Here is a 341,203-nt window from a genome sequence, read left to right as displayed (position 1 = left end):
GCGGCCCTGGCGGCCGTTCCCTCTACGGCGGGCGCCGCACCCGCTGGCGCCGACAAGCCCGTTCTGGCGAAGGTGTCGCTGACGGTGAACGGCCAGCGCCGGGACCTCGAACTCGACACCCGCACCTCGCTCCTCGACGCGGCGCGCGAGCACCTGCACCTCACGGGCTCGAAGAAGGGCTGCGACCACGGCCAGTGCGGCGCCTGTACGATGATCGTCGACGGACGGCGCATCAACGCCTGCCTCACCCTCGCGGTGATGCACCAGGGCGCGGAGATCGTCACCATCGAGGGGCTGGGCCAGCCGGACGCCCTGCACCCGATGCAGGCCGCCTTCATCAAGCACGACGGCTTCCAGTGCGGCTACTGCACGCCGGGCCAGATCTGCTCGGGCGTCGCCGTGCTCGCCGAGATCAAGGCCGGCATCCCGAGTCACGCCACCGCCGATCTCAACGCGCCGATGCAGGTCACGGACGCCGAGATCCGCGAGCGCATGAGCGGCAACATCTGCCGCTGCGGCGCCTATTCCAACATCGTCGAGGCGATGACCGAAGTCGCGGGGAAGCAGGCATGAAGTCCTTTACCTACGAGCGCCCGACCTCGGCCGCCGAGGCGGCGGCCGCCGTCGCCCGCACCCCGAACGCCAAGTTCATCGCCGGCGGCACCAACCTCCTCGACCTGATGAAGCTGCAGATCGAGACCCCGACGCACCTCGTCGACGTGAACGGCCTCGGCCTCGACACCATCGCGGCGACCCCGGAGGGCGGCCTGCGGGTCGGCGCCCTGGTGCGCAACACCGATCTCGCCGCCGACGCGCGGGTGCGCAAGGATTACGCGGTGCTGTCGCGCGCGCTGCTGGCCGGCGCTTCGGGCCAGCTGCGCAACAAGGCCACCACGGCCGGCAACCTGCTCCAGCGCACCCGCTGCCCGTACTTCTACGACACGGCGCAGGCCTGCAACAAACGGGCACCCGGTTCGGGCTGCTCGGCCCTCGACGGGGTCTCGCGCCAGCTCGCGGTGATCGGCGCCAGCGAGGCCTGCATCGCCACCCATCCGGGCGACATGGCGGTGGCCATGCGGGTGCTCGACGCCACCGTCGAGACCATCGATGCCAAGGGGGCATCGCGAAACATCCCCATCGCCGAGTTCCACCGCCTGCCGGGCGACCGGCCCGAGGTCGACACCACTCTGAAGCCCGGCGAACTCATCACGGCGGTGACGCTGCCGAAACCGCTGGGCGGCACGCACATCTACCGCAAGGTTCGCGACCGGGCCTCCTACGCCTACGCCCTCGTCTCGGTGGCCGCCGTGGTGCAGCCGGACGGCACCGGCCGGGCGGCCTTCGGCGGCGTCGCGCACAAGCCGTGGCGGGTCGAAGCCGCGGAGGGCGCGATGGCGCAGGGCGCCAAGGCGGTGACCGCGCAGGCCTTCGCCGGGGCCAAGCCGACCCATGACAACGCCTACAAGCTGAAGCTCGCCGAGCGCACGCTCGGCGCGGTGCTCACCGAAGCGAGGGCTTAGAGCCATGAAGTTCGACACCCCCGCCGGCCAGAACCCCATCGACCAGCTCAAGGTCGTCGGAAAGGCCACCGACCGGATCGACGGCAAGTACAAGACCACCGGCACCGCCCCCTACGCCTACGACTGGCATGCCCTTCCGCTCGCTCTACACCCACGGCNTCGATGAACAGCGGCGAGATCTCCATGAAGTTCGACACCCCCGCCGGCCAGAACCCCATCGACCAGCTCAAGGTCGTCGGAAAGGCCACCGACCGGATCGACGGCAAGTACAAGACCACCGGCACCGCCCCCTACGCCTACGAGCGCCACGACGTGGCGGCGAACCAAGCCTACGGCTACGTGCTCGGCGCCGGGATCGCCAAGGGCCGCATCCGGGCGATCCACTCGGAGGCGGCCAAGCGCGCCCCCGGCGTCCTCGCCATCGTCACCACCCTGGAGACGCCCCGCCTCGAACGCGGCACCATGAACGCCGCCTACCTGTTCGGCGGCGACCGGGTGCAGCACTACCACCAGGCCATTGCCGTGGTGGTCGCCGAGACCTTCGAGCAGGCCCGCGCGGCGGCCTTCCTGGTCAAGGTCGACTACGCCCCCGAGGCCGGCAAGTTCGACCTCGCCACCGAGGCGAAGGGCGCGCCCCCCGCGCCGGGCGACAGCGGCGAGGGCAGCGGCGGCGACGGCGTCGAGCGCGTCGGCGATTTCGAGGGCGCCTTCGCGTCGGCCCCGGTGCGGTTCGACGAGACCTACACCACCGCCGACGAGAGCCACGCCATGATGGAGCCGCACGCCACCGTGGCGGCCTGGGACGGCGACAAGGTCACCCTCTGGACCTCCAACCAGATGATCGGCTGGGGCCATGGCAGCATGGCCAAGATCCTGGGCATCCCGAAGGAGAACGTCCGGCTCGATTCGCCCTATGTCGGCGGCGGCTTCGGCGGCAAGCTGTTCGTGCGCGCCGACGCGGTGCTGGCGGCGCTGGGCGCCAAGGCGGCGGGGCGCCCGGTGAAGGTGGCGCTGACCCGGCCGCTCGTGGCCAACAACACCACCCACCGGCCCGCCACCATCCAGCGGGTGCGCATCGGCGCGACCAAGGACGGGACGATCACCGCCATCGCGCACGAGAGCACCTCCGGCAACCTGCCCGACGGCGATCCCGAGACGGCGGTGAACCAGACCAAGCTCCTCTACGGGGGTGCCAACCGCATGACCGCCATGAAGCTCGCCCATCTCGACCTGCCGGAGGGCAACGCCATGCGGGCGCCCGGCGAGGCGCCGGGCCTGATGGTGCTCGAGGTAGCCATGGACGAGATGGCGGAGAAGCTCGGGATGGACCCGGTGGCGTTCCGCATCCGCAACGACACCCAGACCGACCCGAACAAGCCCGACCGCAAGTTCTCGCACCGCGACCTCGTCGGCTGCCTGACGCGCGGCGCGGAGACGTTCGGCTGGGCCAAGCGCAACCCGAAGCCGGGCTCGGTCCGGGACGGGCACTGGCTCGTCGGAATGGGCGTGGCCGCGGCCTTCCGCAACAACATGGTGATGAAGTCCGGCGCCCGCGTCCGGCTCGACGCCAAGGGCACCGTGACCGTCGAGACCGACATGACCGACATCGGCACCGGCAGCTACACCATCATCGCCCAGACGGCGGCCGAGATGATGGGCGTGCCCCTCGACCGCGTCGTGGTCCGGCTCGGCGATTCCGCCTTTCCGGTCGCGGCGGGCTCGGGCGGCCAGTGGGGCGCGAATTCCTCCACCTCCGGCGTCTACGCGGCCTGCGTGAAGCTGCGCGAGGCCGTGGCGCAACGCCTCGGCATCAACTCGGACGATGCCGTCTTCGTGGACGGGGAGGTGCGGTCCGGCAACCGCGCCGTGCCGCTCGGTGAGGCGGCGCGGGCCGGCGCGTTGACGGGCGAGGACAGCATCGAGTTCGGCGACCTGTCGAAGACCTACCAGCAATCGACCTTCGGCGGGCATTTCGTCGAGGTCGGCGTCGATGTCGACACGGCGGAGGTGCGGGTGCGCCGGATGCTGGCGGTCTGCTCCGCCGGCCGCATCCTCAACCCGAAGACCGCCCGCAGCCAGGTGATCGGCGGGATGACCATGGGCACGGGCGCCGCCCTCATGGAGAAGCTCGACGTCGACACCAAGCGGGGCTTCTTCGCCAACCACGATCTGGCCGGCTACGAGGTCCCGGTCCACGCCGACATCCCGCACCAGGAGGTGATCTTCCTCGACGAGGTCGATCCGATCTCCTCGCCCATGAAGGCCAAGGGCGTGGGCGAACTCGGCATCTGCGGCGTCGGCGCCGCGGTGGCCAACGCCGTCTACAACGCCACGGGCATCCGGGTGCGGGACTACCCCATTACCCTCGACAAGCTCCTGGACCGGATGCCGGAAGCCGCCTGACCGGCCGGACGGGGGGACCCCTCCCCCGAGAGCCGCCCGACAGAGCGGACAGGGGGCCCTCCCCCCGGGAGCCGCCCGACAGAGCGGACGGGGGAGCCCTCCCCCGTCCGCATCCGGCTCACGGGTGCTTGTGGATCGGATCGACCCACGGGACCGTCTCGGGCCGCTCGACGGGGTCGACATCCGTGATGTTGACCACCACCGCTTCGTTGTCCGAGCGCACCAGCACGCAGTGCAGGGGCTCGTCCGGGGAGGCGTTGATCTCCTGGTGCGGCACGTAGGGCGGCACGAAGATGAAGTCGCCGGGGCCGGCCTCGGCGACGTATTCGAGCCGGTCCCCCAGCGCATCCGGGCGCGCCCCGACAGCACGAAGATCACGCTCTCCAGGGCACCGTGGTGGTGCACGCCCGTCTTGGCGTCGGGCTCGATCGCCACGGTGCCGGCCCAGATCTTGTGGGCGCCGACGCGGGCGTGGTTGATGGCGGCCTGCCGGAACATGCCCGGCGTCTGCGCCGTGTTGGGGTCGAGCCTGTCGCCGGGGATCACACGGATGCCATCGTGCTTCCAGCGCGGGGCGGCGTCCCCCGGCGGGGACGCGTCGTGATCTTGATCGTGGTCCTGCATCGCGAAACCTCCCTGGGGGTCGATCGAAGGGCCGGCCGCTCAGGCGGCGGGCAGTTCCCCCACGATGGCGGTGACGATGCGGGAATCCGTCGGCTCCATGGAATGCGGGAAGGCCGCGAGCAGGCTGCCGTCGCGGGCGACGAGGTACTTGTGGAAGTTCCAGCCCGGGGTGGCGCCGGGCTTCTCGGCCGCCGCCCAGCGGTAGAACGGATGGGCGGCGGGGCCCTTCACGTGGGTCTTGGCCACCACCGGGAAGGTGACGCCGTGGTTCTTGCGCGCCGCCTCCGCGATGGCGACACCGTCCAGGGTCTCCTGATTGCCGAAATCAGGCGACGGCACGGCGATCACCGTGAGGCCGCGGGCGCCGAACCGGGTCCACAGACCCTGAAGCCCGACGAACTGCCCGGCATAGCCGCAGGAGGTCGCGGTGTTCACGACGAGGATCGGCTTGCCGGCGAAATCCGCCAGAGGGAGACCGCCGCCCTCGGGTTTCTCGAAGGTGAAGGCCCCGGCCCGGGTCTCGCCCGCCTGCGCGGCCCGCGCGCCGCCGGCCAGGGCCGCGCCGAGGAGGATCAGGGCCCGTCGGCGGGGCAGGGTCTCGCTGAGGAAGGACGGCATGGCGGGGCTCCCGGGGATTCGCGGCGCGGGGCACCCGCGCGGTCTCTCGGTGGGAATCTAGGGCGCGAACGGCCCCCGTGTCTCGCGCCGATCGTCCCAGGTCGCGCCTTCGTGCATGCAGGGGATAGGGATCCTTGCGCGCGGGCGGAGCGATCCGTGCACGTGGGCGGAACCATCGGGCCGTCCCGAGCTTGAGCGTTCGACACGGCCCCACCCGGCCCCACACGCCCCTGACCCGGAAAGACCAGCCTCCATGCGCAGCCTGTTGCTCGGCACCACCCTCCTCGTCGCCGGCACCCTCGGTGCCCTCGCGCAGGCGCCGGAGGCAACGGCGCCCGGCACGGCCCCGGTTCCGGCGGCCCCCGCCACCCTCGCCAACGACCTGCGCCCGACCTTCGTGGCGCAGAACCCCACCGACATGGTCACGTCGAAGCTCGTTGGACTGACGATCCAGAACGGCGCCAACGAGACCATCGGCGAGATCGCCGACGTGGTCCTCGACGAGAAGAGCACGGTGAAGTCGTGGGTGGTCGGCGTCGGCGGCTTCCTGGGCATCGGCACGAAGTACGTCGCCATCGATCCGAGCGCCCTCAAGCTCACCCGCACCAACGACACCACCCTGAAGGCGACCATCGACACCAACAAGGACCAGCTCCGCGCCGCCCCCGAGTACATCTACCTCGGCAAGGCCAAGACCGATGCCAAGACCGACGCCAAGACCGATGCGAACACCAAGCCGGCCGAGCCCGCCAAGGCGCCGTAGGATCGAGATCCCCTTCGCGGGAAGCTGCGCACGAGGGTTCCTCGGGCACGCATCGGGCGGGGATCGCATCCGGCGCATCGTCGACGGACCGTCTCGACGCGGCCCGATCGATCGGCCCGGACCGCGCAGGTTCGTCCGGCCGGTGACGTCGTGGATCAGGCCCGTCCTCGGCCCGGACTTCGCATGAGCCTGGGCCGCCATCACGGCAGCCCGGTACCGCCGAGGGCGGAGGCGCCGCCGGTCGCAGGTCCGGTCCGCGCCGGACCAGGGTCCAGTCCAGCGAACGACGGGATCATCCGTTCTCCGGCAACGGAATTTCGATCCGACTTGGTTCGGGCCGACTCGCGGGCTCGGGCCGACTCGCGGGCTCGGGCCGACTCGCGGGACTGTGCCGGCCCACGATACGGTCTGTCCGGCGCCCGTCAATGCAAGTATAGATCTTGACAAATCCGCATAAATTACTATACCTAACGGTGTTGTATTCATATCTCAGGCTATCACGATGTCCTCGGCCGACTTGGTCCCTGTCACGCCACGGGATGAAGCCCTCGACATTCTCCGGCTCGTGGCGGCCGATGCTCCCACTGCCACGCTGGCCCCCTATCTGCGCAGCCTGATGACCCACGACCATGAGCAGGCGTTCGCGATCATGCGCGGCTCGGGCAACGCGATGTCGGCCTCGCTCCAACTCCTCACACTCCTGGAAGACCGGGGCCTAATCACCATGGAGGAAGTCTTCGCGGCCGAAGAGGCACGTCTCGCTACCGGTGACGCGCGCGGGGCCTGAGGGCGGACAAGCCCATGCCGCCCCGAAGACCGAGGCTCTCGGGAGTCGGGTCGCCGTCCGCGGCGTCGCCGTTGGAAAGCTCATCCCCGTAGAGTTTGGATACAGGGAACGGGGCGACGATCGTCAGGGCGCCGATCACGCGCATGGCGATGCGCCTCGTCCGCGTGGAGGGCCGACGCGGGCCTGGAGGGTCCGGCCCCTGTGCGTCCGATCACGGTCCGCGCCATCGACGCGGACCGAGCGCCTCCCATGGTCGGCGTCGCACCGAACCTCACCCGCCGGACGCGTTCAATCCCGCTGGCGGATGAAGCTGTCCGGCGTGCCGGTGCCGGCCTCCACGAAGCGGATGTCGCGGGGTTCGCGCCGGGGGGTGTCGACGGAGAGGAACACCATCGGCTCCTCCAGGATCTCCGGCACCGAGTGGACCACGCCGCGCTTGAAGAACACCAGGGTGCCGGGGCCGACCTCGATGGCGGGCTCATCGGCGAACTTCATGAGGCAGCGGCCCGACAGGGCGTAGAGGTACTCGTCGCAGGACGCGTGGCTGTGCGGCGGCGTCGGCCGGTAGACCCGGAACACCCGGGCGCTTGCCGCCGGATCGTCGGTGAAGCGGTGATCGGCCACCATGGTGTCGGCGGTCTCGGGCAGTTGGGCGGCGTGCGCCGCGACGTCGAACACACCGTGGGCGGTGAGGGGGGTCGGGCTGTGGCTCATTGGGGGTCGTCCTCCGGCGGGGTCTGATTTTCGCCGGAGGGTACCGGGTTTCCGGGGCGCACCCAAGGGTGGGGGTCCGGCCCACCCTCGGCACGGCGTCAGTAATTCCACTGCAGCTGCCCGCGGAACAGGTGGCCTTCCGCTCGGCCGAGGCGGCGCTCGTCGGCCTCCCGGCGCTTCATCCGGGCATACGCGAGGGTGATCTCGAGGGGCTTGGTCGGCTGGAACTCGACGCCGACCTCGACCTCGTCGGTGTCGAGGCGGGGCGCGTTGGTCGCCACCTTCCAGCCGCCCCCATAGGTCTGCCAGCGCGCGTAGGGCATGAACGGGCCGATGGGGGAATGGTCGACCCGGACCATGGCCTGGACGTAGCCGCCGCTGAGCGGCTTCTCCGCGATCATCCGGGTGACCACGTCGAATTCCGGGCCGCGCCCCCAGTTCCACTCGGCCTGGAGGCCGAAGGGTTGCGGATACAGGATGGCGTGGAGGCCGACGCGGGCATCGCTGAACGCCGCCGGGCTGACGCCGCCCGTGCGGATCTCGGGCTGGAACCGGTTGCGGTAGGCGGAAGCCCCGACCTCGAGGACCTGGCCCTCGAACGCCGCGCCCAGACCGTCGAGGGCGAAGGGCCACGTCGCCATGCCGGCCACCATGAGATCGTCGTTGCGTTCCGTCCGGTTGATGGTCTGGCCGTTGTAGATGCCGACGCCGAAGGCGCCGTAATTGCCGAACAGCTTCTGGCCGCCCTTGGCCAGCCGGTCCCAGAGGCCCTGGACGTGGGCCGGCGTGTAATAGGCGGTGATGCCAATGTCGCGCTCGCCCGGAATGGCGCTGTTGATGGCGTCCGAGCGGTCGAGGGTGAGACGGTTCTGCGAGGATTGCAGGTTCTCCCAGCCATACGGCACCTTCTGCTGGCCGAAGCGGATCTTGGTGCTGCGCCCCTCGTCGAGGAACACGTCGGCGAAGGCGTCGCGCAGCTGTGCGAAGTTTCCGCGCCCCTCGGTGCCGACCTGGTTGGCGACGTTCACGGCGAAATCCGGCTGAAGGTAGATGAACACCCGCTCGTGGATGTCGCCCTGCAGGACGAGGCGCACCCGGCGGAAGGTGAAGTTGCCCCGCTCGGTGATGCCGCCGTCGTGGACGGAGCGCAGGCGCGACCGGCCGGCCGGCGTGGTGCCGTCCCCCGAGAGGATTTCGTTGACGCGCATCTGGGTGTAGCCGCGCAGGGACAGGCGCTCGAACCAGGTTTTCGGCGACCCGGCGGGCTTGGGGCCGTCCACCCCGGGCGGGGGCGGCAGCAGGGCGTCGATCCAGGTATCCGGTCGGTCGATGGCGAAGGCGGGCCGGTCCGCGTGGACGGCCCGCGTCGCCGCCGGAGGAGCGACGGCCGAGTCGACGGGCCGGCCCGCCGCCGGCCGGGTGCCGGCTTCGCTGCGATGCGCGACCCGGGCCGGGGCCGCCCGCGCGCCGCGGCCGGATTCGGCCTGCGCCTTGATCATCGCCTTGAGCTCGTCGATCTGGCGCTGCAGCTCCGCGACGGTCTGGGCCTGGGCCGGCGCCAGCGTCAGGACGCTCCATCCGAGGGTCGCCGCCAACAGGCCGAGCGTCGGCGCCAACAGACGTTGTCTCATCTCTCGATCCTTTGCATCTGCAGCATGCCGGCCGGCATCGGCGGCCCGTCGAACCCGAGCCGGCCGCGCGCATCGCCTGCACCCGCGGCGTCGAGGCATCGCCGCAGCAACGCCTCGACAAAGCGGTCCATGTTCGAAGCATAACCTTGCTGGGCGGCGCATTAGGCTTGGCGAATGACGCTACCGTGACGCGAATATTCCGCGACAAGTCGGGATTACAACGTGATCTGTCTGCGTTCGCGCGATGCCGCCCGCCGCCCGACTTGCCGTGCACCATGGGGGGCGGCCTGCCGGACCGGGTGAAGACGGCTCCACGGAGCATTCCGCGCACGTCGGCTTAATCCATGGTGGCGCGTGCGTCGCGGCACCTTCAGAATGAAATCGAAGCCCTATGTTGTTTTCCAGAAGCAACGGACAGACCGGAACGCCGGTTTGTCGCAGAAGTGGATTATAAGACAATGACAAAGACCCGTATCGCCGCCCTCGCCACCGCCGTTGTTCTTGGCTTTGCCTCGCTCTCCCCGGCCATGGCCTACGAGACGAAGGGTCGCTACACCGGCTTCCTTCCCCCCGAGGTCGAGACCACCGGTTCGGTCTATGCCCCGTCTCACGTGCCGACCTATGGCGGCTGCGCCATGAGTTCGGCCGCCGAGGGCAACGCCAACCAGCAGAACTTCCCCGTGATGCAGTACGGCCAGACATCGGGCGGAAACCGCTGCTGATCCGATCTCACACAAGTCAGCAACAGCAAGGTATAGACATGGTCCTGAAAAGCTTTTCCTACGGCATGATCGTCGCCTTCGCCGCCGGTCTGGCCTTCACCATCGTCGGCACCTCCCAGGCGATGATCGGCCTGTAACGACCGCTCCGGGCGAGCGACCGTCCTCGAGATTGCCCGGGGTGGCGCGTCGGCCGCGACATCCCGGAAGCAGAACGCGCACCTCACCTCTCCTCTTTTCAATCATCGGCCAATCGTCGGCCCTGGTCCGCAGCGCGGATCGTCCTGAACAGGATACTCAGATCATGACCAAGACCCGCATCGCCACCCTCGCCACCGCCGTTGTTCTTGGCGTTGCCTCGCTCTCTCCGGCCATGGCCTACGAGAAGAAGGGCCGTTACACTGGCTTCCTTCCCCCCGAAGTCGAGACCACCGGTTCGGCCTACGCCCCGTCCCGCGTGCCGGCCTACGGCGGCTGCGCCATGAGCTCGGCCGCCGAGGGCAACGCCAACCAGCAGAACTTCCCCGTGATGCAGTACGGCCAGACCTCCGGCGGAAACCGCTGCTGATCGGAGCCCGGGAGGCGACGCCCATGGTTCTGAAGGGGTTCTCCTACGTCATGATCGCGGCCTTCGCCGCTGGTCTGGCCTTCACCATCGTCGGCACCTCGCAGGCGATGATCGGCCTCTAGACTTTCGCCCCGGCCACGAGTCCGGCCTGCGAACAGGGATGGTGGAGCCCCGGCTCAACCATCCCTGAAGGCCGTTAAAGCGAGCCTCAATCATAAGATCTAAATCCCAAAAATAGGAATTTATGATTGACAGCGCGACGCTCCTGCGGTATCACTACCCCACGCTCAAGAAGTGTGGATGGAGAGGGGGCGGCGGCGATGAACCTCACCCCCGTCGATGCGGAGCGGAAGGCGCAGGCCGAAGCCCTGTTTCGCGAGACCGACAAGACCGTCCGGGAGATCGCGGCGGAAACGAAGCTCAGCGCCGCGACCCTCCGCAAATGGTGCCGCCAGGAGACGTGGCGCCCCCCCATCGCGAAGACCGCACCGGCGGCCTGGTCGCCCGCGCGCTGCGCCGCCCTGGCGCGGGTCGACCGCGCCTACGGGGTCACCCGCGCGGATCTCGCCGCCGTGCTCGGCCTGACCCGCCGCACGGCGCCGGCCTTGTTCTCGTCCTGCGGGCTGCCCGAGGCGGCGGAGGGGCCGCCCCCCGGCCCCGCCATCCTCCGGGTGGCCCTGCTCACCCACATCACCCGGCAGGTCGCGGCCTTCGACGTGGCCCTGAAGGAGGCGCCCCCCGGCCTCGACTCGGCCCGGGTGCTGCGCGACCTCGGCGGCCTCAAGCGCCTCCTCGACGACCTTGCCGCCGCCCCCAGGAGCGACCCCGATGCGACACGCGGCGCGCACACGGACGGCCCCGGCGACGCCGGCTCGGGCACCGACCCGGACGCAGAACGGGACACCGACCTGCCCGCCCTGCGCGCGCAGATCGCGCGGCGCTATGCGGCGTTCGTCGGCGAGCGGCCGGATGCCGGCTTTCCTGGAGAGCCTGCCGCCGCACCTGATCCGGGCCCTTGCCCGTGACTGGCTCCACACGGCGCGGGCCGACCAGCTGTCGCCGTGCCCGGACGACATCTGGACCACCTGGGCGGTGGTGGGCGGGCGCGGCTCGGGCAAGACCCGCACGGGGGCCGAATGGGTCCGGGCCCTGGCCCAGGGCGACCCCGCCTTCACCGCCCGGCCCGTGGGCCGCATCGCCCTCATCGGCGAGACCTTCGCGGATGTCCGCGACGTGATGATCGAGGGGCCGTCGGGGCTGCTGTCCCTGAACGGCCCGCGCCCGCGCTGGTCGCCCTCGCGCCGCCGCCTCGACTGGCCCAACGGCGCCGTGGGCCTCGCCTTCTCGGCCGAGGAACCCGATTCCCTGCGCGGCCCGCAATTCGGGGCCGCCTGGTCCGACGAGATCGCCAAGTGGCGCTACGCCGACGCCACCTGGGACATGATCCAGTTCGGCCTGCGCCTCGGCCACGCCCCGCGCGGCCTCGTCACCACCACGCCGCGCCCGATCCCGCTCCTGCGCCGGCTCCTCGCCGACCCCACGACGGTGGTGAGCCGCTCCCGCACGGCGGACAATGCCGACAACCTGGCGCCGAGCTTCCTCGACGCGGTGGTGGGGCGCTACGCCGGCACCCGCCTCGGGCGCCAGGAGCTCGACGGCGAGCTCATCGAGGACCGTGCCGACGCCCTGTGGACCCGCGCGGCCCTCGAACACACCCGCGTCGCCCGCGCCCCGGAGGATCTGCGCCGCATCGTCGTGGCGGTGGATCCGCCGGCCACCTCGAAGGCCGGGGCCGATGCCTGCGGGATCGTGGCGGCGGGTCTCGCGCCCTCCGGCCACGCCTACGTGCTCGCCGACGCGACCCTCGCCCGGGCGACGCCCGAGGCCTGGGCCGCCGCGGCGCTGGCCCTCTACCACCGCCTCGATGCCGACAGTCTCGTGGTCGAGGTCAACCAGGGCGGCGAGATGGTGACCGCCGTCCTCGCGCAGGTCGACGCGTCCGTGCCGGTGATCCCCGTACGGGCCACCCGCGGAAAATACCTCCGGGCCGAGCCGGTCTCGGTGCTCTACGCCCAAGGACGGGTCCACCATGTCGGCGCCCTGCCGGCGCTGGAGGACGAGCTCTGCGATTTCGGGCCCGACGGCCTGTCCTCCGGCGCCTCGCCCGACCGCCTCGACGCCCTCGTGTGGGCGCTGACCCACCTCATGCTGCGGGGCTCCGCCGAGCCGCGCATCCGGCGGCTGTGATCCGCCGCCGTTCAGGGGATTTCCATCATGCCCAACCTCTTCACCCGCCTCGCACGGGCAGCCTTTCCCGTGCCCGAAACGAAGGCCGCGCCCCTCGCGGTGCCGTTCTACGGCGAGGGCCGGGCGGTGTGGACGCCGCGCGAGGGGAGCGCCCTCGCCCGCGAGGGGTTCCAGCGCAACGCCGTGGTCCACCGGGCCGTGCGGCTCGTGGCCGAGGCCGCCGCGTCCCTGCCCCTGGTGCTGGCGGACGCAGGGAACGAGCACCCGCTCCTGCAATTGCTCGCCCGCCCGAACCCGCGCGAGGGCGGGGCGCGGCTCCTCGAATCGGTCTACGGGCACCTCATGGTCTCGGGCAACGCCTACCTGGCGGCCGAGAGTCTGGACGGCACCCCGCGCGAGCTCCACGCCCTGCGCCCGGACCGGATGCGGGTGGTGCCGGGGCCGGACGGCTGGCCCGTGGCCTACGCCTACACGGTGGGGGGCCGCACCCTGCGCTACAACCTCGACCAGGCGGGCGTCGCGCCCATCCTCCACCTCACCCTGTTCCATCCGGGGGACGACCATTACGGCCTCGCCCCCATGGAGGCGGCGGCCACCGCGCTCGACATCCACAACGCCGCCAGCGCCTGGAACAAGGCCCTCCTCGACAACGCCGCCCGGCCCTCGGGCGCCCTCGTCTTCGCCGCGCAGACCGGCGGCACCTTGAGCGAGGCGCAATTCACCCGCCTGAAGGCCGAACTCGAAGCCAACTACCAGGGCGCCGGCAATGCCGGGCGCCCTCTGCTGCTGGAGGGCGGCCTCGACTGGAAGCCCCTGGCCCTCTCGCCGAAGGACATGGATTTCGTCGAGGCGAAGGGTGGTGCGGCCCGCGAGATCGCCCTGGCCTTCGGCGTCCCGCCCCTGTTGCTGGGCCTGCCCGGCGACAACACCCACGCCAATTACGCCGAGGCCAACCGCGCCTTCTACCGCCAGACGGTGATCCCGCTGGTGCGCCGCACGGCCGAATCCCTCGCCCACTGGCTGGCGCCCGCCTTCGGCCCCGCCCGCCTGGAACCCGACCTCGACGCCATCGAGGCCCTCGCGCCCGAACGCGAGTCGTTGTGGCGCCGGGTCGGGGACGCAGAGTTTCTGAGCGACACGGAGAAGCGCGCGGCGGTGGGTTACGGCGCGGCGGGGTGAGGCCGCGCCCCGACCCTCTCCTTTTGCGGGGGGGACGCGCGCACGAAGCGCAGATCTCGTTCCCAACTCCGGAGCCCCCCATGGACGGCCATTTCACCGGCTATGCCAGCCTGTTCGGCGTGCCCGATCTCGGGCGCGACGTGGTGGCGCCGGGCGCGTTCGCTGCGAGCCTCCGCGCCCGGGGGGCCTCGGGCGTGCGCATGCTGTGGCAGCACGATCCGGCCGAGCCCGTCGGGCGCTGGCTGTCGCTGACGGAAGATGCGCGCGGCCTGCGCGTCGCGGGCCAGTTGAACCTCGCCGTGCAGCGGGCGCGCGAACTCGACGCCCTCCTGCGCGAGGGCGCCCTCGACGGGCTCTCCATCGGGTTCCGCACCGTCAGGGCGAGCCCGGACCGCGGCGGCCTGCGCCGGCTCCACAGCCTCGACCTGTGGGAGATTTCCCTCGTCACCTTCCCGCTCCAGCCCGGCGCGCGCATCGCGGCGAAATCCGCCCCCTCGGAATCCCTGCCCTCGGAATCCCTCCCCTTGGCGCAGGCGCTCCACGCCTTCGCCCGGCGCGTCGCCCCGGCGCGCGCCCATCCGTCCACCCGGCCCGTCGCCGCTCCCTCCCCCCGCGCCAAGAGGTTCGCATGACCGTCCATCACCCCCTCGAAACCAAATCGTTTCCGCTGGAGAACAAGGCCGCCGGCGGCGATCCGGCCGTGGCCCATGCCATGACCGATCTGCAGGGCGCCTTCGCGGCGTTCCGCGAAACCAACGACACCCGGCTGGCCGAGATCGAGGGCCGGCTCGGGACGGACGTGCTGACGGAAGAAAAACTCGCCCGCATCGACGCGGCCCTGGACACCGCCCGCACCCGCCTCGACCGCCTCACCCTCGACGGGCGCCGGGCGCCCCTCGGCGCCGGCAACCCACCCCGGGACGCCGCGGCCACGGAGCACAAGGCGGCCTTCGACCTCTACGTCCGGGCCGGCGAGAGCGGCGGCCTCAAGCGCCTGGAGGAAAAAGCCCTGTCGGCGGGCTCCGGCCCGGATGGCGGCTACCTCGTGCCCGAGACCATCGAGCGCGACGTGCTCACCCGGCTGGCCCGCCTCTCGCCGATCCGGGCGCTCGCCACGGTCCGCACGATCTCGGGCGGGCAGTACAAGCGCGCCGTCTCGGTGACGGAGGCGGTGTCGGGCTGGGTCGCCGAGGCCGCGCCCCGGCCGCAGACCGACGCGCCGACCCTGTCGGAGCTGAGCTTCCCCGCCATGGAGCTCTACGCCATGCCGGCGGCGACCCAGACGCTGCTCGACGACGCCATCGTCGACATCGACGCCTGGCTCGCCGACGAGGTCGAGACGGCGTTCGCCGAGCAGGAGGGCACCGCGTTCGTGACCGGCAACGGAATCAGCCGCCCGCGCGGCTTCCTCAGCCACGACACCGTGGCGAATTCCGCCTGGGTCCCGGGCAAGCTCGGGCTCATTGCCACGGGCGCGGCCGGGGCGTTCCCGGCCGCCAACCCGGCCGACGTGCTGTTCGACCTGATCTACGCCCTGCGCGCCGGCTACCGCCAGAACGCCGGCTTCGTCATGAACCGGCGCCTGCAGAGCACGATCCGAAAGATGAAGGACGCCGACGGCAACTACCTTTGGCAGCCGCCCCAGGGGGCCGACCGAAGCGCGACCCTGCTGGGCTTCCCGGTGACGGAGGCCGAGGCCATGCCGGATGCGGGGGCCGGCAGCCTGTCCCTGGCCTTCGGCGATTTCCGCCGCGGCTATCTCGTGGTCGACCGCGCCGGCCTGCGGGTGCTGCGCGACCCCTACTCGGCCAAGCCCTACGTGCTGTTCTACACCACGAAGCGCGTCGGCGGCGGCGTGCAGGACTTCGATGCGATCAAGCTGTTGAAGTTCGCGGCCTGACACCGGCCCCCGGGCCTTCGGGCCCGGGGGATCCAGTCTTAAGGAAGCGGAAACGCTAGCGCGCGATCGTCGGACGAAGATGTGGATACACTCCGCAGAGGAAGCCAATTCAAGCATAGCGCGGTGCTAACCCCGTCCCCGGGCGCTCCCTCCGGTCGGGGACGGGTCGTTGCGGCGGCGCCCTCGCCCGAGGGGAGCGCCATGGACCAGACCAACCGCCGCCTGTTTCTCGGCGCCCTCGCGGCGGGCGGCAGCCTGGCCGCCGGCGGGGCGCTGGCGGCGGAGAGCGGCCCTCTCCAGACCGGCCCTGCGCGGGACGGTCATGCGGCGGGGGCCGACGTCGCCCCGGATTCCACCTTCCTGCGCACGATCCCCCGCAAGCCGGGGCCTGCCCCGGTGTTCACGGCCTCCCTCGACGGCGGCCCGGTCAAGGCGACCTGGGCGGCTGGGCGCGGGAGATCACCACCCACCAGCTGCCCCTCGCCACCGGGATCGCGGGGGCCCACATCTTCCTGAATGCGGGCGGGGTGCGCGAGATGCACTGGCACGCCTCCGCCGAGTGGGGCTACATCGTCGCCGGCCACTGCCAAGCGACGGTGATCGATGCCGCCGGGGAGATGGAGGTCGTCAACTTCGCGCCCGGCGACACCTGGTACTTTCCGGGCGGCCACGCCCACGCGATCCAGACCCTCGGGTCCGAGCCGTGCCACGCCATCCTGGCCTTCGACGACGGCCTGTTCGGCGAACACGGCACCTTCGGGCTGACCGACTGGATGAGCCGGATCGACCCCGCGATCCTGCGCGGCGCACTCGGGGTGCCGGAGGCGACTCTGGCGGCCCTGCCGGCCGGCGAGACCTACATCATCCAGGGACCCGTCGTGCCCCGCGACGGCGCAACGGCGCGGGCCGAGCGTCCGCTGCCGCCGGAGCGCACCCATCGCTTTGCCCTGGCGGGTGCCGTAGCGGTAGCCGAGGGGGCCGGCTCCACGATGCGGATGGCGCCCGCCGGCGCCTTCCCGGTCTCGGCGGGGATGACCGGCTTCCTGGTGCGCCTCGCGGCCTGCGCGGTGCACGCGCCCCACTGGCATACCCGCGCGAACGAGTGGCACTACGTCGTGCGGGGGCGGACGCGCGTGACCCTGTTCGGCCAGGACAAGCACATGGCCGTGGCCGAACTCGGCCCGGGCGACTGCGCGTACCTGCCCCGGTCCTGCGGGCATTCGGTGGAGAGCATCGGCACCGAGACGGCCGAGATCGTCGGCGTGCACGACAGCGGCGTCACTGACGAGACCTTGCTGGCGACCTGGCTGGCCCGGGTGCCGCGCGGGATGCTCGCCGCCAACCTGGGCGTCGACGAGCAGATGGTCGCCGGTTTCCCGCCGGCGGCCCGGACCTTCAGCCGGCCAGGGACGAACCGTCCGTAAGGCATCGGCCCGCGAGGAAGCCGGCGCCCAGGCGGGGTTCGTGAAAGCGGCCCCGGTTCCGCATCGAAACCCGGCTCAGCGCCGTCCCGGCCGCGCCATCCACTCGGCGCGGGCCGCGGCCTCGCCCGGTTGCATCCGGCTCATCTCGGCGGCGCGGGAGGAAATCCAGCCGGTGTGCTCGGCCGTGGGGGTGACGGCGGTGAAGCCGCCGCAGGCGGTGCGGGCGCGCTTGTCCTGGCGCATGGCGCCGCTCGACCAGCTCACCACGCCGACGATCTGATAGCCGCCGGGGCCGCCGCGCAGGATCGGGCCGCCGGAATCGCCGAGGCACGCGCCCGCCCCCGCCGTCTCGGCCATGCGGCGCCGGTCGGTCACCACGGTGACGCGGTTGGCGACCTGGAGCGGGCCGATGGAGACGAGCTGGGCCTGGCGCAGGGTGCGGGCGGTGTTGCGCCGGTTCTCCGCCACCACGCCGAAGCCCGCGATCTCGACGGCGTCGCCGGTGTTGATGCCGCCGCCGCGCGGATCGAGGGGCTGGAAGTCGCCGCCCAAGGGCTCGGCGAGCTTGATGAGAGCGAGATCGATGCCCGGCTGATCCTCCGGCGTGGTGCCGGGGACGAATTCGGGATGCATGGACGCCGCCGCCACGGCGATGCGGCGCGAGCGGAAGGCGCGGTCCACCGCCACAACGCTGTAGCTGGCCCGGTGCATCACGCAATGGGCCGCCGTGAGCACGAGGTCGCTGGCGATGAGCGTGCCCGAGCAGATCTCGCCCTGGCTGCTCTCGATGCGGACCACGGAGGCGCGCAGGCCGTTGGGATCCCGCGAGACCGCGCCGTTGATCACCGCGAAGGCGGGCGTGGGCAGGAGTGCGGGCGCGAGCGCGACCAGGGCCGCCACGGTGAATGTGCGAAGGACGGTGGCGCGAAACGCGGTCGGCAGCATCGTGTCTCTCCCGCGTCCCGGCCCCGAAGGGAGGCGTCCCGGACGGCCATGGTGGAAACCTATCTGAACGGAATCCCTCGGCCAAGCTCTGGTTCCGCCCGCGACGCCGATCGGCCGGGGCGGGCTCACGGACGGTCCCAGCGGGCGGCGAGGCCCCAGCCGGCCAGGGTCGCGTCGATCCAGGCGCGCTGCGGCCCGAGCAGGACCCCTTGCGAGAGACCGCCGCAGGCCCCGCCGACCCAGGCCGCCACCGCGACGACGCCCATATCCGCCGCGACCGGCCCACCGGAATCGCCCTGGCAGGCGCCGGCGCCCTTCGCGCCGCGCAGCCAGACGAGGATGCGGCTCGGCCCGTAGGGTTCGACCACGGGCACGCCGGCCTGCCGGTAGGTGCCGGTGCTGCGCGGATCCCCCGGCCGCGCCACGCCGTAGCCCGAGACGGTGAGGGTCTCGCCGGCGCGCGGCATCGCCGCGCTCAAGGTGGCGGGCACGAACGGCGCCGGCAGGGGCGCGGCGAGGCGCACGAGGGCGAGGTCGATGGAGCGGCGACGCCCCGCGATGGCGCCCGCATCGTAGCCCGGATGGACCGCCTGCGCGGCGGGCTCGGCCAGCACCGGCGCCCCGGTGGCGTCCTTGTAGTGCACCCGGTGGACGAGGCGCGGCGCGAGGCAATGCCCGGCCGTGAGCACGGCGCCCGGTGCCACCACCACGCCGGTGCACACGCCACCGTTCGAGGACAGCACCATGACGGCGTGAGAAGCCGCCTCCGGAGCCGGATCGCCGCCCACCACCGCGTGCGCCGGACCCATGATCGGGGCCGGAACCGCGACGCCCATCAGCAGGGCGAGACGCCCGAGACCAGTCCGAGCCATCGGCAACACCCCGCACCTTGGAGACGACGATGACCCCGATACGCGTCGCAGGCGCCACCGTCGAGCCGGTGAGCCTTGGCGAGATGCGCGCCCATCTGCGCCTCGATTCCGACGAGGGCGGGGCCGAGGACGCCCTCCTCGCCGCCCTCGTGGCCTCCGCCCGCGCCAGCGTGGAAGCCGCGACCCGGCGAATCCTGGCGCCCGGGCGCTACCGGATCATGCTCACGGCCTGGCCCGCCGCCGGGTTCGTGCCCCTGCCGCTCAGCCCCCTGGTGGCCGTGGAGCGGGCCGGCCTCGTCGATGCCGAGGGGACGGTCACCGACCTCGCCCCCGGCCTCGTGCGCCCCGGGCCGGACCCCGTGGAGGCGCCGGGCCTCGTGGTCTCACCCGAGGCGCCGTCGCTCCACGCCCGCGCCGCCCTCGTCGAGGTCAGCGCCGGATACGGCGGCGACGGCCCCCCGGCGCCCCCGATGCTGCTGCAGGCGATCCGGCTCCTCGCCGCCCACGGCTTCGAGCATCGCGGCGACACGGGCGCGGGCCCGCCGCCATCCGTCGCCGCCCTCGTCGCCCCCCTGCGGCGCCTGTCCCTATGATCACGGAGCCGATCATGCCCGAGTCCACGCCGCGCGTGCCCATCGGCGCGCGCCGCCGCCGCTTCACCCTCGAACGGCCCGTGGAGGAGCCCGACGGGTTCGGCGGCGTGATCCGCCGCTACGTCCCCGGCCCCCTGGTGTGGGGTGCCCTCGAATCCCTGAGCGGGCCCGAGCGGGTCCGGGGCGGGCGGGCCGATGCGGCGGAGACCCACCGGGTCCGCCTCGCCTACCGCGCCGACGTCACGCCCACGATGCGGCTGTCCACCGGGCCGCGCCGCTTCGCCATCCGGGCCGCGGGCGATCCCGACGGCCGACGGCGCGAACTCGTCTGTCGGGTCGAAGAACTCGTGGCCGGGGAGCGCGCGCCGTGACGGTTCGAGACCCGGTCTCCGCGAGCCCGCTGCTCGCCCTGCGCGGGGCGCTACGCGCCTATCTGGCCGTGGACGCCCCCCTCGCCCGGCTCATGGGCGGGTCCGTGCGCCTCCACGACGAGCCGCCGCGCGGCAGCGTGCCCGTCTACGGCGTGTTCGGCGACGCCGAGATCCGCGACGAATCCGTCGACGGCGCGACGCGCCACGCCCACGGCCTCGCCCTCGTCCTCTACGCCCGGCCGGGCTCGGCCCGCTCCGGCCTCGATGCCGCCGAGCGCATGGCCGACCTCCTCGCCGACGCCCCCCTGGCGCTGCACGGCCACCACCTCGTGACCCTGCGGGTCGTGCGGCTCGCCGCGACCCGCGACCCCGCCACCGGCGAGGCCCGCGCCACCCTCACCCTCCAGGCGGTCACCGAGCACCGCCCGGCCTGACCGCCTCCAACCCCACGGGAGACCCCGCATGAGCGCACAACGCGGCAAGGACCTACTCATCCGCGTGGCGAGCGGGGGCGGCTTCGTCGCCGTCGCCGGCCTGCGCGCCCGCCAGATTGCCTTCAACGCCGAGGCCGTGGACGTGACCCACGCCGAATCCGCCGGGCGCTGGCGCGAGCTGCTGTCCGGGGCAGGAATCCGCCGGGCCGCCATCGCGGGCGCCGGGGTGTTTCGCGACGAGGCCTCCGACGCCCGCCTGCGGCAGCTGTTCTTCGAGGGGACCATCGAGGCGTTCCAGGTGGTGGTGCCGGCCTTCGGCACCCTGGAGGGCCCGTTCCAGATCACCAGCCTCGAATATCGCGGAGATCACGCCGGCGAGGTCACCTTCGACCTGGCCCTCGATTCCGCCGGCGCCCTCGCGTTCACGGCGGCCTGAGACCCATCAAGGTTTGAAAAAATAGGGAGGCCCGAAGATCATGGCGAACCGCAGGCGCGGCGAAATCCCCCTCGATCTCGGGGGGCAGCGCTACACCCTCTGCTTCACCCTCGGCGCCCTCGCCGAACTCGAATCGGCCCTGGGGGCCCGCGACCTCACGGGGCTGGCCGAGCGCTTCGCCGGGGGGCACCTCGCCACCCGGGACCTCATCGCCCTGCTCGGCAGCGCCCTGCGCGGGGGCGGCCACGCCCTCGACGACGCGGCCGTCGCCGCCCTGCCCCTGGCCGGCGGGCTCGAACCGCTCACGGCGGCCCTCGGTGAAGCCCTTACCGCCGCCTTCGGCGAGGCCGCCTCGCCAAACCCCTGAGCCCCACGGGCGGGAGCGCGCCGGAGCCAGCCTCCGCCTTCCCGTGGGACGATGTCCTCGCGCTCGCCCTCGGGCGGCTCGGCTGGCGTCCGCGCGACCTCTGGGGCGCCACGCCGCGCGAACTCTTCGCCGCCGCCGGCCTGTCGGCCCGTGCGCCGGCAGCCGGCCGGGCCGATCTCGAACGGCTGCTCGCGGCCTATCCCGACGTCCCGTCATCCTGTGATCCTGGGAGTCCGTGATGCCAGAGAGCGAGACCGACCGCGCCCAGGCGGGCCGCGAAAAGCAGCTTCAGGTCCTCGACCGGCTGGCCAAGGGGTTCGGCCAGAGCCTGACCCAGGCCCTGGGCGGCCCCCTCGGCGCCGGGCGCCAGCTCGACAGCCTGCTCGGCACCCTCACGACGAAGCTCTCGAGCCTCGCCCTCAAGGCCGCGCTGACCCCGGTCAAGGCCGGCATCACCGGCCTCGTCAAGGGCGCCCTCAACGCCAGCGTCGCCGGGGGCACCGAGGCCTTCGCCCGGGGTGGGGTGGTGGCGCAAGGGCGCGTGCGGCCGTTCGCGGCCGGCGGCATCGTCGCCGCGCCCACCTACTTTCCCATGCAGGGCGGCCTCGGCCTCATGGGCGAGGCCGGGCCCGAGGCGATCCTGCCCCTGAAGCGCGGCAGCGACGGCCGCCTCGGGGTCGCGGCCGGCGCGGAGGCCCGCGCCGCCGCCGTCACGGTGAACATCACCACCCCGGACATCGCGGGCTTTCGCCGCTCGGAGGCCCAGGTCGCCGCCGGCCTCGCCCGCGCCGTGGCCCGCGGCCGGCGGGGGTTGTGAGGCACGCGGTGATCGCGCGCCTCCCCGAGACGTCCGACTTGCCGACACGTCCGACTTGCCCAGACGTCCGACTTGCCCAGACGTCCGACTTGCCGCATCCAGGAGCCGCCCATGGGCGCCGATTTCCACGAAGTCCGCTTTCCCCTCGATGTCGCCCTGCGGGGCAGCGGCGGGCCGGGGCGGATGACCGAGATCGTCACCCTCGCGTCGGGGCGCGAGCACCGCAACAGCCGCTGGGCGGATTCGCGCCGCCGCTACGATGCCGGCCTCGGCATCCGCACCCTCGACGCCCTCCACGCCGTGCTGGCGTTCTTTGAGGAGCGGCGCGGACGCCTCTACGGGTTCCGCTACCGCGACCGGGTCGATGCCCGCTCCGGCCCGCCCTCGCGCCCGGTCTCGGCGACTGACCAGCCCCTGGGCTCCGGCGACGGGGCGACCCGCACGTTCCAGCTCGCGAAGACCTACGGCAGCGGCCCCCTGCCCTACCGGCGGGTCATCACCAAGCCCGTGGCCGAGAGCGTGATCGTGGCGGTGGCCAGCCTCGCCCTGCCGCCCGCCGCCTTCACCTGCGACGGCACGACGGGCACGGTCACCCTCGCGGCGGCCCCGCCCCCCGGGGCTCCGGTGACGGCCGGCTTCCTGTTCGACGTGCCGGTGCGCTTCGACACCGACGACCTCACCGTCGATCTCTCGGCCTTCACGGCCGGCGAGATCCCCAGGGTGCCGCTCATCGAGATCGTCCCGTAGGAGTTCCCATGCGCACCCTGCCCCCCGACCTCGCCGAACATCTCGCCGGCGGGGCCACCACCCTGTGCCATTGCTGGGCGCTCACCCGCCGCGACGGGGTGCGCTTCGGCTTCACCGACCACGACCGCGACCTCACCCTGGCGGGCATGCCCTACGCGGCCCGTTCCGGCCTGGAGGCGGCCGAGGCCAGCGCCGAACTCGGCTTCGCCGTCGGCGGCGGCGAGGTGGCGGGGGCGCTCACCGCCCTCGGGATCACCGATGCCGACATCGTCGGCGGGCTCTACGACGGGGCCGGCGTCGAGACCTGGCTGGTGGACTGGACCCACCCCGAGACGCGCCTGCTCCTCGATGTCGGGACCCTCGGCGAGGTACGCCGGGCGGGGGGCGCGTTCGTGGCCGAGCTGCGCGGCCTCATGGACCGCCTCGACGTACCCACCGGCCGGACCTTCCGCGCCACCTGTTCGGCCGAGTTGGGCGATGCCCGCTGCGGCCTCGACCGCGACCGGCCGGCGTTCCGCACCACCGGCCGGGTCATCGCCGTGCCCGAACCCGGCATCCTGCGGGTCGCCCTCGCGGCCCCGTTCGCGCCGGGCTGGTTCACGGGCGGGCGCCTCGTCTGGACCGGCGGCGCCCAGGCCGGGCACGCGGCCGACCTCCGCACCCATGCGGGCGACGGCGCCGGGCATCGCCTCGCCCTGTGGCAGGCCCCGGCCCGCCCGGTGGACCCCGGCGACGCCTTCGCGGTCACGGCCGGCTGCGACAAGCGCTTCTCCACCTGCGGCGGCAAATTTTCCAACACCCTCAACTTCCAGGGATTTCCGCACATGCCCGGCAACGATTTCGTGGTGCGCCAGGCCCCCGGCTCCGGCCCCGGCCTCGACGGCGGCAGCCTGTTCCGATGAGCCCGCAGGACCGGATCGTGTCGGCCGCGCGCGCCTGGATCGGCACGCCCTACCGGCACCAGGCCTCGGTGCGGCACGTCGGCTGCGACTGCCTCGGCCTCGTGCGCGGGGTCTGGCGCGACTGCTTCGGCCCCGAGCCCGAGGCCGCCCCGCCCTATGCCGCCTCCTGGGCGGAATCGGCGCCCCCCGGCACCGACCCGCTGGCGGAGGCCGCATCCCGCCACCTCGTCCCGGTGCCGCCCGCCGAGGCGCGAGCCGGCGACGTCCTTCTATTCTCCTTCCGCACCCACCTGCCGGCCCGCCACTGCGCCATCGTGACCGGGCAAGGCACGATGATCCACGCCCATGACGGCGCCGCCGTCACCGAGGTCGCCCTGACCCGCTGGTGGCGGCGGCATTGCACGCACGCGTTCCAGTTTCCGGAGGGCGCGGCCCGAAGCCGTCAGGAGGGGGCGCCCGGCTGATGCCGCGGCGGCCGCCCGGGGCTCACATCACCGGGCGGATAGCCGGGCGGCTGGCTCCGATCCGGTCTTGCGCCCGGCCGGTCTCGGGGCAGGGGTCCGCTCCTGCCTCGGCCGCGCATGCCTCTCCTTCGTGCCGAAGCCGTTGGCGATCGCCAGGGCGGAGCGGTTCGCCGCGTAGGACGGGGCGACCATCGGGTAATCCGGCGGCAGGCCGAAGCGCGCCCGGTAGGTGTCCGGGTCCAGCCCATGCTTGGTGAGGTGGCGCTTCAAGGTCTTGTAGGACTTGCCGTCGAGGAAGCTGATGAGGCCGCCGGGCAGGACAGACTTCCTGACCTGGGACGGCTTGAGCTTCTCGACCTTTTCCTCGCGCGCAGCCTCCGATGCGCCCTCCGCCGTCAGATCCGTCAGGGCACCGGACACGGCCCGGATCAGGATCGGCAGATCGGCCGCCGGAACCGAGTTGTTCGACAAATAAGCGCCGATGATCTTCCGGGTCAGATCCAGGCGATCGGCGGTTTCGGGTGAGCTGTGTTCAGTCATTTCGATGATCCAGAGAACATGATCGATCAGGGGCAGGCTTCGACTTGATCCGGCCAAGCCGTGCTCGGGCCACCCGATCCCCCCGACCCGATGTCTGCTCGAAGGGAGGCAAATCAGACGGCGAAGATTCTCTTCGACATTCGCTCGAAGAGATGTCGCGCCGTTTGTCGTGTCGGATCAGGTGATGTCTCGTTGTACGAAGCCGATATGCGTCTCAGATGAACCCGATTTCGATCACTGATCTCATCGCCAAGATCGAAAACCATTCCTCATTTCATACCCAGAACGACACGTTGCCGGCTGAAATGGGAAACAATCGATCCGTTCATCTGCCATTATCCTAACACAAACTTCGCCGGACTTTTGCTCGAAGGCGCGGATTGTTTTGACTGTCCGGACTTTCGAATGATCTCGAACCCCCGAACGATTGCGTACAGTACTATCCAGGGTGTCATTCCGGCGACAAGACGCCCTTTGACTGTGGCGCGGGGCGATCAACGACAGATTTCGCCAATCGACATCACCACGATTGATGATCGACCGAGTGATGGCGAGAGCGAGGCCGCCGCTTCGCGGCGTTTCCGACGAGGGGATCGGGCCCGGCAAGTGGGACGCCAGCGCCCCGGCGCATCCTGAGCCAAGGCATCCTGCGCCAAGGCATCCTGCGCCAAGGCGTTCGACAGCATGCCATTTGACGGCATGGCGCCGCGATGGTTGTCAAGGCGAGCCGCGCCGAGGGAGCCGGCGGGTCCCGCGAGGCATAGAATGGTCACCGCCCTGATCGCCCCGATCCTCGCCGCCCTGGCGGGGGCGGGCCTCGTGATCCAGCAAGCCCTGAACGCGCAGCTGCGCGGGGGCCTGAACTCCGCCGCCTGGGCGGGCTTCATCAGCTACGCCGTCGGGCTCGCCTGCATGGGCGCGCTGGCCCTGGCGCTGCGCGATCCCCTGCCCGCCTGGGCCACGGCCTCGCGCGTGCCGTGGTGGGCCTGGAGCGGCGGGGCCTTCGGCGCGGTGTTCATCGGCCTCGGCATCGTCCTCGTGCCGGTGCTCGGGACCGGAACGTTCATGGCGCTCCTCGTCGCCGGGCAGATGCTCGCCTCCGTGGCCGTCGACCATTTCGGCTGGCTGGGCCTGGCCCAGCGCCCCATCGACGGCCCGCGCCTCGCAGGCGTCGCCCTGCTCATCGGCGGGGTGATCCTGATCCGGCGCTGACGCGCCCGAACCCCGAACATCCCGGAGCCCGCCATGGCCACGCTGATCCTGCAAACCGCCGGAGCGGCGGCCGGAACGGCGCTGGGCGGTCCCATCGGGGGGATCGTCGGTTCGGCGGTGGGCGCGGCGGCGGGGTCGGGGATCGACGGGGCGCTGTTCGGCGGTTCGGGGCCGCGGGTCGTCGAGGGGCCGCGCCTCACGGAGGTGGCGGGCCTGACCTCGACGGAGGGCGATCCGATCCCCCGGCTCTACGGCCGCGCCCGCCTCGGCGGCACCCTGATCTGGGCGACACGCCCCCTGGAGGTCGCCAACACCCGCGTCGAGCGGGCGGGCGCGAGCGCCAAGGGCGGCGGCGGCGCCAGGACCGTGCGCACGGCCTACGCCTACTCCGTCGACCTCGCCATCGGCCTGTGCGAGGGCACCGTCGCCCAGGTGCGCCGAATCTGGGCCGACGGGCGCGAACTCGACCTCACCACCCTGACGTACCGCCTCCACCGGGGCGAGGCCGACCAGGCGCCGGACCCGCTCATCGTCGCGAAGGAAGGCGCAGCCCCGGCCTATCGGGGGCTCGCCTACCTCGTGTTCGAGCACCTCGACCTCGCCGAATTCGGCAACCGGGTGCCGCAATTCGCCTTCGAGGTGGTGCGGCCCGTCGAGGGGCTCGCCGACCGGGTGCGGGCCGTGTGCCTGATTCCCGGCTCGACGGAGTTCGGCCTCGACCCCACCCCCGTCACCGAGGAGGCCGGCTACGGCACGAGCCGGCCCGCCAACCGCTTCCAGCTCCAGGGCATCACCGACGTGGTCGCGTCCCTCGACGCCCTCCAGGCCCTGTGCCCGAACCTCGCCAAGGTGTCCGTGGTCGCGAGCTGGTTCGGCGACGACCTGCGGGCCGGCCGTTGCACGGTGGCGCCGAAGGTCGACAATTCCACCAAGGCGACCACGGGCGACACCTGGCGCGTCGCCGGCCTGACCCGGGCGGGCGCCGGCCGCATTTCGACGACCCCCGACGGCCACCCGGCCTATGGCGGCACCCCGTCCGATGCCGGCCTCGGCCGCCTCGTGGCGGACCTCCACGGGCGGGGTCTGGGCGTCGTGCTCTACCCGTTCCTGATGATGGATGTGGCGCAGGACAACACCCTGCCCGATCCGCGCGATCCGTCCGCGCCGGGTCAGCCGCCCTATCCCTGGCGCGGCCGCATCACCTGCGATCCCGCCCCCGGTCTCCCGGGCAGCCCGGACGGCACGGCGGGGGCGGCGGCCCAGGTCGCGGCGTTCTTCGCGCAGTACCGCAGCCTCGTCATGCACTATGCGGATCTCGCCGCCGGCTGGGGGGTGCCGCTGTCCGGCTTCGTCGTCGGCAGCGAATGCGTCGGCCTGACCCGCGTGCGGGGCGCGGACGACACCTACCCGGCCGTGGCGGGCTTCCTCGCCCTGGCCCGCGCGGTGCGCGACCGCCTCGGGCCCGGCGTTCCCCTCGTCTACGCCGCCGACTGGACCGAGTACGGCGCCCATGTACGCGACGGCGGCGACACCGTGCGGTTCCCCCTCGATGCCCTGTTCGCCGATCCGGCGATCCACGCGGTCGGAATCGATTACTATCCGCCCATCACCGACTGGCGCGACGGGCCGGACCACGCCGACCTCGCGGAGGCCGATTCGATCCACGACCGGGATTACCTCGCGGCGCGCCTCGGGACGGGCGAGGCGTTCGACTGGTTCTATGCGGATGCGGACGCCCGCGCCGCCCAGATCCGCACGCCGATCACCGACGGCGCGCACGGCAAGCCGTGGGTGTTCCGCGCCAAGGACCTCGTCGGCTGGTGGTCGAACCGGCATTGGGAGCGCGACGGCGGCGTCGAGACCCGGACGACCGCCTGGGTGCCGGGGGCCAAGCCGATCTGGCTCACCGAGATCGGCGTGCCCGCCGTGGACAAGGGCACCAACGGCCCCAACGTGTTCCCCGACCCGAAATCCGCCGAGAACGCGTCGCCGCCCTTCTCGGACGGCACCCGGGACGACCTCATCCAGGCGCGCGGCCTCACCGCCATCCTGGAGCGGTTCGACGCGGACGCCGCCGGCTTCGACCCCGCCCACAACCCGGTCTCGGCCGTCTATGGCGGCCCGATGGTGCCGCGGGATCGCGTCTTCGTCTGGTGCTGGGACGCACGGCCCTACCCGGCGTTCCCGGATTTCGACACCGTCTGGGCCGATGCCGGCAACTGGTCCGTGGGCCATTGGATCACCGGGCGCATCGAGGGCCTCGAACTCGACCGGCTGATCTCCGCGATCCTCGACGATTGCGGCGTCGACGTGCCGGCCCGGATCGCGTGCGCGGCGCAGCTCGACGGCTACGTCGTCGACCGGCCGCTCTCGGCCCGCGCTGCCCTGGAGCCCCTGGCCCGGCTGTACGGCCTCGACGTGTCGGCCGTCGCCGGCGTTTTGCGCATCCGCGCCCCACGCCGCGAAGCCCCCCTGACGATGCCGGCCGGCGACCTCGTGGCCGCCTCGGACCAGGCGCCCCTGGCCCTGGTGCGGGCCGAGGAATCCGAGTTGCCCCGGTCCCTGGAGGTCACGGTGACCGATTCCGAGGGGGGCGCCTATCGCCGGATCACCGCCGCCGCCTCGCGCCCCACGGGTGCCCGGCGGCGCGAGGTCCGGTTCGAGGCCGCCGTGGTGACGCGCCGGGCCGAGGCCGAGTCCCTGGCGGAGGCCATGCTCGACGCCGACCTCGCCGCCCGCGACACCGCTGGGTTCACGGTGAGCCCGCGCCGGATCGATTGGGAACCCGGCGACCTCCTCGCCCTGCCCGGCGAGGCGGCGCCGCACCGCATCGTCCGCATCGCCGACGGCCCGGCCGGGCGCCGGATCGAGACCCGCGCCGTGCCCCGCCACGGCCGGGCCGCGTGGGGTGGCAGGCGCCCGGAGGCGGCCCCGCGCCGGGCGCCGCCGGCGCTCGCCGGACCGCCCTTCGCGGCCATTCTCGACCTGCCCCTCGATGAGGGAACGCCGACACCGTTGCAGGTCCTCGCCGTGCGGGCCGAGCCATGGCCCGGCGAGATCACCGTGTGGCGGGGCGAGGCGGACGGGCCCCTGGCCCTGCACGCCCTCGTCGATTACCCGGCCTGCCTCGGCGAGACCCTGACGGCGCTGGCGCCCGGCCCGCTCTGGCGCTTCGACCGGGCGATCCGCCTCGACGTTCGCCTCGGGGCGGCGGGGGGCCTCGCCTCCGTCCCGGAAGCCGCCGTTCTAGCCGGGGCCAACCGGTTCGCCCTGGTCGGCCCGGACGGCGTCGTCGAGATCGTCGCGGCGGCGGGCGTGACCCTCACGGGGCCGGGCACCTACCGCCTCACCCGCCTCCTGCGGGGCCTGGGCGGCAGCGAGGCGGAGGCCGCCCGCACCCTCGCCCCCGGCAGCCTGATCGTCCGCCTCGACGAGGCCCTGGTGCCCCTCGTCACCCGCCTCGACGCCGTCGGCCGGCCGTTCCGCTACCGCATCGGGCCGGCCGCCCGCGATCCGGCCGACCCGCTCTTCGTCGCGCGCATCGCCACCGCAGGGCTCACCGCCCACCGGCCCCTCGCGCCCGTCCACCTGCGGGCGCGGCGGGCGGGGCCGGCCATTCGCCTGACCTGGACCAACAGGGTCCGGCGCGACGGCGATGCCTGGGAGCCGGCCGACGTGCCGCCCGATCCCATGGTGCAGGGCTACCGGATCAATGTTTACGCCCCAGGCGGGCAAGACCTGCACGCCCCAGGCGGGACCGTCCTGCGCAGCCTCGCGGCCACGGACCCGTCGGTCCTCTACGCCGACGAGGCGGCCGATTTCGGCACGCCCCAGACGAGCCTCGACGTCGGCGTGGTTCCACTCGGCACCCTCACGGGGCCGGGGCCGGCCCTGCGCGCACGGGTGCCGATCCGCACGGCGTGACGCCCCTTACTCCGACACCCGACAGGAGGCCGCCCATGGCGCAGACCACCCCGCACCTCGCCCTGCCGCTGCTGGCGGCGGGACAGGCCGGCAAGCACGTCACCCACAACGAGGCGCTGCTCGCCCTCGATGCCCTCGTGCACCTCGCCTGCCGCGACAGGGATCTGTCGGCGCCACCCACCGACCCGGCGGAGGGCGACCGCTACCTCGTGACGGCGCCGCAACCGAGCGGGGCCTGGGCCGGCCTGTCCGGCCAGATCGCGGCGTTCGGAGACGGGGTCTGGACGGGCCTCGTCCCCCGCACCGGCTGGCTCGCCTACGTGGCCGACGAGGACGCGTTCTACCGCTTCGACGGGACGGGCTGGCGCCGCCTCCTCGACGGCCTGCGGGCTTTGAGCGGCCTCGCCGCCCTCGGCCTCGGCACGGAAGCGGACGCCGCGAACCCGTTCGCCGCCAAGCTGGATCGGGCCCTGTGGACCGCCCGCGATCCCGCCGAGGGCGGCAGCGGCAGCCTCGCGCTGGTGCTCAACAAGGCGACGGAGGCCAACGCCGTGGCCCTGCTGTTCCAGGATGCCTATGCGGACCGGGCCGAACTCGGTCTGCTGGGCGAGGACGCGGTCAGCCTGAAGGTCTCGCCCGACGGGACCGCGTGGCACGGGGCATGGCGGGCCGATCCGGCGACGGGCCATCTCGGCTTCGGCGCCCTGGCCCTGCCGGGCGCCCCGGCGCCCCGCGCGCCCTTGCATGTGGCGCGGGAGGGAGCCGGCCCCGGCTTGTGCCTCGATGCCTACGGCGCCGGTCCGGTGGGAAGCGTCATCGAGACCCGCATCGGCCGGGGCAGCCGGCAGGCCCCCCTGCCGATCCGCGCCGGGGATTGCCTCTTCGGACTCGTGGGCGGCGGTTTCTTCGTGGGCGGCGTCGCGGAGGGGCGGCTCGGCCTCCGGGGCGTCGCCGAGGAGGATTTCTCCGCCGGGGCCCAGGGGACCGCGATCGCCATCGAGACCACGAATCTCGGCACCACCATCCCGCGTCCCGTCGTGAAGGTGCGGGCGAACGGCGCCTTCGAACTCGTGGCCCGTGCCGGCATCCCGAATGTCGGCACGGCGCCGGGGCAGATCGTGTTCGACAGCACCCTGGGGGCCTTCCGGGGCTGCACCGGCGCCGTGTGGTCGCGGCTGTCCAACCTCGCGCGCTTTCGCGCCACGACGAGCTTCGACAACTACATCGGGGCCGGCGCCTGGACGCGCATTGGTTTCAACACCGGCGACCTCAACGATCAGGGGCTCTTCCAGGCCGCCACCGGCGCCTTCGTCGCGCCCGAGGCGGGCGTCTACGCCCTCTCGGCCGGTCTCGCATTCCGGCGCAACGGCACCAATGCACCCGCCTCCCTGCAGGGCCGCTTCCACCGAAACGGCACGGCCGTCGCCGGTACCCGCCGGGGCGCCGCTGCGCCCGTCGACGGCGTCTCGACGGTTGGCCTCGGCGTCACCCTGGCGCTCGCGGCCGGGGATACGATCACGGTCCACGCCCTGTTCACGGGCGCGGACGGCTACGTTGCCGCCTCCGACAGCGACTTCTCCGGTTTCGGCCTCGCGTGAGCGCTCAGTACGGGTACCCGTAATACGGCGCCGACCGGCGACGTTCATCGCCGTAGACGGGGCGCCCGTAACCGCGCGGCGCCGCTGCGGCACCCGGTCCGTAATAGCGGGGCGGCCGGTAGTTGCCGTTGTTCACGCCGGCCGAGCGGTCGTTGCCGCTCTCCGTGGCGAAGGGCGTCAGCCCGCTGCCGCTGCTGCTGTTCTGGGCCGAGGCCCCGCCCGCCCCCGCCAGGAGAAGACCGGCGGCGAGGCCGCCGACGGCACAGCGGGCGACGATCCGTGCTCGCGTCATGATCGCATTCCTCGCATCCGGCCACCGCGCGGGCCTGGCCTCATCTCCCGAACGAACCGCCGGACGCGCGCTTCCGTTCCGCGCGTCCCGCTCCCTTCCTACCCCAGATCCCTTCCTGACCCAGGAGTGTTCCATGGATCTCAGCCCCATCGGCAAGGCCGTGCTCGTCGCCCGCGAGGGTCGGCGGCTGCATGCCTACCGCGATTCCGTCGGCATCTGGACCATCGGCATCGGCCACACCAGCGCGGCCGGTCCGCCCCTCGTCACCCCCGGCCTCGCGTTGACCCTGGCGGAATGCGACGCGGTGTTCGACCGCGACGTCGTCCGCTTCGTGGCGGCCGTGCGGGCGGCGGTGCCCGCCCCCCTGCCGCAGCACGCCTTCGACGCCCTCGTCTCCCTGTGCTTCAACATCGGCCCGGCGGCGCTCGGCCGCTCCACCCTGGTGCGGCGCCTGAACGCCGGCGACGCGGAGGGCGCGGCCCAGGCGATGATGCTGTGGGACCGGCCCGCCGCGCTCATCCCGCGCCGGGGCGCCGAGCAGGACCAGTTCCGCACACCCTACGCCGTCGCCCTGCCCCGCGCCCGGCGGAACGACGCGGCGCCCATCGCGGTGCCGGACGGGACCGCACCCGCCCGGCCGGTCGCGCGCCGCACGGTGCCGCGCAGTCCGGGCGCGCCGCCGGCCGTGCCCCTGCCGCCCGAAGCTGCGCCGACTTGGCTCGCCCGAATCCGCGCCGCCCTCGGCGGCCGGTCCGGCGCCTGACGCACGCACCGCTCACGCCCCCCGGAGACCCGAGCCATGCTCCACCCGATCCCGCGGCCGTCCCGCGCCACCCTCGGTCTCGCCCTGATGCCGGCCCTGACCGTGATGCCGATTCTACCCTGCGCCGCCGCCGGCCTCGACGCCGCGAGCGTGATCGTCCCCTGGGGCGACGCCGCCGCGGCGGTTGCCCAGACGGTCACCGGCCTCCTGCTGCCCCTTGCGGTCACCGCCGCGACGGCCGCCCTGGCGCGCCTCGCCGGCCCCTTGCGCGCCCTCGTCACCGCCACCCTGGTGGAGCGCCTGGTCCGCAACGTCGGCGACTACGCCGTCAACGCCGTGGCGGGCGCCGTGCGGGGACGGACGCTGAGCGTGCCCCTGGGCTCGGCCGTCATCGCTCGGGCGGTGCAGCGCGGCCTCGACGAGGCGCCGGCCTGGCTCGTGCGCGCGGCCGGCGGGCGCGAGGGCTTGGCCGAGAAGGTGTTCCGCAGCCTGCCGCTCGCGGAGGACGCCACCATCGCCAACACCCTGCGGCCGGCCGTGGAGGCCGCGCGGACGGGACGCCCGGCGCCCTGACACAGCCGGGAAACGCGGGGGCAGGCTCCGCCGAGGAGATCCGCGATGGAGAAGATCGCCCTCGAGGCCGCCCGCCTGCTGTTCTCCCACGACGGCGCGGGGTGGATCGTCGCCGTGCTGCTGGGGCTGGCCTGCCTCCACCTCCACCGCGAGACCGTGCGCGCCCAGGAAGCCCGCATCGGCGACACGGGCGCCACCGCCACCGCCCTGGAGCGGGCCTCGCACACCAACGCGGCCGTGGCCGCCGCCCTGGAGAGCCGGACCCGGGTGCTCGAGGACCTCACGCGCCTGGTGAGCGAGATGGCCCGGGGCGCCGAGCGCGGCGAGGAGCGCGCCCGAGACAAGCTCGACGACATCGCGCGCCGCCTCGACGAGGTCGTGCGCCGCCTCGGCGAGGGACGCCCGCCGCTCCGCCCCTGAACGCGCCCGTACGCCCGAACGCCCGTACGCCCGAACGAAGGTCAGCCCATGTCCCGCTTCCCCCTCACCGTCGATCCCGCCCGGAGCCGGGCGGCCGGGGCGCGCCTCGGCGCGGCCCGGCGCCGTTTCGATCTCTCCGCCATCGCCCTGCGCAAGGCCGCCCTCGATCACGTCGACGGCGAGATGCTCGTCAGCGTCGCCCTGCGGGCGAGCCTGGCGCGCCTCGCCACTCCGCCCGGCCCGGCATCCTGAGGCGTCGCCCCCCGCCCCCGGGGGCGTCGCCCCCGGCCGGGTGGAACCGAACCGCACCGGTTGGGCTTGCACCGGCATTCACGGCGCATTCAGTGCCCCCTCCCTATCCCGTGGTTCATGCGCATCCTCCTCGCCCTGCTGCTGATCGGCCTCGCCGTCGCGGGTTTCGCGACGGGCTCGATCGGCACGCAGGCCGAGGAGACCACGGGGGCTGCCATCGTGGCGCCGGTTCAGGTGACGCCGCGCCCCGACACCTGCCTCAACGCGGCCGACCTGCGCGAGGCCGTGGCCGACAAGCGCGTGATCGAGCCCGTGGCCGCCATCCGGGCCGCCCGCAAGGTGATCCCACGGGCCGAGATCCAGCGCGCCCGCCTGTGCCGGCACGAGGAAACCCTGGTCTACCTGCTCACGGCCTTGCGCCGGGACGGGCAGTTCGTCCACGTCATGGTCGATGCCACCACGGGCGAGATCAGCGGCCCCTGACCAAAGCGAATTAGAGGAGTGCGGGACCGTGCGTCTGCTCGTCGTCGAGGATGACCGGGACATCAACCGGCAGGTGGTCAACGCCCTGGAGGAGGCCGGCTACGTCGCCGACAAGGCGTTCGACGGCGAGGAGGGCGGCTACCTCGGCGAGAGCGAACCCTACGACGCCATCATCCTCGACATGGGCCTGCCCAAGGCCGACGGGGTCAGCGTTCTCCAGAAATGGCGGCGGGCCGGCATCAAGACGCCCGTCATCATCCTGACCGCCCGCGACCGCTGGTCGGACAAGGTCGACGGCTTCGACGCCGGCGCCGACGACTACGTGACGAAGCCGTTCCACATGGAGGAGCTGCTGGCCCGGGTGCGCGCCCTCCTCCGGCGCGCCGCCGGCCATGCCACGAGCCAGATCGCCTGCGGCCCCGTGGTCCTCGACACCCGCTCGGGGCGGGTGTTCGTCGACGGCAACCCCGTCAAGCTCACGAGCCACGAGTACCGGCTGCTGTCCTACCTCATGCACCACACCGGCCGGGTGGTCTCGCGCGCCGAACTCACCGAGCACCTCTACGACCAGGATTTCGACCGCGATTCCAACACCATCGAGGTGTTCGTCGGGCGCCTGCGCAAGAAACTCGCCGTGGACCTGATCCAGACCGTGCGCGGCCTGGGGTATCTCGTGGACCCGACGCAACCGCCGCCGCGGGTGTGAGAAGCGACGGCTTGCGCTCGGCTCATATGAGCCTCATATCTGTCTCAGATGAGACAGGAGCATAGCATGGCCAGTGGAGCAGCCGTCGCCGACGTTCTCGGCGTCGAACGACCGCGTTCCGGCGAGACCACGGAAGCGGCCGTCATCGCCCAGGTCGTCGCGGGCTTGCCGATTGCGTCGGTTGATCGATTGGCGGCCGCCGTCGCGCCCGACGACCGCGCCTTCGCATTCAACCTCGTCGCGCGCGCTACCCTCAACCGACGCCGTGCCGAAACGAGAGGCAAGCTGACCGCCCAGGAAGGCGCGAAGGTGGTACGCCTCGCGAGAGTGTGGGCGATGGCGCGCGATGTCTGGAAGACGGACGCCGCCGCCCGCGACTTCCTGCACCGGGCTCATGCCCTTCTCGAGAACCGCCCGCCCCTCGATATTGTCCTCGAATCCGAGTTCGGTGGGCCGCGGGTGGAGGCTGTTCTCGGCCAGCTCAAGTATGGCTCCGCGGCGTGAAAGGGCAGACCCTCGTCCAGGCGCGGAAAGCCTATCGGATCGGAGATCCCGATGGGGATTACAGGATCTTCGACGCGACGGGCGCCCGCCTCTTCCCGGGCCGCTGGAATACGCCCGCGAGCCCGATGATCTACGCGGCGGCCGATTACGCGACCTCCATGCTCGAAAAGCTCGTGCACGGCAGTGGCCAGCTCCCGCCGAACCAGCACTACGTCGAGATCCTGCTGTCGGCCGGCCTCTCGTACGAAATGCTGGCGCAACCTGCGGTGCCGGGTTGGGATCATCCGGATTGCATCGCGTCCAAGGCCTTCGGCGAGGCCTGGCACAGGTCACGCCGGTCGCTGCTGCTGTTCGTCCCGAGCGTGGTCGCACGGGTCAGCCACAACATTCTCATCAACCCGGAGCATACTGATTTTTCCAAGATCACCGTGGGGGACCATCAACCGTGCTGGTGGGATAACCGTCTGTTTGCCGCGGCGTCCGCGTCCAGTCCGGTGCTGTAACCGCGACGGATCGTGTTTGCATCGTCCGGGAACACAGTGAGCCGTCCCCCACCGAGACCGTCGTAGAACGCCTTGTCGGCAACGAGACCCGTCGGAGGAGAGGCCGCGATCCCCTCCCGAATCGGCCGGATTCGCTCCCATAAGCTCTGCGTCTGGTCCGCGCGCCGCGATTCGTTGCCGACGGCGAGCTTGATCGCCTCATCGGAAGAAATGCCCCTGCGCGCCGCCAGGGTCTGGACCAGCCGCTCCGTCTCGGGATCTTGGATATCGAGGCTCATCGTCGAATCTCCGTTCGGATGATGTACAGACGGAACGCGTCACCGTTCAGCCGTCGCGCGCGGCCCCGGACCACGACGACGAGACCCGCATGAGCCGCGCCGCCGCATGATCTCCTCCCCCGCATGAGCCCGTTTCCCGCCTGGCTTCCCCTGCGCCGGCGCTCCATCGCCGTGCGGCTCGCCACATCCGCCCTGCTGGCGAGTTCGGCGATCCTGCTCATCGCCGCCGGCATCCTCACGACCCTGTACCGCGAGAACACCGAACGGGCCTTCGACAGCCGGCTGCTGGTCTACGCCAACAACCTCGCCACGGATCTCGTCTCGCCCAACGATCCCGAGAGCCGCTCCTTCACCCTGAGCGATCCGCGCTTCGACCTGCCCCTGTCGGGCTGGTACTGGCAGATCGGGCGCCCCGATGCGAAGCCCCGGGACCTGCGCACCTCGCGCTCCCTCGTCGGCGTGCCGCTCAAGGCCGCCAGCACGCCCGACACCACCGCCGGCGTCGGCCAGATCCGTCAGGGCTACGGCCGGGCGCAGGACGAACGCCCCCTGCGGGTCATCGAGCGCGACGTCGATCTCGGCGAGGAGGGCCGCTACACCGTGCGCGTCGCCGGCCCGGCCGACGAGATCGCCAACGATGTCGGGCGCTTCCGCTTCTCCCTGATGGTGACCTTCGGGCTGCTGGGCCTGTCCCTGGCCCTGACCACCCTGCTGCAGATCCGCTTCGGCCTCGCCCCGCTGGCCAAGCTCCGCAACGCGCTCGGCGCCATCCGCCGGGGCGAGTCCGACCGGATCACCGGCGAGTACCCGCGCGACATCGCGCCGCTCGCCGGCGAGGTGAACCTGCTCATCGAGACCAACCGCGAGATCCTGGAACGTGCCCGCACCCAGGTCGGCAACCTCGCCCACGCCCTGAAGACGCCGCTCTCGATCATCGTCAACGAGGTCGGCGCGGCCGACGCCCCCGGCGACCTCTCGGCCAAGATCCGCGAGCAGGCCGCCGTGATGCGCGATCAGGTGAACTACCACCTCGACCGGGCGCGGGCCGCGGCCCTCGCCGGCACCCTCGGCACCTCCACGGAGGTCGAGCCGGCGCTCGCCGGGCTGGTGCGCACCTTCGGCAAGATCTACCGCGACAAGGACATCGCCTACGCGGTCCACGTGCCGCCCGGCCTGCGCTTTCGCGGCGAGCGCCAGGATTTCGAGGAGATGATCGGCAACCTCGTCGACAACGCCTCGAAATGGGCCGCCGGCCGGGTCTCGATCCGGGCCGAAGCGGTGGCGCAGGACGATTATCCCCACCTGATGGTGTCCATCGAGGATGACGGGCCGGGCCTCGCCCCCGAGGACCGCGACGCCGTCCTCGGGCGCGGCCGGCGCCTCGACGAGACCAAGCCGGGCTCGGGCCTCGGGCTCTCCATCGTGGCCGATCTCGCCACCCTCTATCGCGGCCGGCTCCGCCTGGAGGCGGCGAGCCTCGGGGGCCTGCGCGCGGTGATCGAGGTGCCGGGCGACGCGCCGGCCGGGGCCGCGCCGCACGCCTGACGGGAATTCCTTGGGGTCACACGGTTTGCCGTCGTGCTCCATACGGTTAAGGTCGATCCAGCGCCGGCCTTCGCGTGACACCGTGTCGCCCGAAGCCTGCATCGTAGGGACCACAGCGTGGCCTTACATGCGGTCGCACAGTGTTTCGAGGCGTGATGACGGCACTCTGGTTCATTCTGGCGCTCATGACCGGCGCGGCGGTGCTCGCCCTGCTCTGGCCGATGTCGCGTCGGGCCAATCCGTCGACGGCCCCGGATGCCGGCGCCATGGCGATGGAGACGGGGTTCTACGAGGACCAGCTGCGCGAGATCGAGCGCGATCTGACGCGCGGCCTCATCGCCGCGCCCGAGGCCGAAGCGGCGCGCACGGAAGCCGGCCGCCGGCTCCTGCGGGCCAACCGCGTGGGCGTTCCCCTCGTCCCCGGCATCGCCGAGCCGGCCCTGCGCCAGCGCCGCGCCGCCTCTGCCTTCGCCCTGTCGACGATCCCGCTGGTCGCCCTCATCGCCTACGGACTCTACGGCTCGCCGCACATGCCGGCGCAGAGCGCGGTCGAGCGGCAGGCGGCGGAGAACGGCGGACAGGATCTCCTCAACGCCATCGGCCAGATCGAGGCGCGGCTCGCCAGCAATCCTACGGACGGGCGGGGCTGGGCCGTGCTCGCCCCCGTCTACATGCGGATGGGCCGGTTCGACGATGCGGCCCACGCCTACGAGGCCGCCGCCCGCACCCTCGGCGAGACCTCGCAGCGCCTGTCCGATTGGGGCGAGGCCGTGATCGCCGGCAACAACGGCGTGATCTCGCCCCAGGCCAAGACGCTCTTCGAGCGCGCCGTCGCCCTCGACGGAACGGCGGCCAAGCCCCGGTTCTACCTCGCCCGCGCGGCCGAACTCGACGGCGATATCCCATTGGCCATCAAGCGCCTGGAGGGCCTCGCCGAGAATGCGCCCGCGGACGCACCGTGGCTCCCCGTGGTGCGGGACAACCTCGCTCGCCTGAAGGGCGAAGCCTCCCCGACGGGCGGGGTCTCGCCGAAGGGTGATGCGCCGGTGGCCCGGCCCGGCGCCGGGGCCGCGCCCGATCCGGGCGCCGCCGCATCGCTCCAGGCGATGCCGCCGGAGGGCCGGAACGCCGCCATCCGCAGCATGGTCGCGGGCCTCGACCAGCGCCTCGCCGAGAAGGGCGGCACGGCGGACGAGTGGCTGCGCCTCGTGCGCTCCCTAGGCGTGCTCGGAGACCGCGACAAGGCCGGGGCTGCCCTCGCCCGGGCCCGGACGGCCCTGGCTTCCGACCCCGCGGCGCTCCGCGGCCTCGAGGCCCTGGCGGGTGAATTCGCGTTGACGCGCGACGGAGCGGGCCAGCCGGAGGCCGAAAGATCCGGCGCGGCCGGTGGTACCAGGGACGCCCCCAAGACCGACACCACGCAGGCCGATGCGGCCAGGGCCGGCACCGAGGCGGCGGTGGCCGCCGTGAAGGCGATGCCGGCGGCCGAGCGGGACGCGGCGATTCGCGGCATGGTCGCGGGCCTCGACCGGCGCCTGGCGGCCAAGGGCGGCACCATCGACGATTGGCTGCGTCTGGTGCGCTCCTATGCCGTCCTCGGCGAGCGAACCCAGGCGCGCCAGGCCCTCGACCGGGCTCGCATGGCCCTGAGCCCCGAGCCCCAGGCGAAGGAGCGCCTCGACGAGCTCGCACACGAACTCGACCTCGCCGCGGCCGGACGCCCCTGACAATCGGTCCCGGCCGCCGACCTTGACCCGGGCGCCGACGCGGCCGACACCGTCCTTTACGCCCATTCCAAACACGGGTTCCGGCCGCCGGGGGCGAAACGCCCGCCCCACCGGCGCCCGCGACACCACAACCGAGACGGGACGACCCGCGTGACCCGCAAGAGCCGCCGCCTCATCCTCATCAGTGCCTGCGGCGCCGTGCTGGCCCTGGCGGTCGGACTGATCCTGTCGGCCATGAGCGGATCGATCGTGTTCTTCCGCTCGCCGACGGAGGTCGCGGCGCAGGGCGTCGCACCCGGCACCCGGTTCCGCCTCGGCGGCCTCGTCAAGGACGGCTCGCTCCAGCGCGGGCCGGACCAGACCGTGGAATTCGCCGTGACGGACACCAACGCCACCGTGCAGGTGGCGTATCGCGGCCTGCTGCCCGACCTGTTCCGCGAGGGCCAGGGCATCGTGGCGGAGGGCCGCCTCGAGCCCGGCGGCCTGTTTCGCGCCGACACGGTGCTGGCCAAGCACGACGAATCCTACATGCCCCGCGAGGTCGCCGACGCCCTGAAGGCGCAGGGGCGCTGGCAGGAGGGCAAGGGCATGGTCGAGAAGCCCGCCGGCACCAAGCCCGCCGACGCCAGCACGGCCATCACCGACAAGACACTCGGTCAGCGCAGCGAGCGATGATGCGCAAGCTCCCCCGGAAGGACGCCTCCACGTGCTGATCGAAGTCGGCCACTTCGCCCTCGCCCTGGCGCTCGCCCTCTCCCTCGTCCAGGCGGTGATGCCGGTCTGGGCCGCCCGCTCGGGCGACCAGGCCCTGCGCGCGGTGGCGACGCCGGCCGCGCTCGGCACCTTCGCCTGCGTCCTGTTCGCGTTCGGGGCGCTCACCTACGCCCACGCCACCTCGGATTTCTCCGTCCAAAACGTGGTCGAGAACTCGCACACGGCCAAACCCTTCCTCTACAAGCTGTCGGGCGTGTGGGGGAACCACGAGGGCTCGATGCTGCTCTGGATCCTCATCCTGGCCCTGTTCGGGGCCTTGGTTGCGATCGCGCGCGAATCGGTTCCGCCGACGCTCAGGGCCAACACCCTCGCGGTGCAGGGTCTGATCACCTTCGTGTTCGTGCTGTTCATCATCACGACCTCGAACCCGTTCGCTCGGGTGAGCCCGGCCCCGCCCGAGGGCAACGATCTCAACCCGCTGCTGCAGGATTTCGGCCTCGCGATCCACCCGCCGCTCCTCTACGTCGGCTATGTCGGGTTCTCGATCACCTTCGCGTTCGCCATCGCGGCCCTCATCGACGGGCGCATCGACGCCGTCTGGGCGCGGGCCGTGCGGCCGTGGACCCTCACCGCCTGGAGCTTCCTCACCCTCGGCATCGCCATGGGCTCGTACTGGGCCTATTACGAGCTCGGCTGGGGCGGCTGGTGGTTCTGGGATCCGGTGGAGAACGCCTCCCTGATGCCGTGGCTCGCCGGCACGGCGCTCCTGCATTCCACCGTGGTGATGGAGAAGCGCGACGCCCTCAAGGTCTGGACGGTGCTCCTCGCCATCCTCACCTTCTCCCTGTCGCTGCTCGGCACTTTCATCGTGCGGTCGGGCGTGCTGACCTCGGTGCATTCCTTCGCCACCGACCCGACGCGCGGCATCTTCATCCTCGCCATCCTGATCCTGTTCATCGGCGGCTCGCTGACCCTGTTCGCGTGGCGGGCGCCGATGCTGCGCCAGGGCGGCCTGTTCGCGCCGATCTCCCGCGAGGGGGCGCTCGTCATGAACAACCTGTTCCTCGCCGCTGCCTGCGCCACGGTGTTCGTCGGGACCCTCTATCCGCTGCTGCTGGAGATGCTGACGGCGGAGAAGATCTCCGTCGGTCCACCCTTCTTCAACTACACCTTCATTCCGCTGGCGATCCCGCTCCTGCTCATCGTGCCCTTCGGCCAGACCCTGGCGTGGAAGCGCGGCGACGTGCATGCCGCGTCCCAGCGCCTGTTCGCGGCGCTGGCCGTCGCCCTCGTGGTGGGCCTGGCCGTGCTCGCCTACACCTGGGGCGGCCCGATGATGGCCCCCGTGGGGATCGGCCTCGGCGCATACCTCGTCATCGGCTCCGTGCTGGAGATCGTCTCCCGCGCCCGCGGCTACGGCGCGAGCCGCACCCGCAAGGCCTCCGTGGTCTGGCGCCGGGCCATCGGCCTGCCGCGCTCGGCCTGGGGCACGGCGCTCGCCCATGCGGGCGTCGGCGTGGTGGTCCTCGGCATCGCCGCCCAGGGCTGGGCGACGGAGGGGTTGAAGACCCTGAAGCCCGGCGAATCCCTTGCCTCGGGCCCCTACGTGGCGACCCTCGACCGGGTCGGCCCGCGCATGGGCGAGAACTACTCCGAGACCACAGCCTTCCTCACCATCCGCAACACCGGCGGCGACATGATCGGCACCGTGGAGACGGGCAAGCGGTTCTACCCGAGCCGCAAGATGACGGTGACGGAATCCGGTCTCCTCACCCTCGGGGTCAGTCAGGTCTACGCCAGCCTCGGCGAGGTCCTGCCCGAAGGCGGCATCGGCCTGCGCCTCTACTACAAGCCCCTCGTGCTGCTGATCTGGCTCGGCGCCGTGGTGATGGCGCTGGGCGGCGCCGTTTCCCTCACCGACCGGCGCATGCGCGTCGGCGCCCCGGCCCGTGCCAAGACGAAGCCCGTGCCCGCCGGCAGCATGGCGGCGGCGGAATGACCGCCGCCCCGCGCCTCGCCCTCGGGCTGCTCCTCGCCCTCGGCTCCGCCGGAGGCGCGCTCGCGGTGCAGCCCGACGAGGTTCTGAAGGATGCGGGCCTGGAAGTGCGGGCCCGGGACATCTCCGCGGGCCTGCGCTGCCTCGTGTGCCAGAACCAGTCCATCGACGATTCCGATGCGCCGCTGGCCCGCGACCTGCGCGTCATCGTGCGCGAGCGCCTCCAGGCGGGCGACACGAACCCACAGGTCGAATCCTACGTGGTCGGGCGCTACGGCGAGTACGTGCTCCTGCGCCCGGTCTTCGCCGCCCACACCCTCCTCCTGTGGCTGACGCCGCTCGCCGCCATCGGCCTCGGGGTCTTCGGCCTGTGGCGCCTGTCGCGCCGCCGCACTGATCCGGCGCCGCAGGGCCTGAGCGCCGCCGAGGAAGCCGAGATCGCGGCCCTGACCCGGCGGGACTGACCCCGGGGGCGTAACGCGCACCTCGGCGATGGACCCCGACGCCTCGCTTTCGCCCCACTGAATCGGAATGGATGAAGGCGGCCCGGCTTCAGCGAAGGCCGATTTTCGACGAAGGCTCAGACTCGGCAAAGGGCCGCGTTTACACTTTCTTCACCACGACTCGCGAGCGTCCCCGCCATGCCGACCGCTTCGCTCACCCACCTCCTGACCGGCTTTACCGCCCTCGTCGCGAGCCTTGCGCTCGTCCCTCCGGCGGAAGCGCATCCGCACGTCTGGGTCTCGACGAAGGCCGAGATCACCTACGGCGAGGGGGGGCGCGTCACCGGAATCCGCAACGCCTGGACCTTCGACGCGTCCTATTCGGCCTTCGTGGTGCAGGGGCTCGACGCCAACGGCGACGGGGTGTTCTCGCCCGAGGAATTGTCGTCCCTGGCGCGCGAGAACACCGCGAATCTCGCCGAGTTCGGCTACTTCACCAAGCTCAAGGTCGCCGGCAAGGAACAGCTCTTTTCCGATCCCACCGAGCCGCGCATGGCGATGGAGGACGGCAAGCTCACCCTGACGTTCCTCCTGCCCCTGAAGTCGCCCGTGGCGCCGGGGCGCGGGGTGACGGCGCTGGAAGTGTACGACCCGACCTACTTCGTCGCCTTCGGCCTGTCCGATGCGACCGACGCCGCCCGCCTGACCGGGGCGCCCACGGGCTGCGCCGCCACGGTGACGCGGCCGAAACCCGAAGCGGTCAAGGCGGCCGAGGGCAAGACGCCTGATGGCAGGACGCCTGACGGCAAGACGGCGGACGCCAAGCCCGGCCTGTCGGAAGCGTTCTTCGAGGCACTGACCGCCTCGGCGAATTACGGCAGCCAGTTCGCCAACCGGATCATCGTCGCGTGTCCGTAGGCGTTGCCGTCGCGGCACGGCCGCCGGGCCTCCTCGGTCGGCGCTTGATCCTTGCCGCCGGTGCGACGGCGCTCGCCGCCGGATTGCTCGCCGGCCTCATGCTCGTCATCGGGCCGGACGTGGCGGCGCCCCCGCCGCGCTCGCCCTTCGGCATCGGTTTTCGCGAGGCGGCGCCCTCGGCCACGGGCCTCGGCGGCTGGATCCTGGCCCTCCAGGCGAGCTTCTCCCGCAGCCTCCAGGGCGCGCTCCAGGCCATCAAGGCCGGCGGCGCCTGGGGGCCGATGCTGCTTCTCGGTTTCAGCTACGGCGTGTTCCATGCGGCCGGCCCCGGCCACGGCAAGGCGGTGATCGCCGGCTACATCGTCGCCGGGGAGCGCGCCCTGGCCCGTGGTTTCGCCCTGAGCTTCGCCGCCGCCCTGCTGCAGGCCGTGGTGGCGGTCGCCATCGTGGGCATCGGCAGCCTGCTCCTCCACGCCACCGCCGCCGGCCTGACCCGGGCCGGCACCGTCATCGAGACCGTGAGCTTCGCCCTCGTGGCGGCCCTCGGCCTCGCCGTCACTTGGCGCAAGGCCGGGCATCTGGCCGCCCTCGGGCGCGAGGGGGCGGGGTGCGGGCCGGATTGCGGGCACGTTCACCTCACGGACGGCGACGCGCTGGCCCGCCTCGGCACGTGGCGGGAGCGGGCCGGCGTGGTGCTCGCGGCGGGCTCCCGCCCCTGCGCCGGGGCGGTGCTCATCCTCGTCTTCTCGGCGTCCCAGAACATGCTCTGGGTCGGCATCGCCGCGACCTTCGCCATGGCGCTGGGCACGGCGCTCACCACGGGGGCGCTCGCGAGCCTTGCGGTCTTCGCCAAGGCGCTCGCCCTGCGCCTCGCCGGCGGGCGCGGCGAAGCCGGCACGCGGGCGGTCGCCGCCCTCGAACTCCTGGCGGCCGCCTTCGTGCTGGTGCTGGGCCTCGCCATGCTCACCGGCCTCGCCTTCGGCACCGGCGGCTGACTCAGGCCGGATCCGCTTACGTCTTTCAGGCTCGTGGATCCGGGCTCCGCTCAGGCCCGCCGGGTGATCCGGTCCACCCCGAGGTCGAGGTCCACGGTCTCGCAGTTGTCGAGCCACACCCCCGTGAGGTGAAAGAAGAACGTACCGTGTCCGACCACCGCGATGGTGCGCTCGGGCCGCGCCGCGAGCCAGTCGCGAAACGCCGCCACGCGACCGTCGAACAGGGTGCGGGGCTCGACATGGATGCCCTCGGCATCGGGCTCGCCCTCGGCGTGCCACCAGATCTCGGGCAGGTGATCGATGGCGACATCCGGGAACTCGGCGGCCAGCACGGAGGCGGCCCGGCCCATGTCGCAGCTGCTCTCCTGGCATTCCCGGTGCAGCACCTCCACGAGGATCTTCGGCTTGGCCGGATGGCCGGCGAAGATCCCCTTGGTGGTCTGAATCGCCCGGGTCAGGGGCGAGGTCACCACGAGGTCGAAGGCGATGTCGTGGAGACCGGTGCGCGCGGCCTCGACCTGAGCCAGGCCCCGCTCGGTCAGGCGGGCATCGATGTGGCCGGGGTCGCGCCCCGTGAGGCGATGGGCGGCGTTGAAGGTCGATTCGCCGTGTCGGATGCAGACGATGCGCGTCGGGGTCATAGAAATCCGGTCTGGATGGGCGGGGGTTCCCGTCGAGATAGGCGGCGGCCCACGGGCTGGAAAGGGCGCTGGGGTCACGCTTCGTCAACGGAGCCTCAACCAAGGGCGCGTTGAGTGGGCGGCCGAGCCCTCCAGGATCGCCCCCATGCTCCAGCCGACGCCGCCCCCGCCGGACACCCTGGCCGCCCTGGAGGCCTTGCGCGCGTCCGAGACCCTGGCCTTCCCGGGTGATGCGGCCCTCCGAACCGCGTTCGGCACCTGGCAGGACGAATTGCTGCGCGAGCGCCGGATGTCGGGCAACACCGCGGAGGCCTATGCCCGCGACCTGCGCCAGTTCCTCGCGCACCGGCAGGCCCGGCACGGCCGCCCCGACATTCCCGGTCTCATCGCCCTGAAGCCCCGCGACCTGCGCGGATTCCTGGCGGCGCGCCGCGCCGAGGGCATCGGCGGGCGCTCGCTCATGCGCCAGCTCGCGGGCCTGCGCTCCTTCGCCCGGCACCTCGCCCGCGAGGGCCACGGCACCGTGGCCGCACTCGGCGCCGTGCGCTCGCCCAAGGTCGAGCGCCGCCTGCCGCGGCCGATCCCGATCCCCGCCGCCAGGGCGATGACCGGCACGGCGCTGCGGGACGGCGAGGACCGCGAGCCCTGGGTGATCGCCCGCGACGCCGCGGTAATCGCGCTGCTCTACGGTTCGGGCCTGCGCATCTCGGAGGCGCTCGGCCTCACCGCCAAGGATGCGCCCCTGTCGGGGACGGATTCGATCACCGTCATCGGCAAGGGATCCAAGATGCGGATGGTGCCGGTGCTGCCCGCCGTGCAGCAGGCGGTGGCGGCCTACCTCACCGCCTGTCCCTACAGCCTCGACCCGGAGGGACCGCTTTTCGTCGGCGCCAAGGGCGGCCCGCTCTCGCCCCGCATCATCCAATACGCCGTCGCGTCCATGCGCGGCGCGCTGGGCCTGCCGCCGAGCGCGACGCCGCACGCCCTGCGCCACTCCTTCGCCACCCACCTGCTCGGCCGCCAGGGCGAGTTGCGGGCGATCCAGGAGCTGCTCGGCCACGCCTCGCTGTCGACCACCCAGCTCTACACCAAGATCGACGCCGCCCGTCTGATGGACGCGTTCGACGCGGCCCATCCGCGGGCGGGAGCGATGCGGCGGGTGTCGGGGGCGGCATAGGCCATCGGCCGAAGCCCGCCGGGCCGCCCGGTCGAGGCCCCTACAATTCGGAGTCCGGCACATCGATGCCGGATAGCGTCCCGTCGGCCAGGCCGCGCGCCCGCGCGAAGCGCGGGTGGTCGCGCAAGTCCGGCTTGAGACCGAGCGCCCTGTCGAGATCGGCGCGGGCACGCGCGACGTCGCCTTTCTGGCCGTAGGCGATGCTGCGCTCGAACAGCGCTTCGGCCCAGTGCGGCCGCAGGGTCAGGGCGTCGTTGAAGTCGCCGATCGCCCGCACGGATTCGTTCCGGCGCCGCCACATCAGGGCCCGGTTGTACAGGGTGACGGCCCGCACGGTGGCATCCGTCGCCAACTGGAGAGCCCGTGCGAAATCCGCCTCGGCCCGAGCACCGTCTCGGAAGTGCTCGTAGAGCCCGGCGCGCACCTGATAGGCGAGCGCGATGCCCGGATCGAGCGCGAGCGCCCGGTTCACATCGGCCAGGGCGCCGCTCCAGTCCTTGAGGTCGCGCTTAGCGAGACTTCGATCGTAGAGGGCCAGGACGCCGTCCGGCTGGCGGCGCAGATACGCGTCGAAATCCGCGATCGCGGCGGCGGGCTCGCCCCTGCCCCGGTGCGCGATCCCGCGGTTGAGGTAGGCCGGGGCGTAGGTCGGATCGAGGCGCAGGGACGTGTCGAGATCGGCCAGCGCGCGATCCCGCTCCCCGCGGACCGCGTGACCGACGGCGCGGTTGAAGTACGCGAGGGCGTAGGACGGATCGATGGCGATCGCCGCGTCGCAGGCGGCGATGCCCCGGTCCGGCGCGCCGGTGTTGTTGAGGACGTTGGCGCGCCAGAGGAACGCCTCCTTGTTGCGCGGATCGAGGCGCAGGGCCGCGTCCACCGCCGCCAGAACGCCGGCAGCATCGTGCCGGTCGAACAGAAGTCCGGCCCGCAGGACATGGCTGTCGGCCCTGCGCGGATCGATCCGAAGGGCCTCGTCGATGTCGGCGAGGGCGGCCTCCTTCTCGCCCATCTGATTCAGAACGGCCGCCCGGATCGAGAGGATGGCGGGATCGGCCGGGACGAGGCCGATCGCCGTGTCGCAATCGCGTCGCGCCTGCGCGACCCGCCCCTGCCGGAACAGCACGAAGCAGCGGTTGCCCAGCGCATCGGCGTAGGACGGCATGAGCGTGAGGGCCGCGTTGCAATCCTCCAGGGCGCGATCGAGGTGCAGTCCATCCGCCTGGGCGCCGCACCGATTGCTGAGGAGAGCGGGCTGGTTCGGGGTCAGCCTGAGGGCTTCGGTGTAGTCGCGAATCGCCTCGTCCGTCCGCCCGAGGCGTCGCAGGGTGTGTGCGCGCCACCAGTAGAGATCCGAGGTCGAAGCCCCCTTGAGCGCCTCTCCCAGATCGGTCACCGCCTCGGCGAGTTGCCCGAGCTTGAGGAGGGCCATCGCGCGGCGGCGATGCAGGTCGGCCGTCTCGGCGTTCGCATCCGACGGCCTGTCGCGCAGCAGCAGCGAGCAGGCGGCGACCTGCGCGGCCCAGTCGCCGCGCCCACATCCGGCCGTCGCGATCTCGGCGGCCTGCGGCTCCGGGGCCGGGCCGCCGTCGAGCGCCCGGGCGGAGCCGCCCATCAGGGTCGCCGCGAGGATCGCGGCCATCCGCACCGGACTTGGGACCATCCTGAACCTCCCGCTCCGCACCCGGACCCCACGGGCCCGGACCCGAGGGGCCGAACCTCCGCACGCACAACGCGCAGACCCCGGCGAGTGTGCCGCCGCGCGGGAGGTTCACGGTCGGGGACGAGCATCCGGCGCCGGTTCGAACGACGGGCTCCGCACCACCGCCGTGGCGACGTCCAGCAAGGTCTCCCCGGTGATGTCCGGCGCCCGCAGGGCGGGCGAGTACGGACGGCCGCGCGCGACGTAGCCCGCCGTGAGGCCGGCGGCCATGGCGCCGTGGAGATCCCACGGATGGGTCGCGATGAGGGCCATGTCGCCCGGAGCGACCCCGGCCGCCCGTGCGGCGTGGAGGTAGACCTCGGCGCGTGGCTTTGCGAGCTTCACGTCCTCGACGGAAAGAACCCGCTCGACGAGATCCGCCAGGCCCGCCGCGGCGAGCAGGCCCTGCGTGGTGCCGGCCGCGCCATTGCTCAACGCGAAGATCCGAATGCCGGCTTCGGCGAGAACCCGGAATGCGGCCCCGGCGTCTTCGTGCGGGGGAAGGCTCTTCATCATGTCGAGGACGGCCTGCCTGCGCTCCGGGGCGGTCTCCAGGCCCTGCATGGCGATCAACTCGTCGAGGCACCCCGACAGCACGGACTGGAAGGGCGCGAAGGTGCCGGTCGCCGCCAACGCGAAGGTGTCCCGCAGTCCGGCGGGGTAGAGGAAGTCCAGGGCGAGGGGCGGCAGGCCCAACGCGACCAGCGCGGGCCGCATCGGCTCATGCTGAACACCGTGCCGATGATGTCGAAGGCGACGACCTTGGGGCGAGGGGGCATGACGGTTCCACCGGCGCGAGGCGCGTTGGGATCGAGGGCCGGGGTGATATCGCGGGCGTCGCACACGCCCACGGCAACGGGAGGGCCGCCCGGGATGCGCTTCCGTCCACGCGGTTAGAGGGTTCGCGCGCCCGCCAGCCGCTCCAGCACCCGCGCGCGGCCGATGAGGGGCAGGAGCCCCGCCAGGTCCGGGCCGTGCTCCAGGCCGGTCAGGGCGAGGCGTAAGGGCATGAACAGCGCCTTGCCCTTGGCGCCCGTGCGTGCCTTCACGGCGCCGGTCCAGGCCTTCCACGTCTCCCCGTCCCAGGGCTCGTCCGGCAGGACATCGACGGCCGTTGCGATGAAGGCCAGGTCGGCGATCACGGGCGTGACGGGTCCGGTCACGACACGCCACCAATCCCCGGCCTCGGCGACCTTGGCGAGGTTGGCCCGCACGCCGAGCCAGAACGGCTCCAGCACGTCTTCCGGCACGCCGAGGGCTAGGAGGCGGGCGCGGACCTCGCCCACCGGCATGGCGTGGATGAGCCGGGCGTTGAGGCCGTCGAGCTCGTGCGGATCGAACTTGGCGGGTGCCCGCGAGATGTGGGCGAGGTCGACGAGGCTCGCCAGCTCGTCCATCGACGCCACCGCCCGCACGGCCTCGGCCGACCCGGTGAGGACCGCGAGCGACCGCACGGCCGCCGGCTCGTAGCCGGCCTCGCGCAACCCCCGCAGGGACAGGTGACCGAGGCGCTTCGACAGCCCCTCCCCGTCCGCCGTGGTCAGCAGATTGTGGTGGCCGAAGACCGGGACCGGATGCCCCAGGGCCTCGAAGAGCTGCACCTGAACGCCGGTGTTGGTGACGTGGTCCTCGCCCCGGATCACGTGGGTCACACCGAGGTCGGCGTCGTCCACCACGGAGGGCAGGGTGTAGAGGTAGGTGCCGTCGGCCCGGATCAGCACGGGATCGGACAGGGAGGCGCAATCGACATGGGCCTCGCCGCGCACGAGGTCGATCCAGCCCACCGTGCGGGGTTCGAGCTTGAACCGCCAATGCGGCGTGCGCCCCTCGGCCTCGAGGGCGGCGCGCTCGGCCTCCGTCAGGCCGAGCGCCGCCCGGTCGTAGATCGGCGGCTGGCCGCGCCCGAGCTGGCGCCGACGCCGGCGCTCCAGCTCGTCCTGGGTCTCGTAGCAGGGGTAGAGCCGCCCCGCGGCCTTGAGACGTTCGGCCGCCGCATCGTGGATCGCCGACCGGTCGGACTGGCGGGCGCGCAAGTCGGGCACGATGCCGAGCCAAGCGAGATCCGTCTCGACGGCCTCGGCGAATTCCTGCGTCGAGCGCTCCCGGTCGGTGTCGTCGAGGCGCAGGAGGAAGCGCCCGCCATGGGTCCGCGCGAACAGGGCGTTGAGCAGCGCCGGCCGGGCATTGCCGAGGTGCAGGTAGCCCGTGGGCGAAGGTGCGAAGCGGACGAGCGGTGGGGTGCGATCGGTGGTCATACGCGACCGTCTAGCAGGCGGTTGGAGGCGAGGAAAACGCCGCTTCCGCCAGCAGGGCGGTGAGAAGGGCGCGCAGCTGCGCCGGCCGGGTCGGCTTGTGGACGAGTTCGGCCCCCAGGGCCTCCACCTCGGCCGCGATGGCGGCGCCGTGGTCGGCGGTGGTGACGATGACGGGCGGGACGCGCCCGGCCGTGTCGCGAAAGTGCTCGGCGACGGCGAGGCCGCAGGCGCCGTTGTCGAGGTGATAGTCGAGGATGAGCAGGTCCGGCCGGAGGTCCGCCGCCGCGACCCCGGCGAGATCGCGGAAGACGAACACCTCGGCGTCCCAGTTGCGCAGGAGGCGGGCGAGGGCGTCGGCCGTGGCCGGATCGTTCTCCACGACGAGGATCCGGGCGCCGGTCAGACGCGTGGCCACGGGGCCGACGCGCGCCTCGGGGGCCGGCGCGGCGGCGCTCACGGGCACGGTCAGGCTGACGCGGGTGCCGTGGCCGGGGCGGGAGGCGAGGGCGAGGGGATGGCCGAGGGCCGCCGCCATGCGCTGCACGATGGAGAGCCCGAGACCGAGGCCGGGCTCGCAATCCCGTGTCTCGGCCTGTCCGCGATAGAATTCCTCGAACACCAGCGCGCGCTCGGCCGGAACGATCCCGCAGCCGGTGTCGATGACCTCGATCCGGCACGCCTCACCGCGCGACCGCACGGCGAGGAGGACGCCGCCGGAGGTGGTGTAGCGCAGGGCGTTGGAGACGAGATTCCGGACGATGCGCCCGAGCATCACCGGGTCGCTCACCACCATGCGGTCCGCCCCGCGCACGTGCAGGCGCAGGCCCTTGCCCTCGGCGGTGTGCCGGAAGCTCGCCGCGATGCCGTCGAGGAGATCGGCGAGGCGCACGGGCCGGATCACGGGGTGCACCACCCCGGCATCGAGCTTCGAGATGTCCAGGAGGGTCTTGATCAGGTCCTCGATGGTCTGCAGCCCGCGCTCGATCTGGCCCGAGATCGCCCGGGCGTCCGGGCCGAGGGACATGTCGGCGAGGGCCGAGGCCGAGAGGCGGGCGGCGTTGAGGGGCTGGAGCAGGTCGTGGCTGGCGGCGGCGAGGAAGCGGGTCTTCGAGCGATTGGCCGTCTCGGCCTCCTCCTTCGCCGCGACCAGGGCCGTGTTGGACCGCTCCAGGCTGTGCATCAGCCCGGTCAGTTCCTCCGTCCGCGACCGGACCCGGCCCTCCAGCATGATCGCCGTCTGGAACAGCGAATAAGCGCTGCCCTGCTGGTCCATGCTGCGCTCGACATGGGCCATCAGCGCCGCGTTGATGCGCTCGAGCTTGGCGATGCGCTGCGCGCTCTCCGGATCCGGGGGACCGCTCACGGCAGCGGCCGCCGCCCGATGGCGATCCCCGTGAAGGTCTGGTTGAGGTGCATGGCCCGGTACTGCTCGCCGTAGGTCTCGAAGCCGACGACGTCGTAGCGCCGATAGAGGTCGCAGATGCCGTGGCGCCCTTGCGCGTGCTCGGCGTCGAGGCGGCGCAGGATGCAGTCGAACCCGATCACGAGGTCGATGCCGCCGAGTTGCGTCTCCAGGCGTTCGAGTTCGGCCCGGGTGGCGGCGACGATGTCGCGCGGCCGGGCGAGGGTGAGCACCACCCCCTCGTCGATGGCGCAGAAGAAGCTGAGCGACCCGTTCTCCGGATCGAGGCGCCGGATCGAGCGGCAGAAATACTCGCCGCCGATTCGAACGGCCAACGGATAGGCGGCAAAGCTCATCGGCGAGAGCCCTTCGGGGTCGAGCCCCACCGCCATGGCGTATTCCCGCGCCGCCGGCTCGGCGTTGAGCTCGTAGACGATGCGGCGCTCGTCGTCGGAGGCCGTCACCACGAACTTCGTCGTCGTCGGTTCGAAGTTGTCGCTCTTGAAGATCTGCGTCGGGTAATCGGTCTCCACGAGGAGCAGCACCGCCGCCCGCCGGTGGATCGCACCGCCGTGCAGGAGCGTCGCCTCCCGGAAATCGAGGCCGTCGCCGGCGGACCCGCCCACCAGCGGAATGCCGTCGAGGGCCCAGGCGATGGCCGAGACCACGGTCTCCTCGGCATTGGCGAGCCCGTCGATGAGGGAGAGGGCGAAGCGCCCGCCCTGGGGCGGCTCGCCGGCCTCGCCGCCGAGGGTGCGCCGCAGGGCGCGGACGGCGGCGGCGGTGCGGGCGACGTCGAGGTGATCGATGGCGTCGAGCACCGCGGAGACGATGCGAAAGCCGGCCATGGGAAACGCGATGAGCACGAGGCCTCGGGCGAGGCCCCCGGCCGGGCTGATCCCGCCCGACATGGTGCAGCCGGCGACCGGCACACCGGGGAAGTGCTTCGTCAGAGCGTGATTGAGGGTCTCGACGCAGACATCGGACGAGAAGAACACCACGATCTGCGACAGCTCGGCGGGGCCGAGGGCGGCGGCGATCTCGGATACGGCGCGGCCCGCCTCGGACGCATCCGTCCAGGCCGTTCGAATCCCGCATAGATGCGTGCGCACCTGCGTATCCTGGCTCACGCCTCGCTCCCGTGCCGTCGGGCGCGGGCTTGGCGCCCGTCAACCCATTGCGCCGACTGTGTCAGCGCGCCCGAACGCACGCAAGCGCGCCGCGTCAGCCGGCGGGCACGCCGACGGAGAGGCCGCCGCCCCGGCCGATGGCGCGGACGCGCGGCCGCTCGGGTACGAGGTCCCACAGCCGGGCCTCGGCGTAGCGCAGGCGCCGTTCCCCATCCGCGCCGGTCCCGTGGAAGCACTGCTCCAGGGCGAGGATCGCCGTCGGGCGCGGCGGGTGCGGTCGCGCGGTCGTGTCGATGTCGAGGGCGACGGCGTCCGCGATCCCCTGTGCGAAGCCCTCGACGGTCGCCACGAGGGCGGCCATCTCGGATTCGTCGAGGGTCAGGACGAGGCAGAGCCGGGGCGCGTCGTCGGGGCAGGCCTCGACGGGGATGTCGCGCCGGAAAGCGAGGGTAAAGCGCGGGGTCTCCGCACTGGGGTAATCCCACCGGTGAGCGGCCCGCACGCCGGCCAGCGCCACCCACTGGTCGGGCCCGGTGGAGGACGGCGCGGCGATGCGGCCTTCGGGGCGCCCGTCCTGGCGGAAATGCAGGAGGGGGTTGATGCCCGCCCGCCCGACATCGGGGTAGCGAGCGAGATACATCAGGGTGCTGAAGGCCGGGCTCGGATCGAGGCCGGCGGCGGCGCCCGTGCGCAGGTAATGGCGCACGGGGTCGAGGCGGGTCGGCCCGCTCTGGCGGCGATAATACGCCGTGTCGAAATCCGCGTTCGGATCGTAGCCGAGGCCGGCGCCGCGCCGGACGTAGTGCCAATACGGGTCGATCCCGGAACGGGCCACGTCGGGGTAGCGCGTCCGGTAGAAAGCCTCGTCGAACAGGCGCGGCACACGGCCGATGATGAGCCGACGAACGAGTTCCGTGATGCGCGCGACGGCACGCTGGCGGGGGTTGGGTTTCGCGCTCATGCGAAGGTCGGTGCCTCGCAGAGACGGCGCAGGGTCTGCGCGTAGCGCGTGGGGTCGCAGTCGGCCCGGATCCGATCGAGACCGGCCCGCCGAACCTCGGTCCAGAGGGCGTCGTCCGTGTGGAGGCTCGCCAGGGCCTCGGCGAAGCCTGCCGGATCGCGCCAGTCGCGGGTCAGGGAGCCGGTGCCGTCCGGCCAGCCGATCTGCGCGGCGAGGATCGGCGTGACCACGCCGGGCAGGCCGTGCGCCACGGTCTCGTGGACCTTGTGCGGGATGCCGGCGGCAAAGCGCGTCGGGGCCAGCGACACGCGGGCGGCATCGAGGATCGGGCCGACCGCGTCGACGCGGCCGAGGATCCGCACCCCCTCGCCCGAAAGCCGTTCACGGATGGACGGCGCCACGGCGCCGACGAGGGTGACGTGCGCGTCCGGCATACGCGCGCGAAGAAGGGGCCAGACGTCCGAAAAGAACCAATCGAGGGAATCGATGTTGGGCTCGCCCTCGCGGGCCAGCGACCCGAGGAACACGAAGCCGTCGCGCGCCGAGAAATCGGGCGGGTCGTCCCGGAAGGTCAGCGCATGGCCCAACACCGTGGCGTTGGGAACGCCGCTCGCCCGTAGCACCCGCGCCTCGGCCTCCGAGACGCAGACCACGTGGTCGGCCACGGCGAAGTGGCGGATCTCGCGCGCGCAGGCCCGCGCCAGGGCGGGGCCGTGGGCGGGAGCGCCGGAGAGCGCCTCGGTGACGAAGCCGCGCAGGGCGAACACGGCCTCCGAATCGAACACGATTCGGGAGCGCCCGACATCCCGCGGGGTGAGCCCGAGATCGTGCAGCACGCGGCAAGTCCGTTCGATGTTCGGCGGACGGCTGACCCAGAGCACGTCGTAGTAATCCGGCCGCTCCTGGACGAGGTGGCGCAGGCCGGCCTCGCCGCAGGGCTCGACGATCTCGATGCGGGTGGAGAGGTCGCGGGTGAGCCGGCCCGGTTCCTCGCGCTCGCCGTGGATGGAGCAGAACGTCACCGCGTAGCCGAGGCCCGCCATGGCGTTGAGGATGTGGTTGGCGCGCGGCAGGCCGGCACCGAGGTCGAGGTGCGGCACCCGGTCCTCGACGTAGAGGACGCGCAGGGTCCAGGGGTCGTGGTCGCGGGTGGCGAAGCCGGTGCGCTGCGGTCCCTGCCCGAACAGCCACGCCGCATGGCGCTCGCGAAAGCGCGCGCGGTTGCGGTCGAGCAGGCGCTCGACGTCGTCGCGCCGGGCGCTTGTGACGTTCTCGACGTGGATCGCGATGGCACGGGGCTGATACACCACCCGGCGCCCGGCCTGGTGGCAGCGCACGCACAGATCCGTGTCCTCGAAATAGGCCGGCGCGAACCAATCGTCGAACCCGCCGAGCTGCCCGAACAGGGCGGCCTCGATCATCAGCACGGCGCCCGAAACGTAGCCGACTTCGCGGGCGAAGGAGGCCTCGGGCGCGAAGGCATCGGCGCCGCCCCGGCCGTACGGATGCGTGGTCTGGGCGTCGTCGCGAAAATTCGCTCCGGCTTCCTGGAGAACGCCGCCCGGGAACACGAGGCGGGCACCGGCGATGCCGACGGCGTCGAACTCCGTGAAGGTGTCGAGGAGGGCGCGGAGAGCCCCGGGCATCAGGTCGACATCGGGGTTGAGGAACAGGAGATACGGCCCGCGCGCCAGCGCCGCGCCCGCGTTGCAGGCGGGGCCGAAGCCGATATTCTCGTCGTTAAGCACAACCTCGGCGCCGTCGACCCGGGCGAACAGGGTGCGGGTCTCGGCATCGGAGGCGTTGTCGACGACGATGACCTCGAAGGGCACGCCGGCCAGGGCCTGCCCGGCGGCGAGGCGGTAGAGGGTCCAGGCCAGCATGTGGCGGGCGCCGCGCGCGACGATGACGATGGACACGCGCGGCGTCGCTTCCGATCGGAAGCCGATGCGGACATCGTTGAGGAACAGGGAATTCCAGATAAGGCCCGCCTCGGCGAGGGCGGCCTTGCGGCCGGTGGCGGCATCGACGGCTTCGAACAGCGGCGTCATGGGCGACGTGGTCGTGGGCGAAGTCGTCATGGGTGAAGTCGTCATGGGTGAAGTCCGGGGGACGAGCCGGCGGCGGGCAGCCGAACGCGGCCGACGAGGTCGTCGTGCAGGATCAGCAGAAGGCCTCCGTTCGTCGGCGCCTCTCCTCCGTCCAGGATGAAGCTCGCCGGGACGGGCGCGAGATCCGTGCGCGTCGCGCTCAGGAACGGCAGCCCCTGGGCGAGCCCGAGGGGCGTGATGGCGCCCAGGGTCAGTTCCAGCGCCGCGTCGGGTTCGATCAGAAACGCCGCGCCCGGATGGCGGCCGCCGACGAGGTGACTCGGCAGCGCCAGAGCCAGGACGAACCGTCGGGGTCCGGCGCCGACGAGGCGGGCCTCGGCCTCCCAATCGGGCTGCACCCCGGCGATCTCCACCGCTACGGCGGCGCGGAGGGCCGGCGGCAACCGGCGCCCCCGCACCCATTCGGGACCGAGGGCGACTTCGGCTCCGGCGAGGCCGCTCGCGATTCCCCTCGAGGGTCCCTGCTCCGCTTGCACGAACCAGCGCCGCCGCTCGGGCGAATAGGGGGCCGTGCCCGGCGGGGCCGCGCGTTCGGTGGCGATGAGAATGCCGTGTCGGGCATCGTCCGGCTCCGCCGTGCCGAGGCCGGCCACGCAGGTCAGGGCGCCACCGGGCAACGCCAGGGTGACCGGATCGTGTCCATCGATGGCTGCGGGAGGCACCGCATCGCCGCGTTCGGGGATCAGATCTCCGATGTGCGCCCGCAAGAGCGTCAGAAGCGCGTCCTCCGCCGCCTGCGTGCCGGAATTATAGCTGGCGAATAAATTCGCGCAGGCCACTGTCAGCGCCGCCAGCCCGCGGGCGTCTTCCACGAGGGTGAGCACCTGGGCCTTGACCTCGTCCACACCCGCGCAGCGATGGGCCGGAGCGATGGGCGAAAAACCCTCGAAACCGATGCTGGTGCCGATGACGGGGACGCCGAAAGAGAGGGCCTCGGCGACCTTCATCTTGAGACCGCTGCCCATGAGCATCGGTGCCACGACGAGATCGACGCCGTCGTAGAAGTCCTCGATCCGATCGACATAGCCGGCTAACTCGATGCCCGGTCGTGGCCTCGCCCCGAGGCCCGCGCAGATCTCGCCGGCAATGACGAGGATCGGCCGGCTCGGGGTCCAATCCGCGCTCCAGGCTTCGGCGAAGCGCCCGATGGAGAACAGGTTCGGATCGTTGCCGTGGCCAATGAAGCCGATCCGGGCGAGGCGCTCCGGCGCGCGGAACGGCCGGCGGGCCGGGAAATGCGGCGGCAGGAGGTGGACCCGGGCACGGGTGATCGCCGCGAAATGCGCAGCCTCCTCCGCTTGAATCGCCAGCACCACGTCGGCCCGGTCGAGCCCTGCCGCTTCCCCGGCCGCGTCCGTGTAGAAGAAGTTCGGCTCGGCCCGGAACGGACGGTACTGCGCCTGCCGGTCGGCGAAGCGGTCGTGGGTGTCGATGAGGGTGAGGCGGCCGGGCGGCACCGCCGCGAGGCAGCGCGACAGGAACACGTAATTGACGAGTACGGCGCGGGTCTCGGGGTAGGCCGCGCAGTACCAGGCGACGAAGTCCCCGAGTTCGTCGGGGCACCAATCGTCGATGCTGAAGTGCCGGGCGCGCGTCTTGAGGGGGATCGCGGCCTTCGGTTCGACCCGGAAGGTCCGCTGAAAATGCCGGGCCATGGCCGCCGCATCGGTGGGCGGGTGCTGGCCGAAGCGGCGGTAGATCTGGTCCTCGTGGGCGAAGTAGGCGAGATCGACGGCGAACCCGCCCCGCGCCAGGGATTCGCAGGTGGTGACGAGGCGGCGCCGGTTGCCGGCGCTCGTCGGGAAGGCCGGCATCGGCGCGATCACGAGGACGGTCGGGCGGCTCACGGGCGCACCCGAACGGCGGTGATCCCGTCCGATCCGACGAGGAGGGCGGCGTCGGTGGTGCCCGTGGCGGGCTCGCCCCAGACGGGATCGAGGGTGAGGACCGCATGGGGCGCGGCACCGAAACGCAAGCGGGCCCGCGCCACCCGGGCGCAGCGCCACCGGGCACCGGAGCGCAGCATCAGGACGCTCGGGACACGGCTGCCCGTCAGGGTCGCCTCGCCCGAACCCGCCAGCGCGAGGTCGGGTGCGCCGGCCGAGGCCTCCCGACTTTCGGCGAGGGCCGACAGGGCGGGGCCGAGGAGCGCCAGCAACGGGGTGAGGGCACCATAGGTCGCGGGGGTCAGGGCACCCAGCACGGCCGGGCACAGGGTCGAGCGCTCGGCCGGATCGAGTTCGGCCGCCGGACGCGGCGGCGGAACCGAGACGATCAGGTCGTGGAAGTGCGTCGCGACGGTCAGGCTCCCACCCGGATCGTGGGCGGAGAGGACGAGGAGCGCCATCGGCTCCGTGCCGGGCCGGCCTAGGCCGCAGAACGCCCAGGTCAGGAGTTCGCCCGCGCCGAGGCCCAGGGGAATCGGCAGGGCGGTGGACAGGGGATAGCGGACGACGAAGACGCCTTCGCCCACCGCGAAGAGATGTCCGTCGACCCGTTGCGCGGATGGCTCCGTCATCGGGACGGGACGCGGATACGCAAGTCGCGTTTCTCCGACCGCGCTCAGGCCGCCCGCCCGGCGGCGCCGAAGGCCGCCAGGATGCGGGCCCAGGAGCGGGTGCCCTTGTGGAAGCTCTTAAGGTCGTACTTCTCGTTGGGCGAGTGGATGCGGTCGTCGTCGAGGCCGAAGCCGATCAGGAGCGTGTTGCGGTCCAGCAGCCGTTTGAAGTCGCCCACGATGGGAATCGAGCCGCCGGCCCCGATGGTCACGGCGGGCACGCCCCATTCCTCGGCCAGCGCCGCGCGGGCGAGGTCGAGTTCCGGCATGTCGTAGGGCAGGCTGATGGCTCGGCTGCCCTTGTAGCAGATCACCTCGACGGAGCAGTCGGCGGGGATGCGTTCGCGCACGAAGGCCTCGAAGGTTCGCGCGAGCCGCTCGGGGTCCTGATCGTCCACGAGGCGGAACGAGACCTTGGCGCTGGCCTCGCCGGCGATCACCGTCTTGGTGCCCTCGCCCGTATAACCGCCGATGATGCCGTTGACGTCGCAGGCGGGCCGCGACTGGACGAGTTCGATGAGCATGCGCCCGTGCTCGCCGGCTGGCTCCGATAGGCCGATGGGGCCGAGGAACGTCTCCGCCGTGAAGTCGAGGCCGCGCCACTGGTCGAGGATGGCCTGCGGCGTCTCGCGCACGCCCTCGTAGAAGCCCGGTAGCGCCACCTTGCCGTCGGCGTCGTGCAGATCGGCGATGATCTTCGACAGGACGTGGATGGGGTTGCGCGCCGCGCCCCCGAAGAAGCCCGAATGCAGGTCGCGGTCGGCGCAACGCACCTTCACCTCGAAATACGCGAGGCCGCGCAGGGACGTGGTGATGGCCGGCGTGGTGGGGTTCCACATGCTGGTGTCGCACACGAGCACGATGTCGGCGTCGAGCTTGTCGCGGTTCGCCGCGACCCATTCGGGCAGGCCCTGCGAGCCGTTCTCCTCCGCGCCCTCGATCAGGATGGTGACGCCGCAGGGCAGCTCGCCCGCCATGGCCAGATGCGCCCGGCAGGCCTCAATGAAGGTCATGACCTGACCCTTGTCGTCGGAGGCGCCGCGCGCGACGATCTGCTGCTCGCCCTTGGCGTTCAGGGCCATGCGCGGCTCGAAGGGCGGCGTCTCCCACAGGGCCAGGGGGTCGACCGGCTGCACGTCGTAATGGCCGTAGAACAGCACGTGCGGTGTGCCGGGCTTCGGCGCATGGGCCAGCACCACCGGATGCAGCGAGGTCTCGTGGATGCCGGTCTCGAAGCCGAGCGCCGTCAGCGTGCCTTCCAGCCACTGCGCCGCCGCGCGGCAATGGGGTGCGTAGGCGGCATCGGTGGAGACGGACGGGATGCGCAGGAACGCGAACAGGCGCTCCAGGGCGTTGTCGAGATCGCGGTCGATGTCGTTGAGAACCGGAGCGAGCGCAGTCATCGGACGTCCTTCGTCGGGAATCGACACCGGGTTAGCCGAGGTGCCGTGAGGGCGCAAACCTTCCCGCCGGGCCCTGAAAGGGAACAGGCGCAATCTGGAACGGTTATCGAGTGGACCGACCAGGGACGGTGATTTTCCCCCTGCCTGCCGTTTCGACCGAATTTCCGAAATCCGGCGGCCGTTGCGGTCGCTGCTTCTGTCACGGACACATGCCATGCTCATCGAAAGCGGCGCACCCGGCGCGGCGAACACCATCGCCATCAGCCTGACGATCAACGGGCAGGCCCGCACCCTCGACGTCGCCCCGTGGACCACCCTCCTCGACCTGCTGCGCGAGGATCTTGACCTCACCGGCACGAAGAAGGGCTGCGATCACGGCCAGTGCGGCGCCTGTACGGTGCTGGTCGACGGGGTGCGGATCAATTCCTGTCTGGCCCTCGCCGTGATGAAGGACGGGGCCAGCATCACCACCGTCGAGGGCCTGGCCGAGAGCGCCGGTCTCCACCCGCTCCAGGCAGCCTTCGTCGAGCACGACGCGTTCCAGTGCGGTTACTGCACGCCCGGACAGCTCTGCTCGGCGGTGGGCATGATGACGGAGGGCCACGCGCATTCGCGCGAAGAGATCCGCGAGGCCATGAGCGGCAACATCTGTCGCTGCGGCGCCTACACCAACATCGTCGACGCCATCGAAGACGTGATGCAGGCGGGAGCCGCGAAATGAACCGCTTCGATTACGTCCGCCCTGAGACCGTCGCCGACGCCGTGAAGGCGGTGGCGGGGGGCAACGCGCGCTTCATCGCCGGCGGCACCAACCTCGTCGATCTGATGAAATACAACGTCGAGCAGCCGGGCCGCCTCGTCGACATCACCCGTCTGCCCCTCGACGCCATCGCGGCGCGCGACGGCGGCCTCAGCATCGGCGCCCTCGTGACCAATTCCACCGTCGCGTACGACGCGCAGGTGAAGGAGCGTTACCCGTTGCTCGCCAGCGCGATCCTGGCGGGGGCCTCGGGCCAGTTGCGCAACGCCGCCACGACGGGCGGCAACCTCAACCAGCGCACCCGCTGCTACTATTTCTACGACGAAGCGACACCGTGCAACAAACGCCTGCCCGGCTCCGGCTGCCCGGCCATCGGCGGCGTCAACCGCATCCACGCCATCTTCGGCACGAGCCCGAGCTGCATCGCCACCCACCCCTCCGACATGTGCGTGGGCCTGGCCGCCCTCGACGCGGTGGTGCGGGTCGCGGGGCCGGAGGGCGAGCGGACGATTCCGTTCGCCGAGTACCACCGCCTGCCGGAAGACAATCCGGAGCGCGACACCACCCTGAAGCCCGGCGAGATCGTGCTCTCCGTCGACCTACCCGACGAGACCTTCGGCCCGCACCATACCTACCTCAAGCTGCGCGACCGCCTGTCCTATGCCTTCGCCCTCGTGTCGGTCGCCGCCGTGATGACCCTCGACGGCGACACGATCCGGTCCGCCCGGTTCGCCCTGGGCGGCGTTGCCCACAAGCCGTGGCGCGACAGGGAAGCCGAAGCCTTCCTCGCCGGAAAGCCGGCGACGCACGAGACCTTCGCGGCCGCCGCCAACATCGTGGTCGCCGCGGCCCAGCCCCAATCCGAGAACGCGTTCAAGGTCGAACTCACGCGACGCGCCCTCGTGCGCGGCCTGTCCCAGGCCGCCGCCGGCACGCCCCAGTCGCAGTCCGACAAGCGCATCGCCTGAAGGAAATCCGCTCCATGGCCAAGTCCATCAATTCCTCCGGCACGGACACCTACGTGGGCACGGCGCGCAGCCGCGTCGACGGTCCGGCCAAGGTCACCGGGCAGGCGAAGTACGCCGGTGAGTTTTCCGCGCCGGACCTCGCCCACGGCTACGTCGTGTCGAGCGGCATCGCCCGCGGCCGCATCACCGCCCTCGACACCGCCGCCGCCGAAGCCGTGCCGGGCGTGATCAAGGTCCTCACCCACGAGAACCGGCCCCGCACGGCGTGGCTCGACTACAATTACCAGGACATGGTGGCCCCGCCCGGCTCGCCGTTCCGGGCCCTCTACGACGACAAGATCCAGTACAGCGGTCAGCCCGTCGCCCTGGTCGTCGCCGAGGATTTCGACACGGCCCGCCACGCCGCGTCCCTCGTCAAGGTCGCCTACGAGGCCGAGGCCCCGACCACCGATCTCGAGGCCCAGCGCGAGCTCGCCTACGAGCCGCCGAAGAAGCGCTCGGGCATCAAGCCGCCGCCGGCCCCGTGGGGCGACGCCCCGGGCGCGTTCGACGCCGCGCCGATCAAGGTCTCGCAGGATTATCGCCTGGCCGTGGAGCATCACAACCCGATGGAGCCCCACGCCTCCACGGTGGTGTGGGAGGGCGACGGCAAGATCACCGTCTACGACAAGATCCAGGGCGTCGTGAACACCCACGGCTACATCGCCGCGGTGTTCGGTATGAAGAAGGAGGATGTGCGCGTCCTCAACCCGTATCTCGGCGGCGGCTTCGGCTCGGGCCTGCGCCCGCAATACCAGCTCTTCCTCGCCGTGCTGGCCGCCCGCGCCCTGGAACGCTCCGTGCGGGTGGTGCTGACCCGCGACCAGATGTTCACCTTCGGCTACCGCCCCGACGTGCTCCAGACCGTGTCGCTGGGCGCGGATGCCTCGGGCGGCCTTCGGTCGATCCGGCACGACGCCATCTCGGGCACCTCGAACTTCGAGGATTACCAGGAGGTCGTCGTCAACTGGTCGGGCGTGCTCTACGATTGCGACAACGTCGCCCTCTCCTACAAGCTCGCCCAGCTCGACACCTACACGCCGTCCGACATGCGCGCGCCCGGCGCCGTCACGGGCGTGATGGCGCTCGAAATCGCCATGGACGAACTCGCCTACGAGACGGGGCAGGACCCCATCGCCCTTCGCCTCAAGAACTACAGCGAGAGCGACCGGACGGAGGGCAAGCCGTTCAGCTCGAAATCCCTGCGCGCCTGTTTCGCGGAAGGCGCGGAGCGCTTCGGATGGTCGACCCGCAATCCGGAGCCCCGCTCCATGCGCGACGGGCGCGAACTCATCGGCTGGGGCATGGCCACGGGCATTTGGGAATCGATGATGCAGCAGTCGAGCGCGAGCGCGACGCTGACCCAGGACGGCAAGCTCACGGTCGGCAATGCCACGGGCGACATCGGCACCGGCACATACACCATCCTGACCCAGATCGCCGCCGACACCCTCGGGCTGCGGATGGAGGACGTGACGACGAAGCTCGGCGACACCGACCTCGCCGAGGCGCCGCTCGCCGGCGGCTCGTGGACGGCGGCGTCCTCCGGCACGGCGGTGATGCGGGCCTGCCAGGATCTCGCCGGGCAACTCTTCGCCCTGGCGCGCGGGCTCGACGATTCCCCGCTCGCCAACGTCGATTTCGACCGCGCGGTGTTCAAGGATGGGCACATCGGGGTAGCGGGCGACGCATCCCGCAGCATCGCCATCACCGATGTGCTGAGGGCCACCGGCACGGAAACCCTGGAGGCCACGGGCTCGGCCGGGCCGGATGCCGCGCACCAGAAGGCCTTCTCGCCCTACACCCACTCGGCGGTGTTCGTTGAGGTGAAGATCGACGAGGATCTCGGCGTGATCCGCGTCACCCGCGTGGTCTCGGCCATCGCGGCGGGCAAGATCCTCAACCTCAAGACCGCACGCAGCCAGATCCTCGGCGGCGTGGTCATGGGGATCGGCTCGGCCCTGGAAGAGGAATCGATGCTCGACCACGCGCTGGGCCGGTTCATGAACCACAATCTCGGCGAGTATCACGTGCCCGTGAACGCCGACATCCACGACATCGACGTGATCTTCGTCGACGAGGAGGACAAGGCCAATCCCATGGGCGTGAAGGGGCTCGGTGAGATCGGCATCGTGGGAACGGCGGCGGCGGTGGCCAACGCGGTGTTCCACGCCACGGGCAAGCGCATCCGAGAACTGCCGATCACCATCGACAAGCTCCTGGCCTGAGCCCCGGTCGCATCCGCGACAAATTTCCGATGTCGAACACACCGGTTTCCAAGTCGGTGGAAGGTAGAGATTTGCGTGGGACGCATGGCATCCAAACATGGAAGTGCAGCGCAATATTTCATATTGCGTCGCACCATTCATCCTCCATATACCAGCTGTGGAGATGGTAGCGGAGCGGGACGTGTCGGACATTCTGCAGAGGCCACGGCCCACAACGCGGGTCGGTGACAGCGAGAAGATCACGATCAACCTCGGCTACGTCGACCTCGGGCATATCGACCTTCTCGTTTCCGAAAGCCTTTATGCCAACCGCTCCGACTTCATCCGCACGGCCGTCCGCAATCAGATCGTCCGCCACGCCGACGTGACGCGTCAATCCGTGGCCCGCAAACACGTGGAACTCGGTCTGCGCCACTACGGCCGCCTCGATCTCGAAGCCCATCGCGCCGCCGGCACCACCCTGGATATCCGTGTCCTGGGACTCGCCAGCATCGCCGCCGACGTCTCCCCCGAACTCGCGCGCGAGACCATCGCGTCCATCGAGGTCATGGGCAGCCTGCAGGCGAGTCCCGCCGTCAAGGCGGCGCTGGCCGACCGGTTGCGCTGACTACCCTCGCCTTATCGTCAAGCCCCGCCCTTCCAACCCCGCCCCGGACCGTTCGTGCGTCCCCTGGTGCCGCGCAGAACCTGAAAGCGAATCTCCGATGAGCGATCAACAGAACCGGATGCAGGACCGCTTGGCCGACATGATGGAGGCGACCCGGCTCACCGCCACGGGGCGCATTGGCGACGCATCGGCTCTGATCCAGCGCAGCATGAACGAAGGTCTCGAGCCGCACGGCCACGTGTCCCAGCCAGCAGAAACCGCCGGTCTGACCGACCGCCTGCGCAAGGTGGTCGAGTCGGTGACGCAGGGTCTGGAGCGCAGCGTCGCGCCCGTCCTGGAAGGGCTCGGCGTATCGGGCCGCGTCGGGCGCAGACCGGACGAGGAGGCGATGCCCGCCACCCCGGAGCCCGCCACCACCGGCGAGAGCAGCTTCACCGACGGCAGCCATACGGGTCCGCACGGGACCCGCGAGTACAAGCTGTTCGTGCCCAAGGCCCATCCGGGCACCCGCCCCCTGGTGGTGATGCTTCACGGCTGCAGCCAGTCGCCGGCCGACTTCGCCGCCGGCACCGGGATGAACACCCTGGCCGAGACGCACGGATTCTACGTCCTCTATCCCGGCCAGACGAGCCGGGCCAACGGGCAGCGCTGCTGGAACTGGTTCCAACCGGGCGACCAGGACCGCGAGGCCGGCGAGACCGGCATCATCGCCGGCATGACCCGCGCGGTCGTCGCCGAGCATCGGATTAATCCCCGCCACGTCTTCATCGCCGGCCTCTCGGCGGGCGGGGCGGCGGCGGCCAACGTGGCCCACGCCTATCCCGAACTCTTCGCGGCGGTGGGCATCCATTCGGGGTTGGCGGCGGGGTGCGCCCGCGACGTCTCGGCGGCGTTGACCGTGATGCGCCTCGGGCCCGTGGCGGCGGCCGATTGCATAGCCCCCGTCACGCCCATGCCGACCATCGTGGTCCACGGCGAGAGTGACGGCACGGTCAATCCGCTCAACGGCGAGCAGGCGCTCACCCAGGCGGGCATCGCCGGTTTGACCCCGGAAGTCACCGAGGCCGTCAGCCCCGGCGGACTTCCCTACATCCGCACCCGCTACGCCGATGCGGCCGGGCACGTCTCCGTCGAGAGCTGGTTGGTCCGGGGACTCGGCCACGCCTGGTCGGGCGGCACTATGGCTGGAAGCTACACCGATCCGCGTGGGCCGGACGCGTCGCGCGCCATGCTGAACTTCTTCCTCGCCAACCCCCTCAAGCCCTGAGTGCGGCCACGTTGTCGATGAGGCGGGTGCGGCCGAGATAGGCCGCCGCCAGAACCCGTACGGGCCGGCTGGCCCGCGTCGCCGGCTCCAGGGTCTCGGCGTCGCGGACCTCCAAATACTGCACGGGCGAAAAACCCGCTGCCTCCAGTTCGGCCCGGCCCCCGGCCACCAGCGGCTCCGCCTCGGCTCCGGCGGCGAGGCCCGTGGCGATGGCCGACAGGACCGCGTGCAGGCGCGGCGCGGCGCGGCGCTCCTCGGGACTGAGGTAGCGGTTGCGCGAGGACAGGGCGAGGCCGTCCGCCTCGCGAAGGGTCGCCACGCCCTGGATCTCCACGGGCAGGTCGAGGTCGCGCACGGCGCGGCGGATCACCTGAAGCTGCTGATAATCCTTCTCGCCGAACAGGGCGATGTCGGGCTGCACCCGATTGAGGAGCTTCGTCACCACGGTGGCGACCCCGGAAAAGTGCCCCGGGCGGAACTGGCCGCACAGGCCCTGCGTGAGGCTATCGACCTCGACGCGGGTGGAAAAGTCCGGCGGATACATGGCAGCGACATCGGGCAAGTAGGCGGCATCGGCCCCGGCCTCCGCCAGGAGGGCCAGATCGGCCTCCGTATCGCGCGGATACCGCGAAAAATCCTCGGTCGGGCCGAACTGCGTCGGGTTGACGAAGATGCTCGCCACCACGCGGCGTCCCAACTCACGCGCCCGCGCCACGAGGGCGAGGTGGCCCGCATGCAGGGCCCCCATGGTCGGCACCAGCACCACGGATTCGCCGGCCTTGCGCCACGCCGCGCCTTGCGCGCGCAACGGCGCCACGGCCTCGAAGCGAAGGAGGGATGAATCGGGCATTGCGGCTTCCGTCCGGGTCACGGGTCTGGCCGCAGACCTAAACGCCCGCCCGCATCCGCGCCAGTCGTTAGGGACAGTAGGGCAGCAGGGGGCGGCCGTAGGGATCGTCGACGCCCAGCGGCGGCGTGAAACCGTAATAGCTCGGTTTGCCGAGGCCATAGGCGGAACCGACATAGCTCGGGTCACCGGGCCGGTCGGTGGGCACGGGTGCGCGGCGCGGGATGCACCCGGCCACGCGACGGCGTGGGACGGGGGCCCGGCGCACCACCGAATCGTCGCCTTCGGCCCGGGGGAAATAACGCGGCAACGGCGCGACACCGTCGAGCGCTTCATACCCTTCGGTGGGGCGCCCGGCGTCGAGGAAGTCCGCCGCACGGGCCGGCCAGCCGACCAGAAGGCCGAGGGCGATCAGCCCCCCCGGGCGCCAAGACCGCCCCGTCGCCGTCACCCTGCGCCGCATCCACCCACTCCCCGCGCGTCAGGGTTGGCAGAGGGACGTAAACCGGTGGTTAACCATGCCGGCCCTCAGGCCCGCCCGTCGAGGTCGGCCAGACGTCCGCGATCGGTTCCGGTCGGAGCGGCGGCTCGGACCGGCCGGCCGAGGCGACGCGCGAGATCCGTCAGGTCGGGGGCGGTGACCGAACCGCGCCCGTAGAGGGTGCCGTCGAGGGCATCGAGGCCGGCGGCGATGGCGGGGTCCGCCCGCCAGGCCCGCGCGAGATCCGGCGCGCCCTGGAGGACGGGTGCGAGGCGGGCCCGGAAGGCGGTCGCGTCACCGGCGGCGGCGGCCAGGACGAGGGCCCGTCGGGTCGCGCGATCGAGGCGCGCGCGCGACCGCGTGGGCGCCCCGAACCCGACGAGCGCCAGACCGAGCCCGAACGCGGCCAGGGCCGCCCCGACCACGACGAGGGGCGAGGCCGGCGTGATCGGCTTGGCGTCCTCCTCCCGGTCGGGCAGGCCGCCGCCGATCTGCCGGGCCGGAATCTCGGCCTCGCGCAGGGTGCGCGACACGGTGTCGAACCACGGGATGATGATGGCGTCCAACGGGATCACCTCCGCGATGGCGGGGCGCACGTCCCACTGGTAGGTCGCCCGGGCGATGGGCCCGGTGGGGGTGATGATGGTCTCGCGGGTCACAGGTCCGGCGAAGGTGAGGATGCCGCGCGTGCGCATGACCGGCCGGGGCGGCAGGCCTTCGGCGACCATGCCGTGCGCCTCCAGGGTGACGATGCGCCGGGTACTCTCGCCGATCTTCACCGTCTCCGGGTCCGGGCTCCACGAATCCGTGATGGTGACCTCGCGGGCCGGAAGCCACCATGGCTCCTTGGCGTCGGGCCCGCCGACGGGCTTCGTCCAGTTCGCGACGGAGAGCTGCACCGGGGGCGAGGGCACGTCGACCACTTTCCGGACGCCGCCGTCGTTGACCGTCAGCCGGTGGAGGAACGGCTCGATGGTGAAGTCGCCCGCATGGTGCGGGAAGATCGCCACCACCCGGTCGAACGCGATGGCGACCTGCCCGTCGGGCAGGCGCGTCTTCGACCACGTATCGCGGCCGAGTTGGGTCCAGCTGAAATTCGCCAGCGACGGCTGGATCACCTCCTCCAGCAGGATCGGCTGGCGATAGACCCCGCGGATGCGCAACAGCACCATCTCGCGGGAGAACGGATCGGCGTTGCCGTTGCGCTCCGGGGTCACCGTAAGGGTGAGGTCGCCGGGGTCGATCTCGGCGCGAGCGGGGGCGTTCGCGAAGAGCATGATCAAAATCAACATCGCAAGGGATGTGATGCCAATCCCCGCAGACGGCTGCCGATCGCAGCGCGGGTCCCCTCTCCTGGAAGGAGAGGGACAGGGTGTGGCTCCTCCGCCAGAACCGGTCAGGTTCAACGACCGAGGCCGACGGCCAAAGCTCACCATGGGTTGCTCCCCCCCGGCACGGCCGTGCCGGCCTCGACGCGCACGGCCTGCTCGGCCTTGAGGCGCAGCTTGAGATAGCGGCCGGGATCGTCCGGCAGGGTCTGGAGCCAGAGGCGGTCGGGCCGGATCTCGTGGGCTTCGAAGCTCTTCGTCACCCGGCGCGCTTCCCGCTCGGGCGCGGCGGCGACCATGGCCGAACCGGCGCCCGTGCGCCCGCGCCCGGCGGCATCGCTGGCCGAGCCCCGCGCTTCGCCCTTGCCGGAATCCACCGAGACCTGCTCGGCCTTGCCGCGCCGCGCCACCTTGCTGTTGCCCGGCGTCGAGGAGGTGGTGCCCCCTTCCTTGTTGCCGGCCAGGCCCTCGCCGCTGGAGGTCGCCTGAGTGTCGTCGTTGGGGTCCTGGTTCGAGGTCTTGTTGTAGCGCGCGCCCGTGGTCGCGGTCGCGTTGGCGACCCCGCCGCCCTTGCCGGGATCGCCCGCCCCTTCGTCGACGAGGCGGGCGATGAGGGAGCGGTTGGCCTGGGCGTCCGCATCGCGCGGGTTGTAGGTGAGCGCCGCGTCGTAGGCGTCGAGTGCCCCCTGCAGATCGCCGGCCTTCGCCAGGGCGTTGCCGAGGTTGTAGGACCCGCGCCGCCCGGCCGCGCGGAACAGGGCCGCGGCTTCGTCGTAGCGCCCGGCTTGGTAGAGCGCCGGGCCGCGCCACGCCGGATCGTCGAGGATGGCGGCGGCGGCACCGGGCAGGCCGAGGCCCATGAGCGTGCGCCCGAGGCCCGTGCGCGGCTGCGACACCCCGGCGAGGCCGAGAATGCCCACTCCTGCGAGGCCGAGGCCGGCCAAGCGCGCCCAGGTGGTCCAGCGGCGCGGGCGGGGAAACGGAAACGCAAGTGGCATCAGGCGCTCCGGCGGAACAGGGCCAGCGCCGGCAGGAGCGCCAGCAGGATCAGCCAACGGCCGAGATCGGCGAAGGCCAGGACGGTGTAGCCGCCGGCGGCGAGGTGCTGGGCCGTACTCGCCCCGACGGTATCGAGGACGGGCCCCGGTGCGTCGAGGTCGGCGAGGCGTCCGCCGCCCGCGGCGACGAGGCGCTCCAGCGCCGCGCGGTCCGGTTTCGGCGACCCGGCCGGCAGGCTCGGACCGGCGGGCACGAACACGCCGCTCAAGGCCCAGCCCTTGGCCCGGATCGCCGCGGCCTCGCGGGCGGCGGCCTCGCCGATCCCGTCGCCATCCGTCACCAAAACCACGTCGCCCGCGATGACGCCGGCCTCCGAAAGAGTCCGGCGCGCCAGGGCGAGGCCGCGTTCGGGGTGGGTGCCCCGGTCGGGCACCGTGTCGCCGTCGAGCGCGAACAGGGTGGAGGCGAGGGCGTCGCGATCGGTGGTGGGCGGGATCGCCAGATAGGCGTCCCCGGCATAGACCACCACGGCGACGCTGCGGGTGCCGGCCGCCTGAGCGACGCCCTCGGCGATCTGGCGCACGTCCTTGAGGCGGCCTCCCTCGGCGACGGAGCGCGAGAGATCGACCACCACCACGGTGGCGTCGAGGTTGCGGAAGGTGGTGGCGTCGGGCCGTTCCACGGCGGGTCCCGTGAGAGCGAAGGCAATGAGACCGGCGGTCAGCGCCGCGGCGAGGTTCGCCTGCCGGCGCCCGCCGAGCACGGCGCCGCGCCGGGCGAGCAGCGCCATCAGGCCGGGATCGACGGCCTTGGCCCAGTCACCCAGCGGCGCCGAGCGCCAGGCCGCGCGAAGGGCCAGGATCGCCACCAGGGGGATCGCCACGAGCCACCAGGGCCGCAGGATCGCGAGGGCATCGAGGACACTCACGCGACCCGCCTCGCCGCCAGAAGGCCGGCCGCGCACAGGAACGCCACGGCGGCGGGCCAGGGCCACAGGTCCTTTCGCAGGGGCACGGGCGGCGCCTTGGCGCGTCCGCCCTCGATCTCGTCGATGGCGTCCGCCATGCCGACGAGGTCCTCGGTGGTCTTCACCCGGAACATCCGGCCGCCGGTGAGTTCGGCGATCTCCCGTAGGGTCTCGGTGTCGACCACGTCCTGCTCGCCGTCGGCGTTGGAGAGGTCGCGGGGGCCGAGCGCGATGGTGTGGACCCGGACTCCGAGTTCCTTGGCGAGGCCCGCGACGTCGCGCGGCGTGGTCTGGCCGGCATTGTTGGCCCCGTCCGTCATCAGGATCACCACCTTGGCGGTCACGGGCGGCCCAGCCTCGCCGGTCTCGGCCGAGGGTGGTGGGGTCAGGCGCTTCAGGGCGAGGCCGAGGCCATCGCCGATGCCGGTGGAGCGGCCGACGAGGCCGATGGTCGCCTCGTCCAGTGCCCGGGCGACGGTGGCGGTGTCGAAGCTCGGGCTCGCGGCGACGTAGGATTCGTTGGCGAAGATCACGAGGCCGATGCGGTCGCCGGCCCGGCGGCGGATGAAGTCGGTGCCGACGCGCTTGACCGCCGCCAGCCGGTTCACGGTCTGGCCGTCGAGGGCGAAGTCGCGCCGCTCCATGCTGCCGGACAGGTCCATCACCAGCATGATCTCACGGCCCGAGGCCGGCAGCGCCGTGGCGGGCAGGACGAGGCGGGGACCCGCCAGCGCGGCGACGAGGGCCACCCACAGGGTCCAGACCAGCACAGCGCGGCCCCGCCCGCGCGCGGCGACGCTGTCGCCCCGGGCCGCCGCGGCGACGAGGGAGGCGGGCACGCGCAGGGCCCCGCTCGAGCCGACCCGCTCGGCCGGCATCAGGCGCGCCGCCAGCAGCGGCAGGGGCAGGAGCAGCAGGGCGTAGGGGCTCGCGAGGTCGAACGCCGAGGCTAGCGCGGTGAGCCAGTTCGGCATGTCAGGCCCCGATCCGCTGCATCAGCCGGACGAGCTCGGCGTCGATGGCGCCGGGCTCGGACGCCTCGCGGCGGTAAAGGCCGTCGGCGAAGGTTCGGCCGGCGCCCTTGGTGAAGAAGTCCGTGGCGAACAGGCCGTCGAGGGTGGCGGCCCAATCGCTCCCCTGCGTCGAGGCCGCGGCGTCGCCCCGCAGGGTGCGGGCGAGACGGCGCAGGAGTCGTGCCTGGGCGACCCGGCGCGGCCCCGGCGGCAGGGCGTTGGCGGCGGCGAGTTCGCGCGCGGCGGCCCGGCGCACGGTGTTGGCCTGCCGCGCCCTCAGGTACCGGACGAGGCCGACGAGGAGGGCCGCCGTGAAGCCCAGCGCGATGGCGAGCACCACCGGCCCCTGCGCCGCGCCGGCGGTCTCTGCGGGCAGGTGCAGCCCGCGCAGCTGGTCCAGGCTGGCGGGGATGTCGGCGGGGGCGTTTGCGGGATTCATGGGCACCGTCCGCCGGTGCGGGTTTCACAGCACCGCATCGAGCCGTTCCATGAGGGGAGCGTAGGCCTCCGGTCCGGCCTCGACATCGAGGCGCAGGCCCTCGATGCCGCGGCGGGCATACTCGACGAGGCGGGCATCGGCGTCGCCGGGCGGGCGGTCCGCCCGGTTCGCCTGCACCGTGCCGCGCCGGCCGTCTTGGGTGGCGAAAGGGTAGAAGCCCGGGGGGCGGGCCCGCTCGAAGGCGTCGCTGACCAGCACCAGACGGATCGACAGGCGCTCGGCCATCACCGTGAGGAGGTGCTCGAAATCCGCGCCCGGATTGTCGAGGGCGGTGCCGAGGACGAGGTGTCCACCGGAGGGCAGCAGGCTCTGGGCCAGGGTCAGGGCGCGCGACAGGGGCGGGTCCTGGGTCGCGGCGTCCGCCAGGGCCTGGGCATGGGCCATGGCCAGCGCTCCCGTGACGGCCGTCATGGCACGCTCGCCCCCGGCGGGGCGCACCACCACGGGCTCGCCCGCGCCCACCGCCACGAGGCCGACCCGGCCGCCATCGCCGGCCACCCGCCAGCCGAGGAGCACGAGGGCTTCGGCGGCGGCCACCGAGCGCAGGGCCCGGCGGGTGCCGAACAGCATCGAGGGGCGGACATCCACGAGGAGCACCACGGCGCGGTCGCGCTCGTCGTGATGGGTGCGGACATGCAGGATGCCCGTGCGGGCGGTGGCGTTGCGGTCGATGTGGCGGCGGTCGTCGCCCTCCGACCACAGGCGCACGTCGTCGGGCTCGGAGCCGCGCCCGCGCCGCCGGGTGACGATGCCGCCGGGCAGGCCCGCCAGGGTGCGCGTCGCCGGCGAGGTGCCGCGCCGGGCGAGGTGGCGCAGCCCCATGAGGGCCTCGCCCGAGAGGTGGATGCCGGGCGCCTGCGTCGGATCGGCGACGGACGGGGAGGCCATGGCGGGGCTCAGAGCGCCCGCACCCGCTGGACGAGGTCGCGGATGATGCCGCGCGCGGTCCTGCCCTCGGCCGCCGCCCGCCAAGTGAGGCCGATGCGGTGGGCCAGGGCGTCGGCGGCCAGATCCGCGATGTCCTCGGGGACGACGTGGTCGCGTCCACGCAGGTAGGCGCGCGCCTTGCCGGCGAGCATGAGGGCCAGGGTCCCGCGCGGCGAGGCCGGGTGCTCGATGGCGGCGCGCAGATCCGGCGCGGCCGAATCCGTGCGGGTGCCGGCCACCAGGCGCACAAGGTAGTCCTTCAGGGCGGGCGCGACGTAGACGGCCAGCGCCGCCTCCCGCGCGGCCCGGATCTCGGCAACCGAGAGTTTCACCGGCATCGCCTCGGCGTGGTGGTTCAGCTCGCCCTCGACGAGGTCGAGGATGCGGCGCTCGGCGGCCTCGTCGGGCATCTCCACCACCACGTGGAGGAGGAAGCGGTCGAGCTGGGCCTCCGGCAGGGGGAAGGTGCCGGCATGCTCGATGGGGTTCTGGGTCGCCACCACCATGAACGGGTCGGGCAGGCCGTGGGTGTGGCCCGAGACGGTGATCTGGCCCTCGGCCATGGCCTCCAGCAGGGCCGACTGGACCTTGGGCGGGGCGCGGTTCACCTCGTCGACGAGGACGAGGGAGTGGAACAGGGGGCCGGGCAGGAACTCGAAATCGCCGGCATCCTGACGCCACACGGTGGTGCCGGTGAGATCGGCCGGCATGAGGTCGGGCGTGCACTGGATCCGGGCGAAGCTGCCGTCGAGGCCGTCCGACAGGCGCTTGACCGCGCGGGTCTTGGCCAGGCCCGGCGCGCCCTCGATGAGGAGGTGTCCGCCGGTAAGCAGGCCGATGAGCAGGCGCTCCACCATAATGTCGGCGCCGATGAGCCCATGCAGCAGGCCGTCGCGCAGGGCGAGAACCCGCGCGTGCAGGGCTTGATCGAGGGGCGGCGCGGCCGGACGCTCGGCCAGCACGGCACCGCTCATGCGCACGACTCCGCGCGGGCGAAAACAGCCTTCGGGGCAAGGACGGTCAGCCGTACCATGCGCGTCTCCTCGACGATTTTTGGTGCGGGTTCTTAAGCGACCCACGTCGTCCGGGTGTGCCGGTGCGGGGCCCCAGCGTCAATCCCGCGGGCGCGGCCCGATGGCCGCACGGTCGATGTCGGGCAAATTGCCCGACGGCGCGTGGTCGGCCGCCGGAGGCGGCCCTACATCCGGCTCTCCATTGTCGGAGCCCGCGCCCCGTGACCACGGACCTCTTCCCCGGTTTCTCCGCCCCCTGGATCGACATCCCCGTCGGGCGCTTCTTTGCCCGGATCGGCGGGCCGGAGGACGCACCGCCCGTCCTGCTGCTGCACGGCTTTCCCCAGACCCATGCCTGCTGGCACCGGATCGCACCGGCGCTGGCCGAGACCCACCGGGTGATCTGCCTCGACCTGAAGGGGTACGGCTGGTCGGCCGCCCCCGAGGGCGATGCCCGGCATGAAACCTATGCCAAGCGTACCCTCGCCCGGGACGTCGTGGCCGTGATGGAGCATCTCGGGCACGTGCATTTCGCGCTCGTCGGTCACGATCGCGGCGCGCGCATCGGCTACCGTTTGGCCCTGGACGAGCCCGGCCGCGTCGCGCGCCTCGCACTGCTCGATATCCTGCCGACCCTGGTGCAGTGGGAGCGTATCGAAGCGTCGAGCGGGTCCGCGCATTGGAAGGATCTCGCCCGTCCGGCGCCCGAGCCGGAGAACGAGATCGGACGCGATCCCGACGGCTATTTCGAGGGCCTGCTGCGCGACTGGAGCAATGCCAAGTCGCTCGATGCCTTCGCGCCCGCCGCCCTCGCCCTCTACCGGCAGGGCTGGGCCGTGCCCGAGCGCATCCATGCGATGTGCGAGGATTACCGGGCCGGGGCGACCCGCGACCGCGAGGCGGATCTCGCCGATCTCGCCGCCCAGCGCACGATCCCCTGCCCGACCCTGATCCTGACCGGCGACGGGTATCTCGACCGCAGCGCCGAGGCGCCCCTCACCGCCTGGCAGCGCACCTTCGCGCCCAACGCGACGGCCGTCGATCTCATCTCAGGGCACTTCCTCGCGGAGGAGAACCCCGAGGGCACACGCGACGCTCTGCGCGCCTTCCTGGCGGCATAGGCGGATCCGTCACGGTTCCGTCACGCGGGATCGCGATGACACGGCATGCTCCCGTCCTCGCCGCTCCCCGAATTCGTCAATTCCGCCGTCAGCCTCATCGTCGCCTTCGGCCTCGGCACCCTCATCGGAGCCGAGCGGCAGTATCGGCAGCGCACGGCGGGCCTGCGCACCAACGTCCTCGTGGCCGTGGGCGCGGCCGCCTTCGTCGATCTCGGCATGCGCCTGGAGGGGGCGGCCGGCGGCACCCGCACGGTGGCCTACGTGATCTCCGGTGTCGGCTTCCTCGGCGCCGGCGTGATCATGAAGGAGGGCATGAACGTGCGTGGCCTCAACACGGCAGCGACCCTGTGGTGCTCGGCCGCCGTCGGCGCCTTCGCGGGCGCGGACTTCCCCCTGGAAGCCGCCTTCGTCACGGCGGCCGTGCTCGCCGGCAACACCTTACTGCGCCCCCTGGTCAACGCGATCAACCGGGCGCCGATCGACGAGAGCCAGACGGAGGCGACCTACGAGGTCCAAGTGACCGTGCAGGCGGAGTCCGTCGGCCCCGCGCGAGACCTTCTCGTCGAACGCCTCGAGGCGGCGAACTACCCCGTCGGCGGGATCGAAGTGGTGGAGCGCGGCGAGGACACCGTCGAGGTGGTGGCGACCCTCGTCGCCACGGCGGTGGCGGCGGCCGAACTCGACGCCGTGACGACGGCCCTCGAACGCATGCCCCTCGTCACCCACGCCACATGGTCGGTACAGACCGCCGATTGATGGCCGAATCCCGCGTGCGCCCGCGCACCTCCAGGGCGTTCCGGCGCATTGCCGCGGGATGATCCGCGACCGACCTCAGACGCATCGGGTCCACGCGCGACCAGGCTCCGCCCTGGCCACGATCCCGGACCGTGAGGATCGAACACCATGGCAGACCAGAAGAACGCACTCATCGTCGGGGCCTCGCGCGGCCTCGGTCTCGGCCTCGTCGAGACGTTCCTGCAGCGCGGCTGGCGGGTCACCGCCACCCAGCGCTCGACCGCGCCGGGGCTCGCAGCCCTGTCGTCCGACGCATTGCGCATCGAGACCGCCGATATCGACGACGATGGCGCCGTCGCGTCCCTCCGCGAAACCCTGTCGGGCGAACGCTACGACCTGATCTTCGTGGTCGCCGGCGTCGCGACGCAGGCGCATGAACCGCTCCACGCCGTTCCGCGCGACGTGGCGGCCCAGGTCTACCTCACCAATGCGGTGAGCCCGATCCGCTTCGCCGAAGCCTTCCTCGACCGGCTCGCGCCGAAGGGCCTCGTCGCCTTCATGAGTTCGGTCCTCGGCAGCGTCGGCCTCAACGAATCGGGCGGCTGGGAGAATTACCGGGCGAGCAAGGCGGCGCTGAACACGCTGGCCCGCAGCTTCGAGGTCCGCCACCGCGACGCCGGCTTCGGCGTGATGCTGATGCATCCGGGCTGGGTCCGCACCGAGATGGGCGGGGCGGACGCGGACATCGACGTCGCCACCAGCGTCACCGGCATGTCCGACGTCATCAAGGGCCGCCTCGGCCAGACCGGCTGCGTCTACGTCGACTACACCGGCAAGACGCTCGACTGGTAGTCGAGACGCTCGACTGGTAGTCGAGGACCGATCGCCCCGGGCGACCGGGGCGGTCCGAACCTACCGGCTCAAGGGCGGACGCCCGCGCCGCTCGACGATGACGGGCGGACGGGTGCGGCGCTCGACGATCACCGTACGCGGCGCACGGTTCGGGCTGCCGGCCGTCAGGATGCGTTCGGGCATCCGTTCGGGCTTGGCCTTCGCGGCGGCCAGGACATGCGGGCGGATCTCGTCGGCAGGCAGGCCGATCAGGCCGGCGGCGATCTCGACCTGATGCTCGACCTCGTCGGCGAGATCCTGCGCGGCGGCCACCGCCTCCGGAATCGTCGGTGGCTCCCGGCGCACGCGGATCGGCGGCAGGTCCTTGAAGGATTTCGGGGTCTTCTTCACGGCAGGACTCGCGCTCGGCATTCCATCACCATACGCCGTGGACAGGCTATGTGCAGTGCACAAAATCGCGTTCGGCGGTTGCGTCGCAGACATCGCTGGGGAATTGAGTTCACGGAGCCGGACGCTTCGGTTTCCACGCAAAGGATGCGCCGGTCGCAAACCGCCTTCCGAGACGTGTCGAAGTGCCGCACCGTTGCGGCCACCAACGGCGCGACGGATAAGTGGTCATGCTCGACGACCTTGCCGATCTCTCCGACCCGCGCCTCATCCCGGCCCGACCCGATCTGGCCGACATCCGCCTGCGCGGCCGGATCGCGGCGGCCCAATACGTCGTGGGCGAGGCCCGCCGGGTGGTGGTGCCGTCGGCCCCCCTGCGGCGTGCGCCCCGGTTCGATGCCGCCGTCGACACCGAGGCGGTGATGGGCGACGCGGTGACCCTCTACGAGGCCGAGGAAGGCTTCGCCTGGGTCCGACTCGGACACGACGGCTATGTCGGCTACCTGGCGGAGGCCGCCCTCGGGCCGGTCGATCCCGCGCCGACGCACCGGGTCACGGCCCTGCGGACCTTCCTGTATCCCGGCCCCGACCTGAAGCTCCCCGCCACCGGATACCTCACCCTCGGCGCTCGTCCGGCGGTGGTGGGCGAAGCGGGCGGGTATCTCCGCCTCGCCACGGGCGACCATGTCTTCGCCGGCCATTGCGCCGCCCTCGATCGGGCGGAACCGGATTTCGCCGCCACTGCCGAGCGCCTCGTCGGAACCCCCTATCTCTGGGGCGGCCGCACAAGCCTCGGCCTCGATTGCTCGGGTCTCGTCCAGCTCTGCCTCGATCTCGCCGGCATCGCGGCGCCCCGCGACGCCGACCAGCAGGAGGGCGGTCTCGGTGCAGCCCTCCCCCTCGGCCTCGACGGGCTCGCGCGCGGCGACCTCGTGTTCTGGCGCGGCCATGTCGGGCTGATGCTCGATGCCACCCGGCTCATCCACGCCAACGGCTTCCACATGGCGGTGGCGGTGGAACCGCTGCGCGACGCCGTCGCCCGCATCCTGGAGAAGAGCTACGGACCCGTGACCTCGATCCGACGACTCATCCCTTCAGCCGCGACTTGATGCGGTAGATCAGGCCGTCGCGCACGTCGCGATAGCCGTCGAGGCGCTGGTCGCGGGAGCCTTCGTGAAAGTTCGTCGGGTCGGGCGTCGGCCAGTACTCCACCTCCACGGCGTTGGTGCGGGTGAGCTCCAGGGCGGCGTGGTGGGCCTCGGGCGCCAGGGTAACGATGAGGTCGAAGTTCAGCCCCTCCCACTCCTCGAGTTCGGCGAGCGTCCGCGGCTTGTGGCGCGTCGCATCGATGCCGATCTCGTCCAGCGCGGCCACCATGAACGGATCGGCGGGCTCGCCCGAGCGGACCCCGGCCGACTGCACGTAGATCGACTTGCCGAAGTAGTGGCGCGCGATGGCCTCCGCCGCCAGCGAGCGCACGGCGTTGAAGTTGCACATGAACAGGGCGGATTGGACACGCTTCTTCGGGCCGGCCTCGTCCGCCATCCGGTCACTGTCTCCGGGCGCTGGAGTCGACGGCTCCAGGTCTTAGTGAACGATATCTTGGTGGACGAGGTCTTGGTGGACGCACGAAGCCTTCGGGGTGCGGCTGCCGCGCGATGGACGTCACGTTCGGGAGAGCGCCGCTCAGGCCTTCCAATGCAAGGCAAAGACCAGGGTGAACAGGCGCCGCGCGGTCTGGTGGTCGAGGTCGACCTTGCCTTCGAGGCGCTGCTTCAACAGGTCCGAGGCTTCGTTGTGCAGGCCGCGCCGCCCCATGTCGATGGCCTCGATCTGGGTCGGCGAGGCCGTCTTGATGGCGTTGTAGTAGCTCTCGCAGATCATTTCGTAATCGCGGATCACCCGCCGGAACGGGGTCAGCGACAGGAGGTGCGTCATCACCGGATCGCCGGATTCGTGGCGGATCGCGAAGGCGAGCTTGCTCTCGACCAGCCCCAGGGTGAGGGCGAACGGCCCCTCGCGCCCCGGAATCGCGAAGCTGTTCTCTTCGAGGATGTCGAAGATCGCGATGGCGCGCTCGTGCTCCTGGTCGGGGTTGCCCCGGCCGATGGACTCCTCGTCGAGGGTCACCGCCACGAGGCGGTTGGGAGATTTCGGCTCCGTGGATTTGGCCGCGCCGGGCATCATCGCCTCACAGGTTCAGGCGGATGGCCACCGAGCGGGCGTGGCCTTCGAGACCCTCCGACCGTCCGAGGGCGATGGCCGAGGGTCCGAGCGCCCGCAGGCTCTCGGGGTCGCAGCGCAGGATCGTCGTGCGCTTCATGAAGTCGAGGACGCCGAGCCCGGACGAAAACCGCGCCGAGCGCGCCGTCGGTAGGACGTGATTGGGGCCGCCGACATAGTCGCCGATGGCCTCCGGCGTGTGCGAGCCGAGGAAGATCGCCCCGGCGTTGCGCACCTTCGCGGCCAAGGCCTCGGCGTCGTCCGTCTCGATCTCAAGGTGCTCGGGCGCTAGGCGGTCGACCAGGGGCACCGCCTCGTCGAAGTTCCGCACCACGACGATGGCGCCGTAATCACGCCAGCTCGCCCGGGCGATCTTCTCACGCGGCAGGGTGACCAGGGCGCGCTCGACGGCCTGCTCGACGGCGTCGGCGAGCTCGGCCGAATCGGTGATGAGGATCGATTGGGCGGCCTCGTCGTGCTCGGCCTGAGCGAGAAGGTCGGCCGCGACCCAGTCCGGATTGGCGTGGGAATCGGCGAGGATCAGCACCTCGGACGGGCCGGCGATCATGTCGATGCCGACCTGCCCGAACACCCGGCGCTTGGCCGCCGCGACCCAGGCATTGCCCGGCCCGACGATCTTGGCCACAGGCGCGATGGTCTCGGTTCCGTAGGCCAGGGCCGCCACGGCCTGGGCACCGCCGACACGGTAGACCTCGTGGACGCCGGCGAGATCGGCGGCGGCGAGCACGAGGGGGTTCATCGCCCCCTCCGGCATCGGCACCACCATGACGACGCGCGGCACCCCGGCGACGCGGGCCGGAATCGCGTTCATCAGCACCGAGGAGGGATAGCTCGCCGTCCCGCCGGGTACGTAGAGGCCGACGGATTCGAGGCCGGTCCAGCGCCAGCCGCTGGTGACCCCGAGGGCGTCCGTGCCCATGTGGTCGCCCGGCACCTGGCCTGCATGGAAGGCTTCGATGCGGGTGGCGGCGAAGCGCAGGGCTTCCAGGGCGTCGGCCGGACACGCGGCGATGGCGGCCCGGATCTCATCGGCCGTCACCCGCAGGGTCGCGGTGGTGAACGCCTCGCCGACGCGGTCGAAGCGGCGGGTGTAGTCGACGAGGGCCGCGTCGCCGCCCGCGACCACGCCCGCGATGATGCCCCGAACGGTCTCGTCGACATCCTCCGAGATCTCGCGCTTCACCGTGAGCAGGCGGGCGAAGCTGTCCGCGAAATCGGCGGCGCCGGAATGGAGGCGGATCATGCGTTGCGTCCCTCGACGGCGGCGCGGGCGGCGGCGACGGCCTCGTGATCGGGTCGGCCATCGACCTCCCAGACGGGTCCGAGATCCTTCATGCGCACCTCGATGCATTCGAGGTCGAGCTGGATCGCGGCATTGCCGGCGAAGATCAGGGTGGCGGTGCCGGACGGAGCCTCGCCCGGCGTGAAGGTGACGGCCAGGAGTTCGAGGGGGGTGTCGGACGACGCGCCCGGTACGATGCCGCGGCTGCGCACGCCGAGCACCCGCTCGAAATGCACGCCCGTCAGGCGTCGACGCGGCGCCGTCCCCTCCTCCGTCGACCAGTCGAACCGCCGGGCCACCAGCACGAAACGATGGGTGTCGGTGAGATAGGCCAGATCCTCGGCCCGCAGGATCGCGTCCTGCAGGTGAGCCGAGATCACCGCGAGGTCGTCGGAATCGAGGGCGGCGAGCTTCAGAAGCTCCATGGCGGGGTGTCGCGCTCTTCGGATTGAACCGGGCCGATCCCGGAACATGGCAACTCTTGCGTCCCGTAGGTAGCGAGGCCGTCGGCCCACGGCAACCATGGGCGCGCGGGCGTTCGTACGACGGGGCGCGGGACGGCGTGGCGCGGGACGGCGTGGCGCGGGGCGGCGTGGAACGAGAGGTCTCAGCCGTCGTTCATCCGCATCGGTCTAGGTCTCGTCCCCGAGACCCTCCAAGCTCGGCCCCCGCGACCCATCGGCGAACACGTCGGCTCGGGCGACGGGGATGACGGAAAGGACAGTTCGGTGAAGCGCATTCTCCTGGCGATCGCGACGGCCGCGACCCTCGGTACCGGCCTCGGCGCGTTCGAGGCCAAGGCTCAGTATTACGGCGGCGGCTACGACGACGACCGTCCCCGGCGTTTCGAGCGCCGCTACGACGAGGACCGCTACGAGCGCCGCCGTGACCGCTACGACGATCGCTTCGACGGACGTCCCCGCGGCGGACGCGGCGGCAGCATCTGCGTCACCGCGCGCGGCAATTGCGGCACGCGGCCCGCGCCCTACAACGCCCCCTGCGGCTGCGAGATTCCCGGCTTCGGTTTCAAGCGCGGCGCCGTCGGCGGCTGATCATTCCGCGCCGGCCCGTCGGGGCCGGCGCGCCTCACCTACGAGCGGACGCGGGTGATCTCGGCGCCGCAGCGCGCGAGCTTGGCCTCCAGGGCCTCGAAGCCGCGATCGAGATGGTAGACCCGGTTGATGCTGGTCTCACCCTCGGCCGCGAGCCCGGCGATGACCAGCGACACCGAGGCGCGCAGATCCGTCGCCATGACGGGCGCTCCCTTGAGACGCTCGACGCCCTCCACGATGGCGAGATCGCCTTCGAGGCGGATCCTGGCGCCGAGGCGTGCAAGCTCCTGCACGTGCATGAAGCGGTTCTCGAAGATGGTCTCGCGGATGTTGGACTGGCCCTTGGCCAGGGTCATCAGGGCCATGAACTGCGCCTGCAGGTCCGTGGGAAAGCCCGGGAACGGATCGGTGGTGACATCGACGGCCGCGATGCCGCCGCCGTTGCGGCGGATGCGGATGGTGTCGGTGCCTACCGTGATCTCGGCGCCCGTGGTCGACAGCACGTCGAGGGCCGAGTGCAGCAGGTCGGCCCGGGTGTTCTCCAGGGTGACGTCGCCGCCGGTCATCGCCACCGCCATGGCGTAGGTCCCGGTCTCGATCCGGTCGGGCAGCACGTCGTGGCGGGCGCCGTGCAGGCGCGAGACACCCTCGATGGTGATGCGCGGCGTACCGGCGCCCTCGATCCGGGCCCCCATCTTGGTGAGGCAGGCCGCGAGATCGACGACCTCGGGCTCGCGTGCGGCGTTCTCGATGAGAGTCGAGCCGTTGGCGAGCGCCGCCGCCATCAGCGCCACGTGGGTGCCGCCGACCGTGACCTTGGGGAAGTGGATCTCACCCCCGCGAAGACCGTTCTTCGCCTTCGCCACCACGTAGCCGCCGTCGACCTCGACGGTGGCGCCGAGGCGCTCCAGCGCCATCAGCAGCAGGTCGACGGGCCGCGTGCCGATGGCGCAGCCGCCCGGCATGGAGACGCGGGCCTCGCCGAAGCGCGCCAGCAGGGGCGCGATCACCCAGAAGCTCGCCCGCATGGTCGAGACGAGTTCGTAGGGCGCCGTGGTGTCGATGACGTTCGAGGCGGTGAGCCGGATGGTCTGCCCGGTCTCGGTGGTCTGGCCGGGACGCTTGCCCACCACCATGTGGTCGACGCCGTGGTTGCCGAGGATGCGCAGGAGCGCGTTGATGTCGGCGAGCCGCGGCACGTTGCCGAGCTCCAGGGTCTCGCCGGTCATCAGGCTGGCGATCATCAGGGGCAGCGCGGCGTTCTTGGCACCCGAGATCGGGATCACGCCGTTGAGCGGCCTGCCGCCGATGATGGTGATGCGGTCCATTGCTGTCCAACCTTACGCTCTGGTCCCGCCCCCGGGGGACGTTCGGACCGGTCTCGCGGAGAGCCCGCGGCCCGCCTTCCATGTCGTTGAGCCGGCGTATACGCGAGTTTTGTCGGAAAAGGGATTGCGGCCCAGCTCAGGCCGGATCGCCCTCGGAGGGTTGCGGCGGATCGCCATCCGGCGGACTGGCGTCCGGCGAATTCGCATCGGACGGATCGGGAGGATCCGGGGGCGTGGGTCCGGTCCCGTCCCGAACCCTGCCGTCCGGCGCCTCGGAGCGACCGCGCACCTGCGCCTTGCGGCGTCGGAGATTCTCCCGCAGGGCCGCCTTGAGGCGCTCGGCCCGCCTGTCCGTCTGATGGGTCATGGTTCTCCAAGCGGCCTCGGGGTGGCACGCCAACGCTTCAATCCGCTCGCGGCTTCGATGGGAAGCCGATTTTTCGATCGTCGCATCGGCGTCCTGCCGCGAAACCCGGACGGAGCGGCTCCCACGCGACGCATCGCCACGACGACGGCGCCTATCAGGCAGCCTCACCTGGCGGCACCGTCAAGCTGCAGACCAGGGCTGCGGTTGTCGACTTGAACCAATTCCAAGTTCGCCTGTATCGTGCCGTCCGCGCTGGGAAAGCCAGCCACGACGCGGAGCGTTCGCTGTCTCCCGAACAGGCGGCGACGACGCTTTGCTAAAACCAATCGCGAAGACCCCGTCTGGCAAGAGGGTCCGCGCGGAAACGACCCCGCCAGAGGCCGCGATCCCACCGCCGGCCAATCAGCCCAAGCGTGAAGGACGGATGCCCGTGAACCGGATGCCCGCGACGAGCGAGATCACCGAGAGCCGCAAGATCCAGAAGACCCGTCCGGGTCGGACCCAAGCCGATTACGACGCCTACTTCCGCACCGCCCTCGACCACCTCCACACCGAGCGCCGCTATCGCGTCTTCGCCGATATCGAGCGCATCGCCGGACGCTTCCCCACGGCGCATTGGCGCAAGCCCGACGGCGGCACCTCCGAGATCACCGTGTGGTGTTCGAACGACTACCTCGGCATGGGCCAGCACCCCGACGTGGTCGGCGCCATGACCCAGACGGCGGCGCGCTGTGGCGTGGGCGCCGGCGGCACCCGCAACATCGCCGGCAACAATTCCCCCCTGGTGGACCTCGAGCGCGAACTCGCCGACCTGCACGGCAAGGAGGCGGGCCTCGTCTTCACCTCGGGCTACGTCTCGAACCAGGCCGGCATCTCGACCATCGCCAAGCTGCTGCCGAACTGCCTGATCCTGTCGGATGCGTTCAACCACAATTCGATGATCGAGGGCGTGCGCCATTCGGGCTGCGAGAAGCGCATCTTCCGCCACAACGATCTCGCCCACCTCGAAGAGCTCCTCATCGCGGCGGGCGACCGCCCGAAGCTGATCGCCTTCGAGAGCGTCTATTCCATGGACGGCGACGTCTCCGACATCGGAGCCATCTGTGACCTCGCCGAGCGCTACGGCGCCATGACCTACCTCGACGAGGTGCACGCCGTCGGGCTCTACGGCCCGCGCGGCGGCGGCATCTCCGAGCGCGACGGGGTGATGCACCGCGTCGACGTCATCGAGGGGACCCTGGCCAAGGGCTATGGCTGCGTCGGCGGCTACATCACCGGGTCCACCGTCCTGTGCGACGCCGTGCGCAGCCATGCGCCGGGCTTCATCTTCACCACCGCCCTGCCGCCGGCCATCGCTGCCGCAGCTCGCGCCTCGGTCCGCTACCTCAAGCGCTCGAACGTCGAGCGCGAGGCGCACCAGCGCCAGGCCAACCGCACCAAGATCGCCCTCGAGGCCGCCGGCCTGCCGGTGCTGCACACGCAGACCCATATCGTGCCGGTGATGGTCGGCGATGCCGAGCTGTGCAAGGCGGCGGCCGACCATCTGCTGGAGCATCACGCCATCTACATCCAGCCGATCAACTACCCGACCGTGCCGCGCGGCACCGAGCGCCTGCGCATCACCCCCTCGCCGTTCCACGACGACGCCAGGATCGCCAAGCTGACGGCGGCGCTCATGGAGACATGGGACACCCTCGACCTGCCGCGCGCCGGCACCGTGTTCGTGGAAGCCGCCGAGTAGGGCTCAGTTCAGCCGCCAGAGCGCGAAGTTCAGAACCGTCGCGAAGCCGACCCAGGCCGCGTAGGGCACGAGCACTCCGGCGGCGGCACGGTCGAAGCGCCACGACAGGCGGATGGTCCAGAGGATCATCACGAACATCGCCCCCGAAACCACCACGCCCGTGCCGATGGCGTGAGCGGCGAAGAAGGTCGGGGTCCACGCGGCATTGAGCGCAAGCTGGACCGCGAAGGCGATCACCGCCAGCCGCCAGCCCTCCCGGGTCGGCCCCGTGCGCGGCTTGGCGCCCAGGAGCCGCCACGCCGAGAAGGCGATGAGTCCGTAGAGGATCGTCCACGCGACGGGGAACGCCCAGTTCGGCGGGTTGAAGGACGGTTTGGCGAGATTCGCGTACCAGCCCTCGATGTTGGAGCCCGTCGAGAGCGACCCGACCAAGCCCGTGAGGACCACGGGCAGGATCGCCGCCGCCAGACGGGGATAGCGGGGCAGGGCCGGCTGGCCGGGCACATGCAGGGTAGCGGTCATCCGTCTCGGGGTCCTGGTTTCAGTGTCTCTGGGCGACAAGTCTCGGAGCGGCCGACACGGCTACCGGGGGGCGACACGGTCTTCGGAGGCTGGCGTCGGAACGCTGTTCGAGGGGCCATGGTTTCATGAAGCCGGCCCCGGACTCGGACCCAGCGACGGGTCCGTGCCATGGGGTCCGTGCCACGGGGCCGGCGCCGTCGCCAGGAACGCGTCCTGAAGACCTCCACCTTCCCCCAGACCCGCGAACGACAGGACCGGAGCCATGCCGGACGAAACCACGCCCCACCCCTTCCAGGCCCGCAGCCTCGCGGCCCAGGCCATGGGGCGAATCGAACCGGTGACCCGGGCCGTGGTGGCGCCGCTCCACGTCTCGACCACCTTCCTGCGCGATCCGGACAACGGCTATGCGTCGGGCTTCTCCTACGCCCGGCCCGACAACGCCACCGTGCGCGAGGCCGAAGCCGTCATCGCGATGCTGGAGGAGGCGCGAGCCGGGGCCATGCTGTTCGGCTCCGGCATGGCGGCGGCCACGGCCGTGTTCACCGCCCTGGAGCCCGGCGACCACGTCGTCGCCCCCCTGGTGATGTACTGGGCCCTCAAGCGCTGGCTGCGCGAGGAGATGCCGCGCCGGCATATCGCCATCGACTTCGTCCCCATGGACGATCTCGATGCCCTGCGGGCCGCCCTGCGGCCGGGCACGACGAAGCTCGTCTGGATCGAGACGCCGGGCAATCCGCTCTGGACGGTGACCGACATCGCCGCCGCCGCCCGCCTCGCCCATGCCGCGGGGGCACGGCTCGCCGTGGATTCCACCGCCGCCTCGCCGATCCACACGCGGCCCCTCACGCTCGGGGCCGACATCGTGATGCATTCGGCCACGAAGATCCTCAACGGGCATTCGGACGTGGTCGCGGGCGTGCTCGCCGGCGCCGAGGCGGACGCGTTCTGGTCGCGACTCGGGACGATCCGCGCCGGGGGCGGTGCCATCCTCGGACCGTTCGAGGCCTACCTGCTCATGCGGTCCCTACGCACCCTGCACCTCCGGGCCGCCGCCCAATCGGCCTCGGCCGCGGAACTCGCCCGCCGCCTCGAGAGCCATCCGGCGGTGAGCGCCGTGCTGTATCCGGGCCTGCCCGACGATCCCGGACATGCGGTCGCCGCGCGCCAGATGGACGGCGGCTTCGGCTTCATGCTGTCGATCCGGATCGCGGCCGGCGAACAGGCCGCCGTCGCCGCCGCCGCCCGGGTCCGCCTGTGGAAGCGCGCGACCTCCCTCGGGGGCGTCGAGAGCCTCATCGAGCACCGGGCCTCCGTCGAGGGGCCGGGCTCGCCCTGCCCGCCCGATCTCCTGCGCCTATCCGTTGGTATCGAGGCCGTCGACGACCTTTTCGGGGATCTCGACGCGGCCCTGCGGGGGGACGACACCCCGGACAGGCAGTGATTTTCCTCGCGGACGTACGGGGCCAATGCCGAAGCTTCGCGTTGTCGGCTGAGAGTTCCCCCGGAGAGACCCGCGATGACGAAAGCCCGATCCCTGCTTGCCGGCCTCACTGCCGGCCTCGCGGCCCTGCTGCTCGCGGGGGCGCCCGTTTCGGCGGCGGACGGTCCGCCGAACCTCGACATCGAGAAGACCTGCCGCTCCGCCGCCTCGGCCAACGTCAACGACAACGCCAGCAAGGACGGTTGCCTGCGCTCGGAGCGTTCGGCCCGTGACGAGGTCAAGCGCCGCTGGGGCGAGTTCACGCCGGCGGCCAAGCGCCAGTGCGAGAAGCAGTTCGATGCCGGAGGGTTTCCGTCCTACGTGGAGATGGTCACCTGTCTCGAACTCGCCAGCGGCACGGGGCTGAAGTCCGACGGCAAGCAGGGCGGCGACAGCGTCACGAAGGAGCCGGCCCCGAGCCAGCGCACCGACCCCATCGAAGTCCTCGGCAAGCCGGCGCGCTGACGCCCGCTCAGGACACCGGGGCCTCGCTGGCCCGGAGGTCCGCGACCTCGGCGAGGTTCGGCCGTTCCGCCCGGACCTCGGTGCCGCCGCGCGATTGGGCCAGGGCGGCGAGATCGGGCGCGCGCCGCGTGTCGTCGACGGTGAGGAACAGGTCCAGGTCCTGCGCCCGCCGGCCGAGATCGGCCCGGCTGGTCAGCACGCTCTGGGCCGGGCTCGACAGGAGGCCGAGGGCCACGGGCGCCATCCACAGGGCGAGCCACGGGTCGGCGGCATAGGCGAGCACGCCGGCGAGGAGGCCACCGGCCACCAGGGTGTCGACCTGCAGCCGGCAGGCCTCCGCCCACGGCACCCGGCGGTCGTCACGGACCTGCACGTCCCAGCGCACCACGCGCCCGACGAAGGTGGTGGCGACGGCGCCCGCCGCGAACAGGGTCATCACCGGCCAGAGCAGCACCCAGATCACCTGTTCCAGCGCCGCGCTCTTCAGGAGCGACGCGGTGCCGCCGAAGGCCGCCCGGCGCTCCGCCGAGACGAGGACGTGGCCGAGGCTCAGGGCTTTCGGCAGGGCGAGAACGAGGACGACGAGGGCCGCGAGCCCATGGGCGGCCGCCCCCGTGCCGGTGAGACCGTAGCCGAGGAGACCGAGATCGCCGGTGGTCGCGGCCTGGACGGTGCCGAGCGCCAGGAACGCCACCCAGAGCGGGCAGGCCATGTAGGAGAGGATGCCGACGGCGAGGTGCCAGCGGCTGGCGGGGCGCAGGCCCGGCATGGGCACGACGCGCAGGTGCTGCATGTTGCCCTGGCACCAGCGGCGCTCGCGGCCGAGCAGATCGACGAGGTTCGTCGGCATCTCCTCCCAGGTGCCGCCCATCTCGGGCAGCAAGCGCACCTCCCAGCCGGCCCGACGCAGGAGCGCGCCCTCGACGATGTCGTGGCACAGGATCTCGCCGCCCAGCGGCGCCTTGCCGGGCAGGACGGGGAGTTCGGCGTTGTTGGCGAAGGCCTCGACCCTCAGAATCGCGTTGTGCCCCCAGTAGCTGCCATCGGGCCCCTGCCACGTTTCCAGGCAGCGGATCGACAGGGGCGCGTAGAGGCGCACGGCGAATTGCTGGACGCGGGCGAACAGGGTGTCGCGGCCGGTGGCGTAGCTCACGGTCTGGATCAGGCCGACGCGGGGGCTCTCCTCCATCAGACGGGCGAGGCGGCGCATGGCCGCGCCGGTCATCAGGCTGTCGGCGTCGAGCACGATCATGAAGTCGTACTCGGCCCCGTAGGTCCGGCAGAACTCGGCGATGTTGCCGGCTTTCCGCCCGGCATTGTCGTGGCGGCGGCGGTAGCGCAGATGCGGCAGGCCGGGACCGTTCTGGGCCGCCCAGGCGGTGATGCGGGAAAATTCGTGCTCCTCCACCGCCGCGATGGCGCCGTCGCGGGTGTCGGACAGGACGAACAGGTCGATGTCGGACCCGTCGCCGCCCTCGCGCTGGAGCGAGCGGGCCATGACCCGGAGGGCCGCGAACACCGCGACGGCGTCCTCCGCGTGGATGGCCACCACGGCGGCCGTCCGGCTCCGGCCCGAAGCGATCGCCGGCACGGTCAGGGAGCGGATCTCGAGGTCCGACTTTGCCCGGTCGCCGAGGGCGTCCGCGACGAGGCCGTAGACGTATTGCCAAGCCACGAACGACTGCCAGGCCATCACCAGGCAGAACAGGACGAGGACGGAGCCGGCGAGCCAGCCGGTGGGCGGGCCGTAGGCGATCCCCGCCAGGGTCGCGATGAGGGCGGCCGTCGCCAGGGTGGGCCCGGCCAGCATCAGCCGGCGTGCGAGGAGGGAGTGCTCCGAAGCCGGTCCGCCGGGGATTTCACCGCCTGGGATTTCGGCAACCTGAGCGTCGTGCGACAACCGCTGGGACATGGGGCGCGGGACTCTCGTACGAGGGGAGCCAAGCGATGCCCGATCACGGGGACAGGCACACGATGGGCGATGGCAACGGTGGGGACGGGAACGGGCCGACCGGCCCCGTCTCGCGGCGGCAAGCCCTGCAGACGCTCGGCGCGGCCACGGGCATGCTCCTGCCTAGTATCACCGATCTGAATGGTGCCCGAACGATGGCTGCTCCGCTTTCCGACCGGACCACGGCCATGACCTTCGCGGAGCTTTCCGAGCGGGCGAAGGCGCTCGCCGCCAGCCCGTACCGGCCGCACGCCGACGACCTGCCACCCACCCTCCAGACCCTGACCTACGATGGCTACCGGGGGATCACGTTCCGCCCCGCGGCGAGCCCGCGCCTGGGCACCCACTTCTCGGCGCAGCTGTTCCACCGCGGCTTCCTGCAGGCCAAGCGCGTGGACCTCTACCTCCAGCCGGCGGAGGGGCCGCCGAAGCCCATCGCGTACGGCCCGGAGCTGTTCGACCTCGGCCCCGCGTTGCAGGGCCAGACCTTCCCGGCCGACCTCGGCTTCGCGGGCTTTCGCCTCCACTACGCCTTCGACGAGGCCCGACCGGCGATCCAGGAGGAATTCCTCGTCTTCCTGGGAGCTTCGTATTTCCGCCTGCGCGGCAAGGGCCAGGAATACGGCCTGTCGGCGCGGGGGGCGGCCATCCGCACGGGCGGCCCGGGCGCCGAGGAATTTCCGGACTTCACCGCGTTCTGGATCTGCGAACCGAAGGACGACGCCCGTACCCTCGAAGTACTGGCGCTCCTCGAATCCCCGAGTCTGACGGGCGCCTACCGCTTCGTCGTCGCACCGGGCGATCCCTCGACCCTGCGGGTCGAAGCCTCGCTCCACCCGCGAAAGGCCATCGACCGCCTCGGGCTGGCGCCGCTCACCAGCATGTTCCTCCACGGGCAGAACGGGCCGGGTGCGCCGGGTGCCGAGCCCTTCGACGATTTCCGCCCCCAGGTCCATGATTCCGACGGCCTCGCCGTCGTCACCCGGGGCGACCGGCTGTGGCGGCCCCTGGTGAACGGGCGGCGCGATCCGCAGGTCTCCGCCTTCGCCGTCGATCCCCTCGACGGGTTCGGTCTGCTTCAGCGCGAGCGGAATTTTGCCGCCTATCTCGACGTCCAGGCCCGTCACGAATACCGGCCGGGCCTGTGGGTGACCCCGGAGGCGGGGTTCGGCGCCGGTGCGGTGCAGCTCTTCGAGATCCCATCGCGCGAGGAGTACATGGACAACATCGTGGCGGCGTTCGTGCCGGCCGCCCCCGTCGCGGCGGGACGCCCCCTTGCCCTGCGCTACACCCTGGCGACGGTGGGCGCGGAGCCGGCGCGCGTCGTGCCGGGAACCCTCGCCCGCGTGGTGTCGACCCGCGTCGGCTCGGCCGAACGCCTGCGTCCGACCACGCCGCCGAGCCCGGGCCGGCGCCTCTACGTGGTAGATTTCGAAGGGCCGGGCCTGCCCCGCGATCCGGCGGCCGCCCTCGCCGCCGACGTCTCGGCCAGTGCCGGCACCCTGGTGGACCCGGTGGTCGAGTTCGTGCCCCAGACCGGGGGCTGGCGGCTCTATGTCGAGTGGCGCCCGCCCGCCAGCCGCCCGCCCGGCGACGTGGTGCTCCGCGCGCGCCTGCTCGTATCGAGCAGGGCCGTCACGGAAATCTGGGACGCGGCGGCCTGAACGCCCAGGTTCGAGTCACGGGGCCGGGGCGCGCTTGCGCAGGATCATGTCGCCCCGGAACACGAACTTCTGGGCGCGCTTGCCGGTGTCCACCTCCGTGGTGAACACGTTGCCCTTGGAATCGATGGCGAGGTTGTGGACCCAGTGGAAATCGCCGGCCATGCGGCCGTTGCGGCCGAACGCGCCCACCACCGCGCCGGTGTCGCGTTTCAGGGTCCGGACCTCGTTGTTGGCTCCGTCGGCGTTGAGGAGGTAGGTCTGCTCGGCATCGGGCCACAGGGCGAGTTCCCAGACCGAGCCGTTGGCCAGGGTGTTCTTCTCGACGAAGAACTCCTTCACGAAGCGGCCGTCCTTGTGGAACACCTGCACCCGGTCGTTGGCCCGGTCGCAGATGTAGACGAGGCCGTCGCGGGCGATCTGGACGCAGTGGACGGGGTTGCGGAATTGCTGGGCCGGCGCGGCGGCCGGATCGTAGGGCGGCAGGGCCTCGTCGGTGGGCGGCTTGCCGTAGGCGCCCCACATCCGCTTGAACGCGCCGGTCTCGGCATCGAACACGATGACCCGGTGGTTGAAGTAGCCGTCGGCCACGAAGAGTTCGTTGGTCTCGGGGTCCACCTGCATGGCGGCCGGGCGGCCGAGCCGGGTGGTGTCGAGGCTGTTGGTCTGCGGACCCTGTTTGCCGATCTGCAGGACGAACTTGCCCTCCGGCGTGAACTTCAGGATCAGCCCATCCTGATCGCCGTTGCCCGCGAGCCACACGAAGCCCTTGTGGTCGATGTGGATGCCGTGCTCGTTCTGCGGCCAGTCGTAGCCCTGCCCCGGGCCGCCCCAGGACCGGATCAGTATACCGGCCTGATCGAACACCAATACCGGCGGGGCCGGCACGCAGCACTTCGTGCGCGGCGGGTCGAGGCTCGCCGCCTTCTCGTCGTCCGTGAGGGAGCGGGGCCGCTGCACCACCCAGATCCGGTCCTCGGCATCCACGGCGACGCCGGAGGCTTGGCCCATGATCCAGTTGTTCGGCAGGGCCTTCGGCCAGGCCGGATCGACCTGGAAGGTCGGCGGCTCCGCCGACGCCGGTCCGAGGAGCATGAGCCACAGCACGGCCGGCCCAAATCCGAGCTTCATCACCACCTCCCCGAGACGTCTGTTCTTGGGCGCGAGACGTCTGTTGACGTCTGTTCTTGGACGAAAGTGTCTGCCCGGATCGCGGCGTTGTCCAGCGACGGCGATGCCCGTTTGACCGTCCGGCGCGCGGACCTGTAGACACCCCGGCCCCACCGGGAGACGCTGCATGGCCGCCATCAACGCAATCCTCGCCGCCGAACTCGGCGTGGCCGAGTGGCAGGTGAAGGCCGCCGTCGATCTCCTCGACGGGGGCGCCACGGTCCCGTTCGTCGCGCGCTACCGCAAGGAAGTCACCGGCACCCTCGACGACACGCAGTTGCGCACCCTGGAGGAGCGCCTCGCCTACCTGCGCGACCTCGAAGCGCGGCGCGCGGCGGTGCTGGAGAGCATCGAGGCCCAGGGCAAGCTCGACGCCCCCTTACGCGCCCGCATCCTCGCCGCCGACACCAAGGCGCGGCTGGAGGACCTCTATCTGCCGTTCCGGGTGAAGCGCCGCACCAAGGCGCAGATCGCCCGCGAGGCCGGCCTCGGGCCGCTGGCCGATGCTCTTCTGGCCCGGCCCGACCAGGCGCCGGAGGCGGCGGCCAAGGGCTATGTCGATGCGGGCAAGGGCGTCGCCGACACCGACGGTGCGCTGGAGGGCGCGCGGGCGATCCTCATGGAGCGCTTCAGCGAGGACCCGGAACTGGTGGGGTCCTTGCGGGAAACAGGCTGGCAGCGTGGCCGGATGGTCGCGACGGTGAAGAAGGGCAAGGCGGCGGCGGGCGAGAAGTTCGCCGACTATTTCGCGTTCTCCGAGCCCCTCACCCGCCTGCCCTCGCACCGCATCCTCGCGCTCTTCCGGGGCGAGAAGGAAGATGTGCTCGACCTCGACCTGACCGACGCCGTCGGCGACGAACCGGCCAAGGGACAGCCCTCCGCCCAGGAACTGCGCATCGCCAAGACGTTCGGCGTACGCGACGCCGGCCGACCGGGCGACGCGTTCCTCATGGACACCGTGCGCCGGACGTGGCGGACGAAGCTCAAGCCCAGCATCGACACGGACCTGCGCGCGCGCTTGTGGGCCGTGGCCGAGACCGGCGCCGTCGGTGTGTTCGCCGGAAACCTGCGGGACCTGCTGCTGGCGGCGCCCGCGGGCGCCCGCCCGACCCTCGGCCTCGATCCGGGCTTCCGCACCGGTGTGAAGGTCGCGGTGGTCGATGCCACCGGCAAGGTGGTGGCCATCGACACGATCTACCCGCACGAGCCGCGCCGCGACTGGAACGGCGCCCTCGTGACGCTCGCCAAGCTCTGCCGCGCGCACGGCGTCGAACTCGTCGCCATCGGCAACGGCACGGCGTCGCGCGAGACCGACAAGCTCGCGGCGGACCTCATCGCCAAGCAGCCCGAACTGAAACTCACCAAGGTGATGGTCTCGGAGGCCGGCGCCTCGGTCTACTCGGCCTCCGCTTATGCCAGCGCCGAGCTGCCCGACCTCGACGTCACGATCCGCGGCGCCGTCTCCATCGCCCGGCGCCTGCAGGACCCGCTCGCCGAACTCGTGAAGATCGAGCCGAAGGCCATCGGCGTCGGACAGTACCAGCACGATCTGGCGGAGGGGAAGCTGTCCCGCTCCCTCGATGCCGTGGTGGAGGATTGCGTGAACGGCGTGGGTGTGGACGTGAACACCGCTTCCGCGCCCCTGCTCGCCCGGGTGTCCGGTCTCACCGAGCGGGTCGCCTCCAACATCGTCGTCCACCGCGATGCCAACGGGCCGTTCCGCAGCCGCGCCAGCCTCAAGAAGGTCGCGGGCCTCGGGCCGAAGGCCTACGAACTCGCCGCCGGCTTCCTGCGCATCCGCGACGGCACCGATCCCCTCGACGCCTCGGGCGTCCACCCGGAGGCCTACCCGGTGGTGCGCCGGATTCTCGCCGCCGCCGGCCAGCCGATCCAGGCGGTCATCGGCAATGCGGGTACGCTTCGCGGGCTCGACCCGAAAAAGTTCACCGACGCGACCTTCGGCCTGCCCACGGTCACCGACATTCTCTCCGAGCTGGAAAAGCCCGGCCGCGATCCGCGCCCGGCCTTCAGGACAGCGACCTTCCAGGACGGTATCGAGAAGATCTCCGACCTTAAGCCCGGCATGCGCCTGGAGGGGGTCGTTACCAACGTCGCCGCCTTCGGCGCGTTCGTGGATGTCGGCGTGCACCAAGACGGCCTGGTGCACATCTCGATGCTGGCCGACCGGTTCGTGAAGGACCCGCGCGACGTGGTCAAACCCGGCGACGTGGTGCAGGTGCGCGTCGTCGAGGTCGATCCGAACCGCAAGCGCATCGCCCTCTCCATGCGGTCGGACGATGCGGACACGTCCCGCCCCGGCCGGCGCGAGGAGCGCCCGGCCCCCGCACGGATGCAGGCCGCCCCGCCGCCGAAGGCCGGAGCGGAGCCCGGCGGCGCCATGGCGGAAGCCCTGCGCCGGGCGGCCGAATCCAAGCAGCGGCGCTGAGCGCCTACTCCTGTCCCGCCACCTGCTGATCGTCGCGGGCACGGTGCAGGAGGAAGATCGACAGGACCATGACGAGGATGAGCCCGGCGAGCACGCCGAGCTCGATCATCGAGATGCGAAACAGCGCCTCGCGCTCCGGCGTGAGCGGGCCATGCGTGACCTCGGACGATTGCAGGGTGATCACCAAGACCCGCCGGATCGACGCGATGAGGCCGACGATGAGGAACGGCTCGCAGGTGAGCTTGCCCGAGCGCATGGAGACCCGCACCGTGTGCAGGATCTCCACCAGCATCAGCAGGAACAGGAGCCGGTCGACGATCTCCAGGAGCTTGCCCGATCCGCCGAGTTCGCGGATCGCCCCCACGAGGAGCCCGGTGGCATCGACGAGCGCCAGGATCGCGGTGGCCGCCAGAAGCACCCCAAGCACGGCGTAGACCGCGTGCTCCGTGTGCATGAACAGAAAGCCCGAGGCCCGCGTGAGCCGGCTTTCCCCGTCCGCATCGTTCGCCATGGCGTATCCACCCCGGCGCCGGCTTCAATCACCGGTCGCAGGAAGAATTTGACAGGCAAACCGACCGCTTGTCGAGTATTAGTGGAAGAACGGCAGCACGTGGGGCGCGTAGAGACCGAAGCCGAGCATCGCCAATCCGGCGAGGCCGATGAGGGCGCCGCCGAAGACCAAGGCCGCGATGCCGGTAATCACCTCGGCCGACGCGAGCACGATGCCGATCTGGAAGGCGGCGGAGCCGAACTCGTAATGGTGATAGCGGTGGAGCGCCTTGTCGCGCACCTCCTGGGCGTGCCGGGCCTTCTCGCTGAGTTCCTTGCGGCCCTCGCCAGTGGCGGGCTCGCTGTCCCAGCGGGCCATGGTCTTGGCCCACTCGGCGCGCTTGGCCTTGATCGCCTCCGAATTCGCGGCGTCCGGCGGCAGCAGGGCCAGGGTCTCGTCGGCGGTCTTGAGGATGGTGCCCCGGATGGTGCGGGCCTGGAAGTAGGCCCATTGATTGGACGATTCGACGTTGGCGCTGAGCGCCTCCGTCTGCGCGCCCTTGGCCAGGGTCTCGGCCAGCGCAAGGAACAGCGCCAACACCGAGATCAGCAGCGCCACGCGCTTGTTGGAGCTTCCGCCGCCCCCGTGACCACCCGACATGCTGCCCCCTCGATTCGACGGGCGCAGTCACAGCCGATCCCGGAGCCAAGCGCAACCATAAACCGCGCAACCATCGATACGCGCGCCCCGCCGAATGCGGGGCACGCCGGTTTCCGGGTCACTGGACTCAGGGCTTCTTGGGCTCGCCCTTCCCCTCGGCTGGGGCGGCGCCCGTGCGCTCGACCTTCGCGGCCTCGCGCAACTTGAGGATGAGATCCTGCTGGGTCTTGCGGGTGATGTACTGCTCGACCTGCTCCTTCATCTCGGCGAAGGTCGGCACCGGCTTCACGCGCTTCTCCTCGACCTTGATGACGTGCCAGCCGAACTGGGTCTTGATCGGGTCCGAGACCTGCCCGGCGTTGAGCTTGAAGGCCGCCTCTGCGAAGGGCGCCACCATGCGCTCCTTCGTGAACCAGCCGAGATCGCCGCCCTCGGCCTTCGAGCCCGGGTCCTTCGAGGCCTCGGCCGCGACCTTCGCGAAGTCCTCGCCCCCCTTGATGCGCACGGCGATCTTCTTCGCGTCGTCCTCGTTGTCGACGAGGATGTGGCGCGCATGGACCTCCTCGTCCGGCTTCATCGCCTTCACGGTCTGCTCGTAGAGAGCCTTGGCCGCCTCCGGCGTCACCGCCTTCTTGGCCTCGCGCTCCAGGTACTCGTCGAGGAGGAGCTTATCGCGGAAATAGGCGAGCTTGCGCTGGAAGTCCGGGGACTCGGCCACCTTGGCCGCGTCGGCGGCCTGCGCGCCGACCTTCAGGTCGACCATGTAATCGACGAGCAGATTCTTCTTCTGCGCGTCGTCCACGCCCGGCAGGGACAGGGCCGGATCGTCCGACGCGATGGCCAGATCGCCCTGGGTGATCGGGGCGCCGTTCACCTTCGCCACAACCGTCTCGGGCGCCACGACGGGGGGGGCCGGCGCGGGGGCGGCGGGCTGCTGCGCCTGGGCGCCGGCCAGGGGCGTGGCCAGGAGCAGCGCGAGGGCGCTGGTGCGCAGGAGGGCGTGGGTGATGGGCATCGCGGCGTCCTTCGGGCAGGGCGCCTCGCTGCATCCCCGCCTCACCGTGCGGTCGGACTCGGTGCGAGGCGTGATCGGTGCGAGAGTTGGCGGCGGCCGGAAGGCCACCGGAATCACGCCCTCACAGGTGGCGTGCGCCGGCGTCGATGGCAAGCCGGGCGGGCCACGATCCATCGCATCCGCCGGGTTGCGGCGAGGCCGCCTTAACGGATCGGGGCGTAGGGTCCGTCCGATTTGTTCCGGGAGGTGTCGCGTGCGTGCAGATTCGGTCGCCCTCGCTGTGGTCCTGCTCGGCGCCGGTCTCATCGGCGGTGCCTCGGATGCCGAGGCGCGCGGGCGCCGCAGTCCGGGTGTGGCGTTCGTCCCCGCCGCCACGGGCAGCATCGGTTCAACTCCGGCCGGACCGGTGCGGCAGGAGCCCGCCACGAGCCTGGCGATGCCGCGCCCGATCCCGTCCGTCGTCACCCCCCTCGTGACCGCCCCCGCTCCCGTCAGGGACGTCCGTACGACGCAGGTCTGGTGCGGCAGCGGACGCATCGTCGGCTCCGGGGCCGGGTTCTGCGAGATCAACTGATTCGTCCCTGCCGCCCGCTTCCGGCAACCGGGCGTGAGAACCCCGGCCTGAGGCCGGGTTGACGACATCATGCGCTTAGGGCGGGCGCCCGGTATCGGAGCGAATGCGACGCCGTTCCGCCTTCGCGAACCTGAGGACATCGACGTTCGCGAGGGCGCGGCTCTTTCGGATGCGTCGGGCAATATTTACCTCTATAAGCCCGGCCAACATTCGCCTTCACGCTTTTCGATCGACCGTAGGTTCACGATGCTCGGTGCCCTCGCCAAGAAGATTTTCGGCTCGTCCAACGACCGGCGCGTGAAGGGCTACCGTCCCCGTGTGGCCGAGATCAACGCCCTGGAGCCGCAGCTGGCCAGCCTGTCCGACGCGGATCTGCGCGCGCGGACCGACATGCTCAAGGGCGAGCTCGCCGCCGGCAAGTCCCTCGACGATATCCTGATTCCCGCCTTCGCCACCGTGCGCGAAGCCGCCAAGCGCGCGCTCGGTCAGCGCCACTTCGACGTGCAGCTCATCGGCGGCATGGTGCTCCACGAGAGCGGCATTGCCGAGATGCGCACGGGCGAGGGCAAGACCCTGGTGGCGACCCTGCCGGTCTACCTCAACGCCCTCTCGGGCCTCGGCGTCCACGTGGTGACCGTGAACGACTACCTCGCGTCGCGCGACGCCGAGTGGATGGGCCGCGTCTACCGCTTCCTCGGCCTCACCGTCGGCACCATCGTGCACGGGCTCGACGACGAGCAGCGCAAGGCGGCCTATGCCTGCGACATCACCTACGGCACCAACAACGAGTTCGGGTTCGACTACCTGCGCGACAACATGAAGTACGAGCTCTCCCAGCTCGCCCAGCGCGGCCACAATTTCGCGATCGTGGACGAGGTCGATTCGATCCTCATCGACGAGGCGCGTACCCCGCTCATCATCTCCGGCCCCGTGGACGACCGCTCGGAGCTCTACGTCTCCGTCGATGCGCTGATGCCCCATCTGGAGAAGGAGCATTACGACCTCGACGAAAAGCAGCGCACGGTCTCGCTCACCGAGAGCGGCAACGAGTTCATCGAGGACCTTTTACGCGGAGCGGATCTGCTGAAAGAGGGCGATCTCTACGACGCCCACAACGTCTCCCTCGTCCACCACGTGAACCAGGCGCTGCGCGCCCACACCCTGTTCACTCTGGACAAGGACTACATCGTCAAGAACGACGAGGTGGTGATCATCGACGAGTTCACCGGCCGCATGATGCAGGGCCGGCGCTACTCGGAAGGCCTGCACCAAGCCCTCGAGGCCAAGGAGCGGGTCACGATCCAGCCCGAGAACCAGACGCTCGCCTCGATCACCTTCCAGAACTACTTCCGCCTCTATTCCAACCTCGCCGGCATGACCGGCACGGCCTCGACGGAGGCCGACGAGTTCGCCGAGATCTACAAGCTCGAAGTCGTCGACATCCCGACCAACAAGGAGGTCGAGCGCGTCGACGAGGACGACGAGGTCTACCGGACCGTGGGCGAGAAGTACGACGGCATCATCGCCGAGATCGAGAAGGCGCATGCGCGCCACCAGCCGATCCTGGTCGGCACCGGCTCCATCGAGAAGTCGCAGCATCTGGCCGAGATGCTCACCAAGGCCGGCTTCACGCCGCTCGATTACTCGGACCTCAACGCCCTCACCGACGTCTACGCGGCCGCCCGGGAGGGCCGGGTGACGAAGCGCTTCGCCGTGCTCAACGCCCGCTTCCACGAGCAGGAGGCCTATATCGTGGCGGAGGCCGGCGTGCCCGGTGCCATCACCATCGCGACGAACATGGCCGGGCGCGGCACCGACATCAAACTCGGCGGCAACGTCGAGATGCGCGTCGAGAAGGAGCTCGCGGGCATTCCCGAGGGCGCGGAACGCGAGGCCAGGATCGAGGCGATCAAGGCCGAGATCGCCGAGTACCGCGAGAAGGTGCTGGCGTCGGGCGAGCCGGCCGACCCGGAGGCCGGTCGCAAGAAGGCCCTGCCGGGCGGCCTCTACATCATCGGCACCGAGCGCCACGAGTCGCGCCGCATCGACAATCAGCTGCGCGGCCGCTCCGGTCGTCAGGGCGATCCCGGCCGTTCGAAGTTCTACCTGTCGTTACAGGACGATCTCATGCGGATCTTCGGGTCCGATCGCATGGACGGCATGCTGACGCGCCTCGGCCTGGAGCAGGGCGAGGCGATCATTCACCCATGGATCAACAAGGCCATCGAGAAGGCGCAGCAGAAGGTCGAGGCGCGCAACTTCGACATGCGCAAGAACGTGCTCAAGTACGACAACGTCATGAACGACCAGCGCAAGGTGGTGTTCGAGCAGCGTCGCGACTTCATGGGCCAGGAGAGCGTGCGCGACACCGTCGACGAGATGCGCCACGGCGTCGTCGACGACCTCGTCGCCGTCCACGTGCCCGAGAACGCCTACGCCGAGCAGTGGGATGTCGAGGGCCTGCGCGAGCGGGTCCAGACCGTTCTCAACCTCGACGTGCCGGTGGAGGATTGGGCCAAGGAAGAGGGCATCGCCGACGAGGAGATGCGCGACCGCCTGCGCCAGTCGGCCGACGACGCCTATGCGGCCCGGACCGAGAAGAACACGCCCGAGGTGATGACTTATGTCGAGAAGCAGGTGCTCCTGCAGACCCTCGACCATCTCTGGCGCGAGCACCTCGTCACCCTCGACCACCTGCGTCAGGTGGTGGGCTGGCGCGGTGTGGCCCAGCGCGATCCGCTGAACGAGTACAAGTCGGAGGCCTTCGACCTGTTCAACGGCCTCGTCGGCAGCTTGCGCGAGCAGGTCACCCAGCAGCTCGCTCGCATCGAGATCATGTACGAGGACCCGGCGTCCGAGGAGACCCCGTTCGCCTCCCCCGCCCTGCCCCAGATGTTCGCCCAGCACCTCGATCCCGTCACCGGCGAGAACGAGTTCGGCCGTTCAGGCACGGGAACCGACGGCGGGGCCGGACCGGCCTACGGCTACGCCGCGCAGGCGATGCCCACGGACACGGCGGTGCTGGAGCGCGACCCCACGGACGCCACCACCTGGGGCCGGGTCGCGCGCAACGAGCCCTGCCCGTGCGGCTCGGGCAAGAAGTACAAGCACTGCCATGGCGCTTTCGCCGCCTGAGCCCCGGACGGTGGTCACCTACGGCATCGAGCCGGATCTCGACGTGGCGGAGTTCCGCCGCGTCCTCGTCGAATCGGGCCTGGCACCACGCCGGCCCGCCGACGATCCCGCACGGTTGGAGATGATGCTGGCGGCGGCCGACCTCGTCGTCACTGCCCGCCGCGACGGCGCCCTCGTGGGCGTGGCCCGCACCCTCACCGACTTTTCGTTCTGCGCCTACCTGTCGGATCTCGCCGTGTGCCGCTCGGCGCAGGGCCTTGGCATCGGCCAGGGCCTGATCGCCGCGACGCGCGAAGCGATCGGCCCGCAGGCCTCGCTCCTGCTCACGGCCGCCCCCGACGCGATCACCTTCTACGAACGCATCGCCATGCCGCGGGTGGCCGACGCGTTCCGGTACGACCGGGAGGCGTGAGGGGCGAACACAGCCCATAACCTCGCAAATCCGGAGTCAGATTCCGGGTTTGCGAGGTTGTTTGCTCAAGGAGAGGGGTGGGCGATGCCCCTCACACCGTCACCTGGGTCCCGACCTCGACCACCCGCCCCGTGGGGATCTGGAAGAAGTCCGTGGCGTCGTTGGCGTTCTTGGCCAGCGTGATGAAGATCCGGTCCTGCCACAGGGGCATGCCCGAATGGGCCGCCGGGCGGATGGAGCGCCGCGACAGGAAGAACGACGTCGCCATGATGTCGAACTTGAAGCCCTGCTTCTTCAGGAGGGTCAGGGTCCGGGGGATGTTGGGCGATTCCATGTAGCCGAACTTCATCACCACCTTGGAGAAGTGCGGGCCGATGGGCTCGATGCGGACGCGGTCGACGGCGCGGGCCCGGGGCGTGTCCACGGTCTCCACCGTGAGCACCACGTTCTTCTCGTGCAGTACCTTGTTGTGCTTGAGATTGTGCAGCAGGGCCGCCGGCGCGATGTAGGGATCGCTGGTGAGGAACACCGCCGTGCCGCGCACGTGGTGCGGCGGGCTCTTCTCCAGCATGCCGACGAGTTCGGTGAGCGGCACGTCGGTCTTGCGGGTCTTGTTGATGAGGATCGCGACGCCGCGCACCCAGGTCCACATCACGACGATGAGGGCGCCGGCGAACAGCAGGGGCACGTAGCCGCCCTCGAACACCTTGAGCATGTTCGACAGGAGAAACAGGAACTCCAAGGCGGCGAACGGCAGGATCGCAAGGCCCGCGGCCCAGGGGGACCACTTCCAGGTCTTCCACAGCACGAGGAAGGCGAGGCTCGCGGTGATGAGCATCGTGCCGGTCACCGCGATGCCGTAGGCCGAGGCGAGGGCGGCGGACGAGCGGAACAGGATCGCCAGGATGACGACGCCGACCATCAGGAGCGCGTTGATCTGCGGCAGGTAGATCTGCCCCGAATGCGATTCCGAGGTGTGGCGGATCTCGAGGCGCGGCAGCAGGCCGAGCTGGATCGCCTGGCGCGACAGGGAGAACGCGCCGGTGATCACCGCCTGGCTCGCCGTCACCGTGGCGGCGGTGGCGAGCAGCACCATGGGCAGTAGGCCCCATTCGGGCACGAGCTGGAAGAACGGGTCGCTCGTGTCGGGCTTCGCCAGCACCAGGGCGGCCTGGCCGAAATAGTTGAGCACGAGGCAGGGCGCCACGAGGTAGAGCCACGCGATCTGGATCGGCCGGCGGCCGAAATGCCCGAGATCGGCGAACAGGGCCTCGGCCCCCGTCACCGCGAGGAACACCGCGCCGAGCGCCACCAGGGCACCGGTGCCGTGGCCGAGCAGGTAATGCAGGGCGTAGTACGGGTTGATGGCCCAGAACACGTCCGGGGTGGCGTAGATGTGCGGCAGGGCGGCGAGCGCCATGGCGGCGAACCACACGGCCATGACCGGCCCGAAGAAGGTCGCCACTTTCCCCGTGCCCCGGTTCTGGATCAGGAACAGGGGTACGATGATCGCGATGGTGATGGGCAGGACGTAGGCCTCGAAGGCCGGGGTGACGAGTTTCAGCCCCTCCACCGCCGACAGCACCGAGATGGCGGGCGTGATGATGGCGTCGCCGTAGAACAGCGACGCCCCGAGCAGGCCGAACATGAACACGATGCGCGAGCCGCCGAGCGCCGAGCGGGCCAGCGCCATGAGTGAGAGGATGCCGCCCTCGCCGTTGTTGTCCATCCGCATAAGGATGACGACGTATTTGATGGTGACGATAAGGAGCAGCGCCCACAGGATGAGCGAGGCGACGCCCAGCACCTCCTCGCGCAGGAGGATGCCGTCGGCGCGGGCGGAGACCAGGGCCTCACGGAAGGCGTAGAGCGGGCTCGTGCCGATGTCGCCGTAGACGACGCCGACGGAGCCCAGCACCAGGGTCCACAGGCTGGCCGGTGCGTGGGCCCGGCCCGTCTCCGCGTCGATGGCCGCCGCGGACGGGTCCCCCCCCTCGGGGGTGGGACCGGGCGCGCTCGGAATGGCGGATTGCGTCATGCGGCTCGATCGCGACGTGTTGCGAGCCCGGGCTTTTCGCGACGCACCATCGGGAGTGCGCGAAGAACGCGGGGCCGGTCCCGACGGGGTCGGGCAGCGGGGATTAGGCTGCGGTCACGCTATCATGCGGCGCAGCACGCGAGAACGGCAACCCGCTCGGGATCACCGTTCGGCCAACAGGCATGGCGCGCGCCGCGAGCGGCGGCTACTCCGCGGCGCTGCGGGTGCCGGCGCCGAAGCGGCGCTCGATGTAGTCGGTCACCACGGTCTCGAAGTCCTTGGCGAGGGTCGGCCCGCGCAAGGTCATGGCCTTCTTGCCGTCGATGAACACCGGGGCGGTGGGGGTCTCGCCGGTGCCCGGGAGCGAGATGCCGATATCGGCATGCTTCGATTCGCCGGGGCCGTTGACGATGCAGCCCATCACCGCGACGTTGAGACCCTCGACGCCGGGATACGCCTTCTTCCACGCGGGCATCGACGTGACGATCCAGTTCTGGATGTCGCGGGCGAGTTCCTGGAACGTGGTGGAGGTGGTGCGTCCGCAGCCGGGGCAGGCCGCCACCAGGGGGACGAAGGTCCGGAAGCCCATGGTCTGCAGCAATTCCTGCGCGGCCTTGACCTCGACGGTGCGGTCGCCGCCCGGCTCCGGAGTGAGGGAGTAGCGGATGGTGTCGCCGATGCCTTCCTGCAGCAGAACGCCGATGGCGGCGGAGGCGGCGACGAGGCCCTTCGAGCCCATGCCGGCCTCGGTGAGACCGAGATGGATCGCGAAGTCCGAGCGGCGCGCCACCTCGCGGTAGACGGCGATGAGGTCCTGTACCGCCGAGACCTTGGCCGAGAGGATGATCCGGTCCTTCGGCAGACCGAGTTCCACGGCGCGCTCGGCCGAGGACAGCGCCGAGCGCACCATCGCCTCGCGCATCACCGCGCGGGCGTCGATGGGCCGGGGCAGCCGGGCGTTCTCGTCCATGAGGTGCGTGAGGAGTGCCTCGTCGAGGGAGCCCCAGTTGGCGCCGATGCGTACGGTCTTGCCGTAGCGGATCGCCTGCTCGACGATGGTCGAGAACTGGGTGTCCTTCTTCTCCTTGAAGCCGACATTGCCGGGGTTGATCCGGTACTTCGCCAGGGCCTCGGCACAGGCCGGATGGTCGGCGAGGAGCTTGTGGCCGATGTAGTGGAAATCGCCGACCAAGGGCACGTGGATGCCGATGCGGTCGAGGCGCTCGCGAATCTTCGGCACCGCCATGGCCGCCTCGTCGCGGTCGACGGTGATGCGCACGAGTTCCGATCCCGCGCGGGAGAGCTGGGCCACCTGCGCCACCGTGCCGTCGATATCGGCGGTGTCGGTGTTGGTCATCGACTGCACGACGATGGGGGCACCGCCGCCCACCATGACGGCTCCTTCCCCGGACCCGACCATGACGCCGACGGTGCGGTGACGGGGGCTGGGACCGGCGATCTCGGGGGCGTTGCCGCTGATCGGGTTGGCAGGGGTCGCGTCCATGGCTTCCATCGTTGATCCGTGCGCTCCGAGGAACCTCCGCCGGCCTTGCGGCTTTGGTCCGTCCGCGAGGGCGCCATTGAGCCCGGCTGGGCGATCCGGCCGGTGGCGTCCACCACGCCCTCTTGTCTACGCTCTCGACCGTTTAGCTGAGATGACGGTGAGCAGGCGTCAAGCCCGCACCGTCCCGATGGTCAGGGGCGCTGGTCTGGTGTCAGGCCATCCCATGTCCGATCCGGGGCGAGATGTCGAGTTCATCGCTGCGCCGGACAAATGGCTGCACTGCGCGCCGTGGGGGGAACCGGGGGCGTCCCGGCCCGATTGTTGCCCTGTCGCATCATATGTTGCGGTGCACCATCCATTTGGAGGCCCCATGCTCGACGCGAATCAGGACGTGCCCCTCGACTCACCCGCTGATATCGGTCCCGGTGGGTCCTGCCCCGAGCGGGCCACGGCGCCGACGCAGGTCCTGGCCGGTCCGCATGCGGAGAAGACCGTCGCGTTGGCGCTCCAGGGCGGCGGGGCACATGGGGCTTTCACCTGGGGTGTGCTCGATGCGCTGATCGAGGACGGACGCCTCGGCTTCGAGGCGATCACCGGAGCGAGCGCCGGAGCCATGAACGCCGTGGTGATGGTCGACGGCTGGCTCGAGGGTGGTCCCGATGGGGCACGCACCGCCCTGGAGACGTTCTGGCGCGAAGTGAGCCTCGACAGCGATCTCTGGCCGGTCCAGCGCGGGGCCCTGAACGGCCTGTTCGCCTTGTGGAAGGACAACCCCGTCGTCGAGTTCTGGGGCCGCGTGATCAAGACGAGCCCCTACGCGTCGAACCCGCTGAACTACAACCCCCTGCGCAAGGCCCTGGCGAAGCAGGTGAACTTCGACCGCCTGCGCGAGGCCGAGACGGCGGCGGTGTTCGTGTCCGCCACCAATGTCTGGACCGGCAAGCTCGCGGTGTTCGAGCGCTCGGACCTCAAGGTCGATCACCTCATGGCCTCGGCCTGCCTGCCGACGGTGTTCCAGGCGGTGGAGATCGACGGCGTGCCCTACTGGGACGGAGGCTATCTCGGCAATCCACCGCTCTATCCCCTGTACCGGGGGGCGGAGACCCGCGACATCGTCCTGGTGCAGATCAACCCGGTGGAGCGGCGCGAGACCCCACGCACGCAGCAGGAGATCCAGGATCGCCTCAACGAGATCACCTTCAACGCCAACCTCATGCGGGAATTGCGCGCCATCGATTTCCTCGACGGCCTCATCGCCGAGGGCGTGCTCGGACAGGGCGGCTACAAGTCGCAATACGTCCACCGCATCGACGGCACCGGCGCCCTCGACGACTATCAGGCGTCCTCGCGCCTCGACGCGCGTCTACGGGTGTTCGAGCGCCTGCGCGACAAGGGCCGGGGTGCGGCCCAGGCGTGGCTCGCCGAGACCTACGATCAGGTCGGCCGGACCTGCAGCCTCAACCTGCAGGCCACCTACGCTTAGGCGCGTTTCGACGGAACGGAGCGATGCCCTGGGGGTCGGCGGGATTAATCCCGTCGGCCAACCGTTATACCTACTATGACGACCGAACCGATCCGGCCCGGCTCCGCCACATCCATCGTCGATCTCATGGTGCCCCTGCGGCGCTACGCGCGATCGTTGACCCGCGACAGTCTCCGGGCCGACGACCTCGTGCACGACGCCCTGGTGCGGGCCCTCGAATCGGGTCAGATCCACCGACCCAACACCAACCTGCGCACCTGGATGATGACGGTGCTGCACAACGTCTTCATCGATGAGCAGCGGCGCAAACGCGTGGAATCACGCCATGCCGAAGCCCTCGTGCAGATGAGCGAAGAGGTCGCCCAGCCCGCTCAGGAGGCTCAGGTGCGCCTCGCCCAGATCCGCCGCGCCTTCCTCACCCTTCCGGAAGAGCAGCGCGCCGCCCTGCACCTCGTCACCCTCGAAGGCATGGCCTACGCCGATGCCGCCGCGGTCCTCGGCATTCCCATCGGAACCCTGATGTCACGGCTCGGTCGCGGCCGCGCCGCCCTTCGGGCCTTCGAGGAAGGCGAGCGCGATCTCCCAGAACAGCGTAGCCCCCCACCGGAGCGACCGCGCCTGCGCCTCGTGCCCCAGCAAGCTGGGCCGGGCGCGGGCGCAGGGCTCGGGGGACGAGCCGCCGGGAAGAGCTGACCGTTTCGCAAAGAAATACGATCGCCTATCATCGCCCGGCAACGGGCAGGATTCGATTGTCCGGCCCACACGAGCGGGTCCGCGGGACATCATCAGAAGGAACAGGGGCCGACGCACATCGCTCACGGGGTCGCATCGACCTCCGGACGAGGCGCCGGTCCAGACGATTGCCGAAGGCGTGGCCATCACGGCGACGAACCGACCGATCTGGCCGGACGACCATCGGCGCCGAGGCGCAGGCCAGAACCGAATGGAAGCGACAGCGATGGTCGACCCGATTACCGACACCGATCTCACCGCCTTCGTCGATGGACAGCTCGACGTGATGCGACGCCTCGACGTGGAAGCGCACCTTGCCCGCACCCCCGAGATCGCCGCCCGTGTGATGGCCGAGATGCACGACCGCGACGCCCTGCGCGAGGCGTTCGCGCGGATGCCGGGTTCCGGTCCGGAGCGCAATCGCGCGGCGGCCCGGCGCCTCGACCGATCCCTCGCCTGGCGCCGCGCCGGCGACCGCCTGCGCCGGGCCGCGGTCATCGCCCTCCTCGTCGGTGCCGGATGGCTCGCCCATTCGGACAGCTTCCTCCTCGGGGTGCCGGACACCTTCGCCGCACCGGTGGACCCGACGCTGGTGTCCGATGCCCGCAACGCCCGCGAGGCAGCCCAGATCCGCGGACGGCTGGCGGCCCAGCGCACCACCACCTACGACCGCACCGGCATCGCCGGCGCCACGGGCATCGCGCTCCCCGACCTGCCGGGCGACTGGACCGTGCGCGACGTCCAGATCGTGCCGGCCCGCAACGGCACCGGCGTCGAGGTGGTGATCGATGCCGGGGCCCTTGGCGAACTCTCCCTGTTCGCGACCCATGTCGGCAAGGCTGGCCCGGGCGAGGGCGAAGTCGCGAGCCCCGGCAACGGCGAGACTGCCTACTGGGCCGTCGGACGCACGGCCTATGCCTTGAGCGGCAGCGACCAGGTCGGCCTCAAGGCCGCCGCACAGCGGCTGGCCGCGACACCGACGAAGCTGTAGGGCCGCCGACCTGCGATCCCAACCCGCCGAAGCGTCGGCGGGTTTCGGTGTGCCTCCCGGGATGCCTGGTCGAGGCCGGTTGGTGTCGTGAGCGTCGGGACGGCAGACGCCATGACGCAGCGGGCGCTTCGTGAACCGTCGTCAGGCGGTCGCGAGGCGCCGACGGCCGAAGGCGCGGGCGCTCAAGGCGCGGACACCTCGGAACGGCAACAGCACCAGCCGCGCGAGGGCGGCGAGGGCGAGGACGAGGACAACCGTCAAGACGACCATCAGAGTTTTGACCATCAGGCACCTGCTTCGTGATCGGCACGTCGCGGCTCCGGAGGGGAGCCCGACCGTCGGCCCTGAGACAACCCCCGAACTTCGGCGAAACTGAGAGCGTCCCTCCGAGGCGCGCGAGCAGCCACGGAAGCCGGGAGCGGATGCGCGTACATCCGGCGTCATCCGCCCCGGCATCGTGTCCATCCGGCTGCGCGCCGAGGCCGCATCCCGGACGCGCAAAGATTGCGCCGCGGATGGTTAACGATTTGCTTATCGCATCGGGCGCCGGTCCGATGCCGCCCGCGAGGGTACCCTCGGGTCGGTCGGGGCAAGAACAAAAGCCTACAGCATCGACGGCACGGTGTCGGCGGCCAGGATCGCGCGGGCCTGCGCGGCATCGATGTCCATCCGGGCGATCAGGCTCTCGGCCGAGTCGAAGCGTTCCTCGCCCCGGATATGGGCCACGAGTTCCACGGTGATCGACTGGCCGTAGAGGTCGCGCGCGACGTCGAACAGGTTGACCTCGAGGAGGGGCGCACCGTCGTCGAAGGTCGGCCGCCGGCCGTAGCTCGCCACCCCGTTCCACACGGTTCCATCCGGCAGGGCCACCCGCACGGCGTAGATCCCGTGGGCGAGGCCGCAATCGCGCAGCGCGACGTTGGCGGTCGGATAGCCCAGCGTGCGCCCGCGCTTGTCCCCGTGCTGCACCACCCCCGAAACGAACCAGCGATAGCCGAGCAAGGCGTTGGCACGGGCGACGTCGCCCTCGGCCAGGGCCGCGCGGATCGCGCTCGACGAGACCGGGTCCATTACGTTCTCCGGAGAAACGGGTGACGAGGAAACGAATGATTCGGGAGGCGGCAGGGAAACGGCCGAGATGACGCGGCAGGTCAAGCCCGCATCCGCGCACAGTTCGGCCAGGATGGCCGGGGTGCCCTCGCGTCCGCGGCCGAAATGGAAATCGTGTCCGACGACGACGCCCGAGAGACCGAGATCCCGCACGAGCAGACCCTCGACGAAAGCACGCGCGCCCATGCCCGCCAGGGCGGCATCGAACCGGCGCACGATGAGGCCGTCGAGGCCGAGCCGGGCGAGCACCCGCTCCTTGGCCGCCGCGTCGGACAGGCGGAACATCGGCAGATGCGGCGCGAAATACGCCCGCGGATGCGGCTCGAAGGTGAGCGCCACGGCCGGCCGGCCGACCTCGCCGGCGGTCTCGCGCACGGCGGCCATCAGGGCGCGGTGGCCGAAATGGACGCCGTCGAAATTACCGATCGCCGCGATGGCCCCGGCGATGGCCGGCGGCACCGGCTCGTCCTCGCGGCAGACCGTGAAACGCCGGCCCGTCACAGGGACCGGGGCCGGCGGGGCTGTCCTGTCGCCGGGCGGCATCTTGTCCCAACATGGCTGTGGCAGGATGAGCGCGGCCTCGAAGGGCCGCGTTTCGCGGCGGAACCTGTCGAAATCCACCGGGAGGGTCAAGCGAGGCGTCTCGCCTCGCTCCGGGATGCCGACCCAGCACTGCAGTTAACCGCTTCGCAAGCCGATCGACCGTAGTTTCACGATCAAGGGCGCGGACACGGATTCGCCCCTGCCCATTCCCGAGCCGCCGCGGCGCACGCGGCGGCCTCGACCTGACGGAGCACACGCAACCATGGCCCTCGATCTCGGCATGCCGATCCTCGTCGTCGACGATTATCAGACGATGGTCCGTATCATCCGCAACCTTCTGAAGCAGCTCGGGTTCGAGGAGGTCGACGACGCCTCCGACGGCACCGCCGCCCTCGCCCGCCTGAAGAACCGCAAGTACGGCCTCGTGATCTCCGATTGGAACATGGAGCCGATGACGGGCTACGAGCTGCTGCGTCACGTGCGCGCCGACGAGGCCCTGCGCACCACGCCGTTCATCATGGTCACGGCCGAATCGAAGACCGAGAACGTCATCGCCGCCAAGAAGGCCGGCGTGAACAACTACATCGTCAAGCCGTTCAACGCCGCGACGTTGAAGAGCAAGATCGAGGCGGTCTGCGGCGCCTGACGCGGGCACCGATCCGTCGGATCGGTCCACGCATCGGTTGAGTTGCATCGCGCCGGAGCGAACGACTCTCGCTCCCCCGCAAGGGCCGGGCGGAGGTCGTCCGGCGGGCAAACGCACCAGTCTTTTCGACCCACCGGACGGCACAGGGAGAGGCGGGAGTCGATGGCACTCGCAAACAGGGCGCGCAAGGCGAACGCCGCGCCGGAAAAACCATCCCTGGTCCGGGAGCTCGTGGAGATCGCCGATTACATCGCGCATCTCCGCACCGAGATCGCCGCCCTGCGGGCCAACGAACTGACGCGTGACCGTCTGCCCATGGCGCACGAGGAGCTCGGCTGCGTCGTGGCCGCGACGGCGGGGGCGACGAACACGATCATGAACGCGGCCGAGGAAATCCTCGGCCTGCCGGATGACAGGAACTACCGTCCCGCCGTCGAGGCGCGGATGAACGACATCTTCGAGGCCTGCACCTTCCAGGACATCACCGGCCAGCGAATCACCAAGGTGGTCGACGCCCTGCGCCAGCTGGAGAGCCGCCTGTCGCGCTTCGCCGCCGCCGTGAAGGCCCGCGACGAGGGCGGAATCGACCCGGAAGAGGTCGAGCGCCGCGTCCGCAACGAGCTGCTGATTCTCAACGGGCCCCAGGTCAACGGACCGGCGACGGCCCAGGACGAGATCGACGCGATGTTCGCCTGATACTGTTTTCCGGATGCTCTATTCGGGGACCGTCTCAGGCAGCCCGCGCGGCGCCCGAGCGAAGCCCAAATCCGCATCGCGAAGCGATCGACCGGTATGAGATCCTACCAGACGAGGCGTTCGATGATCGCGTCCGGCCGCACGGACTGACGTCCGAGCCAGGCTGCGACGTCGCCGAGGGCGGCCTCCTCCGTCGAGACCCCCAATTCATCGGCATGGATGCCACGGGCGACGAGGAGATTCGGGATCCCGAACGCCGACGCTCCGGCGATGTCCGTGCGCAGGGCGTCGCCCACCGCGAGGACCCGCCCGGGCTCCGGGGCCGCGAGGCCGTCGAGGGCACCGGCCATCGCCAGGGCGGCCGCATAGACCGGCCGATACGGTTTTCCCGCATAGGCGACCCGACCGCCCAGCGCCGCGTAGGCTTCGGCGATGAGGCCGGCGCAGGGGATCAGAAGCCCGGCACGCTCGACCACAAGGTCCGGATTGGCGCAGATCATCGGCACGTCGCGCGCCCGCCATTCCTCCAGGGCCGGGCGATAATCGTCGGCCGTCTCCCGGGTGTCGTCGAACAACCCGGTGCAGACCACGCGTTCGGCCTCCTCCGCCGCGACGAGGCGGATATCGAGATCGGCGAAGATCGGCGCGTCGCGCTCGGGCCCGAGATGGTGGATCCGCGTGCCCGGCGCCTCGGCGAGCAGGCTGCGTGTGAGATCGCCCGAGGTCAGGATGGCGTCGTAGGCGTCGCGCGGCACGCCGTACCCGTCGAGGATCGTTCGGACACCCTCCCAGGGGCGCGGCGCGTTGGAGACCAGCACCACCCGGCGCGGTCGCGTGCCGCCCGGCAGGGCCCGGAAGCGGATCAGGGCCTCGCCCGCGCCGACATGCGCGCGCACGCCGTCATGCAGCACGCCCCAGACGTCACACAGGATCACGTCGAACCGGTCGGCGATGGCGCTGAGCCCTGAGATCGTGGGCACGGATTCGGTCATTGGGGGCCTGCGTGACGTCGGGGCATGGTGCGTCGCCCGGTTAGGCGCGGGCCCCCCTGAAAGCAACGCCCGGAACCCTATCCCGCGCGGCGCAGGAAATCCCGGAACGGGCGGCGCTGGGGCGGCGGCTCGGGTTCGTCGCCCGCCGACGGGACCGGCTCGGGCGGCGGCGGAACGGCCAGCACTTCGGCGCGCACGGCACGGGCGGGGGCGAACACCGTCCCCTGCGCCCGCGGAACGTTGAGGTCGATGAGATCCGGCACGTCGGTCTCGCGTTCGACGCGGTCGGCCACGAGCTGGATGCCCGCCCGGTCGAGCGCAGCGACGAGATCCTCCAGTGCGATATCGGGCAGGCCTTCGTGGATTCCGGGCCGCAGCAGCATGTCGGCGGGCACCTTCACCTGCCCGACGCCGCGGTCGGCCAGCGCCGAGGGATCGAGACGCAGGTCCACGGGACGGTCGAGGGTGAACCCGATGAGGCCGCGCAAATCCCCCAGGACCCCAGCCTGCTCGGCATCGAGGCTGCGCCAGCTCGACTGCGGCAGGGCAACCACGAGGCGGCCGGCGAGATCGGGCTCATCGGCCACGAGGCGGCCCAGGGAACGCAGGAAGCCCGGCTCGAACAGGGAGAGCGGCGACAGGCCGTAGGCGACGGCCGCCCGGCTGCCGCGTCCGGCCAGGTGCCGGGCCACGGTGGCCGTGCGCTGGAGCATGCGGCGGTCGAGGTCGGTGGTGCGGCCGTGACGCTCGAGGATGGACAGGAAGGCTTCGGGCGCCAGGAGGGTGCCGGACGGAAGCTCGCCCGCCCCGGCGACGCGCAGGCGCGCCACCGCCTCGTAGGAGACGACCTTGCGCTGCGGCAGGGAGACCACGGGCTGGAGATGGACTTCGAGACCGATCCCATCGAAGGCCGTCAGGATCGCGGCTTCGCGGCCGGCCTCCCGCGACGCGACCTCTCTCGCGGCCACATCGAGAGGTCGGGGAGTCCACGGCACGGCGGGAGCCGCCTGCCGGGGCGCCACCACGATCTCGGGTGCGACGGGCCGTGGCGCCGGTGTCGGGACCGGGGGCGCCGCCTTCAGGCCGGCGATCTCCCCGTCCTGGGTCGCCACCACGGCGGCGAGTTCACGCACGATGCCGCTGAGGAGGCCGATCTCGGCGGTGACCTCCTCGACGCCGGCGGCCAGGGCCGCCGTGTCGGCGCCGGCATTGGCCCCGGAAGCGGCCCCATCGGCGCGCACCTGCTGCTCTGCGATGAGTCGGGTGACGGATTCGAGGCGCACCAGGCGCTGGGACAGCACATCGAGCTCACTCGACAGCTTCTCGCAGCGGGCGGACAGGGCTCCGGCCCGGCGGTGGGCGAGGAGGGCCGCCGCACCACCGGCCGTGGCGAGGGCGAAGGCCCCGCCGAGGGGGGCATAGGCGGAGAGCGGGACCAAGGCGCCGAGTCCCAGGAAACCGAGACCCTTCAGACCAAGTGCCCACGGGCCGCCACGCCGGCCGACGATCCGGGCCATCGGTATGCTCTCACCTCGAACCCATGAAGGGCCGCACAACCGACGGTACGGATCGGTGGCAGCCAGACCGCCTTTGTCGCCGAGACGCCAGGCACTCACAAGATGCGTGCGCGACGGCCCACGCCGATTTTCGTCCGGTGTGACTTGGGTTTCCGGGTGATGGGGCGCGAGGGATCTGGAATGCCGGGGGACCCGGCGCTCGTCCTCGGCGCTTGCATCCCATCCGCACCGGTTCAACATGGCGGGTCGGGGCACCCGGGCGGCGTCGAGCCGGATTCGATCTCCGGCGCTGTGGTGAAGTTCCCGTTCCCGCATCCTTTCTCCCGGGTCCGGCGAACCTCTCCCGGTGCGAGACACAGGACGATAGGGTCGAGACGCCATGGATGCGATGCAGTCGGACCTGCTGATGCAGGTGGATGGAATGACCTGCAACGGCTGCGCGGAGGCGGTGCGCCGGGCGATCCTGCACCTCGATCCCGCCGCGCGGGTGGCGGTGGACCTCGATCATGGCCGGGTCGCCGTCACCACCCGCGAGCACAGCGGGACGGTGGCCGAGGTCCTGACCCAGGCCGGCTACACCGCGACGGCCATGACGGGCTGATCCGGGGGTGAGCCCATCGAAGGCGCACCGATTCCAGGAACCGGCCGATCTCAAACGAAATTTTGTTCGCGCGTTGAAAATTTCCCAAGCGCTTTTCCTTGCCCCTTCCATCAAACTGGTGTGATCGGACACAGTGCAGTTCCGCGCGGCCGATCCGCGTGCGCCACACGGCGCCGGCACCGCACACGCCAAACGCGCGCCCTTCGGCGCGAAGAAAAAAATCGGGAGAGACGAGGCATGCCGTCAGACATCGAGATCGCCCGCGCGGCGACCCTGAAGCCGATCACCGAGGTCGCTGCCCGGATCGGCATCCCGGACGAGGCGCTTCACAATTACGGCCGGCACATCGCCAAGATCGATCACGATTTCATCAAGGGTCTGGAAGACAAGCCCGAGGGCAAGCTTGTCCTCGTCACCGCCATCAGCCCGACCCCGGCCGGCGAGGGCAAGACCACCACCACGGTGGGTCTCGGCGACGCGCTCAACCGCATCGGCAAGAAGACCGTGATGTGCCTGCGCGAGCCGTCGCTCGGCCCCTGCTTCGGCATGAAGGGGGGTGCTGCCGGCGGCGGTAAGGCCCAGGTCGTGCCGATGGAGCAGATCAACCTGCACTTCACCGGCGACTTCCACGCCATCACGTCGGCGCACTCACTGGCCGCCGCCCTCATCGACAACCACGTCTACTGGGCCAACGAGCTCAACATAGACGTGCGCCGCATCCACTGGCGCCGCGTGGTCGACATGAACGACCGGGCCCTGCGGTCGATCACCCAGTCGCTAGGCGGCGTCGCCAACGGCTTCCCGCGCGAGGACGGCTTCGACATCACCGTGGCGTCCGAAGTCATGGCGGTTTTCTGTCTCGCGCGCGACCTCGACGATCTCGAGGCGCGCCTCGGCCGCATCGTCATCGCCGAGACCCGCGACCGCAAGCCGGTGACCCTCAAGGACGTCAAGGCCACGGGCGCCATGACGGTGCTGCTCAAGGACGCCCTGCAGCCCAACCTCGTGCAGACCCTGGAGGGCAACCCCGCCCTGATCCACGGCGGCCCCTTCGCCAACATCGCCCATGGCTGCAACTCGGTCATCGCGACCCGCGCCGGGCTCAAGCTCGGCGACTACGTGGTCACCGAAGCCGGCTTCGGCGCGGATCTCGGGGCGGAGAAGTTCATCGACATCAAGTGCCGGCAGGCGGGCTTGAAGCCGTCCGCGGTGGTGATCGTCGCCACCGTGCGCGCCCTCAAGATGCACGGCGGCGTCTCGAAGAAGGAGCTCGGCTCCGAGAACCTCGGCGCCCTGGAAAAGGGCTTCGCCAACCTCGCCCGCCATGTCGCCAACGTGCGCAGCTTCGGCCTGCCGGTGGTCATCGGCGTCAACCACTTCTACGCCGACACCGATGCCGAGCACGCCAAGCTGAAGGAACTGTGCCGCGACCGGCTCCAGGTCGAGGCCATCACCTGCAAGCATTGGGCGGATGGCGGCGCCGGCGCCGAGGAACTGGCCCACGCCGTGGTGAAGCTGGCCGAGGGCGAGCAGAAGCCCCTGACCTTCGCGTACGAGACCGAGACCAAGCTCACCGACAAGGTCCGCACCATCGCGACGAAGCTCTACGGGGCCGCCGACATCCAGGTCGAATCCAAGGCCGCCACCAAGCTCGCCCAGTTCGAGAAGGACGGTTACGGCAACCTGCCCGTCTGCATGGCGAAGACCCAGTACTCGTTCTCCACCGACCCGAACCTGATGGGCGCCCCCGAGGGCCACGTCATCGCCGTGCGCGACGTGCGCCTCTCGGCGGGAGCCGGCTTCGTCGTGGTGATCTGCGGAGAGATCATGACCATGCCGGGCCTGCCCAAGGTCCCGGCCTCGGAGGGCATCCACCTCGACGCCAACGGCCAGATCGAGGGCCTGTTCTAGCCTCGGACCGGACGGAGGCCCCTCGGGACCTCCGTCCGAACCCTACGGCATCCAGACCTTACTGCGCGGGCTTCGGCGCGGGCTCGGCCGGGGCGGCCTCGTTCGGGGCACCGGCCGGCATCGGCGGCAGCAGCACGTTCTTGGTGATGTTGCCCTCGGGGCCGTATTCGCCGGCCACCGCGAGGCACGCCGTCTCGCGGTTGAGCTGCATCTGGTTCGACATCATCGCGAAGATCGTCTGGACCCGGCCGCCGAACGGGCCGCGCGGGCCGACATCGGCGGCGCGCGTTCCCTGCTTCTCCAAGAGCGCCTCGAACTGTTCGGCACCGATGCGGTAGCCGCAGACATTGGCGGCGGCGAAGATGTAGGCGGCGAATTCGAGGGCCCGCGGCTGCGGGGCGTTGCGGATCTGGGCCTGCGCGACGGTCGGCAGGGCGAGCGCGAGACTCAGGGCGAGAAGGGGGCGTACGGGCATCGGGCGTTTCCTCGGGGTGCGGCGGCTTCTTAAATTCCGCTTATGCGCTCGACGGAAATAGACCGCCCGCCCCACTCCTCCAAGGGGGCGCGTCCAAGGAGCCGAGCCCAAGGGGGCACGGCCGAGGGGGTACGTCCGAGCGGCTGCGTCGCTTCAGTCCAAACGCCAGTCGATGGGCGCGACGCCCTGCGCCGTCAGCCAGGCATTCGCCGCCGCGAAGGGCTGGGAGCCGGGGAAATCCCGCTGGCGGTTCAGGGGCGAGGGATGGCCGGATTCGATGACGCCGTGGCGCGCGGTGTCGATGAGGGCGGCCCGCGCCCGGGCCTGCGCCCCCCACAGCAGGAACACCGCCGGCTCCGCCCGCTTCGAGACGGCTTCCACCGCCTGATCGGTGAGCGACGCCCAGCCGTAGCGCAAGTGAGCACCGGACTTGCCCTGCTCCACCGTGAGAGCCGAGTTCAGGAGCAGCACACCGCGGCGCGCCCACGGCGTGAGGTCGCCGGTCGTCGGCTTGGCCGGCGCGTCGGGGATTTCGGCCAGGATCACCTTGAGGGAGGCCGGCAGGCGCCGCGGGCCGACATAGGAGAAGGCCAGCCCGTTGGCATCGCCCGGCGTCGGGTACGGGTCCTGGCCGAGGATCACTGCCTTCACCTCGGTCAGCGGCGTCAGCGCCAGGGCGTTGAAGATGTTCTCCGGCGCCGGCAGCACGGTGACGCCCTCGGCGATGCGCTCATCGACCCGCATCGCCACGGTGTCGGCCGCGCCGCCTTCGAAGAACGGCAGGTCGAGCCAGGGCGAGCCCGAACGGCGAAAGCGCGCGAGGGCATCGGCGACGGGGCCTGAACTCATCGGCAGGGGATCCTCAACGCGTCAGGATGCGCCCCTCGGACGGAACGGACAGGGGCGCGTTGGTCCGGATGTAGGCCATCACCGCATTGGCGACGAGGGTGCCGTCGGTGCCGCCGACGAGGGTGCGTCCCTTGGACAGGGCGCCGTAGCCGTTGCCGCCATCGTACAGGAAGTTGTTCGAGCCCACGGTGTAGGTCCTGTCGGGGTCGAGGGGCACGCCCCCATGGCTCAGGGCGACGATGCGGGCCCCGACCGGGGCCGTCGGATCGACGGTGACGACGAGGCCCGAGACCTGCGGGAAGCGCCCGGCGGGACGGCCGAATTCCGAGACGCCCGTCTCCAGGAGGCCGCGGATCTGCGCGCCGGTGAGCGCGACGAGAACCGTTGTGTTGCCGAAGGGCAGTTCCAGCAGGATGTCGCGGCGCGTCAGCACCCGGCCGGCCGGGTACAGGGTGTCGCCCCGGATGCCGCCGCCGTTGACGATGGCCAGATCGGCTCCCGTGCTCGCCCGCACGGCATCGGCGACGAGGTTGCCGAAGCTGGCCTCCCGCGCGCGCACGGCGGCGATGCGGCTGTCGAGGGGCAGGCGCGTCTCGCCGACCGCGACGTCGAGTTCGCGCGACAGGTCCCCTTCGAGTCGCCGCACCACCGCCAGGGTCTCGGGGTCGGGAACGACGCGTGCCGAATCGTGGACGCGAAAGCTCGGGCGCCAGGTCACCGTCCGGGCTTTCCCCGATCCCGTCACTTGGACGGTCACGTCGATGGCGGTGACGAAATGGGCGTCGAAGCTCGATTCGACCATGACGGTCTGGCCGTCGTACCGGAGTGCCAGATCGTGGTCGTGGCCCGACAGCAGGATGTCGACGAGGCGGCCTGCGACGATGGCCTCGTCCGTCGCCCGGCCCGTGTGACAGACCCCGACCACGAGGTCGGCGCCCTCGGCGCGGAGCGTTTGCGCCTCGCGCGCCAGGGTTTCGAGTTCGGGGGCGAAGCGCAGGTCGCCCGACTGCGACTTGTCCGGCGTGCTGGCCAGCGCGATGCCGACGATCCCGACCCGGATGCCGCCCAGCGTCACGAGGGTCCGGTCGCGCACCCCGCGCAAGGGGCGCCCGGCGCCATCGCGCAGATTGGCGGCGAACACCGGAAAGTTCGCCTCGCCCATGCGCCGGGCGAAGATCGCCGGCCCGAAATCGAACTCGTGATTGCCCGGCACGAACACGTCGGGCGGCGCGATGTTGAGGAGTTCGACGATGTGGGCGCCCTGGTCGAAGCCCGACATCAGGGACGGGGAGAGCGTGTCGCCCGCATGGGCGTAGAGGAGCGGCACGCCGCGCGCGCGCTCGGCCTTCACGATGGCGTTGAGCCGGGCGAAGCCCCCGCGACCCTCGGTTTCCGACATCCGGTAGAGGTCGTTGACGAGGAGCAGGGTGAAGGTCGGCTCGGGCGCGGTGGAGGCCGCCCGGGCATCGTGTATCCCGGCGGCGAGGCCTGCGCCGACCCCGAGGCCGAAGGTCTGGCGGCGGCTGGGGCGCGGCATGGGGTCGGTCTCGGTGGTGGCGTCGGGAGACTTTCCTTCTAGGACAGCTCCCGCGACGCGACGACGACGGTTCTCAGCGCGCCACGAAGGTGTCGCGCACGGCCTTGGCGTTCCGGCGCAGCATCGGCCAGATCCAGGCGCCGGAGGCGAGGTAGGCCCCCGCCGGCATCGGCTTCAGGTCGATGGCGAGGCGCTCGGCGAGGCCCGGCACGGCCAGGGCCCCCATGGGCGCGTCGGTCCGGGCGTAGACCACCGTGGTGTCCTCACGCCAATAGTCCGGATGCGGCACGAGGCCGGCTCGGCGCGCCGTGAGGTCGAAGGTCTCCCGCACGAAGCCGTGGACGTGGGCGAAGTGGAAGCGCTCGTGCGGCGGCTTGCCCGTCGCGGCCATGTTGGGCACCGCCGCGTAGAGCACCCCGTCGGGTTTCAGCCAGCGCGACAGGCGTGCCATCACGTCGGCGGGGTCGCGCAGGTGCTCCATGACGTGGTGGGTGGTGATCACGTCGAAATGCCCGGCCGGGAAGCGGGCGTCGTCGGCATCGTCCAGCACCTCGACGCCGTGCTGCGTGCGGGCATAGTTGGCGTAATCCCGCCCTGGCTCGACGCCCACGGCCTCGCAGCCCTTGGCCCGCACGGCCGCCAGGAACTCGCCCGAGCCCGAGCCGAAATCGAGGACGCGGGCGCCGGCTTTCAGCTTCGGCGCCAGGAGATTGGCGCGGAACGTCGCCTCGCGGGCCGAGCGGTTGAGGTGGTTGCGCGGGGGGCCGCCGGCGAAGGCGAGCTGATAATCGGCCCGGTAGGCCGTCGCGTAATAATCCGCCAGCTCCGCCGGGGTCGGCATCGGGTCCGTGCGGATGAGGCCGCATTGCTCGCAGGCGATGGAGCGCAGGGTCTTCAGGCGCCGGTCGGTCTCCGCCACCGTCACGCTGCGCGTCGAGCCGCAGAGATTGCAGGCGGTCGGGGCACCCGTATAGGGATAGCCGGTGAACGGCATGAAGTGGTTGAAGAAGTACCGGGGAGACGGCATGTCGCGCCCTAATCCATCGGGTGATGCTGGCAGGCCGCCTGCTCTAGATAGATATCCCCGTTTGCACAACTTTTCCGCCCCTGCGGCGATTCCGGAAACCCGATGACCGAACGCGTCGCCCCGACGTCCCTGCAGGACAGCATGCCGCTCCAGACCAGCACCGCACCGCTCCCCGCCGAGCATCCGCCCGTGCGCTGGGGCCGCATCGGCGTGCTCCTGACCAATCTCGGCACGCCCGAGGGCACGAGCTACTGGCCCATGCGCCGCTACCTCAAGGAGTTCCTGTCGGACCGCCGGGTGATCGAGGTGCCGCGCCTGATCTGGTGGCCGCTGCTCAACCTCATCATCCTGACGAAGCGCCCGGGGCCGAAGGGCCGCGACTACGCGAGCGTGTGGAACAACGAGCGCGACGAGGGACCGCTGAAGACCATCACCCGGGGCCAGGCCGAGGGTCTTCAGGCGGCCATGGGCGACCAAGTCGTGGTCGATTGGGCCATGCGTTACGGCAAGCCCGAGATGGACAAGCGCATCCGGGCGCTCCTCGACCAGGGCTGCGACCGCATCCTCCTCGTGCCGCTCTATCCGCAATACGCCGCCGCCACCTCGGCCACCGCCTGCGACCAGGCGTTCAAGGCCCTGATGAAGATGCGCTGGCAGCCGACCTTGAGGGTCTCGGCGCCCTATCACGACGATCCGGTCTACATCGACGCCATCGCCACCTCGATCCGCGAGGGGCTGGCCAAGCTCGACTTCGAGCCCGAGGTGATCCTGACCTCGTTCCATGGGGTGCCGAAGAGCTACCTCCTCAAGGGCGACCCCTACCATTGCCAGTGCGTGAAGACCGGCCGCCTCGTGCGGGAAGCCCTCGGCTTCTCGACGGACAAGATGCGCACCACCTTCCAGTCGCGCTTCGGCAACGAGGAATGGCTGCGCCCCTACACCGACGAGACCGTGCAGGAGCTGGCCAAAAGCGGCGTGAAGCGCATGGCCATCGTGGCACCGGGCTTCTCGGCCGATTGTCTCGAGACCCTGGAAGAGCTCGACGGCGAGAACCGGCACTATTTCGAGGACAATGGCGGCGAGCGCTTCGCCTACATCCCGTGCCTCAACGACGGCGCATTGGGCCTCAAGGTGATCGAGACCGTGGTCCGGCGCGAATTGCAGGGCTGGCTCTAGTCGCCACGGTCGATACGACGGTCGCCAAGCCGGATTCCGGTTGCTACGAGGGCGCGATGACGAGGCGGGCGGACCCATGATGAACCCGGAACCCGGCGGCGCGATCGCCGGCGGACGATCGCACGGCACGGCGCGCCTGCTCGCCCAGTTCGCGGATGCGGGCTACGGCGCCGTGACCCCGCCGGTGCTTCAGCCCGTGGAGCCGTTCCTCGAACTGTCGGGCGAGGACATTCGCCGCCGCATCTTCGTGACCCAGGATGCCGGCGGCGCCGAGTTGTGCCTGCGGCCGGAATTCACGATTCCGGTCTGTCGCCACCACCTCGCGCACGGCGCCGGGGGATCGGCCGATTACAGCTATTGCGGGCCGGTGTTCCGCCTCGGGCGCGAGGAGCCGGACGAGTTCCTCCAGGCGGGCATCGAATCCATCGGCCGCACCGACGTTCCGGCGGCGGATGCCGAGGTCCTCGGCCTCGCCCTGGAGGGCCTTTCCGCCCTGGGCCGCAGCGACGTCGCCGTGCGGCTGGGCGACATGGGTCTCCTCGACGCGCTCCTCGACGCGCTGGCCGTGCCCCCGGCCGCCAAGCGCCGGACCCTGCGGGCCATCGCGGCCGGCCGGTCGCTCGACGAGGTCACCAACGGCGTGCGCCAGGAGGATCCCCATGCGGGCCTCCTCGCGGCGATCCAGGGCCAGGACCCCAGGGGGGTGCGCGCCTTCGTGGAGGACGTGCTGTCCATCGCGGGCATCTCGCGGGTCGGCGGACGCAGCGCCGGCGAGATCGCCGAGCGCTTCCTGTCGAAGGCCGCCGCCCAGGCGAGCGGCGGCGCCGGCCTCAACCCGGAGAACCGCGCCCTCGTCGAGCGCTACCGCGCCATCGCGGGCGATCCCGACGCGGCGGCACTCGCCATGCGCGAGCTCATCCGCACGGCCGGCCTCGACCATCCGCCCCTCGAGGCGGCGCTCGGTCTGTTCGAGGAGCGCACGGGCTTCATGGCGGCGCGGGGACTGTCCGTCGAGCGCTTCGCCTTCTCGGGCGGGTTCGCGCGCAACCTCGACTACTACACCGGCTTCATCTTCGAGGTGACGGCGGCAGGCCCCTCCGGGCCGCCCCTCGTCGGCGGTGGCCGCTACGACGGCCTCCTGCAGCATCTCGGCAGTCCGATCCCGGTGCCGGCCGTCGGCTGCGCCGTCTGGCTCTCGCGGGTCGCCCCTTCCGACACCTCCCAAACATCCGACACTTCCCACCCGTGAGCCGGCGCCGATGACCGATCCCCTCGTCCTCGCCGTGCCCTCCAAGGGGCGCCTGCAGGAGAACGCCGCCGCCTTCTTCGCCCGCGCCGGACTGAAGCTCGCGCAGAACACCGGTGCTCGCGACTATCGCGGCAAGCTCGTCGGCGTGCCGGGCGTCGAGGTCCGCTACCTCTCGGCGTCCGAGATCGCGGCGCAACTGGCCTCGGGCGCGGCCCATCTCGGCATCACCGGCGAGGATCTCATCCGCGAATCCCTGCCCGAGGCGCGCGGCCAGGTCGAATTGCTGACCCCGCTGGGCTTCGGCCAAGCCACCGTCGTGGTCGCCGTGCCCCAGGCCTGGATCGACGTGCGGGCCATGAGCGACCTCGACGAGGTCGCGGCCGAGATGCGGGTGCGCCACGGCAAGCGCCTGCGCATCGCCACGAAATACGTGAACCTCACCCGGCGGTTCTTCGCCGAGCACGGGGTCGCGGATTACCGCATCGTCGAGAGTCTCGGCGCCACCGAGGGCGCGCCGGCGGCGGGCTCGGCCGAGATCATCGTCGACATCACCACCACGGGCGCGACGCTGGCCGCCAACGCCCTGAAGATCCTCGACGACGGGATCATCCTGCGCTCGGAGGCGAACCTCGTCGCCTCCCTCAACGCCGCCTGGGGCCCGAGCCCGCGCAACGCCCTGCGGGCCGTGCTCGGCCGCATCCAGGCCGAGGAGCGGGCCCGCACCACCCGCGAGGTCCGCGCCGCCATGCCGGACGACGGCGACATCGATCTCGCCGGCATCTCCGCCCTGCACGACGCCGAACTGCCCTACGGCGCCCCCGAGGGACGGGGCGAGATGGTGCTGCACTGCCCCGTCGACGCGGTGTTCGATCTGGCCGACGCCCTGGTGAAGGCCGGAGCCGGCTCGGTCAGCGTGCGCAAGATCGATTACGCCTTCACGCCGGACAACCCGCTGATGGACCGGCTTCTCGCCCGTTTGGGTTGAGGGCGCCTCAGAGCGGCCCCTGCTTGGCGAATTCCGAGAACACCGCCCGCAGGGTCTTCAGACGGGCGTCGTAGGCCTGCGTGAGACAGGCGACGTCCGCCTCGCAAGCGCGGCGCTCGGCGAGCCACGTTTCCTGGTCCTCGCGCAGCTTGGCGTTGCCGCCCATGGGCAGCATGGCGCGCAGGATCTCGAAGCGGGTGGCCATCTCCACGTCGCGGTCGTTGAGGACGAGGGTGGCGCAGATGGCCTTCTCGTCGGCCGCCTCGGCCTTGTCGCACGGGAAGCTCGCGGCCTGCGCGGTCGTCGCGACGAGGGCCAGGGTCATCCCGGCGAGGGCAGCGGACAGGATCGGGGACATGGCGGTCCTTGAGGCGGGGGTCAGGTCGCTGCGGGGGTGATGGGTTTGACGCTCAGCTGCAGCCCAAGGGCCTTCAAAACTCCCATCAACGTGGTGAGTTCAGGGTTTCCCTTGTCGGAGAGCGCCCGGTACAGGCTTTCGCGCGAACGCCCGGTCTCCCTGGCGATCTGAGCCATGCCCCGCGCGCGCGCGATGTCTCCTAGGGTCGCCGCAAGCAGTGCGGGGTCGCCATCGTCGATGACAGCTTCGATGTAGAGTGCGATGCGTTCCGGAGTGTCGAGATACTCGGCCACGTCCCAGGGCTTCAGTTCGATGGTCATAGCTTTACCCTACCAACGATCATCGCAGTTCGCGCGCCAGCCGCTTCGCGGTCTCGATGTCCCGCGCCTGTGTTGATTTTTCGCCGCCGCAGAGAAGGATCGTGATGTCCGAACCGGTCCGCCGGAAATAGACTCGATAGCCCGGTCCGTAAGCGATCCGCATTTCACTGACGCCCTCACCGACCGGTTTGACATCCCCCGGATTGTCCAGTTCGAGCCGCCTGATCCGAACGGCGATCCGGGTCAGCGCGCGATCGTCGCGAAGGGCATCGAACCATGCGACGAAATTCGGATGCCGGAGAATAGTCGCCACGATCTTTTGTAGCTTTTAAGCGACTCCCTTACAAGTAGACCAAGGGTAGGTCCGGCGGATCACCCCCACAGCCCCGGCTTCACCACCACCAGCACGACGATGGCGACCATCAGGAGGGTCGGTCCTTCGTTGAGCACCCGGTAGAACTTGTGGCCGCGCGTATTCCGGTCGGCGGCGAAATCCTTGACCATGCGGGCGAGCCAGCCGTGGATGCCGCTCATGGCGAGCACGAGGGCGACCTTCGCCTGGAGCCAGCCGGCGGCGTAGTAGCCGCTCTGCCAGACGAGGATCAGCCCGAAGATCCAGGTGGCGATCATGGCCGGCGTCATGATCGCCTTGAGGAGCCGCCGCTCCATCACCTTGAAGGTCTCGGACTGCGCCTGCGCGTGCGGTCCGGGCACCAGGGAGGCGTGGTAGACGAACAGGCGCGGCAGATAGAGCATCGCCGCCATCCACGAGATGACGGCGACGACGTGGAGCGCCTTGATCCAGAGGTAGAGGCCGTCCATCAGCCGCGAAGCCGCTTCAGCATCTGCTCGACATGGGCGATGGGCGTCTGCGGCGTGATGCCGTGGCCGAGGTTGAAGATGTGCGGCAGGCCATCCGTCGCCGCCAGCACGCCGTCCACGGCGGCGTCCAGGGCCGCTCCGCCCTCGATGAGGGTCTCGGGGTGGACATTGCCCTGGGTGACCGTGGTGGCCGGCACACGGCCCCTGAGCGCCGCCAGATCCACCGACCAGTCGACGCCCACGGCATCGGCCGCCGTCTCCGGCACCACACGGGCGTGGCCGTCGAGGCCCGAGCCCCGGGCGAACACGATGATCTTCGCGCCCGGCACCCGGGCGCGCACGCCGGCGATCATCCGGGCGATGGGCTGGAGCGACCAGCGGGTCAGGGCGTCGCGCGGGGTGCCCTCCGGCAGGGCGCTCTCGGCGACCTCGTTGACGGGCGCTTCCTCCGGTTCGGAGGCGCCGCGCACGTCGGGCAGCGACCCGGCATGGGATTCGAAGATCTGCACGGCGTCGGCCCCGGCCTCGAGCTGGCGCACGAGGTACTCGGTCTGCACGGTGACGAGACGGTCGATGAGCGCTTCGACGAGGGCCGTGTCGTGGCGGGCGAGCGCCCGCGACGGCGCAAGGTCGGGCGTGCCGCGTCCACCGATCATGTAGCTCGCCACCGTCCAGGGCGCGCCGCAGAAACCCAGCAGCGTGGTCTCATGGGGAAGCTCGGCACGGAGCCGCCGCACCGTCTCGAAGACGGGGGCCAGATGCGAAAAGATCGCCGGATCGTCGGCCTGGCGCAGGCGCTCGAACTCGGCCCGGCCGGCGAGTGGATCGAGGCGCGGCCCCTCGCCCTCGACGAAGCGTACGTCCTGGCCGAGGGCATCGGGGATCACGAGGATGTCGGAGAACAGGATCGACGCCTCGAAGCCGAAGCGCTGGATCGGCTGGAGGGTGACCTCGGTGGCGAAATCCGGGTTGTAGCAGAGGTCGAGGAACGAGCCGGCCTTCGCCCTGACTTCCCGGTACTCGGGAAGGTAGCGGCCGGCCTGACGCATCATCCAGGCGGGGGGGCGCTTCTGCGCCTCGCCCGAGAGCACCCGCAGGACCACGCGGTCCGCCCCATCACCCTGGCTCATCCGATCTCCGACACCCAAACCCCGTGACCGGTATGTAGCACCGATGGCCCGGCTGTCTCCCCCTCGAAAACCGTTCTGATCTCCGCTCGAGGAAGTCGCGACGGATCGATCCCCACACGGCCCTTCTAAAAGGAAAGAGAGATTCTAGGACTCTGTTTTTTCTTTTAGAGGGCTGGATGACGGGAGCGGAAAAGCGTCCACAGGCCGTCCCCGCCGCCACGGCGTTAAGAGGGCTTTAACGGATTGCGAGCAATGTCCCGGATAGACGATGCCGGACAGTGCCTTGCGAGGCGCTCCGCGCGGCTGGGCGCCGGTCGGTCCCTGATTCTCCCAGAACCGCGTCCGGTCGACGTGCGTCGGACGGCGTGTGGACGCGAGAGTCGACAACACGGGGTGGGTCCTGCCTGGACCACGGTGACGAGCCGGCTTATCCACATTCATCGACTCCCCCAAGGCGCAAGCGGTGGACAAGGCCGGCACGCTCCTTGTCTCCTGATTCCGAGGAGACAGAGTTCTCGATGAGCCGCAGCTACTTCCACCTCCACCTCGTGTCGGATTCCACCGGCGAGACCCTGATCAACGTGGGCCGCGCGGCGGCCGCGCAGTACGAGGGCGTCTCGGCCATCGAGCACGTCTACCCCCTGGTGCGCTCGGGTCCGCAGCTCGAACGGGTGATCTCCGAGATCGAGGCGGCGCCCGGCCTCGTGCTCTACACCCTGGTCGGCCACGACCTCACCGAGCGCCTGGAGGCGGCCTGCCGCGAGACCGGCTCGCCGTGCCTGTCCGTGCTCCAGCCCGTGCACGCCCTGCTGCAATCCTACCTCGGCGCGGATTCGACGGCCCGACCGGGCGCGCAGCACATGCTCAACGCCGAGTACTTCAAGCGCATCGACGCCATGAACTTCACCCTGGCGCACGACGACGGCAATCTGCCCCTCGATGTCGACGAGGCCGACGTGATCCTGGTGGGCGTCAGCCGCACCTCGAAGACGCCGACCGCCATCTACCTCGCCAACCGCGGCCTCAAGACCGCGAACTTTCCCCTGGTGCCCGGCATGCCGCTGCCGGCCTCCCTGGAGAACGCGCGAAAGCCGCTCCTCGTCGGGCTGCTGGCAAGCCCCGAGCGCATCGTGCAGATCCGCCAGAACCGGCTCCTCAGCCTCAAGGCCGACGATTCCTCCCTCTACGTCGACCGCTCGGCCGTGGCCGACGAGATCGCGGCGTGCCGGCGCCTGTGCACCAAGCACCGCTGGCCGACCATCGACGTGACGCGCCGCTCCATCGAGGAGACCGCCGCGGCGATCCTCGACCTGCACCGCGAGCACCGGCTGAAGTTCATCGCCACCTGAGGGCGCGAACCAACGGGAACCCACGCGGGTTGACCCTGCGATCCGTCACTTCAGGATGCCCGATGCCCAACCGTCTCGCCTGCGCCGCTCTCTTCGCTCTGATCGTCGGCACGTCCGTCTCCCCGGCGCAAGCCGGCCGGGCGCAGGATTACCAGTACCGCAACAAGAGCCACAAATATTCCTGCCGGCCGCCTCTCAAGTTCGCGGCGGGCGCCTGCGTCGCCAGATGCCCGGGCGGGTTCCAGGACAACGGCCGGTACTGCCGCTTCCGCAGCATGCGCCGCTGAAATCGAGCGCATCTTGTCGGGGCGCGGCGATCCGTGACACTGGAGCGATGGATTCCCCCTCCCCGCTATGGCGCGGCGCCGCGCCGCTCCTCCTCGCCTCCACCAGCCCGACCCGGCGCGCGCTCCTCGCTGGGGCTGGCCTCACCGTCGAAACCGAAAGCCCCGGTGTCGACGAGCGCGCCATCGAGGCCGCTTGTGCGGGGCTCGCTCCGTCCGACCTCGCCCTGCGTCTCGCCCTCGCCAAGGCCGAGGCGGTGGCCGCCCGTGCGCCGGGCCGGATCGTCGTCGGGGCCGATCAGGTGCTCGCCTGCGACGGCGTCGTGTTCCACAAGCCCGCCGACGCGGCGGTCGCCCGTGCGCAGCTCGCGCGTCTCGCCGGGCGCACCCACCACCTGCATTCCGCCGTGGCCCTGATCGACGGGGTGCACGCGCCAGACACCTTCGTCGAGACGGCGCACCTCACCTTGCGGCCCCTCGATGCGGCGTCCATCGCGGCCTACGTGGCGCTCGCGGGACCCGGCGCCATGTCGAGCGTCGGCGCCTACCAGCTCGAGGGCCTCGGCATCCATCTGTTCGCGGAGGTCGCGGGCGACCACACCACCATCCTGGGCCTGCCCCTGCTGCCCCTGCTCGCCCGCCTGCGCGCCCGACGGCTCCTGGCGTTCTAGATGCCCGCTCCGGTCTCAGGCGGCCCGCGATGATCGGGTCCGTCCTCCTCGCCCTGGTGCCCATCGGCTTACTGATCGCGCTGGGCGCCACATTGCGCCGCGTCGGCTTCCTCGGCGAGGGCTTCTGGCCCCAGGCCGAACGCCTCAGCTACTACGTGCTGCTGCCGTCCCTGATGGTGCACGGGCTCACGACGGCGCGGCTGGACGGCGTGCCGGTGCTGGCCCTGGTCGTGGTGCTGGTGGTCTCCACCTGCGCGGTCGCGGCGATCCTGCTCCTGGCGCGATCACGCCTCGGCTTCCAGGGGGCGTCCTTCACCTCGGTGTTCCAGGGCGGCATCCGCTTCAACAACTACGTCGGCGTCTCGGCGGCGATCGGGGTGTTCGGTGCGCAAGGGCTCGCCCTCGCGGCGGTGGCGAACGCCGCCATCGTGCCCACGGTGAACATCCTGTGCGTGCTCGTCTTCGCCCGCTTCGGCACCGGCGAACGGCCCGGACCGGCCGGCCTCGCCCGCCAGCTCGCCCTCAATCCCCTGGTGATCGCGTGCTTCGGTGGCATCCTCCTCCAGGCGTCGGGACTGCACCTCCCGCCGGGGATCGAGCCGATGCTCAAGGCGCTGGGGCAGGCGTCCCTGCCGCTGGGCCTGCTCTGTGTCGGAGCCGCCCTCGACCTGTCGGCGGCGCGGACCTGGATGCGCCCGGTCCTGGTGTCGTCGGCCGTCAAGTTCGTGCTGATGCCCGTGGCGACGGTGCTGGCCTGCCGCGCCGTCGGCCTCCACGGCCCCGCCGCCGTGACCGCCCTGATCTTCCAGGTTCTCCCCACCGCCTCGTCCTCCTACATCATGGCGCGCCAGCTCGGCGGCGACGCACCGCTGATGGCGGGGATCGTGGCGGTCCAGACCATCCTGGCCGGCCTCGCCATTCCGCTGGTCCTGACGGTGTTCCAGGGTTTCCTCGATTAGGCCTGGCTCGGCCGAGGCCATCGCGCGGACGGGACGACCGCGTCGTCATCCGCCCTGGATGGACCGACGGATCGCGGCTAAGGCCTCGTCGCGAGACGCCTCGCGCACAGGGTTTCTTCCCGGCCGCGACGGCGCCGCCGGGCAGCGCCACGGAGACCCCCATGGCCGGACACGACCACCCCCACGATCACGCCGGTCATGATCATGCGGGCCACGATCACGGGCATCGGCACAGCCACGGCGGGAGTCATCACGGCGGTGGCCATGGGGGTGGACACGTCCACGCCCCGGCCTCGTTCGGCCGGGCCTTCGCCATCGGCATCGTTCTCAACACCGGGTTCGTGATCGTCGAAGCCGGCTACGGCTTCGCCTCGCAATCCATGGCCCTCGTGGCCGATGCGGGCCACAACCTCTCCGACGTGCTCGGCCTCGTCGTCGCCTGGATCGCCTCGGTGCTGGTGAAGCGCGCTCCGAGCCCGCGCTTCACCTACGGGCTTCGCTCCTCCTCGATCCTCGCCGCCCTGTTCAACGCCGTGTTCCTGCTGGTCGCCACGGGCGCCATCATCTGGGAGGCGATCCTCCGGCTCCTGGCCCCCGAGCCCGTGGCGGGCGTCACCGTGATGGTGGTGGCCGGCATCGGTATCGTCATCAACGGCATCACCGCCTGGCTGTTCGCCTCCGGCAAGGGCAGCGACATCAACATCCGCGGCGCCTACCTGCACATGGTGGCGGATGCCGCCGTGTCCCTCGGGGTGGTGCTGGCCGGCCTCGCCATCGTGCTCACGGGAGCCGCGTGGATCGACCCCGCGGTCAGTCTCGCCATCGCCGGCCTCATCGTCTGGATGACCTGGGGCCTCCTGCGCGACAGCGTGATCATGGCCCTCTCGGCGGTGCCGCCGGGGATCGACCCGGAGGCCGTGCGCGGCTTCCTCCGTGCCCGGCCCGGGGTGTCGGCGCTCCACGATCTCCACATCTGGCCGATGAGCACCACCGAGATCGCGCTGACCGTCCACCTCGTCATGCCGGGGGGCCACCCGGGCAACGCCTTCCTGCTCGGCCTCGCCGAGGACTTGCGCAAGACCTTCGGCATCGGGCACGCGACGGTGCAGATCGAAGGGGCGGACGGCCCCGCCTGTATCCTGGCCTCGGAGGACGTGGTGTGACGAAGGCCTTCGTTGTCGGGCATCCCATCGCCCATTCGCGCTCGCCCCTGATCCACGGTCATTGGCTCGCCGAGCACGGGATCGCGGGGACCTACGCGCGCGTCGACGTGGCCCCGGACGCGTTCCCGGATTTCCTGTTGACCCTGCGCGAACACGGATTCGCTGGCGGCAACGTCACGATCCCGCACAAGGAGGCGGCCTCTCGCCTCGTAGACGCACTGACGCCGCGCGCGGAGAAGATCGGCGCGGTCAACACCGTGTTCTTCGACACGCACGGACGCCTGTGGGGGGACAACACCGACGCGCCGGGCTTCATCGCCCATCTCGACCGGAGTCTCGGCGCCGATTGGGTGGAGCGCACGGGCGGCGCCGCCCTTGTGCTCGGGGCCGGGGGCGCGGCCCGCGCCATCGTGGTCGGCCTGCTGGAGCGCGGCCTGAGCCGAATCCGGGTAGCCAACCGCACCCGCGCCCGGGCGGAGGCTCTCGTCGCCCTCGATCCAGATCGGGTCGCCGCTTGCGATTGGGCCGACCTGCCCGCCGCGCTCCCCGGAACCGGGCTGCTCGTCAACACCACCTCCCTCGGCATGGCGGGCCATGGCGCCCTCGATCTCGACCTGACGCCCCTGCCCGCCACGGCATGCGTCGCCGACATCGTCTACGTGCCCCTGGAGACGCCGTTGCTCGCCGCCGCCCGTGCCCGGGGCCTGGCCGCCGTCGACGGACTCGGGATGCTGCTGCATCAGGCGGTGCCGGGTTTCGCACGCTGGTTCGGCGTGCATCCGGCCGTGACGCCGGCCCTGCGCGAGCGCCTCGTCGCCGATATCGTCGGCCCAAAAGCCGGATCGAAGGCCGGTTCGTGAGCCGCCCCCTCGTCCTCGGCCTCACCGGCTCCATCGGCATGGGGAAATCCGCCACCGCCGCGATGTTTTCCGCACGCGGCGTTCCCGTCCACGATGCGGATGCGGCGGTCCATGCCCTCTACGCACCCGGCGGCGCGGCGGCCCACGCCATCGCGGAGGAATTTCCCGGTGTTCTGGCCCCGGACGGGTCCGTCGATCGCGAGCGGCTGCGCGGCGAAGTGCTCGGCCACCCGGAGCGCCTCGCCGCCCTGGAGCGGCTGGTCCATCCTCTGGCGCGCCGGGCCGGTGCCGATTTTCTCGCCGCCCACGCGCAGGCCCCCGTCGTCGTCCTCGACATCCCGCTCCTGTTCGAGACGGGCGGGGACGCGCGCTGCGACGCGGTCCTCGTCGTCACGGCGCCGGCCGAGGTTCAGCGCGAACGGGTGCTGGCCCGGCCCGGCATGGACGCGGCGACCTTCGCGTCGATCCTCGCCAAGCAGCTGCCCGACGCCGAGAAGCGCGCTCGGGCGGATTTCGTCCTCGATACCGGCCTCGGCTTCGCCCATGCCGAGGCCGAGGTCGATGCGATCCTGGACCGTCTGCGCGGGATGCCATCGCCGCCTTGAACCGGCCCGGTCTCCGGCGCATGGTCGTCGCGACCCCCGGCCCCATGGACCCCAAGCGATGCTGCGTGAGATCGTCCTCGACACCGAGACCACCGGCACCGACGCCAAGAACGGCGACCGCCTCATCGAGATCGGCTGCGTCGAGCTCATCAACCACGTGCAGACCGGCAAGGTCTTCCACAAACTCGTGAATCCCACCCGGCCGGTTTCCCAGGGCGCCTTCGGGGTGCACGGCATCTCGGATGCGATGCTGGCCGACAAGCCGCTCTTCGCCGACATCGTCGACGAGTTCCGCGACTTCTGCGGCGACTCCCCCCTGGTGATCCACAACGCGCCCTTCGACGTCGGCTTCCTCAACATGGAATACGCCCGCCTCGGCGCCGCGGCCCCACCGCCCATCGATCTCGCCGCCGTCATCGACACCCTGCAACTCGCGCGGCGCAAGCACACGGGCGCCTCCAACACCCTCGACGCCCTGTGCGTGCGCTACGGCATCGACACCACCCGGCGCACGAAGCACGGGGCGTTGCTCGATTCGCAGATCCTGGCGGAGGTCTATGTCGAGCTGCTCGGCGGCAAGCAGACCAGCCTCGGGCTCGCCGTCGCCGAAATTCCGGCCGAGACCGGGCCGGCGCTGGCCGAGGACGGTGCCCCCATCGGCCCGCGCCGCCTGCGCCACCGACTCACCCCGGACGAGAGCGCCCGCCACGCCGCCTTCCTCGCCACCCTCGGCCCGGCCTCCGTCTGGCGCGACTATCTCGGCGAAGACGGAACGGCCTGACCCATGCGCCTCACCCGAATCGACGACACCGTCTCGGTCGCGGGTCAGCCGGCCCTCGACGAGATCGCTGCGCTCGGACGCGCGGGCGTCACCACCCTGATCAACAACCGGCCGGACGGCGAGGAGCCCGGCCAGCCCGGCACTGAGGCCGAGGCCGCCGCCGCGCAGGAAGCGGGCCTCGCCTATCACCACCTGCCGGTGACGGGGGCCACCCTGGGGCGGCCCGAGATCGATGCGTTTCGCGCGAGCCTGCGAGCTGCCCCCGGTCCCGTCGTCGCCCATTGCCGCTCCGGCACGCGTTCCTTGACCCTCTACGCCCTCGCCGCGGTCCTCGACGGGCGCATGCGTCGCGACGCGGTGCTCGCCTTCGGCACCCGCCACGGCTTCGACCTGACGGGGGCCGTCGCCTGGCTCGATGCCAACGCACCCGACAGCTGAACCGTCCGCACCGATGGTGCAGTGCCCTCTCGGTTTCGGAGCCCCTCGGCCGCGGACAAAACAATATTCTCTTCTCGTCCGGGATCGAAGAGTGTTCGTCTTCGCTCTGGGGTATCTTTGAGGGAACGTTTCATTGACCGACGGGTGACCGTGGGACATCTTTTCGTGAATACAGAGTTGCTTCGAGCGACGCTGTCTGTCCTCCGAAAAGCTGTTCGATCGGAACATTCATGACCCGCCCCCGCATCGTCGGTTTCAGCGCGAACCTGCAGCGCCCCTCGAAGACGCGCAGCCTCGTCGAGGCTGTCGCCGCCCAGACCGAGACGCAGATCCAAGCCGAGATCCAGCTGTTCGACATGGTCGATGCCGGCACCGCCCTCGGCGCGGCCTGGTCGCGCCAGGACCTGTCCCTCCCGGCGCGCCGCATCGTCGAGGCCATCGAGGGCGCCGACGCCCTCATCGTCGGGTCGCCCGTCTACAAGGGCGCCTATACGGGCCTGTTCAAGCACCTGTTCGACCTCGTCGATCCGACGGCGCTCACGGGCAAGCCCGTGGCCATCGTCGCCACGGGCGGAGGCGCCCGCCATGCCCTCGTGGTCGAGCACGCCTTCCGGCCCCTGTTCGGATTCTTCGGGGCGCTCGCCCTGCCGACCGCCGTCTACGCGTCCGATGCCGACTTCACCGATGGGGCCCTGACGGATCCCGGCGTGCGCGCGCGGGTCTCCGATGCGGCGGGCCAGCTCGCGAGTCAGCTCATCCACGCCTCGGCCGCGCGTGGCGGCGTCCGTGCCGTGGCCGGCGCCGCCCGGTGATCCGAAGGCGGCCCCGCCCCGCATCGGCGCAGGCCTGACCCCGAGAAGCCCATCCGCGTCCGCGACGCCGTATGGGCGGTCCCTCCCAACGGCTGACATCCCATGGCAAGTCCCTCCCTTTCCGCGCCGCGGCTCTCCACGCGTCTGCGTGACGGCGCCGCCCAGCGCCTCGTTCCCTGGCTCCTGCCCCTCGGCATCGTGCTCGGCTGGCAGGCGGCGAGTTCGGCCGGCCTCGTCTCGACCCGGTTCATGCCGGCGCCCCTGGATGTGATCGCGGCGGGCTGGCAGCTCGGCCGCACGGGCGAACTCTGGGCCAACCTCTGGGTCAGCACCCTGCGGGCGCTGGCGGGCTTCGCCGTCGGCGGCGGCATCGGCTTCGCGCTCGGCCTCGCCAACGGCCTGTCGCGCGCCTCCGACCGGCTCACGGACACCACCGTGCAGATGGTGCGCAACGTGCCCCACCTGTCCCTCATTCCCCTGGTGATCCTGTGGTTCGGCATCGGCGAGGAGGCCAAGCTCTTCCTCGTGGCGCTCGGCGTGTTCTTCCCCGTCTACGCCAACACGCTGCACGGCATCCGCTCCGTCGATCCGCAGCTCGTGGAGATGGGCCGGGTCTACGGCCTGTCGTCGTGGAGCCTGTTCACCCGCGTGGTCCTGCCCGGCGCCCTGCCGTCGATCTTCGTCGGCCTGCGCTACGCGCTCGGCATCATGTGGCTGACCCTCATCGTCGCCGAGACCATCTCGGCTTCGTCGGGGCTCGGCTACATGGCCATGCAGGCACGCGAGTTCATGCTCGTCGATGTCGTGGTGCTGGCCATCGTGATCTATGCCGGCCTCGGCAAGCTCGCCGACGTGCTCACCCGCTGGCTCGAGCGCACCTGTCTCGCCTGGAATCCCGCCTACCGGACCGTCTGAGGCGCCGCCTCGCTCCAAGCCCTCGAAGAACTCCAACGGACCCGGCCATGACCGCCACCGCCCTGCGCGTCCACGACGCCGCGCCCGAAACCGTCCCCGTTCAGAAGCCCGCCGATCGGCCGGCGAAGGGTACCGCCCCCCGCGCCCGGCCGCCCGAGGCCACCGGCGGCCTCGCCGTCACCGTCCGCGACCTGTCGAAATCCTTCGACGGGCATACGGTCATCGCCGGCCTCGACCTCCATATCCCGGCCGGGCAGTTCGTGGCCGTCGTCGGCCGTTCGGGCTGCGGCAAGAGCACCTTGCTGCGCCTCATCCTCGGCCTGGAGCAGCCGAGCGCCGGCCGCGTCGTCCTCGAATCCGACGCCGTGCGGGCGCCCCCGAAGCGCATCATGTTCCAGGAGCCGCGCCTCCTGCCCTGGGCCAAGGTGGTGGACAACGTCGCGGTGGGCTTGGGCGAAACCGGCACCCGGGCCGAGCGCCGGGCGCGGGCCGCGAGCGCGCTGGCCGAGGTCGGCCTCACCGACAAGTCGGCCAACTGGCCCGCCACCCTGTCCGGCGGCCAGCGTCAGCGCGTGGCGCTCGCCCGCGCCCTCGTCTCCCGCCCCGGCCTGCTCGCCCTCGACGAGCCCCTCGGGGCCCTCGACGCCCTCACCCGCATCGACATGCAGGCGATGATCGAGGCGATCTGGCAGGCACAGGGCTTCACCGCCCTCCTCGTCACCCACGACGTCGCCGAGGCCGTGGCCATGGCCGACCGCATCCTCGTCGTCGAGAACGGGCACATCGCCCTCGACGTGAAGGTCGACGTGCCCCGCCCGCGCCGGCGCGGCGACCCGGACCTCGCGGCCCTCGAAGGCCGCATCCTCGACCATCTGCTTCAGAACCAAGCGCCGGCCTGAGCCGGGCATCCTACAGAACCAAGCGCCGGCTTCGGCCGCGCTTTCGCCCCTCATCCGAAAGAGTTTCCCATGACCGGTCAGACCGACGTCCTCTGGTTCCTGCCCACCCACGGCGACGGCCGCTACCTCGGTGCCCAGGAGGGCGCGCGCGCCGTCACGCTGCCGTATCTCCGCCAGATCGCGCAGGCGGCGGACGAGCTCGGCTATTATGGCGTGCTCCTACCCACGGGCCGCTCGTGCGAGGATTCCTGGGTGGTGGCCTCCGCCCTCGTCCCCCTGACCCAGCGCCTGCGCTTTCTCGTCGCCGTGCGCCCCGGCCTGCAGGAACCGGCCGTCGCCGCCCGCATGGCCGCCACCCTCGACCGGATCTCCGACGGCCGCCTCCTCATCAACGTGGTCACGGGCGGCGATCCGGTGGAGCTGCGCGGCGACGGCGTGTTCCTCGATCACGACGAGCGCTACGTCGTCACCGACGAGTTCCTGCACATCTGGCGCGGGCTGATGTCCGGCGAGACCGTCAGCTACGAAGGCAAGCACCTCAAGGTCGAGGAGGGCCGGGTGATCTTCCCGCCCGTGCAGAAGCCCTACCCGCCGCTGTATTTCGGCGGCTCCTCCCCCGCCGGCATCGAGGTCGCGGCCGAGCATTGCGAAGTCTACCTGACCTGGGGCGAGCCCCCGGCCGGCGTGGCCGAGAAGATCGCCAAGGCCAGGGAGGCCGCCGACCGGAAAGGCAAAACATTCTCGTACGGCATCCGCCTGCACGTCATCGTCCGCGAGACCGAGGGCGAGGCCTGGGCGGCCGCCGAGAACCTGATCTCGCGCCTCGACGACGAGACCATCGCCAAGGCGCAGGCCACCCTGAAGCGCCAGGATTCCGTCGGCCAGAGCCGGATGATGGCGCTCCACGGCGGCGACCGCACCAAGCTCGAGGTCTCGCCCAACCTCTGGGCCGGCGTCGGCCTCGTGCGCGGCGGCGCCGGCACCGCCCTCGTCGGCTCCGCGGATCAGGTCGCCGACCGGATGAAGGAGTATATCGATCTGGGCATCGATCGCTTCATCCTCTCGGGCTACCCGCACCTCGAGGAAGCCTACCGCTTCGCCGAACTCGTGTTCCCGAAGCTCCCCTTGCGCGCCACCACCGGCGTCGCCCCGAGCAACGCCCGCAACGACGGGCCCTTCGGCGAGGTGATGGCCAACGACATCGTGCCCCGCCGGGTGTCGGCGCACTGAGGACGCACCTCCCTTCCCCTTGCGGGGAGGGATCGAGGGTGGGGGTGGTTCCGCCGGCCTCCGCACAGTGAAGTCCTGGCTCGATGAGGAGCGCCCGGCCACCCCCACCTCCGACTCCTCCCCGCGAGGGGGAGGAACGCGCTTCCGGTGTCCACCGAATCCCGTCCCCTCCCCCTGTCGGAAGAACGTCCATGCCACGCGCCACCACCCATGCCCTCGTCGCCCCGAAAGTCCCATCCGTCGGCGCCTGGGCGTGGTTCGCCGCCGCCCTCGCGTTCCTGATGCTGTTCACCCTCCAGGCCCGGGCCGACGAGAAGGTGATCCGGATCGGCTACCAGAAGTACGGCACCCTCGTGCTCCTCAAGGGCAAGGGCCTGCTGGAGGAGCGTCTGAAGCCGCTCGGCTACCGCGTGACGTGGTCGGAATTCCCGTCGGGCCCGCCCCTGATGGAAGCGCTCAATGCCGGAGCCATCGATTTAGGCTCGGCCGGCGAGGCGCCGCCGATCTTCGCCCAGGCCGCGAGCCGCGATCTCGTCTACGTCGCTCACGAGCCGGCCGCGCCGCGGGGCGAAGCGATCCTCGTCGCCGCCGACAGCCCGATCCGCACCGTGGCCGACCTGCGCGGCCGGACCATCGCCCTCAACAAGGGCTCCAACGTCCACTACTTCCTCGTGCGTGCCCTCGAAGCGGCGGGCATCCCCTACGATGCGGTGAAGCTCGCCTTCCTCGGACCCGCCGACGCGGCGGCGGCCTTCGCCCGCGGCTCCGTCGACGCCTGGGCGATCTGGGACCCCTACCTCGCCTCCGGCGAGCGGGCGACGGGCGCACGCACCCTCGTCACCGGTGAGGGCCTCGTGCCGAACCGGCAGTTCTACCTCTCGCGCCGCCCCTTCGCCGACGCCGCCGTCAACCGCGCCGTCCTCGACACCACCCTGGCGGCCATCGGGACCATCGACGCCTGGGCCAAGGACAACACCGATGCGGTCGCGGCCGAACTCGCGCCGTCCGTGGGCATCCCGGCCCCGATCCTCACCGTCGCCCTCAAGCGCCTCACCTACGGGGTCACGCCCCTCGACGCCGGCACCGTGGCCGACCAGCAGGCCGTGGCCGACACCTTCCACCGCCTCGGCCTGCTGCCGAAGCCCTTGGTGGTCTCGGACGCCGTGTGGAAGCCCGGCAGCTAAAACCCGAATCCACACGGAGTGACCACGAAACGCGAAAGGGCGGGGGGATGCGTCCCCCCGCCCTTCCGCTTGGCATCGTTCACCGAGGCGGTGCCCTAGTAGTGTCGCGCCAGGACTTCGCGCACCCGCGCGACCATCTCGGCCTCCGGCACCGAGAACTGCGCCGGCCGGGCGGCCTTCCACTCGGCGTTGCTGCTGATGCCCTCGGCGGCCTTGGCGCCCTCGATGAGGTCCTTGATCTGGACCTCGCCGGCCTCGCGCTCGTTCGAGCCCTGGATGATGGCGCAGGGGGAACCCCGCCGGTCGGCGTACTTCATCTGCGCCTTCATGCCGGAGCCACCGAGGTAGAGCTCGGCCCGGATGCCTTCGCCGCGCAAGGCCGCGACGAGGCGCTGGTAATCGGCGATGTTTTCGCGGTCCAGCACCAGCACGACCACGGGGCCGGGCTTGCTTGTGCCCTCCAGGAGCGGGCTCCCGGTGAGCTGGAGCGCCGAGAACAGGCGCGAGACGCCGATGGAGAAGCCGGTGGCCGGCACCGGCTCCGAGCGGAACCGCCCGACGAGACCGTCGTAGCGCCCGCCGCCCGCCACCGAGCCGAAGCGCACGGTCTGGCCGTCCTCGTTCACGACCGGGAAGGTCAGCTCCGCCTCGTAGACCGGGCCGGTGTAGTATTCGAGGCCGCGCACCACGCTGGGGTCGGCGCGGATCCGGTCGAAACCGTAGCCGGCCGCCGCGCACAGGCGCATCATCGCGTGGAGTTCGGCGATCCCCTCGCGGCCGGTCACCGAATCGCCCACCACCTCGGTCCAGGTGCCGAAGAACTGCTCCCAGAACGCCATGCGGTCGGCGCCCTCCACGGGGGCGGACTGGAACGAGACGTAGGCGAGGATGCGCTCCACCGCCGCCGCATCGAGGCCGGCGCCCTTGGTGAAGTCGCCGCTCTCGTCCTTACGTCCGGCACCGAGAAGGTCGCGCACGCCGTCGGGCCCGAGGCGGTCGAGCTTGTCGATGGCGCGCAGCACGGTGAGGCGCTGGCCCGCCTTGTCGGCGCCCGCGAGGCCGATGGCCTCCATGACGCCGTCGAGCACCTTGCGGTTGTTCACCTTGACGACGAACTGGCCGGTGAGCCCGAGCTTCTCCAGGGTGTCAGCCATGAGCATGCAGATCTCGGCATCCGCCGCGACGGTGCCGGCCCCGACGATGTCGGCGTCGAACTGCATGAACTGGCGGAAGCGCCCCGGGCCGGGCTTCTCATTGCGGAAGACGTAGCCGGCGCGGAAGCTGCGGTAGGGCTTGGGGATGGAATCGAAATGCTCGGCGACGTGGCGGGCCAGCGGCGCCGTGAGGTCGTAGCGCAGCGACAGCCAGGATTCGTCGTCGTCCTGGAACGAGAACACGCCCTCGTTCGGCCGGTCGAGGTCGGGCAGGAACTTGCCGAGCGCCTCGGTGTATTCGACGAACGGGGTCTCGAGGGCCTCGAAGCCGTAGAGTTCGAAGCTCTGGCGGATCGTCTCCAGCATCCGGTGCTGGGCGGCGATCTCGTCCGCGCGGCGGTCGACGAACCCGCGCGGCAGGCGCGGCTTCAGGGTGTCGGCCTTGTTGGAATCGGCCTTGGCCATGGTGGTTTCGCTCTGCGGAGGGTTTTTGGGGGTTGCGCGGGCTCTATCGCGGGGGGGCCGGGGCGGCAAGCGCGGCCGGCATCACGAGCGCGGCCGGCACCCGGACCGAGTGCGGCGCCGGTCTACAGCTTCAGGGCGAGGAGCGCGCAAAGGCTCAGAATCGCGATGGGGATCTGGAGCGGACGCAGGCGCGCGAAGAACAGGGGCGCTTCGCCCCGGCGCGCCGCGATGGGATCGAGCACGGCGATCCCGGCGAATCCGACGATGAGCAGAATGAGCGCGGGGCCGGTCGCGCCGCCGGTCGTGAGCACGAGGGCGCAGAAGCCGAGGAGGAACAGGGCCAGCATCGTGGCGATCTGGACCCAGGTCGGACCGCCCTCCGTGCGGAAGCTAAGGCCGCGCCGGACGCCGGAGAGGAACAGCAGGATCGCGCAGCCCCACAGGGTGGTGAGGGACAGAGCCAGCTCGCCCCAGACCCCGCCGAGCCACCACGCGGCCGCCGCGCCCGCTGCGAAGGGCAGCATCGGTCCGTAGCCGAACACCACACTGAGCCACGGCACGGCCCCGGGCTCGGAGACGGTCAGTGTCCGGTTCTCCTGGTCCGTCATAGGCCCCTCCTGCGCGAAAGGCGGGTAACCGGCCGGGCGTCGTGCTGTTCCAGCTTCATTCCGGCACAGGACCACGGTCTGCGACGGGGACGATACGGCAAAGAAAAGCCCCGGCCGTGAGGCCGGGGCAAAAAGCGTTCGCTCGACGAAGCGACGTCGGGGAACCGCTCGGGCTCAGGACGAGAGCGGGCCGGTCTCGGCGCCTTGCGCTTCCATCGCCTTCTGGCGGTAGAGGCCGACGAAATCGATGGGGTCGATGTAGAGCGGCGGGAAGCCGCCATTGCGCACGGCCTCGGCGACGATCTGGCGCGCGAACGGGAACAGCAGGCGCGGGCACTCGATCATCACGGCCGGATGCAGCTGGTCCTGCGGGATGTTGCGCATGCGGAAGATGCCGGCATAGGTCAGCTCGAACGCGAACAGCACCTCGGTGCCGGTCTTGGCGTCGCCCTCCAGGGTCAGCTCGACCTCGAAATCCTCTTCGGCGAGCTGCTTGGCGTTGACGTTGACCTGGATGTTGATCTGCGGCGCGGATTCCTGGGGCTGAAGCGAGCGCGGGGCGTTCGGATTCTCGAAGGAGAGATCCTTGGCGTATTGCCCCAGGGCGTTGATGGCGGGGAGCTGGTCCTCGGCCTGCGCCGTGGCGCCACCGTTCCCGTTCGGTGCCGATGTGTCGGCCATGGCGTTGTCGTCCTTCTCAAGAGCCCTGGGGGCGCGATCCTTGGGAGCACATGCGGGCCGGCGACCGAGCCAGTTCTTGTGTGCTTGCGACGGTTGCGACCACCCATCCGGTGCGAGAGCGCGCTATCATGCCCATCCGGTGCGAACAAGGCGCCGGCTGGCGGCGGCTGGAACCGGGCCGGGCACGCACCATATCCCGGACAACGCGGCAGGCCGAGAACGCACCACGGCGTTGCGGCGGGCGCGCTCGACGGGTCGGGTTGAACGACCCGGCTCGCTCCCGGCGCGGGCCTCGGCTAAGAGTGCTGGCAAAACTCCCGCCCATGGCCGGATCCATGGTTGGATCGGGCTCCGGGCGCGACGGTGCGACGGGAGTTTGGTGCGGGAGTTTGGTAACGGACTCGCAACGCGCGGGATGCGGGGTTTCCGGAGCCCCTCGAACTTCAGCTGTCGTGCGACGGCCACGATCAGGATCGGTGATGCAGGACTCCTTCGACTTGACGACCTTGATCTTCCTCGCCCTGGCGGTGTTCGTGATCTGGCGGCTGCGCTCGGTGCTCGGCCAGAAGACCGGAGCGGAACGCTCGCCGTTCAAGCCCGTGGACCGCAGCCGCACGGAGCCCCCGGCCAACCGGACGGAGGGCGACAACGTGGTTCGCCTGCCCGGCGCCGACCGTGCGCAGGCCGACCGGAGCCAAGCGGCCCCCAAGGCGGAGGTCCGCGACTGGCGCGGCATCGCCGAGCCGGGCTCGGCCATCGCCAACGGCCTCGAAGCGGTGGTGCAGGTGGAGCCCGGTTTCGATCCGCGCGGCTTCGTCGAGGGTGCCAAGTCGGCCTACGAGGCCATCGTGATCGCCTTCGCCAAGGGCGACCGCAAGACCCTGCGCAGCCTGCTCTCGCGGGAGGTCTGCGAAGGCTTCGAGCGCGAGATCGACGCCCGCGAGGGCCGGAAGGAAGTGGTCGAGACCACCTTCGTCTCCCTCGACAAGGCCGAGATCGTCGCCGTCGACGTGAAGAACCGCGTCGCCCAGGTGACGGTACACTTCCTGTCCCACCTCATCACCGCGACCCGCAACGCGCAGGGCCAGGTGATCGACGGTAGCGCCGAGACCGTGGTCGAGGTGCCCGACGTGTGGACCTTCGCCCGGACGCTCGGCACCCGCGACCCGAACTGGCAGCTCGTCGCCACCGAAGCCGGCGCCTGACCCCTCCGGACCGCGTGCGACCACTCGCCCTCGGCGCGGCCCTGGCCGCCCTCGCCCTCTGCCCTCCCCTCCCCGGCTCGGTCGCCCACGCGGCCGAGCCGCTGCGCTTGGGCGGAGCGGTCTCGGGCGGAGGGGTCTTGAGCGCAGTGGTCTCGGGCGGAGCGGTGCTGGAGTGGGTCGATCTCGCGCGCCTGCCGGGCTTTCCCGGTCCCGATCCGGTCCGTGCCCTCGAAGCCTTCCGCCGGACCTGCGCGGCGGCCCCCGTCCCGATGGCGCCGTCGGTCGCCGGCGATGCGGGCGATCTCGCGGCGGCCTGCGCCCGCGCCGCCGCCGTCCCGCCCGAGGGCGCGGCCGCCTTCTTCGCTACGGCGTTCGACGCCTACCGGATCGTCCGCCCCGCGGTTGACGGCGTTCCCGAGCGCCGGGCGGGATTCCTGACCGGGTATTTCGAGCCGGAACTCACGGGCTCGTCCGTCGCGGCTCCGGGCTTCACCGCGCCCGTCCTCGCCCGGCCCGACGACCTCGTGAGCCTGGAGCCCGGCGAGACCCGAACGGGCCTCGATCCGGCGCTCCGCGCCGCGCGCCGGACGGAGACGGGGCTGGCCCCCTATCCCACCCGTGCCGCCATCGAGGACGGAGCCCTGGGGGAGGTCGCCAAGGCGCTGCTCTGGCTCGACCCCGTCGACCTGTTCGTGCTGCAGGTCCAGGGCTCGGGGCGGGTGCGCCTGACCGACGGCCGGACGGTGCGGGTGCTCTATGACGGGCGCAACGGCCGGCCCTACACCTCCATCGGCAAACTCATCGTCACCGAGGGCCATCTGCCCCTGGACGGCCTCACCCTGGCGCGCTGGACGGGCTGGCTGCGGGACAACCCCGAGACGGCCCGCCGCCTGATGCGCCGCAACGAATCGTACATCTTCTTCAAGCTGGCGCCCGTCGAGGACCCGTCGCTCGGCCCCCCGGGGGCCGCCGGCGCCGCGCTGAGCCCCGGACACAGCCTCGCGGTGGATTCCACCCTGTGGCGCTACGGCCTGCCGTTCTGGCTCGAAGCCGCCGGCGATTCCCGGACCGCGCGCCTCGCCATCGCGGCCGACACCGGTTCGGCCATCGTCGGCCCGGCCCGGGGCGATCTCTACCTCGGCACCGGCGAGGCTGCGGGTGTCGCCGCCGGCAACCTACGGGCGACGGCCGGCTTCGTCGTGCTGCTGCCCCGTTCCGGCGAGGCCAAGGCCTTTCCCGAGGTCTCTTCGAAGGCCCCCGCCGAGGTCCCCCCGAAGGCCCCTGCCCTCGCCCCGACCCAACCATGAGACTCCCCCGCCGACCCCGTGGCCTCTCCGGCGAGGACGCTTACCTGTGGGGTGAGATCGCCCGCCTGATCACGCCCCTGCGCGCGAAGTCCAAGCCCAAGCCGAAAGCGCCGGACGCCAATCCGCCCGCCACGCCGCTGCCGAAGGCCGGTGCGAAGCCGGCTCACAAGCCTTCGTCCGCGACGCCTGCGAAGCCGGCCGTGAAGCCGCCGGCGAAACGCGTCACCCTGAAACCCAATCCGCCTCCGGCCTTCCCCGCTCACGTCGTCGCCCCGCCGGCCGCGGCTCCCGCCCTGGCGCCCGGGCTCGAGCGCCGCGTCCGTCTCGCTTTTCGGCGCGGCGCGCTCCAGGTCGATGCCCGGATCGATCTCCACGGGATGTACCAGGCCCAGGCCCACGGCGCGCTGACCGGGTTCCTCATGCGGGCACGGGCAGCCGGCCACACCCATGTGCTCGTCGTCACGGGCAAGGGTGGGATGGATTACAACGACGCCTTCTCGGAGCGCGGGGTCCTGCGCCGCAGCGTGCCGCATTGGCTGCGCGCGCCCGAGCTGCGCAGCATCGTGCTCGGTTTCGAGGAAGCGGCCCGTCACCACGGCGGAGCCGGGGCCCTCTACGTTCGCCTGCGCCGCCGCTGATAGGCGCGTCCCGGGGGCGGGTCGTGCCGGTCCCGGTTGAGGGCTTGAGAAAAATCGAGAATCACGATAGGGCTGAACTCCCTCCTCGTTATGCCGTGCTGCATCCCGTGAGCCCCAAGGCTCCCTCAAGACGATGCGCGGAGCCGTCCCCCTTCGACGCTCCGACCAAAGGCGCCTTCACCGCGCCCGGCGACTCCATCCCAGAATGCATTCCGCCCTTCCGTCCGTCCTGCCGCGGTTTTGAATTCCCAGGTTTTGAATTCCCATGACAGCCTCATACGACGCCCTTGAACCCGTGGATTCGCTGGCCGAGGGCGGCCTTGCCGCCGCCGATCTCGATAGCAAGCGCGAGGTCAAGCTCCAGGATCTCAAGTCGAAGACGCCGACCGACCTGATCGCTTTCGCCGAAGAGGTCGAGGTCGAGAACGCCTCGACCATGCGCAAGCAGGAGCTGATGTTCGCCATCTTGAAGCAGCTCGCGGCCAAGGAGGTCGAGATCATCGGCGCCGGCACCGTCGAAGTGCTGCAGGACGGCTTCGGCTTCCTGCGCTCGTCCGATTCGAACTACCTGCCGGGTCCCGACGACATCTACATCTCGCCGACCCAAATCCGCCGATTCGGCCTGCGCACGGGCGACACGGTGGAGGGGCCGATCCGGGGTCCGAAGGACGGCGAGCGCTATTTCGCCCTGCTCAAGGTCAACACGATCAACTTCGAGAACCCGGAGAAGATCAAGCACAAGGTCCACTTCGACAACCTGACGCCGCTGTTCCCGACGCAGCGCTTCAAGCTCGAACTGGACAATCCGCCGAAGAAAGATTTCAGCCCTCGGATCATCGACATCGTCGCCCCCATCGGTAAGGGCCAGCGCGCCCTGATCGTGGCGCCGCCGCGCACGGGCAAGACCGTGCTGATGCAGAACATCGCTCAGTCGATCACCATCAACCACCCGGAATGCTACCTCATCGTGCTGCTCATCGACGAGCGCCCCGAGGAAGTGACCGACATGATCCGCTCGGTGAAGGGCGAGGTCATCGCCTCGACCTTCGATGAGCCGGCCACTCGTCACGTGCAGGTGGCCGAGATGGTGATCGAGAAGGCCAAGCGCCTCGTGGAGCACGGCCGCGACGTGGTCATCCTGCTCGATTCGATCACCCGCCTCGGCCGGGCCTACAACACCGTGGTGCCGTCCTCCGGCAAGGTGCTGACCGGCGGCGTCGACGCCAACGCCCTACAGCGGCCGAAGCGCTTCTTCGGTGCCGCCCGCAACATCGAGGAAGGCGGCTCGCTCTCAATCATCGCGACCGCCCTCATCGACACCGGCTCGCGCATGGACGAGGTGATCTTCGAGGAGTTCAAGGGCACCGGCAACTCCGAGATCATCCTGGACCGCAAGGTCTCGGACAAGCGCATCTTCCCGGCCATCGACATCACCCGCTCGGGCACCCGCAAGGAAGAGCTCCTGGTTCCGCCGGACTCGCTCAAGAAGACCTACGTGCTGCGCCGCATCCTCAACCCGATGGGCGTCACCGACGCCATCGAGTTCCTCATGGACAAGCTGCGCCAGACCAAGAGCAACAACGACTTCTTCGACTCGATGAACACCTGAGCTTTTCGAGAAGGCCCCCTCCTTTCCTTTGGCGTGGGAGGGGGCCGAAAAATTCGTTTCGTTCCGACCGAGTGTCAGACCGACGCGACACGCAAGTCATTGTTAAAAGATAACGAATTCCGGCGGAAACTATATCTCTTGCCGGCTTATGAAATTAGCCGCTAAGCTGTGACTGCCCCGTGATGGACCAGCCCCCCACGATCTTTGCGCCGGCGAGTGGCTTCGGCCGCGCTGCCGTCGCGGTGATCCGGATCAGCGGCCCCGCCTCCGCATCGGTCCTGATCCGCCTGTCGGGCTCCCTCCCCGCTCCCCGTCGCCTCGTCCTGCGAACCCTGCGGGCGCCGCAAGTGCAGGAGACCTTGGATCAGGCCCTCGTCGTGTGGATGCCGGGACCCGGCACGTTCACGGGCGAAGACATGGCCGAACTCCATCTCCATGGCGGTCCGGCCGTCCGCGCGGCGGTGCTGGGTGCCCTTGCGGCTCTTCCCGGATGCATTCCGGCCGAGCCGGGAGCCTTCACCCGGCGCGCCTTCCTCAACGGTCGCCTGGGTCTCACCGAGGCCGAGGGCATCGCCGACCTCATCGACGCCGAAACCGAAGCCCAGCGCCGCCAGGCCCTGCGCCAACTCGACGGTGCACTCGGTCGTCGGGTCGCGGCGTGGCGCGACCGCCTCATCGATCTCCTCGCCGGCGTCGAAGCCGCCCTCGATTTCTCCGACGAGGGCGATGTCGACGACGATGCCCTCGACGCCGCCCTGTTCGCCAAGGCCCGGGTGATCCGCGATGCCATCGCCGCCGCCCTCGATGACGGGGGGCGCGGCGAGCGCCTGCGCGACGGCTTCACCGTCGTCCTCGCCGGTCCACCGAACGCTGGCAAATCCACACTGCTGAATGCCCTCAGTCGGCGTGACGCGGCCATCGTCTCCCCGGTTCCCGGCACGACCCGCGACGTCATCGAGGTACGCTGCGATCTCGGCGGCTTGCCGGTTCTCTTGATCGATACGGCAGGCCTGCGCGAGGCCGGCGACGCCCTCGAAGCCGAGGGCATTCGCCGGACAAGGGCTCGCATCGCCCAAGCCGATCTCGTGCTTCTCCTGGCGGAGGCCGGTTCGACCTCCGACGTGACCGATCTGTCCGTTCCGATGCCCCCGGTGCTTCGGGTCCAGACGAAGGCTGATCTGTCCGAGGGTTCGCGCTCCGCCGAGGGCCACGTCATCTCGGCGATGACCGGCGAGGGGCTCGACACCCTTCTCGATGCCATCGAACACCATGCCTCGGTGTCGATCGGGGGCGAGGCCGCGCTCATCACGCGCCAGCGGCACCGGGAGGGGCTGACGCGCTGTCGCGATCACCTCGACCGCTTGGTGCAAGGCGCTGTCCTACCCGAACTCGCCGCGGAAGATCTGCGTCTCGCCGTGCGGGCCCTGGGCGAGGTTGCGGGTCAGGTCGGTGTCGAGGAAATGCTCGATCGGCTGTTCTCCGGGTTCTGTATCGGAAAGTAGACAGGCCCGCAGTTTCACGTGAAAAACCGCCGGAATCGTTGACGGTGGCGCGCTCGGGCGCGTACTCCAGCGCCATGCTCCATTCCGTTCTGCCCTATGACGTGATCGTCGTCGGCGGTGGTCACGCCGGCACCGAAGCCGCCGCCGCTGCCGCACGGTTCGGTGCCCGCACGGCCCTGGTGACCCATAGCGCCGCGACCATCGGTGCGATGTCCTGCAACCCCGCCATCGGCGGGCTCGGCAAGGGGCATCTCGTCCGGGAAGTCGATGCCCTCGATGGTCTCATGGGACGGGTCGCCGACGCGGCCGGGATCCAGTTTCGCCTGCTCAACCGGCGCAAGGGACCGGCCGTGCGCGGCCCACGCACCCAGGCCGACCGCAAGCTCTACGCCGCCGCCATGCAGGCCGCCATCGCCGAGACGGCGAACCTCACGGTGATCGAGGGCGAAGTCGGCGACCTCACCGTTCACGACGGCCGAGTCGTGGGTGTCGTCCTGGGGGATGGACGTGCCCTCCCCTGCGCCACCGTGGTGCTGACCACCGGCACCTTCTTGCGCGGTCTCATTCATATCGGAGAGATCCAAACCCCCGCTGGACGAGTCGGCGAAGGCCCGTCCATTGGCCTTGCCGAAACATTGGATCGTCATGGTTTCGCACTGGGGCGTCTGAAGACCGGGACACCGGCCCGCCTCGACGGGCGTACCATCGCCTGGTCCGGACTCGAGATGCAGTCGGCCGACGCCGATCCCGTGCCGTTCTCGACTTTGACCGAGCGGATCACGACGCCGCAGATTCAGTGTGGCATCACCCGCACCACCCAGGCGGTACACGACCTCATCCGGGCCAATCTCCATCGCTCGCCGATGTATTCCGGTGGAATCGCCAGTCGTGGCCCGCGCTACTGTCCTTCGATCGAGGACAAGGTCGTGCGGTTCGGCGACCGGGAGGGCCACCAGATCTTCCTCGAACCCGAAGGGCTCGACGATCCCACGGTCTATCCCAACGGAATTTCCACCGCCTTGCCGGAGGCGGTGCAGCGCGCAGTGATCGCCCTGATCCCGGGCCTGGAGCGCGCTACCATCGTGCGTCCGGGGTATGCCATCGAGTACGACTACGTCGATCCCCGCGAACTCGATACGACGCTTCAGACGCGCCGGTTGCCGGGTCTGTTCCTGGCCGGGCAGATCAACGGCACCACCGGCTACGAGGAGGCGGCGGGGCAGGGGCTGGTGGCCGGTCTCAATGCGGCGCGTTTGGCCGGTGGGGCCGAGCTTGCCACCTTCGACCGGGCGGAATCCTATCTTGGGGTCATGATCGACGACCTCGTCACCCACGGGGTGAGCGAGCCCTATCGCATGTTCACCTCGCGCTCCGAGTATCGCCTGTCCCTCCGCGTCGACAACGCCGATGAGCGGCTGACGCCGCGCGGTGCGGCGTTGGGCTGCGTCGGGACCCGCCGCGCCAGCCACTTCGCCCAGGCGCAGGGGGGGCTTCACGCGGCAAGGGCCTGTCTCGACGGCCTGAGTCTCACACCGAACGAGGCCGCTGCGCACGGCATCCCGCTCAACCAGGACGGGATCCGACGCTCGGCGTTCCAATTGCTCTCCTACCCGGAGATCGACTGGGCCCGGCTTGCCGCGGTATGGCCGGACCTCTCGGGCGTCCCGGACCGGATCGCCGAGCGTCTCCAAACGGACGCCACCTATGCGGTCTATCTCGATCGCCAGACCGCCGACATCGCTGCGTTCCGGCGTGACGAGGCCGTCGCCCTCCCCGCCCGTCTGGATTACGGCGCGATTCCCGGCCTGTCCAACGAGATGCGGAGCAAGTTGGAAACCGTGCGTCCCGGAACCCTCGGCCAAGCGGCACGGATCGAAGGCGTGACCCCAGCGGCGCTGACCTTGCTCGCTGCTCATGCCCGGCGTGGGCACCGCCCGAGTGCCGCGCATGCAAGCTGAGTTCGGACGCGACCGCGTCCTCTCCGAGGCCGGTGTTTCACGTGAAACAGCGTCGAGGCTGGACGTTTATGTCGAGCAGCTTCGCCGATGGCAGACGGTGAAGAACCTCGTCGGTCCCGCGACACTCGACGAAGTCTGGACCCGTCACATCGCCGACGCGCTGCAACTCGCGGCGTTGGCGCCGGATGCCACGCGCTGGCTCGACCTTGGTTCAGGGGCGGGCATTCCCGGCCTGATCCTGGCGCTGGCCGGTCACGGGCGGCCGGGCTTTCAGGTCGATCTCATCGAGAGCAACGCGCGCAAATGCGCGTTCCTCCTCGAGTCCGCGCGCCTGACTTCGGCACCCGCGCGGGTGCACAACGTCCGGATCGAGGATGCGATCGGCAGCCAGACCGGTGTCGAGATCGTGTGCGCCCGCGCGCTCGCTCCCCTCACCCAGCTGCTTGCCTGGACCGAGCCCCTGTTGAAAACCGGCACCGTCGCGCTGTTTCCCAAGGGGCGTGACGTGCAATCCGAATTGACCGAGGCGGCGCAACGGTGGAGATTCGTTTACGATCTTGTGCCGAGCCGTACCGATTCTGACGCGCGGATCGTCCGCGTCACGACCCTCTCCCGCGTGGATTCATGACCAGCGCTCCCACATCCGATCCCCTCAGCGGCGGCAGGCCGGACCGGCCCCTGCGCATCCTCGCCCTTGCCAACCAGAAGGGCGGGGTCGGCAAGACCACGACGGCGATCAACCTCGGCACGGCGCTCGCCGCCATCGGGGAGTCGGTCCTGGTGATCGACCTCGATCCGCAGGGCAACGCCTCGACCGGGCTCGGTGTCGACCGGCGCCAGCGCAAGGTCTCGACCTATCATGTGTTGGCGGGGGAGGCGGAGCTGGGAGCCGCCTGCGTGCAGACGGCCGTGCCCCGTCTCATGGTCGCCCCCTCGACCATGGATCTCCTCGGCCTGGAAATGGAGATGGCGACCGCCCCCGACCGGGCGCACCGGCTGCGCAACGTCCTGAAGGGCGTCGGCCAGAGCGGGACGACGCAGGGCGTCACCTACGTCCTCATCGATTGCCCGCCCTCGCTCAACCTCCTCACCATCAACGCCCTGGCGGCAGCCGACGCGGTGCTGGTGCCCCTGCAATGCGAGTTTTTCGCCCTGGAAGGCTTGAGCCAGTTGCTGCGCACCGTCGAGCAGGTCCGGGGCGCCCTCAACGCGCGCCTGACCATCCAGGGGATCGTCCTGACGATGTTCGATCCGCGCAACAACCTCTCCGCACAGGTGGTGGCCGACGTGCGCAGCTTCATGGGCGACAAGGTCTACGAGACCATGATTCCCCGCAATGTGCGCGTGTCGGAAGCGCCGTCGCACGGCAAACCGGTGCTGCTCTACGATCTCAAATGCGCCGGCAGCCAAGCCTATCTCCGCCTCGCCTCCGAGATCATCCAGCGCGAGGGGCGTCTGCCCGTCGCGGCCTAATCCATGAAAACAGTGCGTAACGGAGTCGAGCGGGTGGCGATGGCGGATGATGTGGTGCGGCCTCGGCTCGGGCGCGGTCTCGCGGCCCTGATCGGTGATTTCGGCGACGAGGGGGCCGACGCGAACCGGTCCCAGGCCCAGCGCAAGGTCGCGGTGGAGTTCCTGCGACCGAACCCACGCAACCCGCGCCGGCGTTTCACCGAAGCCGATCTCGAAGAGCTTGCGGCATCCATCAAGGTGCGCGGCATCATCCAGCCCATCGTGGTGCGGGCCCTGTCGGGCGTGCCCGACACCTTCGAGATCGTCGCGGGCGAGCGCCGTTGGCGGGCGGCCCAGCGTGCGGGTCTGACCGAAGTCCCGGTGGTCACCGTCGAGATCGACGACCGGACCTCGTTGGAGTTCGCCATCCTGGAGAACGTCCAGCGCACGGACCTCAACGCCATCGAAGAGGCGGCCGGCTACGAGCGGCTGATGAGCGAGTTTCAGTACAACCAGAGCGAGTTGGCCGAGATCATCGGCAAGAGCCGCAGCCATCTTGCCAACACCCTGCGCCTGCTGCAGCTGTCTCCCGCGATCCAGGATCGGGTGGTCGCCGGCGAGATCACGGCGGGCCACGCTCGCGCCCTCCTGGCGGTGAAGGATCCCGAGGCCGTCGCCCGGCGGATCGTCGAGGAGGGGATGTCGGTGCGCGAGGTCGAGGCCCTGGCGTCGGCCGAGGTTCCAGATAGCGACGCCCCCCGACCCGGCCGTCCCCGCCGTGGTGCCGAGAAGGACGCCACCCTGCGGTCCTTGGAGCAGGCCATGGGCCGGGCGATCGGCATGCCGGTCTCGTTCAAGACCAAGGCCGCCGGCACGGGCGAGATCCGCATCCGGTACGAGACCGCCGAAGAGCTCGATGGTCTCTGCCGTCTGCTTCAGGTGAGCCCGCAGGGGTAAAGACGATCCCCCCGCCTCGTTAAGGCGGGGTGCCCCCTTCAGCGCCGCCGCGCAGCCTCTGAGGCGATCCGCAGGAGGGTGCTCGACGCGTTGGCGTGGGCTAGATCCGGCGGCGAGCGGCGGCAGGCCAGCACGGCCTCCTGCAAGAGCTGGATCGCGTGGCGGAGCGCCGGAGGCGTCCAGCGCGCGAGCTGGGTCTCCACCGTGGCCTTGCGGCGAAAATGCAGACCGCGCCAATTGCCGACCATCATGCTGGCGCTCTGCCCCTCCCCGGCCAGACGGGTGGCGAGGAGCGTCAGGGCGTGGCGCAGGGCCGAGCCGAGCATCACCGAGGGGTCCATGCCCTCGTGGCGAAAGCGGCGGTAATCGCGCTCGACATCGGTGGTGCGGCCCGAGAAGGCCGCGTCGATCAGTGTGTTGAGGACACTGGCGGCGACGTCGCTCACCACGGCCTCGACGTCGTCGAGGCTCACCGTGTCCTGCCCGCGGGCGTAGAGCGCCAGCTTCTCGATCTCCGACAGGCTGGCACCGCGATCTCCCCCGAGGCTCGTCGCCAGCACGTCGCGCGCCTCGCGGGCGATCCGAAGCCCCTGCTCCTGCAGGGTGCGCTCGATGAGGTCGCCGAGGGCGCGCTCGTCGTCCGGGTAGCACGGGATCGCCAGGGCCTTGGGCGACTTCTCGCAGAGGGTGCGCAGCGGCGCGGATTTCGCCAGATCCCCGGCCTCCACGACGATGCGGGCCTGAGTGATCTCGGCCTTCAGGGCGGCCTCGACGGCCGGTGCGTAGTTGCGGCTTCCCGCCCGCACCCAGATCGTGCGGTTGCCGCCGAACAGGCCGACGGTGCCGGCCTCGTCGACGAGTCGGCCGGCATCCTGCGCCAGGGTGTCGCCGTCGATCTTCACCATGGCGAACGGGTCGCCCGGATCGGAGACGAAGGCTTCGGCGAGGCGCTTGGCACGCTCGAACACCAGGCCGGTGTCCGGTCCGTAGAGGAGCAGCACCGCGATGCGCGGGTCGGGCCCGCGCCGGATCAGCGCCTCGACATCGCTGGCCTTGACGGCGGTCATGCGGGCGAGCCCGTCAGGGCTTCGTCACCAGCACGGAGGCGATGCGGGTCTTGATCTGGTCGGCCAGCACCTTGGCGAGACGGATCTCCGCATCGCGGGCAGCACGCAGGGAGGCGAAGCGCTGCACCGAGCGGTCGTAGGTCGCCGTCGAGGTCGCGACACCTTCGCTGATGATCTTGGTGCCGTCGAGATTCTCCAGGGAGTACTTCACGTTGGCGATGATGGTCCCGGCCTCGGCGCGCCCGGTCTGGGACGAGACGATGGGGGTCTGCACCGTCTCGCTGCCCTGCATCTTGAGGCGGTAGCGCTTGGTCGAGGGCTGGCCCGAGCCGTCGAGATCGAAGATCAATTCGCTGCGCAGATAGTGGCCGATTCGCTCCTGGCCCTGGGCCATGCTGACGTCGTCCACCTGCACGGACGCGAGCAGGGCCGCCATGGGCTCACCTGAAGCAGTGGGGCCGTAGAGGGGCCGGAAGCATGCGGAGAGATTGAGGCCGAGGGCGCAGACGAGCGCCACCCGGGCCGCCCGACGCGCAAGGCCGTTCCGCTCCGTCCGAATCGCCACACGCATCATCGTCGCCGCCGTTCCGACTGCCCAGTTTCGAAGGGCCGAGCTCGCTGTGTACGGCGAAGCCAGGCCCGCCGCCACCCTAGTGGCCGTGTGGTTTACGCTTCGTCTCCGGCCGGATCGTGGGCCTACACGACGAGGTTGACGATCCGGCCGGGTACGACGATCACCTTCTTCGGTGCACGGCCTTCGAGGGCCTTCCGCACGGCCTCGTCCAGGAGCGTCAGGCGTTCGACCTCAGCCTTGTCGGCGTCGCGCGGCACGGTCACGTCCGCCCGCTTCTTACCGTTGATCTGGACGGGGAGGGTGACGGAATCCTCAACCAGGAGCGCACGATCCGCTACGGGCCAGGGCGCCTGGGCCACGAGGCCGTCGCGACCGAGGGCGTGCCAGCACTCTTCGGCGAGATGCGGCATCATCGGTGCCACGAGTTGGGTGAGGATGCCGGCGGCTTCTCGGGCGGCCCCCGCGTCGACGCCGCCGCGCAGGGCTTCGTCGAGGGCGTTGGCGAGGGTGTAGATGTGCGCCACGCAGCGGTTGAAGCGCAGGCGCTCGACATCCTCCTCGACGGAGGCCAGGGCCTTGTGTGCCGCCTTGCGCAGGGCGGCGTCGTTTGCGCCCGCCGTGCCGTTCGCCCCCGCCGCGAGGGAGACGAGGCGCCAGACGCGCTGGACGAAGCGGGCTGCACCCTGGACGCCGTCCTCGGTCCAGATCACGTCGCGCTCGGGCGGTGAGTCCGAGAGCATGAACCAGCGTGCGGTATCGGCGCCGTAGCTCGCGATGATGTCGTCGGGGTCGACGACGTTCTTCTTCGACTTCGACATCTTCTCGATGGCACCGATGGCGATGGGCGCATCGGTTTTCACGTGGAACGCCTGGCGCTCACCGGACTCGGCGGTGATGCGGATGTCGGCCGGCTGAACCCAGGCGCCGGCCGCGTCCTTGTAGGTCTCGTGGACGACCATGCCCTGCGTGAACAACCCGTCGAAGGGCTCGGACACGCCGGACCAGCCGGTGGCTTGCATCGCCCGCATGAAGAAGCGCGCGTAGAGCAGGTGCAGGATCGCGTGCTCGATGCCGCCGATATACTGGTCCACGGCGAGCCACTGATCGACGGCCTTGCGGTCGGTGGGCGCGTCCTGCAGCCACGGTGCGGTGAAGCGCGCGTAGTACCAGGACGAATCCACGAACGTGTCCATGGTGTCGGTCTCGCGCCGGGCCGGCTTCCCGCAGGTGGGGCAGGGGACGTCGCGCCAGGCGTGGTCACGCTCCAGCGGATTGCCGGGCACGTCGAACGAAACCTCGTCGGGCAGGCGCACGGGCAGGTCGGCCACGGGCACCGACACAGGGCCACAGGCGTCGCAATGGATGATCGGGATCGGGCACCCCCAGTAGCGCTGGCGGGACACGCCCCAGTCGCGCAACCGGAACTGCACCTTTCGCGATGCGATGGGGGCGCCCGAAAGGGTCTCGGATTCGAGGCGGTTCGCCACCGCATCGAACGCCTCGTCCGTGGTCATGTCGTCGAGGAAGCGCGAATTGATCATCCGGCCGTCGCCGTCATAGGCGGTGTCGGTGACGACGAAGGTCTTGGCGTCCTGCTCTTCAGGGCAGACCACCGGAGTGTTGCCGAGGCCGTACTTGTTGGCGAAATCCAGATCGCGCTGGTCGTGGGCCGGGCAGCCGAACACCGCCCCGGTGCCGTATTCCATCAGCACGAAGTTCGCGACGTAGACCGGCAGCAGCCACGACGGGTCGAGGGGGTGGCGCACCCTCAGCCCCGTGTCGAATCCGAGCTTCTCCGCCGTATCGATGGCGGCCTGGGCCGTGCCCGTGCGGCGGCACTCTTCGATGAACATCTGGAGTTCGGGGCGCGCGGGCGCGAGCGCCGCCGCGATCGGGTGGTCGGCCGCGATCGCCAAGAACTTCGCGCCGAACAGGGTGTCGGGGCGGGTGGTGTAGACTTTCACCTCCGGCCCCGCGCCGGAGGGGGGCGCGTCGAGGGCGAAGCGGACCTCCAGCCCTTCCGAGCGTCCGATCCAGTTCTTCTGCATCACCCGGACTTTTTCCGGCCACCGCTCGAGGCCGTCGAGGGCGTCGTACAGGTCCTGGGCGAAGTCGGTGATCTTGAAGAACCACTGGGTCAGCTCGCGCTGCTCCACCAGGGCGCCCGAGCGCCAGCCGCGCCCGTCGATGACCTGCTCATTGGCGAGCACCGTGTGGTCCACCGGGTCCCAGTTCACCTTGGCCGTGCGGCGCGTCACCAGTCCCTTGTCGAGGAAATCGAGGAACATGCGCTGCTGGTGCTTGTAGTAGTCGGGATCGCAGGTCGCGATCTCGCGGCTCCAGTCCAGGGACAGGCCCATGCTCTGGAGCTGGCCGCGCATGGTGGCGATGTTGGCGTAGGTCCATTCGCGCGGGTTGACCTTGCGCTCCATGGCGGCGTTCTCGGCCGGCAGGCCGAAGGCGTCCCAGCCCATGGGGTGCAGCACGTTGAAGCCGCGCGCCCGCTTGTAGCGGGCCACCACGTCGCCCATGGCGTAGTTGCGCACGTGGCCCATGTGGATGCGCCCGGACGGGTAGGGGAACATCTCCAGCACGTAGTATTTCGGCCGGCCGTCGTCGTTCCTGGTGGCGTAGATGCCGGCCTCATTCCAGGCCTGCTGCCAGCGCGGCTCGGTCTCCTTGGCGTTGTAACGCTCGGGCGCGGCGGGGCGGGCGGAATGGGTCATGGCGGGGCGCCGTCTCGAGAGAGGATCGGGCGGCGTCTGGGCGCGCCCGGAAGGGGTTGACCGCGGGACTAGCATGCGCGGTCTTGGGGTCAACATACGGGAGAGCGGTCGCTTCGCGGCGTCTCTGGCGAGTGGCCTTCGCGATGTCTCGTTCTCCGGCCGTGTCAGGGTGCAAAATGACGATGAACGCGGCCCATCGCCTGTCCTCGGAAGTCCCGAAACCCTGATGCGGATTCGTCCCTTCCAGCCCGAAGACGCACCGGCCCTTGCCGCTCTGTTCCATGCGTCGGTTCATGCCATCGCGGCTCGCCACTACGGCTTCGCTCAATGCTTCGCCTGGAGTCCTGCCCCACCCGAGCCCGGCCGCTACATCGCCCAAGGCTCGGATGGACGCACTTTTCTCGTGGCCGTCGATGACCGTGACGTGCCCATCGCTTATGGCGACCTCGAAGCCGATGGGCATCTTGATCATCTGTATTGCCGCCCTGACAAGACCGGCATGGGCGTGGCGTCCGCCCTCTACGACGCGCTCGAACGGGTCGCACACGAACAGAGGATGACCCGCCTCTTCGTGGAGGCGAGCGAGACGGCACGCATCTTCTACACGCACAAGGGCTTTAAGGTCGAAGCGTGCTGCGCGGCTCATATCCGAGGCGTCCGCCTCCACAACTACCGCATGGTGAAAGCGCTTGGCTCGCCTTATCCAGGCGTCGCGTAGCAGGCCCATCGCGGGCACATCCTTTCGACGAGGCATCATGGCCGACGTTCCCTTCGAGTACGCTCACCCGAACCCCGCCGATGTCGTTGCCGGCCTGGAGGCCGTGCGCGAAAAAATCCGGCAGGCGGCCGACGATGCCGAACGCGATCCGGCCTCCATCACCCTGGTGGCCGTCTCGAAGCTGATCGCCGCCGAAGGCATCCTGCCGGCCCTGGAAGCGGGACACCGGGTGTTCGGAGAGAACTACGTCCAGGAATCGAAGGCGAAGTGGCCGGCCCTGCGGGAGCGGTTCCCGGACGTGGAGTTGCACCTCGTCGGGCCGCTCCAGTCGAACAAGGCCCGCGAGGCGGTGGAACTGTTCGACGTGATCCACGGCCTCGACCGGCTCTCCCTGGCCGCGGCACTCGGGAAGGAGATCGCGCGGAGCGGCCGGACCCCGAAGCTCCTCGTCCAGGTCAACACCGGCGACGAGCCGCAGAAGGCCGGCGTCTCGCCGGCGCATGTCGATGCCCTGCTCGCCGAGTGTCGCGACACCCACGGCCTCGCGATCGACGGGTTGATGTGCATTCCCCCGGCGGAGGACCCGCCCTCGGCCCATTTCGCCCTGCTCGCCCGCATCGCGGCACGCCACAACCTGCCGATCCTGTCCATGGGCATGAGCGCGGATTACCCGGCGGCGATCCAGATGGGCGCCACGCATATCCGCGTCGGTACGGCGATCTTCGGGGCTCGGCCCTCCAGAACCCAGTAGGACCGCGCCGTCAGAGCGTATCAACCACCCGCGCCATGGCGGCGCGAAGGGCCGCCGCCTCGGGGGGCCCGAATCCCTGCTCGAAGGCGGCCTGCGCCCCTTGCCAGAGCGGCGCCGCGGCAGCCAGGCGCTCCGCACCCGCCGGCGTCAGCGAGAGTTCGCGGGTGCGGGCATCGCGTCCGACGCCGATCGCCAGCAATCCCTCCCGCTCGAGGGGACGCAGCGCCCGGCCTAGCGTGGTGCGGTCCATCACCATCCCGGTGGCGAGGGCGTTGATCGACATCGGACCCGACCGGCCGAGCCGGGCCAGTATCGGATACTGTGTCGCCCGCAGTCCCGCCGGCGCGAGGTGCCGGTCGTAGAATTGCGTCAGTTGCCGTGCGCCCTGCCGGACGGCGAGACACGTGCAGATTGCGATGGGGGTGGGCTCCGTCATGCCGGTACTTCCAGATGTTTCGCCACGACGCGACGGGGATGCTTGAATAAAGCGTGCATATGCGCCTATGCAACGCGCATCTGAGACGGGCGGTTCGCCCCGGAGCGATCAGGCATGGCCTTTCGGGCCCTCCATCCTTCGACGGCCCTGGCGGGCGCCTTCGCGCGCCGCGACATCCACTATGGCTGGGTGGTGGTGGCGGTCACGTTCCTGACCATGCTGGTGACGGCGGGCGCCGTGGGCGCGCCGGGCGTGCTGATCCTGCCGCTGCAGAAGGAGTTCGGCTGGGACACGGCGACGATCTCCTCGGCCCTGGCCATCCGGCTGGTGCTGTTTGGCCTGATGGGACCTTTCGCGGCCGCCCTGATGAACCGGTACGGTCCGCGCCGCGTCGTCCTGACCGCCCTGTCCCTCATCGCCGGCGGCCTCGTGGCGTCCCTTTGGATGAGCCAGGTCTGGCACCTGATCCTGCTGTGGGGCGTGGTCGTCGGGATCGGTACCGGGCTGACGGCCCTGGTTCTCGGCGCGACGGTGGCGACCCGGTGGTTCTCCCATCGCCGCGGCCTCGTGGTCGGCCTGCTCACGGCGAGTTCGGCCACGGGCCAGCTCGTGGTGCTGCCGGTCCTGGCGGCGCTGACCGAGCGGTTCGGCTGGCGGGCGTCCCTCCTGCTGATCTGCGGGCTCCTGCTCGCCGCAGGGCTCGGCGTCCTGGCCCTGATGCGCGACCGGCCGGAGGATCTCGGCCTGCTGCCCTACGGTGAGACGAGACCCCTCGCGGCCGCCTCGACCCCGACGGCGGGCGGGGCCGTCGCGGTCCTGCGCAACGCAGGACGGACGCGGGTGTTCTGGGTTCTGTTCGCCACGTTCTTCATCTGCGGGGCCAGCACCAACGGACTGATCCAGACCCACTTCATTCCCCTGTGCGCCGATTACGGCATCGGTCCCGTCCAGGGCGCCAGCGTGCTCGCCGCGATGGGGATCTTCGACTTCGTCGGCACCGTCGCGTCGGGCTGGCTGTCCGACCGCTACGACAACCGCTGGCTGCTGTTCTGGTACTACGGCCTGCGCGGCCTCTCGCTGATGTTCCTGCCGTTCTCGGACTTCTCGTTCGTCGGGCTCTCGCTGTTCGCGGCCTTCTACGGCCTCGACTGGATCGCCACCGTGCCGCCGACCGTGCGGTTGACGGCGTCGCGCTTCGGCCGGGAGCGGGCGAACCTCGTGTTCGGATGGGTGTTTGCCGGGCATCAGCTCGGCGCGGCGACGGTGGCCTACGGTGCCGGCCTGTCGCGCACGGCCCTGTCGAGCTACCTGCCGGCCTTCTTCGCCGCCGGCGCCCTGTGCCTGATCGCGGCCGGTCTGATCCTGACCCTGGCCGATCCGGAGCGGCGGGGCGACGGCGTTCCGAACGCCGTGCCGGCGCACTGACGGCTCGCGATGAGGTTATCCGATCCACATCCGCGTGCGCGGCCCGAGACGGCGCAGGAGCCGGGCGAGATCCGCGCGCTTCAGGGCGACGCAGCCCTCCGTCGGGGTGTAGCCCGGCCGCGCGCAGTGGAAGAAGATCGCCGAACCGAGGCGCTTGCGGATCGGTCCGCGATTGTAGTCGAGGTCGATGACGAGGTCGTACAGACCGTCGTCCCGCCACATCCGTTCCGTGCTCACGGGGCAGGGCAGGGTGACGGGCCGGTTGTAGCGCCGGTCCCCGGGCTCGTCGCACCAGCCGTCGCTCGGTCGCGTCGCGCGCAGGGCGAGGGCGGTGCGCGGTCGGGCCGCGAACACGTCGGGACGGTAGGCGCCCCCCCGCAGGCGAAAGTGCCCCCGCGGCGAGCCGCCGTCGCCCTCGCGCTTGCGCTGGACCAGCCCCGAGCGCCCGAGGGCACAGGGGATGACGGCCGGACCGGCGAGAACCTGTCCACGGGTGCGGTCGCCCACGAGGGCACGGACGCGCAGGTGCGAGAGCGTCGTTCGTTTCATGGGGCACCTTATCGCCCGGGACGGCACGGGATGCCATCATCGGCAGACCTTCGGCCCCTCCGTCATTTGCCACGCGACCGGACTGAAACTTTAGGCAGTCGTCGGTCGTTTGTGGGGATATTACTGCGCATACGCGCGTCTTTTCCTGAAGACGCGCGGTCCATCAAATCGTTTTCGTTCTGCCGCCGCCTCTCTGGATTCCGCTTGAGGCGGACGCCTTAATCCCTTCCCCTGGTCTGAGGATCACGCGCTGGACGTGACCTCACTCGTGCGCGAAAGTCGTCTGGTCGATGCCCAATACCCATCGCCTGCTGGTCTGCGACGACGATGCTTCGTTGCGGGAAACCCTGACGGAGCAACTGGACCTCTACGAAGAGTTCCGGGTAATCGGCCTGGCGGATGCCACCAGCGCCATCGCCTGCGTGACCGACGATCGCATCGACCTCGTGGTGATGGATGTCGGCCTGCCCGACATGGACGGACGCGAGGCCGTGCGGGCCATGCGCCGGAACGGCTATCGCGGGCCCGTCATCATGCTCACGGGCCAGGATTCCGAGGACGACACGGTGGAGGGGCTCGAAGCCGGAGCCAACGACTACGTCACCAAGCCGTTCAAGTTCGCGGTCCTGCTCGCCCGCATCCGCGCCCACCTGCGCAGCCACGAGGCGAGTGAGGATGCGGTGTTCCAGATCGGGCCCTACACCTTCCGCCCCGGCGCCAAGCTCCTGGTCGACGCGCGCGGGTCGAAGCTGAAGCTGACCGAGAAGGAGACCGCGATCCTGCGCTTCCTCTACCGCGCCGGGTGTGCGGTGGTGGGCCGGGACACGCTGCTCGCGGAAGTCTGGGGCTACAACGCCCAGGTGACCACCCACACCCTCGAGACGCACATCTATCGCCTGCGCCAGAAGATCGAGCCGAATCCGGGACTCGCGGCGATCCTGGTGACAGAGGGCGGCGGCTACAAGCTGCTTCCGTAGCGTATCGCGCCGCCGCGCGGCTTGCGGTAAGCTCGCCCATCGACGGAAGGGATAGGGCGGCTTGGGGCTGGACGACGACATCGCAATCCTGGCCGGCGCCCCCCTGTTCGGATTCCTGGGCCGCGACGCCCTGCGCCTGCTCTCCTTCGCCGCCGAGCGGCGCAGCCTGGGCTCCGGCGACCGGCTGTTCGCCCGCGGCGACGCCTCGGATGGCGGCTTCGTCGTCCTGTCGGGCACCATCGCCCTGGCGCCCCGCGTGGCCGGCGGCGAGACCATCACGCTCGGCCGCTCCGCCCTCATCGGCCGCCTCGCCCTGCTCCTGCCCGGTGAGCGGCCGACGGACGCCCATGCGGCGGCGGCGGCGGAGGTACTCCGCATCACGCCCGTCCTGATGCGGCGGGTGCTGGCGGAATTCCCGCAGGCCGCGCAGGCCATCCACGACGAACTCGCCGACGACCTGACCTCCCTCGCGGGCGACCTCGACCGGGTTCGCCGGCGCTTCGATGCCGTGACGCCCGTGCTTCGGGGTGATGGCGGCGCGGTGGCATAGCCCGCGCGGCGCCTGAGCCAGCAACGTGAGCCCGCGCGGCGCCCGAGCGCCGGTCCCCGGAGTTCGGACGGTCCTCTTTCGATCGATGTCGCGAATGCTCACGACCGCGTGAGGGCTTTCCTAAGACACGCGGGCGCAGGCTGGATCAGCGGAACGGGTGAGGGGGATCGGTGGAGTTCCGGCCTTCCTCGGAGACACTTCAGGACCATGCTGAACCATCTCGCGCAGGACGCGCAGGACCGGCGGGCGCAGATCGCCGGCGTGGCCTTCCTCGGCCTCGTCAGTCTGGGAGCCGTCTACGCCGTCGCGGTCTATTCCGGCCGGCTCATGGTCTGCCACGAGACCAACAGCTCCCTCACCGACCAGAACTTCATCGACATCATGATCGGCAACATCGTCCGCGAGGGCGATCACGGTGGACGCGCCTACGGCAACCGTCTCGACTACCTCGACGACCGGACCGAGTGCTGCACCATCGAACGGATCACGGACCGGCTTCCGTCGGGGGCGCCGGGCAAACCGGAGGTTTCCGTCTCGGCGAAGTACTTCAACACCACGCGCAAGGACTACGTCCTGATCCAGCGCCGCTTCGACGCCTGCGGCCACGCCGCGTCGAAACCCCTGACCGCCGGCTGACTGGGTGACGCGGCCGAGGTGACAGGGCGGCCGGGCTTTTGTAAGCACGGAACCCTCGTCTCATCCCCGGAAGCCGTCATGTCCCACGCCGACCTCGCCACCACCATCGAGACCGCCTGGGAGGAGCGCGCCGGCATCGACACCGGCACCAAGGGCGCCGTGCGCGACGCCGTGGAGCACGCCCTCGACCTCCTCGATGCCGGCAAGGCCCGCGTCGCCGAGAAGGTGGACGGCGAGTGGCAGGTCAACCAGTGGCTCAAGAAGGCGGTGCTGCTGTCCTTCCGCCTCAACGACATGGAGATCATCCATGGCGGCCCCGACGGCGCGACCTGGTGGGACAAGGTCCCGTCCAAGTTCGAGGGCTGGAAGAAGAAGCATTTTCGCGAGGCCGGCTTCCGGGCGGTGCCCGGCTGCGTCGTGCGGCGCGGCTCCTACATCGCGCCCGGCGCGGTGCTGATGCCGTCCTTCATCAACCTCGGCGCCCATGTCGGCGAGGGCACCATGGTCGACACCTGGGTCACCATCGGCTCCTGCGCGCAGGTGGGGAAGAACTGCCACATCTCCGGCGGCGCCGGCATCGCCGGGGTGCTCGAGCCGCTCCAGGCCAATCCGGTCATCATCGAGGACAACTGCTTCATCGGCGCTCGCGCCGAGGTGGCCGAGGGCGTGATCGTCGGCGAGGGCAGCGTGCTCTCCATGGGCGTCTACATCGGCGCCTCCACCAAGATCATCGACCGGTCGACGGGCGAGGTCATGTACGGCCGCGTGCCGCCGTACTCCGTCGTGGTCTCCGGCACCACGCCGGGCAAGGACCTGCCGGACGGCACGCCCGGCCCGGGCCTGTACTGCGCGGTCATCGTCAAGCGCGTCGATGCCGGCACCCGCTCCAAGACCGCCATCAACGAACTGCTGCGGACCTGAATCCGTCGGCGGACCCCGGTCGAGCGCAGGCTCGGCGGGGTCTGGCCCCCCGCCGGCGGGCAGACCCGTCCGGCGGATCGCCGCGATCCCGCTTCGGAGCGGCGGGAGCACTGGTATTGTGCCGCATGTCGGGGGGAGGGGGGCGACCCCATCTTGCCGACGACGCACCCGTTGGAACTGCGCGATGATCGAGCCGGCCTGCTCCGCCCGTAGCCTGTCCCTCACCGTCGCCGGACGGCCGCTGCCGACGCCGTGCGACGTGATCGGCAACGGTCCCGATGCCCTGCTGCTCCCCGCCCTGTCGTCGATCTCGGCCCGGGCCGAGATGCGGCCGCTGGCGCGGGACCTTGGCCATGACTTCCGATGCCACGTACCGGACTGGCCGGGCTTCGGCGACCGGACGCGGCCGCGGATCGCCCTGAATCCCACCACGATGCACGGGTTCCTCGACGCCCTGCTGGCGGCGGAGCGCGGCCCCTATGCGCTCGGCGTCGCCGCGGGCCACGCGGCGGGTTATCTCGTGGCGGCGGCCCGACGGCATCCCGGCCTGTTCGCGCGTCTCGTCCTCGTGGCGCCGACCTGGCGCGGCCCGTTCCCCACCATGATGGGACCGAACCGGCGCGGCCTCATCGCGGGCATCCGCCGCGCCGTCGAGCTGCCGGTGCTCGGCGAAGCCCTGTACCGCCTCAACATCAGCCCGCCGGTGATCGGCCGGATGATGCGGGCCCACGTCTACGCCGATCCCGCCCACGTCACGCCGGGTGTCATCGCCGACAAGCACGCCGTCACCCGCCACCCCGGCGGCCGCTTCGGCACCGCCGCCTTCGTCACCGGCGGCCTCGACCCGTGCGAGACCCGCAAGGACTTCCTCGACCTGTTCACCGATGACGGCCTGCCGCCGATCCTCGTCCTGCGCCCCGAACGGGCGCCGCGCCGCTCCGGCGCCGAGATGGATGCGCTCGTCGCCACCGGCCACGTCGCCCGCGCGTCGGTGCCGGGTGCCCTGAGCCCGCACGAGGAGTATCCCGGCGAAGTCGCGGCGGCGATCCGCGCGGCCTGAGGGCGCGAGGGGCGTCACGAAACGCCCGGGGAAAGGTCTCAACGGCGCGCCGGCGCGGCGAGTGACAAAACACGCCGTCGGGCACCGTTCAGGCGGCGTGTGCGAAGGATCGGCCCTTGCCATAGGGCCGTTACATGGGAACCCTATGACACGAGGCTGCTCCGCCTTTCGTCCCCAGTTCCACACACGCTCTCAGAGACGCCGATGGCCCGCCTACCCTTCGCCCTCGTCCTCCTCGCCACCGTCGCTGGAATCGGGCCGGTCTGCGCCGAGGATATGCAGCCCAAAGATCCACTGGCCAAGGATGCGCCCGTCAAGGATGCACCCGGCAAACCCGCCTCCGCCCCCTCCGTGGCCACCACGCCGGTGACGCCGGCCAAGGTGGCGCGCCAGCCTTATCTCGCCGACGCCGTGGCGCCCGACACCGTGGCGATCCTCCCCGCGCCGCCGCGCGGCCAGTCGGCGGCGGAAACCGCCGACAAGGCCGCCTTTACGGCGACCCGCTCCCTCAAGGGCACCCCCCGCTGGGTTCTGGCCACCACGGACGTCGCCGACGGCGCCTCGGCGATTCTCGACGATTTCGCCTGCGTCATCGGCCAGCGCATCGATCAGGCCCGCGCACCTGCCCTGATGACCCTGCTGGAGCGCTCGCGCCTCGACATCGCCCGCGCGACCCGGGGGCCGAAGGAACATTACCGCCGTATCCGCCCGTTCGTCGGCAACGACGCGGAGATCTGTGTCGTCCGCTCGGCCGAGATCGCCAACGCGTTCAGCTTCCCCTCGAGCCACGCGACCCAGGGCTGGACCTACGCTTCGATCATGGCCGCGCTGATGCCCGAGAAGGCGACCCAGTTCTTCGTGCGCGCCCGGTCCTACGGCGAGAGTCGCGTCGTCTGCGGTTTGCACTGGATGAGCGATGTCCAGGCCGGCCGTACCGCCGGAAGCATCGTCTTCGCGGCCCTTCAGGGGGATGCGGGGTTCCGGGCCGATCTGGAGCGGGCCCGGGCGGAAATCACCAAGCTCGTCGCCGGGGGGGGCTCGCCGCCCGATCAGGCGATCTGCAAACGCGAGGCAGCCGGCACTGAATCCATCCTCTGAGACTGTCTCCGGATGATCCATTCGGAGACGGTCTCAGGCAGCCCGCGCGGCGCCTCGGCGAAGCCCAAATCCGCATCGCGAAGCGATCGACCGGATTTGCTATAAAACCGCGCCGCTCGTCCGCCTGCGGGCGGGACGTCGTGTGCCGATACGAAGAAGGCCCGCCGGAGCGATCCGGCGGGCCTTCTTGTTTTCCCGTGAAACCGACGGGTCCTACCCCTTGGCGGGGCCGGCTGCGCCCTGCTTGGCCCTGCGGCGACGCCGGGACAGCATGTTGAGGCCTTCGACACCGGCCGAGAACGCCATGGCGGTGTAGATGTAGCCCTTGGAGACGTGGGCACCGAACCCCTCCGCGATCAGCGTCATGCCGATCATGATGAGGAAGCCCAGCGCCAGCATCACCACCGTGGGATTGGCGGCGATGAAGCGCGAGAGCGGGTTCGCCGCCACCAGCATCACCGTCACGGCGACGACGACGGCCACCACCATGATGGGCACGTGCTCGGTCATGCCCACCGCCGTGATGATGCTGTCGATGGAGAACACGAGGTCGAGGACGAGGATCTGGCCGATGGCCGTGGCGAAGCCGAGGGTCACGGCCTGCCCCAGGCCCTTGTCCTCCGGCTCCGGCTCCATGGTGTGGTGGATCTCCTTGGTGGCCTTCCACAGCAGGAAGAGACCGCCGCCGATGAGGATCAGGTCGCGCCAGGAGAAGGCGTGGCCCAGCACCGTGAAGACCGGCTGCGTCAGGGCGACGATGTAGGCGACGGTCCCGAGCAACCCGAGGCGCAGCACCAGGGCGAGGCCGATGCCGATGCGCCGCGCCCGGTCCTGCTGGTGGGCCGGCAGCTTGTTCGTCAGGATCGAGATGAAGATCAGGTTGTCGATGCCGAGGACCACCTCCATCACGATGAGGGTGGCGAGGGCCGCCCAGGCGGTCGGGTCGCTGAGAAGGGGAAGGATGCTGTCCACGGGAGGGCTGTTCCGAACGTCGAGAAGGGCAGGGTACTAGAAGGCGAAGGTACTAGAAGGGCAGGGTGAAGGTAGGACGCGCGACGCCCGGGCGCTGCGACGCCTCCGGCGCGAAGATGCGGACGGCCTTGGGGAAGACCTTGAAGTGGGCCGGCGTGTAGGTCGACAGCTCGCCGTCGGTGTTCACCGGCCGGGGCTTCTTCGTCTTCACCACGATTTCGGTGGTGTGGAAGGCACGCACGTCCGCGGCCTTCCCTTGCGTGCCCCGCCGCAGGGCCGGCAGCAGTGCGAGCAGCCGCCACCAGTGCTTCACCTCCAGGCTGTAGAAGTCGAGCTTGCCGTCGTCGACGGTGGCGGTTTCCTCCACGGTCATGCCGCCGCCGTAATGACGCCCGTTGCCCACCGAGACCTGGATGGTGGTGATCGTCTCGGTCTGCCCGTCATGCTCGAGATAGACCGTGAACGGCCGGACCCGGCGCAGGACCCGCATGGCGGCGATGCCGTAACCGACGGTGCCCCACTTCTTCTTGGATTCGGCCGTGAGGTCTCCGGCGAGCTCGGCCGAGAAGCCGATGCTGGCGACGTTGAAATAGTAGTGGCCGTTGACGCAGCCGAGATCGACCGGCCGGGCCTCCTCCGTGGCGATGAGGGTCGCGGCCGCCACCGGATCGGGGGGCAGGCCGAGGGAGCGGGCGAGGTCGTTGGCGGTTCCGAGCGGCAGGATGCCGAGGGGCAGGCCCGTCTCGACGAGGGCGGGCGCCGCCGCGTTCAGGGTCCCGTCGCCGCCGCCGAGGATCACCAGGTCGCTTTGCGCCGCATGCCGCTTGATGACGGCCGTGCAGTCGGGATCGCCCGGTGGCTCGAAGGGTTCGATGCCGCCCTCGCGCAGGGCCTCGCGCACGGCATCGAGGGAGAAGCCGCCGTTGCGGGCATTGGGGTTGACGAGGAGGAGGCCCCGGCGGGCCTGCGGACCGGCGCTCACGCGGAGGCCTCGGGAACGGTGCGACGGGAAATCTGGATCGGCATGGGGTTGGAGACCCTCCGGTGCGTTCGCGCCGCGTGAGCGCAAAGGCAGAGAAGGGGTCCGACATCACGGTCAACGCCTCGACCGCCAGAGGGGCCCGGACCCAGTACGGTCAAGGTGGGTTGCCCGCCCGGGATGGCAAGGCCGAAGGCATCGGGAAAGCGGGATCGTGAGGCTGTGACCCTGGCGCCACGGTCGCGGATCATCGTACGTTGAGCGTCGATGGCGCGAAACCGAGCGCGCTCACGAAACGTTCAACCCCCATCGACCGCTCTGCTCCCCGAACCTTTCGCATCGGTCGCGACCCCGGTGATGATGCCATGCGCTACGGTTCGTGTTCCGTCTGCTTCGCCGCGTTGATGGGCGTCCTCTGGATCGGTGGGCCGGCCCAGGCCCAGTCGGGACCGGGCTGGATCGATCCGCCGGCCAAGACCGAGGGCAAGGCCCAGGGCATGACCGAGACGAAGGGCGATGCGGCCAAGGCCGGATCCGGCAGCGAGCCCGAAGCCCGGACCGGGGCGAGGATGCAATCGGATTCCGGCACGCCGCGGGCCTCCGCCAGGGCGGAACCGAGTCCGCCGGCTGCGGTGCGCCGCCCGGCTCGTCCGTCCGCCCGGTATCGGGGGCCCGAGGATGCGCCGCCCCGCCGCCTGTCGCGTGTCCCCGCCGTGCCGGCGACGCCCATGGCGACGGCAGCCCCCGCAACGTCCATGGCCTCGGCCGACCGGTTCCCCGAATGGGCCGCCGCGGCGGAGCGCCTGAGCGACGACTATCTCGACAGCGTCTCCGCTCCGGGCCTCGGTCTCGTGACCGCCGCACCGCGCTTCTACGGCGAGCGTGTGCGCTTCCATGGCCGGGTCGTTTCCCTGGCCGCGCTGATGGCCGAGAAGCGCCGCTTCGCCGCCCGCTGGCCGGTGCGCCGCTACGAGCCGCAATCCGGCGCCACGCGCACCGCCTGCAACGCCGCCACCGCGACCTGCATCGTCCGCACCACCTTCGACTACCGCGCGGAGAACCCGGCCCGGGGCACCCGGGCACAGGGTGTGTCGGACCTCGTTCTCACCATCGACCTGTCCGGCCCCCGCCCGGTCATCGTCTCGGAAACCAGTCGCGTGCTGCGCCGCTATGGTCCGGGGCCGCTCGGCGCTATAGCGGGACGCACGCGCGGGGCGTGATCCCGCTGCGTCGTAGAATCACTGGGAGTGGTCCACGCCTTGGAAGTGAGCGCCTTGAAACCCCGTGATCCGCGAGAGGGACCGGGCGATACCCCCGACGCGTTGGCGCGCGCCGCCCTGCGGACCCGGATCGCCGAGGAGATCGCCGCCCAGGGCGGCCATCCCCTGGCGCAGCGGACCCTCCAGCTTCTCACGGAAGCCGTGGCCGAGCCGCAGGACGCGCCGCCGGGCTACCGGATCCTCGACCGGGCCGGCCACCCGCGTCGCGGCCCCGCGGGGCCGAGCGAGGGCACGGGCAAGGCCGGCCCCGAACCGACCGTCGATTCCGAGCCGGCCATGACCCTGGCCGATTTCCTCGCGGACCTGCGCCGCCTTCACCCGGCCCTGTTCGTGCCGTCGGTGCCCGAGGCCGCCGCGCCTGCACCCGAGGCCGCGTCGGAAGGCGCCGCCGCTAGGGAATCCGCCACTCCGGTGCCGGCCGCTCCGGGCGCCGCAGCCCGGTTCGTCGAGGCCCGATCCACGCAGGCCAGACGCGCCCTCGCCCGTTCGGCCACCCGTGGTCGAGCCCTCGCCGGGCAGGCGACCGAGCGCTGGCAGGGCCTGCGCCGGCGCTTCGCTGCGCCTCTTGCTGCGACGTCCACGGAGTCCGCGCTCCCATCGACGGAAACGGCGACCCGGCCGGGCGGCCTCGGCGCCTTCGCGCGCCAGGCGGCGGGGCGGGCGCGGGGCGGTTTCGCCGACACGGGCGCGCGCCTGCACGGGACCATGCGGGAGGGTGGGGTGCTTCGCGACCGCCGGGTTCTCGCCGCCGGCGCCGGCCTTCTCGGGCTCGTCGTCCTGATCGCCGTGGCCCAGCGCTCCGGCGAGGACACCCAAACGCCATCGCCGCCGCCGGTCTCCGACGCCGCCCCGTCCGCCACCGAGACGGTTCCCCCCGCCGTGAGCGAAGCGGCGAAGCCCGTCGGCGAGCGGGCCGCCGATGCCTTGACCGGCCCCGTCGAGGTCATCGACACCGCGACCCTGCGCGTGGCGGGGAAGCTCGTGCGCCTGTTCGGCGTCGAATGGGTACGCGGGGGCCAGGCGGACGAACTCACACGCTATCTCGCCGGACGCACGGTCACCTGCCAGCCCGTGGCGGGCAGCGAGGCGCGCCTGTGTAACGTCGACGGCCGCGACCTGTCGGAGGTGGTGCTGTTCAACGGCGGCGGCCGCGCCTCGTCGGAGGCGACGCCCGATCTCGTCGCCGCCGAGGATCGTGCCCGGACCGAACGGCTGGGCGTCTGGGCCCGCTAGGGACCGTGCCCGACCGCTCCGGACCGGATCACCCCGCCCGAACCGCGTTGAGCCGGGGTGTCCCCCGCGAACCCGCTTCCGCTCAACCGGACGGCACGCCGGACCGAAGCTGAAAAACTGGGCTGGATTGCATCGAGCTTAAGCAATCCCTGCACACTCCATGCCCAAGGAGCATGGCTGACCCACCCGCTTTCCCTCTCGTCGTTGCAGTGCACAAACCTTACTTTCCGATCAGACGCCGCCGAACGAGACCAGGGCGGCAGAGACAAAGCCGGAAAGCAAAGCCCGTGACCCTCTCCCTCATCACCAGCCTGAAGTCCCGCTGGAAGGACAACGAAACCGCGCGCCAGATCGCCCAGCTGACCGACCGCGAACTCGCCGATATCGGCGCCCAGCAGATCGGTGGCCGGATCCTCTCGAAGGCGCAGAATTACCGCGTCGCCGACGGCCTGCGTGGCACGCAGTCGCCGCTTCGCTACGCTTCGTTCCCCTCCGCCTGACCTATCATCCCGACCCGCCCGGCCGATCCGGCCGTCGGGTTCTTGGGAGTTGCCTGAACACGCCGGCCCCTCGTGGCCGGCGTTTCCATGTGCGGGGCAACACAGCGCCGTCCGACTACCCGAACGCCCCGACCTCGTGCTGGATCATGCCGGAGAGCTCGCGCACCCGGGCGAAGGAGCGGCGGATCGGCTCGAACAGGGTGTTGTGCTCGGCTTCATAGGTGCCGACGTCGCGTGGCCCCGCCGGCTCGCCAAAGTTGAGACCGAGCGTCGGGTCCGGCGTCACCGGGAAGATGTCCTCCAGGAGCGTCAGGCAGCCGTCGATGTCGAGGCGTAGGAACCGCTCGATGAGGGCCTCCCGGCTGATGCCCGATTGCGGCCGGAAGCCGGGGATGTGCACGGCCAGGAACCAGATCCGGTGGATCAGGGCGAGGCGGATTGCGTGCAGCAGGGTCAGGCGGGGCGACATCTTGCCGAGGTCGGGTGCCGCCGCCTGGAGGCTGAGCCAGTCGCAGGTGAGCCGTCCGAACAGCCGGCGCAGGTCCGGGGCCAGGCGCAGGCGGTCGAGGGCCGTGGCGATGACCACGAGTTCCTCGCGGCGGCCGTCGCGCTGGGTGCGCCGCGCCCGCTCCAGCCACACCGCCGGGTCGAGGGTGTCGACGTAGGCGCGCAGCACGTCGAGGTCGCCGACGCTGGCCGCGTGCTGGACAAGGCGGAAGGCGCGGGAGAACCGCACGGAATCGCGGCGCATATCGCGAAACAGGTCCGGCGCCCGGCCGGCGGCCCGGCCGATGCCGTGCAGGGAATTGGCGAGGAAGCCGAGCTGCTGCAGGATCGCGTTGTTGGGGATCGCCCGCATCTGGCGCGGATGGGTGATCATGCTCGGGCCCCCGCCATCGGATTGGCGCGCCACGGGGCGCGAGCCGGTGCGGTCGAGGAGGCTCGGGCCGAAGGTGCCGAGCAGGGCGGCGTAGCCCGGGTCGTCGACGAGGGTCTCCATGTCCTGGCGCACCACCGTGAAGAACTCGGCGGAGAAGTCGGCCTCGCCGTAGATCGGGTCGTCGGCCTCGTCGGCACCACTCGTCGCATCGGACAGGACATAGTCGGCAAACGAATCGTCGTCGGTGAGATCCAGGGCGAAGACGTGCTCGGCGATGCGCTCCACCGTGGCTTTCGCGAGCGGCAGGGTGCCGAACATGAGGTAGCCGTCCGAGCCCTGGAAGCTCGATTCGAGACGGACCCGGATGCCCGCCGCGCGGTTGCGCCGGCGCGCATCCTCGGGGGCGAGGTAGGCGAGGCGGTCGCGCAGGCTCGTCGGGTGGGCGCCCCGGCCGATGGATTCGCCGTGGGTGTCGAAGATGGCGAGTTCGACGCCGGTGAGATCGTTCTGCACCATGAGTTCGGTGATGCGCAGGCGCAGGCGCTCGATCCAGAAGCTCGCGGCGAGCTGGCCGACGTAGCGGCCGGAATCCGAGTAGCCGAACTGCACCGTGAGGCGGCCGATGCGCTTGAGGTATTGCCGCCAGTGCGGGTTGCGCAGGGCGTCGTCGAGGACGCGGATGCCCTGCTCCAGGGCCGAGGCGGTCTCGAACAGGGGCGTGATCTCGACCTTGTCGGCGATCCCGTAGTGCCGGGCGAGCCAGAGGGCGGCCAGCAGGGTGTAGCCCGTCTCCGTCTCGGCGATGAGGAAGCGCACGGGATGCGTGCCGTCCACGTGCTTGAGGATCTGGGTGATGGTCATCATCAGCCGGGCGGCCGAAGCCCGCTCGGCGGCGAGCGCCCCGAAATCCACGTCCACGGCGTGGACGTCGTTGAGCAGCGCGTGGATCGTCGAGAGGTGGGAGCGGCGCTGGGCCGCGTCGGTCGGCTCGCCCTCGAGGTCGGTCACCCGACGCACGGCGTTGTGGATCTGGCTGGCGTTGAGCCGGAAATGGGGCAGGGCGTTGGAGAGGCCGTGGGTGGCGATGCCCGAGCGCAGGATCGCGATGGCGCGCCGCTCCTCGTCCGTCGCGACCCCGCCCATGGCCCCGGCGAGGCCGGCGAGGATCGCGGTGGCGTCGGTCTGGGCGCGCTCGCGCTCGATGATGAGGGCGAGGGCGAAGCGGTGGACCGCCTCGAGGGACGGCTTGGTGCCGAGGCGCGGGGCCACGGCGAGCTGGCGATTGACCGCCGCCAGCGCCCCGGCCGTGAGGTCGCGGACCACCTGGGTCGCGGGCACCTGCGGCAGGTGGCGCATCACCCGGTCGAGCTGCATGCGCTTCGATTCGATGCGGTAGCGCAGGGTGTCCCACCACCCGATATCCGTGCGCCCGTCCGTGTCGCAGCCGACCCAGCTGGCGATGGCGAAGGGTTTCGGCACGAGTTCGGTCCAGCGGTCGGGCCAGCGCTGGCGGGCGGCCTCCAGGAGGGCGTCGTTGAAGGCGTCCAGGGCCGAACGGCCGTGATTGGCCGCGACGCAGGCCTGTTCGAACTCGTCGTCGAGGGAGATGGCCGGATCGGGCCGGGTGGAGAGGGCGGCGGCCTTCTCCGTCAGGGGCCGGCGCGCGGCCGCATCCGCCTCGCTCGCGGCCTCGGCGATGAGGCCGGCGACCGCCCGGGGCATGCCGAAGGTCGGATGCGCTGTGAACACCACGGCAAAGCCCGTGCGGCCGACGAGGTCGCGAAACGCCTCGAAATCGCCCTGGCGCTTCGGGATCGCCGCGACGAGGCGTGCCGGCGTGTGGGCCTCCTGCCCGGAGGCCGCATCCCGCTCCAGGCCCACATAGGCGCGCAGGCGCTCGGCCCGTTCGGCCAGGGCCTGCGCCCGTAGCCGGGCGAACAGGCCGTCGAGGACCTCCTCGCCGATCTCACCGCGATCGAACCGCCGGGTGATGGCCAGGGTCACCGCCAGGACGGGGTTGCGGAACGGATCCTCCGCCGCCTGTTCGCGGGATTCCTCGATCAGCCCGAGGAGATCCGCCTCGAGGGCCTCGGGCGCGAGGACCCCGTGGGTAGGAACCCCGTGGGCAGGAACCCCAGGGGTCGGAACCGCGTGATCCGGGCTGCGGTCGTGCATGCGCATCGATGGACCTTGGTGACGGGGTGGACGGGGACCGTCATAGGACAATCCGGTGGCGGTGGGGCGATCCCCGGGCCGGGCATCCCCAGACAGGCAGGTATCCCCGCTGGGCACCTGTATCCCGCCGGGCAAGGTATGCCCCGGCGGACGGGTATGCCTGCCCGACATCGCCACCCGGACGTTCGACGCCCGTGCGGTGCCACGCAAGGACCGTTCCGGGTCCGTCTCCCAAGCCGGGCGGCGGATGCATCGCCGGCCATCCTGGGGTAACGCTGACGGCGGCATGGAAACCACCCTGATCCTGGCCGCGATCGCGGTCTTCACCCTCTCGTGCATCGTGGTGATGGCGATGATGGCCCGCGCACGGCGGCCCGAACTGCGCATGGCGCGCGAGGAGGATCTGATGGAGGACCTCATGGAGGAGGACGAGGAGACCCTGATGCGCAGCCTGCAAACGCCCCGGACCAGCCCCATCGACCGTTCCGCGACGATCCTGCCCATCGAGCCGCAACCGGATGTCCGGCGCCTGCCTCCCGGCGACGGCACCCGATGACGGATCCGCGGATGCGTCCCACCCGCCCGACCCCCACGACCCGCTCGGGTCCTGCGGCCCGCCTGGCCCTCGCCGCGCTCCTCGCCGCCTGGACGCACGCCGCCGCGGCTCAGGAGCCGGCGCCGGACGAACCGGCCGCCGCCGCCCCCCCGGTGCGAAAGACGGTGCCCCGCAAGGTCGCGCCGGCCAAGCCGAAGCCGGTCGCGCCGCCGCCCGCCGCCAGCGCACCGGAGACCCTCACGCCGGCGGCGCCGCCACCCGCCCCGCGTGCGGACCTCACCGTCGCCTGCGCGGAGAAGGCCGCCCTCTACGAGGGACCGAAGAACTTCTCCGTCTGGGTCACCCGGACCGGGCTCATCGTGGTCGAGAACCCCCTGCTGCCGCTGACGCCGGAGACGGCGCGGGTGCTGCAAGTCGTCATCGCCGGCAAGGTCGCGACCGCCTACGGGCCGGACCTGTACGCCCTGCGCCGGGGCGGCGCGCCCGCCGCCCTGGAGGGGGCGAAGGGTGGGACCATCCGCTGGGACGCGACCCCGACGCCCCTGCCCGACACCCTCAACATCGTCTCGGAGGCGGGCCAGCCCCTGGCACAGCTCGCCTTCCAGTCCTGCGGCGAGGCGCCGACCGTCAGGGCGGCCCCCGTGGCCAGATCCAACCCGGGCACCAAGCCCAAGGCCCGTCCGAAGACGGCGCCCGAAGCCCCTCCGGGGATGCGGCTGCCGGCCTCGGCCCTGGAGCCCTGATGCCGTCTCACCCGCAACAGAACGGAATGCCCATGGGCCCTGGACCGGGCGGCCCGACCGCCGCCGAAATCATCGCCCGCTTGCGGTTGGCCCCGCACCCGGAGGGCGGGCATTACCGCGAGACCTTTCGCGATGCCCGCACCATCGACGGGCGCTCCGTCGGCAGCGCGATCTATTACCTGCTCGATACGGGCGAGGTCTCGGAGTGGCACCGGGTCGATGCCGCCGAGATCTGGCACTGGCACGCCGGCGCGCCGCTGGTGATCACCCAGAGCCCCAACGGGCACGACGCGACGGCGGCCTATCTCGGCCCCGACCTCGCGCGCGGGCAGCAACCGCAGATCGTCGTGCCGGCCGGCCATTGGCAGACGGCCACGAGCCTCGGGGCCTGGACGCTGGTCGGCTGCACGGTCGCGCCGGCCTTCGAGTTCGCCGGCTTCGAGATGGCTCCCCCGGACTGGCGGCCGACCCCGCGGACCTAACGGTCGCCGGCCCGCGAGGCCCGGACGGCGATCCCGGCGCCCAGGATGATGAGGGCGCAGGCCAGTCCAAGGGCCGGGCTCGGGTCCGCGTAGCCGCCGGCCACGAGGGTGATGGTCGAGAGCACGGGCGCCGCATAGGCGGCGACGCCGAGGAGCCGAAGGTCGCCCCGTTTCACGCCGACGTCCCAGAGGTAGAAGGCGGCGCCCACGGGGCCGAGGCCGAGGGCGAGGACCGCGCCCCATTGCACGGCGTCCACCGGCCACAGCGTCGTCTCGAAGGCCCAATGGCAGGCGAGGCTCAGGGCGGCGGTGCCGAGGCAGAAGCCCGCCACCGCGTCCGTCGGCACCGCGCCGACCCGCGCGGAGAGCACGGAATAGGCCGACCAGACGAAGGCGGCCGCCAGAGCCGCGAGGTAGCCGGGCAGTGCCCCGGGCTGGAAATCGAGGCCGCCCCGCCCGGCGAACAGGGCCACGACGCCGGCCAAGCCCAGGGCGGCGCCGACGAGATGCTCGGCGCGCAGGCCGGCCGCGCCCGGCATCTGCGCCGACAGGAGCACGATGAGCAGGGGCCAGAGATAGTTGATCAGGCCGGCTTCCGCCGGCGGCGCGAGGCGCAGCGCGGCGAAGTAGAGGGAATGGTAGCCGAACAGGCCGCCGATGCCGAGGAGCCAGACCGGCCAGGGTTGACGCAGGGCACGAAGACCCGGCGGACGCACGATCCAGCTGGCGCAGCCCGCGAGTCCCCCGATGGCGAAGGTCATCGCGGCGAGCTGGAACGGCGGTACCGCCCCCGACAGCGCCGTCAGCAGGGCGAGCAGCGACCACAGCAGGATAGCACCGAAGCCGAGAAGAGTCGCGGTGGACATGGAGGGCCGGGGTGGACTTGGAAGGGCCGGGGTGGCGCGCGCGGAGGCCCCTGTTCCACGCCGGCACGCCGAAAGGCAACATCGGTGCGCCACCAGTCTTTCACGGGCCGGTCACGGTTCCGGGCTACCGCTCGATACCGGTGTGAACGAAGCGTGGAGCGCAGAGAGCCATGCGGAGCATCATCCTGGGAGCGGCGCTCCTCGCCGGGCTGTCCGGTGGCGAGGCGCGCGCCGGCGAGATCGCTCAGATCGGACCGCGTCCGTTCTACCTCGTCGACAGCATGAAGCCCGGCCCGGTGCAGGATCGCCTTCGGGCCTGCGGTTCCGACAGAACCTACACGGCCCGCGCCTTCTCGATCGCGCATCGAGGCGCCCCGCTGCAATTTCCCGAGCACACCCGGGAGGGCGTCCGCGCGGCGGCCCGCATGGGGGCCGGTTCGATCGAATGCGACGTCGTCTTCACGCGGGACCGGCACCTGGTCTGCCGGCATGCGCAGTGCGACCTCCACACCACCACCGACATCCTGGCGCGGCCCGAACTCGCGGCGAAATGCAGCCGCGACTTCCAACCGGCCGATCCCGCCACCGGGCGCAAGGCGAGCGCGCGCTGCTGCACCAGCGACCTGACGCTGGCCGAGTTCCGGACCCTGAACGGAAAGATGGACGCCTTCGACGCGGAGGCCACGACCCGCGCCGCCTACATGAACGCCACCCCGCGCTGGCGTACGGACCTCTACGCCACCACCGGCACCCCGATGACCCACGGCGAGTACATCGCCCTGGTGAAATCCCTGGGGCGCCGGTTCATCCCGGAACTGAAGGCGCCCGAGGTCGCGATGCCGTTCGGGGGCTACACTCAGGATCAGTACGCGCAGGCGATGATCGACGACTACCGCCAGGCGGGGGTGCCGGCCGCCGACGTCCGGCCGCAGAGTTTCCAGCTGCGGGACATCCTGTATTGGCTGGAGGCGGAGCCGGACTTCGGCCGGCAGGCGCTTTGGCTCGACAACCGCGACGAGACCGATCCGGGCTTCGACCCCGAGACGCCCGCGAGCTGGAAACCCGGCATGGCGGACCTCGCCGCCCTCGGCCTGCGCACGATGGCGCCGCCGCTCTGGATGCTGGTGCGGGTGGGGGCCGGCGGGGGCATCGAGCCGTCCGCCTACGCGCGCGCGGCGAAGGCCGCCGGCCTCGAGCTGATCACTTGGTCGCTGGAGCGCTCGGGACCGCTGAAGGGCGGGGGCGGATACTACTACAAGTCCATCCGGCCGCTGATCGAGCGGGACGGCGACGTGCTCGCCCTCCTCGACGTCCTGTACCGGGACGTGGGTGTGACGGGGGTCTTCTCGGACTGGCCGGCGACGACGACGTTCTACGCCAACTGCATGGGGATCGAGTGAGGGGCGCGGCTCCCCCTCGGGGAAGCCGCGCGGGAGCCGGATCAGGCGATGTACTGGCCGCCGTTGATGGTGAGCGTCGAGCCGGTGACGAAGCCCGAATCCTCCGCCGCGAGGTACTCCACCGCGCGGGCGATCTCCTCGGCCTCGCCGAGGCGGCCGACGGGGATCGTGGAGATGATCTTGTTGCGGATGTCCTCCGCCACCGCCATCACCATCTCGGTCGCGACGTAGCCCGGCGCAATCACGTTGACGGTGATGCCCTTGCCGGCGCTCTCCTGGGCGAGCGCCTTGGCGAAGCCGATGACGCCGGCCTTGGCGGCCGAGTAGTTGGTCTGGCCGGCCTGGCCCTTCTGGCCGTTGATCGACGAGATCAGGATGATGCGGCCGAAGTTGCGCGAACGCATGCCTTCGATGAGCGGACGCGTGCAGGTGAACATCGAATCGAGGTTGGTCTTGATGACCGCCTGCCACTTCTCGAAGCTCATCTTGTGGAACGCGCCGTCGCGGGTGATGCCGGCGTTGTTCACCAGGATGTCGATGGGGCCGACGTCCGATTCGATCTGCTTGATGCCGGCCTCGCAGGCGGCGTAATCGCCGACATCGAACTTGAAGACAGGAATGCCGGTCTCGGCCTTGAAGGCGTTGGCGGCTTCGTCGTTGCCGCCGTAATTGGCGGCGACCTTGTAGCCCTTGGCCTGAAGGCCCTTCGAGATGGCGGCACCGATGCCGCGCGTTCCACCCGTGACGAGGGCGACGCGTTCTTGAGCCATGATATCCTCCGGTTCGTGTTTTTTTGGCAGGTTCGCGAGTGGGTCGTGCGCGGCTTTAGCTGGCGAGGCAGCCGGCGCGCGACCCATTTAAATTTGCGGCGCCATCAAGAATTATGGCGCCGCAAGGCCGTTCGATCAGACGCGCTCGATGCACATGGCGACGCCCATGCCACCGCCGATGCACAGGGTGGCGAGACCCTTCTTGGCGTCGCGGCGCTTGAGCTCGTGCAGCAGGGTGACGAGGACGCGGGCGCCGGAGGCGCCGATGGGGTGGCCGATGGCGATGGCGCCGCCGTTGACGTTCACCTTGTCGGTGTCCCAGCCCATGTCCTTGTTCACGGCGAGCGCCTGGGCGGCGAAGGCCTCGTTGGCCTCGATCAGGTCGAGGTCGGACGGCGTCCAGCCGGCCTTGTCCAGGGCCTTGCGCGAGGCCGGGATCGGGCCGGTGCCCATCACCTTCGGGTCGACGCCGGCGGTGGCCCAGGACACGATGCGGGCGAGCGGCGTGATGCCCCGGCGCTCGGCCTCGGAGGCGGACATCAGCACGATGGCGGCGGCGCCGTCGTTGAGGCCCGACGCGTTGGCGGCCGTCACGGTGCCGTCCTTCGAGAAGGCGGGCTTGAGCTTGGCCATCGCCTCGATGGTGGCGCCGTCACGGATGTACTCGTCGGTGTCGACGATGGTGTCGCCCTTGCGGCCCGGCACGGTGACGGGGCAGATCTCGTCCTTGAAGCGGCCTTCCTTGCGGGCGGCCTCGGCCTTGTTCTGCGACTTCGTCGCGAACTCGTCCTGCTGCTCGCGGGTGAGCTGGAAGGCCTGGGCCACGTTCTCGGCGGTGGTACCCATGTGGTAGCCGTTGAAGGCGTCCCACAGGCCGTCCTTAATCATGGTGTCGACGAGCTTGACGTCGCCCATCTTCTGGCCGCCGCGCAGGTACTGCGCGTGGGGGGAGAGCGACATGGATTCCTGGCCGCCGGCCACGATGACCGTGGCGTCGCCGTTGGCGATCTGCTGCATGCCGAGGGCGACGGTGCGAAGCCCCGAGCCGCAAACCTGGTTGACGCCCCAAGCCGTGGCCTTCTCGGGGATGCCGGCCTTGATGGCGGCCTGGCGGGCCGGGTTCTGTCCGGCGCCGGCGGTGAGCACCTGACCGAAGATCACCTCGTCCACGTCGTCGGGGGAGACGCCGGCCCGCTCCAGGGCGGCCTTGATCGCCACGGCCCCGAGGTCATGGGCGGGTACGGTGTTGAAGGCGCCGCCGAACGAACCGACGGCGGTGCGGGCCGCCCCGACGATGACGATATCTTCTGCTGCCATGGTGACGTTCTCCTCATGCCGGCCGGCGCTGCGTTGTCGCTTACGGGTGAGCGTGCGCGCCTTGTGCCGTTGCCATCGGATGAAAGCCCACGACCCCGCGAAGTCAAGGCGCTTTGGCGAGGACGCGGAGGCTCTGTCATGCCCGTGGGTGCGGAGACCGGCACTATTCCGCGTGGACGGCGGTCAGATAGGTGTTTTCGTCGGCGGGCGAACGCTTTAAGATGAATCCAGGCGGATCTGGAGTGTTCACGGCTCCGTGTGCGTCGTCGAAGATCGAGCCGCAAGGATCGAGCGACCTGCATGATCGCGTTGGGAGAGGCCCCCAGAGATGGCGGACAACGGTAAGTCCAACCACACCGTTATCAAGAAGTACGCCAACCGGCGCCTCTACCATACCGGCACCTCGACCTACGTCACCCTCGAGGATCTCTCGACGATGGTCCAGAACGGCGAGGACTTCCTCGTCTACGACGCCCGTTCGGGCGACGACATCACCCGCTCGGTGCTCACCCAGATCATCTTCGAGCAGGAGAACAAGGCCGGCGACGACAACCTGCTGCCGGTCGCGTTCCTGCGCCAGCTCATTCGCTTCTACGGCGACAGCATGCGCACCATGGTGCCGAGCTTCCTCGAATTCTCCATGGCCAACTTCGCCCGCGACCAGGACGGTCTGCGCGAGAAGATGACCCAGAGCTTCGCCCCCACGGTGTTCCAGAACGCCATGGAGGAGCAGGTGCGGGCCAACATGAGCTTCTTCGGCGACGCCATGAAGATGTTCACGACCTTCGGCACGGGTCCCCTCTCGGGCATGGGCTCGCACCCCTCCGCCGCGCCGCGCCCGGCGCAGGCGGCGGTTCCGACGCCCACGGGGGCCGACCTCGACGATCTCAAGCGCCAGATGGCCGAGATGCAGTCGCGCCTCGAGGATCTCTCGAAGAAGTAGGGTTCCGCCGCCGCCCCAGGATGAAAGGTTGACGAACCGTTAACGTCGGCCCACCTCTTGCGCATCTCACCCCGGTTCACACGGGAATGGATGCGATGGGGCGATCTGGAACAGGCCGACGTCCGGAAACGGAACAGGCGCCGGTCTACGATCTCGTGGTGATTCCCGGCGGCGTCGAAGCGCAGGGCTTCCGGCGAGTCGCCTCCGCACGGGCGAATGCGGGTTTTCTCACCCACCTTCTCGTCAGTGCCGACCCGGCCATGCGCCCCGCACGGCTGGAGCGGACGCGCCTGGCCGCGGCCACCTATGCGGCTGCGGGTCGACGCATCGCCTGATCATCGGTCCAATACGAAAAACCGCGCCCGCTCTCGCAGGGCACGGTCTGTTCGCGATCCATGGGACCCGGTCTTCCATCAGACTTGGTCCACGGGCGCGGTCCGTCGAACCCGGGCCGCCGGAGCGGCCATCCCGCCCGAGGGCGCGGTGTCGGGTTCAGGCCTCGGCCGACTTCACCTTGAGGACCTGACGGCCGCGGTACATGCCGGTCTTCAGGTCGATGTGGTGGGGACGGCGCAGCTCGCCCGAATCCTTGTCGGCGACGTAGGTCGGAGCCTTGAGGGCGTCGGCGGACCGGCGCATGCCGCGCCGCGAGGGGGAGGTCTTGCGCTTCGGAACGGCCATGGGATGATCCTGTCGATGGCAAAAAGGGCGCCTCAGGCGATCCCCCTCCGGGAGGACGCCTCGGCACCGTGTTCAAACGGAGATTCGAGGCCGGGCTTATAGCCGCGCGCGGTCGTCCTGGCTAGGGCACGGGGCGGAAAAGTGGAGCCGGTCTCCGCCACGGCGATATTGGCGGAAAAGCGTACGGATCAAGATCTCGCGCGGTGATCCGGCGTTCCGCCAAGGCCTGCGCGGCGCAGTCGCATCGTTAACCAAGGCCTGCGCGCCGCAGTCGCATCGTTAAGCGGCGGTTCAACCGCGTTTGTCTAGGTCTTCGAAGGTTGGCGCGGCACCGCGATCACGCCATCGACCCGGGAGTGTCCCATGCCGTCATCCCTTCTTCGCAGCCTCGTCGTCCTGGCCGGCCTCGCCACCGTTCCCGCACTGGCGCAGGCTCCGAGCCCTTCTGCCCCGAGCCCCACAATCCCCACGACGAAGCCTGCCCCGGCGGTGCCGGCGCCCTCGAATCCCACTCCCCCCACCGTCACGCCGCCGAAGGCGCCGACGACGGCCGCCCAGCCCGAGTCGGGCAAGCACGAGACGGGCAAGGCCGCGCTCATCGACCTCAACAGCGCCAGTCCCGCCGAACTCGATGCCCTGCCGGGCATCGGCGCGGCCCGGGCCGCCGCCATCGTCAAGGGCCGGCCCTATCGTGGCAAGGACGAGCTCGTCTCGAAGAAGGTCCTGTCGCAGGGCGTCTACGACGGTATCAAGGACAAGGTGATCGCCAAGCAGAAGTAAGCGCTCATGGCGCGCGGCGGATCGGGTATCCGCCGCGCTTGTCCGCCCGGGGGCCGGGTGTTACGCGCGGAGCCGTCTGTCTCCATCCGCGAAGTCCCCCATGCCGCCCCAACCCCTCGTGCGCGTCCATCGTGGCGACCTGCCCGCCGATTACGTCGCCGGCCCCGCCATCGCCATCGACACGGAGACCCTCGGGCTGAACCCGCACCGGGACCGGCTCTGCGTGGTTCAGATCTCGCGGGGGGACGGCAGCGCCGACGTGGTGCAGATCATCCCCGGCGGCCCGGTGCCGGAGGTCCTCGCCCGGGTGATGGGCGATCCCGGCACCCTCAAGATCTTCCATTTCGGCCGGTTCGACCTCGCCGTGCTGTTCAACGCGCTCGGGGTGATGCCTGCCCCGGTCTACTGCACCAAGATCGCCTCGAAGCTCGCGCGGACCTACACCGACCGCCATGGGCTCAAGGATGTGGTCCGCGAACTCGTCGGCGTCGACCTGTCGAAGCAGCAGCAATCCTCCGACTGGGGCGCCGAGACCCTGAGTCAGGCGCAGATCGACTACGCGGCCTCCGACGTCCTCTATCTCCACGCCGCCCGTGGCCGCCTCGACGCGATGCTGGCCCGCGAGGGGCGGACGGAGATGGCCCAGGCCTGCTTCGACTTCCTGCCGACCCGCGCCCGCCTCGACCTCGCCGGCTGGCCGGAGACCGACATCTTCGCCCACACCTGACGGAATTCTTCGCCGAGCCTTCGTCTTCGGCAAGTCTCTGTCTTCGCCGAGCCTTCGTCTTCGGCAAGTCTCTGTCTTCGCCAAGCCTTCGTCTTGGACAGGGCTTCGCTTCCATGGGGCGGTGCGTCCTCGCACATGAGCGCGGCCGGGCGTGCGGGCGCCCTTGATGATTTGGCAACGGGGTGGTCATAACTTCGCCATGGCCCGCGCGCATCCGGCGGCATGTTTGGGACTGTCATGCAGGTGGGCGAGGCCATCGAGACCGAGACATCCGGCGGCCCGCGCGCCGATGCGCGCCGCACCCGCGCCCATGCGCGCGCCCGCAGCCACAGCACCCGCGTCCGAACCCTGCGGCGGGTCATCCCCCTGGTGGCCGGCACGGCGGTGCTGGCCCTCGCGGCCGTCCTGTTCAATCCGTTCGGCACGAGCCTGCCGGGCGTGAGCGTCGGCCCCGTCAGCCTGTCCGGCACCAAGGTGAAGATGGAGAGCCCGCGCCTGTCCGGCTTCCGCCAGGGCGAGCGCGGCTACGAGGTCACGGCCACGGCGGCGTTCCAGGACGTGCGCAAGCCGACCCTCATCGAATTGCAGGCCATGAAGGGCCGCCTCAACACCGACGACAAGGGCGGCCGCGCCCATCTCGAGGCGGCGTCGGGCCTGTTCGACACGGCCCGGGAAGCCCTGACCCTGGAGCAGGACATCCGGATCTGGACCGACAAGGGCGAGGAGATCCGCCTGAAGTCGGCCGCCGTCGATTTCAAGGCCGGCACGGTCAAGTCGAACGAGACCGTCACGGTGACGATCCCGAGCGGCACCGTGGTGGCCGACACCCTCGACGTCACCGACAGCGGCCACGTCATCTCCTTCGTGGGCAACGTCCACACGGTGCTGCACGAACTCGACAGGCCGGACAAACCCGCCAAGCCCCCCCGCGTCCTCACCTCCGCGGCCGAGCCGACGGATGGGGAGTCCCGCCCGTGATCGCCCTGCGGTCCCTCGCCCTCGGCTGGGCGGCCCTCGCCGCCGGTCTCGCCCTCGCGGTGCCGGCCGGTGCGCAGACGGCCGCCCCCGCTCCGAAGAAGGAGAAGCCCGCCGGCGGCCTCGGCAATCTCGGCGGCGGCGGCAAGGAGCCGATCAAGATCGACGCCGACCGCCTCGACGTGTTCGACCGCGAGAACAAGGCCGTCTTCGCCGGCAACGTCGTGGCCGTGCAGGGCGACAGCACCATCCGCTGTTCCAGCATGACCGTGCGGTACAAGCGGGGCAAGAAGGACGACAAGAAGGGGGACGCGGCCCGGGAGCCGGCCGCCGACACGGCCGAGGCCTCGGAAAAACCCGCCGGCGGGATGGGCGAGAACGGCATCCAGCGCGTCGAGTGCGCCGGCCCCGTCACCGTGGTGCAGAAGGACCAGGTCGCGACGGGCGACAACGCCGTGTTCGACCAGGAGGCCAAGCGCATCGTGGTCACCGGCAACGTCGTGCTCAGCCAGTGCCAGAACGTGACCCGCGGCTCGCGCCTCGTCTACGACATGAACACCGGCCGGGCGAACATGGACCCCGTGGCCGGCGGCCGGGTCTCGGCCCTGTTCGTGCCGCAGAAGGAGGACGGCCCGAAGACCGGCAAGGGCTGCGCGACGCCCCCCGCCGCGGCCAAGGCTGTCCAGAAACCGGCGGACGGCAAGCCCGCCGAGGCGGCCAAGCCCCGGGCGCAGGCGAATTGAGCGCCGCGTCGCCGGTGTCCGCCGCCCCGGTCCAGCCGTCCCTATTCAGCCGGATGTTCGGTCGGGGCCGCCGCGACGCGGCCGCCGCGCGCGAGGCCGCGATCCTCGCCGAGGGCGGCGGGCCGGGCATCCTGCACGTGCGCGGCCTGCGCAAGAGCTACGGCGCCCGCACCGTGGTGCACGAGGCCGGCCTCACCGTGCGCAACGGCGAGGCGGTGGGTCTGCTCGGTCCCAACGGCGCCGGCAAGACCACGATCTTCTACATGATCACCGGCCTCGTCTCGGCCGATCGCGGATCGATCAGCCTCGACGGCCTGCCGATCACCCACCTGCCGATGTACCAGCGCGCGCGCCTCGGCATCGGCTACCTGCCGCAGGAAGCCTCGATCTTCCGCGGCCTCACGGTGGAGGACAACATCCGGGCCGTGCTCGAAGTGGCCGAGCCCGACCGCAAGGAGCGGGCGAAGAAGCTCGACTCCCTGCTGGAGGAGTTCGACATCGCGCGCCTGCGCAAGTCCCCCTCCATCGCCCTGTCGGGCGGCGAGCGCCGGCGCTGCGAGATCGCCCGGGCGCTGGCCTCGTCCCCGAGCTTCATGTTGCTCGACGAGCCCTTCGCGGGCATCGACCCCATCGCGGTGGGGGACATCCAGGATCTGGTGAAGCACCTGAAGCAGCGCGGCATCGGCGTGCTCATCACCGACCACAACGTGCGCGAGACCCTGGGGCTCATCGACCGGGCCTACATCGCCCATTCGGGACGGATCCTCACGGAGGGCACGCCCGAGGAGATCGTCGCCAACCCCGACGCGCGGCGGCTCTATCTCGGCGAGGATTTCCGCCTCTAAGCCGGGTTCGCTGAATCGGCCTCCGAACCGAGTGCGGCCCCGCGACGGCCCATTTCGCCCCATCCGAGACGCGTCGTCCACCGCGTCCGGGAAGGCTTTCGTTACCGCCCCGATGTGATGCTGACACCACGCCGCGGCGGCGCGTGCAGGCGGCTGGGCAATTTTTAGGCACCGAGCACCCAACACACTTTGACGTGGGCGCAGGTTGGGGCTAAACCTCGAAACGGTAAAAAGAAGCAAGATTGATGCCGAAGTTCGGCCCGCGCTGCCGCGCGCCGCCGAGCGGAGGTGCGACTCGGGGATCGGGACCTTACCATGAGTCTGGTGCAACGGCTGGAAATGCGCCAGGGCCAAGCCCTGGTGATGACGCCTCAGCTCCTGCAGGCGATCAAGCTCCTTCAACTCTCCCATCTCGACCTCACCGCCTATGTGGACGCGGAACTCGAGCGCAATCCGCTCCTCGAACGCGCCGAGGGCGAGACCGGGGACGAGCGTACCCCCGGCGAGACCCCGTCCGAATCCTCCGTCGACCGCCAGGGCGAGGAGGGGGGCGATTTCGACGGCGGCGATTTCGAGGGTGGCGAAGAGCCCTGGATCGCCACCACCCTGACGGCGAGCGGCGCCGACATGGAGGGCGCCCTCGACACCCGCCTCGACAACGTGTTCGCGGACGAGAACCCCACCCATGCCCGCGAGGCGGCGTCGGGCGACATGCTGTCCCTGACACCGGCACCCTACGGCAACACCGGAGGCTCCTTCGACGGCGAGGCCCCGGATTTCGAAGCGACCCTCACCTCCGAGATGTCCCTGCGCGAGCATCTGGTCGCCCAGCTCGACCTCGCCACCCGCGATCCGGCCGACCGTCTCATCGCCGGCTTCCTCATCGATGCCGTGGACGACGCCGGCTACTGCCGCGAATCCATCGACGACCTCGCCGAGCGGCTCGGCACGTCCCTCGACACCGTCGCGCGCGTGCTGAAACTGGTGCAGAGCTTCGAGCCGGCCGGCATCGCCGCCCGCGACCTCGCCGAATGCCTCGCCCTGCAGCTGCGCGACCGCGACCGGTTCGATCCGGCGATGCAGGCCCTGGTCTCGCGCCTCGACCTCGTGGCCAAGCGCGATTTCGCCTCGCTCCGGCGCCTCTGCGGCGTCGACGACGAGGACCTCGTCGACATGCTGGCCGAGCTGCGCCGCCTCGACCCGAAGCCCGGCCGCGCCTTCGGGGCCCGGGCCGTCGAGGTGCTGATCCCCGACGTGTTCGTGCGCGCCGCCCCCGACGGGTCGTGGCTGGTGGAATTGAACGCCGAGGCCCTGCCGCGCGTTCTGGTGAACCAGAGCTACTACGCCCGCGTCTCGCGCGGGGCGCAGGCCGAGGGCGACAAGGCGTTCCTGTCCGAATGCCTGCAGACGGCGAACTGGCTCACCCGCAGCCTGGAGCAGCGCGCCCGCACCATCCTCAAGGTCGCCTCCGAGATCGTGCGCCAGCAGGACGCGTTCTTCCTGCACGGGGTCGCGCACCTGCGCCCCCTCAACCTCAAGACCGTGGCCGAGGCCATCGGCATGCACGAATCCACCGTCTCGCGGGTGACCTCGAACAAGTCCATCGGCACGAGCCGGGGCACCCTGGAGATGAAGTACTTCTTCACGGCCGCCATTCCGGGCGCCGCCGGCACCGCCGCGCATTCCTCGGAGGCCGTGCGCCACCGGATCAAGCAGCTCGTCGACGGCGAGGCCCGCAGCGACGTGCTCTCCGACGACGCCCTGGTGCAGAAACTGCGCGACGAGGGCATCGACATCGCCCGCCGCACGGTGGCGAAGTACCGGGAATCCCTACGGATTCCCTCCTCCATCGAGCGCAGGCGCGAGCACTTCGCCTACGCGCGGTAGGGGAGCCCCCCCTCAGTACCCCTCCGCCAGGGTGCCGCGCTGGCGGGGGTCGGCCGCTCCGGCCACGAGCCCGTCCGCGGTCATCACCGAATTGGCCGAGCCCGAGGCCGGCGCCACCACCACCCGGTGGCCGCGCGCCCGCAGGATCGCGAGGGTGTCGGGCGAGACGCCTTCCTCCACCGTGAGCACGTCCGGGCGCCACTGGTGGTGGATGCGCGGAGCCGCCACCGCCTGCAGCAGGTTCATGCGGAAATCGACGACGTTGACGATGGTCTGCAGCACCGTCGAGATGATGCGGCTGCCGCCCGGACTCCCCGTCACGAGGAGCAGCTTGCCGTCCCGGAACACGAAGGCCGGCGTCATGGACGACAGGGGCCGGGCGCCCGGCGCCACGGCGTTGGCCTTGCCGCCGACGAGGCCATAGGCGTTGAGCGCCCCGGTCTTGGCGGAAAAGTCGTCCATCTCGTTGTTGAGCAGCACCCCGGTGCCGGGGGCGACGAGGCCCATCCCGTAGGAAAAGTTCAGGGTGGTGGTGTTCGAGACCGCGTTGCCCTCGGCATCCATCACCGAGAAATGCGTGGTCTGGTCGGACTCGTGGGGGAGGGGATCGCCGGCCTTTACCTCCGCCGCCGGACGGGCGCGGGCCGGGTCGATGGCCGCGCGCAACCCCTCGGCGTAGGATTTGGCCGTCAGCCCCTCGACGGGGATCTGCGACCGCGCCGGGTCGCCGAGCCAGGTGGCCCGATCGGCATAGGCCGGCTTCATCGACTCGGCGAGGGTGTGGATCGCGTCGGCGCTGCCCGCTCCCATCCGGGCGAGATCGAAGCCCTCCAGCATGTTGAGGATCTCGATGAGGTGGATCCCCCCCGAACTCGGGGGCGGCATCGATGCGATGGACAGGCCCCGATAGGTACCGCGCACGGGTTGGCGGATCACCGGTCGGTAGGCGGCTAAGTCCTCCGCCGTCACGACGCCGCCGGCCTCCTGAACGGCCCGCGCGATAGCCACCGCGATGGGGCCGGTGTGGAACGCGTCGGGGCCGTCCTTGGCGATGGCCCGCAGCGTAGCGGCGAGGTCGGTCTGCACCAGCCGCTCGCCGCGACGAAGTGGTCTGTCGCCGGCAAAGAAGATCGCTCGGCTCGACGGCCAGCGCCCGAGCAGGTCGACGGCGCGGGGCAGGGAATCGGCGAGGCCGGCCTCGACGTCGATGCCCTCGCGGGCCAGCCGCTCGGCCGGGGCGACGAGGTCGGCGAGGGTGAAGCGGCCCGACCCGTAGAGCCGGTGCGCCTCGGCCAAGCCCCGCACGGTGCCGGGCACGCCGACCGCCTTGCCCGTGCGGGTGGAGGCGGCGTGGTCGGGCTCGCCCCGCGCGTCGAGGAACATGTCGGCGCGGGCCGCCGCCGGGGCGGTCTCGCGGTAGTCGATGGCCACGGTCTCGGCGGGGCTCGCCCGATGCACCATCATGAAGCCGCCGCCGCCGAGGTTGCCCGCGCGCGGCAGGGTGACGGCCAGCGCGAAGCCCACGGCCACGGCGGCATCGACGGCGTTGCCACCGGCCTTGAGGATCGCGACGCCGACCCGCGTCGCCCGCGCCTCCTGCGAGGAGACCATGCCGTGCGCGGCCAGTACCGGCAGCATCCGGGCGGTGTCCGACTGGATCGGCGAGGAATCCGCCTGCGCCCACGCCGCGTGGGGGAGGCCGAGCAGGAGGCAGAGGGCGAGGACTGGGGTCTGGCGGCGCATTCACACGGCTCCGTCGCGCGGGCCGAAGCGGCCCGCCACCAGCCAATAGACGAGGCCCGAGGCCGCGCCCGTGAGAAACAGGATGGCGGTGATGCGACCCTCCTGGGCGAAGGTCTGCGTGTCGCCGGCGCGGGCCGCGGACCGGGCGAGCCACGGCACGAGCGCCGTGAGGAGGCCCGTGCCGGCGCCGTACCAGGCGGCGGACCGCAAGTTCAGGGTCTCGCCGATCACCGCCAGGGCGACGGGCGGCAGCACGAGGAGGAGGAACAGGGCGCGGGCGAAGGCGGCGAGGGCGAACAGAATCGTCTCGGGGCCGATTCCGGAGGCGAGGTCGTTCAGCCCCTCGAACAGACCGGCGAGCCCGAGGCTCCCGAGCACGTCGCGTGAGACCGGATCGAGCATGGCTCCCAGCCCAAGGACGAACGCGCCGCACGGGATCGCCAGGAGCAGGGCGAGGCATCCGACGAAGACGCGGCCGAGGAACCGCATGGTGACGCCCTCTTGGATGTGTTGGAAACGCGGCCCTCCTCCCCACAAGGGGGAGGGGGGTGTCAGGCCATCAATCGTCGTCGCCGTCGTCGGCGCCCGCGTAGACGCCCTCGGCGCCGATCCCGTCCTCCAGCATCATCCGGGCGCGGGCGCGCAGCTTCTCGGTCTCGCTCTTGAGCTGACCGCAGGCGGCGAGGATGTCGCGGCCGCGCGGGGTGCGCACGGGGGACGCGTAGCCGGCGTCGTAGACGATCTCGGAGAAGCGCTCGATGCGCTCCCAGTCGGAGCATTCGTAGACGCTGCCGGGCCAGGGGTTGAACGGGATGAGGTTGATCTTGGCCGGAATGCCCTGGAGCAGCCGCACCAGCTCGCGGGCATCGGCGTCGGTGTCGTTGATGCCCTTCAGCATCACGTACTCGAAGGTGATGCGCCGGGCGTTGTTGAGGCCCGGATAGTTGCGGCAGGCGGCGATGAGTTCGGCCAGCGGATACTTGCGGTTGAGCGGCACCAGGGTATCGCGAAGATCGTCGCGCACGGCGTGCAGCGAGATCGCCAGCATGGCGTGGGCGTCGGTGCCGAGGCGCTGCATCTGCGGCACCACGCCGGAGGTCGAGACGGTGATGCGCCGGCGCGACAGGCCCAGGCCCTCCTGGTCGGCCATGACGCCGACGGAATCGATGACGTTGTCGATGTTGTAGAGGGGCTCGCCCATGCCCATGAACACGATGTTGGTCACCGCGCGGCGAACCTCGTCGGCCCCGGCCGGCGTCGGATTCTGCCCGGCCCAGTCGTTGAGGTGGTCGCGCGCCACCACCACCTGCGCGACGATCTCGGCCGCCGTCAGGTTGCGCACGAGGCGCTGGGTGCCCGTGTGGCAGAACGAGCAGGTGAGGGTGCAGCCGACCTGGCTCGAGACACAGAGGGTGCCCCGGCCCCGGCCGGGAATGTAGACGCACTCGATCTCGGCGCCGCGATTGTGGTCGTGCTTGCCCGTCGGCGCCATGCGCATGAGCCACTTGCGGGTGCCGTCCCGCGAGACCTGCTCGGTGATCACCTCCGGCCGGTCGAGGGTGTAGGCGCGCGCCAGATCCGCCTTCAGGCCCTTGCCGACATTGGTCATGTCGTCGAAGTGCTTGGCGCCGCGCACGTTGACCCAGTGCCAGATCTGGCCCGACCGCATGCGCTGCTCGCGCTCGGACACGCCGATGGCGCCAAGCCGCGCCTTGAGGTCGTCCCGGGTCAGGCCGACGAGGGAGGACCGCCCGAGGGGGCCGCCGAGGGGCGTCGTCTCCGGCGCGAACTCGGGCAGCTTCTCGATTGCGGGGGCGGCGCTCGCGTCGCCCCGGGCGGTGTCGAACGACGCCGTCGCCATGGTCTTGGAACCTTCGATCTGGAATCGGTCCGATATAGGCGATCGGCGCGGCGAAGGCGAATACGGGTGCGGCATGGCCGGCGTGCACCGGGTTGGGCGCGGTGCGCCGGGTGTGGTACCGGGCGCCACGCCTGTTCTGACGCCCGCGAGGTTCGCCGTGATTCCCTGGGTCGCCCTCGACACCGCCCCGATCCCGGGCACCACCGACGAGCTGCGTCTGCTCCAGCGCGGCCATGAATTCCTCATCCGGATCGGCCGCAACGACCTGATGAACAGCCGCCTCAGCGGCTCGGAGGAGGCGCTGGCGACCTTGACGGCGGCGCGGATCGGCGGACGGGCCGGGGCGAAGGTCCTCATCGGCGGCTTCGGCATGGGCTTCACCCTGCGGGCGGCCCTGGACGCCCTGGGGCCGGATGCGCGGCTGGTGGTGGCCGAACTGGTGCCGGCGGTGCTCGCCTGGGGGCGCGGCCCCCTGGCCCACATCTCCGCCGATGCCCTGTCCGATCCCCGGGTCGAGGCGCGGGAGGCCGATGTCGCCGCCCTGATCCGGTCCTCTGCGCTGGCCTTCGACGCGATCCTTCTCGATGTCGACAACGGCCCCGAGGGGCTGACCCGGGCGGAGAACGACCGGCTCTACGACGTGGGCGGGTTGGCTGCGGCGCGCAACGCCCTGCGCCCCGGCGGCGTGCTCGCCGTGTGGTCGGCCCATCCCGATCCGGCCTTCACCCAGCGCCTCGTCCGCGCCGGGTTCACCGTGGAAGCGGTGTCCGTGCGGGCTGGGCGGGGGCGGGGCGCCCGCCACACGATCTGGCTCGCCGTGCGGCCGGAGCGGGCGAAATAGATCAGCCCGTGGCGCGCAGGCCGTCGCGGCGGCGGCTCAGGCGCGTGGCGCCGTAGATGGCGGCGAGCTGGCGCCGGGCCGCCTTGACCGGAGGGGCGTCGCGCTCGGCGCAGGCCGCCGCGATGGTCCGCAGGGTGTCGGCGACGGAGCGCTGCAGGCGCAGGTCGCCGGGCTGGCGCGCGACGTGATCGCTGGTGCTCATGCGTGTGGCCCCTCGGTGCCGGCCCCCCCCGCGGGGCGTCGCCGCCAGCATCGGCACGGGGCTTGGCCGCAACATGGCAGCTTGGCCGTGACGCGTCCTGTCGGGACTGCGATGCCTATTCGCGGCCGCCGCCCTCGGTGAAGCGGTCGTGGCAGGTGTAGCCGACGAAGCAGCGCGGCGTGTCGCGCGTCAGCTCGAAGGCCGGCCGCGTCGTTTCCGGCAGGGGGCAGAAGCCGCCGTCGCGCACGAACCGGGCGTAGGTGAACGGCCCCGTCGTGAGCACGATGGCGCCCGTGCGGGCGACGAGGCCGGCCGCCTCGGCACAGATCATCTCCGGCATGGCCGGCCGCGGCTGGCCGAACCCTTGGCCGGAGGAGACGAGCAGGACGGCGGTGGCGAACAGCGTGGGGCGCATGGCGGGAGCCACTCTCGAAAGCGTGATCCCCAGTGTGGCCTCACGCGGCGGCGAGCGCCAGGGTGAAGTCGAACGCCTCGGTGACGCTCTCCTGCCACAGGGAAACGGGCGTCGGCCGGGCGAGGTGAAGCGCCCCCTCGGCCTCCCCGTCCGCCATCCGCAGGTCGGCGCCGACCCGGAGGGCGAGGTTCTGCATCGGCCGGTTCCGGCTGAGGCAGCGCACCCGCAGGTCGCGTACGCCGCGATTGCGCGCCGCCCCGGCGATCCGGCGAAACAGGGCGTGGCCGAGGCCGTTGCGCCGGTAGCCGCGCTCCACCGCGAAGGCGGCCTCCGCCTCGGCGCCGAGCCGGTAGCGCGACGGCGGCGCCCGGGTCGGTCGCAGCTCACCGAGGGCCCGCAGGGTGCCGTCGACGAACCCGCCGAACACCACGCCGTCGATCCTCAGGGCCCGGCGCGCATAGGCCAGGGCGGCCGCGTCGCTCAAGGTGCCCATGAAGCGGTTGGCGCGGGTCTCCGGATCGAGGCGCAGGAAGTAGGCCTCCACCGCCGCGGCATCGCTCGGCCACAGGCGGCGGATGACGGGGTGCAGGGCGCGCGGTTCCGATCGGGGTTCGCGCGTTCGGGATTCGGGCATTCGGGGCTCGGGCATGGTGATGCCTCTCCGGCGTGAGGGCGCGCCGCGGCGCGCCGGAATCCGGGCGTTGCCTCCCTCAAGACCGGGCAGATGTGGCATCGCCACCCGATTTGTGCAATGCAGCAAAACGTCATGCCGGCCCTGTCGCTGGCATACCAATCACCCTGCTTGATCCGGCCCCGAACGCGCGGCAGACCCGGATCGTGCGGGCCGCCCGTCCCGGTACCGGCCCCTGCGTCGAGGCTTACCGTCGTGAGTTCATCAGCCCCCGTGGCGCCGTCCGATCACGCCCGTTCGGGCGCGGTCTCCCCCGGTCCGGTCTTCGAGCGCTACGAGGCCCTGGTGGCGTCGGGCGCCATCGAGCGCGACCCGGCGCAGGTCCACCTCGTGCGGGCGCTGGACGGTCTGGCGCAGGAACTCGGACGGCGCCGGCGCGCCCGCAAGGGCAGCGCGCTGGGCTGGCTGTTCGGGCGCAAGGCGGATCCGGCCGCCGTGCCGAAGGGCCTCTACATCTGGGGCTCCGTCGGCCGGGGCAAGACCATGCTGATGGACCTGTTCCACGAGGCGGCACCCGGCCCGAAGCGCCGGGTTCACTTCCACGGCTTCCTCGCCGACGCGCACGAGCGCATCCACGCCCACCGCCAGGCCCTCAAGGCCGGCACGGCGAAGGGCGACGATCCGATCCCCGTGGTGGCCGACGCGCTGGCCGACGAGGCGACCCTGCTGTGCTTCGACGAGTTCACCGTCACCGACATCGCCGACGCGATGATCCTGGGGCGCCTGTTCGACGCCCTGTTCAAGCGGGGTGTCACCGTGGTGGCGACCTCCAACGTCGAGCCCGACCGGCTCTACGAGGGCGGCCTCAACCGGGCCCTGTTCCTGCCCTTCGTCGCCGAGCTGAAGAACCGCGTCGACGTCCTGCGCCTCGATTCGCGCACGGATTTCCGGCTGGAGAAGCTCGGGGGCGCCTCGGTCTATCACGTGCCCGCGGACGCGGAGGCCGAGGCGGCCCTCGCCCGCGCCTTCAAGGGTCTCACGGGCAAGGCCCGGGGCAGGCCCGCCACCGTGCGGGTGAAGGGGCGGGACGTGCCGGTGCCGGAAGAGGCGGCGGGCGTGGCGCGCTTCACCTTCGCGGATCTCTGCGCGCAGCCGCTCGGGGCCTCCGACTACATGGCCGTGGCACGGGCCTTCCACACGGTGATCCTCGCCGACATCCCGGTGATGAGCGCGGAGACCCGCAACGAGGCCAAGCGCTTCATCACCCTGGTCGACACCCTCTACGATGCCCACGTGAAGCTCGTCGCCTCGGCGGCGGCCGAGCCGCCGGGACTCTACACGGCCACCGACGGCCGCGAGGCCTTCGAGTTCGACCGCACGGTGTCGCGCCTCATCGAGATGCGTTCTTCGGAGTATCTCGCCCTGCCGCACGGGGCCGGGGATTCGGAGGCGTCGGGATCGAGCGCGGGTCTGGTCGAGACCTGAGACCGCGATCGCCGCCCCACGCACCGCCCCTCACATGCGATCGCGGCCCGCGGTCGCAGCGGCGCGGGTGCAGTTTGTGCGCCAACGCACATCCATAGTGCCGGATCGTCCCGGTCAGGGAGCCGGATCGGACCTCCGGCGTTGCACTGCAGCACGCGCTGCATTTAATTGGTCTCATTCCGAAGAACGACGTCGCGCCCGCCGCGCCGCCCATGCCGCTGCCGTCCGGTGGCGGTTGCCGTTCCTGCAGGAAGCCGGGGCTCTCCGCGCGAGCGATCGATGCGGGACCGCGACACGGATCGCGTGCCCGGACGCCGACCACGCGACCCAGACGGGCGGCCCGACGGTCCACGACCGCCGGAATCGCCCGATTCAGGATAGGACAGACCAATGATCAAACTCACCGTGAACGGGGCTGAACGCAGCTTCGACGGCGATCCCGACATGCCGCTGCTGTGGTACCTGCGCGACGAGGTCGGTCTCACCGGCACCAAGTTCGGCTGCGGCCAGGCGCTGTGCGGCGCCTGTACCATCCATGTCGGCGGCACCGCCGTGCGCGGCTGCGTCACGCCGGTCTCGGCCGCCGAGGGACAGGCCGTCGTCACCATCGAGGGCCTGTCCCCCGACGGCAACCACCCGGTCCAGGCTGCCTGGCGCGACCTCAACGTCGCCCAGTGCGGCTATTGCCAGTGCGGGCAGATGATGCAGGCCGCCTCGCTCCTCACCGATACCCCGAAGCCCACGGACGCACAGATCGACGAGGCCATGAGCGGCAACCTGTGCCGCTGCGGCACCTACCCGCGCATCCGCGCCGCCATCCATCAGGCCGCCGGCCAGGCTGCCCCCGCCGCCAAGGGAGAGCGCCTGTGATCCACGATTCGAAGATGATGGCCGAAGCCACCGCGACCCAAGACACCGCCCCGACGGCCCTCGCCAATGTCAGCCGCCGCGCCATGCTGGGCGGCATGGGTGCCCTGGTGCTCGCCCTGTCGTGGCGTGATTCGGCGAAAGCCGAGGACAAGGCGAACGAGCCGAAAAAATTCGGCGCCGATGCCATGCCGCACGGCTGGCAGGACGACCCCAAGGTGTTCGTCGCCATCGCCCCCGACGGCACCGTGACGGTGACCTGCCACCGCGCCGAGATGGGCCAGGGGGTTCGCACCTCCATCGCCTTCGTGGTCGCCGACGAACTCGAAGCCACCTGGGACAAGGTGAAGGTCGCCCAGGCCTGGGGCGACGAGACCCGCTTCGGCAACCAGGACACGGACGGGTCGCGCTCGCTCCGCCACTTCTTCCAGCACCTGCGCCACGCCGGGGCCGCCGCCCGCCTGATGCTGGTCCAGGCCGCCGCCAAGCAATGGAACGTGCCGGTCTCGGAAGTGAAGGCCGAGAACCACGTCGTCACCCACGCCAAATCCAAGCGCAGCCTCGGCTACGGCGAGATCGCGGCGGCAGCGGCCGAACTGCCGGTGCCGGCCCGCGAATCCGTGACGCTCAAGGATTCGAAGGACTTCAAGTACATCGGCAAGGGCAAGATCGGCCTCGTCGACAACCGCGACATCACCACGGGCAAGGCCGTCTACGGCCTCGACACCAAGATCGACGGGATGCTCTACGCCCTCGTCGCCCGCCCGCCGGTCTTCGGCGGCAAGGTGGTGAGCTACGACGACACCGAGGCCAAGAAAGTCCCGGGCGTCGTCAAGATCTTCAAGATCGACGCCCCGGAGGCACCGGTCGAGTTCCAGCCGCTGGGCGGCGTCGCGGTCATCGCGAAAAACACCTGGGCGGCCATGAAGGCCCGCGAGGCCCTCAAAGTGACCTGGGACGACGGCCCCAATGCCTCCTACGACTCCGTCGCCTTCCGGGGCGAGCTGGAGAAGGCGGTGCGTGCCCCCGGCAAGGTCGTGCGCAACCAGGGCGACGTCGACGGCGCGATGGCGAAGGCCAAGAAGCGGGTCGAGGCCGAATACTTCGTGCCCCACCTCGTCCAGGCCCCGATGGAGCCGCCGGCCGCCGTGGTGCGGATCAAGGACGGTTTCTGCGAGGCCTGGGCCTGCACCCAGGCGCCGCAGGCGACCCACGACCGGCTGGCGAAGAAGTTGAATCTCGCGGCCGACAAGGTGCGGGTCAACCAGACCCTGCTCGGCGGCGGTTTCGGCCGCAAGTCGAAGCCGGATTACGTGCTCGAAGCGGCCCTGTGCTCCCAGGCCGTGGACGGCGCCCCGGTGAAGCTGACCTGGACCCGTGAGGACGACCTGCACCACGGCTACTACCACACCATCTCGGTGGAGCGCCTGGAAGCCGGCCTCGACGACAAGGGCATGCCGGTGGCTTGGCTCCACCGTTCGGCGGCCCCCACCATCGGGTCGATCTTCGCGGCGGGCGCCAAGAACGAACTCCCGTTCGAGCTCGGCATGGGCCTCACCAACACGCCGTTCGCCGTACCCAACATCCGTCTCGAGAACCCGGCGGCCGACGCGCACGTGCGCATCGGCTGGTTCCGCTCGGTCTCGAACATCCCGCACGCCTTCGCGATCCAGTCGTTCGTGAACGAGTTGGCGCATGCGGCGGGGCGTGACCCGAAGGAGTACCTGCTCGCCCTCATCGGCCCCGATCGCAAGATCGATCCGACGACGCTCGGCGATGTCTGGAACTACGGCGAGGACCCGGCCCGCTACCCCATCGACACGGCACGCCTGCGCGGGGTCATCGAGGCGGCGGCCAAGGGCATCGGCTGGGGCCGCAAGATGGCGAAGAACACCGGGCTCGGCATCGCCGGTCACTACAGCTTCGTCACCCACACGGCGGTCGCCGCCGAGGTGGAGGTCGGGGCCAAGGGCGAGGTCGTGGTCAAGCGCGTCGACATCGCCGTCGATTGCGGACCGCAGGTGAACCCGGAGCGCATCCGGTCGCAGATGGAAGGCGCCGTGGTCATGGGGATGGGCCTCGCGCTCTCGGCCGAGATCACGTTCAAGGACGGCCGCGCCCAGCAGAACAACTTCGACGGCTACGAGATCACCCGCATCGACGCCGCCCCGAAGGAGATCCACGTCCACCTGCTGCCGAACCCGAACTTCTCGGGGCCGCTGGGCGGCGTCGGCGAGCCGGGCGTGCCGCCGGTCGCCCCCGCCATCGCCAACGCGATCTTCGCGGCCACGGGCCGTCGCATCCGACAACTGCCGATCCGCGACCAGCTCAGCGCCTGAGCGGACGCCCCTCGGGGCGCCGCGACGAACCCGGCCCTGGGCCGGTGCCTCTCCGGGGGCTTCACGACGATGGACAGCACGAGAAACGGGGGTGTCGCATCGCGCGGCACCCCTTTTTCATGGTCGGGCGCGACGAAAAACGGTGGTTCCGCCATCCGGGCCGGAGCCGTCCCGCCTCCCGGCGGGTTGACCCGGGGAAGAGGCCGCCGCTTCGGCGCCTCCCTGCTGTATCGGGATTCGATTCGACGATGCCATCGAACACGACACGACCCGCCTGGCTCGCCGCCGGCCTCCTCGCCGCGACCCTCGCGGGTGCGGTGAGCCAAGCCCACGCCTCGCCCTGCGCGGACGAAATCGCGGCCCTCGAGGGCAAGGTGAAGAATCAGGCCAAGGAGTCGATCTCGGCCTCCACGAGCGGCCAGGCTGATGCCGGCGCGCGCGGCGGCGAGGGTGGGGCGTCCGGCGGCAATCCGAGCACGCACCCCACGACGCCGCCGGAGAAGTCGGCCGAGGCCGGCAAGGGCGGCGACAAGGCGATGCAGGCCAAGGTCGCCCTCGACGAGGCCCGCACCGCCGATGGCAAGGGCGACGCCAAGGGTTGCAGGGAGGCCCTCGGGCGCGCCAGGCAGCAGCTCGACGCGGCCCCTTGAGCGGGCGGCGGAGCGGCCCGGACGGGCGGGCTCCGCACGCGAGGCCCGGCGTCTCGTCCGACGAGACGCCGGGCCGGGCGGCACCCCTCAGGCGGCTGCGCTGAGGGCGTGCTTGTTGCCGTTGAGGCCGGCACAGAGGTCGTCGATGGCGGCCAAGTCCAGGGCCTCGCCGGAATGCCCGGCGATGGCGTCGATCAAATGATCCTGCTGCGGATTAAATGGATTTCCCTGCAAACGATAGAATTGATAATACCGCAGCGCAGCGATCACTGTATCCCGCTCGCGTTCGGTCATTGCAATACTTTGCATGCCACTCAATTTGACCTCATCCAGACTGCGAGGTGGCTGAGCGTAGGGAGTGCTCATGCCTGAGTAAAAGATGTAAACCAGCCGCGATGCCGACGTCTACCACTTGACAGCGGCGCGAAAACGGGCGGCGGGCCGCGTCGGAATGGGGGGGCGGACGCAAGTCTCTGGCACCGCGCCATTTCTCTTCGATCCAACGGTCACGCTTTTATTTCGCGCCCGTCGCCCGAGTCGCGGCGGACCGGTGGCCGATCGCCGGAAACGCATCCTTAACCCTGCCGTGCGATCGTCGCCGGGTCCGACCACGCCGATCCGGTGCCGTCGTGACGACGCGGCGAGAGGGGGCTTTTCGAATGCCCGAGACGCACGGCGAACGATCTCATGGCTCCCATGCCGCGGCTGCGACGGAGGCGGGTTCGGTGCGCCGTCCGCCGGCCCTGGCGCCGCACATCCGGCGCCACCTCGGCCACACCCTGCGGGCCTTCTATCCGGCGGATCCGGCCGAACCCGTGGGCGAGCGGATCGAAGCGTTGCTGATTCGGCTCGGCAAGATCGGTTAGCATCGCTTGCCCCGACGGTGTCCCCGGGACACGGCGCTGGAGCCGGCACAGGAGCAATTGATTCACGCCGTTCCGCATTGCCGGGTCGGCCGGGCCGTGGCGTTCATGAACCGGCCAGAAGCGTGGCCGTAAGGCTGGCCTCCCGGTCCTCGAAGCCTAAGATTCCATCGCCATGCTCGTCCTCGCTCTCGTCGTCGCCGGCAATGTCCTGTTGGCGGCCCTGTTCTCCCTCGTCGCCGTCGCGGCCGACTGAACCGGCGCCCCCGCGCGACCTCTTCCGTGCCGCCCGGCACGATCCGGTTCGCGGACGCCCGCCGGTGCCGCCGGGGTGGATCGACGCACCGTACGATTCGTGCTCGATGCGGGGCTCCCTCGCCTCGGGTCCCGGGGCGTTCCTCGGAGCACGTCACCGCATGAACACCAACGCCCTCTCGGTCACCTGGGCCCCGCGCCTGCTCAGCGTCCTGCGCATCATGGCGGGGCTGCTGTTCCTCGCCCACGGGACACAGAAGCTCCTCGGCTTTCCCGCACGCATGGGTGGCGGCGGCGCGCCGGAACTGGTCTCCCTGATCGGGATGGCGGGCCTGCTCGAACTCGTCGGCGGCGCGCTGATCGTGCTCGGCCTGTTCACCCGGCCGGTGGCGTTCGTTCTGTCGGGCCAGATGGCGGTGGCCTACTTCATGGCCCATGCGCCGAAGAGCCCGTTTCCCGCCCTCAACGGCGGCGACGCGGCGATCCTGTTCTGCTTCGTGTTCCTCTACCTCGCCGCCGCCGGCGCCGGCCCGTGGAGCCTCGACGCCCAGCGCCGCGGCCGGTTCTAACAAGCGCCGCGGCCGCTTCTGACAAGCGCCGCGGCCGGTTCTGATCGCGCCCTTCCCAACGTAAGCTGTGCCGTTCGTCACCGCCCCGGCGGCGCCGGCACGGCATCGTCCCGACACCGGGCCGATCGGGGCCGGACGGACCTTCAGACCATGAGCGCTTCCCTCTCGCCGGCCCCCTGGGACAGCACGCTGGCGTCCTCCGAAGGGGCACGCCAGCGCCTGCCGATGGCCCTCAAGCTCGCCTACACGGCTTTCATGGCCGTGCTGGTGCCGACCTACGGGTGGTATTACGGGCCGACGAACTTCCTCTACTTCTGCGACATCGCCCTGATCCTGACCCTCTGGGGGATCTGGACCGAGCGCGCGCTGCCCATCTCCATGGGCGCCGTCGGCATCCTGGCGCCGCAGGTGATCTGGGTGGCGGATTTCACCGCCGGCCTGTTCGGCCTGCCGATCACCGGCATGACCGACTACATGTTCAAGTCCGAGAATTCGCTCTTCCTGCGCGGCCTGTCGCTGTTCCACGGCTGGCTGCCGTTCCTGCTGATCTATCTCGTCTGGCGCCTCGGCTACGACCGCCGCGCCTGGACGGCGTGGTCGGGCCTCGCCGTGGTGGTGCTGGCGGTCTGCTTCTTCGCCATGCCGGCGCCGCGCCCCGATCCCGGCCTCACCCCTGTCAACATCAACTACGTCTGGGGCATGAGCGACACCGCCGCCCAGACCTGGATGTCGCCTTACGCCTGGTTCGGCCTCCTCGTCGTCGGCATTCCGCTCGCCCTGTGCGGGCCGACGCACCTCGCCCTGCGCGCCGTGATGCCGAAGGCCGTCAGGCGGTGAAGCGCCAGACGCTGCTCTGCTTGATCTCGGCATCCTCCAGGGACCGGCTTACCGGCACCGCGTAGGTGGCGAGCCGTTCGAGCCGGTCGCGCGGCAGGTAGGACCGGCCGGGATCGCCCACCAGCACCGTGGCGCCGCGCGCATGCAGCCCGGCCAGCCACGCGGTGACGCGCTCGGCGAGGTCGCATTCGTAGAAGATGTCGGCGGCGAGCACGACGGCGCTGCCGGGATCGGAGCCGATGAGGTCGTCCCGCACCGCCTCGATGCGGTCGGCGACGCCGTTGACCGCCGCGTTGAGGCCGATGGCGGGGATCGCGAACCCGTCGAGGTCGCTCGCCGTCACGTGAATCGCCCCGGCTTTCGCCGCCGCGATGGCGACGAGTCCGGAGCCCGAGGCGAAATCGAGGACGCGGCGCCCGGAGACGAGCTCGGGGTTGTCGAGGATGTAGCGGGCGAGCGCCTGGCCGCCCGCCCAGGCGAAGGCCCAGAACGGCGGCGGCAGGCCGATGGCCTCGAGCTCGTCCTCGGTCTTCTGCCACAGGGCGGTGGCCTCGTCGGCGACATGCAGCACGATCTCGGGCGCGTGGGGCACCGGCAGCAGCCGGGTGTTTTCACGGATGAAGGCGAGGGGATCGGGCGAGGCGATCATGCGGCGAGCTCCGCGTAGATCGCACAGACGGCGCCGGCCACGGCCGCTTCCGTGAAGTCCCCCGCCCGGATGCGGTCGCGTGCCGCTTCGCCCATCCGCACCACGAGTCCCGGATCGGCGGCGAGGCGCGCGAGGGCGGCGGCCAGCGCCGCGGAATCGTCGGGGGGCACGACGAAACCTTCGAATCCGTCGCGCACCAGGGAGCGGCAGCCCGGCACGTCGGTGGTGAGGAGCGCGCGCCCGCAGGCGGCCGCCTCCAGCAGGGTGCGGGGCAGGCCCTCGCCGCCCCGCGACGGCAGGCAGGCGGCGTGGTGGGCGGCGTAGGCCCCGGCGACGTCGGCGGTGGGCCCGTGCCACGCGATCCCGTCGCGCGACCAGTCCCGGAGCGTGGTTTCGGGAATCGCCCGGCGGTTCGAGGGGTCGGGTGCGCCGTAGAGGGAGAGCTCCACCGCCACCCCGTCGGCGCGGGCGCGGCGCACGGCCTCCACGGCCGTATCGACGCCCTTCGACCACAGCATCCGGGCCACCAAGGCGACCCGCAGGGGCGGGGTCGGCGGCAGGGGTCGGGGCGTGAAGGCCTCGGGATCGACGCCGGCCCCGCCGACGAGGGTGACGGCGGTGTCGGCCGGGTCGAGGTCGAGCGCCCAGGCGTCGTCGGGATTCTCGAACAGGAACCGGGTTCGCTTCGAGGCGAGCGGTCCCCGGATGAGGCCGCGCAGCGCCAGGCGCGACAGCCGGCCGGTGGCGTCGGCGCGGGCGCCGAGGAGCCCGAGGCCGGTCACCGCGTAGACCCGGGCGGGGATGCCCGCCATGGCGGCCGCGGTGCCGCCGACCAGGATGGCGCGGAGCGCGATGCAGTGGACGATGTCGGCCTTCAGCGCCTTGAGGATACCGGCGAGCTGGCCCGCCGCGTACCCCGCCGTCATGGGGTTGAGGCTCGAGCGCTCCGCCTCCAGGTGGACCACCCGCGCACCCGTGGCCTCGATGGGCGCGCGGTGATCGCGCACCCGCGTCACCACCGCCACGGTGAGACCCATGGCGACGGCCGCCCGCGCCAGGGGCAGGAAGTGCGAGGCGAAGAACCAGTCCTCGGTGACCACGAAGACCAGGGTTTTTCGCGGGTGGGGCGGGTGGGGCGGCGTATCCATCCCTCAGCCTGTAGCATGCCTCGCCGCGCAGAAAGGCAAGACCGCACGAGGACAAGACCGCACGAGGACAAGACCGCACGAGGACAAGTCCATGGACACGACCGAAAGCCTGACGATCCGGCCGTTCGAAGCCGACGACCGCACGGCGGTGATCGCCCTGTGGCGCGCCTGCGGCCTCGTGGTGCCCCACAACGATCCGGACGCGGATCTCGACCGCGCCGCCGGGCGTCCGAACTCCGACGTCCTCGTCGGCGTCACGCCGGGCGGGCGCGTCGCCGCGAGCGTGATGGTCGGCTACGACGGCCATCGCGGCTGGCTCTACTACGTCGCGGCCGAGGCGCGGGGCCGGGGCCACGGCCGGGCCATGGTGGCGGCCGGGGAAGAGTGGCTGCGGGTGCGGAAAATTCCCAAGGCGCAGCTCATGATCCGCGAGAGCAACGTGGGCGTGCGCGACTTCTACGCCGGCCTCGGCTGGAACGCGGTCCCGCGCATCGTCATGGAGCGCTGGCTGTAGCGCGATGTCGCGCCCGGAACGGGGCGGCCCGGCCACCGGTTGTCGCCTGACGAAATCATCCGGGGGGAGCGTTGCGCATGGCGTCGGATCGGGACGAGGACGGCACCGTCGCCGATCCGCGCGACGCGGCCGAGGAGGCGGGCCTCGCCTATGTCGACGAGTCCACGCCGGGGCTGACCCGCCGCCGGAGCGGCACGGGCTTCGCCTACCGCGACCCCAAGGGCGCCCCGGTGCGCGACGCGAAGACCCTGGCCCGCATCCGGGCGCTCGCCATCCCGCCCGCCTACACCGACGTGTGGATCTGCGCGCGCGCCAACGGCCACATCCAGGCGACGGGGCGCGACGCCAAGGGGCGCAAGCAGTACCGCTACCACGCCGACTTCCGCGCCGCCCGGGACCAGACCAAGTTCGAGCACATCATGACCTTCGCCGACGTGCTGCCGGGCCTGCGCGCCCGCGTCGACGCCGACATGGGCAAGGCCGGCCTGCCCCGCGAAAAGGTGCTGGCGACGGTGGTGCATCTTCTGGAGACCACGCTCATTCGGGTGGGCAACGACGATTACGCCCGCACCAACAAGAGCTTCGGTCTCACCACCCTGCGCGACCGGCACGCCACGATCGCCGGCGCCAAGCTCACCTTCCGGTTCAAGGGCAAGAGCGGCAAGACCTGGGACCTCGGCGTGAAGGACCGGCGCGTGGCCCGGATCGTCAAGGCCTGCCAGGATCTGCCCGGCCAGGAGCTGTTCCAGTACCGCGACGCGGACGGCGCCATCCGCGACGTGACCTCGGCCGACGTGAACGCGTACCTGCGCGAGATCACCGGCCAGCCGGTCACCGCCAAGGATTTCCGCACCTGGGCCGGCACGGTGCTGGCCGCCCTGGCGCTGCAGGAATTCGAGGCGTTCGACAGCCAGGCCGCCGCCAAGAAGAACCTTCGGACGGCCATCGAGAGCGTGGCGAGCCGGCTCGGCAACACGCCGACCATCTGCCGCAAGTGCTACATCCACCCCCAGGTGCTCGACGGCTACCTCGAGGGCGACCTGCTGCTGCAGGTGAAGCACGCCGTCGCGGACGAGCTGCGCGACGACCTCACGCGCCTGAAGCCCGAGGAGGCGGCCGTGCTGGGGCTGCTCCAGGCCCGGCTCGCCAGGGTGAGCAAGGCAACGCCGGTCAGGACGGCCACGCGTAAGACCAAGGCCAGCTCCCAGGCCAAATCTAAGGCCGCGACCAAGTCCGTCGGCAGGGCGGGATCGAACGGACGGGACACGGCGTCCGGCTCCGAAAGGCGCACGAAATCCCGGTCGAAGGCCCCCGATGCCGGGACGGCCGACCGGCCCACCGCCTGAGACCCATCCCGACCGCTGCCGCGAAGACGTGTCGTTTGGGCACGGACCTCCCTCCGCAACCGGATTCGAACACGTCCGTTGCCGAGGACGCGTCCCGGCAGGCTCGCCGGACGGATCTGGATTTTTGGATAGCATGGCACGCATCGCGGTCGTCACGGGCGGGACCGCCGGCATCGGGCTGGCGACGGCGGAGCTGTTCGCCAAGCGCGGCTGGGCGGTGGCCGTCATCGCCCGCGATCCGGATCGCCTGTCGGAAACGGAGGCCCTTCTCAAGGCCTACGGCCGGCCGGTCCTCGCCATCGCGGCCGATGTCGCGGATGCCGAGGCCGTCGCGGGGGCGGCCGAGCGGGTGGAGCGCGAACTCGGCTCCATCGACGCCTGGGTCAACAACGCCATGGCGACCATCGTGAATCCGGCCGACCGGATCACCCCCGCGGAGTACCGGCGCGTCACCGAGACCACCTATCTCAGCCAGGTCTACGGGACGCTCGCGGCCCTGCGGTTCATGAAGCCGCGCAACCGCGGCGCCATCCTTCAGGTGTCCTCGGGCCTCGCCATCCGGGCCGCACCGCTCCAGGCTCCGTACTGCGCCGCGAAGTTCGCCGTCACCGGCTTCACGGATGCCCTGCGGTGCGAGCTCATCCACGACCGGGTCGCGGTCTCCCTGAGCATCGTCTACCTGCCGGCGGTCAACACGCCGCAATTCAACTGGGCCCGCAACCGCACGGGCCACGGCCAATACGCCCCCGACCCGGTCTACGACCCGCGCCTGTGCGCCGAGGCCATCGTATCCACGGCGGCAAAGCCGCAACGGGACGTCTGGGTCGGTCGCAGCGTGCTGATGATGCATGCGGCACAGGTGATCGCGCCCGGCTTCGCCGATTCCAAGGCCGCCAGCATGTGGGACGCCCAACTCACGGACGCACCGGCTGCGGACAAACCCGGCAATCTGTTCGAGCCCGTTCCGGGACCGGCCCGCATCGACGGGCGCTTCGGCGACCGTACGGAAACCACGCGCAGCGAGTATTGGACCAGCCGCGAGCGCGACTGGATGCTGGCCGGCCTCGGCGGTCTCGCCGCCGTGGGTCTCGTCGGTGCGCTCGCCCTGGCGCGCGGTCCGCGCCGTCGGCTCCCGCGCGCCTGAAGCCGAGGGCTGCGACCAAGCCGCGCCGCGCGCGCGAATTTACAGTAGAGTAGACCGATTCGAGCAAGTTCTCCCGGGCCTGTCCTTCCGGACAAGTCCCGCCGGGGGACGCGGGCCGGACGGGAGGATGATCCATGGATGTCGATGCGCTTCTGCTTTCGCGGATTCAGTTCGGCTTCACCATGGCCTTCCACATCATCTTTCCGGCCTTCACCATCGGGCTGGCGAGTTTCCTCGCCCGCCTCGAAGGCCAGTGGTTGTGGACCGGCAACCCCCTGTACCGGAACCTCTACCGCTTCTGGGTGAAGGTCTTCGCGGTGTCGTTCGGCCTCGGCGTCGTGTCCGGCATCGTCATGAGCTACCAGCTCGGCACCAACTGGTCGCGCTACGCCGACTTCACCGGCAACGTGCTCGGGCCGCTGATCCAGTACGAGGTGATCACCGCGTTCTTCCTCGAGGCGGGCTTCCTCGGAATCATGCTGTTCGGCTGGGAGCGGGTGGGGGACCGCCTGCACTTCGTCTCCACCTGCATGGTCGCCATCGGCACCCTGATCTCGGCCTTCTGGATCCTGTCGGCCAATTCCTGGATGCAGACGCCCGCCGGCTTCGTCGTCGAGAACGGCCGGGCGGTGGCCACCGACTGGTGGCAGGTGATCTTCAACCCGTCCTTCCCGATCCGCTACGCCCACATGGTGATGGGTTGCTTCCTCACCACGGCCTTCGCGGTGGCGGGCATGTCGGCCTGGATGATTCTTCGCGGGCGGAAGGAGCCGCCGGCCAAGGTAGCCGGGGCGCGTGTCTCCCTGTCCATGGCCCTGTGGTTCGCGGTGATCTGCACGCCGCTGCAGATCATGATCGGTGACTCACACGGGCTCGCCGTGCTCAAGCATCAGCCGACGAAGCTCGCGGCCATCGAGGCGAACTGGGACCGGCAGGCCAACATGCCGCTGCTGTTGTTCGCGATCCCGAACATGAAGGAGGAGCGCAACGATTTCGAGATCGGTATCCCGAAGCTCGGCTCCTTCATCCTCACCCACGACTTCTCCGGCGTGGTGCCGGGCCTGAAGGACGTGCCGCCCGATCAGCGGCCGCCGGTCTGGCCGGTGTTCTACTCGTTCCGCATCATGGTCGCCATCGGGCTGGCGATGCTCGGCCTGAGCCTCTGGAGCTTGTACCTTCGCTGGCGCGGCACCCTCTACACCAACCGCTGGTTCCTGAACGCCGCGATGCTGATGACGCCGTCCGGCTTCGGCGCCGTGCTGTTCGGCTGGTTCACCGCCGAGATCGGGCGCCAGCCCTACATCGTCTACGGGCAGATGCGCACGGCGGACGCGCACTCGCCGCTCACGGTCAACGCGGTCACCACCTCCCTCGTCGCATTCCTCGTCGCCTACGCGATCATCTTCGGGTTCGGCTCGTACTACCTCGCCAAGCTCCTGCGCAAAGGCCCGGAGCCCCTGGAGGAGGCGGTCCGCGGCGAGGATGTCGCGCGGAAACCCAAGCGGCCCCTCTCGGCGCTCGACGAAACGGTTCGGGCGTAGCGTCAGAAGCCGGCCGGGAGGGCGAACTGGCCCGTGGACGGGCCGGCCGTGCGGCGCACGGGGGTGGATCCCTCGGTGTCCGTCACGGGAGCGAGACCGAGCTGGCGGGCCAGGGCGACGAGGTCCTTGAGGCGACCGGTCTGGGTCTTGCGGCGCAGGTTGAGCCGGTGGGTCTCCACGGTGCGGACGCTGAGGCCGAGGCGGCGGGCTACTTCCTTGTTGCTGAACCCGGCACTGAGGAACCGCAGGATCTCCGCCTCGCGCGGGGTCAGGCCGTCGGTGGGGGCCATACCCTGCGCCGGCGCGTCCAGGCCGGCCAGGGCCAGGATGGCGGCGCAGACGACCCGGGCGGAGGCGGTGCGGGCGACGAACATGTCGGTGCCGGCCGCGACCAGCCGCGCCATCGCGGCGGCGTCCAGGGTCTCGAAGGCGGCGACGATCTTGAGGCCGGGACACCGGGCCCGCAGACCGCCGATCCGCGCCACCCCGCCTTCGGGATCCCCGTCGCCGACGACCACGAGGGCGACATTGGCCCCGGGCACGTCCGATCCGCCGCGGGACAGGTCCGCTTCGCTCACCGTGTGCAGGGTCGGTTCGTGCTCGAGGGCCGCCCGAAAGCTCGGCTGCAGCCCGTGCGGCTCATCGACGATCAATACTCCAACGGCCTGATGCATGCCGCAATCCCCCTCATGTGCCACCACGAGACACCGCGGCAGTACTGCGAAGGTTCACTTCAAGATCTGTTCCAGGCTTCTGTTTACCATGTCTTGTGTGATTTCAAGATCAGCGCGGAGGGGCCGGGCGATGCCAGTGACGATGACTCCGCAGGATGCCGTACGCCGCTGTCTCGCGGCGGTACAGGCCGGAGTCCCGATGGGAGAGGGGGATCAGCCGGCGCGGGCGAGGATCAGGTCGGAGGTCGCGGTGACCACGCGGTTGCGGCCCGTGGACTTGGCTTCGTAGAGCGCGATGTCGGCGCGCTTGACCAGGCCCTCCACCGTGTCGGCCTCGATCCAGTCGCTGACGCCGAAGCTGCAGGTGAGCCGGATCGGTGCGCGCGCCCCGCGGATGCGCAGGGCCTCGATTCCCCGGCGCAGGCGCCCGGCGAGGGTCTCCGCCTCCGCCGCCGGACGATGCGGCAGGACGATGCCGAACTCCTCCCCGCCGAGGCGCCCGACGATGCCCTCGGTGCCGATCTCGCGGGCGACGGCCTGGATCGCCGCATCGCCGACATCGTGGCCGTACTCGTCGTTGATGCGCTTGAAGTGATCGATGTCGAGGAGGATCGCCGACATCTTGCCGTGGTTGCCGGCCCGGTCGGCCGCCTCGCGGGCGCGCTGGTAGAAGGCGCGGCGGTTGAGCAGGCCGGTGAGCGAATCCGTCTGGGCCAGGCGGATCAGCTCGCTCTGCATGGTGGTGAGCCGGTCGGCGGCGCGGAGCCGGGCGTGGAGCTCCTCGGGGCCGGGCGGCTTCTCGATGAAGTCGTCGGCGCCGCTGTCGAGGGCTTCGGCAAGGTTTCGGGCGTTGCGCGCCGAGGACATGGTGATCACGTACAGAGGCCGATTGGCCTCCGCCAGCAGACGGGCGGACCAACACAGTTCGAGGCCGCTGAGGGGCCTGACTTCGAGGCTGGTGATCAGGACGCGTACGGATTGTGTGGTCTCGACGAAATCCAGGGCCTCGCTGGAGTTCGTGAAGGCCGTGACCGTATGCCCGTTGGGCTCGAGCAGGGCGGCGATCATCTTGAGAACGACGCGGCTGGTGTCGACGAGAACAATATGCATGGCGTGCCCCTCACGTTTTCGGAAGGTATCGCCGAGAGATTAAATTGTTGCCAAGTTTTCTCGCCGCCTGCGATGCTTCGCCAAGCTCAGCGCAACGTTGCCTGCCGGTCCGGTACGCTCACGGGCACGACGCGTGCGCCCCCGACCGACGCGTATGGCGTGGCGGACGGCGCCGGGGCGAACCGGCTCGCGCGGTCGCGTGCGAGCACCCGTGGTCCTGCCGTCGTACGCGCTTTTGCGCTCGCGCGGGCGGCGGGTGCAGGCGATTCGATCACGTAGACGGTGGGCGTTCCGACGGGCGCAGGGTGGATGCCCGAGACGGTGGGGACGCCGTAGGTGCCGTAGCCCCAGGCGCTCGGGACGATCTGGTCGGGCCGCGGAAACCGGGTGAGGGGTGCGCCGACATAGTCGCCCCGGATCGCGGAGCCGGCGTAGCCGTAGCCCGGCCCGACGTCGCCGTAGATCACCTGTGCCTGCGCGCCGGCGAAGGTCGCGCACGAGAGGGCGGCTCCCAGCAGGGTCGCCTTGAGACGCGTGATCATCGGTGGCGCACTCCGCAACGGGGCCTCGTTCCTGGCCGGCATCATGAGGCACAAACCGCCGGACCGCCCCGGCGTTCCGGCGGGTGGGGGAGGGGAAGAGTGCGTAGGCCTCAGCCCGACGAGGAAACCCGCCTCGCGGCGGGTCCGATCCACGGGGGATCGCGTCGTCCTCCGGTCCGCGACCCTCGCGGGGTCGCTCAGCGGCAGGTGGTGACCCGCCGGACGATCCAGCCCTCGCCATCGACCCAGAGGCGGCGGCGCGAACGGCTGCAATTCGTCAGGTCGTCGTCCCCCTCGGTCATGGCCGCGACGGCCGTGATCGGACGGTTGGGAAGGGCGGACGCCTCGGACGAACCCTGGTTCGCGGCGGGCGCCGCCTGGGCGCCGGAAAGGCCGACGCACGTGACGAACAGGGCGCCCGCGGCCATGGCGGACAGCCGTGTGTGAAAGACCGACATATCTGAATCCTGACCGCGCACCGCTCGGTACCCTCGACCACCGTTCGGAACGGCCGCGAAGGCCGCTCTCGCTACGACAGATCAAGTCGCGGCGGGCCGGAAGGGTTGCAGGAATTCAGGCGCCCCGGTGGCAGAAAAGTGTCGTTCGCCCCAAGACCAGGCTTCGCCGGCTCAGGGATTCGCCGTCACGGTGATCATCGGAAGGGTGACGGCGACCTGTGCGTCGCCCGGCAGGCCACCGGGCGAGGACGGAAGCAGGATGGCGCCGAGCCCGAGAAGTAGGCTGAACCCGAGCAGGGATACCTCGATGCCGCGATAGAATCCGTCCATGCCGCGCCCCTTCCCAGTGCCTGCGGCCATGATCCGCCACGGTGTGTGAGGAAAGGGTAACCTTGAGTGAGGAAGGGACCTTGGGTGTGGAAGCGGTACCCGCGCGCAGTTCGGATCCGCGGGCGGCCCGCCCCGCCCGCGTCGCGTCAGGCGGATCCGGCGGCCGGCATGCGCAGGAGATCCGGCTGCGGCGGATGAAGCAGGGCGGCGGCGAGGTTGGCCTCGAGGACGATGAGGTCGCAATCGGGGTCGGGCTCCCAGCCGCACCCGCATCCGCCGGGCTGCTCGTGGGCCCGGGCCACCTGCCGGTAGAGGGCGCCGAGGGTCCGGGCCGCCGTTTCGAGGGCCTGCATGGCCGGCAGCGGCGCCCGGTTGAGGCTCTGCCAGAACGCCCGGCGCAGGGACTCGTCCAGGGTGTCCTCGGCCGAAGCCGCCTCGGCGCAGGCGTGAGGGGCGGGGTCGGCGTTGAGGCGGGGGTTCACGCGGGCGTCCTCCGGCGGATGTGGGCCGCGACCGGATCCGGGGCGGTGGCGACGAAATCGATGAAGTCGGTCAGGCGGTGCAGGCGCAGGTCGATGCAGGAGCCGTCCCACCAGGCGAGCTGCGCATAGCCCCGGACCCAATCCAGTGCCCGTTCCATCATCGTCGCCTCCCTGCCCGTTGCCGAATCGACGATGACAGCAATGCAGTGCAACAAGATGGATTTCAATCGTATTGGGAAACATTGGAATGCGTATAAATCGATGCTTCGAGCCTAAAAGACCCAGCTTCGATTTGGATCAATTCCAGGTCTTCGGTAAAATCCGAGCGCGGGCATGGGTTTGCCGCGTCGGCCCGCGAAGGGACGGCGGACGGGAGACGACAAACGGGGACGACGAAAAAAGATCGAGCGCGGTGACCGCCCGCTACAGCAGCGTTCGCATGGCCAGGAGGCCCAGCAGGAGGCCGCCGAGGCCGATCCCGACGGAGCCGAAGATGTAGGCGAGGGCGGCGGCATTCTCCCCGCGCTGCAGGAGGATGACCCCGTCGAGGGCGAAGGTCGAGAAGGTGGTGAAGCCGCCGAGCACCCCGGTGGCGAGGAACAGCCGCAGGGGCTGGCTGCCGCCGCGCAGGGCGTACCAGCCCACCAGCACCCCCATCAGGGCCGAGCCCAGGATGTTGATGGCGAGGGTTCCGAAGGGAAAGCCCTGGCCGAGGCGCACGGCCGCGAGGCCGACGCCGTGGCGGGCCATGCCGCCGAGGCCCGAGCCGAGGAAGACGAGGAGGAACCCCACCGCGACGCTCACGGAGCGCGCCGTCTCAGTCGCGGGTGCCCCAGCGGGTGCCCATCCGGCTCGGCTGGCTGGCGTCGGGGCCCAGCGCCGGCCCGCTCGGCTTCGAGGGCGCGTAGGGCACCGGGGCCAGGGTCTCGGGGACCTCGGATTCCACCGCGACGCGGGGCTTGGCGAATTGGCCGGCGGTGCGGAAGCGCCAGAGATAGCCCGGCACCACCGCCTCCATGGTGGTGGGCTGGAGGCCGATGCCCTCCAGGGTGCGTCCCTCCGCCTTGGCCGCCTCCGAGACGACGTTGTCGGACTGGAGCAGGGTGACCTGATCGCGGGTGAGCTTGAGGGAATCCGGCAGGAGGCCGAGGGTGAGGGTGTCGACGATCTCGAGGGCGCGGGCCTGGAGGCGGGCGACGGGCAGGGGTAGATCGAGCACCTTGCGGCGGCGCATGATCACCGTGAGCATGTAGCGCACGATGGCCTCCAGGGTGGCGACTTCCGGGCCACCGAGCTCGTACACCCGTCCGGCCGGCACGCGGCCCTCCACCGCCCGGGTCACCGCCTCGGCGACGTCGCCGACATAGACCGGCTGGAATCGGCTCCGGGCACCGGCGAGCGGCAGCACCGGCAGGACCCGGGCCAGGGACGCGAAGCGGTTGAAGAAGCTGTCGCCCGGGCCGAACACCAGGGACGGGCGCAGGATCACGTGCTCGCCTCCGGCCTCCCCGATGCGGGCCTCGCCCAGCGCCTTGGTGCGGGCATAGGCCGACGGCGAGCCGGCATCGGCCCCGATGGCCGAGACGTGGACGAGGGGCGCCCCGACGGCGGCGGCCGCGCGGGCGATCTCGCCGGCGCCCTCGGCCTGGAGCTTGGCGAAGCTCTGGCGCCCGGTCTCCTGCAGGATGCCCACGAGGTTGACCACCACGTCCGCGCCGTGGACCGCCGCCGCGATGGATTCGGGGTAGCGCAGGTTCGCCTGCACGGCGACGATCTGGCCGACCTTGCCCAGCGGCTGGAGGAACAGGGCGAGGTCGGGCCGGCGCACGGCGACCCGGATGCGGTAGCCGCGCTTGGCCAGCGCCCGGACCACGTGGCGGCCGAGGAAGCCGGAGCCGCCGAACACCGTGACGAGCTGGGCGTCGGGGCGGGTGAGGGGAAGGGTCTCGAAGCCGGTCATCGCTCTCAAACGTCTCGAAAAGCGGCCCCGGTGCGCCTGGCCGTGCCCCCGATCGGGTCACGGGTCCGCGCCGGTCCTGGACGGGTGCCGGAACCGGCAGGCTTCACCCGGCAGGCTTCGACGGGGACTATCTAGAACAGTTCCGGGTCCTGGGGGAGCCGGATGCCGACGAAAACCGCCGGCCTGTCACCCGGGGGCGCTTCAGCGCAGGCGCGCGGGCGCCTCGGGCGGGGCGAGGGGGGTGCGCCGGCTCAGGCCCTTGTGGACGTGGACCATCAGGGCGATGCCGAACAGCGGCGTGAGCAGGTTGAGCACCGGCACCACCATCAGGCCGGCGAGCAACGCGCCGGCCGTGAGGGTGGTCGGCCCGTAATGGCGGCGCATGGCCCCGGCCTCGTCCATGGGCCGGAAGCGCCCGGCGGCGAGCTCGAAATACTCGCGCGAGAGCAGGTAGGCGTTGGCGCCGAAGAACGCCACGAGGTTCACGCCCGGCACGAAGAACAGGATCAGGGCGACGAGGTTCACCAGGAGGGCGAGGCCGGCGAAGCGCACGGCGTAGAGCATCGCCCGGCCGAGCGGCAGGGCGGTGCCCGGCGGATCGTGGGGAAAGTCCGTGCGCTCGACGATCTCGGCCGCGTCGTCGAGGAAGAAGCCCGCCACCAGGATCGAGATGGCCGGCATCACGTAGGCGAGCCCCACGAACAGGCCGGCCCCGGCGAAGAACACCGCCAGGGTGTCGAGGAACGGATAGTCCACCGAGAGGTGGTGCTGGGACAGGAACCAGTTGATCGCCCGGGTGAGCCCGGCCCAGACCACGATGAGCAGGCCGACGGTCAGCCCGAGGGACTTCCACAGGATCGCCCGCAGGGGCGGCGAGAAGACCTGCCGGAGGGCGGCGAAGGCGGCCTTGAACAGCATGACCGTGTCTCGAATCCCGTCTTCGTGTCGGCTCGTCCGGCGCGGGCGCCGTTCCCGCACGCACGTCCCGAAGGTTCTGCCGGCACGGTTCTGGCGGCGCGGGCGGGTGGATGCAAGGGTGCCGCCGCACACGGTCCGCGTCCGGCAGCCTTCGGCCGCCCGGCGCGTTCGTCCCCGGAGCCCAGCCGGAACCGACGCCATGCGTGCCTTCCTCGCCGTCCTGATCCTCGCGGCCACGATGTCCGCGAGCGCGCATGAGGCCGTGGGCACCCATGAGGCCGTGGGCACCCATGAGCGCCTGGGGGCAGGGGGGCCGGAGGGGTCAGGCACCTGGCGGGCCGCCGCGCCGGCCCCCGCCCCGCGCTCGGAGGTGGCCGTCGCCGCGCTGGCGGGCCTCGCCTACGTGATCGGCGACTACAACGGGGCCACCGGCCTCCTCGTCCACGATCCGGCCACCGGCGCATGGCGGACGGGGGCGGCGTTCCCGACGCCGATCCACCACGCCATGGCGGCGGGGTTCGGGGACCGGGTCTACGTCTTCGGCGGCTACGGCGCCGGCTGGCGGGCGAGCGACCGGGTCTGGGCCTACGATCCGAAGGCCGATGCCTGGAGCCCGCGCGCGCCGATGCCGAGCGCCCGGGCGGCAGGGGGCGCGGTGGCGATCGGCGACCGCATCCACGTGGTCGGCGGCAGCGTCTCGGGCGGCGGCAACGCGGCCGGCCATGCGGTCTACGACCCGGCGCGCGACCGGTGGACCGAGGCCGCCGCCCTGCCGACCCGGCGCGACCACCTCGCCGTCCAGGCCGTGGACGGCCGCCTCGTCGCCATCGGCGGGCGGATCGACGGCGACCCCGCCCGCAACCGCACCGTGACCGAGATCTACGACCCGGCCGCCGACGCCTGGCGCACGGGGGCGCCGATGCCGACGGCCCGGAGCGGGGCCGCGGCGGCGGTGCTCGGCGGACGGATCTTCGTCATGGGCGGCGAATCGGACGCCCGCACCTTCGGCGCCGTCGAGGCCTACGATCCGGCGCGGGATGCCTGGACCCGGCACGCCCCCCTGCCCACCCCGCGCCACGGCTTCGGCGCCATCGTGGCGAATGGGCGCATCCACACCCTGGTGGGCAGCCCGAAACCGGGGGGCGACCGCTCGAGCCTCGTCGAGGTCCTCGACCTCGGCGGCGGGGCGCGGCGCTGACGCTGCGCGTTGCCGCGCATCGCCGGCCTCTGATAGGCCGACAGCCGAGCGAGCCCCGGACCCGACCATGCGCAGACCCGAGCACGACAGCCTGCCGCCCAGCATCGCGCCGCGCCTCGCGCCCCTGCCGGCCGCCGCGGAGGTGATCGTCATCGGCGCAGGGGCGGCCGGGATCGCGGCGGCGCGGGCGCTGACGCAGGCCGGGGTCGCGGTGGCGGTGCTGGAAGCGCGCGGCCGGGTCGGCGGGCGGGTGGCGACGGCCGCCCTGCGCGGCCACGCCGTCGATCTCGGCGCCCACTGGCTCCATGCGGGCCCGATCAATCCCCTCGTGCGCCTCGGCGAGGCCCGCGGCGAGCCCCTGCGGATCGCCGCGCAGGCGAGCCATGTCCGGGTCGGACGCCGCGCCGGCAGTCCGTCCGAAGCGGCCGCCCTCGGGCGCGCCTTCGCGGCGGCCGATCGGGCCATGAGCGACGGTGCGGCGCGCGGCGGACCGGACCGCCCCGCCGCCGGCGCCCTGCCGCCGGGGCTCGGCCCCTGGGGCCGCCGGGTGGAACTGGTGCACGGCCTCGTCTCGGGCCGGCCCCTCGACGCGGTCTCGCTGCAGGACTTCCCCAGCATGGAGTACGGCGACAACCGCTTCATCGCCGGCGGCTACGGCGGCTACCTCGCCCGCCTCGCCCAGGGGTTGCCCATCGCCCTCGACAGCCCGGTGACGGGGATCGACTGGGCCGGGTCGGGGGTGCGCGTCGCCCTGGCGGATGGCGGCGTCCGCACGGCCCGCGCCGTGATCGTGACGATTCCCACCATGGTCCTGCGGGACGCGTCCCTGTTCACCCCGGCCCTGCCGCCGGCCGTGGCCGCGGCCATCGCGGGGTTCTCCGTCGGCATCTACGAGCACGCGGTGCTGCACTGGCCGTCCTGCCCGTTCCGGGGCGCCGACCGCCTCGCCAGCCTCGTCGGCGGGCCTTTTCCGGTTCCGGGGCTTCTCACCCGCATCGACGGCACGCCGTTCCACTACTTCGAGCTCGACGCGCCCATGGCGGCGTCCCTCGACGCGCGCCGCGCCGGCCCGGACGGGGTGCGGCGGTTGGTCCGGAGGGCGCTGGAACAGCATTTCGGCGCCCGCGCCCTGCACGACCTGTCGATCCCGGTGGTCAGCGAATGGCGCCACGACCCCTGGTCGCGCGGCTCCTGGGCGGTGGTGCCGCCGGGCCATGCCGGCGCCCGCCTGAGCCTGCACGCCCCCGTGGGCGAGCGGATCTGGTTCGCCGGCGAGGCCCTGTCGCGCCTGCAATGGGGGACCGCCGGGGGCGCCTACGCCGAGGGCCTGCGCGCGGGCGCGGAGGTCGCCGCGATGGTGCGCGGCGGGGCGGCGCCGGTTCGCGCCGCAGACATCGCGTGACTTGCTCCGCGTGACTCGCGGGCCGTGCCTTGCGCCCCGTCGCGGCTCGGACGGATTGGTCAGCTGCGTTCGGGCCGCGTCGGCGGCGGGTCGCCCGCCCCCTCGCGCAGGGCATCCTCCAGGCGGACCAGCGTCGTCGCCATCCGGTGCGGCAGGTCCGTGCCGTCGGCCAGGGGAAACGCGTCGGCCAGGGCACGGTCGACGCCCGTCCGGAACGGGCTCCGATGGCCCGGCCCGGAGCGGGGCGTCCAGATACGGGATGCGGACGCTGTCATCGTGCTCGGGCTCACTTGCAGGCTACAGGCCAGGCTATTTGCGCTTCAGGACGTCTCGCAGCGGAAACGAGGCCCGCACGACGCGGTCCTCGTCCGTAATCTCGAAGACCTGACCGTTCACTTCCTCGCCAGCCCGAAGCTTCGAGGAGAGAATGTCGCGCGCGGCCAGCAGGGCTTCGCGACAGGCAGCCTCGACATCGGGCAGGAGGCTTCCTTCCTCGTCTTCGATGAGACAGTCACCATCACGGATGTTGATGAAGAAGCGCGGCATGTCCGACCAACGCAGGAGATGCTGCGGTGTTGCCGTACGATAGCGTCCCGGCTTCGTTTAAGATCGATCGCAGGGTCTTCCAGTGCGGTGAGCCCGCCTCCTGTGCGCTGGAAAAGCCTATGCGGCGACGCGCGCGTCCGTGATTTCGTCGGAGAAGATCGCCTGGAAGCGGTGGGGCAGGGTTGCGATGAGGCCGTCGATCTCGGCGCTCGGGCGGCCCGGACTGAACAGGAAGCCCTGGATGTCGTCGCAGTGGCGCGCCCGCAGCATGGCCGCCTGCTCGACGGTCTCGACGCCCTCGGCCGTGACGGTGATGGACAGCTTGGCCGCGAGCGTCAGGATCGCCTCGATGATCGCCAGGCATTCGTGCCGGGTGCCCATCTCGTTGATGAACGAGCGGTCGATCTTGATCTTGTCGACGGGGAACCGGATCAGGTAGCTCAGGGACGAGTAGCCGGTGCCGAAATCGTCGAGCGCGATGCGCACGCCGAGCCCGCGCAGTTCCTTCAGGTTCGACACGGTGGTGCCGTTCATCTCGAAGAACACCGACTCGGTGATCTCGAGTTCGAGGCGGTCGGGCGCGAGGCCGCTGGCCTCCAGGGCCTGGAACACGTCGAGGACGAAATCGGCGTGCCGGAACTGCGTCGGCGAGATGTTGACGGCGATGCGGATCGGCTCGGGCCACCGCGCCGCCTCCCGGCAGGCCTCGTGCAGCACCCAATGCCCGATCACCGCGATGAGGCCCGAGGCCTCGGCGACGGGAATGAAGTCGGCCGGCGAGACCGGGCCGCCGGGATTGCGGGTCCAGCGCAGGAGGGCCTCGAAGCCGCGGACCTCCCCCCGGGCGAGGCCGACGAGGGGCTGGTAGTGCAGGCTCAGCTCACCCTGGGCGATGGCGCGCTTGAGGTCGACTTCGAGGTCCCGGCGCTTCAGCACCGACGCTTCGAGATCGGGGGTGAATTCCGACACCTCGCCTCGGCCGGCGGCCTTGGCCCGGTAGAGGGCGAGGTCCGCCCGGCCCAGCAGGGCCTCGGGCGTCGTGGCATCGTTCGGGGCCAGCGCGATCCCGATGCTCACCCCGATCTCCACCTGCACGCCGTCGATGAGGTAGGGGAGGCTCACCTGCCCGATCACCGTGCGGGCGAGGGCGAAGGCATCGTCCGCGTCGGCGCAGGGATGCAGGATGGCGAACTCGTCGCCCCCGAGGCGCGCGACGAGGTCGCCGGGCCGGGCGAGGGCGCTCAGCCGCGTGGCGACGCCGGTCAGCAGCGCATCGCCGAGGGCATGGCCGAAGGTGTCGTTGACGATCTTGAATCCGTCGAGGTCGAGATAGAGCAGGGCACAGGGCTGGCCCGTCCGCTCCGCGCGCTCGCATTCCATCGAGGCGAGATCCTGGAACAGGGCCCGGTTGGCGAGGCCCGTCAGGGAATCGTAGCTCGCCAGGTAGGCGATCCGGGCCTCGGACTGGCGCGCGACGGTGATGTCGACGCCGATCCCGCGAAAACCGAGAAAACCGCCCGACCGGTCGTAGAGCGGCTTGCCGCTCAGCCGCCACCATTGCGGCGTCCCGCCGAGGGTCACCTCGACGACGCGCTCGCGGAACGCCTGGCGCCCGGCCACGAGGGCGACGAGTTCCGCGGCGGCGGCGCCCGGGGCGGCCGTGGACATCTCCGCGTCGCGGAACAGCGTCTCGAACGGGGCGTCCCGGAGCCGCGTCGGGGATCTTCCCGAAATCTCGCCGAGGCGCTGCGAAACGTTCTGCAACCGGCCGTCGGGATCGGTTTCCCACAGCCACTCGCTGGCATTCTCGGTGAAATCGTTGAGGAGGAGGCCGATGGTCTCGTTCTGCTCGGCGACCCGGACGCGATCGACGATGCGCCCCATGGACACGTGCGCCATCCGTCTGGCGGTGAACAGGATGAAGCCGGCGTAGATCACGAACAGGACCGCGAGGACGCGGGCGACGTCGTCGCCGCGCGCCGCCAGCGCGAGGAATCCGCCGATGACCACGGGCACGGCGAACAGGGTCGCCACATGGCGGATCGGTCCGAGGGCATAGGCGGTCGCCATCAGCCCGGCGCACACGGCGACCACGTAGGTGCCGTGGTCGGGATCGGCCCGTACGAACAGGGCCATCGGCATCGTCGCCCAGGCGAGGCCGAGGCACAGGGCGAGGAGCCGGACGGTCGTCTGCCCCTTCTCGACGCGCGCTGCGGACGACGCTTCGCGGCGATAGAGGGAGGCGCCGGCGATGAAGGCGGCGGAGGGTAGGACGACGCCGGCGCACAGGGCGAGCAGGTAGGCGTCGGAGGCCTTGTTCCAGAACAGCAGCAGGACCGTGGCGACGACGACCACGTGCGTCAGGCCGATATGCACGCTGAGGTGAAGCGTTTCTTCGAGCTGCCCCGTCGCGGTCGCGATCCTGTACCGGGCGGACGCCGCGTCCCGTGCCGCAGGGGCGTCGAAGCCGGCGGCCTCGAAGGTCGCGTCCCGGCTCCGCGCCGAGACGCCGGTGGCGAGACCGGTGACGGCCGCCCGGAGGGTGGCCCCGCGGTGCGACAACGCGCGTGAGCCCGGAGTGGGACTTGAACTCGAAGTGCGACTTGAGCCCGAGATGGGACTTACGCCCGAAGTGGGACTTACGCCCGAAGTGGGACTTGAGCCCGAAGTGGGACTTGGCATTCGGAAGGTCCCGTTTCCGTTCAGCGTCCACCCTCCGCCGGAAAGGGACGGTGCACCCTGCGCGCGAGTCCTTTGAAGGATCGTTAAGCGCGCGCTTCGGTGAACGGAACGCCATCGGACGCGATCGCCGCACGAGCCCGAGCCCGGATGGATCGCGGCCGCCTGCCCCGCGGGTCGACCTCGCGGCGATCCACGGCGGGGCGGCGCTGGTACGAGTCGGTTCCGGGCGGGAACGCCGACGAAAAACGGCGCCTGACGACTAAAAATGTTCTTCTTGAAGAACACTTGCGCGGAGAACGAACTTGCTCCCGATGCCGGTGTGCGGAAAACGACCTTTTCCGTCTCCCCCGAAGCTTGACCCAAACATGGGAATTCCCATCTCCCGGAGCCTTGTCCCCGGGAAACGGTACGGGCAGGCCGGTTGACATCGTTCGTTATATAGAACGAAAACCTTGCCGTGGACCGGACGACCCGTGATCGGCTCCGGGATCCAGAACGGCCCGTTATCAAGAGGCGACAGATGTCGAGCGAGACCCACCAGACCCGAAGCCGCCGAAGCCTGGCTCTGTCCGCCTGCCTCGCCACCGCCCTGCTGCTGGCCGGGCCCGTCTTCCTGACGGGACCTGTCTCCCCGGCGGGACCCGCTCGCGCCGACAGCGAATTGCTCAACGTCTCCTACGACCCGACCCGCGAGCTCTACAAGGACATCAACGCCGCGTTCAGTGCCGACTGGAAGGCCAAGACCGGCGAGACCGTGACCGTGCGCGCCTCGCATGGCGGCTCCGGCTCCCAGGCCCGCACGGTGATCGACGGCATCCCGGCCGACGTGGTGACCCTCGGCATCCCCTCCGACATCGATGCCATTTCCCGGCTGTCGAAGAAGATTCCCGCCGACTGGCGCACGAAGCTGCCCAACGCCGGCCTGCCCTACACCTCGACGGTGGTGTTCCTCGTGCGCAAGGGCAATCCGAAGGGCGTCAAGGACTGGGGCGACCTCGTCAAGCCCGACGTCAAGGTCATCACCCCCAACCCGAAGACCTCGGCCGGCGGCCGCTGGAACTTCCTCGCTGCCTGGGGCTACGCCTACGAGAAGGACGGCAAGGACGTCGACAAGGCCAACGCCTTCGTGGGCGAGCTCTACAAGAACGTCCCCGTCCTCGACACGGGCGCCCGCGGCTCCACGGTGACCTTCGCCCAGCGCGGCCTCGGCGACGTGCTGCCGACCTGGGAGAACGAGGCCTACCTCGTGTTCGAGGAATTCGGCCGCGACAAGTTCGACGTGGTGGTGCCGCCGACCTCGATCTACGCCGAGCCGCCCGTCGCCCTCGTGGACGCCAACGTCGACAAGAAGGGAACCCGCAAGCAGGCGGAAGCTTACCTGCAGTTCCTCTACTCGGATGCCGCCCAGGCGATCTTCGCCAAGCACCATTACCGGCCCCTCAACCGCGCCGCCGCCAAGCCCGAGCATCTCGCAGAGCTGCCCGAGCTGAAGCTGTTCAAGATCGAGGATCTGCAGGGCAACTGGGACGATATCCAGAAGAAGAACTTCGACAACGGCGGCCTGTTCGACCAGCTGAGCAAGGCCGGGCGGTAACCGCTCCTTCTTCCCTGAACCGGCTTCGCCCAACGGGCCTGGCCTGAACAGGGGCCCCTCCTCCCCGCCCGCCGGGGAGGAGACCTCTCGAGACGCCCGGACGAGCCCATGGCCTCCCCACCCCTCCGCCCGCGACGGCGCTTCCGCCAACCGAGCGTCATTCCCGGCTTCGGCCTGACGCTGGGCTACACCCTCACCTGCCTCAGCCTCATCGTGCTGCTGCCGCTGGCCGCCCTGGTGGTGCGCGCCTCCGGGCTCGGGCTCTCGGGGATCTGGGAGGTCGCCACCGATCCGCGCGTGGCCTCGGCGCTCCGCGTCAGCTTCGGCATCTCGGCCCTGGCGGCGCTCACCGCCTCGCTCTTCGGCTTCCTCGTCGCCTGGGTGCTGACGCGCTACGACTTTCCCGGCCGCAGGCTCGTTGACGCGGTGGTGGACCTGCCCTTCGCCCTGCCCACCGCCGTCGCGGGCATCGCGCTGGCCTCCCTCTATGCGCCGAACGGCCTCGTCGGCGAGCAACTGGCGAAGCTCGGCATCCAGGCCGCCTACACCCCGGTGGGCATCTACATCGCCATGGTGTTCATCGGCCTGCCGTTCGCCGTGCGGACGGTGCAGCCCCTCATCGTCGAGATCGACAAGGAGATCGAGGAGGCCTCGGCCACCCTCGGGGCGGGCCGCTTCCACACCCTGACCCGGGTGGTGCTGCCGCCCCTGATCCCCGCGGTGCTCACGGGCTTCGCGCTCGCCTTCGCGCGGGGCGTCGGCGAGTACGGCTCGATCATCTTCATCGCCGGCAACCTGCCCTACGTCTCCGAGATCGCGCCGCTCCTCATCGTCATCAAGCTCTCGGAATTCGATTACGGCGGCGCCTGCGCCATCGCGACGATCATGCTCGGCATCTCGTTCGTGACCCTGCTCGCCATCAACCTCATCCAGGCCTGGAGCCGCAGGAGATTCGGCTATGTCTGAGATCGCAACCGACCTGCCGAGGCAGCAGCCGGCCAGCGTCATCACCGAGGGCGGCCTCGTGCGCGGCCTCCTCATCGCCGTGGCGATCGTCTTCCTCGCCCTGTTCCTGGTGCTGCCCCTGGCGACGGTGTTCGTCCAGGCCTTCGCAAAGGGCTGGGACGCCTATCTGGCCGCCTTCCACGAGGCCGACGCCCACGCGGCCATCCGCCTGACCCTGATCACGGCCGCCATCGCCGTGCCGTTCAACCTCGTCTTCGGCGTCGTGGCCTCGTGGGCCATCGCCAAGTTCGAGTTCCGGGGCAAGAACCTGCTCATCACCCTCATCGACCTGCCGTTCTCGGTCTCGCCGGTGGTCTCGGGGCTGATCTACGTCCTCGTCTTCGGCTCCCAGGGGCTGATCGGGCCGTGGCTGATCGAGCACGACATCCAGATCATCTTCGCGATCCCCGGCATCGTGCTGGCAACGATCTTCGTCACCTTCCCGTTCGTCGCCCGCCAGCTCATCCCGCTCATGCAGGAGCAGGGCACCGCCGAGGAGGAGGCCGCGTTGACCCTGGGCGCGTCCGGCTGGCACGCCTTCCGGACGGTGACGCTGCCCAACATCCGCTGGGGGCTCCTCTACAGCGTGCTCCTCTGCAACGCCCGCGCGATGGGTGAATTCGGCGCAGTCTCGGTGGTCTCGGGCCACATCCGGGGCCTCACCAACACGCTGCCGCTCCACGTGGAGATCCTCTACAATGAGTACAACTTCGTTGCCTCTTTCGCCGTCGCCTCCCTCCTTGCCGGTCTCGCTCTTGTCACCCTCGGCCTCAAATCCCTCCTCGAATGGCGCTACGCCGGCGACATCGCGGCGTCCGGCCGCCGGCACTGAACCGGTGAAGGGCTCCACCGCCATCCGGGTCGAGAACCTGTCGAAGACCTTCGACACGGCCGCGGTCCTGCACGACCTCTCCCTCGACGTGCGGGCGGGCGAATTGTTGGCGCTCCTCGGGCCCTCGGGCTCGGGCAAGACCACGCTGCTGCGCATCATCGCGGGCCTCGACTTCCCCGACCGCGGCCGCATCGTGTTCGGCGCCGAGGACGCGACGCGGCTCCCCGTGCAGCAGCGGGCCGTCGGCTTCGTGTTCCAGCACTACGCCCTGTTCAAGCACATGAGCGTCGCCGACAACATCGCCTACGGGCTGAATGCTCGGAAACGCGCCGACCGACCCAGCAAAGTCGAGATCAAGCGCCGCGTCGGCGATCTCCTCGATCTCATCAAGCTGTCGGGCTTCGCCGACCGCTATCCCTCCCAGCTCTCGGGCGGCCAGCGCCAGCGCATCGCGCTCGCCCGGGCGCTCGCCGTCGAGCCCCGGGTGCTGCTCCTTGACGAGCCGTTCGGCGCCCTCGACGCGCAAGTCCGAAAAGATCTGCGGCGCTGGCTGCGCGAGATCCACGACCGCACCGGGCAGACCACGATCTTCGTCACCCACGATCAGGACGAGGCCCTCGAACTCTCCGACCGGGTCGCTGTCCTATCGCGAGGGCGCCTGGAGCAGATCGGGACGCCCGACGAGGTGCAGGAGGCGCCGGTCTCGGCCACCGTCCTGAAGTTCCTCGGCGACACCATCGAGGTCGAGGCCATCGCCCAGGGCGGCCAGGTCCGGGTCGACGGCCGGCTCACCCCCGTGGCGGCGCCCCCCGGCCTCGTCGGCCCGGTCAAGCTCTACGCCCGTCCCTGGCAGCTCCAGTTCGCGGAAAGCCACGAGGCGCACCTGCACGGCACCGTGCGCTCGTCCTACCGCAGCCAGGGCCGCCAGCGCATCGAGGTCGACCGCCCCGAGGGCAAGACCGTGGTGGTGGAGGCCTCCGACACCGCCCGCCTGCCCGCCGGCCGGCCCGTCGGCCTGCGCATCCTCGCCGGGCACGTCTTCGCCGGCTGACCGGGGTTCCGGACACGACGGCGGCCCCCTCGGAAGGTCCGAGGGGGCCGCATGGCATCGCCGGGTCCGTCCGCGGGGACGGGATCAGGCGGCCGAGATGTCGACCTGGATGTTGCCGCGGGTGGCGTGCGAGTACGGGCACACCACGTCGGCGCGCTTCACGAGATCCTGCGCCACGGCTGGGTCGACGCCCGGCAGGGTCGCCTTGAGGGTGACCACGAGGCCGAAGCCCGTGCCGTCGTCGCGCTTGCCGATGCCGACGGTGGACTCGACCTTCGAATCCTCGGCGATCTTCACCTTGTCCTGGGCGGCCACGAACTTGATCGCGCCGAGGAAGCAGGCGGCGTAGCCGGCTGCGAAGAGCTGCTCCGGATTGGCGCCGGGGGCACCGTTGCCGCCGAGCTCCTTCGGGGTGGTGAGCGTCACGTCGACGGCCCCATTGTCGCTGGCGGCGGAGCCCTCGCGGCCGCCGGTGGCGTGGGCGCGAGCGGTGTAGAGTGCCTGCATGATCGGTCTCCTCGTTGGGCTGATGGCCGCGACGGCGCGCCAATTCGATTGCGCGCAATCTATTTTTCATGTCGCACAAAGATCGATTGCGCGCAACCCGGTTGCGGTGCCGCGACGGTCGATTGTGCGCAATATGAGTTCCGCCTAAGATGGGCGCTCGTCGCGCCCTGGGGAATGGGCGGCACCGAGAACCGGTTCCGTCCCCACCAACGGTGCGATGGGTCACGCATGGAAATGGAAAGTCGCCGCATGTCCGGCCGAGAGGATGTCCCACTCTCTCTAGAAGTCCCGGCGGCCCCGTCCGCGGCGCAGAGCCTCGACGGGCAATTGTGCTTTGCCGTCTACGCGGCGGCGCACGCCTTCGGCCGGGCTTACCGCGCGCTCCTCGCCGCCCACGACCTGACCTACCCGCAATACCTCGTGCTCCTCGTGCTGTGGGAGCAGGAGGGCGTGACGGTCAAGGAGATCGGCACCCGGCTGTTCCTCGATTCGGGCACCCTGACGCCGCTGCTCAAGCGCCTGGAGGCGTCGGGCCATGTCCGCCGCGCCCGCGACCGGGCCGACGAGCGCCAGGTGAGCATCTTCCTCACGGAGAAGGGCCGGGACCTGAAGGGCCGGATGGACTGCGTGCCGCACGAGGCCGGCGGCCTCACCGGCCTCGATCTCGATGGGCGCCGGGCGCTCCTCGACGTCCTGGTGACCCTGCGTGGCGCCCTGCACGAGCGCCTGGGCGAAGGCGAGGGAACGTCCGCCGCCCCCGGCCGGGCGCGACCCGAGACGCGGGCCGGCAAAGGAAAAGCCGCCCCCGCGGGGGCGGGGACGGCTTCCTGACGATCTGCCTCGGCGAACCGACCCGCCGGTGGCGGGCCGGGCTCGGGATTTGGACTTGGTCTCGGATCAGGACTTGGTCTCGGATCAGGACTTGGTCTCGGATCAGGACTTGGTCTCGGATCAGGACTTGGTCTTGAGGTAGGCGATGATGTCGTCGACCTTCTTCGGGTCCTTGACGCCGGGGAAGACCATCTTGGTGCCGGGGATCTTCTTCTTCGGGTCGGTCAGCCACTCGTGCAGGTTGGCCTCGTCCCAGGTGATGCCGGAGCCCTTCATGGCCGCCGAGAAGGCGTAGCCGTCGGCACCTTCGCCGGCCTTCGCGCCGACGACACCCTTCAGGGTCGGACCGACGCCGTTCTTCTCGAAATTGTGGCAGGCCTTGCAGGGAGCGAACGCCTTCTCGCCGGCGGCCGCATCGCCTTCGGCGTGGGCGGAGAGAGGGAGCACGAGCGCGAGGGCGACGCCGAGGATGAGATGACGCATTCTTGTTTCCTCCTGAGGGGCGGTTTTGGGCCACCCCGGCTTATGGCAGAGCTTGGTCCTTTAGAACAGATCAAGGGTGAAAACGTTCCAGTCCGTGCGATGGCGTCTGCGGCGAAACGAAGCTTCGCCGGGCCGGCGCCGTCGACCCGTCCCCGACCCCGGCGCGAAGCCCCTGGGAAGGGCGCGGCTTTGGCTGTAGCGTCGTCCCTCGAAGACTGCTCCGACCGCATCGCCGGTCTACGCCGTCCAAGCTGAGCGTGGGCTGAAGACCCGGCGCCGACCGTCCCCGAGGAACGCCCGAAGGACCCGAGATGACCATCGCCTTTCCCGTGCCGGATGCCGGCATCGTCGCCCGCCGCGACGCGATCATCGAAGGGCTGCGCCCCCTGGTGGCGGCCGAGGCCCTGGTGACCACCGAGGACGAGCGCCGCGCCTTCGAGACCGACGGGCTGACGGCCTATCGCAAGATGCCGCTCGCCGTGGTCCTGCCCTCCACCACCGCGGAGGTCTCGGCCGTGATGGCGTATTGCCACGCCAACGGCGTGCGGGTGGTGCCGCGCGGCGCCGGCACCTCGCTCGCCGGCGGTGCCATCGCCCAGGAGGACGCCATCATCCTCGGGGTGGCCAAGATGAACCGCATCCTCGACATCAGCTACGAGAACCGCACGGCGCGGGTGGAATCCGGCATCACCAACCTGGCCATCTCGGGGGCGGTCTCCCACGAGGGCTTCTTCTACGCCCCCGACCCGTCGAGCCAGCTCGCCTGCACCATCGCGGGCAACATCGCGATGAATTCCGGCGGGGCGCATTGCCTCAAATACGGAGTCACCACCAACAACCTTCTCGGCGTCACCCTGGTGATGAACGACGGCACCGTGGTGGAGATCGGCGGCGAGCACCTCGATTCCGGCGGCTACGACCTGCTCGGCCTCGTCTGCGGCTCGGAAGGGCAGCTCGGCATCGTCACGGAGGCCACCGTCCGCATCCTGCGCGGTGCCGAGGGCGCGCGCCCGGCGCTTCTGGGCTTCGCCTCCGTGGAGGATGCGGGCGCCTGCACCGCCGCCATCATCGCCGCCGGCATCATCCCGGTGGCGATGGAGTACATGGACCGCGAGGCGATCCTCATCACGGAGGATTTCGCCCAGGCTGGTTACCCGCGCGACGCCGAGGCCATGCTGATCATCGAGGTCGAGGGCTCGGACGCCGAGTGCGAGGCCATGCTCGCCCGCATCGTCGCCATCGCGGAGGATTTCCGCCCGACGAGCCTGCGGGTGTCGAAGTCGGAGGGCGAGTCCGCCGCCATCTGGAAGGGCCGCAAGTCCGCCTTCGGTGCCACGGGCCGCATCTCCGACTACATCTGCATGGACGGCACCATTCCCACCGGCCAGCTGCCCCTGGTGCTCGAGCGCATCGGCGCCATCTGCGCCGGCCACGGCCTGCGGGTCGCCAACGTGTTCCATGCCGGCGACGGCAACCTCCACCCCCTGATCCTGTTCGACATCAACAAGCCGGGCGAACTCCAGAAGGCCGAGGCCGCGGGCGACGCCATCCTCAAGCTCTGCGTCGAGGTCGGCGGCTGCCTCACGGGGGAACACGGCGTCGGCATCGAGAAGCGCGAGCTCATGCGCTTCCAGTACGGACAAGCCGATCTCGACCAGCAGATGCGGGTGAAGAACGTGTTCGACCCCGGCTGGCTCATGAACCCCGCCAAGGTGTTCCCCCTGGAATGCCGCGTCGCGGCCTGACCCCGATTTGACTTCTCGCAGGCCGCGTCGCGGCCTGACGCCGATTTGACTTCTCGCAGGCCGCGTCGCGGCCTGACCCCTTTCTGAGTTTGTCGACGGGCCGCATTGCGGCGTGAACGAAGTGAGCGGCGTCCCGGAACGGGGTGGAGCGTGACGGTGTTTCATCCTCCGCAATCGTGGAGGATCACCATGCGGATCGTTTCGACCCTGTCGGCCGTCGCCCTCGCCACCCTGGTGAGCGCCGGCGCGGCCGAGGCCAAGGGCTGCATCAAGGGCGCGATCATCGGCGGCCTCGCCGGCCATTACCTCGCCGAGCGCGGCGTCGTCGGTGCCGTGGCGGGCTGTCTCGGCGGGCGCTATCTCGCCAACCGCAAGGCCCGGCGCGAGCGCGAGATCGACTACGGCTCCCGCGTCCAGCAGCGCGGCGGCGGCTACAACCAGCGCAGCTACAGCTACTGAGCGTCACGGCCGGCCATCGCGCCGCCTTGCCGTGCTCGTGCCAGGAATCGCTCGCGGCCGGAGAGACGTGGAATGCTTCGGCCGGGCGGCTTCGCCGGGCCGGGCGCCGCCGTCTCCCGACGGGCCTGGATGGCTGCGCGCGGCGGAAACCTGACGCATCCCGCGCCTCCGGGCGGGGGCATCGCGGCTGGCCGTGAGCGCACGGGCCGTATCGCCGACTGGCCTGAGAGCCGACCGACGAGGCGCCGGGCTTGGCCCTCTCGAGTCGAAACGGCGTCCCTCTCCCAAGGCCCTTCGACTGCACGTGGAACCGCCGGAACGGCTCGCCCACCGCCTCGTCGACGCGGTCATGCCGCCCGGCCGCCTCGTCCCGGCGCAGACGCGCTGCTTCGTCATAGGGGGCGGCTCGGATCGAAGCCGGATGCGCGCGGAACGTGTCTCCCGGCTATCGGATCGGCCGGTTTCCACGGCACGGTCGGGCGCCCCCGGCCGGCTCGCCGTAGGACCTCGTCGGGTGATCTGGCTGTCGAAGGTCGAGACGTTGCCCCAGTACAGGGCCGGGTGAGCGTTGAAGATCCGGAGGCCGCTCGTGCGCAGGGCCAGGAGGCACACCGCATCGACCCACTGCGTGATGCGGACGACCACGGGATGCCTGTACATCCTTCGGCGACGCTCGACGTCGCCGATCCCGGACGTAGAGCGGGTCGGTTGCGAGCCAAACGGTCTTCTTCGAAGTCGTGGCCGTCGGGGTGGAGGCCCCTGCGTCGGGACCTCCGAAAGCGTCGCGTATTCGAGATCACATGCCGCGGTTCATCATCCGGTTCTTCATCATGCGGCGCTTCATCATGTTCTTCCGCATCATGCGCTTCTTCATCATCATCCGCTCACTGCGGTCCATGCGGACCTGGGTGACGCCGCTCTCGGACTGAAGGCCGTTGACGGACATCGGGGCGGCCGTGGCCGAACCGGCGGCGAGGGCGATGCCGCCGAGGGCGGTCAAGGCGGTCAGCGCAAGGGTGAACGTCTTCATGTGTGATCTCCTGTGGAGGTGAGCATCTTATCCAACCCACGAGACAACAGCATGATTGTATCGTTGTTCCCGAAAGAACGAAGAATTACTTTCCGATACTCTGATGATCTTGCAAGAGTCATCCCGCGCTCACATCAAGGCTTTTGCCTGGGCGCGATCCTATCCTCTCGCGTCGGTACGGAACGGGTCGGCGCGAAGTTTCAGGTCATCCACCAGGACGCCGCGGAGTCGGATCTCGACCCCGGACGAGCGGACGGTGTCGACCCGACGAGATCGGGGCCGCCCGCATCGGGGCTCACCCTTTCAGCAAAGGCGGCCCCTCTCCCGCTCACGGGCGAAGGCCCGCCGATGTGGCGCCGCTGCCCCCCTCACCGATCGACGCACGACCGCTTCCGGCGGATGGCGGAGAGCGGCTTATCCGGCAAAGTCGGGTCGGGGGCTGGCTGGCCGCTCTGCGACTGGCTCGGGTGGGAAGCGGTCGGTCCCCTCCAGGCTGCACTCGACGAGAGACGGACGTTCGACGACCTGTCTCTCGGCGAGTTGGGTCGTATGATCTGCCCGCCGTGAACCGCTGATATCGGCCGAGCGGGGTCGGAAATCCGCCGCCTTTACAACGCCCGCATTTGCGTCTCTGTTGCTCTCCGTACTCGCCGGACGACGGTCAATAACAAACGGGGACTTGAACCCCGGACCATGGGGATGAGGCAATGCTGGATCCAGGGTCGACCCATCGGGAGTGGGCGGGTCTCGTTTCGGCGGGGATCGCCGAAGCGGCGTATGTCCGGGAGGACTATGCACGACGAAGATCCGTGGACGAGGCACGGCAGCGGACCCTGGCGCTCGGCCGCATCGTCCAGACAGACATCATCCCCCGGCTGATGCTGCTTGAACGCGGCGAAAGGCAGGTCCGGTCGGACGTTCCACCGAAGCTGGATACGGAAACGGTCGCGGGCTTCACGGATCTGATCCTCGGGCACGACGTCACGGCCGTCATGAACGCTTTCTCGGCCCTGACGGCCAAGGGCTATTGCGTCGACGACCTGTTCCTCGACCTGCTGGCACCTTCGGCGGCCTTGCTGGGACGCATGTGGGACGACGACCTGTGCGGCTTCATCGAGGTCACGGCCGGCCTCGCCCAACTCCAGTTCCTGCTGGCCGCGTATCGCATGGACGGAGGCATCGCGCCCTACGATAGCGAGCGCCGTATCCTTCTGATGGGATCGCCAGGCGAACTTCACACCTTCGGCTTGGCCATCGTCGAGCAGTTCATGCGCAAGGCCGGCTGGCATGTGGCGAGTGGCCTTGCCTCCAGCCCCGAGGAGATCGCCGATCTCGTCGGTTCGGAGCCGTTCGGCGTGGTGGGCCTGACGCTGAGCCGGGAGAGCCATCTCGATCAACTCGCGGCCTCGATCCAGGCGGTGAGACGAGCGTCACTCAACCCGTCGATCGGCGTCATGGTCGGGGGACCCGTCTTCCTCGAACATCCCGAATATGTCGAACGGGTCGGTGCCGATGCCTCGGCGGTCGATGCCGCAACCGCCGTGCTGCTCGCACAGAGACTGCTCTCGTCTGTAAGCTCCGAGCGCTCGAAAAGGCCCTGAGAAACCTGCAATCACCGCAGCGATTTCTCATCCTTCGAGCCTTCGACCGACCGAATGTCGATACCTCCACCGATCCGACGGCCCGATAGGATCCAGCAGCAATGTCCGTCGTTCAGCTCATCTATGCCTCACGCCCGTTTGGCTTCGATCAAGCGACGCTCAATGGCATCCTGTCGCAATCGCGCCGATGCAACGCCCGCGATGGGATCACCGGCGCCCTCATCTGCAGGGCAGATGTCTACATGCAGTTGTTGGAGGGCTCGGCGGGCGCGCTAGATGCAACCTATGCCCGGATCTTGAGGGACGACCGGCATTTGGAGATCAGGCGGTTGTCTTATTGCACCGTGGCGGACCGATTGTTCCCCCGCTGGGCCATGCGTGACGATCCCGCCCGATCTTGGATGTGGTCGCAAGCCGAAGTCGCAAAAGGGGCGATCGATCAAGCGACTTCTCTGCAAGCGCTCAGGATATTCGAGCGGCTCGCGGCTGAACCTGAATGCGACGACGCATCGTGCGCCTCATGAACAGCTAGGGGATCGGACAAGGATGAATGGGTGGTCGGCGGATAGGACCGATGCCGCTCGGTGGATTCGGACGCCGGCTCTGTTCAAGTCGCATCCTGGTCTGCCCGGAATAGATGAAGCGAGATCACCCATGTTCGACGAATACGGCATCCCGCGCGGCGTCAATTTTGACGAAGATGCGCTCGTTCCACTCTATCATTTCGTCTACTGTAGCCGTGCCGCCGAAGGCGTTGACGATGCCGAAGTCTCCCGCATCGTCGAGGCGGCCCAGCGCAACAACCTTGCACACGGAATCACCGGCGTGCTGGTTTTCGGCAGCGGCGTCTTCTTCCAGTGGATCGAAGGACCAGCCGGCCAGATACAGAAACTGATCGCGATCCTGCATCGTGACAAGCGGCATTATGACATCGTTTCGCTGAGCCAGAGCGAGGAAGAGCGAGAACGTCTTTATCCGAACTGGGACATGGAGAAGGTCGAAGCCGAAGATATCCGCCTGGTGCTACGGGATGCGCTCGAAAGCGCAGACGATCAAAACAATCGCGTGGCGCTGACGCGTATTCTCGAACACCTGGATTCGGGCGCGCTCGACCCGCTTGGTCGGGGCTGACCGGGACCCACGTCCGCTTTCCAGCAGACCCGAGGCCAATTCGTACGACCAAGTCGGGTCGACATCCGCCGGTCCGCTCTTCGCCTGGGTGGCGTGGGGTATGGCCGAGCTGCGTTCGGACGGCCGTGCGGAGAAGCGGGCGTTTCCCCGGGCATCCAGCCGTCGGACCCGCCGGTGGGGACGCCCTCCTCCTCGCCTGAGCGCGGGACCCCGACGGATCGCACCGACGGAGGGGACGGCGCTCCTGCGCCGAGCCGCCCTCGCGGTGCCCCCGTCCCACCGGACGGTGGGACGGGCTGTCTACCGGCCGTTCGTCGGTCAGGCGGCCTTCACTCAGGCGGCCCTCCCTCAGGCAGCCATGGGCCCGTAACGCCGGTGGCCCTTCACGTCGTACCGGTCGAGCATCATCACCTTGTCCCAGACCGCCACGAAATCCGCCACGAACCGGCTCTGGCCGTCGCTGCCCGCATAGGCATCGGCGATGTTGCGCAGCTGCGCGTTCGATCCGAACACGAGATCGTTGCGCGTGGCCTCGAACTTCGCCTGGCGGGTTTCGCGGTCCTTGAGCGTGAAGGCCGTCCCGGCCGCGTCCGTCTTCTCCCAGACCAGGTTCGTGTCGGTCAGGGTCCGGAAGAAGTCCGTCGTCAGCACGCCGACCCGGTCCGTGAAGATGCCCCGGTTCGACCCGTCGTGATTGGCGTTGAGAGCACGCAGGCCGCCCGTCAGCACCACCCATTCGGGGGCGGTCAGCGTCAGCAGGTTGGCCTTGTCGAGGAACATCTCCTCCGGCGCCAAACGCTGCGCCATCGCGTCGAACCCGTCGTCGACGTAGTTGCGGAAGCCGTCCACGACGGGCTTCAGCCACGTGAACATCTCGATGTCGGTCAGCGCCTGCGTGGTGTCGACCCGGCCGGGCGTGAACGGCACCCGCGTCGCGACCCCGGCCTCCCCGGCCGCCTTCTCCACGGCGACGCAGCCGGCGAGCACGATGAGGTCGGCGAGCGAAACCTGCTTGCCGTCGCTGCGGCCGCCGTTGAACGTGGTCATGACGCCGCGGAGCGCCTCGACCACCGGCGCGGCCCGGCGGTTCACCGCCCAATCCTTCTGGGGGCTCAGGGCGAGGCGGCCACCGTTGGCGCCCCCGCGCTTGTCGCTGTCGCGGTAGGTCGAGGCCGCCGAGAAGGCCGTGAAGGCGAGGTCCGAGACCGAGAGGTTCGTGGTCAGGATCGCCTGCTTCAGGGCGGCGATCTCGGGCTCGCCGATGGGGCTGTAGGCGGCCTCCGGAATCGGGTCCTGCCACAGCAGGCCGTCCTCGAGGGTCGCCTCCGGGCCGAGGTAGCGGTGCCTGGGCCCCATGTCGCGGTGGGTGAGCTTGTACCATGCCTTGGAGAAGGCCTGCGTGAAGGCGTCGAAGTCGCCCAGGAACTTCTCGCAGACCTTGCGGTACGCCGGGTCGACCTTCAGGGCGATGTCGGAGGTCATCATCATCAGGGGATGCATCTGTCCGGCGACATGGGCGTCGGGGGTCTTCGGCGCGTTCGGATCCTTCGGCGTCCATTGCAGGGCGCCGGCCGGGCTCTTGGTCTGCTCCCAGTCGAACTTGAAGAGGTTCTCCAGGTAGGCGTTGTCCCACCGGGTCGGATCGGGGGTCCAGCTGCCCTCGATGCCGTTGGTCATGGTGTCCTTGCCCGCGCCGGTGCCCTTCGGGTTGTTCCAGCCCAGGCCCATCGCCTCCATGGGCGCCATCTCCGGCGGCGGTCCGATCTCCTTGGCGGGGGTCATGCCGTGGCTCTTGCCGAAGGCATGGCCGCCGGCGATGAGCGCCACGGTCTCCTCGTCGTTCATGGCCATGCGGGTGAACGTCGTCCGGATGTCGTTGGCCGAGCCCTGCGGGTCGCCGTTCGCGTAGGGCCCTTCCGGGTTCACGTAGATCAGCGCCTGGTGGGAGGCGGCGAGGGGGTTCTCCAGGTCGTAATCGGCGTCGCCGTTCCGGCCCCGCCAGCGCTGGTCGCGGTTGACCATCTCGTCGAAGCTCGAGACCGTACCCATCTCGACGACCTCCGGCCCCCAGTAGGTGGCGTTGTCCGCCTCCCAGGCGTCGAGGCGCCCGCCGGCGAACCCGTAGGTCGGCAGACCCATGATCTCCAGGGCGCAATTGCCGGTGAGCACCATCAGGTCGGCCCAGGACAGCGCGTTGCCGTACTTGTGCTTGATCGGCTGCAGCAGGCGACGCGACTTGTCGGTGTTGCCGTTGTCCCACCAGCTCGAGATCGGCGCGAACCGCTGCATCCCGGTGCCGGCACCGCCGCGCCCGTCCGCGATGCGGTAGGTGCCGGCCGAGTGCCAGGCCATGCGGACCATCTGCGGGCCGTAATTGCCGTAATCGGACGGCCACCACGCCACCGACGAGGTCAGGAACTGCTTGATGTCGCCCTTGAGGGCGTCGAGGTCGATGGTCCCGAAGGCGGCGGCGTAATCGAAATCCGGCCCGAGCGGATCGGCCGCGAGCCCGTTCTGATGCAGGAGTTCGACCCTCAGGCGGTGCGGATACCAGTTCTCCAGGGCCGGACGGGTGCCGAGCGCCCCGCCGATGCGGTCACCTCCGAACGGGCACTTGCCCTCCATCGGGTACGAGTCGGTGTTGGTCTTGTCCGTCGTCATCTCGTTCATCAACGTTTCCCTCGGCGCAGGGCCGGCGCCACCGGACGGATCGGGCCGTCGCCGGCGCCGTGAGGCGTGCGATCCCCCATGCGAAAGCAACTCTTGCGCGACCCGACACTGCCAGCGAAATCAGGCGTCTTTAACAAAAATCAAGGCGTCTCCGGTTCCCATCCGTGTCGGACGTCCGCCGAACGCCTCCGACCAAGCCGCACCTTCGCGTGAGCCAGAGGTGCTCATGCGCGACGCTGATCGGGGGCGATCGGGACGGCGATGTCCGGGCGGACTTCGCCATCGACCTGGTCGGCGTCCGGAACCGCACCGCCATCGACTTCGTGTTCTGAGGGCCCGCCCGGGGTTCCTCGGCGGCCATACCCGGAGCCGACCTCGTTGGCCGGCTTCAGGGAACGGACGCAGCGGCCTCCGCCTCCACCCGCGCGGCGATCCACAGCACGTGGCGGCGGCCGCCCGGATGGGCGGGGAAGCGGATCTCTTCCACGGAAAAGCCGCAGCGCTTCAGCCGCGCCTTGAAGCGGCGGTCCGGGCTGCCCGACCACACCGCCAGGAGGCCGCCGGGCCGCAGGGCATAATGCGCCCGCCTCAACCCCCAGACATCGTAGAGCCGGTCGTTGGAGCGCCGGGTCATGCCCTTCGGGCCGTTGTCGACATCAAGGAGGATCGCGTCGTACCGCGCCGGGCCCGACTGGATCAGGCGGTTCACGTCCGCTTCGACGAGTCTGACCCGGGGGTCGTCGAGGCTGGCCCCGTGCAGGTGCGCGAGGATGCCCCGCGCCCAGGCGACGACGCCGGGCACGAGTTCGGCGACCACCACTTCGGCCCGGGGGCCCAGCACGTCGAGGGCGGCCCGCAGGGTGAAACCCATGCCGAGGCCGCCGATGAGGATGCGTGGGGCCGGCCTCTCCGCCAGCCGCCCGCACGGGAGGGTGGCGAGCGCCTGCTCCGATCCGCGATCCTGATCGGTCATCAGTTCGGCCGTGCCGACCTGGATCGAGTAGGCCTCGCCCCAGCGGCGCAGGTGCAGGGTCTCCCGCCCACCGGGAATCGGGGTGCTGTCGAGATCGACCCAGGCCGTCACGGTCGTGTCTCCGCCAAAGCCCCTAAGCCGGTTTTGCACGCATGGTCTCCGGTTCTGCGTCGATACTGTGCGTCATCGACGAGGCCTGGATCAGTTCGCGTCAGCGTGCAAGCGCGAACGAATTCAGGATCAGAACCCAACCCGGCCGACTGTCCCAAGGGCTGCTCGCGACCCAAGGCGGTCGGTTGCTCATTGATTGTCATATCCAGAAAGCGGACGTTGCCGTCCAATCTATCGTCATGACGAGGAGTACGGATGGCAGAGGAGTTCGACGCCCTGACAGGCGATCCCAATTTATCGAACAAACTGGAAGCCTATTTCAGCGACGTTGCCGAAAAGGGCGACTTGGCACAGGCTTTCGGCCTTCTTCCCGCGCAGGCGGTCATCCAGAAGACGTTGGAGTTCCGAGCATTTCACCCTCTCGTTTGGAGCCTCCACGGCATCATTTTGGATGACCCCAATACGAGCGATCATCATGTGATGTTATGCGTGGCGGGTGTACGGGGAGCGGTGATGCATCTCTGTCATGACGGGACCACGCGAATTGTCTTCAAATGTACCAACAGCTTTCTGGAAGCGGTTGGCCGGGCGGCAGACGAGGGCGGGTTCGTCGAAGACGAGCATCCCACGATGGCGTGGGTGGCCGACGAGCAGGATGGCTTGCAAGACCTGATCTCCTCGCTACGGAACCACGTTGACTATGATGACATTGGCCCCGCGCTCGTGCCCTCGCTGAACTTGAAGAACGTCGAGTTCCTGGCGAACCTCGTGGAGCAGGACAGCGTCTACGTCGCGGAAGCTGTTTGTCGGGAAATCGAAATTCGGCCAGCCGAGCATTTGATGCCGGTGCTCGAACGGGCCGGAGTCCATCACCATTGGATGGTTCGCAACGCCAGCATCCGTGCTCGCGCAAAGATCGATGGTTTGCGGAACATTTGATCTGTCTGCTTATCGTGGGGTCGACCTAAAAACGGACCGACCGCTTCCCACCCGACTCAGCCGTTCCATACGGTGAAGCTGGTCGGGTTTCGACCCTACGCGACCGCCCCGAATGCCTCGCAGCGAAAGGCCCCGTAATCGCGGCGGGCGAGGCGCTCGGCGAGCGCCGGCAGGAACAGCATCGCCTCCTCGGCGAGCCGCCAGGGCGGGTTGATCACGATGAGGCCGTTGCCGTTGAGCCGCGTCGGGTCGGGTTCGCTGACGAGCAGGTCGAGGCGCAGGGCCGGGCGGTTCAGGGCGCCGTGGAGGTCGGCCACCATGGCGTCCACCAGGGCCACGTCCTTGATCGGGTACCAGCCGAGGTAGGTGCCCGTCGGCCACTTCGCCACGGCCCTGGCCAGGGCCGCCCCGAGGCGGTCGATCTCGCCGAGTTCCTCGTAGGGCGGGTCGATGAGCACGACGCCGCGCCGCTCGGGCGGCGGGATCAGAGAGCCCAAAGCCGTCCAGCCGTCGAGATGCATCACCTTGGTGCGCGAATCCTGGTTGTAGCGGTCACGCAGGATTTCGGCGTCGGCGGGGTGCAGCTCGACGAACACGCCCTTGTCGGTGGAGCGCAGGAACTCGCGGATGAGGGCGGGCGAGCCCGGATAGGTGGTGGCGCCGTGGCGGGCCTGAACCGCCGCCACCGCCGCCCGGTAGGGGCCGAGCAGGCTCTCGACGGCCTCCGGGAACGGTGTGTCGAGGCGGCCCCAGCCCTCGGCCGCCTCGCCCGTGCGCCCGGCCTCGTCGCCCGTCAGGTCGTAGAAGCCGAGGCCCGCATGGGTGTCGATGGCCCGGAACGGCGTCGCCTTGGCCTGGAGATGCGTCAGCACCCGCGTCAGGACGAGGTGCTTGAGGACGTCGGCGAAGTTCCCGGCGTGGAAGGCGTGGCGGTAGTTCACGGGAGCACCTTCAGCGCGCTGCGTCGATGGCGACCTCGCCGGCCCGGCAATTCTGGCGCGCCACCTCGGGGCAGGGGGTGAAGCCGCGCAGATCCTTGGAGAAGCAGATCCGCACCTCCTGCAGCCGGCCGCGCACGCAAGCCACCGACATCATGTCGGGGCGCAGACCCCGGTTAGCCATCACGAACTGCCGGGCGATCTCGATGGGCGCGGCGCGGGTGTCGGCGCCGGGCTTCTGGAACGCGTCGGGGATCGTCACCGCCTCGCGGGCCGTGCGGGCCGCGCGAAAATAGGCCGCCGGATCGAGGCCCGAGCAGGTGCCGTGGCGGCGCCACTCGTGGCGGGCGAGGCCCTCGCTCGGATAGACCTCGCCGGCCGCCTCCATGGCCTGCCGGGTCGGGGACCGCTCGACGCTGGAGCAGTTCGAGGGGTAGCCCCGGGTGTATTGCGGCCACAGGCCGTGGACGACGAAGCCGAGGCCCCGGCCCGGACGGCACTGCCCGTCGGCCTCGCGCCGCGCGCCGTCCCCGTCGCAATAGGTCGGCGACCACGACAGGGCGAGGACGTAGAAGTCGAACGCCCCCGGCGTGCCGCGCTGGTCGTAGCCCTGGGCCTGGGCCGCCGTGGCGCTGCCCGCGAGCAGGGCCAGGGCCAGAACGGCCTTGCGAAAGAAGGTCACGGGCGGGCTTCGCGGCAGGCCGTGGCGTAGGCGTAGGCGAGATTGCGGTCGAGGCCGTGGACGCAGAACTCGATGCCCCAGTCGGCGCCGATGATCCCGAGCCCGTCGCGCACGGAATAGTCGACCTTGCGCCGGACGCCGTCCGAGGTGGTGGCCACCGCGCTGCAGTAGCGCCGGGGCACGAAGTCGAGGCCCCAGGGGCGCCAGGCCGTGCGCTCGATGCGCTCGTAGCTCACGATGGTGAGCGACGAGTTCCAGAACTTCGCCTCCTTCTCGGCGAAGTTCGTCGAGAGCCGCTCCAGTACCTCGGAGGCCTGGCAGCCGGGAATGTTGGCGTCGTAGTTGAACTCGCGCTCCTCGGCGGGGGTGATCTCCTCGCGGCCCGAGCGGGCCAACGCCGGCTGCAGGGTCGCGGCCAGGACGAGGCCGAGGGCGAAGGTCGTGAAGGATCGATTCGGGCGCATGCCGGCAATCTTTTGCTGGAGTCCGTACGGTTGCGCGGAACGATGGCCGCTGCCCCGTCGGAGTCAAGCTTGCCCGCCGCGCCGGCCGTCGGTTTCACGCCCCCTGGGGTACGGGGGGCACAGTCGCGGACCCGCCGGGTCGTCGGGGTTCAGTAGATCGGGCCGGACAGGCCGGGGGCCTGCAGCGACAGGGGCTCGCGCGCAAATCCCGGGGCCGGCTCGTCCAGGGGGCGCGTGGTGGCGAGGCGGGGCCGGGGGGCCGGCGCGGCGACGTAGGCGGACGGCGCGGACCGGGCGTGTGACGGGGCCTCCACCGGCGCACGGGCCAGATGTGACGGCGCGGGGCGCGGCGCATTCCGGTTCTGCGGCGTGGCCTGGGACAGGGGGGTGACGCCGTAGGGATCGTCCTCTTCCACGTCCACCGGAGCCTGGGGCGGCGCCGGCAGGCGCTCGACGGGACGCGGCCGCGCGACCGGCCGGGCCGTGGATTCGCCGCCGAGCTGGGGGGTGAACTTGATCAGCGGCTGGCAGATCCGGCGCAGGCCGCGTGGGTCGTGGCGCGCGAGATCGACGTGGATGTGGTCGTAGTGAAACACGTTGGAGCCGGGCGCCAGAACCGTCGAGAACCGCGCGCAGGCGCCCAAAAACACTTCGCGCAGAAAGCCTTGCTCGGCTTCCGTGCCGCGCCAGCCACCCTTGACGGTGATGACGTAGCCGTCGGCGAGCTTGAACGACATGATGTCGAGGGCATTGCCGAAGGAGTGCTCCGAAAGCTTGGCGCCGACCTGGTTGTTGCGGCCGCGGCAGGCGTAGGTGCCGGCGTTGATCTCGGCCACGGGCTGGCCGAAATACAGGGCGGCCGCCGGCTGGATCGTGTCGGCGAGCCAGGCTTCGGCCTCCGCCAGCGCCGGGCAGGCCAGGGTCATGCGCTGCTTGAGGGCGACGCTGCCCCCGCCCATCCGGGTGACCCGGTAGGGCTGCAGCATGCCGCAGACGCCCGGCCCCTCGATGGCCTTCACCTGGGTGATGAACTCGCCGGTCTCGACCAAGCGCTTGGCGTTGCAGGCCTGTTCGGTCTGGTCGCGCCAGGGCTCGCGCTGCTCAAACTTGTTGAGCGCACAGCCGGTGAGCCCCGCGCCGAACAGCGCAAGGGCGGAGAACGCGAGAACGCTACGCCACATGATGAGGACGATGCGCGACTTTGCGTAAACGCTCCGTCAACGCTGCGGATCGGAAGATCGGGATGTGGATACGTGTTGACAGATCGCGCGGCGGATCGGACTCCAGGGGCATGCAGTCCCTCGTCGACCTTCGCACCCGGCTCGGTGCCGGCACCCTCGATCCGCACGGCGCCATCGCCCGCGCGCGTGAAGCCATCGCGGCGCGCGAGCCGGGCCTCGGCGCCCTCGCGCACATCGCCGCCGATCCGGCGATCGTTCGGGATGGCCCCCTCGCGGGCATCGCGGTCGGCCTGAAGGACATCATCGACACCGCCGACATGCCGACGGAAATGGGCTCGGCCATCTATGCCGGCTGGCGGCCCAAGGCCGACGCCGCCATCGTCTCCCGCCTGCGGGCCCTCGGCGCCGTGCCGCTCGCCAAGACCGTGACCTGCCCCTTCGCCAGCCGCGACCCGTCCGCCACGGTGAACCCGCACGCGTCCGGCCACACCCCGGGCGGCTCCTCGTCGGGGTCGGCGGCGGCGGTGGCCGCCGGTCTCGTCCCCCTGGCATTGGGCACCCAGACGGCGGGGTCGGTGATCCGCCCCGCCGCCTTCTGCGGGGTCGCGGCCATCAAGCCGTCGTTCCGCCTGCTGCCCACGGTGGGCGTGAAGACCTTCTCGTGGGCCCTCGACACCCTCGGGCTGTTCGGCGCCGGCATCCGCGATGTCGCCCACGCCCTCGCGCTCCTGGCCGATCGCCCTGGCATCGATCTGGCGGAGGGCAGCCTCGCGGCACCCCGCATCGGCCTCGTGCGCCAGGATTTCGCCGGGCCCGCCGACCCGGACGCCGTGGCGGCCCTGGATCGTGCGGCCCGCGCGGCGGAGGCCGCCGGGGCTACCGTCACCGATCTCGTCCTGCCAGGAGCCCTCGCCGAAGCCTGGGCGGTCCAGGCGATCATCCAGGCCTTCGAGGCACGCCAGGCCCTCGCCTGGGAATACGCCCATCACCGCGACGCCCTCGGGCCCGGGCTGCGGGCCGAACTCGACGGCGCCCAGGCCCTCACGGCCGACGCTTACGACGGGGCCCGCCGCACGGCACACCGCGCCCGGCGCGTCCTCAAGGACGTGTTCTCGGAGTTCGACGCGCTGCTGACGTTCTCGGCCCCGGGTCGCGCTCCGGCTGGCCTCGCCAGCACCGGCGACCCGCGCTTCAACCGCCTCTGGACCCTCATGGGCGTGCCCTGCGTCAACCTGCCGGTCCCGGGCGACGGGCTGCCCCTGGGCGTGCAGATCATCGCCCGCTTCGGTGACGATGGACGGGCGCTCGCCGTGGCGCGGATGATCGAGGGTGCGCTGGACGAGTGAGGCCCGGGAAGGCGGCCCACTGTCGGCGCGTCGCTTGAGCCGGAACCGCCCGACGGCTATCGCCACGACTCACCCGATCCTGGAGTTCAGCCCTCGGCCCCGATGCGTTCCTGGAAGCAGGCTGTGGCCCGGGCCTTCGACGGGGCCGAGGGCTATGATGCCGCCGCCGGCATTCAGGCGCGGGTGGCCGAGGGCTTGGCCGCGCGCATCGCGGCCCTGCCCCTGGCGCCCGCGCCGCGGGTGCTGGAGGTCGGCTGCGGCACGGGTCTCCTCACGGCGGCCCTGCACCGCCGGATCGTGCCGGGCCCGTACCTCGCCACCGACATCGCGCCCGCCATGGCCCTGCGCTGCCGCGCCCGGCTCGGGCCGGGGCCCGGCTTCGTGGTCATGGACGGGGAACGGCCCTGCCTCACGCCCGGCTTCGACCTCGTCTGCTCGAGTCTGGCGGCGCAGTGGTTCGAGGACCTGTCCGGCTCCCTGGCCCGGCTCGCCGGACTGCTCGCGCCCGGAGGGCACCTCGCCGTGGCGACCCTGGCCTCGGGCACCTTCGCCGAGTGGCGCCGGGCGCACGCCGACCTCGACTTCGAGGCCGCAACGCCGGCCTATCCCACCGTGGCGGCCCTCGCCGCCCTGCGCATCCCGGGCTGCACCGTGGCGGTCTCGGACGAGCCCGTGGTCGAGGCCCATGCGGACGGGCGCGCCTTCCTCGCGGCCCTGCGCGCCATCGGCGCCGGCACGCCGGAGGGACGGCCGCCGCTGACGCCCGGGGGGTTGCGGCGGGTGCTGCGCCGGTTCGATGCCGGCGGAGCCCGGGTGACCTACGCCGTCGCGACTCTGACGATCCGGCGCATCTGATCCATCATCCGATCCACCATCCCTTGCATCATCCCTTGCCGACGCCCGAGGGCGGCTTCCAGGGCCGCGCGGGTCGGTGCCCGCAGGGGCGCCTCGTCGAGATGGTGGTCGCGCCCCCCTGCGCCGGCGATGAAGCGCGGCGCCACCGTCCCGTCGGGACCGAGCAGGGCATCGAACAGCGCGACGAAGCCGAAGCCCTCGCGCGCGCACAGGGCGGACAGGCGGTCGTTGAAGGCACGGTGCAGGCGGGTGCGCTCGGCGAGGGACGGGACCTCCAGGGCCGCCACGGCCGCAGCCGTGGCGGTGCGGTCGCCCGCCGCGTCTTCCAGGGCGAGGACGTGGGCGTTGCAGTATCCGTCCGCCCAGGATTCGTCCGACAGGGCCGGCGGGAACACCGACAGGACATGGACCGGGCCGAGCCCCGAGAACCAGCGGACGAGGAAGGCGCCGTAAGCCGCCGCCGTGCGGTCGCAGAAGGTTTCGAACCCCGTCTCGTCGAAAGCATGCTCCCCGTTCGCGATGCGCCGGAAGGCCGCGACGAACTCGATGTCGACCTGCCCGAACTGGAACAGGATCGGCAGGCCGCGGGCGGCCGGCACGCGGGCGAGGGCATCGGCCAGGCGTGCGAGGCGCGCGCCGTAGCCCGAGCGCGAGGCCGGGTTGTCCAGTCCCGCCGCCGAGCCCGCCGTGCACAGGACGTGGATCGGCAGGATCGGCCCGGACCGTTGCAGCCCCACCCGCCGGTAGAGCCGCGAGTGACTGTCGCCAACGAGAAGGTACGGCCGGCCGACGCGGGCGAGGGCCGGCAGGATTCCGGCCCAGAAATCCGGGTCCGCGACGACGTCGGGCCGTTGGGCGAGGTGGGCGTTCACGAGGCTCGCCGCGAGGCGGGCCCGCCCGCGCCGATGCCACAGGCGGCTGCGCGTCAGGGTGTCGAGCCCGGTCGGATCGAGGCGCAGCGGGTAGGTGACCTGCTCGTCGCCGCAGAAGCTCAGGAGGTGGAGCACGGCCGTGCGCGCATCCGGCACCGCCGCACCGAGGGCCGGCGATTGCGCGCGATACGCGTCGGGCGAGAACCCCGCCCCGGTCACCAGGGCGCAGAGGGCCTCGACCTGCCTCGGGTCGAGGTCGGGCGGCAGGAAGCGCAGGGCGGACGGGGTCAAGGCCGCCAGGGCGGCGGCCTGGCCCCCGAACCACCGCCTCACGGGCATGGCGTGGGGGTCACGAGACCCGCGGGCGGGAGAACCATCGGCCGACCCGCTGCACGGCGTCGCTGCGCAGGGGCGCGGTGATCCGCCAGGACAGGGAGGCGCGCAGGCGCTCCACCCGGTCCTTGTGGTAGGCGAGTTCCACCTGGGCCTCGGCGAGTTGCGAGCGGTGGGCCTCATGGCCGCCGGCCACGCGCTTGGCCCGGTCCGTCGCCTCGGAAACGAAGTCCGGATCGATCGGGGCTCCGCCGACGACGTTGCGCATGGGCTCCCGCGTGCGGATGTCGATGGGTTCACGGAACAGGATGTTGCCGTGGAACGGGTCCGAGAAGAACGGCGTGTAGTAGGCGCAGCCGTCGAAGAAGTAGTGCGTCACCTGTGACCACCGGGTCCGGTCCGGATTGGTCTGGCGCGCGCCGCCGTGGAGGATGTTGGCGACCCAGATGAGCGCCTGCCCCTTTCGGGCGAGGAAGGTCTTGGGCTCGCGCTTGTGGGCGGAGAGGAGGGCGTTCCAGGTCGCATCGTAGGCGTTGCCGGGCTTCCAGGCGTTGCCGTTCTGGAAGTGCAGGGCCGTGACGCCGAGGTGCTCGTTGTTGATCACCGGCCACTTGTGCGTGCCGGGATAGTAGATCAGCGGCCCGGCATCGGCCTCGATGTCCTCCAGGGCGACCCAGACGCCGCACATGAACTTCTCCGGCACCGAGCTGAAATGCGAGGCGTCCGAATGGGTCTGCTGCTGGGTGCCGACGGGGAAGTTGAGGGTCTGGAACGGCTTGGCCTCGCGCCCGAACACCGCCGTCAGGAGATCGAGGACCGCGGGGTTGGCCGCGAGCGCCATCACGTCTGGCTGGGTCTTCCAGGCGTCCTGAACCCGCAATCCCTCGTTGGCGGCAAAGCCCGTGGCGCGCCACCGCGCCCAGTCGAAGCCTCCGTCCAGGGCGGCGCGGATCGCGGCGGCGCGGGCGTCGAAATCGGCGTCGGGAAAGTCGATGACCGCATAACCCTGCTCGCGCAGCTGGCGCGCGACGGACAGGTGCTCCGGGCTCATCGCCGGGACGAAGCCGTCGCAATCCAGGAACGGCGACTCGAAGGTGGGAATTCCGGGCAGGAGGGTGGCGGCCCCCGCCGACGTCAAGGCCGCGTCGTATCCCATGGCTCTCCTCCTTGAATCGGGCCGCGCGGACGCGGGGCCACGGCTTTCACGGTTGCGGGGGCGTCTCGCCGGCGTCTAGGCTCAGCAGGAACACGCCTTGTGCGCCGATGAGGTTCCACACCCACCACGGCATGGAAAAACGCATGGGCCGGCCGCGCGCGTCGAGGGCCGTGGCCTTCTCGATCCGCGCGCCCACCGTCCGGCACAGGCCGACGAAGTCCCGGATGGTGCAGTGGTGGATGTTCTGGGTCTCGTACCACTCTTCCGGCATCAGGGCGGTGACAGGCATGCGGCCACGAAAGGCCAACTCCGCACGCACCCGCCAATGTCCGAAATTCGGGAAGGAGATCACCACCTGCCGGCCGATGCGCAGCAGGTGTTCGAGGACGATGCGCGGGTTGCGCGTCGCCTGGATGGTCTGGGACAGGACCACCACGTCGAAGGCGTCGTCGGGGTAGTTCGCCAGATCGGTGTCGGCGTCGCCCTGGATCACCGGCAGCCCGCGCGCGAGGCAGGCGTTGACGCCCTCGCGCGAGAGTTCGATGCCGCGCCCGTCGATGCCGCGCCGGTCGCGCAGGAGCGCCAGCAGGGTGCCGTCGCCGCAACCGATGTCGAGGACCCGGGCACCCGGGGCCACGAGGCTGAGCACCACGAGGTGATCGACCCGCGCGCTCCCAAGGTCGCCGCGCGGCAGGGAGGCTGCGGCATCCCACGGGGCCGGGGCGACGACGCGGTGGGACTTCACAGCGAGGTTCTCATAGACCGCGCGCCCGGGCGGCGGCGTCGATGAAGCCGCGCGCCGCGCCGAACATCACCGGCTCGTCGAGGAGGAATGCGTCGTGCCCCTTGTCGCTCTCGACCTCCACGAAGGCCACCGCCGCCGAAGCCGCGTTGAGGGCATGCACGATGGCGCGGGAATCGGCCGTGGGAAACAGCCAGTCGGAGGTGAAGGACATGACGCAGAAACGGGTCTTCGTACCCCGGAAGGCGTTGGCGAGCACGCCGCCATGGTCGGCGGCGAGATCGAAATAGTCCATGGCGCGCGTGAGATACAGGTACGCATTGGCGTCGAAACGCTCGACGAAGCTCAGGCCCTGGTGGCGCAGATAGCTCTCGATCTGGAAATCGGCGTTGAACGAGAAGGTGGGCGCCGACCCGCCCTGGAAGCGCCGTCCGAACTTCCGGTGCAGGGCCGGTTCCGACAGGTAGGTGATGTGCGCGCCCATGCGGGCGACGCCGAGGCCCTTGGCGGGACGGGTGCCGGCCTCGAGGTAGCGCCCCTCGGCCCAGGCCGGATCGGCCATGATCGCCTGCCGGCCGACCTCGTGGAAGGCGATGTTCTGGGCCGAGTGCCGTGCCCCCGTGGCGATGGGCATCGCGGCGAACACCCGCTCGGGGTAGAGGGCCGCCCATTGCAGCACCTGCATACCGCCCATGGAGCCGCCGATACACAGGAACAGGTTCTCGATGCCGAGGCGGTCGAGGAGCATCGCCTGCGCGCGGACCATGTCGCGGATGGTCACCAGGGGAAAATCGAGGCCGTAGGCCCGGCCCGTCGTCGGTTCGATGGAGGCCGGGCCCGTCGAGCCCATGCACGAGCCGACGACGTTGGAACAGACGACGAAGTACCGATCCGTGTCGACGGGCTTGCCCGGCCCGACGAGGGTCTCCCACCAGCCGCGCTTGCCCGTCACCGGATGGGTGTGGGCGAAATGCTGGTCGCCCGTCAGCGCGTGGCAGATGAGCACGGCGTTGGAGCGGTCGGCGTTGAGGATACCCGCAGTCTGGTAGGCGATCTGGAACGGCGCGAGGGCCACGCCGGCATCCGTCGCCAGGGGCTCGTCCAGGCCGAATTGCGCCAGATGCCCCTGGGTGGCCTGCGCCTTGGCCTCGATCACCGGGGGGCCGTCCGTATCGGTCGCCTCGGCTCGGGTCTGGGTGGGAGGATCGAGCGACATGGTCATGAGGGGGAGATCTGACGGGGGAGGTCGCGGGACGAAGTGGGCGGTCGCCATGCGGAGGAGGGGAGGCGACATCCCGGCGGCGTGCGGAGCCGTCGCGTCGCAGATGGAGGTAGTGTGCGCCTCGCCGAGCGTCAACGAAACCATGCGTCATCGGGGCGTGCGTCATCGGGGGATGGACGCGCGTCGAACCCGCATACCGCGTCGAAACGGTGTAGACGTGAATCGACATCCTGCCAGGTCGAGGGGGTGTCGTCGTTGCGAAGAGATGTCTCGGCGTCGTCCACCCGACGAAGCGGTGAAGCGTTTTACGGCGGACGTCTTCGTCTCCGCTGCAACGCGCCGCCCTGTCCAAGGAATTCAAACCGTTGCCCGAGCCCGTGAACGCCCTGCCCGACGCTCTGATCGCCCTGGGCTGGTCCCCGTTCTTCGCCGATCAGATCGCCGACAGGCCGGGTATGCCGGCCCGCATCGGCATGGTCCATCGCTCGCGCATGAGCGCCATCGGGCCGGAGGGCTCCGTCAAGCTCGCCCTGGACCACAACACCAACACCGGCGCCTACGCCGTGGGCGACTGGGTGCTCATCGATCCCGCCGCCCGCACCCTCCTGAGCCGACTGGAGCGGCGAACGTTGCTGGCGCGCCGCGTCGAAGGCTCGAAGGTCCCGCAGCTCGCAGCGGCCAACGTCGACACCCTGTTCATCGTCACCTCGTGCAACGCCGACTTCAATCCGGCCCGGCTGGAGCGCTACCTGGCGCTGGCCAACCAGGCCGGGACCGAACCGGTGATCCTCCTGACGAAGGCCGACACGGCCGCCGACGCCGAGACCTACCGCCGCGCGGCCGAGGCCCTCCAGCGCGACCTGCCCGTGGTGATGATCAACCCCCGCGAGCCGGACGCCATCGCGGCCCTGGCGCCGTGGTGCGGGCCCGGCCGGACCGTGGCGCTCGTCGGCTCCTCCGGGGTGGGCAAGTCGACCCTGGTCAATACCCTGGCGGGCGACGGCGTGGAGGAGCCCCAACTCACCGGGGGCATCCGCGAGCACGACGCCAAAGGCCGCCACACCACCACGGCGCGCTCGCTCCACGCCATCGCGGCCGGCGGCTGGGTCATCGATACGCCGGGAATGCGCACCCTCCACGTCAGCGACGCGGCGGACGGGATCGAGACCCTGTTCGCGGAGATCGTCGAACTGGCGCCACTGTGCCGGTTTCGCGACTGCACCCACGCGCACGAGCCCGGCTGCGCCGTCCAGGCGGCGGTGACCGAAGGCCGTCTCGATCCCGAGCGCCTGTCGCGCTGGCGCAAGCTCCTGGACGAGAACCGGGTGAACACGCCCGTTCTGACCGGCCCGCGCGGCAACAAGAAGCGCTGAGCCGCCCGTGAGCGCGTGGCCTTCCCTCGACCGGGACCGGTTCGCCAAGTGCCGGGCACTGATGGAGCGCGGTGCGACGCCGGGCGAGCGTGCGGCCGGCCGGGCCGCCGCCGCCCGCATCGCCGCCGCCGCCGGTCTGACCCTGGCGCAGGCGGAGGCGTTCGACGCACCGAGGACGCGGCCGGCGCCCTCCTATGCCTGGCGCGCATCCAAGACCGCCTCCACGACTGCGCCTGAGCCGAAGGCTCCGCCCGCCCCGATCACCGTGGAGGAGTTGCAGGCCCAGAAGCGTGCCGCCGAGGCGCGTCGGCGCAAGCTGGCGGCGCGGGAGGCCCGGCGCCTGCGGGCGCTTCATGCCGAGCAGGAACGGCAGAGCGCCGCAATCCGGACCGCGCAGGGCGAGCGCGACCGGGCCTGGGCGGAGGCACGAGCCGGCGGACCGACAAACGAACCCCATCCTGTAACCGGATCGCATCTTGGCTAGCCGCTACGGCCTCGAGATCCGTGCCGCGAGCGCCGCCGATGCGCCCGGCCTCGCCGTGCTGCTCGCCGAGATCGGGCTTGCGATGCCGGCCGAAGCCCTGGCCGAGCGCCTGGAAGCGATACGGACCGGGCCGAGTGTCGCGCTCGTCGCACAGGAATGGGGGCCGCCGAGCGGCCTCGTGGTGCTGCACTGGTACCGGAGCGTCGCCGAGGCCCGTCCCGTCGCCCAGATCACCACCCTGTTCGTGGGAGCCGAGCAGCGCCGGCGCGGCATCGGACGGCTCCTGCTCAAGGCCGCTTCGCAGGCCGCCCGCATGGCCGAGTGCGACACCCTTCAGGTCGTAGCGTCGGCCGACTCCGCCGACCTTGCCGATTTCTGCCGCGCCACGGGCTTCACCCCGGGCGGCCCCGGCTTCGTCCGACCCCTGCGCAAGGGCCGCTGAACCGCGGCCTCGCCTCGTCAAGCCCGGCAAGCTTTGTTAGACGGTGCCCCTCGCGATCACCCCGGCCCGTTCCATGTCCTCCGCCCTGTCCCCCGAGACCCCCATCTCCACCCGCCCGGTGCCCCGCCCGGGCGTCCTCGCCATCGAGGCCTATGTGCCTGGCAAGAGCGGCGTGCCGGGGGCGCACAAGATCCACAAGCTCTCGTCCAACGAAACGCCCCTGGGGCCGAGCCCGCTGGCCCTGGCCGCCCTGCGGGAAGCGTCGGGCAAGCTCGAACTCTATCCGGACGGCACCTCGGCGCGCCTGCGCGAGGCCATCGGCCGGCGCTACGGCCTCGATCCCGCCCGCATCGTCTGCGGCGCCGGGTCGGACGAACTCCTGTCCTTCCTCGCCTACGCCTATCTGGGGCCGGGCGACGAGGGGATCTTCTGCGCCCACGGCTTCCTCGTCTACCGCATCGCCATCCTGGCCGCCGGCGCCACGCCCGTCGTGGTGCCGGAGCGCGACCTCACGGCCGATGTCGACGCGATGCTGGGCGCCGTCACCTCGCGCACGAAGATCGTCTACCTCGCCAACCCCAACAACCCGACCGGCACCTACCTGCCGTTCGACGAGGTCCGTCGCCTGCACGCGGGCCTGCCGCCGCACGTGCTTCTCGTCCTCGACGGGGCCTATGCCGAGTATGTCCGCGCCAACGATTACAGCGCCGGCCTCGACCTCGTGCTCGAATCCCAGAACGTGGTGATGACTCGGACCTTCTCGAAGATCCACGGTCTGGCCGCCTTGCGCATCGGCTGGATGGTCGCCCCGGGCGAGGTCGCCGACGCGGTCAACCGCATCCGCGGGCCGTTCAACCTGTCCGGCCCCGGCATCGCCGCGGGGGCGGCGGCCATCGCCGACGAGGTGCACGTGGCGGGGGCGATCGCCCACAACGACACGTGGCTCGCCCGGCTCGTCGAGGGTGTGACAACCCTGGGACTCACCGTGACGCCGAGCGTCGCCAACTTCGTGCTGGTGCACTTCCCCGATGAAGCCGGCCGCTCGGCGGCGGAGGCCGACGCGTTCCTGACCGCCCGGGGGATCATCACCCGGCGGGTCTCGTCCTACGGCCTGCCCCATGCCCTGCGCGTGACCGTCGGCAGCGCCGAGGCCAACGCGGCCTTCCTCGCCGCGCTCACCGACTTCCTCGGGGCCGCCCCACGTGCCTGAGCTCGCCACACCCGTCGTCGACACCCTCGCCATCGTGGGGCTCGGGCTGATCGGCTCGTCCATCGCCCGGGGCGCACGCCAGTACGGCCTCGCCCGGACCATCGTGGCCATCGACGGCAATCCGGGCGTGCTGGAGCGCGTTCGGGCCCTCGGCCTCGCCGATACGGCCACGGACGACGTCGCGGCCGGCGTGACGGGGGCGGACCTCGTGATCCTGTGCGTGCCGGTGGGCGCTGTCGGGGCCGTGGCCGAGGCCATGGGCGGCGCTCTGAAGCCCGGTGCCATCGTGTCCGATGTCGGGTCCGTGAAGGCCTCGGTGGTCGCGGCCGTGGCGCCGCACATTCCCGAGGGCGTCGCCTTCGTGCCGGCCCATCCGGTGGCGGGCACCGAGTATTCCGGCCCCGATGCCGGATTCTCGACCCTGTTCTCCGGGCGCTGGTGCATCCTCACCCCCGCCGAGGACACCGACCCGGCCGCCACCGCGCGGGTTCAGGCCTTCTGGGAAGGGCTCGGCGCCATCGTCGAGTCCATGACGCCCGAGCACCACGACCTCGTGCTCGCCATCACCAGCCACGTGCCGCACCTCATCGCCTACAACATCGTCGGCACGGCCGCCGACCTCGAGGCCGTGACGCAATCCGAGGTGATCAAGTTCTCGGCCGGCGGGTTCCGCGATTTCACCCGCATCGCAGCCTCCGATCCGACCATGTGGCGGGACGTGTTCCTGACCAACAAGGACGCGGTGCTGGAGATGCTTGGGCGGTTCAACGAGGATCTCGCCGCGCTCGCCCGCGCCATCCGCTGGGGCGACGGCGACGCCCTGCACGAGCTGTTCACCCGCACCCGCACCATCCGAAAGGGCATCGTCGCCATGGGCCAGGAGACGGCCGAAGCCGATTTCGGCCGTGCCCGGCCGGGGCCGGCACCCGAGAAGGTGCCGCCCGCCGCCTGAGGCTTCAGCCCGGGAAGGGCGGGCTCACACGAGCCCGAGCTTCTGCGCCAGGCCGATGCGCTGGAGCTTGCCGGTCGCACCCTTGGGGATCTCGTCCAGGATGAGGATCTTGGCCGGCACCTTGAAGGCCGCCAGACGTTCGAGGGCGAAGCCCCGCAGATCCTTTTCCGCCAGCGTCTGGCCTTCGCGCAGGACGATGGCGGCTGCGACATCCTCGCCGAGCTTGTCGTGCGGCATGGCGAAGGTCACGCATTGCGACACGGCCGGATGGTCCATGAGGATCTCGTCGACCTCGCGCGGCGAGATCTTCTCGCCGCCCCGGTTGATGATCTCCTTGAGGCGTCCGGTGAGCGAGAGGTAGCCTTCCGGGGTGAGCGAGCCCTGGTCGCCCGTGCGGAACCAGCCCTGCTTCGTGAAGGCCTCGGCGTTGGCCTTGTCGTTGTTCTCGTAGCCCGCCATCACGTTGTCGCCCCGGATGACGATCTCGCCGATTTCGCCGGCGGGAAGCGGCTCGCCGTCCTCGTCCACGATGGCGATCTCGGGGCCGGCGGCGAGGCCGACCGAGCCGGCGTAATGCGGCTTCGGGGGCAGGGGGTTCGAGGCCATCTGGTGGGCGGCCTCGGTCATGCCGTAGGCCTCGATCAGGGGGGCGCCGAAGGTGTCCTCGATCTCTTTCATCACCTGCGGCGGCATGGAGGACGAGGACGAGCGGATGAACCGCAGCGGGTTCGCCTCGATGACCTCCCGGTTGCGGGAGGCACGGCCGAGGATCGCCTGATGCATGGTCGGCACCGCCGTGTACCAGGTCGGGCGGACCTCACCCATCCAGCCGAAGAACTTCAGGGCGTTGAAGCCCGGGGTGCAGGAAACCTGACCGCCGGCCGAGAGCGGCGCCAGGATACCCGCGATGAGCCCGTGGATGTGGAACAGCGGCATGATGTTGAGGCCGCGATCCCCCGCCGTGAAGGCCACCGCCTGCCGGATGTTGCGGGCCGAGGCGCAGACGTTGGACTGCTTCAACGGCACGATCTTGGGGCGCGACGTGGTGCCGGAGGTGTGGAGCACCAGGGCGATGTCGTCGGGCTGCGCCGGGCCACCGTTGGCGGCGGGCGCGACGGCTTCACCCGAGAACGCCAGGGTGAAGGAGCCGGCCCCTGCTTCCGGGGTCGGGCGCAGGCGCACCACCGGCACGCCGAGCTTCTCGGCGACGGCCACGGCCGGCGTCTCGGAGCCTTCGGCGACCACCAGCAGCCGGGCGTCGAGGTCGGAGAGGTAGAACGTGAACTCGTCCGCCTTGTAGCTCGGGTTGAGCGGTGCCGAGGTGGCGCCCGCCGCGATGGCGATGAAGGCGGCGGCCATCTCGGGACCGTTGTCGAGGACGATGCCGACGCGGTCGCCCCGGCCGATGCCCTGGGCGTTCAGGGCCGCGATGGTGCGCGTGGTCAAGGCGCGCAGGGCACCGAAAGTCAGGGGCACGCCGCCGGGGCTCGACAGGGCGGTGGCATCGTCGGCGCCGGCCTGGATCAAGGCGTGGAGGGTGGTGGCGTTCTCGGCCATGGAAGATGTGTCCTTGAAATCGCTCGAAAAATTCAGGCGGCCGTGATGGACAGGCGTCCCTGCGCCCGGTCCAAACTCTGCGCGAGCAGGCGCATCAGGGCGTAGACGGTGCCGATATGCGGGGTCGGGGTGTCGGTCAGGCGCCCGAGCTCGATGATCGATCCGACCAGCGCCTCGAGTTCGATGGGTCGGCCCGCCTCGACGTCCTGCAGCATCGAGGTCTTGTGGGCGCCGACCTTCTCGGCTCCGGCGATGCGCTTCTCGATGCCGAGCTTGAACGTGATGCCGAGCTTGCCCGCGATCGCTTCCGCTTCGCGCATCATGTCGGTGGCAAGTGCCCGGGTCTCGGGGAACTGGCAGATGTCCACGAGGGTGGCGTGGCTGAGCGCCGAGATCGGGTTGAAGCTGAGGTTGCCCCAAAGCTTGAGCCAGATCTCCGCCCGGATGTCGGAGGTGACGGGCGCGCGGAAGCCGGCCTTGATGAGGCGTTGGGCCAGGGACTGGACCCGCGGGCTCATGGTGCCGTCGAGTTCGCCGAGACCGAAGCGGTGGCCCTCGATCACCTGCACCACGCCGGGCTCCGTCAGGATTGCGGCCGGATAGACCACGGAACCGATGACGTGCTTCGGATCGAGGTGCTGGGCGATGAGGCCGCCCGGATCGGCCGTCTCCAGGTGGGTGCCGGTCAGGTCCCCGCCGTGGCCGCCGGAAAAGTACCACCACGGGATTCCGTTCTGCATGGTCACCACCATGGTCTCGGGTCCGATGAGGTGGTGCAGATCGGCGGCGATGGGGCCGACCTGATGCGCCTTGACGGTCAGCAGCACGATGTCGTGCACGCCGGCCTCGTCCATGGATTTCGTGGCCGATAGGTTCTTCACGTGGATCTCGGAGCCGTTCTCCTCGATCAGGCGCATCCCGTTGGTCTTGATGGCGTCGAGGTTGGCGCCGCGCGCGATGAAGGTGACGTTCTCCCCCGCGTTGGCGAGGCGTACGCCCAGGAATCCGCCGATGGCGCCGGCGCCGACAATGGCGATGCTCATGTGGGTGTCCTCAGATTCGTGTTCGTCAAATCCGTCACGCGAATGCGTTCGACAGTACGCCGATGCCCTCGATGTCAACTTCGACGGTGGCGCCCTTCGGGATCGGACCCGCACCGTTGGAGGTTCCGCAGGCGATGAGATCGCCGGGCTCCAGGGTCATGCCCCGCGAGACCAGGGCGACGATCTCCCGCGGCTTGAAGATCATGTCGGCGAGCGGGTAGCGCTGGCGCTCGCGCCCATTGATCCGGACGGCGACGGAGAGGGCGTCCGGGTCGAGGCCGGTGGCGATGACCGGGCCGAACGGACCGAACCCGTCGAAACCCTTCGAGCGGGTCCATTGCACGAAGCTCGGATCGGCCTTGAGCACTTCCAGCGCCGTCACGTCGTTCACGCAGGTGTAGCCGAAGATGTGCTCGGCCGCCGCCTCAGGGCTGAGATCGCGTCCGCGCCGGCCGATGACGATGCCGAGCTCGCCCTCGAACAGGATGCGGCCGAGGCCGTCCGGGATCGTCACGGCCTGCCCGCTCGCCCGGTAGGTGTTGGGCGGCTTGACGAAGAACAGGGGAGCCTCCGGCCGCTCCAGCCCCTGCTTCTCGGCCGCCGCGTGAAAATTGTTCCACAGGGCGATGAGCTTCGACGGCCGGCAGGGAAGGTCGAGGGTGACGTCGGCGAGCGGCAGAGTCTCGCCCGTGGGAGTCGGAGTGGAGAAGAGATCGCCCTCGTAGACGGTGATGCTCTCCCCGTCGAGGCGGCCGAAGCCGTCTCGACCGCCATGGGTGTAGCGAAGCCAGCGCGCCATGGTTTCAGGCGTTCCGGGCGATATAGCGCGCACGCCAGGGCTTCAGCACGGCGATGGCCAGCAGCGAGGCGAGGATGTTGGCGCCGGCGGCGACCAGGAACACCCCGTCCCAGCTCGCCGAACTCTGCTGGAGATAGTTGGCGGCGGGGACCAGCAGGGCCGCCGTGCCCTTGGCGGTGTAGAGCAGGCCGGCATTGGTGGCGGCGAACTTGGTGCCGAAGGTGTCGGTGCAGGTCGAGGGGAACAGCNCCGAGACGGCCGAACACCAGGGCACCGAACGGACGCACGAGGAAGCCACCGGCACCAGCAGGGCCGCCGTGCCCTTGGCGGTGTAGAGCAGGCCGGCATTGGTGGCGGCGAACTTGGTGCCGAAGGTGTCGGTGCAGGTCGAGGGGAACAGCGAGTAGATCTCACCCCAGGCGAAGAACACGAACCCCGAGAGCAGCACGAACCACAGGGGGTCGTGACCCCAGAGGTAGAGCATGTAGATGCCGAAGCCTTCCATGGCGAAGGCGATGAACATGGTGTTCTCGCGGCCGATCTTGTCCGACACCCAGCCGAAGAACGGGCGGGTCAGGCCGTTGAGCACCCGGTCGATGGTGGCCGCGAAGGTGATGGCCACCATGGTGATGCCCATGATCGTGACGGGCACCTTGTCGACGCCGATATCGGCCGCGATGGGCTTGAGGTTGGCGGTGATCATCAGGCCGCCGGCGCCCACGATGACGAACATGAAGTACATCAGCCAGAAGATCGGCTGGCGNGATATCGGCCGCGATGGGCTTGAGGTTGGCGGTGATCATCAGGCCGCCGGCGCCCACGATGACGAACATGAAGTACATCAGCCAGAAGATCGGCTGGCGGGCGACCTCGCCGGGGGTGAAGTTGCGCCGGGTCTGGGCGACGCTGGCATTGCTCGCCGCCTCTGCGACCTGCCCCTTCTTCGGGGAGACCAGGAACGCCGACAGCACCATGACGATGAGGCCCTGGCCGATGCCGAAGCTGAAGAACGCGGATTGGAAGCCGTTCTCGGCGATCATCCACTGGATCGGCGCGACGGTGAGGGCCGAGCCGGCGCCGAAGCCGGCGGCGRTGATGCCGGCGGCCAGACCSCGCTTGTCCGGGAACCACTTCAGGGCCGAGCCGACGCAGGTGCCGTAGACGGCGCCCGCACCGATGCCGGCCACCACCTGGCCGAGGTAGAACATGTTCAGGGTCTCGGCGTAGGAGTTGATCACCCAGCCGATGCCGCANGGAGCCGAGCCGGACCGGCGGCGGTGATGCCGGCGGCCAGACCGCGCTTGTCCGGGAACCACTTCAGGGCCGAGCCGACGCAGGTGCCGTAGACGGCGCCCGCACCGATGCCGGCCACCACCTGGCCGAGGTAGAACATGTTCAGGGTCTCGGCGTAGGAGTTGATCACCCAGCCGATGCCGCAGAGCAGGCCGCCGAACAGGACCACGACGCGCGGGCCGTACTTGTCGACGAACCAGCCCTCGACGGGCACGAGCCAGGTCTCGAACAGCACGAACAGGGTGAAGGCCCACTGGATCGCGGCGCGGTCGAAGCCGAACTTCTTCTGGATGTCGGGGACGAAGAACGTCCAGCCGTACTGGAGGTTGGCGATCATCACCATGCAGATGACGCCGATCACGAGCTGGCCCCAGCGNGAACTTCTTCTGGATGTCGGGGACGAAGAACGTCCAGCCGTACTGGAGGTTGGCGATCATCACCATGCAGATGACGCCGATCACGAGCTGGCCCCAGCGGCCGAACGGGGGGGCGGCGATCGTCGGAGAGGCGGCGTAGGCGGTCCCACCTGGGACGGGCGCAGCGGTGCGCGCGGTCATGGCGTTGTCCTTGGATCAACTTTTGGTAATGCCGCACGGTTCTAACCGCAATTATTTTGAATTCAAGCAGCTTCGCCGTGACGCCATCTTGCGCTCTTCTGTAAATTTTTTTCGATACCCATGTAAAAAATTTGAGATAGCCATGACTGAATAGCGATACCGGACGGTGATCTTGCGATGCAAAGGACTAAGCGTGCGCTGCAGCAATCGACGGGGAGCTGAGCCGCCGAGGTGGGCCGGACCGGAACATTCTTGGGTGCTGCACGGTTGCGCTTGGCCTGTGGCAGACGGTCGCCTCCCTGGTCGTCGGCCCAGATCCTGGCCCATTCACGGAGAGTTCGATGAGCAGCACGACGGACAAGATCAAGGGTCTGGCCAACGAGGCCGTCGGCAACATCAAGCAGGGCGTCGGTTCCGTCACCGGCAACGAAAAGCTTCAGGCCGAGGGCAAGGCCCAGGAACTGAAGGGCGAAGCGCAGAAGACCGTCGGCGATGCCAAGGACGGCATCAAGAACGCGGCCCAGAGCGCGGCCGATGCCGTGAAGAAAATCTGACCGGAGCCCCATCGGCGGGCCGTGCTTGGCTCGGGGCATTCAGCGCCGCGGACATCGGGTCCGCTGCGGCAGAGAGGAACCGGAATGAACAGAGATCAATTCGAGGGCGGCCTGCGCAACCTGCGTGGGCGCGGCCGGACGGCCCTGGGCGCCGTGACCGGGCGTCCGCGTCAGCAAATCGACGGCGCTGTGGATCAGGTCGCCGGGACGCTCCAGCACGGGTATGGCCGGGCTCGCGAGACCGCGGACGGCCTGCATCGCGACGGCACGCAGTTCATCGACGAGGCCCGCAGCCGGGGTCGGGCCGTGGCGAGCGAGGTCCAGGATCGTGCCGAGGATCTGCGGGAGCGCGGACGCGGCTACCGTGACGAAGCGGTGCGGCGGGGCCGGGATATCGCAGCCCGAGCCGACGACAACCGGAACACCACGCTGCTGGTGGTCGCCGCCGCTGCTTTCGCCACCGGGTGGCTCATGCGCCGGACACGCTGAGGCGAGCCGCACCAGTCTCGCTGGCGCTGTCTACGTCCCGGTGAAGTGGTGCTCAGCCTTGGGAGCCGGGCGCCGGGCCTTCGCTTCGTACAGGGCCGTATCGGCCCGGGCCAGAACCTCCTCCGGGCTTTCTGCGTTCGGTGGACAGGTGGCGATGCCGAAACTGGCCGCGATCCGCACCGAGGCTCCGTACACCTCGAACGGCTGTGCGAGGCCCGCTAGGGCGCGCTCGACGATGGTAGTGGCCAGTGCCCCGTCCGGCGCGACGATGACGAACTCGTCCCCGCCGAGGCGGAACATCCGCGCCGGTGCAGCCAAGCAGGCGATTCGGCCGGCGAGCAGGGTCAGCAGCAGGTCGCCCGCGGCGTGACCGAGGGTGTCGTTGATCGGCTTGAAATGGTCGAGGTCGAACAGGATCACGGCAAAGTCCGTCGCCGGCTCTGTCATGGCCTCGCTCAACCGCTCGCGCAGGGCCAACCGGTTGCCGAGCCCCGTCAGGTCGTCCCGGCGGGCGAGGTGATGCAATCGCGTCCGCTCCGTTTCCTGGGTGGTGACGTCCCGGTCGATCCCCCGATACCCCTGCAGCACGCCGTCGGCGTCAAAGAGCGGCACGCCGCTCGTCTCGAGGACGACGATGCGGCCGTCCCGGTGGCGGTTATGGTTGATCAGTCCGGCGAAGGAGCGCTTCTCGCGCACGATCTCGGCGAAGGCACTCCCCACCCGCTCGGCCTCGTCCGGCGGCATGAAGTCGAACGGCGTCCGGCCAATGATCTCGTGCGGCTCGTAGCCGAGAAGCACCAGGGAATGACGCGAGGCGTAGGTGTAGCGCCCCTGGGCATCCACCTCCCAGATCCAGTCCGAATTGGTGTCGAGCATCGCACGCAGGCGAGCGATCTCCTGCAGCAACCGTTCCGTATCGGCAGGTGCATCGATGAGTGCGCCGAATCTCTGGCGTCGGGCGTTTCGCTCCGGACTCGACCGATCTTTGGCCGGTCCGGGATTGCGCGTGCGAGATGTCGGGCTCATGCAGGACCGGTCGTGGCGTCGTTTCCATTAACCTTAGGTCACGCGACCATAAGGGTTCGTTACTGTACTGAGGATCTTGCCGGTTCAGCCCGCTTTTCGGCGGAGGAATGAGACCGAGGAGACCAGCCAGATGTCCATTCGTCCATGGTCCGCTTTGACGACCGATGAGTTTCGGCATCGAGATATGTGCCGCACCATCGCCGTGCTGCCCGTGGCCGCCATCGAGCAGCATGGCCCGCACCTCCCCCTCTCCACCGATCTCGACATCGCCGAGGGCTACCTCGCCCGACTCATGGCCCTGCCGGCCGATGATCTCGACGTCCTCGTCCTGCCCGTGCAGGCCATCGGGAAGTCCGACGAGCACGACGCGTTTCCGGGGACCCTGAGCCTCACGAGCGCGACGGCGCTCGGTGCATGGGGCGAGATCGGCACCGGGATTCACCGGGCCGGCTGCACCAAGCTCGTCCTCGTCACCGCGCATGGCGGCAACAGCGGCCTCATCGATCTCGTGGCCGCCGACCTGCGCGCCCGCCTCGACATGGTCGCCGTCACCACCGCCTGGAGCCGCTTCGGCTATCCCAAGGGCCTGTTTCCCGAAGCCGAGATCCGGCACGGCATCCATGGCGGGGGCATCGAGACCGCCCTGATGCTGGCGCTCTGCCCCGACCGCGTGCGGATCGACCGCATCGCCGACTTCACACCGCGCACCCTCGAGATGGAGCAGGCGTTCACGCACCTCCGAGCCGGGCGCCCGGCGGCCTTTGCCTGGAAGGCGGGGGATCTCAACCCGGCCGGGGCCATCGGCGATGCGCGCCTCGGGACGGCCGAGGCGGGACACGCCGCCCTCGATCACGGCGCCCGCGCGGTCCTCGAACTCCTGCGCGACGTCGATCGCTTCACCCTGGCGCCCTGAAGCTTGGCGAAGCCGAGAAACCGCGTAAAAACTCAGTCTTCGGGGTCTTCGGTCTCGGGCGTGCGGGCCGGCCAGGTCACGATGCGGTCCAGGAGTTCGTCGGCGGTGAACTCCTCCTCGTTGCCCGACACGCGACCGCGGATGGAGATGCCGGCCTCGTGGACGCTGGCTGCCCGGCCGCTCACCAGGGGATGCCAGTCGGGCAGGTCCTCGCCGTCGCGCACGAGGCGGTACCCACAGGTCGGCGGCAGCCACGGGATCGTCCGTACGGCCTCCGGCGTCAGGCGCACGCAATCCGGCACCCGCTTCTGCCGGCGGGGATAATCACGGCAATGGCAACCGTGCCCGTCGAGCAAGGTGCAGCCCACATCCGTATGGTAGACCTCGCCCGTGTCCTCGTCCTCGAGCTTCAGGAGGCAGCAACGGCCGCAACCGTCGCACAAGCTCTCCCACTCGGCGGGCGTCATCATATCCAGCGTCTTGGTGCGCCAGAACGGTTCGGTGGAAGCCGGCGGCCCGGACGGGCGTGCGGGCGTGCGATCCCGCATTCGGGAACCCCAAGGTCAGGATGTGCGGTGGGACGGGCGAAGGGTTCCCTTGCCGCAACGCGTCCCAATGAGCAAGCGCCACCGGCGCGCCCCATTCCCGCGTCAAGGTTAATACGATCTTGAGCCGGTGCGCGCGGCGACGTGCCATGCCGCCGGTGCGTTGCGCATGGTATCGGGTGTCTCGCGAACCGATGCGCGGCTTGATAGACTGAATGCCGCGGTGCGGACCGGATCGGGCTGCCCTCCAGGGACGTGAAGAACAGATCGTGCGCTTGCCCAACGCCACTTCCCTGACGACGCGGTTCAAGCGTGCGGCCCTGGCCTTCGACGCCTGGGTGAACGCGGGTCTCTACGACAGCGGCCGCTCGGCCGGCGAGACCTACGAGCGTTTCCAGGAGCGTATGAACGTCTTCGCCGTGCGGGGCTGGAAGCGCGGTGTCCTCGACCTGACCAGCGAGGCGATGACGCTCGGCACCGGCGGCGCGGTGTTGATGCTGGCGCTGGCGCAATCCGCTTTCAACCAGACCAGCGACAACTGGCTCAAGACCCAGGATCTCGCCGTCACCTTCCTAGACCGCTACGGCGCCGAGGTGGGACGGCGCGGGATCAAGCACGACGATTCGCTGAAGCTCGACGACTTCCCCGATATCATGATCAAGGCCCTGGTCTCGACGGAGGACCGGCGCTTCTACGAGCATTGGGGCATCGACCCCATCGGCACGGCGCGCGCGCTGGTTTCGAATTCGCGCGGCGGCGGCAACACGCAGGGCGGCTCGTCCATCACGCAGCAGCTCGCCAAGAACCTGTTCCTGACGAACGAGCGCTCCCTCGAGCGCAAGATCAACGAGGCCTTCCTCGCCCTGTGGCTGGAAAGCCACCTCACCAAGAACGAAATCCTGAAGCTCTATCTCGACCGCGCCTATATGGGTGGCGGCACCTTCGGCGCCGTGGCGGCCGCCGACTACTATTTCGGCAAGCCGCTCAAGGACATCTCCCTCGCCGAAGCCGCCATGCTGGCCGGTCTGTTCAAGGCGCCGACGAAGTATGCGCCCCACGTCAACCTGCCCGCCGCCCGCGCCCGCGCCGTCGACGTGCTGCACAACATGGTCGAGGCCGGCTTCGTCACGGAGGGCCAGATCCAGACGGCCCTGCGCAACCCGGCCACTCCGGTGACCCGCACCCGCGACATCACGGCGGACTACTACCTCGACTGGGCGTTCGGCGAGATCAAGGGCATGGCCGATGCGGGCCGCTTCCGCAGCGACCGCGTGCTCACGGTCAAGACGCCGCTGGACCTCACGATCCAGAAGCGCGCCGACGAGGTGGTGCAGAACACCCTGCGCCGCTACGGCGATCAGTACGACGTCGACGAGGCCGCCATGGTGATCCTCGACCCGGATGGCGCGCTGCGTGCCATGGTGGGCGGGGCCGATTACGGCGAGAGCCAGTTCAACCGCGCCACCGACGCCCTGCGCCAGCCGGGCTCCTCGTTCAAGCCCTACGTCTACGCCGCAGGCCTCGCGTCCGGCCTGTACCGGCCCGACACCCGGGTCGTCGACCGCCCGGTCTGCCTCGGCGACTGGTGCCCGCAGAATTACGGCCGCTCGTTCTCCGGCCCGACCAACCTCACGGTGGCGGTGGCCAAATCCATCAACACCATCCCGATCCAGATCTCCATCGCCATCGGCAAGGGCATGGGCATCAAGGGGGATTTCGCGGCCGCCACCGCCGGCCGGGTCAAGATCGTCGAGACCGCCCACCGCATGGGCATCACGACGCCGCTGCCGACGAACTCGGTGTCCCTGCCCATCGGCTCGGCCGAGGTCAACGTGATCGATCAGGCCGCCGCCTACGCGGTGTTCGCCAACGGCGGGCGCAAGGCCAAGCCCTACGCCGCCATGGAGGTGAAGAACTCGTCCGGCGAGGTGATCTACCGCCACGCCGACGAGGCGGTCGAGCAGGTGCTCTCGACCCAGGTGGTCGCCGACATGAACTACATGCTCACCAAGGTGGTGGAGGAGGGCACCGGCAAGCGCGCCCAGCTCGAGGGCATCAAGGTCGCGGGCAAGTCCGGTACCACGAACGCGTATCGCGATGCCTGGTTCGTCGCCTACACGGGCAACTATGTCGGCTCGGTCTGGTTCGGAAACGACGACCACACCTCCACCAACAAGATGACCGGCGGCTCGCTCCCCGCCATGGCCTGGCACGATGTGATGGAGATCGCCCACCAGGGTATCGAACTGAAGCCGATGCCGGGCCTCAAGGAGGTCGGGCGCGCCGTGGCCCAGACACCGACTGCCGCCCCGATCAATCCGGCGGCCAGCGCCGCCGGCAAGCTGTCGCGGCGTTCCTTCGAGGTCATCGGCGGCGTCAACGGCCTGTTCCGCACCGTCGAGGCCAGCGGCGCGTCCCCGCGCGCGGCCGGCAACGTGGCCGACGGGACACGCCCGGCATTCGGCCGCATCGCCACTCCGTAAGCGTGAGAGCTCAGGTTCGATGAAAGCCGCCGACATGGTCGCGCCCGCCCGCCCGGAGGCCGGAAACGCCGGTGTGCGGACCATCGGCGCGCGTATCGCCGCCGTGGCGCGTGACGGCGTACGCCGAGCCTCCACCGTCAGCCTCGTCCTCTACGCCCTCGCCCTCGGGGCAGGGATCGGGCTCGCCACCGCCGATTACGCCACCCGGGGCGGGTACCCGTTCGGGGGCGTCGCCGTCGGCGCATGGACGGCGTGGCCCCGCACCGGTTCCGTGGGGGCCGATCCCTATGCCCGGGCCGTGAACGCCCGCCGGGGCGAGATTCCCCTGGCGGTCGGCGAAGGGATGCTGCTCACCGCCGCCCAGGACGACGAGGGGCAGACCCTGGACGCCACCTGTACCTACAGCATCGCGGGCATCACACCGCCCGCCCGGGCCTGGACCGTGACGGTCGCCGGGCGCGGCCCACGCGATCCCGCCCGCACCATCGTACGCGAGGGCTACACCTCGACGGAGATCCTACGCGACCGCGACGGGCGCTTCGTCATCACCCTCTCGCCCGAGGTCCAGGCGGGCAACTGGCTGGCGATGCCGCGTGCCAGCGGGCCGGTGCGTCTCGCACTGCGCCTCTACGACACGCCCGTGGCCGCGAGCGCCGGGACCCTCGATCGCACGTCCCTGCCGGCCATCACCCGCACGGGATGCGCCGCATGACGCCCCGCGGCCGCTTCCTCCTCGCCACCGCCACGGGTCTCGTGCTGGCGGGGCTCGTCCATATCGGTGCCGTCCTCCTGATCCCCCGCCTGTCGGAAGCCGATGCCCTATCGCGGGCACGCACGGGCGAGACACTCGATCACGCCATGCCGGTCTACACGCTGGCCACCGGCGACACCCCCTCGCCCCCCGAGGCGTGGCTGCCCATTCCCGATCCGGCCGTGGCGGTCGGCATCTGCGCCTACGATCTCGCCGATGGCCCCATGCGGGTCTCTGCCCGCACGGGGCCGCTGATGCTGTCCCTCGCCGTCCACGGCCGGCGCGGCGCCTTCTACGCGGTCACCGACCAGGCGGCCGTGCGCGGTGCCCTCGATCTCGTGGTGCTCACCCGTGCCCAGTACGACGAGGCGCTCGCCAACGCCGACGAGAACGACGTCACCCGTGACGTCCGCATCGTGGCGCCGGACGCCAAGGGTTATGTGGTGGTGCGGGTGATTGCCGCCCTGCCGAGCCAGAGGCCGGCGGCCAACACGGCGGTGCAGGCCGTGTCCTGCACGGTGGACGTGCCCGCCGAGGACAAGGCCGGAGGCTGAGTGTCTCTCACAAAACTCCCGCTGCGCTGTCGGACTCAGGGTGAGAACCGGCGGTGATCGGGCGTTTTGTGAGGCGCTCTGAAAGCCCGTCAAGGGGGCGCCGCCGGCAGCACTCCGAGGCGGAAGACGGTGTACGCTCCGCCTTGCCCGAGGGGTTCCATCGACTGACCGACGCGTGCGAGGTCGGTGGCGAGGGTCGACCAGAACGGATCACCTATCAGGCAGACGAAATACTCGGCTCCGGAGGATGCGAGGATCGCCGCGAGGGCGGGTCCCCGATCCTCGTTCCGGACAGGATGACGCACGAACGCGAGCGCACTGGACGGCGTTTTCAGGCCGACGACATCGGTCAGGCGGAGTTCGGGCAGGCGCCAGGCCACGTAACCCGCGTCATGCACCGCCACGCGCGCGTTCGCCGGGACCGTCGCGCGCAGGGTGGCCACCATCGCTTCGCGAGCCTGCGCCATCCGCTGCGTTTCCCAAGCTGCCTGAAGGGTCCTCGCCTGCAGGCCCACGAGGCACAACACCGCGACGCAGGCCACCCGTCGCCGCTCGGCTGTGAGCAAGCCGGCCGCACCGAAGAGCAGGACCGGCACCGCTTCCGCCAGATACCGGCAGTAATTGTGCGACAGGCCGCCGGGGAAAACCCAGGTCGCGGACCCGAGCCAGGCGAGAAGGAATATGGCTCCACACCATCCCGCCCGCCTGCGCCACAACCCGATGCCGCCGATGGCGACGATCAGGAGCGCGGAGTGCAGGATCGCCGAGGACGCGATCATGAGCTTGTCGGCGAGGGGGAGGGGCGCCTCCGCGAAGAACGCGATCTTCGCGCCGCCCGTCGCCGGGACGAGACTGCCGGTCATCATCCATGAGAACGCCACCCAGGGGATCGCCGCTGCGGCCGCGAGGGCCGTGATCCGCAGCACCTGCGAGGGTGCCCCACGCACCAGCCAGCACTGCCGGACGAGGAGGGGCAGGGCCAGCAACGCGAGTTCCGGCCGGAGGAAGGGCAGAGTTCCGCACAGCACGGGCAGCCACCGCGCGTCGCGTAGAACGAGGCTCCAGGCGATGGCTGCCGCCGCAAGCCCGGTTTCAAGGCCGTTGACAAGGTGCAGCGTCTGGTATCCGGCCAGGAGTCCGAGGCAGATCAGCACCACACGGCTGCATCCCGCCTGCACGGCCATACGGTCGAGGCCGGCCACGTAGAGCAGAATGGCAAGGAGACCGACGAGATCGGTCGCGGTCTCCAGCGGAAGAAGAAGCCCGAGACCCGCGATCGCCAAGAGATGGACGGCGCTCGTCGCCCCCGTCAGCGCCGTGGAACCGGCATAGGCCGGGTCCGCGCCGCCGGCGAGCAGCGTTCGGGCGTTGTGGAGCGTGATGTACGCATCGTCGATCCTGAGATCGGGGCGGCCGACCACGACAAGGGCGGCGATCACCGTAAACGTCAGCCACGCGAGCGCACGCCACTATCTCCCTGCGTCCGGCGCTTCGGCGTGCGTCGACCCTCGCCCGAGACCGTCAATGCCGCCCAACGGTTCGGCAGGTTGCAAACGCCCCATACTGTCCTCCCCGCCCAGGGATCGTGGAGAATCCGACTTGGACGTGTGTTCGGATCCGGATCGGTCTGGCCGAGGCGTCGCACGGGACGACGCACCTTCGACTCGGTCCTCAGTTCTTGACGACGAGGGGCCTCGGGGCGGGGGCAGCGTCTACCGCACGCTCCTCCCAGCCGCCGCAGCTTTCCTCCGTCGCCGGTGGGACCAGGGGCACGAGGAGGGGACGACGCTCCTCCAGGGCCCGCAGGGTCCGCTCGACGAGGGCCGCCTCCGGCGAGGGAACGGCGACGAGGAGGTGTTCGAGGGCGTAGCGGTAGCGCGCGATCCGCAGGTCCGTCTCCGTCCGGACCCAGGCGACGAGGCAGCGGTTCTCGGCCACCCGCATGGCAGCCTGGCGCACGTCGCGGTCGTCCAGGGATTTGGCGAAGGGCAGGCTACGCAGACGGAGGGCGTCGGCCTGGTTCACCCGCGCGGCGATGGCGGCGAAGACCGGCAGCAGGCGCGCATCGATGCCGATATCCTCCGACAGACGGTGATAGCGCGATACGGGCGAGCGGAACGGACCATCCATGAGGGTGGCGTAGTACGCCGCCGGGTCGTCCGGGCGCCAGGATCGCGGCAGCACGCGACTGCGGGTCAGGTTGGCGAGGACGTCCGTGAAGGCATCGTGCCCCGCCGCCGGCATCAGGAAGCGCCAGGCCCGGTCGCGCAGGGTGATCTCGTCATCCGTGAAGGGAAAGGCCGAGGCCGGCTCCCCGCGCTCGCGCGCGGCCAGGGTGCCGGTGGTCTCGATCAGGCTGTTCCAGGCTCCCGGCTTCGGGCGACCGAAATCGCCTTGTTGGGCGCAGCCGGTGACGATCACGAGGATCGCCGTGATCGTCGCGATGCGACGGGAGAGAGGATCTGCCGGCATCGCCATCGCCATCGTCGGGTCCGGTCGCCGGGGACTCGCGAGGCCGCGCCTCAGGAGCGCCGACGCAGGCGGGGGGCCGGAGTCTCGGGTCCGATCGGGGTGCTGGCCTCGGTCATACGCTCGTAGCGGATACCGGTGAACAGCAGAATCGCCCCGCGCGGGTCCTGCGCCGCGTCGGCGCTGCGTCGGAAGCGGCGGCGTCCGTCACGCGGGAAGGTCACGACGGTGGCCGTCGGACGCTCGGGACTCCCCGTATAAGATGACCTGTCGAAGTTCATCGGCTGCGATCCCGTCCCGTTGCTCTTGCGCGCCACGGGCTCCCCGTGCCGTCTCGACCGAAGGAGGAGACACCCTGCGGGGTCGTCCGATCGGCGTTCTCGTGGGCCGAGATCATCACGGGGTGGTTAACGGATTGTTGCCAAGGCGGGGGCGAGAGCGGTCGAACGGCTCGACCGACGCCGCCTTTCCATCACGGGCGTCCGGTGTGGCTCGGATGCCGCATGGCTTGGAAATTGGGTGGCGCATGGCTTGCATGAGCCTTGCCGCCCATGGCGGGCAATCCCTCCCTTGAACTCGGCCCCGCTTGCTCGCGCGAGCGGGGTTTTTTGTCCGGGCCATCAACTGCGGCCGTCCGACCATGTCGCGAGGCACGGGAACAAGCGTGGGCTTTCGCGCGCTTGCTAAGCGCCGGGGCGGCCCGATATGCCCCTTTCAATCTTTCCCCGAACGAAGGACACCGCAGGATGCGTGTGGTTACGTCACGACCCTTGAGCCTCTCGACGGCCCTGAAGATCGCGCCGCTCGCCCTGATGGTACTGGCGGCCGGTCCGGCCCAGGCCCAGCGCGAGGATCAGGGATTGCAGCTCGGCTGCGCGAACGACTATTTCCGCCTCTGCGCCGGTGTCGATCCCAACAGCAAGGACGCAGAGACCTGCATGGATCGCAACCGCGCCCGCCTGTCGCCCGAGTGCAAGGCCGCCATCGGCGACTACGACAAGCGCACCGGCGGCAAGAAGTAGCGTCCGGGGGCGGCTCTCCACCCTTTTCGAGATCCGGAGTTCGAGAGCCATGGCCCTGACCGTCGCGGTCCAGATGGATTCCATCCGGGCAATTCGTATCGCTGGTGACACCACCTTCGCCCTGCTGCTCGAAGCGCAGGCGCGAGGGCACCGGCTCCTGCACTACACACCCGACCGGCTGTCCCTCCAGGGCGGTCGGGTGACCGCACGGGTGGAAACCCTGACGGTGCAGGACGTCGAGGGTGCGCACGCCACCCTTGGTGTCCCCGAGCGCATGGACCTGTCGGAGGTGGACGTGGTGCTCATGCGCCAGGACCCGCCCTTCGACATGGCCTACATCACCGCGACCCACATGCTGGAGCGGCTGCCGGCCTCGACCCTGGTGGTGAACAACCCGGCCGAAGTGCGCAACGCGCCCGAAAAGCTGTTCGTCCTCGATTTTCCCGCCCTGATGCCGCCGACCCTCATCACCCGCGACAAGGCGGAGATCGAGGCGTTCCGAGCCGAGCACGGCGCCATCGTGATGAAGCCGCTCCATGGCCACGGCGGCGCGGCGGTGTTCCGGGTGCTGCCGGAGGACGCGAATTTCGGCTCGATGTTCGATCTGTTCTCGGTGACGTTCCGCGAACAATGGGTGGTGCAGCGCTTCCTGCCGCGCATCACCGAGGGGGACAAGCGCATCATCCTCGTCGACGGCGAACCCCTGGGCGCCATCAACCGGGTGCCGGCCCTCAACGACATCCGCTCCAACATGGTGCGGGGCGGGGCAGCGGCGGCCTCCGACCTGACGCCGCGTGAACTGGAGATCTGCGCCGCCATCGGTCCCGAGTTGCGGCGGCGCGGCCTGATCCTCGTCGGCATCGACGTGATCGACGGCAACCTCACCGAGATCAACGTCACGTCTCCCACCGGCATCCGGGCGATCAAGCGCCTGGGCGGCCCCGATCTGGCGGTGTCCGTGTGGGACGCCATCGAAGCCCGCGTGAGCACGGTGCTCTCCGCCTGAACCTCACCGCTCGGCGCGCGGCGTCGCGTTGAGCTCGGCCCAGTCGAACTCCTCCTCCAGGACGTAATACGCGTCGTCGCCGATCTCGCCCGAGCGGCGCAGGGCGAGCACCCGGTCGCGGGCGGCCTCAATGGTACTGCGCCGTGCGGCGTCGGCCGGCAGGGTCTCGGAGGCGAACCCGTCCTCTTGCCTGCCGGCCTGGTCGAGGGCCGCGCGGAACTCCTCCCGCAGGGCGTCCACATGGGCGCCGGTCTCGCCCTCGAGGCTGTGGAGCGCCGCGCCGTAGGCCTGGGTGCGGCCGTACCCGATCTCGCGGCCCACCGGATCGTCGTCCTTGAGGCCGAGGCGTCCCAGCAGCGGGCGCAGGGTCAGGCCCTGGACCGTGAGGGTGCCGATGATGACGCAGAAGGCCGTGAGCACGATGAGGTCGCGGTAGGGAAACCCCGGATCGCCCTCGGGAAGCGCCAGCGCCGTCGCGATGGTGACGATACCGCGCATGCCGGCCCAGGCCACCGCCGTCGCGGCGCCCGGGCCGCGGTCATCACTGGTTTCGCCCTCGGCCCCCAATCGTGAAAAGTGGTTGGCCGACAGCACCCAGACGATGCGGACCACCACCACGGTGAGGAACACCGCCCCGCCCACGAGCGCGTAGGAGATCTGCTGCTCCCGGGGCAGGCGCTCGAGGATCGGGCCGATCTGCAGGCCGATGAGCACGAAGGCGAGCACGTTGAGGACGAACACCGCCGTGTCCCACACGGCGTAGGAGACGATGCGGGTGCGCGGCGGCGTGCGCCCGGCCGTGAGGCGCGCCGCCGTGATGGCGAAGGTGACTACGGTCAGCACCCCCGACAGGTGGACGTGCTCGGCCCCGATCCAGATGCCGAAGGCGGCGACGAATTGCAGGACGATGACGCTCGGCGCGTCGGTGACCGGCCGCATGGCCCGGGTGTAGGCGTAGGCCAGGATCGGGCCGACGACGACGCTGCCGAGGATGCCGATGAGGAAGGCCGGGCCGATCTCGGCGATGGAGAATGTCCCGGTGACGGCCGCCGTGACGCCGAGGCGGTAGATCAGCAGGGAGCCGGCGTCGTTGAGCAGGCTCTCGCCGCGCAGGATCGTGGTGAGGCGGTGCGGCAGTTCGACGTGGCGCAGCACCGACAGCGCCGCCACGGCATCGGGCGGGGCGACGATGGCGCCGAGCACGATGGCGGCCGCGATGGGCATGTCGGGAAGGAGGAGCTTCGCCACGAACGCCACGGCCAGCGTCGAGGCCACCACGGCGCCGAGCGCCAGGCCGGCGATGGGGCGCCAATGGGTGCGCAGGTCCCGGAGCGAGGTGGCGTAGCCGGCGTCCAGCAGGACGGGGGCGAGGAACAGGGCGAGCGCCAGTTCCGGGTCGAGGACGAGGTTCGGTACCGCCGGGATGAAGGCCAGGGCGATGCCGCCGAGCGCCAGGAACACCGGATACGGCGCGCCCACGCGCCGGGCGAGGGCGGCCAACAGGACGGCGCCGAACAGGACGCCGACGATCCACTCGAAAATCATCATGTGAAGGGGAGATAGGGCCGGCGCGCCCGAAACGCAGATCTCCCCTTCGCAGATCTCCCCTTCGGGACTCAGCCCCGCGTGTTCGAGACGGACAGGTCCGGCTTGTGGTTCAGGGTCTGGAACACGACGCAGTAGCGCTCCGTCAGCTTCAGGAGCTGGTCGAGTTTGTCCTGGGGCGCGTCGGTGTCGAGGGCGAAGCTCAGGCGGATCGCCCGGAAGCCCACGGGGGCTCCCTTGTCGACGCCGAGTGTCCCGCGGAAGTCGAGATCGCCCTCGGCGCTCACGGTGCCGGCGCGCAGCTCGATCTCCAGGGCGGTCGCCACCGCCTTGAGGGTGACGCCCGCGCAGGCGACGAGGGCCTCCAGCAGCATGTCGCCCGAGCAGAGTTCGGCGCCGGACCCCCCCGTGGCCGGGTGCAGGCCGGCCACCGCCAGCGCGCGTCCGGTCTCGACCTTGCAGGCGATGGACGTGTCGTCGAGGCTGCCCCGGGCGCGCAGGGTCACCAAAGCGGAGTCGGCGTCGGTGCGGTACTGATCCTTCAGCGGAGCCTGGAGCGAGCGCAGGGCCGACGAGTCCATGGGCGTTTCCTCGTGTATTTTATGGGTGTTGGTCCCGAACCTAACGCCTTCGTGCGATGGCGGCCAGATCGAGGGAACGCGCGGCTCCGCACGCGGCGATCGGCGCGGTTTGGCCGCGCATTCGCACGATGGGACCCGGTTTCCGGCTCGGAACAGCCCCGCGCCCGATGCTGGGCGATCCCGCGCCCCACGCCCGGCCTCCGCGAGGCCCCTGGCGCCGATCGGCCAACGTGCTAACGGGATTGACTATGTTCGACGCCGTTGCCGCCCTCGCCGATGTTCTCGAGACGCTCGACCGCGACGCCCGGGAGGCGACGCGGCTGCGGGCCGTCCTCGTGCCCGAATTGCGGCGCGTGATGGACCTCGGGCGCGCCGATGCCGAGGCCCGCCTCATCGAGGAGCGCGACGGCCTCGCCTGTGCCCAGCGCCTGAGCAACCTCACGGACGCGGTGATCCGCGCCATCCACGACGCCGTGGTCTGGCGGCTTTATCCGAACGACAACCCCTCGACGGGCGAGCAGCTCGCGGTGGTGGCCACGGGCGGCTACGGCCGGGGTACCATGGCGCCGGGCTCCGACATCGATCTCCTGTTCCTGCTGCCCTACAAGCAGACGGCCTGGTCCGAGAGCGTCGTCGAGGCGATGCTCTACGTGTTGTGGGACCTCAAATTGAAGGTCGGCCACGCCACGCGCTCGGTGGAGGAGTGCCTGCGCGAGGGCCGCGCCGACATGACCATCCGCACTTCGTTGCTGGAGGCGCGGTTCCTGTTCGGCACCCGGGGGCTCTACGAGGAACTCGTGACCCGGTTCGATACCGAACTCGTGATGTGGACGGCGCCCGAATTCGTCGAGGCGAAGCTGCGCGAGCGCGACGCGCGGGTCACCAAGGCGGGCGCCTCGCGCTACCTCGTCGAGCCCAACGTCAAGGACGGCAAGGGCGGCCTACGCGACCTCAACACCCTGTTCTGGATCGCGAAATACACCTACCGGGTTCGCGATCAGAGCGAGCTCGTGCCCGCCGGCCTGTTCACCCCGGAGGAGTACCGGGTGTTCGAGCGCTGCGAGGAATTGCTGTGGCGCGTGCGCTGCCACATGCACTTCATCACCGGCCGCTCGGAGGAACGCCTGTCGTTCGGATTGCAGCCGAAGGTCGCCGAGCGCTTCGGCTACGAGCCACGCGGCGGCCTGTCCGGCGTCGAGCGCTTCATGAAGGCCTATTTCCTGATCGCCAAGGATGTGGGCGACCTCACCGCCATCGTGTGCGCCGCTCTCGAGGCGCGCCACGCCAAGCGGACGCCGGTCCTCGACCGCTGGATCGGACGTTTCCGCGACCGCTTCCGTGCCACCGCCATCGAGGCGGAGGATTTCGTGGACGACAACGGCCGCATCAACCTGCGCGACGCCGATGCCTTCGTGAAGGATCCGGTGAACCTGATCCGGCTGTTCTGGCTCGCCGACCGCCACAACCTGCCGATCCACCCGGATGCGACCCGTGCGGCCAACCGGAGCTTGCGCCTCATCGGCCATTCCCTGCGGGCCGACGAGGAGGCCAACCGGCTGTTCCTCGACATCCTGACTTCGAAGAATTCGCCCGAGACCATCCTGCGGTTGATGAACGAGGCCGGCGTGCTCGGCCGCTTCATCCCGGATTTCGGCCGCATCGTCGCGATGATGCAGTTCAACATGTACCACCACTTCACCGTGGACGAGCACCTGCTGCGCGCCCTCGGCGTCCTCACCGCCATCGAATCCGGCCGCACGGAAGAGGACCATCCGCTGGCCTCGCGCCTGATCGACTCGATCTCCAACCGGCGGGCCTTGTTCGTGGCCGTCCTCCTGCACGACATCGCCAAGGGCCGCCCGGAGGACCATTCCATTGCGGGTGCGGCCATCGCCGAGAAGCTCGGGCCGCGCTTCGGGTTGAAGCCCGCCGAGACCGAGACGGTGGCTTGGCTGGTGGAGCATCACCTGCTCATGTCCATGACGGCCCAGAGCCGCGACCTCTCGGACCCGAAGACCATCGAGAAGTTCGCCGGGATCGTGCAGACCCTGGAGCGGCTGAAGCTCCTGATGATCCTGACCGTGGCCGACATCCGTGCCGTGGGGCCGGGCGTGTGGACCGCGTGGAAGGGCACCCTGCTGCGTACCCTCTACGACGAGACCGAGGTGGTGCTTTCCGGCGGCCATTCCGAGATCGCCCGCACGGACCGGGTCCGCATGATCCAGATGGGTCTGCGCGAGCAGCTCGCCGACTGGGGGTCCGAGGCCTTCGATGCCTATGCGGGCCGCCACAACCAGGCCTACTGGCTCAAGGTCGATGCGACGCGCCAGTTCAAGCATGCGGGTTTCCTCGAGACCCTGATGGAGGAAGGCCGAACCGTCGCGACCGCGGACGAGACCGACCCCGTGCGCGGCATCACCGAGCTGACGATCTACTCGCCCGACCATCCGCGGCTGCTGGCCATCGTCACCGGGGCCTGCGCGGCGCTGGGCGGCAACATCGTCGATGCACAGATCTTCACCACCACGGACGGCTTCGCCCTCGATTCGATCCTGCTGTCGCGGGCGTTCGAGCGGGACGAGGACGAGTTGCGCCGGGCCAAGCGCATCACGACGGCCATCGAGCGGGCGCTGCGTGGCGAGATCCGCATCGCCGACCTCGTCGCCGACCGGCATCCCCCGGACAAGCGTACGCCGACGTTCCTGGTGCCACCGGACATGTCCATCGACAATGCCCTGTCGAGCCGCGAGACGGTCATCGAGATCACCGGCCTCGATCGGCCGGGCCTGCTCTACGAACTGACAGCGGCGCTGGGGCGGCTGAGCCTCAACATCACCTCGGCCCATGTGGCGACCTTCGGCGAGCGCGCCGTGGACGTGTTCTACGTCACCGACCTCACCGGCACGCGGGTGACCCAGCCCGATCGGCAGGTGGCGATCCGCTCCGCCGTGATGGAGGTGTTCGCCAGCGACGTCGCCGCCATGCGGGCCGAGGGTCTCGACGCCCTCCTCGAATCCCCGCCGCCGCGCGAAGCGTAAGGCCTGGGCCCGGGAACGGGATCCCCCGCACGCTGCACGGTTGATTTCGTGGCGCGCGCGCCTGATATCAGCGCCAATCCCCGGCAACCCCGATCCGACGAAAAGTGACGATGGCGAACGACATGGAGAACGACCCCACGGTCGAGACCACGCAGACCGAAGCGACGCCGGAGGGCGCCCCTGAGGCGGCGGCGCTGGCCACCCTCGTGGCCGAGCGCGACGAGTTCAAGGACCGCGTCCTTCGGACGCTCGCCGAGATGGAGAATCTGCGCCGGCGGACCGAGCGCGAGGTCGCCGATGCACGGACCTACGCCGTCACCAATTTCGCGCGCGACATGCTCAACGCCGCCGACAACATCCGGCGTGCCCTGGAGAGCGTGCCCGAGGCCGAGCGCACCGGGGCCACCGGTGCGTTCAAGGCGCTCCTCGACGGGATCGAGCTGACCGAGCGCGACCTCGGCAAGACCCTGGAGCGTCACGGCGTGAAGAGCATCGATCCGAAGGGACAGCGCTTCGACCCGAACCGCCATCAGGCCATGTTCGAGGTTCCCGACGCCGAGGTGCCGAGCGGCACCGTGGTTCAGGTGATGCAGTCCGGCTACGTGATCGGCGACCGCACCCTGCGCCCGGCCCTGGTCGGCGTCGCCAAGGGCGGTCCGAAGCCCGTCGCCGCCAACCCGGCCGACGCGGCCTGACACGCGCCTCACGACGGGGCTCGACCGACAGGGCGACGGTGCCGAGGGCGCCGTCGCCTTTTTTACGACCCTCGAACGCCTACTTGATCTGCACGCTGTCGACGACTTCGCGGAAGCGGGCGAGGACGCCCTCGCGGTGGTCGGCCCGCACCACGCCGACGGCCCGGAGATACCCGTCCGGGGCGAAGCGGATGGTCTGCGAGACCACCACGGGGATGCCGGACGGCGTATCCGTGGCCCGCGCCACGATCTCGTGCCAATCGACGCCCTTCTGACGGTAGCTCTGCGACCGCTCGACGATGAAGTCCTTCATGGTCTGGTTGGAGGCCAGGGCCGTGCGGGCGAAGGCCTCGCGCTGCTCGGCCTGGGGCGGGGGCTGCACGGCCTGGGCGAGGACCAGGATCGGCTGTTCCAGGGCGGCCATCTGGTCCTTGGGGCCCTGGGTCATCAGCACGGAATTACCGGCGAGCACCCGCACGGGCCGAAATCCCGCCGGGTCGCCGATCCGGAACGGCAGGGCTGCGACCTGCTGGTCCAGGGTGAGTTCGGGGCGGATTCGGACGCCCGTGAGCATCGACACCATGCTCTCGTCGGTCTCGGCGTCGGGTGTGGTCTGGGCGATGATGATGCCCGTCACCGTGGGATCGCCGACGAGCAGCATCCACTTCTTGATCGCCGGTCCGGTGCTCGGGTCGGCCGCCGGCTGCTCGCCGGTGAACAGCACCGCATCGACGTCGCCCGCGACCTTGATCGCCTGGCGGTTGGACACGATGAAGCCCTGCTGCTTCAGGTTCGCGTCGGTGAAGCTCTGTTCCAGTTCCGCGAAGGCGTTGGGCGGCAACTCGACCACCGAAACCGTGGCACCGCCCTCCACCCGCTCGAAGCCGGAGAACCGCTTCGAGGACACCATGTCCGGCGGTGGCTCGAAGCCGAAACGTGAACTCGCGGGGAAGATCGGATCGGCTGCCAGGCCCGCCTGCGTCAGGCCGAGGAGGAGGGCCAGGATCGTGGCCGGACGGGCGAGGCTACGCAGACGCATCGAGCTGTTTCTCCGCGGGGTGCCCGGTCTCGTCGCGCCGGGCATTCTGTCGTCCGTAAACCGGACCGATCAATCCCGATGGGTCGGCCCCAGTCCTGTCCGTGTCAAGCCGTCGGCGCATCTCCGGGCCGCGTCACGCGGCGCAAGGTGAGATTGCATCGCCCGTCCTGAGGGAGGAAGCCCGGGCCGGGTTCGGCGGAGTCCAGGAGATCCGGCGCGTGCGGCAGGATGCGGTCGATGCCGTGGTGGATGAGACGCGCGGCCCCGCCCATGATCAGGGCGTCGCCCGCGTGCAGGCGGACCGAGCGCGTCGGGTCGCTCCGGTTCGGGCCGCCGTAGCGGAACAGGGCGGAGGCACCCAGCGACAGGGACAGGACCGGCGCGTCGAGGGCCGCCTCGTCGCGGTCCTGATGCAGGCCCATGCGCGCGTCGGCGTCGTAGAGGTTGACGAGGCACGCCTCGGGCAGGGCCGGGTAACCCGACAGGTCGTCCCAGGCGCGCAAAGCGAGGTCCGGGATCGCCGGCCACGGTTTGCCCGTTTCGGGATGGTGGGCCTGATAGCGGTATCCGGATCAGTCCGAGACCCAGCCGAGGGCGCCGCAATTGCTCATGGTCACGGAGAACGGCCGGCCGGTGCGCGGCATCCGGGGCCGGTAGGGGGGAGCGTCCGCGAGGCGGGCGGCGAGGTCCGCCGCCAGCCGGCTCCGCGCCGGTCCGTCGAAGTAGCCGGGGTAGTGGATCAGTCCCGGCAGGAGTTCGACGGGCCGGAGCTCCACCGGCAGCCCCATCACTCGTCGTGGTCGATGTCGCGTTCCAGCACCGACTTGCTCTCCACCGTGGTGTCGGCCTTGAGCTGGTAGACCAGCGGAATGCCCGTGGCGATCTCGAGGCTGGCGATGGTCTTGGTGGTCAGGCCGTCGAGCACCATCACGAGGGCGCGCAGGGAGTTGCCGTGGGCCGCCACCAGAACGCGTTCACCGGCCATGACGCGGGGTAGGATGGTCTGGATGTAGTACGGCAGCACGCGGGCTGCGGTGTCCTTCAGGCTCTCGCCGCCGGGCGGCGGGATGTCGTAGGAGCGGCGCCACTGGTGCACCTGGGCGTCGCCCCAGCGCTCGCGGGCGTCGTCCTTGTTCAGGCCCGACAGGTCGCCGTAATCCCGTTCGTTGAGGGCCTCGGCGCGGATCGTCTCCACGTCGGGCTGGCCCATCTCCTCCAGCATCAGTGCGCAGGTGCGCTGGGCGCGGCGCAGGTTGGAGGTGAAGGCGACATCGAACCGGTGGCCCTGCTGCCCGAGCCAGCGCCCGGCCGTGCGCGCTTCGGAGATGCCGAGCTCCGTCAGCTCCGGATCGCGCCAGCCCGTGAACAGCTTCTTGAGGTTCCATTCGCTCTGGCCGTGGCGAGCGAGGACAAGCAGGCGCTCCATCGCGGATCGATCCCCTGAATCTGATTCTCTTGCAGCGCAGCATCGGGCTGGGCCGGGCGGTGTGTGCGCGCCGCAAGCTGAACGCGCAATGACGACGGGGCCTTATCAGAGCCCGAGGACGTCGGCCATGCCATAGAGGCCCGGCGGCCGGTCGAAGGCCCATTGCGCTGCACGCACTGCGCCGCGGGCGAAGATCGCCCGATCCTCGGCGTGGTGGCTCAGGGTCAGGCGCTCGCCCGCGCCAGCGAAGACGACGCTGTGGTCGCCCACGACCGTGCCGCCGCGCAGGGTCGCGAAGCCGATGTCGCCCGGCCGGCGGGCCCCCGTATGCCCGTCTCGGGTCGAGACACGCGCGTCGGCCAGCGCCACCCCGCGTCCCTCCGCCGCCGCCTCGCCCAGCAACAGGGCGGTGCCGGAGGGCGCGTCGACCTTCATGCGATGATGCATCTCGACGATCTCGATGTCGAATTCCTCGCCCAAGGCCGCGGCGACCTTGCGCACGAGGCCGGCGAGGAGGTTGACGCCGAGGGACATGTTGCCCGACCTCACGATGCGGGCATGGTGGGCCGCCGCCGCGAGCTTGGCGAGATCCGCCTCCTCCATGCCGGTGGTGCCGACCACGTGGACGATTCGGGCCTGCGCGGCGAGTTCGGCGAAAAAGGTGGTGGCGGTGGGCGTCGTGAAGTCGAGAACACCCTCGGCGGCGGCGAAGACCGGCAGGGGATCGTCGGTGACGGCGACGCCGAGGGGCGCCAGACCGGCGAGCACCCCGGCATCCTGGCCGAGCACAGGGGCACCCTCGCGTTCGATGGCCCCCGAGAGGGTGCAGTCCTCGGCTTCCGCCACCGCGCGGATCAGCATCCGCCCCATGCGCCCACCGGCGCCGACCACCACGAGCCGCATCCCCGTGTCCTTCCCGAACGATTGGAGCCCTGCGGTACAGCCTCGGGCCAGACCTGCCAAGGCGCCCAGACCTGCCAAGGCGAAGGCCGCCGGGGCGGGCCGGCCTCGGCCTCAGCGGGGCGGCAACAGAGGCCCCAGCACGTCCGTGACGCCGTTCACGGTGATCTGCGTGCCCACGCAGAGAAGCAGGAAGGCGAAGAGCCGCCCGAGTACCCGAGCGCCGACGGGGCCGATCAGCGTCACCACCCGGTCGGCCGAGCCGTAGACGAACCGTACGATCACCGCGATGGCGAGGGCGGCGAGCGACATGCCGAGATAGAAGCCGATGCGGTCCGGCCCCGCCTCCGGACGATTGGAACCCAATGCGATGGCCACCGCGATGGTGCCGGGGCCGGTGGTGAACGGCAGGGTGAGGGGAAAGAACGCGAGTTCGGCGAGGTTGTCGGGCGTGCTGCCCTTCGCCTCGGCGTGCTTGCGGGCTTCGCGCGCCTCCGGAGCCGTCAGCAGGGTCCAGGCCGAAGCCGCCACCACGAGGCCGCCGGCAATGCGGAGTGCTGCCAGGGAGACTCCGAAGAAGTTGAGGATCGGCGCGCCTGCCCAGAGCGCCGAGAGCATGATCAGCGCCGCGTAGAACCCGATGCGCTTCGAGAGTTCCACCCGGTCGGCATGGGAGTTCTGTGCGGTGACCTGGGCGAAGATCAGCGCCGACCCAATGGGGTTCACGATGGAGAACAGGCTCGACAGGGCCAGCACGAAGCTCTGCAGCGTCGCCTCGGGAGCGAAGATGGACAGCATGGATCAACCGGGGGAGGGGGCCGGCACCAGGGCGCGGGCCGGGGCGAGGCGGGTCGCCCGCCGGACCCGCCGGACGGCGACGGGTCGATACAGCTGCTTGGTCGCGTCCACCACGTGCAGGCCGGCAAAGGGCAGCGACAGGCCAGTGCCGAGGCGCTCCCAGGCCCCGGCCGTGCGCAGCCAGACGCGGCTCTGCACCGGCGGCATGTACAGGGCCTCCGCCCAACCTTCGGGGGAGAACTGCGTCGTTCGCATCAGCCGCGCGAGCTGCGAGCGGCTGTAGGGTTGGCCGTGGCCGAAGGGCGTCGCGTCGCGCCGGGCCCAGACACCGCGGCGGTTGGGGACCACCAGGATCATCCGCCCCCCCGGCGTCAGCACCCGCCAGACGTCCTGGAGCAACTCGGTGGGACTCTCGACGGATTCGAGGGCGTGAACCAGGATCACCCGGTCGACGGCGGCTTCGGGCAGGGGCATCATCGTCGGGTCGGCCAGTGCCGAGCACGAGCGCCCGCTGCCGGGCCAGTTCACCACGCCTTGGGTCGCCGGCATGAAGGCGAGCGTCCGCTCGGCGATGACGTGGACGGGCCCGAGATAGGGCGTGGCGTAGCCGAGCCCGAGCACCCGCAGGCCCGAGACCGAGCCGAGAAAGCCATGGATCGCGCGGGCGACGATGCGGTGCGTCACCCCGCCCAAGGGGCTGGCGTAGAAGGCGCGCAGGTCGGTGACGTCGAGGCGCATGGGCGAGGGTCCGGCGCGGCCGGTGTGCTTGATTTGAGGGAACGGCAGCGCGCACCCGCATCAATGGGGTCCTGAGGCGACTCCGGCAACCCCGCCAAGCTCAATCCGCCAAGCTGAATGCGCCGAGCCCGATCCGCGAAGGCCGGCCGGGCATCCCGGCCGGAACCGGACCGCACCCGGCCCGGTTCCCCGCCGACATCGGACACCTCAGCCGAGGACAATGCCATGCCCGCTCCCCGACCGGACATCCGGACCTTCCTGTGCCGCAGCGACAACATCGGCGTGCTCCTGCATGACCCCGAGACGGGCGCCTGTGCAGCCATCGACGTGCCGGAAGCGGGCCCCGTGCTCGCCGCCCTCGATGAGGCGGGCTGGACCCTGACCGACATCCTCGTGACCCACCGGCACGCGGATCACATCGAGGGGATCGCCGAGGTGAAGCGGCGCACGGGCGCCCGGGTGACGGCTCCGGCCAAGGCAGGCGCAGCCGTGCCGGAGGTGGACGTCGCCGTATCCGAGGGCGATGTGGTGCGGGTCGGGGCGCTGTCGGCCGAGGTCTGGGAGACGCCCGGGCATTGCGCCGACCACGTCACGTACTGGTTCGAGGCGGCCGGCCTGGTGTTCGCCGGCGATACCCTGTTCACCCTGGGCTGCGGCCGGGTGATGGAGGCGGAGCCCAGCGTCCTGTGGCGCTCGCTCGCTCGCTTCGCCCGCCTGCCCGATGACACGCAGGTCTACAGCGGGCACGATTATGTCCTGTCCAACGCCGGATTCGCGCGGGCCGCCGATCCCGACAACGCGAAGCTGACGGCGCGGATGGTGGAGGCCGAACGTGCCAAAGCCGAAGGCCGCTTCCTGATTCCCACAACCCTGGGAGAGGAGCGGGCGACCAACCCGTTCCTGCGGGCAGGAGAGCCCGCCTTGGCCCATGCGGTCGATCTTGCACCCGGAACCGAGCCCGTACACGTCTTTACTGCATTGAGGGCCTGGAAGAATAAGTTCTGACCCGTTAAAGGGCTTGGCCAGTGTCTCGCACCTGCGAGACATCGGGGCTCGCGAATGTGCACGTCGTGGTGAGCGACGCTGGCGATTTGGTGAGGGGCCCCCGCTCCCTCTCGAACCGTGGTCGGTGTTCCCGAACGATGCAGCCTCCCGGCCCGCCCTTCGTGTTTGGGAAAGGTCTTGCCGCAGGTGACGCTCTCGAGGACGGCCTCCTCGACGACGTGCCCCGGAAGCCATCCTCCGATCGCTCCTCGGCCAGCCGAGCCGGTCGCTCCGTGCCGCGTACGGCACCGATCGCCGTCGATGCGCGCCTCCTGGCTGTCGCCACCGAGCACCTGCGCCGCCTCGGTCCGAAGCGGGTGACGGTGGTGGCCGTGGCGGCGGAGGCCGGGATGACCCATGCCAACGTCTACCGCTACTTCCCCTCGAAGGACGCGCTGCTCGACGCCGTCGCGGGCCGCTGGCTGCGCGACGTCGAGGCGGAACTCGCCCGCATCGCCGACGCGCCCGATCCCGCCGACGACAAGATCGAGCGGCTGCTCTCCGCACTGGCCTCGGCCCAGCGCCTGACCCTGGCCAATGAGCCGAACCTGTTCTCCGTCCATCTCGATGCGGCTGTCGGCGCGCGCCCCATCGCCCGGCGCCATCGAGTCCGTCTGCGCGGGCTCGTCGAGCGGGTGGTGGAGGAAGGCATGGCCACGGGTGCCTTCGTGGCACGGGATCGGGAGCGGGCCATCGCCTACATCTTCGACGCGAGCTACCGCTTCACCCATCCCCTGGCGATCCAACACGATGCGGATCTGCCGGCCGACCTGATCGAGGCGCGTCTCGGCGCCGTGATTCTCGCCATTCAGCGGGTCCTTCGAACGGGTGCGCTCTGAGCCTCCGTGACAGAACGTTTTTCCTGTCACCGAAGGAATCTTCCCGCACGGTGCGGGACTTCGAACTCCTAACGCCTTCGAACATCTGTGTTTTCGCCGATGCTCCCGAACTGCATTGTCGGGAACGTGTGGCCCGAACCCTGCAATGCCGATCCAGCATCGGTTGAAGCTCTGGGCCTTTTCCGCCACACACCGCCGCAGCGCACAGAACCCACACGAAGGCTTGGCGGTGCGATCCTGCCGCCGCAGGTCGGACCCCGTCACACAAGCGGAACACCGCCCACTTATCCCGATCACCGGAGGCTCGTTTTACCCATGGCACGCAGCAAGATCGCGCTCATCGGCGCCGGACAGATCGGTGGCACCCTCGCGCATCTGGCCGGGTTGAAGGAACTCGGCGACGTCGTCCTGTTCGACATCGTCGACGGCGTGCCTCAGGGCAAGGCCCTCGACATCGCCGAATCCGCCCCCGTCGACGGCTTCGATGCGGCCTACTCGGGCGCCAGCGATTATGCCGGCATCGCCGGGGCCGACGTGGTGATCGTCACCGCCGGCGTACCGCGTAAGCCCGGCATGAGCCGCGACGACCTCATCGGCATCAATCTCAAGGTGATGGAAGCCGTCGGCAACGGCATCAAGCAGCACGCGCCCGACGCCTTCGTGATCTGCATCACCAATCCCCTGGATGCCATGGTGTGGGCGCTCCAGAAGTTCTCGGGCCTTCCGACCCATAAGGTCGTGGGCATGGCCGGCGTTCTCGACTCCGCCCGCTTCCGCCACTTCCTCGCCGCCGAATTCAAGGTCTCCGTCGAGGACGTCACCGCCTTCGTGCTCGGGGGGCATGGCGACGACATGGTGCCGCTGGTGCGCTACTCCACCGTCGCCGGCGTGCCGCTGACCGACCTGGTCAAGCTCGGCTGGACGACCCAGGAGAAGCTCGACGCCATGGTCGAGCGCACCCGCAAGGGCGGCGGCGAGATCGTCAACCTGCTGAAGACCGGCTCGGCTTTCTACGCGCCCGCCGCGTCCGCCATCGCCATGGCCGAGAGCTACCTGCGCGACAAGCGCCGTGTCCTGCCCTGCGCCGCCTATCTCAACGGCGAGTACGGCATCAACGGCATGTATGTCGGCGTCCCCATCGTCATCGGCGCGAACGGCGTCGAGCGCATCCTCGAAGTTACGTTCAACGACGACGAGAAGGCGATGTTCGACAAGTCGGTCGGGGCCGTGAAGGGCCTCATCGAGGCGTGCAAGGGCATCAATCCGGCGCTCGCCTAACAACGCATAAGATTCGGCGGCGGGTCGTGCGATCGGCCCGCTCAAGCCGAGCTATAAGGAAACCGGGAGGCCCGGTCCGGCCGGGACGAGGGAGGAGTTTGGCATGAACATCCACGAATACCAGGCCAAAGCGGTTCTCAAGGAGTTCGGCCTGCCCGTCTCGCGCGGCGTGCCGATCTTCAAGGCCGAAGAGGCCGAGGCGGCGGCACGCGAACTCGGCGGCCCGGTCTGGGTGGTGAAATCGCAGATCCACGCAGGCGGCCGCGGCAAAGGCTCGTTCAAGGGCGCGCCCGCCGGCGCCAAGGGTGGCGTGCGCGTCACCAAGTCCCTCGACGAGGTGAAGCAGTTCGCGGGCGAGATGCTCGGCCAGACCCTGGTCACGATCCAGACCGGAGAGGCCGGCAAGCAGGTCAACCGCCTCTACATCGAGGAGGGCGCCCAGATCGAGGCGGAATTCTACCTCTCGATGCTGGTGGACCGCGAGACCGGCAAGGTCGCGTTCGTCGTCTCCACCGAGGGCGGCATGGACATCGAGACGGTGGCGCACGACACCCCGGAGAAGATCGTCACCTTCTCGGTCGATCCGGCCACCGGCGTGATGCCCCACCACGGCCGCCTCGTCGCCAAGACGCTCGGCCTGTCCGGGACCCAGGCCAAGGAAGCGGGCGACTTCACCACCAAGCTCTACGAGGCGTTCACCGCCAAGGACATGAGCATGCTGGAGATCAACCCCCTGGTGCTCACCGGCGACGGCCATCTCAAGTGCCTCGACGCCAAGATCTCCTTCGATTCGAACGCCCTCTACCGCCACCCCGACATCGTTGCGCTGCGCGATGAGACCGAGGAGGACGCCAAGGAGATCGAAGCCTCCAAGTACGATCTCGCCTACATCGCCCTCGACGGCACCATCGGCTGCATGGTCAACGGCGCCGGCCTCGCCATGGCGACCCTCGACATCATCAAGCTCTACGGCGAGGAGCCGGCGAACTTCCTCGATGTCGGCGGCGGCGCGAGTGAAGAAAAGGTCACGGCGGCGTTCAAGATCATCACCGCCGATCCGCAGGTGAAGGGCATCCTCGTCAACATCTTCGGCGGGATCATGAAGTGCGACGTGATCGCCAACGGCGTGATCGCGGCGGTGAAGGCGGTCGGCCTCGAAGTGCCCCTGGTGGTGCGCCTGGAAGGCACCAACGTCGAGAAGGGCAAGGAGATCATCCGGAATTCCGGCCTCAACGTGATCCCGGCCGACGACCTGGATGATGCCGCGCAGAAGATCGTCGCCGCCGTGAAGAAGGGCTGAGAGTACCCATGTCCATCCTGATCGACGCGAACACCAAGGTCATCTGCCAGGGCTTCACCGGCAAGAACGGGACCTTCCATTCCGAGCAGGCCATCGCCTACGGCACCAAGATGGTCGGCGGCACCAGCCCCGGTAAGGGCGGCTCGAAGCACCTCAACCTGCCGGTCTTCGACACGGTGGCGGAGGCGCGCGAGGCCACCGGCGCCGACGCTTCGGTCGTCTACGTGCCGCCGCCTGGCGCGGCCGACGCGATCTGCGAGGCGATCCAGGCCGAGATCCCGCTCATCGTCTGCATCACGGAAGGAATTCCCGTGCTCGACATGGTCCGCGTCAAGCGCGCCCTGGAAGGCTCGAAGTCTCGCCTCGTCGGCCCGAATTGCCCCGGTATCGTCACCGCCGGCGAATGCAAGATCGGCATCATGCCGGCCAACATCTTCAAGCCGGGTTCGGTGGGGATCGTCTCCCGCTCGGGCACGCTGACTTACGAGGCGGTGTTCCAGACCACCAACGCGGGGCTGGGCCAGACCACGGCCGTGGGCATCGGCGGCGACCCGGTGAAGGGCACGGAGTTCATCTCCATGCTCGAACTGTTCCTCGCCGACGACAGGACCGAGTCCATCGTGATGATCGGCGAGATCGGCGGCTCGGCGGAGGAGGAAGCGGCGCAATTCATCGCCGACGAGGCCAAGCGCGGCCGTAGGAAGCCCATGGTCGGCTTCATCGCCGGCCGCACGGCGCCCCCGGGCCGCCGCATGGGCCATGCGGGCGCGATCATCTCGGGTGGCAAGGGCGGCGCCGAGGACAAGATCGCCGCCATGGAGGCGGCCGGCATCCGGGTTTCGCCCTCGCCGGCCCGCCTTGGCAGCACCCTCGTCGAAGTCCTCAAGGGCTGACGCTTGCGGTGCGCGGGCCTGTGTTGCGCCGCATTCAGGCTCGGGCACCCATATGAGATCCGACGGGCGCGGCTCACCCTGCGTCCGACTTTCCAAATCCGATCCCCGGCGCCCGGCGCCGGATCGGGCGGCGGTCGCCCCGGATGGGGTGGCCTTGAGCCAAGCGGTAGGATGACCTGAACGATGGCACGCCAGGACGCGCTCGAAACCTCGTTCCTCTACGGCGGTAACGCCGCCTACATCGAGGAACTGCAGGCCGCTCATGCCCGCGATCCGAATTCGGTGGATCCCGCGTGGCAGGACTTCTTCCGCTCCCTCAACGAGGACAAGGGCGCCGCCGAGAAGAATGCCGCCGGCGCCTCGTGGCAAAAGCCGAACTGGCCGGTCCACGCCAACGGCGAGATCGTCTCGGCCCTCGACGGCAACTGGTCCACCGTCGAGAAGGCGATGGGCGATAAGATTCGCGCCAAGAGCGACACCGCCAAGGAGCCCGTCAAGGGCGTCGTTGTCGCCTCCGCTCCCGGCATCTCGGTCGAGCAGGCGACCAAGGATTCGGTCCGCGCGATCATGCTGATCCGCGCCTACCGCATGCGCGGCCACCTGCATGCGAAGCTCGACCCCCTCGGTCTCGCCCCGCGCGGCGACCACGAGGAACTGCACCCGCAGCATTACGGCTTCGAGGAGAAGGACTGGGACCGTCCGATCTTCCTCGACAACGTGCTCGGCCTCGAATTCTCGACGGTTCGCGAGATCGTCGAGATCCTCGAGCGCACCTACTGCCAGACGCTTGGCGTCGAGTTCATGCACATCTCCAATCCGGAGGAGAAGGCCTGGATTCAGGAGCGCATCGAGGGCAAGGGCAAGGAGATCACCTTCACCCCCGAGGGCAAGCGCGCGATCCTCAACAAGCTCATCGAGGCCGAAGGCTTCGAGAAGTTCCTCGACTTGAAGTACACCGGTACCAAGCGCTTCGGCCTCGACGGCTCCGAGGCCATGATCCCTGCGCTGGAGCAGATCATCAAGCGCGGCGGGGCGCTCGGCGCCCACGAGATCGTGCTGGGCATGGCCCATCGCGGCCGCCTCAACGTGCTCTCCAACGTGATGGCCAAGCCCTTCCGGGCGATCTTCAACGAGTTCAAGGGCGGCTCCGCCAATCCGGCCGAGGTCGAGGGCTCAGGCGATGTGAAGTACCATCTCGGTGCATCCTCGGACCGCGCCTTCGACGGCAACAACGTCCACCTGTCGCTCACCGCCAACCCGTCCCACCTCGAGATCGTCGATCCGGTGGTGCTAGGGAAGGTCCGCGCCAAGCAGGACCAGCGCGCCAACCCGCATGTCCACCGCACCAGCGTCGTTCCGCTGCTCATCCACGGCGACGCCGCCTTCGCCGGACAGGGTGTGGTCGCCGAGTGCCTGGGCCTGTCGGGCCTGAAGGGGCACCGTACGGGTGGGTCGATCCACTTCATCATCAACAACCAGATCGGCTTCACCACCGATCCGCGCTTCTCGCGGTCTTCGCCCTATCCGTCGGATGTCGCGAAGATGGTCGAGGCCCCGATCTTCCACTGCAACGGCGACGACCCCGAAGCCGTGACGTTCGCGGCCAAGATCGCCATCGAGTACCGGCAGAAGTTCGGCAAGCCCGTCGTCATCGACATGCTGTGCTATCGGCGCTTCGGCCACAACGAGGGCGACGAGCCGGCCTTCACCCAGCCGAAGATGTACCAGCGCATCCGCAAGCACCCGACGGCGCTGGAGACCTACGGCAAGAAGCTCGTCGCAGAGGGCGTCCTGTCCCAGGAGCAGCTCGACGGTCGCAAGGCGGAGTTCCGCGCGATCCTCGACGGTGAGCTCGAAGTCGCCAGCAACTACAAGGCCAACAAGGCCGATTGGCTCGATGGACGCTGGTCCGGCTTCAAGGCCGTGCGTGAGGATGTCGACGATCCGCGCCGGGGCAAGACCGGTGTGCCGACGGAGATCCTGCGCGAGATCGCCCAGCGCATCACCACGCCGCCACCCGGCTTCCACCTCCACCGCACCATCCAGCGTTTCTTCGACAACCGCGCCAAGGCGGTGGAGACCGGCCAAGGCATCGATTGGGCGACCGCGGAGGCACTCGCCTTCGGATCGCTGCTTCTGGAGGGGCACCGGGTCCGCCTCTCGGGCCAGGATGTCGAGCGCGGCACCTTCTCCCAGCGCCACGCCGTGGTGATCGATCAGGAGAACGAGCAACGCTACACGTCGCTCAACTCCATCCGCGAGGGGCAGGCCAGCCTCGAAGTGATCAACTCGATGCTGTCCGAAGAGGCGGTGCTCGGCTTCGAGTACGGCTACTCGGCGGCCGAGCCCAATGCCCTGGTGCTGTGGGAAGCGCAGTTCGGCGACTTCGCCAACGGCGCGCAGGTGGTCATCGACCAGTTCATCTCGAGCGGCGAGCGCAAGTGGCTGCGCATGTCCGGCCTGACCCTGCTGCTGCCGCACGGCTACGAGGGCCAGGGGCCGGAGCATTCCTCGGCGCGTCTGGAACGCTTCCTGCAGATGTGCGCCGAGGACAACATGCAGGTGGCCAACTGCACCACGCCGTCGAACTACTTCCACATCCTGCGGCGCCAGCTCAATCGCGAGTTCCGCAAGCCGCTGATCCTGATGACGCCGAAATCGCTCCTGCGTCACAAGCGGGCCGTGTCCGGCATCGACATGATGGCGGAGGGATCGAGCTTCCACCGCGTGCTGTGGGACGATGCCGAGCGCGAGGACGACGCCACCAAGCTCGTCAAGGACGACAAGATCCGTCGTGTCGTTCTGTGCTCGGGCAAGGTCTATTACGACCTCTACGACGAGCGCGAGAAGCGCGGCTTGAACGACGTCTACATCCTGCGGGTCGAGCAACTCTATCCGTTCCCCCTCAAGGCGTTGGCCGGCGAGATGTCCCGGTTCCGCAATGCCGAGGTGGTGTGGTGCCAGGAGGAGCCCAAGAACATGGGCCCCTGGGCCTTCGTCGAGCCCTACCTCGAATGGGTGCTCGGCCAGGCCCAGTCCTCGGTGAAGCGCGCGCGCTACGTCGGTCGGCCTGCTTCGGCCTCCACGGCGGTGGGCCTGCTTTCGAAGCATCAGGCGCAGCTCCAAGCCTTCCTCAACGAGGCGCTGGCGGTCTGACGCCGGTCCCTCGCAGCCCTTCCTGATCTGAGAGCGCCCGCCAACGGCGCCGTGACACCACCCGGACGGACAAACACCATGGCAACCGACATCCTCGTCCCGACGCTCGGCGAATCCGTCAGCGAGGCCACCATCGGCCGCTGGTTCAAGAAGCCGGGCGATACGGTGGCCGCCGACGAGCCCCTGGTGGAACTCGAGACCGACAAGGTCACCCTCGAAGTCAACGCACCGGCGGCCGGTGAACTCGGCGAGATCCTGGTCAAGGACGGCGAGACCGTGGAGCCGGGCGCCCTGCTGGGCTCCATCGTCGAGGCCACCGGCGGTGCCAAGGCAGCGGCTCCGAAGAAGACCGAGCAGAAGGCCGAGACCCGCTCCGAGGCGCCCGCCGAGGACAAGGGCGAGCAGAAGCCCGCCGAGGCCCCGGCCGAGAGTTCGTCGGCCGGTTACGGCAATCACGGTGACGGTGCCCCGGCCCAGGCTCGCGAATCCGGCGACAACGGCCCGGCGGTCTCCAAGATGGCCCGGGAATCCGGCATCGATCCCGCGACCCTGAACGGCTCGGGCAAGGATGGCCGCGTGACCAAGGGTGATATGCTGGAGGCCAAGGCGAAGGGGCCGTCAGCACCGGCGGCGGCCCCCGCCCGGGAGGCCAAGCCCACCGCCCCGCGCGTCCCGTCGAAGCCCGACGATGCGGCCCGCGAAGAGCGCGTGCGCATGACCAAGCTGCGCCAGACCATCGCCCGCCGTCTCAAGGACGCGCAGGACACGGCCGCGATGCTGACGACGTTCAACGACGTCGACATGTCCGCCGTGATGGCCATGCGCAGCCAGTACAAGGACATCTTCGAGAAGAAGCACGGCACCAAGCTCGGCTTCATGGGCTTCTTCACCAAGGCGGTGATCGGCGCGCTCAAAGACGTACCGGCGGTCAATGCCGAGATCGACGGGCAGGACCTCGTCTACAAGAACTATTACCACATCGGCATCGCGGTCGGCACCGATAAGGGCCTCGTCGTGCCGGTGGTGCGCAACGCCGACGACCTCTCCATCGCGGGCATCGAGAAGACCATTTCCGGCTTCGGCAAGAAGGCCCGCGACGGCAAGCTCTCCATCGAAGAGATGCAGGGCGGCACCTTCACCATCACCAACGGGGGCATCTACGGCTCGCTGATGTCGACCCCGATCCTCAACGCGCCACAATCGGGCATCCTCGGCATGCATCGCATTGAAGAGCGACCGGTGGTCCGGAACGGGAAGATCGAAGCCCGGCCGATGATGTACCTCGCCCTGTCCTACGATCACCGCATCGTCGACGGGAAGGAAGCCGTGACCTTCCTCGTGCGCGTCAAGGAGGCGCTTGAGGATCCGGCACGCCTCGTGCTCGACCTCTAAGGCCCGGCAGCTAACCGTCCGCCGGCCGCGATCCACGCGGCCGGACGCTTCCGCGCGCTTCGTATCCGATGGTGGGGCATGACCCGCCGCCCACTTCAGCGAGTCAGAATCCCATGTCCTACGATCTCGTCGTCATCGGCACCGGTCCCGGCGGCTATGTCTGCGCCATTCGGGCGGCTCAGCTCGGCCTCAAGACCGCCGTGGTGGAGAAGCGGGCAACCCATGGCGGCACCTGCCTCAACGTCGGCTGCATCCCATCGAAGGCCCTGCTCCATGCTTCGGAGGCCTTCGAGGAGGCGGGCAAGCACTTCGCCGACATGGGCGTGATCGTCAGCGCGCCGCAGCTCGACCTCGCCAAGATGATGACGTTCAAGCAGGACGGCGTCGACGGCAACACCAAGGGCGTCGAGTTCCTGCTGAAGAAGAACGGCATCGACGCGTATCGGGGCACCGCGCGCCTAGCGGGTGCGGGCCGCGTCGAGGTGTTGTCCGAGGATGGCGGCAACCAGCTTCTCGAGACGAAGAACGTCGTCATCGCGACGGGTTCGGACGTCACCAAGCTCCCCGGGGTCACCATCGACGAAACCATCGTCGTCTCCTCCACCGGCGCGCTTGCCCTGGAGAAGGTGCCGGGCAAGCTTCTCATCATCGGGGCCGGCGTCATCGGCCTCGAGCTCGGCTCGGTCTGGCGCCGCCTCGGCTCCGAGGTCACGGTGGTCGAGTATCTCGACCGTATCCTGCCGGGCATGGATGGCGAGGTCGGCAAGCAGTTCCAGCGCATCCTCGGCAAGCAGGGCGTACAGTTCAAACTCTCGTCCAAGGTCACGGGCGTCGAAGTGGCGGATGGCGCCGCCACCGTCACGGTGGAGCCCGCCGCCGGCGGCGAGGCCGAAACGCTTCAGGCCGACGTGGTGCTCGTGGCTATCGGCCGCGTACCCTACACCGAAGGCCTCGGCCTGGAGACGGTGGGGGTCGGCCTCGACAACAAGGGCCGCATCCAGACGGACAGCCACTACGCCACCAACGTCACGGGCATCTATGCCATCGGCGACGTGATCAGCGGGCCGATGCTGGCCCACAAGGCGGAGGACGAAGGGGTCGCCGTGGCCGAGCTCCTGGCCGGCCAGTCGGGCCACGTGAATTACGGCGTGATCCCGAACGTGGTCTACACCTATCCGGAGGTCGCTTCGGTCGGAAAGACCGAGGAAGAGTTGAAGAAGGACGGCATCGCCTACAACACCGGGAAATTCCCCTTCACCGCCAACGGCCGCGCCAAGGTGAACCATACCACGGACGGCTTCGTGAAGATCCTGGCCGACGCCACCACCGACCGGGTGCTCGGCGTGCATATCGTCGGTGCGGATGCGGGCAATCTCATCGCAGAAGTCGCTGTGGCGATGGAATTCGGCGCCTCCGCCGAGGATGTCGCTCGCACCTGTCACGCCCATCCGACCCTGACGGAAGCCGTCAAGGAGGCCGCCTTGGCAGTCGCCAAGCGCGCGATCCACATCTGAAAGCGACGCGGCGGTCTCGCTGCCCGCGAGCCCGCCTCGCTCAGGTTTCCGTCGGGACCAACGGCGGAAGGCGCGACAGATGCAGCGCGATGACGAGCGCCAGTCCGTAGAGGGCTGCGAAAAACGCGACCACGCCGACCCAGCCCGAATGCGCGAAGAACCAGCCCCCTGCCGTGCCGAGCACCGACGAGCCGAGGTAGTAGAGGCATAGGTAGATCGAAGAAGCCTGGGCGCGGTCCTGGAGGGCCCGGCGGCCGATCCAGCTGCTGGCGACGGAATGGGCGCCGAAGAAGCTCACCGTGACGACGACGATGCCCAAGATGATGAGCCAGAGGCGGTCCGAAAGGGTCAGGGCGATGCCGGCCAGGCCCAGCAGGATGGCGAGCCAGAGGACCTTGCGTCGGCCGAGTCGGCTTGCGATCTCACCGGTCGCTGCCGAGGAGAAGGTTCCGAACAGGTAGACGACGAAGATCGCCCCGATGGCGGTCTGGCTCAGGTCGAACGGCGGGTCGAGCAGCCGAAAGCCGATGTAATTGTAGACGCTCACGAATCCGCCCATGAGCAGGAACGCCTCGGCGAACAGCCATGGCAGGCCGGGATCGCGGAAATGCTGGCCGAAGGTGCCGGGCACTTCGCGCCACCGCATCCGGTTGGCTCGAAAACGCCGCGAGTCCGGCAGGCTCATGAGAAACGCGATCGCCGCGACCAGAGCCAAAACGCCGATGGTGCCGAGCCCCCAGCGCCACGACGCATGATCGGCGATGATGCCGGCGACCAGCCGGCCGATCATTCCCCCGAGGGCATTGCCTCCGATGAGAAGGCCCATGGATAGGCCGATGGCGCGTCCGTGCATCTCTTCGCTCAAATAAGCCATGGCCACGGCCGGCAGACCGCTCGCGGCCAACCCCGTCAGGGCACGGAGAGCGAGGAAGCCGTGCCAACTCGGCACCATGACCGCGACGATGGTGAGGATCGCCGACGCAAACAGGGACGCGACCATGACGGGCTTGCGTCCCCACACCTCGGAGAGGGGACTCACCACGAGCAGCGCGAGGGCGAGGGTGGCGCAGGGAAGCGACAGGGCCAGGCTGCTCTCGGCCGGCGAGACGTGAAATTGATCGGCAAAGACCGGCAGCAGCGGTTGCACGCCGTAGAGCACCGCGAAGGTGGAGAACCCTGCTGCCGCGAGCGCCAGGGTGGTGCGCCGGAAAGCCGGCGTACCGGCCTCGATCAAGCGAGGCGTTGCCTCGTCCATGTCGGCTCCTATGGGAGGCGATGGTCTGCGGTGCTGCGGCGCGACGAACGGAGCCGACGCTATCCGAAGACGACCGCGCCGGACGATGCCCGGCATGTGGGGGAGGAACAGTACACGCGCACTTCCGTGAAGGCGAAGGTCGGGGAGAGACGGGCCGTGCCAGGGATGACACGGCCCGTCGGATCGTCACCGCGGCGGCGTGCCGCCGCCGGCCTGCTGCTGGATCAGCGGGGTGATCCGCCGCACGGTGACCCGGCGGTTCTCGCGGGACGGCCCCTGTGTGTTCACCTTGAGCGCCTGTTCGCCGTAGCCCTGGGTCGTGAGGTTTTCGGGCGGAACCTGGAAGTTCTGAGTCAGGACCGTCGCCACCGACTGCGCCCGCCGATCCGACAAGGACAGGTTGTCGACATCGGAGCCCACCGCGTCGGTGTAGCCCTCCACGAGGAAAACTTCCTGCGGATTGGCCCGGATGGCCTGGTTCATCGCCGCCGCGATGGTCGCGAGGCGCGACGCCTGATCCGGCGTCACGGTGAACGAGCCGGTCTCGAAGGTGATGGTGTCGATGTCCACGCTGCGCATACGGGCCCGCAACTGCGGACTGTAGCGTACCTGATCGAGGGTATAGCGCCGGTCCAGGGGCACGACCGGCGGGGCCGAGAGGGCTTCATAGACACTGCGCTCGTCGGCTCCCTCGTAATCCACGACGTAGCGCTCGCGCGGAATGCGGATATCGGGCGGAGGCAGATCGACGACATCCTCGTAGATCGGGCGTCGCGGACCGCTGAAGCTGTTGTCGATGATCACGACCTCTCGACCATCACGGAACCGGCGTGAGCGCCGCACGAGACGGCCGTCGTCGTCGACGATGGTGACGATCTGTGCGCCGTCCGGTCGATCGAGATAGGTGACAGTGTCGCCGCCGCGGCGCTCGCTGCGGTAGCCGCCGCGGCCCAGATCGCGGAACCGCTCGTTCTCATCGTGGCGGATGAAGGTGCGGTCGCGATCGCGCACGATGATGCGACCGGGCTCGCGGATGTAGGTCCGGCCATCCTCCTGAAATTCACGCCGGTCGCGGCGGACACGGTCGAAGTCGCGAGTCTCATCGTCGTCGCGGAAGCCACCCGGAATGTAGCCGGGGCGACCCGGCGCGTTGAAGCCCTGGCGCGGACCGCCGCGCTCGAACGCATCGCGTCGCTCGCGATCCTGGCGATCATCATCGACACCGCTCCGGCGGTCGCCTCCGCGCAAACCGTCGTCGCGCAGCCCCGGCTGGTCGCCACGGTCACGGGGATTGCTCTGGTCCCGGGCCGCATCCGGACCGCGCGGGCCACGGGGGGCAATCCGATCCGGCGCCGTATCCTGCCCGCGTTCGTTCGAACGCCCGGTACCGGTCGGCTCGTCTCGACCCTCGGCACCCGGCGCACCGGGAGGCGTGAAGGGACGTCCGGGAACGCCCGGCCTGGCATTGGGCGCGACTTGAGGCGCCGTCTGGGGAGCGCCCTGTGGTGCGACCTGCGGAGAAGGTGAAACCGGCTGAGGCGCCCCCGGTGCAGCCGCGGGTGGTGTGGCCGGCTGCCCAGGCCGTGCGGGCTGCGTCGGAGCGGTCGGCTGGGCCGGATTCAGCGACGGCTGCCGCTCGGCCGGACCGGTGTCCTGTCCACGTCGTCCGGGCGCGTCTGGACGGACTGGCTCGGCACCGGGTGTCCGGCGTTCTGGCTCCGCGCCCCGGACCGGGGCCTGCTCCGACGGCCGTGTCGGGTCAGGTGTACGATCGCGTTGTGCCGGCGAAGTGGGTCGCTCGGTCGGTCCGCGTTGATCCGGACGACGGTCCTGTCGCTCAGGGCTTTCCTGTCGATCGGGGCGCCCCTGCCGGTCGGGCCGCTCCTGACGTTCCGGACGGGCCGGCCGCTCCTGCGGGTCGGGCCGCTCTTGTCTTTCGGGTCTCTCCTGCCGGTCAGGCCTGTCCTGGCGGTCGGGCCGCTCCTGTCGAGGTGCCGGGCGCTCGGCCGGGGTCTGGTCCTCACGCGGGGCAGAGCGCTCAGGCCTCTCCTGACGCGGCTCGGGCCGCTCCTGGCGCGGCGCCGGTCTCTCCTGACGGTCTGGCCGCTCCGGCCTGTCTTGGCGCTCTCCACGGGGTTCGGACCGTTCCCGGCTCGGGGATGGGCCGCCACGCTGTCCCTCGCTGTCGGGTCCGCCTTGCGCGACCTGCATCTTTCCCATCCCCGCCGGATCCGCCCAGGAAGGGCCGGACAGCGCCAGAGTCGGCAGGATCGTACCGGTGAGAAGGAGCAGGCGGATGATCCGCATCGAAGGCACTCACGGCTGTGGATGAGGCCTTCGGAACAGAGTGGGGCCAGGATGGTTCCCGTTCGGAACGATACCGCGAACCCGCCAGGGCCACCGGCAGCCTGCGTCAGGGCGTCGTCACGCGGCCCTGCCCCTGCCCCGGGAACAGGTTCGGTGCGATGATCCGGACGGCTTGGCGCTCCTCGCCGGCGACTGGGGCCGCGGGTTCCGTGGGAGCACCGGTCTCGTTGGTCACGAGGCCCGTGCGGGTGGCTGCGTCGGCCGCCAAGCCCGCCGCCGTCTTGTCGGCCCGCCCGACCAGGGTCAGACGAACCTTGGGCCGCGACAGGGCCTCGGCCTGCATGGGTGTGACGAAGATGTCGCCCTTGTGCCGCACCAGCATGCTCTCGGCCTTCACGAGCGATTGCGCCCAGCTCTGGCCCTCGCGCTTGCACGAGCAGTTCGGGGTGAAGGTCGTGCGGAACTTGAAGGCGTTGGCGAGCGAGACGTAGGCCTTCGCGCCCCGCAGCGTCGCGGCGTGTTTCAGGGCGTCGTCGCCGTGCGGCATCGAGTAGGCCACGGCCTCGGCGCCGGGGCATAGGGCCTGGCACAGGTCGTCGGCGCCTTCGCGCCCGTCGGGCAGGTTGGCCATGGGGAAATAGGCGCCGTCGCAGGTGCGGACGCAGACAACCTGGGCTCCGCCCCGGGCGCGTTGCTCGCGCGGCGTTCCATCCAACGCATTGAGCGCCACGCGGCTCGCCGTATCCGTGCAGGCGGAGGCCACGGCCGCCGTGAGCTGCCGGCGGCGCGCGGCCGTGACTTCACCGTTCTCGGCGCCGTAACCCGCATTGAGCGCGCGGATGCGCTGCTCCACGGCTCCGCATTGCGGCGGTCGCGAATCGAAGAACAGGAACCGGCCGCCCTCGCAATTCAAGGTGCGATAATAGGCATTCAGCCGCCCGATCTCGTTCTGGAGCGCGCGCGCCGTGTTCGCTCCGTCGCTCAGGTTGGCGAGCTCCGAACGGTAGCGCAGGCAGGCGTCGGAGGCTTGCACCTGCGCCGTCCCCACCGTCCCGAGGGCGACGAGGGTCATGGCGAGCGCCCGGACGAGCGTGCGGATCTGCGGAAGGATCAGCGGCATGGCCTGACAGGATCGGGAGTGGAACCTTGCCGCCGACGGGAATCGGAGCGGCGGCGAAGCGGAAGTTTTGTACTCGCCCTCGCGCGGGGGCGACAGCCTTCCCACATGCGCCCCAGCCGAGTTGGGGGGGAATGCAGGATGATGTGGCTTCGGGGTCTCACAGGGGGAATGGCCGCTGCTGCCGTCGTGGCAGGAGCGCTCGCCGGCGCGGTGTCCGCCAAGGCGGAGGATGCCGATCGGATCTTCGACAAATCGACGGTCTGGCGGCCCCTTACACCGAACGACAAGCTCGTGGTCTACGGCATCGACGATCCGGCCGTGGCCGGTGTGGCGTGCTGGTACACCCAGCCCGAGAAAGGCGGCATCAAGGGCACCCTGGGGCTGGCCGAGGACGTCTCGGACATCTCGCTCGCCTGCCGTCAGGTCGGTCCCGTGCAGTTCAAGGACAAGCTCGGTCAGGGCGAGGTGGTGTTCAGCGAACGCCGCTCGCTGATCTTCAAGTCGATGCAGATCGTGCGCGGATGCGACGCCAAGCGCAACACGCTGATCTACATGGTCTATTCGGATAAGGTGATCCAGGGCTCGCCCAAGAACTCAACCTCGGCCGTGCCGCTCATGCCGTGGGGCACGGAGCCGCCGCCGCGATGCGCCGATGCCATGAAGAAATAAGCTTCCAAACACGTTCGGTCCGGCCACGGATCCTGAAATCCGATGGCCGGCGCTGATCCGGTCCGGTCGCTCAATCCTGGCAGGTGATGCGGATCGGACGCTCGGCCTGCTTGATCACGGGAGGGGTGGGAATCGCCCCGGTGTACTCGTCCTGCGCCGCGACGCCGAAGGAACCGGCGGAGGCGAATCCCTGTGCTTCGCACCAGGCATTCGCGACCACCTGTCCGCAGCTGCTCTCGCCATTGCTCAGGCAATCGCCGACGCCGTAGCCCTCGCCGGCCGGGATCAGGAACGTCTTCTCCACCTGCGACACCGCTTTGGTGGGAGTCTCGCCGTCTCCGCCCGCGAGCGCGGTGGAGGAAATCATCAAGGCGAGAGCGAGGAGGGTGCCGATTTCGGCGGCCGGGCGGCGCATGGGCAGAACCTCGATGGAGGGATTCGGGTTGGGGGAAATCTCAAGGGTCCAGGTAAACAAACCCTTTCCGCCCTGGATCGCTTTCGATAGGCGGCGGAGCGGCGCTGTTCTCGAATTGCTCATGGGTTCGGGGTAGCCCAGGACGGCCGACGGCACCGTCGCCTTCGTGCAACAGGCGCCGGCTGCAGCGCGGCACCCCCGCCGTTGGACGTGTCGGTCGCCACGGGGTACCGACGCCGGGAAGCGGCGAAGAACCAAGGCGCTAGGGGCGGTCGAGCTGTGCGATCCGCTCGAGGGACGAGGGACGGTTTCATGGCCCCGATGTTGCGGCTCTACAACACGCTGACCCGGCAGAAGGCTGCGTTCGCGCCGATCGATCCGAGCCATGTCCGGATGTATGCCTGCGGTCCGACGGTCTACGACGCGGCCCATATCGGCAACGCCCGCCCGATCATCGTCTTCGACCTGTTGTTCCGGCTCCTGCGCCACCTCTACGGCGCGGCGCACGTCACCTACGCGCGCAACGTCACCGACGTGGACGACAAGATCAACGCCCGCGCGGCCGAGCGCGGCATCACCATCCGTGACCTCACGGATGGGACGCTCGCGGCCTTTCACGACGACATCCGTGCCCTCGGCGTGCTGATGCCCGAGGACGTGAACGTGGCGGGCGAGCGTCCGCGTTTCGTCGAGCCGCGCGCCACCGATCACATCGCCGAGATGATCGCCATCATCGAAGGGCTGGTGGCGGCCGGTCACGCCTACGTTGCGGATGGCCACGTGCTGTTCGACGTGCCCTCGATGCCCGATTACGGCGGCCTGTCGAAGCGGCCCCTCGACGAGATGGAGGCCGGCGCCCGCGTCGAGGTCGCCCCCTACAAGCGCTCGCCCCTCGACTTCGTCCTGTGGAAGCCTTCGAAACCCGGCGAGCCGTCCTGGCCCTCGCCGTGCGGCCTGCCCGCGCCCGGCCGTCCCGGCTGGCACATCGAGTGCTCCGCCATGTCGTGGAAGCACCTGGGAAAAACCTTCGACATCCATGCCGGCGGCATCGACCTCATCTTCCCGCATCACGAGAACGAGGTTGCCCAGTCGCGCTGCTGCTTCTCCACCGACGTGATGGCCAACGTCTGGCTCCACAACGGTTTCCTGCAGGTGGAGGGGGAGAAGATGTCGAAGTCCCTCGGCAACTTCATCACCATCCGCGACGTGCTGAAGGACTGGCCCGGCGAGGTGGCCCGGCTCGCCATGCTCAAGACGCACTATCGCCAGCCCATCGATTGGACGGTGCGGGGGTTGGAGGAAGCGGCCCGGACCCTGGAGCGCTGGTACGGGATCGTCGGCGATAGTGCAGCCTCTCCGGTGATTCCGGACGGGCTGCTCGAACCCCTGACCGACGATCTCAACACCGCTTCGGCACTCGCGGAACTCCACCGCCTCGACGATCCCGCCGGCCTCAAGGCGGGCGCCAACCTGATGGGTCTGCTCACGCAGACCAAGTCGGCCCGCGACCAGGGCAGCATCCGGGCCGCCGGGCTGGACGTACTCGAGGTCGAGGCCCTGATCGAAGTGCGCCGCGCGGCCCGCGCCGCCAAGGACTGGGCCGCCTCCGATCGTGTCCGCGACGCGCTTCTGGCCATGGGCGTCACCGTGAAGGACGGCAAGGACGGCACCGTCTGGAGCGTGACCCCATGATCGCCCCCGCCGATCGCCAGCCGATCGTGGTCGCCGATGCCGGGCCGCTGATCCGGCTCGCGGCGGCCGGCATCCTCGATACGCTCCGCGGACTTACTCGGCGGATCGTCCTGGTGGACCGGGTCGAGAAGGAGGTCGCGGGCGACCTGTCGAAGACCTTTGCATTCCCAGCCGATGTTGACCGACGCGGATTGAGGGCGATTCAGAGCCGTTCGGTGACGAACGCCTCGGCCTGTGGGGCGGGCGGCGAAGCGGCCGCCGCGTCGCGCAGGATCCCGACCACGTCGCCGGCTTCGCTGGCGACGAGATAGCTGAGGTCGAGCCCCTCCCGGATGAATCCTTGGGCTCGCATGTGGTCGAGGAGCGTCAGGAGCGGCGTCCAGAAGTCCGCCACGGAGAGCAGCAGGATCGGCTTGTTGTGCTGGCCGAGCTGCGCCCAGGTGAGCTGCTCCACCAACTCCTCCAGGGTGCCGATGCCGCCCGGCAGGGCCACGAACGCGTCGGAACGCTCGAACATCAGACGCTTGCGGGTGTGCATGTCCTCGACGACGATGGTCTCCTGGATCTCGTCGAGCATGCGCTCCCGGGATTTCAGGAAGCTCGGGATGATGCCGGTGACATGGCCCCCGTTCTGGAGGACGGCGCGCGCCACCGTACCCATGAGGCCGACATTGCCGCCGCCGTAGACGAGGCCGAGGCCGGCCTGCGCCAGGGCCTTGCCGAGGGCCTCGGCCGCCGCGGTAAAGGCCGGGTCGCCGCCGAACCCGGAGCCGCAATAGACGCAGACCGTCCTCACCGGTGCCATGTGCCGCTTCCCCTCCGGGTCCGGCCGCGCGGGCGCGTGCCGTCCACGGGCCAAAGTGCTGATTTTACGGGAGATCCGGCCTTGAAAAGGCCGTCGGGATTTGGTGTTCCGGTCATGTTCGTTAATATGTCGCCGTCAAGTGCCGATTTGTCGCCGGGGCAGGTCAGGGTCGATCGCGGTTTCGCCGCCCGGACGATGGAAGAGGGAGTGGTGCGTCATGAAGGCGGAGTTGCGACGGAGCATCTTCCTCGCCTGCGTGGGGCTTCTGGGCGGCTTCACCCTCGTCGTCACCCTCTATGGCGCGAGCGAGTTGTTCAAGCACGGATTCGGCACGCCCGAGGGCCGGGCCGTACCCCTCGTCGCCGATCCGCTCGCGGGCTCAGGGGAGGGAGCGCTGCCGGTGCCGGGAAAGCCCCGGTCGGACCGGCTGCCGGAGCCGGACCGGCTGCCGGAGCGGACGCCCGCCCAGGCATCGCGGGACACTCCGGCGGCGACCGGCACCGAGGCGTCGGCGCCGACCTTCGACATCATCCGCGTCGAGCCGTCGGGCGAGGCCGTCATCGCCGGGCGGGCTGCGCCCAACACCACCGTCGAGCTGCTGCGCGACAATCAGCCCATTGCCCGTGCGCTCGTCGACCCGTCCGGCCAGTTCGCCATCGTGCCGCCTGCCCTGTCCCCCGGCAGCAGTGAGATCACCCTGCGGTCCACGGGGGCCGACGGCCGATCCGTGGTTTCGCGCGACTCCGTCGCCGTGGTCGTCGCACCGAAGCGCGACACCAAGCCCTTGATCGCGTTGACGTCTCCCGACAGGCCGACGGTGGTTCTGTCCCACCCCGAGCCCGTGGCGGCGCCCCCGGCCGCCGTCGCCGCAGGAGCGCGGGACGGGGCCAAGACGGGGCCCAAGACCGGGTCCGACACCGCGAGGGCGGAGGCGAAACCCGAGGCCGGCACGGTGGCCGAGGGCAAGGCGCCGGAGAGCAGGCCCCCGGAGACGGAGCGGGCGGGCGCGGCGAGCCCGGTCAAGATCGTCAGCGTCGAGGCGGAGGAGGGCGGGCGGCTCTACGTCACGAGCCAGGCCCAGCCCGGCGCGACTCTGCGGCTCTACCTCAACGACACCCTGGTGGCGCCGGGCAGCGCCGGGGCGGACGGGCGCGTCGCCTTCACCATCGGGCGGGGCGTGCAGCCGGGCGCCTACACCATCCGGGTCGATCAGGTGGACCCCGTCTCGGGCAAGGTGAAGACCCGCTCCGAGGTGACGTTCTCCGTGCCGGCTGTGAAGCCGGCCGTGCCCAGACCCACCGCGAAGACCACCGCGGCCATGCCCGAAGCAGCCGTACCGCCGGCGCGAATCGCCGTTCTGGAACAACCGCTTGGCCCGGCCTCGGCCCGACCGCCGGGCGAGGCCGCGCCCCCCCTTGCGGCGACCCCGACCCCGGCGGCGACGGCGCCGGACCCCAAGCTCGACACCACTCCCGACCCGAAGCCGGAGCCGCCCCGGACGGTGTTCGTGCCGGAGGTCGGCACGGCACGGATCGTGCGGGGCGACAGCCTGTGGCAGATCAGCCGGCGCATCTACGGGCGCGGCACCCGCTACACGGTGATCTACGACGCCAACCAGCCGCAGATCCGCAACCCGGACCGGATCTATCCGGGCCAGATCTTCGTGCTGCCGAGCGACGGAACGGCGGCGGTGGCGGGCACCGTTCCGCGCGGCTGAGTCCGTTCCACGCCCTGCCGCGTGGAACGGTCCATCCCCCGAAAACCCGCTTTCTGGAACGGCGCATCCACGAGGGTGTCACGGCGCACGGTCCCCACGCACCGGCGCGGGGCGGCCTTGCGCCGAAGCACGGCTGTCATCGGGCGCGGACCGGCTTATATCCGTTCCAAATTCAGCCTTCACCGAGAATCGAAACGGCATGACACCCGACCCCGCGCAAGCGCCGGGCGGCGCGCCGCCCGCGCGCCCCGGCCTCGTCGCCACCTATCGCCGGCTGTGGCCCTACCTGTGGCCGTACGGCCGGCCCGACCTGCAGCGGCGGGTGTTCCTCGCGTTCGGCCTGCTGATCGTGGCGAAGTTCGTCACCATGGTGACGCCGTTCACCTTCAAGTGGGCGACGGACGCCCTGGTGGCCCTGACCGACCCGAAACCCGGGGCCGCGATTCCCACCGGCGTGTTCGCCGCCCCCATGGTGCTCATCGGACTCTACGGCCTGTCGCGGGTGGCGATGGCGGGGCTGACGCAGGTGCGCGACGGGCTGTTCGCCAAGGTGGCGATGCACGCCGTGCGGCGCCTGGCGCTCCAGACCTTCGAGCACATGCACCGGCTCTCCCTGCGGTTCCACCTCGAGCGCAAGACCGGCGGCCTGACCCGGGTGCTGGAGCGCGGCCGCGGCGGCATCGAGGAGCTGTCTCGCCTGATGGTGCTCACGTTGGTGCCCACCATCGTCGAGTTCGTCCTCGTCATCGGCGTGCTCGCCTACGAGTTCGACTGGATCTACTCGGCCGTCGTGTTCGTCATGGTGGCGGCCTATCTCGCCTTCACCTGGAAGGCGACGCAGTGGCGCATCGAGATCCGCCGCCGGATGAACAACTCCGACACCGACGCCAACACCAAGGCGGTGGATTCGCTCCTCAACTTCGAGACGGTGAAGTATTTCGGCGCGGAGCGCCGCGAGGCGGAACGCTACGACGCCTCCATGGCGAAATACGAAAAGGCCTCGACGCAGACCTACGTGTCGCTGGCCGTCCTCAACGCCGGTCAGGCGGTGATCTTCACCATCGGCATGACCGTGGTGATGTGGCTGGCGGCGCGGGACATCATGGCCGGGCGCACCACGCTCGGCGGGTTCGTCCTCGTCAACACCATGCTGATCCAGCTGTCGATGCCCTTGAACTTCATGGGCATGATCTACCGCGAGATCAAACAGGCGTTGATCGACATCGACGACATGTTCCTCATCCTGCACCGCAACCCCGAGATCGCCGACCGGCCCGACGCCAAGGCCCTGCGGGCCCAGGGCGGCACGGTGGAATTTAAGGACGTGCGCTTCGCCTACGATCCCGCCCGGCCGATCCTGCGCGGCGTCTCGTTCACGGTGCCGGCGGGCAAGACCGTCGCCATCGTCGGCCCCTCGGGCGCCGGCAAGTCGACCCTGTCGCGGCTGCTGTTCCGGTTCTACGAGCCGCAGGGCGGGCGCATCCTGGTCGACGGCCAGGACATCGCCGGGGTCACCCAAGGGTCGCTGCGCGCCGCCCTCGGCATGGTCCCGCAGGACACGGTGCTGTTCAACGACACCATCGGGTACAACATCCGCTACGGCTGCTGGGACGCCACGGACGCCCAGGTGCGCGAGGCCGCGTCCCTGGCCCAGATCGACCGCTTCGTCTCCGCCCTGCCGGAGGGCTACGACACCCCCGTGGGCGAGCGCGGCCTCAAACTCTCGGGCGGCGAGAAGCAGCGCGTCGCTATCGCGCGCACCATCCTGAAGGGCCCACCGATCCTCGTCCTCGACGAGGCGACCTCGGCCCTCGACAGCTTCACCGAACGCGAGATCCAGGACGCCCTCGACACCATCTCGCAGAACCGCACCACCCTCGTCATCGCCCACCGCCTCTCGACGGTGGTCAACGCCGACGAGATTCTGGTGTTGGACAAGGGGGTGATCGTCGAGCGGGGGACGCACCAGGGGTTGCTGGATGCGGGTGGGGTTTATGCTTCGCTGTGGAGCCGGCAGCGGGAGGCTGATGCGGCGCTTGAGGTGTTGCAGCGGGCGGAAAGTGAAGCGAGGCGTGTGGGTGTGACGCGGGAAGCTGTGCCAGCAGATTGACCAAATCCGAACGGAATTTTTGATCCGAGTGATGCTTTCAACTCAGCTCTCTGAGACGGACCCAGATCCACAAGCGGAGAGTGAATAGAGTGTCGCTGTGCTACCACAGGGATAAAAAAGGAGGCGATATAGTGCGATCCTTCGATATGTAGAGTTGCAGGCTTTGCAGCACCCGGATAGCTTTTCTGTTAAATGAGATTGCGGTGGGTCTGCATGTCAAGAGGCAAGTGGGTTACGTTGAAGTTGCACCAACTTCGTCTGGATCAAGAAAATTACCGATTAGGCCCCCAGGCAACGCAACGCGAAGCTATTAGAGCGATGATAGATGAGCAAGGAGCAAAATTAGTCAGAATAGCAAAGGATATATTGCAGATGGAGGGCATAAGCCCAGGTGAGCCGATTTGGGTAGTTCCAGCTGGTGTGCGCGGGCAATATATTGTTGAAGAAGGTAACCGCAGAATTACTTCTTTAAAGATCCTTGAAACTCCAGCCCTGGCTGATGGAACTGTTGTCTCGAAACAATTTCGCCGTCTTTCAAAGATTTTTGCTGAAAATCCAATAAGGGAAGTTGACGCTCGTCTGTTCGATAGTCGCGAGGACGTTACGCCTTGGAAGCGTCGACGCCATATGACTGCTACTTCTGGGGTAGGGCTCGCCCCGTAGAAGCCATTGGCGAAAGGTCGCGCTAATCGAGACGCGGGCTTGGATGCACCACGCTCCTTGGCCGTTGTTGAGTTTTTTGCTGATGATCAAAGTGTTCAATGGGCCGAAACTCTTGAGGCGCTTGACGGACGATGGACGACCGTTGACCGCGTTCTAAATTCAGCACCATTTAAAGATATCCTGGGGATTGATATCGACCCTAAAACCAGCATCGTCTCATTCGAGAATGGGGACGAAATATCTGGACGAAATCTATTGCAGCGTATTCTGGCTGCTATGGCGGCCCCAGAATTTGAGTTTGCAGATATTGAGGATAAGGATGATCGGCACAAGTTTGTATCTAAATTTGCAGATTACAATGTAAAAGCGGCAGAAGGTGCGCCGAAGTGGGGATTTTCTTCTAAATCGAGCTACGCAGATCCAAGCACTCGATCTGCGTCTTCGGCTGAACAGGGATCGCCAAGCCCACCTGAAAATTCTGAACCCAACGAACCTGATCGGGAGTCGCAACGGGCACATTCTTCATCAAACCGACGGCAAGGAGCTGATCTAAACAGGAAGACGCTCGCACCGACGGGCGGCCCAAGGTCATTGCATGTTCAAGGAATAAGATTGGCGCCCTTGTATAACGAGTGCAGAAGGCTGGTTGTTAAGAAAAATGAGAATGCTGCAGCTCTTCTAGTTCGAGTATTTATAGAGTTAAGTAGTGAAGTTTATTTAGAAGAAAAGCGGGTTTCGATTCCGCCCAGCCTAACTAGTAGGAGTATTTCAGAGTGGAGCGATCATAAAGTCAAGCTGTCAGAGAAAGTGTCAGCTGTCATTCATTCAATCGACCCTTTAGGAAAATCCCCAGTTTTCGCTCAGGCCAGAATGGCGATTAAAAATGATGCGGTCGGCCCGTTTTCGCTAAAGATGTTGCATAGTTATTTCCATAACCATCATGTTTTGCCAGATGAAACTACGGTAAAGGCAAGTTGGGATGGGTGGGAGGCGTATCTGAAAGCGCTTCATGCATCATTGAATGAGCCTATTTAAGTCGGTAGCATGACTGAAAAAAGCTAGAATTCGACATGGAACAATTTTCATCTCCACTGCGCTACCCCGGAGGTAAGGGGCGATTAACGCAGTTTGTCGCCGACCTTATCGACACGAACGGTCTTTCGGGCTGTGATTATGTCGAGCCGTATGCTGGCGGTGCTGCTATTGCGATAACTCTCCTGTATCTAGAGTATGCAAGTCATATCCATTTGAACGATATCAATAAGTCGGTCTTCGCTTTTTGGTATTCTGTTTTGAATAATCCGGAAGAGTTGTGTCGATTAGTTCAAGACACCTCTATAAATATTGAAGAATGGAATCGCCAAAGAGCGGTGCAGTTCGACCCTGCATCCGACAAGCTTGCGCTTGGGTTTTCGACATTCTTCCTAAATCGTACGAATCGGTCTGGAATAATAAAGGGCGGGGTAATCGGAGGAAAATCTCAATTGGGAGAATGGAAGCTCAATGCACGATTCAATTCTAAAGAACTAGCTAGAAGGATTGAAAAAGTTGCCAGCTACAGCTCAAGAATAAGTCTGTACAACCTCGATGCAGTTGATTTGATAAGTAGTATTATCCCAGCTCTACCGAAAAAAACGCTTATATACTTGGACCCGCCGTATTACGTGAAGGGAAAGGGGCTTTATGAGAATCATTATTGCCATGAAGATCATGTAAAAATCGCAAGCACAGTAAAATCAGGTATAAGTACGCCATGGATTGTTTCATATGACAATGTTGACCCGATAAAGATGCTCTATGAGGATAAAAGACAAACAACATTCGGAATTTGGTATACCGCTGGTAAAAAACATTCTGGGAAAGAGGTGATGATATATAGCGACTGTCTCGAGATTCCCTCTGTGATCGAGCCCTCCAGAGGAATTGCGGCATAAGAGAACAATTTGAGGACCATTGTCATAAGGTGCGTCCATTTCAATAGGGAGCGTGGAGTGGGGGCAGTACCAAGGAGCGGAAGGAATGCGTCCTTTCACAAGCGATGCGAAATGCATGATATTCGTAGCGTTGAGCGTCTCGGAACGCAGCCACTTTCAACTCAGTTTTGAAGCCATGCGGGCAGACACATATTCTTACTCGGGCATTGTGGCATCGCGCTCCTGGGGAATGCTCAAAGGTTGACGCGCGCCCCCCCGCCTGCCATCGCGCGGGGTCCGGATTCCCGTTCGCGCCCGCGCCGGGCCACGATCTGAAAGACCGCATGTCCGACCTCCTCGAGACGATTCGCCGAACCCTCGTGCCGATCCACAAGGAGGGCTATCCGTTCATCCTCATCGGCATCGTGCTGACGGTGATCGGCGGGTACTTCGCCCAGTTCCTCGGGTGGATTTTTCTGATCCTCACCCTGTGGGTCTGCTACTTCTTTCGCGATCCCGAGCGCGTCACCCCCGTGGGCGACGGGCTGGTGGTGTCGCCGGCCGATGGGCGGGTGAACCTCATCGCCACCGTGCTGCCGCCGCCCGAGCTCGACCTGCCGCAGGAGCCGATGCTGCGCGTCTCGGTGTTCATGAACGTGTTCGACTGCCACGTGAACCGCGTGCCGATGACGGGCAAGATCGGGCAGATCCACTACACGCCCGGGCTGTTTCTCAACGCCGAACTCGACAAGGCCAGCGACGACAACGAGCGCAACGGCCTCGTGCTGGAGACGACGCATGCGGGCGCCCCCCTGCGCATCGGCGTGGTGCAGATCGCCGGCCTCGTGGCGCGCCGCATCGTCGGCTGGGTGCATGCCGGCGATACGCTGAACGTCGGCGAGCGCTTCGGCCTCATCCGCTTCGGCTCGCGGGTCGACGTCTACCTGCCCGTCGGCACCCGCGTGCTCGTGGGGCTGGGCCAGAAGGCGGTGGCGGGCGAGACCGTGCTGGCCGACCTCGCCGGCGGCCCCGAGCGCGCCTTCCGCCGCATCTGAGGGATGAGCATGGACGATCTGTTCCCGCCCTTCGCGCCCGACGCCAACGAGCCCCGGCCGCGCCGGTTCAAGCCGGTGCCGTTCCGGATGATCGCGCCCAACATGATCACCCTGATGGCGCTCTGCCTCGGGCTCACCGCCATCCGCCTCGCCTTCGAGGGCAAGTTCGAGCCCGCCGTCATCGCCATCGTGGCCGCCGCCTTCCTTGACGGCATCGACGGGCGGGTGGCGCGGATGCTCAAAGGCACCTCGCGCTTCGGGGCCGAGCTCGATTCGCTGGCCGACTTCGTCAATTTCGGCTGCGCCCCGGCGCTGATCCTCTACGGCTTCGCCCTGAAGGAGCTGCGCTCGGTCGGCTGGATCGTGGCCCTCATCTTCGCCATCGCCATGGCGCTCCGGCTCGCCCGCTTCAACGCCATGCTGGACGACCCCAACCGCCCGGCCTGGAAGAAGGATTTTTTTGTGGGTATGCCGGCGCCCGCTGGGGCGTTGACGGTGCTCTTGCCGCTCTACCTGCACTTCCTCGGCCTGCCCCTGGAGCGCTGGGCCGCCCCGGTGGTGCTCGGCTACATGCTGTGCATCGCGCTCCTCGTGGTCTCCACGGTGCCGACCTTCTCGGGCAAGACCGTCGGCAAGCGCGTCCCGCGGGAAGCGGTGCTGCCGATCTTTCTCGTGGGCGTCGCGGCCTTCGGGCTGCTGATCTCGTTCCCGTTCGAGGCCATGGTGGCGCTGGCGCTCGGCTACCTCGTCACCCTGCCCATCGGCGCGGCGCAGTATCGCCGCCGGGCCAAGGCCGAGGCCCGGGCCGCCGCCTCCCTGCCAGCGCCCGTGGTGGCCGACGACCGCGATCCGGGCGGGTCGGAGCGCGATCGCGCCGTGGACAGCTGAGGCGCCCGCCTGTCGCCCTGCACCGGCATCCCGTAGTCTTCGCGCGAAGAATCAGGCGCGGAGACTGCGATGCTCGAAGAGTTCAAAAAATTCGCCCTGCGCGGCAACGTGGTCGACCTCGCCGTCGGCGTGATCATCGGCGCGGCGTTCGGCGCCATCGTCACCTCGGCGGTGCAGGACGTGTTCATGCCGATGATCGGCGCCATCACGGGCGGCCTCGATTTTTCGAACTACTACATCGCCCTGTCGTCGAGCGTACAGAAGGGCGCGGCCTACGCCGACGCGAAGAAGCAGGGCGCGGTGATCGGCTACGGCCAGTTCCTCACCGTGGCGATCAACTTCATGATCGTCGCCTTCGTGCTGTTCCTCGTGATCCGGGCGATGAACCGCCTCGTCAGCAAGGAGGAGGCGAAGCCCACCCCCGAAGTGCCGGCCGACGTGAAGATCCTCACGGAGATCCGCGACCTCCTGGCGACGAAGCCGGCCGTCTAGGGCCGCGCCGGCCTCCCGGCTGCGCCAGCCTCACGGCTGGGGAGGCTTGCCCGTCAGGTCCTCCACGAGCCCGTCGAGGGCGTGCTCGACGGCGCCGGTGCCCTCCTCGTGGGTCTTCAGCCGCACTTCCAGGCGCTTGAGCTGAGGGCCGAACGCCTGGGGCGTCACCGGGTCGCCGAGGTATTCCGGCACCGCCTCGTCCGTGGTGAAGACCGAGCGCAGTTGCTGGCCGAGGTGATCGCGCACCGGCTCCGGCAGGGCGGCATCGTGGGGGTGGTCGCTCACGGCTGGAAGTCTCCCGTCGGTTCAAGACTGCACAACGGTCGGGCCCGGGCAAGTGTTGCGTCGGTGCTCACAAATGACGGTCCGCCCCTCGACAAAAAAGCCCCCGTCGCCGGGGGCTTTCTCAAATCCGGCTAGGCCGAACGATCAGGTCAGAGGACGGTTCAAGCCTAGTCGATGACTTCGACGATCCGGCGGCTGCGGTCGACCAGGACCGGGCGGTCGTTGACGATGGTGTAGCGCGAGTCGCGGGCGTTGTACTCGTCCGGCACGTCGTAATAGGTCACGCCGGCGCTCGGCAGCACGGTACCGACGCGGACATCGCCGTCATAGGCGTAGGACGAGCGGCGCTCGCGGGTGACGTACTGGCGGAAGCGCGGACGGTCGTCGATGCCGAGGATGCCGCCCACCGTGCCCGTGGCCGCGCCGACGGCACCGCCCACGATGGCCCCGAGGGGGCCGGCCGCATCGGCGCCGTCCTGGGCGCCGCGCTCGGCCCCGCGCACGAGGCCCTGGGCCTGGACGGCCATGGGCAGGCTGAGGGCAAGCACCGAAGCGGCGAGAAGAGTCTTGAGATTCATGGTCGGGTCTCCCGAAAGGCTGTCCCGCGACGCCGTGAAGCACCGCGGGTTCGGGGCCTCAACGTGCGACCCCCCGAAAGGGATGCGGTGAAATCCCGTCTCCTTCCGTGGGAGACTCGGGGCGATCATCCCGAGCCGCGACGATGTCCGTGTCGGTGATGTGTGGGAAGGCACGATGCTTACTCGCTGAGCAGTTAAGCCTGCGGATTAGGCTGTCTGGGTGGGACGTTGATTATTTAATAGTCCACTCGCACAGAAGAGCATCACATGCGTCTTGCCGCCCTCCTCATCGCCGCGCCGCTCCTCGTCGTCGGGACCAGCGGCGCCACCGCACAATCCCGGACCTGGAACGCCCTCAGCCAAGCGCCGACCTACCAGGCGCCCGAGCAGGTCATCGAGGGTCCGCGTCGCAACACCCGGCGCGATCCCACCGGCATCCTGCGCGGGCAGGGCGTCAGCAGCCTCTACGGCGGCATGGGGAACATGGGCGGCGGGTCCGGCCGCAGCGCCAACACCGGCATCGGGCTGGGCGGCATCGGCGCCTCCCAGGGCGCGCGGAACTGATCTCGGATCCGCCGCACCGGTTCGGGGACGGGCCGGAGGCGGCGTGATCCGGCACGGTCGCCGGTCCCGCCGGGTGAAAGGCGCGGCGCCCCGCGCGCTTCGTTGAGCTCGCGGCCTCGGCGGTCTATGCACGGATCCCATGGACCTCCCAGCTTCCCACCTCGAAACTTCCCACCTCCAGGCGTCCCCCCTGCAGGCGTCCGCGAGCCGATCCGTGGCGCCCCTCGCCTGCAAGCCGCCGCGCCCCGGACGCGCGGCGCCGTTCCTGCCCATGAGCCGGGCCGAGATGGACAGGCTCGGGTGGGATGCCTGCGACATCGTCCTGGTTACGGGCGACGCCTATGTCGATCATCCGAGCTTCGGCATGGCCATCATCGGCCGCCTGCTCGAAGCGCAGGGCTTCCGGGTCGGCATCATCGCGCAGCCCGACTGGCAATCGGCGGAGCCGTTCAAGGTGTTGGGCCGGCCGACGCTGTTCTTCGGCGTCACCGGCGGCAATCTCGATTCGATGGTGAACCGCTACACGGCGGACCGGCGCCTGCGCAGCGACGACGCCTACACGGCGGGCGGGGAAGGCGGCGCCCGCCCGGACCGCTCGACCATCGTCTACACGCAGCGCTGCCGCGAGGCCTACAAGGACGTGCCGATCATCCTCGGCGGCATCGAGGCGTCGCTCCGCCGCATCGCCCACTACGATTACTGGTCTGACAAGGTGCGCCGCTCGATCCTGGCGGACGCCAAGGCCGATCTCCTCCTCTACGGCAATGCCGAGCGCGCCGTGGTCGAGGTAGCGAACCGCATGGCCGCCGGCGCGAAGCCGCACGAGCTCGATTCCGTCCGCGGCGTCGCCCTGTTCCGCCGGGTGCCCGAGCACTACACGGAGCTGCCCGCCGACGATCTCGACTCGGCCGACGAGGCCGCCATGCGCCGCCCCGGCGAGACCGTGATCCGGCTCCCCGCCTACGACGAGGTCAAGGACTGCAAGGAGGCCTATGCCCGCGCCTCGCGGGTGCTGCACCGGGAGGCCAATCCCGGCAACGCCCGCCCCCTGGTCCAGCGCCACGGCGACCGCGACCTGTGGCTGAACCCGCCGCCGATCCCGCTCACCAGCGAGGAGATGGATTCGGTCTACGACCTCCCCTACGCCCGCGCGCCCCATCCCGCCTACGGCGACGCGAAGATCCCCGCCTGGGACATGATCAAGTTCTCGGTGACGATCATGCGCGGGTGCTTTGGCGGCTGCACCTTCTGCTCCATCACCGAGCACGAGGGCCGCGTCATCCAGAACCGCTCGGAGGGCTCGATCCTGCGCGAGATCGAGCTGATCCGCGACAAGACCCCGGGTTTCACGGGCGTGATCTCGGATGTCGGCGGCCCCACGGCCAACATGTACCGGATGGCCTGCAAGGACCCGAAGATCGAGGCGGCGTGCCGCCTGCCGTCCTGCGTGTTTCCGGACATCTGCCCGAACCTCAACACCTCGCACGACGACCTGATCCGCCTCTACCGCAAGGTCCGCGAGGTGGAGGGCGTCAAGAAGGTGATGGTCGCCTCCGGCGTGCGCTACGATCTGGCGGTCCGGAGCCCCGAATACGTCGAGGAACTCGTGACCCACCACGTCGGGGGCCGTCTCAAGATCGCGCCCGAGCACACCGAGCGCGGGCCCCTCGACCTGATGATGAAGCCGGGCATCGGCACCTACGACCGCTTCAAGGAGATGTTCGACGCCGCCGCCAAGAAGGCCGGCAAGAAATACTACCTGATCCCGTACTTCATCGCGGCGCATCCCGGCACCACCGACGCGGACATGATGAACCTCGCCGTCTGGCTGAAGAAGAACGACTACCGCGCCGATCAGGTGCAGACGTTCCTGCCCTCGCCCATGGCGACGGCCACGACCATGTATCACACCGAGATCAATCCCCTGCAGGGTGTGCGGCGCGGTGGCAGCGAGCCCGTCGACGCGATCAAGGGGATGCGGCAGCGCCGCCTGCACAAGGCGTTCCTGCGCTACCACGACCCCGAGAACTGGCCCCTGCTGCGCGAGGCGCTGCGGGCCATGGGCCGCGCCGATCTCATCGGGCCGCGGCCGGACCAGCTCATCCCGCTCGCGCAGCCGCCGGGAACGGGTTTGGGCAAGGCGGGCGGCAAGGGGCAAGGCCAGCCGCGACCCGGGCGCCACCCGGGCGCGCCGCGTTTCACCACCAAGGGCGTACCTCTGGGGAAGTGACGGGCCCACCCGGCCATCGGCCGCTGCGGGCGTTCCCGGGACGGCAAACCTGGGAACGGCAAAGCGCGGGCGACCACGGGGCGGTTCTCCGCCCCGGGCCGCTCTTCGATCCGGGCCGCTCTTCGATCCGGGCGGCGCGTCAGTCCTTCGGCATCGCCGACTGGATCAGCCGGTCCGACGACAGGTCTTCCTCGTCGTAGCCGAGGAGTTCGGCGAGGCGCCCGCGGGCGCGGCTGACGCGGCTCTTCACCGTGCCGACCTTGCAGCCCATGATGGCGGCGGCCTCCTCGTAGGAGACGCCTTCGGCACCCACCAGCACCAGGGCCTCGCGCTGGTCGGGCGGGAGCTTGCCCAGCGCCGTCTGCAGGTCCTCCACGTCGAGGCGGTCGCCCTGGTGCGGGGCGGTGGCCAGCCGCGCGGCGTAGGAGCCGTCCTGGTCCTCGACCTCACGGACGCGCTTGCGGTGGTCCGAGTAGAAGATGTTGCGCAGGATGGTGAACAGCCACGCGTTGAGGTTGGTGCCCGGCTGGAACCGGGCGCGGTGCTGCCAGCCCTTGAGCAGGGTGTCCTGCACGAGGTCGTCGGAGCGGGCCGGGTTGCTCGTCAGCGACAGGGCGAAGGCGCGCAACGACGGCACGGCGGCGAGCAATCCGTTGCGGAACTCGGGCTCGATGGCCTCGCCGCGCGCCTTGAGGGCGGCTTCGAGCTTCTCGATGAGTTCGGCGAAGCGGGTCGGCTGCTCGTCCGTGGGAAGGCGGTCGTAGACCGTGCGCAGGTGCTCGCCGAGATGCGTCCGGATGTTGGACGACAGGTTCGGGCGGGCATCCTCGGCGGTGTCGAGGTCGGCGGCAGTGTCGATCGCGTCGCGGGTCATGGCTCGTCGTATTCTGGTCGATCGCGGGGGAGAGCGTCCGGCGCGTGGAAGACAACACGCGCGACGCCCGTCGTGTGGACGCGTTGTAGCGCATCCCGCCCGGCCACGCATCCCGGCCCGCAACCGTCAGGGTTGCGCCATCGTCCACATCAACAGCCCCGCGGTCCGATGCCTTGCGCGGGCAGCGTGGGTTTCCTCTCCGTCCAGGCTGGGCGATCGCATTCGACCATCTGCGTCATTCCGGGGCGCCGCAGGCGAACCCGGAATCCAGATTCGCGCCGGAGGCGTGCAATCCAGAGCCGCCGGCAGAGCAAGACTTGGCCAAACCCGTGTCTCCGGGGTCCGGGTTCCGCTCCGCGGCCCCGGGATGACAAAGCGGGGCGGGACTTCAAACGGTCCCAAACGGCATATGCAATCGCCCTGACCGAAGGGAGCAATCGCCCCGCCCGAAAGGAGAGGGAGCGCGGCGGGCCCTACGCACCGCGCTCGAACACCTCTTCGGCGCGCCATCCGCCGTTGGGACCGGCCAAGGGCTGGTCCTGTAAAAGAGTCGCTCAGCAGCCGCAGGGGGAGGGCACCTGTGCCGAGGCCCGGCCGCCGGGCTTGAGGATGCGGACGGCGCCGTCGCGGAGCGAGAGCACGTGGCCGCGCTCGACGTCGGTCCAGCACTCGTCGCGGGTCAGCGCCTTGGTGGCGATCACCGTCACCACGTCGTCCGTGCCGGTCTCTTGCGCGAAATCGACGCGCCAATCCTCGTCCACCAGGGTGGCGGTGCCGAAGGGGGCGCAGCGGGTGAGGTAGCACAGGCGCTTGCCGCAATGGGCGTAGAGGGTGCGGCTGTCCGAGAGCAGCATGTTGAACACGCCCAATCCGTGGAGTTCGGCGCACAGATCCGCCACGGCCCGGTCGAGGCGGGCCAGGCTCGGCAGGTCGGGCCAGCGCTGCTGCAGCTGGTCGAGCATCCAGCAGAAGGCGTGCTCGCTGTCCGTGGAGCCCACGGGCTTGAACCACGTCAGCGGCCACTTCTTCACACCCTTCAACTGGCCGTTATGCGCGAAGGTCCAGCGCCGGCCCCACAATTCCCGGCTGAACGGGTGGGTGTTCTCGAGGTTGACCCGGCCGCGATTGGCCTTGCGCACGTGGGCGATGACGATGCGGCTCTTGATCGGGGTGCGGCGCAGGAGCCGGGCCAGCTCCGATTGCGCGCTCGGCTCCGGCTCGTGGAAGGCGCGCGCGCCCCGTCCCTCGTAGAACGAGATGCCCCAGCCGTCGGCATGCGGGCCGGTCTCGCCGCCGCGCCGCGCCAGGGCGGCGAAGGAGAACCGGATGTCGGTGGGCACGTTCGCGCTCATGCCGAGCAGTTCGCACATGGGATTTCGGGGAGTTCCGGTCGGGACGGGCGGCGGGGCGGAGCGGGCGGACGCAGGCAGGCGGAAACGGACGGCCGGCGGAACCGGTTGCGCGGTCTAACCTATATTGGTCCGCCCGTGGCCCCGGGGAAGCCGGATTTCGCATTTGGGGGCAGGCCATCCTCAGGCCGACCGGCTTTCGGTGCGGCTCCCGCATGGGAATCGGCATTCTTGGCCCGCTCCCCCGAAGCTGGCAGAACCGTCCTGCCCCGAGCCGCGTCCGGCTCCGCGATGAGGAAACCGCATGACGGTGTCGAGCGACGACGAGCTGGAGGCGCTGAAGCGGATCGGCCGCATCGTCGCCAACACCCTGGAGGCCATGGGCCGGGCCATCGAGCCCGGCATGACCACGGCCGAACTCGACGGGATCGGGCGGGCGTTCCTCGCCGGCGCGGGCGCGCGGCCGGCGCCCGAGCTCGCCTACGGCTTTCCCGGGGCGACCTGCATCAGCATCAACGAGGAGATCGCCCACGGCATCCCGGGGGCGCGCCGGATCGCGCCGGGGGATCTCGTCAACATCGACGTCTCGGCGGAGAAGGACGGCACCTTCTCCGACACCGGCGCGTCGTTCGCCGTGCCGCCGGTGACCCGCGCCGTCGAACGCCTGTGCCGGGACGGGCGCCGGGCGCTGTGGGCCGGCCTGCGCCAGGTCGGCACGGGCAAGCCGCTTTCGGGCATCGGGCAGGCGGTCGGCGCCTTCGCGAAGAAGAACGGCTACACCCTGGTGCGCAACCTCGCGAGCCACGGCGTCGGCCTGTCCCTGCACGAAGAGCCGAAGGAGATCGCCACCTGGCCCGACGCCTCCGAGCGCCGGATCATGGGCGAGGGGCTGGTGTTCACCGTCGAGCCGTTCCTGTCCCTGGGCGCCGATTTCGCGGAGGACGGCGACGACCCCTGGACCCTCTACAGCCGCCCCCGCGCCCTCACGGTGCAGTACGAACACACCGTCGTCGCCACCCGCAACGGGCCGGTGGTGCTGACCGTGCCGGGTTAGGGGGCGCTCAGGTCGGTGGAGTCCGGCCCGTCACGCCTCCCGCAGCAGGGTCCGGACGGCGGCGTCGAGGGCGCGGGCCGCGGCGGCGGCCGTCGGGGAGCCGGTGCGTGCCAGCATCACGATCTCGGAGGGCGGCAGGTCGGGAAGGCCGAGGCGCGGTCCGACGTCGCCCATGCGCCCCGAGGCGACGGCCCCCATGGGGGCGACGCCGAGCCCCGCGCGCACGGCGGCCAGGAGCGCGCTGCAGCTGCCCCCGATGAAGGCCTCCCGCCACGGGCGGTTGGCCGCGTCGAGACGCCGGACGGCGACGGCCCTCACCCCGCAGGCCGGCCCGAGGGTGATCAGGGGGACGGCGCGGTCCTGCGCGAGGGCGTCGTCGTCCCCGCATCGCCAGCCCAGGGGGTCCAGCCCGAGCACCTCCCCCTCCGCGCCGCCCGCCTCCCGCCGGACGATCACCGCATCGAGGTCGCCGTCGTCGAACGCCGCGCGGACCTGCAGGGAGGTCCCGCTGCGCAGCTCGAGGGCGCTGCGCGACGGGAGGGCGGCGCGGACGTGGCGGATCACGTGTTCCAGGCCGGTTCCGAGGGCGTGGTCGCTCGCCCCGATGGCGAACCGCATGGTCGGCGCGTCGTCGAAGCACGCGGCGCTGTCGTGGGCCGCCATCAGCGCCCGTGCCTTGGCCAGGAAGGCCACGCCGTCCTCCGTCGGCCGAACGAAGCGGGGCGTGCGGTCGAGCAGTTTGCGGCCGAGGGCCGCCTCGAGCGCCTTGAGGCGCGTGCTGACCACCGGCTGCACCGTTCCGGCCGCTTCCGCCGCCCGGGTCAGGTTGCCGAACTCCACCGCGAGGATGAACAGGCGGACGGAAACGAGGTCGAGCATGATATCGAACCGCTATGATGACGCGTGTGCATCATAGCGTTCTGCGCCGACGCGAACAGGGCCAAAGTCTCCTCCGCACCCCGAAGCCCAAGGAGGCTCCCATGCCCATGATCACCGTCCGCTACGTCACCGCATCGCCGCGCGAGAATCTGAGGTCCGAGATCGCCCGGCTGGCGACCCGCCTCGGCGCCGAGCGGCTCGGCAAGGACCCGGACGTCACCGCCGTGCTGGTGGAGGAGGCCGATCCGCAGGGGTGGTTCATCGCCGGACGGCGCCCGACGGAGGCGGGGCTGTCGGCGTTCTGGCTCGACATCAAGATCACGGCCGGGACCAACACGAAGGCCGAGACCACCGCGTTCGTCCAGGCGGCCTTCGCCGGCATGGAAAGGTTGATCGGCCCGTTGCACTCGGAATGCTACGCGTTCGTGCATGCGGTCAACGGCGACGCATACGGCTACGGCGGCCGCACCCAGAATGCCCGCTGGGCCGCCGCCCACCCGGGATAGCGCCCCGTCTCACATCCGCGCCGTGATGGTCGCCAGCACCGTCAGGGGGGAGCCCGGCTGGTTGTTGAACTGGTTGAACGGCTGCTCGATGTAGCGCGCGTCCGTGAGGTTGCGGGCGTTGATGGCGAAGCGGTAGCGCTCGTAATCGTAGAACAAAGCCGCGTCGAGGCGCGTATAGGCGCCAACCTTGTAGCTGTTGTTGAGGTCGCCGAACCTCGCGCCCACATGGGTCGCGCCGAAGCCGACGCCGAGGCCGCGCCATGGGCCGTCGGGGATCTGATAGGTCGACCACAGGCTGGCGCTGAACTCGGGCACGCCGACGAGGCGGTTGCCCACCGCGAAGGTGGTGTCCCGGGCGATTTTGGCGTCGAGGTAGCCCAGGCCGCCGATGATCTTCCAGCCCGGCAGGATCTCGCCGGCGATGTCGAATTCCACGCCCTCCGAGCGCTGGGCGCCGGTGATCACCGAGAAGCCGGTGTTGACCGGATCGGCGGCGGACACGTTCTGGCGCTCGATGCGGAAGGCGGCCGCACTGATCGTGAGGAGGGACGGAACGAGGTCGTAGCGGGCGCCGACCTCGTATTGCACGCCCGTTTCGGGCGGCGGATTGGTGGCGCCGAGCACGTTGTCGGTCTGCGGTTTGAACGAGTTCGTGTAGCTCGCGTACAGGGTGAGCGGCTCGACGGGGCGGTAGACGAGGCCGACGCGCGGCGAGAATCCGAACAGCTCCTGCTCGGGCGGCACCGTGCGCGAGGTCGGCGTGCGGCTGAAGAAGAACTGGCTGCCGAAATCCATGCGCGTGCCCAGCAGCAGCTGCAGGCCGGCGCCGAGGTCGATCTGGTCCTGCAGGTAGACCCCGTAGAGGTCGTTGCGCTGCTTCAGGTCGCTCTGGAACGTGAATGCCCCGTAGGCGATGCGCGGCACCGGGTTGAGGAAGCTCGTGGTCGTCGTGGCGGCAGTCTGCTGCGAGATCGGCCGGCGGTAGCCGTTGGTGTATTCGAAGCCGGCCAGGAAGGTGTGGCGCAGGCCGAGGATGTCGAACTTCGCCACGACTTCGGACTGGGTGTCGATGGACGCGAAGTCCGAATTGACGATTGAGCCCCGCCGCGTGACCAGGGTGCCGGCGGGGTTCACCGCCGTGGCGCGGGCCGCGAACACGTCGAAGGAGCCCGACTGGACGTTGACGATCTGGCGCAGGGTCACGTCCGGAGTGAGGTCGTGCTCCACGCGCAGGGTCGCGAAGTTCGAAGCCCCGGCGTAGCGGGAATTCGTGGTGCCGTAGAAGCGGGCGATGTCGTCCAGCGGCACTCGGCCGTTGCGGGCGATCAAGCCCTCGTCGTACTGCGTATCCTGCCGGGTGATCTCGGCCAGGAACTCAACGCGGGTGTCGGCGGTGGGCGTCCAGGTGAAGGCCGGGGCGACGAAGAAGCGCGAATTGCTCCGGTCGTCGCCGTAGTTGCGGAAGGTCGGGTCGTCCTGCGCGGCGAAGCTGACCCGGCCGGCGAAGCCCTCCGTCCCGGGCAGCGCCCCCGAGACCGAGCCCTGGAGCCGCGCAAAGCCGTAGCTGCCGCCCTGCACGGTGAGGTCGCCGGACGGCGCCAGGGTGGGGCGACGCGTGACGATGTTGACGAGGCCGCCGGGGTCGCCGCGCCCGTAGAGGACGGAGGCCGGGCCTTTCAGCACCTCGATGCGCTCGACGTCGGCGAGGTCGCGCTGGGTCGAGAGGAAGTTGTTGGCCTGGTTCAACAGCACGCCGTCGACGGCGTAGGTCTGGGTGCGGAAGCCGCGGATGAGGAAGGTGTCCGAGCGGCCCTGGAGGGTACCGCCGGGCTGGACGTTGCTGACGTTGGCCAGCGCATCCGACAGCCGCACGTCCTGGCGGTCCTCGATGACCTCGCGGGGCACCACCTGCACGGATTGGGGCGTGTCGCGCAAAGGGGTGTCGGTCCGGGTCGCGGTGGCCGACCGGCTGGCGCGGTAGCCCGAGACCGGGCCGGTGGCGCGCTCGCCCGTGCCGAGGCCGGAGCCGGCCACGGACAGCTCCGACAGGGCCACCTCCTCCGGCACACCGGCGGGCTGCGCGACGGCGCCGGCCACGCAGAGCGGCGTCAGGCCGCCGAGAACGGTCGCGACCCGCAGCCATCCATCCCCGTAGACCTTCGGCATCGCGTCCCCCTCCGACCTGCGGCGGACGCCCCGGCGCTCCGTCAACGCCGCCGTTGAGCACCCGCACCGGGGAGGCCGCAAGCGGGTGAGGCACAAAAGGTTCCGGACTTTAATCCGTGATGGTCGAGATGTGACAATAATTCAACAAACAAGAATTGTAATAATTAAAAACAACCCGCCTTCCTCAAGTCTTCCGCGAAAGGTAGCAGATAAAGTTTGTCTTCGCCTAGATCATCCGCCTCCGGGCCGCGCGGCGAACCATGGGGGATCGCGATGCGAACCCGTTCCGGCCATCCCCTCGCGACCGGATGTGCCCCGAAACCCCTGGGCGATCCTTGGCCGGGGCGCCGCAGCAGGGGCGGTCAGACCGTCGACGTGCCGTTCGCCCGCCGGGGCTGCGCCGCGACGTGCGCCCCCGCGCTTTCACCCATCGTCCCGATCCTCTAAGCCGGCGCCGAGGCTCCGGCGCGCGGGGCGGGACGCGAAGGATGCCGATGGACCGCGAGCCGATCGTCTTCACCTGGCGATCCGCGCCGGCGGAACACGGGGCCGCCATCGCCCTCACCCTGGGGCTCGGCGGCCCCCTCGCCCTCCTCGCCCTCCTGTGCCTGCGCGACCTCGTCGGCGTCCTGGTGGCGGCGCCCGACCACGCCGACGCGTTCCTGCGCGTGGCGGCGCTGTTGCCGTGGCGCCCGCCGGGGGAGGGGGCCTTCGTGCTCTTCGCGGGCTGGCCCCTGGCGCCGGCCGAGCGGGTGCGCCTCGCCCTCGTGCTGCTCTCGGGCGCGGCCCTGGCCTCGGCGGCCCTCGGCTGGGGCGTCGCCCGCCTGTGCTTCGTCGCCCAGAGCCGCACGGTGGAGCGCCTCAACGCCCGCGTCACCGAGGCGATCCTGCGCGCCCCCCCCGCCGCCCGCGACGACGCCCGCGCGGTGGCGCAGTCCGTGGGCGATCTCCTCGCCCGCATCGATACCCTGTTCGGCCTCGGCCTTCTCGTGCCCGCCATGGCGCTGGGCACCGCCCTCCTGGCGCTGGGCCTCGCCTGGCTCGCCGCGCCCCGCCTCGTGCCCACGGTCGCCGTGGGGCTGCTGGCCGCCGGCCTCGCCCGCGCGCTGATCCAACGGCGGATGCGGGCGCGCACGGCCCTGCGCCTGCGCTCCGGCGCCACCTTCGAGCGGGCGCTCGCCGACCTGATCCGCCGCATGCCGGCCGTGCGGGCCCACGGCGCTGCCGCCTTCGAGCGCGCCCGCCTCGCCGCCAAGGGGCAGGCCGCCCGGACCCATCTGGAGCGCTCGGAATCGGCCCTCGCCTCCGCCCGCGCGCCCTCCATGGCGCTGGGCATCCTCCTGCCCGCCATCGTGGTCGCCGTCGCCCTGTGGCGCGACGGGGCGCCCGTCGCGCCCGGCGCCCTGGTGGCGGCGGGCGGCGGCTTCGCCCTCGCGGTGGTGGCGCTCGCCGTCGCCCTTCACCTGCACACGGTCCACCGCGACCTGCTCGCGACCTTCCGGGGCATCGCCCAGGCCCTGCCGGCCCTCGAGGCCCGCACCCCGCCGCGTCCGGCCCGCCTCGCCGCCTTTCCCGAGGGCGGAGCCCTGAGCGCCCAGGGGGTCGGCGCCTACGATCCGGTGACGGGCGAGCGCCTCGCCGCCGTCGATCTCACCGTCGCGATGCCGGGCCACGTCGCGATCCTGGGCGAGCGCGGCGGCGGCGGGCGGGCGCTCGCCGCCCTGCTGGCGGGCCAGCTCGAACCCACGGCCGGGGCCGTCACCTACGGGGGGACGGACCTGCGCGCCTTCGCGCCCGAGGAGCGCGCCCGGCGCATCGCGCTCGCCGGCGCCGAGGCCATCCTGGTCGAGGGGTCGCTGCGCCAGAACATCCTGTACGGCGCGGCGCCGCTCCACGCCGCCGAGGGCGAGCCCGACGACCTGCGGGCGATCCTCGCCCTCACGGGCCTCGACGCCATCGTGTACGCCCGCGGCCTCGAGGGCACCGTCGATCCGCGGGCCGAGCCCGCCGTCGCCCGTGCGGTGGTGGCCGCCCGCGACGCCGTGCGGGCGGCGCTCGCCGCCGACAAGGCCGGCCGCCTCGTGGAGCCGTTCGACCCCGCCCGCTACAACCACCAGGCCACGGTCGGCGAGAACATCCTGTTCGGCGAGGCCGTGGGACCGGCCTTCGCGCCCGAGCGCATCGCCGCCCACCCGTACCTGCGCGCCGTGCTGGAGGCCGAGGACCTCGTCCGGCCCCTGGCCGAGGTCGGCCTGCAGGTGGCCCGCAGCCTCGGCGAGATCTTTTCGGACTTGCCCGACGACCATCCGCTGTTCGACGCGTTCTCGCTGTTTCCGGCCTCCGAGCGCGGGTTCTTCGAGGATCTCGTCGCGCGCATGCCCGAGGCCAAGGGCTGGCGGCGCGGGCCGGCGGGCCAGCGCGACCGCAAGCGCCTCATCGGCCTGGCGCTGCGCTACAGCGAGACCCGTCACCGCCTCGGCCTCGTCGACGCCGCCTTCGAGGCCCGCATCGTCGCCGCGCGCCATTCCTTCGCCCGGCTGATGCCGCCCTCGCTCCGCGACAGCGTCGAGTTCTACGATCCCACCACCCTCACGGCCGCCGCCAGCCTGGAGGAGAACATCCTGTTCGGCCGCATCAACGGCGAGGAGGCCGGGGCCGAGGCGCGGGTGCGCGCCCTGGTGCGCCGGGTGCTCGCCGACGAGGGCCTGGAGCCGACGGTCTACCGCCTTGGCCTCGACAGCCGGGTCGAGCCCGGGATGGGCGGCGGCGGCGCGAATCTCGGCGAGAACGCCATCGGCCCGCGCGAGCGCATCGCCATCGACCTCGCCCGCTGCCTCGTGCGCCGCCCCGACATCGCCGTGGTGGCCATCGCGCTGGAGGATCGCAAGCCCGAGGAGATCCGCCCCCGCCTCGCGGCCCTGCGCGCCGCCCGCGCCGGCCGCGGCCTCATCGTGTGCCTGCCGGACGCCGGCGTGCTCGATGGGGCGGCGCCGTTCGATACCGTGCTGCGGGTGGAACGGAACACCGTGGTGGCGGGGTAGGGAGTACCGGGAAAAAATCCCCCACTTGCGGCCGCAATGGGATGCGATACGCAAGGGAGATTGATCGCACGGCATCCGCGCCGGACGGGTCGCTCCATCCTCGGGCCGCGCATGGTCTTACCCCTTCGACCGTTCCTCTGGGCCGCACTTTTTGCGATGAGCCTCGCCGCGCCCGCCCTCGCCGCCACCGGCAAGGCCTTCGCGCCGATCCCCGCCGCCACCCTGGCGCTGATGCAGGCGCGCGGCACCACCGCCCAGGCGCCCGTGCTGTTTCGCGCCTACAAGAAGGAGAGCGAGATCGAGGTGTGGAAGCGGGCCGGGTCCGGCCGCTTCGTCCACGTGAAGACCTTTCCCATCTGCCGCTGGTCGGGCCAGCTCGGCCCCAAGCGCAAGACCGGCGACCGCCAGACCCCGGAGGGGTTCTACACGGTGCCCCAGCGCCAGATGAACCCGAATTCGAGCTACTACCTCTCCTTCGACGTCGGCTACCCCAACGCCTACGACCGCGCCCACGGCTCCACCGGCTCGGCCGTGATGGTCCACGGCGTGTGTTCGTCCATGGGCTGCTTCGCCATGACGGACGCCGTGGTGGGCGAGATCTACGCCATCGCCCGCGAGGCCTTCGCGGGGGGGCAGGCGGCGTTCCAGTTCCAGTCCTACCCGTTCCGGATGACGGCCCAGAACATGGCCCGGCACCGCACCGACCCGAACATCGACTTCTGGCGCCAGCTCAAGGTCGGCTCCGACCGGTTCGAGGCCCTGGGCGAGGAGCCCGCCGTGAGCGTGGTCGCCGGCCGCTACAGTTTCGCACCGGACCGGGACCCCGTCCGCGAGGCCCGCGTCGCCGCCCACCGGGCCGACGAGGAGGGCCGCATCGCCCAGGCGGTGGAGGATGGGAGTGCGGCCGTGCGCACGACTTATTCCGATGGCGGGCAGCACGCGTTCTGGGCGGCGCACGCCGCGCGGGGCGGGTCGCTGGGCGAGGTCAGCCGGCCCGAGGCCCTGGCCTATGCGGGCTTGGAAGTGGTCACGATCCCGGCCCGCCCCCGCGTGGTCGTCGCCGAGGCCGTGTGGTCGCGCTGGGCCGGGCCGGAGCTGCGCATGGCCTTCGCCCGCACGGCCAACCTGTCGCGGCCGGCCGCGACGGCGCGGTTCGGGCCGCTGCTCACCGCCTATGCGGACGCCCTGCCGCGCCTGGTGCGGGCCAGCCTTGCCGGCACCTTGCCGCCGCCCGAGGGCCTCGCGCGCCTGAATGCGATGGACCGGGACACCGCCGGGCTCGCCCCGCCCGGACATTGGGCCGGCCCCGGTTCTTCGACCACCTCGGGATCTTCGACTACCTCAGGATCTTCGACCACCTCAGGATCTTCGGCCGGTCCGGCGTATCTCGCCCGGCGCTGAAACCGGCGCCCGACCATGTGCGAACCCGCACATCGGTAGTCCGAGGGGCTGCTTACCTCAGACTCGTTCCACTTCAATCCTGGCACACTCTCGGCCGCGGCCACCAGCGACCCTACGGTCGCGCAGGTCGAAGGCGGCCCTCGGGCCCGAGGCGGATCGGGGCAATTGGTAAGCGAACCATGACACGCTCGAACGGGTCGCACGCGCAGAACGGGTTCACCCAGCCCGACGACGGCCTCGTTCGATCGGACGAGGGCCTCTCCCTACGCTTCTGGGGCGTGCGCGGTTCCACCCCGGTCAGCGGGCCGGACTACGTCGAGTTCGGCGGCAGCACGCCGTGCATGGAGATCCGCTACGGCGAGCGGCTGTTCCTCCTCGACGCGGGCTCGGGCCTGAACGCCTGCGGCCGGCACCACCGGGACGGCCTCTCGGGAGACATCGACCTCCTGTTCAGCCACCTCCACCTCGATCACACGGCCGGGTTGCCGTTCTTCAAGCCCGTGGTGCTCGACGCCGGCCGCACCATCAACACCTGGTGCGGCAACCTCGACGGACAGAGTGCCGCCGCCGCCCTCGACCGGCTGTTCGCCCCGCCGCTGTTTCCCGTGAGCCTCGACGTGCTGCCGTGCCGCTTCGCGCATCACGGCTTCCGCGCCGGCGAGACCCTGGCCTTCGCCGACGGCGCGCGGGTCGACACCATCCTGCTCAACCATCCGCAAGGGTCGGTGGGCTACCGCTTCGATCATGCCGGCCGGCGCCTGTGCATCATCAGCGACATCGAGCATTCCGATCCCTGGCCCGACCCGGCGCTCCTCGAGTTCGTGCGCGGGGCCGACCTCATGGTCTACGACGGCATGTTCACCGAGGGCGAGTACCCGGTCTGCCGGGGCTGGGGCCATTCCACCTGGCAGAAGGGCATGGAGCTCGCCCGCGCCGCCGGCGTCGAGGCCCTGGCGATCATCCACCTCCATCCGTGCCACACGGACGACACCTTGCGCCGCATGGAGGCGGAGATGCAGGCCGTCATGCCGACGAGCTTCATCGCCCGCGAGCGCCAACAGATCGTCCTCCCGCCCCGGCTCGGCCGCGGCGCACCCATCCGCCCGGCCCCCGCCCTCGCGGCCGTCCCGTAGGGCTGGCCGTCCCGCAGGGGGCTTTCCGCCTGTCCCGCGGGGACCTTCCGCCCGTCCCGCGGGGTGTGGCCAACCAGCCCTTCCGGCCCGGATTCACCCCGCCTGCCGCCGCCGCATCCTTTGCCCGCAAAACTTGTCCGGAAGGGGTTGCCAGCCGGAAAGGGAGCTTCTAAACACCGGCTCGCGGCCGGCACGTCTCCTCTGAGACCCACCGGCCCGGCACGCGCCCGTAGCTCAGCTGGATAGAGCACCAGACTACGAATCTGGGGGTCAGAGGTTCGAATCCTTTCGGGCGCGCCAACAACATCGAGCAGCGAGCGAGCCCATGAGGCCGCGTTGCCGACCAAAGCCTCCAACTCGGATATGGAACGCGAGCAACCCGACGTGCGGCTTGACGCGTCACGGCGTGCGCCAGGCTCGTATCCCGGGCCTTCGGCAGATTGCCCGCTCGGTTCCGTCCTCGATGCTCCATCTGTCCGGAGGCTTGCGCTCGTGGCGATCGGGTTCGCGCGCGACCGCGGGGATGCGCGTGCCGTCGCGGCGGGATCGGCCGCTCCGTTCGGCCGCTGCCGCGTCCCGCGACGGTCGGCTCATCCGGCCGCGGGGGAGGGCCGCAGGCGGGCCATGCAGTAGGCGTCGGCGAGCACGCCATCGCGAAAGCTCGCCGCCCGGTGCGTCCCCTCAATCGCGAACCCGAACTTCTTGTAGAGGGCGATCGCCGGCGCGTTGTCGGTGAACACGGTCATTTCGATCCGGGTCACGTTGAGCCACTGCTCCGAGGTGTCGATGATCGCGGCGAGCAGGCGGGAGCCGATCCCGTTCCCGGCGAAATCGGCATGGACGGCGATCCAGAACTCCGCCGCATGCGCCCGCCGCCCGTAAAACGGGCGCAGCGCCGCCGCGCCAACGACGCGATCCGACAGATCCGCGACGAGATGGAGGTCCCGCGGAGACCGCGGCTCCGCCCAGGCCTTGACCGTCTCGTACGATTCGTAGGGCAGCGCGAGCGTTCCAAGGCGGAAGGCCGGCTGATTGTAGATCTCGAACAGACCCGGCATGTCGGTGTCGCGCATGGCGCGGATGCCGACATCCGCGCTGCGCCCGGCGTGTTTCATTTCCGTCATCCCGCCCGTCATCCTCATCCATCCCGTCTCGCGACACGTCCTGCCCGGGGAACGCCCACCCCGGATCGGCGCCGGGCCTTCGACCTCACGACGACCATTCGAAGCGCAGCGTTTCCCGGAACGCGAAGCGCTCGACGTGACGCACGACGACGTCGCGAAAATCGGGGAGCCTGGCAGCGTCCTCGGCCGCGAGCACGATCGTCAGGGTCTCGGCATCGGCACTGAGCCGCGTCTCGCCGAGGGGCAGGACGATCCGGGCGCGGGTGGCGTCGAACTCCGTCTCGAACTTGTGGGACCAGTGCTTGCAGAGTTGCTGCAGGTAGCGGCTCGCATGGGGCGTCCTGACGACGGCGCTGCTCTCGGGCATGGGCTGTTGCTTTCCTGAGGTGGAGGTCGGCTCGCCGGAAGGGCGGGTGGCGTCGCACGGGGCCATGCCCCGGATCACGCGCGGCTGGATCACGCGCGGTTGGATCACTCGGCGACGTGCAGGCGGAACGCCGGTTCGTCGGTGCGGTCGGCGGTGACGTCTCGGACCCGCGACAGGTCGGCCGGCAGAACCGTGAAGCAGGCGCCGCCGAACCATTCGAGGGAGGCCTCGGCATGCGCCGGCAGCGTTTCCAGGAAAGGTTCGTAGTCCAGCGCGCCCTCGAACAGGCCGGTCATCCCGTCGCGCCGCCCGGCCGCGGCGTAGACGTTGGCCGGCTCGAAGACCGGGAGGTCCGACCGGTCGCGGATATTCTTGAGGTGATAGTAGTCGATGTGCTCCGCGAGCGTGTCGTGCGCGCGGTAGGGGTCGTCGCCGCCTTCCCAGACATGGAGCGTGTCGAAGTTCACCTTGAGGGCCGGGTGATCGATCTCCTCGAGCAGGCGCACGAGGGACGCCGTGGTGTCGGCCAGGGTGCCGGGATGCGTCTCGACGAGCAGCTTCAGGCCGTGGTCGGCGAGATAGGCGGCCGCCAGCCGCAGGCGGCTCGCGATCTGCGAGCGCTCGTCCGCCGAGGTCGCGGCGCTGCCCTTCGTCCCCGCGAAGGTGCGCAGCCGCGGCGCCCCCCAGTTCCGCGCCAGGCTGCAGAGGTCGGACATGCGTGCGATCAACACCTCCGGGCTCGCGTCGAGGGGCAGGTAGTCGCTCAGCATGGGCACGCGCAGGTCGTAGGCGGCGAGCCATTCGGCATGGTCCCCGGGGCCGAGGTTGCGGGCATGGACCCCCCACAGCTCGATGCCGTCGAAGCCGCTGCCCCGGGCGAAGCGGGCGATCTCGCCCATGGAGAGCAGGTGGTGGCGGAAGGTGATGGTGCAGAGGGAGAGCCTCATGCGGGAAGCCTTTCGCGTACGGGGAGCCTTTCGCGCGAGGACCTTTCGCGCGAGGGGAGCCTTCCGTGAGAGGGGGCGGCCCAGTCCTGGGGGCGGGTGTCCCGCCATGCGTCGTAGGCCGCCGCGAGCTGCCGCTTGATCGCGAATTCCGCGGTGTCGAGGGCGTCGAGCGAGGCCATCACGCCGGGGACGAGGGCCGCGTCCTCGGTCCGGGCGAGCTTCAGGACGTCGTAGTGCAGGGCCGTCAGGCCGTTCACCAGCGCCTGGATCGCGTCGCAGATGCGCTGGAATTCGGCATCCGGCCAGCGCAGGGCGCGCCAGAAGAAGGCGAAGCCGTGCTCGTAGGCCCATTTGCGGATGGTGATGACCGGGAGTTCGCGCAGGGCCACGCCGACATCCGCGAGGGCGAGGCCGCCGCGCGCCTCGGCATGGGCCGAGACGATGGCGCGCACCGCGTCGATCAACGGGTTGGCGTCGGGGCGGAAGCAGGCCGCGAAGAAGGCCGCCAGGTCCGCGTCCGCCGGCGGATGCGCGCGGGCGGGATCGAACCGGTAGCCGCCCGCGACGCTCGGCTGGCGGATGGCGTTCAGGAGCGTCTCGCGCGCGATGACGCCCTCCCAGCGGAAGTCGGGGTCGTGCACCCGCCACAGCGCGGGGTCCTCGGTGAGCGCCAGCAGGAGGTAGTGCGGGAAGGGGTTCTGGTTGAACTTGTTCTCCCGCTCCGGCAGGTGGAACATGTCGAGCATCACCATGACGCATTCGTCCGGCGCCCGCCGTTCGAGGAGGTCGACGAGGGTGGCGACGTTGGCGTCCTTGGAGGCCGCATGGTCGTACCAGGAGAAGAGCGGCACGCCGTAGAGCCGCTCGAACCAGTAGCGGAACGACTCGTGGTCCATGGCGTCCGAGTGGTAGGCGAGCCGGACATCCTCCGTGATGGCGAACTCGGCGTCCCAGATCAGGAAGTAGAACGGCCGGTGGTCGATGCCGCGCGCCTTCAGCCCGTCGCAGACGCAGCTGACGAAGCAGTGGATCTTGAGGTCGTAGGGCAGCTCGCCGTGGACGCCCTCCGACGCCTCCGGCGGCGCGGCGGGGTCCGGGGGCGCCTCAGCCGGCGCGCCCGGGGCGAGGCGCGCGGCGAGATCGGCCACCGTCGAGACGTCCTGCCGGTTCATCGCCGCCTCGGGGATGGACAGCCCGCAGCGCATCTCGAGGGACAGGATGAGCTGAAGCAGCTGGACGGAATCGAGGTAGAGGTCTTCGTTCAACCGCGCCTGCGGCCCGAAGCGGTCGAGGTGGGGATGGTCCATCTCCTCGCGCAGGATGGCGCCGATGGCTTCGACGATATGGTCGCGGGTCATGCCCGGGCCTCCGCGAGGGCGCCGCTGCGGTAGCGCTCGGCCACCTCCCGGCGGGAGATCTTGCCATTGGCCTGGCGCGGGATCGCGCTCACCTGCACCGCCTGGCCCGGCACTTGATGGCCAGCGAGCCAGCGCCGGCACCAATCCTGGAGGTCGCGGGGCGGCACGGGCGCCTCGGCGCTGAACAGCAGCGTCACCCGCTCGCCCGCGAAGGGGTCGGGTCGGGCGAAGGCCACGGCGTCGGTGACGCCCGGCATGGCCATCACCACGTCCTCGACCTCGCCCGGATAGACGTTCAACCCCGACACGTTGATGGTGTCGTCGAGGCGGGACACGAAGACCAGCATGCCGTCGGGCCCCAGATACCCGAGATCGGCCGTGCGGACGGCGCCGCCCTCGCCCTCGACGACGATCTCCGCCGGATGGTCCGCGTCCTCGCCCGCCCGGACGCGGTGATGGGGCAGGGGGCGGCCGATGACGTCGGCTCGGCGCAGGTCGGGGTTCACCGCGATGCAGCCGGTCTCCGAGCAGCCGTATTGCTGGAAGAGGTGCTCGACCCGGGCACGGATGGCGCCGAACCACGGCCCCGGCAGGAGGGTGCCGGAGGTCATGGCCGCGTGGATGCGCTCGCCCTCCGGGAGGAGCCGGCTCAGCGTGTGCAGCAGGGCGGGCGCTGTGTAGAGCAGCGGCCTCTCGATCTCGCGCAGGCGCCGCAGGAGGTATTTCGGGTTGGTGGTGTCGAGGATCACCGGCACCCGGCCGCGGCGCAGGCCGACGAGCAGCCCGCAGATCAGCCCGTACGAATGGGTGATCGGGCAGGCGACGACGGGCGTCATCCCGTCAGGCTCCGGGAAGGCCGCGACGTAGCTCTCGATCTCGCGTTCCACGGCGCTCCAGGCGCGGGCGATGCATTTGGGCTCGCCCGTCGTGCCGGAGCTCATCTGCAGGAGCTGGCCCTCCCCCGGAACCGGGGGCGGGGCGCCCGCCAGAACCTCGCCGTCCAGATTGTCGAGGAACAGGCGGTGGCAGCCGGCCCGTTCGGCGAGCCGCCGCGCGCCCGCATCGGGCAGGGCCGGATGGATCGGCAGCAGGGTCGCGCCACGGCGGCGCGCGGCGAGGATGAAGGCGAGGCACGTGGGCGTGTCGCCGAACCGCGCGGCGACGCGCTCGCCGTCGCCGCCGGTCAGGCCGGCCCGCGCCTCGACGCGCCGGATCGCGGCCTCCATCCCGTCCGCGCCGATGCGGCGTCCGTCGATCTCGATCATGACCTCTCCCGGGGAATCTTGAGGGGCAGACAGCAGGGCGTTGGGCACGCGGCGGCAGCACCGTGCCGGGTCGAGGCCGAGCTTTCGCGACAGCAGGGCCTCGACCCGCAGCCGGGGGGCGTCGACCTGCAGGCGGGCGAGGCGGGCTTCCAGGCCGTGCGCGACGGCGTGGCGGCGCAGGCGAAGGCCGAGGCCGCGCCAGAAGTCCGCCTCGTCGAGCCCGTGCCGCCGGCCCAGGAGGTGGGTGACCTCGCAGAGGCTGAAGACGAACAGGCTGTCGGTGACGAGTTCGGCCAGGACCGGGGCCGCGCGCATGGCGTGGAAGCGGTCGTCCGCCGGACCCGCATGGGCGGGATCGATGGCGCCGAAATCCGGCACGCGGACGGGGTCGGCCACGAAGTCGACGCCGTACTCGGTGCTTTCATGGAAGTCGCGCAGGATCACCCGTTCGGGCCACCCGTCGCGATGCACGAGGATCATGTTCTGGCCGTGCGCCTCCACGGCGATGCCGTGCGCCACCAGGAGGTGCCAGACGGGCAGGACCGCGACCTCCACCAGGCGGTCGAGCCAGGCCCGGAGGCCGTGGCGCAGGAGCCAGGGGGCGACGAAGGTGGATCCGTCCGGCTCGCAGGCCATCAGGGCGTTGAACGGCACCGCCGCCTCGCCGGGCGCGAGCCGCGGACTCTCGCGCCACAGGGCGGCGACCTGTCCCGCCAGCGGGCCGTCCCGGTCCGCCAGGGCGGACGCGTACTCGCGCAGGACGTCCACCCGATAAGGGCCGCGCAGGAGCGGGTCCCCGGCGACGATCGCCGCCAGCCAGTCCGACAGGGCGGGCCCCGTCAGCACGAAATGCGGATCGAGGGTCCGGAGGCTCGACGTGCTGACGACGCTGAGGGCGAGCTTCACGCTGGCGGCGTGCGGATCGTCGAGGTTGTGCAGGGTGCGCAGGGATTGGCTGGCGCCGTAGCGCGCGCCGGCGGCCCCCAACGCCACGGCACGGCCCTCCGCCAGCCAGGGCCGCAAGGCCCCGGCTTCGAGGTGGCGCATCTGCCAGGGATGCACGGGCAGGACGGCGTGGGTGGCGAAGGAATGCCCGGCCGCGTGCAGGCGGCGCTCCAGCCGGTCCAGGTCGACGCCGAGTTCGGCGCGCCGGAAGTCGGCCTCCGTGCCCGGGAACCGGAGGGCGACGGCGTCCCGGCGGACGCCCAGCCATTCGAGGCGGAACGGCGCGGCGCCCTCCGGCCCGTAGCGGCGGTGGTCGTCGAGGGTGAAGCCCGTGCGCGTCTTGAAACAGGGATGGTACGGATGGCCTTCCCAGAGCGCCGCGTCGAGGGCGGCGAAGGGCAGGGTGCGGCGGTCCGGAGCGCGAAGGGTCTCGGCGTTCCAGCGGCAGAGCTCGATGGTCTGGCCGAGTTCCGCCAGCAGGCGCATCCGAGGCTCCGGGGCGGCCGGGAGGGCGTCCACCAGGGAGGACAGGTCGGCGGCGCGCCAGGCGCCGTCCGGCCCGGCCGTTTCCAGGGTCGCGGGGACGAGGCGCGGACGGCCGAACGGGCCGAGGACCCCGTCGGCGCGGAACCGGCGCGCGCCGAGGCGCCACGCCAGCCGCCCGGGGGCGTCGCGGCGCGGGGGGCTGCGATCCGCTAGGCCCTCGAACAGCACCGCCTCGGCGAGCTGGCGCAGGACGCGCCCCTCCGGCGGTTCGCGGGACGGGTGAGGCTCAGGAGGCAAGGGCACGGCCCGCCTCGCAGTACGCCGCCGCCCGCGCCCGCAGGGGGTTCGGCATGTCGATGTAGTTGCCGGTTCCGTCGCCCGAGGCGAGTTCGTCGCGGTCCGCCAGGCGGACCCGCAGGTTCGCCTTGGTGCAGAGCGTCGGCCCGTCCAGCACCGAGCGGGCGAAGGCCCGTCCGGCGCCGGTCATGCGGCGCGCCATCGCCTCCAGCCGGCGGGCGAGATCGTCGAGGAGAACGCTTTCGCGGATCGTGCCGTCATGCCCCATGCGGGCGATGACCGCGAAGATCTGGTTGACCACGAGATAGTAGGCGAGACGCCGGCGAATCTCGTCGTCCGGGAAGTAGAGGGCGGCGATGGCGGCCGTCTCCGGTGCCTGGCGCAGGAGCCGGGGCCGTGCGTCCTCGGACAGGTAGAAGCCCTGGTTGTCGCGGTAGTACCCCCGGCGCGGCCAGCCGGCGGCGACGTCGAGGAGGGCGTTCTGCTGGTGCGCCTCGAGGGCGATGCCGTGGCGGTCGTAAAGGGCGACGACGGGCTCGAGCATGCAGTCCAGGTAGAGGCCGAACCAGGCCCGCGCGGTCCGCGCCCGTTCGTCGGCGCCCTCGGGGGCGAGGCGACGCAGCAGGGCGTCGAGGCGCGAGGGGCGGCCGGGCAGGGGCTCGGCCGTGAGCGCCGCCAGGGTCGCGACGCCCCGCTCGGCCCCATCACGAAAAGGATTCTCGCGCAGCACCGTCTCGAACCCGCTCTCGTCGCGGCCGGGGCAGTGCAAGGTGAGATAGGCCGGGTCGGACACGATCCGGAAGGTGGGATGGCGCGTTCCGAACCCGTTGCGCGCCAGGAGCCGGGCCATGGCGACGCCGGCCTCGAGCTCGGCGAAGCGGTTCACCCGCAGGGAGTTGGTGAGGGTGACGGGCAGCGAGAACTTGGCCATCCACGGGCTGTCGGGGGCGTAGACCGTCCGTACGGACGAGGTGGCGGTGTAGCGGGGGCCGAACGCACCGAGGCACCGCACCCGGCCCGCCTCCATGAGGGCGGCGATGTCCGGGTCCAGCTTCAGCGCGTCGGCCTGGAGCGGATGCATGGGGAGGGCGATCTCCCCGGCGCGCAGGGGCAGCCGCCCGGCATCGGCGCCGAGGAGTTCGAGGGCGATCTCCGGCGCGGAGCGGGGGGCGGCCGAATCGTGGCGGACCCGTCCGGCCTCGACGGCGAACACGGCGAGCTGGAAGCCGCCGGCCTCCTCGGGCGCATAGACCCGCGCCTGCCAGGTGGAGAGGCCCTGCCGGCTCTTGGGCGTCGGATGCAGCCAGTGGCCGTAGACGAGGGAGCGTTCGGCCCCGATGAAGCTCGTGTCCGTCGTCGCGCTCTCGCCCGCGGGCCCCCGGGCGAGGTCGAGCTGGCGCGCCGTCTCGCGATAGCTGTCGAGGACGCGTCCCAGGAGTTCCAGTTCGTGCGCCCGGGCGGACTCGTCCCGGCCCGCATCGACGCGGGCGTAGGCTTCCGCGAGCAAATCCTGGAGCGCCTGCATCGGGGCGACGCGGCGCCAGCGCGGCTCGTGGAGGTGGCGGGTCCAGAGGATGCCGAAGCCCTGGGCGCCGCACAGGGACGGCGACCGGATCTCGGCGCGGATCGCGATGCGCCGGCGGCCCAGGTTCCACTCCACGCACGCGGCGGGCGGCCCGTCGGAGCGGGCGTGACGGACCCGGATGCCGGGGTCGATCTCGCGCAGGTAGCCGTTGGCGAAGCTGCGGAAGGCTGCCGCTTCGGCAACGTGCTGGGACGATGGTGGCATGACGACCGAACCTCGTTCGAGCCCTGGAATGCCGACTGTGCGGCAAAGGACCGGCACTGCATGCCAGATCCTTCGTATTCGATCAGTCGATGTCGGCGCGATGCCCTGATTCGATCGCGCTTGCGTCGCAAGAGGGGCTATTCACGTTCGTTCTCATAATCACAGACCGGAATATTAGGTTCCATGGTCTTCTCGATATGTGCAGCGTGTCGCGTATATTCGGTGTCTCGGTCAATAGGTCTGCCAAAAAAACCGAAGGATCGGTTTTTAATTGGAATTGTTCTTGGTCTACACTTGTGTGTGTATTGGGCGCTCGACCCGCCCAGGCCGCCGTTCAGGGGCCGTGCGTCGGGACGGGGGCTCGAAAGGCGGGGGGCGACGCGGAGGCCGTGCGATGCCGGCGCTCCGGCGCCGCGTAGCGGGCGACCTTGCGGGCCGCGACGGCGAACAGGGCCGAGGCGAGGATCATCGTCCCGTCGAACCAGACGAACAGGGGATCGCCTCCGAAGCGCCTCAGGGGATGCTGCGGCACGGTGAGGAGGTCGGCGGCCGCCACGGCGAGGCAGAGGACCGCCACCGCCGCCAGCCCCTCGCACCACGCCCGGCGCCCGGGACGCGCGAGGGGCACCAGGGCGGCGACGATCCAGGCCGCGAAGAACGCGCGGATCTCCCACTCGGCCCGGCCGGGGAGGTCCGCGGGCAGGAGCCGGTTGGCGAGGAAATACACCGCCACCGCCGCCGGCAGGCCCGCGACGCTCCCGACGTTGAGGGCCTGGACCAGACGCAGGCCGGCGAAGGGCCGCTCGCCCGGTCGCGGCAGGCGCGCGAGGGACCACAGCACGATCCCGGTCGCGACGGTGGCGCAGGCCATGAGTCCGCACAGGAAGAACAGCAGCCGCAGGGCGGGCGCGGCGAAATGCGCCTCGTGCAGGCCGGTCAGCGTCGTGAAGGTCTTGGCGGCGGGCTTGAGGTCGACGCCCCGCACCTCGAGCAGCGCGCCGCTCACGCCGTCGAAGGCGACCTGCGGATGGTCGCGGGCGATGCCGCGGGGCTCGGCGAACACGGCGACCACGGTCGCGTTGGCGTCGCCCCGGTTCACCAGGGTCAGGCGCTCCAGGGGCTCCGCCACCATCGCGACGGCGCGCGCGACGAGGGGCCCCACGGGGGCCGGCACGGCGGGCCGGTTCGCCGGCCGGCGCGGCGTCGGGATCCAGGCGGCCTCGGCGAAGAAGGATTGGGTGTTTGAGCGATACGCCGCCGTCACGCCCCAGGGCATGTAGAACGTCGCCAGGGTGACGACCCCCGTATAGGTGATCATCAGGTGGAACGGCAGCGCGAGGACGCCGCCGACGTTGTGGGCGTCGAGGAAGCTGCGACGCGGTGCCTTGTCCCGCCGGAACGTGAAGACATCCGCGAAGATGCGCCGGTGGACGACGATGCCGGAGACCAGGGCCACCAGCATGATCATCGCGCAGATGCCGACGATCCAGCGTCCCCAGAACGGAGCCATGTGCAGTTCGAAGTGGAAGCGATAGAGGAAGTCGCCGCCCTCGGTGTCGCGGACCGCCGCCTCGGCTCCGGTCGCGGGGTCGAGGTGGACATGGCCCGGCGGCTCGCCCGGGCCCGCACGCCAGAACAGGTCGAGCACCGGTTTCTCCGGCTGCGGCATGCCGATGAACCAGGTCCGGGCCTTGGGGGCGTGCGTGGCGAGATAGGTCACCGCCCGCTCGGCGGCGGCGGCGAGGTCCGGGCCCGACATCGGCGCGGCGAGGCCGAGTTCGGGCCGCATCCAGCGGGAGATGTCGGCCCGGTAATAGCTCGCGGTCCCGGTGAGGCAGACGGCGAACAGCACCCAGCCGACCACGAGGCCGGACCAGGTGTGCAGCCACGCCATGGACTGGCGGAAACGTCCCTTCATGGCGCGCGCTCCGGCATGGCGGTCCCGAGGACGGGACCGACGTCGAGTACGGGACCAGGGACGAGGATGGGGGCCTCGTCCGTGGCCCGCGTCCCGGATCCGGCGGCTTGGCGCACCGGGGTCAAATCAGAAATCGACGGTTGCGGACAGGATGAACGTCCGGGGCGCGCCGACGGCCAGGAAGCCGCGCGCGGCGGAGGCCCAGTACGAATCGTTGAGCAGGTTCTGGACGGTGGCCCGCATCACCACGGGCTTGCCGTTCACGCCCTCGAAGGCGTAGCGCAGGCCGGCATCGAACCGCGTCCAGTCCGGCACCGACTGGGTGTTGCCCTGATCGTAGAACATGCTGCTCGTGTAGATCGCCCGTCCGGTCAGGGTCAGGCCGGGCGCCAGCCACGGCGGCAGGTCGACCTCGCCGTAGAGGTTGAACGCCGTGTCGGGCACGCCGGGCACGGCCCGTCCGTCGAACTGGCGGCCCACGGTGTTGACGAGCTTGGCGTCGATGAGGGTCAGGCCGCCCAGCAGCCGCACGCCCGGGACGAGTTCGCCGAACACGTTGAACTCGATGCCGCGGTTGCGCTGCAGGCCGCTGACGGAGAACAGCCGCGTGGCCGGATCGGTGAACGCGCTCGGCTGCTCGATCTCGAACAGCGAGGTCGTGACCGAGACGGCGCCGAGATCATACTTCGCGCCGACCTCCTTCTGCCGGCTGACCACGGGGGCGAAGACCGCGTTGGAATTGATCGCCGTCACCGGGGCGGACGGCCCGGCATCGAGGGACTCGATGTAGTTTCCGTAGAACGACAGGTTCTCGAACGGCCGGACCACCAGGGCGATGGCGGGGCTGAACCGGCCCTCGCGGTACCCCGTCGCCGGCGTGCCCTGGGTCGGGCCCGGACGGGTGACGTAGCTGCGCAGGTCGATCTCCTGGAACCGTCCGCCCAGGGTCAGCAGGACGCGGTCGTCGCCGAGCGACAGGGTGTCGGCGATGGCGACGCTGCGGGCGTAGAGCTCCGAGAAGATCGGCTGCCGGTCGGAGCGGGGGAAGGCGATGGTCGGAACCGAGCCGAACGGCAGGTCGACGGGGTTGTAGATGTTGATCGGGTAGGCCGGCAGGGCGAAGGGCACGAAGCCGCGCGAGAAGTTCTTGTTGACGGCCTCGACGGCCGCGACGCTGAATTGGTGATTGATGAAGCCCGTCTGGAAGTTGGTGCGGACGCCCACCTCGCCGGTGAAGCCCTGCAGTTCCAGGGGCTGGATCGCGAGGGAGTTCGTCGCCAGCCCGGTCGGGCTCGTGACCCGATAGTTCGAGGTCAGGAAGTCCTCGTTGTAGCGGCTGAGGCCGCCGGCCGCGTAGATCGTCGTCTCGGGCAGCACGTCGTACTCGACCCGGCCGGCGGCCATGTTGTAGCGGCTGTCGTTGTACTCGAACGCGTTCGCGGTGTTGCGGCGGGCGTTCGGCGCCCGCGGCACGGGGATGCCGGGCGCCACCGCGTTGAACAGCGAGGTCGGCGCGGTGATGTTCTGCGTCGAGTGATTGAAGTCGAACGACGCGCGGAACCGGTCGTTGCGGTAGTCGATGCCGAGGGCCGCGACGCCGACCTCGATGGCGTTCTTGTCCAGCGGCGTGTCGCCGTTGCGGTAGGCGCCGTTGAAGCGCACGCCCCATTCCTTGAAGGTGCCGAAGCGGCGCCCGAGGTCGAGATGCGTCCCGAACTGCGCGTCGCTGAAGTAGCTCGTGGTCACCCGCGTCAGCGGCTCGTCGTACGCGCGCTTCGGCACGAGGTTGATCGTGCCGCCGACGCGGCCGGTGCCGCCGCTGAGGAGCGCCGTCGGACCGAGTAGGACCTCGACGCGCTCCAGACCCTCGGTGAAGCTGCGGCGCGGGTTGGCGATGTAGAACAGCCCGTCGAAGGCGGTGTCGAGGTTGGTCACCGAGAAGCCGCGGATGAAGTACGAGTCGCGCTCGCTGTAGGGCGGCGCGTCGCTGCGGACGGACGGGTTGTTCAGGACGACGTCGGCGACGGAGCGCGCCTGCTGATCGTTGATCAGCTTCTCGGTGTATCCGGTGACGTTGAAGGGCGTCTTCTGGACGGAGCGGTTGCCGAGGAGTCCGACCCGCGTTCCGCTGCCGACCTGGCCGCCCGCATAGGGGACGGGCGGCTGGCCGACGGTTCCGGACCGGGGCGGCAGGCCTCTGGGCGCCCCGGGCGCCTGGGGCTGCCCCGCCACGTGCAGCTCCTCGAGGGCCACGGAGCCCGCCGCCTCGCCGCCGAGCTGAACGTAGCGCGGATTGACCAGGGTGATGGTGGAGGGACCCGCCGCGCGGAACGTCAGGCCGGTGCCCTTCAGGATGCGGCCGAGGCCGTCGAGGGGCTCGACCACGTCCTCGAGGCCGCCCGTGGTCAGCCGTGCGGTCAGGTCCGTGGCGTAGACGAGCTTCACCTTGGCCTGTTCGGTGAAGGCGACGAGGGCGGCTTCGAGGGGTCCCTTCGGGATCGTCAGGGCGACCCGCTCCACCGCCTGCGGGGCCGAAGCCTCGGAGGCCAGTGCGAGGATGCTCGCCGTCCGCGCCCGATCCGGCTGCGCCCGGCGCCCGTCCTGGGCCTGGACGGCCGCCGGCACCATCACCAGCATCGACACGCCGGCCAGGGCCGATCCGGCCAACCGCTCACCCGCAACACCACGCCCGCGCGTCGCCATTCTCTGTCCGTCCCTCGCTCAGACGGAGACGGGCGCCTCGCGGCAGCCTGTCCCCACCGATTGAGATCAACGGAGCCGCGATCTCCTGACGTCCGGGAACGAACTTTCCTTCAGAATTTTCGAACGGGCGATCCGACGAGGACGAGGAAGGGCGACAGGCGGGTGATTCCCACGCCCATCGTCGCGGCGATCGAGTCCAGCGCCTCGTCGGTGTCGCGCGGGTCGAAGGCGCCGGTGACGCGCCGCTCGCCGGCGGCCGCATCGAGGAGCACAATGCGACCGTGGCGGTAGCGGTCGAGCTCGGCGAGGACGACGGAGAGCCGCTCGCCGGAGAAGCGCAGGCGGCCCTCCCGCCACGCCGTCGTCCGGGCCAGGTCCGCGCCCGTGACGGCGAGGGAGGCGCCCTCCGTGCGTCGGACCGCCTCGCCCGCCGAGACCCGCACGGGCCGCCCCGAGGTCGCGACGTCGACGCTGCCCTCGACGACGCCCATCTCGACGCCGCCCGTCTCGCCGCCGGCGCCGTCGGCCCGGACGAAGAAGCGGGTGCCGACGGCGCGGACGCTCAGGCCGTTGCCGCGCACGACGAACGGGCGCTGGGGATCGGACACGACCTCGAAGAAGGCCTCGCCGCGCAGCAGCGCGACCCCGCGCTCCGTGGCGCCGAAGTGCAGTGCGACCGCCGTGTCGGTGTTGAGGTCGATCCGGCTGCCGTCGGCCAGGGTCGCGTGGACGATGTCGCCCACCCCGCTCCAGAGGTCGGCGCGGAGCCAGTCGACGAGGCCGAGCTGGAAGGCCAGGGCGGTGGTGAGGACGAGGGCGACGGCGACCCCGGTCAGCGCCTTGGTGGGCGGGCGGCGATGCCGTGGATCGGGCACACGGCCGAGCTTGCGCCACAGGGCATCCAGCTCGGCATAGGCCGCTTCATGGGCCGGATCGGCCGCGCACCAGGCCGCGAAGGCGTTCCGGTCCCGGTCCGTGGCGTCGGGCGAGGCGAGGCGCGCGACCCAGCCGGCGGCGGCCTCGTAGACCGGGTCGTCCCCCTCCGCCGCATGCGCGTCGGTGTCGTCGCCGCTGGCCACAGCCATGCTCCATCCGGAATCACCGAGCCCGGACGGCCCAGCCCCATGCTCCTACACCCTCAGATCAACGAACCGGCAAGATCCTGACGTCGCCCCACGAACAAGAGCCGCGCCACGAACAGGAGACAGGCCTCACACCCAATCGTGGCAGCACCGGTGACAGTGCAGGAGCGCCTTGATGAGGTGCTTCTCGACCATGTTCCGGCTGATGCCCAGGCGGGCGGCGACGTCGCCGTTCGAGAGGTTCTCGAACCGGACGAGGAGGAACACCTCGCGGCATCGCGGCGGCAGCGCGTCGATGGCGGCGGCCAGCCGTCTGAGCTCCTGCCGTGCGATCACCTGGCGTTCCGGCAGGGCATACCCGTCCGCGATCTCCGCGAGGTCCGTGTCCGTCATGGTGCGGAACAGAGTGCCTTCGAGGCGCTGCCGGTTGCGCATCCGCAGGGCGACGTTGTTGGCGACCTGGAAGAGGAAGGCCGAGGGGTGTTCGATCGACGTGCGGGACAGCGCGCCCAGCATCCGCAGGTAGGTTTCCTGGTGGGCGTCGGCGGCGGCGTCGGCGCTGCCGAGCAGACGCATCAGGAATCGCCGAAGCCTGACGCCTTCGCTCCGATGCAGCGCCTCGATCGATGTCGACTGCATGCTTGGCCCCCGCTCCAATCACTCCTCGATCATCGCGACATCGCGGAATCTCGATCAGTCGGAGAAAGCAGTCAATCGGAAATTATGCAAGCATCTCAGTACTTTAGATGAACTCTAAAGATGACGGCGCCGTGCCGCCGCAACGTCTTGTATTTCTATCGGAAACGGCCCCGTAACCGGCCGGGGCTCCCCAGCAACGGCAAGGCGGGCCTCGGGGGAATGCCCATGCCTGTTGTGCACAGAGCACATGCCGCCACCTTATGAGCTCCGACCACGCCATCGGTTTCTCGTGGCCGCTTCCGAATCACGCGGGGATCACGCGGCGGACGCGTAGCGCGGCGCCGGGTGAACCTGCGCGAATCCCGGGATCATCGCCAGCCGGGCGGCCTGGAAGGCGTCCCACTGCCCGGCGTCGTGAAGCGGCGGGATCGTCACGGACTCGCGGCGGTCGAACCCCGCGAGGGCGGCGTCGACGAGGTCGCCGACCTCCATCATCGGCGGCAGCGCGGCGGGATCGACCCCCGACCGGCTCCACAGCTCCGTGCGGGTGGCCGATGGCAGCACGGCCTGCACGTACACGCCCTTGGGGGACAGCTCGTGACTCAGGCCCTGGGACAGGAACAGGACGAAGGCCTTGGTCGCGCCGTAGACCGACATGCCGAATTCCGGGACCAGCCCGACCACGGAGCCGATGTTGACGATGGCGCCCGCGCCGGCCCCGGCGAAGCGGGGTGCCACCGCGCTGGCGAGCCGGACCAGCGCCGTCGTGTTGAGGGTCACGAGGCGCTCGACGTCGTCGGTGGCCTGCTCGACGAAGCCACCGCCGACGTTGGCGCCGGCATTGTTGACGAGGATGCCGATGCCGTCGTCGTCGCGCAGCCGCGTCTCGACGGCCCGGATCTGGTCCGGCGCCGTGAGGTCGGCCGGAAGCACGTCGACGGCGACGCCGTAGTCACGGCGGAGACGGTCGGCGAGCTCGTCCATCCGTGCCTTGTCGCGGGCGACCAGCACGAGGCCGTGGCCGCGCCGGGCGAAGCGGTCGGCATAGGTCGCGCCGATGCCGGTCGAGGCGCCGGTGATGAGAACCGAACTCTGGGTGGCCATGGGATTCGCCCCTGCGTGTCTGATGAGCAATCATGATGATCATCATGATTGAACTCAAATATGATCGCGATCATATGAGTGTCAACGGGGTCGATGGGGAATTTTCGAGATGCGTGTCACGCAGGAGCAGATGCGGGAGAATCGCCGCCGCATCCTGGCGGCGGCGAGCCGTCTTTATCGCGACAAGGGGTATGACGCCGTCGGCGTCGCCGAGGTGATGAAGGCCGCGGGCCTCACCCATGGGGGCTTCTACGGACACTTCGCCTCGAAGGAGGACCTGATGGCGCAGGCCATCGCGCAGGCGGCGACCGAGGTCGCGGGCAGGGGCGGGGACCTGCCGGCGTTCGTGGCGACGTATCTCTCGCCCGCGCATCGGGACGACGCGGCGGACGGGTGCCCGATGGCGGCCCTGGCCGCCGACGTTCGTCACCGGCCGGCGGCAGCGCGGGCCGCCATGACGACGGGCATCTGCGCACAGATCGACCGCCTGACCGAGGCGGTCCCCGACGCCGCCGACCGCCGCCGCGAGGCCATCGGCACCTACGCGGCCCTGATCGGCGCCCTGATCCTTGCGCGTGCGGTCGACGATCCCGCGCTCTCGGACGAGATCCTCGACGAGACACGCGCCTGGATGGCGCCCGGCGCGTGAGGCCCGTGTCCTGCGGCGGTTGACCTGGCCTCCGTCCGTGATCCGCAGGGGCCGAACGCGCTTGTCCGCTCCCCGGACACGGGCCTCGACCACCGGACAGGCGCTCCCGTCGCCCGAACGGAGGTCGCCCGGCAGGAGGTCGCCCGGCAAGAGGGTGGCACCGGCGGATCATCCCGCGAGGGCGGTGGCGATGACCGAAGCGGGTGAGGTGGTCGGGCGCCCGATGAGACCGCTCAGCTGATGGCCTGCATCGAACAGGCCCCCTTTTTGTGCTCCCGCATCGGAGTCCGCCAGGAGGCCGGCGAACGCTTCGGGGAGCCCCGCACCGATCAGGGCGGCCGCGAACTCCCCATCCGACAGGGTCCGGTAGCCGACCGGCTCGCCCTACACCTGCGCTACGAGGTCCGCGAAGTCCGCCAGCGTGTAGGCCTCGTCTCCGGCCAACTCGTAGATGCGGCCGCTCTGAGCGGTCTCCGACGCCAGCACGGCGCTGGCCGCCGCGGCGTAATCCGCGCGTGTACCGCCGAGGCGACCCGGCCTTCCCCGGCGGCGCCCAGGAAGACCCCATGCGCCAGCGCGGCCGGGATCGAGGCGTCAGCGCGGGCGGAATCGAGGCCGCATAGTTCTCGGTGTACCATCCATTGCGCAGCAGCACGTGCGGCACGCCCGACGCGGCTTCGGTCGCGCGGTGCTCCTCCGCCAGACCAAGGGGCGACGTACAAGGGGCGACGTATCGGCCCGGAGGACGCTCGTATAGGCAATGCCTGGGTCACCTGGAACGCGATGGGTTCATCACGCGCCACGTGTACCCGACCAGCCCTCCGAGCTTTGAGTATCGCTTGGCCGAGCTGGGTCGCTCCTTCCTCGTTCCCTTGGACATGCCGGTGGATTGGGCCGAGGACAGCCACCGACGCGTTCGGGAGGCGCGGCGCCTCTACGATGACGTCGAAGGTTCCGGCCCCGCCTGAACCGGTCGATCCGGACCGCGACGCGGCCGAGGCGAATGGATAAGGGCGTCCGGAACGCCACGTTCCATGCTCGGGAGAGCGGCCCTGGGGGCGGGAGTCCGGGGTGGAAGTCCCAGGGTTGAAGTCCCGGATCAAGGACCGGCCTTGGACGTGGCGACGAGGTCCACGTCGACCCCGACCTCCAGGGCCACCCATTGTCCCGACGCCCACGCACCCTGCCCGACGCCGAATGCCGTGCGGACGAGGCCGACATGCCCGGTGGCGCGGGCCTGGTCCCCCGCGAGCGCAAGCCGGAACGGAAGCGTGAGCGGGCGGCTCGTGCCCCGGATGGTCAAGGTTCCGACCGCCTCGTAGTCGCCGCCGCCCTTGTCGACGAAGCCCGTGGCCTCGAAGCGCGCCAGGCGCGCCGCCTTCACGTCGAACCAGTCCTGCTGCGGCAGGGCCGTGTCGCGCTGGACGTCTCCTGTGCGCGCGCTCGCCAGATCGATGAGGACCGTGGCGTGCCCGGCCTCCGGCTTGGCGGGATCGAACGTCACCTTCGCGTCGAAGCGCTCGAAGCGTCCCGAGAACGGGGCGCCGACCTGGACGCCCGAGAACCGGATCGCGCTCCTAGCCGGATCGATCACCCATTCGGCGGCGGCGGCCGGCGAGGCGGCCCCCAACAGAGTGCCCAAGAGTGTGCCCAGCAAGGGGGCTCTCCGGAGCGCCAACCGCGCGTGGGCGACGCGGAAGCGGAAGGCAGGCGTGGTCATCGGATCGCTTCCGTGTGCTCGGAGGATGTCGGGGGGCGGCCAGCGGGCAGCATGCGGCGCAGGCTGTCGTCGCGAAGGATGAGGTGGTGACGCAGTGCGGCCGCCACGTGCAGCGCGAGCAGCGCCGTGAGCAGCCACGCCCCGTAGGCGTGAACCCGCTTCGCGACCTCCTCGGCCGCGGCTGCATCCGTGATGAACGCCGCCAGGGGCAGGTGTGGCCAGGGCACGAGGCCGTACAGCACCGTGGGGATCTGGAACGGCGAGAGCGACACGATCGCCCAGCCGGTCAAGGGCAGGCCGACGAGCAGGAGATAGAGCAGGCCGTGCACCGCGCCGGCCGCCCGGCGTGCGGGAGCCGGCATTCCGACCGGGTGCCGGGGCGGCCGATGGAAGGCGCGCCACGCGAGACGGAGCGTCGTCAGGGCCAGGACCGTGATCCCGACGGACTTGTGCCACTGGTAGAGCTGGAACTGGCGCATCGGCGCCAGCCCAGCATGGGTCATGACCAGGCCGATGCCGATGAGGGCGAGCACGCAGAAGGCGCTCGTCCAGTGCAGCAGGATGGCCACGACGGTGTAGCGCCGCGCGGGCGG

335 protein-coding genes, 1 tRNA gene and 8 pseudogenes (1 of these 344 running past the window's edge) are annotated in these 341,203 nt (G+C 70.2%); 190 read left to right on the top strand and 154 right to left on the bottom strand.

Features of this window, described 5'->3' with window-relative positions:
* From paoA to paoC, 3 genes are all read left to right on the top strand, one after another.
* A partial coding sequence (gene paoA / locus ASF27_RS14175; protein WP_056360967.1) for an aldehyde dehydrogenase iron-sulfur subunit PaoA occupies nt 1-573 on the top strand: 573 nt, incomplete at its 5' end.
* Nucleotides 570-1,520, top strand: coding sequence for a xanthine dehydrogenase family protein subunit M (locus tag ASF27_RS14170; RefSeq protein ID WP_056360966.1), 951 nt, complete (start codon nt 570-572; stop codon nt 1,518-1,520). The genes paoA and ASF27_RS14170, both read left to right, overlap by 4 nt.
* A gap of 183 nt (nt 1,521-1,703) precedes the next feature.
* Complete coding sequence (paoC, locus tag ASF27_RS14165; RefSeq protein WP_056360963.1) at nt 1,704-3,923, top strand: aldehyde oxidoreductase molybdenum-binding subunit PaoC; 2,220 nt, start codon at nt 1,704-1,706, stop codon at nt 3,921-3,923.
* 118 nt (nt 3,924-4,041) lie between these two features.
* Here paoC and ASF27_RS14160 read toward each other — a convergent pair.
* Nucleotides 4,042-4,547 (bottom strand): annotated as a pseudogene (locus ASF27_RS14160) (cupin domain-containing protein).
* 39 nt (nt 4,548-4,586) lie between these two features.
* Nucleotides 4,587-5,165: a glutathione peroxidase gene (locus ASF27_RS14155; protein ID WP_056172957.1), complete on the bottom strand. Its 579-nt coding sequence runs from the start codon at nt 5,163-5,165 to the stop codon at nt 4,587-4,589.
* A gap of 253 nt (nt 5,166-5,418) precedes the next feature.
* Here ASF27_RS14155 and ASF27_RS14150 point away from each other — a divergent pair, with 253 nt between their 5' ends.
* Together ASF27_RS14150 and ASF27_RS14145 are read left to right on the top strand one after the other, a co-directional pair.
* Nucleotides 5,419-5,928: a PRC-barrel domain-containing protein gene (locus ASF27_RS14150; protein ID WP_056360960.1), complete on the top strand. Its 510-nt coding sequence runs from the start codon at nt 5,419-5,421 to the stop codon at nt 5,926-5,928.
* 502 nt (nt 5,929-6,430) lie between these two features.
* Nucleotides 6,431-6,715, top strand: coding sequence for a hypothetical protein (locus ASF27_RS14145; protein WP_056360957.1), 285 nt, complete (start codon nt 6,431-6,433; stop codon nt 6,713-6,715).
* 288 nt (nt 6,716-7,003) lie between these two features.
* Here the strand turns inward: ASF27_RS14145 and ASF27_RS14140 are convergent, their stop codons facing one another.
* From ASF27_RS14140 to ASF27_RS23430, 3 genes are all read right to left on the bottom strand, one after another.
* The gene (locus tag ASF27_RS14140) at nt 7,004-7,429 is read right to left on the bottom strand and encodes a cupin domain-containing protein (protein WP_056172951.1); all 426 of its coding nucleotides are present in this window, start codon (nt 7,427-7,429) and stop codon (nt 7,004-7,006) included.
* 98 nt (nt 7,430-7,527) lie between these two features.
* Nucleotides 7,528-9,060: a porin gene (locus tag ASF27_RS14135; RefSeq protein WP_056360954.1), complete on the bottom strand. Its 1,533-nt coding sequence runs from the start codon at nt 9,058-9,060 to the stop codon at nt 7,528-7,530.
* On the bottom strand, nt 9,057-9,191 hold the full coding sequence (locus ASF27_RS23430) for a hypothetical protein (protein WP_277996074.1): 135 nt from the start codon (nt 9,189-9,191) through the stop codon (nt 9,057-9,059). Before ASF27_RS23430 ends, ASF27_RS14135 begins: the two co-directional genes overlap by 4 nt.
* A gap of 327 nt (nt 9,192-9,518) precedes the next feature.
* Between ASF27_RS23430 and ASF27_RS14130 the strand changes: the two genes are divergently transcribed.
* The 9 genes from ASF27_RS14130 (at nt 9,519) to ASF27_RS14090 (ending at nt 17,097) form a co-directional block, all read left to right on the top strand.
* Nucleotides 9,519-9,782 (top strand): hypothetical protein, encoded by a 264-nt coding sequence (locus ASF27_RS14130; RefSeq protein WP_056360951.1) that lies wholly within the window; start codon nt 9,519-9,521, stop codon nt 9,780-9,782.
* A 301-nt stretch (nt 9,783-10,083) separates the two neighbouring features.
* Entirely contained in the window at nt 10,084-10,347 is a 264-nt protein-coding gene (locus ASF27_RS14125; RefSeq protein ID WP_056304955.1) for a hypothetical protein, read from the top strand.
* Nucleotides 10,348-10,667: 320 nt separating this feature from the next.
* Entirely contained in the window at nt 10,668-11,372 is a 705-nt protein-coding gene (locus ASF27_RS22320) for a hypothetical protein (protein WP_056360947.1), read from the top strand.
* Nucleotides 11,317-12,594 carry a terminase family protein gene (locus ASF27_RS14115; RefSeq protein WP_056360945.1) on the top strand — a complete coding sequence of 426 codons (1,278 nt, stop codon included), beginning with the start codon at nt 11,317-11,319 and terminating at the stop codon, nt 12,592-12,594. Before ASF27_RS22320 ends, ASF27_RS14115 begins: the two co-directional genes overlap by 56 nt.
* Before the next feature lie 27 nt (nt 12,595-12,621).
* On the top strand, nt 12,622-13,773 hold the full coding sequence (locus ASF27_RS14110; RefSeq protein WP_056360942.1) for a phage portal protein: 1,152 nt from the start codon (nt 12,622-12,624) through the stop codon (nt 13,771-13,773).
* An 80-nt stretch (nt 13,774-13,853) separates the two neighbouring features.
* Nucleotides 13,854-14,405, top strand: a complete 552-nt coding sequence (locus ASF27_RS14105) for an HK97 family phage prohead protease (RefSeq protein ID WP_056360939.1) — start codon at nt 13,854-13,856, stop codon at nt 14,403-14,405.
* Complete coding sequence (locus ASF27_RS14100; RefSeq protein ID WP_056360935.1) at nt 14,402-15,673, top strand: phage major capsid protein; 1,272 nt, start codon at nt 14,402-14,404, stop codon at nt 15,671-15,673. The genes ASF27_RS14105 and ASF27_RS14100 overlap by 4 nt, the downstream gene beginning before the upstream one ends.
* Nucleotides 15,674-15,874: 201 nt before the next feature.
* A complete protein-coding gene (locus ASF27_RS14095; protein ID WP_056360932.1) occupies nt 15,875-16,189 on the top strand; it encodes a hypothetical protein in 315 nt (104 codons plus the stop codon).
* Entirely contained in the window at nt 16,111-17,097 is a 987-nt protein-coding gene (locus ASF27_RS14090) for a cupin domain-containing protein (protein WP_082479101.1), read from the top strand. The genes ASF27_RS14095 and ASF27_RS14090 overlap by 79 nt, the downstream gene beginning before the upstream one ends.
* 75 nt (nt 17,098-17,172) lie before the next feature.
* Here the strand turns inward: ASF27_RS14090 and ASF27_RS14085 are convergent, their stop codons facing one another.
* The gene (locus tag ASF27_RS14085; protein ID WP_056172852.1) at nt 17,173-18,042 is read right to left on the bottom strand and encodes a trypsin-like serine protease; all 870 of its coding nucleotides are present in this window, start codon (nt 18,040-18,042) and stop codon (nt 17,173-17,175) included.
* A 125-nt stretch (nt 18,043-18,167) separates the two neighbouring features.
* Nucleotides 18,168-18,878: a trypsin-like serine protease gene (locus tag ASF27_RS14080; protein ID WP_244481012.1), complete on the bottom strand. Its 711-nt coding sequence runs from the start codon at nt 18,876-18,878 to the stop codon at nt 18,168-18,170.
* Between the two features lie 65 nt (nt 18,879-18,943).
* Here ASF27_RS14080 and ASF27_RS14075 point away from each other — a divergent pair, with 65 nt between their 5' ends.
* From ASF27_RS14075 to ASF27_RS14035, 10 genes are all read left to right on the top strand, one after another.
* Complete coding sequence (locus ASF27_RS14075; RefSeq protein WP_056360924.1) at nt 18,944-19,507, top strand: hypothetical protein; 564 nt, start codon at nt 18,944-18,946, stop codon at nt 19,505-19,507.
* Between the two features lie 14 nt (nt 19,508-19,521).
* Nucleotides 19,522-19,878 (top strand): phage head closure protein, encoded by a 357-nt coding sequence (locus ASF27_RS14070; protein WP_056266937.1) that lies wholly within the window; start codon nt 19,522-19,524, stop codon nt 19,876-19,878.
* Nucleotides 19,875-20,312, top strand: coding sequence for a DUF3168 domain-containing protein (locus ASF27_RS14065; protein ID WP_056266933.1), 438 nt, complete (start codon nt 19,875-19,877; stop codon nt 20,310-20,312). The genes ASF27_RS14070 and ASF27_RS14065 overlap by 4 nt, the downstream gene beginning before the upstream one ends.
* A gap of 28 nt (nt 20,313-20,340) precedes the next feature.
* Complete coding sequence (locus tag ASF27_RS14060; protein WP_056360921.1) at nt 20,341-20,748, top strand: phage major tail protein, TP901-1 family; 408 nt, start codon at nt 20,341-20,343, stop codon at nt 20,746-20,748.
* A gap of 40 nt (nt 20,749-20,788) precedes the next feature.
* Complete coding sequence (locus ASF27_RS14055; RefSeq protein ID WP_056360918.1) at nt 20,789-21,115, top strand: gene transfer agent family protein; 327 nt, start codon at nt 20,789-20,791, stop codon at nt 21,113-21,115.
* On the top strand, nt 21,112-21,354 hold the full coding sequence (locus tag ASF27_RS21630) for a phage tail assembly chaperone (protein WP_082479138.1): 243 nt from the start codon (nt 21,112-21,114) through the stop codon (nt 21,352-21,354). The genes ASF27_RS14055 and ASF27_RS21630 overlap by 4 nt, the downstream gene beginning before the upstream one ends.
* Complete coding sequence (locus ASF27_RS14050) at nt 21,354-21,932, top strand: phage tail tape measure protein (RefSeq protein ID WP_056266927.1); 579 nt, start codon at nt 21,354-21,356, stop codon at nt 21,930-21,932. The genes ASF27_RS21630 and ASF27_RS14050 overlap by 1 nt, the downstream gene beginning before the upstream one ends.
* 111 nt (nt 21,933-22,043) lie before the next feature.
* Nucleotides 22,044-22,679 (top strand): DUF2460 domain-containing protein, encoded by a 636-nt coding sequence (locus tag ASF27_RS14045; RefSeq protein ID WP_056360909.1) that lies wholly within the window; start codon nt 22,044-22,046, stop codon nt 22,677-22,679.
* An 8-nt stretch (nt 22,680-22,687) separates the two neighbouring features.
* Nucleotides 22,688-23,581, top strand: a complete 894-nt coding sequence (locus ASF27_RS14040) for a DUF2163 domain-containing protein (protein WP_056360906.1) — start codon at nt 22,688-22,690, stop codon at nt 23,579-23,581.
* Nucleotides 23,578-24,045, top strand: coding sequence for an NlpC/P60 family protein (locus ASF27_RS14035; RefSeq protein ID WP_056360903.1), 468 nt, complete (start codon nt 23,578-23,580; stop codon nt 24,043-24,045). Before ASF27_RS14040 ends, ASF27_RS14035 begins: the two co-directional genes overlap by 4 nt.
* Before the next feature lie 27 nt (nt 24,046-24,072).
* On the opposite strand, the gene ASF27_RS14030 is transcribed toward ASF27_RS14035, so the two are convergent.
* Complete coding sequence (locus ASF27_RS14030; protein WP_056360899.1) at nt 24,073-24,585, bottom strand: MucR family transcriptional regulator; 513 nt, start codon at nt 24,583-24,585, stop codon at nt 24,073-24,075.
* Between the two features lie 765 nt (nt 24,586-25,350).
* On the opposite strand from ASF27_RS14030, the gene ASF27_RS14025 reads away from it, so the two are divergent.
* From ASF27_RS14025 to ASF27_RS14015, 3 genes are read left to right on the top strand one after another with little or no spacing between them, the layout of a single operon-like run.
* Nucleotides 25,351-25,797: a DMT family transporter gene (locus ASF27_RS14025; RefSeq protein WP_056360895.1), complete on the top strand. Its 447-nt coding sequence runs from the start codon at nt 25,351-25,353 to the stop codon at nt 25,795-25,797.
* Between the two features lie 33 nt (nt 25,798-25,830).
* Nucleotides 25,831-29,721 (top strand): glycoside hydrolase/phage tail family protein, encoded by a 3,891-nt coding sequence (locus ASF27_RS14020; protein WP_056360892.1) that lies wholly within the window; start codon nt 25,831-25,833, stop codon nt 29,719-29,721.
* A 35-nt stretch (nt 29,722-29,756) separates the two neighbouring features.
* Nucleotides 29,757-31,319, top strand: a complete 1,563-nt coding sequence (locus tag ASF27_RS14015; RefSeq protein WP_056360890.1) for a DUF2793 domain-containing protein — start codon at nt 29,757-29,759, stop codon at nt 31,317-31,319.
* Nucleotides 31,320-31,323: 4 nt separating this feature from the next.
* Here the strand turns inward: ASF27_RS14015 and ASF27_RS14010 are convergent, their stop codons facing one another.
* Nucleotides 31,324-31,611, bottom strand: coding sequence for a hypothetical protein (locus ASF27_RS14010; RefSeq protein WP_056360887.1), 288 nt, complete (start codon nt 31,609-31,611; stop codon nt 31,324-31,326).
* Nucleotides 31,612-31,744: 133 nt separating this feature from the next.
* Between ASF27_RS14010 and ASF27_RS14005 the strand changes: the two genes are divergently transcribed.
* The 8 genes from ASF27_RS14005 (at nt 31,745) to ASF27_RS13970 (ending at nt 35,815) form a co-directional block, all read left to right on the top strand.
* The gene (locus ASF27_RS14005; protein ID WP_056360883.1) at nt 31,745-32,374 is read left to right on the top strand and encodes a lysozyme; all 630 of its coding nucleotides are present in this window, start codon (nt 31,745-31,747) and stop codon (nt 32,372-32,374) included.
* Between the two features lie 36 nt (nt 32,375-32,410).
* A complete protein-coding gene (locus ASF27_RS14000) occupies nt 32,411-32,947 on the top strand; it encodes a hypothetical protein (RefSeq protein WP_056266900.1) in 537 nt (178 codons plus the stop codon).
* Between the two features lie 45 nt (nt 32,948-32,992).
* Complete coding sequence (locus ASF27_RS13995) at nt 32,993-33,367, top strand: hypothetical protein (protein ID WP_056360880.1); 375 nt, start codon at nt 32,993-32,995, stop codon at nt 33,365-33,367.
* Between the two features lie 48 nt (nt 33,368-33,415).
* Nucleotides 33,416-33,619: a hypothetical protein gene (locus ASF27_RS13990; protein WP_056172805.1), complete on the top strand. Its 204-nt coding sequence runs from the start codon at nt 33,416-33,418 to the stop codon at nt 33,617-33,619.
* Nucleotides 33,620-33,736: 117 nt separating this feature from the next.
* Nucleotides 33,737-34,102, top strand: coding sequence for a PepSY domain-containing protein (locus ASF27_RS13985; protein ID WP_056306202.1), 366 nt, complete (start codon nt 33,737-33,739; stop codon nt 34,100-34,102).
* A gap of 28 nt (nt 34,103-34,130) precedes the next feature.
* On the top strand, nt 34,131-34,808 hold the full coding sequence (locus ASF27_RS13980) for a response regulator transcription factor (protein WP_056172801.1): 678 nt from the start codon (nt 34,131-34,133) through the stop codon (nt 34,806-34,808).
* A 66-nt stretch (nt 34,809-34,874) separates the two neighbouring features.
* Nucleotides 34,875-35,312 carry an antitoxin Xre/MbcA/ParS toxin-binding domain-containing protein gene (locus tag ASF27_RS13975; RefSeq protein ID WP_056172799.1) on the top strand — a complete coding sequence of 146 codons (438 nt, stop codon included), beginning with the start codon at nt 34,875-34,877 and terminating at the stop codon, nt 35,310-35,312.
* Nucleotides 35,309-35,815 carry an RES domain-containing protein gene (locus ASF27_RS13970; RefSeq protein WP_056360876.1) on the top strand — a complete coding sequence of 169 codons (507 nt, stop codon included), beginning with the start codon at nt 35,309-35,311 and terminating at the stop codon, nt 35,813-35,815. The genes ASF27_RS13975 and ASF27_RS13970 overlap by 4 nt, the downstream gene beginning before the upstream one ends.
* Here ASF27_RS13970 and ASF27_RS21625 read toward each other — a convergent pair.
* Nucleotides 35,752-36,093 (bottom strand): type II toxin-antitoxin system VapB family antitoxin, encoded by a 342-nt coding sequence (locus ASF27_RS21625; RefSeq protein ID WP_082479097.1) that lies wholly within the window; start codon nt 36,091-36,093, stop codon nt 35,752-35,754. The genes ASF27_RS13970 and ASF27_RS21625 overlap by 64 nt on opposite strands.
* Before the next feature lie 123 nt (nt 36,094-36,216).
* Between ASF27_RS21625 and ASF27_RS13965 the strand changes: the two genes are divergently transcribed.
* The 7 genes from ASF27_RS13965 to ASF27_RS13935 all read left to right on the top strand — a co-directional run bounded on the left by ASF27_RS13965 (nt 36,217) and on the right by ASF27_RS13935 (nt 44,431).
* Entirely contained in the window at nt 36,217-37,638 is a 1,422-nt protein-coding gene (locus ASF27_RS13965) for a sensor histidine kinase (RefSeq protein WP_056360872.1), read from the top strand.
* 155 nt (nt 37,639-37,793) lie between these two features.
* Entirely contained in the window at nt 37,794-39,365 is a 1,572-nt protein-coding gene (gene ccmI, locus ASF27_RS13960) for a c-type cytochrome biogenesis protein CcmI (protein ID WP_056360869.1), read from the top strand.
* A 150-nt stretch (nt 39,366-39,515) separates the two neighbouring features.
* On the top strand, nt 39,516-40,040 hold the full coding sequence (ccmE, locus tag ASF27_RS13955) for a cytochrome c maturation protein CcmE (RefSeq protein ID WP_056266882.1): 525 nt from the start codon (nt 39,516-39,518) through the stop codon (nt 40,038-40,040).
* Nucleotides 40,041-40,071: 31 nt separating this feature from the next.
* A complete protein-coding gene (locus ASF27_RS13950) occupies nt 40,072-42,078 on the top strand; it encodes a heme lyase CcmF/NrfE family subunit (RefSeq protein WP_056306210.1) in 2,007 nt (668 codons plus the stop codon).
* Nucleotides 42,075-42,539: a cytochrome c-type biogenesis protein gene (locus ASF27_RS13945; RefSeq protein WP_056360865.1), complete on the top strand. Its 465-nt coding sequence runs from the start codon at nt 42,075-42,077 to the stop codon at nt 42,537-42,539. Before ASF27_RS13950 ends, ASF27_RS13945 begins: the two co-directional genes overlap by 4 nt.
* 177 nt (nt 42,540-42,716) lie before the next feature.
* Nucleotides 42,717-43,436 carry a DUF1007 family protein gene (locus ASF27_RS13940; protein ID WP_056360861.1) on the top strand — a complete coding sequence of 240 codons (720 nt, stop codon included), beginning with the start codon at nt 42,717-42,719 and terminating at the stop codon, nt 43,434-43,436.
* Entirely contained in the window at nt 43,427-44,431 is a 1,005-nt protein-coding gene (locus tag ASF27_RS13935) for a nickel transporter (protein WP_056360858.1), read from the top strand. Before ASF27_RS13940 ends, ASF27_RS13935 begins: the two co-directional genes overlap by 10 nt.
* Nucleotides 44,432-44,481: 50 nt before the next feature.
* Here ASF27_RS13935 and ASF27_RS13930 read toward each other — a convergent pair whose 3' ends face one another.
* Nucleotides 44,482-45,072 (bottom strand): histidine phosphatase family protein, encoded by a 591-nt coding sequence (locus tag ASF27_RS13930; RefSeq protein ID WP_056360855.1) that lies wholly within the window; start codon nt 45,070-45,072, stop codon nt 44,482-44,484.
* 145 nt (nt 45,073-45,217) lie between these two features.
* Between ASF27_RS13930 and ASF27_RS13925 the strand changes: the two genes are divergently transcribed.
* Complete coding sequence (locus ASF27_RS13925) at nt 45,218-46,249, top strand: tyrosine recombinase XerC (protein WP_082479095.1); 1,032 nt, start codon at nt 45,218-45,220, stop codon at nt 46,247-46,249.
* A 40-nt stretch (nt 46,250-46,289) separates the two neighbouring features.
* Here the strand turns inward: ASF27_RS13925 and ASF27_RS13920 are convergent, their stop codons facing one another.
* From ASF27_RS13920 to ASF27_RS13875, 10 genes are all read right to left on the bottom strand, one after another.
* The gene (locus ASF27_RS13920) at nt 46,290-47,912 is read right to left on the bottom strand and encodes a tetratricopeptide repeat protein (protein WP_156467520.1); all 1,623 of its coding nucleotides are present in this window, start codon (nt 47,910-47,912) and stop codon (nt 46,290-46,292) included.
* Nucleotides 47,913-48,020: 108 nt separating this feature from the next.
* Nucleotides 48,021-48,668, bottom strand: coding sequence for an HAD family hydrolase (locus tag ASF27_RS13915; RefSeq protein ID WP_244473809.1), 648 nt, complete (start codon nt 48,666-48,668; stop codon nt 48,021-48,023).
* Nucleotides 48,669-48,844: 176 nt separating this feature from the next.
* On the bottom strand, nt 48,845-50,206 hold the full coding sequence (gene gltX / locus ASF27_RS13910) for a glutamate--tRNA ligase (protein ID WP_056360850.1): 1,362 nt from the start codon (nt 50,204-50,206) through the stop codon (nt 48,845-48,847).
* Between the two features lie 10 nt (nt 50,207-50,216).
* Nucleotides 50,217-51,500, bottom strand: coding sequence for a hybrid sensor histidine kinase/response regulator (locus ASF27_RS13905; protein WP_082479137.1), 1,284 nt, complete (start codon nt 51,498-51,500; stop codon nt 50,217-50,219).
* 65 nt (nt 51,501-51,565) lie between these two features.
* Nucleotides 51,566-52,738, bottom strand: a complete 1,173-nt coding sequence (locus ASF27_RS13900; protein ID WP_056360843.1) for an FIST N-terminal domain-containing protein — start codon at nt 52,736-52,738, stop codon at nt 51,566-51,568.
* 94 nt (nt 52,739-52,832) lie between these two features.
* Entirely contained in the window at nt 52,833-53,699 is an 867-nt protein-coding gene (locus ASF27_RS13895) for a hypothetical protein (RefSeq protein WP_056266858.1), read from the bottom strand.
* On the bottom strand, nt 53,696-55,780 hold the full coding sequence (locus ASF27_RS13890; protein WP_244481009.1) for a glycosyltransferase: 2,085 nt from the start codon (nt 55,778-55,780) through the stop codon (nt 53,696-53,698). Before ASF27_RS13890 ends, ASF27_RS13895 begins: the two co-directional genes overlap by 4 nt.
* A gap of 11 nt (nt 55,781-55,791) precedes the next feature.
* A complete protein-coding gene (locus tag ASF27_RS13885; protein ID WP_347379637.1) occupies nt 55,792-57,657 on the bottom strand; it encodes a glycosyltransferase in 1,866 nt (621 codons plus the stop codon).
* A complete protein-coding gene (locus ASF27_RS13880; RefSeq protein ID WP_056360838.1) occupies nt 57,654-58,328 on the bottom strand; it encodes a hypothetical protein in 675 nt (224 codons plus the stop codon). The genes ASF27_RS13885 and ASF27_RS13880 overlap by 4 nt, the downstream gene beginning before the upstream one ends.
* Nucleotides 58,329-58,372: 44 nt before the next feature.
* On the bottom strand, nt 58,373-59,770 hold the full coding sequence (locus tag ASF27_RS13875; RefSeq protein ID WP_056360835.1) for a M20/M25/M40 family metallo-hydrolase: 1,398 nt from the start codon (nt 59,768-59,770) through the stop codon (nt 58,373-58,375).
* A gap of 214 nt (nt 59,771-59,984) precedes the next feature.
* Here ASF27_RS13875 and ASF27_RS13870 point away from each other — a divergent pair, with 214 nt between their 5' ends.
* The 5 genes from ASF27_RS13870 (at nt 59,985) to ASF27_RS13850 (ending at nt 65,639) form a co-directional block, all read left to right on the top strand.
* Nucleotides 59,985-60,491: a (2Fe-2S)-binding protein gene (locus tag ASF27_RS13870; protein WP_056360831.1), complete on the top strand. Its 507-nt coding sequence runs from the start codon at nt 59,985-59,987 to the stop codon at nt 60,489-60,491.
* Nucleotides 60,488-61,498 (top strand): xanthine dehydrogenase family protein subunit M, encoded by a 1,011-nt coding sequence (locus tag ASF27_RS13865; protein ID WP_056306233.1) that lies wholly within the window; start codon nt 60,488-60,490, stop codon nt 61,496-61,498. The genes ASF27_RS13870 and ASF27_RS13865 overlap by 4 nt, the downstream gene beginning before the upstream one ends.
* A gap of 14 nt (nt 61,499-61,512) precedes the next feature.
* On the top strand, nt 61,513-63,765 hold the full coding sequence (locus ASF27_RS13860; RefSeq protein WP_056360828.1) for a xanthine dehydrogenase family protein molybdopterin-binding subunit: 2,253 nt from the start codon (nt 61,513-61,515) through the stop codon (nt 63,763-63,765).
* 163 nt (nt 63,766-63,928) lie between these two features.
* Nucleotides 63,929-64,372 carry a hypothetical protein gene (locus ASF27_RS13855; protein ID WP_056266841.1) on the top strand — a complete coding sequence of 148 codons (444 nt, stop codon included), beginning with the start codon at nt 63,929-63,931 and terminating at the stop codon, nt 64,370-64,372.
* Nucleotides 64,373-64,469: 97 nt separating this feature from the next.
* Nucleotides 64,470-65,639, top strand: a complete 1,170-nt coding sequence (locus ASF27_RS13850) for a PHB depolymerase family esterase (RefSeq protein WP_056360824.1) — start codon at nt 64,470-64,472, stop codon at nt 65,637-65,639.
* On the opposite strand, the gene panC is transcribed toward ASF27_RS13850, so the two are convergent.
* The 9 genes from panC to ASF27_RS13805 form a co-directional block, all read right to left on the bottom strand.
* Nucleotides 65,629-66,489 (bottom strand): pantoate--beta-alanine ligase, encoded by an 861-nt coding sequence (gene panC / locus ASF27_RS13845; RefSeq protein ID WP_056360821.1) that lies wholly within the window; start codon nt 66,487-66,489, stop codon nt 65,629-65,631. The genes ASF27_RS13850 and panC overlap by 11 nt on opposite strands.
* 67 nt (nt 66,490-66,556) lie before the next feature.
* Nucleotides 66,557-66,949 (bottom strand): hypothetical protein, encoded by a 393-nt coding sequence (locus ASF27_RS13840; RefSeq protein ID WP_056172724.1) that lies wholly within the window; start codon nt 66,947-66,949, stop codon nt 66,557-66,559.
* A 65-nt stretch (nt 66,950-67,014) separates the two neighbouring features.
* A complete protein-coding gene (locus ASF27_RS13835) occupies nt 67,015-68,244 on the bottom strand; it encodes a hypothetical protein (RefSeq protein ID WP_244481008.1) in 1,230 nt (409 codons plus the stop codon).
* 152 nt (nt 68,245-68,396) lie between these two features.
* Entirely contained in the window at nt 68,397-69,293 is an 897-nt protein-coding gene (locus tag ASF27_RS13830; RefSeq protein WP_056266832.1) for a tetratricopeptide repeat protein, read from the bottom strand.
* Entirely contained in the window at nt 69,293-70,222 is a 930-nt protein-coding gene (locus ASF27_RS13825; protein ID WP_056267123.1) for a vWA domain-containing protein, read from the bottom strand. The genes ASF27_RS13830 and ASF27_RS13825 overlap by 1 nt, the downstream gene beginning before the upstream one ends.
* Nucleotides 70,219-71,235 carry a VWA domain-containing protein gene (locus ASF27_RS13820; RefSeq protein WP_056172713.1) on the bottom strand — a complete coding sequence of 339 codons (1,017 nt, stop codon included), beginning with the start codon at nt 71,233-71,235 and terminating at the stop codon, nt 70,219-70,221. Before ASF27_RS13820 ends, ASF27_RS13825 begins: the two co-directional genes overlap by 4 nt.
* Nucleotide 71,236: 1 nt before the next feature.
* Entirely contained in the window at nt 71,237-71,713 is a 477-nt protein-coding gene (locus tag ASF27_RS13815; RefSeq protein ID WP_056172710.1) for a DUF4381 family protein, read from the bottom strand.
* A 24-nt stretch (nt 71,714-71,737) separates the two neighbouring features.
* Entirely contained in the window at nt 71,738-72,661 is a 924-nt protein-coding gene (locus tag ASF27_RS13810) for a DUF58 domain-containing protein (RefSeq protein ID WP_056360815.1), read from the bottom strand.
* An 8-nt stretch (nt 72,662-72,669) separates the two neighbouring features.
* On the bottom strand, nt 72,670-73,674 hold the full coding sequence (locus tag ASF27_RS13805; protein WP_056172704.1) for an AAA family ATPase: 1,005 nt from the start codon (nt 73,672-73,674) through the stop codon (nt 72,670-72,672).
* A gap of 260 nt (nt 73,675-73,934) precedes the next feature.
* On the opposite strand from ASF27_RS13805, the gene ASF27_RS13800 reads away from it, so the two are divergent.
* The 3 genes from ASF27_RS13800 (at nt 73,935) to ASF27_RS13790 (ending at nt 76,421) form a co-directional block, all read left to right on the top strand.
* On the top strand, nt 73,935-74,834 hold the full coding sequence (locus ASF27_RS13800; RefSeq protein WP_056360812.1) for an alpha/beta hydrolase: 900 nt from the start codon (nt 73,935-73,937) through the stop codon (nt 74,832-74,834).
* 45 nt (nt 74,835-74,879) lie between these two features.
* Nucleotides 74,880-75,590 carry an MgtC/SapB family protein gene (locus ASF27_RS13795; RefSeq protein ID WP_056360809.1) on the top strand — a complete coding sequence of 237 codons (711 nt, stop codon included), beginning with the start codon at nt 74,880-74,882 and terminating at the stop codon, nt 75,588-75,590.
* Between the two features lie 147 nt (nt 75,591-75,737).
* Nucleotides 75,738-76,421, top strand: a complete 684-nt coding sequence (locus tag ASF27_RS13790) for an SDR family oxidoreductase (protein WP_056360806.1) — start codon at nt 75,738-75,740, stop codon at nt 76,419-76,421.
* A gap of 60 nt (nt 76,422-76,481) precedes the next feature.
* Here the strand turns inward: ASF27_RS13790 and ASF27_RS13785 are convergent, their stop codons facing one another.
* A complete protein-coding gene (locus ASF27_RS13785) occupies nt 76,482-76,811 on the bottom strand; it encodes a hypothetical protein (RefSeq protein ID WP_244473084.1) in 330 nt (109 codons plus the stop codon).
* Between the two features lie 227 nt (nt 76,812-77,038).
* Here ASF27_RS13785 and ASF27_RS13780 point away from each other — a divergent pair, with 227 nt between their 5' ends.
* Entirely contained in the window at nt 77,039-77,917 is an 879-nt protein-coding gene (locus ASF27_RS13780; RefSeq protein WP_056360802.1) for an NlpC/P60 family protein, read from the top strand.
* Here ASF27_RS13780 and ASF27_RS13775 read toward each other — a convergent pair.
* From ASF27_RS13775 to ASF27_RS13760, 4 genes are all read right to left on the bottom strand, one after another.
* The gene (locus ASF27_RS13775) at nt 77,895-78,353 is read right to left on the bottom strand and encodes a low molecular weight phosphatase family protein (RefSeq protein WP_056172687.1); all 459 of its coding nucleotides are present in this window, start codon (nt 78,351-78,353) and stop codon (nt 77,895-77,897) included. The genes ASF27_RS13780 and ASF27_RS13775 overlap by 23 nt on opposite strands.
* A gap of 141 nt (nt 78,354-78,494) precedes the next feature.
* The gene (locus ASF27_RS13770) at nt 78,495-78,992 is read right to left on the bottom strand and encodes a UPF0262 family protein (RefSeq protein ID WP_056173010.1); all 498 of its coding nucleotides are present in this window, start codon (nt 78,990-78,992) and stop codon (nt 78,495-78,497) included.
* A 7-nt stretch (nt 78,993-78,999) separates the two neighbouring features.
* Nucleotides 79,000-80,295 (bottom strand): histidinol dehydrogenase, encoded by a 1,296-nt coding sequence (gene hisD / locus ASF27_RS13765; RefSeq protein WP_056172684.1) that lies wholly within the window; start codon nt 80,293-80,295, stop codon nt 79,000-79,002.
* Nucleotides 80,292-80,759 (bottom strand): DUF2948 family protein, encoded by a 468-nt coding sequence (locus tag ASF27_RS13760; protein ID WP_056360799.1) that lies wholly within the window; start codon nt 80,757-80,759, stop codon nt 80,292-80,294. Before ASF27_RS13760 ends, hisD begins: the two co-directional genes overlap by 4 nt.
* 312 nt (nt 80,760-81,071) lie before the next feature.
* Here ASF27_RS13760 and ASF27_RS13755 point away from each other — a divergent pair, with 312 nt between their 5' ends.
* Entirely contained in the window at nt 81,072-81,386 is a 315-nt protein-coding gene (locus ASF27_RS13755) for a hypothetical protein (protein WP_056267120.1), read from the top strand.
* 38 nt (nt 81,387-81,424) lie between these two features.
* Here the strand turns inward: ASF27_RS13755 and murA are convergent, their stop codons facing one another.
* Together murA and ASF27_RS13745 are read right to left on the bottom strand one after the other, a co-directional pair.
* Nucleotides 81,425-82,714 carry a UDP-N-acetylglucosamine 1-carboxyvinyltransferase gene (gene murA / locus ASF27_RS13750; RefSeq protein WP_056172677.1) on the bottom strand — a complete coding sequence of 430 codons (1,290 nt, stop codon included), beginning with the start codon at nt 82,712-82,714 and terminating at the stop codon, nt 81,425-81,427.
* 136 nt (nt 82,715-82,850) lie between these two features.
* Nucleotides 82,851-83,081, bottom strand: a complete 231-nt coding sequence (locus ASF27_RS13745; RefSeq protein WP_056360796.1) for a hypothetical protein — start codon at nt 83,079-83,081, stop codon at nt 82,851-82,853.
* Nucleotides 83,082-83,505: 424 nt separating this feature from the next.
* Between ASF27_RS13745 and hemA the strand changes: the two genes are divergently transcribed.
* Nucleotides 83,506-84,822: a 5-aminolevulinate synthase gene (gene hemA, locus ASF27_RS13740; RefSeq protein ID WP_056172672.1), complete on the top strand. Its 1,317-nt coding sequence runs from the start codon at nt 83,506-83,508 to the stop codon at nt 84,820-84,822.
* Nucleotides 84,823-84,825: 3 nt separating this feature from the next.
* Here the strand turns inward: hemA and ASF27_RS13735 are convergent, their stop codons facing one another.
* The gene (locus ASF27_RS13735; RefSeq protein WP_056266811.1) at nt 84,826-85,344 is read right to left on the bottom strand and encodes a TspO/MBR family protein; all 519 of its coding nucleotides are present in this window, start codon (nt 85,342-85,344) and stop codon (nt 84,826-84,828) included.
* Between the two features lie 262 nt (nt 85,345-85,606).
* Between ASF27_RS13735 and ASF27_RS13730 the strand changes: the two genes are divergently transcribed.
* Both ASF27_RS13730 and ASF27_RS13725 read left to right on the top strand, forming a co-directional pair.
* Nucleotides 85,607-86,785 (top strand): aminotransferase class V-fold PLP-dependent enzyme, encoded by a 1,179-nt coding sequence (locus tag ASF27_RS13730; RefSeq protein WP_056360793.1) that lies wholly within the window; start codon nt 85,607-85,609, stop codon nt 86,783-86,785.
* A 75-nt stretch (nt 86,786-86,860) separates the two neighbouring features.
* Complete coding sequence (locus ASF27_RS13725; protein WP_056360791.1) at nt 86,861-87,289, top strand: hypothetical protein; 429 nt, start codon at nt 86,861-86,863, stop codon at nt 87,287-87,289.
* A gap of 7 nt (nt 87,290-87,296) precedes the next feature.
* Here ASF27_RS13725 and mdoH read toward each other — a convergent pair whose 3' ends face one another.
* Nucleotides 87,297-89,201 (bottom strand): glucans biosynthesis glucosyltransferase MdoH, encoded by a 1,905-nt coding sequence (mdoH, locus tag ASF27_RS13720; protein WP_082479091.1) that lies wholly within the window; start codon nt 89,199-89,201, stop codon nt 87,297-87,299.
* 227 nt (nt 89,202-89,428) lie between these two features.
* Here mdoH and ASF27_RS13715 point away from each other — a divergent pair, with 227 nt between their 5' ends.
* Nucleotides 89,429-90,904, top strand: a complete 1,476-nt coding sequence (locus tag ASF27_RS13715; protein ID WP_056361058.1) for a glucan biosynthesis protein — start codon at nt 89,429-89,431, stop codon at nt 90,902-90,904.
* Between the two features lie 15 nt (nt 90,905-90,919).
* Here ASF27_RS13715 and ASF27_RS13710 read toward each other — a convergent pair whose 3' ends face one another.
* On the bottom strand, nt 90,920-92,032 hold the full coding sequence (locus ASF27_RS13710; protein ID WP_056360788.1) for a hypothetical protein: 1,113 nt from the start codon (nt 92,030-92,032) through the stop codon (nt 90,920-90,922).
* Between the two features lie 166 nt (nt 92,033-92,198).
* Here ASF27_RS13710 and ASF27_RS13705 point away from each other — a divergent pair, with 166 nt between their 5' ends.
* Nucleotides 92,199-94,517: a Tex family protein gene (locus tag ASF27_RS13705; RefSeq protein WP_056360786.1), complete on the top strand. Its 2,319-nt coding sequence runs from the start codon at nt 92,199-92,201 to the stop codon at nt 94,515-94,517.
* Between the two features lie 4 nt (nt 94,518-94,521).
* On the opposite strand, the gene ASF27_RS13700 is transcribed toward ASF27_RS13705, so the two are convergent.
* The 3 genes from ASF27_RS13700 to ASF27_RS13690 form a co-directional block, all read right to left on the bottom strand.
* Complete coding sequence (locus tag ASF27_RS13700) at nt 94,522-95,028, bottom strand: phosphate-starvation-inducible PsiE family protein (protein ID WP_056172654.1); 507 nt, start codon at nt 95,026-95,028, stop codon at nt 94,522-94,524.
* A 78-nt stretch (nt 95,029-95,106) separates the two neighbouring features.
* Nucleotides 95,107-95,667: a DUF4337 domain-containing protein gene (locus tag ASF27_RS13695; RefSeq protein WP_056172651.1), complete on the bottom strand. Its 561-nt coding sequence runs from the start codon at nt 95,665-95,667 to the stop codon at nt 95,107-95,109.
* A gap of 127 nt (nt 95,668-95,794) precedes the next feature.
* Nucleotides 95,795-96,682: a peptidylprolyl isomerase gene (locus tag ASF27_RS13690; protein WP_056360783.1), complete on the bottom strand. Its 888-nt coding sequence runs from the start codon at nt 96,680-96,682 to the stop codon at nt 95,795-95,797.
* A 253-nt stretch (nt 96,683-96,935) separates the two neighbouring features.
* Here ASF27_RS13690 and ASF27_RS13685 point away from each other — a divergent pair, with 253 nt between their 5' ends.
* From ASF27_RS13685 to ASF27_RS13675, 3 genes are all read left to right on the top strand, one after another.
* A complete protein-coding gene (locus ASF27_RS13685; RefSeq protein WP_056360780.1) occupies nt 96,936-97,256 on the top strand; it encodes a hypothetical protein in 321 nt (106 codons plus the stop codon).
* A 246-nt stretch (nt 97,257-97,502) separates the two neighbouring features.
* The gene (gene secA / locus ASF27_RS13680; RefSeq protein ID WP_056360778.1) at nt 97,503-100,391 is read left to right on the top strand and encodes a preprotein translocase subunit SecA; all 2,889 of its coding nucleotides are present in this window, start codon (nt 97,503-97,505) and stop codon (nt 100,389-100,391) included.
* Nucleotides 100,372-100,803 carry a GNAT family N-acetyltransferase gene (locus ASF27_RS13675; RefSeq protein ID WP_056360777.1) on the top strand — a complete coding sequence of 144 codons (432 nt, stop codon included), beginning with the start codon at nt 100,372-100,374 and terminating at the stop codon, nt 100,801-100,803. Before secA ends, ASF27_RS13675 begins: the two co-directional genes overlap by 20 nt.
* Nucleotides 100,804-100,894: 91 nt before the next feature.
* Here ASF27_RS13675 and ASF27_RS13670 read toward each other — a convergent pair whose 3' ends face one another.
* Nucleotides 100,895-102,841 (bottom strand): potassium transporter Kup, encoded by a 1,947-nt coding sequence (locus ASF27_RS13670; protein ID WP_056266788.1) that lies wholly within the window; start codon nt 102,839-102,841, stop codon nt 100,895-100,897.
* A 205-nt stretch (nt 102,842-103,046) separates the two neighbouring features.
* Entirely contained in the window at nt 103,047-104,354 is a 1,308-nt protein-coding gene (ispG, locus tag ASF27_RS13665; RefSeq protein WP_056306269.1) for a flavodoxin-dependent (E)-4-hydroxy-3-methylbut-2-enyl-diphosphate synthase, read from the bottom strand.
* Nucleotides 104,355-104,715: 361 nt separating this feature from the next.
* On the opposite strand from ispG, the gene ASF27_RS13660 reads away from it, so the two are divergent.
* The 3 genes from ASF27_RS13660 (at nt 104,716) to ASF27_RS13650 (ending at nt 107,551) form a co-directional block, all read left to right on the top strand.
* The gene (locus ASF27_RS13660) at nt 104,716-105,828 is read left to right on the top strand and encodes a patatin-like phospholipase family protein (protein ID WP_082479089.1); all 1,113 of its coding nucleotides are present in this window, start codon (nt 104,716-104,718) and stop codon (nt 105,826-105,828) included.
* 75 nt (nt 105,829-105,903) lie between these two features.
* Entirely contained in the window at nt 105,904-106,521 is a 618-nt protein-coding gene (locus ASF27_RS13655; RefSeq protein WP_056172628.1) for a sigma-70 family RNA polymerase sigma factor, read from the top strand.
* A gap of 265 nt (nt 106,522-106,786) precedes the next feature.
* The gene (locus ASF27_RS13650; protein WP_056306271.1) at nt 106,787-107,551 is read left to right on the top strand and encodes a hypothetical protein; all 765 of its coding nucleotides are present in this window, start codon (nt 106,787-106,789) and stop codon (nt 107,549-107,551) included.
* Between the two features lie 141 nt (nt 107,552-107,692).
* Here ASF27_RS13650 and ASF27_RS23425 read toward each other — a convergent pair whose 3' ends face one another.
* Both ASF27_RS23425 and ASF27_RS13645 read right to left on the bottom strand, forming a co-directional pair.
* Nucleotides 107,693-107,821, bottom strand: a complete 129-nt coding sequence (locus ASF27_RS23425) for a hypothetical protein (protein ID WP_277996073.1) — start codon at nt 107,819-107,821, stop codon at nt 107,693-107,695.
* A 333-nt stretch (nt 107,822-108,154) separates the two neighbouring features.
* On the bottom strand, nt 108,155-109,204 hold the full coding sequence (locus ASF27_RS13645) for a bifunctional riboflavin kinase/FAD synthetase (protein WP_056361052.1): 1,050 nt from the start codon (nt 109,202-109,204) through the stop codon (nt 108,155-108,157).
* Nucleotides 109,205-109,466: 262 nt separating this feature from the next.
* Between ASF27_RS13645 and ASF27_RS13640 the strand changes: the two genes are divergently transcribed.
* Nucleotides 109,467-109,850, top strand: coding sequence for a response regulator (locus ASF27_RS13640; protein ID WP_018046001.1), 384 nt, complete (start codon nt 109,467-109,469; stop codon nt 109,848-109,850).
* A 162-nt stretch (nt 109,851-110,012) separates the two neighbouring features.
* The gene (locus ASF27_RS13635) at nt 110,013-110,546 is read left to right on the top strand and encodes a protein phosphatase CheZ (RefSeq protein WP_056172621.1); all 534 of its coding nucleotides are present in this window, start codon (nt 110,013-110,015) and stop codon (nt 110,544-110,546) included.
* A 104-nt stretch (nt 110,547-110,650) separates the two neighbouring features.
* Here the strand turns inward: ASF27_RS13635 and ASF27_RS13630 are convergent, their stop codons facing one another.
* On the bottom strand, nt 110,651-111,538 hold the full coding sequence (locus ASF27_RS13630) for a TIGR01459 family HAD-type hydrolase (RefSeq protein WP_056360775.1): 888 nt from the start codon (nt 111,536-111,538) through the stop codon (nt 110,651-110,653).
* A 77-nt stretch (nt 111,539-111,615) separates the two neighbouring features.
* Entirely contained in the window at nt 111,616-113,055 is a 1,440-nt protein-coding gene (locus ASF27_RS13625) for an EAL domain-containing protein (RefSeq protein WP_056266779.1), read from the bottom strand.
* Between the two features lie 379 nt (nt 113,056-113,434).
* Between ASF27_RS13625 and ASF27_RS13620 the strand changes: the two genes are divergently transcribed.
* Complete coding sequence (locus ASF27_RS13620; protein ID WP_056172612.1) at nt 113,435-113,656, top strand: heavy metal-associated domain-containing protein; 222 nt, start codon at nt 113,435-113,437, stop codon at nt 113,654-113,656.
* Nucleotides 113,657-113,893: 237 nt separating this feature from the next.
* Nucleotides 113,894-115,567, top strand: a complete 1,674-nt coding sequence (locus tag ASF27_RS13615; RefSeq protein ID WP_056172609.1) for a formate--tetrahydrofolate ligase — start codon at nt 113,894-113,896, stop codon at nt 115,565-115,567.
* Nucleotides 115,568-115,625: 58 nt separating this feature from the next.
* Here ASF27_RS13615 and ASF27_RS13610 read toward each other — a convergent pair whose 3' ends face one another.
* From ASF27_RS13610 to ASF27_RS13595, 4 genes are all read right to left on the bottom strand, one after another.
* Nucleotides 115,626-116,042: a hypothetical protein gene (locus ASF27_RS13610; protein ID WP_056360773.1), complete on the bottom strand. Its 417-nt coding sequence runs from the start codon at nt 116,040-116,042 to the stop codon at nt 115,626-115,628.
* 153 nt (nt 116,043-116,195) lie between these two features.
* On the bottom strand, nt 116,196-116,891 hold the full coding sequence (locus ASF27_RS13605; RefSeq protein WP_056266775.1) for a uracil-DNA glycosylase: 696 nt from the start codon (nt 116,889-116,891) through the stop codon (nt 116,196-116,198).
* A 13-nt stretch (nt 116,892-116,904) separates the two neighbouring features.
* Nucleotides 116,905-118,428, bottom strand: coding sequence for a bifunctional UDP-sugar hydrolase/5'-nucleotidase (locus tag ASF27_RS13600; RefSeq protein WP_056172599.1), 1,524 nt, complete (start codon nt 118,426-118,428; stop codon nt 116,905-116,907).
* Between the two features lie 73 nt (nt 118,429-118,501).
* Nucleotides 118,502-119,455: a class I SAM-dependent methyltransferase gene (locus ASF27_RS13595; RefSeq protein ID WP_056172597.1), complete on the bottom strand. Its 954-nt coding sequence runs from the start codon at nt 119,453-119,455 to the stop codon at nt 118,502-118,504.
* A 102-nt stretch (nt 119,456-119,557) separates the two neighbouring features.
* Here ASF27_RS13595 and hemH point away from each other — a divergent pair, with 102 nt between their 5' ends.
* The 3 genes from hemH (at nt 119,558) to hisG (ending at nt 122,865) form a co-directional block, all read left to right on the top strand.
* Nucleotides 119,558-120,631, top strand: a complete 1,074-nt coding sequence (gene hemH, locus ASF27_RS13590) for a ferrochelatase (RefSeq protein ID WP_056360766.1) — start codon at nt 119,558-119,560, stop codon at nt 120,629-120,631.
* A 76-nt stretch (nt 120,632-120,707) separates the two neighbouring features.
* On the top strand, nt 120,708-121,880 hold the full coding sequence (locus ASF27_RS13585) for an ATP phosphoribosyltransferase regulatory subunit (RefSeq protein WP_056172592.1): 1,173 nt from the start codon (nt 120,708-120,710) through the stop codon (nt 121,878-121,880).
* Nucleotides 121,881-121,890: 10 nt separating this feature from the next.
* Complete coding sequence (gene hisG / locus ASF27_RS13580) at nt 121,891-122,865, top strand: ATP phosphoribosyltransferase (protein WP_056172589.1); 975 nt, start codon at nt 121,891-121,893, stop codon at nt 122,863-122,865.
* Nucleotides 122,866-122,872: 7 nt separating this feature from the next.
* Here the strand turns inward: hisG and ASF27_RS13575 are convergent, their stop codons facing one another.
* Genes ASF27_RS13575 through ASF27_RS13555 form a run of 5 tightly spaced genes read right to left on the bottom strand, consistent with a single transcriptional unit; the run spans nt 122,873 to nt 125,495 of the window.
* Nucleotides 122,873-123,223 carry a lysozyme inhibitor LprI family protein gene (locus ASF27_RS13575; protein ID WP_056172585.1) on the bottom strand — a complete coding sequence of 117 codons (351 nt, stop codon included), beginning with the start codon at nt 123,221-123,223 and terminating at the stop codon, nt 122,873-122,875.
* Nucleotides 123,224-123,243: 20 nt separating this feature from the next.
* The gene (locus tag ASF27_RS13570; protein WP_056172582.1) at nt 123,244-123,543 is read right to left on the bottom strand and encodes an addiction module antidote protein; all 300 of its coding nucleotides are present in this window, start codon (nt 123,541-123,543) and stop codon (nt 123,244-123,246) included.
* Nucleotides 123,544-123,562: 19 nt separating this feature from the next.
* Complete coding sequence (locus ASF27_RS13565) at nt 123,563-123,856, bottom strand: type II toxin-antitoxin system RelE/ParE family toxin (RefSeq protein WP_056360763.1); 294 nt, start codon at nt 123,854-123,856, stop codon at nt 123,563-123,565.
* Nucleotides 123,857-123,915: 59 nt separating this feature from the next.
* A complete protein-coding gene (gene hemJ, locus ASF27_RS13560) occupies nt 123,916-124,365 on the bottom strand; it encodes a protoporphyrinogen oxidase HemJ (protein ID WP_056172579.1) in 450 nt (149 codons plus the stop codon).
* On the bottom strand, nt 124,365-125,495 hold the full coding sequence (locus ASF27_RS13555; RefSeq protein ID WP_056360760.1) for a uroporphyrinogen decarboxylase: 1,131 nt from the start codon (nt 125,493-125,495) through the stop codon (nt 124,365-124,367). The genes hemJ and ASF27_RS13555 overlap by 1 nt, the downstream gene beginning before the upstream one ends.
* Nucleotides 125,496-126,013: 518 nt before the next feature.
* Here ASF27_RS13555 and ASF27_RS13550 point away from each other — a divergent pair.
* From ASF27_RS13550 to ASF27_RS13485, 14 genes are all read left to right on the top strand, one after another.
* The gene (locus ASF27_RS13550) at nt 126,014-126,844 is read left to right on the top strand and encodes a pyruvate, water dikinase regulatory protein (protein WP_056172573.1); all 831 of its coding nucleotides are present in this window, start codon (nt 126,014-126,016) and stop codon (nt 126,842-126,844) included.
* A gap of 62 nt (nt 126,845-126,906) precedes the next feature.
* The gene (locus ASF27_RS13545; protein WP_056172569.1) at nt 126,907-127,131 is read left to right on the top strand and encodes a hypothetical protein; all 225 of its coding nucleotides are present in this window, start codon (nt 126,907-126,909) and stop codon (nt 127,129-127,131) included.
* A 47-nt stretch (nt 127,132-127,178) separates the two neighbouring features.
* A complete protein-coding gene (locus tag ASF27_RS13540) occupies nt 127,179-127,799 on the top strand; it encodes a Maf family protein (protein ID WP_056360759.1) in 621 nt (206 codons plus the stop codon).
* 29 nt (nt 127,800-127,828) lie between these two features.
* Nucleotides 127,829-128,758: an AEC family transporter gene (locus ASF27_RS13535; RefSeq protein ID WP_056172564.1), complete on the top strand. Its 930-nt coding sequence runs from the start codon at nt 127,829-127,831 to the stop codon at nt 128,756-128,758.
* Between the two features lie 161 nt (nt 128,759-128,919).
* Nucleotides 128,920-129,921 carry a cation diffusion facilitator family transporter gene (locus ASF27_RS13530; protein ID WP_056360755.1) on the top strand — a complete coding sequence of 334 codons (1,002 nt, stop codon included), beginning with the start codon at nt 128,920-128,922 and terminating at the stop codon, nt 129,919-129,921.
* Nucleotides 129,918-130,781 (top strand): shikimate dehydrogenase, encoded by an 864-nt coding sequence (locus ASF27_RS13525; protein ID WP_056360752.1) that lies wholly within the window; start codon nt 129,918-129,920, stop codon nt 130,779-130,781. The genes ASF27_RS13530 and ASF27_RS13525 overlap by 4 nt, the downstream gene beginning before the upstream one ends.
* Nucleotides 130,778-131,386 carry a dephospho-CoA kinase gene (gene coaE / locus ASF27_RS13520; RefSeq protein WP_056266756.1) on the top strand — a complete coding sequence of 203 codons (609 nt, stop codon included), beginning with the start codon at nt 130,778-130,780 and terminating at the stop codon, nt 131,384-131,386. The genes ASF27_RS13525 and coaE overlap by 4 nt, the downstream gene beginning before the upstream one ends.
* 58 nt (nt 131,387-131,444) lie before the next feature.
* Entirely contained in the window at nt 131,445-132,167 is a 723-nt protein-coding gene (gene dnaQ / locus ASF27_RS13515; protein ID WP_056172552.1) for a DNA polymerase III subunit epsilon, read from the top strand.
* A 3-nt stretch (nt 132,168-132,170) separates the two neighbouring features.
* Nucleotides 132,171-132,605 (top strand): TIGR01244 family sulfur transferase, encoded by a 435-nt coding sequence (locus ASF27_RS13510; protein ID WP_056266753.1) that lies wholly within the window; start codon nt 132,171-132,173, stop codon nt 132,603-132,605.
* Between the two features lie 230 nt (nt 132,606-132,835).
* Nucleotides 132,836-133,417: an FMN reductase gene (gene msuE / locus ASF27_RS13505; RefSeq protein WP_056172546.1), complete on the top strand. Its 582-nt coding sequence runs from the start codon at nt 132,836-132,838 to the stop codon at nt 133,415-133,417.
* A 102-nt stretch (nt 133,418-133,519) separates the two neighbouring features.
* Nucleotides 133,520-134,332 carry an aliphatic sulfonate ABC transporter permease SsuC gene (ssuC, locus tag ASF27_RS13500; RefSeq protein WP_056172542.1) on the top strand — a complete coding sequence of 271 codons (813 nt, stop codon included), beginning with the start codon at nt 133,520-133,522 and terminating at the stop codon, nt 134,330-134,332.
* 47 nt (nt 134,333-134,379) lie between these two features.
* Nucleotides 134,380-135,231 (top strand): ATP-binding cassette domain-containing protein, encoded by an 852-nt coding sequence (locus ASF27_RS13495; RefSeq protein ID WP_056306289.1) that lies wholly within the window; start codon nt 134,380-134,382, stop codon nt 135,229-135,231.
* Nucleotides 135,232-135,300: 69 nt separating this feature from the next.
* Nucleotides 135,301-136,461, top strand: coding sequence for an FMNH2-dependent alkanesulfonate monooxygenase (ssuD, locus tag ASF27_RS13490; RefSeq protein ID WP_056266749.1), 1,161 nt, complete (start codon nt 135,301-135,303; stop codon nt 136,459-136,461).
* A gap of 191 nt (nt 136,462-136,652) precedes the next feature.
* The gene (locus ASF27_RS13485) at nt 136,653-137,645 is read left to right on the top strand and encodes a sulfonate ABC transporter substrate-binding protein (protein ID WP_056360750.1); all 993 of its coding nucleotides are present in this window, start codon (nt 136,653-136,655) and stop codon (nt 137,643-137,645) included.
* Between the two features lie 95 nt (nt 137,646-137,740).
* On the opposite strand, the gene hisS is transcribed toward ASF27_RS13485, so the two are convergent.
* The 3 genes from hisS to secB form a co-directional block, all read right to left on the bottom strand.
* On the bottom strand, nt 137,741-139,264 hold the full coding sequence (hisS, locus tag ASF27_RS13480; protein ID WP_056306291.1) for a histidine--tRNA ligase: 1,524 nt from the start codon (nt 139,262-139,264) through the stop codon (nt 137,741-137,743).
* 122 nt (nt 139,265-139,386) lie between these two features.
* Complete coding sequence (locus ASF27_RS13475; protein WP_056172524.1) at nt 139,387-139,872, bottom strand: DUF3429 domain-containing protein; 486 nt, start codon at nt 139,870-139,872, stop codon at nt 139,387-139,389.
* A 174-nt stretch (nt 139,873-140,046) separates the two neighbouring features.
* Nucleotides 140,047-140,553: a protein-export chaperone SecB gene (secB, locus tag ASF27_RS13470; protein WP_056172521.1), complete on the bottom strand. Its 507-nt coding sequence runs from the start codon at nt 140,551-140,553 to the stop codon at nt 140,047-140,049.
* 479 nt (nt 140,554-141,032) lie between these two features.
* Here secB and ASF27_RS13465 point away from each other — a divergent pair, with 479 nt between their 5' ends.
* The 9 genes from ASF27_RS13465 to ASF27_RS13425 all read left to right on the top strand — a co-directional run bounded on the left by ASF27_RS13465 (nt 141,033) and on the right by ASF27_RS13425 (nt 151,181).
* On the top strand, nt 141,033-141,758 hold the full coding sequence (locus ASF27_RS13465; RefSeq protein ID WP_056172518.1) for a Tim44/TimA family putative adaptor protein: 726 nt from the start codon (nt 141,033-141,035) through the stop codon (nt 141,756-141,758).
* 101 nt (nt 141,759-141,859) lie between these two features.
* Entirely contained in the window at nt 141,860-143,065 is a 1,206-nt protein-coding gene (locus tag ASF27_RS13460) for an MltA domain-containing protein (protein ID WP_082479135.1), read from the top strand.
* Nucleotides 143,062-143,703 carry a Smr/MutS family protein gene (locus ASF27_RS13455; protein ID WP_056360744.1) on the top strand — a complete coding sequence of 214 codons (642 nt, stop codon included), beginning with the start codon at nt 143,062-143,064 and terminating at the stop codon, nt 143,701-143,703. Before ASF27_RS13460 ends, ASF27_RS13455 begins: the two co-directional genes overlap by 4 nt.
* A 265-nt stretch (nt 143,704-143,968) precedes the next feature.
* Nucleotides 143,969-145,312 (top strand): transcription termination factor Rho, encoded by a 1,344-nt coding sequence (gene rho, locus ASF27_RS13450; RefSeq protein ID WP_056172508.1) that lies wholly within the window; start codon nt 143,969-143,971, stop codon nt 145,310-145,312.
* Between the two features lie 182 nt (nt 145,313-145,494).
* A complete protein-coding gene (gene mnmE, locus ASF27_RS13445) occupies nt 145,495-146,814 on the top strand; it encodes a tRNA uridine-5-carboxymethylaminomethyl(34) synthesis GTPase MnmE (RefSeq protein ID WP_056360741.1) in 1,320 nt (439 codons plus the stop codon).
* A gap of 74 nt (nt 146,815-146,888) precedes the next feature.
* Nucleotides 146,889-148,772, top strand: a complete 1,884-nt coding sequence (mnmG, locus tag ASF27_RS13440; protein ID WP_056361050.1) for a tRNA uridine-5-carboxymethylaminomethyl(34) synthesis enzyme MnmG — start codon at nt 146,889-146,891, stop codon at nt 148,770-148,772.
* Entirely contained in the window at nt 148,762-149,400 is a 639-nt protein-coding gene (gene rsmG / locus ASF27_RS13435) for a 16S rRNA (guanine(527)-N(7))-methyltransferase RsmG (protein WP_056361047.1), read from the top strand. Before mnmG ends, rsmG begins: the two co-directional genes overlap by 11 nt.
* Complete coding sequence (locus ASF27_RS13430; protein WP_056172499.1) at nt 149,397-150,245, top strand: ParA family protein; 849 nt, start codon at nt 149,397-149,399, stop codon at nt 150,243-150,245. Before rsmG ends, ASF27_RS13430 begins: the two co-directional genes overlap by 4 nt.
* Before the next feature lie 39 nt (nt 150,246-150,284).
* Entirely contained in the window at nt 150,285-151,181 is an 897-nt protein-coding gene (locus tag ASF27_RS13425; protein ID WP_056172496.1) for a ParB/RepB/Spo0J family partition protein, read from the top strand.
* 38 nt (nt 151,182-151,219) lie between these two features.
* Here the strand turns inward: ASF27_RS13425 and holA are convergent, their stop codons facing one another.
* The 3 genes from holA to leuS form a co-directional block, all read right to left on the bottom strand.
* Nucleotides 151,220-152,248 (bottom strand): DNA polymerase III subunit delta, encoded by a 1,029-nt coding sequence (gene holA, locus ASF27_RS13420; RefSeq protein WP_056172494.1) that lies wholly within the window; start codon nt 152,246-152,248, stop codon nt 151,220-151,222.
* A gap of 13 nt (nt 152,249-152,261) precedes the next feature.
* Complete coding sequence (gene lptE, locus ASF27_RS13415) at nt 152,262-152,819, bottom strand: LPS assembly lipoprotein LptE (protein ID WP_056172987.1); 558 nt, start codon at nt 152,817-152,819, stop codon at nt 152,262-152,264.
* A gap of 125 nt (nt 152,820-152,944) precedes the next feature.
* Nucleotides 152,945-155,548 carry a leucine--tRNA ligase gene (leuS, locus tag ASF27_RS13410; RefSeq protein WP_056360738.1) on the bottom strand — a complete coding sequence of 868 codons (2,604 nt, stop codon included), beginning with the start codon at nt 155,546-155,548 and terminating at the stop codon, nt 152,945-152,947.
* 226 nt (nt 155,549-155,774) lie between these two features.
* Here leuS and ASF27_RS13405 point away from each other — a divergent pair, with 226 nt between their 5' ends.
* Entirely contained in the window at nt 155,775-156,266 is a 492-nt protein-coding gene (locus tag ASF27_RS13405; RefSeq protein ID WP_056360734.1) for a GNAT family N-acetyltransferase, read from the top strand.
* Between the two features lie 37 nt (nt 156,267-156,303).
* A complete protein-coding gene (locus ASF27_RS13400; RefSeq protein WP_056360731.1) occupies nt 156,304-157,017 on the top strand; it encodes a YggS family pyridoxal phosphate-dependent enzyme in 714 nt (237 codons plus the stop codon).
* Between the two features lie 10 nt (nt 157,018-157,027).
* Here the strand turns inward: ASF27_RS13400 and ASF27_RS13395 are convergent, their stop codons facing one another.
* Entirely contained in the window at nt 157,028-157,453 is a 426-nt protein-coding gene (locus tag ASF27_RS13395; RefSeq protein ID WP_056360728.1) for a MarR family winged helix-turn-helix transcriptional regulator, read from the bottom strand.
* Between the two features lie 114 nt (nt 157,454-157,567).
* Here ASF27_RS13395 and ASF27_RS13390 point away from each other — a divergent pair, with 114 nt between their 5' ends.
* Nucleotides 157,568-158,878 carry an MFS transporter gene (locus ASF27_RS13390; protein WP_056360724.1) on the top strand — a complete coding sequence of 437 codons (1,311 nt, stop codon included), beginning with the start codon at nt 157,568-157,570 and terminating at the stop codon, nt 158,876-158,878.
* Nucleotides 158,879-158,893: 15 nt separating this feature from the next.
* Here the strand turns inward: ASF27_RS13390 and ASF27_RS13385 are convergent, their stop codons facing one another.
* Nucleotides 158,894-159,427: a L,D-transpeptidase family protein gene (locus ASF27_RS13385; protein ID WP_056172476.1), complete on the bottom strand. Its 534-nt coding sequence runs from the start codon at nt 159,425-159,427 to the stop codon at nt 158,894-158,896.
* Between the two features lie 290 nt (nt 159,428-159,717).
* Between ASF27_RS13385 and ASF27_RS13380 the strand changes: the two genes are divergently transcribed.
* The 6 genes from ASF27_RS13380 (at nt 159,718) to ASF27_RS13355 (ending at nt 164,669) form a co-directional block, all read left to right on the top strand.
* A complete protein-coding gene (locus ASF27_RS13380) occupies nt 159,718-160,404 on the top strand; it encodes a response regulator transcription factor (protein ID WP_056172474.1) in 687 nt (228 codons plus the stop codon).
* A gap of 61 nt (nt 160,405-160,465) precedes the next feature.
* Entirely contained in the window at nt 160,466-160,954 is a 489-nt protein-coding gene (locus ASF27_RS13375) for a Crp/Fnr family transcriptional regulator (RefSeq protein ID WP_056266720.1), read from the top strand.
* Nucleotides 160,955-161,161: 207 nt separating this feature from the next.
* Entirely contained in the window at nt 161,162-161,590 is a 429-nt protein-coding gene (locus ASF27_RS13370; RefSeq protein ID WP_056266717.1) for a hypothetical protein, read from the top strand.
* A 78-nt stretch (nt 161,591-161,668) separates the two neighbouring features.
* A complete protein-coding gene (dapD, locus tag ASF27_RS13365) occupies nt 161,669-162,511 on the top strand; it encodes a 2,3,4,5-tetrahydropyridine-2,6-dicarboxylate N-succinyltransferase (RefSeq protein WP_056172465.1) in 843 nt (280 codons plus the stop codon).
* Between the two features lie 184 nt (nt 162,512-162,695).
* Nucleotides 162,696-163,571 carry an alpha/beta hydrolase gene (locus ASF27_RS13360; RefSeq protein WP_056172462.1) on the top strand — a complete coding sequence of 292 codons (876 nt, stop codon included), beginning with the start codon at nt 162,696-162,698 and terminating at the stop codon, nt 163,569-163,571.
* A gap of 204 nt (nt 163,572-163,775) precedes the next feature.
* Nucleotides 163,776-164,669, top strand: a complete 894-nt coding sequence (locus ASF27_RS13355) for a phosphatase PAP2 family protein (protein ID WP_082479087.1) — start codon at nt 163,776-163,778, stop codon at nt 164,667-164,669.
* A gap of 213 nt (nt 164,670-164,882) precedes the next feature.
* Here the strand turns inward: ASF27_RS13355 and ASF27_RS13350 are convergent, their stop codons facing one another.
* A complete protein-coding gene (locus ASF27_RS13350) occupies nt 164,883-165,641 on the bottom strand; it encodes a TerC family protein (protein WP_056172459.1) in 759 nt (252 codons plus the stop codon).
* A gap of 52 nt (nt 165,642-165,693) precedes the next feature.
* Nucleotides 165,694-166,623, bottom strand: coding sequence for a lipid kinase (locus ASF27_RS13345; RefSeq protein WP_056360722.1), 930 nt, complete (start codon nt 166,621-166,623; stop codon nt 165,694-165,696).
* Nucleotides 166,624-166,985: 362 nt separating this feature from the next.
* Between ASF27_RS13345 and ASF27_RS13340 the strand changes: the two genes are divergently transcribed.
* The 3 genes from ASF27_RS13340 to ASF27_RS13330 all read left to right on the top strand — a co-directional run bounded on the left by ASF27_RS13340 (nt 166,986) and on the right by ASF27_RS13330 (nt 169,633).
* Entirely contained in the window at nt 166,986-167,840 is an 855-nt protein-coding gene (locus tag ASF27_RS13340) for a hypothetical protein (protein WP_056172453.1), read from the top strand.
* Between the two features lie 54 nt (nt 167,841-167,894).
* Nucleotides 167,895-169,133 (top strand): hypothetical protein, encoded by a 1,239-nt coding sequence (locus ASF27_RS13335; RefSeq protein WP_082479085.1) that lies wholly within the window; start codon nt 167,895-167,897, stop codon nt 169,131-169,133.
* A 287-nt stretch (nt 169,134-169,420) separates the two neighbouring features.
* The gene (locus ASF27_RS13330) at nt 169,421-169,633 is read left to right on the top strand and encodes a DUF1127 domain-containing protein (RefSeq protein WP_056172448.1); all 213 of its coding nucleotides are present in this window, start codon (nt 169,421-169,423) and stop codon (nt 169,631-169,633) included.
* A 115-nt stretch (nt 169,634-169,748) separates the two neighbouring features.
* Here ASF27_RS13330 and ASF27_RS13325 read toward each other — a convergent pair whose 3' ends face one another.
* The gene (locus ASF27_RS13325; RefSeq protein ID WP_244481007.1) at nt 169,749-172,694 is read right to left on the bottom strand and encodes a phosphoenolpyruvate carboxylase; all 2,946 of its coding nucleotides are present in this window, start codon (nt 172,692-172,694) and stop codon (nt 169,749-169,751) included.
* Between the two features lie 280 nt (nt 172,695-172,974).
* Here ASF27_RS13325 and ASF27_RS13320 point away from each other — a divergent pair, with 280 nt between their 5' ends.
* The 3 genes from ASF27_RS13320 to ASF27_RS13310 are packed head-to-tail and all read left to right on the top strand — an operon-like array spanning nt 172,975 to nt 174,469.
* Entirely contained in the window at nt 172,975-173,244 is a 270-nt protein-coding gene (locus ASF27_RS13320; RefSeq protein WP_056172445.1) for a hypothetical protein, read from the top strand.
* An 11-nt stretch (nt 173,245-173,255) separates the two neighbouring features.
* Nucleotides 173,256-173,987: a hypothetical protein gene (locus ASF27_RS13315; protein WP_156467519.1), complete on the top strand. Its 732-nt coding sequence runs from the start codon at nt 173,256-173,258 to the stop codon at nt 173,985-173,987.
* 32 nt (nt 173,988-174,019) lie between these two features.
* Nucleotides 174,020-174,469: a cupin domain-containing protein gene (locus ASF27_RS13310; protein WP_056172440.1), complete on the top strand. Its 450-nt coding sequence runs from the start codon at nt 174,020-174,022 to the stop codon at nt 174,467-174,469.
* Here the strand turns inward: ASF27_RS13310 and ASF27_RS13305 are convergent.
* Complete coding sequence (locus ASF27_RS13305) at nt 174,466-175,335, bottom strand: DMT family transporter (RefSeq protein WP_056360714.1); 870 nt, start codon at nt 175,333-175,335, stop codon at nt 174,466-174,468. The two genes, ASF27_RS13310 and ASF27_RS13305, sit on opposite strands and share 4 nt — an antisense overlap.
* Nucleotides 175,336-175,505: 170 nt before the next feature.
* On the opposite strand from ASF27_RS13305, the gene ASF27_RS13300 reads away from it, so the two are divergent.
* The gene (locus ASF27_RS13300) at nt 175,506-176,735 is read left to right on the top strand and encodes a glycerophosphodiester phosphodiesterase family protein (RefSeq protein ID WP_056360712.1); all 1,230 of its coding nucleotides are present in this window, start codon (nt 175,506-175,508) and stop codon (nt 176,733-176,735) included.
* A gap of 41 nt (nt 176,736-176,776) precedes the next feature.
* Here ASF27_RS13300 and phbB read toward each other — a convergent pair whose 3' ends face one another.
* Both phbB and ASF27_RS13290 read right to left on the bottom strand, forming a co-directional pair.
* Complete coding sequence (gene phbB / locus ASF27_RS13295) at nt 176,777-177,505, bottom strand: acetoacetyl-CoA reductase (protein WP_056172430.1); 729 nt, start codon at nt 177,503-177,505, stop codon at nt 176,777-176,779.
* Between the two features lie 135 nt (nt 177,506-177,640).
* Nucleotides 177,641-178,822, bottom strand: coding sequence for an acetyl-CoA C-acetyltransferase (locus ASF27_RS13290; RefSeq protein WP_056172427.1), 1,182 nt, complete (start codon nt 178,820-178,822; stop codon nt 177,641-177,643).
* A 328-nt stretch (nt 178,823-179,150) separates the two neighbouring features.
* Here ASF27_RS13290 and phaR point away from each other — a divergent pair, with 328 nt between their 5' ends.
* Nucleotides 179,151-179,765 (top strand): polyhydroxyalkanoate synthesis repressor PhaR, encoded by a 615-nt coding sequence (gene phaR / locus ASF27_RS13285; protein WP_056172424.1) that lies wholly within the window; start codon nt 179,151-179,153, stop codon nt 179,763-179,765.
* Between the two features lie 95 nt (nt 179,766-179,860).
* Complete coding sequence (locus tag ASF27_RS13280) at nt 179,861-180,100, top strand: hypothetical protein (RefSeq protein WP_082479079.1); 240 nt, start codon at nt 179,861-179,863, stop codon at nt 180,098-180,100.
* A gap of 157 nt (nt 180,101-180,257) precedes the next feature.
* On the opposite strand, the gene rpmF is transcribed toward ASF27_RS13280, so the two are convergent.
* A complete protein-coding gene (rpmF, locus tag ASF27_RS13275; protein WP_018046018.1) occupies nt 180,258-180,446 on the bottom strand; it encodes a 50S ribosomal protein L32 in 189 nt (62 codons plus the stop codon).
* 363 nt (nt 180,447-180,809) lie between these two features.
* On the opposite strand from rpmF, the gene ASF27_RS13270 reads away from it, so the two are divergent.
* From ASF27_RS13270 to rpoN, 6 genes are all read left to right on the top strand, one after another.
* A complete protein-coding gene (locus tag ASF27_RS13270; protein WP_056360710.1) occupies nt 180,810-181,226 on the top strand; it encodes a helix-hairpin-helix domain-containing protein in 417 nt (138 codons plus the stop codon).
* Between the two features lie 100 nt (nt 181,227-181,326).
* Entirely contained in the window at nt 181,327-181,953 is a 627-nt protein-coding gene (locus ASF27_RS13265; protein ID WP_056172414.1) for a ribonuclease D, read from the top strand.
* A 237-nt stretch (nt 181,954-182,190) separates the two neighbouring features.
* The gene (locus ASF27_RS13260; protein ID WP_056172411.1) at nt 182,191-182,931 is read left to right on the top strand and encodes a hypothetical protein; all 741 of its coding nucleotides are present in this window, start codon (nt 182,191-182,193) and stop codon (nt 182,929-182,931) included.
* Complete coding sequence (locus ASF27_RS13255) at nt 182,928-183,671, top strand: LptA/OstA family protein (RefSeq protein WP_244476691.1); 744 nt, start codon at nt 182,928-182,930, stop codon at nt 183,669-183,671. Before ASF27_RS13260 ends, ASF27_RS13255 begins: the two co-directional genes overlap by 4 nt.
* A gap of 53 nt (nt 183,672-183,724) precedes the next feature.
* Nucleotides 183,725-184,516 carry an LPS export ABC transporter ATP-binding protein gene (gene lptB / locus ASF27_RS13250; protein ID WP_244473814.1) on the top strand — a complete coding sequence of 264 codons (792 nt, stop codon included), beginning with the start codon at nt 183,725-183,727 and terminating at the stop codon, nt 184,514-184,516.
* Nucleotides 184,517-184,831: 315 nt separating this feature from the next.
* Nucleotides 184,832-186,403: an RNA polymerase factor sigma-54 gene (rpoN, locus tag ASF27_RS13245; RefSeq protein WP_082479077.1), complete on the top strand. Its 1,572-nt coding sequence runs from the start codon at nt 184,832-184,834 to the stop codon at nt 186,401-186,403.
* A 12-nt stretch (nt 186,404-186,415) separates the two neighbouring features.
* Here the strand turns inward: rpoN and ggt are convergent, their stop codons facing one another.
* The 3 genes from ggt to rlmN all read right to left on the bottom strand — a co-directional run bounded on the left by ggt (nt 186,416) and on the right by rlmN (nt 190,007).
* Nucleotides 186,416-188,146 carry a gamma-glutamyltransferase gene (gene ggt / locus ASF27_RS13240; protein ID WP_056266687.1) on the bottom strand — a complete coding sequence of 577 codons (1,731 nt, stop codon included), beginning with the start codon at nt 188,144-188,146 and terminating at the stop codon, nt 186,416-186,418.
* On the bottom strand, nt 188,147-188,635 hold the full coding sequence (locus ASF27_RS13235; protein ID WP_056360706.1) for a hypothetical protein: 489 nt from the start codon (nt 188,633-188,635) through the stop codon (nt 188,147-188,149).
* A 70-nt stretch (nt 188,636-188,705) separates the two neighbouring features.
* Entirely contained in the window at nt 188,706-190,007 is a 1,302-nt protein-coding gene (gene rlmN, locus ASF27_RS13230) for a 23S rRNA (adenine(2503)-C(2))-methyltransferase RlmN (protein ID WP_056172397.1), read from the bottom strand.
* A 157-nt stretch (nt 190,008-190,164) separates the two neighbouring features.
* On the opposite strand from rlmN, the gene ASF27_RS13225 reads away from it, so the two are divergent.
* Nucleotides 190,165-190,848: a spermidine synthase gene (locus ASF27_RS13225; protein ID WP_056172394.1), complete on the top strand. Its 684-nt coding sequence runs from the start codon at nt 190,165-190,167 to the stop codon at nt 190,846-190,848.
* Nucleotide 190,849: 1 nt separating this feature from the next.
* Here ASF27_RS13225 and ASF27_RS13220 read toward each other — a convergent pair whose 3' ends face one another.
* The 3 genes from ASF27_RS13220 to ASF27_RS13210 form a co-directional block, all read right to left on the bottom strand.
* Entirely contained in the window at nt 190,850-191,050 is a 201-nt protein-coding gene (locus tag ASF27_RS13220; protein ID WP_056266684.1) for a hypothetical protein, read from the bottom strand.
* A 115-nt stretch (nt 191,051-191,165) separates the two neighbouring features.
* The gene (locus tag ASF27_RS13215) at nt 191,166-191,465 is read right to left on the bottom strand and encodes a hypothetical protein (protein ID WP_056172389.1); all 300 of its coding nucleotides are present in this window, start codon (nt 191,463-191,465) and stop codon (nt 191,166-191,168) included.
* Between the two features lie 40 nt (nt 191,466-191,505).
* Complete coding sequence (locus ASF27_RS13210) at nt 191,506-192,114, bottom strand: GNAT family N-acetyltransferase (protein ID WP_244473086.1); 609 nt, start codon at nt 192,112-192,114, stop codon at nt 191,506-191,508.
* 237 nt (nt 192,115-192,351) lie between these two features.
* On the opposite strand from ASF27_RS13210, the gene zapE reads away from it, so the two are divergent.
* The 4 genes from zapE (at nt 192,352) to ASF27_RS13190 (ending at nt 197,437) form a co-directional block, all read left to right on the top strand.
* Nucleotides 192,352-193,581 carry a cell division protein ZapE gene (zapE, locus tag ASF27_RS13205; protein ID WP_244473805.1) on the top strand — a complete coding sequence of 410 codons (1,230 nt, stop codon included), beginning with the start codon at nt 192,352-192,354 and terminating at the stop codon, nt 193,579-193,581.
* A gap of 390 nt (nt 193,582-193,971) precedes the next feature.
* Nucleotides 193,972-194,451: a (2Fe-2S)-binding protein gene (locus ASF27_RS13200; RefSeq protein WP_056089887.1), complete on the top strand. Its 480-nt coding sequence runs from the start codon at nt 193,972-193,974 to the stop codon at nt 194,449-194,451.
* Entirely contained in the window at nt 194,448-196,787 is a 2,340-nt protein-coding gene (locus ASF27_RS13195) for a xanthine dehydrogenase family protein molybdopterin-binding subunit (RefSeq protein ID WP_056172378.1), read from the top strand. Before ASF27_RS13200 ends, ASF27_RS13195 begins: the two co-directional genes overlap by 4 nt.
* Before the next feature lie 248 nt (nt 196,788-197,035).
* A complete protein-coding gene (locus ASF27_RS13190; RefSeq protein WP_056172374.1) occupies nt 197,036-197,437 on the top strand; it encodes a hypothetical protein in 402 nt (133 codons plus the stop codon).
* An 87-nt stretch (nt 197,438-197,524) separates the two neighbouring features.
* Here ASF27_RS13190 and ASF27_RS13185 read toward each other — a convergent pair whose 3' ends face one another.
* The gene (locus ASF27_RS13185; RefSeq protein ID WP_056172371.1) at nt 197,525-197,746 is read right to left on the bottom strand and encodes a hypothetical protein; all 222 of its coding nucleotides are present in this window, start codon (nt 197,744-197,746) and stop codon (nt 197,525-197,527) included.
* A gap of 350 nt (nt 197,747-198,096) precedes the next feature.
* Here ASF27_RS13185 and ASF27_RS22750 point away from each other — a divergent pair, with 350 nt between their 5' ends.
* The 3 genes from ASF27_RS22750 to ASF27_RS13170 all read left to right on the top strand — a co-directional run bounded on the left by ASF27_RS22750 (nt 198,097) and on the right by ASF27_RS13170 (nt 199,961).
* Nucleotides 198,097-198,303, top strand: coding sequence for a hypothetical protein (locus ASF27_RS22750; protein ID WP_056266670.1), 207 nt, complete (start codon nt 198,097-198,099; stop codon nt 198,301-198,303).
* 413 nt (nt 198,304-198,716) lie between these two features.
* Nucleotides 198,717-199,124 (top strand): DoxX family protein, encoded by a 408-nt coding sequence (locus ASF27_RS13175; RefSeq protein ID WP_056172979.1) that lies wholly within the window; start codon nt 198,717-198,719, stop codon nt 199,122-199,124.
* A 225-nt stretch (nt 199,125-199,349) separates the two neighbouring features.
* Nucleotides 199,350-199,961 carry a hypothetical protein gene (locus tag ASF27_RS13170; RefSeq protein ID WP_156467527.1) on the top strand — a complete coding sequence of 204 codons (612 nt, stop codon included), beginning with the start codon at nt 199,350-199,352 and terminating at the stop codon, nt 199,959-199,961.
* On the opposite strand, the gene ASF27_RS13165 is transcribed toward ASF27_RS13170, so the two are convergent.
* Nucleotides 199,951-200,610: a methyltransferase gene (locus tag ASF27_RS13165; RefSeq protein ID WP_056360703.1), complete on the bottom strand. Its 660-nt coding sequence runs from the start codon at nt 200,608-200,610 to the stop codon at nt 199,951-199,953. The two genes, ASF27_RS13170 and ASF27_RS13165, sit on opposite strands and share 11 nt — an antisense overlap.
* Nucleotides 200,607-201,758 (bottom strand): glycosyltransferase, encoded by a 1,152-nt coding sequence (locus ASF27_RS13160; protein ID WP_056360699.1) that lies wholly within the window; start codon nt 201,756-201,758, stop codon nt 200,607-200,609. The genes ASF27_RS13165 and ASF27_RS13160 overlap by 4 nt, the downstream gene beginning before the upstream one ends.
* Nucleotides 201,759-201,849: 91 nt before the next feature.
* On the opposite strand from ASF27_RS13160, the gene ASF27_RS13155 reads away from it, so the two are divergent.
* From ASF27_RS13155 to ASF27_RS13140, 4 genes are all read left to right on the top strand, one after another.
* Nucleotides 201,850-202,272, top strand: a complete 423-nt coding sequence (locus ASF27_RS13155) for a GNAT family acetyltransferase (protein WP_056360695.1) — start codon at nt 201,850-201,852, stop codon at nt 202,270-202,272.
* A 77-nt stretch (nt 202,273-202,349) separates the two neighbouring features.
* Entirely contained in the window at nt 202,350-203,618 is a 1,269-nt protein-coding gene (locus ASF27_RS13150) for a DNA topoisomerase IB (RefSeq protein ID WP_056266655.1), read from the top strand.
* A 133-nt stretch (nt 203,619-203,751) separates the two neighbouring features.
* Nucleotides 203,752-204,762: an SDR family oxidoreductase gene (locus ASF27_RS13145; RefSeq protein ID WP_056360692.1), complete on the top strand. Its 1,011-nt coding sequence runs from the start codon at nt 203,752-203,754 to the stop codon at nt 204,760-204,762.
* Nucleotides 204,763-204,896: 134 nt separating this feature from the next.
* Entirely contained in the window at nt 204,897-206,303 is a 1,407-nt protein-coding gene (locus ASF27_RS13140; RefSeq protein ID WP_056266649.1) for a cytochrome ubiquinol oxidase subunit I, read from the top strand.
* A gap of 2 nt (nt 206,304-206,305) precedes the next feature.
* On the opposite strand, the gene ASF27_RS13135 is transcribed toward ASF27_RS13140, so the two are convergent.
* The 10 genes from ASF27_RS13135 to ASF27_RS13100 form a co-directional block, all read right to left on the bottom strand.
* Entirely contained in the window at nt 206,306-206,977 is a 672-nt protein-coding gene (locus ASF27_RS13135; RefSeq protein WP_056172343.1) for a response regulator transcription factor, read from the bottom strand.
* A 213-nt stretch (nt 206,978-207,190) separates the two neighbouring features.
* On the bottom strand, nt 207,191-208,087 hold the full coding sequence (locus ASF27_RS13130) for a diguanylate cyclase (protein ID WP_056266647.1): 897 nt from the start codon (nt 208,085-208,087) through the stop codon (nt 207,191-207,193).
* An 86-nt stretch (nt 208,088-208,173) separates the two neighbouring features.
* The gene (locus ASF27_RS13125) at nt 208,174-208,629 is read right to left on the bottom strand and encodes a hypothetical protein (RefSeq protein WP_082479075.1); all 456 of its coding nucleotides are present in this window, start codon (nt 208,627-208,629) and stop codon (nt 208,174-208,176) included.
* A gap of 197 nt (nt 208,630-208,826) precedes the next feature.
* Nucleotides 208,827-209,087: a hypothetical protein gene (locus tag ASF27_RS13120; RefSeq protein ID WP_082479073.1), complete on the bottom strand. Its 261-nt coding sequence runs from the start codon at nt 209,085-209,087 to the stop codon at nt 208,827-208,829.
* 171 nt (nt 209,088-209,258) lie between these two features.
* Nucleotides 209,259-209,447 (bottom strand): hypothetical protein, encoded by a 189-nt coding sequence (locus ASF27_RS22745; protein WP_210166273.1) that lies wholly within the window; start codon nt 209,445-209,447, stop codon nt 209,259-209,261.
* Between the two features lie 116 nt (nt 209,448-209,563).
* On the bottom strand, nt 209,564-209,899 hold the full coding sequence (locus ASF27_RS13115; RefSeq protein WP_056172336.1) for a hypothetical protein: 336 nt from the start codon (nt 209,897-209,899) through the stop codon (nt 209,564-209,566).
* On the bottom strand, nt 209,896-210,060 hold the full coding sequence (locus ASF27_RS22315) for a hypothetical protein (protein ID WP_156369063.1): 165 nt from the start codon (nt 210,058-210,060) through the stop codon (nt 209,896-209,898). Before ASF27_RS22315 ends, ASF27_RS13115 begins: the two co-directional genes overlap by 4 nt.
* 262 nt (nt 210,061-210,322) lie before the next feature.
* Nucleotides 210,323-210,691 (bottom strand): fluoride efflux transporter CrcB, encoded by a 369-nt coding sequence (gene crcB / locus ASF27_RS13110; RefSeq protein WP_082479129.1) that lies wholly within the window; start codon nt 210,689-210,691, stop codon nt 210,323-210,325.
* A gap of 25 nt (nt 210,692-210,716) precedes the next feature.
* Nucleotides 210,717-211,859 (bottom strand): complex I NDUFA9 subunit family protein, encoded by a 1,143-nt coding sequence (locus ASF27_RS13105; RefSeq protein WP_056360687.1) that lies wholly within the window; start codon nt 211,857-211,859, stop codon nt 210,717-210,719.
* 201 nt (nt 211,860-212,060) lie between these two features.
* Complete coding sequence (locus ASF27_RS13100) at nt 212,061-212,777, bottom strand: sulfate transporter family protein (protein WP_056172332.1); 717 nt, start codon at nt 212,775-212,777, stop codon at nt 212,061-212,063.
* Nucleotides 212,778-212,976: 199 nt separating this feature from the next.
* Between ASF27_RS13100 and ASF27_RS13095 the strand changes: the two genes are divergently transcribed.
* Together ASF27_RS13095 and ASF27_RS13090 are read left to right on the top strand one after the other, a co-directional pair.
* On the top strand, nt 212,977-213,975 hold the full coding sequence (locus tag ASF27_RS13095) for a kelch repeat-containing protein (protein WP_056360684.1): 999 nt from the start codon (nt 212,977-212,979) through the stop codon (nt 213,973-213,975).
* Nucleotides 213,976-214,042: 67 nt separating this feature from the next.
* Nucleotides 214,043-215,377 (top strand): NAD(P)/FAD-dependent oxidoreductase, encoded by a 1,335-nt coding sequence (locus ASF27_RS13090; RefSeq protein ID WP_056360681.1) that lies wholly within the window; start codon nt 214,043-214,045, stop codon nt 215,375-215,377.
* Nucleotides 215,378-215,436: 59 nt separating this feature from the next.
* On the opposite strand, the gene ASF27_RS13085 is transcribed toward ASF27_RS13090, so the two are convergent.
* The 3 genes from ASF27_RS13085 to ASF27_RS13075 form a co-directional block, all read right to left on the bottom strand.
* A complete protein-coding gene (locus ASF27_RS13085; RefSeq protein ID WP_056360678.1) occupies nt 215,437-215,652 on the bottom strand; it encodes a hypothetical protein in 216 nt (71 codons plus the stop codon).
* Between the two features lie 34 nt (nt 215,653-215,686).
* The gene (locus ASF27_RS13080) at nt 215,687-215,923 is read right to left on the bottom strand and encodes a hypothetical protein (RefSeq protein WP_056306361.1); all 237 of its coding nucleotides are present in this window, start codon (nt 215,921-215,923) and stop codon (nt 215,687-215,689) included.
* A gap of 117 nt (nt 215,924-216,040) precedes the next feature.
* Nucleotides 216,041-218,485 (bottom strand): EAL domain-containing protein, encoded by a 2,445-nt coding sequence (locus tag ASF27_RS13075; protein ID WP_056266628.1) that lies wholly within the window; start codon nt 218,483-218,485, stop codon nt 216,041-216,043.
* 640 nt (nt 218,486-219,125) lie between these two features.
* On the opposite strand from ASF27_RS13075, the gene ASF27_RS13070 reads away from it, so the two are divergent.
* From ASF27_RS13070 to ASF27_RS13055, 4 genes are all read left to right on the top strand, one after another.
* Nucleotides 219,126-220,199, top strand: a complete 1,074-nt coding sequence (locus ASF27_RS13070) for a sulfate ABC transporter substrate-binding protein (RefSeq protein ID WP_056172316.1) — start codon at nt 219,126-219,128, stop codon at nt 220,197-220,199.
* A 108-nt stretch (nt 220,200-220,307) separates the two neighbouring features.
* Nucleotides 220,308-221,165 carry a sulfate ABC transporter permease subunit CysT gene (cysT, locus tag ASF27_RS13065; RefSeq protein WP_056172313.1) on the top strand — a complete coding sequence of 286 codons (858 nt, stop codon included), beginning with the start codon at nt 220,308-220,310 and terminating at the stop codon, nt 221,163-221,165.
* A complete protein-coding gene (gene cysW, locus ASF27_RS13060) occupies nt 221,158-222,036 on the top strand; it encodes a sulfate ABC transporter permease subunit CysW (protein WP_056360675.1) in 879 nt (292 codons plus the stop codon). Before cysT ends, cysW begins: the two co-directional genes overlap by 8 nt.
* A 4-nt stretch (nt 222,037-222,040) precedes the next feature.
* Entirely contained in the window at nt 222,041-223,087 is a 1,047-nt protein-coding gene (locus ASF27_RS13055; protein ID WP_056172309.1) for a sulfate/molybdate ABC transporter ATP-binding protein, read from the top strand.
* Nucleotides 223,088-223,171: 84 nt separating this feature from the next.
* Here the strand turns inward: ASF27_RS13055 and ASF27_RS13050 are convergent, their stop codons facing one another.
* On the bottom strand, nt 223,172-223,594 hold the full coding sequence (locus ASF27_RS13050; RefSeq protein ID WP_056172306.1) for an organic hydroperoxide resistance protein: 423 nt from the start codon (nt 223,592-223,594) through the stop codon (nt 223,172-223,174).
* Between the two features lie 249 nt (nt 223,595-223,843).
* On the opposite strand from ASF27_RS13050, the gene ASF27_RS23420 reads away from it, so the two are divergent.
* Nucleotides 223,844-224,425: a MarR family transcriptional regulator gene (locus tag ASF27_RS23420; RefSeq protein ID WP_082479069.1), complete on the top strand. Its 582-nt coding sequence runs from the start codon at nt 223,844-223,846 to the stop codon at nt 224,423-224,425.
* Nucleotides 224,426-224,545: 120 nt separating this feature from the next.
* Here the strand turns inward: ASF27_RS23420 and ASF27_RS13040 are convergent, their stop codons facing one another.
* On the bottom strand, nt 224,546-224,908 hold the full coding sequence (locus ASF27_RS13040) for a cytochrome c family protein (protein ID WP_056089739.1): 363 nt from the start codon (nt 224,906-224,908) through the stop codon (nt 224,546-224,548).
* Nucleotides 224,909-225,219: 311 nt separating this feature from the next.
* On the opposite strand from ASF27_RS13040, the gene ASF27_RS13035 reads away from it, so the two are divergent.
* Both ASF27_RS13035 and ASF27_RS13030 read left to right on the top strand, forming a co-directional pair.
* A complete protein-coding gene (locus ASF27_RS13035) occupies nt 225,220-226,653 on the top strand; it encodes an FAD-linked oxidase C-terminal domain-containing protein (RefSeq protein ID WP_056360672.1) in 1,434 nt (477 codons plus the stop codon).
* A 189-nt stretch (nt 226,654-226,842) separates the two neighbouring features.
* Nucleotides 226,843-227,112, top strand: a complete 270-nt coding sequence (locus ASF27_RS13030) for a hypothetical protein (RefSeq protein ID WP_056172301.1) — start codon at nt 226,843-226,845, stop codon at nt 227,110-227,112.
* A 796-nt stretch (nt 227,113-227,908) separates the two neighbouring features.
* Here the strand turns inward: ASF27_RS13030 and ASF27_RS13025 are convergent.
* Entirely contained in the window at nt 227,909-228,142 is a 234-nt protein-coding gene (locus tag ASF27_RS13025; RefSeq protein ID WP_056172298.1) for a hypothetical protein, read from the bottom strand.
* 707 nt (nt 228,143-228,849) lie between these two features.
* Here ASF27_RS13025 and ASF27_RS13020 point away from each other — a divergent pair.
* The 3 genes from ASF27_RS13020 (at nt 228,850) to ASF27_RS13010 (ending at nt 230,874) form a co-directional block, all read left to right on the top strand.
* Nucleotides 228,850-229,743, top strand: coding sequence for a cobalamin B12-binding domain-containing protein (locus ASF27_RS13020; protein WP_056360669.1), 894 nt, complete (start codon nt 228,850-228,852; stop codon nt 229,741-229,743).
* 101 nt (nt 229,744-229,844) lie between these two features.
* The gene (locus ASF27_RS13015; RefSeq protein ID WP_056306368.1) at nt 229,845-230,267 is read left to right on the top strand and encodes a BLUF domain-containing protein; all 423 of its coding nucleotides are present in this window, start codon (nt 229,845-229,847) and stop codon (nt 230,265-230,267) included.
* A gap of 130 nt (nt 230,268-230,397) precedes the next feature.
* The gene (locus ASF27_RS13010) at nt 230,398-230,874 is read left to right on the top strand and encodes a BLUF domain-containing protein (protein WP_056172109.1); all 477 of its coding nucleotides are present in this window, start codon (nt 230,398-230,400) and stop codon (nt 230,872-230,874) included.
* A 348-nt stretch (nt 230,875-231,222) separates the two neighbouring features.
* Here the strand turns inward: ASF27_RS13010 and katG are convergent, their stop codons facing one another.
* Nucleotides 231,223-233,544: a catalase/peroxidase HPI gene (gene katG, locus ASF27_RS13005; protein ID WP_056360667.1), complete on the bottom strand. Its 2,322-nt coding sequence runs from the start codon at nt 233,542-233,544 to the stop codon at nt 231,223-231,225.
* Between the two features lie 209 nt (nt 233,545-233,753).
* Here katG and ASF27_RS23415 point away from each other — a divergent pair, with 209 nt between their 5' ends.
* On the top strand, nt 233,754-233,876 hold the full coding sequence (locus ASF27_RS23415) for a hypothetical protein (RefSeq protein WP_277996072.1): 123 nt from the start codon (nt 233,754-233,756) through the stop codon (nt 233,874-233,876).
* Nucleotides 233,877-233,932: 56 nt separating this feature from the next.
* On the opposite strand, the gene ASF27_RS13000 is transcribed toward ASF27_RS23415, so the two are convergent.
* Nucleotides 233,933-234,628 carry a hypothetical protein gene (locus tag ASF27_RS13000; RefSeq protein WP_056172290.1) on the bottom strand — a complete coding sequence of 232 codons (696 nt, stop codon included), beginning with the start codon at nt 234,626-234,628 and terminating at the stop codon, nt 233,933-233,935.
* A gap of 255 nt (nt 234,629-234,883) precedes the next feature.
* On the opposite strand from ASF27_RS13000, the gene ASF27_RS12995 reads away from it, so the two are divergent.
* A complete protein-coding gene (locus ASF27_RS12995) occupies nt 234,884-235,567 on the top strand; it encodes a hypothetical protein (RefSeq protein ID WP_056360663.1) in 684 nt (227 codons plus the stop codon).
* 95 nt (nt 235,568-235,662) lie between these two features.
* Here the strand turns inward: ASF27_RS12995 and rlmJ are convergent, their stop codons facing one another.
* The 4 genes from rlmJ to ASF27_RS12975 all read right to left on the bottom strand — a co-directional run bounded on the left by rlmJ (nt 235,663) and on the right by ASF27_RS12975 (nt 238,832).
* Complete coding sequence (gene rlmJ, locus ASF27_RS12990; RefSeq protein ID WP_056176241.1) at nt 235,663-236,508, bottom strand: 23S rRNA (adenine(2030)-N(6))-methyltransferase RlmJ; 846 nt, start codon at nt 236,506-236,508, stop codon at nt 235,663-235,665.
* A gap of 10 nt (nt 236,509-236,518) precedes the next feature.
* On the bottom strand, nt 236,519-237,163 hold the full coding sequence (locus tag ASF27_RS12985) for a ribonuclease T2 (RefSeq protein ID WP_056267078.1): 645 nt from the start codon (nt 237,161-237,163) through the stop codon (nt 236,519-236,521).
* 20 nt (nt 237,164-237,183) lie between these two features.
* Nucleotides 237,184-237,651, bottom strand: coding sequence for a hypothetical protein (locus ASF27_RS12980; protein WP_056176244.1), 468 nt, complete (start codon nt 237,649-237,651; stop codon nt 237,184-237,186).
* A gap of 149 nt (nt 237,652-237,800) precedes the next feature.
* Nucleotides 237,801-238,832 carry an extensin family protein gene (locus ASF27_RS12975; protein ID WP_056176247.1) on the bottom strand — a complete coding sequence of 344 codons (1,032 nt, stop codon included), beginning with the start codon at nt 238,830-238,832 and terminating at the stop codon, nt 237,801-237,803.
* A 110-nt stretch (nt 238,833-238,942) separates the two neighbouring features.
* On the opposite strand from ASF27_RS12975, the gene ASF27_RS12970 reads away from it, so the two are divergent.
* Together ASF27_RS12970 and ASF27_RS12965 are read left to right on the top strand one after the other, a co-directional pair.
* The gene (locus ASF27_RS12970) at nt 238,943-240,178 is read left to right on the top strand and encodes an amidase (protein ID WP_056360660.1); all 1,236 of its coding nucleotides are present in this window, start codon (nt 238,943-238,945) and stop codon (nt 240,176-240,178) included.
* Nucleotides 240,179-240,280: 102 nt separating this feature from the next.
* Nucleotides 240,281-241,033 carry a methyltransferase domain-containing protein gene (locus ASF27_RS12965; protein WP_056176253.1) on the top strand — a complete coding sequence of 251 codons (753 nt, stop codon included), beginning with the start codon at nt 240,281-240,283 and terminating at the stop codon, nt 241,031-241,033.
* On the opposite strand, the gene ASF27_RS12960 is transcribed toward ASF27_RS12965, so the two are convergent.
* From ASF27_RS12960 to ASF27_RS12945, 4 genes are read right to left on the bottom strand one after another with little or no spacing between them, the layout of a single operon-like run.
* Nucleotides 240,997-242,244 (bottom strand): hypothetical protein, encoded by a 1,248-nt coding sequence (locus ASF27_RS12960; protein ID WP_056360657.1) that lies wholly within the window; start codon nt 242,242-242,244, stop codon nt 240,997-240,999. The genes ASF27_RS12965 and ASF27_RS12960 overlap by 37 nt on opposite strands.
* A gap of 10 nt (nt 242,245-242,254) precedes the next feature.
* Nucleotides 242,255-243,394 carry a phytanoyl-CoA dioxygenase family protein gene (locus ASF27_RS12955; protein WP_200918823.1) on the bottom strand — a complete coding sequence of 380 codons (1,140 nt, stop codon included), beginning with the start codon at nt 243,392-243,394 and terminating at the stop codon, nt 242,255-242,257.
* A gap of 46 nt (nt 243,395-243,440) precedes the next feature.
* The gene (gene metW, locus ASF27_RS12950; protein WP_056176260.1) at nt 243,441-244,139 is read right to left on the bottom strand and encodes a methionine biosynthesis protein MetW; all 699 of its coding nucleotides are present in this window, start codon (nt 244,137-244,139) and stop codon (nt 243,441-243,443) included.
* 10 nt (nt 244,140-244,149) lie between these two features.
* Complete coding sequence (locus tag ASF27_RS12945) at nt 244,150-245,358, bottom strand: homoserine O-acetyltransferase (RefSeq protein ID WP_156467518.1); 1,209 nt, start codon at nt 245,356-245,358, stop codon at nt 244,150-244,152.
* A 365-nt stretch (nt 245,359-245,723) separates the two neighbouring features.
* On the opposite strand from ASF27_RS12945, the gene rsgA reads away from it, so the two are divergent.
* From rsgA to ASF27_RS12920, 5 genes are all read left to right on the top strand, one after another.
* Entirely contained in the window at nt 245,724-246,731 is a 1,008-nt protein-coding gene (rsgA, locus tag ASF27_RS12940; RefSeq protein ID WP_244472904.1) for a ribosome small subunit-dependent GTPase A, read from the top strand.
* A gap of 7 nt (nt 246,732-246,738) precedes the next feature.
* The gene (locus tag ASF27_RS12935; protein ID WP_244481005.1) at nt 246,739-247,215 is read left to right on the top strand and encodes a hypothetical protein; all 477 of its coding nucleotides are present in this window, start codon (nt 246,739-246,741) and stop codon (nt 247,213-247,215) included.
* Nucleotides 247,208-247,657: a GNAT family N-acetyltransferase gene (locus tag ASF27_RS12930; protein ID WP_056176269.1), complete on the top strand. Its 450-nt coding sequence runs from the start codon at nt 247,208-247,210 to the stop codon at nt 247,655-247,657. The genes ASF27_RS12935 and ASF27_RS12930 overlap by 8 nt, the downstream gene beginning before the upstream one ends.
* 73 nt (nt 247,658-247,730) lie before the next feature.
* Entirely contained in the window at nt 247,731-248,867 is a 1,137-nt protein-coding gene (locus ASF27_RS12925; RefSeq protein WP_056360650.1) for a histidinol-phosphate transaminase, read from the top strand.
* Entirely contained in the window at nt 248,860-249,819 is a 960-nt protein-coding gene (locus tag ASF27_RS12920; RefSeq protein WP_056360646.1) for a prephenate/arogenate dehydrogenase family protein, read from the top strand. Before ASF27_RS12925 ends, ASF27_RS12920 begins: the two co-directional genes overlap by 8 nt.
* A 24-nt stretch (nt 249,820-249,843) precedes the next feature.
* Here the strand turns inward: ASF27_RS12920 and ASF27_RS12915 are convergent, their stop codons facing one another.
* The 8 genes and pseudogenes from ASF27_RS12915 to ASF27_RS22860 all read right to left on the bottom strand — a co-directional run.
* Nucleotides 249,844-251,376 (bottom strand): acyl--CoA ligase, encoded by a 1,533-nt coding sequence (locus ASF27_RS12915; RefSeq protein ID WP_056360642.1) that lies wholly within the window; start codon nt 251,374-251,376, stop codon nt 249,844-249,846.
* A gap of 32 nt (nt 251,377-251,408) precedes the next feature.
* Nucleotides 251,409-252,419, bottom strand: coding sequence for a 2-dehydropantoate 2-reductase (locus ASF27_RS12910; RefSeq protein ID WP_056266575.1), 1,011 nt, complete (start codon nt 252,417-252,419; stop codon nt 251,409-251,411).
* A gap of 34 nt (nt 252,420-252,453) precedes the next feature.
* Complete coding sequence (locus ASF27_RS12905) at nt 252,454-253,218, bottom strand: fumarylacetoacetate hydrolase family protein (RefSeq protein WP_056360639.1); 765 nt, start codon at nt 253,216-253,218, stop codon at nt 252,454-252,456.
* Between the two features lie 4 nt (nt 253,219-253,222).
* Nucleotides 253,223-253,466: pseudogene (locus ASF27_RS23180) on the bottom strand (oxalate/formate MFS antiporter); the annotation flags it as partial.
* A gap of 1 nt (nt 253,467) precedes the next feature.
* Nucleotides 253,468-253,981: pseudogene (locus ASF27_RS23175) on the bottom strand (oxalate/formate MFS antiporter); the annotation flags it as partial.
* Nucleotide 253,982: 1 nt separating this feature from the next.
* A pseudogene (locus ASF27_RS23170) lies at nt 253,983-254,471 on the bottom strand (MFS transporter); the annotation flags it as partial.
* A gap of 1 nt (nt 254,472) precedes the next feature.
* Nucleotides 254,473-254,887, bottom strand: a pseudogene (locus tag ASF27_RS12895) (MFS transporter); the annotation flags it as partial.
* Nucleotide 254,888: 1 nt separating this feature from the next.
* Nucleotides 254,889-255,068: pseudogene (locus ASF27_RS22860) on the bottom strand (oxalate/formate MFS antiporter); the annotation flags it as partial.
* Between the two features lie 341 nt (nt 255,069-255,409).
* Between ASF27_RS22860 and ASF27_RS12890 the strand changes: the two are divergent.
* Nucleotides 255,410-255,622, top strand: coding sequence for a CsbD family protein (locus ASF27_RS12890; protein ID WP_056266563.1), 213 nt, complete (start codon nt 255,410-255,412; stop codon nt 255,620-255,622).
* Nucleotides 255,623-255,706: 84 nt separating this feature from the next.
* Nucleotides 255,707-256,111, top strand: a complete 405-nt coding sequence (locus tag ASF27_RS12885; protein WP_056360633.1) for a general stress protein CsbD — start codon at nt 255,707-255,709, stop codon at nt 256,109-256,111.
* A gap of 30 nt (nt 256,112-256,141) precedes the next feature.
* Here ASF27_RS12885 and ASF27_RS12880 read toward each other — a convergent pair whose 3' ends face one another.
* Nucleotides 256,142-257,017: a sensor domain-containing diguanylate cyclase gene (locus ASF27_RS12880; RefSeq protein WP_056360629.1), complete on the bottom strand. Its 876-nt coding sequence runs from the start codon at nt 257,015-257,017 to the stop codon at nt 256,142-256,144.
* A gap of 250 nt (nt 257,018-257,267) precedes the next feature.
* On the opposite strand from ASF27_RS12880, the gene ASF27_RS12875 reads away from it, so the two are divergent.
* Nucleotides 257,268-258,050 (top strand): creatininase family protein, encoded by a 783-nt coding sequence (locus tag ASF27_RS12875; RefSeq protein ID WP_056360626.1) that lies wholly within the window; start codon nt 257,268-257,270, stop codon nt 258,048-258,050.
* 32 nt (nt 258,051-258,082) lie between these two features.
* On the opposite strand, the gene ASF27_RS12870 is transcribed toward ASF27_RS12875, so the two are convergent.
* Nucleotides 258,083-258,598 (bottom strand): YcgN family cysteine cluster protein, encoded by a 516-nt coding sequence (locus ASF27_RS12870; RefSeq protein ID WP_056266557.1) that lies wholly within the window; start codon nt 258,596-258,598, stop codon nt 258,083-258,085.
* A 266-nt stretch (nt 258,599-258,864) separates the two neighbouring features.
* Here ASF27_RS12870 and ASF27_RS12865 point away from each other — a divergent pair, with 266 nt between their 5' ends.
* Genes ASF27_RS12865 through ASF27_RS12855 form a run of 3 tightly spaced genes read left to right on the top strand, consistent with a single transcriptional unit; the run spans nt 258,865 to nt 262,383 of the window.
* Nucleotides 258,865-261,078, top strand: coding sequence for a PBP1A family penicillin-binding protein (locus ASF27_RS12865; RefSeq protein WP_056176913.1), 2,214 nt, complete (start codon nt 258,865-258,867; stop codon nt 261,076-261,078).
* Nucleotides 261,079-261,097: 19 nt separating this feature from the next.
* Complete coding sequence (locus ASF27_RS12860; RefSeq protein WP_244473887.1) at nt 261,098-261,790, top strand: DUF1214 domain-containing protein; 693 nt, start codon at nt 261,098-261,100, stop codon at nt 261,788-261,790.
* Complete coding sequence (locus tag ASF27_RS12855) at nt 261,787-262,383, top strand: hypothetical protein (protein WP_056267069.1); 597 nt, start codon at nt 261,787-261,789, stop codon at nt 262,381-262,383. Before ASF27_RS12860 ends, ASF27_RS12855 begins: the two co-directional genes overlap by 4 nt.
* Before the next feature lie 89 nt (nt 262,384-262,472).
* On the opposite strand, the gene ASF27_RS12850 is transcribed toward ASF27_RS12855, so the two are convergent.
* From ASF27_RS12850 to ASF27_RS12840, 3 genes are all read right to left on the bottom strand, one after another.
* Nucleotides 262,473-263,822, bottom strand: coding sequence for a hypothetical protein (locus ASF27_RS12850; protein ID WP_056360622.1), 1,350 nt, complete (start codon nt 263,820-263,822; stop codon nt 262,473-262,475).
* Between the two features lie 232 nt (nt 263,823-264,054).
* Nucleotides 264,055-264,855, bottom strand: a complete 801-nt coding sequence (locus tag ASF27_RS12845; protein ID WP_056361035.1) for a hypothetical protein — start codon at nt 264,853-264,855, stop codon at nt 264,055-264,057.
* Nucleotides 264,856-264,905: 50 nt separating this feature from the next.
* Nucleotides 264,906-265,133, bottom strand: coding sequence for a hypothetical protein (locus ASF27_RS12840; RefSeq protein ID WP_056361032.1), 228 nt, complete (start codon nt 265,131-265,133; stop codon nt 264,906-264,908).
* A gap of 465 nt (nt 265,134-265,598) precedes the next feature.
* Here ASF27_RS12840 and ASF27_RS12835 point away from each other — a divergent pair, with 465 nt between their 5' ends.
* Both ASF27_RS12835 and gshB read left to right on the top strand, forming a co-directional pair.
* The gene (locus tag ASF27_RS12835) at nt 265,599-265,874 is read left to right on the top strand and encodes a hypothetical protein (protein ID WP_056176304.1); all 276 of its coding nucleotides are present in this window, start codon (nt 265,599-265,601) and stop codon (nt 265,872-265,874) included.
* A 49-nt stretch (nt 265,875-265,923) separates the two neighbouring features.
* On the top strand, nt 265,924-266,880 hold the full coding sequence (gshB, locus tag ASF27_RS12830) for a glutathione synthase (protein WP_056303744.1): 957 nt from the start codon (nt 265,924-265,926) through the stop codon (nt 266,878-266,880).
* 3 nt (nt 266,881-266,883) lie between these two features.
* Here the strand turns inward: gshB and ASF27_RS12825 are convergent, their stop codons facing one another.
* Together ASF27_RS12825 and ASF27_RS12820 are read right to left on the bottom strand one after the other, a co-directional pair.
* Nucleotides 266,884-268,428, bottom strand: coding sequence for a sodium:proton antiporter (locus ASF27_RS12825; RefSeq protein WP_056176311.1), 1,545 nt, complete (start codon nt 268,426-268,428; stop codon nt 266,884-266,886).
* Between the two features lie 68 nt (nt 268,429-268,496).
* A complete protein-coding gene (locus ASF27_RS12820; RefSeq protein ID WP_056176314.1) occupies nt 268,497-269,006 on the bottom strand; it encodes an OsmC family protein in 510 nt (169 codons plus the stop codon).
* 248 nt (nt 269,007-269,254) lie between these two features.
* Between ASF27_RS12820 and ASF27_RS12815 the strand changes: the two genes are divergently transcribed.
* The gene (locus ASF27_RS12815) at nt 269,255-272,044 is read left to right on the top strand and encodes a [protein-PII] uridylyltransferase (protein WP_056176316.1); all 2,790 of its coding nucleotides are present in this window, start codon (nt 269,255-269,257) and stop codon (nt 272,042-272,044) included.
* Between the two features lie 110 nt (nt 272,045-272,154).
* Complete coding sequence (gene grpE / locus ASF27_RS12810) at nt 272,155-272,739, top strand: nucleotide exchange factor GrpE (protein ID WP_056176319.1); 585 nt, start codon at nt 272,155-272,157, stop codon at nt 272,737-272,739.
* Nucleotides 272,740-272,818: 79 nt separating this feature from the next.
* On the opposite strand, the gene ASF27_RS12805 is transcribed toward grpE, so the two are convergent.
* The 6 genes and pseudogenes from ASF27_RS12805 to ASF27_RS12780 form a co-directional block, all read right to left on the bottom strand.
* On the bottom strand, nt 272,819-273,778 hold the full coding sequence (locus ASF27_RS12805) for a hypothetical protein (protein WP_056266544.1): 960 nt from the start codon (nt 273,776-273,778) through the stop codon (nt 272,819-272,821).
* Nucleotides 273,779-273,882: 104 nt separating this feature from the next.
* Nucleotides 273,883-274,566: pseudogene (locus tag ASF27_RS12800) on the bottom strand (alpha-ketoglutarate-dependent dioxygenase AlkB).
* Nucleotides 274,566-275,204: a 2,3-bisphosphoglycerate-dependent phosphoglycerate mutase gene (locus tag ASF27_RS12795; RefSeq protein ID WP_056176327.1), complete on the bottom strand. Its 639-nt coding sequence runs from the start codon at nt 275,202-275,204 to the stop codon at nt 274,566-274,568. Before ASF27_RS12795 ends, ASF27_RS12800 begins: the two are co-directional and overlap by 1 nt.
* Before the next feature lie 105 nt (nt 275,205-275,309).
* Nucleotides 275,310-276,107 (bottom strand): 4-hydroxy-tetrahydrodipicolinate reductase, encoded by a 798-nt coding sequence (dapB, locus tag ASF27_RS12790; protein WP_056303750.1) that lies wholly within the window; start codon nt 276,105-276,107, stop codon nt 275,310-275,312.
* 111 nt (nt 276,108-276,218) lie between these two features.
* Nucleotides 276,219-276,902, bottom strand: a complete 684-nt coding sequence (locus tag ASF27_RS12785; protein ID WP_056176332.1) for a MarC family protein — start codon at nt 276,900-276,902, stop codon at nt 276,219-276,221.
* Nucleotides 276,903-276,905: 3 nt separating this feature from the next.
* Complete coding sequence (locus tag ASF27_RS12780) at nt 276,906-277,640, bottom strand: methyltransferase domain-containing protein (RefSeq protein WP_056176335.1); 735 nt, start codon at nt 277,638-277,640, stop codon at nt 276,906-276,908.
* A 225-nt stretch (nt 277,641-277,865) separates the two neighbouring features.
* Between ASF27_RS12780 and gloB the strand changes: the two genes are divergently transcribed.
* The 8 genes from gloB to lpdA all read left to right on the top strand — a co-directional run bounded on the left by gloB (nt 277,866) and on the right by lpdA (nt 289,056).
* On the top strand, nt 277,866-278,645 hold the full coding sequence (gene gloB / locus ASF27_RS12775; protein ID WP_056360620.1) for a hydroxyacylglutathione hydrolase: 780 nt from the start codon (nt 277,866-277,868) through the stop codon (nt 278,643-278,645).
* Between the two features lie 272 nt (nt 278,646-278,917).
* Entirely contained in the window at nt 278,918-279,523 is a 606-nt protein-coding gene (locus ASF27_RS12770; protein ID WP_244472908.1) for a TetR family transcriptional regulator, read from the top strand.
* Nucleotides 279,524-279,838: 315 nt separating this feature from the next.
* Nucleotides 279,839-280,801 (top strand): malate dehydrogenase, encoded by a 963-nt coding sequence (mdh, locus tag ASF27_RS12765; RefSeq protein WP_056360618.1) that lies wholly within the window; start codon nt 279,839-279,841, stop codon nt 280,799-280,801.
* 103 nt (nt 280,802-280,904) lie between these two features.
* A complete protein-coding gene (gene sucC / locus ASF27_RS12760; RefSeq protein WP_056360615.1) occupies nt 280,905-282,101 on the top strand; it encodes an ADP-forming succinate--CoA ligase subunit beta in 1,197 nt (398 codons plus the stop codon).
* A gap of 8 nt (nt 282,102-282,109) precedes the next feature.
* Nucleotides 282,110-282,994, top strand: coding sequence for a succinate--CoA ligase subunit alpha (gene sucD / locus ASF27_RS12755; protein WP_056176345.1), 885 nt, complete (start codon nt 282,110-282,112; stop codon nt 282,992-282,994).
* A 183-nt stretch (nt 282,995-283,177) separates the two neighbouring features.
* Complete coding sequence (locus ASF27_RS12750) at nt 283,178-286,150, top strand: 2-oxoglutarate dehydrogenase E1 component (protein ID WP_056266531.1); 2,973 nt, start codon at nt 283,178-283,180, stop codon at nt 286,148-286,150.
* 78 nt (nt 286,151-286,228) lie between these two features.
* Complete coding sequence (gene odhB / locus ASF27_RS12745; protein ID WP_056176352.1) at nt 286,229-287,542, top strand: 2-oxoglutarate dehydrogenase complex dihydrolipoyllysine-residue succinyltransferase; 1,314 nt, start codon at nt 286,229-286,231, stop codon at nt 287,540-287,542.
* 113 nt (nt 287,543-287,655) lie between these two features.
* Nucleotides 287,656-289,056: a dihydrolipoyl dehydrogenase gene (gene lpdA / locus ASF27_RS12740; protein ID WP_056176355.1), complete on the top strand. Its 1,401-nt coding sequence runs from the start codon at nt 287,656-287,658 to the stop codon at nt 289,054-289,056.
* A gap of 40 nt (nt 289,057-289,096) precedes the next feature.
* Here the strand turns inward: lpdA and ASF27_RS12735 are convergent, their stop codons facing one another.
* A complete protein-coding gene (locus ASF27_RS12735; protein WP_056360612.1) occupies nt 289,097-290,311 on the bottom strand; it encodes an MFS transporter in 1,215 nt (404 codons plus the stop codon).
* Nucleotides 290,312-290,497: 186 nt separating this feature from the next.
* Nucleotides 290,498-291,322 carry an OmpA family protein gene (locus tag ASF27_RS23485; RefSeq protein ID WP_338011720.1) on the bottom strand — a complete coding sequence of 275 codons (825 nt, stop codon included), beginning with the start codon at nt 291,320-291,322 and terminating at the stop codon, nt 290,498-290,500.
* Here ASF27_RS23485 and ASF27_RS23480 point away from each other — a divergent pair.
* Complete coding sequence (locus ASF27_RS23480; protein WP_347379636.1) at nt 291,290-291,838, top strand: hypothetical protein; 549 nt, start codon at nt 291,290-291,292, stop codon at nt 291,836-291,838. The genes ASF27_RS23485 and ASF27_RS23480 overlap by 33 nt on opposite strands.
* 886 nt (nt 291,839-292,724) lie before the next feature.
* Here the strand turns inward: ASF27_RS23480 and ASF27_RS12725 are convergent.
* Nucleotides 292,725-293,738 carry a DUF2865 domain-containing protein gene (locus ASF27_RS12725; RefSeq protein ID WP_056303762.1) on the bottom strand — a complete coding sequence of 338 codons (1,014 nt, stop codon included), beginning with the start codon at nt 293,736-293,738 and terminating at the stop codon, nt 292,725-292,727.
* Nucleotides 293,739-293,906: 168 nt separating this feature from the next.
* Here ASF27_RS12725 and ASF27_RS12720 point away from each other — a divergent pair, with 168 nt between their 5' ends.
* Complete coding sequence (locus ASF27_RS12720; protein WP_156368869.1) at nt 293,907-294,407, top strand: CreA family protein; 501 nt, start codon at nt 293,907-293,909, stop codon at nt 294,405-294,407.
* 70 nt (nt 294,408-294,477) lie between these two features.
* Here ASF27_RS12720 and ASF27_RS12715 read toward each other — a convergent pair whose 3' ends face one another.
* On the bottom strand, nt 294,478-294,822 hold the full coding sequence (locus ASF27_RS12715) for a hypothetical protein (RefSeq protein ID WP_056267062.1): 345 nt from the start codon (nt 294,820-294,822) through the stop codon (nt 294,478-294,480).
* 312 nt (nt 294,823-295,134) lie between these two features.
* Here ASF27_RS12715 and cysS point away from each other — a divergent pair, with 312 nt between their 5' ends.
* Nucleotides 295,135-296,514 (top strand): cysteine--tRNA ligase, encoded by a 1,380-nt coding sequence (gene cysS, locus ASF27_RS12710; RefSeq protein ID WP_056303764.1) that lies wholly within the window; start codon nt 295,135-295,137, stop codon nt 296,512-296,514.
* 202 nt (nt 296,515-296,716) lie between these two features.
* Here cysS and ASF27_RS12705 read toward each other — a convergent pair whose 3' ends face one another.
* Entirely contained in the window at nt 296,717-297,319 is a 603-nt protein-coding gene (locus tag ASF27_RS12705) for a TIGR00730 family Rossman fold protein (RefSeq protein WP_056360605.1), read from the bottom strand.
* A 217-nt stretch (nt 297,320-297,536) separates the two neighbouring features.
* Between ASF27_RS12705 and ASF27_RS12700 the strand changes: the two genes are divergently transcribed.
* The 8 genes from ASF27_RS12700 to mscL all read left to right on the top strand — a co-directional run bounded on the left by ASF27_RS12700 (nt 297,537) and on the right by mscL (nt 306,157).
* On the top strand, nt 297,537-299,036 hold the full coding sequence (locus ASF27_RS12700) for a LysM peptidoglycan-binding domain-containing protein (protein WP_056360603.1): 1,500 nt from the start codon (nt 297,537-297,539) through the stop codon (nt 299,034-299,036).
* A gap of 199 nt (nt 299,037-299,235) precedes the next feature.
* Nucleotides 299,236-301,146, top strand: coding sequence for an ABC transporter ATP-binding protein/permease (locus ASF27_RS12695; RefSeq protein ID WP_056360601.1), 1,911 nt, complete (start codon nt 299,236-299,238; stop codon nt 301,144-301,146).
* Nucleotides 301,147-301,383: 237 nt separating this feature from the next.
* Nucleotides 301,384-301,809 (top strand): hypothetical protein, encoded by a 426-nt coding sequence (locus ASF27_RS22305; protein WP_210166272.1) that lies wholly within the window; start codon nt 301,384-301,386, stop codon nt 301,807-301,809.
* 39 nt (nt 301,810-301,848) lie between these two features.
* Complete coding sequence (locus ASF27_RS22300) at nt 301,849-302,844, top strand: hypothetical protein (protein ID WP_156467516.1); 996 nt, start codon at nt 301,849-301,851, stop codon at nt 302,842-302,844.
* A gap of 35 nt (nt 302,845-302,879) precedes the next feature.
* On the top strand, nt 302,880-303,743 hold the full coding sequence (locus tag ASF27_RS21615) for a DNA adenine methylase (protein WP_082479065.1): 864 nt from the start codon (nt 302,880-302,882) through the stop codon (nt 303,741-303,743).
* 311 nt (nt 303,744-304,054) lie between these two features.
* Nucleotides 304,055-304,777 (top strand): phosphatidylserine decarboxylase, encoded by a 723-nt coding sequence (locus ASF27_RS12690; protein ID WP_082479119.1) that lies wholly within the window; start codon nt 304,055-304,057, stop codon nt 304,775-304,777.
* A 9-nt stretch (nt 304,778-304,786) separates the two neighbouring features.
* Nucleotides 304,787-305,665, top strand: coding sequence for a CDP-diacylglycerol--serine O-phosphatidyltransferase (pssA, locus tag ASF27_RS12685; protein ID WP_056360597.1), 879 nt, complete (start codon nt 304,787-304,789; stop codon nt 305,663-305,665).
* 69 nt (nt 305,666-305,734) lie between these two features.
* The gene (mscL, locus tag ASF27_RS12680) at nt 305,735-306,157 is read left to right on the top strand and encodes a large conductance mechanosensitive channel protein MscL (RefSeq protein WP_056176393.1); all 423 of its coding nucleotides are present in this window, start codon (nt 305,735-305,737) and stop codon (nt 306,155-306,157) included.
* A gap of 30 nt (nt 306,158-306,187) precedes the next feature.
* On the opposite strand, the gene ASF27_RS12675 is transcribed toward mscL, so the two are convergent.
* Together ASF27_RS12675 and ASF27_RS12670 are read right to left on the bottom strand one after the other, a co-directional pair.
* On the bottom strand, nt 306,188-306,442 hold the full coding sequence (locus ASF27_RS12675) for a hypothetical protein (protein WP_056176395.1): 255 nt from the start codon (nt 306,440-306,442) through the stop codon (nt 306,188-306,190).
* A 167-nt stretch (nt 306,443-306,609) separates the two neighbouring features.
* A complete protein-coding gene (locus tag ASF27_RS12670; protein WP_056176398.1) occupies nt 306,610-307,020 on the bottom strand; it encodes a DUF1236 domain-containing protein in 411 nt (136 codons plus the stop codon).
* A gap of 267 nt (nt 307,021-307,287) precedes the next feature.
* On the opposite strand from ASF27_RS12670, the gene ASF27_RS12665 reads away from it, so the two are divergent.
* Together ASF27_RS12665 and ASF27_RS12660 are read left to right on the top strand one after the other, a co-directional pair.
* The gene (locus tag ASF27_RS12665; protein WP_056176401.1) at nt 307,288-307,584 is read left to right on the top strand and encodes a hypothetical protein; all 297 of its coding nucleotides are present in this window, start codon (nt 307,288-307,290) and stop codon (nt 307,582-307,584) included.
* A gap of 271 nt (nt 307,585-307,855) precedes the next feature.
* A complete protein-coding gene (locus tag ASF27_RS12660; protein ID WP_056267059.1) occupies nt 307,856-309,814 on the top strand; it encodes a YgiQ family radical SAM protein in 1,959 nt (652 codons plus the stop codon).
* A 139-nt stretch (nt 309,815-309,953) separates the two neighbouring features.
* Here ASF27_RS12660 and ASF27_RS12655 read toward each other — a convergent pair whose 3' ends face one another.
* Together ASF27_RS12655 and ASF27_RS12650 are read right to left on the bottom strand one after the other, a co-directional pair.
* Nucleotides 309,954-310,688, bottom strand: coding sequence for a sigma-70 family RNA polymerase sigma factor (locus ASF27_RS12655; protein ID WP_056176406.1), 735 nt, complete (start codon nt 310,686-310,688; stop codon nt 309,954-309,956).
* 554 nt (nt 310,689-311,242) lie between these two features.
* Nucleotides 311,243-312,058 (bottom strand): class II glutamine amidotransferase, encoded by an 816-nt coding sequence (locus ASF27_RS12650; protein WP_056360594.1) that lies wholly within the window; start codon nt 312,056-312,058, stop codon nt 311,243-311,245.
* Nucleotides 312,059-312,341: 283 nt separating this feature from the next.
* On the opposite strand from ASF27_RS12650, the gene map reads away from it, so the two are divergent.
* The gene (gene map, locus ASF27_RS12645; RefSeq protein ID WP_056176411.1) at nt 312,342-313,091 is read left to right on the top strand and encodes a type I methionyl aminopeptidase; all 750 of its coding nucleotides are present in this window, start codon (nt 312,342-312,344) and stop codon (nt 313,089-313,091) included.
* A 30-nt stretch (nt 313,092-313,121) separates the two neighbouring features.
* Here the strand turns inward: map and ASF27_RS12640 are convergent, their stop codons facing one another.
* Nucleotides 313,122-313,970 carry a LysR family transcriptional regulator gene (locus tag ASF27_RS12640; protein WP_056303787.1) on the bottom strand — a complete coding sequence of 283 codons (849 nt, stop codon included), beginning with the start codon at nt 313,968-313,970 and terminating at the stop codon, nt 313,122-313,124.
* A 101-nt stretch (nt 313,971-314,071) separates the two neighbouring features.
* Here ASF27_RS12640 and ASF27_RS12635 point away from each other — a divergent pair, with 101 nt between their 5' ends.
* Nucleotides 314,072-314,476 (top strand): 4-oxalocrotonate tautomerase family protein, encoded by a 405-nt coding sequence (locus ASF27_RS12635; protein ID WP_056361028.1) that lies wholly within the window; start codon nt 314,072-314,074, stop codon nt 314,474-314,476.
* Nucleotides 314,477-314,485: 9 nt separating this feature from the next.
* Here ASF27_RS12635 and ASF27_RS12630 read toward each other — a convergent pair whose 3' ends face one another.
* The gene (locus ASF27_RS12630) at nt 314,486-316,642 is read right to left on the bottom strand and encodes a TonB-dependent siderophore receptor (protein WP_082479063.1); all 2,157 of its coding nucleotides are present in this window, start codon (nt 316,640-316,642) and stop codon (nt 314,486-314,488) included.
* 494 nt (nt 316,643-317,136) lie between these two features.
* Here ASF27_RS12630 and ASF27_RS12625 point away from each other — a divergent pair, with 494 nt between their 5' ends.
* The 4 genes from ASF27_RS12625 to ASF27_RS12610 all read left to right on the top strand — a co-directional run bounded on the left by ASF27_RS12625 (nt 317,137) and on the right by ASF27_RS12610 (nt 322,517).
* Nucleotides 317,137-319,683 carry an ABC transporter transmembrane domain-containing protein gene (locus ASF27_RS12625; RefSeq protein ID WP_056360592.1) on the top strand — a complete coding sequence of 849 codons (2,547 nt, stop codon included), beginning with the start codon at nt 317,137-317,139 and terminating at the stop codon, nt 319,681-319,683.
* Between the two features lie 156 nt (nt 319,684-319,839).
* Complete coding sequence (locus tag ASF27_RS12620) at nt 319,840-321,084, top strand: murein L,D-transpeptidase family protein (protein WP_244481004.1); 1,245 nt, start codon at nt 319,840-319,842, stop codon at nt 321,082-321,084.
* Between the two features lie 179 nt (nt 321,085-321,263).
* Entirely contained in the window at nt 321,264-322,217 is a 954-nt protein-coding gene (locus ASF27_RS12615; protein ID WP_082479061.1) for an MBL fold metallo-hydrolase, read from the top strand.
* A 223-nt stretch (nt 322,218-322,440) separates the two neighbouring features.
* Nucleotides 322,441-322,517 (top strand) — tRNA-Arg (locus ASF27_RS12610).
* Between the two features lie 290 nt (nt 322,518-322,807).
* On the opposite strand, the gene ASF27_RS12605 is transcribed toward ASF27_RS12610, so the two are convergent.
* The 11 genes from ASF27_RS12605 to ASF27_RS12555 form a co-directional block, all read right to left on the bottom strand.
* Nucleotides 322,808-323,332: a GNAT family N-acetyltransferase gene (locus ASF27_RS12605; RefSeq protein WP_056267051.1), complete on the bottom strand. Its 525-nt coding sequence runs from the start codon at nt 323,330-323,332 to the stop codon at nt 322,808-322,810.
* Nucleotides 323,333-323,426: 94 nt separating this feature from the next.
* Nucleotides 323,427-323,708, bottom strand: a complete 282-nt coding sequence (locus tag ASF27_RS12600; protein WP_056176950.1) for a DUF2218 domain-containing protein — start codon at nt 323,706-323,708, stop codon at nt 323,427-323,429.
* Nucleotides 323,709-323,812: 104 nt separating this feature from the next.
* Nucleotides 323,813-324,655, bottom strand: coding sequence for a sugar phosphate isomerase/epimerase (locus tag ASF27_RS12595; RefSeq protein ID WP_056360590.1), 843 nt, complete (start codon nt 324,653-324,655; stop codon nt 323,813-323,815).
* Nucleotides 324,652-326,013 (bottom strand): DUF6005 family protein, encoded by a 1,362-nt coding sequence (locus ASF27_RS12590; protein WP_056360586.1) that lies wholly within the window; start codon nt 326,011-326,013, stop codon nt 324,652-324,654. The genes ASF27_RS12595 and ASF27_RS12590 overlap by 4 nt, the downstream gene beginning before the upstream one ends.
* On the bottom strand, nt 326,010-329,012 hold the full coding sequence (locus tag ASF27_RS12585; RefSeq protein ID WP_056360583.1) for an IucA/IucC family protein: 3,003 nt from the start codon (nt 329,010-329,012) through the stop codon (nt 326,010-326,012). The genes ASF27_RS12590 and ASF27_RS12585 overlap by 4 nt, the downstream gene beginning before the upstream one ends.
* Nucleotides 328,996-330,795, bottom strand: a complete 1,800-nt coding sequence (locus ASF27_RS12580; protein ID WP_056360580.1) for an IucA/IucC family protein — start codon at nt 330,793-330,795, stop codon at nt 328,996-328,998. Before ASF27_RS12580 ends, ASF27_RS12585 begins: the two co-directional genes overlap by 17 nt.
* 334 nt (nt 330,796-331,129) lie before the next feature.
* On the bottom strand, nt 331,130-332,713 hold the full coding sequence (locus ASF27_RS12575; protein ID WP_056360578.1) for a PepSY-associated TM helix domain-containing protein: 1,584 nt from the start codon (nt 332,711-332,713) through the stop codon (nt 331,130-331,132).
* A 126-nt stretch (nt 332,714-332,839) separates the two neighbouring features.
* The gene (locus ASF27_RS12570; protein WP_244481003.1) at nt 332,840-335,416 is read right to left on the bottom strand and encodes a TonB-dependent receptor; all 2,577 of its coding nucleotides are present in this window, start codon (nt 335,414-335,416) and stop codon (nt 332,840-332,842) included.
* Between the two features lie 110 nt (nt 335,417-335,526).
* Nucleotides 335,527-336,495 carry a FecR domain-containing protein gene (locus ASF27_RS12565; RefSeq protein ID WP_056361023.1) on the bottom strand — a complete coding sequence of 323 codons (969 nt, stop codon included), beginning with the start codon at nt 336,493-336,495 and terminating at the stop codon, nt 335,527-335,529.
* A 132-nt stretch (nt 336,496-336,627) separates the two neighbouring features.
* The gene (locus ASF27_RS12560; RefSeq protein ID WP_056360573.1) at nt 336,628-337,137 is read right to left on the bottom strand and encodes a sigma-70 family RNA polymerase sigma factor; all 510 of its coding nucleotides are present in this window, start codon (nt 337,135-337,137) and stop codon (nt 336,628-336,630) included.
* 315 nt (nt 337,138-337,452) lie between these two features.
* Nucleotides 337,453-338,241, bottom strand: a complete 789-nt coding sequence (locus tag ASF27_RS12555) for an SDR family oxidoreductase (protein ID WP_056176438.1) — start codon at nt 338,239-338,241, stop codon at nt 337,453-337,455.
* Nucleotides 338,242-338,350: 109 nt separating this feature from the next.
* Here ASF27_RS12555 and ASF27_RS12550 point away from each other — a divergent pair, with 109 nt between their 5' ends.
* Entirely contained in the window at nt 338,351-338,890 is a 540-nt protein-coding gene (locus ASF27_RS12550; RefSeq protein WP_056360571.1) for a TetR/AcrR family transcriptional regulator, read from the top strand.
* 168 nt (nt 338,891-339,058) lie between these two features.
* Here ASF27_RS12550 and ASF27_RS23165 read toward each other — a convergent pair.
* Nucleotides 339,059-339,652: pseudogene (locus tag ASF27_RS23165) on the bottom strand (KR domain-containing protein); the annotation flags it as partial.
* Nucleotides 339,653-339,693: 41 nt separating this feature from the next.
* On the opposite strand from ASF27_RS23165, the gene ASF27_RS23160 reads away from it, so the two are divergent.
* A complete protein-coding gene (locus ASF27_RS23160) occupies nt 339,694-339,858 on the top strand; it encodes a hypothetical protein (RefSeq protein ID WP_244473891.1) in 165 nt (54 codons plus the stop codon).
* Nucleotides 339,859-339,989: 131 nt separating this feature from the next.
* On the opposite strand, the gene ASF27_RS12540 is transcribed toward ASF27_RS23160, so the two are convergent.
* Together ASF27_RS12540 and ASF27_RS12535 are read right to left on the bottom strand one after the other, a co-directional pair.
* Entirely contained in the window at nt 339,990-340,610 is a 621-nt protein-coding gene (locus tag ASF27_RS12540; protein ID WP_056360568.1) for a YceI family protein, read from the bottom strand.
* Nucleotides 340,607-341,203, bottom strand: the 3' portion of a protein-coding gene (locus tag ASF27_RS12535) for a cytochrome b/b6 domain-containing protein (RefSeq protein ID WP_056360564.1). Its footprint extends 12 nt past the window's final position; the window shows 597 of its 609 coding nt (coding positions 13-609); its start codon lies beyond the right edge, outside the window; it ends in the stop codon at nt 340,607-340,609. Before ASF27_RS12535 ends, ASF27_RS12540 begins: the two co-directional genes overlap by 4 nt.

Origin of the sequence: Methylobacterium sp. Leaf102 (assembly GCF_001422425.1) — a bacterium.
Lineage (GTDB): Bacteria > Pseudomonadota > Alphaproteobacteria > Rhizobiales > Beijerinckiaceae > Methylobacterium.
Note: the sequence above shows the minus strand (reverse complement) of the source record. Positions and strands in the feature narration are given on the sequence as shown.

Bases quoted from the DNA above. Each gene is read 5' to 3' on its own strand.
- ASF27_RS14170 (WP_056360966.1), top strand. From the start codon at position 570: ATGAAGTCCTTTACCTACGAGCGCCCGACCTCGGCCGCCGAGGCGGCG.
- paoC (WP_056360963.1), top strand. From the start codon at position 1,704: ATGAAGTTCGACACCCCCGCCGGCCAGAACCCCATCGACCAGCTCAAG.
- ASF27_RS14155 (WP_056172957.1), bottom strand. From the start codon at position 5,165: ATGCCGTCCTTCCTCAGCGAGACCCTGCCCCGCCGACGGGCCCTGATC.
- ASF27_RS14150 (WP_056360960.1), top strand. From the start codon at position 5,419: ATGCGCAGCCTGTTGCTCGGCACCACCCTCCTCGTCGCCGGCACCCTC.
- ASF27_RS14145 (WP_056360957.1), top strand. From the start codon at position 6,431: ATGTCCTCGGCCGACTTGGTCCCTGTCACGCCACGGGATGAAGCCCTC.
- ASF27_RS14140 (WP_056172951.1), bottom strand. From the start codon at position 7,429: ATGAGCCACAGCCCGACCCCCCTCACCGCCCACGGTGTGTTCGACGTC.
- ASF27_RS14135 (WP_056360954.1), bottom strand. From the start codon at position 9,060: ATGAGACAACGTCTGTTGGCGCCGACGCTCGGCCTGTTGGCGGCGACC.
- ASF27_RS23430 (WP_277996074.1), bottom strand. From the start codon at position 9,191: ATGGACCGCTTTGTCGAGGCGTTGCTGCGGCGATGCCTCGACGCCGCG.
- ASF27_RS14130 (WP_056360951.1), top strand. From the start codon at position 9,519: ATGACAAAGACCCGTATCGCCGCCCTCGCCACCGCCGTTGTTCTTGGC.
- ASF27_RS14125 (WP_056304955.1), top strand. From the start codon at position 10,084: ATGACCAAGACCCGCATCGCCACCCTCGCCACCGCCGTTGTTCTTGGC.
- ASF27_RS22320 (WP_056360947.1), top strand. From the start codon at position 10,668: ATGAACCTCACCCCCGTCGATGCGGAGCGGAAGGCGCAGGCCGAAGCC.
- ASF27_RS14115 (WP_056360945.1), top strand. From the start codon at position 11,317: ATGCCGGCTTTCCTGGAGAGCCTGCCGCCGCACCTGATCCGGGCCCTT.
- ASF27_RS14110 (WP_056360942.1), top strand. From the start codon at position 12,622: ATGCCCAACCTCTTCACCCGCCTCGCACGGGCAGCCTTTCCCGTGCCC.
- ASF27_RS14105 (WP_056360939.1), top strand. From the start codon at position 13,854: ATGGACGGCCATTTCACCGGCTATGCCAGCCTGTTCGGCGTGCCCGAT.
- ASF27_RS14100 (WP_056360935.1), top strand. From the start codon at position 14,402: ATGACCGTCCATCACCCCCTCGAAACCAAATCGTTTCCGCTGGAGAAC.
- ASF27_RS14095 (WP_056360932.1), top strand. From the start codon at position 15,875: ATGGACCAGACCAACCGCCGCCTGTTTCTCGGCGCCCTCGCGGCGGGC.
- ASF27_RS14085 (WP_056172852.1), bottom strand. From the start codon at position 18,042: ATGCTGCCGACCGCGTTTCGCGCCACCGTCCTTCGCACATTCACCGTG.
- ASF27_RS14080 (WP_244481012.1), bottom strand. From the start codon at position 18,878: ATGGGCGTCGCGGTTCCGGCCCCGATCATGGGTCCGGCGCACGCGGTG.
- ASF27_RS14075 (WP_056360924.1), top strand. From the start codon at position 18,944: ATGACCCCGATACGCGTCGCAGGCGCCACCGTCGAGCCGGTGAGCCTT.
- ASF27_RS14070 (WP_056266937.1), top strand. From the start codon at position 19,522: ATGCCCGAGTCCACGCCGCGCGTGCCCATCGGCGCGCGCCGCCGCCGC.
- ASF27_RS14060 (WP_056360921.1), top strand. From the start codon at position 20,341: ATGAGCGCACAACGCGGCAAGGACCTACTCATCCGCGTGGCGAGCGGG.
- ASF27_RS14055 (WP_056360918.1), top strand. From the start codon at position 20,789: ATGGCGAACCGCAGGCGCGGCGAAATCCCCCTCGATCTCGGGGGGCAG.
- ASF27_RS14050 (WP_056266927.1), top strand. From the start codon at position 21,354: ATGCCAGAGAGCGAGACCGACCGCGCCCAGGCGGGCCGCGAAAAGCAG.
- ASF27_RS14045 (WP_056360909.1), top strand. From the start codon at position 22,044: ATGGGCGCCGATTTCCACGAAGTCCGCTTTCCCCTCGATGTCGCCCTG.
- ASF27_RS14040 (WP_056360906.1), top strand. From the start codon at position 22,688: ATGCGCACCCTGCCCCCCGACCTCGCCGAACATCTCGCCGGCGGGGCC.
- ASF27_RS14035 (WP_056360903.1), top strand. From the start codon at position 23,578: ATGAGCCCGCAGGACCGGATCGTGTCGGCCGCGCGCGCCTGGATCGGC.
- ASF27_RS14030 (WP_056360899.1), bottom strand. From the start codon at position 24,585: ATGACTGAACACAGCTCACCCGAAACCGCCGATCGCCTGGATCTGACC.
- ASF27_RS14025 (WP_056360895.1), top strand. From the start codon at position 25,351: ATGGTCACCGCCCTGATCGCCCCGATCCTCGCCGCCCTGGCGGGGGCG.
- ASF27_RS14020 (WP_056360892.1), top strand. From the start codon at position 25,831: ATGGCCACGCTGATCCTGCAAACCGCCGGAGCGGCGGCCGGAACGGCG.
- ASF27_RS14015 (WP_056360890.1), top strand. From the start codon at position 29,757: ATGGCGCAGACCACCCCGCACCTCGCCCTGCCGCTGCTGGCGGCGGGA.
- ASF27_RS14010 (WP_056360887.1), bottom strand. From the start codon at position 31,611: ATGACGCGAGCACGGATCGTCGCCCGCTGTGCCGTCGGCGGCCTCGCC.
- ASF27_RS14005 (WP_056360883.1), top strand. From the start codon at position 31,745: ATGGATCTCAGCCCCATCGGCAAGGCCGTGCTCGTCGCCCGCGAGGGT.
- ASF27_RS14000 (WP_056266900.1), top strand. From the start codon at position 32,411: ATGCTCCACCCGATCCCGCGGCCGTCCCGCGCCACCCTCGGTCTCGCC.
- ASF27_RS13995 (WP_056360880.1), top strand. From the start codon at position 32,993: ATGGAGAAGATCGCCCTCGAGGCCGCCCGCCTGCTGTTCTCCCACGAC.
- ASF27_RS13990 (WP_056172805.1), top strand. From the start codon at position 33,416: ATGTCCCGCTTCCCCCTCACCGTCGATCCCGCCCGGAGCCGGGCGGCC.
- ASF27_RS13985 (WP_056306202.1), top strand. From the start codon at position 33,737: ATGCGCATCCTCCTCGCCCTGCTGCTGATCGGCCTCGCCGTCGCGGGT.
- ASF27_RS13975 (WP_056172799.1), top strand. From the start codon at position 34,875: ATGGCCAGTGGAGCAGCCGTCGCCGACGTTCTCGGCGTCGAACGACCG.
- ASF27_RS21625 (WP_082479097.1), bottom strand. From the start codon at position 36,093: ATGAGCCTCGATATCCAAGATCCCGAGACGGAGCGGCTGGTCCAGACC.
- ASF27_RS13965 (WP_056360872.1), top strand. From the start codon at position 36,217: ATGAGCCCGTTTCCCGCCTGGCTTCCCCTGCGCCGGCGCTCCATCGCC.
- ccmI (WP_056360869.1), top strand. From the start codon at position 37,794: ATGACGGCACTCTGGTTCATTCTGGCGCTCATGACCGGCGCGGCGGTG.
- ASF27_RS13945 (WP_056360865.1), top strand. From the start codon at position 42,075: ATGACCGCCGCCCCGCGCCTCGCCCTCGGGCTGCTCCTCGCCCTCGGC.
- ASF27_RS13940 (WP_056360861.1), top strand. From the start codon at position 42,717: ATGCCGACCGCTTCGCTCACCCACCTCCTGACCGGCTTTACCGCCCTC.
- ASF27_RS13930 (WP_056360855.1), bottom strand. From the start codon at position 45,072: ATGACCCCGACGCGCATCGTCTGCATCCGACACGGCGAATCGACCTTC.
- ASF27_RS13925 (WP_082479095.1), top strand. From the start codon at position 45,218: ATGCTCCAGCCGACGCCGCCCCCGCCGGACACCCTGGCCGCCCTGGAG.
- ASF27_RS13920 (WP_156467520.1), bottom strand. From the start codon at position 47,912: ATGGTCCCAAGTCCGGTGCGGATGGCCGCGATCCTCGCGGCGACCCTG.
- ASF27_RS13915 (WP_244473809.1), bottom strand. From the start codon at position 48,668: ATGCGGCCCGCGCTGGTCGCGTTGGGCCTGCCGCCCCTCGCCCTGGAC.
- gltX (WP_056360850.1), bottom strand. From the start codon at position 50,206: ATGACCACCGATCGCACCCCACCGCTCGTCCGCTTCGCACCTTCGCCC.
- ASF27_RS13905 (WP_082479137.1), bottom strand. From the start codon at position 51,500: ATGGCCCATGTCGAGCGCAGCATGGACCAGCAGGGCAGCGCTTATTCG.
- ASF27_RS13895 (WP_056266858.1), bottom strand. From the start codon at position 53,699: ATGAGCGCGAAACCCAACCCCCGCCAGCGTGCCGTCGCGCGCATCACG.
- ASF27_RS13890 (WP_244481009.1), bottom strand. From the start codon at position 55,780: ATGACGACTTCGCCCACGACCACGTCGCCCATGACGCCGCTGTTCGAA.
- ASF27_RS13880 (WP_056360838.1), bottom strand. From the start codon at position 58,328: ATGACGGAGCCATCCGCGCAACGGGTCGACGGACATCTCTTCGCGGTG.
- ASF27_RS13875 (WP_056360835.1), bottom strand. From the start codon at position 59,770: ATGACTGCGCTCGCTCCGGTTCTCAACGACATCGACCGCGATCTCGAC.
- ASF27_RS13870 (WP_056360831.1), top strand. From the start codon at position 59,985: ATGCTCATCGAAAGCGGCGCACCCGGCGCGGCGAACACCATCGCCATC.
- ASF27_RS13865 (WP_056306233.1), top strand. From the start codon at position 60,488: ATGAACCGCTTCGATTACGTCCGCCCTGAGACCGTCGCCGACGCCGTG.
- ASF27_RS13860 (WP_056360828.1), top strand. From the start codon at position 61,513: ATGGCCAAGTCCATCAATTCCTCCGGCACGGACACCTACGTGGGCACG.
- ASF27_RS13855 (WP_056266841.1), top strand. From the start codon at position 63,929: ATGGTAGCGGAGCGGGACGTGTCGGACATTCTGCAGAGGCCACGGCCC.
- ASF27_RS13850 (WP_056360824.1), top strand. From the start codon at position 64,470: ATGAGCGATCAACAGAACCGGATGCAGGACCGCTTGGCCGACATGATG.
- panC (WP_056360821.1), bottom strand. From the start codon at position 66,489: ATGCCCGATTCATCCCTCCTTCGCTTCGAGGCCGTGGCGCCGTTGCGC.
- ASF27_RS13840 (WP_056172724.1), bottom strand. From the start codon at position 66,949: ATGCGGCGCAGGGTGACGGCGACGGGGCGGTCTTGGCGCCCGGGGGGG.
- ASF27_RS13835 (WP_244481008.1), bottom strand. From the start codon at position 68,244: ATGCTCTTCGCGAACGCCCCCGCTCGCGCCGAGATCGACCCCGGCGAC.
- ASF27_RS13830 (WP_056266832.1), bottom strand. From the start codon at position 69,293: ATGCCACTTGCGTTTCCGTTTCCCCGCCCGCGCCGCTGGACCACCTGG.
- ASF27_RS13820 (WP_056172713.1), bottom strand. From the start codon at position 71,235: ATGCCGAACTGGCTCACCGCGCTAGCCTCGGCGTTCGACCTCGCGAGC.
- ASF27_RS13815 (WP_056172710.1), bottom strand. From the start codon at position 71,713: ATGAATCCCGCAAACGCCCCCGCCGACATCCCCGCCAGCCTGGACCAG.
- ASF27_RS13810 (WP_056360815.1), bottom strand. From the start codon at position 72,661: ATGGCCTCCCCGTCCGTCGCCGATCCGACGCAGGCGCCCGGCATCCAC.
- ASF27_RS13805 (WP_056172704.1), bottom strand. From the start codon at position 73,674: ATGAGCGGTGCCGTGCTGGCCGAGCGTCCGGCCGCGCCGCCCCTCGAT.
- ASF27_RS13795 (WP_056360809.1), top strand. From the start codon at position 74,880: ATGCTCCCGTCCTCGCCGCTCCCCGAATTCGTCAATTCCGCCGTCAGC.
- ASF27_RS13790 (WP_056360806.1), top strand. From the start codon at position 75,738: ATGGCAGACCAGAAGAACGCACTCATCGTCGGGGCCTCGCGCGGCCTC.
- ASF27_RS13780 (WP_056360802.1), top strand. From the start codon at position 77,039: ATGCTCGACGACCTTGCCGATCTCTCCGACCCGCGCCTCATCCCGGCC.
- ASF27_RS13775 (WP_056172687.1), bottom strand. From the start codon at position 78,353: ATGGCGGACGAGGCCGGCCCGAAGAAGCGTGTCCAATCCGCCCTGTTC.
- ASF27_RS13770 (WP_056173010.1), bottom strand. From the start codon at position 78,992: ATGCCCGGCGCGGCCAAATCCACGGAGCCGAAATCTCCCAACCGCCTC.
- hisD (WP_056172684.1), bottom strand. From the start codon at position 80,295: ATGATCCGCCTCCATTCCGGCGCCGCCGATTTCGCGGACAGCTTCGCC.
- ASF27_RS13760 (WP_056360799.1), bottom strand. From the start codon at position 80,759: ATGGAGCTTCTGAAGCTCGCCGCCCTCGATTCCGACGACCTCGCGGTG.
- murA (WP_056172677.1), bottom strand. From the start codon at position 82,714: ATGGACCGCATCACCATCATCGGCGGCAGGCCGCTCAACGGCGTGATC.
- ASF27_RS13745 (WP_056360796.1), bottom strand. From the start codon at position 83,081: ATGACCCATCAGACGGACAGGCGGGCCGAGCGCCTCAAGGCGGCCCTG.
- hemA (WP_056172672.1), top strand. From the start codon at position 83,506: ATGCCCGTGAACCGGATGCCCGCGACGAGCGAGATCACCGAGAGCCGC.
- ASF27_RS13735 (WP_056266811.1), bottom strand. From the start codon at position 85,344: ATGACCGCTACCCTGCATGTGCCCGGCCAGCCGGCCCTGCCCCGCTAT.
- ASF27_RS13730 (WP_056360793.1), top strand. From the start codon at position 85,607: ATGCCGGACGAAACCACGCCCCACCCCTTCCAGGCCCGCAGCCTCGCG.
- ASF27_RS13725 (WP_056360791.1), top strand. From the start codon at position 86,861: ATGACGAAAGCCCGATCCCTGCTTGCCGGCCTCACTGCCGGCCTCGCG.
- mdoH (WP_082479091.1), bottom strand. From the start codon at position 89,201: ATGTCCCAGCGGTTGTCGCACGACGCTCAGGTTGCCGAAATCCCAGGC.
- ASF27_RS13715 (WP_056361058.1), top strand. From the start codon at position 89,429: ATGACCTTCGCGGAGCTTTCCGAGCGGGCGAAGGCGCTCGCCGCCAGC.
- ASF27_RS13710 (WP_056360788.1), bottom strand. From the start codon at position 92,032: ATGAAGCTCGGATTTGGGCCGGCCGTGCTGTGGCTCATGCTCCTCGGA.
- ASF27_RS13705 (WP_056360786.1), top strand. From the start codon at position 92,199: ATGGCCGCCATCAACGCAATCCTCGCCGCCGAACTCGGCGTGGCCGAG.
- ASF27_RS13700 (WP_056172654.1), bottom strand. From the start codon at position 95,028: ATGGCGAACGATGCGGACGGGGAAAGCCGGCTCACGCGGGCCTCGGGC.
- ASF27_RS13695 (WP_056172651.1), bottom strand. From the start codon at position 95,667: ATGTCGGGTGGTCACGGGGGCGGCGGAAGCTCCAACAAGCGCGTGGCG.
- ASF27_RS13690 (WP_056360783.1), bottom strand. From the start codon at position 96,682: ATGCCCATCACCCACGCCCTCCTGCGCACCAGCGCCCTCGCGCTGCTC.
- secA (WP_056360778.1), top strand. From the start codon at position 97,503: ATGCTCGGTGCCCTCGCCAAGAAGATTTTCGGCTCGTCCAACGACCGG.
- ASF27_RS13675 (WP_056360777.1), top strand. From the start codon at position 100,372: ATGGCGCTTTCGCCGCCTGAGCCCCGGACGGTGGTCACCTACGGCATC.
- ASF27_RS13670 (WP_056266788.1), bottom strand. From the start codon at position 102,841: ATGACGCAATCCGCCATTCCGAGCGCGCCCGGTCCCACCCCCGAGGGG.
- ispG (WP_056306269.1), bottom strand. From the start codon at position 104,354: ATGGAAGCCATGGACGCGACCCCTGCCAACCCGATCAGCGGCAACGCC.
- ASF27_RS13660 (WP_082479089.1), top strand. From the start codon at position 104,716: ATGCTCGACGCGAATCAGGACGTGCCCCTCGACTCACCCGCTGATATC.
- ASF27_RS13655 (WP_056172628.1), top strand. From the start codon at position 105,904: ATGACGACCGAACCGATCCGGCCCGGCTCCGCCACATCCATCGTCGAT.
- ASF27_RS13650 (WP_056306271.1), top strand. From the start codon at position 106,787: ATGGTCGACCCGATTACCGACACCGATCTCACCGCCTTCGTCGATGGA.
- ASF27_RS23425 (WP_277996073.1), bottom strand. From the start codon at position 107,821: ATGGTCGTCTTGACGGTTGTCCTCGTCCTCGCCCTCGCCGCCCTCGCG.
- ASF27_RS13645 (WP_056361052.1), bottom strand. From the start codon at position 109,204: ATGCCGCCCGGCGACAGGACAGCCCCGCCGGCCCCGGTCCCTGTGACG.
- ASF27_RS13640 (WP_018046001.1), top strand. From the start codon at position 109,467: ATGGCCCTCGATCTCGGCATGCCGATCCTCGTCGTCGACGATTATCAG.
- ASF27_RS13635 (WP_056172621.1), top strand. From the start codon at position 110,013: ATGGCACTCGCAAACAGGGCGCGCAAGGCGAACGCCGCGCCGGAAAAA.
- ASF27_RS13630 (WP_056360775.1), bottom strand. From the start codon at position 111,538: ATGACCGAATCCGTGCCCACGATCTCAGGGCTCAGCGCCATCGCCGAC.
- ASF27_RS13625 (WP_056266779.1), bottom strand. From the start codon at position 113,055: ATGGCCCGGATCGTCGGCCGGCGTGGCGGCCCGTGGGCACTTGGTCTG.
- ASF27_RS13620 (WP_056172612.1), top strand. From the start codon at position 113,435: ATGGATGCGATGCAGTCGGACCTGCTGATGCAGGTGGATGGAATGACC.
- ASF27_RS13615 (WP_056172609.1), top strand. From the start codon at position 113,894: ATGCCGTCAGACATCGAGATCGCCCGCGCGGCGACCCTGAAGCCGATC.
- ASF27_RS13610 (WP_056360773.1), bottom strand. From the start codon at position 116,042: ATGCCCGTACGCCCCCTTCTCGCCCTGAGTCTCGCGCTCGCCCTGCCG.
- ASF27_RS13605 (WP_056266775.1), bottom strand. From the start codon at position 116,891: ATGAGTTCAGGCCCCGTCGCCGATGCCCTCGCGCGCTTTCGCCGTTCG.
- ASF27_RS13600 (WP_056172599.1), bottom strand. From the start codon at position 118,428: ATGCCGCGCCCCAGCCGCCGCCAGACCTTCGGCCTCGGGGTCGGCGCA.
- ASF27_RS13595 (WP_056172597.1), bottom strand. From the start codon at position 119,455: ATGCCGTCTCCCCGGTACTTCTTCAACCACTTCATGCCGTTCACCGGC.
- hemH (WP_056360766.1), top strand. From the start codon at position 119,558: ATGACCGAACGCGTCGCCCCGACGTCCCTGCAGGACAGCATGCCGCTC.
- ASF27_RS13585 (WP_056172592.1), top strand. From the start codon at position 120,708: ATGATGAACCCGGAACCCGGCGGCGCGATCGCCGGCGGACGATCGCAC.
- hisG (WP_056172589.1), top strand. From the start codon at position 121,891: ATGACCGATCCCCTCGTCCTCGCCGTGCCCTCCAAGGGGCGCCTGCAG.
- ASF27_RS13575 (WP_056172585.1), bottom strand. From the start codon at position 123,223: ATGTCCCCGATCCTGTCCGCTGCCCTCGCCGGGATGACCCTGGCCCTC.
- ASF27_RS13570 (WP_056172582.1), bottom strand. From the start codon at position 123,543: ATGACCATCGAACTGAAGCCCTGGGACGTGGCCGAGTATCTCGACACT.
- hemJ (WP_056172579.1), bottom strand. From the start codon at position 124,365: ATGGACGGCCTCTACCTCTGGATCAAGGCGCTCCACGTCGTCGCCGTC.
- ASF27_RS13555 (WP_056360760.1), bottom strand. From the start codon at position 125,495: ATGAGCCAGGGTGATGGGGCGGACCGCGTGGTCCTGCGGGTGCTCTCG.
- ASF27_RS13550 (WP_056172573.1), top strand. From the start codon at position 126,014: ATGAGCCGCAGCTACTTCCACCTCCACCTCGTGTCGGATTCCACCGGC.
- ASF27_RS13545 (WP_056172569.1), top strand. From the start codon at position 126,907: ATGCCCAACCGTCTCGCCTGCGCCGCTCTCTTCGCTCTGATCGTCGGC.
- ASF27_RS13540 (WP_056360759.1), top strand. From the start codon at position 127,179: ATGGATTCCCCCTCCCCGCTATGGCGCGGCGCCGCGCCGCTCCTCCTC.
- ASF27_RS13535 (WP_056172564.1), top strand. From the start codon at position 127,829: ATGATCGGGTCCGTCCTCCTCGCCCTGGTGCCCATCGGCTTACTGATC.
- ASF27_RS13530 (WP_056360755.1), top strand. From the start codon at position 128,920: ATGGCCGGACACGACCACCCCCACGATCACGCCGGTCATGATCATGCG.
- dnaQ (WP_056172552.1), top strand. From the start codon at position 131,445: ATGCTGCGTGAGATCGTCCTCGACACCGAGACCACCGGCACCGACGCC.
- ASF27_RS13510 (WP_056266753.1), top strand. From the start codon at position 132,171: ATGCGCCTCACCCGAATCGACGACACCGTCTCGGTCGCGGGTCAGCCG.
- msuE (WP_056172546.1), top strand. From the start codon at position 132,836: ATGACCCGCCCCCGCATCGTCGGTTTCAGCGCGAACCTGCAGCGCCCC.
- ssuC (WP_056172542.1), top strand. From the start codon at position 133,520: ATGGCAAGTCCCTCCCTTTCCGCGCCGCGGCTCTCCACGCGTCTGCGT.
- ASF27_RS13495 (WP_056306289.1), top strand. From the start codon at position 134,380: ATGACCGCCACCGCCCTGCGCGTCCACGACGCCGCGCCCGAAACCGTC.
- ssuD (WP_056266749.1), top strand. From the start codon at position 135,301: ATGACCGGTCAGACCGACGTCCTCTGGTTCCTGCCCACCCACGGCGAC.
- ASF27_RS13485 (WP_056360750.1), top strand. From the start codon at position 136,653: ATGCCACGCGCCACCACCCATGCCCTCGTCGCCCCGAAAGTCCCATCC.
- hisS (WP_056306291.1), bottom strand. From the start codon at position 139,264: ATGGCCAAGGCCGATTCCAACAAGGCCGACACCCTGAAGCCGCGCCTG.
- ASF27_RS13475 (WP_056172524.1), bottom strand. From the start codon at position 139,872: ATGACGGACCAGGAGAACCGGACACTGACCGTCTCCGAGCCCGGGGCC.
- secB (WP_056172521.1), bottom strand. From the start codon at position 140,553: ATGGCCGACACATCGGCACCGAACGGGAACGGTGGCGCCACGGCGCAG.
- ASF27_RS13465 (WP_056172518.1), top strand. From the start codon at position 141,033: ATGCAGGACTCCTTCGACTTGACGACCTTGATCTTCCTCGCCCTGGCG.
- ASF27_RS13455 (WP_056360744.1), top strand. From the start codon at position 143,062: ATGAGACTCCCCCGCCGACCCCGTGGCCTCTCCGGCGAGGACGCTTAC.
- rho (WP_056172508.1), top strand. From the start codon at position 143,969: ATGACAGCCTCATACGACGCCCTTGAACCCGTGGATTCGCTGGCCGAG.
- mnmE (WP_056360741.1), top strand. From the start codon at position 145,495: ATGGACCAGCCCCCCACGATCTTTGCGCCGGCGAGTGGCTTCGGCCGC.
- mnmG (WP_056361050.1), top strand. From the start codon at position 146,889: ATGCTCCATTCCGTTCTGCCCTATGACGTGATCGTCGTCGGCGGTGGT.
- rsmG (WP_056361047.1), top strand. From the start codon at position 148,762: ATGCAAGCTGAGTTCGGACGCGACCGCGTCCTCTCCGAGGCCGGTGTT.
- ASF27_RS13430 (WP_056172499.1), top strand. From the start codon at position 149,397: ATGACCAGCGCTCCCACATCCGATCCCCTCAGCGGCGGCAGGCCGGAC.
- ASF27_RS13425 (WP_056172496.1), top strand. From the start codon at position 150,285: ATGGCGGATGATGTGGTGCGGCCTCGGCTCGGGCGCGGTCTCGCGGCC.
- holA (WP_056172494.1), bottom strand. From the start codon at position 152,248: ATGACCGCCGTCAAGGCCAGCGATGTCGAGGCGCTGATCCGGCGCGGG.
- lptE (WP_056172987.1), bottom strand. From the start codon at position 152,819: ATGCGTGTGGCGATTCGGACGGAGCGGAACGGCCTTGCGCGTCGGGCG.
- leuS (WP_056360738.1), bottom strand. From the start codon at position 155,548: ATGACCCATTCCGCCCGCCCCGCCGCGCCCGAGCGTTACAACGCCAAG.
- ASF27_RS13405 (WP_056360734.1), top strand. From the start codon at position 155,775: ATGCGGATTCGTCCCTTCCAGCCCGAAGACGCACCGGCCCTTGCCGCT.
- ASF27_RS13400 (WP_056360731.1), top strand. From the start codon at position 156,304: ATGGCCGACGTTCCCTTCGAGTACGCTCACCCGAACCCCGCCGATGTC.
- ASF27_RS13395 (WP_056360728.1), bottom strand. From the start codon at position 157,453: ATGACGGAGCCCACCCCCATCGCAATCTGCACGTGTCTCGCCGTCCGG.
- ASF27_RS13390 (WP_056360724.1), top strand. From the start codon at position 157,568: ATGGCCTTTCGGGCCCTCCATCCTTCGACGGCCCTGGCGGGCGCCTTC.
- ASF27_RS13385 (WP_056172476.1), bottom strand. From the start codon at position 159,427: ATGAAACGAACGACGCTCTCGCACCTGCGCGTCCGTGCCCTCGTGGGC.
- ASF27_RS13380 (WP_056172474.1), top strand. From the start codon at position 159,718: ATGCCCAATACCCATCGCCTGCTGGTCTGCGACGACGATGCTTCGTTG.
- ASF27_RS13370 (WP_056266717.1), top strand. From the start codon at position 161,162: ATGCTGAACCATCTCGCGCAGGACGCGCAGGACCGGCGGGCGCAGATC.
- dapD (WP_056172465.1), top strand. From the start codon at position 161,669: ATGTCCCACGCCGACCTCGCCACCACCATCGAGACCGCCTGGGAGGAG.
- ASF27_RS13360 (WP_056172462.1), top strand. From the start codon at position 162,696: ATGATCGAGCCGGCCTGCTCCGCCCGTAGCCTGTCCCTCACCGTCGCC.
- ASF27_RS13355 (WP_082479087.1), top strand. From the start codon at position 163,776: ATGGCCCGCCTACCCTTCGCCCTCGTCCTCCTCGCCACCGTCGCTGGA.
- ASF27_RS13340 (WP_056172453.1), top strand. From the start codon at position 166,986: ATGCGCTACGGTTCGTGTTCCGTCTGCTTCGCCGCGTTGATGGGCGTC.
- ASF27_RS13325 (WP_244481007.1), bottom strand. From the start codon at position 172,694: ATGCGCATGCACGACCGCAGCCCGGATCACGCGGTTCCGACCCCTGGG.
- ASF27_RS13320 (WP_056172445.1), top strand. From the start codon at position 172,975: ATGGAAACCACCCTGATCCTGGCCGCGATCGCGGTCTTCACCCTCTCG.
- ASF27_RS13315 (WP_156467519.1), top strand. From the start codon at position 173,256: ATGCGTCCCACCCGCCCGACCCCCACGACCCGCTCGGGTCCTGCGGCC.
- ASF27_RS13310 (WP_056172440.1), top strand. From the start codon at position 174,020: ATGGGCCCTGGACCGGGCGGCCCGACCGCCGCCGAAATCATCGCCCGC.
- ASF27_RS13305 (WP_056360714.1), bottom strand. From the start codon at position 175,335: ATGTCCACCGCGACTCTTCTCGGCTTCGGTGCTATCCTGCTGTGGTCG.
- ASF27_RS13300 (WP_056360712.1), top strand. From the start codon at position 175,506: ATGCGGAGCATCATCCTGGGAGCGGCGCTCCTCGCCGGGCTGTCCGGT.
- phbB (WP_056172430.1), bottom strand. From the start codon at position 177,505: ATGGCTCAAGAACGCGTCGCCCTCGTCACGGGTGGAACGCGCGGCATC.
- ASF27_RS13290 (WP_056172427.1), bottom strand. From the start codon at position 178,822: ATGGCAGCAGAAGATATCGTCATCGTCGGGGCGGCCCGCACCGCCGTC.
- phaR (WP_056172424.1), top strand. From the start codon at position 179,151: ATGGCGGACAACGGTAAGTCCAACCACACCGTTATCAAGAAGTACGCC.
- ASF27_RS13280 (WP_082479079.1), top strand. From the start codon at position 179,861: ATGGGGCGATCTGGAACAGGCCGACGTCCGGAAACGGAACAGGCGCCG.
- rpmF (WP_018046018.1), bottom strand. From the start codon at position 180,446: ATGGCCGTTCCGAAGCGCAAGACCTCCCCCTCGCGGCGCGGCATGCGC.
- ASF27_RS13270 (WP_056360710.1), top strand. From the start codon at position 180,810: ATGCCGTCATCCCTTCTTCGCAGCCTCGTCGTCCTGGCCGGCCTCGCC.
- ASF27_RS13265 (WP_056172414.1), top strand. From the start codon at position 181,327: ATGCCGCCCCAACCCCTCGTGCGCGTCCATCGTGGCGACCTGCCCGCC.
- ASF27_RS13260 (WP_056172411.1), top strand. From the start codon at position 182,191: ATGCAGGTGGGCGAGGCCATCGAGACCGAGACATCCGGCGGCCCGCGC.
- lptB (WP_244473814.1), top strand. From the start codon at position 183,725: ATGTTCGGTCGGGGCCGCCGCGACGCGGCCGCCGCGCGCGAGGCCGCG.
- rpoN (WP_082479077.1), top strand. From the start codon at position 184,832: ATGAGTCTGGTGCAACGGCTGGAAATGCGCCAGGGCCAAGCCCTGGTG.
- ggt (WP_056266687.1), bottom strand. From the start codon at position 188,146: ATGCGCCGCCAGACCCCAGTCCTCGCCCTCTGCCTCCTGCTCGGCCTC.
- ASF27_RS13235 (WP_056360706.1), bottom strand. From the start codon at position 188,635: ATGCGGTTCCTCGGCCGCGTCTTCGTCGGATGCCTCGCCCTGCTCCTG.
- rlmN (WP_056172397.1), bottom strand. From the start codon at position 190,007: ATGGCGACGGCGTCGTTCGACACCGCCCGGGGCGACGCGAGCGCCGCC.
- ASF27_RS13220 (WP_056266684.1), bottom strand. From the start codon at position 191,050: ATGAGCACCAGCGATCACGTCGCGCGCCAGCCCGGCGACCTGCGCCTG.
- ASF27_RS13215 (WP_056172389.1), bottom strand. From the start codon at position 191,465: ATGCGCCCCACGCTGTTCGCCACCGCCGTCCTGCTCGTCTCCTCCGGC.
- ASF27_RS13210 (WP_244473086.1), bottom strand. From the start codon at position 192,114: ATGCCCGAGCCCCGAATGCCCGAATCCCGAACGCGCGAACCCCGATCG.
- ASF27_RS13200 (WP_056089887.1), top strand. From the start codon at position 193,972: ATGATCAAACTCACCGTGAACGGGGCTGAACGCAGCTTCGACGGCGAT.
- ASF27_RS13190 (WP_056172374.1), top strand. From the start codon at position 197,036: ATGCCATCGAACACGACACGACCCGCCTGGCTCGCCGCCGGCCTCCTC.
- ASF27_RS13185 (WP_056172371.1), bottom strand. From the start codon at position 197,746: ATGCAAAGTATTGCAATGACCGAACGCGAGCGGGATACAGTGATCGCT.
- ASF27_RS22750 (WP_056266670.1), top strand. From the start codon at position 198,097: ATGCCCGAGACGCACGGCGAACGATCTCATGGCTCCCATGCCGCGGCT.
- ASF27_RS13175 (WP_056172979.1), top strand. From the start codon at position 198,717: ATGAACACCAACGCCCTCTCGGTCACCTGGGCCCCGCGCCTGCTCAGC.
- ASF27_RS13170 (WP_156467527.1), top strand. From the start codon at position 199,350: ATGGCCCTCAAGCTCGCCTACACGGCTTTCATGGCCGTGCTGGTGCCG.
- ASF27_RS13165 (WP_056360703.1), bottom strand. From the start codon at position 200,610: ATGATCGCCTCGCCCGATCCCCTCGCCTTCATCCGTGAAAACACCCGG.
- ASF27_RS13160 (WP_056360699.1), bottom strand. From the start codon at position 201,758: ATGGATACGCCGCCCCACCCGCCCCACCCGCGAAAAACCCTGGTCTTC.
- ASF27_RS13155 (WP_056360695.1), top strand. From the start codon at position 201,850: ATGGACACGACCGAAAGCCTGACGATCCGGCCGTTCGAAGCCGACGAC.
- ASF27_RS13150 (WP_056266655.1), top strand. From the start codon at position 202,350: ATGGCGTCGGATCGGGACGAGGACGGCACCGTCGCCGATCCGCGCGAC.
- ASF27_RS13145 (WP_056360692.1), top strand. From the start codon at position 203,752: ATGGCACGCATCGCGGTCGTCACGGGCGGGACCGCCGGCATCGGGCTG.
- ASF27_RS13140 (WP_056266649.1), top strand. From the start codon at position 204,897: ATGGATGTCGATGCGCTTCTGCTTTCGCGGATTCAGTTCGGCTTCACC.
- ASF27_RS13135 (WP_056172343.1), bottom strand. From the start codon at position 206,977: ATGCATCAGGCCGTTGGAGTATTGATCGTCGATGAGCCGCACGGGCTG.
- ASF27_RS13130 (WP_056266647.1), bottom strand. From the start codon at position 208,087: ATGCATATTGTTCTCGTCGACACCAGCCGCGTCGTTCTCAAGATGATC.
- ASF27_RS13125 (WP_082479075.1), bottom strand. From the start codon at position 208,629: ATGATCACGCGTCTCAAGGCGACCCTGCTGGGAGCCGCCCTCTCGTGC.
- ASF27_RS13120 (WP_082479073.1), bottom strand. From the start codon at position 209,087: ATGTCGGTCTTTCACACACGGCTGTCCGCCATGGCCGCGGGCGCCCTG.
- ASF27_RS22745 (WP_210166273.1), bottom strand. From the start codon at position 209,447: ATGGCCGCAGGCACTGGGAAGGGGCGCGGCATGGACGGATTCTATCGC.
- ASF27_RS22315 (WP_156369063.1), bottom strand. From the start codon at position 210,060: ATGATGGAACGGGCACTGGATTGGGTCCGGGGCTATGCGCAGCTCGCC.
- ASF27_RS13105 (WP_056360687.1), bottom strand. From the start codon at position 211,859: ATGACCGGCTTCGAGACCCTTCCCCTCACCCGCCCCGACGCCCAGCTC.
- ASF27_RS13100 (WP_056172332.1), bottom strand. From the start codon at position 212,777: ATGCTGTTCAAGGCCGCCTTCGCCGCCCTCCGGCAGGTCTTCTCGCCG.
- ASF27_RS13095 (WP_056360684.1), top strand. From the start codon at position 212,977: ATGCGTGCCTTCCTCGCCGTCCTGATCCTCGCGGCCACGATGTCCGCG.
- ASF27_RS13090 (WP_056360681.1), top strand. From the start codon at position 214,043: ATGCGCAGACCCGAGCACGACAGCCTGCCGCCCAGCATCGCGCCGCGC.
- ASF27_RS13085 (WP_056360678.1), bottom strand. From the start codon at position 215,652: ATGACAGCGTCCGCATCCCGTATCTGGACGCCCCGCTCCGGGCCGGGC.
- ASF27_RS13080 (WP_056306361.1), bottom strand. From the start codon at position 215,923: ATGCCGCGCTTCTTCATCAACATCCGTGATGGTGACTGTCTCATCGAA.
- ASF27_RS13070 (WP_056172316.1), top strand. From the start codon at position 219,126: ATGTCGAGCGAGACCCACCAGACCCGAAGCCGCCGAAGCCTGGCTCTG.
- cysT (WP_056172313.1), top strand. From the start codon at position 220,308: ATGGCCTCCCCACCCCTCCGCCCGCGACGGCGCTTCCGCCAACCGAGC.
- cysW (WP_056360675.1), top strand. From the start codon at position 221,158: ATGTCTGAGATCGCAACCGACCTGCCGAGGCAGCAGCCGGCCAGCGTC.
- ASF27_RS13050 (WP_056172306.1), bottom strand. From the start codon at position 223,594: ATGCAGGCACTCTACACCGCTCGCGCCCACGCCACCGGCGGCCGCGAG.
- ASF27_RS23420 (WP_082479069.1), top strand. From the start codon at position 223,844: ATGTCCGGCCGAGAGGATGTCCCACTCTCTCTAGAAGTCCCGGCGGCC.
- ASF27_RS13040 (WP_056089739.1), bottom strand. From the start codon at position 224,908: ATGCGTCATCTCATCCTCGGCGTCGCCCTCGCGCTCGTGCTCCCTCTC.
- ASF27_RS13035 (WP_056360672.1), top strand. From the start codon at position 225,220: ATGACCATCGCCTTTCCCGTGCCGGATGCCGGCATCGTCGCCCGCCGC.
- ASF27_RS13030 (WP_056172301.1), top strand. From the start codon at position 226,843: ATGCGGATCGTTTCGACCCTGTCGGCCGTCGCCCTCGCCACCCTGGTG.
- ASF27_RS13025 (WP_056172298.1), bottom strand. From the start codon at position 228,142: ATGAAGACGTTCACCCTTGCGCTGACCGCCTTGACCGCCCTCGGCGGC.
- ASF27_RS13020 (WP_056360669.1), top strand. From the start codon at position 228,850: ATGCTGGATCCAGGGTCGACCCATCGGGAGTGGGCGGGTCTCGTTTCG.
- ASF27_RS13015 (WP_056306368.1), top strand. From the start codon at position 229,845: ATGTCCGTCGTTCAGCTCATCTATGCCTCACGCCCGTTTGGCTTCGAT.
- ASF27_RS13010 (WP_056172109.1), top strand. From the start codon at position 230,398: ATGTTCGACGAATACGGCATCCCGCGCGGCGTCAATTTTGACGAAGAT.
- katG (WP_056360667.1), bottom strand. From the start codon at position 233,544: ATGAACGAGATGACGACGGACAAGACCAACACCGACTCGTACCCGATG.
- ASF27_RS12995 (WP_056360663.1), top strand. From the start codon at position 234,884: ATGGCAGAGGAGTTCGACGCCCTGACAGGCGATCCCAATTTATCGAAC.
- ASF27_RS12980 (WP_056176244.1), bottom strand. From the start codon at position 237,651: ATGCGCCCGAATCGATCCTTCACGACCTTCGCCCTCGGCCTCGTCCTG.
- ASF27_RS12975 (WP_056176247.1), bottom strand. From the start codon at position 238,832: ATGTGGCGTAGCGTTCTCGCGTTCTCCGCCCTTGCGCTGTTCGGCGCG.
- ASF27_RS12970 (WP_056360660.1), top strand. From the start codon at position 238,943: ATGCAGTCCCTCGTCGACCTTCGCACCCGGCTCGGTGCCGGCACCCTC.
- ASF27_RS12965 (WP_056176253.1), top strand. From the start codon at position 240,281: ATGCGTTCCTGGAAGCAGGCTGTGGCCCGGGCCTTCGACGGGGCCGAG.
- ASF27_RS12960 (WP_056360657.1), bottom strand. From the start codon at position 242,244: ATGCCCGTGAGGCGGTGGTTCGGGGGCCAGGCCGCCGCCCTGGCGGCC.
- ASF27_RS12955 (WP_200918823.1), bottom strand. From the start codon at position 243,394: ATGGGATACGACGCGGCCTTGACGTCGGCGGGGGCCGCCACCCTCCTG.
- ASF27_RS12945 (WP_156467518.1), bottom strand. From the start codon at position 245,358: ATGACCATGTCGCTCGATCCTCCCACCCAGACCCGAGCCGAGGCGACC.
- ASF27_RS12925 (WP_056360650.1), top strand. From the start codon at position 247,731: ATGTCCTCCGCCCTGTCCCCCGAGACCCCCATCTCCACCCGCCCGGTG.
- ASF27_RS12915 (WP_056360642.1), bottom strand. From the start codon at position 251,376: ATGGCCGAGAACGCCACCACCCTCCACGCCTTGATCCAGGCCGGCGCC.
- ASF27_RS12910 (WP_056266575.1), bottom strand. From the start codon at position 252,419: ATGAGCATCGCCATTGTCGGCGCCGGCGCCATCGGCGGATTCCTGGGC.
- ASF27_RS12905 (WP_056360639.1), bottom strand. From the start codon at position 253,218: ATGGCGCGCTGGCTTCGCTACACCCATGGCGGTCGAGACGGCTTCGGC.
- ASF27_RS12890 (WP_056266563.1), top strand. From the start codon at position 255,410: ATGAGCAGCACGACGGACAAGATCAAGGGTCTGGCCAACGAGGCCGTC.
- ASF27_RS12885 (WP_056360633.1), top strand. From the start codon at position 255,707: ATGAACAGAGATCAATTCGAGGGCGGCCTGCGCAACCTGCGTGGGCGC.
- ASF27_RS12875 (WP_056360626.1), top strand. From the start codon at position 257,268: ATGTCCATTCGTCCATGGTCCGCTTTGACGACCGATGAGTTTCGGCAT.
- ASF27_RS12870 (WP_056266557.1), bottom strand. From the start codon at position 258,598: ATGCGGGATCGCACGCCCGCACGCCCGTCCGGGCCGCCGGCTTCCACC.
- ASF27_RS12860 (WP_244473887.1), top strand. From the start codon at position 261,098: ATGAAAGCCGCCGACATGGTCGCGCCCGCCCGCCCGGAGGCCGGAAAC.
- ASF27_RS12855 (WP_056267069.1), top strand. From the start codon at position 261,787: ATGACGCCCCGCGGCCGCTTCCTCCTCGCCACCGCCACGGGTCTCGTG.
- ASF27_RS12845 (WP_056361035.1), bottom strand. From the start codon at position 264,855: ATGCCGGCAGATCCTCTCTCCCGTCGCATCGCGACGATCACGGCGATC.
- ASF27_RS12840 (WP_056361032.1), bottom strand. From the start codon at position 265,133: ATGAACTTCGACAGGTCATCTTATACGGGGAGTCCCGAGCGTCCGACG.
- ASF27_RS12835 (WP_056176304.1), top strand. From the start codon at position 265,599: ATGCGTGTGGTTACGTCACGACCCTTGAGCCTCTCGACGGCCCTGAAG.
- gshB (WP_056303744.1), top strand. From the start codon at position 265,924: ATGGCCCTGACCGTCGCGGTCCAGATGGATTCCATCCGGGCAATTCGT.
- ASF27_RS12825 (WP_056176311.1), bottom strand. From the start codon at position 268,428: ATGATGATTTTCGAGTGGATCGTCGGCGTCCTGTTCGGCGCCGTCCTG.
- ASF27_RS12820 (WP_056176314.1), bottom strand. From the start codon at position 269,006: ATGGACTCGTCGGCCCTGCGCTCGCTCCAGGCTCCGCTGAAGGATCAG.
- ASF27_RS12815 (WP_056176316.1), top strand. From the start codon at position 269,255: ATGTTCGACGCCGTTGCCGCCCTCGCCGATGTTCTCGAGACGCTCGAC.
- grpE (WP_056176319.1), top strand. From the start codon at position 272,155: ATGGCGAACGACATGGAGAACGACCCCACGGTCGAGACCACGCAGACC.
- ASF27_RS12805 (WP_056266544.1), bottom strand. From the start codon at position 273,778: ATGCGTCTGCGTAGCCTCGCCCGTCCGGCCACGATCCTGGCCCTCCTC.
- ASF27_RS12795 (WP_056176327.1), bottom strand. From the start codon at position 275,204: ATGGAGCGCCTGCTTGTCCTCGCTCGCCACGGCCAGAGCGAATGGAAC.
- dapB (WP_056303750.1), bottom strand. From the start codon at position 276,107: ATGCGGCTCGTGGTGGTCGGCGCCGGTGGGCGCATGGGGCGGATGCTG.
- ASF27_RS12785 (WP_056176332.1), bottom strand. From the start codon at position 276,902: ATGCTGTCCATCTTCGCTCCCGAGGCGACGCTGCAGAGCTTCGTGCTG.
- ASF27_RS12780 (WP_056176335.1), bottom strand. From the start codon at position 277,640: ATGCGCCTCGACGTCACCGACCTGCGCGCCTTCTACGCCAGCCCCTTG.
- gloB (WP_056360620.1), top strand. From the start codon at position 277,866: ATGCCCGCTCCCCGACCGGACATCCGGACCTTCCTGTGCCGCAGCGAC.
- mdh (WP_056360618.1), top strand. From the start codon at position 279,839: ATGGCACGCAGCAAGATCGCGCTCATCGGCGCCGGACAGATCGGTGGC.
- sucC (WP_056360615.1), top strand. From the start codon at position 280,905: ATGAACATCCACGAATACCAGGCCAAAGCGGTTCTCAAGGAGTTCGGC.
- sucD (WP_056176345.1), top strand. From the start codon at position 282,110: ATGTCCATCCTGATCGACGCGAACACCAAGGTCATCTGCCAGGGCTTC.
- ASF27_RS12750 (WP_056266531.1), top strand. From the start codon at position 283,178: ATGGCACGCCAGGACGCGCTCGAAACCTCGTTCCTCTACGGCGGTAAC.
- odhB (WP_056176352.1), top strand. From the start codon at position 286,229: ATGGCAACCGACATCCTCGTCCCGACGCTCGGCGAATCCGTCAGCGAG.
- lpdA (WP_056176355.1), top strand. From the start codon at position 287,656: ATGTCCTACGATCTCGTCGTCATCGGCACCGGTCCCGGCGGCTATGTC.
- ASF27_RS12735 (WP_056360612.1), bottom strand. From the start codon at position 290,311: ATGGACGAGGCAACGCCTCGCTTGATCGAGGCCGGTACGCCGGCTTTC.
- ASF27_RS12725 (WP_056303762.1), bottom strand. From the start codon at position 293,738: ATGCCGCTGATCCTTCCGCAGATCCGCACGCTCGTCCGGGCGCTCGCC.
- ASF27_RS12720 (WP_156368869.1), top strand. From the start codon at position 293,907: ATGGCCGCTGCTGCCGTCGTGGCAGGAGCGCTCGCCGGCGCGGTGTCC.
- ASF27_RS12715 (WP_056267062.1), bottom strand. From the start codon at position 294,822: ATGCGCCGCCCGGCCGCCGAAATCGGCACCCTCCTCGCTCTCGCCTTG.
- cysS (WP_056303764.1), top strand. From the start codon at position 295,135: ATGGCCCCGATGTTGCGGCTCTACAACACGCTGACCCGGCAGAAGGCT.
- ASF27_RS12705 (WP_056360605.1), bottom strand. From the start codon at position 297,319: ATGGCACCGGTGAGGACGGTCTGCGTCTATTGCGGCTCCGGGTTCGGC.
- ASF27_RS12700 (WP_056360603.1), top strand. From the start codon at position 297,537: ATGAAGGCGGAGTTGCGACGGAGCATCTTCCTCGCCTGCGTGGGGCTT.
- ASF27_RS12695 (WP_056360601.1), top strand. From the start codon at position 299,236: ATGACACCCGACCCCGCGCAAGCGCCGGGCGGCGCGCCGCCCGCGCGC.
- ASF27_RS21615 (WP_082479065.1), top strand. From the start codon at position 302,880: ATGGAACAATTTTCATCTCCACTGCGCTACCCCGGAGGTAAGGGGCGA.
- pssA (WP_056360597.1), top strand. From the start codon at position 304,787: ATGGACGATCTGTTCCCGCCCTTCGCGCCCGACGCCAACGAGCCCCGG.
- mscL (WP_056176393.1), top strand. From the start codon at position 305,735: ATGCTCGAAGAGTTCAAAAAATTCGCCCTGCGCGGCAACGTGGTCGAC.
- ASF27_RS12670 (WP_056176398.1), bottom strand. From the start codon at position 307,020: ATGAATCTCAAGACTCTTCTCGCCGCTTCGGTGCTTGCCCTCAGCCTG.
- ASF27_RS12665 (WP_056176401.1), top strand. From the start codon at position 307,288: ATGCGTCTTGCCGCCCTCCTCATCGCCGCGCCGCTCCTCGTCGTCGGG.
- ASF27_RS12660 (WP_056267059.1), top strand. From the start codon at position 307,856: ATGAGCCGGGCCGAGATGGACAGGCTCGGGTGGGATGCCTGCGACATC.
- ASF27_RS12655 (WP_056176406.1), bottom strand. From the start codon at position 310,688: ATGACCCGCGACGCGATCGACACTGCCGCCGACCTCGACACCGCCGAG.
- ASF27_RS12650 (WP_056360594.1), bottom strand. From the start codon at position 312,058: ATGTGCGAACTGCTCGGCATGAGCGCGAACGTGCCCACCGACATCCGG.
- map (WP_056176411.1), top strand. From the start codon at position 312,342: ATGACGGTGTCGAGCGACGACGAGCTGGAGGCGCTGAAGCGGATCGGC.
- ASF27_RS12640 (WP_056303787.1), bottom strand. From the start codon at position 313,970: ATGCTCGACCTCGTTTCCGTCCGCCTGTTCATCCTCGCGGTGGAGTTC.
- ASF27_RS12635 (WP_056361028.1), top strand. From the start codon at position 314,072: ATGCCCATGATCACCGTCCGCTACGTCACCGCATCGCCGCGCGAGAAT.
- ASF27_RS12630 (WP_082479063.1), bottom strand. From the start codon at position 316,642: ATGCCGAAGGTCTACGGGGATGGATGGCTGCGGGTCGCGACCGTTCTC.
- ASF27_RS12625 (WP_056360592.1), top strand. From the start codon at position 317,137: ATGGACCGCGAGCCGATCGTCTTCACCTGGCGATCCGCGCCGGCGGAA.
- ASF27_RS12620 (WP_244481004.1), top strand. From the start codon at position 319,840: ATGAGCCTCGCCGCGCCCGCCCTCGCCGCCACCGGCAAGGCCTTCGCG.
- ASF27_RS12615 (WP_082479061.1), top strand. From the start codon at position 321,264: ATGACACGCTCGAACGGGTCGCACGCGCAGAACGGGTTCACCCAGCCC.
- ASF27_RS12605 (WP_056267051.1), bottom strand. From the start codon at position 323,332: ATGAAACACGCCGGGCGCAGCGCGGATGTCGGCATCCGCGCCATGCGC.
- ASF27_RS12600 (WP_056176950.1), bottom strand. From the start codon at position 323,708: ATGCCCGAGAGCAGCGCCGTCGTCAGGACGCCCCATGCGAGCCGCTAC.
- ASF27_RS12595 (WP_056360590.1), bottom strand. From the start codon at position 324,655: ATGAGGCTCTCCCTCTGCACCATCACCTTCCGCCACCACCTGCTCTCC.
- ASF27_RS12590 (WP_056360586.1), bottom strand. From the start codon at position 326,013: ATGACCCGCGACCATATCGTCGAAGCCATCGGCGCCATCCTGCGCGAG.
- ASF27_RS12580 (WP_056360580.1), bottom strand. From the start codon at position 330,795: ATGCCACCATCGTCCCAGCACGTTGCCGAAGCGGCAGCCTTCCGCAGC.
- ASF27_RS12575 (WP_056360578.1), bottom strand. From the start codon at position 332,713: ATGAAGGGACGTTTCCGCCAGTCCATGGCGTGGCTGCACACCTGGTCC.
- ASF27_RS12570 (WP_244481003.1), bottom strand. From the start codon at position 335,416: ATGGCGACGCGCGGGCGTGGTGTTGCGGGTGAGCGGTTGGCCGGATCG.
- ASF27_RS12560 (WP_056360573.1), bottom strand. From the start codon at position 337,137: ATGCAGTCGACATCGATCGAGGCGCTGCATCGGAGCGAAGGCGTCAGG.
- ASF27_RS12555 (WP_056176438.1), bottom strand. From the start codon at position 338,241: ATGGCCACCCAGAGTTCGGTTCTCATCACCGGCGCCTCGACCGGCATC.
- ASF27_RS12550 (WP_056360571.1), top strand. From the start codon at position 338,351: ATGCGTGTCACGCAGGAGCAGATGCGGGAGAATCGCCGCCGCATCCTG.
- ASF27_RS12540 (WP_056360568.1), bottom strand. From the start codon at position 340,610: ATGACCACGCCTGCCTTCCGCTTCCGCGTCGCCCACGCGCGGTTGGCG.